451 protein-coding genes, 13 tRNA genes, 2 other RNA genes, 3 pseudogenes and 1 riboswitch (2 of these 470 only partly in view) are annotated in these 445695 nt (G+C 59.4%); of the genes and pseudogenes, 296 read left to right on the forward strand and 173 right to left on the reverse strand.

Features of this window, described 5'->3' with window-relative positions:
- The 8 genes from adk to BUQ81_RS00620 all read right to left on the reverse strand — a co-directional run.
- Positions 1-584, reverse strand: partial view of an adenylate kinase gene (gene adk, locus BUQ81_RS00585; protein WP_074200461.1) — the 5' portion only. 67 nt of this gene lie to the left of the window's left edge; the window shows 584 of its 651 coding nt (coding positions 1-584); the start codon lies at positions 582-584; its stop codon lies off the left edge, out of view.
- Positions 585-632: 48 nt separating this feature from the next.
- The gene (locus tag BUQ81_RS00590) at positions 633-1097 is read right to left on the reverse strand and encodes a hypothetical protein (RefSeq protein WP_074200462.1); all 465 of its coding nucleotides are present in this window, start codon (positions 1095-1097) and stop codon (positions 633-635) included.
- Positions 1094-1906 (reverse strand): 2-oxoacid:ferredoxin oxidoreductase subunit beta, encoded by an 813-nt coding sequence (locus BUQ81_RS00595; protein WP_074200463.1) that lies wholly within the window; start codon positions 1904-1906, stop codon positions 1094-1096. The genes BUQ81_RS00590 and BUQ81_RS00595 overlap by 4 nt, the downstream gene beginning before the upstream one ends.
- On the reverse strand, positions 1903-3588 hold the full coding sequence (locus BUQ81_RS00600; protein ID WP_074200464.1) for a 2-oxoacid:acceptor oxidoreductase family protein: 1686 nt from the start codon (positions 3586-3588) through the stop codon (positions 1903-1905). The genes BUQ81_RS00595 and BUQ81_RS00600 overlap by 4 nt, the downstream gene beginning before the upstream one ends.
- Entirely contained in the window at positions 3585-4466 is an 882-nt protein-coding gene (locus BUQ81_RS00605; RefSeq protein WP_074200465.1) for a fructosamine kinase family protein, read from the reverse strand. The genes BUQ81_RS00600 and BUQ81_RS00605 overlap by 4 nt, the downstream gene beginning before the upstream one ends.
- A 55-nt stretch (positions 4467-4521) precedes the next feature.
- Positions 4522-6975, reverse strand: coding sequence for a penicillin-binding protein 1A (locus tag BUQ81_RS00610; RefSeq protein WP_234947253.1), 2454 nt, complete (start codon positions 6973-6975; stop codon positions 4522-4524).
- A gap of 121 nt (positions 6976-7096) precedes the next feature.
- Positions 7097-7309, reverse strand: a complete 213-nt coding sequence (locus BUQ81_RS00615; protein WP_234947255.1) for a hypothetical protein — start codon at positions 7307-7309, stop codon at positions 7097-7099.
- 422 nt (positions 7310-7731) lie between these two features.
- Complete coding sequence (locus tag BUQ81_RS00620; protein ID WP_074200467.1) at positions 7732-8592, reverse strand: YicC/YloC family endoribonuclease; 861 nt, start codon at positions 8590-8592, stop codon at positions 7732-7734.
- A gap of 57 nt (positions 8593-8649) precedes the next feature.
- Between BUQ81_RS00620 and rph the strand changes: the two genes are divergently transcribed.
- Genes rph through hemW form a run of 3 tightly spaced genes read left to right on the forward strand, consistent with a single transcriptional unit; the run spans position 8650 to position 11146 of the window.
- Entirely contained in the window at positions 8650-9387 is a 738-nt protein-coding gene (gene rph / locus BUQ81_RS00625) for a ribonuclease PH (protein ID WP_074200468.1), read from the forward strand.
- Positions 9384-9998 carry an RdgB/HAM1 family non-canonical purine NTP pyrophosphatase gene (rdgB, locus tag BUQ81_RS00630; RefSeq protein ID WP_074200469.1) on the forward strand — a complete coding sequence of 205 codons (615 nt, stop codon included), beginning with the start codon at positions 9384-9386 and terminating at the stop codon, positions 9996-9998. Before rph ends, rdgB begins: the two co-directional genes overlap by 4 nt.
- Entirely contained in the window at positions 9995-11146 is a 1152-nt protein-coding gene (gene hemW, locus BUQ81_RS00635) for a radical SAM family heme chaperone HemW (RefSeq protein WP_084188164.1), read from the forward strand. The genes rdgB and hemW overlap by 4 nt, the downstream gene beginning before the upstream one ends.
- 82 nt (positions 11147-11228) lie before the next feature.
- On the opposite strand, the gene trmB is transcribed toward hemW, so the two are convergent.
- The 3 genes from trmB to thiS are packed head-to-tail and all read right to left on the reverse strand — an operon-like array spanning position 11229 to position 12949.
- Complete coding sequence (gene trmB, locus BUQ81_RS00640) at positions 11229-11933, reverse strand: tRNA (guanosine(46)-N7)-methyltransferase TrmB (RefSeq protein WP_074200470.1); 705 nt, start codon at positions 11931-11933, stop codon at positions 11229-11231.
- Positions 11930-12727, reverse strand: a complete 798-nt coding sequence (locus tag BUQ81_RS00645; protein ID WP_074200471.1) for a thiazole synthase — start codon at positions 12725-12727, stop codon at positions 11930-11932. The genes trmB and BUQ81_RS00645 overlap by 4 nt, the downstream gene beginning before the upstream one ends.
- A gap of 21 nt (positions 12728-12748) precedes the next feature.
- Positions 12749-12949 (reverse strand): sulfur carrier protein ThiS, encoded by a 201-nt coding sequence (thiS, locus tag BUQ81_RS08820; RefSeq protein ID WP_074200472.1) that lies wholly within the window; start codon positions 12947-12949, stop codon positions 12749-12751.
- A gap of 74 nt (positions 12950-13023) precedes the next feature.
- On the opposite strand from thiS, the gene mutY reads away from it, so the two are divergent.
- The 3 genes from mutY to BUQ81_RS00665 are packed head-to-tail and all read left to right on the forward strand — an operon-like array spanning position 13024 to position 15583.
- Positions 13024-14052: an A/G-specific adenine glycosylase gene (gene mutY, locus BUQ81_RS00655; RefSeq protein WP_074200473.1), complete on the forward strand. Its 1029-nt coding sequence runs from the start codon at positions 13024-13026 to the stop codon at positions 14050-14052.
- Positions 14042-14314: an oxidative damage protection protein gene (locus BUQ81_RS00660; RefSeq protein ID WP_074200474.1), complete on the forward strand. Its 273-nt coding sequence runs from the start codon at positions 14042-14044 to the stop codon at positions 14312-14314. The genes mutY and BUQ81_RS00660 overlap by 11 nt, the downstream gene beginning before the upstream one ends.
- 45 nt (positions 14315-14359) lie before the next feature.
- Complete coding sequence (locus BUQ81_RS00665) at positions 14360-15583, forward strand: EAL and HDOD domain-containing protein (RefSeq protein WP_074200475.1); 1224 nt, start codon at positions 14360-14362, stop codon at positions 15581-15583.
- A 71-nt stretch (positions 15584-15654) separates the two neighbouring features.
- Here BUQ81_RS00665 and hemE read toward each other — a convergent pair whose 3' ends face one another.
- The 5 genes from hemE to trxA (BUQ81_RS00690) all read right to left on the reverse strand — a co-directional run bounded on the left by hemE (position 15655) and on the right by trxA (BUQ81_RS00690) (position 19721).
- Positions 15655-16722 carry a uroporphyrinogen decarboxylase gene (gene hemE, locus BUQ81_RS00670; protein ID WP_074200476.1) on the reverse strand — a complete coding sequence of 356 codons (1068 nt, stop codon included), beginning with the start codon at positions 16720-16722 and terminating at the stop codon, positions 15655-15657.
- Between the two features lie 27 nt (positions 16723-16749).
- The gene (locus tag BUQ81_RS00675) at positions 16750-17589 is read right to left on the reverse strand and encodes a thermonuclease family protein (protein WP_074200477.1); all 840 of its coding nucleotides are present in this window, start codon (positions 17587-17589) and stop codon (positions 16750-16752) included.
- Positions 17590-17691: 102 nt separating this feature from the next.
- Positions 17692-17940, reverse strand: a complete 249-nt coding sequence (locus BUQ81_RS00680) for a type B 50S ribosomal protein L31 (protein ID WP_074200478.1) — start codon at positions 17938-17940, stop codon at positions 17692-17694.
- An 80-nt stretch (positions 17941-18020) separates the two neighbouring features.
- Positions 18021-19283 (reverse strand): transcription termination factor Rho, encoded by a 1263-nt coding sequence (gene rho, locus BUQ81_RS00685; RefSeq protein ID WP_074200479.1) that lies wholly within the window; start codon positions 19281-19283, stop codon positions 18021-18023.
- 111 nt (positions 19284-19394) lie between these two features.
- Positions 19395-19721, reverse strand: a complete 327-nt coding sequence (gene trxA, locus BUQ81_RS00690) for a thioredoxin TrxA (RefSeq protein ID WP_074200480.1) — start codon at positions 19719-19721, stop codon at positions 19395-19397.
- 233 nt (positions 19722-19954) lie between these two features.
- On the opposite strand from trxA (BUQ81_RS00690), the gene uvrD reads away from it, so the two are divergent.
- The 4 genes from uvrD (at position 19955) to BUQ81_RS00710 (ending at position 26141) form a co-directional block, all read left to right on the forward strand.
- The gene (uvrD, locus tag BUQ81_RS00695; RefSeq protein WP_074200481.1) at positions 19955-22153 is read left to right on the forward strand and encodes a DNA helicase II; all 2199 of its coding nucleotides are present in this window, start codon (positions 19955-19957) and stop codon (positions 22151-22153) included.
- Positions 22153-22734, forward strand: coding sequence for an ABC transporter ATP-binding protein (locus BUQ81_RS00700; protein WP_074200482.1), 582 nt, complete (start codon positions 22153-22155; stop codon positions 22732-22734). The genes uvrD and BUQ81_RS00700 overlap by 1 nt, the downstream gene beginning before the upstream one ends.
- 162 nt (positions 22735-22896) lie before the next feature.
- Positions 22897-23727, forward strand: a complete 831-nt coding sequence (locus tag BUQ81_RS00705) for a rhodanese-like domain-containing protein (protein ID WP_074200483.1) — start codon at positions 22897-22899, stop codon at positions 23725-23727.
- Positions 23727-26141, forward strand: a complete 2415-nt coding sequence (locus BUQ81_RS00710; protein WP_074200484.1) for a bifunctional diguanylate cyclase/phosphodiesterase — start codon at positions 23727-23729, stop codon at positions 26139-26141. The genes BUQ81_RS00705 and BUQ81_RS00710 overlap by 1 nt, the downstream gene beginning before the upstream one ends.
- On the opposite strand, the gene BUQ81_RS00715 is transcribed toward BUQ81_RS00710, so the two are convergent.
- Entirely contained in the window at positions 26120-27847 is a 1728-nt protein-coding gene (locus tag BUQ81_RS00715; protein WP_074200485.1) for a bifunctional ornithine lipid synthase OlsF, read from the reverse strand. The two genes, BUQ81_RS00710 and BUQ81_RS00715, sit on opposite strands and share 22 nt — an antisense overlap.
- A 305-nt stretch (positions 27848-28152) precedes the next feature.
- Here BUQ81_RS00715 and BUQ81_RS00720 point away from each other — a divergent pair, with 305 nt between their 5' ends.
- The 4 genes from BUQ81_RS00720 to BUQ81_RS08675 all read left to right on the forward strand — a co-directional run bounded on the left by BUQ81_RS00720 (position 28153) and on the right by BUQ81_RS08675 (position 30868).
- On the forward strand, positions 28153-28959 hold the full coding sequence (locus tag BUQ81_RS00720) for an ABC transporter permease (RefSeq protein WP_234947257.1): 807 nt from the start codon (positions 28153-28155) through the stop codon (positions 28957-28959).
- A 61-nt stretch (positions 28960-29020) separates the two neighbouring features.
- Positions 29021-29461: an Hsp20/alpha crystallin family protein gene (locus BUQ81_RS00725; RefSeq protein ID WP_074200487.1), complete on the forward strand. Its 441-nt coding sequence runs from the start codon at positions 29021-29023 to the stop codon at positions 29459-29461.
- A 102-nt stretch (positions 29462-29563) separates the two neighbouring features.
- The gene (locus BUQ81_RS00730) at positions 29564-30526 is read left to right on the forward strand and encodes a DnaJ C-terminal domain-containing protein (protein WP_074200488.1); all 963 of its coding nucleotides are present in this window, start codon (positions 29564-29566) and stop codon (positions 30524-30526) included.
- A gap of 186 nt (positions 30527-30712) precedes the next feature.
- Positions 30713-30868: a hypothetical protein gene (locus BUQ81_RS08675; protein ID WP_159432243.1), complete on the forward strand. Its 156-nt coding sequence runs from the start codon at positions 30713-30715 to the stop codon at positions 30866-30868.
- Here BUQ81_RS08675 and BUQ81_RS00735 read toward each other — a convergent pair whose 3' ends face one another.
- Positions 30869-31525 carry a phosphoribosyltransferase gene (locus BUQ81_RS00735; RefSeq protein ID WP_074200489.1) on the reverse strand — a complete coding sequence of 219 codons (657 nt, stop codon included), beginning with the start codon at positions 31523-31525 and terminating at the stop codon, positions 30869-30871.
- A gap of 189 nt (positions 31526-31714) precedes the next feature.
- Here BUQ81_RS00735 and BUQ81_RS00740 point away from each other — a divergent pair, with 189 nt between their 5' ends.
- Positions 31715-32839, forward strand: a complete 1125-nt coding sequence (locus BUQ81_RS00740) for a TRAP transporter substrate-binding protein (protein ID WP_234947259.1) — start codon at positions 31715-31717, stop codon at positions 32837-32839.
- A gap of 797 nt (positions 32840-33636) precedes the next feature.
- Here the strand turns inward: BUQ81_RS00740 and BUQ81_RS00750 are convergent.
- Both BUQ81_RS00750 and BUQ81_RS00755 read right to left on the reverse strand, forming a co-directional pair.
- Positions 33637-33972 (reverse strand): PilZ domain-containing protein, encoded by a 336-nt coding sequence (locus tag BUQ81_RS00750; RefSeq protein ID WP_074200491.1) that lies wholly within the window; start codon positions 33970-33972, stop codon positions 33637-33639.
- Between the two features lie 276 nt (positions 33973-34248).
- Positions 34249-34335, reverse strand: a tRNA-Leu gene (locus BUQ81_RS00755).
- A gap of 95 nt (positions 34336-34430) precedes the next feature.
- On the opposite strand from BUQ81_RS00755, the gene BUQ81_RS00760 reads away from it, so the two are divergent.
- Both BUQ81_RS00760 and BUQ81_RS00765 read left to right on the forward strand, forming a co-directional pair.
- Positions 34431-34961, forward strand: a complete 531-nt coding sequence (locus BUQ81_RS00760; protein WP_074200492.1) for a gamma carbonic anhydrase family protein — start codon at positions 34431-34433, stop codon at positions 34959-34961.
- Positions 34945-36042 (forward strand): diguanylate cyclase domain-containing protein, encoded by a 1098-nt coding sequence (locus tag BUQ81_RS00765; RefSeq protein ID WP_074200493.1) that lies wholly within the window; start codon positions 34945-34947, stop codon positions 36040-36042. The genes BUQ81_RS00760 and BUQ81_RS00765 overlap by 17 nt, the downstream gene beginning before the upstream one ends.
- Positions 36043-36188: 146 nt before the next feature.
- Here the strand turns inward: BUQ81_RS00765 and aroE are convergent, their stop codons facing one another.
- Both aroE and hemB read right to left on the reverse strand, forming a co-directional pair.
- Positions 36189-37025 carry a shikimate dehydrogenase gene (aroE, locus tag BUQ81_RS00770; RefSeq protein ID WP_074200494.1) on the reverse strand — a complete coding sequence of 279 codons (837 nt, stop codon included), beginning with the start codon at positions 37023-37025 and terminating at the stop codon, positions 36189-36191.
- Complete coding sequence (hemB, locus tag BUQ81_RS00775; protein ID WP_074200495.1) at positions 37022-38032, reverse strand: porphobilinogen synthase; 1011 nt, start codon at positions 38030-38032, stop codon at positions 37022-37024. Before hemB ends, aroE begins: the two co-directional genes overlap by 4 nt.
- Before the next feature lie 80 nt (positions 38033-38112).
- Here hemB and BUQ81_RS00780 point away from each other — a divergent pair, with 80 nt between their 5' ends.
- The 3 genes from BUQ81_RS00780 (at position 38113) to BUQ81_RS00790 (ending at position 41178) form a co-directional block, all read left to right on the forward strand.
- A complete protein-coding gene (locus BUQ81_RS00780) occupies positions 38113-38544 on the forward strand; it encodes a hypothetical protein (RefSeq protein ID WP_074200496.1) in 432 nt (143 codons plus the stop codon).
- 227 nt (positions 38545-38771) lie between these two features.
- Positions 38772-40124: a sulfite dehydrogenase gene (soxC, locus tag BUQ81_RS00785; RefSeq protein ID WP_074200497.1), complete on the forward strand. Its 1353-nt coding sequence runs from the start codon at positions 38772-38774 to the stop codon at positions 40122-40124.
- Positions 40125-40158: 34 nt separating this feature from the next.
- Positions 40159-41178, forward strand: a complete 1020-nt coding sequence (locus BUQ81_RS00790; RefSeq protein ID WP_234947261.1) for a c-type cytochrome — start codon at positions 40159-40161, stop codon at positions 41176-41178.
- A gap of 199 nt (positions 41179-41377) precedes the next feature.
- Here the strand turns inward: BUQ81_RS00790 and BUQ81_RS00795 are convergent, their stop codons facing one another.
- Together BUQ81_RS00795 and BUQ81_RS00800 are read right to left on the reverse strand one after the other, a co-directional pair.
- Positions 41378-42595: an EAL and HDOD domain-containing protein gene (locus BUQ81_RS00795; protein ID WP_074200499.1), complete on the reverse strand. Its 1218-nt coding sequence runs from the start codon at positions 42593-42595 to the stop codon at positions 41378-41380.
- A gap of 66 nt (positions 42596-42661) precedes the next feature.
- Positions 42662-43339, reverse strand: a complete 678-nt coding sequence (locus BUQ81_RS00800; RefSeq protein ID WP_074200500.1) for a zinc metallopeptidase — start codon at positions 43337-43339, stop codon at positions 42662-42664.
- A 45-nt stretch (positions 43340-43384) separates the two neighbouring features.
- Here BUQ81_RS00800 and BUQ81_RS00805 point away from each other — a divergent pair, with 45 nt between their 5' ends.
- The 8 genes from BUQ81_RS00805 to BUQ81_RS08680 all read left to right on the forward strand — a co-directional run bounded on the left by BUQ81_RS00805 (position 43385) and on the right by BUQ81_RS08680 (position 52879).
- Complete coding sequence (locus BUQ81_RS00805) at positions 43385-44182, forward strand: sulfite exporter TauE/SafE family protein (protein WP_074200501.1); 798 nt, start codon at positions 43385-43387, stop codon at positions 44180-44182.
- 229 nt (positions 44183-44411) lie between these two features.
- On the forward strand, positions 44412-45764 hold the full coding sequence (gene dnaA / locus BUQ81_RS00810; RefSeq protein WP_074200502.1) for a chromosomal replication initiator protein DnaA: 1353 nt from the start codon (positions 44412-44414) through the stop codon (positions 45762-45764).
- A gap of 11 nt (positions 45765-45775) precedes the next feature.
- Positions 45776-46888 carry a DNA polymerase III subunit beta gene (gene dnaN, locus BUQ81_RS00815; protein ID WP_074200503.1) on the forward strand — a complete coding sequence of 371 codons (1113 nt, stop codon included), beginning with the start codon at positions 45776-45778 and terminating at the stop codon, positions 46886-46888.
- A gap of 14 nt (positions 46889-46902) precedes the next feature.
- A complete protein-coding gene (recF, locus tag BUQ81_RS00820; RefSeq protein ID WP_074200504.1) occupies positions 46903-47943 on the forward strand; it encodes a DNA replication/repair protein RecF in 1041 nt (346 codons plus the stop codon).
- Positions 47944-48255: 312 nt separating this feature from the next.
- On the forward strand, positions 48256-50700 hold the full coding sequence (gene gyrB / locus BUQ81_RS00825) for a DNA topoisomerase (ATP-hydrolyzing) subunit B (RefSeq protein WP_074200505.1): 2445 nt from the start codon (positions 48256-48258) through the stop codon (positions 50698-50700).
- Positions 50701-50898: 198 nt separating this feature from the next.
- A complete protein-coding gene (locus BUQ81_RS00830) occupies positions 50899-51837 on the forward strand; it encodes a phosphoribulokinase (RefSeq protein WP_074200506.1) in 939 nt (312 codons plus the stop codon).
- 68 nt (positions 51838-51905) lie between these two features.
- Positions 51906-52625, forward strand: coding sequence for a biotin--[acetyl-CoA-carboxylase] ligase (locus BUQ81_RS00835; RefSeq protein WP_074200507.1), 720 nt, complete (start codon positions 51906-51908; stop codon positions 52623-52625).
- Between the two features lie 83 nt (positions 52626-52708).
- Positions 52709-52879 (forward strand): hypothetical protein, encoded by a 171-nt coding sequence (locus tag BUQ81_RS08680; RefSeq protein WP_159432244.1) that lies wholly within the window; start codon positions 52709-52711, stop codon positions 52877-52879.
- An 86-nt stretch (positions 52880-52965) separates the two neighbouring features.
- Here the strand turns inward: BUQ81_RS08680 and BUQ81_RS00840 are convergent, their stop codons facing one another.
- The gene (locus BUQ81_RS00840; protein WP_074200508.1) at positions 52966-54339 is read right to left on the reverse strand and encodes a TRAP transporter large permease; all 1374 of its coding nucleotides are present in this window, start codon (positions 54337-54339) and stop codon (positions 52966-52968) included.
- The gene (locus tag BUQ81_RS00845) at positions 54339-54902 is read right to left on the reverse strand and encodes a TRAP transporter small permease subunit (RefSeq protein ID WP_074200509.1); all 564 of its coding nucleotides are present in this window, start codon (positions 54900-54902) and stop codon (positions 54339-54341) included. Before BUQ81_RS00845 ends, BUQ81_RS00840 begins: the two co-directional genes overlap by 1 nt.
- A gap of 77 nt (positions 54903-54979) precedes the next feature.
- On the opposite strand from BUQ81_RS00845, the gene BUQ81_RS00850 reads away from it, so the two are divergent.
- Positions 54980-57166, forward strand: a complete 2187-nt coding sequence (locus tag BUQ81_RS00850; protein ID WP_074200510.1) for a primosomal protein N' — start codon at positions 54980-54982, stop codon at positions 57164-57166.
- Between the two features lie 275 nt (positions 57167-57441).
- Here BUQ81_RS00850 and BUQ81_RS00855 read toward each other — a convergent pair whose 3' ends face one another.
- The 10 genes from BUQ81_RS00855 to def are packed head-to-tail and all read right to left on the reverse strand — an operon-like array spanning position 57442 to position 68750.
- A complete protein-coding gene (locus tag BUQ81_RS00855) occupies positions 57442-58467 on the reverse strand; it encodes a GGDEF domain-containing protein (RefSeq protein WP_074200511.1) in 1026 nt (341 codons plus the stop codon).
- Entirely contained in the window at positions 58464-59048 is a 585-nt protein-coding gene (locus BUQ81_RS00860; protein ID WP_074200512.1) for a class I SAM-dependent methyltransferase, read from the reverse strand. The genes BUQ81_RS00855 and BUQ81_RS00860 overlap by 4 nt, the downstream gene beginning before the upstream one ends.
- 6 nt (positions 59049-59054) lie before the next feature.
- The gene (locus BUQ81_RS00865; protein WP_074200513.1) at positions 59055-60506 is read right to left on the reverse strand and encodes a TrkH family potassium uptake protein; all 1452 of its coding nucleotides are present in this window, start codon (positions 60504-60506) and stop codon (positions 59055-59057) included.
- Positions 60506-61909 carry a Trk system potassium transporter TrkA gene (trkA, locus tag BUQ81_RS00870; protein WP_074200514.1) on the reverse strand — a complete coding sequence of 468 codons (1404 nt, stop codon included), beginning with the start codon at positions 61907-61909 and terminating at the stop codon, positions 60506-60508. Before trkA ends, BUQ81_RS00865 begins: the two co-directional genes overlap by 1 nt.
- Positions 61910-61919: 10 nt before the next feature.
- A complete protein-coding gene (locus BUQ81_RS00875) occupies positions 61920-63275 on the reverse strand; it encodes a sigma-54-dependent transcriptional regulator (protein WP_074200515.1) in 1356 nt (451 codons plus the stop codon).
- Complete coding sequence (locus tag BUQ81_RS00880) at positions 63272-65434, reverse strand: sensor histidine kinase (protein WP_074200516.1); 2163 nt, start codon at positions 65432-65434, stop codon at positions 63272-63274. The genes BUQ81_RS00875 and BUQ81_RS00880 overlap by 4 nt, the downstream gene beginning before the upstream one ends.
- A complete protein-coding gene (locus BUQ81_RS00885; RefSeq protein WP_074200517.1) occupies positions 65422-66036 on the reverse strand; it encodes a DUF4390 domain-containing protein in 615 nt (204 codons plus the stop codon). The genes BUQ81_RS00880 and BUQ81_RS00885 overlap by 13 nt, the downstream gene beginning before the upstream one ends.
- A complete protein-coding gene (rsmB, locus tag BUQ81_RS00890; protein ID WP_074200518.1) occupies positions 66011-67312 on the reverse strand; it encodes a 16S rRNA (cytosine(967)-C(5))-methyltransferase RsmB in 1302 nt (433 codons plus the stop codon). Before rsmB ends, BUQ81_RS00885 begins: the two co-directional genes overlap by 26 nt.
- Positions 67309-68247, reverse strand: a complete 939-nt coding sequence (fmt, locus tag BUQ81_RS00895) for a methionyl-tRNA formyltransferase (RefSeq protein ID WP_074200519.1) — start codon at positions 68245-68247, stop codon at positions 67309-67311. Before fmt ends, rsmB begins: the two co-directional genes overlap by 4 nt.
- Positions 68244-68750: a peptide deformylase gene (gene def, locus BUQ81_RS00900; protein WP_074200520.1), complete on the reverse strand. Its 507-nt coding sequence runs from the start codon at positions 68748-68750 to the stop codon at positions 68244-68246. Before def ends, fmt begins: the two co-directional genes overlap by 4 nt.
- A gap of 59 nt (positions 68751-68809) precedes the next feature.
- Between def and dprA the strand changes: the two genes are divergently transcribed.
- The 4 genes from dprA to BUQ81_RS00915 are packed head-to-tail and all read left to right on the forward strand — an operon-like array spanning position 68810 to position 72946.
- Complete coding sequence (dprA, locus tag BUQ81_RS00905) at positions 68810-69904, forward strand: DNA-processing protein DprA (RefSeq protein ID WP_074200521.1); 1095 nt, start codon at positions 68810-68812, stop codon at positions 69902-69904.
- 59 nt (positions 69905-69963) lie between these two features.
- On the forward strand, positions 69964-72357 hold the full coding sequence (gene topA, locus BUQ81_RS00910; protein WP_074200522.1) for a type I DNA topoisomerase: 2394 nt from the start codon (positions 69964-69966) through the stop codon (positions 72355-72357).
- Positions 72358-72395: 38 nt separating this feature from the next.
- On the forward strand, positions 72396-72542 hold the full coding sequence (locus tag BUQ81_RS08685; protein WP_159432245.1) for a hypothetical protein: 147 nt from the start codon (positions 72396-72398) through the stop codon (positions 72540-72542).
- Positions 72539-72946, forward strand: coding sequence for a hypothetical protein (locus tag BUQ81_RS00915; protein WP_074200523.1), 408 nt, complete (start codon positions 72539-72541; stop codon positions 72944-72946). The genes BUQ81_RS08685 and BUQ81_RS00915 overlap by 4 nt, the downstream gene beginning before the upstream one ends.
- 147 nt (positions 72947-73093) lie before the next feature.
- Here BUQ81_RS00915 and BUQ81_RS00920 read toward each other — a convergent pair whose 3' ends face one another.
- From BUQ81_RS00920 to BUQ81_RS00955, 8 genes are all read right to left on the reverse strand, one after another.
- Positions 73094-73711: a prepilin-type N-terminal cleavage/methylation domain-containing protein gene (locus BUQ81_RS00920; RefSeq protein WP_074200524.1), complete on the reverse strand. Its 618-nt coding sequence runs from the start codon at positions 73709-73711 to the stop codon at positions 73094-73096.
- A 188-nt stretch (positions 73712-73899) separates the two neighbouring features.
- On the reverse strand, positions 73900-76713 hold the full coding sequence (locus BUQ81_RS00925; RefSeq protein ID WP_074200525.1) for a bifunctional diguanylate cyclase/phosphodiesterase: 2814 nt from the start codon (positions 76711-76713) through the stop codon (positions 73900-73902).
- Positions 76714-76755: 42 nt separating this feature from the next.
- Complete coding sequence (gene hisI, locus BUQ81_RS00930) at positions 76756-77187, reverse strand: phosphoribosyl-AMP cyclohydrolase (protein WP_074200526.1); 432 nt, start codon at positions 77185-77187, stop codon at positions 76756-76758.
- Positions 77184-78278: a 3'-5' exonuclease gene (locus tag BUQ81_RS00935; RefSeq protein ID WP_074200527.1), complete on the reverse strand. Its 1095-nt coding sequence runs from the start codon at positions 78276-78278 to the stop codon at positions 77184-77186. The genes hisI and BUQ81_RS00935 overlap by 4 nt, the downstream gene beginning before the upstream one ends.
- Positions 78279-78360: 82 nt before the next feature.
- Entirely contained in the window at positions 78361-79866 is a 1506-nt protein-coding gene (locus BUQ81_RS00940) for a sensor domain-containing diguanylate cyclase (RefSeq protein ID WP_084188168.1), read from the reverse strand.
- A gap of 122 nt (positions 79867-79988) precedes the next feature.
- Complete coding sequence (locus BUQ81_RS00945) at positions 79989-80600, reverse strand: superoxide dismutase (RefSeq protein WP_074200529.1); 612 nt, start codon at positions 80598-80600, stop codon at positions 79989-79991.
- A gap of 73 nt (positions 80601-80673) precedes the next feature.
- Positions 80674-80964, reverse strand: coding sequence for a YcgL domain-containing protein (locus BUQ81_RS00950; RefSeq protein WP_074200530.1), 291 nt, complete (start codon positions 80962-80964; stop codon positions 80674-80676).
- A 199-nt stretch (positions 80965-81163) separates the two neighbouring features.
- Complete coding sequence (locus BUQ81_RS00955; protein WP_074200531.1) at positions 81164-81928, reverse strand: DUF4395 domain-containing protein; 765 nt, start codon at positions 81926-81928, stop codon at positions 81164-81166.
- Positions 81929-82085: 157 nt separating this feature from the next.
- On the opposite strand from BUQ81_RS00955, the gene BUQ81_RS00960 reads away from it, so the two are divergent.
- From BUQ81_RS00960 to apbC, 4 genes are all read left to right on the forward strand, one after another.
- Complete coding sequence (locus BUQ81_RS00960) at positions 82086-83066, forward strand: NAD(P)H-binding protein (protein ID WP_074200532.1); 981 nt, start codon at positions 82086-82088, stop codon at positions 83064-83066.
- Positions 83067-83135: 69 nt separating this feature from the next.
- Positions 83136-84386: a multifunctional CCA addition/repair protein gene (locus BUQ81_RS00965; RefSeq protein WP_074200533.1), complete on the forward strand. Its 1251-nt coding sequence runs from the start codon at positions 83136-83138 to the stop codon at positions 84384-84386.
- A 112-nt stretch (positions 84387-84498) separates the two neighbouring features.
- Positions 84499-85281 carry an elongation factor-1 alpha gene (locus BUQ81_RS00970; protein ID WP_074200534.1) on the forward strand — a complete coding sequence of 261 codons (783 nt, stop codon included), beginning with the start codon at positions 84499-84501 and terminating at the stop codon, positions 85279-85281.
- 96 nt (positions 85282-85377) lie between these two features.
- Positions 85378-86457: an iron-sulfur cluster carrier protein ApbC gene (gene apbC, locus BUQ81_RS00975; protein ID WP_074200535.1), complete on the forward strand. Its 1080-nt coding sequence runs from the start codon at positions 85378-85380 to the stop codon at positions 86455-86457.
- Positions 86458-86493: 36 nt separating this feature from the next.
- Here the strand turns inward: apbC and hybE are convergent, their stop codons facing one another.
- The 5 genes from hybE to BUQ81_RS01000 form a co-directional block, all read right to left on the reverse strand.
- A complete protein-coding gene (gene hybE / locus BUQ81_RS00980; protein WP_074200536.1) occupies positions 86494-87081 on the reverse strand; it encodes a [NiFe]-hydrogenase assembly chaperone HybE in 588 nt (195 codons plus the stop codon).
- Positions 87078-87617 carry a TorD/DmsD family molecular chaperone gene (locus BUQ81_RS00985; RefSeq protein ID WP_074200537.1) on the reverse strand — a complete coding sequence of 180 codons (540 nt, stop codon included), beginning with the start codon at positions 87615-87617 and terminating at the stop codon, positions 87078-87080. The genes hybE and BUQ81_RS00985 overlap by 4 nt, the downstream gene beginning before the upstream one ends.
- 323 nt (positions 87618-87940) lie before the next feature.
- Positions 87941-88897 (reverse strand): NrfD/PsrC family molybdoenzyme membrane anchor subunit, encoded by a 957-nt coding sequence (nrfD, locus tag BUQ81_RS00990; RefSeq protein ID WP_074200538.1) that lies wholly within the window; start codon positions 88895-88897, stop codon positions 87941-87943.
- An 11-nt stretch (positions 88898-88908) separates the two neighbouring features.
- On the reverse strand, positions 88909-89682 hold the full coding sequence (locus tag BUQ81_RS00995; protein WP_074200539.1) for a 4Fe-4S dicluster domain-containing protein: 774 nt from the start codon (positions 89680-89682) through the stop codon (positions 88909-88911).
- Between the two features lie 10 nt (positions 89683-89692).
- Positions 89693-92491: a molybdopterin-dependent oxidoreductase gene (locus BUQ81_RS01000; RefSeq protein WP_074200540.1), complete on the reverse strand. Its 2799-nt coding sequence runs from the start codon at positions 92489-92491 to the stop codon at positions 89693-89695.
- A gap of 233 nt (positions 92492-92724) precedes the next feature.
- Here BUQ81_RS01000 and BUQ81_RS01005 point away from each other — a divergent pair, with 233 nt between their 5' ends.
- The 25 genes from BUQ81_RS01005 (at position 92725) to BUQ81_RS08775 (ending at position 114734) form a co-directional block, all read left to right on the forward strand.
- The gene (locus BUQ81_RS01005) at positions 92725-93684 is read left to right on the forward strand and encodes a LysR family transcriptional regulator (RefSeq protein ID WP_074200541.1); all 960 of its coding nucleotides are present in this window, start codon (positions 92725-92727) and stop codon (positions 93682-93684) included.
- Positions 93685-93851: 167 nt separating this feature from the next.
- Positions 93852-95252, forward strand: a complete 1401-nt coding sequence (locus BUQ81_RS01010) for a ribulose-bisphosphate carboxylase (protein WP_074200542.1) — start codon at positions 93852-93854, stop codon at positions 95250-95252.
- Between the two features lie 143 nt (positions 95253-95395).
- Complete coding sequence (locus BUQ81_RS01015) at positions 95396-96211, forward strand: CbbQ/NirQ/NorQ/GpvN family protein (RefSeq protein WP_074200543.1); 816 nt, start codon at positions 95396-95398, stop codon at positions 96209-96211.
- 11 nt (positions 96212-96222) lie between these two features.
- Positions 96223-98469, forward strand: a complete 2247-nt coding sequence (locus tag BUQ81_RS01020) for a nitric oxide reductase activation protein NorD (RefSeq protein ID WP_074200544.1) — start codon at positions 96223-96225, stop codon at positions 98467-98469.
- A gap of 309 nt (positions 98470-98778) precedes the next feature.
- Complete coding sequence (locus tag BUQ81_RS01025) at positions 98779-100329, forward strand: NADH-quinone oxidoreductase subunit L (protein ID WP_074200545.1); 1551 nt, start codon at positions 98779-98781, stop codon at positions 100327-100329.
- Positions 100330-100359: 30 nt separating this feature from the next.
- The gene (locus BUQ81_RS01030; protein WP_074200546.1) at positions 100360-102813 is read left to right on the forward strand and encodes a YbcC family protein; all 2454 of its coding nucleotides are present in this window, start codon (positions 100360-100362) and stop codon (positions 102811-102813) included.
- Positions 102814-102938: 125 nt separating this feature from the next.
- Entirely contained in the window at positions 102939-104354 is a 1416-nt protein-coding gene (locus BUQ81_RS01035) for a form I ribulose bisphosphate carboxylase large subunit (RefSeq protein WP_074200547.1), read from the forward strand.
- Positions 104355-104385: 31 nt separating this feature from the next.
- Positions 104386-104721, forward strand: coding sequence for a ribulose bisphosphate carboxylase small subunit (locus BUQ81_RS01040; RefSeq protein WP_074200548.1), 336 nt, complete (start codon positions 104386-104388; stop codon positions 104719-104721).
- Positions 104722-105095: 374 nt separating this feature from the next.
- Positions 105096-106820, forward strand: coding sequence for a CsoS2 family carboxysome shell protein (locus tag BUQ81_RS01045; protein ID WP_234947266.1), 1725 nt, complete (start codon positions 105096-105098; stop codon positions 106818-106820).
- Between the two features lie 22 nt (positions 106821-106842).
- A complete protein-coding gene (locus BUQ81_RS01050; RefSeq protein ID WP_084188170.1) occupies positions 106843-108456 on the forward strand; it encodes a carboxysome shell carbonic anhydrase in 1614 nt (537 codons plus the stop codon).
- The gene (locus tag BUQ81_RS01055; protein ID WP_074200550.1) at positions 108453-108725 is read left to right on the forward strand and encodes an alpha-carboxysome shell vertex protein CsoS4; all 273 of its coding nucleotides are present in this window, start codon (positions 108453-108455) and stop codon (positions 108723-108725) included. Before BUQ81_RS01050 ends, BUQ81_RS01055 begins: the two co-directional genes overlap by 4 nt.
- Positions 108726-108738: 13 nt before the next feature.
- Complete coding sequence (locus tag BUQ81_RS01060) at positions 108739-108990, forward strand: EutN/CcmL family microcompartment protein (protein WP_234947268.1); 252 nt, start codon at positions 108739-108741, stop codon at positions 108988-108990.
- A 2-nt stretch (positions 108991-108992) separates the two neighbouring features.
- A complete protein-coding gene (locus tag BUQ81_RS01065; protein WP_074200552.1) occupies positions 108993-109292 on the forward strand; it encodes an alpha-carboxysome major shell protein CsoS1 in 300 nt (99 codons plus the stop codon).
- A 37-nt stretch (positions 109293-109329) separates the two neighbouring features.
- On the forward strand, positions 109330-109626 hold the full coding sequence (locus tag BUQ81_RS01070; protein WP_074200553.1) for an alpha-carboxysome major shell protein CsoS1: 297 nt from the start codon (positions 109330-109332) through the stop codon (positions 109624-109626).
- Between the two features lie 57 nt (positions 109627-109683).
- Positions 109684-110229, forward strand: a complete 546-nt coding sequence (locus BUQ81_RS01075; protein WP_084188171.1) for a ferritin-like domain-containing protein — start codon at positions 109684-109686, stop codon at positions 110227-110229.
- On the forward strand, positions 110226-110501 hold the full coding sequence (locus BUQ81_RS01080) for a 4a-hydroxytetrahydrobiopterin dehydratase (RefSeq protein WP_074200555.1): 276 nt from the start codon (positions 110226-110228) through the stop codon (positions 110499-110501). The genes BUQ81_RS01075 and BUQ81_RS01080 overlap by 4 nt, the downstream gene beginning before the upstream one ends.
- A 31-nt stretch (positions 110502-110532) precedes the next feature.
- Positions 110533-110898: a hypothetical protein gene (locus tag BUQ81_RS01085; RefSeq protein ID WP_074200556.1), complete on the forward strand. Its 366-nt coding sequence runs from the start codon at positions 110533-110535 to the stop codon at positions 110896-110898.
- Between the two features lie 43 nt (positions 110899-110941).
- Entirely contained in the window at positions 110942-111565 is a 624-nt protein-coding gene (locus BUQ81_RS01090) for a non-canonical purine NTP pyrophosphatase (protein ID WP_074200557.1), read from the forward strand.
- Positions 111558-112172 (forward strand): BMC domain-containing protein, encoded by a 615-nt coding sequence (locus BUQ81_RS01095; protein WP_074200558.1) that lies wholly within the window; start codon positions 111558-111560, stop codon positions 112170-112172. The genes BUQ81_RS01090 and BUQ81_RS01095 overlap by 8 nt, the downstream gene beginning before the upstream one ends.
- A 38-nt stretch (positions 112173-112210) precedes the next feature.
- The gene (locus tag BUQ81_RS01100) at positions 112211-112525 is read left to right on the forward strand and encodes a hypothetical protein (RefSeq protein ID WP_074200559.1); all 315 of its coding nucleotides are present in this window, start codon (positions 112211-112213) and stop codon (positions 112523-112525) included.
- 200 nt (positions 112526-112725) lie between these two features.
- The gene (locus BUQ81_RS01105; RefSeq protein ID WP_074200560.1) at positions 112726-112965 is read left to right on the forward strand and encodes a hypothetical protein; all 240 of its coding nucleotides are present in this window, start codon (positions 112726-112728) and stop codon (positions 112963-112965) included.
- 148 nt (positions 112966-113113) lie between these two features.
- Positions 113114-113611 (forward strand): ABC transporter ATP-binding protein, encoded by a 498-nt coding sequence (locus BUQ81_RS01110; RefSeq protein WP_234947270.1) that lies wholly within the window; start codon positions 113114-113116, stop codon positions 113609-113611.
- Positions 113599-113739 (forward strand): hypothetical protein, encoded by a 141-nt coding sequence (locus tag BUQ81_RS08765; RefSeq protein ID WP_200770521.1) that lies wholly within the window; start codon positions 113599-113601, stop codon positions 113737-113739. The genes BUQ81_RS01110 and BUQ81_RS08765 overlap by 13 nt, the downstream gene beginning before the upstream one ends.
- A gap of 139 nt (positions 113740-113878) precedes the next feature.
- On the forward strand, positions 113879-114028 hold the full coding sequence (locus BUQ81_RS08770; RefSeq protein WP_200770522.1) for a hypothetical protein: 150 nt from the start codon (positions 113879-113881) through the stop codon (positions 114026-114028).
- Between the two features lie 61 nt (positions 114029-114089).
- Positions 114090-114734, forward strand: coding sequence for an ABC transporter permease family protein (locus tag BUQ81_RS08775; RefSeq protein WP_200770523.1), 645 nt, complete (start codon positions 114090-114092; stop codon positions 114732-114734).
- Positions 114735-114792: 58 nt separating this feature from the next.
- Here the strand turns inward: BUQ81_RS08775 and BUQ81_RS01120 are convergent, their stop codons facing one another.
- A complete protein-coding gene (locus BUQ81_RS01120; RefSeq protein WP_074200561.1) occupies positions 114793-115599 on the reverse strand; it encodes a M90 family metallopeptidase in 807 nt (268 codons plus the stop codon).
- Positions 115596-116882 carry an adenosylmethionine--8-amino-7-oxononanoate transaminase gene (gene bioA, locus BUQ81_RS01125; protein ID WP_074200562.1) on the reverse strand — a complete coding sequence of 429 codons (1287 nt, stop codon included), beginning with the start codon at positions 116880-116882 and terminating at the stop codon, positions 115596-115598. Before bioA ends, BUQ81_RS01120 begins: the two co-directional genes overlap by 4 nt.
- A gap of 110 nt (positions 116883-116992) precedes the next feature.
- On the opposite strand from bioA, the gene BUQ81_RS01130 reads away from it, so the two are divergent.
- From BUQ81_RS01130 to BUQ81_RS01355, 46 genes are all read left to right on the forward strand, one after another.
- Positions 116993-117077, forward strand: a tRNA-Tyr gene (locus BUQ81_RS01130).
- A gap of 6 nt (positions 117078-117083) precedes the next feature.
- Positions 117084-117158: transfer RNA gene (locus BUQ81_RS01135), tRNA-Gly, on the forward strand.
- Positions 117159-117173: 15 nt separating this feature from the next.
- Positions 117174-117249 (forward strand) — tRNA-Thr (locus BUQ81_RS01140).
- Positions 117250-117308: 59 nt separating this feature from the next.
- Positions 117309-118499 (forward strand): elongation factor Tu, encoded by a 1191-nt coding sequence (tuf, locus tag BUQ81_RS01145; RefSeq protein WP_074200563.1) that lies wholly within the window; start codon positions 117309-117311, stop codon positions 118497-118499.
- 51 nt (positions 118500-118550) lie between these two features.
- Positions 118551-118627 (forward strand) — tRNA-Trp (locus BUQ81_RS01150).
- 61 nt (positions 118628-118688) lie between these two features.
- On the forward strand, positions 118689-119084 hold the full coding sequence (gene secE / locus BUQ81_RS01155) for a preprotein translocase subunit SecE (protein WP_074200564.1): 396 nt from the start codon (positions 118689-118691) through the stop codon (positions 119082-119084).
- Position 119085: 1 nt separating this feature from the next.
- Positions 119086-119619, forward strand: coding sequence for a transcription termination/antitermination protein NusG (gene nusG, locus BUQ81_RS01160; protein WP_074200565.1), 534 nt, complete (start codon positions 119086-119088; stop codon positions 119617-119619).
- Between the two features lie 68 nt (positions 119620-119687).
- Positions 119688-120119: a 50S ribosomal protein L11 gene (gene rplK / locus BUQ81_RS01165; RefSeq protein WP_074200923.1), complete on the forward strand. Its 432-nt coding sequence runs from the start codon at positions 119688-119690 to the stop codon at positions 120117-120119.
- A gap of 3 nt (positions 120120-120122) precedes the next feature.
- Complete coding sequence (gene rplA / locus BUQ81_RS01170; RefSeq protein WP_074200566.1) at positions 120123-120818, forward strand: 50S ribosomal protein L1; 696 nt, start codon at positions 120123-120125, stop codon at positions 120816-120818.
- Between the two features lie 174 nt (positions 120819-120992).
- Positions 120993-121520, forward strand: a complete 528-nt coding sequence (gene rplJ, locus BUQ81_RS01175; RefSeq protein ID WP_074200567.1) for a 50S ribosomal protein L10 — start codon at positions 120993-120995, stop codon at positions 121518-121520.
- A gap of 36 nt (positions 121521-121556) precedes the next feature.
- Entirely contained in the window at positions 121557-121943 is a 387-nt protein-coding gene (rplL, locus tag BUQ81_RS01180) for a 50S ribosomal protein L7/L12 (protein ID WP_074200568.1), read from the forward strand.
- Between the two features lie 213 nt (positions 121944-122156).
- Positions 122157-126221 carry a DNA-directed RNA polymerase subunit beta gene (rpoB, locus tag BUQ81_RS01185; RefSeq protein WP_074200569.1) on the forward strand — a complete coding sequence of 1355 codons (4065 nt, stop codon included), beginning with the start codon at positions 122157-122159 and terminating at the stop codon, positions 126219-126221.
- The gene (rpoC, locus tag BUQ81_RS01190) at positions 126218-130450 is read left to right on the forward strand and encodes a DNA-directed RNA polymerase subunit beta' (protein WP_074200570.1); all 4233 of its coding nucleotides are present in this window, start codon (positions 126218-126220) and stop codon (positions 130448-130450) included. The genes rpoB and rpoC overlap by 4 nt, the downstream gene beginning before the upstream one ends.
- A gap of 147 nt (positions 130451-130597) precedes the next feature.
- Positions 130598-130972, forward strand: coding sequence for a 30S ribosomal protein S12 (gene rpsL / locus BUQ81_RS01195; RefSeq protein WP_074200571.1), 375 nt, complete (start codon positions 130598-130600; stop codon positions 130970-130972).
- A 52-nt stretch (positions 130973-131024) separates the two neighbouring features.
- Positions 131025-131498: a 30S ribosomal protein S7 gene (gene rpsG, locus BUQ81_RS01200; protein ID WP_074200572.1), complete on the forward strand. Its 474-nt coding sequence runs from the start codon at positions 131025-131027 to the stop codon at positions 131496-131498.
- Between the two features lie 93 nt (positions 131499-131591).
- Positions 131592-133697, forward strand: a complete 2106-nt coding sequence (gene fusA, locus BUQ81_RS01205; RefSeq protein ID WP_074200573.1) for an elongation factor G — start codon at positions 131592-131594, stop codon at positions 133695-133697.
- Between the two features lie 38 nt (positions 133698-133735).
- A complete protein-coding gene (tuf, locus tag BUQ81_RS01210) occupies positions 133736-134926 on the forward strand; it encodes an elongation factor Tu (protein ID WP_074200563.1) in 1191 nt (396 codons plus the stop codon).
- Between the two features lie 118 nt (positions 134927-135044).
- On the forward strand, positions 135045-135356 hold the full coding sequence (rpsJ, locus tag BUQ81_RS01215; protein ID WP_074200574.1) for a 30S ribosomal protein S10: 312 nt from the start codon (positions 135045-135047) through the stop codon (positions 135354-135356).
- Between the two features lie 69 nt (positions 135357-135425).
- A complete protein-coding gene (gene rplC / locus BUQ81_RS01220; protein ID WP_074200575.1) occupies positions 135426-136070 on the forward strand; it encodes a 50S ribosomal protein L3 in 645 nt (214 codons plus the stop codon).
- 1 nt (position 136071) lies between these two features.
- Positions 136072-136692, forward strand: coding sequence for a 50S ribosomal protein L4 (gene rplD / locus BUQ81_RS01225; protein WP_074200576.1), 621 nt, complete (start codon positions 136072-136074; stop codon positions 136690-136692).
- The gene (gene rplW, locus BUQ81_RS01230; RefSeq protein WP_074200577.1) at positions 136689-136985 is read left to right on the forward strand and encodes a 50S ribosomal protein L23; all 297 of its coding nucleotides are present in this window, start codon (positions 136689-136691) and stop codon (positions 136983-136985) included. Before rplD ends, rplW begins: the two co-directional genes overlap by 4 nt.
- 11 nt (positions 136986-136996) lie before the next feature.
- A complete protein-coding gene (rplB, locus tag BUQ81_RS01235; protein WP_074200578.1) occupies positions 136997-137827 on the forward strand; it encodes a 50S ribosomal protein L2 in 831 nt (276 codons plus the stop codon).
- Positions 137828-137838: 11 nt separating this feature from the next.
- Positions 137839-138117: a 30S ribosomal protein S19 gene (gene rpsS, locus BUQ81_RS01240; RefSeq protein WP_074200579.1), complete on the forward strand. Its 279-nt coding sequence runs from the start codon at positions 137839-137841 to the stop codon at positions 138115-138117.
- Between the two features lie 13 nt (positions 138118-138130).
- The gene (gene rplV, locus BUQ81_RS01245) at positions 138131-138463 is read left to right on the forward strand and encodes a 50S ribosomal protein L22 (protein ID WP_074200580.1); all 333 of its coding nucleotides are present in this window, start codon (positions 138131-138133) and stop codon (positions 138461-138463) included.
- Between the two features lie 11 nt (positions 138464-138474).
- Positions 138475-139173 carry a 30S ribosomal protein S3 gene (gene rpsC, locus BUQ81_RS01250; protein WP_074200581.1) on the forward strand — a complete coding sequence of 233 codons (699 nt, stop codon included), beginning with the start codon at positions 138475-138477 and terminating at the stop codon, positions 139171-139173.
- Positions 139174-139187: 14 nt separating this feature from the next.
- Positions 139188-139601, forward strand: coding sequence for a 50S ribosomal protein L16 (gene rplP, locus BUQ81_RS01255; protein ID WP_074200582.1), 414 nt, complete (start codon positions 139188-139190; stop codon positions 139599-139601).
- Position 139602: 1 nt separating this feature from the next.
- Positions 139603-139794, forward strand: coding sequence for a 50S ribosomal protein L29 (gene rpmC / locus BUQ81_RS01260; RefSeq protein WP_074200583.1), 192 nt, complete (start codon positions 139603-139605; stop codon positions 139792-139794).
- Positions 139795-139796: 2 nt separating this feature from the next.
- Entirely contained in the window at positions 139797-140057 is a 261-nt protein-coding gene (rpsQ, locus tag BUQ81_RS01265) for a 30S ribosomal protein S17 (RefSeq protein WP_074200584.1), read from the forward strand.
- A 125-nt stretch (positions 140058-140182) separates the two neighbouring features.
- On the forward strand, positions 140183-140548 hold the full coding sequence (rplN, locus tag BUQ81_RS01270) for a 50S ribosomal protein L14 (protein ID WP_074200585.1): 366 nt from the start codon (positions 140183-140185) through the stop codon (positions 140546-140548).
- 11 nt (positions 140549-140559) lie between these two features.
- Complete coding sequence (rplX, locus tag BUQ81_RS01275) at positions 140560-140874, forward strand: 50S ribosomal protein L24 (RefSeq protein ID WP_074200924.1); 315 nt, start codon at positions 140560-140562, stop codon at positions 140872-140874.
- 15 nt (positions 140875-140889) lie between these two features.
- Positions 140890-141429: a 50S ribosomal protein L5 gene (rplE, locus tag BUQ81_RS01280; protein ID WP_074200586.1), complete on the forward strand. Its 540-nt coding sequence runs from the start codon at positions 140890-140892 to the stop codon at positions 141427-141429.
- 12 nt (positions 141430-141441) lie between these two features.
- On the forward strand, positions 141442-141747 hold the full coding sequence (gene rpsN, locus BUQ81_RS01285) for a 30S ribosomal protein S14 (RefSeq protein ID WP_074200587.1): 306 nt from the start codon (positions 141442-141444) through the stop codon (positions 141745-141747).
- Positions 141748-141759: 12 nt separating this feature from the next.
- Positions 141760-142155: a 30S ribosomal protein S8 gene (rpsH, locus tag BUQ81_RS01290; RefSeq protein WP_074200588.1), complete on the forward strand. Its 396-nt coding sequence runs from the start codon at positions 141760-141762 to the stop codon at positions 142153-142155.
- Positions 142156-142166: 11 nt separating this feature from the next.
- Positions 142167-142700 (forward strand): 50S ribosomal protein L6, encoded by a 534-nt coding sequence (gene rplF / locus BUQ81_RS01295; protein WP_074200589.1) that lies wholly within the window; start codon positions 142167-142169, stop codon positions 142698-142700.
- 11 nt (positions 142701-142711) lie between these two features.
- The gene (rplR, locus tag BUQ81_RS01300; protein ID WP_074200590.1) at positions 142712-143065 is read left to right on the forward strand and encodes a 50S ribosomal protein L18; all 354 of its coding nucleotides are present in this window, start codon (positions 142712-142714) and stop codon (positions 143063-143065) included.
- A gap of 12 nt (positions 143066-143077) precedes the next feature.
- Positions 143078-143587: a 30S ribosomal protein S5 gene (rpsE, locus tag BUQ81_RS01305; protein ID WP_074200591.1), complete on the forward strand. Its 510-nt coding sequence runs from the start codon at positions 143078-143080 to the stop codon at positions 143585-143587.
- A gap of 2 nt (positions 143588-143589) precedes the next feature.
- Entirely contained in the window at positions 143590-143775 is a 186-nt protein-coding gene (gene rpmD, locus BUQ81_RS01310) for a 50S ribosomal protein L30 (protein WP_074200592.1), read from the forward strand.
- A 1-nt stretch (position 143776) separates the two neighbouring features.
- Positions 143777-144211 (forward strand): 50S ribosomal protein L15, encoded by a 435-nt coding sequence (rplO, locus tag BUQ81_RS01315; protein ID WP_074200593.1) that lies wholly within the window; start codon positions 143777-143779, stop codon positions 144209-144211.
- Position 144212: 1 nt separating this feature from the next.
- Complete coding sequence (secY, locus tag BUQ81_RS01320) at positions 144213-145529, forward strand: preprotein translocase subunit SecY (protein WP_074200594.1); 1317 nt, start codon at positions 144213-144215, stop codon at positions 145527-145529.
- 83 nt (positions 145530-145612) lie between these two features.
- Entirely contained in the window at positions 145613-145969 is a 357-nt protein-coding gene (rpsM, locus tag BUQ81_RS01325) for a 30S ribosomal protein S13 (protein ID WP_074200595.1), read from the forward strand.
- A gap of 19 nt (positions 145970-145988) precedes the next feature.
- A complete protein-coding gene (rpsK, locus tag BUQ81_RS01330; protein ID WP_074200596.1) occupies positions 145989-146381 on the forward strand; it encodes a 30S ribosomal protein S11 in 393 nt (130 codons plus the stop codon).
- A gap of 13 nt (positions 146382-146394) precedes the next feature.
- Positions 146395-147015, forward strand: a complete 621-nt coding sequence (rpsD, locus tag BUQ81_RS01335) for a 30S ribosomal protein S4 (RefSeq protein WP_074200597.1) — start codon at positions 146395-146397, stop codon at positions 147013-147015.
- Positions 147016-147038: 23 nt separating this feature from the next.
- On the forward strand, positions 147039-148028 hold the full coding sequence (locus tag BUQ81_RS01340; protein WP_074200598.1) for a DNA-directed RNA polymerase subunit alpha: 990 nt from the start codon (positions 147039-147041) through the stop codon (positions 148026-148028).
- A gap of 17 nt (positions 148029-148045) precedes the next feature.
- On the forward strand, positions 148046-148456 hold the full coding sequence (rplQ, locus tag BUQ81_RS01345) for a 50S ribosomal protein L17 (RefSeq protein ID WP_074200599.1): 411 nt from the start codon (positions 148046-148048) through the stop codon (positions 148454-148456).
- Positions 148457-148546: 90 nt separating this feature from the next.
- A complete protein-coding gene (locus BUQ81_RS01350; RefSeq protein WP_074200600.1) occupies positions 148547-149305 on the forward strand; it encodes a TatD family hydrolase in 759 nt (252 codons plus the stop codon).
- Positions 149306-149331: 26 nt separating this feature from the next.
- A complete protein-coding gene (locus BUQ81_RS01355) occupies positions 149332-150078 on the forward strand; it encodes a tRNA threonylcarbamoyladenosine dehydratase (protein WP_074200601.1) in 747 nt (248 codons plus the stop codon).
- Between the two features lie 84 nt (positions 150079-150162).
- On the opposite strand, the gene BUQ81_RS01360 is transcribed toward BUQ81_RS01355, so the two are convergent.
- From BUQ81_RS01360 to mutM, 10 genes are all read right to left on the reverse strand, one after another.
- Positions 150163-150954: a DUF2927 domain-containing protein gene (locus BUQ81_RS01360; RefSeq protein ID WP_074200602.1), complete on the reverse strand. Its 792-nt coding sequence runs from the start codon at positions 150952-150954 to the stop codon at positions 150163-150165.
- Complete coding sequence (uvrA, locus tag BUQ81_RS01365) at positions 150951-153767, reverse strand: excinuclease ABC subunit UvrA (protein ID WP_074200603.1); 2817 nt, start codon at positions 153765-153767, stop codon at positions 150951-150953. Before uvrA ends, BUQ81_RS01360 begins: the two co-directional genes overlap by 4 nt.
- Before the next feature lie 304 nt (positions 153768-154071).
- Entirely contained in the window at positions 154072-155184 is a 1113-nt protein-coding gene (gene hemH / locus BUQ81_RS01375) for a ferrochelatase (protein ID WP_074200605.1), read from the reverse strand.
- Positions 155185-155215: 31 nt separating this feature from the next.
- Positions 155216-156655: an MBL fold metallo-hydrolase RNA specificity domain-containing protein gene (locus BUQ81_RS01380; RefSeq protein WP_074200606.1), complete on the reverse strand. Its 1440-nt coding sequence runs from the start codon at positions 156653-156655 to the stop codon at positions 155216-155218.
- Between the two features lie 80 nt (positions 156656-156735).
- Positions 156736-156812, reverse strand: a tRNA-Arg gene (locus tag BUQ81_RS01385).
- Between the two features lie 55 nt (positions 156813-156867).
- Complete coding sequence (locus BUQ81_RS01390) at positions 156868-157383, reverse strand: nuclear transport factor 2 family protein (protein WP_074200607.1); 516 nt, start codon at positions 157381-157383, stop codon at positions 156868-156870.
- 2 nt (positions 157384-157385) lie between these two features.
- Positions 157386-157847, reverse strand: coding sequence for a lipoprotein (locus BUQ81_RS01395; RefSeq protein ID WP_074200608.1), 462 nt, complete (start codon positions 157845-157847; stop codon positions 157386-157388).
- A gap of 53 nt (positions 157848-157900) precedes the next feature.
- Positions 157901-159016, reverse strand: coding sequence for a tRNA 2-selenouridine(34) synthase MnmH (gene mnmH, locus BUQ81_RS01400; protein WP_074200609.1), 1116 nt, complete (start codon positions 159014-159016; stop codon positions 157901-157903).
- Positions 159013-160053: a selenide, water dikinase SelD gene (gene selD / locus BUQ81_RS01405; RefSeq protein WP_074200610.1), complete on the reverse strand. Its 1041-nt coding sequence runs from the start codon at positions 160051-160053 to the stop codon at positions 159013-159015. Before selD ends, mnmH begins: the two co-directional genes overlap by 4 nt.
- A 99-nt stretch (positions 160054-160152) precedes the next feature.
- Positions 160153-160974: a bifunctional DNA-formamidopyrimidine glycosylase/DNA-(apurinic or apyrimidinic site) lyase gene (gene mutM / locus BUQ81_RS01410; RefSeq protein ID WP_074200611.1), complete on the reverse strand. Its 822-nt coding sequence runs from the start codon at positions 160972-160974 to the stop codon at positions 160153-160155.
- A gap of 124 nt (positions 160975-161098) precedes the next feature.
- Here mutM and BUQ81_RS01415 point away from each other — a divergent pair, with 124 nt between their 5' ends.
- A complete protein-coding gene (locus tag BUQ81_RS01415; protein ID WP_074200612.1) occupies positions 161099-161305 on the forward strand; it encodes a hypothetical protein in 207 nt (68 codons plus the stop codon).
- Positions 161306-161436: 131 nt separating this feature from the next.
- Here BUQ81_RS01415 and rpmG read toward each other — a convergent pair whose 3' ends face one another.
- The 4 genes and pseudogenes from rpmG to BUQ81_RS08970 all read right to left on the reverse strand — a co-directional run.
- On the reverse strand, positions 161437-161592 hold the full coding sequence (gene rpmG / locus BUQ81_RS01420) for a 50S ribosomal protein L33 (protein WP_074200613.1): 156 nt from the start codon (positions 161590-161592) through the stop codon (positions 161437-161439).
- Positions 161593-161603: 11 nt separating this feature from the next.
- Complete coding sequence (rpmB, locus tag BUQ81_RS01425) at positions 161604-161840, reverse strand: 50S ribosomal protein L28 (protein WP_074200614.1); 237 nt, start codon at positions 161838-161840, stop codon at positions 161604-161606.
- A gap of 79 nt (positions 161841-161919) precedes the next feature.
- Positions 161920-162318, reverse strand: a complete 399-nt coding sequence (locus BUQ81_RS01430; RefSeq protein ID WP_084188173.1) for an EAL domain-containing protein — start codon at positions 162316-162318, stop codon at positions 161920-161922.
- Positions 162296-162370: pseudogene (locus tag BUQ81_RS08970) on the reverse strand (hypothetical protein); the annotation flags it as partial. The gene BUQ81_RS01430 and the pseudogene BUQ81_RS08970, both read right to left, overlap by 23 nt.
- A gap of 478 nt (positions 162371-162848) precedes the next feature.
- Here BUQ81_RS08970 and BUQ81_RS01440 point away from each other — a divergent pair.
- A complete protein-coding gene (locus BUQ81_RS01440) occupies positions 162849-163142 on the forward strand; it encodes a tetratricopeptide repeat protein (RefSeq protein WP_074200616.1) in 294 nt (97 codons plus the stop codon).
- 236 nt (positions 163143-163378) lie between these two features.
- Positions 163379-163597 (forward strand): ectoine synthase, encoded by a 219-nt coding sequence (locus BUQ81_RS08915; RefSeq protein WP_084188174.1) that lies wholly within the window; start codon positions 163379-163381, stop codon positions 163595-163597.
- A gap of 156 nt (positions 163598-163753) precedes the next feature.
- Here the strand turns inward: BUQ81_RS08915 and BUQ81_RS01450 are convergent, their stop codons facing one another.
- Positions 163754-165049 (reverse strand): DEAD/DEAH box helicase, encoded by a 1296-nt coding sequence (locus tag BUQ81_RS01450; protein ID WP_084188175.1) that lies wholly within the window; start codon positions 165047-165049, stop codon positions 163754-163756.
- A 2-nt stretch (positions 165050-165051) separates the two neighbouring features.
- The gene (gene ppnN / locus BUQ81_RS01455) at positions 165052-166422 is read right to left on the reverse strand and encodes a nucleotide 5'-monophosphate nucleosidase PpnN (RefSeq protein WP_074200618.1); all 1371 of its coding nucleotides are present in this window, start codon (positions 166420-166422) and stop codon (positions 165052-165054) included.
- On the opposite strand from ppnN, the gene BUQ81_RS01460 reads away from it, so the two are divergent.
- Positions 166421-167521, forward strand: coding sequence for an AI-2E family transporter (locus BUQ81_RS01460; RefSeq protein WP_074200619.1), 1101 nt, complete (start codon positions 166421-166423; stop codon positions 167519-167521). The genes ppnN and BUQ81_RS01460 overlap by 2 nt on opposite strands.
- Here the strand turns inward: BUQ81_RS01460 and BUQ81_RS01465 are convergent.
- Positions 167518-169767 (reverse strand): diguanylate cyclase, encoded by a 2250-nt coding sequence (locus tag BUQ81_RS01465; RefSeq protein ID WP_074200620.1) that lies wholly within the window; start codon positions 169765-169767, stop codon positions 167518-167520. The genes BUQ81_RS01460 and BUQ81_RS01465 overlap by 4 nt on opposite strands.
- 88 nt (positions 169768-169855) lie before the next feature.
- Positions 169856-170539, reverse strand: a complete 684-nt coding sequence (gene radC, locus BUQ81_RS01470) for a RadC family protein (protein WP_074200621.1) — start codon at positions 170537-170539, stop codon at positions 169856-169858.
- Positions 170540-170805: 266 nt separating this feature from the next.
- Here radC and BUQ81_RS01475 point away from each other — a divergent pair, with 266 nt between their 5' ends.
- Entirely contained in the window at positions 170806-171201 is a 396-nt protein-coding gene (locus BUQ81_RS01475) for an acyl-CoA thioesterase (RefSeq protein WP_074200622.1), read from the forward strand.
- 48 nt (positions 171202-171249) lie between these two features.
- On the opposite strand, the gene BUQ81_RS01480 is transcribed toward BUQ81_RS01475, so the two are convergent.
- Both BUQ81_RS01480 and BUQ81_RS01485 read right to left on the reverse strand, forming a co-directional pair.
- Complete coding sequence (locus tag BUQ81_RS01480) at positions 171250-172899, reverse strand: DEAD/DEAH box helicase (RefSeq protein WP_074200623.1); 1650 nt, start codon at positions 172897-172899, stop codon at positions 171250-171252.
- Between the two features lie 232 nt (positions 172900-173131).
- A complete protein-coding gene (locus BUQ81_RS01485; protein WP_074200624.1) occupies positions 173132-173746 on the reverse strand; it encodes a hypothetical protein in 615 nt (204 codons plus the stop codon).
- Between the two features lie 61 nt (positions 173747-173807).
- Between BUQ81_RS01485 and coaBC the strand changes: the two genes are divergently transcribed.
- The 10 genes from coaBC to merA all read left to right on the forward strand — a co-directional run bounded on the left by coaBC (position 173808) and on the right by merA (position 182401).
- Positions 173808-175040: a bifunctional phosphopantothenoylcysteine decarboxylase/phosphopantothenate--cysteine ligase CoaBC gene (gene coaBC / locus BUQ81_RS01490; protein WP_084188176.1), complete on the forward strand. Its 1233-nt coding sequence runs from the start codon at positions 173808-173810 to the stop codon at positions 175038-175040.
- Positions 175024-175485 carry a dUTP diphosphatase gene (gene dut / locus BUQ81_RS01495; RefSeq protein WP_074200626.1) on the forward strand — a complete coding sequence of 154 codons (462 nt, stop codon included), beginning with the start codon at positions 175024-175026 and terminating at the stop codon, positions 175483-175485. Before coaBC ends, dut begins: the two co-directional genes overlap by 17 nt.
- 10 nt (positions 175486-175495) lie before the next feature.
- The gene (locus BUQ81_RS01500) at positions 175496-176875 is read left to right on the forward strand and encodes a phosphomannomutase/phosphoglucomutase (protein ID WP_074200627.1); all 1380 of its coding nucleotides are present in this window, start codon (positions 175496-175498) and stop codon (positions 176873-176875) included.
- Between the two features lie 2 nt (positions 176876-176877).
- Positions 176878-177384 carry a virulence RhuM family protein gene (locus BUQ81_RS01505; RefSeq protein ID WP_200770524.1) on the forward strand — a complete coding sequence of 169 codons (507 nt, stop codon included), beginning with the start codon at positions 176878-176880 and terminating at the stop codon, positions 177382-177384.
- Positions 177385-177536: 152 nt separating this feature from the next.
- Positions 177537-178448 carry an acetylglutamate kinase gene (gene argB / locus BUQ81_RS01510; RefSeq protein ID WP_074200628.1) on the forward strand — a complete coding sequence of 304 codons (912 nt, stop codon included), beginning with the start codon at positions 177537-177539 and terminating at the stop codon, positions 178446-178448.
- Positions 178449-178458: 10 nt separating this feature from the next.
- A complete protein-coding gene (locus BUQ81_RS01515) occupies positions 178459-179319 on the forward strand; it encodes a GIY-YIG nuclease family protein (RefSeq protein WP_074200629.1) in 861 nt (286 codons plus the stop codon).
- Positions 179316-180095 (forward strand): sulfite exporter TauE/SafE family protein, encoded by a 780-nt coding sequence (locus BUQ81_RS01520; protein WP_234947275.1) that lies wholly within the window; start codon positions 179316-179318, stop codon positions 180093-180095. Before BUQ81_RS01515 ends, BUQ81_RS01520 begins: the two co-directional genes overlap by 4 nt.
- Positions 180092-180493, forward strand: a complete 402-nt coding sequence (locus tag BUQ81_RS01525) for a MerR family transcriptional regulator (RefSeq protein WP_074200631.1) — start codon at positions 180092-180094, stop codon at positions 180491-180493. Before BUQ81_RS01520 ends, BUQ81_RS01525 begins: the two co-directional genes overlap by 4 nt.
- A 70-nt stretch (positions 180494-180563) precedes the next feature.
- Complete coding sequence (locus tag BUQ81_RS08975) at positions 180564-180779, forward strand: MerC family mercury resistance protein (RefSeq protein WP_456119725.1); 216 nt, start codon at positions 180564-180566, stop codon at positions 180777-180779.
- Between the two features lie 191 nt (positions 180780-180970).
- Entirely contained in the window at positions 180971-182401 is a 1431-nt protein-coding gene (gene merA, locus BUQ81_RS01535) for a mercury(II) reductase (RefSeq protein WP_074200632.1), read from the forward strand.
- Between the two features lie 70 nt (positions 182402-182471).
- On the opposite strand, the gene BUQ81_RS01540 is transcribed toward merA, so the two are convergent.
- The 6 genes from BUQ81_RS01540 to nfo form a co-directional block, all read right to left on the reverse strand.
- Positions 182472-183287, reverse strand: a complete 816-nt coding sequence (locus BUQ81_RS01540) for an OmpA family protein (RefSeq protein ID WP_084188177.1) — start codon at positions 183285-183287, stop codon at positions 182472-182474.
- Positions 183288-183367: 80 nt separating this feature from the next.
- On the reverse strand, positions 183368-184183 hold the full coding sequence (locus BUQ81_RS01545) for a mechanosensitive ion channel family protein (protein WP_074200633.1): 816 nt from the start codon (positions 184181-184183) through the stop codon (positions 183368-183370).
- 284 nt (positions 184184-184467) lie between these two features.
- A complete protein-coding gene (locus BUQ81_RS01550) occupies positions 184468-186390 on the reverse strand; it encodes an EAL domain-containing protein (RefSeq protein ID WP_074200634.1) in 1923 nt (640 codons plus the stop codon).
- Between the two features lie 110 nt (positions 186391-186500).
- A complete protein-coding gene (locus BUQ81_RS01555) occupies positions 186501-187004 on the reverse strand; it encodes a SixA phosphatase family protein (protein WP_074200635.1) in 504 nt (167 codons plus the stop codon).
- A gap of 6 nt (positions 187005-187010) precedes the next feature.
- Positions 187011-187649 (reverse strand): orotate phosphoribosyltransferase, encoded by a 639-nt coding sequence (gene pyrE, locus BUQ81_RS01560; RefSeq protein ID WP_074200636.1) that lies wholly within the window; start codon positions 187647-187649, stop codon positions 187011-187013.
- A complete protein-coding gene (gene nfo, locus BUQ81_RS01565; protein WP_074200637.1) occupies positions 187646-188494 on the reverse strand; it encodes a deoxyribonuclease IV in 849 nt (282 codons plus the stop codon). The genes pyrE and nfo overlap by 4 nt, the downstream gene beginning before the upstream one ends.
- Before the next feature lie 109 nt (positions 188495-188603).
- On the opposite strand from nfo, the gene BUQ81_RS01570 reads away from it, so the two are divergent.
- The 3 genes from BUQ81_RS01570 (at position 188604) to BUQ81_RS01580 (ending at position 191079) form a co-directional block, all read left to right on the forward strand.
- A complete protein-coding gene (locus BUQ81_RS01570) occupies positions 188604-189098 on the forward strand; it encodes a hypothetical protein (RefSeq protein WP_074200638.1) in 495 nt (164 codons plus the stop codon).
- A gap of 83 nt (positions 189099-189181) precedes the next feature.
- Positions 189182-190231: a flavodoxin domain-containing protein gene (locus tag BUQ81_RS01575; protein WP_074200639.1), complete on the forward strand. Its 1050-nt coding sequence runs from the start codon at positions 189182-189184 to the stop codon at positions 190229-190231.
- Positions 190232-190308: 77 nt separating this feature from the next.
- Positions 190309-191079, forward strand: a complete 771-nt coding sequence (locus BUQ81_RS01580) for an EI24 domain-containing protein (RefSeq protein ID WP_234947277.1) — start codon at positions 190309-190311, stop codon at positions 191077-191079.
- Here the strand turns inward: BUQ81_RS01580 and BUQ81_RS01585 are convergent.
- Genes BUQ81_RS01585 through BUQ81_RS08585 form a run of 3 tightly spaced genes read right to left on the reverse strand, consistent with a single transcriptional unit; the run spans position 191076 to position 193055 of the window.
- On the reverse strand, positions 191076-191918 hold the full coding sequence (locus tag BUQ81_RS01585; RefSeq protein ID WP_074200640.1) for an HDOD domain-containing protein: 843 nt from the start codon (positions 191916-191918) through the stop codon (positions 191076-191078). The genes BUQ81_RS01580 and BUQ81_RS01585 overlap by 4 nt on opposite strands.
- A 15-nt stretch (positions 191919-191933) precedes the next feature.
- Positions 191934-192791: an HDOD domain-containing protein gene (locus BUQ81_RS01590; protein ID WP_074200641.1), complete on the reverse strand. Its 858-nt coding sequence runs from the start codon at positions 192789-192791 to the stop codon at positions 191934-191936.
- A gap of 57 nt (positions 192792-192848) precedes the next feature.
- Entirely contained in the window at positions 192849-193055 is a 207-nt protein-coding gene (locus BUQ81_RS08585; RefSeq protein ID WP_074200642.1) for a YjfB family protein, read from the reverse strand.
- Between the two features lie 122 nt (positions 193056-193177).
- Between BUQ81_RS08585 and BUQ81_RS01600 the strand changes: the two genes are divergently transcribed.
- Complete coding sequence (locus BUQ81_RS01600) at positions 193178-193885, forward strand: putative metalloprotease CJM1_0395 family protein (protein WP_074200643.1); 708 nt, start codon at positions 193178-193180, stop codon at positions 193883-193885.
- Positions 193886-193900: 15 nt separating this feature from the next.
- Here BUQ81_RS01600 and BUQ81_RS01605 read toward each other — a convergent pair whose 3' ends face one another.
- A complete protein-coding gene (locus tag BUQ81_RS01605) occupies positions 193901-194218 on the reverse strand; it encodes an ArsR/SmtB family transcription factor (RefSeq protein ID WP_200770525.1) in 318 nt (105 codons plus the stop codon).
- Positions 194219-194392: 174 nt separating this feature from the next.
- On the opposite strand from BUQ81_RS01605, the gene BUQ81_RS01610 reads away from it, so the two are divergent.
- Complete coding sequence (locus BUQ81_RS01610) at positions 194393-195724, forward strand: S41 family peptidase (protein WP_200770526.1); 1332 nt, start codon at positions 194393-194395, stop codon at positions 195722-195724.
- A gap of 2 nt (positions 195725-195726) precedes the next feature.
- Complete coding sequence (locus tag BUQ81_RS01615) at positions 195727-196299, forward strand: DJ-1 family glyoxalase III (RefSeq protein WP_074200644.1); 573 nt, start codon at positions 195727-195729, stop codon at positions 196297-196299.
- Positions 196300-196555: 256 nt separating this feature from the next.
- Here BUQ81_RS01615 and BUQ81_RS08690 read toward each other — a convergent pair whose 3' ends face one another.
- The 5 genes and pseudogenes from BUQ81_RS08690 to pdxH all read right to left on the reverse strand — a co-directional run bounded on the left by BUQ81_RS08690 (position 196556) and on the right by pdxH (position 199275).
- The gene (locus BUQ81_RS08690) at positions 196556-196723 is read right to left on the reverse strand and encodes a hypothetical protein (protein ID WP_159432247.1); all 168 of its coding nucleotides are present in this window, start codon (positions 196721-196723) and stop codon (positions 196556-196558) included.
- 3 nt (positions 196724-196726) lie between these two features.
- Positions 196727-197050 carry a Spy/CpxP family protein refolding chaperone gene (locus BUQ81_RS01620; RefSeq protein ID WP_074200645.1) on the reverse strand — a complete coding sequence of 108 codons (324 nt, stop codon included), beginning with the start codon at positions 197048-197050 and terminating at the stop codon, positions 196727-196729.
- Positions 197051-197277: 227 nt separating this feature from the next.
- Positions 197278-197665 (reverse strand): annotated as a pseudogene (locus tag BUQ81_RS08835) (transposase); the annotation flags it as partial.
- 242 nt (positions 197666-197907) lie between these two features.
- Positions 197908-198633, reverse strand: coding sequence for a uracil-DNA glycosylase (ung, locus tag BUQ81_RS01635; RefSeq protein ID WP_074200648.1), 726 nt, complete (start codon positions 198631-198633; stop codon positions 197908-197910).
- On the reverse strand, positions 198634-199275 hold the full coding sequence (gene pdxH / locus BUQ81_RS01640; protein WP_074200649.1) for a pyridoxamine 5'-phosphate oxidase: 642 nt from the start codon (positions 199273-199275) through the stop codon (positions 198634-198636).
- Between the two features lie 78 nt (positions 199276-199353).
- Here pdxH and tpx point away from each other — a divergent pair, with 78 nt between their 5' ends.
- The 6 genes from tpx (at position 199354) to rlmH (ending at position 204503) form a co-directional block, all read left to right on the forward strand.
- Positions 199354-199851, forward strand: coding sequence for a thiol peroxidase (gene tpx / locus BUQ81_RS01645; protein ID WP_074200650.1), 498 nt, complete (start codon positions 199354-199356; stop codon positions 199849-199851).
- Between the two features lie 75 nt (positions 199852-199926).
- Positions 199927-201162 carry a cation:proton antiporter gene (locus BUQ81_RS01650; RefSeq protein ID WP_074200651.1) on the forward strand — a complete coding sequence of 412 codons (1236 nt, stop codon included), beginning with the start codon at positions 199927-199929 and terminating at the stop codon, positions 201160-201162.
- On the forward strand, positions 201155-203044 hold the full coding sequence (gene parE, locus BUQ81_RS01655) for a DNA topoisomerase IV subunit B (RefSeq protein WP_074200652.1): 1890 nt from the start codon (positions 201155-201157) through the stop codon (positions 203042-203044). Before BUQ81_RS01650 ends, parE begins: the two co-directional genes overlap by 8 nt.
- Positions 203045-203701 (forward strand): nicotinate-nucleotide adenylyltransferase, encoded by a 657-nt coding sequence (gene nadD, locus BUQ81_RS01660; protein WP_074200653.1) that lies wholly within the window; start codon positions 203045-203047, stop codon positions 203699-203701.
- Positions 203691-204032, forward strand: a complete 342-nt coding sequence (gene rsfS, locus BUQ81_RS01665; protein ID WP_074200654.1) for a ribosome silencing factor — start codon at positions 203691-203693, stop codon at positions 204030-204032. The genes nadD and rsfS overlap by 11 nt, the downstream gene beginning before the upstream one ends.
- Positions 204033-204503, forward strand: coding sequence for a 23S rRNA (pseudouridine(1915)-N(3))-methyltransferase RlmH (gene rlmH, locus BUQ81_RS01670; RefSeq protein ID WP_074200655.1), 471 nt, complete (start codon positions 204033-204035; stop codon positions 204501-204503).
- On the opposite strand, the gene BUQ81_RS08590 is transcribed toward rlmH, so the two are convergent.
- Positions 204475-204654 (reverse strand): hypothetical protein, encoded by a 180-nt coding sequence (locus tag BUQ81_RS08590; RefSeq protein WP_143598435.1) that lies wholly within the window; start codon positions 204652-204654, stop codon positions 204475-204477. The genes rlmH and BUQ81_RS08590 overlap by 29 nt on opposite strands.
- Positions 204641-205879: a lytic murein transglycosylase gene (locus BUQ81_RS01675; RefSeq protein WP_084188180.1), complete on the reverse strand. Its 1239-nt coding sequence runs from the start codon at positions 205877-205879 to the stop codon at positions 204641-204643. The genes BUQ81_RS08590 and BUQ81_RS01675 overlap by 14 nt, the downstream gene beginning before the upstream one ends.
- An 18-nt stretch (positions 205880-205897) precedes the next feature.
- Here BUQ81_RS01675 and rlmKL point away from each other — a divergent pair, with 18 nt between their 5' ends.
- From rlmKL to BUQ81_RS01710, 7 genes are all read left to right on the forward strand, one after another.
- On the forward strand, positions 205898-208105 hold the full coding sequence (rlmKL, locus tag BUQ81_RS01680; protein ID WP_074200657.1) for a bifunctional 23S rRNA (guanine(2069)-N(7))-methyltransferase RlmK/23S rRNA (guanine(2445)-N(2))-methyltransferase RlmL: 2208 nt from the start codon (positions 205898-205900) through the stop codon (positions 208103-208105).
- 80 nt (positions 208106-208185) lie between these two features.
- Positions 208186-209577 carry a GGDEF domain-containing protein gene (locus BUQ81_RS01685; RefSeq protein WP_074200658.1) on the forward strand — a complete coding sequence of 464 codons (1392 nt, stop codon included), beginning with the start codon at positions 208186-208188 and terminating at the stop codon, positions 209575-209577.
- Complete coding sequence (gene hemN, locus BUQ81_RS01690; RefSeq protein ID WP_074200659.1) at positions 209552-210940, forward strand: oxygen-independent coproporphyrinogen III oxidase; 1389 nt, start codon at positions 209552-209554, stop codon at positions 210938-210940. The genes BUQ81_RS01685 and hemN overlap by 26 nt, the downstream gene beginning before the upstream one ends.
- A 52-nt stretch (positions 210941-210992) precedes the next feature.
- Positions 210993-211877, forward strand: a complete 885-nt coding sequence (gene galU / locus BUQ81_RS01695; protein ID WP_074200660.1) for a UTP--glucose-1-phosphate uridylyltransferase GalU — start codon at positions 210993-210995, stop codon at positions 211875-211877.
- Positions 211874-213511 (forward strand): glucose-6-phosphate isomerase, encoded by a 1638-nt coding sequence (gene pgi, locus BUQ81_RS01700; RefSeq protein WP_074200661.1) that lies wholly within the window; start codon positions 211874-211876, stop codon positions 213509-213511. The genes galU and pgi overlap by 4 nt, the downstream gene beginning before the upstream one ends.
- Complete coding sequence (locus tag BUQ81_RS01705; protein ID WP_074200662.1) at positions 213508-214806, forward strand: UDP-glucose dehydrogenase family protein; 1299 nt, start codon at positions 213508-213510, stop codon at positions 214804-214806. The genes pgi and BUQ81_RS01705 overlap by 4 nt, the downstream gene beginning before the upstream one ends.
- Positions 214787-216040, forward strand: coding sequence for a glycerate kinase type-2 family protein (locus tag BUQ81_RS01710; RefSeq protein WP_159432248.1), 1254 nt, complete (start codon positions 214787-214789; stop codon positions 216038-216040). The genes BUQ81_RS01705 and BUQ81_RS01710 overlap by 20 nt, the downstream gene beginning before the upstream one ends.
- On the opposite strand, the gene waaA is transcribed toward BUQ81_RS01710, so the two are convergent.
- The 3 genes from waaA to BUQ81_RS01725 are packed head-to-tail and all read right to left on the reverse strand — an operon-like array spanning position 216016 to position 218880.
- The gene (waaA, locus tag BUQ81_RS01715; RefSeq protein ID WP_084188181.1) at positions 216016-217314 is read right to left on the reverse strand and encodes a lipid IV(A) 3-deoxy-D-manno-octulosonic acid transferase; all 1299 of its coding nucleotides are present in this window, start codon (positions 217312-217314) and stop codon (positions 216016-216018) included. The two genes, BUQ81_RS01710 and waaA, sit on opposite strands and share 25 nt — an antisense overlap.
- Before the next feature lie 2 nt (positions 217315-217316).
- A complete protein-coding gene (locus BUQ81_RS01720) occupies positions 217317-218249 on the reverse strand; it encodes a KpsF/GutQ family sugar-phosphate isomerase (protein ID WP_074200664.1) in 933 nt (310 codons plus the stop codon).
- A gap of 1 nt (position 218250) precedes the next feature.
- Complete coding sequence (locus tag BUQ81_RS01725; protein ID WP_074200665.1) at positions 218251-218880, reverse strand: acyloxyacyl hydrolase; 630 nt, start codon at positions 218878-218880, stop codon at positions 218251-218253.
- A 95-nt stretch (positions 218881-218975) separates the two neighbouring features.
- Between BUQ81_RS01725 and hldE the strand changes: the two genes are divergently transcribed.
- Both hldE and BUQ81_RS01735 read left to right on the forward strand, forming a co-directional pair.
- Positions 218976-220397 (forward strand): bifunctional D-glycero-beta-D-manno-heptose-7-phosphate kinase/D-glycero-beta-D-manno-heptose 1-phosphate adenylyltransferase HldE, encoded by a 1422-nt coding sequence (gene hldE, locus BUQ81_RS01730; protein WP_074200666.1) that lies wholly within the window; start codon positions 218976-218978, stop codon positions 220395-220397.
- The gene (locus BUQ81_RS01735; RefSeq protein ID WP_074200667.1) at positions 220384-220956 is read left to right on the forward strand and encodes a D-sedoheptulose-7-phosphate isomerase; all 573 of its coding nucleotides are present in this window, start codon (positions 220384-220386) and stop codon (positions 220954-220956) included. The genes hldE and BUQ81_RS01735 overlap by 14 nt, the downstream gene beginning before the upstream one ends.
- A 31-nt stretch (positions 220957-220987) precedes the next feature.
- Here BUQ81_RS01735 and BUQ81_RS01740 read toward each other — a convergent pair.
- From BUQ81_RS01740 to BUQ81_RS01755, 3 genes are all read right to left on the reverse strand, one after another.
- Positions 220988-221078 (reverse strand) — tRNA-Ser (locus tag BUQ81_RS01740).
- 44 nt (positions 221079-221122) lie between these two features.
- The gene (locus BUQ81_RS08700) at positions 221123-221284 is read right to left on the reverse strand and encodes an EAL domain-containing protein (protein WP_084188184.1); all 162 of its coding nucleotides are present in this window, start codon (positions 221282-221284) and stop codon (positions 221123-221125) included.
- Between the two features lie 735 nt (positions 221285-222019).
- Positions 222020-222505 (reverse strand): GlcG/HbpS family heme-binding protein, encoded by a 486-nt coding sequence (locus tag BUQ81_RS01755; protein WP_084188185.1) that lies wholly within the window; start codon positions 222503-222505, stop codon positions 222020-222022.
- A 68-nt stretch (positions 222506-222573) separates the two neighbouring features.
- Here BUQ81_RS01755 and BUQ81_RS01760 point away from each other — a divergent pair, with 68 nt between their 5' ends.
- On the forward strand, positions 222574-223506 hold the full coding sequence (locus BUQ81_RS01760; protein ID WP_074200670.1) for an SPFH domain-containing protein: 933 nt from the start codon (positions 222574-222576) through the stop codon (positions 223504-223506).
- Positions 223499-224005, forward strand: coding sequence for an NfeD family protein (locus BUQ81_RS01765; protein ID WP_074200671.1), 507 nt, complete (start codon positions 223499-223501; stop codon positions 224003-224005). Before BUQ81_RS01760 ends, BUQ81_RS01765 begins: the two co-directional genes overlap by 8 nt.
- On the opposite strand, the gene BUQ81_RS01770 is transcribed toward BUQ81_RS01765, so the two are convergent.
- From BUQ81_RS01770 to ppk1, 8 genes are read right to left on the reverse strand one after another with little or no spacing between them, the layout of a single operon-like run.
- Positions 223987-224562, reverse strand: coding sequence for a hypothetical protein (locus BUQ81_RS01770; protein ID WP_074200672.1), 576 nt, complete (start codon positions 224560-224562; stop codon positions 223987-223989). The genes BUQ81_RS01765 and BUQ81_RS01770 overlap by 19 nt on opposite strands.
- Positions 224563-224565: 3 nt before the next feature.
- Positions 224566-225855, reverse strand: coding sequence for a dihydroorotase (locus tag BUQ81_RS01775; protein WP_074200673.1), 1290 nt, complete (start codon positions 225853-225855; stop codon positions 224566-224568).
- Complete coding sequence (locus BUQ81_RS01780) at positions 225852-226844, reverse strand: aspartate carbamoyltransferase catalytic subunit (RefSeq protein ID WP_074200674.1); 993 nt, start codon at positions 226842-226844, stop codon at positions 225852-225854. The genes BUQ81_RS01775 and BUQ81_RS01780 overlap by 4 nt, the downstream gene beginning before the upstream one ends.
- 2 nt (positions 226845-226846) lie before the next feature.
- Positions 226847-227356 carry a bifunctional pyr operon transcriptional regulator/uracil phosphoribosyltransferase PyrR gene (pyrR, locus tag BUQ81_RS01785; RefSeq protein WP_074200675.1) on the reverse strand — a complete coding sequence of 170 codons (510 nt, stop codon included), beginning with the start codon at positions 227354-227356 and terminating at the stop codon, positions 226847-226849.
- Positions 227353-227805 (reverse strand): Holliday junction resolvase RuvX, encoded by a 453-nt coding sequence (gene ruvX / locus BUQ81_RS01790; RefSeq protein WP_074200676.1) that lies wholly within the window; start codon positions 227803-227805, stop codon positions 227353-227355. Before ruvX ends, pyrR begins: the two co-directional genes overlap by 4 nt.
- The gene (locus BUQ81_RS01795) at positions 227798-228364 is read right to left on the reverse strand and encodes a YqgE/AlgH family protein (RefSeq protein ID WP_074200929.1); all 567 of its coding nucleotides are present in this window, start codon (positions 228362-228364) and stop codon (positions 227798-227800) included. Before BUQ81_RS01795 ends, ruvX begins: the two co-directional genes overlap by 8 nt.
- Before the next feature lie 30 nt (positions 228365-228394).
- On the reverse strand, positions 228395-229900 hold the full coding sequence (ppx, locus tag BUQ81_RS01800; RefSeq protein WP_074200677.1) for an exopolyphosphatase: 1506 nt from the start codon (positions 229898-229900) through the stop codon (positions 228395-228397).
- Positions 229897-232029 carry a polyphosphate kinase 1 gene (ppk1, locus tag BUQ81_RS01805; protein WP_074200678.1) on the reverse strand — a complete coding sequence of 711 codons (2133 nt, stop codon included), beginning with the start codon at positions 232027-232029 and terminating at the stop codon, positions 229897-229899. Before ppk1 ends, ppx begins: the two co-directional genes overlap by 4 nt.
- 66 nt (positions 232030-232095) lie before the next feature.
- Between ppk1 and BUQ81_RS01810 the strand changes: the two genes are divergently transcribed.
- Both BUQ81_RS01810 and BUQ81_RS01815 read left to right on the forward strand, forming a co-directional pair.
- The gene (locus BUQ81_RS01810; RefSeq protein ID WP_074200679.1) at positions 232096-232935 is read left to right on the forward strand and encodes an RluA family pseudouridine synthase; all 840 of its coding nucleotides are present in this window, start codon (positions 232096-232098) and stop codon (positions 232933-232935) included.
- Positions 232932-233912, forward strand: a complete 981-nt coding sequence (locus BUQ81_RS01815; protein WP_074200680.1) for a 2-hydroxyacid dehydrogenase — start codon at positions 232932-232934, stop codon at positions 233910-233912. Before BUQ81_RS01810 ends, BUQ81_RS01815 begins: the two co-directional genes overlap by 4 nt.
- Before the next feature lie 50 nt (positions 233913-233962).
- Here the strand turns inward: BUQ81_RS01815 and BUQ81_RS01820 are convergent, their stop codons facing one another.
- Entirely contained in the window at positions 233963-234172 is a 210-nt protein-coding gene (locus BUQ81_RS01820; protein ID WP_074200681.1) for a cold-shock protein, read from the reverse strand.
- Positions 234173-234332: 160 nt separating this feature from the next.
- On the opposite strand from BUQ81_RS01820, the gene gcvH reads away from it, so the two are divergent.
- The 3 genes from gcvH (at position 234333) to BUQ81_RS01835 (ending at position 237229) form a co-directional block, all read left to right on the forward strand.
- Positions 234333-234719, forward strand: a complete 387-nt coding sequence (gcvH, locus tag BUQ81_RS01825) for a glycine cleavage system protein GcvH (RefSeq protein ID WP_074200682.1) — start codon at positions 234333-234335, stop codon at positions 234717-234719.
- Between the two features lie 97 nt (positions 234720-234816).
- Complete coding sequence (argS, locus tag BUQ81_RS01830; RefSeq protein ID WP_074200683.1) at positions 234817-236571, forward strand: arginine--tRNA ligase; 1755 nt, start codon at positions 234817-234819, stop codon at positions 236569-236571.
- Between the two features lie 4 nt (positions 236572-236575).
- The gene (locus BUQ81_RS01835) at positions 236576-237229 is read left to right on the forward strand and encodes an SPOR domain-containing protein (RefSeq protein ID WP_074200684.1); all 654 of its coding nucleotides are present in this window, start codon (positions 236576-236578) and stop codon (positions 237227-237229) included.
- Here the strand turns inward: BUQ81_RS01835 and BUQ81_RS01840 are convergent.
- Complete coding sequence (locus tag BUQ81_RS01840) at positions 237214-238266, reverse strand: GGDEF domain-containing protein (RefSeq protein ID WP_074200685.1); 1053 nt, start codon at positions 238264-238266, stop codon at positions 237214-237216. The two genes, BUQ81_RS01835 and BUQ81_RS01840, sit on opposite strands and share 16 nt — an antisense overlap.
- Positions 238267-238342: 76 nt before the next feature.
- Here BUQ81_RS01840 and BUQ81_RS01845 point away from each other — a divergent pair, with 76 nt between their 5' ends.
- The 3 genes from BUQ81_RS01845 to BUQ81_RS01855 are packed head-to-tail and all read left to right on the forward strand — an operon-like array spanning position 238343 to position 240801.
- Positions 238343-238606, forward strand: a complete 264-nt coding sequence (locus tag BUQ81_RS01845; protein ID WP_074200686.1) for an accessory factor UbiK family protein — start codon at positions 238343-238345, stop codon at positions 238604-238606.
- Positions 238607-238609: 3 nt separating this feature from the next.
- Complete coding sequence (locus BUQ81_RS01850; RefSeq protein WP_074200687.1) at positions 238610-240112, forward strand: YifB family Mg chelatase-like AAA ATPase; 1503 nt, start codon at positions 238610-238612, stop codon at positions 240110-240112.
- Entirely contained in the window at positions 240112-240801 is a 690-nt protein-coding gene (locus BUQ81_RS01855) for a sulfite exporter TauE/SafE family protein (protein ID WP_074200930.1), read from the forward strand. The genes BUQ81_RS01850 and BUQ81_RS01855 overlap by 1 nt, the downstream gene beginning before the upstream one ends.
- On the opposite strand, the gene BUQ81_RS01860 is transcribed toward BUQ81_RS01855, so the two are convergent.
- Positions 240798-241106, reverse strand: coding sequence for a hypothetical protein (locus tag BUQ81_RS01860; RefSeq protein WP_074200688.1), 309 nt, complete (start codon positions 241104-241106; stop codon positions 240798-240800). The two genes, BUQ81_RS01855 and BUQ81_RS01860, sit on opposite strands and share 4 nt — an antisense overlap.
- Before the next feature lie 164 nt (positions 241107-241270).
- Between BUQ81_RS01860 and rplM the strand changes: the two genes are divergently transcribed.
- From rplM to BUQ81_RS01875, 3 genes are all read left to right on the forward strand, one after another.
- Positions 241271-241705, forward strand: a complete 435-nt coding sequence (gene rplM / locus BUQ81_RS01865; protein WP_074200931.1) for a 50S ribosomal protein L13 — start codon at positions 241271-241273, stop codon at positions 241703-241705.
- A 13-nt stretch (positions 241706-241718) separates the two neighbouring features.
- Entirely contained in the window at positions 241719-242111 is a 393-nt protein-coding gene (gene rpsI, locus BUQ81_RS01870) for a 30S ribosomal protein S9 (protein ID WP_074200689.1), read from the forward strand.
- Positions 242112-242218: 107 nt separating this feature from the next.
- The gene (locus tag BUQ81_RS01875; protein WP_074200690.1) at positions 242219-242440 is read left to right on the forward strand and encodes a hypothetical protein; all 222 of its coding nucleotides are present in this window, start codon (positions 242219-242221) and stop codon (positions 242438-242440) included.
- On the opposite strand, the gene BUQ81_RS01880 is transcribed toward BUQ81_RS01875, so the two are convergent.
- The 3 genes from BUQ81_RS01880 to epmB are packed head-to-tail and all read right to left on the reverse strand — an operon-like array spanning position 242388 to position 245513.
- A complete protein-coding gene (locus BUQ81_RS01880) occupies positions 242388-243626 on the reverse strand; it encodes a glycosyltransferase family 9 protein (RefSeq protein WP_074200691.1) in 1239 nt (412 codons plus the stop codon). The two genes, BUQ81_RS01875 and BUQ81_RS01880, sit on opposite strands and share 53 nt — an antisense overlap.
- Positions 243627-243654: 28 nt before the next feature.
- A complete protein-coding gene (locus BUQ81_RS01885; protein ID WP_074200692.1) occupies positions 243655-244566 on the reverse strand; it encodes a lysylphosphatidylglycerol synthase transmembrane domain-containing protein in 912 nt (303 codons plus the stop codon).
- Entirely contained in the window at positions 244563-245513 is a 951-nt protein-coding gene (epmB, locus tag BUQ81_RS01890; RefSeq protein ID WP_074200693.1) for an EF-P beta-lysylation protein EpmB, read from the reverse strand. Before epmB ends, BUQ81_RS01885 begins: the two co-directional genes overlap by 4 nt.
- 62 nt (positions 245514-245575) lie before the next feature.
- Between epmB and efp the strand changes: the two are divergent.
- Together efp and epmA are read left to right on the forward strand one after the other, a co-directional pair.
- Positions 245576-246130, forward strand: a pseudogene (efp, locus tag BUQ81_RS01895) (elongation factor P); the annotation flags it as partial.
- Positions 246123-247109 carry an EF-P lysine aminoacylase EpmA gene (gene epmA / locus BUQ81_RS01900; RefSeq protein WP_074200695.1) on the forward strand — a complete coding sequence of 329 codons (987 nt, stop codon included), beginning with the start codon at positions 246123-246125 and terminating at the stop codon, positions 247107-247109. The pseudogene efp and the gene epmA, both read left to right, overlap by 8 nt.
- A 78-nt stretch (positions 247110-247187) precedes the next feature.
- Here the strand turns inward: epmA and BUQ81_RS01905 are convergent, their stop codons facing one another.
- Positions 247188-248315 (reverse strand): NAD(P)/FAD-dependent oxidoreductase, encoded by a 1128-nt coding sequence (locus BUQ81_RS01905; RefSeq protein ID WP_074200696.1) that lies wholly within the window; start codon positions 248313-248315, stop codon positions 247188-247190.
- Positions 248316-248373: 58 nt separating this feature from the next.
- On the opposite strand from BUQ81_RS01905, the gene cobO reads away from it, so the two are divergent.
- From cobO to BUQ81_RS01925, 5 genes are read left to right on the forward strand one after another with little or no spacing between them, the layout of a single operon-like run.
- Positions 248374-248982, forward strand: a complete 609-nt coding sequence (cobO, locus tag BUQ81_RS01910; protein WP_074200697.1) for a cob(I)yrinic acid a,c-diamide adenosyltransferase — start codon at positions 248374-248376, stop codon at positions 248980-248982.
- The gene (locus BUQ81_RS08705; protein WP_159432249.1) at positions 248979-249155 is read left to right on the forward strand and encodes a hypothetical protein; all 177 of its coding nucleotides are present in this window, start codon (positions 248979-248981) and stop codon (positions 249153-249155) included. Before cobO ends, BUQ81_RS08705 begins: the two co-directional genes overlap by 4 nt.
- The gene (locus BUQ81_RS01915) at positions 249124-249444 is read left to right on the forward strand and encodes a hypothetical protein (RefSeq protein ID WP_234947279.1); all 321 of its coding nucleotides are present in this window, start codon (positions 249124-249126) and stop codon (positions 249442-249444) included. The genes BUQ81_RS08705 and BUQ81_RS01915 overlap by 32 nt, the downstream gene beginning before the upstream one ends.
- Entirely contained in the window at positions 249444-249836 is a 393-nt protein-coding gene (locus BUQ81_RS01920; RefSeq protein WP_074200699.1) for a hypothetical protein, read from the forward strand. The genes BUQ81_RS01915 and BUQ81_RS01920 overlap by 1 nt, the downstream gene beginning before the upstream one ends.
- Before the next feature lie 21 nt (positions 249837-249857).
- Positions 249858-250289: an FKBP-type peptidyl-prolyl cis-trans isomerase gene (locus tag BUQ81_RS01925; protein ID WP_074200700.1), complete on the forward strand. Its 432-nt coding sequence runs from the start codon at positions 249858-249860 to the stop codon at positions 250287-250289.
- Between the two features lie 9 nt (positions 250290-250298).
- Here the strand turns inward: BUQ81_RS01925 and BUQ81_RS01930 are convergent, their stop codons facing one another.
- Positions 250299-250523 carry a PP0621 family protein gene (locus BUQ81_RS01930; protein ID WP_074200701.1) on the reverse strand — a complete coding sequence of 75 codons (225 nt, stop codon included), beginning with the start codon at positions 250521-250523 and terminating at the stop codon, positions 250299-250301.
- A 62-nt stretch (positions 250524-250585) separates the two neighbouring features.
- Here BUQ81_RS01930 and sucC point away from each other — a divergent pair, with 62 nt between their 5' ends.
- Genes sucC through BUQ81_RS01950 form a run of 4 tightly spaced genes read left to right on the forward strand, consistent with a single transcriptional unit; the run spans position 250586 to position 256160 of the window.
- Positions 250586-251752 (forward strand): ADP-forming succinate--CoA ligase subunit beta, encoded by a 1167-nt coding sequence (gene sucC / locus BUQ81_RS01935; protein WP_074200702.1) that lies wholly within the window; start codon positions 250586-250588, stop codon positions 251750-251752.
- Positions 251752-252630 (forward strand): succinate--CoA ligase subunit alpha, encoded by an 879-nt coding sequence (gene sucD / locus BUQ81_RS01940; protein WP_074200703.1) that lies wholly within the window; start codon positions 251752-251754, stop codon positions 252628-252630. Before sucC ends, sucD begins: the two co-directional genes overlap by 1 nt.
- Positions 252627-254255, forward strand: coding sequence for an NAD+ synthase (locus BUQ81_RS01945; protein WP_074200704.1), 1629 nt, complete (start codon positions 252627-252629; stop codon positions 254253-254255). Before sucD ends, BUQ81_RS01945 begins: the two co-directional genes overlap by 4 nt.
- 3 nt (positions 254256-254258) lie before the next feature.
- Positions 254259-256160, forward strand: a complete 1902-nt coding sequence (locus tag BUQ81_RS01950) for a putative bifunctional diguanylate cyclase/phosphodiesterase (RefSeq protein WP_074200705.1) — start codon at positions 254259-254261, stop codon at positions 256158-256160.
- Between the two features lie 179 nt (positions 256161-256339).
- Here BUQ81_RS01950 and bamD read toward each other — a convergent pair whose 3' ends face one another.
- On the reverse strand, positions 256340-257179 hold the full coding sequence (bamD, locus tag BUQ81_RS01955) for an outer membrane protein assembly factor BamD (protein WP_074200706.1): 840 nt from the start codon (positions 257177-257179) through the stop codon (positions 256340-256342).
- Positions 257180-257222: 43 nt separating this feature from the next.
- Here bamD and rluD point away from each other — a divergent pair, with 43 nt between their 5' ends.
- Entirely contained in the window at positions 257223-258293 is a 1071-nt protein-coding gene (gene rluD, locus BUQ81_RS01960; protein ID WP_074200707.1) for a 23S rRNA pseudouridine(1911/1915/1917) synthase RluD, read from the forward strand.
- Positions 258284-259030: a peptidoglycan editing factor PgeF gene (gene pgeF, locus BUQ81_RS01965; protein ID WP_200770528.1), complete on the forward strand. Its 747-nt coding sequence runs from the start codon at positions 258284-258286 to the stop codon at positions 259028-259030. The genes rluD and pgeF overlap by 10 nt, the downstream gene beginning before the upstream one ends.
- 45 nt (positions 259031-259075) lie before the next feature.
- On the opposite strand, the gene BUQ81_RS01970 is transcribed toward pgeF, so the two are convergent.
- Both BUQ81_RS01970 and BUQ81_RS01975 read right to left on the reverse strand, forming a co-directional pair.
- Positions 259076-260383 carry an NAD(P)/FAD-dependent oxidoreductase gene (locus BUQ81_RS01970; protein WP_074200709.1) on the reverse strand — a complete coding sequence of 436 codons (1308 nt, stop codon included), beginning with the start codon at positions 260381-260383 and terminating at the stop codon, positions 259076-259078.
- 12 nt (positions 260384-260395) lie between these two features.
- Complete coding sequence (locus BUQ81_RS01975) at positions 260396-260713, reverse strand: c-type cytochrome (RefSeq protein WP_234947281.1); 318 nt, start codon at positions 260711-260713, stop codon at positions 260396-260398.
- 215 nt (positions 260714-260928) lie between these two features.
- On the opposite strand from BUQ81_RS01975, the gene nhaA reads away from it, so the two are divergent.
- On the forward strand, positions 260929-262278 hold the full coding sequence (nhaA, locus tag BUQ81_RS01980) for a Na+/H+ antiporter NhaA (RefSeq protein WP_084188187.1): 1350 nt from the start codon (positions 260929-260931) through the stop codon (positions 262276-262278).
- Here the strand turns inward: nhaA and gshB are convergent.
- The 9 genes from gshB to BUQ81_RS02025 all read right to left on the reverse strand — a co-directional run bounded on the left by gshB (position 262248) and on the right by BUQ81_RS02025 (position 271487).
- A complete protein-coding gene (gene gshB, locus BUQ81_RS01985) occupies positions 262248-263204 on the reverse strand; it encodes a glutathione synthase (RefSeq protein ID WP_074200710.1) in 957 nt (318 codons plus the stop codon). The two genes, nhaA and gshB, sit on opposite strands and share 31 nt — an antisense overlap.
- Positions 263201-264508 (reverse strand): glutamate--cysteine ligase, encoded by a 1308-nt coding sequence (gshA, locus tag BUQ81_RS01990; protein ID WP_074200711.1) that lies wholly within the window; start codon positions 264506-264508, stop codon positions 263201-263203. The genes gshB and gshA overlap by 4 nt, the downstream gene beginning before the upstream one ends.
- A gap of 81 nt (positions 264509-264589) precedes the next feature.
- Positions 264590-264895 (reverse strand): hypothetical protein, encoded by a 306-nt coding sequence (locus BUQ81_RS01995; protein WP_074200712.1) that lies wholly within the window; start codon positions 264893-264895, stop codon positions 264590-264592.
- Between the two features lie 73 nt (positions 264896-264968).
- A complete protein-coding gene (locus BUQ81_RS02000; protein ID WP_074200713.1) occupies positions 264969-265691 on the reverse strand; it encodes a 16S rRNA (uracil(1498)-N(3))-methyltransferase in 723 nt (240 codons plus the stop codon).
- Entirely contained in the window at positions 265688-266554 is an 867-nt protein-coding gene (metF, locus tag BUQ81_RS02005) for a methylenetetrahydrofolate reductase [NAD(P)H] (RefSeq protein WP_074200714.1), read from the reverse strand. The genes BUQ81_RS02000 and metF overlap by 4 nt, the downstream gene beginning before the upstream one ends.
- Before the next feature lie 41 nt (positions 266555-266595).
- Positions 266596-267753 (reverse strand): methionine adenosyltransferase, encoded by a 1158-nt coding sequence (gene metK, locus BUQ81_RS02010; RefSeq protein WP_074200715.1) that lies wholly within the window; start codon positions 267751-267753, stop codon positions 266596-266598.
- Positions 267754-267910: 157 nt separating this feature from the next.
- A complete protein-coding gene (locus BUQ81_RS02015; protein WP_074200716.1) occupies positions 267911-269098 on the reverse strand; it encodes an ATP-binding protein in 1188 nt (395 codons plus the stop codon).
- 93 nt (positions 269099-269191) lie between these two features.
- Positions 269192-270373: an organoarsenical effux MFS transporter ArsJ gene (gene arsJ / locus BUQ81_RS02020; protein ID WP_074200717.1), complete on the reverse strand. Its 1182-nt coding sequence runs from the start codon at positions 270371-270373 to the stop codon at positions 269192-269194.
- A gap of 91 nt (positions 270374-270464) precedes the next feature.
- The gene (locus tag BUQ81_RS02025; RefSeq protein ID WP_074200718.1) at positions 270465-271487 is read right to left on the reverse strand and encodes an ArsJ-associated glyceraldehyde-3-phosphate dehydrogenase; all 1023 of its coding nucleotides are present in this window, start codon (positions 271485-271487) and stop codon (positions 270465-270467) included.
- Positions 271488-271645: 158 nt separating this feature from the next.
- Here BUQ81_RS02025 and BUQ81_RS02030 point away from each other — a divergent pair, with 158 nt between their 5' ends.
- Positions 271646-273562: a bifunctional diguanylate cyclase/phosphodiesterase gene (locus BUQ81_RS02030; RefSeq protein ID WP_074200719.1), complete on the forward strand. Its 1917-nt coding sequence runs from the start codon at positions 271646-271648 to the stop codon at positions 273560-273562.
- Between the two features lie 85 nt (positions 273563-273647).
- On the opposite strand, the gene BUQ81_RS02035 is transcribed toward BUQ81_RS02030, so the two are convergent.
- Entirely contained in the window at positions 273648-273992 is a 345-nt protein-coding gene (locus BUQ81_RS02035; RefSeq protein ID WP_074200720.1) for an ArsR/SmtB family transcription factor, read from the reverse strand.
- A gap of 88 nt (positions 273993-274080) precedes the next feature.
- On the opposite strand from BUQ81_RS02035, the gene BUQ81_RS02040 reads away from it, so the two are divergent.
- From BUQ81_RS02040 to modC, 7 genes are all read left to right on the forward strand, one after another.
- The gene (locus tag BUQ81_RS02040) at positions 274081-274317 is read left to right on the forward strand and encodes a hypothetical protein (protein ID WP_200770529.1); all 237 of its coding nucleotides are present in this window, start codon (positions 274081-274083) and stop codon (positions 274315-274317) included.
- A 75-nt stretch (positions 274318-274392) separates the two neighbouring features.
- Positions 274393-274950 (forward strand): thioredoxin family protein, encoded by a 558-nt coding sequence (locus tag BUQ81_RS02045; protein WP_074200721.1) that lies wholly within the window; start codon positions 274393-274395, stop codon positions 274948-274950.
- A 114-nt stretch (positions 274951-275064) separates the two neighbouring features.
- A complete protein-coding gene (gene purE, locus BUQ81_RS02050; protein WP_074200722.1) occupies positions 275065-275565 on the forward strand; it encodes a 5-(carboxyamino)imidazole ribonucleotide mutase in 501 nt (166 codons plus the stop codon).
- 47 nt (positions 275566-275612) lie between these two features.
- Positions 275613-276728 (forward strand): 5-(carboxyamino)imidazole ribonucleotide synthase, encoded by a 1116-nt coding sequence (locus tag BUQ81_RS02055; RefSeq protein ID WP_074200723.1) that lies wholly within the window; start codon positions 275613-275615, stop codon positions 276726-276728.
- 435 nt (positions 276729-277163) lie between these two features.
- The gene (gene modA / locus BUQ81_RS02060) at positions 277164-277916 is read left to right on the forward strand and encodes a molybdate ABC transporter substrate-binding protein (protein ID WP_074200724.1); all 753 of its coding nucleotides are present in this window, start codon (positions 277164-277166) and stop codon (positions 277914-277916) included.
- Positions 277916-278593 carry a molybdate ABC transporter permease subunit gene (gene modB / locus BUQ81_RS02065; RefSeq protein WP_074200725.1) on the forward strand — a complete coding sequence of 226 codons (678 nt, stop codon included), beginning with the start codon at positions 277916-277918 and terminating at the stop codon, positions 278591-278593. The genes modA and modB overlap by 1 nt, the downstream gene beginning before the upstream one ends.
- Entirely contained in the window at positions 278586-279656 is a 1071-nt protein-coding gene (gene modC / locus BUQ81_RS02070) for a molybdenum ABC transporter ATP-binding protein (protein WP_074200726.1), read from the forward strand. Before modB ends, modC begins: the two co-directional genes overlap by 8 nt.
- A gap of 91 nt (positions 279657-279747) precedes the next feature.
- Here modC and BUQ81_RS02075 read toward each other — a convergent pair whose 3' ends face one another.
- The 5 genes from BUQ81_RS02075 to BUQ81_RS02095 all read right to left on the reverse strand — a co-directional run bounded on the left by BUQ81_RS02075 (position 279748) and on the right by BUQ81_RS02095 (position 284398).
- The gene (locus tag BUQ81_RS02075; protein WP_074200727.1) at positions 279748-280194 is read right to left on the reverse strand and encodes a VLRF1 family aeRF1-type release factor; all 447 of its coding nucleotides are present in this window, start codon (positions 280192-280194) and stop codon (positions 279748-279750) included.
- 75 nt (positions 280195-280269) lie between these two features.
- Complete coding sequence (locus BUQ81_RS02080; protein WP_200770530.1) at positions 280270-281400, reverse strand: PilT/PilU family type 4a pilus ATPase; 1131 nt, start codon at positions 281398-281400, stop codon at positions 280270-280272.
- Positions 281401-281405: 5 nt separating this feature from the next.
- A complete protein-coding gene (locus BUQ81_RS02085; RefSeq protein ID WP_074200728.1) occupies positions 281406-282449 on the reverse strand; it encodes a type IV pilus twitching motility protein PilT in 1044 nt (347 codons plus the stop codon).
- Positions 282449-282916 carry a DNA polymerase III subunit chi gene (locus tag BUQ81_RS02090; RefSeq protein WP_074200729.1) on the reverse strand — a complete coding sequence of 156 codons (468 nt, stop codon included), beginning with the start codon at positions 282914-282916 and terminating at the stop codon, positions 282449-282451. Before BUQ81_RS02090 ends, BUQ81_RS02085 begins: the two co-directional genes overlap by 1 nt.
- A gap of 3 nt (positions 282917-282919) precedes the next feature.
- Positions 282920-284398 carry a leucyl aminopeptidase gene (locus BUQ81_RS02095; RefSeq protein ID WP_074200730.1) on the reverse strand — a complete coding sequence of 493 codons (1479 nt, stop codon included), beginning with the start codon at positions 284396-284398 and terminating at the stop codon, positions 282920-282922.
- A 14-nt stretch (positions 284399-284412) separates the two neighbouring features.
- Here BUQ81_RS02095 and lptF point away from each other — a divergent pair, with 14 nt between their 5' ends.
- Genes lptF through BUQ81_RS02110 form a run of 3 tightly spaced genes read left to right on the forward strand, consistent with a single transcriptional unit; the run spans position 284413 to position 287989 of the window.
- Positions 284413-285519: an LPS export ABC transporter permease LptF gene (gene lptF / locus BUQ81_RS02100; RefSeq protein WP_074200731.1), complete on the forward strand. Its 1107-nt coding sequence runs from the start codon at positions 284413-284415 to the stop codon at positions 285517-285519.
- Positions 285516-286682 carry an LPS export ABC transporter permease LptG gene (gene lptG / locus BUQ81_RS02105; protein WP_084188189.1) on the forward strand — a complete coding sequence of 389 codons (1167 nt, stop codon included), beginning with the start codon at positions 285516-285518 and terminating at the stop codon, positions 286680-286682. The genes lptF and lptG overlap by 4 nt, the downstream gene beginning before the upstream one ends.
- Positions 286682-287989, forward strand: coding sequence for an arsenic transporter (locus BUQ81_RS02110; protein WP_200770531.1), 1308 nt, complete (start codon positions 286682-286684; stop codon positions 287987-287989). Before lptG ends, BUQ81_RS02110 begins: the two co-directional genes overlap by 1 nt.
- 93 nt (positions 287990-288082) lie before the next feature.
- Here the strand turns inward: BUQ81_RS02110 and purD are convergent, their stop codons facing one another.
- The 6 genes from purD to BUQ81_RS02140 are packed head-to-tail and all read right to left on the reverse strand — an operon-like array spanning position 288083 to position 294250.
- Positions 288083-289381 carry a phosphoribosylamine--glycine ligase gene (purD, locus tag BUQ81_RS02115; protein WP_074200733.1) on the reverse strand — a complete coding sequence of 433 codons (1299 nt, stop codon included), beginning with the start codon at positions 289379-289381 and terminating at the stop codon, positions 288083-288085.
- Between the two features lie 12 nt (positions 289382-289393).
- Positions 289394-290959, reverse strand: coding sequence for a bifunctional phosphoribosylaminoimidazolecarboxamide formyltransferase/IMP cyclohydrolase (purH, locus tag BUQ81_RS02120; protein WP_074200734.1), 1566 nt, complete (start codon positions 290957-290959; stop codon positions 289394-289396).
- A gap of 2 nt (positions 290960-290961) precedes the next feature.
- On the reverse strand, positions 290962-291219 hold the full coding sequence (locus tag BUQ81_RS02125; protein WP_143598437.1) for a helix-turn-helix domain-containing protein: 258 nt from the start codon (positions 291217-291219) through the stop codon (positions 290962-290964).
- A complete protein-coding gene (gene dusB, locus BUQ81_RS02130) occupies positions 291203-292183 on the reverse strand; it encodes a tRNA dihydrouridine synthase DusB (protein ID WP_074200736.1) in 981 nt (326 codons plus the stop codon). Before dusB ends, BUQ81_RS02125 begins: the two co-directional genes overlap by 17 nt.
- 7 nt (positions 292184-292190) lie before the next feature.
- Positions 292191-292766 (reverse strand): BON domain-containing protein, encoded by a 576-nt coding sequence (locus tag BUQ81_RS02135; RefSeq protein WP_074200737.1) that lies wholly within the window; start codon positions 292764-292766, stop codon positions 292191-292193.
- On the reverse strand, positions 292763-294250 hold the full coding sequence (locus tag BUQ81_RS02140; protein WP_074200738.1) for a penicillin-binding protein activator: 1488 nt from the start codon (positions 294248-294250) through the stop codon (positions 292763-292765). The genes BUQ81_RS02135 and BUQ81_RS02140 overlap by 4 nt, the downstream gene beginning before the upstream one ends.
- 54 nt (positions 294251-294304) lie before the next feature.
- On the opposite strand from BUQ81_RS02140, the gene rsmI reads away from it, so the two are divergent.
- The 18 genes from rsmI (at position 294305) to lpxC (ending at position 313338) form a co-directional block, all read left to right on the forward strand.
- Complete coding sequence (rsmI, locus tag BUQ81_RS02145; RefSeq protein ID WP_074200739.1) at positions 294305-295156, forward strand: 16S rRNA (cytidine(1402)-2'-O)-methyltransferase; 852 nt, start codon at positions 294305-294307, stop codon at positions 295154-295156.
- A gap of 216 nt (positions 295157-295372) precedes the next feature.
- Positions 295373-295747, forward strand: an RNA gene (rnpB, locus tag BUQ81_RS02150) — RNase P RNA component class A.
- A 345-nt stretch (positions 295748-296092) separates the two neighbouring features.
- Positions 296093-296548: a division/cell wall cluster transcriptional repressor MraZ gene (gene mraZ / locus BUQ81_RS02155; protein WP_074200740.1), complete on the forward strand. Its 456-nt coding sequence runs from the start codon at positions 296093-296095 to the stop codon at positions 296546-296548.
- Between the two features lies 1 nt (position 296549).
- A complete protein-coding gene (gene rsmH, locus BUQ81_RS02160) occupies positions 296550-297473 on the forward strand; it encodes a 16S rRNA (cytosine(1402)-N(4))-methyltransferase RsmH (protein ID WP_074200741.1) in 924 nt (307 codons plus the stop codon).
- A gap of 128 nt (positions 297474-297601) precedes the next feature.
- On the forward strand, positions 297602-298849 hold the full coding sequence (gene ftsZ / locus BUQ81_RS02165; RefSeq protein WP_074200742.1) for a cell division protein FtsZ: 1248 nt from the start codon (positions 297602-297604) through the stop codon (positions 298847-298849).
- Between the two features lie 19 nt (positions 298850-298868).
- Positions 298869-299177, forward strand: coding sequence for a cell division protein FtsL (gene ftsL, locus BUQ81_RS02170; RefSeq protein ID WP_074200743.1), 309 nt, complete (start codon positions 298869-298871; stop codon positions 299175-299177).
- Entirely contained in the window at positions 299164-300837 is a 1674-nt protein-coding gene (locus BUQ81_RS02175; RefSeq protein ID WP_074200744.1) for a peptidoglycan D,D-transpeptidase FtsI family protein, read from the forward strand. The genes ftsL and BUQ81_RS02175 overlap by 14 nt, the downstream gene beginning before the upstream one ends.
- Positions 300837-302261, forward strand: a complete 1425-nt coding sequence (locus tag BUQ81_RS02180; RefSeq protein ID WP_074200936.1) for a UDP-N-acetylmuramoyl-L-alanyl-D-glutamate--2,6-diaminopimelate ligase — start codon at positions 300837-300839, stop codon at positions 302259-302261. The genes BUQ81_RS02175 and BUQ81_RS02180 overlap by 1 nt, the downstream gene beginning before the upstream one ends.
- Positions 302246-303637 carry a UDP-N-acetylmuramoyl-tripeptide--D-alanyl-D-alanine ligase gene (locus BUQ81_RS02185; RefSeq protein ID WP_084188191.1) on the forward strand — a complete coding sequence of 464 codons (1392 nt, stop codon included), beginning with the start codon at positions 302246-302248 and terminating at the stop codon, positions 303635-303637. Before BUQ81_RS02180 ends, BUQ81_RS02185 begins: the two co-directional genes overlap by 16 nt.
- Entirely contained in the window at positions 303618-304700 is a 1083-nt protein-coding gene (gene mraY, locus BUQ81_RS02190; RefSeq protein WP_074200745.1) for a phospho-N-acetylmuramoyl-pentapeptide-transferase, read from the forward strand. The genes BUQ81_RS02185 and mraY overlap by 20 nt, the downstream gene beginning before the upstream one ends.
- A gap of 1 nt (position 304701) precedes the next feature.
- Positions 304702-306009: a UDP-N-acetylmuramoyl-L-alanine--D-glutamate ligase gene (gene murD / locus BUQ81_RS02195; RefSeq protein ID WP_074200746.1), complete on the forward strand. Its 1308-nt coding sequence runs from the start codon at positions 304702-304704 to the stop codon at positions 306007-306009.
- Positions 305999-307120 carry a putative lipid II flippase FtsW gene (ftsW, locus tag BUQ81_RS02200; RefSeq protein ID WP_074200747.1) on the forward strand — a complete coding sequence of 374 codons (1122 nt, stop codon included), beginning with the start codon at positions 305999-306001 and terminating at the stop codon, positions 307118-307120. The genes murD and ftsW overlap by 11 nt, the downstream gene beginning before the upstream one ends.
- Positions 307113-308177 (forward strand): undecaprenyldiphospho-muramoylpentapeptide beta-N-acetylglucosaminyltransferase, encoded by a 1065-nt coding sequence (gene murG / locus BUQ81_RS02205; protein ID WP_200770532.1) that lies wholly within the window; start codon positions 307113-307115, stop codon positions 308175-308177. The genes ftsW and murG overlap by 8 nt, the downstream gene beginning before the upstream one ends.
- Positions 308167-309552, forward strand: a complete 1386-nt coding sequence (gene murC / locus BUQ81_RS02210) for a UDP-N-acetylmuramate--L-alanine ligase (protein WP_074200749.1) — start codon at positions 308167-308169, stop codon at positions 309550-309552. The genes murG and murC overlap by 11 nt, the downstream gene beginning before the upstream one ends.
- Positions 309549-310457, forward strand: a complete 909-nt coding sequence (locus BUQ81_RS02215; RefSeq protein WP_074200750.1) for a D-alanine--D-alanine ligase — start codon at positions 309549-309551, stop codon at positions 310455-310457. The genes murC and BUQ81_RS02215 overlap by 4 nt, the downstream gene beginning before the upstream one ends.
- Positions 310454-311152: a cell division protein FtsQ/DivIB gene (locus BUQ81_RS02220; RefSeq protein WP_074200751.1), complete on the forward strand. Its 699-nt coding sequence runs from the start codon at positions 310454-310456 to the stop codon at positions 311150-311152. Before BUQ81_RS02215 ends, BUQ81_RS02220 begins: the two co-directional genes overlap by 4 nt.
- Positions 311130-312368, forward strand: a complete 1239-nt coding sequence (gene ftsA, locus BUQ81_RS02225; protein ID WP_074200752.1) for a cell division protein FtsA — start codon at positions 311130-311132, stop codon at positions 312366-312368. Before BUQ81_RS02220 ends, ftsA begins: the two co-directional genes overlap by 23 nt.
- A gap of 64 nt (positions 312369-312432) precedes the next feature.
- Positions 312433-313338 carry a UDP-3-O-acyl-N-acetylglucosamine deacetylase gene (gene lpxC, locus BUQ81_RS02230; protein WP_074200753.1) on the forward strand — a complete coding sequence of 302 codons (906 nt, stop codon included), beginning with the start codon at positions 312433-312435 and terminating at the stop codon, positions 313336-313338.
- A 112-nt stretch (positions 313339-313450) separates the two neighbouring features.
- On the opposite strand, the gene BUQ81_RS02235 is transcribed toward lpxC, so the two are convergent.
- The gene (locus BUQ81_RS02235) at positions 313451-313894 is read right to left on the reverse strand and encodes a DciA family protein (RefSeq protein WP_074200754.1); all 444 of its coding nucleotides are present in this window, start codon (positions 313892-313894) and stop codon (positions 313451-313453) included.
- Positions 313895-313976: 82 nt separating this feature from the next.
- Between BUQ81_RS02235 and secA the strand changes: the two genes are divergently transcribed.
- The 3 genes from secA (at position 313977) to BUQ81_RS02250 (ending at position 319028) form a co-directional block, all read left to right on the forward strand.
- Positions 313977-316715 carry a preprotein translocase subunit SecA gene (secA, locus tag BUQ81_RS02240; RefSeq protein WP_074200755.1) on the forward strand — a complete coding sequence of 913 codons (2739 nt, stop codon included), beginning with the start codon at positions 313977-313979 and terminating at the stop codon, positions 316713-316715.
- 9 nt (positions 316716-316724) lie between these two features.
- Positions 316725-317951, forward strand: a complete 1227-nt coding sequence (gene argJ, locus BUQ81_RS02245) for a bifunctional glutamate N-acetyltransferase/amino-acid acetyltransferase ArgJ (protein ID WP_074200756.1) — start codon at positions 316725-316727, stop codon at positions 317949-317951.
- A gap of 105 nt (positions 317952-318056) precedes the next feature.
- Positions 318057-319028 carry a Nudix family hydrolase gene (locus tag BUQ81_RS02250; RefSeq protein WP_074200757.1) on the forward strand — a complete coding sequence of 324 codons (972 nt, stop codon included), beginning with the start codon at positions 318057-318059 and terminating at the stop codon, positions 319026-319028.
- 34 nt (positions 319029-319062) lie between these two features.
- On the opposite strand, the gene coaE is transcribed toward BUQ81_RS02250, so the two are convergent.
- Genes coaE through BUQ81_RS02265 form a run of 3 tightly spaced genes read right to left on the reverse strand, consistent with a single transcriptional unit; the run spans position 319063 to position 322779 of the window.
- Positions 319063-319659 (reverse strand): dephospho-CoA kinase, encoded by a 597-nt coding sequence (gene coaE, locus BUQ81_RS02255; RefSeq protein WP_074200758.1) that lies wholly within the window; start codon positions 319657-319659, stop codon positions 319063-319065.
- Positions 319638-321926, reverse strand: coding sequence for a bifunctional diguanylate cyclase/phosphodiesterase (locus BUQ81_RS02260; protein ID WP_143598438.1), 2289 nt, complete (start codon positions 321924-321926; stop codon positions 319638-319640). The genes coaE and BUQ81_RS02260 overlap by 22 nt, the downstream gene beginning before the upstream one ends.
- Entirely contained in the window at positions 321895-322779 is an 885-nt protein-coding gene (locus BUQ81_RS02265; protein ID WP_074200760.1) for an alpha/beta hydrolase, read from the reverse strand. The genes BUQ81_RS02260 and BUQ81_RS02265 overlap by 32 nt, the downstream gene beginning before the upstream one ends.
- Before the next feature lie 133 nt (positions 322780-322912).
- Here BUQ81_RS02265 and BUQ81_RS02270 point away from each other — a divergent pair, with 133 nt between their 5' ends.
- The 4 genes from BUQ81_RS02270 (at position 322913) to BUQ81_RS02280 (ending at position 326405) form a co-directional block, all read left to right on the forward strand.
- The gene (locus BUQ81_RS02270) at positions 322913-324697 is read left to right on the forward strand and encodes an N-acetylglutaminylglutamine amidotransferase (RefSeq protein ID WP_074200761.1); all 1785 of its coding nucleotides are present in this window, start codon (positions 322913-322915) and stop codon (positions 324695-324697) included.
- A 43-nt stretch (positions 324698-324740) separates the two neighbouring features.
- On the forward strand, positions 324741-325097 hold the full coding sequence (gene grxD, locus BUQ81_RS02275) for a Grx4 family monothiol glutaredoxin (protein ID WP_074200762.1): 357 nt from the start codon (positions 324741-324743) through the stop codon (positions 325095-325097).
- Between the two features lie 27 nt (positions 325098-325124).
- Complete coding sequence (locus BUQ81_RS08710) at positions 325125-325265, forward strand: hypothetical protein (protein ID WP_159432252.1); 141 nt, start codon at positions 325125-325127, stop codon at positions 325263-325265.
- An 84-nt stretch (positions 325266-325349) separates the two neighbouring features.
- Positions 325350-326405, forward strand: a complete 1056-nt coding sequence (locus BUQ81_RS02280; protein ID WP_074200763.1) for a GGDEF domain-containing protein — start codon at positions 325350-325352, stop codon at positions 326403-326405.
- Here BUQ81_RS02280 and rnt read toward each other — a convergent pair.
- Entirely contained in the window at positions 326375-327013 is a 639-nt protein-coding gene (gene rnt, locus BUQ81_RS02285) for a ribonuclease T (protein ID WP_074200764.1), read from the reverse strand. The genes BUQ81_RS02280 and rnt overlap by 31 nt on opposite strands.
- A complete protein-coding gene (argA, locus tag BUQ81_RS02290; RefSeq protein WP_074200765.1) occupies positions 327010-328290 on the reverse strand; it encodes an amino-acid N-acetyltransferase in 1281 nt (426 codons plus the stop codon). The genes rnt and argA overlap by 4 nt, the downstream gene beginning before the upstream one ends.
- 56 nt (positions 328291-328346) lie before the next feature.
- Here argA and ilvD point away from each other — a divergent pair, with 56 nt between their 5' ends.
- Both ilvD and BUQ81_RS02300 read left to right on the forward strand, forming a co-directional pair.
- Entirely contained in the window at positions 328347-330218 is a 1872-nt protein-coding gene (gene ilvD / locus BUQ81_RS02295) for a dihydroxy-acid dehydratase (RefSeq protein WP_074200766.1), read from the forward strand.
- Between the two features lie 2 nt (positions 330219-330220).
- Positions 330221-330685 carry a hypothetical protein gene (locus tag BUQ81_RS02300; protein ID WP_074200767.1) on the forward strand — a complete coding sequence of 155 codons (465 nt, stop codon included), beginning with the start codon at positions 330221-330223 and terminating at the stop codon, positions 330683-330685.
- Between the two features lie 121 nt (positions 330686-330806).
- Here the strand turns inward: BUQ81_RS02300 and soxA are convergent, their stop codons facing one another.
- From soxA to BUQ81_RS02330, 6 genes are all read right to left on the reverse strand, one after another.
- Positions 330807-331649: a sulfur oxidation c-type cytochrome SoxA gene (gene soxA / locus BUQ81_RS02305; protein WP_074200768.1), complete on the reverse strand. Its 843-nt coding sequence runs from the start codon at positions 331647-331649 to the stop codon at positions 330807-330809.
- 75 nt (positions 331650-331724) lie between these two features.
- Positions 331725-332036, reverse strand: coding sequence for a thiosulfate oxidation carrier complex protein SoxZ (soxZ, locus tag BUQ81_RS02310; RefSeq protein ID WP_074200769.1), 312 nt, complete (start codon positions 332034-332036; stop codon positions 331725-331727).
- A gap of 57 nt (positions 332037-332093) precedes the next feature.
- Positions 332094-332561 carry a thiosulfate oxidation carrier protein SoxY gene (soxY, locus tag BUQ81_RS02315; RefSeq protein ID WP_074200770.1) on the reverse strand — a complete coding sequence of 156 codons (468 nt, stop codon included), beginning with the start codon at positions 332559-332561 and terminating at the stop codon, positions 332094-332096.
- 40 nt (positions 332562-332601) lie between these two features.
- Positions 332602-332976 carry a sulfur oxidation c-type cytochrome SoxX gene (gene soxX / locus BUQ81_RS02320; protein ID WP_074200771.1) on the reverse strand — a complete coding sequence of 125 codons (375 nt, stop codon included), beginning with the start codon at positions 332974-332976 and terminating at the stop codon, positions 332602-332604.
- Positions 332977-333218: 242 nt separating this feature from the next.
- Positions 333219-334559 carry a M48 family metallopeptidase gene (locus tag BUQ81_RS02325; protein WP_074200772.1) on the reverse strand — a complete coding sequence of 447 codons (1341 nt, stop codon included), beginning with the start codon at positions 334557-334559 and terminating at the stop codon, positions 333219-333221.
- 49 nt (positions 334560-334608) lie between these two features.
- Positions 334609-335256, reverse strand: a complete 648-nt coding sequence (locus BUQ81_RS02330) for a protein-L-isoaspartate O-methyltransferase family protein (RefSeq protein WP_074200773.1) — start codon at positions 335254-335256, stop codon at positions 334609-334611.
- 214 nt (positions 335257-335470) lie between these two features.
- A riboswitch (TPP riboswitch) is annotated at positions 335471-335569 on the forward strand.
- A 43-nt stretch (positions 335570-335612) separates the two neighbouring features.
- Between BUQ81_RS02330 and thiC the strand changes: the two genes are divergently transcribed.
- The 13 genes from thiC to recR all read left to right on the forward strand — a co-directional run bounded on the left by thiC (position 335613) and on the right by recR (position 348375).
- Positions 335613-337484: a phosphomethylpyrimidine synthase ThiC gene (gene thiC / locus BUQ81_RS02335; RefSeq protein ID WP_074200774.1), complete on the forward strand. Its 1872-nt coding sequence runs from the start codon at positions 335613-335615 to the stop codon at positions 337482-337484.
- A gap of 104 nt (positions 337485-337588) precedes the next feature.
- On the forward strand, positions 337589-339529 hold the full coding sequence (gene thrS / locus BUQ81_RS02340; RefSeq protein ID WP_074200775.1) for a threonine--tRNA ligase: 1941 nt from the start codon (positions 337589-337591) through the stop codon (positions 339527-339529).
- A 75-nt stretch (positions 339530-339604) separates the two neighbouring features.
- Positions 339605-340156 carry a translation initiation factor IF-3 gene (infC, locus tag BUQ81_RS02345; RefSeq protein ID WP_074200776.1) on the forward strand — a complete coding sequence of 184 codons (552 nt, stop codon included), beginning with the start codon at positions 339605-339607 and terminating at the stop codon, positions 340154-340156.
- A gap of 152 nt (positions 340157-340308) precedes the next feature.
- Entirely contained in the window at positions 340309-340506 is a 198-nt protein-coding gene (gene rpmI, locus BUQ81_RS02350; RefSeq protein ID WP_074200777.1) for a 50S ribosomal protein L35, read from the forward strand.
- Between the two features lie 12 nt (positions 340507-340518).
- Positions 340519-340881, forward strand: coding sequence for a 50S ribosomal protein L20 (rplT, locus tag BUQ81_RS02355; protein ID WP_074200778.1), 363 nt, complete (start codon positions 340519-340521; stop codon positions 340879-340881).
- Positions 340882-341049: 168 nt separating this feature from the next.
- A complete protein-coding gene (pheS, locus tag BUQ81_RS02360; protein WP_074200779.1) occupies positions 341050-342048 on the forward strand; it encodes a phenylalanine--tRNA ligase subunit alpha in 999 nt (332 codons plus the stop codon).
- 12 nt (positions 342049-342060) lie between these two features.
- Positions 342061-344436, forward strand: coding sequence for a phenylalanine--tRNA ligase subunit beta (pheT, locus tag BUQ81_RS02365; protein ID WP_074200780.1), 2376 nt, complete (start codon positions 342061-342063; stop codon positions 344434-344436).
- Between the two features lie 6 nt (positions 344437-344442).
- On the forward strand, positions 344443-344754 hold the full coding sequence (locus tag BUQ81_RS02370) for an integration host factor subunit alpha (RefSeq protein WP_074200781.1): 312 nt from the start codon (positions 344443-344445) through the stop codon (positions 344752-344754).
- Complete coding sequence (locus BUQ81_RS02375) at positions 344741-345118, forward strand: MerR family transcriptional regulator (RefSeq protein WP_074200782.1); 378 nt, start codon at positions 344741-344743, stop codon at positions 345116-345118. The genes BUQ81_RS02370 and BUQ81_RS02375 overlap by 14 nt, the downstream gene beginning before the upstream one ends.
- 237 nt (positions 345119-345355) lie before the next feature.
- Positions 345356-345453: signal recognition particle sRNA small type (gene ffs / locus BUQ81_RS02380), an RNA gene on the forward strand.
- 58 nt (positions 345454-345511) lie between these two features.
- Entirely contained in the window at positions 345512-347440 is a 1929-nt protein-coding gene (gene dnaX, locus BUQ81_RS02385) for a DNA polymerase III subunit gamma/tau (protein WP_074200783.1), read from the forward strand.
- Positions 347441-347449: 9 nt separating this feature from the next.
- Positions 347450-347779 (forward strand): YbaB/EbfC family nucleoid-associated protein, encoded by a 330-nt coding sequence (locus BUQ81_RS02390; RefSeq protein WP_074200784.1) that lies wholly within the window; start codon positions 347450-347452, stop codon positions 347777-347779.
- Positions 347780-347781: 2 nt separating this feature from the next.
- Complete coding sequence (recR, locus tag BUQ81_RS02395; RefSeq protein ID WP_074200785.1) at positions 347782-348375, forward strand: recombination mediator RecR; 594 nt, start codon at positions 347782-347784, stop codon at positions 348373-348375.
- Here the strand turns inward: recR and BUQ81_RS02400 are convergent.
- The gene (locus tag BUQ81_RS02400) at positions 348363-348866 is read right to left on the reverse strand and encodes a hypothetical protein (protein WP_074200786.1); all 504 of its coding nucleotides are present in this window, start codon (positions 348864-348866) and stop codon (positions 348363-348365) included. The genes recR and BUQ81_RS02400 overlap by 13 nt on opposite strands.
- A gap of 150 nt (positions 348867-349016) precedes the next feature.
- Here BUQ81_RS02400 and BUQ81_RS02405 point away from each other — a divergent pair, with 150 nt between their 5' ends.
- Positions 349017-349424, forward strand: a complete 408-nt coding sequence (locus BUQ81_RS02405) for a YcgN family cysteine cluster protein (RefSeq protein ID WP_234947311.1) — start codon at positions 349017-349019, stop codon at positions 349422-349424.
- A 105-nt stretch (positions 349425-349529) separates the two neighbouring features.
- Here BUQ81_RS02405 and BUQ81_RS02410 read toward each other — a convergent pair whose 3' ends face one another.
- Genes BUQ81_RS02410 through BUQ81_RS02420 form a run of 3 tightly spaced genes read right to left on the reverse strand, consistent with a single transcriptional unit; the run spans position 349530 to position 352366 of the window.
- Complete coding sequence (locus BUQ81_RS02410) at positions 349530-350753, reverse strand: hypothetical protein (protein WP_074200788.1); 1224 nt, start codon at positions 350751-350753, stop codon at positions 349530-349532.
- Between the two features lie 11 nt (positions 350754-350764).
- Positions 350765-351688, reverse strand: a complete 924-nt coding sequence (locus tag BUQ81_RS02415; RefSeq protein ID WP_074200789.1) for a hypothetical protein — start codon at positions 351686-351688, stop codon at positions 350765-350767.
- Positions 351689-351727: 39 nt separating this feature from the next.
- The gene (locus BUQ81_RS02420; RefSeq protein ID WP_074200790.1) at positions 351728-352366 is read right to left on the reverse strand and encodes an RluA family pseudouridine synthase; all 639 of its coding nucleotides are present in this window, start codon (positions 352364-352366) and stop codon (positions 351728-351730) included.
- A gap of 49 nt (positions 352367-352415) precedes the next feature.
- Between BUQ81_RS02420 and BUQ81_RS02425 the strand changes: the two genes are divergently transcribed.
- A complete protein-coding gene (locus BUQ81_RS02425) occupies positions 352416-352904 on the forward strand; it encodes a low molecular weight protein-tyrosine-phosphatase (protein ID WP_074200791.1) in 489 nt (162 codons plus the stop codon).
- Positions 352905-353185: 281 nt separating this feature from the next.
- Here the strand turns inward: BUQ81_RS02425 and argF are convergent, their stop codons facing one another.
- Together argF and BUQ81_RS02435 are read right to left on the reverse strand one after the other, a co-directional pair.
- On the reverse strand, positions 353186-354103 hold the full coding sequence (argF, locus tag BUQ81_RS02430; protein WP_074200792.1) for an ornithine carbamoyltransferase: 918 nt from the start codon (positions 354101-354103) through the stop codon (positions 353186-353188).
- Position 354104: 1 nt separating this feature from the next.
- Positions 354105-355268: an aspartate aminotransferase family protein gene (locus BUQ81_RS02435; RefSeq protein ID WP_074200793.1), complete on the reverse strand. Its 1164-nt coding sequence runs from the start codon at positions 355266-355268 to the stop codon at positions 354105-354107.
- A gap of 166 nt (positions 355269-355434) precedes the next feature.
- On the opposite strand from BUQ81_RS02435, the gene BUQ81_RS02440 reads away from it, so the two are divergent.
- Together BUQ81_RS02440 and BUQ81_RS02445 are read left to right on the forward strand one after the other, a co-directional pair.
- Positions 355435-356367, forward strand: coding sequence for a branched-chain amino acid transaminase (locus BUQ81_RS02440; RefSeq protein ID WP_074200794.1), 933 nt, complete (start codon positions 355435-355437; stop codon positions 356365-356367).
- An 11-nt stretch (positions 356368-356378) separates the two neighbouring features.
- On the forward strand, positions 356379-356585 hold the full coding sequence (locus tag BUQ81_RS02445; RefSeq protein WP_074200795.1) for a zinc-finger domain-containing protein: 207 nt from the start codon (positions 356379-356381) through the stop codon (positions 356583-356585).
- Positions 356586-356630: 45 nt separating this feature from the next.
- Here the strand turns inward: BUQ81_RS02445 and BUQ81_RS02450 are convergent, their stop codons facing one another.
- The 3 genes from BUQ81_RS02450 to BUQ81_RS02460 are packed head-to-tail and all read right to left on the reverse strand — an operon-like array spanning position 356631 to position 359969.
- A complete protein-coding gene (locus tag BUQ81_RS02450) occupies positions 356631-357602 on the reverse strand; it encodes a lysophospholipid acyltransferase family protein (RefSeq protein ID WP_074200796.1) in 972 nt (323 codons plus the stop codon).
- Positions 357562-359304, reverse strand: coding sequence for a lipid A export permease/ATP-binding protein MsbA (gene msbA / locus BUQ81_RS02455; protein ID WP_234947299.1), 1743 nt, complete (start codon positions 359302-359304; stop codon positions 357562-357564). Before msbA ends, BUQ81_RS02450 begins: the two co-directional genes overlap by 41 nt.
- Complete coding sequence (locus BUQ81_RS02460; protein WP_074200798.1) at positions 359301-359969, reverse strand: fused DSP-PTPase phosphatase/NAD kinase-like protein; 669 nt, start codon at positions 359967-359969, stop codon at positions 359301-359303. The genes msbA and BUQ81_RS02460 overlap by 4 nt, the downstream gene beginning before the upstream one ends.
- A 50-nt stretch (positions 359970-360019) precedes the next feature.
- Here BUQ81_RS02460 and BUQ81_RS02465 point away from each other — a divergent pair, with 50 nt between their 5' ends.
- The 14 genes from BUQ81_RS02465 to BUQ81_RS02530 are packed head-to-tail and all read left to right on the forward strand — an operon-like array spanning position 360020 to position 378493.
- Positions 360020-360388 carry a diacylglycerol kinase gene (locus tag BUQ81_RS02465; RefSeq protein WP_074200799.1) on the forward strand — a complete coding sequence of 123 codons (369 nt, stop codon included), beginning with the start codon at positions 360020-360022 and terminating at the stop codon, positions 360386-360388.
- Positions 360385-361353, forward strand: coding sequence for an ADP-glyceromanno-heptose 6-epimerase (rfaD, locus tag BUQ81_RS02470; RefSeq protein WP_074200800.1), 969 nt, complete (start codon positions 360385-360387; stop codon positions 361351-361353). The genes BUQ81_RS02465 and rfaD overlap by 4 nt, the downstream gene beginning before the upstream one ends.
- Positions 361334-362395, forward strand: a complete 1062-nt coding sequence (gene waaC, locus BUQ81_RS02475; RefSeq protein WP_074200801.1) for a lipopolysaccharide heptosyltransferase I — start codon at positions 361334-361336, stop codon at positions 362393-362395. The genes rfaD and waaC overlap by 20 nt, the downstream gene beginning before the upstream one ends.
- Entirely contained in the window at positions 362388-363278 is an 891-nt protein-coding gene (locus BUQ81_RS02480; protein ID WP_159432253.1) for a DUF535 family protein, read from the forward strand. The genes waaC and BUQ81_RS02480 overlap by 8 nt, the downstream gene beginning before the upstream one ends.
- The gene (locus BUQ81_RS02485; RefSeq protein WP_074200803.1) at positions 363262-364413 is read left to right on the forward strand and encodes a capsular polysaccharide export protein, LipB/KpsS family; all 1152 of its coding nucleotides are present in this window, start codon (positions 363262-363264) and stop codon (positions 364411-364413) included. Before BUQ81_RS02480 ends, BUQ81_RS02485 begins: the two co-directional genes overlap by 17 nt.
- The gene (locus BUQ81_RS02490) at positions 364410-365468 is read left to right on the forward strand and encodes a hypothetical protein (RefSeq protein WP_074200804.1); all 1059 of its coding nucleotides are present in this window, start codon (positions 364410-364412) and stop codon (positions 365466-365468) included. The genes BUQ81_RS02485 and BUQ81_RS02490 overlap by 4 nt, the downstream gene beginning before the upstream one ends.
- On the forward strand, positions 365456-366373 hold the full coding sequence (locus BUQ81_RS02495; protein ID WP_074200805.1) for a glycosyltransferase family 2 protein: 918 nt from the start codon (positions 365456-365458) through the stop codon (positions 366371-366373). Before BUQ81_RS02490 ends, BUQ81_RS02495 begins: the two co-directional genes overlap by 13 nt.
- Entirely contained in the window at positions 366370-367707 is a 1338-nt protein-coding gene (locus BUQ81_RS02500) for a UDP-glucose dehydrogenase family protein (RefSeq protein ID WP_074200806.1), read from the forward strand. Before BUQ81_RS02495 ends, BUQ81_RS02500 begins: the two co-directional genes overlap by 4 nt.
- On the forward strand, positions 367707-368717 hold the full coding sequence (locus BUQ81_RS02505) for an NAD-dependent epimerase (protein ID WP_074200807.1): 1011 nt from the start codon (positions 367707-367709) through the stop codon (positions 368715-368717). Before BUQ81_RS02500 ends, BUQ81_RS02505 begins: the two co-directional genes overlap by 1 nt.
- A 4-nt stretch (positions 368718-368721) precedes the next feature.
- On the forward strand, positions 368722-370005 hold the full coding sequence (locus BUQ81_RS02510) for an O-antigen ligase family protein (protein ID WP_074200808.1): 1284 nt from the start codon (positions 368722-368724) through the stop codon (positions 370003-370005).
- Positions 370002-372701: an FAD-binding and (Fe-S)-binding domain-containing protein gene (locus BUQ81_RS02515; protein WP_074200809.1), complete on the forward strand. Its 2700-nt coding sequence runs from the start codon at positions 370002-370004 to the stop codon at positions 372699-372701. Before BUQ81_RS02510 ends, BUQ81_RS02515 begins: the two co-directional genes overlap by 4 nt.
- Before the next feature lie 4 nt (positions 372702-372705).
- Positions 372706-373278, forward strand: coding sequence for a Maf family protein (locus BUQ81_RS02520; protein WP_074200810.1), 573 nt, complete (start codon positions 372706-372708; stop codon positions 373276-373278).
- A complete protein-coding gene (gene rng / locus BUQ81_RS02525) occupies positions 373271-374740 on the forward strand; it encodes a ribonuclease G (protein WP_074200811.1) in 1470 nt (489 codons plus the stop codon). The genes BUQ81_RS02520 and rng overlap by 8 nt, the downstream gene beginning before the upstream one ends.
- A gap of 3 nt (positions 374741-374743) precedes the next feature.
- Entirely contained in the window at positions 374744-378493 is a 3750-nt protein-coding gene (locus BUQ81_RS02530) for a YhdP family phospholipid transporter (protein WP_074200812.1), read from the forward strand.
- 94 nt (positions 378494-378587) lie between these two features.
- Here the strand turns inward: BUQ81_RS02530 and BUQ81_RS02535 are convergent.
- The 4 genes from BUQ81_RS02535 to map all read right to left on the reverse strand — a co-directional run bounded on the left by BUQ81_RS02535 (position 378588) and on the right by map (position 382595).
- Positions 378588-378663 (reverse strand) — tRNA-Asn (locus tag BUQ81_RS02535).
- Between the two features lie 101 nt (positions 378664-378764).
- Positions 378765-379109 (reverse strand): DUF5335 domain-containing protein, encoded by a 345-nt coding sequence (locus tag BUQ81_RS02540; protein ID WP_074200813.1) that lies wholly within the window; start codon positions 379107-379109, stop codon positions 378765-378767.
- 76 nt (positions 379110-379185) lie between these two features.
- Positions 379186-381795: a [protein-PII] uridylyltransferase gene (glnD, locus tag BUQ81_RS02545; RefSeq protein ID WP_159432254.1), complete on the reverse strand. Its 2610-nt coding sequence runs from the start codon at positions 381793-381795 to the stop codon at positions 379186-379188.
- A gap of 8 nt (positions 381796-381803) precedes the next feature.
- Positions 381804-382595 (reverse strand): type I methionyl aminopeptidase, encoded by a 792-nt coding sequence (gene map, locus BUQ81_RS02550; protein WP_074200815.1) that lies wholly within the window; start codon positions 382593-382595, stop codon positions 381804-381806.
- A 182-nt stretch (positions 382596-382777) separates the two neighbouring features.
- On the opposite strand from map, the gene rpsB reads away from it, so the two are divergent.
- The 14 genes from rpsB to rnhB all read left to right on the forward strand — a co-directional run bounded on the left by rpsB (position 382778) and on the right by rnhB (position 395687).
- The gene (gene rpsB, locus BUQ81_RS02555) at positions 382778-383542 is read left to right on the forward strand and encodes a 30S ribosomal protein S2 (protein WP_074200816.1); all 765 of its coding nucleotides are present in this window, start codon (positions 382778-382780) and stop codon (positions 383540-383542) included.
- A gap of 81 nt (positions 383543-383623) precedes the next feature.
- Positions 383624-384517, forward strand: a complete 894-nt coding sequence (tsf, locus tag BUQ81_RS02560; RefSeq protein WP_074200817.1) for a translation elongation factor Ts — start codon at positions 383624-383626, stop codon at positions 384515-384517.
- 117 nt (positions 384518-384634) lie between these two features.
- Positions 384635-385360: a UMP kinase gene (gene pyrH / locus BUQ81_RS02565; RefSeq protein ID WP_200770533.1), complete on the forward strand. Its 726-nt coding sequence runs from the start codon at positions 384635-384637 to the stop codon at positions 385358-385360.
- Positions 385357-385914: a ribosome recycling factor gene (gene frr / locus BUQ81_RS02570; RefSeq protein WP_074200819.1), complete on the forward strand. Its 558-nt coding sequence runs from the start codon at positions 385357-385359 to the stop codon at positions 385912-385914. Before pyrH ends, frr begins: the two co-directional genes overlap by 4 nt.
- A 5-nt stretch (positions 385915-385919) precedes the next feature.
- On the forward strand, positions 385920-386633 hold the full coding sequence (locus BUQ81_RS02575; RefSeq protein WP_074200820.1) for an isoprenyl transferase: 714 nt from the start codon (positions 385920-385922) through the stop codon (positions 386631-386633).
- Complete coding sequence (locus tag BUQ81_RS02580; RefSeq protein WP_074200821.1) at positions 386627-387442, forward strand: phosphatidate cytidylyltransferase; 816 nt, start codon at positions 386627-386629, stop codon at positions 387440-387442. The genes BUQ81_RS02575 and BUQ81_RS02580 overlap by 7 nt, the downstream gene beginning before the upstream one ends.
- Complete coding sequence (gene rseP / locus BUQ81_RS02585) at positions 387439-388782, forward strand: RIP metalloprotease RseP (protein ID WP_074200822.1); 1344 nt, start codon at positions 387439-387441, stop codon at positions 388780-388782. Before BUQ81_RS02580 ends, rseP begins: the two co-directional genes overlap by 4 nt.
- Positions 388775-391045 carry an outer membrane protein assembly factor BamA gene (bamA, locus tag BUQ81_RS02590; protein WP_074200823.1) on the forward strand — a complete coding sequence of 757 codons (2271 nt, stop codon included), beginning with the start codon at positions 388775-388777 and terminating at the stop codon, positions 391043-391045. Before rseP ends, bamA begins: the two co-directional genes overlap by 8 nt.
- Before the next feature lie 43 nt (positions 391046-391088).
- Entirely contained in the window at positions 391089-391583 is a 495-nt protein-coding gene (locus BUQ81_RS02595) for an OmpH/Skp family outer membrane protein (protein WP_234947301.1), read from the forward strand.
- 14 nt (positions 391584-391597) lie between these two features.
- The gene (lpxD, locus tag BUQ81_RS02600; RefSeq protein WP_159432255.1) at positions 391598-392653 is read left to right on the forward strand and encodes a UDP-3-O-(3-hydroxymyristoyl)glucosamine N-acyltransferase; all 1056 of its coding nucleotides are present in this window, start codon (positions 391598-391600) and stop codon (positions 392651-392653) included.
- A gap of 33 nt (positions 392654-392686) precedes the next feature.
- A complete protein-coding gene (fabZ, locus tag BUQ81_RS02605; protein ID WP_456119724.1) occupies positions 392687-393130 on the forward strand; it encodes a 3-hydroxyacyl-ACP dehydratase FabZ in 444 nt (147 codons plus the stop codon).
- 15 nt (positions 393131-393145) lie between these two features.
- Positions 393146-393916 carry an acyl-ACP--UDP-N-acetylglucosamine O-acyltransferase gene (gene lpxA, locus BUQ81_RS02610; RefSeq protein ID WP_074200939.1) on the forward strand — a complete coding sequence of 257 codons (771 nt, stop codon included), beginning with the start codon at positions 393146-393148 and terminating at the stop codon, positions 393914-393916.
- 2 nt (positions 393917-393918) lie between these two features.
- The gene (lpxB, locus tag BUQ81_RS02615; RefSeq protein WP_074200826.1) at positions 393919-395061 is read left to right on the forward strand and encodes a lipid-A-disaccharide synthase; all 1143 of its coding nucleotides are present in this window, start codon (positions 393919-393921) and stop codon (positions 395059-395061) included.
- Positions 395058-395687, forward strand: coding sequence for a ribonuclease HII (rnhB, locus tag BUQ81_RS02620; RefSeq protein ID WP_074200827.1), 630 nt, complete (start codon positions 395058-395060; stop codon positions 395685-395687). The genes lpxB and rnhB overlap by 4 nt, the downstream gene beginning before the upstream one ends.
- A gap of 48 nt (positions 395688-395735) precedes the next feature.
- Here the strand turns inward: rnhB and ykgO are convergent, their stop codons facing one another.
- Positions 395736-395861: a type B 50S ribosomal protein L36 gene (gene ykgO / locus BUQ81_RS02625; protein WP_074200940.1), complete on the reverse strand. Its 126-nt coding sequence runs from the start codon at positions 395859-395861 to the stop codon at positions 395736-395738.
- Positions 395862-395961: 100 nt separating this feature from the next.
- Here ykgO and BUQ81_RS02630 point away from each other — a divergent pair, with 100 nt between their 5' ends.
- The 5 genes from BUQ81_RS02630 (at position 395962) to lolD (ending at position 401220) form a co-directional block, all read left to right on the forward strand.
- Positions 395962-397896 (forward strand): DNA repair helicase YoaA, encoded by a 1935-nt coding sequence (locus tag BUQ81_RS02630; protein ID WP_074200828.1) that lies wholly within the window; start codon positions 395962-395964, stop codon positions 397894-397896.
- A 72-nt stretch (positions 397897-397968) separates the two neighbouring features.
- Positions 397969-398460 (forward strand): hypothetical protein, encoded by a 492-nt coding sequence (locus tag BUQ81_RS02635; protein ID WP_074200829.1) that lies wholly within the window; start codon positions 397969-397971, stop codon positions 398458-398460.
- A gap of 13 nt (positions 398461-398473) precedes the next feature.
- Positions 398474-399205 (forward strand): hypothetical protein, encoded by a 732-nt coding sequence (locus BUQ81_RS02640; RefSeq protein ID WP_074200830.1) that lies wholly within the window; start codon positions 398474-398476, stop codon positions 399203-399205.
- Positions 399206-399293: 88 nt separating this feature from the next.
- Positions 399294-400544 carry a lipoprotein-releasing ABC transporter permease subunit gene (locus BUQ81_RS02645; RefSeq protein WP_074200831.1) on the forward strand — a complete coding sequence of 417 codons (1251 nt, stop codon included), beginning with the start codon at positions 399294-399296 and terminating at the stop codon, positions 400542-400544.
- Positions 400537-401220 carry a lipoprotein-releasing ABC transporter ATP-binding protein LolD gene (gene lolD, locus BUQ81_RS02650; protein WP_074200832.1) on the forward strand — a complete coding sequence of 228 codons (684 nt, stop codon included), beginning with the start codon at positions 400537-400539 and terminating at the stop codon, positions 401218-401220. The genes BUQ81_RS02645 and lolD overlap by 8 nt, the downstream gene beginning before the upstream one ends.
- 98 nt (positions 401221-401318) lie before the next feature.
- Here the strand turns inward: lolD and BUQ81_RS02655 are convergent, their stop codons facing one another.
- Positions 401319-401549 carry a YgaP family membrane protein gene (locus BUQ81_RS02655; RefSeq protein ID WP_074200833.1) on the reverse strand — a complete coding sequence of 77 codons (231 nt, stop codon included), beginning with the start codon at positions 401547-401549 and terminating at the stop codon, positions 401319-401321.
- Positions 401550-401720: 171 nt separating this feature from the next.
- Here BUQ81_RS02655 and tig point away from each other — a divergent pair, with 171 nt between their 5' ends.
- The 12 genes from tig (at position 401721) to BUQ81_RS02715 (ending at position 411248) form a co-directional block, all read left to right on the forward strand.
- On the forward strand, positions 401721-403028 hold the full coding sequence (gene tig / locus BUQ81_RS02660) for a trigger factor (protein WP_074200834.1): 1308 nt from the start codon (positions 401721-401723) through the stop codon (positions 403026-403028).
- 111 nt (positions 403029-403139) lie between these two features.
- A complete protein-coding gene (gene clpP, locus BUQ81_RS02665) occupies positions 403140-403751 on the forward strand; it encodes an ATP-dependent Clp endopeptidase proteolytic subunit ClpP (protein ID WP_074200835.1) in 612 nt (203 codons plus the stop codon).
- Positions 403744-405069 carry an ATP-dependent Clp protease ATP-binding subunit ClpX gene (gene clpX / locus BUQ81_RS02670; protein WP_074200836.1) on the forward strand — a complete coding sequence of 442 codons (1326 nt, stop codon included), beginning with the start codon at positions 403744-403746 and terminating at the stop codon, positions 405067-405069. Before clpP ends, clpX begins: the two co-directional genes overlap by 8 nt.
- Positions 405070-405073: 4 nt before the next feature.
- Positions 405074-407491 (forward strand): endopeptidase La, encoded by a 2418-nt coding sequence (lon, locus tag BUQ81_RS02675; protein ID WP_074200837.1) that lies wholly within the window; start codon positions 405074-405076, stop codon positions 407489-407491.
- Entirely contained in the window at positions 407481-407921 is a 441-nt protein-coding gene (locus tag BUQ81_RS08900) for an HU family DNA-binding protein (protein ID WP_268807716.1), read from the forward strand. Before lon ends, BUQ81_RS08900 begins: the two co-directional genes overlap by 11 nt.
- 158 nt (positions 407922-408079) lie before the next feature.
- A tRNA-Val gene (locus BUQ81_RS02685) sits at positions 408080-408155 on the forward strand.
- 17 nt (positions 408156-408172) lie between these two features.
- Positions 408173-408249 (forward strand) — tRNA-Asp (locus BUQ81_RS02690).
- A gap of 9 nt (positions 408250-408258) precedes the next feature.
- Positions 408259-408334 (forward strand) — tRNA-Val (locus tag BUQ81_RS02695).
- A gap of 21 nt (positions 408335-408355) precedes the next feature.
- Positions 408356-408432 (forward strand) — tRNA-Asp (locus BUQ81_RS02700).
- Positions 408433-408445: 13 nt separating this feature from the next.
- Positions 408446-410251, forward strand: a complete 1806-nt coding sequence (gene uvrC / locus BUQ81_RS02705; protein WP_074200839.1) for an excinuclease ABC subunit UvrC — start codon at positions 408446-408448, stop codon at positions 410249-410251.
- 306 nt (positions 410252-410557) lie between these two features.
- Entirely contained in the window at positions 410558-411121 is a 564-nt protein-coding gene (gene pgsA, locus BUQ81_RS02710) for a CDP-diacylglycerol--glycerol-3-phosphate 3-phosphatidyltransferase (RefSeq protein ID WP_074200840.1), read from the forward strand.
- A 38-nt stretch (positions 411122-411159) separates the two neighbouring features.
- Positions 411160-411248: transfer RNA gene (locus BUQ81_RS02715), tRNA-Leu, on the forward strand.
- Positions 411249-411571: 323 nt separating this feature from the next.
- Here the strand turns inward: BUQ81_RS02715 and BUQ81_RS02720 are convergent.
- Together BUQ81_RS02720 and ettA are read right to left on the reverse strand one after the other, a co-directional pair.
- A complete protein-coding gene (locus BUQ81_RS02720; protein ID WP_074200841.1) occupies positions 411572-412492 on the reverse strand; it encodes a sensor domain-containing diguanylate cyclase in 921 nt (306 codons plus the stop codon).
- A gap of 22 nt (positions 412493-412514) precedes the next feature.
- Positions 412515-414185, reverse strand: coding sequence for an energy-dependent translational throttle protein EttA (ettA, locus tag BUQ81_RS02725; RefSeq protein ID WP_074200842.1), 1671 nt, complete (start codon positions 414183-414185; stop codon positions 412515-412517).
- Positions 414186-414358: 173 nt separating this feature from the next.
- Between ettA and glyA the strand changes: the two genes are divergently transcribed.
- The 8 genes from glyA to thiL all read left to right on the forward strand — a co-directional run bounded on the left by glyA (position 414359) and on the right by thiL (position 420997).
- Positions 414359-415630 (forward strand): serine hydroxymethyltransferase, encoded by a 1272-nt coding sequence (gene glyA / locus BUQ81_RS02730; protein WP_074200843.1) that lies wholly within the window; start codon positions 414359-414361, stop codon positions 415628-415630.
- Between the two features lie 71 nt (positions 415631-415701).
- Positions 415702-416181, forward strand: coding sequence for a transcriptional regulator NrdR (gene nrdR / locus BUQ81_RS02735; protein WP_074200844.1), 480 nt, complete (start codon positions 415702-415704; stop codon positions 416179-416181).
- Complete coding sequence (gene ribD, locus BUQ81_RS02740; protein WP_074200845.1) at positions 416178-417329, forward strand: bifunctional diaminohydroxyphosphoribosylaminopyrimidine deaminase/5-amino-6-(5-phosphoribosylamino)uracil reductase RibD; 1152 nt, start codon at positions 416178-416180, stop codon at positions 417327-417329. The genes nrdR and ribD overlap by 4 nt, the downstream gene beginning before the upstream one ends.
- Before the next feature lies 1 nt (position 417330).
- On the forward strand, positions 417331-417990 hold the full coding sequence (locus BUQ81_RS02745) for a riboflavin synthase (protein WP_074200846.1): 660 nt from the start codon (positions 417331-417333) through the stop codon (positions 417988-417990).
- Positions 417987-419114 carry a bifunctional 3,4-dihydroxy-2-butanone-4-phosphate synthase/GTP cyclohydrolase II gene (ribBA, locus tag BUQ81_RS02750; protein ID WP_074200847.1) on the forward strand — a complete coding sequence of 376 codons (1128 nt, stop codon included), beginning with the start codon at positions 417987-417989 and terminating at the stop codon, positions 419112-419114. Before BUQ81_RS02745 ends, ribBA begins: the two co-directional genes overlap by 4 nt.
- Entirely contained in the window at positions 419101-419562 is a 462-nt protein-coding gene (gene ribH / locus BUQ81_RS02755; protein WP_074200848.1) for a 6,7-dimethyl-8-ribityllumazine synthase, read from the forward strand. Before ribBA ends, ribH begins: the two co-directional genes overlap by 14 nt.
- Positions 419559-420005, forward strand: coding sequence for a transcription antitermination factor NusB (gene nusB, locus BUQ81_RS02760; RefSeq protein ID WP_074200849.1), 447 nt, complete (start codon positions 419559-419561; stop codon positions 420003-420005). Before ribH ends, nusB begins: the two co-directional genes overlap by 4 nt.
- A gap of 71 nt (positions 420006-420076) precedes the next feature.
- Positions 420077-420997 (forward strand): thiamine-phosphate kinase, encoded by a 921-nt coding sequence (gene thiL, locus BUQ81_RS02765; RefSeq protein ID WP_074200850.1) that lies wholly within the window; start codon positions 420077-420079, stop codon positions 420995-420997.
- A 175-nt stretch (positions 420998-421172) separates the two neighbouring features.
- On the opposite strand, the gene BUQ81_RS02770 is transcribed toward thiL, so the two are convergent.
- Positions 421173-422246 carry a 3-deoxy-7-phosphoheptulonate synthase gene (locus BUQ81_RS02770; RefSeq protein ID WP_074200851.1) on the reverse strand — a complete coding sequence of 358 codons (1074 nt, stop codon included), beginning with the start codon at positions 422244-422246 and terminating at the stop codon, positions 421173-421175.
- A 143-nt stretch (positions 422247-422389) separates the two neighbouring features.
- Here BUQ81_RS02770 and BUQ81_RS02775 point away from each other — a divergent pair, with 143 nt between their 5' ends.
- Positions 422390-422680, forward strand: coding sequence for a DUF3579 domain-containing protein (locus tag BUQ81_RS02775; protein WP_074200852.1), 291 nt, complete (start codon positions 422390-422392; stop codon positions 422678-422680).
- A 75-nt stretch (positions 422681-422755) separates the two neighbouring features.
- Here BUQ81_RS02775 and BUQ81_RS02780 read toward each other — a convergent pair whose 3' ends face one another.
- Entirely contained in the window at positions 422756-423079 is a 324-nt protein-coding gene (locus tag BUQ81_RS02780; protein WP_074200853.1) for a hypothetical protein, read from the reverse strand.
- Between the two features lie 323 nt (positions 423080-423402).
- Between BUQ81_RS02780 and BUQ81_RS02785 the strand changes: the two genes are divergently transcribed.
- On the forward strand, positions 423403-423714 hold the full coding sequence (locus tag BUQ81_RS02785) for a YqfO family protein (protein WP_074200854.1): 312 nt from the start codon (positions 423403-423405) through the stop codon (positions 423712-423714).
- Between the two features lie 224 nt (positions 423715-423938).
- Here BUQ81_RS02785 and BUQ81_RS02790 read toward each other — a convergent pair whose 3' ends face one another.
- The 3 genes from BUQ81_RS02790 to BUQ81_RS02800 all read right to left on the reverse strand — a co-directional run bounded on the left by BUQ81_RS02790 (position 423939) and on the right by BUQ81_RS02800 (position 427019).
- The gene (locus BUQ81_RS02790; RefSeq protein WP_074200855.1) at positions 423939-424382 is read right to left on the reverse strand and encodes a phosphate-starvation-inducible PsiE family protein; all 444 of its coding nucleotides are present in this window, start codon (positions 424380-424382) and stop codon (positions 423939-423941) included.
- Between the two features lie 84 nt (positions 424383-424466).
- Positions 424467-426140: a DNA repair protein RecN gene (gene recN, locus BUQ81_RS02795; RefSeq protein ID WP_074200856.1), complete on the reverse strand. Its 1674-nt coding sequence runs from the start codon at positions 426138-426140 to the stop codon at positions 424467-424469.
- Complete coding sequence (locus tag BUQ81_RS02800) at positions 426141-427019, reverse strand: NAD(+) kinase (RefSeq protein WP_074200857.1); 879 nt, start codon at positions 427017-427019, stop codon at positions 426141-426143. It lies immediately after the preceding gene.
- A 91-nt stretch (positions 427020-427110) separates the two neighbouring features.
- Between BUQ81_RS02800 and hrcA the strand changes: the two genes are divergently transcribed.
- From hrcA to BUQ81_RS02870, 14 genes are all read left to right on the forward strand, one after another.
- Positions 427111-428157, forward strand: coding sequence for a heat-inducible transcriptional repressor HrcA (gene hrcA, locus BUQ81_RS02805; protein ID WP_074200858.1), 1047 nt, complete (start codon positions 427111-427113; stop codon positions 428155-428157).
- Positions 428158-428190: 33 nt separating this feature from the next.
- Positions 428191-428757 carry a nucleotide exchange factor GrpE gene (grpE, locus tag BUQ81_RS02810; RefSeq protein WP_074200859.1) on the forward strand — a complete coding sequence of 189 codons (567 nt, stop codon included), beginning with the start codon at positions 428191-428193 and terminating at the stop codon, positions 428755-428757.
- A gap of 71 nt (positions 428758-428828) precedes the next feature.
- A complete protein-coding gene (dnaK, locus tag BUQ81_RS02815) occupies positions 428829-430751 on the forward strand; it encodes a molecular chaperone DnaK (RefSeq protein ID WP_074200860.1) in 1923 nt (640 codons plus the stop codon).
- 148 nt (positions 430752-430899) lie between these two features.
- Positions 430900-432060 (forward strand): molecular chaperone DnaJ, encoded by a 1161-nt coding sequence (dnaJ, locus tag BUQ81_RS02820; protein ID WP_074200861.1) that lies wholly within the window; start codon positions 430900-430902, stop codon positions 432058-432060.
- Positions 432061-432070: 10 nt separating this feature from the next.
- A complete protein-coding gene (gene dapB / locus BUQ81_RS02825) occupies positions 432071-432877 on the forward strand; it encodes a 4-hydroxy-tetrahydrodipicolinate reductase (protein WP_074200941.1) in 807 nt (268 codons plus the stop codon).
- Between the two features lie 178 nt (positions 432878-433055).
- Positions 433056-434201, forward strand: coding sequence for a glutamine-hydrolyzing carbamoyl-phosphate synthase small subunit (carA, locus tag BUQ81_RS02830; protein ID WP_074200862.1), 1146 nt, complete (start codon positions 433056-433058; stop codon positions 434199-434201).
- A gap of 8 nt (positions 434202-434209) precedes the next feature.
- Positions 434210-437425 (forward strand): carbamoyl-phosphate synthase large subunit, encoded by a 3216-nt coding sequence (carB, locus tag BUQ81_RS02835; protein ID WP_074200863.1) that lies wholly within the window; start codon positions 434210-434212, stop codon positions 437423-437425.
- A gap of 81 nt (positions 437426-437506) precedes the next feature.
- Entirely contained in the window at positions 437507-437983 is a 477-nt protein-coding gene (greA, locus tag BUQ81_RS02840) for a transcription elongation factor GreA (protein ID WP_074200864.1), read from the forward strand.
- A complete protein-coding gene (locus tag BUQ81_RS02845) occupies positions 437970-438410 on the forward strand; it encodes a DUF4149 domain-containing protein (RefSeq protein ID WP_159432256.1) in 441 nt (146 codons plus the stop codon). Before greA ends, BUQ81_RS02845 begins: the two co-directional genes overlap by 14 nt.
- Before the next feature lie 124 nt (positions 438411-438534).
- Positions 438535-438972, forward strand: a complete 438-nt coding sequence (locus BUQ81_RS02850) for a hypothetical protein (protein ID WP_074200866.1) — start codon at positions 438535-438537, stop codon at positions 438970-438972.
- Between the two features lie 61 nt (positions 438973-439033).
- Positions 439034-439852, forward strand: a complete 819-nt coding sequence (locus BUQ81_RS02855; RefSeq protein ID WP_074200867.1) for a ferritin-like domain-containing protein — start codon at positions 439034-439036, stop codon at positions 439850-439852.
- Positions 439810-440457, forward strand: coding sequence for a class I SAM-dependent methyltransferase (locus tag BUQ81_RS02860; protein ID WP_074200942.1), 648 nt, complete (start codon positions 439810-439812; stop codon positions 440455-440457). The genes BUQ81_RS02855 and BUQ81_RS02860 overlap by 43 nt, the downstream gene beginning before the upstream one ends.
- Before the next feature lies 1 nt (position 440458).
- Positions 440459-441373: an ROK family protein gene (locus BUQ81_RS02865; RefSeq protein WP_074200868.1), complete on the forward strand. Its 915-nt coding sequence runs from the start codon at positions 440459-440461 to the stop codon at positions 441371-441373.
- Positions 441373-441684, forward strand: a complete 312-nt coding sequence (locus BUQ81_RS02870; protein ID WP_074200869.1) for a thioredoxin family protein — start codon at positions 441373-441375, stop codon at positions 441682-441684. The genes BUQ81_RS02865 and BUQ81_RS02870 overlap by 1 nt, the downstream gene beginning before the upstream one ends.
- A gap of 421 nt (positions 441685-442105) precedes the next feature.
- Here the strand turns inward: BUQ81_RS02870 and BUQ81_RS02875 are convergent, their stop codons facing one another.
- The 3 genes from BUQ81_RS02875 to BUQ81_RS02885 are packed head-to-tail and all read right to left on the reverse strand — an operon-like array spanning position 442106 to position 443667.
- Positions 442106-442882 carry a ketopantoate reductase family protein gene (locus BUQ81_RS02875; protein ID WP_074200870.1) on the reverse strand — a complete coding sequence of 259 codons (777 nt, stop codon included), beginning with the start codon at positions 442880-442882 and terminating at the stop codon, positions 442106-442108.
- A gap of 50 nt (positions 442883-442932) precedes the next feature.
- On the reverse strand, positions 442933-443379 hold the full coding sequence (locus BUQ81_RS02880) for a hypothetical protein (RefSeq protein WP_074200871.1): 447 nt from the start codon (positions 443377-443379) through the stop codon (positions 442933-442935).
- A gap of 15 nt (positions 443380-443394) precedes the next feature.
- A complete protein-coding gene (locus BUQ81_RS02885) occupies positions 443395-443667 on the reverse strand; it encodes a cupin domain-containing protein (RefSeq protein WP_074200943.1) in 273 nt (90 codons plus the stop codon).
- A gap of 75 nt (positions 443668-443742) precedes the next feature.
- On the opposite strand from BUQ81_RS02885, the gene BUQ81_RS02890 reads away from it, so the two are divergent.
- Entirely contained in the window at positions 443743-444378 is a 636-nt protein-coding gene (locus BUQ81_RS02890; protein ID WP_074200872.1) for a CBS domain-containing protein, read from the forward strand.
- A gap of 12 nt (positions 444379-444390) precedes the next feature.
- On the opposite strand, the gene trxA (BUQ81_RS02895) is transcribed toward BUQ81_RS02890, so the two are convergent.
- Together trxA (BUQ81_RS02895) and BUQ81_RS02900 are read right to left on the reverse strand one after the other, a co-directional pair.
- On the reverse strand, positions 444391-444771 hold the full coding sequence (gene trxA / locus BUQ81_RS02895) for a thioredoxin (protein WP_074200873.1): 381 nt from the start codon (positions 444769-444771) through the stop codon (positions 444391-444393).
- Positions 444746-445695, reverse strand: the 3' portion of a protein-coding gene (locus tag BUQ81_RS02900; protein WP_074200874.1) for a class II fumarate hydratase. The gene runs 487 nt beyond the window's last position; 950 of the gene's 1437 nt are visible here — the last part of the coding sequence; its start codon lies beyond the right edge, outside the window; it ends in the stop codon at positions 444746-444748. Before BUQ81_RS02900 ends, trxA (BUQ81_RS02895) begins: the two co-directional genes overlap by 26 nt.

Consider the following 445695-nt stretch of genomic DNA (forward strand, 5'->3'; position numbering starts at 1 on the left):
ATGTATTTCAGTGCAGGATTTTGTTCGGCTTCGCGGCGGTAGTAGTCCACCAGCGGCGCGGTCTGCTCGTGATAAACCGCCAAGCGCTTGCGGATGGTTTCTGGCTTGTCGTCGTCCCGCTGGATGAGCGGCTCGCCGGTGATGTCGTCCACGCCGTCCTGCCTGGGCGGGTTGTACACGATGTGGTAGGTACGCCCGGAGGCCGGGTGCACGCGGCGGCCGGAGAGGCGTTCCACGATCACGTCGTCCGGCACGTCGATTTCGATAACGGCGTCGATGGGCACGCCGGCCGCCTTCAGCGCATCGGCCTGGGCGACGGTGCGCGGGAAACCGTCCAACAGAAAGCCGTTCTTGCAGTCGGGCTGGGTAATGCGCTCCTTGACTAGCCCCACGATGACGTCGTCCGGCACCAGCTGGCCAGCGTCCATGTACTCCTTGGCCTTTTTGCCCAGTTCGGTGCCTTCTGCGATGGCGGCGCGCAGCATGTCGCCGGTGGAGATCTGCGGGATATTGAAGTGCTTGCTCAGAAACTGGGCCTGTGTACCCTTGCCGGCGCCGGGGGCGCCCAACAGAATGATGCGCATGGTGATGCTCCTTTAGCTGATAACTGGCCTATTTTATCAGCTGCGTGATCAGCTGCCTTCCTCGTTCACCGGTTCGGTGTCATCATCGGGGTGTTCGGGCGTGGCGCGGCCGTTTGCTGCAGGCGGGGTGAGGGTCTGCAGCAGGGTTTCCAGCTGGCGCATCAGTTCGGGCTGCTCGGGCAGGTCCGGATGCTGCTGATACCAGCCGTACAGGGCGCGCACCGCCTGCTGGGCCAGTTGGTGAGCACCTTCAGCGTCGATTAGGTAGTGCACGCCATCCATGAACTGGCTGATGCACGGGCAGTCGGGTGCTTCCCAGGGGGGCAGGAGGGGGGCGTGTTCACACAGGGCAAAGAGGTGGTCCTTCTGCAGCGTCAGTCCATCGACCCACTGGGTCAGTGCGGCACTGGCGGCCGGGTTGTGATGAGCCTCAAGGGTATGGGCGGTATCGCGCATCATCGCGAGCAGGTTGCTGAGCAGCAGACGGGCCTGGGCACAGGTGGCATCACTCATGGCTGAAAGTCCTCCTCGAGCTGTTGCAGCGGCACAGGCTCTGCAGTGTCGGGCGTCCACACCGGCAGGTCGGCCTGATAGTAAATGCCAGTGGTGAGGTGGTGATGATTGAGCAGATTGTGCATGGCGGTGCACAGGTCATCGGTCGGGGGTGCATCCAGCGGCTCGGCTTCGTGGCGCCAGTTGAGCTCCTCGGGTCGAAAGGTGACGCATGGGCTGAGCACTTCGATGAAGCTGAAGCCGCGGTGCTGGATGCCGGCGGTGATCAGTTTGCTCAGCTCGGCTGGATTGCCGGCAAAGCCTCGCGCTACGAAGCTGGCGCCGGCGGACAGTGCCATTGCCGCGGGCTTGAAGGGGCGAAGATGGGTGCCCTGTGGCGCCAGCTTGCTTTTCCAGTCGGGCTCGGTGGTGGGCGACGGTTGCCCCTTGGTCATGCCATAGACGGCGTTGTCCATCACGATCAGCGTCATGTCCAGATTGCGGCGGCAGGCGTGCAGAAAGTGATTGCCGCCGATGGCGTAGGCATCACCGTCGCCGGACACCACGATGACGTTCAGTTCCGGATGGGCCAGTTTGGCGCCCGTGGCCAGCGGCAGGGCGCGCCCGTGCAGACCGTGAAACCCATAGGTGTCCACATAGGCGGGCAGGCGCGAGGAGCAGCCGATGCCCGAAAAGATAGCGGTGCTGTTCTTATCCAGCTCGAGCCATGCCAGGGACTGCGTCAGCGCACGCAGCACCATGAAGTGCCCGCAGCCGGGGCACCATACCGGGTGAATGTCGGACTTGTAGTCGTTGGCGAAAGCGGTCATGGTGTCTCCTCCAGCGCGGCAAGCACCTCGCCGGCTTGGATGGGCAGCGGGCCGGGTTGTGCGAAGCTATGCAGCGGCGTATTCAGGTGCCCGCGCAGATAGTGATACAGCTGGGCGCTGTGGTTGTTTTCCAGCACCCACACCTGTCTGGCCTGCGCCAGTCGGGCATCGATTTGTTCAGCGGGCAGGGGCATCAGCAGGCGGGGGCCCAGCACCGCGGTGGGATGTCCCGCTGTGGTGCGCTCATCGGCGACGGCCACGGCGGTAGGCCACAGGCTGCCGATGGCGATCAGCACGGTGTCGGGGTCTTCGGGGCCTTCCCACGCCAGCGCCCGCGCGCCATAGTCAAATGTTTCCAGCTTGCGCTGACGCTTCTCCAGCTGGGCACGGTGGTCGGTCGCAAAGCTGGAGGGCACGCCGCACTCGGTATGTTCCAATCCGTCGGCCACGTAGCGGGCATCGTCCAGTGCGGGCAGCGGCATGGGCGAGACGCCGCTTTCCGTGGGCGCATAGCGGCAGGCCTTGCCGGCCGGGCGCAGGCGTTCAGCCTGCAGGCCGAGGTCGGGAACCGGCTCCACGATGGCGCTGGCCTGCGCCAGTGCCTGTTCCGATGCCACCATGGCCACGGTCTGCAGCCGGTCGGCCAGATAGGCCGCCCACTGGGCGGTGGGGGCAAGGTCGCTGAAGCCCAGTGGTGCGACCACGATATGCGGGCTGTCGCCGTGTGGGGCGAACAGCAGGGTCTCCAGATCCGACTGTTCCGACTTGGTAGGGATACCGGTGGAGGGGCCGCCGCGATTGACATTGATCAGTGTCACCGGCGTTTCGCTGGCGATGGCCAGTCCGATGCCTTCGGTCATGAGCGCCAGCCCGGGGCCGGAGGTGGCAGTGGCGGCCGGCGTGCCGGTAAAGCTGGCGCCGATGGCCATGTTGATGGCGGCAAGTTCGTCTTCCGCCTGAATGAGCACGCCGCTCTGTGTGGGCAGCCGGGGCGCGAGCCACTCCAGCAGATCGGTGGCCGGGGTAATGGGATAGGCGCTTACGAAGCGAACACCGCCGCGCAGCAGGCCCAGTCCGGTGAGCGGGTTGCCCGCCGCTACCCAACGGGGTGTAGTTTGTCTGTGCCAGTTGCGCAGGGGTGCTGACGGGGTTTCGATGAGGGCATGGCCGGCGGCCACCTGCTGCTGGCCAGCTTCGACCACGGCGTCCCCCTTGCGGCTCAGCAGCTTGTGCACCGCGTCCTGAACGGCATCCAGCGGCAGACCCAGTTCGGCGGCCAGTGCACCGGTGGCGACCATATTGATGCGCCCCTTGTCAAAGGTGCGGGCGGTGTCGTTGAGCGGCAGGGCACGCAGGCTGCATCTCTGCAGCAGCTCGGGCGGGTGGGCGTGGCTGTCGTGCCACACCACGGCGTTGTCGTGGAGTGGGACTTCGTCGGCAAAACGTTCGAAGCCCTTCCAGTCCAGCCCCAGCAGCAGATCAAAACGGTCCAGCACCCGCTCGATGGGTGCATCGCTCAGGTAGAGCATGACCGAGGACTCGCCGCCGCGAATCTGCGGGCCGAAGGACTTGAGCATCCAGCCGTAGTAGCCGGCGCGGGCAGCGGCATTGAGCAGGAGGGTGCCTGCGGTGACCACGCCTGCGCCGCCAGAGCCGGTAATGGCAAGGGCATAGGTGTTCACAGCACTTCCGCGAGCAGGGCGTCGATGGTGCGTTCGGCACTGCGGGCGTATCCGCCACCGAACAAATTGAAGTGATTGAGCAGGTGGTAGAGGTTGTAAAGCTCGCGCCGCACGCGATAGCCCTCATCCAGCGGGAAGACTTCGCGGTAGGCGGCGTAGAAATCCCTGCCGAAACCACCGAACAGTTCCGTCATGGCGATGTCGGCTTCGTGGTCGCCGTAATAGCTGGCCGGGTCGTAAATGACCGGTTCGCCATCCTCGGTAAAGGCGCTGTTGCCGCCCCACAGATCACCATGCAGCAGGCTGGGTTTGGGCGTATAGGTGCTGAAAAAAGCGGGCTGGGCCTCGATGAGTTTTTCGCCCTTTTCAAAAAGTCGGGGACCCCCGCCTGCGGCCTGGGCCAGCTTCAGCTGATGGCGCAGGCGTTTCTCGCCGTAGAAATGCACCCAGTCGGTGTCCCAGCCATTGGGCTGCAGCGTATGGCCGATGTAGTTGTCCTCGTCCCAGCCGAAGCAGCCGTTATCGCTCAGGTGATGGTGCATGAGAGCCAGTGCGCGGCCGCGGTCACGTTCGTTGCCCCGGGCGCCCAAGGGGAGATACTCCATGAGCAGAAAGGCCTTGCCGCCCCCTTCTCCAACCGCATAAGGTTTGGGGCAGCGGATGGTATGGGTGGCGTAAATCACCGCCAGGGCGTGAGCTTCGCTGCGAAACATGGGCAGGCTGGCGGGTCGGTTGGTCTTCAGGAAGTAGTCGCCCTCTTCGCAGTGCAGTCGCCAGGCTTCGTGGATGTCGCCGCCACCGACCGGGTGGGCAGAAATGAGGGTCAGCGCAGGGCCGCCTGCGGCCTCGATGGCCTGCACAAGTGCATTCCAGTCCATGGTTTTCTCCCCGGTTGCCTCTTGGGGATTGTAGCCGCAAATGGCAGGGCTGCGGTTACTGGAACAGTTCGTTGATGGTGTGTTCCATCTCCTGCTGGCTTTTCTCGGGCACTTTCGGTGCAAAGGCTTCGCGGAAGAGTTCCATTTTGGTACCCGCTGTGCCGGGTGGGACGGCCTGGCCGGTTTTGGGGTCGATGGGCACTTCCACCAGCCCGGTGGGTTTGGGGAACGGCTGCTCGGGCTGGTCTGCTAGCGCCACGCGCATGTAGTCGATCCAGATGGGCAGGGCGGCGCGGCTGCCGAATTCGCGGCGCCCCAGCGTGGCCGGTTCATCGTAGCCGACCCAGACCGTGGTGGCGACTTTGGGGTTGAAGCCGGAGAACCACGCATCCTTCTGGTCGTTGGTGGTGCCGGTCTTGCCGGCGATGTCGCTGCGGTTGAGCACGCGTGCCCGGCGGCCGGTGCCATGGCGGATCACGTCCTGCATGATGGTGGTCATGATATAGGCGTTTTGCGGTGAAATGACGCGCGGTGCCGCCAGCGGGTCGTCGGCGAGGCAGGGCGCTTCCGGCGAGCAGGCGGTCCTGGGCTGGGCTTCATAGTCAGGCTTGCCATTGAAGTTCTGCACCGTTTCAATGAACCACGGATCGATCAGATAGCCGCCGTTGGCAAAGGTGCTGTAGCCGCGCACTACCTGCCACGGGCTGAACTGAGGCGTACCGAGCGCCAGCGACAGGTCGGCGTGGCGCAGCAGTTCCTCCTTGGGGAAGCCGAAGCGGCTGATATAGTCGATGGCGTACCTGATGCCGATATCCTGCAGAATGCGGATCGATACCAGGTTGCGGCTGTGAGTAAGAGCGACGCGCAGGCGTGTCGGGCCGTAAAAGCGCCCGGAGTCGTTTTCGGGGCGCCATACGTCTTCCAGCGCCTTGTCGTGGAATACCACCGGTGCATCGTTGATGATGGTGGCGGCGGTATAGCCCTTGTCCAGAGCAGCCGAATACAGGAATGGTTTGATATTGGAACCGATCTGGCGCTTGCCCTGCACCGCGCGGTTGAACTTGCTGGCGAAGTAGTCAAAGCCGCCTACTAACGCCAGCACACGGCCGTCGTGGGTGTCGATGGATATCAGTGCTCCCTGCACCCTAGGGATCTGCGCCAGCAGCCATTGATCATCCCGTTGCTCCACGTAGATCAGGTCGCCCACCTTGACCACCTCAAAAGGCGAGGTGGGTGCAGGGCCCTTGTGATTTACATCGATAAACGCAGCGGCCCACTTGAGTGCCGGATCAAAGGGCAGTTCAATCTCTGTGTCGTCCACCAGACGGGCGCGCGCGATCTTTTTGGTGACCTCGGTAACCACAGCAGGTTTGAGATGGCCGGGTGCAGGCAAGGCCTCCAGTGCCTTTTGAACGGCTTCATCATCCACCATTTCTGCGGGGGCAAGATGACCGGCCGGGCCGCGATAGCCGTGGCGGCGTTCGTAGTCGAGCAGGCCGCGGCGCACAGCCTCATTGGCTGCCTGCTGCAGGCGGCTATCCACACTGGTAATAATGGTCAGCCCCATTTCCAACGCTTTTTGGCCGTAGCGTTCTTCCGCCCAGGCACGCGCCATTTCGGCCACATAGCCGGCTTCCACCTCAATGCGTGCGCCGGAGAGTTTGGCGTGCACCGGCTGTGCCATCGCCTCGCGCATTTTGGCTTCGCTGATAAAGCCCAGTTCGTGCATGCGTCGCAGCACATAGTCGCGGCGCAGCTTGGCACGCTCCGGATTGGTGATGGGGTTGTAGGCGGACGGCGCCTTGGGCAGGCCGGCCAGCATGGCGTATTCGTCCAGCGTCAGTTCGTGAATGTCCTTGCCATAATAGGTCTGTGCGGCCGCGGCCACACCATAACTGCGGTGGCCTAGGAAAATCTTGTTGAGATACAGCGCAAGGATTTCCGGCTTGGAAAGCTGGTGTTCGATCTTCAGAGAGAGCACGATTTCGTTAAGCTTGCGCAGAAAGGTCTTCTTGCGCGACAGGAAGAAGTTGCGCGCCACCTGCATGGTAATGGTGGAGCCACCCGATTTCTTGTGCCCGGTGGTGATCAGCTGATAGACGGCACGGGCCAGCCCTTTGGGGTCGATGCCGGGGTGGGAGAAGAAGTTTTCGTCTTCGGCGGCGATGATCGCCTGCGTCATGCGCTGCGGAATCTGGTCGTAGCTGAGCGGGATACGTTTCTGCGTACCAATCTCACTGATCAGTTTGCCGTCGTGGGTCAGGATGCGCAGCGGGACCTGATAGCGCACATCCTTGAGTTCCGATGCATCCGGCAGGGTGGGGTAGATGGTGACGGCGTACCAGCCCACCAGCGAGGCTGGAAGGAGAACGAACAGGACGAGCGCGGTCAGCCACAGCCAGCGCCGTTTCTTGCGCGCAGGCTTTTGGGTCGGTTTTTCAGAGGGGGCTGGTGGCGGTGTTTCGCCGGTGGCGTCGTCCAGCAGCGGTGATTTGGTCGGTTCGGTCACGGGCGCGCCTGCATGCAGAAAAACGGCACGATATTAACGGGTTGGTTGAGGGATGACAAGCCTGCAACGAAAAACGCCCGGCTGAACCGGGCGTTTTGGAACACGATGATACAAGTCGTGCTTAGCTCTTGCTATAGCGCTTGGTCTTGATGTCGGAATACATCAGGAACAGGTTGCCACCCACGATAATGGCAATGGCAGCGGCTACCGCGATCAGGCTGATGATCACTTCCAGTGACTCCGGCAGGATGTCGAAGTAGACACCCCAGATGATCAGGTAGGGAATAATAACGGTGATCAAAACGACCAGCAGGAAGTTGATGAGCTCTTTCATAACGCGCTCTCCAGTTGAGTTGCTCATGGCGCCCGGGGGCGCTCTATTTGGATTCTTGAGCAAAATGTTAACGATGGCGCGGGCGGTTTGCAAATAAAAACTGCCGCAAAAGTTGATACAGGTCAATTTATGGCACGTTTGCAAAGCCGCTGAACGGTCGCGACAGTGACGATTCCGGTTCAAGGCAAGGCCCACCGAACGCAGCATGGTCATTCCATGCGAGTGAGGTGCAACGCCGCATTGGGCCGGAATCGCCTTGTACCTTCGAGTTGCGGCGGGATGGCAGCACCCTTTGCGTCTTGCGTGCTGCTTTTGGCACCATAGAAGGTTGCGCCACGCGCCTTGGGTCTGCTGTCATTACGTCTGCAACGCGAGCGCATTCAGAGGTTTTGCGCAGGTGTCTTATGCCCTGATCCAGGTGCCTATTCGATATTCTGCACCTGTTCGCGCATCTGTTCGATCAGCACTTTCAGCTCCACCGCCGCCTCGGTCAGGCGCATGTCACTGGCCTTGGAGCCGAGGGTGTTGGCCTCGCGGTTCAGTTCCTGCATGAGGAAGTCCAGCCGGCGGCCGATGGGGCCTTCCTCCTGCAGCGCCTCGCGCACCAGCTTGATGTTGGTGCGCAGGCGGTCAAGCTCTTCGGCCACGTCCAGCTTCTGCGCCATCAGAGCCACCTCCTGCGCCAGGCGCTGTTCGTCCACGTCGGCCTGCAACTGCGCGATACGCTCTCGCAGGCGAGTTTCGTAGCTCTTGACCGCTTCGGGTACCACATCGGTCAAGGGCTCGATCAGTTTTTCCATGGCATTGAGGCGTTGCTCAATCAGGGCCTTCAGTGCGGCGCCTTCACGCTCCCGGGCAGCATTGAGCTGCTGCAGTGCCTGCTCGGCACAGGCGGTCAGATCTGCCAGCATCTGTTCACGGTTCAGCTGCGGCTCGGCAATCACGCCGGGCCACTTGAGGATTTCCACAGCGTTAAGGTGGCTGGCCGCAGGCAGGCGCAGGCGCACGTCGCGAATGACCTCGATCAGGCCGTTGAGCACATCGTCGTTGAGGCTGGGACGCTGCAGATGCGCATCCAGCGTGAGGGTGAGGGCGAACTCCACCTTGCCGCGGGCCAACTGGTGTTTGGCCCGCTCCCGCAGGGCCATTTCCAGCTCGCGCCAGCCTTCCGGCAGACGAAAATGCAGCTCCAGATAGCGGTGATTGACGGATTTGATCTCCCAGGTGGCCAGCCCCCAGTCGTAGCTGCACTGGGTGCGGGCAAAGGCGGTCATGCTTTTCATGGCGTGCGGGGTCCCTCGTTATAATTGCGTTCATTCTATATCGAACCGAGGTGAGACATGAGCGAGCAGTGGCAACGGCCTTCCGGGCGTGCGCCGGATGAAATGCGTCCGGTGCAGATTGAGCCGGGCTATACGAAGTATGCGGAAGGCTCCGTGCTGATTAGCGTGGGAGATACCCGCGTGCTGTGCAATGCCAGCGTGGAAGAGCGGGTACCGCCGTTTCTTCAGGGACAGGGTCAGGGTTGGATTACGGCGGAGTATGGCATGCTGCCCCGTTCCACCGGCACGCGCATGCGACGCGAAGCCAGTGCCGGCAAGCAGGGCGGGCGCACGGTGGAAATCCAGCGCCTGATTGGACGTGCTTTGCGGGCCGGCGTGGATCTGACCAGACTGGGTGAGCGTACCATCACCGTGGACTGCGATGTGCTGCAGGCCGATGGCGGCACGCGCACGGCGGCGATTACCGGCGGTTTTGTGGCACTGGCGCTGGCCATTCGCACCTTGCAGCGGGGGGGCAAGCTCTCAGACGCCCCTATCCTGCATCATGTGGCGGCCACCTCGGTGGGCGTTCTGGACGGGCACCCGATCCTCGATCTGGAATACTGCGAGGATTCCATTGCCGAAACCGACATGAATCTGGTCATGACCGACGACAGTCGCTTTATTGAAGTGCAGGGCACCGCGGAGGGCGCGCCCTTCAGTCGCGATGAACTGGATGCAATGCTTGCACTGGGCGCGCTGGGCATCGCCGAACTGATCGCGCTGCAGAAAGCGGTGCTGGAGGCGGCGGCATGAAAGTGGTCTTTGCCAGCGGTAATGCCGGCAAGGTGCGCGAAGTGGGGGAAATGCTGGCACCGTTCGACTGGACGGTGATTCCCCAGACGGATCTCTTTGACGATGAGGCGGACGAGACGGGGCTGACCTTTGTGGAAAACGCGCTGCTCAAGGCGCGCCATGCGTGCATGCGCACCGGCCTGCCCGCCATTGGCGATGACTCCGGGCTGGAAGTGGCCGCGCTGGGTGGGGCGCCCGGCATCTACTCCTCCCGCTTTGCCGGGCCGGAGGCCACCGACAGCAGTAATATCGACAAGCTGCTGGCGGAGCTGGCCGACGTACCTGCGGGCGAGCGACAGGCGAGCTTTTACTGCGCCATGGTGTTTCTGCGTCATGCCGAAGACCCCACGCCAGTGATTGCGCTGGGGCGCTGGAATGGCGAGATTCTCGAGGCGCCGCGCGGCGAAGGCGGTTTCGGCTATGATCCGGTGTTCTATGTGCCCGCCGAAGGGTGCAGTGCTGCCGAGCTGCCGCCCGAGCGCAAGCATCAGCTGAGCCACCGCGCCCAGGCGCTGCACAGTCTGGTGGAGCAGATTCGCACGCTGCAACAGCAGGGGCTGCTCAAGGTTTGAGCGCCCCGCTGATTCCCCCGCCGCTGACGCTCTATGTGCACTATCCGTGGTGCGTGCGCAAGTGCCCCTATTGCGACTTCAATTCCCATACCCAGCGCACCGTGGACGACGCGGCCTATTTTGCGGCGCTGCTGCGCCAGCTGGAGCAGACACTGCCGCTGATCTGGGGGCGGCACATTCATGCTCTCTTTTTCGGGGGCGGCACGCCCAGCCTCATGCCACCCGAGGCGCTGGCAGATTTTCTGTCCCAAGCGCGTGCGCTGCTGGGCTTTGGCGCCGAGGTGGAGGTGACGCTGGAGGCCAATCCGGGCACGGCCGAGGCGGAAAAGTTCGCGGCATTTCGCGTGGCGGGCGTCAATCGCCTGTCGGTGGGCGTGCAGAGTTTTGATGACCGGCAGCTGCAGACGCTGGGGCGGATTCACAGCGCTGCCGAGGCGCATGCAGCGCTGGACATGGTGCGCGCCGCCGGCTTTGACAATTTCAATATTGACCTGATGTTCGCCTTGCCCGGGCAGACGGTGGGCGATGCGCTGGCGGATCTCGAGGCCGCGTTGGCCCATGCGCCTACTCATCTGTCCCATTATCAGCTGACGCTCGAGCCCAATACGCCGTTCTACCGCCAGCCGCCGCCGGGGCTGCCGGACGATGATGTGGCCACTGAGATCCAGCAGGCGTGTGCCGCGCGGCTGCAGGCGGCGGGATTCGAGCATTATGAAGTTTCGGCGTGGGCGCAGCCGGGCAGAGCCTGTCGCCACAATCTCAACTACTGGCGCTATGGCGACTATATCGGTCTCGGGGCAGGGGCGCACGGCAAGCTGACGCTGGCGCAGCGCAACGAGATTCTGCGCACGCAGATGCCGGCCAGCCCCGGCGCCTATGTGGCCGAAATCGAGCGCGGTGGCATGGGGCGGCAGCACAGTGTGCCGCTGACGGAGCGTCCGTTTGAATACATGCTCAACCGCTTGCGGCTGTTTGAGCCGTTTGCTTTGGCCGAGTTTGAGGCGGTGACAGGCGTGTCGCGCGAGGTCGTTCTACCGACATTGAATGCCCTGCAGGAAAAGGGATTGCTGGTGCAGCAGAATGATGCTTGGACGCTCACCGAGCAGGGGCAGGCGTTTCTTAACGATGTAATCGAGGCCTTTCTTTAGCGAGGCTAAACGGCTGGCGGTCATGCCTGCGCAGGACGTTGCAAGCCGGTTTCGATGTGAAGCGTTGGTTCAGGTCCGGTTTTTAGCGCTTGCGGTAGATTAGGTCCCAGACGCCATGGCCAAGGCGCTGACCGCGCTGTTCAAACTTGGTGAGCGGGCGCCAGTCAGGGCGGGGATGATACTGGCCGGGGCCGGCCACGTTTTCCAGCGACGGCTCGGCATCACACACCTCAAGCATCTGCTCGGCGTAGTCTTCCCAGTCGGTGGCCAAGTGCAGTAGCCCGCCCGGCTGTAGGCGCGAAGCAAGCAGCTCCACAAAGGGGGGCTGGATCAGGCGACGCTTGTGGTGGCGCTTCTTGTGCCACGGGTCGGGAAAGAGCACCATGATGCCGGCGAGGCTTTCGGGGGGCAGCTGGTTGCGCACCACTTCCACCGCATCGTGATTGCTGACGCGCACATTGGTCAGGCCGCGCTTTTCCACCTCCATCAGCAGGGCACCCACGCCCGGCTTGTGTACTTCCACGCCGAGGAAGTTTTCCTGCGGGCGCTTTTCCGCCATCTGCGCGAGACTCTGGCCCATGCCGAAACCGATTTCCAGCCATACGGGGTGGTTGTTGCCGAATAGTTTGGCAAGATCGAGCGGTTCAGGCGAATAGGGTACGCCATAGCGGGGCCACAGTAGGTCGTAAGCCCGCTGCTGTCCCTTGGTCATGCGCCCCTGGCGCAGCACGAAGGATTTGATGCCGCGGCGAAAGATTTCGCCCGGCGTCTGCCCCTGTTCGCTCATGAGGCGGGCTTGTCGAAGAAGATGCCTTCGTCCGGTGACGAGGGGCTGGCGGTATAGATACGCTGCGGCATGCGTCCCGCCAGATAGGCTTCGCGCCCGGCCTGCACTGCCTTTTTCATGGCGGAGGCCATGAGTACCGGATCCTTTGCCGCAGCGATGGCGGTATTCATCAGCACGCCGTCACAACCCAGCTCCATGGCTACGGCCGCATCGGAGGCGGTGCCGACGCCGGCGTCCACCAGCACGGGGACGGTCAGGCGCTCCTTGATCATGCGGATGTTGTAGGGATTGACGATGCCCATGCCGGAGCCGATCAGGGAGCCCAGCGGCATGACTGCCACACAGCCCATGTCTTCGAACTCCTTGGCGATGATCGGGTCATCGGAGGTATAGACCATGATCTGGAAGCCGTCGTCAATGAGCGTGCGCGCTGCTTTGAGGGTTTCCAGCACATTGGGGTAGAGGGTTTCCACGTCGCCGAGGACTTCCAGCTTTACCAGACTGTGGCCGTCCAGCAGTTCGCGGGCCAGCTGGCAGGTGCGCACGGCCGACTCCGCGTCGAAGCAGCCGGCGGTGTTGGGCAGCAGGGTGTATTTTTCCGGCGGAATTACCTCCAGCAGGGAGGGCTCGTTGGGGTTCTGGCCGATGTTGGTGCGGCGGATGGCCACGGTGACGATTTCCGCGCCCGAGGCTTCGATGGCTGCCTTGGTTTCCGCCAGATCCTTGTATTTACCGGTGCCCACCAGCAAACGGGAGGAGTAGGTCTTGCCTGCCAGTTCAAAGGTATCGTTCATGTTGACTCTCTTGGATTGTGATCAGCCGCCGCCGACGGCGTGGATGATTTCGATGCGATCGCCCGGCTGCAGCTCGGTCTGTTCATACTGGCTGCGCGGCACGATGGTTTCGTTGCGCTCCATGGCGATGCGCTTGCCAGTCAGTTCCAGTTGCTGCACCAGCTCCGCGGCGGTGGCGCCATCTTTCAGTTCGTAGGGTTCGCCGTTGAGGATAATCTGCATGGGTTCGTGTCAGTGGGTGCATGAATCACTATAGTATAGCGGATTTAAGGGTTTGCAAAAGTGCAGCGCGGCGAATGAAAAAAAACGATTCTGAAAAAGTCGGGGACCCCCCTGTCAAGGACTTTGCGCAGCGCCTGCTGGCGTGGCACAGTGTGCACGGCCGCCACGATTTGCCGTGGCAGCACCCGCGTACGCCCTATCGGGTGTGGGTGGCGGAGGTGATGCTGCAGCAGACACAGGTGCAGACGGTGATCCCTTATTTTGCGCGTTTCATGGCGCGTTTCGCGGACGTGGAGGCACTGGCCGCGGCCGATGTGTCAGAGGTGCTGGCTTTGTGGAGCGGACTGGGCTATTACGCCCGCGGGCGCAATCTGCACAGGGCCGCACAGCAGATCGTGGCAGAAGGTGGTTTTCCCATGGACCGGCTCGGCTGGGAAGCGCTGTCGGGCATCGGGCGCTCCACCGCGGCAGCCATCGTGGCACAGGCCTATGGGCAGCGCGAAGCGATCCTGGATGGCAATGTAAAGCGGGTGCTGTGCAGGCTGTTCGGCGTGGAGGGCTGGGCGGGCGAGCGTGCGGTCAGTGAGCGACTGTGGATGCTGGCGGAGCAGCTGCTACCGGCAGAGTGTGAGCTGATGCCCGACTATACGCAGGCACAGATGGATCTGGGCGCGACCGTGTGTACGCGCTCGCGGCCACGGTGTGAGGTGTGTCCTTTCGAGAAAGACTGCGTGGCTGTGCAACAGAATAGAGTATCCGAGTTGCCCACACCGCGGCCTCGCAAGGCCTTACCCGTGCGGGAAGTGATGTGGCAGATCTGTGTCAATGACGATCGGGTGTGGCTGGTAGAGCGTGATCAGGGTGGATTGTGGGGCGGGCTACACGTCTTTGCGCAGGTGGAAACGCCTCGCGGTGTGCCCTTGCCGCCCTTTCGGCACACCTTCACGCACTTTCATCTGGATATTGCTCCGTATCTGTGGCACACTCATCTGCCAAATCCGACACCGGATACGGGCGCATGGTGGCCGTTGCAGGAAGCACTTGCGCTGCCGCTGCCCGCGCCGGTCAAAAAGCTGTTGATGGAGGTTCAGGATGAGTCGTAAGGTGCATTGCGTCAAGTTGAAACAGGAACTGGAAGGGCTGGATCACCCGCCGTTTCCAGGGCCTCTGGGTCAGAAGATTTATGAGCATGTCTCCAAGGAGGCGTGGAAACAGTGGCTGCAGCATCAGACTGTACTGATCAATGAATACCGCCTCTCCAGCCTAGACCCGAAAGCGCGCAAGTTTCTCATGGAAGAGATGGAAAAGTTTCTCTTCGGCGATGAAGATGTGCAGCTGCCGGATGAATTCAAACCGGTGGAATAACAAGGTGCCGGATTGGCGCACGACAATGGCGAGCGAGGCCGTGGTATGGCAGTGAAGGTTCATGACACATTTTATTTCGTTCGGCAGCCCATCTTTTCGCCCCAGCTGAAGGTGAAGGCCTATCAGCTGATCTTTCGCGCTAACCATCTGGACCTCTCTGAAGACGAGGGGAGCTTGGATGAAGATAATTTGCGCGCCTTCCTTGAGCTGGTAGCGGAGATGGACTGGGAAAAGGTTGCCAACCAGGCGCCACTTTTTATTGAACTGCCGCCCCGCCTCGTGCAGGATGCTGTGCTGGAAAAAATCCCCCTGTTGTCTTCTGGCGTCATTGTCGCAACCGACTGGCGCGCCATACATAAACCCTACTGGCAGGATATTGAGCAGCTTGTCACCATTTATCACTTTCTGCTGGGCGTAACCCAGTACGACTTCAGCAGCCCGCTGCCTTTTGATGAAAGCAAGATCCGCTATGTACGCGCAGATCTGCCTGCCGGTGGCCCCAACACGATCACGTCCATGTTCCCTGGGGTGCGTGATCGGGCGCACTGGATTGCTGGCAATGTCAAGACGCATGAGCAGTTTGTCTTCTGCCGCTATCACGGTTTCAAGTTTTTTACCGGTCCCTTTTACCTCAAGCCGAAACTGAAAGAGGAAAAGCCGCTACAGCCTTCGCAAGTGCGGGTTCTGCAGGTGTTGCGCAAGCTTGAGGATCCCAAACTGAATCTCAATGAGCTGACCTACCTGCTGCAGCAGGATGTGAGCATGAGTGAACAGGTGGTGCGCATGGCCAACCGTTTCCTGCACGAAGGCGAGGGCTACCTGTACTCCATTCTCGATGCGGTACGTCGCTTGGGTATGGAACGACTCAAACTGTGGGTGCAGACCTACCTGATGACCGATCTGAGCGATGACTTGCCGGAGCTGGCCCGCACCGCCTTGATTCGCGCGCAGTTCTGTGCGTGTATGGGTGAGATCGTGCAGGGCGACCGCGACATGTTTTATACCGCGGGGCTGTTTTCGCTGCTGGATGTCATTTTGGATCGGCCGTTGCATGAAATCGTGCGTGAGCTGAAACTGCAGAAGGCGCTGCAGTTGGCCCTGTTGGAGCACGCTGGCCATGCCGGTGCCGCCCTGCATATCATCGAGTCACTGGAGAAGGGTGAGGTCAATTTTGCACTCCCCCCGGGCGTCTCACCTGTTCAGGTGAGGACCTGTTATACCGAAGCGCTGCATTACGCTGACGAAATCATGCGGGCCAGCGAGTTATAAGGGGCGCTGGTAAATCACCCAACAAAAAAACCGCGCCCTGGCGCGGTTTTTTGTTGGGTGGAAGACAAGGTTCAATCCTGATGAAAGGCCGGGCTGTGGCGCACCACGGCCTCCACAAAGGCCTGAGCGTGTTCCACGGGCACATCCGGATGAATGCCGTGCCCCAGGTTCATGACATGGCCTGAACCCTGTCCGTAGCTGGTAAGAATCAGGCGCACTTCCTCTTCGATGCGTTCGGGGGCGGCATACAGCATGGAGGGATCCATATTGCCCTGCAGGGCCACCTTGTCACCCACGCGCTGGCGTGCCTCGCCAATATCGATGGTCCAGTCCAGTCCCAGGGCGTCGGCGCCGCTTTCTGCCATCACTTCCAGCCACTGGCCACCACCTTTGGTGAACAGAATGACGGGTACCTGGCGTCCTTCGTGTTCGCGAATCACACCCTCAACAATGCGTTCCATATAGGCGAGCGAGAACTCCTGAAAATCCCGCGGGGTCAGCACGCCGCCCCAGGTGTCGAAGATCTGCACCGCCTGCGCACCGGCGCGGATTTGCGCGTTAAGATACTCGGTGACCGCATCCGCAAGGATCTCCAGTAGCTTGTGGGCTGTGGCGGGGTCATCGTAGATCATTGCCTTGACCTTGCCGAAGGTCTTGGAGCTGCCGCCTTCCACCATATAGGTGGCCAGCGTCCACGGGCTGCCGGAAAAGCCGATCAGCGGCACCTCGCCATCGAGGGCCTTGCGAATGCTGCGCACCGCATCCATCACATAACCCAGATCCTGCTCCATGTCAGGCACACCCAGCCGGGCCACATCTGCCCCGCTGCGAACTGGGCGCTCGAAAACGGGGCCTTCACCGGCTTCAAAGCGCAGCCCCAGGCCCATGGCGTCCGGAATGGTGAGAATGTCGGAAAAGAGGATGGCAGCATCCAGTGGAAAGCGGTGCAGCGGCTGCAGGGTAACCTCGGTAGCCAGCTCGGTATTGCGGCACAGGTCCATGAAGGAGCCGGCCTGCTTGCGCACTTCGCGGTATTCCGGCAAGTAGCGGCCGGCCTGGCGCATCATCCAGACGGGAGTGCGATCGACGGGCTGCTTGAGCAGGGCGCGCAGAAAACGATCATTCTTCAGTTGGGTCATGGTGCATGATTCCAGCAGGTTAAAAAGCTATTTTACCAGCTGGCCTTCGCTATACACGGGATTGAGGCGGTCGATGCTCCAGGGGTGGCGCACGATCATGTACATGTGGCCTTTCACATAGTAGGGGCGGCCGCGCACTTCGATGGTCTGCCCCTTGAGCGCCTGCAGGTCGCGAGGTTTCCAGTAGCGTTTGAAATCCGCTTCAGGAATGCGGATGCCGGTGGTGTCCAGATTGACCGCTTCAAATCCGCGGATGGAGAGAGAGCGTTTTACCGGCCCCTTGATGATGCGGTAGCCGGTATCCTGTGCGGTAATCTTGCTGCTCGGCAGAATCGGGTAGTAGAGATCAGGATACTTTTTCGCCACGCCCCAGATGCCGATGCCCCGCTCGCGAGCCGACTTTTCGGCGCGATAGTAGCAGGTCTGATGCTTGAGATTGGGCGGGTTGGTGGCCGCCAGTGCAAGGCCGGCATTGATCAGGGCCTGCTGCACGGAGTGGATGCGCCCCTGCTTGTCGCGGTAATAAAGATGGCCGACTTCGCGCAGAAACCTGTCCGTCTTTACCTTGTCGTAGCCCACGCCAACCTTCATGTCGTGATTGGCGAACAGCTTGAGCAGAAACAGCTTGGCCTGCCGCGCCAGCGGTTCATCTTCGCGCTGATACCACTTGTTGGGGCGTGCGGGGTGCGGCGCCACCACGCCCTCGAGCACGATATTGATATTGTCGGCGGTAATCAGATCACCGCGCACCACATACTGTACCGTGCGCCACTTGAGGGCGGCAGGATCGGCGGGCAGGCAGTCATCTGCCGCCAGCAGGGGAGCAGGCAGTGCCAGAATGAGAAGGCGTGTCAGCAGTCGTTTCATGATGAAAACGTTAGCATGTTTCGTGCCGAAGAGGGTAGCTGTAATATGTAGATACGAAAAAGGCCGCATGTGCGGCCCTTTTCACTGAGTGCCAAGCAAGGCTTACTTGCGCATACCATACTTCTGACGGAACTTTTCCACGCGACCTTCGGTATCCACCAGGGTCTGCTTGCCGGTGTAGAAGGGGTGGGAAGCACTGGAAATTTCCACGCGAATCACGGGGACTTCCTTGCCGTCGATCTCGATGGTATCGCCAGAGGTCTTGGCTGTGGAGCGGGTCAGGAAGATATCGCCGGTGGCGATGTCCTGAAACGCGACTTCTCTGTACTCTGGGTGAATACCTGGTTTCATAGCTGTGTTCCTGCAATCGTTTATAAGGGGGTTTCCCGGAAACAGAGCATTATAGAAGCCCGTTTCCGTGCTTTCAACTACTAGGCGTGGTTTTTCATCGCCATGAAGAGCTCTTCGTTGGTCTTGGTGTGCTTCATCTGGTCGATGAGCGTCTGCAGTGCTTCGCTCTCTTCCATGTTGCTGAGGAAGCGGCGCAGCACCCAGGCAGCCTGCAGTTCGTCCGGCTTGAGCAGCAGTTCTTCCTTGCGCGTGCCCGATTTGGGAATGTTGATTGCTGGGAAGAGGCGCTTTTCAGCCAGATGACGGGACAGGTGCAGCTCCATGTTGCCGGTGCCCTTGAATTCCTCGAAGATCACTTCGTCCATCTTGGAGCCGGTGTCCACCAGTGCGGTGGCGAGGATGGTGAGGCTGCCGCCTTCCTCGATGTTGCGCGCCGCACCGAAGAAACGCTTGGGACGGTGCAGGGCGTTGGCGTCCACGCCACCGGTAAGGATCTTGCCTGAAGCAGGCACCACCGTGTTGTAGGCGCGCGCGAGGCGGGTAATGGAGTCGAGCAGGATAATGACATCCGTCTTGTGCTCCACCAGGCGCTTGGCCTTTTCGATGACCATTTCCGCCACCTGCACGTGACGGGTGGCGGGTTCGTCAAAGGTGGAGGCGACCACTTCACCGCGGACGGTGCGCTCCATCTCGGTCACTTCTTCCGGACGTTCGTCAATGAGCAGCACGATCAGGTGCGCATCCGGATAGTTGTGCTCGATGGAGTGGGCGATGTTCTGCAGAATCACCGTCTTGCCCGACTTGGGCGGAGCCACGATCAGGCCGCGCTGACCGAAGCCCACCGGTGCTGCCAGATCGATAATGCGCGGGGTGATGTCTTCGGTGGTGCCGTTGCCCAGCTCAAGCTTGATGCGGCGGGTGGGGTGCAGCGGCGTGAGGTTCTCGAAGGCGATCTTGCGGCGCGCCACTTCGGGGTCTTCAAAGTTGACCTTCTCCACCTTCAGCAGGGCGAAATACTTTTCGCCTTCCTTGGGCGGGCGGATCTTGCCCTGAATGGTATCGCCGGTGCGCAGGCCGAAGCGACGGATCTGGTTGGGGGAGACGTACAGATCGTCCGGCCCCGCCAGATAGGAACTGTCGGCGGAGCGCAGGAAACCGAAGCCGTCCGGCAGGATTTCCAGCACGCCTTCGCCGTAGATGTCTTCGCCGCGGGCCGCCTTGGCCTTGAGGATGGAAAAGATGATGTCCTGCTTGCGCAGGCGCGCCAGGTTTTCCAGGCCGAGTTCTTCAGCAATTTTCAGCAGTTCAGCGACGGACTTTTTCTTGAGGTCTGCCAGGTTCATACGGGTTGTTGTCCTTGAAATGTTCGGGTGTTGGATGTGTTAAAGAGTTTTTGTTCTGCCGGACGGCGAAGAGGGCAGGATGCGGCGCCGGCCGCATCCGAGGGGGCAGGCTTACAGGTTGCTGTTGAGGAATTCGCTCAACTGGGACTTGGACAGCGCGCCCACCTGGGTGGCGGTCACTTCACCGTTGTTGAACAGCATCAGTGTGGGGATGCCGCGTACGCCATACTTAGGCGGTGTGGCCGGGTTGTCGTCGATATTCAGCTTGGCAATCTTCAGCTTGCCGGCATATTCCTGGGCGATTTCGTCCAGAATGGGGGCGATCATCTTGCAGGGACCGCACCATTCGGCCCAGAAATCCACCAGTACGGGCTGGTCGGCCTGCAGCACTTCACTTTCAAAGGTTTCATCGCTCACGTTTACGATGTGTTCGCTCATGGGGAAAGTTCCTCCTGTTCATTTAATACAGCCTCCTCTGAATCGTCTGGATCAGACAGTGCAGTGCGCATCGGTCGGGATAGGGATTCAGAGCGGGGTATACTACCTACTCACGCAAGGTTTGCGGATCAGTCAAAGGTTGATGGGTCGTTTTTTTACCACGAAGCCCCCTTTGATTGCAAGAAAATTCCCTCCTTCGACGGCAAAATTCATAAAAACTTCACGGAAGCGGCATGGACGACGTCTCATTTCTACTCAACGATCTCAATGATGCACAACGCGAAGCGGTCACCCTGCCGGTGGATACCCATGCGCTGGTGTTGGCGGGCGCCGGCTCCGGCAAGACGCGCGTGCTGGTGCATCGTATCGGCTGGCTGGTGGAGGCGCTGGGCGTGTCGCCCTACAACATTCTGGCGGTCACCTTTACCAACAAGGCCGCTAGCGAAATGCGCGGGCGGGCGTTCGACCTCATCGGCGGCAAGGCGGAGGGGCTGACGCTGGGCACCTTTCACGGCATCGCCTATCGCCTGCTGCGCCAGCACTGGCAAGAGGCAGGCCTGCCGCAGAACTTTCAGGTGATCGACAGCGACGATCAGAAGCGCCTGCTCAAGCGCCTGCTGCGTGATCTGGAGCTGGACGAACAGCAGTGGCCGATGCGTCAGGTGCAGAGCTTTATCAACGGCAACAAGGAAGAAGGGCTGCGCGCCGCCCATATCGATCCGCAGCACAACCCCTTTGTGGAGACGTTGCTGCGTGTTTATCGCGCCTATGAGCAGCAGTGCCAGCAGAACGGACTGGTGGACTTTGCCGAGCTGCTGCTGCGCGCCCATGAACTGTGGCTGAAGAACCCGCGGCTGCTGGCGCACTATCAACAGCGCTTTCAGCATATTCTCGTGGACGAGTTTCAGGACACCAATGCGTTGCAGTACGCCTGGCTGCGCGTGCTGGCGGGCGGCACCGGGCGGCTGTTCGTGGTGGGGGATGACGACCAGTCCATCTATGGCTGGCGCGGCGCGCGCGTGGAGCATGTGCACCGTTTCAGCGACGACTTTGCCGATGTGCGCCTGATCCGGCTGGAGCAGAACTACCGCTCCACCGCCACCATCCTCAAGGCCGCCAATACCCTAATTGCCCACAACAGCGGAAGGATGGGCAAGAACCTGTGGACCGCCGGCGAACAGGGCGCGCCCATCCGCATTTACCGCGCCTTCAACGAACTGGAGGAGGCGGACTTTGTGGTGCGGCAGGTGGAGCGCTGGCTCGAGCGCGGCGGCAGCCGGGATGACGTGGCGGTGCTGTACCGCTCCAATGCCCAGTCTCGGGTGCTGGAACAGGCGCTGCTGCGCGCCGGCATTCCCTATCGTGTCTATGGCGGCCTGCGCTTTTACGAGCGGGCGGAAATCAAGGACGTGCTTGCCTACCTGCGCCTGCTGCTCAACCGCGACGACGATGCCAGTTTTGACCGCGTTATCAACAACCCGCCGCGGGGTATCGGCGCGCGTACGCTGGAAACACTGCGCGCTGAAGCGCTGGCGCAGGGCGTGTCCCTGTGGCAGGCGGCACAGCGATTGCTGGCGGCGGGGCGTCTTGCCGCCCGAGCGGCCGGCGCCGTACAGGGCTTTCTTGACCTGATTGACCAGCTGGCGGCGGACACCGCCGACATGCCGCTGGACCAGCAGGTGATGACCGTCATCAGTCGCTCCGGCCTGCAGACCCATTTGGAGAAGGATGAGCACAAAAGTGAGCAGGCGCAATCGAAACTGGAAAACCTGGATGAATTGATCAATGCGGCGGCGCAGTTCCGCCCCGGCGAGGACGCCGCTGACGAAACGCCTCTGCAGGCATTCCTCAATCAGGCGGCGTTCGAGGCAGGCGAGCATCAGGCGGCGCAGTGGGAAAGCTGCGTCCAGCTGATGACCCTGCACGCCGCCAAGGGGCTGGAGTTTCCCCTGGTGATCATGACCGGGCTGGAAGAGGGGTTGTTCCCCTCGCAGCAGTCCATAGACGATCCGGCGCGGCTGGAAGAGGAACGCCGTCTCGCTTACGTGGGCATTACCCGTGCCCGTGAAGAACTGGTGATGACCTGGTGCGAAAAGCGCCGCTGGCACGGACAGGAGCGCTTTCCCCTGCCGTCGCGCTTTCTGTCCGAATTGCCGCCCGATTGCGTGGAAGAAATCCGTCCAAAAGCCTCCGTACGCCCTGCAGGCGCGCTGGGGGGCGGCTTCGGCGCAGGCGGGTGCAAAAGCGGTTTGCAAAAAGTCGGGGCCCCCCCTTTCTCCATCGGCGACCGGGTGCTGCACGGCCGCTTTGGCGAGGGGATTGTCATCGGACTGGAGGGGGATGGGCCGCAGGCACGGGTGCAGGTGCATTTCGATGAGCACGGCAGCAAGTGGCTCATGCTCGCCGTGGCAAAGCTGGAGAAGCTGGGGTGATGTTTCGCGCCGAGGGCGTCTGCAATGCCGGCATGCGTGCGCCGGTGGATCTGGCGCTGGACTCAGGCGAGATCGTGCTGGTGCAGGGGCATTCCGGCAGCGGCAAGTCGCGCCTGCTGCGAGCGCTGGCGGATCTGGACCCGCACGAAGGCGACATCCTGCTGGATGATATGTCACAGCAGCGCTGGAAGCCCTGCGACTGGCGTGTTGCGGTGATGTACTTTCCGGCACAGCCGGCCTGGTGGCGCGAGACGGCGGCACAGCATTTTTCGTCTCCGCCGCCTAATGACTGGCTGGCGGCGCTGGCGCTCGCGCCCGAGCTGCTGAAAAAGCCCATTGCCATGCTTTCCAGCGGCGAACAGCAGCGGCTGGCGCTGCTGCGCGGGCTGGTGCGCCAGCCGCGCATCCTGCTGCTGGACGAGCCCACTGCCAATCTGGATGACGCCTCGGCACGGCGTGTCGAAACCCTATTGCAGGACTACCTGGCAGCGGCACCGGGGCGCGGTGCGGTATGGATCAGCCACAACTCGGCGCAGGCGGCCCGTCTGCATGCCAAGCGCGTTATTCAGTTGTCTGCTTAGTGGGCCAGGAGGGTTGCAGCCCTGCGTCATAAGCTGGAAGAGTGTCGATACCGTCAATCCCATAATAAACGTATCTGATGCCCCCCCTTCAAAAAATGATGGGACCAGGGGGCGTCATGTCCTAAAATGACATGGAGCGCCCAAATCTGAATAACGCTTTGCATGTCACGAATTTTTTTGCTGTGTGTGCTGGTTTTGCTCATCACGCCGGTTAACGCTGCCCCAGTCTCCAAGACTGAACCCGTTCCGCTCGAAGCGCGTGTGCGCGTTATCTCCGCGCCGGAGTTATGGCGCTGGCTGCAGTCGTCACAGCCGCCGCTGCTGATCAATGCCCTCAGCCGCATCGAGTTTGCCATTCAGCATATTCCGGGCAGCATCAATATCCCGGCCAGTAAAGTGGCGACCACGGAGCAGCTGCCGGCGCGCAAGGACGCGCCACTTGTGTTCTACTGTATGGGGCTCAAGTGCAATTACAGCCGCTTTGCGGTGGAGGCGGCTCTCAAGCGCGGCTATACGCAGGTGGTCTGGTTTCGCGGCGGCATTCCCGAATGGCGGCAGTTCGACTATCCGCTCTGGATCAATCCCGTTTATGCCAAAATCCGCGTGCGCAAGCTCAGCTGCGCCGAGGTGAACGCCCTGCTGGATAAGCCGCCTGCACAGCGCCCGTTTGTGCTGGATGTGCGTCCCGACTGGCTGACGCCGCCGCAGTGGTTTCTGCCGGACAGTGTGCAGATCCCGACCTATGCCCTTGACCGCCTGCTCGACCGTCTGCCAGCGGACCGCCCGATTCTGCTGACCGATGTGGCCATGCGCCAGTCGGTAGTGGGGGGCAAGTACCTCATTCACAAGGGGTTTGATGTGCTGGGTGTGGTGCGCGGTGGGCTGCAGGGTGCCCGGGGTCGTGGCTGCAAGCACCTGCAGCCCCGTCCCAGGCAGTTGCTCGGCGCTGCTCACGCCCCTGTGGAACAGGTGAAGCAGGAGGCGAAGCCATAATGGCCGGGCGTCTCTCCTTGTTGCGCTACTTCCGCCCGCTGGTGACCGTGGTGGTGCTGGGTGTGCTCGCGGCGGGTGCCTTTCAGCTGTGGATGGCGCAAAAGGTGGCCCAGCATGAATTCGAGCGGGTGCAGGCGGAAATTCAGGGCGATCTGCACCTGTGGGCCGTAAGCGAAGCGCAGAAGTTTGCGCTGGTGGCCAAGGCGGTGGGGCTGTTCAAGGCGCCCATTGCGGCGGCGGAAAAAGCCGGGCGCGCGTCCGCTCTGAGCGCACTGCTGTATCAGATCCGCAACCAGTTTCACCTCAAGGGGGTGGTTTTTGCAGGCGAGGATGAACAACTCTATACGCCAGAGAGTGCGCAGCCGCTTGCACACTTGCCGGCGGTGCTGGCCGGCCTGCCCGCGCAACGGGCGCTGTTTTATCTGATCAATGACGGCTTTGCCCAGCAGCCCTGGCAACAGATTTTTGAACGGCCGGGTCTGTATCAACTGATCCGTATTCCGGTGCATTACGACATCGGCGATGAGGCAGGTAATCTGTATCTGATACGCGAGCTGCTGCCCCATGGCGGGCATGCCACCTATCTGCAGGGATTGCTGCACAGTCAGCAGGTCACTTTCTATCTGCGCCCACCATCGGAGATACTGGCACGGCAGGGTGAGCCGCTGTGGAAGCAGGTGTTCGAAGATGGCACACTGCGTCTATGGCTGCCAACGCCCGCCTATGTGTTTGGTCATGGCGAGTCCGGCTTTGTGGTAGAGCGTTCAGTTGGGCTGCTGCAGCAGACCATGCACCTGGCGCTGATCGCCATTCTTGTCCCGCTGATTGTGTTCCTGTTGCTGATGTCGGGTCTGGGCAGGGTACTGTGGTTAAAGGTTGTGCATCCTCTGCAGCAGGCCGCCGAGACGGTAGAGGCGGTGCGCGCCGGATCGCGTCGCCAAGTGGCCCTGCTGCCGGGCGCTGCGGAAGAAGTGGCTACGGTGGTCGAGCAGACTAATGCATTGCTTGAGAACGTGCGGGCCAAGCAAAACGCCCTCAAATCTCTGAATGCCGAGCTGGAAAAGCGGGTAAGGGAACGTACCCTCGCATTGGAGCGCGCACACCGCGACCTGCGCAAGCGCGCACTGGAAGATCCGCTGACGCACCTGCCCAACCGCCTTGCGCTGGAAGAGCGCTGGCCGGATATCAGCACGCATCATGACGAAGCCGGCATTGCCATTGTGGATCTCGACTTTTTCCACGAGATTAACGAAACCTACGGGGGGGAGGTGGGCAACCGCGTGCTGGTGCATGTAGCGGAGACGCTGGACAGGCTGCGCCAGAAAGGCGCCACCATCTACCGACTGTCCGGCGATGAGTTCGCTATTGTGGCCACGGCTATGACGCCGCAACAGTTCGAGCACTGTCTGGAAAAATTCCTCGCCATCCTGCAGGATACATCACCGGAAATCCTCGGCATGACAGCACGTCTGTCCCTGAGTATCGGCTGGAGCTGGCTCGATCTGCGCGTGCCGATACCGCTCAGCGAGGCGCTCAAGCAGGCTGACCTGGCCAGGCGGGCTGCCAAGCATACGCTGGATCGCAAGGTGCAGCGCTACCAGACGGAGGTGCATGGCAACCAGTCCCCGCTGGATTACGCCGATGCGCAGGCAGTGACGCAGATGGTGCGCGATGGCACCGGTCTGGAGCTGGTGGCACAGCCGGTGGTGCGTACAACGGACGAGCGCGTGGACTATTGCGAGATTCTTGCGCGCATGGCCATTGAGGGACGCACCATTTCGCCGGGCGTTTTTTTGCCGCTGGTGGAGCGCCTGCACCTGCAGGCTACCTTTGACCAGCGCGTCATCGAGCAGATGACCGCGCACATTCAGGCGCACCCCTGCAACCGCGGCTTTTCCATCAACCTGAGTGCCGAGGCGTTGCAGCATCCCGATCTAAAAGACTGGCTGGCTGGGTTGGCGGCCTATACGGCAGATTACAAGATCGTGCTGGAGGTGACGGAAACGACGCTGGTGCAGGATCTGAACACGGCACAGGTCACGCTGGGCGAGCTGCGTGCCATGGGCTTCAAGGTGGCCATCGACGACTTTGGCAGCGGCTATTCGTCCATTTCTTATCTTGCGCACCTGAGTGCGGATATCATCAAGTTCGACCGCGCGCTGGTGCTGGCAGCCCATGATGATAAGCGCAGTGCCGCCCTGATTGTCGGACTGGCGCGTTCACTGGGCGAACTGGGCTACGATGTGGTGTTCGAGGGGATTGAGGATGCTGCCATGTGCCGCCAATTTTCCGACGTGGCCACGCATATTCAGGGCTTTGTCTATGCCCGTCCCATGCCGCTGGATGAGGCGGCGACATTTGAGCCTGCCCCCTGCTGCAATCAGGGGTGTGGTCAGGGGCCGGCGCCCATATAGCGGGCGCGCTTGCGCAGATCCAGCCGCGCGGTGTCCACCATCACGAAGCCATCCACACAGTGATTGAACGCAGGGTCGATATTGAAGCCGGCATATTCGCAGCCGCCGGGTGTGGCGATTTCCCCATACTGCTTGTAGAGGGTGGGCAGCTTGACCCCCAGCTGTGAAAGAGCGCGGTTGAGCTGCTTCAGTGCGCTGGCATAGTCACCACTGAAGGCTTCGCCCCATTGCAGCCGGATCGCCTCGGGCACTACAAAGGGCCGGGTGGGGCGCACCAGCGGCGCCTGCGGCGGAAACTGCAGGCTGTAGAACAGGGCGATCAGTGCCTTTGCTGTGGGCGGATAGGCGTCGCTCAGGCTCACCGGGCCGTGCATATAGCGGATTTCCGGGTGCGCCTTGAGGTAGGCGCCGATGCCGTACCACAGATAGTCGAGGCTGCGCCGGCCCCAGTAGCGCGGCTGCACAAAGCTGCGCCCCAGCTCGATGCTCTCGGGCAGGCGCGCCTGCAGTGCCGGTTCGAACTCAAACAGGGTGCGGCTGTAAAAGCCGCTTTCTCCGGCCTTTTCCAGCAATGTGGGGCCATGGCCAATGCGGTAGGCGCCGACGATCTCCCGCTCCTTTTCGTCCCACAGCACTAGGTGCTGATAGAGCGGATCGAATTTGTCCAGATCCAGCTGTTTGCCGGTGCCTTCTTCCACACTGCGGAAGGTGAGTTCGCGCAAGCGGCCGATTTCACGCATGACCGGGTTATCGTCCGCATAGTCCAGCAGCAGAATTTGCTTGCCGTCCGCGGTTTCGCCCAGTCTTTGCGCCTGCTGAATCGCGTCGTGCAGTTCGGTTCGGTCCACCGCTGGCGCAATGGCTTCCAGCGTAGGGAACAGTGCCTTCCTGCGCAGCTTTTTCGGCTTGCGTAGCAGGTAGGTGTAGCGGCGCATCTGCTGCGCCAGCTGCTTGCGCGGCAGCGTGCTTTCGCGCAGGGCACGGGCAGGAATGGGCAGGCTCACATGGAAGCGGATGGTCTGATGGGTCTTGTTGAACATCTCCTGCGCCAGCATGAGCGTACCCAGCGGCTTGTAGATGGCGGAGAGGCTGTAAAAGAGCGGGGAGTTGCGCGCATCCACATAGATGGGTTGCACCGGCGCGCCGGTTTTCTGCGCCAGCTTGATAAAGCCGCTTTTCCAGCGGCCGTCGCGCACGCCGTGGGGACGAATGCGCGAGACCTCCCCCGCGGGAAAGATGATGATCGCCTCTTCGCGCTGCAGGGCGGCCAGCATGGCCTTGTACTGCGACTTGTAACCGGCGCCGCGTTCACGCATGTTGTCCACCGGAATGAACAGGTCATCCAGCGGCTCGATCAGGCTGAGCAGCTCGTTGGCGACGATGCGCACGTCCGGGCGCACCATGCGCACCAGCTTCAGCAGCGCCAGCCCGTCCAGTGAGCCGATGGGGTGGTTGGCCACGATAATCAGGCGCCCCTGCGGCGGGATGGCGTTAAGCTGCTCGGGGCTGACCATGAAGTCAAAATCGAAATAGTCCAGCACCCGCTCCAGAAAGGCAAAGCCGCGCAGGTGGCGGTTTTCCATGATGAACTGGTTGATTTCATCCTCGTGCAGCAGGGCGCGCAGCACCTTTACCATCAGCTGGCCGGTGGTGCGGTCGATGTTGTCTCCCAGTCGGGTGCGCAGGTGGTGTTCGATATCGATCATGGCTGGCCTTAAAAACACTATAAACTGCAGCAGGGGGCCTTCCGGCGTGGTGTTGGCCTGTGCGCGCAGCGATTTGTGGAGGCGTTGTAGTTGCTGTTGGCGTCAGCAGCGGGGGAGTGTGGCAGCTGTTTGAGCGCAGTGAGTTCTGCCACGCCCGCTGCAAGCCTTACAGCAACTTGACGCCAAAACCATGAGCGCGCCGCACAGGCAATGCCTGCCAAACACGGGACACACGGGCAAAATTGTCCCAAGACCCCCTCGTGTGCCACTTATTATGACAAGGGTTTTTGAAGGTGTGATGACCAATGCATGACACACAGATGATACTGCTCACCTGGCAGGATCTTGCCTTTATGGCCACCTGGCTGCTGTTGGCCAGCACATTGCTGTGGCTCAATGGCTTCAGCGAAACGCGCACTTTACTGATCAACGCGGTGCGCATGGTGCTGCAGTTGTCGCTCATGGGCGTTTGGCTCGCCTGGGTGTTCACGCAGGGCACGCTGTTCTGGGTTAGTGTGGTGGCGGGGATCATGCTGCTGTTCGCAGGCTACGAGATTCACAAGCGGCAGAAGTATCCGCTCAAGCGCAGCGGCAGTGTGCTCATCGGCCTGCTGGCGCTTTCCATGACCGCGCTGGTGTTGATGGTGCTCACTCTGACGCTGGTGATCCAGCCCGAGCCTTGGCATGAGCCGCAGTATGCCATTCCGCTGCTGGGCATGGTGCTGGGCAACAGTATGACGGCGGTGGGGCTGGCGCTGGATCAGCTAACGCGGCTGGCAGTGTCGCAGCGGGCGGCCATCGAGGCGCAGCTGGCGCTGGGAGAACCGCCGCAGAAGGCGATGGCGTTTGTGCGCGAGCAGGCGCTGCATACGGCGCTGATTCCCATCGTCAACATGCTCGCCGCCGCCGGCGTGGTCTCGTTGCCGGGGATGATGACCGGTCAGATCCTTGCCGGCGCGGATCCCATGGAGGCAGTGAAGTATCAGATCATGATCATTCTGCTCATTGCCGTATCCACATCGCTGGGCTCGGTGGTGGCTATTCGGCTGGGGCAGCGGCGGCTGTTCGACGCCCGTGCCCGCCTGCGTCTTGACGTGTTGCACACCCCTTGAAAATTTTTTCATCGGCGCCATATAGCAGGTGTAATAAAACGATGGAACAAGGAGGTGGAGTATGAGCAGAATGATTCAACCGTGGAGCATTTTGAATCAACTCAACCGTGAGCTGGAACAGTTTGTCGGCCAGGTGGCCGAGCCGCAAGGTGAGTTGAAGCAGGCGCAGTGGGTACCGGCGGTGGATATTGAGGAAACGCCGGATGCCTATGTGATTCACGCCGATGTGCCGGGTGTACCGGCCAAGGACATTGAAATCAACGTGGAAAATGGCCTGCTGGAGATTTCCGGTGAGCGCAAGCTGGAGAAGGAAGTGGAAGAGCGTGGTGTGCGCCGCTTCGAGCGCGTGTTCGGCAAGTTCTACCGCAGCTTCCGCCTGCCCGAAACCGCCGATGTGGAGAACATCAAGGCGAAGACCGACCACGGCGTGCTCACCATTGTGGTGCCGAAGAAGTCCGTGGCCAAGCCGCGCAAGATCGCGGTGGAAGAGGGCGAAAGCTGATCCGGCTCAGACCCCCGTTGAAAGCCGGCGCACGCCGGCTTTTTGTTCTCGATAATTTGATGCAACGCGGCGCAGCCGCATAGTCAGGAGTGGCCAGACCTTATGGAATACAAGGATTACTACGACATACTCGGTGTCAGCCGTGATGCCAGCGAAGCCGAGATCAAGAAGGCGTTCCGCCGCCTGGCCGCCAAGCATCACCCCGACAAGGGCGGTGATGAGGCCAAGTTCAAGGAGATCAACGAGGCCTACGAAGTCCTGAGCGACCCGGAAAAGCGCAAGCTGTATGACCAGCTGGGCGCCAACTGGCAACAGGGCCAGCAGTTCGATCCCAGCCAGTTCGAAGAGATGTTCGGCGGTGGTTTCGGCGGTGGTTTCGGCGGATTTGGCGGCGGCCACGCTGGCGGCGGCGCGCACGATTTCAGCGAGTTTTTCGAAAACCTGTTCGGCGGCGGCTTCCGCCGCGGTGGATACGGTGCAGGCGGACAGGGCGGCTATCGCGCCCGCGGGCAGGATCAGATCGTCAAGATTCTGGTGCCGCTGGAGGATGCCGTCAATGGCGCGGAGCGTACCCTGACACTGCAGGTGCCGGAAGCCGACCAGTATGGGCGCGTGACCCACAAGACGCGCCAGATCAAGGTGAAGATTCCGGCAGGCATTCGCGAAGGCCAGCGTATTCGTCTGGCCGGTCAGGGCGGTCCCGGCATTGGCGGTGGTCCCAATGGTGACCTCTACCTTGAGGTTGAGCTGCAGAATCACCCCCTTTACAAGGTGAAGGGGGATGATGTCTATCTCGATCTGCCCATCACGCCGTGGGAGGCTGCACTCGGCGCCAGGGTGGAAGTGCCCACGCTGAAAGGCAAGGTGGCGCTGAAGATTCCACCGGGCAGTCAGTCCGGCAAGAAGCTGCGCATCAAGGGTCGTGGTCTCGGCAAGATCCCGGGTGACCAGTATGTGGTGTTGCAGATTCACACCCCGCCGGCCGACACCGACGAGAAAAAGGCGTTTTACGAAGAAATGGCGAAGAAAATGCCCTTCAATCCGCGGGCGCACTTCCCCAGCTGATAAAACCCCATACAGCCCGCTTTCGGCGGGCTTTTTTGTGCGTGCAAAAAATGCGGCTGTAAAAAAGTCGGGGACCCCCTTTGAGTGTTCCGTTTACACCATGAACGAGAGGCGCTTTCAATGAAGAAACCGATATTGCAGCGACGCCTAATGGACGAGAAGCTGGGCTTCTAGGAGCTGGTGGCCATGGGGGTGGGCGGCATGATTGGCGGCGGCATCTTTTCGGTGCTGGGGCTGTTCATCGCCGAGGCAGGCCATGCAGCGCCCTTGGGCTTTTATGTAGGTGTGGCGGCGCTGGAATACCTGTATAGCCAGCGCAGCCTGTTGAAACAGGCTGCCTGATCAGGTTGCATCGTGTTGTTGCCAGTTTTCGGCAAGCAGCTGGCGTACGGTGTCGTCGTCCGTCTGGTCAAAAACGTCATACCATTGGCCGACGGCGCGGAAGTCCAGCGGCTGCAGCGGCACAATGACGCTGTCGGCCTCCCGTTGCAGCATGCTGACCACTTCGGGCGGTGCTACCGGTGCAGCCACAATGATCTTCTTCGCGCCCAGTCGCCGTACCGCTTCGATGGCTGCACGCATGGTGGCGCCGGTGGCGATGCCGTCATCCACCAGAATGACGCGTTTGCCCTGCAGATCGGGGAAAGGGTGGCTGCTACGATAGGCCCTCAGGCGGCGCTGCAATTCCGCCCGTTCTTTCTCGATTACGCTGGCAACCGCGGTAGCGGGAATGCCCAGTCGGGCGATAAAGGGTTCATTCAGCAGTAGCACATCTTCTATGGCGATGGCGCCCATCGCTACTTCTTCATTGCCAGGAACACCCAGTTTGCGCACCAGCACAATGTCCATGGGCAGATTAAGCGCCCGCGCGATTTCCGCTGCGACCGGCACGCCGCCGCGAGGAAGGGCCAGTACAAGCGTATTCGCTGCACCGGCATAGGGCTGGAGTTGCTGGGCCAATATGGCGCCTGCGTGCTGTCGGTCCTTGAAACGCATCATGAGCTTCTCCTCGGTGCATTGATCGTGACGAGCAACAGGTCAAGGTGGTCTATTCAGAGCGGTTTTCTCCTCTGACTCAGGTGTTTTCATGCCTATTCTCATACTATCTTTTATGGGGTTGCAGGCGAATCATTTCAATCAATTACGCAGCGCGTTAGAATGCGCCAATAAAAAGTAAAAGGAGCTGTCATGAGTGATCGTATGAAACGTAGAGAACTGTTGGGCGCGGTGGCCGGCGCGGCTGCCGCCACGACACTGAGTGCCTGTGGCAAGAATGACGAAGCGCCCAAGGGCGTACAGCCGCCAGTGCAGTCCAGTGAGACGTTTCACTGGAAAATGGTCACGACCTGGCCGAAGAACTTTCCGGGGCTGGGCACTGGCGCCAACCGACTGGCGGAGCTGATTGAGCAGCTGTCGGGCGGTCGTATTACGGTGAAAGTCTTTGGCGCCGGTGAGCTGGTGGGAGCCTTTGAGGCATTTGATGCTGTCTCCCGTGGCACGGCGCAGATCGGACATGGCGGGGCCTATTACTGGAAGGGAAAGATTCCGGCAGCGCCGTTTTTCTCCGCGATTCCCTTTGGCTTTACCCCGGACGAGATCAACGCCTGGTTCTACAAGGCGGACGGGGTCAAGTTGTGGCACGAGGCCTACAAGCCGTTTGGCCTGATTCCCTTTCCTGCCGGAAACACCGGGCCGCAGATGGGTGGCTGGTTCAACAAGGAGATCAACAGCCTTGAAGACATCAAGGGGCTGAAGATGCGTATCCCCGGGTTCGGCGGAGAAGTGCTCAAGCGCGCCGGCGGTATTCCCGTGACCCTGCCGGGTGGCGAGCTCTTCCAGGCCATGCAGTCCGGTGCCATTGATGCCACCGAGTGGGTGGGACCCTACAACGATCTGGCGTTCGGCTTTTACAAGGTGGCCAAATACTATTACACACCGGGCTGGCACGAGCCGGGCAGCGCCATGGAGGCGATTGTTAATGCAGACGCCTTCGCCAGGCTGCCCAAGGATCTGCAGCTGATCGTGGAGAATGCCTGCAAGATCGTCAATCTGGAGATGCTTGCGGAATACACCGCCCGCAACCAGCAGGCGCTGCAGACGCTGGTGGAGAAACATGGCGTGCAGCTGCGCCGTTTCCCGGATGACGTGCTGAAGAAATTCCGCGAGTTGACGCTGGAGGTGATTGCTGATGTCACCAGTAGTGACCCCATGGCCGCCAAGGTCTGGGCGTCGCAGAAGGCATTCCTGGCGCGGGTGCGCAAGTGGACCAACCTGTCCGAGCTGAGCTTCCTGAAGGCGCGGGACGAAATGTAAGGTTGCGCCCCTCTTTCCATTCCGCAAGGCGGCCCGGAAATGCCGGAGCCGCCTTTTTTGTATCCCACAAGAGGAGGCATGGCCGTTCGGCCTTGTTCGAACCTTTTTCCGTCAGGTGCGGGTCATGACTGTTCAATCTATGGACTGGTCCTGTCTTACATTGTCCAGCCTTTGCTATGAGGGGGGCGCGTTTCAGGTTGCCCTGATATGAGTGCGGTTTATTGCCGCAAAATTATTTTGATTGTCTTTTTGTGCGCGCTGTTTTTAATATGGGGTTGCCTCATACAAATAACAGGAGGAAGGAGACCATGAAGAAAACACTTCTGGCGCTGTTTGTGGCCGGGTTCATGGGATTGAGTGCGCAGCAGGCCAGTGCCGGGTGCTGTGGCTTTGGCAATGACGGTCCGTGGGATGACAACGACTGGCCGGAATGGACGCCCATGTATTGGATGGAAGAGTTTGCGGACGAGTTCGATGACGATGATGACTATTATGGTCCGCCGCCGTGGGCGTATGCTGGTTATCCGCCCCCCCGGCTTATTACGGTGCGCCACCTGCCTATGGGCCACCGCCAGGGTACGGACCACCCCGGGGTTATGCGCCCCCGCCAGCACCGCAGGGCTACGCGCCGCCACCCCCTCCACCGGGTTATGCCCCCCCTCCGCCTCCCCCCGGCTTTGGTCCCGGGGCCATGCCCCCACCGCCACCGCCCGGTTACGCACCGCCTGCACGCTAACGCGTTGCATCAAAAAGCCCGCCACTCTGGCGGGCTTTTTGATTGCGAGGCAGTGAGTTGATCAGGCGCTGATCAGGTGCTCGAAGACCTGTTCATAGTCTTCATTGGTTTCCTTGAGCTCCACCCCTACGTGATAGGCCTGCTCCATGGTGTCGATGCAGTGACGCACAACCCCGGTAAAGAGGTAGTCATGGAAGCGATGATCTTGGTTGTCTTCCACTTCAAAGTGCACTTCCAGTTGAGCCCCTTCTGGAACCGGTTCCTGGCTGAACAGTCCCACACCCTTGAGAGACAGGTCGCTGGTTGTGCCGAAAACGGTGTGGTCGTTGGGCATTTTTATAATGATGGGACGGTTGACGGGTACGCGCGTATGCGCACGGCGTTCTTCTGGTGTCATGAGTCTTCCTCTTGATGCATTGTTCCTGTGCTTTTTTGCTTAAGGCCGCATGTCCGCGTCCTATGCTGCCATGTCCGGCACTATGATGGCTGCCATTGCGCCGTCGATTCTAACGGTCGGTCTGTGTGACGGCTGGGCAGGTCACTGCGCCGAATAAAAATGTCTGATCGGGATTAAAGCAAAAAACGGACGTGAGGTCGAGCAAAAGGTGGATAATGTGAACTATAGGTTCACAAAAAATGAGTAATTGGGGAAGGGCAATCAGAGGAGAAAGATTGGTGCGGATGGTGAGAGTCGAACTCACACGGGTTTTACCCCACAGAGACCTGAACCCTGCGCGTCTACCAGTTCCGCCACATCCGCACACTGGGTAGATGACGGCGTATTATAGAGATGATTGCGGACTTGTAAACCCCTTTTGTGATATTTTTCCGTGAACTGAACCGAGTGAGGATTTCATGACGATCAAGGCATTTGAAAACCATTTTCCACAGCTGGCACCGGGCGCCTGGGTTGCTGATGAGGCTCTGGTTGTGGGCCAGTGCGTACTGGGCGAGGATGCGAGTGTCTGGCCCATGGCCGTCTTGCGGGGCGATGTGAATTTCATCGAGATCGGTGCGCGCACCAATATTCAGGATGGGGTAGTGGTGCATGTGACCCATGAGAGCGAATGGGGCCCTGGGGCCCCTACCCGTGTTGGTGCCGATGTGACCGTGGGGCATAACGCCACCCTGCATGGCTGCACCATTGAGGATGAGGTGCTCATCGGGATGAATGCCGTCGTGCTTGATGGCGCTGTAGTGCCGCGGCATACCATCGTAGGAGCCCATGCCCTGGTGCCGCCGGGCAAGGTGTTGGAAAGCGGTTGGCTGTATGTGGGGGCGCCGGTCAAGAAGGCGCGTCCTCTTACAGAGGAGGAAAAGGCCTTTTTCAAGTATTCGGCCGCACACTATGTGGCACTGAAGGTGAGGCATGCCCGCGCAAGCTGAACAACGCCCCGGTACGCTGGACCGGCTGTTCTGGCGCATCTTTCTTGCCAAGCTGTGGCGGCTCCCCGTTGCGGTGGTTGTCGTATGGGCGGCAGCTGCTGTGCAGCGGTTCGACATCGCGCATGCGTCGATTCCGGTTTATGAGTGGATTTTCTGGATAGTTCCGACCGCTCTGGGGGTGCTTTTCGGGCTGTTATGGAGTGTGGTGTCGGCCCTGAAAACACGCCTGCGCTGGGAGGCGGAGCTGCTGGCCCATCTTGTTGGCGATGCCCATGACGTGTTGATTTTGCGCGAACGCGCACGCTTCTGGTATATCTCCCCGCAGATCAAGGCGTTGACGGGGTATGATGCCGAAGTGTTTCGGTTGACACCCGAGTTTTTCGAATCCCTGATCCACCCGGAAGATCTGGCCGCCTGGCAGCGTTATCAGAATGCCATCTGGCGTCAGGAAGCGCTTCCACTCACGCACAAGTACGAGTTTCGGCTGCGCACGCCGCACCGCGGGCTGGTCTGGGTGCGCCATCAGGTGAGCTGCTTTGCCTTTCATGGGTTGCGTATCTGTCGATGCGTACTGCACGATATTACCGAACAGGTGGAGCTCAAGCGGCTGTTTAACCGTTTGCAGCATGAGGACGTGTTGACGGGTCTGCCCAATCGTCAGGGGTTGATCAGGCAGTGCAGCCACCGCCTGACACCCGGTGCTGAAGTGACCTTCGTGGTGATCGACGTGGTGGACCTGCGCCGCATCAATCTGAATGAATCCGTGGCCGTGGGAGACCGTATTTTGATGACACTGGCCGAACGGCTGCAACACTGGGTGGAGGTACACAGCGAGGCTATTTGCACAGGACGGCTAGTGGGGGACAATTTCCTAGTTGTCCTGCTCGGCAACAGTGAGGCGATACAGGCGCTATTGCTGAGTGAGCGGGAGGGGCTGGAACAGCCCTATTATGCCGATGAGGTGGGGCGTTATGTGCCGTTTCGGTTGGGCTTTGGCTTTTACACCGTGCAGGTGGACAACCCCGATGACTGTAAAGCGCTGGAAGCCTATCTGCAGGCCGCCTACCTGAATGCCCATTAGCACCTTGGCGTCAGCACAAGCGAATCGTCCCAAGACGCGAGTTAAAAGGCTGTGTTGTTTGAATGCCAAGGGGAGAAAGGGGTGTGTGTCCTCTTTCCAGTGTTCCGGCATTTGTGACGCGGGCCAGTTGAACCCCCAAGGGTATTTCAGCGCTCGCCGCGGATAATCTTGCGAACAGCTTCCAGAACAGGCGCACTTTGGGGACGTACGCCGCGCCAGCTCGCAAAGGCTTCGGCAGCCTGGCACACCAGCATCCCCAGTCCGTCTCGCACCGTACAGTTCGGTTGAGTTTCGCTGGCCCAGCGCAGGAATACGGTCGGTTCTGCAGCGTACATCATGTCGTACACGAGGCTGTTGCCGCCAATGACCGCAGTCGGGATGGGGGGTAGCTTGCCCTCCAGACTGGCTGCCGTGCCATTGATAATGACATCAAACGGCGTGTCTGGAATGGCCTCGAAGGTACCGCCGCTCACCCGTGCATCGGCAAAGCGGCGCGCCAGGGCTTCGGCGCGCCCCGCGGTGCGGTTGGCAATGAAAATGCTGTTCGGATCAGCGGCCAGCAGGGGGTGCAGCACGCCCTGAACGGCACCGCCGGCGCCCAGAATCAGCACGCTTTTGCCGCGGAGTGAGACGCCAGCCAATTCTTCAATATCCTGCACGAGGCCAACCCCATCGGTGTTGTCGCCCAGAACGCCTTCGTCCGTGAAAGTGAGGGTGTTGACGGCCTGGGCGATGTCGGCCCGGTCGGTCAGTGTGTCGGCGAACTCAAACGCGTCCAGTTTGTAGGGGACGGTAACGTTAAGGCCCCTGTATCCCAGCGCCATCAGTTCCCGAACCGCTGCGGCGAAAGGTTTTTCGTCCGCGTCAATCAGAATCGCTTCGTATACCAGATCTTCGCCGGTCTGTTCGGCAAACAGTCGGTGAATGAGCGGGGACTTGGAATGGGCAATGGGATAACCCACTACGGCGTATTTGTCCGTCATGCACACCGCTCCTCACGCAGCCACTGGGCAGCCTGCTTGGCGTAGTAGGTAAGGATGCCATCGGCGCCGGCACGCTTGCAGCTGAGCAGGGTTTCCAGCGCCACTTTGCGTTCATCGATCCAGCCGTTGGCGGCTGCCGCCTTGAGCATGGCGTACTCTCCGCTGACGTGATAAACGAATGTAGGCGCCTTGAAGGTATCCTTGATGCGGCGCACGATGTCCAGATACGGCACGCCGGGCTTGACCATCACCATGTCGGCGCCTTCGTTCAGATCCAGCGCCACTTCATGCAGCGCTTCGTCGGAATTGGCCGGATCCATCTGATAGGTGGACTTGTCACCCTTGCCCAGGTTGGCGGCAGAACCGACTGCGTCGCGGAAGGGGCCATAGTAGGCGGAGGCGTATTTTGCTGAGTAGGCCATGATGCGCGTATGGATGAACCCTGCCGCTTCCAGTGCTTCACGAATCGCGCCCACGCGACCATCCATCATGTCGGAGGGCCCCACCACATCGGCTCCTGCTTCTGCGTGGGAAAGTGCCTGCTTGACCAGAACGCGGGTGGTTTCTTCATTTAGTACATAGCCGGTGTCATCGATGATGCCATCCTGCCCGTGGGTGGTAAAGGGATCCAGCGCCACATCGGTCATGACGCCCAGTTGGGGGAAATGCTGCTTGAGCGCGCGCACGGCCCGTTGCGCCAGGCCGTCAGGATTCCAGGCCTCTTCTGCCTGCAGGGACTTCTTCTCCTGCGGGACGACCGGGAAGAGGGCGATCATGGGAATGCCCAGGGCAAGCAGCGTTTCGGCCTCCTTCAGCAGCAGGTCGATGGAGAGGCGTTCAATGCCGGGCATCGATGGTACGGCTTCACGCTGGTTTTCGCCTTCCAGCACGAACATCGGATAGATCAGGTCGTCGACCGTAAGAAGTGTTTCCCGCATCAGGCGGCGCGAAAAGGCATCTCGGCGCATGCGGCGGGGACGGGTGAGGGGGAACTGTTGTCGGAGCATTCGGGCTGTCCTTTACAATGCGAGGTCAACGTTTTCAAATGATACGCACAAACGCTGGTCGGTGCCATTGGGAGGGCGACATGGATTACGAATATCTCTTTTTTGACCGCGGTCTCGCAGAGCGCTTTGCGCAGGGGTGTGAAAACGAGGGGGCTGCAACGGAGGTTGAAGTTCAGCAGGATGGTGTGGTGGTGCGCCTGACCGGTACGGTCAGCGATGCACTGGCCGAGATGGCCGAGGCGCTTTATGACGAACTGTTTTTTGGCGAGCAGGCCGAGATGGTGGAGGCAGAAGATGAAAGTGTGGCCATGACCGGCATGCAGATTCAGCTCAAGGACGGCAGTTATACCACTGTGCTGATTCCACCGGAGATCATGAATCGCCTGCTCAGTGTCTTTTCCGTGGACGAACTGAACCGCTTCATGCACGATGTGGCGCGCGCCATTGAGGACCCGAATGGTGGTGGAACGGTCTGTCAGGTGATGCGCCGCGAAGGGTATCTCGACTCATAGAAACCGGTTGCCACCCTCATAAAAAATTTATATCAGGATTTAATGGTTTTTTGAATTCATTGTCTTGCGCCGCTTTCCACTGCCACGTTAAGATTGCAAGACTCGCTTGTGCAACCTGTCCACTTGTGGTTGAGCGGGCAGGTCAACACAGCCGCTTGTGCTTTATACAGTGCAGGCACTGACTGTTGGTGTTACAGAGCAAGAATACCAATCAAGGAGCACTATCAATGACTGATAATCGCGTTGAAGAAAAGGTTGCAGTGCAATCCGAGGAGAGCCGCAGCCAGAGCCGCCGCGCTTTTCTGAAGGGTTCTGCGGCCGTCGCCGGTGGCGTGCTGTTTACCAAGGCAGCCTCCGCCGACTATGATCCCAAGAAGGCTGTGGCGCCTTACGCGGGCGAAAAGGAAATTACCGAGCCGCTGCAGGACGGCCCCTGGCGCAAGCGTCTGGGTTTCGGTGTGCGTCGTTACCCCTATGGCGTCCCCTCTCCCTACGAGAAGGACGTGCAGCGCCGCACGCTGGAGTGGCTGACGCCTGACTCCATGGCGTCCATCACCATGACACCCATTCAGAGCCTGCACGGTATCATTACCCCGAACGGCCTGCACTTCGAGCGTTTCCACGGCGGTGCCGCGGATATCGATCCCAAGACCCACCGTCTGGTGATTCATGGTCTGGTTGAGCGCCCGCTGATCTTCACCGTTGATGATCTGAAGCGCTTCCCCTCCATTTCCCGCATCCACTTCATCGAGTGTCCGGCCAACGGCGCGATGGAATGGAAGGGCGTGCAGCTGAACTCCGTGCAGTGGACGCACGGCATGATGTCCTGCGTGGAATACACCGGTGTTCGCCTGTCTGACCTGCTCAAGGAAGCTGGCATCAAGCTGGACAAGGCACGCTGGATTATTCCTGAAGGTGCGGACGCATCCGGCATGTCCCGCTCCATTCCGCTGGAAATTGCTATGGACGACTGTTTTGTGGCCTATGCGCAGAACGGTGAAGCACTGCGCCGCGAGCAGGGTTATCCCATCCGCCTGGTGGTGCCGGGCTGTGAAGCCAACATGTGGGTGAAATACCTGCGTCGCATCAAGGTTACAGACGTACCGCTGCAGCACCGTGAAGAAACTTCCAAGTACACCGAGCTGATGCCGGATGGTACGGCCCAGCGCTTCTCCTGGTACATGGAACCCAACTCCGTGATCACCTACCCGTCTCCTGACTACCGCATGCAGGGTCCGGGCAAGTACTATGTACGTGGTCTGGCATGGTCCGGTCGCGGCAAAGTCGCCCATGTGGATGTATCCTTCGATGGCGGCAAGAACTGGCACGAGGCGCACTTCACTTCGCCGGTACTGGACAAGGCATGGACCCGTTTCGAGATCGAATGGGATTGGGATGGCAGCGAGGCTTTCCTGATGAGCCGTGTTACCGACGAAACCGGTTACGTACAGCCGCCCATGCCGCAAATGCGTGCAGTGGAAGGTACCAACAACGTTTACCACCGTACTGCGATGGTAACGTGGCGCGTACATGCCTGGGATAGCAAAAACGGAGGCTTGATTGAAAATGTTCAGTACTAAGAAATCTCTGATCGCCGCAGCAGTTGTTGCCTCTATGGCAGCAGGCTCGGCCCTTGCCATGAGCAGCAACGACAAGGGTGGCGATACCGCCGCCGCTGCAGGCAAGATCGAAGGCAAGTGGGCCGCCAACTACCGCGAAATCATCAAGGAAAATGGCGGAAAGTATCTGGACCGTGAGGTGATGGAAAAGATCCTGGGTTCAGACGTAAATTCGCTGCGTGCCAAGCTGGATCCCAACAACCCATACTCCTTCGAGGTAGACGACAGCATCGATGGTGGCCCGCACGGCAACGCCCAGTGTAAGGTGCCCAAGGCGTTTGTTGAAGTCTGGGACAGCGCTGAAAAGAATGAAAAGGCGGATTACATCGCCAATAAGTTTGGCAAGCCTATCGCAGAGTCTGCGCTGAAGATCTGGGAGATCAACGTGGATGGTGACGGTAACGGCTGGCCGAACGTCTCTGAAGAAGAGGCCGTGACCGTCGAAAAGGGTGGCAACATCTACGTTCAGTTCTGCGGCATGTGTCACGGTGAGTTTGGTGAGGGCGCCAAGGGTTACCTGCCGCTGGCGGTGGACGAGGATCTGGTAACCTCGGACTTCCGCGATCCGGCGCCCATGAAAACCATCGGCAACTACTGGCCGTATGCGACCACCATTTTCGATTACAGCCGCCGTGCCATGCCATTCTGGTCACCCAACTCGCCTGCGATTGGCGACAAGGGTTACCTGGGTATTACGGCTTATCTGATTCAGGCCAACGGTATTCCGCTGGATGATGAAGACACCACGCTGGACGACAGCGACAAGGCAACGGCTCAGGTCATTATGGCGGCCAACAAATATATGAAGAACCAGGGCAACTTCTTCTGCGACCACCGTCCTGTGACGCACAACAAGCGTTGCATGAAGGATTGTCCGGATTATCTGGTTGGCGATGGTGCGGGTAACATCCACCATTACCGTCAGGCGCGTCGTCTGCCGGATGGCACACCTCAGTACAACGTAAATCAGCGTCTGCATGAGGCACCTCCGGGTGTCGGCCACGCAGGCTTCTAATTTGCATTGTGACTGCCTGAACCGTGTCAAGCCCGCCTTTTGGCGGGCTTTTTTGTGCCCGTCTGTCAGGTATTCACGGGAGCCGGTTCAGCTGGTGAACAATTGAATTTGGTTTGTTTGCAAGTGGGAATCTATGCCCTGATCGCACAAAAAAGCGCCATTAAGGCGCTTTTTTGCATGTTAGGGCTGAGAGGGGGGGTTATCGGGCGCTTTGCAGAATTTTGCTGGCCCAGGCAGTGGCGGCAAGATAGAAGGAGGAGATGTTCATGATATCCAGGTTTTCAAACCGCAGACTCATGAGATCCGTACTGCCCTGTTCCAGTGCCTTGGTAATGCGCAGTGCCTGTCCCATATCGCCCTCGTAGTCTGTCAGTGCCTTCTTGAGCGGGGCAGCCAGGGGCAGTTGATCCACCAGATCTCGCATGGGCAGATGGAAAAAGGCATTCAGGGTGGAAAACAGGCCGACGAGGAAAAAGGCGTCCTTTTCCCGTTCATGCCCGGGTGCATGCGCTGCCAGCATCTCCATGAACTTGCCGCGGGTGAGCGCTGTCTTGAGCAGTTCTTCCGGCACGCCTTCCGCCCGGCTGAGCAGCATGATGGTGACCCAGAACTTGAGGCGCTTGAGTCCCATCAGTTGCACTGCATCCTCGATGCTGGTCACTTCCCGGGGCAGGTCGTTGCTGGGGTGGTTGATCGCAGCCAGCAGCTGGTGCGTCAGGGCCACATCGGTTGAGATGATTTCCGCGAGGCGGTCAAAGTCGGTGTCGTCGCTGTTGAGTTCAGCAATCAGCTGCAGCAGGGCCGCTTCGTTGGGGCTGAGTTCCTGATCGGCACTGATCACCGGATTGACAAAGTAGTAACCCTGGAAGAGTTCGACGCCTTCAGCCTTCAGGCGTTGGAACTGGGCCTCGTCCTCCACGTGGGTAACAATGGGGGTGTGCGTGTCCTTCAGTTTGAGATAGGTCGCAATGGCGGCCTCTTCACCCAGCGTTTTCAGGTTCAGCTTCACGAAGCGGGCGATGCTCAGCAGTTTGTCTGTGGTGTCGTCCGCCTGATAGTCGTGCAGTGCAATCTGTAAACCATCATTGTGCAGGGCTTTCAGGTAGGCGAGTGCATCGCGGTTGCCCACAATGCCGCGGTCGATTTCAATGACCAGACGCGAGCGGTCTTGCAGTGGCGGCAGTACATCCGGCTTCAGCAGGACGTAGGGCACGCGATAAAAACAGTAATTGGGACCCGCCAGCGCATCCAGAGCCTCATTCTTCTGCAGATCCGCGAACAGTTCGCGGGCCTCATCTTCCCACGCTTGATCGGTCAATGTCTGTTTGCCAACGGTCTGCAGAGTGTAGCTATAGCTGTGCAGCTTCTGGTTGGCGTCGAGGACGGGTTGTTTGATGCAGAGAATGTGACGGTCCATGGTATCCACTCTATTTTGAAAAGTTTATTGACTGGATTATACGACCCGGCGTCTGATGATGCACCTTCAGCGGCGACCCTGCTGTAACCAGCGCAGTACATTGAACAGACTGCCTACCGATTGCGCCACATAGGTCAGGGCGCAGGCGCGCAGTACCTGTCGCATGATGCGCAGCTGTGCCGGTGTGAAGTGTCCGCTTTCCTGCAGCCAGGGCAGGGCCCGGTTGAAACTGGCATCCCATTCCACCTGCAGGGTCTGCAGGTGAATCAGCAGTGGTACGCCCTGTGCAATAAAGCCCGCGGTAAAGGCCAGCATGGGGGCAACGAAGCCATGGGTGAGGGGGATGAGCAATGGTGCCGCCAGCAGGGCGCCGGCGCTAAGTTTCTGCAGCCACTGAGCGCGCTGGATCAATTGAATGCGCTGCATGAACCCGGGGTGTTGTTCGGCATGCTGCTGGGCGTGGGCCACTTCGTGGGCGGCGACAGCGACGGCGGCAAGAGAGGGGGTGCTGTAAAAGGCTGGGCTCAGGCGGACCGTGCGTGTGGTGGGGTCATAGTGGTCGCTCTCGCCCCGTTCCAGCGAGACGGGGAGATTCTTCTGGCGGATCAACCATGCGGCAAACTCGGCACCACCGCCCGGCAGATTGGCGGGCGTGTTGTGGCGCCTGAGTGTCCAGCTGGCCCACCAACCAGGCAGCTGTGACAGCAGTGCCAGCAGCACGAGTCCAATGAGTGCATAAGCCATGGAGCGTATAATGCGTGCGGCCAGGCGAGATTACAAGGCGAGAACATGATTATCGAATTGGGTGTCTATCTGCTTACCGGTGCCGTGGTCGGTTTCATGGCGGGGCTGTTTGGCGTTGGCGGTGGGTTGATCGTCGTGCCCGTATTGACGAGCGTATTTGCATGGTATTTGGATACGCCACATATCGTGCATTTGGCCATCGGCACTTCACTGGCAACGATTCTGGTGACCTCACTGGCATCGGTGCGTGCCCATCATGGACATGGTGCCGTGCGCTGGGACCTGGTCAAGCAGTTGTCGGCGGGCATTTTTCTGGGCGGATTTCTGGGTGGCTGGGGTTCGCAGTTTGTGCCTTCGAAGGAGCTGGCCATTGTCTTCGCCGTGATGGAAATATTCATTGCCATCAATTTCATCCTCGCATTGCAGCCTAAGCCGCATCGTACCCTGCCCGGACCGGTGGGCAATTTCTTCGCCGGCGTGGTCATTGGTTTTCTGGCCTCGCTGGTGGGCATTGGCGGCGGCACACTGACGACCCCGTATCTGGTCTGGCACAACATCTCATTGCACGAGGCCATTGCCACATCGGCGGCCTGCAGTCTGCCGGTTGCTGCAGCCGGTACGCTGGGTTATCTGCTGGGTGGAATGCATGCCACGGACATTCCGCCCTTCGCGACCGGTTATATCTACTGGCCGGCCTTTCTCGGTATCGTGGCGGCGAGCAGTCTGACGGCGAAGTATGGCGCCCGGCTGGCGCACCGTCTCCCACCCAAGCCGCTCAAGCGCGCGCTTGGGGTGCTGCTGTTGCTGCTGGCAGGGAAGATGATCTTTTTTGCGCACGCATGAAACGACTTTTAAATCAATGGGATGTGCACTTTTCTCGCAACTTGTCCACAGGGTTTATGCAAAAGTTATCCACAACCCTTCTTTGTTTTTGAGGGTTATGCACAGCTATAATGGCCTCTGAACACAGACGTATCGTCATCAAATATTATCGGTCAACGCAAACTGCCCAGCCGTGGCCAACACGCCGGCTGCAGCAAGGGCATGACCGCCAGATCAGAGGGTCAAAACATTGAGCACCACATGGAATCAAAGCCTTTCGCTTCTTCAGGATCAGCTCAATGAAATGCAGTTCTTTACCTGGATCCGGCCTTTAGAGGTCAAGGAAGAAGGCAATACCCTGCGGCTGATCGCGCCCACCTCCCACATGCAGGACTGGATCAACCGCAAGCTGCTGCCGCAGATTCGCGCCGCAGTGGCGCAGGTGAAGCCGCAAAATCCGCCGGAAGTGGTTGTGGAGGTAGGCGGCGACTACAATCTGGCAGCAGAGCCCGCGCCGCAAAACGCCCGTCCTGCCGGTGGGGCGGCCGTGGTAGAGGTGGAGAAACCCAAGACCGCCGGCATTCGCCACAACCTCAATCCTGCCTTTACATTCGAGAATTTTGTGGAAGGCAAGGCCAACCAGCTCGCAGCCGCAGCCGCACGACAGGTGGCAGAAAACCCCGGCGGCAGCTACAACCCCTTCTTCATCTACGGCGGCGTTGGTCTGGGTAAGACCCACCTGATGCACGCCATCGGCAATGCCATGCTGAAAAACAACCCCGACGCGCGCGTGGTCTATCTGCACTCCGAGCGTTTCGTGGCGGACATGGTCAATGCCCTGCGTCACAACAAGATCGACCAGTTCAAGCGCTTCTACCGTTCACTGGATGCTTTGCTGATCGATGACATCCAGTTCTTTGCTAACAAGGAGCAGTCGCAGGAAGAGTTCTTTCACACCTTCAATACCCTACTGGAAGGCAACAAGCAGGTTATCCTCACCTCCGACCGCTTCCCGAAGGAGGTGGACGGCCTGGAAGATCGCCTCAAGTCCCGCTTTGGGTGGGGGCTGACCATTCAGGTGGAGCCGCCCGAGTTCGAAATGCGCGTGGCCATTCTGCTGCAGAAGGCCGCTGAAGCCGATGTGCGCCTGCCGGAGGAGGTGGCGTTTTTCATCGCCAAGCGACTGCGCGGCAATGTGCGCGATCTGGAAGGGGCCCTCAAGCGCGTGATCGCCTACGCCCAGTTCACACAGCAGCCCATTACGCTGGAGCTGGCCAAGGATGCGCTCAAGGACCTGTTGCGCATCCAGGAAAAGCGCATTACCCTTGAGAACATTCAGAAAACGGTGGCGGACTACTACAAGCTGCCCATTCGCGAGCTGCTCTCCAAGCGGCGCAGCCGCAACGTGGCCCGCCCCCGGCAAATGGCCATGGCACTGGCGAAGGAGCTCACCAGCCACAGCCTGCCCGAGATCGGTGACGCCTTTGGCGGTCGTGATCACACCACCGTACTGCATGCGGTGCGGCAGATGAAAAAACTGCGCAGTGAAGATGCGCGCCTGGAAGAAGACTTCAACAACCTGATCAAGATACTGACCAACTGAGGGGAGAGTGCATGAACCTGACCATCAGCCGGGACACGTTGCTCAAGGCGCTGCAAACCGTTGCAGGGGTGGTGGAGAAACGTCAGACCAAGGTGATTTTGGGCAATGTGCTGCTACAGCTGCAGGACCAGACACTGACGGTGACGGCCACCGATCTGGAAATCGAAGTACGCGCCCAGGTGCTGGTGGACAGTGCCGACCAGCCTCAGTTCGCTACCACGCTGCCGGCGGTCAAGCTGCTCAATATTGTGCGCGCGTTGCCGGAAGGTGTGGTGATTCAGCTCAGCTTTAACGAAAGCGGGCGCTGCACCCTCAGTGCGGGGCGCTCTCGCTTCAAGCTGTCCACCCTGCCCGCCGATGAATTCCCGCTGCTGGATCTGACTCAGGCGACAGTGACCCTCAGTGTGCCGCAGAACCGCCTGCGCCATATTCTCTCGCACACCCAATTCGCCATGGCGCAGCAGGACGTGCGCTACTATCTCAACGGGATGCTGTTCGATATCAATGACCATGCACTGCGCGTGGTGGCGACCGATGGACACCGCCTTTCCACCTGTGAAACCCAGCTGGATACCGACAACCTGCCCCATACGGAAGCCATTCTGCCGCGCAAGGGCGCGCTGGAGCTGATCAAGCTGGTTCACGACAGCGACGATCTGGTGCAGTTGGGTCTGGCCAGCAACATGATGACCGTGCAGATGGAAGGCGTCACCTTTACCTCCAAGCTGATCGAAGGGCGCTTCCCCGACTATCGCCGCGTGCTGCCCACTGCCAACGATCTGTTGCTCAAGGCGGACCGCAATCTGCTCAAGGCAATTCTGCAGCGCGCCACCATCCTCTCCAGCGATCGCTTCAAGTCGGTGCGACTGGCGCTCAAGCCGGGCCTGCTGACCGTCACAGCCCACAACAGCGAGCAGGACGAGGCCTACGAAGAACTGGTGGTGGAGTATGACGGCCCCGAGTTCGAGATTGCCTTCAATGTGCAGTATCTGCTGGATGTGCTCAATACCAGTCAGGACGACTTTGTCACCCTTGCCTTCAAGGATGCCACCTCGGCGCTGCTCATCGAGGAGCAGGGCGAACTGGCCCATTGCCAGCACGTCATCATGCCCATGCGGCTCTGATCCCCCGTTGACACGTGGCGCGTCTTGAACAGCTGGCGCTGACCAACTTTCGTTGTTTCGAGCATCTGAACTGGGCGCTTGCGCCCGGTTTCAATGCCGTGCTTGGCGCCAATGCTGCCGGGAAAACGGCCATCGTCGAAGCCCTGTGGTTGTTGGCCACGGGGCGCTCCTTCCGCACCGCACGCCTTAATCAGGTCATTCGTCATCAACAGAATCAGGCAGTGGTGTTTGCGCAGGTAGAGGGTCATCGCCTCGGCTGGTCGCGCACCTTGCAGGCAACCACCTTGCGCCTGGATGGCCAGAGCGTTGATACGCAAGCGCAGCTGAGCAAAAAACTGCCGCTGCAGCTGCTGACCCCGGAGTCCCATCGTCTGCTGGAGGAGGGACCGCGCCTGCGCCGGCAGTATCTGGACTGGGGCGGCTTCTATCACTTCAGCGATTTCATGGCCCACTGGCGTCCGTGGCGGCGCGCCCTCAAGCAGCGCAATCAAGCGTTGCGTCTGGGGCAGCCGTTGCAGGCCGTGCAGGTATGGGATGGCGTGCTGATTCAGCACGGCGCCGCGCTGGATGTATTGCGGCGGGCTTATCTGGAAGAAATACTGCCACCGCTGCAGCGCTTTGTTGGCGCGCTGCTGCCCGAAGTGACCGCATCCCTGAGCGTACACTACCGCAGCGGCTGGCGCCAGGGCCTGACACTGGCCGAAGCGTTGCAGGAAAGTGCGCCGCGGGACAGGGAGCAGCGCACCACCACCGTGGGTCCGCACCGCGCCGACGTGCGTTTTCGCTTCGACGGTGTGGATGCCGAGGTGGCCCTCTCACGGGGGCAGCAGAAACTGTTCGTCTGTGCCCTGTTGCTGGCGCAGGCTAAAGCCTTTCAGCAGCGTCACGGTCGTCCCGTGGTGATGCTCATTGATGACTTGCCCGCCGAACTGGATGCCGACCACCGTGCCCACCTGCTGGCGCTGCTTGCCGAGCAGGGCATTCAGCACGTCGTCACCGCCACCGACGCGGCGCTACTGCCGGGCGTGGAACAGGCGAACACCCTGCAATTGTGATAAAATCAGGGCACTTTCGCACACCCTCTGAGCGCGTCCGCGTTGCAGGCAGTATGGCGGCAAATGCAAGGCGCGAGCCGCAGGGCTTGGTGGGTCCAAATCCAAGGCGAGCAACGCCGCAGGTGCTGCCATCCTGCCGCAACCCGAAGGGACAGGGCGATGCTGGCCCAATGCCGTGTTGCGGCGCGCTTGCATGGAATAACCATGCTGCACTTACCGCGCCTTGCCTTGAACCAGAATCGCCACTGTCGCGGCCGTTCAGAGGATGCGCGGAGGTGCCGGCCACTTAAACCGATAGGAAAACAGCCCTCTATGGCACAGCACGATCCCGCACAGCAATCCAGTTACGATTCCTCCTCCATCAAGGTTCTCAAGGGGCTCGAAGCCGTCCGCAAGCGTCCCGGCATGTATATCGGCGATACCGATGACGGCACCGGCCTGCACCACATGGTCTTCGAGGTGGTGGACAACGCCATCGACGAAGCCCTTGCTGGCTACTGCGATACCATCAAGGTCACCTTGCACCTGGACGGCTCCGTGTCCGTGTCCGACAACGGCCGCGGCATCCCTACGGACATACATCCGGAGGAAGGGCGTTCGGCTGCCGAAGTGATCATGACCGTGCTGCACGCGGGCGGCAAGTTCGACGATAATTCCTACAAGGTCTCCGGCGGTCTGCACGGCGTGGGGGTGTCGGTGGTGAATGCCCTGTCCGAGCACCTGTGGCTGACCATCAAGCGCGACGGCAAGATCTGGCAGCAGGAATACCAGCTGGGCGAGCCGCTCTATCCCCTCAAGGTGGTGGGCGAGACGGACGAAACCGGCACCGAGGTGCGCTTTCTGCCCAGTCCCGACATCTTTGCCATTACCGAATTCGACTTTGATGTGCTGCGCACGCGCTTGCAGGAGCTGTCGTTCCTCAACTCCGGCGTGCACATTGAGCTGATCGACCTGCGCGTGGAGCCGCCACGGGAAGAGGTGTTCGAATACGAAGGCGGCCTCAAGGCGTTTGTGGAGCACATCAACCGCAACCGCACGCCGATTCATCCGCACATCTTTTCCTACATCGCCGAGAAGGACGGCATCACCGTCGAGATCGCCATGCAGTGGTCCGATGCCTATCAGGAGCACATCTACGCCTTTACCAACAACATTCCGCAGAAGGATGGTGGCACCCACATGGCCGGCTTCCGCGCCGCACTGACGCGCACCCTCAACAGCTACATGGAAAAGGAAGGGCTGGCGAAGAAGTACAAGATCAACATCTCCGGCGACGATGCCCGCGAGGGGCTGGCGGCCGTGGTGTCAGTGAAGGTACCCGATCCCAAGTTCTCTTCCCAGACCAAGGAGAAGCTGGTTTCCTCCGAAGTGAAATCGGTGGTGGAATCCACCATGAACGAAAAGCTGGCGGAATTCCTGCTGGAGTTCCCGCAGGACGCCAAGGCCATCGTTGGCAAGATCGTCGATGCCGCCCGCGCTCGCGAGGCCGCGCGCAAAGCACGCGAGATGACGCGCCGCAAGGGGGCATTGGACATAGCCGGGCTGCCCGGCAAGCTGGCCGACTGCCAGGAAAAGGATCCCGCCCTGTCCGAGCTGTATCTGGTGGAGGGCGACTCCGCCGGTGGTTCAGCCAAGCAGGGGCGCGACCGCCGCACCCAGGCGATCCTGCCGCTGAAGGGCAAGATTCTCAATGTGGAAAAGGCCCGTTTCGACAAGATGCTGCAGTCCGCCGAGGTGGGCACGCTCATTACTGCACTGGGGTGCGGCATTGGTGCCGAGGACTATGATCCGGACAAGCTGCGCTACCATCGCATCATCATCATGACCGATGCCGACGTGGACGGCTCGCACATCCGCACCCTGCTGCTCACCTTCTTTTACCGGCAGATGCCGGAGCTGGTGGAGCGCGGGCACATCTACATCGCCCAGCCGCCGCTGTACAAGGTGAAAAAGGGCAAGCAGGAAGCCTATCTCAAGGATGACGCCGAGCTGGACAGCTACCTGCTCAACCAGGCACTGGAAGGCGCGCAACTACTGCCGGGCAGCGGTGAGCCGCCCATCAGCGGCGTGGCGCTGGGGCGTCTGGCGGAAGCCTGGCTGGCCGCTCAGCGCGTCATAGATCGCCTGAGCCGCCGTTACCGCCGTGAACTGTTGCAGGCGCTGCTGGCGCTGTCACCCGTGACGCTTGAAATGCTGGATGATGAAACGGCGCTGAATGCCTGGGCCGAGCAGGGGCAGGCGCTGCTGAACGCTATGGCGGCGGACGGAAAGGTCCATTTTGCCGTGCGTGTCGAGCCGGCATTCGAAGGCGATCAGGCGTATCAACTGCGCTTGGAGGTGCGCGAGCACGGCACCCTGTCCAGCCAGACCTTGGGTGCGCCGTTCTTTGCCAGCAAGGAGTACCGTCAACTGGCGGAAACAGCACGGCTGCTGGAGGGTCTGCTGCAGGCCGACGCGACTGTTCAGCGTGACGAAAAGGCGCAGCCGGTGCGCGACTTTGGCGAAGCGCTCGACTGGCTGCTGGGTGAAGCCAAGCGCGGCATGACCATTCAGCGCTACAAGGGTCTGGGTGAAATGAATCCGGAACAGCTGTGGGAAACCACCATGAACCCGGAAACCCGCCGTCTGCTGCAGGTCACCATCAAGGATGCCATGCTGGCGGACGAAGTGTTCACCACGCTGATGGGGGATGCGGTGGAGCCGCGTCGTGCCTTTATCGAAGAAAATGCGCTGGCGGTGGAAAACCTGGACGTGTAAACGCGCCTGTCACGGGGCTGTCATCGAAAGGGGTGGCAAAACCGTGTAAAATAGTTGAAATCGCCAAAAAAACCATCAGACCAAGTGCCTGCCCCGTCTCGTCAGGTGCTGAAAAAATTGCTTTTGAAAAAAGTCGGGGACCCCCCTTGAGAACACGGGTTCGTTAGGGTGCCCCGCCGATTAACCAAGGAGACAGCCATGTCTGCAGTACATCCCATCGTGGCCGTGGTCGGTTCGTCCGGCGCCGGCACGTCATTCGTGAAAAAGGCCTTTGAAAACATCTTTGAGCGTGAAGGCCTGAATCCTGCCATCATCGAAGGTGACAGCTTCCACAAGTACGATCGCGCTACCATGCGCCAGAAAGTGGCCGAGAGCAAGGAAAAGGGCTGCCGTCCGCTGACCCACTTCTCCGAGCACGCCAACCTGTTCGACAAGCTGGAGGAGCTGTTCAAGACCTACCGTGAAACCGGCACCGGAAAGCGCCGCTACTACATTCACTCCGAGGAAGAGGCGGAATTCCACAACAAGCGCCTCGGCACCAACCTGAAGCCGGGCGAGTTCACGCCGTGGGAAGATTTGCCGGAAGGCACCGACCTGCTGTTCTACGAAGGTCTGCACGGCATGGTGCGCAAGGTGAAGTACCTGCACGAAGGGGAGAAGCCCTACAATGTCGCCCAGTATGTGGATCTGGGCGTGGGTGTGGCTCCGGCGGTGAACATCGAGTGGATGCAGAAGATCTACCGCGACACCAGCGAGCGTCCCTACACCGTGGAAGACGTGCACAAGATCATCCTGGAGCGCATGCCCGACTATGTGGACTACATCGTGCCCCAGTTCCACCGCACGCACATCAACTTCCACCGTGTGCCCCTGATCGATACCTCTGATCCGTTCTCCACTGAAGAGGGCACGCTGCCCAGCGTCCCCGCACCGGAAGACTCTCTGATGGTGACCCACGTGCGCATCAAGGATCAACTGAACCTGCCGGAAATCGCCGAGCAGATTCCGGGTGCCTGGATGCAGCGCGACGACACCCTGGTGTACAACAGCAAGTACTTTGTTGACGCCATGGATCTGATCCTGACCCCGCTGATCAAGCAGCTGATCGAGAAAAAGCGCAAGGCGCTGGGGCAGTAATCCATCATGTTGCGTGCATGACCGCAAAACCCCGCTTCGGCGGGGTTTTGCGTTTCTGGAGGTGCAAGATGGTCTGGACCCATGCGGACATGCAGCAGTGGTGGCAGGATGATCTCCCCTGCGAAAGCGTTGTCCTGCTTGAAGTGGATTCCACCAGTGCCTGGTTGAAGCAACAGCGGCCGGAGAAAGCCACGCTGGTTGTAGCCTATTCCCAGACGGCCGGCTACGGCCAGCAGGGACGGAGCTGGGGAATGCGCCCCGGACGGGATCTGGTGTTTTCCCTGTGGCTGCCGGATGCAAGCGGGATTGAGGACTTTGCCACCCTGACACCCTGGCTGGCCTTTCAGTTGCGCGCTGCCCTGCAGCCGCTCAGCGAGGATGCGCTCACCTGCAAATGGCCTAACGATCTCTACAATCCGGCAGGTAAGGTCAGCGGCACGCTGGTGGAGCGTCAGGGCAGGGGGCTGATTGTGGGCACTGGGATCAACTGGCTGCGCACGCAACACCACCCCTACGCGCTCGCCAAGGAGCATCTGCCTGAGCACTGGCTTGCAGACTGGACGGCCTTCCTATTGCATAAACTGCCCACTTATCAGCGTGGTCAGTGGCTGAATGTTCAGCCGCAATGGGCAGCTGTGGACTGGTTTCGGCAGGACGAAGCGGTGGTGGATCAGTGCGGGCGGCGCTGGACCTATGTGGGGGTGGATGAGCTGGGGCGCATTTGTCTGCAGCAGCAGGGGGAACGGCATTGTTTTGCGACGGGAAAAATTTCCTTAAAACGCGTATAAGATAGTTTTTATTTGACCAGATATTGCGAATATTCCAACATTAAAAATCGTTGACCTTAATGTGTCTCAGAGAAGGGGTCCCCATGACCTTATTTGATGCCGAGTGGATACAACGGTTTGCCGACGCATGGAATGCCGACAGTGAACTCACGGGTGCACTGGAGAAAATCGGCTTCAATTCCGTGATTGGCTACGGTTTTACCGGGGGGAGGACGCGCCGCGGGGTGTCATCACCGTGGAAAAAGGTCGCGTGACGGCAGGGGGTGTCTATAACGGTGAAAGCGCCTGAGGTCCCGGGGAAGTCTGTTGTCTTCCAGCCCCGCCTTGACGGGGCTTTTTCTTACCCGCCGTAAAGCAGCTTCGGCAGCCAGGTGACTAGCTGTGGCCACAGCCACAGAATGGCCAGCATCAGCAGCTGCAGGCCGATAAAGGGTATCGCCCCAGCATAAATGTGCTCGGTTTTTACCTCCTTGGGGGCTACGCCGCGCAGGTAGAACAGGGCAAAGCCAAACGGCGGCGTGAGGAAGCTGGTCTGCAGCACCATGGCGATCATTACCCCCAGCCACACCGGATCCATGCCCATCATCAGCAGGATCGGCCCCACCACCGGCACCACCACATAGGTGATCTCGATAAAGTCGAGAAAGAAGCCGAGCACGAACAGCAGCAGCAGGACCACCACCAGCGCGGTGGTGGCACCGCCTGGCAGCTGATGCAGCCACTCGCGCACCACATCGTCGCCACCGAGGCCGCGGAACACCAGCGAAAAGAAGGCGGCACCGATAAAGATCATGAAGATCATGCTGGTGGTGGTCAGGGTATCGCGCATTACGGCCTGCAGGCGCTTCAAGGTCAGTTCACGCTTGACGATCCCCAGCACCAGCGCACCGAAGGCCCCCAGTGCGGCCGACTCCGTAGGCGTGGCAAAACCAGCCAGAATGGAGCCCAGCACCACCACGATCAGCAACAGCGGCGGCAGCATCGCGGTAAAGACGCGGCGAATCAGTAGCGGGGTAATCTCCACCTTGTGGCGCACCGGCAGGCGCTCGGGGCGGATAAAGCTCATCAGCACCACATAGGCCATGTAGAGCACCACCAGCAGCAGGCCGGGAATAAAGGCACCGGCAAACAGATCGCCTACCGATACCGGCTCCGGGGAGAAGAGTCCCTGAGCCAGCTGCGCCTGCTGATAGGCGTTGGAAATGACGTCGCCCAGCAGAATCAGCACGATGGAGGGCGGGATAATCTGCCCCAGGGTACCCGAGGCGGTAATCACCCCGCTGGCGAGCCGAGGGTCGTAGCCCTGTCGCAGCATGGCAGGGAGCGCCAGCACACCCATGGCCACCACCGTAGCACCGACGATACCGGTGCTGGCCGCCAGCAGCATGCCCACCAGAATCACCGCCAGCGCCAGTCCCCCGCGCACGTTATTCAAGAGCTCGCCCAGTGTGGAGAGCAGCTCATCGGCGATGCGCGTCTTCTCCAAAATCAGCCCCATGAGCACGAACAGCGGCACCGCCAGCAGGGTTTCGTTGTTCATGATGGCGAAAATGCGGTTGGGGATGCTCTGCAGAAACGCCATGTCGAATGCGCCCAGCGCAGTGGCCAGTAGCGCAAACAGCAGCGAGGCGCCGCCGAGGGTAAAGGCGACCGGGAAACCCAGCAGCAGGGCAAGGAAAATAACCACGAACAGCAACAGTGCCAGCCACGCCATTACACGGCCTCCTGTTCCAGATCTTCTTCGGGCGTGATTTCCGCCCACAGCGGTGCGGCCTTGTCCGGTGCCGTGAGCGTCAGCCACCATAGCCCCAGCCCGCTGAGCGCCTGCAGCAGCATCAACACCGGCATTATGAAGATCAGCGTTTTCAACAGCCACACGTAGGGCAGGCCGGAGTCTTCCGTCGAGCGTTCGTGAATGGCCCAGCTGGCCGCCACATAGTCCCAGCTGGCATAAAGAATAAAGCCCATCATCGGCAGCACGAACAGGACGATGCCGGCGATATTGATCCAGGCGCGGGTGCGCTCACTGGCGCGGGTATAAAAGATGTCCACACGCACGTGGGCATCGCGCAGCCACGTGTAGGCCGCCCCCAGCATGAAGGCGGTAGCGTGGATGTAAATAAGGCTTTCCTGCAGGGCGATGGAGCCGGTATTGAAGCCATAGCGCAGCACCACCACCAGTGTGGTCAGCAGTGCCAGCAGCAGTGTCAGCCACGCCACGGCGTGGCCCAGCCGTCGTTGCAGGCGGTTGTGCCAGCGGATAAGGGTTGTCAGCATGGGATCGGTCTCGTCCTGTTCATGGTGTACGCCTTGCGTGCATTGACTTTTTTCGAGCTTGCTATATTTTAGCCGCTATGACCTTACACCGTATTGCCGTGGCCGTGCCTGGCCCCTTTCCCTTTGCGCTGACCTATCTGAGCGATGTGCCCGTGCCGGCCGGGGTCCGGGTGGAAGTCCCGCTGCGGGGACGCAAGGTGGTCGGGGTGGTGCTCGATGTGCCTGCGGACGACACCCTGCCGGAATACAGGCTCAAGTCGATTGCTCGCATACTGGATGAAGCGCCGGTTCTGGATGAGACGCTATTGACGTTCGTACAGCGGCTGGCAGCCTATTACCATGCCCCGCTGGGCGAGGTGATGCAGCTGGCGCTGCCTGTGGCATTGCGGCAGGGCAAGCCCATGGCAGTGGCCGATGTGCCGCTGTGGCAGCTGACTGAGGCTGGGCGGCAGCAGGCCGTGGAAGATCTGCCGACGCGAGCAGTGCGGCAGCGTCGGCTGCTGGCCCATCTGCGAGCGGTGGGCAGTGCCGATGCCGAGGCGCTGAGGGGGGTCAGTGAGGACTGGCGTGGGACGCTGCGTCGCTTTGAAGAAAAGGGTTGGGTGGAGGTGCGCACGCGTCCCTGCCTGGCGCGAAAGGTTGAGCCGGACCCGCGCCATGACCTGAATGCGGCGCAAGAGGCGGTGGTGTCTGCCATTGACACAGACACGTTTGGCGTGCACCTGCTGCAGGGGGTGACCGGCAGCGGCAAGACCGCGGTCTATCTGGCCCTGCTGGAGCGGGTGCTGGCGGCGGGCAGACAGGCGCTGGTGCTGGTGCCGGAAATCGCCCTGACCCCGCAGATGGTGGACCGTTTCGAACAGTGGCTGGGCGAGCCGGTGGTGGCGCTGCATTCCGGTCTGAACGAAACGGAGCGCCACTGCGGCTGGTGGATGCTGGCCAGCGGCCAGGCACGTGTGGCGCTGGGCACCCGCTCGGCCCTGTTCAGTCGCTTCCGAAATCTGGGCTTGATTGTGGTGGACGAGGAGCATGATCCATCTTACAAGCAGCAGGAGGGGGTGCGCTATCACGCCCGCGACATGGCCATCTGGCGGGCGCAGCAGCTGGCTATTCCCGTGGTGCTCGGTTCGGCCACCCCTTCGCTGGAAAGCCTCCACCATGCGCAGACAGGGCGTTATCAGCACCTGAGCCTGCCCGAGCGCGTAGGCGGTGGCGCTCTGCCACAGGTCAAGCTGTTGGATATTCGCGGTGAACGCATCGATGCCGGCGTGTCGGCGCCGCTGCGCCATGCTATGGCGCGCCATCTGGCGGCAGGCAACCAGGTGCTGCTGTTTCTGAACCGGCGCGGCTTTGCGCCGGTGCTCATGTGCCACGACTGCGGCTGGCAGGCCGACTGTCCTGCCTGTGATTCCCATCTCACCTACCATGCGCGCCCCGAGCATCTGCACTGTCATCACTGCGATTATCAGCGCCCCGTGCCGCCCACCTGCCCGCAGTGCGGCAGCCGCAACTGGCTGCACGTGGGGCAGGGTACCGAACGGCTGGAGGCGGCCATGGCAGACGTGTTTCCGGCGGTGCCGGTGGTGCGCATCGACCGCGATACCACGCGGCGCAAGGGCGCACTGGAGGAACAGCTGGCCAGGGTGCACGCGGGCGAGCCGATGATTCTGCTGGGCACACAGATGCTGGCCAAGGGACACGATTTTGCCAATGTATCGCTGGTGGGGCTGCTGGAGATGGACCAGGGGCTGTTTTCCCCCGATTTTCATGCGCCGGAACGCATGGCGCAGCTGATTGTGCAGGTGGCCGGTCGTGCCGGGCGTCGCGCGCAGGCCAGTGAAATTCTGTTGCAGACCCATCAGCCGGATCATCCTCTGCTGCGCACCCTGGCAGAAGGCGGCTATGAGGCCTTTGCCGAGGCCGCGCTGCAGGAGCGCCAGCTGGCCGGGCTGCCGCCGTTCAGTCATCAGGCGCTGTTGCGCGTGCGCAGCCATCACAGCGAGGCGGCACAGGCCTTTCTGACTCAGGTCACCACGGCAATGGGGATATGGCCACAGGTGGCAGACGGTTCGGTGGCGCTATGGGGGCCTGTACCGTCGCCCATGCCGCGGCGACAGGGCTACTGGCGCTGGCAGCTTCTGCTGCAGAGCGAAAGTCGCAAGCCGCTGCATGCGGTGCTGCATCGGCTGGTGCACGGCTTGTGGCGACAGACCCCTTCGGCGGTGCAGTGGTCGCTGGATGTGGATCCGGTGGATCTGTACTGAACGTGGCAATGTTGACGCCTCTTTGTGCAGGCGTGCGTGTGCCAGCAAGCAGGCGGCAGTATCGCGTCAGCTGGCAGAATCCCCCTTGAAGGAGGGGGGTCCCCGACTTTTTTCAGGTCGAATTTTTTGAGGTCAGTCGGCAAGCCTCTCCAGGGCGGCAGTTTTAGGCCGTTTTGCAGGGTTTTCTGTCGCCTGGTCAACCCATGGGGCGCTCACCTTTTCAAGCAGGCGTCAGGGTATACGCTGTAGGGGGACTGGCGGGCTTTTGCGTGCGCTTAACAGCGGGCATGGGAAAGAATCAGACGGTCGCGTCCCTGTTGCTTGGCCTGATACAGCAGCATATCGGCCTGGTGGATCAATTCGTCCAGTGTGCAGTGAATCTGCAGTGGATCCATCCAGATGATGCCGCCACTGACGGTCAGGTGGGGAGGACTCTTTCGGCCGGAGACGATGGGCACATCTTTCATGCGTTGCTGAAACCGCTGCTTCATCGCCTGTACCGCGGCAAAGTCCGGCCCCAGGGTACAGGCAAGGAACTCTTCGCCGCCCAGGCGCCCGACAATATCGTTGGGACGGTCAAAAAAGGCTTTCAGAAAACGGGCGAAGTCGCGCAGTACGCGGTCGCCTTCGGCATGGCCGGCCTCGTCGTTGATCGCCTTGAAAAAGTCCAGATCCAGATACCAGATCGAAAAGGGACGGTCTGTGCGGCGTGCTTCGTGCAGCTGCTTTTCGCACAGTTGCAGCAGGGTGGTGTGGTTGAACAGCCCGGTCAGGCCATCCAGTTCCGAAAGCCGTTTGTAGTGCAGCTTGTCCGCCTGCAGTTGCTGCTGCAGTTCGACCTCGAGGGTGATCTCCACAATCAGCCCCTGAATCAGGGTTGGGCGCCCCTGTTCGTCCCGCTGCAAAACCATTGCCTGTGAGCGAAAGTAGCGGATTGTGCCCTCTGGCGCACGGAAGGGGAAAATGTTGTCGTAGCGTTCCGCCTTGCCCTGAAGCAGCGCCTCGTAATCGACGAATACTTTGTCGGCAACGGCCTGATCCACCTTTGCAACATACCTGTTGAAGTCACCTGCAATGGGGCAGGTTTCCGCGATGGAATGACGGTATCGGCTCGGATCCAGCCCGAACATGGTGTTCATGGCGTCGTTGCAGTAGAAATAATCCGGATCCAGGTCGTAGTGGATGCACCACCAGCCGATGTCATGAAAGTCCATCAACTGTCGGGAAAAGGCAACGAAGCTTTCCAGTGCAGCCTGAGTGTCGATGGGGCAGCAGGGGTCAAGGCAGGCGAGGCGGGTCATCGTTCTGCCTTCCGGTTTTGTGCCACCGCCCAGGCATAACGGCGTTTCTCGCCGTCGTTGTCCGGGAGCCAGCCTTCGCCGTGCACATCGATGCGCCACGGCAGCAGGTGCTGCACCAGTTCGCCGCTATGCACATAGAAGTCCGGATTGCGGGGGCCGTTGGGCTGTACCGGTGCCAGAAAGGTCTGATAGAACAGGCGGCCGTTGGGTTTTACCAGCGCCTTGATGGCGTCAAAGGCATGGCGGTCCAGATAGCGGCTTACCACCACCACGTCGTAGTGGGCTTCAGGCCAGGGAAAGTGCGCCAGATCTACCTGTTTGGCGTGGATGGGCAGCTTGTAGGTGCTTGCCCAGCGGTTGAGCAGGTCAACGGCGGCGGTGCTGATGTCCCAGGCATCCACCTGCAGCCCGCACCGGGCCAGGTAGCGGGCGTTGCCGCCGAGGCCGGCAGCCAGGTCCAGTGCGCGGCCTTTCAGGGGAAGCAGGCGGGTGTGGGCCTGCAGCACCCAAGCAGGTTCTGCGGGGGTGGACAGCGCCGCGTCGGCGTATTTTTCGTCCCACTTGGCCTGCGTTGCAGTCATGGCACCTCAGCTGCGCCAGAAGGCGCGGGTAAAGATCACCAGCAGCGTGAACAGCTCCAGCCGCCCCAGCAGCATGGCGAAGGTTAAGATCCATTTTACCGGATCCGGCATGGTGGCGAAATTGCTGCCCACTTCGCCCAGTCCCGGGCCGAGGTTGTTGAGCGTGGCGGCCGCGGCGGAAAAGGCCGTCACCGGATCGATGCCGAAGGCCATGATCGCGAGGCCGATGGCGGCAAAGATGAACACATACAGGGAGAAAAAGCCCCACACCGCGCTGATGACCTGCTCCGGCACTACGCGGCCGGCCAGCTTGAGCGGAATCAGCGCATTGGGATGGAGCAGGCGCACGATTTCGCGCAGACCCTGACGGAACAACAGCAAAAAGCGGATCACCTTCATGCCGCCACCGGTGGAGCCGGCCGAGCCACCGATAAAGCTCATGATCACCAGCAAAACCGGCACGAACGCCGGCCAGCTCAGATAGTCAGTGCTGGCAAAACCGGTGGTAGTGGCCAGCGAAATGGTCTGGAAGCTGGCATAGCGCAGCGCCTGCAGCGGGTCGGCATAGGTGCTGGTCAGCCACAGATACAGGGTGCTCACCACAATGCCGCTGGTAAGCAGCAGGGTGTAGGTGCGAAACTCCGGATCGAGCCAGTAGGGACGCGGCGAGAGGGTGCGCCAGGCGGTAAAGTGCAGCGCGAAGTTGATGCCGGCCAGATACATGAACACCATGGCGATCAACTCCACTGCCACACTGTTGAAATGGCCGATGCTGGCGTCGTGGGTGGAAAAACCGCCGATGGCCACGGTGGAGAAGCTGTGGCCAATGGCGTCGAACCAGCTCATGCCGGCCAGCTTGTAGGCGACCGCGCAGGCGAGGGTCAGCAGTAGATAGATATACCACAGGGTGCGCGCCGTCTCGCTGATGCGCGGAGCCAGCTTGTTGTCCTTCATGGGCCCCGGGGTTTCGGCGCGATAGAGCTGCATGCCGCCGATGCCGAGCATGGGCAGAATGGCCACCGCCAGTACGATAATCCCCATGCCGCCGAGCCACTGCAGCTGCTGGCGGTACCACAGGATGGCGTGGGGCAGCTCGTCCAGCCCGCTGATGACGGTGGCGCCGGTGGTGGTCAGGCCGGAAAAGGATTCAAAGATGGCGTCGGTCCAGCTCAGCTGCACGTGCTGGGCATAGTGGAAGGGGATAGCACCGACCATTCCCAGCACCGTCCAGAAGAGAATGACGATCAAAAAGCCGTCCTTGATCTTGAGGTCCCCCTTCTCATGACGCAGACTGTACCACAGCGACCCACCGACCGCAGCGGTCAGCAGCAGTGTGGCCGCAAAGGAGTGGAAGGCGCCATCACCATACAGGGCGGCAATGCCCAGCGGCGGCAGCAGACTGATACTGTAGGCGCTGAGCAGAATGCCGATGATCTTGAAAATCATGCCCAGGTGCATCAGAACCACCGCTTCCTTGGCTGTTCAGGCGCGAACAGGGTATACACCTTGTCCACTGTCCTGGGATCGGCCGCAAACAGAATAATGTGGTCTTCCGCTTCCAGCTCCAGATCCTTGCGGGCGAACAGGACTTCGCCGTTGCGCACGATCGCTCCCACGGTGACCTTTTCCGGCCAGGGGATGTCGATCAGGCGCTTGCCGATCACCTGCGAGCTATTCTCTGAACCGTGCAGCACCACTTCCATCGCTTCTGCCGCCCCCCGGCGCAGGGTTACGGCGCGCACCGTATCCCCTTCGCGCAGGTAATGCAGCAGCCGGTTGGTGGTGATCTGGTCGGCGGAAATGGCCACGTCGATCTGGTTGAGGTGCAGTAGATCAATGAAGGTGTTGTTGTTGATCAGGCTGATAACGCGCTTGACGCCCAGTTTCTTGGCCAGCAGGCTGGAGATGATATTGGCCTCGTCGTAGTTGGTAACGGCAATGAACAGGCCCACTTCGTCAATGTTTTCGTCCAGCAGCAGCTCCTTGTCGGTGATGTCACCCTGCACCACGATGGCGTGGTCCAGATGTTCGGCCAGATAGCGCGCACGGCTCAGATTCTGCTCGATCACCTTGACGATGTGATCCTTTTCCAGTGCCTGCGCCAGTGCAAGACCGATATTGCCGCCGCCGGCGATCATGATGTGTCGCGAGCGGGACACCTTGGTGCCGCGCAGGGCCTGGGCGATGGTCTCGATCTGTTCGGGCCGCGCCAGAAAGAACACTTCGTCGCCCACCTCAATGGTGGTGTCGCCGCTTGGAATCACGACTTCATCGCGACGGTAGATGGCGACGATGCGGGTTTCCACGCCAGGGGGCAGCGTCGCCTTGATTTCCTGCACGGTCTTGCCCACCAGCCTGCCATCGCGGTGGGCGCGATAGGCCACCAGTCGCACCTTGCCGTCGGCAAAGTCCACCACCTGCAGTGCGCCCGGGTACTGCACCAGTCGCAGAATGTGCTCGGTCACTAGGTTTTCCGGGCTGATAAGTACGTCCACCGGCATGGCATCCGGGTTGTTGCGGTAGTCGAACAGTTCCGGGCGATTCAGGTAGGCGGTGTTGCGGATACGGGCAATCTTGGTTTGTGTTTTGTGCAGCAGGTAGGCCAGCTGACAAGCGACCAGATTGGTTTCGTCGCTGCGGGTCACGGCGATAAGCATGTCGGCCATTTCCAGCCCGGCCTCTTCCAGAATGGCCGGGTCGGACGCATGTCCGGCGATGGTGCGAATATCCAAGTGATCCTGCAGTTTCTGCAGGTGGGTGGTATCCACATCCACCAGGGTGATGTCATTGTCGGGGTCCCGGGAGAGGAGGGTGGCCAGCGAGCTGCCGACCTGTCCGGCGCCCAGAATGATAATGTTCATGGTTCGGGTCTCATGGGTTCTTGGGGTCGATGTTCAGTTGCTTGAGCTTGCGATACAGATGGGTGCGCTCCACGCCGGCCCGCTGGGCGGTTTCGGAGACATTGCCACCGGTTTCCCGCAGCAGCTGGCGCAGGTAGTCCCGTTCGAAGGCATCGCGAGCCTCCTTCAGTGGCAGGCGGGTATCGATGCTGCTCTGCTGTGGCGCCGCTGCCGGTTTCTCCAACGCGGCGCGCACTTCGGTGTCGTCAATGGGGCCTTCGCCCTGCAAAAGCAGACGCTGTAGCAGGTTCTGCAGTTCGATCAGGTTGCCGGGCCAGGTGTGCTGGCGCAGGACATTCTGTGCGCCGATGGTGAACTCGCGCCACGGCAGGCCCTGCTCCCGGGCCAGTCGGTCGGTGAAATAGGCGATCAGGTCGGGCAGGTCATCCAGCCGCTGCCGCAGCGGCGGCATGACGATTTCCGTCAGCTGCAGGCGCTGTGCCAGTTGCGGCAGCATGCGCCCCGACTCGACGGCGACGTCCAGCGGCTGCTCGCTGAGGGCAAACAGGCGAACGTCCAGGTTGACCGGATTGTCGCCGCCGATGCGCTGAAACTGCCCGTTCTGGATAATGTCCAGCAGGGTGCTCTGCAGGGTACCGTCGAGGCGGTCGATGTCGTTGATGACCAGACTGCCGCGGCGGGCGTTTTCGATCTCGCCGATGCGTACATCCTGACCGGCTTCGCGGCCAAACCAGCGCTCAGGGTCGGCGTTCAACGCCTGGGCGTCCAGCACTAAAAGTGGTCGGTTGACCCGGGGCGACTGGGCATGCACGGCGCGGGCAAACTGGTGACGGCCGCTGCCGCGTTCGCCGCGCAACAGCACCGGCATGGTGTAGCGGGCGAGGCGTTCGGCATCGGCGCGCAGTTGCTGTAGGGCGCGGCTCTTGCCCACCAGTTGATTGTCCCAGTCCTGCTGGGCGCGGAACTGACGGCTGGCGCGGTGCAGGCGCAGGTGCTTCAGGGCGCGTTCGGTGGCTACCAGCAGCTTGTTGAGCGACAGCGGCTTTTCCAGAAAGTCCCACGCCCCGAGGCGGGTGGCTTCCACCGCGGTCTCGATGGTGCCGTGGCCAGAGATCATCACCACGTTGGAGTGTTCCAGCAGGCCCTCCTCCTTCATCTGCCGCAGCAGGGTAATGCCGTCGATGTCGGGCATCCAGATGTCGAGAAAGACCACGTCGGGCGCGCCCTTGCGCCAGGCATCGCGCGCCTGTACACCGTTGGCTGCCGTGGTGACCTCGTAGCCTTCATCTTCGAGGATATCCTGCATGAGACTGCGGATATCCTTCTCGTCATCCACGACCAGAATGTGCCCGCGCGGTAATGTCATGTATGCGTCTGACCCGGTAGTTGAATATGGAAACAGGTGCCGTTCGGCCCGCTGGCCAGCTCAATCGTACCATTATGCTCTTCGACGATTTTTTTGACAATAGCCAGCCCCAGCCCGGTGCCCTGGGGCTTGCCGGTGGCATAGGGCTGAAAGATCCAGCCGGCTGCATCGGGCGGCAGACCAGGCCCGCGATCGCACACGCTGATGACCACCTCTGCGTCGTCACAGCGGGTGGACAGGGTGACGGTGGCCGTGTCCTGATTTTCCTGCACTTCGATGGCATTTTTAATGAGATTGTGCAGCAGCTGGCGCAGGCGATTGGGGTCGGCATGCAGGTTATTGCAGTGGGGATCAGCATCCAGCGTCAGCGACAGGCCGGGGCGTTGATAGAGCTGGGCCATGCTGTCGAGCAGGGCATTGACGTCCACCGGCTGTTTCTCCGGTCGCGGTGCGCGGGCATAGTCGGTAAAGGCGTCCACCAGCGCCTGCATGGTCTGCACCTGCTCGACGATGGTCTGGGTCAGCTTCTCCAGCAGGCTACGTTCGCTTTCGGGCAGGTGGCGTGCAAGCTTGAACGCCAGCCGCTCGGCGGATAGCTGAATGGGGGTGAGTGGGTTCTTGATCTCGTGGGCCAGCCGGCGGGCCACTTCGTGCCACGCAGCATTGCGCTGCGCCTGAATCAGATCAGTGATGTCGTCGATGACGAGCACGTGCCCGCCTCTGGGTTGCTCCCCCAATGGCGCGCCGTGAATGAGCAGGATGCGGGTGTGCGGTCCGTCAGCATAGGTCATCTGAACCTGCCACGGGCCAGCGGCCTTGTCCAGCAGCGGTTCCAGATGGTGCCACAGCTCGGCAAAACCGGCATGCTGCAACTGGTCCAGGCGATGGCCCGGACGGGTGCCTACGAGGCGGTTCAATTGCACGCCGAGCAGCTCTTCCGCCTGGACGTTGTAGAGGCGCAGCCGCCCGGATGCATCCAGGGTGAGCACGCCGCTGGACAGGGTGCTGATGATGGTCTGCAGATAGCTTTTCTGTAGCTCGCTCTGCTGGTGACTGATGCGGGCCGTGCGCCGTGCTCGCTTGATCTGTTCCACCATGTTGTTGAAGGAGCGCAACAGTTCGCCCAGCTCGTTGTCAGGCATTTCGTCGCGCAGGGGCTTCAGCCTGCCGGCGGCGACCTGTCGGGTGCCCAGCGTGAGCGCGCGGATGGGACGGGTGAAGTTCTGCACCAGCTGGATACTGAACAGCAGCGCCGACAGCAGTGCCATCAGCACCACCAGACTGAGCAGTAGGGTCAGCGCGGTTTTCAGCGGTTCGCGCAGGAAGGCGCGCTGCAGGTACTCCTTGTAGGCGCGTTCCGTGGTTTCGGCCGGCTTCACCAGCTGATCGGGCACCGGTACGATGGCCTGCAGCAGGGCTTTGTCGCTGCTGCGTTCGACCGGCAGCACGATGCGGAAGAACTGTCCTGGTGCCGGCTTTTCGCGCGCCTCCAGCGCTGCATAGGGCTGGCCATTGCGTACCTGGCGGAACAGGTTGTCCGGAATGGGTTGCGGCAGAATATTGACGTCGGTGCTGGCGCTGCTGAAGGCGATCAGCTGGCGGTCGGGGCTGTAGAGGCTGACCTCTTCGGCATCCAGCAGCGCGCGCAGCTTTTCCAGCGCAACGGCGGGTGAGGTGTCCAGATCATTCTGAAACAGGGTGCCGCCTTCCCGTGCCAGCTTGAGCAGATTGCGGCTGCGGCTGTCGAAGGTCAGTTGGACGACTTCGGTGGCATTTTTCAGCGCCGTTTCGGTCTTGACGTCAAACCAGGCATCGATCCCCTGCAGAATGAACTGCAGGGCAAAGAGGTAAATGATCAGAATGGGCACGCCCACCAGCGTGGTGATCATGCCGGCGAGGCGCAGGGTGATGCGGCTGCCGGGGCGGTGATTGCGGACGCTGCGCCACAGTTTGATGACGGTGCGCATCAGTAGCGTCAGCAGGACCACAAGGCCACCGATGGCGATCATCAGCAGCAGCATGTAGCTCTCGGCGAAGGTGGCCGCTTGCTGCAGGCTTTGGCTGAGCATTACCAGGGCTACCAGTGTCAGCACGGACACGGCGGTGATGGCGCCATACTGGCGCAGCAGGTTAAACAGGCTGCCGGCTATCTTTGCCATAGTTTTCGCGGGTCCACATTGGTTCGATACCAGCCGCTGTCCAGCTGCCAGTTGCGATCGCCCAGGCTTTTCAGCCACAGGGGGGCGGGCAGGCGATTCCGATTCAGGCGGAAGCGCGCTTCAATTGTATAGGCAATGCCCGGATGCAACTGGGTCATGGAGGCGACCGGGATGCCCGTGTAGGTGCCGAGCGTCTCCAGCGCTTCATCCAGCAGGTCATCGTGGCGCACGCGCCCACTGTCGATATTGAGCAGGCGCCACTGCCGTTTTTCCGGCAGATAGTCCAGCCGCAGGGAAAAGCGGGTTTCGCTGATGGTGCGCTGCAGTGGAATCAGTCCCGACAGGCGCGTGTGTTCCACCAGTCGCAGGCGGGTTTCGAAAAAGAGCGGAATGGCATGGGTGAGCGCATCGAGCATGGCTGTCGAGAGGCGTGGGCGCAGGCGTAGATCGGCCAGCACTGTTTCGTCCTCCACGTAGTGATGCAGAAACAGCATGGTGACGCTGGGGGCGGCGTCATTGGCGCTCGAGGGCAGCGGTGTGAAGCCCAGCAGAACGGTTAGCAGCAGGGTCAGCCATTCAGGCCGTTTTTTGCAGCAACGCATAATAGAACCCGTCCATATCTGCATCGCCCGGAAAGATCTGGCAGCCCGGGTTCCCGTGGCACGGCAGGTGGCTGATCGGCATCGCCTGTGCGTCGGGGGTGTCTGCCAGAAAGGCTTCCATCTGCAGGCGGTTTTCTGCCGCCAGCACCGAGCAGGTGCTGTAGAGCATCCAGCCGCCCGGCTTCAGCAGCGGCCACAGGGCGTGCAGGATGTTCGCCTGGGTGGCGGTCAGCTGCGCGATATCTGCCGGGGTACGGTGCCATTTGATGTCAGGGTGACGGCGGATGATGCCGGTGGCGGAGCAGGGGGCGTCCAGCAGAATCCTGTCGAAGGGTTTGCCGTCCCACCAGTCGTCGGGTTTGGCGGCGTTCCCTTGGCGCACCTGTGCGTGCAGGTCGAGCCTTTGCAGGTTTTCCTGCAGCCGGGGAATGCGCTGCGGATCCTTTTCCAGTGCCAGCACATAGGCTTTGTCACGCGTCAGTTCCAGCAGGTGGGTTGTCTTGCCGCCAGGGGCGGCACAGGCATCGAGAATGCGCTCGCCCGGTTTGGGATCGAGCAGAAAGCCCGCCTGCTGCGCAGCCACGTCCTGCACGCTGAAGGCGCCTTCGGCATAGCCGGGCAGGCGGGTGACGTCGCAGGGCGTTTCCAGAATGACCGCCTGGGGCGACAGGGCGTGAGGCAGAGGTTTCTGTGCGGCCACCTCGGGCAGGGCCATCCAGCTGTTGCGGTCAGTTTTCAGTGGGTTGATGCGCAGGCTGAGCGGCGGGTTCTGGTTGTTGGCCTCGAGAATGGTTTCCCACGCTTCGGGCCAGTCGGCTTTGAGACGTTCGATCAGCCAGTCAGGGTGGCTGTAGCGGGCCCGTTCGCAGCAGGCCAGCCATTGGGCACGGGTGTCGGGGGATGTGCGGGCAAAATTGCGCAGCACGCCGTTGATGAGGCCGCGGGCCCAGGCCTTCTTTTTTGGCAGCAGGCGCACGCTTTCGTTTACGGCAGCGTGGGCCGGAATGGCGTCCATGCAGTGCAGTTGATAGAGGCCCATGAGCAGCAGCAGCTCGATGTCGCGATCCTTGTTTTTCAGTGGCTTGTGCAGCAGCGGTCGCAGCAGCGCGCGCAGGCTTTCCAGCCAGCGCAGTACGCCATAGAGCAGGTTCTGCAACAGCGCGCGTTCGGCCGGTGGACACTGCTGCAACAGGGGTGGGAGCACCGCACTGAGTGAGCGACCGTCGATAATGACGGCCTGCAGGCCTTCCCACGCGAGGCGTCGGGCGTCGCTCATGCCTCACCCAGTCGTGTGCCCAGCAGGGCGTGCCCGTTGGCAAAATCGGCCGCCGCCATGGGGCGCTTGCCTGCCGGTTGCAGGCCGTGCACCCGCAACGTGCCCTCGCCGGTGGCAATATCGATGCCGTCACGGTGCACCGCCGTGACAGTGCCGGGCGCCGCTGCGCTTTGCTCGGGCAGGGCGGTGGCGGTGAGCAGCTTGAGTGGTTTCCCCTGCCAGCTGGTATACGCCGTAGGCCACGGATTGAAGGCGTGGATCTTGCGCTTGATGACGGCGGCGGGCTGCTGCCAGTCGATGGCGCCCTCTTCCTTGCGCAGCTTGGCAGCGTAGGTGGCTTCGCTGTCGTTCTGTGGCTCTGGCACCAGGCTGTCCAGCTGGTCCAGCGTTTCCACAATAGCCTCTGCACCCAGCTGGCTGAGGCGATCGTGCAGGGTCTGGGCGGTATCTTCTTCCAGAATGGGGGTGCGCTTTTTCAGCAGCATGGGGCCGGTGTCGAGGCCGGCATCCATCTGCATGATGGTCACGCCGGTCTCTGCATCGCCTGCTTCGATGGCGCGCTGAATGGGTGCGGCTCCACGCCAACGGGGCAGCAGGGAGGCGTGAATGTTGAGGCAGCCGTGTGTGGGGATGTCGAGCACGGCCTGTGGCAGAATGAGGCCGTAGGCAACCACCACCATCACGTCCGGCCGCAGTGCGGCCAGCTGCGCCAGGGCATCGGCGTTGCGCAGCGTTTGCGGCTGAAAAACGGGCAGATTATGCTCAAGGGCCTTGGCTTTCACCGGGCTGGGGCGCAGTTTCATGCCCCGCCCCGCGGGGCGATCCGGTTGGGTATAGACGCCGACGATCTCATGCCCGGCTTTCAACAGCGCCTGCAGCGGCGGCACGGAAAAGTCGGGGGTGCCGGCAAAGACAATGCGCAGCGGTTTGCTCATGCGTCGCCCCGCTGCTTCAGCTCCTTGCGGTATTTCTGCATCAGGCGGTTGCGCTTCAGTGCCGAGAGGTGATCGATAAACAGCACGCCGTTGAGGTGGTCGATCTCGTGCTGCAGGCATACCGCCAGCAGGTCTTCCGCCTCGATCTCCACGGGCTTGCCGTCGCGGTCCAGTCCGCGCACCTTCACCTTGCTGGGGCGGCGCACCTTGGCATAGACGCCAGGCAGGGAGAGGCAGCCCTCTTCGTAGTCGATGACGCCGGCGCTGTCCACGATCTCCGGGTTCACCAAAGCGATGGGCTGAGACTTGTCTTCGCTCACATCGGCCACCAGCACGCGAATGTCTTCCCCCACCTGCGGGGCCGCAAGACCGATACCCGGTGCTTCGTACATGGTGTAGAGCATGTCGTCGATCAGGGTGGCGATGCGGTCGGACATCTCCACCGGCTTGCACTCGGTGCGTAGAATTTCATCAGGATAGAGTCGAATCGGCAACGCGGCCATGCTATCTTTTCCTTGACTGGTTTGATTGCCCCATTATATCGAAGGCGCTGGGAGGCGGTGTGACGGTAGCGGAACTGACATTCTGGCAACAGGTGCTCTACGCGGATCTGCCCCTGCAGAAGGTGCAGGCCCTTCTGGAGCAGGCAGGCGACTTCGAGCAGGCGCTCACGCTGGATCAGGCTGCGCTGGTGCAGTGTGGGCTGAGCGAAAATCAGGCGCGGCGTTTTTGCGAGCTTCAGCCCACAGACGGGCTTGAGGCTTGGCTGGACAAGCCGGGGCATGTGCTGCTGCGTTGGCAGGACGACGCTTATCCGTCCCAGCTGAAGGTGTTGGACGATGCGCCACCGCTGCTGTTTGCCATGGGTAATGTGGGGCTGCTGCAGGCGCCGCAGTTGGCCGTTGTGGGCGGGCGACATGCCACCCGCGAAGGCTTGCGCACGGCGGAAGAATTCTCCAGGGTGCTCTCTGAGGCCGGGCTGACCATTACCAGCGGGCTGGCACACGGGATCGATGCAGCGGCACACCGGGGGGCGCTTCAGGGCATTGGCAGCACCGTTGCCGTGCTGGGGACCGGTATCGATCGCATCTACCCGGCCGCCAACAAGCCGCTGGCGCATGAGATCGCTGCCAGGGGGCTGATTGTGTCCGAGTTTCCCCAGGGAACGCGGCCGCTGGCGCGCAACTTCCCGCGGCGCAATCGCATCGTCAGCGGCCTGAGCCTGGGCACGCTGGTGGTGGAGGCGGCAGAGCAGAGTGGTTCGCTGATTACCGCACGGCTGGCCATGCAGCAGGGGCGCGAAGTCTTTGCCATTCCCGGCTCCATTCACAATCCCATGGCGAAGGGCTGTCATCGTCTCATCAAGCAGGGCGCGACGCTGGTGGAGTCGCCGCAGGAGGTGCTGGAAGGGCTCAGCAATGTATTGCAGGCCGAGTTGATGCTGGAAACCTCAGCGCCAGGTGCGCCGCAGGCATTGCCGACGGATGCCGAGCAGCGGCAGTTGCTTTCGCAGCTGGACTTTTCCCCCATCAGTCTGGATGAGCTGGCGGTGTTGACCAAGTGGCCGGTGAGTGCCTTGCAGAGCACGCTGCTGGGGCTGGAACTGGAGGGCTGGATTGAGGCGCTGCCAGGCAACCTGTATAAAAGAGTGCGTTGATCTCAAAATTTTCGGCTACCTTATTAAAAAGAAACAACAGCCATTTATAAAGGACACGCATGAAAAACCTGGTCATTGTGGAGTCGCCGGCGAAGGCGAAGACCATTGAAAAATACCTCGGCAAGGACTTTACCGTCCGCTCCAGCTACGGCCATATCCGTGATCTGCCCAAAAAGGGCATGGGTATCGATATCGAGCATGGTTTTGAGCCCCATTACGAGATCACACCGGACAAAAAAAAGGTGGTCAACGAGCTGAAGAAGCTGGCCATGGGGGCGGAAACCGTCTGGCTGGCAACGGATGAGGACCGCGAGGGGGAGGCCATTGCCTGGCATCTGGCCGAGGCGCTGGGGTTGGACAAGGCTTCCACCAAACGCATCGTTTTCCACGAAATCACCAAGCCGGCGATCACGCAGGCCATTGAGGCGCCGCGCACCATCGACATGAACCTGGTGGACGCGCAGCAGGCACGCCGCATTCTCGACCGTATCGTCGGTTTCGAGCTGTCGCCCATCCTATGGAAAAAGATCCGCACTGGACTGTCGGCGGGGCGCGTGCAGTCCGTTGCCGTACGTCTGATTGTGGAGCGCGAGCGGGAAATCGAGGCGTTTGAGCCGGAGGTGAGCTTCCGCATTCAGGGTGAGCTGGTGCTGCTGGATGACGCCGGCCAGCCTGTAGATACGGTAGCGGTGAAGCTGCCGAAGGCCTTTGCAACGGAAAGCGAGGCGCACGCCTTTCTCGAGGCGGCGGCCCGTAGCCAGATGAGGGTGGCGCGGGTGGAGGAGAAACCGGCGAAGCGCAGCCCGCGGCCGCCGTTTACCACCTCCACCCTGCAGCAGGAAGCCTCCCAGAAGCTGGGCTTTTCCGTGAAGCAGACCATGACGCTGGCGCAGCGGCTGTATGAGGCCGGCAAGATCACCTACATGCGAACCGACTCGGTCAATCTGTCCGATATCGCGCTGGCACAGGCGGCAGGGGTGATCGAGCGCGAGTTCGGCAAGGACTATGTGCAGGTGCGCAAGTACAAGAGCAAGAGCGCCAATGCGCAGGAGGCGCACGAGGCGATCCGCCCCACCGATCTGAGCGCGAAGGTGGTTTCGCAGGATCGCAACGAACAGCGCCTGTACGAGCTGATTCGCAAGCGCACGCTGGCGTCGCAGATGGCTGATGCCCGCCTGCAGCGCACCACAGTGGACATCGCCCTGAGCGAGCGGCCGGAAATGCTGCAGGCCAAGGGCGAAGTGGTGGTGTTCGACGGCTTCATGAAGGTGTATGGGGTGCCCGGCAGTGAAGAGGACAGCGGCCTGCTGCCGAAGATGCATGAAGGGCAGGCGTTGAAGCTGGGGACGCTGACGGCACGGCAGAGTTTCAGTCGTGGGCCGGCGCGCTACAGTGAGGCGGCACTGGTGCGCACACTGGAAGAGCTGGGCATTGGCCGCCCGTCCACCTATGCGCCCACCATCGACACCATTCAGCAGCGCGGTTACGTGGTCAAGGAAGATCGCGAAGGGGTGGAGCGCGCCTATCGGGTGCTGAGCGTGGACGAAAGCGGTGCGGTGGCGTCGGAAACGCGCACGGAAACCACCGGCGCCGAAAAGGCCAAGCTCTTCCCCACCGACATCGCCGGTATCGTCACCGATTTTCTCATGAAGCACTTTGCCGACATCATGGATTATCAGTTCACCGCCCATGTAGAGGAGGAGCTGGACGAGATTGCCGCTGGCGAGCTGGCGTGGCGCAAGATGCTCTCCGAGTTCTACGCCAAATTCCATCCGGAAGTGGAAGCGGCCGAGCACGTCTCCCGCGAGGAGGCGGGGCAGGTGCGCCAGCTGGGCACGGATCCCAAAACTGGCAAGCCGGTGATGGTCAAGATCGGCCGCTTCGGCCCCTATGTGCAGCTGGGCGATGGTGGCGAAGACGGCGAAGAAAAGCCGGTTTTCGCTAGTCTCTCTCCCGGTCAGAAAATGGATACGCTCACGCTCGAGGATGCGCTCGAGCTGTTCAAGCTGCCGCGGGAACTGGGTGAAATGCCCGAAGATTTCAGCGTCGAAGCGGCGGACGGGACGGTGTTCGCCGTGCACAAGGGCGCCAGGCTGATCGCCAAACGCGGCCCCTTCGGGCCCTATCTGGAGTTTGGGCCCAAGCAGTATGCGCCGCTCAAGGGCTATGACCCCCTGTCGATGACGCTGGAGGAGGCGGTGGATGTGGTCAAGGCGCATCTGGCCGCGCAGGCGGACAAGATCATCCGCAGCTTCCCGGGCACCAATGTGAAGATTCTCAAGGGGCGCTGGGGGCCGTATATCACCGATACGGAAACCAAAAAGAACGCCAAGATCGCCAAGACGGAAGATCCCATGGCGCTGACGTTGGAAGAGTGTCAGAAGCGCCTCGATGAGGCGCCGGCGGCGAAAAAACGCGGGCGTCGCGCGCCGGCACGCAAAAAGAAATCCTGACGGACATTTGGGCGGACTAAATCACAAGGGGGCGGGACATGCCGGAAAAAAAGCGCCTTGATCTTGGTCTGGCGATATTTGCCACGCTGGTGGCAACGCAGCTGCTGGTGTGGGCGTGGCGGCATCACTGGCCTGCCGTCAGCCTGGGGCATGTGCGCCATCTGTTCCCAGGGGGCCGACCTTGAAGCCGCGCAGGCTGTACGGATTCGCCCTGCTGGGGCTGCTGGCCTGGCTCGGCACGCTGCCGTGGATTGCAGAAATTCTCGCCTATGGGCTGAATCAGCCTGCCCCGAGTTGGGTCGATTTTGTCGTGGTTGGCGCGGTGGGCATGATGGCGCTATCGGTGCTGCTGTGGATCTGCGCCCTGTGCTCCGGCTGGCTGGGCAGGCGCATGCGCGTGTGGCTGCCAGGCGTGCTGCTGGGCACCGCGGTGTACGGCTGGCTGGCGGTCAACGTGGTGCTGCAGCCGCAGGCCGTGTTTACGGACTGGTCGATGCTGCCACGCATGCTGGTGTCCATCGCGCCGCTGGCGCTGGAAGGGTGGCTGCTGATCAGCCTGCCCCTGTACTGGAAATTGACCCGCCTGTAGGGGGGTCCCCGACTTTTTTAGAGTCCGATTTTTTTGCGGTTGCAAAAATGCGGGGGCAGTGTGGCGTATCAGCGCCTTTTTGAGAGACATTGAGGGTGCTGAAAGAAAAAGCCCGCCTGGGCGGGCTTGGCTCAGCCGAGCGATGGATCAGTTGATACGGTAGTAGTACCGCTGCGCTCTCAGGTATTCACCGGTGGTGGCATCACAGAAGTTCGCGTTGGTGGTATTTTGCGAAATCATGCTGCCGCTGGAGCACTTGCCGTCATCGATCTGCCGATCAAGGATGTTGAGCAGTTCAGGGTCGACATTGCCATTAACATACACCCACACACCGGTCTGGTTAGCAACGGTAGAGCTGAAAAGCGACATGGGTGCATTGGCGAGCTTGTCCTTGGGCTGGGGTTGCGCTTCCGCCGGGTCGCCGTTGAGGAAGTTGGCGGCACGCAGCATGCGGATCGCCTTACAGCTTTCATCATCGTCATTGTCACAGACGCCGCCATTAATAGTGCCATTGCCGTTGCCGCCGGTGATGTTCCAGTTGGCTGGAATGCCGCTATTCATGTCACCGGGCATGGCGCCATAGCGGTCGATAAAGCCAAAGTAGGCGGTCTGGTAGCTTTGCAGCAGCTGCGCTTCGCCTTTCACCTTGGCGCTCTTCATCAGCTCCTGACCCTTGAGCACGCCACCCAGCAGCAGGCCGATGATCACCAGCACGATGGCCACTTCCACCAGGGTGAAACCCTGTTCTTTTTTACGCATTGTCATGGTTGCGCTCCTTTGTTGTTAAACACTTACTTGTACTTGCCTTGCGGCAGGTTCGATTACATTATCAGCGCAAATTTGCAAAAGTGAGAGTAAAAAATTTTTACACCCCGCTCGGTAGCATACCCCATCCCCAGGGAAGGGGGGGACTCCTGAATTTTTTGCGGCGCGTTTTTCTGCGCCCGCTGTGCTCAGAGAGCCTGCGTCGGGGCGGCACGGAAATGGGCCTCCAGCGCCTCGCTCAGCAGCGGTTTGCTGAAATAGTAGCCCTGAAGCAGATCGACACCGATGGCTTCCAGTTCAGCAGCCTGCTCGGCGGTTTCCACGCCTTCGGCCACGGTAGTCATCTGCAGTGCATGGGCAAATTGCGTTATCTGTTCCACGATAAGCCGATCCTTGCGGGATTGCTGCATGCCCTGCACGAAACGCAGGTCGATCTTGATCTGATCCAGCGGCAGGCGGCTGATCTGTTCCAGATTGGCATAGCCGGTGCCGAAGTCATCCAGGGAGAGACTGCAGCCGAGCGCTTCCAGCCGGGCAATGGCGTGCTGAACGGAATCGGATTCTTCCATCAGCATGGTTTCGGTAATTTCGATGGTCACTTGAACGGGAGATACTCCCGTTTCTCCCAGCATGTTTTCCAGCCGCTCAATGGCTTTGGGACTGCGCAGGGTGGCGGCAGAGAGATTCAGGGCGAAGCTGCATCCTTCGGTCCAACCGTGCGCTTGCCACTGCTGCCAGGTTTGCAGGGCATGGGTGATGACCCATTCATCGATCTGATCGATGATGCCGATCTCTTCTGCCAGTGGGATAAAGCGCGCCGGTGAGATCCACTCGCCCTTATGTTGCCAGCGCAACAGCACTTCAAAGCTGCGCCATTCATGGCTGTTGCGGCTGACCTTGGGCTGCCAGGCCAGTTGAAAGGCGTTTTTGTGCAGCGCATCCTTCAGCGCACCAATCAGGTAGTCGCGCTGTTTGAGCTGTTGATGGAGTTTAGCATCAAACATCTTCCAGTCCCAATCACGCACCTTGTGCTTAATGCTGAGCATGGCAGCGTCGGCGTAGGTGATCAGGTCATTCCAGTTCTCGGCATGTTGGGGGTGGTGGGCAATGCCGATGCTGACACCGACGGTGAGTTCAATGTCATTGAGTCGGTAGGGCTTTTTGATACTGGCTGCGACGGCACGAGCGGTTTCTTCCACAGCCAAATCGCCGGGGAGGCAGATAAGGAATTCGTCCCCGCCGTAGCGCCCGGCGAAGGCCCCTTCGGGCAGGGCGGCTTTAATGCGATGGCCAACCAGGCGGAGAATGGCATCGCCAATGGGGTGGCCGAGTGTGTCGTTGATGGTCTTGAAATGGTCCAGATCCACGAACAGCAGCCAGAGCGATTGCTTGTTTTCCATGGCCTGTTGCAGCAGATCAAGGAAGGTGTGGCGGTTGTGCAGGTTGGTGAGCAGGTCCATTCTGCTCAGGCGTTCGATTTCCTGACGGGCCTGTTCTTCTTCGGAGATGTCGGTGAAGATGCCCAGATAGCCCATGATCCCACCCTTGTCGTCTCTGAGCACGGCGGCGATCAGGCGCTCTGGATAGATTTCCCCGTTGGCACGGCGATTGTAGATGATGGTTGAGACCTGTCCTTTTTCTAAGAGGGTTTTCCAGAAGTTTTCGTAAAACGGCTTGTCATGGCGGCCGGAAGCAAGGATGCGTGGGGTTTTGCCCCTGATCTGCTCGGCAGTGTGGCCGGTAATCTGTTCAAAGGCTGGATTGACCGTGACGATGTGAGTGTCCTCATCGAGGATCATGATGGCAACCGGGGCGCATTCAAATATCTGTGCATAGATGCGCAGCTCCCGTTGCTGTGCCTGCAGCTGGTGCAGCTGCTGCTCGAGGTTGTCGATCAGGCGGGAGAGGGCACGGGAGAGCACACCCACTTCATCGTGGCGGTCAAAGGTGGGTAGCTTGACGTTGCGGTCACCTTCATTGATGCGCTCGGCTTCCCGCGTGAGCGCTTCAATGGGACGGAAGAAATATTCAACCAGGCCAAACATGGTGGCAGAGATAACAGTCAGGGCAATGAGAAAGGCCCACAGGGTCTTTTCGGCAAGGTCACGCGCCGGTGCAAATGCAACCTCAGTGGGTTCGCGGACGGCGATAATCCAGTCCAGGCCGGGGAGCTGGTTGGCGACTGCGTTGATGAAGGTGGTCAGATAGGGTTGATGGGTATCCGGCCAGGTGACAATGCCATGCCAGGCCTCCTTGTCACGCACTTGCTGAAAACCGGGTAGGCTGGCAAAAGTCATTGCTTTCGAGGGCAGATTTTCGGTGCCCATCAGCAGATGCCCGTCGGGGGTTAAAACCATCAGCTCATAGGCGTTGTTTAGATCGCGGATTTCTTCGAGTACCCGCTTGCGGGCAGCAAAGGCAAAATCCCAGCCGAGGTGCATGCACAGTACGCCCACCACTTCGCCCTTTTCGGTACGCAGGGGGGCGGAGATGTCCACCAGCCGCAGTGGCAGGTCGTCCCATTTGGGCTTGGGCATGATTTTCGCCAGCAGAAAGGCATCGTGTACATTACCGAAATGCAGACCCCTGATGCCTTTGATAAACCAGTCGCGATGGGCGACGTTCTTGCCTTCCAGCAGCCCCTCCGTGCCCACGAGGATATTGCCGGCAGTATCGGTAAAGCCGATCCAGGCAATGGTTTTGTCAACTGATTTGGCGCGTTCGAGAATCCTGCGCTTGCGCTGCGCAGGAACCGTTGTATCTGCAAGGAGCGACAGATTGCTGAGCAGCTCGACCTGCCGGGCATGAGTTTCCATGGTGGCCTGGAGCAGATCGGAGAGGCGCTCGGCCAGCTCAAGCTGGGTTTGTTCGATTTCCTGACGCAGCAGCGTTTCTGCATGACGGTGCTGATAGGCGTAGAAACCGCTTAGCACGACGGCCAGACTGACCAGCAGGGCTGCCAGCAGCTTGAAGCGGATGGAGTGCCAGTTTAAGGGGTGCATAATGCCAATTTTTGTAGGGTTGGAATTATGTTATCAGTTTGTCTATTTACTGTATAGCGTGGCCGGGTCAATGAGCGGGGCTGTGAGGATCTGCGCCGGCTCGGGATAGAGGCGGGTGTAGAAGCAGCTGCGGCGGCCGGTGTGGCAGGCGGGGCCGGTCTGATCCACCAGCAGCAGCAGGGTGTCGCCGTCGCAGTCGATGCGGATCTCTTTCAGAAGCTGAACCTGCCCGGATTCTTCGCCCTTGCGCCACAGCTTGCCGCGGGAGCGGGACCAGTAGCAGGCACGGCCTGTTTGCAGCGTTTCACGCAGGGCGGTTTCGTTCATCCACGCCAGCATGAGCACGTCTTTGCTGTCGTATTGCTGCGCAATGGCGGCCACCAGCCCGTTGTTGTCCCATTTGAGTTCGGCGATGAGGGTGTCTGTATCCAGCTCGGTGCCGGGCGAGAGGGTTTCGCGATCCTTGTAGCTCATGATTTCGCTTTCTGTTTGGCCTGGGCAAAGGCCATGGCCAGCAGGTTGTTGCTGACCGGCTCGGCCTTTTTCTTCTCTTTTTTCGGCTTGGGTGCCACATCGCTGGCGCGCCCCTTTTCCAGCATGGCCTTAAACAGGGTCATGGTGGCGCGGGCATCGTCCAGCGCATCGTGGGCATCACCGGGAAACGGCTCAGCGACGATTTTCTCGTAGGCGTCGGTAAGCTTGGGGGTCTTGAAGAACCAGTACATGCGCTCGGAGTGCCAGCGCATGGCGCCGATCAGGTCGCGGGCCAGCTCGGCCACGTCCAGCCAGGTGTTGTAGTCCAGCTCGAACGGCAGCTGTTTCTTGCTGGCGGTGTTTTCCAGATAGGCGAAATCGCTCTCCGTGCTGTAGGCGAGCACGATGTCGGCGTTCAGCAGGGCGTTGTGGATGGCGTCCCACGCTTGTGTTGCGTAGGGGGCATCGGCCACCATCTCGGTGGTGATGTTGTGCTTTTCGTTTTCCGGGATGTCGTAGCCCGGGTTGATGAGCTGGTTGAGCACCTCGTTGCCATCGGCGTCGCAGATGGAGACCTGAATGATGTCGGCTTCCGGTTTGGTGGAGACGTCGGTGGCTTCGATGTCGATGCAGACGATGTTCTTGCCTTTGAGTTCGTCGTTGAGCTGCTTGAGCTTGTAGAGCGCATCGATACGGCGCTGGCGGATCAGCTCCACCGCTTCGTTTTTGACAAATTCCTTGAGCAGCTTTTCCAGCGCCTGACGCAGACGGGGCAGGGAACGCTTCAGTGCCTCGCGCACGGCGTCATCCTCGCTGGCGCGCTCGATAAACTGATCGACCGAAACAACGGTGTCTTCCTCCAGCTGGATGGTGGCCAGCGTGGCGTCGAGCAGCTTTTTCAGGTCGAAGTCGTAGGCTTCCAGTGGTGGAATGAGTACCTGCCCCTTCAGCAGGGCGGTTTCCCCCTTGGCGGGTGAGGCCATGATTTCCACCCCGCGTAGGGTGAGACCGTCGGAGGCCGCCACGGCGACGAGGTAGTCCTTGAGGGGCTGATTGCGTTTATCCAGCAGAATGAGTTGTGCGTTTGACATGGTGTTGCGGCTTTTATGCAGTGGGAGGGGGTATTTTAACAGCCGCACGCACACAAGGGCGTGCGGCGTGCGCCGGGACCCATCATTCGGATTGAGCGGTGCTGCTCTGCTCTGCATCCTGGCATTTGGGCGGGTGATTGCATTCCACACGGTTGCGCCCGCCTTCCTTGGTGCGGTACAGGGCTTCATCTGCACAGGCGATCAGCGTGGTGTCGGGCGGCAGATCCGGGTCGGGAATGCAGGTGCACACGCCAATGCTGACGGTCAGGTGACCATTTGGCACCGTGACGTTTTTCTTGTCGAGCGCTTCCACCGCTTGACGGATACGTTCGGCCAGTGCGCAGGCGGCGTCGTGTGGCGTTTCCGGCAGCAGGACAGCCAGTTCCTCGCCGCCGTAGCGCGCCACCAGATCCGTCTGGCGCTTGACCTGCTGACGCAGGGTGGCAGCGACACTTCTGAGGATGTCGTCCCCGGCGAGATGACCGAGGGTGTCGTTCCAGCGCTTGAAGTGGTCGATGTCGATCATGATCAGGCTCAGCGGTGTCTGATTGCGCGCGCCCCGATACCACTCCCGCCGCAGGGCCTCGTCAAAGGCGCGGCGGTTGGCCAGCCCCGTGAGCCCGTCCGTCTTGGCCTGCAGGGCGAGTTGATCGCTTTTCTCCTGCAGCGCCCGCAGGGCTTCATTCAGCTGGAGCTGCTGGCGCCGAATCTGGCGCAGGCGCTGTTGCAGCATCAGGGTGAGCACGACGATGGTGAGGGTGATAAAGCCCCAGAAGGCCAGCACATGGACGGCGCTCTTGCGCTTGAAGTCGATCAGCCGCTGCCGGTCGACGACTGAGGCCACCTGCCATAGGGTGCCGGGAATGGGGGCGAACACCGCCTCTGCGGTCAGATCGGGCGACAGAAAGACTGGCTTGTGGGCGTTGAAAAGATTCAGGCGGTCGTGGTCGGCGGTCATCTCGATGAGCCAGCCCTGCGGCGAGCGGCGCACGATGTAGAGCGAATGCCCCGGTATCTGATGGTTTTTCAGCAGGGTGATGAACGGCGTGAGCGTGTAGCTGGCAAACAGATAATAGGGCTTGCCGCCGAGCTGCGCCGGGACCACCAGGTCATAGTGGTAGCGGATCGGGTTGGGGTGCACGCGGACGGGATGGCGGCCCGTTTCGATCAGCTTGCGGATGTCCGACACGCACACCTGATCGATGAAGCCTTCGAACAGATCGTCCTGCAGGATGAATCGACCCGTGCGCCCGTCCACGATGCTGAAGCCGAAAAGACCGGGCATGTAGCGCTGCAGGCGCTTACGCAGGTCGTGTTGCAGGGCGGTGTTTTCGGGGGCGCGCACCAGCTCGGTCAGCGCCTGGTGGTGGTCGCTGGCGAAGGCGCGCAGCACGGTGGCGTGGCGGCTTAGTGTGTAGTCGATGCTGGCGGCGGTGTTGCGTGCAAGAATCTGCGTCTGCTGGCGCTGCTGCGTCTGATAGAGGTGAATGTCCTGCTGATAGACCAGTGCGGCGATGGTGCTGGCGAGCACCATCAGCGTCACAGCCCCCAGGTGGAGGCTTCGATCGTTAAAAGTGAGGGATTTCATCAAATTAGTATAAGAAAAAAGCCGCCTCCGCGGCGACTTTTTGTCGGCTGGGCACGGCGTGTGCCGAAGGGTTGGATCCGTTGCGGCAAGCGCCTACCATCGCGACTACGCGCCCTGGCCGATCAGCCCCGTGCGGCGCGGAAGTTTTCTTCCACCTTGTCCCAGTTAACCACGTCCCACCAGGCCTGCAGGTAGTCGGGGCGGCGGTTCTGGTAGCGCAGATAGTAGGCGTGTTCCCACACATCCACACCCAGGATCGGCGTGCCTTTCACTTCGGCCACATCCATCAGCGGGTTGTCCTGGTTGGGGGTGGAGGTGATGGCCAGTTGGCCATTGTTATCCATCACCAGCCACGCCCAGCCGGAGCCGAAGCGCCCCAGGCCGGCCTGAATGAGCTGCTGCTTGAAGTTGTCGAAGCCTTCGAAGGTGTCGTTAATGGCGTCCTTCAGCTCACCCTTGGGTTCGCCGCCGCCGTCCGGGCCCATGATTTCCCAGAAGAAGGTGTGGTTCCAGTGGCCGCCACCATTGTTGCGCACGGCGGCGGGCACCTTGGAGGCCATGGCCAGCAGCTCTTCCAGTGACTTGTCTTCCAGCTCGGTGCCGGCAATGGCGTTGTTCAGGTTGGCAACATAGGCACCGTGGTGCTTGGTGTGATGGATTTCCATGGTACGCGCGTCGATGCTGCGCTCCAGTGCGTCGTAGTCGTAAGGCAGGTCAGGCAGTGTAAAGGCCATTGTTGATTCCTCCAGTGTTTTGGTTAATCAGTGCGCCACTATTTTACCGATTTCCGAGCATTACGGTCGGAAATCAGTCGGGTGCGCGGTCAAAGGAAAGATCGGGCAGGGTGATGTCGGCCACCTTTTCCTTTTCCGAAGGCGGCGTCTGAATGTAGTAGCCCTTGCTCTGAATGCTCTCCAGCACCTCGACAGGATTGGCGCGCGGCATGCGGCGCTCGGGCGTGAGCTCGAAGTCGATGACGTGCTGCGGCTCGCCGAAGAACACCAGCAGTTCATCCGGCAGGTCTTCAATGGCCGTTCCGGCAGGGATGTAGAGATAGAGTTCCTCGGTTTTGGGGCTTTTGTAGGCGGAAACCTGCATGAAGGCCGCTCCTTGAAATGAATGTGCGGCCTATTTTAGCGGCTGGAGCGCCTCTGTAACAGCTCAGCGCTTCCGATCCGGCGGCATTGGCGTGCCATTGCAGGGGGGGCGACAAGCAGGCTGGCTTGTTGCCGTTGGGGCGGCGGGTAAACTGCCACCCCGGTGGCTGCGCGCTACGGGCAGGCTTCAGGCAGCGACGTTAGCCGGACTGTTGGGCGTCCCGTTCCGCCTTGCGGCGGGCGATGGCGTCCCAGTCGATGTTGTTGCAGGCTTCGCACTCTTCCTTGAAGATGCCCACCTTAACCAGCAGTTTGTGAATCTGACAGCCGACGCAGAAGCCCAGCACGGTTTCTATCCACATGAAGCCGAGGCAGACCCACACCAGCGTCAGCGGAATCCAGTAGGGCATGTACTGCTCGGTGGTGGGCAGCAGCTTTTCGCCAGTCAGGTCGTTGACCCAGTGGGCGAAGACTTCCGGATTGAAGAATACTAGACACACGGCGATAAAGGTGGCGCCGAGCGTCCAGGCGAAGCGCTTGGGCACCAGCGGCTTCCATTCGGGCGGACGGCGTTTCGCCAGCAGGCTGGCGATGTAGATGGTGGGGGAGAGGCGCGAGGTGGTGACGGTCATGCCGGCGAGCATTTCAAACAGGGCGTAGAGCAGCAGCCAGGTCTGCAGTGAATAGTCGTAGGTGCGCTTGATGGCCTGCACCGCATAAATGATGTTGCCGTCCCAGTCGGTATCCATGGTATCCACGGCGGTATTGCCGTCCACGATCCAGTGGCTGCCGTAGATGGCATCCCACAGGGTGAAAGCCATGTAGATGGGGATAAACAGCAGAATGCCGGCGCGAATGCGCACGGCCACATCGTTGATATAGACGGGCTTTTCCTTCGGGTCGCGCAACCAGAGGTTGACGACCACGTCCCTGAGATCCTGGAAGAAAGTGCTGATGGCTTGCATTGTCGTATCCTCGCCTGAGTCTTTTCATTATGGTGATGGTTGATCTGCGATACAAATAAGTCGCGCTAATGGGGGGATAAGTTACCGCCCTGCGGCTTGACCTGTTCCGGAACAGTTCATAAGATGCACGGAATACCCTGTTTAAGGAGACGCTGAAATGCGCCTTGGAAACCGAATCGCCGTATTTGGCGGCAGTGGCTTTATCGGTCGCGAAGTGATGTATGAGCTGGCACACGCCGGTTATGAGCTGACCTGCTACGTGCGTCGCCCCGAGCGCTATCGTGATATTTCCCTTCTGCCCAATACCCGTGTGCGTGGCTGGACGCCGCTGGATGATTTGAGCACGCGGGAGGCCTTGGAAGGGCACACCATGCTGCTCAACCTGACCGTTGATCAGTCCGATACGCTGGAGGCCATTGCGCCCGAGGACTTCCCCGCGCTGGCGAAGCAGCTGCAGAAAAGTGCAGCCAAGGTGGGTATCCGCCGCATTTTGCATCTGTCCTATCTGGATGCCAATGCGCAGGCCGGTGGCGGCTGGGCCAAGCAGCTGGCGGAAATGGAGGCGGCCCTGCATGCGGTGCCGTCGGCGCAGACCACTACCTTCCGTACCAGTCTGGTGATCGGCGAGGGAGACGATAACAGCAGCCGCTACCGCGATCAGCTCAAGCGCATGGCGTTTGTGCCGGTGTATGGTGCCGAGTATCGCTTTCAGCCTCTGTGGGTGAAGGATCTGGCGCGTCTGATCAAAAATTGCGTGCGCAACAAGGCCAGTTTTGGCCAGCGCTGGACCGCGGTGGGTGACGATACCCTCACGCTGAAGGAGCTGGCGCAGGAGGTGGCCGAGATCATGGGTGTGGAAAGCCCGATTGTCTTTTCACCCTGCCCGCTCAATGCCCGGCTGCTGCTCAAGCTGGGGCCGCTGGCGCCGTCGTCGCTGCACCCGGCGCAGCTGATCACCCTGCATGGCGATCGCCTGGCGGACAATGCGGACTTTGAAACGCAGTTCGGCTTCAAGCCCACAGAAGTGGAGGTGGCGCTGAGCACCTATGTGACGCCCCACGATATCCGCCACCGCTACAATTTCTTCCGCAAGGAAGCGGGTCGGGATCTAAATGAACTGCCCAGGGAGCTTTTGTGAACGGGGCTTCAGGTTGTGTGAAGCGAACGGCGTGCACAGGCACGCCGTTTTTGTTTAGACGGATGCACCATGACTGAACCGAAAACCTATCTCGTAGGGGGTGCCGTGCGCGACGCCCTGCTGGGCCTGCCGGTCAGGGAGCGGGACTGGGTCGTGGTTGGCGCCACGCCAGAGTGGATGCTGGCGCAGGGCTTTCGACCTGTGGGCAAGGACTTTCCGGTGTTCCTGCATCCGCAAACGGGCGAGGAGTATGCGCTGGCGCGCACGGAACGCAAGCAGGGGCAGGGGTATCACGGCTTTGTCTTTCATGCAGCGCCCGAGGTCACGCTTGAAGAAGATCTTCGCCGTCGGGACCTCACTATCAATGCCATGGCGCAGGACCCGGAGACGGGGGAAATCATCGACCCTTATGGGGGGCGGCGGGATTTGGAACGGCGCATCCTGCGTCATGTGAGCGATGCGTTTGTGGAAGATCCGCTGCGTGTGCTGCGGGTGGCCCGTTTTGCCGCCAAGCTGGCGCGGTTCGGCTTCCGGTTGGCGCCGGAAACTCGGGCGTTGATGGAACGCATGGCCGCCAGCGGTGAATTGAATGCGCTGACCCCGGAGCGGGTGTGGAAAGAGATGGAAAAGGCGCTGCGCACGGACGCGCCGCAGGTGTTTTTCCGCGTGCTGCACGAGGTGGGGGCGCTCAAAGTCCTGCTGCCGGAAATCGCTGCCTTGGATGGTGTGCCGCAGCATCCCAAATGGCATCCCGAAGGAGATGTGCTGACACACACGCTGATGGTGGTGGAGGAGGCCGCGCGGCTGCGCAACGATGTGGCCTTGCGCTTTGCCGCGCTGGTGCACGATGTGGGCAAGGGGGTGACCCCACGGGAAAAATGGCCGCACCATCCCGGCCATGAGCAGGCCGGCGTCCCCTTGACCGAAGCCATCTGTGCACGCTATCGCCTGCCCAATGCCGTGCACGAACTGGCGGTGAAGGGGACACGCTGGCACGGCGATTTTCACCGTGGGCCGGAAGGCAAGTTGACGCCCGAGGCCATCGCCACCCTGTTTCAGCGGGTGGATCTCTATCGTAAGCCTGACATCTTTGCCCGTCTGCTGGATCTGGCGGAAGCGGATTATCGAGGGCGACTGGGTTTTGAGCAGACACCTTATCCCTATCGGGACTGGTGGGCCGGGCTGGTGGAGAGCGTGCGCGCGGTTTCGCCGCAGACTTTTGTGGCGCAGGGGCTGAAGGGCAAGGCCATTGGCGAGGCGGTGGCGCGCGCGCGCCTTGAGCGCATCCGCGACTGGGTGGGGCGTGCCACGCGCTCATAAAATATCATTATTCAATAATAGAAAAAAATTCTGTTGGTCAGCGTCGGCGCCCATGTGCATGATTGAACGACCAACGGTTCAGATCCATTCATTCAAACAGGGTGCACGATCCATGACAGAGCAAAACAACAATCTTGGTTGGCTTAACCTTACCAGCCTGGCCATGCCGGTAAAGGTGCTGTTTACCGGTTATCTGATGGCCATCGGTGTGGGCTTGATGATGGCGGGCCTGCAGATCATGTTGACCCATGGGATGGCGGACGGCAAGTTCGGTCTCTCCGTGGATGATATCGTTTACAGCTATTACGGCAATCGCTCCAACTCCAAGCTTGAAGCCAAGCTGAATGGCTCCATGAAGGACAAGGCGCCGCCGGCGGAGCGCCTGGAAATCATCAAGTGGGTGCACAATGGTGCCACTAAGGAAGAATGGGATGCGAAGATTCATGGCATTATGCAGAAGCACTGTGCCATGTGTCATGCACACACCCCCACGCTGCCGAATGTGGCCAAATACGATGAGGCCAAGAAACTGGCGGAAGTGGACCACGGCGCCTCCATTAGCCAGCTGACCCGGGTGTCGCATATTCACCTGTTCGGCATCAGCTTTATCTTCATGTTTGTCGGCTTTATCTTCAGCTTTGCCGTGGGCTTCAAGTGGTGGGTCAAGGTTGCGCTGATCTTTACGCCGTTTGCGTTCCTCGTGATTGACATCGCATCCTGGTGGCTGACCAAGCTGAACCCCGGCTTTGCCTGGTTCACTATCATCGGCGGTTTGGCCTATACAGCGGCCTCCACTGTGATGATTCTCACCAGCCTGTGGCAGATGTGGATCACCCCTTGGAAGAAGGGCAAGGTCAGCTGCAATGCCTGGTCTGGCGAGTGTGACAAGGCCTGAACTGTCACTACAGCAATCCTGTAACGCCCGGCTTGCCGGGCGTTTTTAATTTGCGAATGCGCGTGCCTGCGCGGTAGATCAGACAAGGGAAAGAGCATGGATGATGTATTGACAAGGCTTCACGACCCCTATCTGGGCGACAGCTTCGCTGCGCTGGGTGCCACGCTGGATGACGAGGGTAAGATGCTGAAATTAACCCTGCCCTATGCCGGAAAGGGCGTTGCATCGGCCCTGCAGGCGGCGATCAATGAAGCATGGGGTGAGCAGGCGCCCACCCTTGCGCTGGATGTTGATATAGCCACGGTCCCGCCAGCGGTGCCCAAACCGCCCATCGAAGGGGTGAAGAACATCATTCTGGTGACCTCGGCCAAGGGCGGTGTGGGCAAGTCCACGGTGGCGGCCAATCTGGCGCTGGCATTGGCGGCGGAGGGGGCGCGCGTGGGCGTGTTGGATGCTGATCTGTATGGCCCCAGTCAGGCGAAGATGTTTGGCGTGGAGGATCAGCGCCCCGAAGTGGCGGGTGATCGCATCAAGCCGGTGATCGGTCATGGGGTGCAGGTGGCCAGTATAGCCAATCATCTCAACCGCGAGGATGCGCCGCTGATCTGGCGCGGGGCGCAATTGCACAGCGCCCTGCAAACATTGCTGCGGCAGACCCAGTGGGACAATGTGGACTATCTGATTATCGATACGCCGCCGGGCACGGGTGACGTGCACCTGACCTTGACTCAGCAGATCCCCATTGCTGGTGCGGTGGTTGTTTCGACACCGCAGGAGATCGCGCTGCTGGATGCGAAAAAGGGGCTGAAGATGTTCAAGCAGCTGAGGGTGCCGGTATTGGGCGTGATTGAGAACATGAACATGTTCATCTGCCCCAAATGCGGCCACGAGGAGCATATTTTCGGTCACGATGGCGCGCAGTTGATGTCGTTGCAGTATCTGGTGAACTTCCTCGGTTCCCTGCCGCTGGATCGGCGCATTCAGGCGGAGACGGATGCGGGCAAGCCTACCGTGGTGGCCGAGCCGGACAGCCGCATTGCCGAGCTGTTCCGCGAGATGGCGCGCAAGGTGGGTGCGGCGGCGATTCTGGCCAGCCGCGAGCGCGAGGCGGTGGTGCCGCAGACCGAAGCGGATCTGCACGGCGGGCAGGTCAAAGAGATCAAGTGGAATCTGTAGGAGGGGGGTCCCCGACTTTTTTCGGGGATGATTTTTTCAGCTGCGCCAGCGACGTAGAAAATCCCGTCTGGAGACGGCTTTGGCGTCGTTTTCGGCGTTTTCCAGTGCCTTTTTCTCTTTTTCTTCCTGTTCGGCAAGAATGCGTGCGTAGGTTTCCTGACGGAAACGGATTACCCCGGCCCACGCCTCGAAGGCGGCGGCATTGTCGGCATATTGGGCCATGGATTGCACCAGTGGCTGCAGGTAGTAGTGGCCCAGCTGCGGATGATAGTTGAGAAACGCCTGCAGGCGCTGGCCGCCGAATTCGAGCTGCTGCTGCGGACCAATGACCACATAGGGTTCCTTTTCCCGCTTTTCTGCCGTCCAGTCCGGGTCAAGTGGCCATTTGGGTGCCTGCAGCGGGATGTAGAGCTGCGCCAGCATCCACGGTGTGAGAACAAAGCCGGTGAGCCAGTCGTCGATGCGCTTGAGGCCGCGCACCTCCACCTTTAGGTTGGGATTCAGCCCCCAGCCGCCCAGCAGGGGATCATTGAAAGACTCGGCCTGAATGCTTTTGAAAGCAGCAACGATTTTTTGCTGCGCGTCCTGCAGGCTGTCGGCCTTAACGAGTTGCCAGTCACTCATGCAAACAGCGCCTCCAGTCGCTTTGCCCAGTCGCGATACAGTTCCAGCTCGGCATGGATGCGCACTGCCTTGGCGAATTTAGGGATCCAGCCATGCAGGTGCTCCAGCAGTTCCACCAGCGTTTCTTCCTTGTCGGCGTGGTGGGTTAGAGCAAAGGCCAGGCACTCCAGTTCGCTGCCGAGGAAGTCGGCAGGCAACTCTGCGTCGGGAGTGAAGCCAAAGGCATCATAAAGGCGCTTAAGCGCCATGGCGCTTTCGCCGATCATCTGTCCTTCACGCCACACGGATTCAAATGGCACGCACTCGGTGTGCGGGCGACCACTGATAAACAGGCGCGTGTGTTCGGCCTGCCATTCTTCCAAGGGTGTCTCCCGCAGCTGTTCCAGCGCCGCATCACTCAGCCACGGCAATTGTGGCGCAATCTCTTCCAGCAGTGGCAGGGACTCTTCAGTGGGTTCGCCCAGCAATGAGGCGAGCAGGTGCAGCTCCTGCACGGTCTGGGTTCCATTCGAGGTGCTGTGTTCTTGATTTGTCATGATGTTATGAGCCGACTATTCCGGTTGGTGGTGCCATTGGGCTGTATAAGCATTCAGCTTGTGTTGCGCGTCACAGGTTCTGGCATTTTGTGATTGTATGTGCATTCAGTCTGTGTGCGCAGCGATTTGTGGAGGCGTATTAGTTGCTGTTAGCGTCAGCAGCGGAAAAGCGCAGCAGTTGTTTGAGCGAAGCGAGTTCTGCTGCGTCAGCTGCAAGCGTTACAGCAACTTGACGCCGAAACCATGAGCTCGCAGCACAGACTGAATGAATACATTAGGCGATGTTTGCCGGTGAAATGCCCCACATTTTGTGGGGCAGGTTGTCAGTGAGTGGCAAAGAACTGGGTATAGGGCAGTTCATAGACGCCGGCCAGCAGAATGAAGTGGCGCAGCAGGTAGCCGCCCAGCAGCACCAGCGTGGCAGAGGAGAGCACTACCGCAGCGGTTTCCGGAATCCACTTGCGCAGCGCCATCAGGTTGAGCACGAACGGTGCGATCAGACCGAGGCCGATAAAGCCATACACCCACCACGGATTGTTCCACAGGATCTCGTAGGAGACGCGTGCGTTTTCGTGGGCGTTGTAGGCCAGATAGAAGCCCAGCGCCATCACCACCAGCAGCTCGATGCCGATCATCCAGGTGTCCCACTTTTCGAAGCTGTGGCTCAGGGCGGTATTGCCGTCGCGGACGAATAGCTTTTGCAGAATGAGCATGAACGCCAGCGCGGTGGAGATGGCCGAGACGGTAAACAGCACCGGAATGCCGGTGTTGTGCCACAGATCCACCGCCGGGTAGCTCATCAGCAGCATGCCGGTATAAACGGCGGTGAATACCGACATGAAGATGGTCCCCCACGCCAGCGGCGCGGCGTACTTCTGCCCGAACCACTTGGCGAAGCGCCACAGACGGCACCAGCTGAGGAATCCGGGGGTTTCCATGTGGCCGATGGCATAAACCACGCCCCAGATCATGCCTAGCACGATCGACCAGGTGCCCCAGGCGATCCACGCATCCGGCTTGTAGAAGACGCCGATAAACACACGCCAGACGGCCAGATGATCCAGCAGGTGGTAGAAAAGCATGGCGGATCCCAGTGCCAGCATGGCGAAGCCGGCGAAGTTGCCCCACACCATGAGGCGGGTGTTGTCCTGGCCGAAGGCGCGGTAGCGATGGATCCAGGTAGCGATGGCCATGACCATCGCACCCATGCCGCCGAGGAACAGATAGACGGCGATGATCCAGTTCCATTGATCCTGTCCAAAGTAGTACATGTTTGGCATGGCGATTCTCCTTAAGCCTGATTCAGTGCAGCAAAGGGGCTGGCGGGGTCAAAGGGCCCAGCGGCTTCGGCATGCTGTTCGTCGCTGCGGGCAGGCACACCCTTGGGTCCCATGGGTTCAAGACCGCCTTCCTTGCCCATGCCGTCGAACTCATGGCGTTCGAAGTGAATGGTCTGATGCTTCACCGGGATGTAGTACACGTTGGGCTTGGTACCCAGGTGCGGCATCAGCGGCTGCGCCTGACCGGACTTGATCAGTTGGGTGACCGGATCGTTGGGATCGTCCAGATCGGCGAACATGCGGCTGTTGCCCACGCAGGTTTCCACACAGGCGGGCAGGCGCCCATCTTCCACGCGGTCGCGGCAGAAGTTGCACTTGTCCACCCCCGGGCGAGTTTTCTTCAGTGTTTCCTCGCCATACCACTCGCGCTTGGCGGTGTTGTCCTCGTAGTCGATGGCGTAGCGTTCGTCATAGGGGCACGCCAGCGTACACGCCTGGCAGCCCATGCAGATCTCGTCGTCCACATCCACGATGCCGTTGTCCAGCTTGTAGGTGGCGCCGGTGGGGCAGACGGTGACGCAGGGCGGGTTGTCGCAGTGATTGCACAGGCGCGGGAAGAAGATGCGCATGGTGTCGCCATCGCTGTCGCCGCGGGTGAGGTCGTGCACCTTGGTGCGCCACTTGTTGTCCCAGAAGGGGGTCTGGTTTTCGATCGCACAGGCGGCCATGCAGGCGTTGCAGCCGGTGCAGGTGTTCAGGTCGATGACCATTGCGTAATGTGCCATGATGCGCTCCTTATACCTTTTCCACGGTGACGGTGAACTCCTGCGAGCGGAAACCGCCCACCACCGGGTCGATCTTGTAGCCGATCACCTTGTTGATGGCGGAACCAAAGCCCGCGGCGCGGGTGAGCGCCTTGTTTTCGGTGCCGAAGGAGGAGTACATGAACAGTGTCTCCGGCTGCACGTTGCGGGTGACGTAGGCGTTGCCTTCCACCTGCAGGCTGTTGTCCTCGTTGTTGACGAGGCGGATACGGTCGCCGTTCTTGACCCCCAGCTTTGCCGCGCGGTCCGGATGGATCCAGATGCCGGTGTAGATGTCTTCCTTGAAGCTGTTGATGGCATACAGCACCGGGTTGTTGGCGTTGGTGGAGCCGTGGGATACCGTCGGTGACTTGCCGTAGGTGAAGAAGAACTCGTTGTCCTTCAGGCGGCGAGTGATCTGCTTGTTACCTTCCACGCCGGCCGGGAACCACTTGGCGAGCACATGGAAGTTGGGCGCGCGGGTGCGTCCGTTGACACGCATGCTTTCATACAGGGTGGAGAAGAACTCCAGCCGCCCGCTGCCGGTGGGCACAGGCATTTTTTCCGGCATGGCGCCTTCTTCAAGCAGTTCGTCCATGGTCTTGAAGTAGACCACGCCTTTTTCGCGCAACGCCTTTTCCAGTTCTTCCGGCGTCATGCCGTGTTTTTCGGCGGTCTTTTCAATGCTGAGCTTACGGTAGGCTTCGTGCCAGGGGGCATGACTGCCGGCCTTGACCATCTCTTCGTAGTATTGCCAAGCCTTGTTGGCGTCCAGGCCCACCAGCTTGTCCACGGTTTCGATAAAGCGCTTTACGCCCTCCTTGCCATTGAGGATTTCGCTCATTTTTACCAGGATGTCGGTGACTTCCATGGTGTCGTAGATGGGGTCGATGGCGCGGAAGCGGGTAGTGACGCCCAGATCCTGGTTTACACCATTGCCGTAGGTGGCCGGCTCGTCCCGCTCCAGATAGGTGGAGTTGGGCAGGATGACATCGGCGTAGGCGCAGGTGTCCGCGGGCAGGACGTCGATGGCGATGACCAGCTCCACGTTTTCGTGGGCGAGCAGATCTTTCCAGCGATTGTCGGAGAAGTAGTGGTGCACGGGGTTGGCGCCATTGATGAGGAACGCCTTGGCCATGTACTTGCGGCCGTTGTACTCCAGCTCGCCGCGTACCGCTTCGGGCAGACCCACGTCGGTCATCACCGGCAGGCTGACCCAGTCGTCGTTGCCCTTGGCACGCTGCATGGCGCCATAGGCAAAGCCGCGGTCGGGCATGCCGTGGGAGAAGGTATTCGGGTTGCCAAACACATCCACCACCATCTGGGCAAACGGCATGGCGCCGATTTCGGCCAGCGGGTGCTCGATCTCTTCGCCTTTGGCCTGTTTTTCGTACATTTTCATGACTTTTTCGCGCACTTCGGCGCCGTTCACCCAGCCGCCCTTGCGGTCGATACCCCCGATGAGCGCCTGCAGCTGTGCCTGCACGCGGCGCAGCATCTGAATGTTGTTGTAGCGTGCACCCATCCAGCCCGGGTCGATAATGGCCGGCTTGATATGGCTGAACTCCCATGCGATGCGCTCGATATCTTTGGCGGGAATGCCGGTGGATTTTGCCGCCCATTCCGGAGTGCAGAAGTCCACCTCTTCCAGTTGGGCTTCAAATACCGTCTTGGCCGGCTTGCCGTTGTGGGTCACGCCTTTGGGCAGGCGCAGCGCCGGATCAATGCGGTTGCCGTTGATGTCTTCGTCGTTGCGGTTGTGGAATGGTTTGACCGGACGCACTTCGGCGCGGATGGCGTCATACACCAGATAGTAGCCATCGGCATCCTTCACCAGTTGCCATTCGTTGTTGGCATCCTTTTCGATCAGGAAGGGCAGGTTGGTGTGCTTTTTACAGAACTCGGCGTCGTACCAGTCGTTGGCCATGATGGTGCGCATCATGGCGGTGGCGAAGTCTAGGTCGGTGCCGGGGCGGATGCGCACCCATTCGTCCGCCTTGGCGGCGGTTTCCGACAGGCGCGGATCCAGCACCACGATTTTTGCGCCACGCTGCTTGGCTTCGGCGGCGCGCACCACGCGCGGCGTAGAGACGGCACCCATGGAGCCGTTGTTGGCGATATACATGATGTATTTGGCGTTGTCGAAATCCGGCAGCACCTCATCGTGAATATTGAAGTTGCCGGTGACCGAGTCGGTACCCAGGTGACCGGTGGTCACGCAGTGCTGCATGGGGGAGGCGACGATATTGGGAATTTCGTTGCTGAGCACGAAAGAGACGGACCAGTTCATGTAGTACACGCAGTTGGTCCATCCGCCGACGACGGTCCATTCCCACGGCTTGATGCCTTTGGATTTTTTGGCGATATAGTCCCAGGCTTCGTCCCAGGTGGCCTTGCGGAATTTCCACTCGCCGCGCTTGCTGCCCTCGACGCGGATCAGGGGGGTCTTGATGCGGTCCGGGTCGTAGGTCTGGAATACGCCGGACTGCCCACGGGCGCAGGCGCGACCGCGGTTGAGGGTGGAATAGGGGTTGCCCTCCAGCTTGACGATGCGGCTGTGTTCACCATCTGTGAGCGTGCGCACTTCGATATTGCACAGGGACGAGCAGAAGTTGCAGATGGTGTGGTGAAACTCTTCTTTCAGCGTGCCGCGCTTCTTTTCCGGGAACATGAGGTCTTCCAGGCTGCTGGGCAGGTGCGCGCTGGCGGTGCCGGTCGCGGTGGCGGCGGCAGCGGCTGCAGTGCCCTTCAGAAAGGTGCGGCGGGTCAGTTTGGGAAAGCGCCAGGCCATAAAGTGCCTCCTGATCGTCGTATAATTGATAGAAATACATACTTCCAGCCGGGAAAAGGGATGTGAAGCAATGACTGGATAAAACAAACTTATGATTTCCCATTATATTGACCTACCAGTAATGTGGAATTAAAAATATTAATATTTGCTTATAAACTTGAGTGCAGTTTGCAGTTGAGTCCAGTTGGACTTGATGCTACCTGCGATTGCACCCTTGTCACGGAACCTGACCAATGCCTTATAGAGCCGACCATCTCGTCCGCCACGCCACCCTGCGTCAGCTGCAGGTATTTGTCGCCATCGCCCGCGAGGGCAGTTTTTCCAAGGCCGCCGAGCGGCTTCACCTGACCCAGCCCACTGTTTCCATGCAGGTGAAGAAACTGTCGGAAGCGGTGGGGGAGCCGCTGTTCGAGCAGATTGGCCGCAAGGTTTATCTCACCGAGGTGGGGCGCATCATGCTCGAGGCGGCGGAGTCCATCCTGGATCAGCTGGCGCTGGCGGAAGAAAGGGTGAATGAACTGCGCGGGGTCGCAGGTGGTACGGTGCGTCTGTCTGTAGTGTCCACGGCGCAGTATTTCGTGCCGGAGGTGATTCACGCCTTTCTGGAAGAGTATCCGGATGTGAATGTAGTCATGGAGGTGGGCAACCGTGAAACGCTGCTGGCGCGCATTCAGCAGAACGTGGATGACTTCTACATTCTTGGCCAGCCGCCGGAAGGTCTTCGCGTGGAAAGCCATCTGCTGGCCAACAACCCGCTGGCTGTGGTGGCGCACCGGGATAATCCGCTGGCGCAGACAAAAAAGCGAATCAGGCTGGAAGCACTGGCGGAAGCCCCCTTTCTGATGCGGGAGAAGGGGTCGGGTATTCGCAAGCAGGTGGAGCATGTTTTCCGTGAGCATGGCTTTGAGCCCAATGTGAAGATGGTGTTGGGGGGCAACGAGGCCATTCGTCTCGGCTTGCGGGAAAACCTAGGTGTTACCGTGGCCTCGCTGCCGACCCTGATCGACGAGATCGAGTCCGGCGAAATCGTGGTGCTGGATGTGCAGGGTTTTCCGGTCATGCGTCACTGGTATCTGGCGTGGCCGGAAGGCAAGGCCATTTCTTTGGCTAGCCGCCTGCTGATCGAACGCATGCAGCTGGCCGCCGCCGGTCTGGATGAACAGATCGGGCGTCTGCTGAAGCATAGTGGATAAAAAATGCTTTTCAGAAAAATATTAGATGATCATGAAATATATAGAGGATCGCCTTAAACACGCATAATTTATATTGATTTGTCATGGTCGGAGCCGCCCCATAGAATAGTTTTTGCACACTCGGGTGATGTCCCGAAGATCTGTAAAAACACTATGGGAGTTCCAACATGGATCAGTCCAATCGCTATGCCAATCTGGATCTGAAAGAAGAAGATCTCATTAACGGCGGTCGCCACATGCTGGTGGCCTACCGCATGAAGCCGGCACCCGGCTACGGCTTCCTGGAAGTGGCTGCGCACATCGCTGCCGAGTCTTCCACTGGTACCAACGTAGAGGTTTCCACTACCGACGACTTTACCCGTGGTGTGGATGCGCTGGTTTACGAAATCGACGAAACCGCGTTCGGTGATCAGGGTGGTCTGCTCAAGATCGCTTACCCGGTTGAGCTGTTCGACCACAACCTGATCGACGACAAGCACCCTGTGTCCCACATGTGGTCGCTGGTGCTGGGCAACAACCAGGGTATGGGCGACCACCTGGGTCTGCGCATGCTGGACTTCTACCTGCCGGAAGTGATGGTCAGAAACTTCGACGGTCCTGCCACCAACATTGAAGACATGTGGCGCGTACTGGGTCGTCCCACCAAGGATGGCGGTTACATCGCCGGTACCATCATCAAGCCGAAGCTGGGTCTGCGTCCCGAGCCGTTCGCAAAAGCCTGTTACGACTTCTGGCTGGGCGGTACCTTCATCAAGAACGACGAGCCGCAAGCCAACCAGACCTTCGCGCCCATGAAGAAGGTTATCCCTCTGGTTGCGGAAGCCATGGATCGTGCTCAGCAGGAGACTGGCGAGGCCAAGCTGTTCTCTGCCAACATCACTGCCGACTTCTTCGGCGAAATGATTGCTCGTGGCGAATACATCCTGAACGAATTCGCCAAGTACGGCAACGAAGACCATGTGGCCTTCCTGGTGGACGGTTTCGTAACCGGTCCAGCAGGTGTTGCGACAGCACGTCACTACTTCCCGAAAACCTTCCTGCACTTTCACCGGGCGGGTCACGGCGCGCTGACCTCCTACAAGAGCCCCATGGGCATGGATCCGCTGTGCTACATGAAGCTGGCTCGCCTGCAGGGTGCGTCCGGTATTCATACTGGCACCATGGGCTACGGCAAGATGGAAGGTCACTCAGACGAGCGCGTACTGGCCTACATGCTGGAGCGTGACGAGTGTCAGGGTCCGTACTTCTATCAGAAGTGGTACGGCATGAAGGCGACCACTCCGATCATCTCCGGCGGCATGAACGCACTGCGTCTGATCGGCTTCTTCGAGAACCTGGGTCACGCCAACGTGATCAACACCTGTGGTGGTGGCTCTTTCGGTCACATCGATGGTCCGGCCGCTGGCGGCAAGTCCCTCGATCAGGCCTACCAGTGCTGGAAGGAAGGCGCCGATCCGATCGAATTCGCGAAAGAACACAAGGAGTTCGCGCGCGCATTCGAATCCTTCCCGTGGGATGCCGACAAGCTGTTCCCGGGCTGGCGCGAAAAACTGGGCGTTCACAAGTAAGATTGGCCGCCTGAGAATCAAAGCCCTGGCCCCTGTGGCCGGGGTTTTTTACCCCTTTATACCTGACTTAAATACTCGGAAATATTTCCAGAACCCTATTTTGGAAATCTTTTCGATTCATTCGCATATGCAGGAGACACACCATGTCATTTGATATCAATCAGTACAAGATCGAATCCGAGCCGTTCTATCAGGCGCAGGGTAATGAAGTCGAGCGCTACCAGGCGGCCTATGCCGCTCGCCTGCCGGTAATGGTGAAAGGCCCCACCGGCTGCGGTAAATCACGTTTTGTGGAACACATGGCGTGGAAGCTGGGCAAGCCGCTGATCACCGTCTCCTGTAACGAAGACATTACCGCCGCCGACCTGGTGGGCCGTTTTCTTTTGGACGCCAGTGGCACCCGCTGGGTGGACGGTCCGCTGACGCTGGCGGCGCGTTACGGTGCCATTTGCTATCTGGACGAGATTGTGGAAGCCCGTCAGGACACCATGGTGGTGATCCATGCCCTGACCGACCATCGCCGCGAGCTGCCGCTGGACAAGAAGGGTGAAGTGGTCAAGGCGCACCCGGACTTTCAGCTGGTGATCTCATACAACCCGGGCTACCAGAGCGTGATGAAAGACCTGAAACAGTCCACCAAGCAGCGCTTTACCGCCATGGAGTTTGACTACCCCACGCCGGAGCTGGAAACCCAGGTGGTGGCAAAGGAAACCGGCATTGACGAACACACTGCCGCCAAGCTGGTGGAGGTGGCCAATGCGGCGCGCAAGCTCAAGGGTCACGGTCTGGACGAAGGCATTTCCACCCGTCTGGTGGTCTATGCCGGTATTCTGATCAAGCAGGGCATGCCCGCGGCTGAAGCGGCGGAAATGGCAATGGTGACACCCATTACCGACGACGCTGAGGTGCGCGAAAGCCTGCTGCATACGATTGAACTGGTATTGGGTGAAGCAGCCTGAGCGAGCGAATCATGACCGATTATCACGCGCAATTTACCTGCGGTTTTCAGTCGGCGAAGGATCTGTTTGCGGATGCCCTGAATGCCATGCAGGGGGTCTGTCCGGATACAGTCTGCATCGAAGCCTTTATCGATCGGGCCAATTTCCTCTGCAAGATCGGTCTGGGCGCCGAGCCGGTGCTGACCTTCATGGATGTGATGCCGGAGGTGGTGAAACGCTATGGCGCCGAGACCATCGAGCGGGTGGCGCGCTTTGCCTACGAAATGGGCCGCAGTCCCAATAAAAAGGCGGTGGTGCCGTTTCTGCAGTCGCTGCTGGCGCTGGCGCACCGGGTGGAAAGCCCCGATGGGCTCGAACGTTATCTGGAGATGTTGGCCGATTTCATCAAGCGCACCGAAATCGTGGTGCATGGCCATCAGTCCCTCTACCCCAGCAAGGGGCTGGTGCCGTTGCTGGAAAACATGCCGCTGCTGCTCAGGCAGTTGAGTCTGGAAGGGGTGCGCGCGTTTATGGACTATGGGGTGCGCGCCTACAACCACAACCCGGATCACCAGCAGGAATACTTTGAGCTGAAGACGCCGGACAGCCTGGCCATGCTGCGCCGTCAGCGCGAGGGCACGCTGTTTGTGGACGTGGAGCGGCAACTGGGCGTGCTGGCTGCCGGCCTGTGGGACTGCGAACTGCCGTTGCGCACCTTTACCGTGGATCCGGAGCTGCCCAGTTATCAGGCACCCTTTTTTGACCGGGATAATGAGGTCATTGGCATGCCCGATTTTGTGGCCCCTGCGCGCGGATTGAGCGGGCTGCAGATCTATCGGGCACAGATCGCCCACCTGATGGCCCACTTCAAATGGAGCCAGCCCATGATCGGCGACAACATGTCGCCGCCGGCGCGCTTCTTTACTGAGGTATTCGAAGACTGTCGCGTGGACCGGCTGGCCATGCAGCGTTTTCCCGGTCTGGAGCGCTATTTTCTGGCGCTGCATCCGGTGCCGCCGCTGGGCGCCTGCAACGAGGCGGAGCAATCCTGTCTGCGTTATCGTGCCGCCCGTCTCTCCCGAGCGCTGATGGATCCCGATTTCGACCCGGAAGACGAGATCATTGAGGTCTTTCGTGACCGCTTCAATGCGCTGATGGTCGAGAAGGGCGAGGCGCTGACGCTGGCAGACATGAAGGAACTGGGCACGGCCTATTATGTGAAGACGCGGGCGCAGACCGATGACAAGGGCGGTGACATGTTCTATGAGGACACCGAAGTCCTCTATCGGGATGACAACCGCTACCTGTGGATCTACATCGACGACAGTGGTGAGGAAGATATCTTCGATCACGCCCCGGATAACGAGGATGAAACGCCGCAGGGGCTGCCGCCGCGCTATTACGACGAGTGGGACTATTCCATGAACGACTATCGTCCGGAATGGGTCACCCTCTACGAGCGTCTGCACCCCCAGGAAAGTCCGGCCAAGATTGACAACATGCTGGCGCGCCACGAACTGCTGATCAAGCAGCTTAAGAAGATGGTGGAGGCCATCAAGCCGCAGGATAAGCGCCGCATTCGCTACCAGGAAGAAGGGGCCGAACTGGATCTGGATATCGCCATCCGCGCCATGATCGACATCAAGGCGGGGCTCAATCCCGATCCGCGCATTCTTTATGACACCGTGACCGACAATCGTTCCATGGCGGTGCTGCTGCTGGTGGATCTGTCCCAGTCGCTGAATAACACCCTGCCGGGCACCGGCCGCACGCTGCTGGAGCTGGCGGAAGAGGCGCTGGCGATTATGAGCTACACGGTGGAACTGCTGGGGGATCGCTTCGCCATCGCTGGCTTCCATTCTGACACCCGTCATCGCGTGCTTTACCACCACATCAAGGGTTTCACCGAGCATTGGGACGATACGGTCAAGGGCCGCCTTTCGGCCCTGGAAGCGGCCTTTTCCACCCGCATGGGCGCGGCGATTCGTCACGCCACACACTACCTGAGTCATCAGCCGGCGGAGAAAAAGCTGCTCTTGGTGCTCACCGACGGGGAGCCGGCGGACATCGATGTGAAGGACCCGGAATACCTGATCGAAGATGCGCACATGGCGGTGGCGGAAGCCCATCAGCAGGGCATCTTTAGTCATTGCGTCAATATAGATCCCAATGGGGACGACTACGTTAAGCGCATCTTTGGCGGGCATTACACCATCATCGATCATGTAGAGCGTCTGCCGGAGCGGTTGCCACAGGTGTTTCTGAATCTGACCAGGTAATGTCGTGCACCCACTGGGGTGCGCTCTTCCAATGCCATGTGAACGGGCGGGCAATTGCTGCGCAATGCGGTCGGCTTGCCTGCAGTGGAATGAGCGTGAGGGCACGGGTTGTCACGCCCTGTGCCGAACCGCCACTGCACCCGTCGCGCTTTTGCAGCGGATCTGCAGGAGGGGTATAGACACTAATCTTGGGATTCACCTCACTCTATAGACGATAATCTATTTTTTTCATAACAAAAAAATATTCTCGTCTATAGATGCGGGGTATATCATTGACGCCGACATCAGCATAGTTAGGAGAGGTGAACCATGTTGGCGCAATTGAACACCCTGATCGAGTGGCTGATTCCGGCAAGCCTGATAGCCGCTTCGATAGTAAACGACCAGAAAGTGCGCTGGGATGTGGCCATTGGCGTTGCCGCTGCTGGACTGGTCTTTTCCGTGCTGCTGCTCGTGGAACATGTGCTGGGGGTTCTCCCGGCCGGAACGGGCTGGCTGTTTCCGGCCACGGCCAGCTTTGTCATGCTGGTGCTGGTCATGTTCATCGGCCTGATCAATCTGTATTTTTCCCGTTCGTATATGGCGTCCACGCGCTTCGAGGAGCTGCGTTATGTGCGCTGGGTGCTGGTGGTGCTGGCATCGGTGGTGCTCGTGGTCATTTCGAATCACATGCTGCTGCTGATGGTGGGCTGGATCGGCATCAGTGTGTCGCTGAATCGGCTGCTGCTGTTCTACCCCAATCGTCCGCGGGCGGTGCTGGCGGCGCATAAGAAGTTTCTCTTTTCCCGGTTTGCCGAAGTGTTGCTTTTTGTGGGCTTTGTGCTGCTTCACGCCACCTATGACACCTGGCTCATCAGCGATGTGCTCGCATACTGGCAGATGACGGGCGAGACCCCGGCAGCGGTAGCGTGGGCGGTGGTGCTGATCGCGCTGGCCGGACTGATCAAGTGTGCGCAGATGCCGTTTCACGGCTGGCTCATTCAGGTGGTGGAGGCACCCACGCCCGTTTCTACGCTGCTGCATGCCGGCATTGTGAACCTGGGCGGTTATCTGATGATCGTGTTCGCCCCGCTGCTCATGGCGGTGGAGGCCGCCCAGTGGGTGCTGGTGGTTGTGGGCGGTCTGACTGCCGTGCTGGCGGGCCTGATCATGATGACCCGTGCATCGGTCAAGGTGCGTCTTGCCTGGTCCACGCTAGCGCAGATGGGCCTGCTGCTGGTGGAGTGCGGTCTGGGTCTGTTTGAGCTGGCCATGCTTCACCTGGTGGCGCACTCGCTTTACAAGGCGTATTCCTTCTTCAATTCCGGCTCGGAGGTCACGCAAAGCCTGACCCGCTGGATCGTCCCGAGCGTGCTACCCACCTGGCGTGACTGGCTGGTTGCGCTGGCGTTCTCGCTGATCGTCGTGCTGGTGATCAAGGAGGTCGTCGATCCAGAGGGGGTACTTGCGCCCTGGCTGCTGGCGGCGTCGTCTCTGGCCATATTCGTGGCTGAACGCCATGGTCGCCCTGTGGATGTGCCATTGTTGCAGCGTCTCGGCGTTGGTGTGGTCATTATCCTGGCCTATGTGGTGCAGAAGCACATTTTCGATCTGGTGTCGCCAGATGGGGCGCTCACCTTGGGCGCTGGCACGGACATGTTCGTAAGCCTGCTCGTGGTGCTTTATCTGGCGGGCTACTGGGTGATCCTCTACGGCAGCAATTCCACGCAGATCAGCCGGATTCGCCGCGCGCTGTATGCAGGCTTCTATCTGGATGAGTGGTCTACGCGGCTGAGCCTGCGTATCTACCCGGTAACGCTGCCGACCGAACACAATCCCAGGGGGCTTCGTCTCGGCAAGGAAGAGTTTGCCAACGAGTAAGTGTTTCAGTGACTATAGGGAGAGGGAATTATGACGCGCAATGATCTATTGAAGGAAACCGGTCTCGAGGCAGTGGACAAGGCGTGCGCGCTGATCGCGCCCACCTGGCCGCTGGACGAGTTGGTGGCGGTCAACCCGTGGTGGGAAATGCGTGACCTGCCGTTTACGGAAGTTTCCGCCCGCATTTCGGCGCTTCGCAGGGCGAGTTGTCTGCCAGACAGATTCTATTTCAAGCGGTTGTGGCAGGATGTCATTCGGGCGGAGCACCTTTCGCGGGCGTGCGAGGAAAAGGGGCGCGAGGACCGGGTGGAAGAGCTGGTGCGCTTTCTCACCGAGGATAACGAGCGCGCCCATTGGCACAATATCAGCGACCTGGTGGACAGCGGTCGGGATCTTGAGCGCCGTATGGCCTGGCGCATGGAAATCCACCATCAGATCAGCCAGTTCTGCGCCGACTTTTTCCGCGTCAAGGAGGTGTCGGGCAGTTATGACGAAGCCTACAGCGGGCTGTATGCCGAGTGGCTGGCGACGACCCGTCAGGACATGGGATTGGAGATTCTCATGGCCGAGGATGGCCTGACAGCGCAGTTCGATCGTCTTCCGCAAAGTGCCGATGCGCTCATTGCCGAGGCGATTGCCGCCTTTGGCGTAGAGGATTCCCGAGCGCTCGAAACCTATGCCCATGCGCTTCTGCTGGACATGAACGGCTGGGCCTCCTGGGTCGCCTATCTGCGCTGGCAGGATCGGTTGCACGAGCATGACAACGGGCTGATGCGTCAGTTCCTTGCCATTCGCATGGCATGGGAGCTGGTGCTGTGGCGCCATGTGCAGGAGACCAATGCCGATCTGTTTGCGGACATCAAGGTGCACTGGTTCCGCCAGCTCAACAGTATCGAAGCGCTGTACCGGGCTCACCAGCGCAGTCAGGCCAAGCTGTGGATCTGGCTGCGGGCCGCGGAGCTGGCCTATCAGGATCGAGCCATCGCCATCCTGCAGGCAGGCAGCACGCAAAAGTCTTCCGAGCGGCCCCTGCTGCAGGCGGCCTTCTGCATCGATGTGCGCTCAGAGGTGATTCGTCGCAATCTGGAGCAGCAGGACCCCCGCATACAAACGCTGGGCATGGGCGGGTTTTTCGGCATGCCGGTGGCCTACCAGCCCAGCAAGCTGAATCGGCTGCGTCCGCAGCTGCCCGTTCTCCTGCGCGAACAGATGGTGGTGCGTCCGCAGGTGCCCGAAGAGCGGCTGGATGGCGTATTGCTCAAAAAGGCCAGAAAGGCGCGCTGGATCGAATGGACTATCGCGCCACCAGCCATGTTTACCATGGTTGAGGCGGTCGGTGTGCAGTATCTGTACAAGATGATCCGCAACAGTTTCTTCCCGGAGAAGTGCGCCAATCCCATTGATCAGCTACCGGTCGAGGATGCGTTCGAGCTGTTGCATGTGGATGGGCGCCCCCTCGCGCTGGATGAAAAGGTGAGTCTGGCCAAGGGGGCGCTGGAAGTCATGGGGCTGAACGATGGCGTGTTCGCGCCGACGGTCATGATCGTGGGGCACGGCAGCAGCAGCTGCAACAATCCTCATGCCTCCTCGCTGGACTGCGGCGCCTGCGGCGGTCAGACCGGCGAGATCAACGCACGCCTGGTCGCGTGGCTGCTCAATCAGTCCGATGTGCGCGAGGGACTCGCTGCGGCGGGGATGCCGATTCCGCCGGATACCCGCTTTATCGGCGCACTCCACAATACGACCACGGATGAGTTCACCTTTTACGGGGATGTTCCCGATCAGGTGCGCGGCTGGTTCGAGGGCGCATCCGATCTGACCCGCAGGGCGCGGGCGCTGACGCTTGGTTATGAGCAGATTCAGTCGTCCCAGTCGTTGCGCGACACGTTCGTGCACCGCTCTCGAGACTGGTCGCAGGTGCGGCCCGAGTGGGGTCTGGCTGGCAATGCCGCCTTTATCGCGGCGCCCCGCTGGCGCACGCGGGGGCTGGATCTGCAGGGTCGTGCTTTCCTGCACGATTATGACCATGAGCAGGACCTCGAGCGCGCCGTGATCACCAATATCATGACGGCGCCCATGGTGGTGGCTAGCTGGATCAACCTTCAGTATTACGCCTCCACCTGCGACAACGATTTTTACGGCAGTGGCAACAAGGTGCTGCATAATGTGGTCGATGGGGATGTAGGCGTGTTTGAAGGAAACGGCGGTGACCTGCGCATCGGCCTGTCCATGCAGTCGCTGCATGACGGTCAGCGCTGGATCCACGAGCCCCTGCGGCTGAGTGTTTTCATTGATGCGCCGCAGGAGGCGATCGCCGCGGTGGTGGCCGAGCATGCGGATGTGCGCCATCTCATTGACAATGAGTGGATCTACTGCTTCCGCTGGGCACGAACCGGAGAAGTGGAGCGGTACTATCAGGGCAAGTGGCTGCCCTGGCAGCCGCTTGAGACGGCATCGGATGTTCAACAGATAGTCAATGCATGATGTTACATTTTTGTGATATAGATGTTTGGCTATATTAAGTATGCGACATTCCGATTTGTAATTGGATGGTCAAGTCTCTAATATTGACTACGAATCTTTAACTCCACAAACCAAGGAGAGCATAAATGGCAAGCAAAGCATTTGAAGCTGGCGTAAAGGATTACGCCCTGACATACTGGACGCCCGACTACACTCCGCTCGACACGGATCTTCTGGCGTGTTTCAAGGTGGTGCCTCAGGAGGGTGTATCCCGTGAAGAGGCGGCTGCAGCGGTTGCTGCCGAGTCTTCAACCGGTACCTGGACCACGGTGTGGACCGACCTGTTGACCGATCTCGAGTTCTACAAGGGGCGTGCCTATCGTATCGAAGATGTTCCCGGTGATAAGAACGCATTCTATGCATTCATCGCCTATCCGCTGGATCTGTTCGAAGAGGGTTCCGTCGTTAACGTGCTGACCTCTCTGGTTGGTAATGTGTTCGGCTTTAAGGCGATCCGCTCTCTGCGTCTGGAAGACATTCGCTTCCCGGTGGCTTATGTCAAAACCTGTGGCGGTCCGCCGAATGGTATCCAGGTTGAGCGCGACAAGCTGAACAAGTATGGCCGTCCGATGCTGGGCTGTACTATTAAGCCCAAGCTGGGCCTGTCTGCCAAGAACTACGGCCGTGTTGTGTATGAGTGTCTGCGCGGCGGCCTTGATCTGACCAAGGATGATGAAAATATCAACTCTCAGGTATTCCAGCGCTGGCAGCACCGCTTCGAGTTCGTGGCTGAGGCGGTTGACAAGGCAACCCGTGAAACCGGCGAGCAGAAGGGTCACTACCTGAATGTGACCGCCGGCACCGTGGACGAAATGATCAAGCGCGCCGAGTTCGCCAAGGAGCTGGGTCAGCCGATCATCATGCACGACTTCCTGACCGCCGGTTTCACCGCAAACACCACCCTGGCGGAATGGTGTCGCGACAATGGCATGCTGCTGCACATTCACCGTGCCATGCACGCCGTAATCGACCGCAACCCGCTGCACGGTATCCACTTCCGAGTGCTGGCCAAGTGTCTGCGCCTCTCCGGTGGTGACCACCTGCATACCGGTACCGTTGTCGGCAAGTTGGAAGGTGACCGCGCTGCGACACTTGGTTTCGTTGATCAGATTCGCGAAGCCTATGTTCCGGAAGATCGCTCACGCGGCGTGTTCTTCGATCAGGACTGGGCGTCCATGCCTGGCGTGATGCCGGTTGCGTCCGGCGGTATCCATGTCTGGCACATGCCGGCACTGGTCAGCATCTTCGGTGACGATTCCGTGCTGCAGTTCGGTGGCGGTACACACGGTCACCCATGGGGATCCGCTGCGGGTGCGGCGGCGAACCGCGTTGCACTCGAGGCCTGTGTCAAGGCCCGCAACGAAGGTCGCGATCTGGAGCGCGAAGGTGGGGATATCCTGCGCGAAGCGGCGCGCCACAGCAAGGAGCTGGCGGTTGCTCTCGAAACCTGGAAGGAAATCAAGTTCGAGTTCGATACCGTTGACAAACTGGATACCCAGTAATAGCCACTGAAAACCGTTAGGAGAAGCTAGCATGGAATTGCAAGATTACCGTACCGAATATACCTATGAGACATTCTCATTCCTGCCTGAGCTGAGCATGGATGAGGTGTATGACCAGATTGTCTACATCATCAACCAGGGTTGGGCGCCCGCCATCGAGCACGAGAAGCCCGAGAACACCATGACGCACTACTGGAACATGTGGAAGATGCCCCTGTTCGGCACCCGTGATCCGGATGAAGTGCTGCGTGAAATCGAGGCGTGCCGTGCGGCCTACCCCAATGATGTCATCCGTGTGATTGGATATGACAATTACATGCAGACGCTGGGCCACTGCTTCGTGGTTTATCGTCCGCGTGGCCGCTGATAACTGTCACGACAGTTGAATGAACGAGAGCCGCTACGGCGGCTCCCATCTAACGGAGAATACACATGGCAATGAATGGCAAACCCGCCTCTGGTCCTCGGGCCGCGATGGAATATCGCATGGCGCGGAGCAGAGAGAATCGTTCGTCAATTCAGTCCCCCCGTGCCCGGCAGGTTGCGCAGAAGCAGGCGGCACCCACGAGCCAGGGTGGCGGCGCGACAGTGGCGCAGCAGACGGTCGAGACGGTCAGACAGGAGCCTGTTGCGGCAGCACCAACCACGAACAGACCGGCTGTGAGACGCAATCGGGCACATGTTGTTGCTGCCCCAGCTGGTTCGCCAACCAGCGCCAACAGAGGGCGAGAGGTCGCAAGAATGAAAAGAATGGAACAGTTGAAGCGCGGTGCGAGCGCCGCCAGGCCGGCAGAGCATCCCCGCATGCGTGCCCGTAGCAAACCTGAGGCACAGGAAACTCTGAAGCCCAAGTGTGCAGACAACCCCGTGAGCCGCAGTGCAGACAAGAAGAAAGGGGTCAAGGTTGCTCCCAAGGTCATTCCGCCGGGCCGACAGCAGTCCATCGCCTACCGCAAGGCCCTGCAGAAGGGGCTGGCAGGTAAGCAGTCTCTGGCTGGCGTCAGCGCAGGCGCCCGTGTTCGCATGGCCGAGCCCGAAGCCTCCACGCGTGAGGTGGCCAAGAAAGTGCGCCAGGCACGCTGTGAAAAGGGCAAGACTTGCGAGCCCGTGCGGCCGCAGAGCCATCACGCCCTGCGCCTGCAGCAGAAAGGCCCTCAGAAGGTTGAGGTGTCACGCACGGCATCTGGACAGACCGTCACGGGCCGGATGCCTGGCCTCGATCCCGATGTTACTGGTGTGGAGGCCGGGGCTTGCCGTGTTGTGACCGGAACGGAGTACCTCGGCAGCGAGCAGGTGGCTCAGGTCTGTAATACACAGCCTGTGCCCGGCCCTGAAAAGGTCACCACCTCACGCACCTTCAAGGGCATGACCATCAGTGGCACGGCGCCGATTGATGTGCAGCGCGTGACCGGTGCAGAGGTTGGCGTATGCAGGAGCATTACCGGTACGGAGTATCTTCCTCTGGATACGCTGGAGCAGAGCTGCGCCACCGCGCCTCAGGCTGCGAAAATCACCACGGACGGCATGCGCAGCGGCACGAGCTCTCAGACCATCGCGCGTTCTTCCCGCACACCGCAGGCCCCCAGCGTGAAAAAATCGGTACAGAAAGTGGTTGAGTCGAAAACGGCTGCGGATGTGCCTGTAACCGGTGCCGATGTGAGTCGCGTGCAGCCGGTCACGGGCATTGAACCCGGCCTATGCAAGCGCGTAACCGGAACCGGTTACATGGGTGCCGAAGAGGTGCAGGCCTTCTGCGGCACGAAGCCTGAGCCCGGGAAGGCACCTGTCGAGGAAACGCACACCTTGCGCGAAAGGCGCGTCACGGGCGACCGTGCCGGAGAAGCCTTCGGTATTACGGGTGCCGAAGCGGGCGCATGCAAGGTAGTCACGGGTGATCAGTACATGGCGGCCGAGCAGTACAAGGCCTGTGGTGAACCGGTCGCGGAAGAGACCAAGCGCCGCCTTGAGGAAGGTGTCGCCAAGCCCATTACCGGGTATGCGCCGGGCATCACCGGTCTGACGGGTTCCGAAAAGGGTGCCTGCAAGAATGTGACCGGTACGCCCTATGAAGGCATTGACGAGTTCTCCGCAGCCTGTGCGGTACCGACAGCAGCGCAGCCGGGTCAGTCGGATTTCCCGATCTTGATGAACCAGGCGGCTGCAGCACCTGCTGCGGCACCAGCTCCCGCTATGGAACGCAGCGCCGCCAATGTCGAGACAGCCACAGCCCCTCGAAGCCGCAGGATTACCGGTGACGGGTGGGATGGCAACGACAGGGTGACCGGTACGACTGGCGCCTGGGCCGCCAGCCGCAACCCGTCGATCCGCGGTGGGCAGATGAGTGCACCGGCTTCCGCCATTAATTACAGACAGGAAGCCGAGGTGCCGCCCAGCCCGATTACCGGTGCGGCCGGCAACAGCGAGGAAGGGCCCAAGGTGACCCTTTCCGGCGGCGCACGGGCCTGAGTAAAGGGACTGGAGGTTTGCAATGAGCGTTATTTCCCGCAGAGTCGGCAAGCGAAGCAGAAGACCCCTGATCTGGCAGTCTGCCCGCAATGACTCTGCAGCCTTCGCAACCGTAGCCGAGACGCCTGCAGCAACGCCGTTGCGGCGGGACGTATCGGGCCGAGGCGTGAATGCTGGCGCTCAAAAGCCTTCGATTCGTCCTGGCGTGACGCATCCCTTGGCGGATGCGGCCCAGAATGCAAAACTGCACCAGTATGAATGTTCGGTCAAGGCGCGCTTCGACCTGCTGCGCGATGCGGCGAGACAGTTCGTGGAGCAGCATGACATCGAGCGGATGCGCACCGATGCCCTCAACGATGCCTATTTCCGCATCGCCCAGGTGAATCTGAGCGATCGGGCGTGGGACGGGCTGAAGTGCGCACCCCAGTCCCTGCGGGCGCAGCTGCTCTATGTGGAAAGCACTTTTGCCGAATACATTCGCACTGCTAACGATTTCTACATCAATGACCCGCTGCATGGTCGCAGCGAGGCGAGGGCCTTCCGGCAGCGCCTGCTTGATCTCGGCATTCACGGGATCGACATGGCGCCCTGTGCAGATGGACGCCTGGCCCATGTGGTCAGCTATGTGCTGCGCCTGCCATGGTCGGTTGTGCGTCGCAAGGCACATGCGGGCGCAATGTTCGATGTGAGTGAGAGTGTGCGCAACTGGGTGTTCACCGAATACACCCGCTTCGCATTCAACCAGCCGAACCCTGTGAATGCGGACAGCCGCTATCTCACCATTGCGGTGTACCACTACTCTAAGACGGACCCTGGTCACCTCGGGTGTGCGGCCCACGGCAGCGATGAGCACAAGGCGGCGCAGGCGGCACTGCAAAAGCTGCAGGACTACCGCACCGCTATCGAAAACCGTTTCGGCTGCGGCGCGGCGGTCCGCACCCTGCTGCTGGGGCTGAACACCGATGACGACACGCTGCGGGTGCATGTGCCGGACGAAACTGGCCAGCTGGATCTGGACCGCTATGTGGACACGGGTGCGCTCTACGCCGCCACACAGGGCATGAGTGCCGAGGCCGCTGCGGAGCGGATCGAGATTGAAATTGACAGTGCCTGCATCCGGGATCGTGCCGTACCGCCGGCCCCTGAAGTGCGCGCACTGCTGGCGATGCTGATTCGCAATAACTTTTCTCAGATCGCCTATGTGCAGGATTATGAAGGCGGACAGTACACGGATCTCGACCATGCCGAACGCTTTATCGGCATTGGCGATGTCCTCGAGGATGTGCAGCTGCGCAATCTCTGTTATTACAGCTACATGCATACGATAGAGGAAGGCGCGGACGACATAGATGTGGGCATCAAGATTTTCAAAAAGCTCAATGTAAAGCAGGGGCTGCCCATTCCTGTGATCATCCGGTGCACCTACGATGGCCGTGTGCCGGAATCAAGGGATCGGGCGATTGCCCGGGCCAACCGGCTAGAGAATGCGCTGATTGCCCGCTATAAGCCGCTTGTGGATGGGCTGATGCTGTTTACGTTGAAGACACTGCGCGATCATACGCAGTGCCACCCGCCGGAAGTGGTGGGCGCGGAACAGGAACATTTGGCTTGTTATTTCCGGAGTGCCAAGGAATGAAGATTTATCAGGTTGTCAAGGCGCTTGTATCAACCTCGCGGATTCCTGAAATGGATTACAAGCCTTTGCAAATTGTGCAGGACAAGCCCGGTGGTTCGCCCATGGTCGCGGTCGACCCCATCGGCTGTAAACCCGGTGACTGGGTCCTGTGTGTGGGCAGCTCCGCCGCCCGTGATGCAACCGGCATCAAGGGCTATCCGAGCGATTTGACGATTGTGGGCATCATCGACAACTGGCCTGAGCAGAAAGATGGAAATTCATCAAGTTAGGCAGTCGCTGGTGATGACGAGCCGGCTGGACGGCTTGGGTCATCTGCCTTTGAAGGTCCTGCAAAGCGTCAGTACCGGCGCCACACTTGTGGCCATGGACCCCATCGACACCCGAGAAGGAGACTGGGTGTTCACCATTGCCAACAGTGCGGCCCGCGACGCGGCCGGTGACAAGCGGCTACTGACGGATCTGACCATTGGTGGAATTATTGATAACTGGGACGAAGCCTGGTTGAACCTTATTAAAAACGATAAAGGAGAGTAAGCATGGCAAATGAATATGGTATTGCCTTGGGCATGATCGAAACACGCGGTCTGGTCCCTGCGATCGAAGCGGCGGATGCGATGACCAAGGCGGCGGAAGTGCGTCTGGTGAGCCGCGAGTTTGTAGGCGGCGGTTATGTAACCGTAATGGTTCGCGGTGAAACGGGCGCGGTGAACGCGGCGGTTCGTGCCGGCGCGGATGCCTGCGAGCGTGTGGGTGACGGTCTGGTGGCTGCGCACATCATTGCGCGTCCGCACCGTGAAGTTGAGCCATTCTTGGCCAACGGCGGCGCTGAAAAGTAATTTTTCATTCAATTAGATGGTAGCAAAGGAGAACAACATGGCTGAATATGGTATTGCCCTGGGCATGATTGAAACACGCGGTCTGGTCCCTGCGATCGAAGCGGCGGATGCGATGACCAAGGCGGCGGAAGTGCGTCTGGTGAGCCGCGAGTTTGTAGGCGGCGGTTATGTAACCGTAATGGTTCGCGGTGAAACGGGCGCGGTGAACGCGGCGGTTCGTGCCGGCGCGGATGCCTGCGAGCGTGTGGGTGACGGTCTGGTGGCTGCGCACATCATTGCGCGTCCGCACCGTGAAGTTGAGCCCTATCTGAATGGTGGTAAAGAAGAAGCCTGATTTTGCCAACTGTTCATGTTGAGGGTTAGTGCCTAACCCTCAACAATAGAGGTCAATATGAACAACGCATCAACACATCGATTCGGTAGCGTAATGTCGGCGCTGCGCGGCGCGCGGGCTCCACAACAGCAAGCCGTCGCACCGACGCAGACATTGGGTTATCTTGGGCGTGCATTGAGTCTGGAGTTTTCGGCAGGGCAGCAGTATCTGGCGCAGTCCGCGCTGGCCGAAGCCCGTGGAGAACTCGATTACGCAAAGGCGTTCGTCGATCTGGCAAACGAAGAGTTTCAGCATGCCAATCTGATTACCCGTCGGATGGTGGCCTACGGCGCATTGCCGGCAGGCAGCGTTCTGAAACCCGCCGATCCGGCCACGGATGTCATCAGTTCACTGCGCATCTGCGAGGTTCGCGAGCTGGAGCTGATTCAGCTATATGCCGAAGCCCTGCAGTTCAGTCAGAACACCGGCGTCGAGCAGGATGTGAAGCTCTTTTCCCAACTGCTGGAAGAGGAGCGGGCACAGTTGCTGCGCGTGCAGGAGTGGATCAATCAATATATGCAACTGTTGAATCAACAGTGGGCTCAGCTGGGAACATTCCGATGAACAAGCGCTGGAAGGAACGCTCGAACGGTAGGAGCCTCGAAACCCGCTATCTGTTTGAAAACTTTGAATGCCTGCGGGAATTTCTCGATTGCCTGGCGGATATCACCGAGGCGCTGGGGCGCCATCCCAATATCAGTTTCGACCGGTCCCATGTGTCGATCATTATCTATCCGAACAACGCTGACGGACTGGATGACCTGGATTACAGCATGGCTGACCAGCTGGATGAGGCCTACGATACCGTTTCTCGCGAATGCATCGCTGAGAAATGACCCGTTTTGTTAATGTCCCTGGAGGTACGGCATGGCGAGCAACACGAATGCGGAAAGCAAGAAATCAACTGCGACAGGCACCGGCACGGCCGAAGCCGGCAAGCCCGCTGTTAACGCAGCGGTAGGCGGCATCTCCAGCACGGACGAGGAAGTGTCTGCAGTGGCCCCCGCGCAGGGCAAGTGTGGCGCAGACGCGGCCGCAAAAAGTACAGCGACTGCAGCGCGCAAGCCTGCACCAAAGCGCAGCCCCTCTGCCCGGAAGTCGACCAGCGCAGCGAAGACTGCGGCTGCCAAGGCAAACCCGAAGCAAGCCGATGCCGCGAAGGCGCGCGTTCGCAAGGACGATGACGCCCCCGCCAGCCGCCCTGCTCCTTCCAGGCGCGTATGGCCCGACTGACCTTGAAGCCGTCCCCTGCCCGGTTTGGTTGTGAACTGCACTGATGATCATTCTCGCCACATCCAACCCGCACAAGATTGCGGAAATCGCCCTTGTGCTTGACGCATTCGGCATCGACTGGCGGCCGCAAAGCGACTTCTTTTCCGTAACGCCTCCGGAAGAGGGGGCGTCTTTTCTTGAAAATGCCCTGGCCAAGGCCCGCTACGCCAGCCGCATGACCGGACTGCCGGCGATTGCCGACGACTCCGGACTCGAGGTCTTTTCGCTTCAGCGCAAACCCGGCATTTTCTCCGCCCGTTACGCCTGTGATCGTAAGGATCCTCCGAGCGATGATGATAATGTGGCCAAGCTGCTGGATGTGATGAGGCCCATTACCGATTATCGTGACCGCCAGGCGCGCTATGTCACCAGCGTGGTCTATGTGCACGATTGTGCGGATGCCACTCCCATCGTCGAAATCGCCTATCTCTATGGCGAGATTCTCAAGGAACGCCGCACCGGCGGGGGCGTCGGCTACGATGATGTCATGTGGATTCCGCACCTGGCGAAAACCGTTTCGGAATTGTCCCCGCAACAGAAATTCGAACTCAGCCAGCGCGTACATGCGTTCCGGGCCGTGTTGAGCAACCTGGTCGAAGAACCAGATATAGTGCGTGCCCATGATTGAGCTGCGCACTTATGTCTTTATCGACGCACTGCAGCCGCAGCTCGCGTCCTACATGGCCACGGCCTCCATGGGCTTTCTGCCCGTGCCCGGCGACTCGTCCCTGTGGATCGAGGTGGCGCCGGGCATGGCGATCCATCGACTGGCGGATGTGGCCCTGAAGGCCTCCAATGTGCGCCTGGGACAGATGATCGTGGAGCGGGCCTATGGCTCCATGGTTATCCATCACCGCGAGCAGAGCGATGTGCTCGTGGCGGGAGACGCCATTCTCAACCATCTGCAACGGCATGAATACGACCGCGAGCAGTGTGCAGTCATGTGGCACGAGGTTATCCGCGGGGTCACCCCCGACCATGCCACCCTGATCAATCGTGACAACCGCAAGGGATCCATGATCCTGCCGGGTCAGAGCATGTTCATCATGGAGTGCCAGCCTGCGGGTTATATCATTCTCGCGGCCAACGAAGCTGAAAAGGCCGCCAATGTCACGCTGGTGGAGGCCCGTGCCGTTGGCGCCTATGGCCGTTTGCTCATGTCGGGCTCAGAGGCGGATGTGGATGAGGCCGCAAGAGCCGCAGCAGCCGCTTTGAAACGGCTCAAATGTCATTAAAATACGCCTAACTTCATCTGGCTGTGAGGAAATCCGACATGCGTTTCAAAAGCAGGGAATATCCGGGGTACGACAAGGACCCCATGCACGGCATGAGTCACGAGGCCAAGCTGATTCGTGACGCCTGGGCTTTTAGGCTGCTTTCCGAAGACGAAAAGTGCGAAGGCTGGCGCAGCGACCAGTTCGAGCAGCTGTGGAGTCAGGTGGATGCCATCTGGGAGAAGGCGGACTTTCGCATCGCCAATCTGCCGCCCGAGGTGCAGGACAAATACATGAAGCTGCAGATGGAGGCACTGCGCAAGGCCAAAGCGGCAGGCTGGGATCCAGACGGCATGCTGGAGCTGGACGACTGACCCCGCGAAGGTGGTCTGATTGCGGGCGCCGCAGCTATCCGTCGCGCCATGCTCCCTTCACTGATCATTGCGCTCTTTTTTCCGAATACGCCCTGCGCCGTCTGCGTGCATACGGCGGGCCGAAGCAGTGCTATATTATCTTTTCTGCAAAAAACCCAGGGCGCGCACCCCGTTTCCCTTCATTCGAAAAGAGGTCATTCATGTGTTTTGCGATCCTCCTGCTTTTGCTGCTGGCGCTCGCCTGGTTGCTCAGTGATTCCCTGCACGGTGTTGGACTGGCAGAGCTGAATAACGGCAGTCCGATGGTGGTGGCCACCGGCTGGGATGTGGTGTTGCATTTCTGGATGCTGCCGGCGATGGGCTTTTTTGCGGCGTTGCTGCTGGTGTTTTTGTATATGAAATTTTTCAGTAGGGGCGCATCATGTTGCGACGGACAGTAGCCGCAAGGGCTGTCTTCAACCCGTCTGCTATTATGCACACACACCTTTCGATGACCCCTTTGGTGCAGTGAAAATGGAAGCCTAGTCCGATTCGCCGGTTATCATCTGCCGGGCTGTGGGCAAGACCTATGGCAGCGGTCACAGCGCGGTGCACGCCTTGCGGGGCATTGATCTTGAAATCCACAAGGGCGAGGTGGTCATGATCGTCGGCCCGTCCGGCTGTGGCAAGACGACGCTGCTCTTCGTCATCGGCGGGCTGTTGTCACCTACAGCGGGCCAGATTACGGTCTTCGGACAGGATGTGGCTGCCATGGATGAGGGCGCACTGCAGACCTACCGCCAGCACACGGTCGGGTTCGTCTTTCAGGGCTTCAATCTGGTGCCGACGCTCACGGTGCTTAAGAATGTGATCGTGCCGCTGCTGGCCGGTCGCGGCGTGGGCCCGGCCATAGACCGCGGGCGCATGCTGCTGACCGAGGCGGAGCTGTCGGGCCGTGATGAAAGTTTTCCCGCTCAGCTCAGTGGTGGGGAAAAACATCGGGTCGCCATCGCGCGGGGCATGGCCAACGATCCGCCGCTGCTGTTGTGTGACGAGCCGACCGCGCGCTGGATGGTGCGACCGGGCACGCCGCCATGGTCTGGCTGAACACACTGGCGCAGGCACAGGGCAAGACGCTGGTGGTGGTCAGTCACGATGAGCGCATCTTCTCTTTTGCCGACCGGCTGGTGCACATGGAAGATGGACAGATCGTAAAAGTGGAGCGGGCAAAATGAAACGGACGATCGGGATGGGGCTGGCGTTCACGGCGTTTCTCATCACCTTTGCCCTCAGCTATCTGGCCGGCTTTATTTCCCGGGGCTATGCGCTGATTTCAGAAAATCCCGGGTGGCGGTCTGGGTCATGGATCCCGCCGTGCATAGCCCAGATAATGTGGTGGGCATGCCGGGCGCGGCGCTGGCGCTGGTGCAGGGCGTCAGCGGTGTGGCCGGTGCCGCGCCCCTGCTCCTTGATTCGACCACCGTGCGCTTTCCGACGGACGTTTCCTCGAGTTTCAGCTCATAGGCGTTGACGATCAGACGCTGACGGGCGCGCCATCCCTGCACGGGCGGGCGCCCTGGGGCTGTTGGCGCCCAATACCGTCCTGGTTGATCCCGGCGACACCCAGGGCAAGCTGCATGTGCCCTGTCTGGCGCAGGACGCGTGGCCCAGCAGTGGCCCGCATCTTCATGAGCCGCAATGTCCCATGCGCGCCGGCGTCTATCTGCGTATCCAGAATCACATGGCGCATGTGATCGGCGTCAGTCACACGCTGCCGCGTTATCCGCCGCGTCCGCTGCTCTATCTGCGTCTGAGCCTGATGAATCGCATTCTGCCCGATGCGCCGCCGCTGACCTTCGTGCTGGTACGTCCGCAGCCTGGCGTTTCGCCGGCCAAACTGGCACAACGCATCGAACGGGGAACCGGCTTCAAGGCGTTGACACGTGAAAAGTTCATCGTGTCATCCCTGTGGTGGGTTTTCGCTAATTCCGAGGATGTGGGCGACATGACTGCGATGCTCATGCTGGCACTGCTGGTGGGTTCGGGCGTGAGCGGCATTCTGCTGGGTCTTTTCGTACTGGAGCATCTGCACTACTACGCGTTGTTCAAGGCCCTGGGGGCGGGAGACCGTGCGCTGCGGAGCATGGTGCTGATCGCGTTGCTGGCCACCTGGCTGAGCCTGCGTCCGGTCTGGAAGTTAGTGCCGGCGGATGTGCTGCGCACTTTTTGACAGCGCTTCCGCCAAAAAAACGACGCGGAAAAATTCAGGAGTCCCTCCCCTTCGTGCTTTATACGCTGGGTGGCGCAAAGCGCCGGCGGGGATCCTGGCGGTAAAACAGCTTCAGCTGCTCATAGACGGCGGAGTAGGCGCGATACAGCGTCCAGGGGGCGGCAAAGAAATATTCCGTGGCGACGGCAAAGAACTCGCCGGCATTCGTGGCGGCATAGGCGTTGATGCGCGGGTGGCAGTGGGGGCGGCCTATACAGGCCTGCAGATCGTCAAACGCCGTCTTAAATGCGTCATACCACGCCTTGCCATCCATGTCCGCGTGCAGCGGCGGGTAGCCGTTGGCGGCGTCGTCCACCTGCAGGTCGATCTTGTGCGCCAGTTCGTGGATGATGACCTGATGGGCATGGTGTCCCGGTTTGTGGGGTCTGGCGCTCTGCCAGTCGATAATCACTGGCCACTGCAGGCTGGTGACGCCAGCAAGCGTTACATTGCGCTGCTCGGTGAGGGGGCCGACTGCAGGACCATGCACAGGCGCTGTCCAGGGGGTAGGCCGGACTATCAGTGTGTGCCAGTTGTCGTACCAGTCCAGATCGTCAGGCAGGTTGAGAATCGGCAGGCAGGCTTCCGTGGCGATGTAGGCGCGCATGAAGGGGTTCAGTTCAATGCCGGCGCCCAGCAGCTGTTTCTCCGCCAGCAGGCGACTGGCCAGCTCGCGCAAGCGCACCCGGCTGGATGCTTCAACGGTGCGAATCAGCGGCGTCGCTTCCACCTGTTTCCAGATGGGGTAGATAATGATGCCTTCCCGCAGTTCGCGCAGGGAGTGCCAGCGGTGCAGGCGGCGGGATAGGGCGCTGAACAGGTTCACGGGCGCACAACCTGTTTGACAGCCGTAATCATGGCACCTGTCAGCGTTGCAAGTTCATCATCTTCGATGTTAAAGGCCGGCATGGTGTAGAACAGCCTGCCAAACGGCCGCAGCCAGGCCCCCTCACGCACCGCCATGTCCTGCAGGCGGGGTGCCAGATCATCTCGCTCCAGTTCAATCACGCCAATGGCCCCCAGCACGCGCACATCAGCCACACCGGGATGATCACTCAGTGGCATCAGCTGTTCTTGCAGGTGCGCTTCGATATGCTGAATGCGATCCTGCCATGCTGATTTCAGCAACAGCTCGATGCTGGCGTTGGCGGCTGCACAGGCAGTAGGGTTGGCCATAAAGGTGGGGCCGTGCATGAGCGCGCGTGGCGGGTTGTTGCACAGGGTATAGGCCACTTCTTCGGTGGTGAGCGTCGCCGCCAAGGTCATCATGCCGCCGGTGAGCGCCTTGCCCACGGTCATGATGTCGGGACTGATACCCGCCCATTCGCAGGCGAACAGCTTGCCAGTGCGCCCGAAACCGGTGGCGATCTCGTCAAAGATGAGCAGCACGTTATAGTCGTCAGCGATGGCGCGCAGCTGGCGCACATAGGCGGGGCGATAAAAGCGCATGCCGCCGGCCCCCTGCACAATGGGTTCAAGAATAATGGCGGCGATTTCGTCATGATGGTGGTCTAGAAATGCTGCAAGGGCGGCAATGTCGTCGGCTGGCTCGTCCAGCTTCAGATCAAACCCCATGTGCGGTGCCGGTGCGAAATAGTGTTTGGGTAGGACACCGGCAAACAAGCTGTGCATGCCATTGTCCGGGTCGGTGACGCTCATGGCGCCGAAGGTGTCGCCGTGATAGCCGTTGCGGACCGTCAGGAATATATGTTTCTGGGGTTTGCGCCGCGCCATCCAGTACTGCAGAGCAATCTTCAGTGCCACTTCCACGGCAACCGAACCCGAATCGGCGAAAAACACCTTTTTCAGCGGGACGGGGCTGAGCGTGACCAGCTTCTCGGCCAGATCCACAGCCGGTTCATGGGTTAGCCCGCCAAACATGATGTGTGGCATGGTCTTCAACTGGCGTGCTACGGCCAGTACCAGTTCCGGGTGGTTGTAGCCGTGGATGGCCGCCCACCACGAGCTCATGCCGTCCACCAGGCGACGCCCGTCTTCAAGAATGATGTGGCGCCCCTCGGTGGCGGCGACAGGCAAGGGCGCATTGGGCGGGGGAATGCAGCTGTAGGGGTGCCAGATGTGCTCGCGATCGTATGCCAGATTGATCATAGATGCCTCCTTGCAAAGCTGATCATCATTATGGCGGAAAACCATACGGGAAAAATGTGCAACGGTGCTTGACATTGCCCTTTGGGTCGATACAATACGCTCAAAATTTCGGAGGGTTTCCCGAGCGGTCAAAGGGGGCAGACTGTAAATCTGCTGGCTCAGCCTTCGGTGGTTCGAATCCACCACCCTCCACCATATTCCGCGGGCGTCGTATAGTGGCTATTACCTCGGCCTTCCAAGCCGATGACGTGGGTTCGATTCCCATCGCCCGCTCCATTAAAAACAGGTTTTGCTCCCGTAGCTCAGTCGGTAGAGCGCATCCATGGTAAGGATGAGGTCACCAGTTCGATCCTGGTCGGGAGCTCCAGTTTGTTTCAAGCCGGCCTTTGTGCCGGTTATTCAAGTTTATAAACGGGGTTTTCTGACATGGCTAAGGAAAAGTTTGAGCGTACGAAACCACACGTAAACGTGGGCACCATTGGTCACGTTGACCACGGCAAGACCACTCTGACAGCGGCGCTGACCATTGTTCAGGGCAAGAAATTCGGTGGCGAGGCCAAGGCCTACGACCAGATCGACAACGCACCTGAAGAGCGTGCGCGTGGTATCACCATCTCCACTGCCCACGTGGAATACGAATCAGAAAACCGCCACTACGCACACGTAGACTGCCCCGGCCACGCCGACTATGTTAAGAACATGATCACCGGTGCAGCCCAGATGGACGGCGCCATCCTGGTTGTATCTGCCGCTGACGGCCCCATGCCTCAGACGCGCGAGCACATCCTGCTGTCCCGTCAGGTAGGCGTACCCTACATCGTCGTATACCTGAACAAGGCCGACATGGTTGACGACGAAGAGCTGCTCGAACTGGTCGAAATGGAAGTGCGTGAACTGCTCAACGAATACGACTTCCCCGGCGACGACGTACCCGTTATCACTGGTTCTGCCCTGAAAGCCATTGAAGGCGACACCTCCGAAATCGGCGAGCCTTCCATCGAGCGCCTGGTTAAAGCCATGGACGAATACATTCCCACCCCTGAGCGTGACACTGACAAGCCGTTCCTCATGCCTATCGAGGACGTCTTCTCCATCCAGGGTCGTGGTACTGTTGTAACCGGCCGTATCGAAACCGGTGTTGTAAAAGTGGGTGACGAAGTGGAAATCGTAGGTATTCGTCCGACCCAGAAAACCACCGTTACCGGTGTGGAAATGTTCCGCAAGCTGCTGGACGAAGGTGTAGCCGGCGACAACGTTGGTGTACTGCTGCGTGGTACCAAACGTGAAGAAGTTGAGCGTGGTCAGGTCCTGGCCCAGCCCGGCACCATCAACCCGCACACCAAGTTCGAAGCCGAAGTCTACGTACTGACCAAGGAAGAAGGTGGCCGTCACACCCCATTCTTCAACGGCTATCGTCCTCAGTTCTACTTCCGCACCACCGACGTAACCGGTGCCTGTCAGCTGCCTGAAGGTGTTGAAATGGTTATGCCGGGTGACAACGTACAAATGTCTGTAGAGCTGATCGCTCCGATCGCCATGGACGAAGGTCTGCGCTTTGCGATCCGCGAAGGTGGTCGCACCGTTGGTGCAGGCGTGGTGTCCAAGGTTATCGAGTGATTGCTACTTGAAAAAATGCAAGGGGGCTGGTATAGTCCCCTTTTTTCGTTTAGGGGTATAGCTCCAATTGGTAGAGCAGCGGATTCCAAATCCGCAGGTTGTAGGTTCGAATCCTACTGCCCCTGCCAGAATTCCTGACGACTTGCCTGTGATATCTGTCACGGCAAGTCGTTTTTATTGAAGGCGGCTATGAGTAAACGTTCAGCACATACCGAGGCGGAAGTTCAGCAGCGTTCGGCCGGGGATCGCATCAAGCTGATCGCAGGCGGCTTGATCGCTGTTTTGGCGGTTGTCGCCTACTATACGCAAGAGCAGCTACCGCTGCTCGAGCGCGTTGCCATTGTACTGGTGGGGCTGAGTGTCGGTGGATACCTGGTCTATCTGACCGAGACTGGGCAGCGTGCCAAGCGTTTTCTGTCAGAAATGCGCAAGGAACTGCGCCTCGTTGTCTGGCCCACCCGTAAGGAGACCTTGCAGACGACGCTGATGATTATTGCGGTTGTAATTGTCATGGGCTTTTTCCTGTGGCTGGTTGACATGTTCTTCCTGTGGGCGGTTGAGCTGCTGACAGGCCGTGGAGGCTGAAATGGCGAAAAGATGGTATGTCGTTCATGCCTATTCAGGTTATGAGAAGAAGGTTGCCGAGAAGCTGAAGGAGTATGCGGAGCGCGAAGGGCTCGCAGACCACTTTGGCCGCATTCTGGTGCCGTCCGAGGAAGTGATCGAGGTCAAGGATGGCAAAAAGCGCAAGTCCGAACGCAAGTTTTTCCCGGGCTATGTGCTGGTTGAAATGGACATGAGTGAGGACACTTGGCACCTGGTCAAACGTGTCCCGCAGGTGATGGGTTTTATCGGCGGAACATCCGATCGCCCTGCGCCGATAACTCAGAAGGAAGTGGATCGCATTCTCCAGCGCATGGCAGAAGTGGTGGATAAGCCGCGTCCGAAGGTCGTCTTTCAGCCTGGCGAAATGGTGCGTGTCATCGATGGTCCCTTTACCGATTTCGAAGCTGTTGTCGAAGATGTGGATTACGACAAGAGTAAGCTGCAGGTGTCCGTACTGATATTTGGACGTTCGACGCCTGTGGAGCTGGATTTCTCCCAAGTGGAGAAAGTGTAGGGCGCAAGCCCACTGGGGAGCCGAGGCACATGGCCAAGGCGATATTAACCCGTTAGGAGTTTATGAAAATGGCGAAGAAAGTCGAAGCCTATATCAAATTGCAGGTCCCGGCCGGGAATGCAAACCCGTCACCGCCGGTTGGTCCCGCTTTGGGTCAGCACGGCGTGAATATCATGGAGTTCTGTAAGGCGTTTAACGCGCAGACACAGAATCTAGAAAAGGGTCTGCCGATCCCGGTTGTTATCACCGTTTACAGCGACCGTTCCTTCACCTTCGTTACCAAGACGCCTCCGGCGTCCGTTCTGTTGAAGAAGGCTGCGGGCGTACAGAAGGGCAGCTCCGTGCCCAATCTGGATAAGGTGGGCAAGGTGACGCGTGCCCAGGTGCGTGAAATTGCAGAAACCAAAATGCCTGACCTGAACGCAAACGACATTGATGCAGCGATGCGCATCATTGAAGGTTCTGCGCGCAGCATGGGCATCGAAGTGGTGGAGGACTAAACCATGGCAAAGCTGACTAAGAAGCAAAGGCTGATCAAGGAAAAGCTGGATACCACCAAGGTTTACTCCGCCGAAGAAGCGCTGAATCTGGTGAAGGAATTTGCGACCGCGAAATTCGACGAGTCCGTTGACGCGGCGATTCGTCTGGGCGTTGATCCACGCAAATCCGATCAGGTCGTCCGGGGAGCAACCGTTCTGCCTCACGGTACCGGCAAGAACATCAAGGTTGCTGTATTCACCGGTGATGCCCAAGCTGAAGCTGCCAAGGCAGCGGGTGCCGACTACGTGGGCATGGAAGATCTTGCTGAAGAGATCAAGAAGGGCATGATGGACTTTGACGTCGTCATCGCAAGTCCGGATGCCATGCGCATCGTTGGTCAATTGGGCCAGATTCTGGGTCCGCGTGGCCTGATGCCCAACCCCAAGACCGGTACGGTAACCCCGAACGTGGCGGAAGCAGTTAAGAATGCCAAGGCCGGGCAGGTGCGCTACCGCGTTGACAAGGCGGGTATCGTGCATGCGCCCATCGGGAAGGCATCCTTCCCGGTCGAGCACCTGAAGGAAAACCTGGAAGCGCTGGTTTCCGACCTGATCAAGGCGAAGCCTGCGGCAGCCAAGGGTACATATATCAAGAAGGTTGCTGTCAGCAGCACCATGGGTCCCGGCCTGACCGTGGATCCGACAAGTTTGGACGTCTGATCATTCAGGCGTTGGGGGTTAACCCCACGGCCTTAGGCCGGCAATGCGATTGGGATTTCTCCAGCTATTGGTGAAGGCCCATCGCAGACCATAGGTGTACCGGAAGGCCGGTACTTAAATTCAATCGAGGCCTATGTAGATGGACGGAGGCTTTTGTCTCCCATTGGAGGTTATATGGCACTGAAACTCGAAGATAAGAAGCGCATCGTCGAAGAAGTGCATGCTCTCGCGAGCGATGCCTATTCTGTCGTTGCTGCAGAGTATCGCGGGTTGACAGTGGAGCAGATGACCAACCTCCGTCGCCAGGCACGTGAGAGCAAGGTGGTGATCCGCGTGATCAAGAACACCCTTGCACGTCGTGCGCTGGAAGGAACGCAGTTTGAAGATATCGGTTCCGAACTGGTAGGCCCGCTGGTCTACGCGTTTTCCATGGAAGACCCCGGTTCGGCAGCGCGCATCATCAAGGCGTTCCGCAAAGAGGTTAAGGCACTCGAACCGAAGGTTCTGTCCATCGGTTCTGGTGCCATGTCCGGCGATCAGCTGGATGCGGTTGCTTCACTGCCGACTTACGACGAAGCCATCAGTAAGCTGATGTACGTCATGAAGGCGCCGGTCGAGAAGCTGGCACGGACCCTCAACGAGGTCCCGGGCAAGCTGGTGCGCACCGTCGCGGCAATCAAAGACGCAAAAGAAGCGGCTTAATTTTTAAAGTTCACACAATAGTTAGGAGAAATCATCATGGCAGATCTGACCAAAGACGATATTCTGGAAGCCATTGCCAACATGTCCGTAATGGAAGTTGTTGAGCTGGTTGAAGCAATGGAAGAAAAATTCGGCGTTTCCGCTGCGGCTGCAGCGGTTGCTGTTGCTGCACCGGGTGCAGCAGGCGGCGAAGCCGGTGGCGCTGAAGAGAAGACCGAGTTTGACGTGGTGCTGAAGGCGCCGGGCGGCAACAAGGTTGCAGCCATCAAGGCGGTTCGCGCCATCACTGGTCTGGGCCTGAAGGAAGCGAAGGAAGCGGTTGAATCTGCTCCGACCGTTCTGAAGGAAGGCGTTTCCAAGGAAGAAGCCGAAGAAATCAAGAAGCAGCTTGAAGAAGCTGGTGCTGAAGCAGAAATCAAGTAATCTGCTTGAAAACGCTGCTTAAGCAGCGCGAAAGGCTGGTGACCTGTGTCGCCGGCCTTTTCGCGCTTCAATCACTGCATAAACCTTGGCGTCTGCTGGGCGCCAAGGCTTATGCAGTTTATGGCGAGTCTAATCGCCAACACAATGGGGAGGTGTGACACGCCCCACACGCGTGCACATTGTTCACTCATCCAGTAAGTCCTCGAGGTAAAAATGGCCTACTCTCTGACAGAAAAGAAACGTATTCGCAAGAACTTTGCCAAGCGCCCATCCGTACTGGATGTGCCTTACCTGCTGTCCCTGCAGAAGGACTCCTATGCTGAATTCCTGCAGAAGGATGTGCCACCCGAGCAACGCAAGGATGTGGGTCTGCATGCCGCGTTCAAGTCCATTTTCCCCATCAAGGGTGTCGCAGGCACGGCCGACCTGGAATACGTGAGCTATGACTTCGGTGAGCCCGAGTTCGATGTGCGCGAATGCAAGCTGCGCGGCGTGACCTATGATGCGCCACTGCGCGTCCTGATGCGTGTTGTTATCTACGACAAGGATTCCGGTCCTGTAGGCAAGCGCAAGGTCAAGGATATCAAGGAACAGACCGTTTACCTTGGTGATGTGCCTCTGATGACCGATACTGGCACCTTCGTTATCAACGGTACAGAGCGTGTCATTGTCACGCAGTTGCACCGTTCACCGGGCGTCATTTTTGATAGTGACAAGGGTAAGTCCCACAGCTCAGGCAAGGTGCTGTTCAATGCGCGCATCATCCCATACCGTGGATCGTGGCTCGACTTCGAGTTCGATCATAACGACATTCTTTATGCCCGTATCGACCGCCGCCGCAAGCTGCCGGTAACCGTGTTGTTGCGCGCAATGGGCTATACCAACGAAGAGATGCTCGCCATGTTCTTCGACATGAGCGAGATCAAGGTCGAGAAGGGTCAGTTCAAGCTCAAGGTTAACCCGGACCACCTGAAGGGGCAGACAGCCCCCTTCGACATCGTTGTTGATGGCAAAACCATTGTCGCCGCAGGTCGCAAGATTACCAGCCGTACCATTAAGCAGCTGAAGGATGCAGGTGTCGAGTGGCTGGATGTACCGGATGAGTATGTACTGGGCAAGGTGTTGGCGCAGGATCTGGTGGATGCGGAGACTGGAGAGCTTGTGGCGCGCGCCAACCAGGTAATGACGCCTGAGGTGCTGGAGGTGCTGAAAGCCAAGGATGGCTTTACCCTCAAGGTCCTCTATGTGGACGAGCTCGAGGCCGGCGACTATATCTCCAAGACGTTGGAGCAGGACACCACCACCACCCAGCTGGAAGCCCAGGTTGAAATCTACCGCATGATGCGCCCGGGCGAGCCACCGACCAAGGAAACCGCGGAGCAGCTATTCTACGATCTGTTCTTTTCGGAAGAGCGCTATGACCTGTCTGCGGTTGGTCGCATGAAGCTGAACCGCCGTCTCGGTCGTGATACCGATGAGGGTCCGCGCGTCCTGACCAATGAAGACATCATTGATGTGGTCAAGGAGCTGATCAATATCCGCAATGGCAAGAGCACCACGGATGACATCGATACCCTTGGCAATCGTCGTATTCGCGCCGTGGGTGAAATGGCGGAGAATGCCTTCCGCGTAGGCCTGGTGCGTGTTGAACGTGCCGTCAAGGAACGCCTCAATAACGCCGAAAGCGACGGTCTCATGCCGCAGGATCTGGTCAACGCCAAGCCGGTTGCTGCAGCAGTCAAGGAATTCTTTGGTTCCAGCCAGCTGTCCCAGTTCATGGATCAGGTCAACCCTCTGTCGGAGATTACCCACAAGCGTCGCGTTTCTGCATTGGGTCCGGGTGGCTTGACCCGTGAGCGCGCAGGCTTTGAGGTGCGCGACGTGCATCCCACCCACTATGGCCGCGTTTGTCCGATCGAAACCCCGGAAGGTCCGAATATCGGTCTGATCAATACGCTGGCGGTGTATGCGCGCACCAATGAATACGGCTTCCTGGAAACCCCGTGCCGCAAGGTGGTGGATGGTAAGGTTACCGACGAGGTGCACTACATTTCCGCGATCGACGAAGCCCAGTATGTGATCGCTCAGGCGAACGTCGAGCTGGACGAGGAAGGCCGCATCAAGGAAGACTTGGTGTCTGCACGACACCGGAACGAGTTCACACTGGCGTCCGCCAAGGATGTGGACTACATGGATATTGCGCCGCAGCAGATCGTGTCTGTGGCGGCGTCCCTGATTCCGTTCCTGGAGCATGATGACGCCAACCGCGCCCTGATGGGGTCCAACATGCAGCGTCAGGCCGTGCCGACCGTGCGCGCTGACAAGCCACTGGTGGGTACCGGCATGGAACGCAAGGTGGCGATCGACTCTGGTGTGACCGTGGTTGCCAAACGTGGTGGCGTGGTGCTACAGGCGGATGCGGAGCGCATCGTGGTACGTGTCAATGAAGATGAAATCCACGAAGGCGAGACCGGTGTGGACATTTACAACCTGGTCAAGTACCAGCGCTCCAACCAGAACACCTGCATGAACCAGCGCCCGATTGTGAAGGCCGGGGATGCAGTGGCCGCCGGTGATGTGCTCGCTGATGGCCCGTCCACCGACCTGGGCGAACTGGCGCTGGGTCAGAACATGCGCGTCGCATTTGTGCCATGGAATGGCTACAACTTTGAGGATTCCATCCTCATTTCCGAGCGCGTCGTACAGGAAGATCGCTACACGACCATTCATATTGAGGAACTGACCTGTCTGGCCCGTGATACCAAACTGGGTCCAGAGGAAATCACTGCGGATATTCCCAATGTGGGTGAGCATGCCCTGTCCAAGCTGGACGAATCAGGCATTATCTATGTGGGTGCTCAGGTGAAGCAGGGTGACATTCTCGTGGGCAAGGTAACACCCAAGGGCGAGCAGCAGCTGACACCTGAAGAGAAACTGCTGCGGGCCATCTTCGGCGAGAAAGCGTCCGACGTGAAGGACACCTCCCTGCGAGTGCCGAAAGGCGTGGAAGGCACGGTCATTGATGTACAGGTGTTCAGCCGCGAAGGCGTGAAACTGGATGCACGCGCCAAGGCGATCCGAGAAGAGCAGCTGGCTGAAATCCGCAAGGATATTCAGGTGCAATATCAGGTACTCGTAGATGACGTTTATGACCGTATCGAAAAGCTGGTACTCAACAAGCAGCTGAGTAATGGCAAGAAGGTCACCAAGAAGCTGCTCAGTGAAACACCGCGCGAGAAATGGTTCGAGCTGGATCTGGTCAATGAGGATTTGGTTCGTCAGCTGGAAAGCCTCCAGCAGCAGCTGAAGGACAAGCGTGAAGAGCTGGATGCCTACTATGAAGAGAAGCGCAAAAAGCTGAGTCAGGGGGACGAATTGCCACCGGGTGTTTCCAAGATGGTTAAGGTTTATGTGGCCATGAAGCGCCGCATCCAGCCAGGCGACAAGATGGCGGGTCGACATGGTAACAAGGGGGTGATCTCACGTATCGCCCCGGTAGAAGACATGCCGTTTGATGAGAACGGTCGCCCAGTCGACATCTGTCTGAACCCGCTTGGCGTACCCTCGCGCATGAACGTGGGGCAGATTCTGGAAACGCATCTGGGACTGGCTGCCAAGGGCTTGGGTGAAAAGATTAATGTCATGCTGGAGCAGCAGCGTGCCATTGTCGAGCTGCGCGAGTTCCTGAAGGAAATTTACAACAACACCGAAGGACAGCCGGCAGACATCGATGCGCTGTCCGATGAAGAGGTCATGGAGCTGGCCAAGAATCTGAAAGATGGCGTCCCCATGGCCTCGCCGGTATTCGATGGTGCGTCGGAAGCGCAGATCAAGAAGTTGCTGAAGCTGGCGGATCTGCCGGAAAGCGGTCAAATGACCCTGTACGACGGCCGCACCGGTCAGAAATTCGACCGCCCTGTGACGGTTGGTTACATGTACATGCTGAAGCTGAACCACCTGGTGGACGACAAGATGCATGCCCGTTCCACCGGCCCGTACAGCCTGGTCACCCAGCAGCCGCTGGGCGGCAAGGCGCAGTTCGGTGGTCAGCGCTTCGGTGAAATGGAAGTGTGGGCGCTGGAAGCCTATGGCGCCGCCTTCACGTTGCAGGAGATGCTGACCGTGAAGTCGGATGACCTCAACGGCCGCACGCGCATGTACAAGAATATCGTGGATGGCAACCAGTTCATGGAACCCGGTATGCCTGAATCCTTCAGCGTATTGCGTAAAGAAATCCGCGCGCTGGGCATTGATATCGAACTGGAGCAAGACAAATGAAAGAATTGATCGGATTCCTGAAAAGCCAGAAAAATACCACCGATTTCGATGCGATTCGGGTCAGCCTTGCCTCACCGGAGAAGATTCGCTCTTGGTCCTATGGTGAGGTGAAAAAGCCGGAGACCATCAACTACCGTACCTTCAAGCCCGAGCGTGACGGTCTGTTCTGTGCCAAGATCTTCGGCCCGATCCGTGATTACGAGTGCCTGTGCGGCAAGTACAAGCGCCTGAAGCATCGCGGCGTCATCTGTGAGAAGTGTGGCGTTGAAGTGACCCAGGCCAAGGTGCGTCGTGAGCGCATGGGGCATATCGAACTGGCGGCGCCGGTCGCCCATATCTGGTTCCTGAAGTCGCTCCCGTCTCGTATCGGCCTGATGCTGGACATGACGCTCAAGCAGATCGAAGCGGTCCTTTACTTCGAAGCTTTCATGGTGGTGGATCCAGGTCTGACCCCATTCGAACCCTGGCAGCTGCTGACGGAAGAAGAATATCTGGACGCGCTGGAAGAGTACGGTGATGAGTTTGAAGCCCTGATGGGTGCGGAAGCGATCAAGCGCCGCCTGGAAGCGATCGACCTGCACAAGGAGGCCGAACAGCTGAGGCAGGAGATGGCAGAGACCAACTCCAAGACCAAGCGCAGCAAGATCGCCAAGCGCCTGAAGCTGATCGAGGCCTTTATTCAATCCGGTAACCGTCCGGAGTGGATGGTTCTGGAAGTGTTGCCCGTATTGCCGCCCGATCTGCGCCCGCTGGTGCCGCTGGACGGTGGACGCTTTGCCACGTCCGATCTGAACGACCTGTATCGTCGCGTGATTAACCGCAACAACCGTCTCAAGCGACTGCTGGAGCTGATGGCGCCGGATATTATCGTGCGCAACGAAAAGCGCATGCTCCAGGAAGCGGTGGATTCCCTGCTGGATAATGGTCGCCGTGGTCGTGCCGTCACCGGCACCAACAAACGCCAGCTGAAGTCCCTGGCAGACATGATCAAGGGCAAGCAGGGTCGCTTCCGTCAGAACCTGCTCGGTAAGCGAGTCGACTACTCCGGTCGTTCCGTTATCGTGGTCGGTCCTACACTGAAACTGCACCAGTGTGGTCTGCCGAAGCAGATGGCCCTGGAGCTGTTCAAGCCGTTTATCTACAGCAAGCTGCTGAAGCGCGGTCTGGCTGGCACCATCAAGGCGGCCAAGAAGATGGTCGAGCAGGAAGTACCGGAAGTGTGGGATGCGCTGGACAGCGTGATTCGCGAGCATCCGGTGCTGCTCAACCGTGCGCCTACACTGCATCGTCTGGGCATTCAGGCATTCGAGCCCGTATTGATCGAAGGCAAGGCCATTCAGCTGCACCCGCTCGTCTGTACGGCCTTTAACGCCGACTTCGACGGTGACCAGATGGCCGTGCATGTGCCGCTTTCTCTGGAAGCGCAGCTGGAAGCCCGCACGCTGATGATGTCCACCAACAACCTGCTGTCTCCAGCAAACGGTGATCCCATCATCGTGCCGTCGCAGGACGTGGTGCTGGGGCTCTATTACATGAGTCGCGAGCGCATCAATGCGCCCGGTGAAGGCAAGGCGTTCAGCAGCTGGCAAGAAGTGCAGCGTGCCGTGGATGCCGGTGTGGTGACCCTGCATACCCGTATCAAGTTCCGTGTCAACGAAGTGATCAAGCACGAAGACGGCACGACTGAAGAGGTGTCACGCATCGTTGACACCACGGCTGGCCGTGCACTGTTGAAGCGCATTCTGCCTGAAGGGCTCAGCTTTGACCTGGTCAATACCAACCTGACCAAAAAGAATGTGTCCAAGCTGCTGAATGCGTGCTACCGCATCCTGGGTCCCAAGGAAACCGTAGTCTTCGCTGACCAGCTGATGTACACCGGTTTCCGTCAGTCCACGCTGGCGGGTATGTCCTTCGCCGTGGACGACATGGTGATCCCGGCCGCCAAGGCGGAAATCATCCGCAAGGCGGAAGAACAGGTCAAGGAGATCCAGCGTCAGTATGAACAGGGTCTGGTGACCGAAGGCGAGCGCTATAACAAGGTGATCGATATCTGGTCCCATGCCAACGAGCTGGTAACCAAGGCCATGATGGATGAAATTCAGTGGGAGACCGTCAAGGACAAGGATGGCAATGAGGTCAAGCAGCTCTCCTTCAACTCCATTTTCATGATGGCTGACTCCGGTGCCCGCGGTAGTGTGGCGCAGATGCGTCAGCTGGGCGGAATGCGTGGTCTGATGGCCAAGCCGGACGGCTCCATTATCGAAACGCCCATTACGGCCAACTTCCGTGAGGGCCTGAGCGTCCTGCAGTACTTTATCTCCACTCACGGTGCCCGCAAGGGTCTGGCTGATACGGCACTGAAGACGGCCAACTCCGGTTACCTGACCCGCCGTCTGGTGGACGTTTCGCAGGATGTGGTCGTTACTGAAGAGGATTGTGGCACCACGGAGAGCATTACCCTGCATGCGCTGATCGAAGGCGGTGATGTGGTCGAGGCGCTGAAGGACCGTGTGCTGGGTCGTGTGGCGGCCGAGTCGGTCAAGCTGGCAGACGGCACCGTGCTGATTGAAAAGGATCAGCTGATCGACGAAAAACTGGCCGATCTGATCGATACCCATGGTATTGATAGCATCAAGGTGCGCTCGCCCATTACGTGTGAAGCCAAGGTGGGTGTGTGCCGCAAGTGTTATGGTCGTGATCTCGCACGCGGTCATCTGGTCAACTTGGGTGAAGCAGTCGGCGTCATGGCCGCCCAGTCCATTGGTGAGCCGGGTACCCAGCTCACCATGCGTACTTTCCACATCGGTGGTACGGCATCCAAGGTGGCTGCCCAGAGCCATGTGGAAGTGAAGCGCAGTGGTATGGCCAAGTTCCAGGGCATGAAGACCGTTATCAACTCCCAAGGCAAGGAGGTTGTCACTTCCCGCTCGGGCGAGATCGTCATTGCCGATGAAGCAGGCCGCGACAAGGAACGCTACAAGGTGCCTTATGGTGCCATCCTTGAGGTCAAGGAGGGCGAGCTGGTTGAGTCTGGTAAGGTGCTGGCGCAATGGGATCCGCACACCCATCCGATCATTACTGAAGTGTCCGGTAAGGTTGCCTTTGGCAACTTTGAAGGGGCTGTTGAGGAACACATTGACGAGCTGACCGGTCTGACGACCCGCGTGGTCAAGCCGATCAAGGATCGCATGAACAAGGACGTGCGTCCCTATATCCAGATTCTGGACGAAAACGGCAAGGAGGTGTACTTCCCGGGCACGCAGTCACCGGCGATCTATTTCCTGCCCGAGAACGCCACCATCGTGGTGCAGGAAGGGCAGACCGTTGGCGAGGGTGACGTGCTGGCACGTATCCCGCAAGAAACCTCCAAGACACGCGACATTACCGGTGGTCTGCCGCGTGTGGCGGACCTGTTCGAGGCGCGTCAGCCCAAGGAACCGGCGGTTATGGCGGAAATTTCCGGCGTAGTCAGCTTCGGCAAGGAGACCAAGGGCAAGAACCGCATCGTGATTACCACGGACGAGGGTGAATCGGTCGAGATTCTTGTGCCCAAGTGGCGCACCATCAGCGTGTTCGAAGGCGAGCGTGTCGAGAAGGGTGACATCCTCGTGGATGGTGCACCGAATCCGCACGATATCCTGCGCCTGCTTGGCGTCGAAGCGCTCACTCAGTACATCGTCAACGAAGTGCAGGACGTTTACCGCCTGCAGGGCGTGAAGATCAATGACAAGCACATCGAAACGGTAGTTCGTCAGATGCTGCGCAAGGTGGAAATCACCGCACCTGGCGATTCAGACCTTATCCCGGGTGATCTGGTTGAGTACCACAAGGTGATGGAAATCAACCGCAAGCTGGAGGCGGAAGGCAAGGTGCCGGCATCCTATCAGCGCATGCTGCTGGGTATTACCAAGGCGGCACTGGCCACAGAGTCCTTCATTTCGGCTGCGTCCTTCCAGGAAACCACCCGTGTGCTTACCGAGGCTGCTGTCAGCGGCAAGCGGGACGAGCTGGTTGGCCTGAAGGAAAACGTCATCGTCGGCCGTCTGATTCCTGCCGGGACAGGCTTTACTTACCACAAGCTTCGTCGCGAGGCGGCACAGCGGGCCGAGGAGGAAATCAAGGCCTTCATGCAGCGCCAGTTTGCCGAAGCCGAGGACGAAGCGGTGGACGCGCTCACTGAAGATGAGGTCGTCACTGAAGCGGCGACCACGGAAGGCGAGGACAGTTGAGTAACCTAAAAACAAAGGTTTAGCTTGACAGGGTAGGGGCGGCTCCCTAAAATTGCCGGTCTTAACAGGTGCAGGTGCCCCTGTGTCGCCAGACGCATGCACCTGAGTATCCTCCCCGCTATGGGGCTAACAATGGAGAAGTGTTGAATGGCAACAATCAACCAGCTTGTGCGTAAACCTCGCAAGCAGAAGAAAGCAAAATCCAAGGTGCCCGCGCTGAAGGCCTGCCCTCAGCGTCGTGGCGTGTGTACCCGTGTATACACAACCACTCCCAAAAAGCCGAACTCGGCACTGCGTAAGGTTGCGCGTGTGCGCCTGACCAGTGGTTACGAAGTCACCAGTTATATCGGTGGTGAAGGTCACAACCTGCAGGAGCACAGCGTGATCCTGATTCGTGGTGGTCGTGTAAAAGACTTGCCAGGTGTGCGTTATCACACCATTCGTGGCGCCCTTGACTGTGCTGGCGTTGAGAAGCGTAGACAGGGCCGTTCGAAGTACGGTGCCAAGCGTCCCAAGGGTTAATCCCTGACCATACGCTGGCAATTAAGATTTAACTTAACCGGAAGAATATAGAATGGCACGTAGAAGAGAAATCCCCAAACGTCAGATTTTGCCCGATCCCAAATTCGGGGACGTCACACTGGCAAAGTTTGTAAACATCGTAATGAAAGATGGCAAGAAGTCCATCGCTGAAAAAATTGTGTATGGTGCACTGGAGACTGTTGCCGAGCGCAAGAAGCTCGGCGACCACGTCGCGATCCTGAAGCAGGCGCTGGAAAACGTTGGCCCCATGGTGGAAGTTAAATCCCGTCGTGTTGGTGGTGCCACTTATCAGGTGCCCGTGGAAGTGCGCCCGGATCGTCGTATGGCGCTGGCGATGCGCTGGATCGTCGATGCGGCTCGCAAGCGTGGTGAAAAAGGCATGATGCTGCGTTTGGCCGGCGAGATCGGTGATGCCCTTGAAAACCGCGGCGCCGCTGTGAAGAAGAAAGAAGACACGCACCGTATGGCAGAAGCCAACAAGGCTTTCTCTCATTTCCGCTGGTGATCCGCGTGCAAGCGCAAGCAGCTTGATTCTAGGTGGTGCCCCGCATGGGGCATTTCCTGTATATGAAAACTTAATAGTAAGAAGGTTAGTCTCGTGGCTAGAACAACTCCAATCGAACGCTATCGTAACGTGGGTATCATGGCCCACATCGATGCCGGCAAAACTACTACTACAGAACGTATTCTGTTCTATACCGGTGTGTCTCACAAGATCGGTGAGGTGCATGACGGTGCGGCCACCATGGACTGGATGGAGCAGGAGCAGGAGCGTGGTATTACCATCACATCTGCGGCGACCACCTGTTTCTGGTCTGGCATGGGTCAGCAGTTTCCCCAGCACCGCATTAATATCATCGATACCCCGGGGCACGTAGACTTCACCATCGAAGTAGAGCGTTCCCTGCGCGTTCTAGATGGTGCCTGTGCCGTGTTCTGTGCTGTAGGTGGTGTAGAGCCCCAGTCTGAAACCGTATGGCGTCAGGCCAACAAGTACGGCGTACCGCGTATCGCGTTCGTCAATAAGATGGACCGCGCCGGTGCCAACTTCCTTCGTGTGGTTGACCAGGTGAAAACCCGTCTGGGCGCCAACCCTGTACCGGTGCAGTTGCCGATTGGTGCTGAAGAGAACTTTGAGGGTGTTGTCGACCTCGTCAAGATGAAGGCCATCCTGTGGGATGAGGCCAGCATGGGCACCAAGTTCGAATACGGTGACATTCCGGCCGACATGCAGGACCTGTGCGAAGAATATCACGAGCAACTGGTTGAAGCTGCGGCAGAAGCCAATGAAGACTTGATGAACAAATACCTTGAAGGCGGTGAGCTGACCGAGGAAGAGATCAAGAAAGGTCTGCGCGAGCGCTGCATCAATAACGAAATCGTCCCCATGTTCTGTGGCTCTGCGTTCAAGAACAAGGGCGTGCAGGCATTGCTGGATGGCTTTATCGAATACCTGCCTTCTCCTGTGGATATTCCTCCGGTGGAAGGGATCAACCCGGATACTGAAGAGAAGGAAGTGCGTCACGCTGATGACAATGAGCCCTTCTCTGCGCTGGCGTTCAAGATTATGACGGACCCATTTGTAGGCACACTGACTTTCATGCGTGTTTATTCCGGTGTGGTCAATTCCGGTGATACCGTGTGGAACTCCGTCAAGAACAAGCGTGAGCGCATTGGCCGCCTGTTGCAGATGCACGCCAACCACCGCGATGAAATCAAGGAGGTTCGCGCCGGCGACATCGCATGTGGTGTAGGCCTGAAGGATGTCACTACGGGGGATACATTGTGTGACCCCGATCACAAGATCGTACTGGAGCGCATGGAATTCCCCGAGCCTGTTATCTCTGTCGCGGTGGAGCCAAAGACCAAGGCCGACCAGGAGAAAATGGGTATCGCGCTGCAGAAGCTTGCGCAGGAAGACCCATCCTTCCGTGTACGTACTGATGAAGAAACCGGGCAGACCATCATCTCCGGCATGGGCGAACTGCACCTGGACATCATCGTCGATCGCATGAGGCGGGAATTCAAGGTGGAAGCCAATGTGGGTGCGCCGCAGGTGTCCTACCGCGAAGCCATTCGTCAGCCTGCGGATGCCGAGGGTAAGTTCGTGCGCCAGTCCGGTGGTCGTGGTCAGTATGGTCACGTCAAGGTCAAGTTCGAGCCGCTGCCTGAAGGCTCTGGTTTCGAGTTCGAGAACGCCATCGTAGGTGGTGTGGTACCGAAGGACTACATCCCGGCTGTGGAAAAGGGTATTCGCGATCAGCTGGAAGCAGGTGTTCTGGCTGGCTACCCGGTTGTCGACGTGAAAGCGACGCTCTACGACGGTTCCTACCACGAGGTTGACTCTAATGAAACCGCCTTCCGTGTAGCGGCAGGCATGGCCGTTAAGGATGGCGTAACCAAGGGTAATCCTGTCATTCTCGAGCCCATCATGGCCGTAGAGGTTGTGACGCCTGAAGAGTACATGGGCGACGTGATCGGCGACCTTAACCGTCGTCGCGGCATGGTGCAGAGCATGGAAGATGCCCCGGTTGGCAAGTTGGTTAAAGCTGAAGTTCCATTGTCCGAAATGTTCGGTTATGCAACCCAGCTGCGTTCCCTGACACAGGGTCGCGCCAGCTACACCATGCAGTTCGAGAAGTATGCTGAGGCACCCTCGAACGTCCAGCAGGAAATTATCGAGAAGTCCAAGAAGGGCGCTTGATCCGATTTTGGTAAACAGCTATTGAGAGGTAATGAAAAATGGCTAAGGAAAAATTTGAACGCACGAAACCACACGTAAACGTGGGCACCATTGGTCACGTTGACCACGGCAAGACCACTCTGACAGCGGCGCTGACCATTGTTCAGGGCAAGAAATTCGGTGGCGAGGCCAAGGCCTACGACCAGATCGACAACGCACCTGAAGAGCGTGCGCGTGGTATCACAATCTCCACAGCCCACGTGGAATACGAATCAGAAAACCGCCACTACGCACACGTAGACTGCCCCGGCCACGCCGACTATGTTAAGAACATGATCACCGGTGCAGCCCAGATGGACGGCGCCATCCTGGTTGTATCTGCCGCTGACGGCCCCATGCCTCAGACGCGCGAGCACATCCTGCTGTCCCGTCAGGTAGGCGTACCCTACATCGTCGTATACCTGAACAAGGCCGACATGGTTGACGACGAAGAGCTGCTCGAACTGGTCGAAATGGAAGTGCGTGAACTGCTCAACGAATACGACTTCCCCGGCGACGACGTACCCGTTATCACTGGTTCTGCCCTGAAAGCCATTGAAGGCGACACCTCCGAAATCGGCGAGCCTTCCATCGAGCGCCTGGTTAAAGCCATGGACGAATACATTCCCACCCCTGAGCGTGACACTGACAAGCCGTTCCTCATGCCTATCGAGGACGTCTTCTCCATCCAGGGTCGTGGTACTGTTGTAACCGGCCGTATCGAAACCGGTGTTGTAAAAGTGGGTGACGAAGTGGAAATCGTAGGTATTCGTCCGACCCAGAAAACCACCGTTACCGGTGTGGAAATGTTCCGCAAGCTGCTGGACGAAGGTGTAGCCGGCGACAACGTTGGTGTACTGCTGCGTGGTACCAAACGTGAAGAAGTTGAGCGTGGTCAGGTCCTGGCCCAGCCCGGCACCATCAACCCGCACACCAAGTTCGAAGCCGAAGTCTACGTACTGACCAAGGAAGAAGGTGGCCGTCACACCCCATTCTTCAACGGCTATCGTCCTCAGTTCTACTTCCGCACCACCGACGTAACCGGTGCCTGTCAGCTGCCTGAAGGTGTTGAAATGGTTATGCCGGGTGACAACGTACAAATGTCTGTAGAGCTGATCGCTCCGATCGCCATGGACGAAGGTCTGCGCTTTGCGATCCGCGAAGGTGGTCGCACCGTTGGTGCAGGCGTGGTGTCCAAGGTTATCGAGTGATCCTGCTCGAAAAATCAATTAGTTGTTGAATTGGCGGACATCGTCCGCTATAATTCGCAATCCTGTAATAGCAGCGGCCTGGCCGCTGCTTTTGTTTTCACATAAAAAGAGTTGTGGTATGGCTGCACAAAACATTCGTATCCGTCTGAAAGCGTTTGATCATCGTTTGATTGATCAATCCGCCAAGGAAATTACGGAAACGGCCAAGAAAACCGGCGCGCAAGTGCGCGGTCCGATCCCCTTGCCGACCCGTAAAGAGCGCTACACTGTGCTGATCTCGCCGCACGTCAACAAGGATGCTCGTGACCAGTACGAAATTCGTACCCACAAGCGTCTGCTGGATATTGTCGATCCCACTGACAAGACCGTTGACGCGCTGATGAAGCTGGATCTGGCGGCAGGTGTAGATGTGAAGATTGAGCTGCACTGATTATTGAAGTGTGGCAGGTTGGCCATCAATCGTAATGGTCAGTCTAAATCATAATAACGAGGAAATATTATGACTATTGGAGTCGTCGGTAAAAAAATCGGCATGACTCGCGTCTTCAACGAGGACGGGGTATCCGTTCCCGTCACCGTGATCCAGGTTGAGCCCAACCGAATTACGCAGTTGAAGAAGAGCGAGACAGATGGCTATTCCGCTATCCAGGTTACGACCGGTAAGAAGCATGCAGGTCGTGTAACCAAGCCTGAGGCAGGTCACTATGCCAAGGCGGGCACCGAAGCAGGTGTTGGTCTTTGGGAATTCCGCGTAGAGACTGATGCAGAACTCGAAGGTCTGGAGCTGGGTGCTGAATTGACAGTAGAGCGCCTTGCAGATGTCAAGAAAGTGGACGTAACCGGCACTACCAAGGGCAAGGGCTTCCAAGGTGGTGTAAAGCGCCACAACTTCCGTACTCAGGACGCCAGTCACGGTAACTCACTCTCTCACCGTGCTCCCGGTTCCATCGGTCAGAACCAGACACCGGGCCGTGTGTTTAAGGGCAAGAAAATGGCCGGGCACATGGGTAACGAGCGTCAGACCACGCTGAATCTTGAAGTGGTCAAGGTTGACGTCGATAACGGACTGGTGCTGGTTAAGGGTGCCGTCCCGGGTGCCAATGGCGGCATGGTCATTGTGCGCAAGGCAGTGAAGGGTGAGTGATATGGATATCAAGGTAATCAATTCTTCCACTGGTGAAGCTGCTGCGACCGTGGCCGTTGACGACAAAGTGCTGGGTGCCGACTTCAATGAGCCGCTGGTCCATCAGGTTGTAACCGCCTACATGGCGAAAGCGCGTGCAGGTACAAAAGCACAGAAAAGCCGCTCCGAAGTGAGCGGTGGAGGTGCCAAGCCGTGGCGCCAGAAGGGAACGGGTCGTGCCCGCGCCGGTACCATTCGTAGCCCCATCTGGGTGGGTGGTGGCCGCGCGTTCCCCAATAAGCCGCGCAGCTATGAGCAAAAGGTTAACAAGAAAATGTATCGCGCAGCCATGCGCAGCATTCTTTCAGAACTGAACCGCTCCGGTCGTCTGGTCATCGTAGATGACTTCAAGGTTGACGCACCGAAAACAAAGCAGTTCGTTGCCAAGCTGAACCAGCTTGGAGTCAAGGATGGTCTGATTGTCACAGAAGGTTTTGACGAGTACCTGTACCTGGCTTCTCGCAACCTGTACCACGCGGACGCCTGTGATGTAAACAGTGTGGATCCGGTAAGCCTGATCGGTTACGAAACCATCGTAATGACACAGGGCGCCCTGAAGCAGCTTGAGGAGAAACTGGCATGAATAAGGAACGCATCTATCAAGTTCTGCTGGCGCCGCACATTTCCGAGAAGAGCGCGCTGCTGGCCGACAAGGCAGATCAGTACGTTTTCCGTGTCGCCCCTGATGCGACCAAGCCCGAGATCAAGGCGGCCGTTGAGTCCCTGTTCGATGTGAAGGTGCAGTCTGTTAATGTCATCAACATCAAGGGCAAGCAGAAGTTCTTTCGCGGACGTCCGGGCAAGCGTAACGGCATGCGCAAGGCCGTTGTACGTCTGGCACCAGGCCAGGAAATCGATGTTATCGGTGGTGAGTAAGGAGTAATACTATGGCTATTATCAAAAAAGCAAAGCCGACTTCCCCGGGCCGCCGCTTCGTGGTCAGTGTCGTCGAGCCTTCCCTGCATAAGGGTAAGCCTTACGCACCACTGCTGGTCAAGAAGTCCAAGACAGGCGGCCGCAACAACTACGGTCGCATTACCGTGCGTCATCGCGGTGGCGGTCACAAGCAGCACTATCGTCTGATTGACTTCAAGCGCAACAAGGATGGCGTGCCCGGCGTTGTTGAACGTCTGGAATATGACCCGAACCGCAGTGCGCATATCGCCCTGATCAAGTATGCGGACGGTGAGCGTCGCTACATCTTGGCTGCCAAGAACCTCAAGGCCGGTGACACCGTCGTGTCCGGCGATGAGGCGCCGATCAAGGTGGGCAATGCCCTGCCGTTGCGTAACATCCCCGTGGGTACGGTTATCCATGGTATCGAACTGCGTCCAGGCAAGGGTGCACAGCTAGCACGTTCCGCCGGCGCATCCGCTCAGCTGGTTGGCAAGGAAGGCAAATACGTTCTGGTGCGTCTGCGCTCAGGCGAGATGCGCAAGATCCTGGCCGAGTGCCGTGCCACCATTGGCGAGGTGGGCAACTCCGAGCATAATCTGCGCAAACTGGGCAAGGCAGGTGCCAAGCGCTGGCGTGGCATTCGCCCGACCGTTCGTGGTGTTGCCATGAACCCGGTTGACCACCCGCATGGTGGTGGTGAGGGTCGCACATCTGGCGGCCGTCATCCTGTAACCCCGTGGGGCGTGCCGACCAAAGGCAAGAAGACTCGCAAGAACAAGCGCACGGACAAGATGATCGTCCGTCGTCGCAATGCTAAGTAAGGAAGGACACTATGCCACGTTCAGTTAAAAAAGGACCATTTATAGATCATCACCTTCTGAAGAAGGTGATGCAGGCTCAAGAATCTGGCGAAAAGCGTCCGATCAAAACCTGGTCTCGCCGCTCCATGATCATTCCCGAGATGATCGGCCTGACCATCGCGGTTCACAATGGCCGGGAGCATGTTCCGGTATACATTTCCGAGAACATGGTCGGACACAAGCTGGGAGAGTTTGCCATGACGCGCACATTCCGCGGTCATGCAGCCGACAAGAAAGCCAAGAAGCGTTAAGGAGTAGATTGCCATGCAAGTGAGTGCTACACATCGTTTTGCGCGCATCTCTCCGCAGAAAGCACGTCTGGTTGCTGACCTGATTCGCGGAAAGAGCGCAGAAGAAGCTGTCAATATTCTGGCATTTAGTAACCAGAAGGCGGCCAAGCTGTTTTACAAGGTGCTGCAGAGTGCCATCTCGAACGCCGAAAACAATGAGGGCGCTGATATCGATGAGCTGAAAGTGACGTCTGTCTATGTCAACGAAGGCCCTCGCCTGAAGCGTCTGCGTGCACGTGCCAAGGGTCGTGCAAACCGTATCCTCAAGCGCACCAGTCATCTGACTGTTGTCGTTGGCGACAAGTAAGGAGTTTAGAGATGGGACAGAAAGTACATCCGGTAGGCATTCGCCTCGGCATTACCAAGGACTGGAATGCGCGCTGGTTTGCCGACAGCAAGAACTATGCGGACTTCCTCAACAGTGATGTCGAGGTGCGCAATTACGTAATGAAAAAACTGTCACACGCCAATGTGAGCAAGGTTCACATCGAGCGTGTGGCCAATGGTGTGCGCCTGACGATCTTTACCGCCCGTCCAGGTGTGGTAATCGGCAAGAAAGGCGAAGACATCGAAAAGCTGAAGGCTGAACTGACCGGCATGCTGGGCATGGCGGTCAATATCGATATCTACGAAATCAAGAAGCCCGAGCTGGATGCCAAGCTGGTGGCCGATAGCATCGCGCAACAGCTTGAGAAGCGCATCATGTTCCGTCGTGCCATGAAGCGTGCTGTTGGCAATGCCATGCGCCTTGGTGCCGAAGGTGTCAAGGTAATGGTATCCGGCCGTCTGAATGGTGCTGAAATTGCGCGTACCGAATGGTACCGCGAAGGTCGTGTGCCGCTGCACACTTTCCGTGCCGACATTGATTATGCGTTTAGCGAAGCTGACACCACCTACGGCAAGATCGGCGTAAAAGTCTGGATCTTCAAGGGTGAGCGCCTTGGCAAGTTGCCGCTTGATCTGCACAAGCAGGAAAGCGGTCGTCGTGATCAAAAAGGCAGAAAAGGCCGTAGATAAGAAGGAATCGCACCATGTTGATGCCAAAACGTACGAAATATAGAAAGGTCCAGAAAGGCCGCAACCGTGGCCTGGCGCAGGCGGGCAACAAGGTCAGCTTTGGTGAATACGGCCTGAAGGCGCTTGAGCGTGGCCGTATCACGTCTCGTCAGATCGAAGCTGCACGTCGTGCCATGACACGCCATGTTCGCCGCGGTGCCAAGATCTGGATCCGGATCTTTCCTGACAAGCCGATTACTCAGAAACCGCTTGAAGTGCGTATGGGTAAGGGTAAAGGTAGCGTGGAATATTGGGTTGCAGAAGTTCAGCCCGGCCGCGTAATGTTTGAGATGCAGGGTGTGGACGAAAGCGTTGCACGCCGTGCCTTCGAGCTGGCGGCAGCAAAACTGCCTATCAAGTCCCAGTTCGTAATCAGATCGGTGATGTGATATGGATACCAAGACACTGCGTGAAAAGTCCGTTGATGAGCTGAAGGGGGTTTTGAACGACCTGCTCAAGGAACAGTTCAATCTGCGCATGCAGCATGCCACCGGGCAGTTGCAGAATACGGCACAGTTGCGCAAGGTGCGCCGTGACGTCGCGCGGGTTAAAACCCTGATTCGTGAAAAAGTGAGTGCTTGATTATGAGTGAAAACAAACAGGCTCGTACCGCCAAGGGTGTGGTGGTCTCCAACGGCATGGACAAGTCCATTGTCGTGCGTGTGGACCGCTATGTTAAGCACCCCAAGTACAAGAAGTTCGTGCGCAAGTCGACTAAAATCATGGCGCACGACGAAAACAACGAATGTAATGTGGGCGATACCGTAACTGTGGTAGAATCACGCCCAATTTCAAAACACAAGAGCTGGAAGCTGGTTCGTATCGACGAACGCGCTGCGCGCTAATCGATAAAAAGCTGACTTTCGAGTGCCGCTTCTTTGGCTAAGCCTGATTCTCAGGAACTGGCCAAATTAGCGGTATTGGTGTATACTTTTATTTTTTTTCCGCGGTTGGAAAGTGGAGTGCCGCTATGATTCAAATGCAAACAGTTCTGGATGTCGCTGATAACAGTGGCGCCAAGAAAGTTCAGTGCATCAAGGTGCTGGGCGGCTCGAAGCGGCGTTACGCTTCGGTTGGCGATGTTATCAAGGTGTCCGTTAAAGAGGCTGCCCCTCGTGGGCGTGTCAAGAAGGGTGATGTATACAACGCTGTTGTAGTTCGTACTGCAAAGGGTGTTCGTCGCCCCGACGGCTCGCTGATCAAGTTTGACGGCAATGCGGCTGTCATCCTGAATCAGAAGCTTGAGCCCATTGGAACACGTATCTTTGGCCCTGTTACACGCGAGCTGCGCGACAAGTTCATGAAGATCGTCTCGCTTGCGCCAGAAGTTATTTAAAGGTGAAAGAGATGAACCGAATCAAGAAAGGCGATGAAGTAATCGTTATTGCCGGCAAGGATAAGGGCAAGCGCGGCACTGTGTCCAAGGTGTTGGCCAATGGCAAGGTGATTGTCGACGGCATTAACTTGGCGAAGAAGCACGTGAAGCCCAATCCTATGACGGGTGAGCAGGGCGGTATCGTTAACAAGGAGATGCCGATTCATGCATCCAATGTTGCACTGTACAACCCTGAAACCGGCAAGGGGGACCGAGTTGGCTTCCGCATGGAAGGTGACAAGAAGGTGCGTTTTTTCAAGTCAACCGGCAAAGCCGTTGATGCTTAAGGTTTGGTGACAGAAATGGCAAGACTGAAAGAGCAGTACAAGAAAGAGGTTTTGCCCAAACTGATGGAACAGTTTGGATACAAGACCCCAATGCAGGCGCCACGTCTGACCAAGATCACCCTGAACATGGGTGTGGGCGAAGCCCTGGGCGACAAGAAGGTTCTCGACAACGCAATGGCAGATATGGCAGCAATCGCCGGCCAGAAGCCTATCAAGACACTTGCACGCAAGTCTGTTGCGGGCTTCAAGCTGCGTGCAGGCTGGCCCATCGGCTGCAAGGTTACCCTGCGTGGTGAACGCATGTATGAGTTTCTTGATCGTCTGATCAATATCGCCCTGCCGCGCGTGCGTGACTTCCGTGGTGTCAGTGCCAAGTCCTTTGATGGTCGTGGCAACTACAACATGGGGATCAAGGAACAGATCATTTTCCCTGAAATTGAATTTGAGAAGGTAGACGCCATTCGCGGGATGGATATCAACATCACCACGACTGCGGATACCGATGAAGAAGCAAAAGCGCTGCTCGAAGCGTTCAACTTCCCGTTTAAAAAGTAAAGGTGTGCAGTAATGGCTAAGAAATCCATGGTCGCGCGTGAACTGAAGCGCATCAAGACTGTACAGAAGTACGCTGAGAAACGCGCCAAGCTGAAAGCAATTGCTAATGACTTGAGCCGCCCGTTTGAAGAGCGAATGGAAGCGCTGGAGAAGCTGAACAAGCTGCCTCGCAATGCTTCACCTGTACGGGTACAGCGTCGCTGTCGTATCACTGGTCGACCGCACGCGGTCTATAGAAAATTTGGTCTTTCTCGGAACATGATTCGCCAGCTGGGTATGCAGGGCGATATTCCTGGCCTGAAGAAAGCAAGTTGGTAAGGATAAATAACCATGAGTATGTCTGATCCTATCGCAGATATGTTGACACGCATTCGCAATGCGCAGATGGCTAACCACGAAACCGTGGTCGTGCCCAGCTCCAAGCTGAAAAGGGCGCTGCTGGATGTGCTGTCCGCAGAAGGTTATATCAACGGCTACGAAGTCAAGGATAACGGCGGCAAGCCCGAGCTTGTCATCAATCTGAAGTACTATCAGGGCAAGCCCGTTATCGCTGAAGTAAAGCGCGTAAGCCGTCCCGGACTGCGTGTCTACAAGAAAAAGGACGAGCTTCCCAAGGTCATGGGGGGCCTGGGTATCGCGATTGTGTCAACGTCTAAGGGTGTGATGACCGATCACCAGGCGCGCAAGGCGGGCCTCGGTGGTGAAGTCGTCTGCACCGTTGCATAAGGAGCGTCACAATGTCTCGTATTGCCAAGAATCCCGTGACGATCCCTTCTGGCGTCGAAATCAAGGTTGACGGCCAGCAAGTGACAGTTAAGGGTCCCAAGGGATCCATTAGTAAAACGTTTAATGATGCGGTTGAAATTAAGGTTGAAGACAGTCTGGTCGTATTCGCACCCCGTGAAGGCTACAGCAATGGTTGGGCGCAGGCTGGTACCGCACGCTCCATCGTCAACAACATGGTGACAGGTGTCACTCAGGGTTTCGAAAAGAAGCTGCAGCTCGTCGGTGTTGGTTATCGTGCACAGGCACAGGGCAACGTGCTGAACCTGACCCTCGGTTTCTCTCACCCGGTTGCGCACAAGTTGCCTGAAGGCATCACTGCAGAGACCCCGTCCCAGACAGAAATCGTCATCAAGGGTGTGGACAAGCAGAAGGTGGGCCAGGTGGCTGCAGAGATTCGCGCCTACCGTCCGCCTGAGCCTTACAAGGGCAAGGGTGTTCGCTATGCAGACGAATACATTCTGCGTAAAGAAGCTAAGAAGAAATAAGGTATAGGGCAATGGATAAGAAAAAAGCGCGTTTGCGTCGAGCTCGCAAAACCCGTGGCAAGATTGCGCGCCTGCGCATGCCTCGCCTGTCCGTTCACCGTACGCCGCGTCATATCTACGCACAGGTGATCGATGCTGATGGCAGCACGGTGATTGCAGCGTGTTCGACCGTTCAGTCAGACATCAAGAGCCAGCTGGAAAAAACCGGCAACAAGACTGCAGCCGAGCTGGTAGGCAAAACAATTGCAGAGAAGGCCAAGGCGGCCGGCGTAACCAAGGTTGCGTTCGATCGTTCCGGTTTTCAATATCACGGTCGCGTTCAGGCGCTGGCAGATGCCGCGCGTGAAAACGGTCTGGAATTCTAAGAAGGGTGAGCTATGTCTTCACGTGAAATGAAGGAAAACCAGGAAGAGCTGATTGAAAAGCTCGTCTCCGTGCGCCGCGTTGCCAAGGTGGTGAAGGGTGGTCGCGTATTTGGCTTCTCGGCCCTGTGTGTCGTCGGTGACGGCAAGGGTCGCGTAGGGTACGCCAATGCCAAGGCTGCGGAAGTGCCTGTAGCCATCAAGAAGGCAATGGAAAAGGCGCGTCGCAACATGCGCAAGGTGCGCCTGAACAATAACACTATTCAGTATCCCATCAACTTCAAACAGGGTGCGGCGCATATCATCATGCTGCCAGCTTCTGAAGGTACGGGAACCATCGCCGGCGGTGCGATGCGTGCAGTGCTGGAAGCTGCGGGCGTAAAGGACGTACTGGCGAAATGTGTTGGTACGACACGTCCCGTTAACGTTGTCCGTGCAACGGCCGATGCGCTGGCTTCCATGAGCAGTCCTGAAGAAGTGGCAGCGAAGCGTGGCAAGCGCGTCGAAGAAATCGTAGGTGAATAATCATGGCTGACAAGAAGATCAAAGTAACTCTGGTTAAGAGCCTGATTGGTCGTCTGCCCAAACACAAGGCGTGCGTGCACGGTCTGGGTCTGCGCAAGATCAATCAGACGCGCGAAGTACTCGACACGCCTGAAAACCGCGGCATGATCAATAAAGTGGCATATCTGCTGAAGGTAGAGGAAGCTTAAGATGCGTTTGAATACACTCAAGCCTGCAGAAGGCGCAAAGAAGGCCAAGAAGCGTGTCGGCCGTGGTCCAGGTTCCGGCCTGGGCAAAATGGGCGGACGTGGACACAAGGGCCAGAAATCCCGTTCAGGCGGATTCCACAAGGTTGGATTTGAAGGCGGCCAGATGCCGATCCAGCGTCGTTTGCCCAAGTTCGGCTTCACCTCACGCAAGTCCCTGCGCCATCAGGAAGTGCGTCTGCACGAGCTGAACAAGGTGGATGCCGATGTGATCGATCTGGCAGCCCTCAAGGCTGCTGACGTGGTCAATGAAAACGTTCTGACCGTCAAGATCGTTCTGTCTGGTGAAATCACCAAACCGGTCAAGGTTGTTGGTATTCCCTGCACCAAGGGTGCCAAGGCCGCGATTGAAGCAGCCGGTGGCAGCGTAGAAGCCTGATATGAATCCAGCGATCAACTCTGGCCAGGCACGAGCCATCAATGAGCTGATGAAGCGCATCTGGTTTGTGCTGGGTGCCATTATCGTTTTTCGTCTGGGTGCGCATATTCCGGTGCCGGGTATTGATCCCGATGCGCTGAAGGCCATGTTCGACCAGCAAAAAGGCACCATCCTGGACATGTTCAATATGTTCTCAGGGGGTGCCTTGAGTCGTTTTTCAGTCTTCGCGCTGGGGATCATGCCCTATATTTCTGCGTCCATCATCGTACAGTTGATGAGTCATGTTTCGCCGACCATGTCCCAGTGGCGCAAGGAAGGCGAGGTAGGCAAACGCAAGCTGACCAAGTACACCCGCATCGGTACGGTAGTGCTGGCCACCTTCCAGGCCCTCGGTATCGCCATTGCGCTGGAGTCCCAGAGCATCGGCGGCCATAGCGTGGTGATCGATCCTGGCTTTACATTCAAACTGATCGCCGTGACCACGTTGGTGGCAGGAACGGTCTTTTTGATGTGGCTGGGTGAGCAGATCACGGAACGTGGGTTGGGTAACGGCATTTCCATCATCATCTTCGCCGGTATTGTTGCCGGGTTGCCTGCTGCATTGGGTGGTACCTTTGAGCAGGTCCGCACAGGCAGCATGCATACGATTACGGTGTTCGTGCTGCTGGGTCTGATCATTGCTGTGACAGCCTTTGTGGTGTTCATGGAGCGTGCGCAGCGCCGTATCCCGATTCAGTATTCCCAGCAGATGCGCGGTCGCAAGATGTATGGTGGTCAGGAAGGCTTCCTGCCATTGAAGATCAACATGGCCGGGGTGATTCCGCCCATCTTTGCTTCGAGCATTATTCTGTTCCCCGCGACCATTGCAGGTTGGTTTGGTAGTGCAGAGGGCATGAGCTGGCTCAAGGATTTGGCGACCACGCTGTCGCCGGGTCAGCCGCTGTATGTCCTGCTCTATGCACTGGCTATTATTTTCTTCTGCTTTTTCTATACGGCGATCGTGTTTGATCCCCGTGAAACGGCAGATAATTTACGCAAGTCTGGCGCCTTTATTCCGGGTATTCGCCCAGGTGAGGCGACAGCGCGTTACATCAATAAGATCATGGAGCGGCTGACTCTGGCTGGCGCCCTCTACATCACCGCAGTGTGCCTGCTGCCGGAGTTCCTGATCTTGTATTGGAATGTTCCGTTCTATTTTGGCGGAACCTCGTTGCTCATCATAGTTGTGGTGGTCATGGACTTCATGACTCAGGTCCAGGCGCAGCTGATGAGCAGTCAATATGAGAGCATGATGAAAAAGGCAAAGCTTAAGCGATAGCCTCAATCGCTAAGCTGGTGATAGGCAAGGTACTTGTGTATAATTGCCTGTTTTTCCGAATATATTTTTAGGAGAGCGTCAAGATGGCCCGTATTGCCGGCGTTAACTTGCCCCTGAACAAGCATGTCGTGATCGGTCTGCAAGCCATTTATGGCATCGGTCCGACCACATCCAAGAAAATCTGCGAAGCGGTTAACCTCGATCCGACCAAGAAAGTGCGCGAGCTGAGCGAGTCCGAACTGGCAGCACTGCGAGAAGAAATCAGCAAGTACAAGATCGAAGGTGACCTGCGTCGCGAAATTTCCATGAATATCAAGCGCCTGATGGACATGGGCTGCTACCGTGGCATCCGCCATCGCCGCAGTCTGCCTGTCCGTGGCCAGCGCACCAAGACCAATGCGCGTACCCGCAAAGGTCCACGCAAGCCCATCAAGAAATAAGCGAGTGTGAGATTTAGATATGGCTAAAGGTAAGAAAAATTCACCCAAGAAGAAGATCAAGCAGGTCGTGACCGACGGGGTTGCGCACGTGCATGCTTCCTTCAACAACACCATCGTGACCATTACCGATCGCTCTGGCAACACACTGTGCTGGGCCACTGCGGGTGGCAGCGGTTTCCGTGGTTCCCGCAAAAGCACGCCGTTTGCAGCACAGGTTGCAGCAGAGCGTGCTGGCGAGATGGCCAAGGAATACGGCCTGAAGAACCTTGAAGTGAAGGTCAAGGGGCCAGGCCCGGGTCGAGAATCTGCGGTGCGTGGACTGCATGCTGCCGGCTTCAAGATTACCGCAATCGCTGATGTGACGCCCATTCCTCACAATGGCTGTCGTCCGCCCAAGAAACGTCGTGTATAAGGGATAGATCACCATGGCAAGATATATTGGACCCAAGTGTAAATTGATGCGTCGCGAAGGGACGGATCTGTTCCTGAAGAGCGGCGTGCGTAGCCTCGAATCCAAGTGCAAGATCGATCAGCCACCAGGCGTACACGGTGCGCGTCGTGCACGTGTGACCGAATATGGTCTGCAGCTGCGCGAGAAGCAGAAGGTGCGTCGCATGTACGGCGTGCTGGAAAAGCAATTCCGCCGCTATTACAAGGAAGCGGATCGCCGCAAGGGTTCTACTGGTGTAAACCTGCTGCAACTGCTGGAAACCCGTCTGGATAACGTTGTTTATCGCATGGGCTTTGCCTCTACCCGTGCAGAAGCCCGTCAGCTGGTATCCCACAAGGCCATCAGCGTGAATGGCAAGACGGTAAATATCCCCTCCTATCAGGTACAGCCCGGTGATGTAGTGGCCGTACGCGAGAAGGCGAAAAACCAGGCTCGTATCGCCATGGCGATGGATATCGCCCAGCAGCGCGGTCTGCCGAGCTGGGTTGAGGTTGATCCGAAGAAATTCGAAGGTGTCTTCAAGGCGGTACCTGATCGTTCTGATCTGTCTGCCGACATCCAGGAAAACCTCATCGTCGAGCTTTACTCCAAGTAATCCTGATACGGAGACCGTTACTCATGCAACAGTTTTTAGAACAAATGCTGACACCGCAGCTGGTGGACGTGAAGCGCTACAGCCCCACGCGCAGCCGTGTGGTGCTGGAGCCGATGGAGCGTGGCTACGGTCACACGCTTGGCAATGCGCTGCGTCGCATTCTGCTGTCCTCCATGCCGGGTGCAGCGATTACACAGGTGCAGATCGACGGCGTCCTGCACGAATACTCAGCACTCGAAGGTGTGCGTGAGGACGTGCTGGAAATCCTCCTGAACCTCAAGGATGTGGCAGTCAAGCTTGACAATCGCGACGAAGCCGAGCTGGTCCTCAGCAAGGAAGGTCCTGGCGTAGTGACTGCTGGTGACATTCAGCTGGATCATGACGTCGAGATCGCTAACCCTGAGCATGTGATTGCACACCTTTCCGACGGCGCAAAACTGGAAATGCGTCTGAAGGTGGAGAAGGGTGTTGGCTATCGTCCTGCCGAGCTGTCCAGCGATAACCAGATCGGTGTACTGCGCCTGGATGCGGGTTTTTCTCCCGTTGTCACTGTCAGCTACGATGTCGAATCTGCCCGTGTAGAGCAGCGCACAGACCTTGACAAGCTGATCATCGATATCGAAACCAACGGCACCATCGATCCTGAAGACGCCATCAAGCTGGCTGCTTCCATCCTGAGCCACCAGCTGAGCGCCTTCGTTGATATGAAGCTGCAGAAGAAGCCTGAAGAGCAACCGGTTGAGGAGCTGAACATCGATCCGATCTATCTGCAGCCTGTAGATGATCTGGAGCTGACCGTTCGTTCCGCCAACTGCCTCAAGGCCGAGCAGATCTACTACATCGGTGATCTGGTACAGCGTACTGAACAACAACTGCTCAAGACCCCCAACCTGGGCAAGAAGTCCCTGCAGGAAATCAAGGACGTGCTTGCACAGCGGGGTTTGAGCCTGGGAACCAAACTGGACAACTGGCCGCCGGCACAGCTGGCAAACGCCAAGAACGAGTCCGTGTAAACGAAAGGAATTGAACCATGCGTCATCGTAAGAGTGGTCGTAAATTCAATCGCAACAGTGCGCATCGCAAGGCCATGTTCCGCAACATGTCTGCGTCACTGTTCGAGCATGAAATTATCAAGACAACCCTGCCCAAGGCCAAGGAACTGCGTCGCCATGCCGAGCCGCTGATTACCCTGGCTAAGGAAGACACCGTTGCCAACCGTCGTCTGGCCTATGCGCGACTGGGCAACAACCACCGTGCACGCGCCATCGTGACCAAGCTGTTTGAAGAGCTGGGTCCCCGCTACAAGGAACGCAACGGTGGCTATCTGCGCATTCTGAAATGCGGCTTCCGCCCCGGCGACAATGCGCCCATGGCGTACGTTGAGCTGGTGGATCGCCCCGTAGGTGGTGAAGAGGAAGCAGTGGAAGAAGCGGCTGAATAATCGGTTGCTTTTGCCATCTCGAAAGGCCGGCTTTATGCCGGCCTTTTTCGTATCGGTCATGTATGTCCGTTCCACGCTACAATTTGTATCATGACGTCTGAAATTGCCTGGTTTGACAGCCATATTCATCTGCACGCCATTCCGCCTGACGCCCGTGAGGCCTGTATCGGTGCGGGTGCCTGTGCGTTTGCCACGGCGCCGGATGACTGGGATGCGGTGTTACAGTTGAAATACCCGCGTGTGGTACGGGGGCTGGGCCTGCATCCCTGGCGCGTCCATCTCTTTGAGGACAACTGGCAGTCCGTCATGGATCGATTGGAACAGCATCTGCGTGACGATCCAACTTTGATCGTTGGCGAGATTGGCCTGGATTTTGACCCGCGCACACCGGCAGACCCTGCCTTGCAGCGCGAAGTTTTTCAGGCGCAGCTGGAGCTGGCACTGACCTATGATCGGCCCTGCTCCATTCATATTCGTAAAGCATTCGATGTGCTCTACCAGCATCTCAAACCCTTCACCAGCCTGCGCGGCAGCCTGCATGGATTCGGTGGCGGGCTGGGCGAGGCCCGCCGTTTCGTCAAGCTGGGGTGGAAAATCGGGGCTAATGGCATTGTGTGCCGAGACAATGCGCGCCGCTATCACGACCTGATTCGTGGACTGGGATTGGATCATCTGCTGCTGGAAACCGATGGTCCCTATGTCGCCCTGCCTGGTGCTGATCAGTTTCATTGTGGTGACATTGCCCAGATCGGCGCCCGTGTGTCACAACTGCTCGATCTTCCCCTCGAATCCGTTGCGCAGGAAACCACCCGGGCAGCGCAGGACCTTTTTCTGTTGCGAGCATCCTGAATCTCGCCTTATCACCTTGATCCTGCATGGAGGACACCGTGAACGAACACCTCAATGACCCGCTATTTGAACGCAGCCGCCTCGTGTTTGAGGATGCCGCCATCTTGCGCCTGCTGGATGCCCGTGTGCTGGTTGCCGGCTGTGGTGGTGTAGGGGGCTTTGTGGTGGAGGCGCTGGCGCGCGCCGGCGTGGGGGAGCTGGTGCTGGTGGATCACGATGTGGTCAGCCCCAGCAACCTCAATCGCCAGATCGTAGCGCTGCACAGCACGCTGGATCAGCCGAAGGTGGACGTGCTCAAGCAGCGCGTTGAGGATATCAATCCGCTGTGTCGGGTGGATGCTCGCCAGACCTTTCTGGCACCGGATGACATGCCCGCGCTGGTGGGCGAAAAGTTTGATTTTGTCGTGGATGCCATCGACAGCCTCAACTGCAAGGTGAGGCTGGTGTATGAAGCATGGCACCAGCAGGTGCCGGTGGTGTCTAGCATGGGGGCGGGGCGGCGCGTGGATCCGCGCTTTATTCGCGTAGCAGACCTGATGGATACCCACGGCTGCGGGCTGGCACGGCAGATGCGCCAGCGCCTGCGCAAGCTGGGTGTGGGCCGCGGCATCGAGGTGGTCTTTTCCGAAGAGCTGCCCAAGGCGCCCGGCCCCATGGAGGCGATTGAAGGTGCGCGGGGGCGTGTGGTAAATGGCACGGCCAGCTATATGCCGGGACTGTTCGGGCTGACGTTGGCCGGTCGCGTGATCCAGCGGCTTACTGCTTCGGAATAGGGGGGTCCCCGACTTTTTTCAGGGCGCAATTTTCGGCCGGTGTTCTGTGCCGCTAAAACGCGGCCATATCCGGGGGGGGCGGGCTCAGAGCTGCCCTTCGGCACTGAGTTTATTGAGGCCAGCCTGCTTGACCAGCCAAGGCGCCATTTTAAGGATGCCTAGGTGCTCGAAGCGGTTGAGCAGGCGGCGGATGACAGGACGTGCCTGCTCGACGGTCATGCCGGGCTTGAGTTCGGGCTGATAGAGCAGGCGCAGCATCACATAGTCCAGCGGCGAGAGTAGATCCCGACGGCTGCTGTCGTTGGCGATGGAGGGATTTACCCAGTCGGCATCGTTGGGCAGGCCCATCACCTGGGTAAGCTCTTCCACCACACAGGCGGGATAGATGCCGCGTTTGAAGGCGTGGTCCACAGGGATGATGACGGTGGCGCTGATGATTTCACCATGGCGGTTGGTGCTGTAATTGCCCATGCAGTTTACGCCACGCACAAAATGCCGCGCCTTGTCAGGCGGCATCAGGTAGTGGCGCGCAATGGCGGCGGCAAAGTCGCGATCGCGGGTTAGCACGATGTGCAGGCTGGGCTGCCGCGTCACCGGCACCATAACGATGCCGGTAACGGATTCCAGCTGATCCAGATGACGCAGAATGGGTGTTTCCAGCAGGGGTGAGGCCTTCACGCCGCCTTCGTATTCAATCTTCCAGTGAACCGGTCGGGTCCATTTGTTGAGGCGCTTGATGCCGGCGGCATATTCGCGCTTGAAGGCGATCTCGATAAACGCTTTTTCGATATAAGCCTTGTCTTGCCACGGTGGGCGCTGCCCCGCCTGCAGCGGCAGCGCAAGCAGCAACAGCAGCAGCCCTGCCGCACGCATCATGCCCGCTTCTCCAGCAGGGGTTTGAGATAGCGCCCCGTGTGGGATGCGGGGTTGTCGGCGACCGCTTCCGGCGTGCCAGTGGCAATGATTTCCCCGCCTTTCGCACCGCCTTCCGGGCCCAGATCCACAATCCAGTCGGCGGTCTTGATCACGTCCAGATTGTGCTCGATGACCACGATGGTGTTGCCGTGGTTGCGCAGGGTGAACAGCACCTTGAGCAGCTGCTCAATGTCGTAGAAATGCAGGCCGGTGGTCGGCTCATCAAGAATGTAGAGGGTGGCGCCGGTATCCCGCTTGGACAGCTCCCGCGCCAGCTTAACCCGCTGTGCCTCCCCACCGGACAGCGTAGTGGCACTCTGCCCGAGGCGGATATAGCCCAGGCCTACATCCATCAGCGTCTGCAGTTTGCGGGCGATGTTGGGAATGCTGTCGAAAAAGGCGCGTGCGTCCTCAACGGTCATTTCCAGCACGTCGGCGATGGTCTTGCCCTTGTAGCGGATCTGCAGGGTTTCGCGGTTGTAGCGTGCCCCGTGGCACACGTCGCAGGGCACATACACATCAGGCAAAAAGTGCATTTCCACCTTGATCAGCCCTTCGCCCTGACACGCCTCGCAGCGCCCGCCCTTGACGTTGAAGCTGAAACGCCCCGCCGTATAGCCGCGCGCGCGGGCTTCGGGCACGGCAGCAAACAGCTCGCGGATCGGCGTGAACAGGCCTGTGTAGGTGGCCGGGTTGGAGCGGGGTGTTCGGCCGATGGGTGACTGGTCGATATTGACCACCTTGTCAAAGTGTTCCAGTCCTTCCACAGATTCATACGGTGCCGGGGTGAGCAGCGCGCCATTCAGCTTGCTGGCGGCCAGCTTGTAAAGCGTTTCGTTAACCAGGGTGGACTTGCCGGAACCGGACACGCCGGTAACGCAGGTGAACAGCCCCACGGGCAATTCCAGATCCACGTGCTTGAGGTTGTTGCCGCGGGCGCCCTTGAGGTGCAGCCAGCGTTCGCCCGGGGGCTGGCGTTTATCCGGCACGGGAATGCGGCGTGTGCCGGCCAGATACTGGCCGGTGAGGGAGTGGGGATCGGCAGCAATGTCTTCCGGGGTGCCCTGCGCCATGACACGCCCGCCGTGCACGCCGGCGCCGGGACCGATATCCACCACGTGGTCGGCGGCGCGAATGGCATCTTCGTCGTGCTCCACCACGATCACGGTATTGCCCAGATCGCGCAGGTGGGTAAGAGTGCGCAGCAGGCGGTCGTTGTCGCGCTGATGCAGGCCGATGGAGGGCTCGTCCAGCACGTACATGACCCCCACGAGACCGGCACCGATCTGACTGGCGAGGCGGATGCGCTGCGCTTCGCCACCGGAGAGGGTGTCGGCGGAGCGGTCCAGGGTGAGGTAATCCAGCCCTACATCCACCAGAAATTTCAACCGAGCACGGATCTCCTTGATGATCTTGTCGGCAATCTGCCCCTTGGCACCGGGCAATTCCAGCTGTTCGAAAAAGGCCAGCAGGTCGCCCACCGGCTGGGCGGTGAGCTCGGGCAGGCTGCGCTCCGCCACAAACACATTGCGGGCGGTGACGTTCAGGCGGGCACCGCCACAGTCGGGGCAGGGAATGACCACGCGGTACTTGCTCAGCTCCTCGCGCACGGTACTGGAGCTGGCGTCCTGATAGCGCCGCTCCATATTGGGAATGACCCCCTCAAAGCGGCGCACATCGGTGTAGCGACCATGGGGCAGCGGTAGTTTCTCATCACCGGAGCCCCACAGGATGATATCCCGCGCCCGCTGGGGCAGTTCGTTCCACGGCGTTTCCATGTCGAAGCCGTAGTGGTCCGCCACGGCTTTGAGGATGTCGTAGTAATACTTGTGGCGACGGTCCCAGCCGCGAATGGCACCGCCGGCCAGGCTCAGTTCCGGGTGTACGACCACCTTGTCGGGGTCGAAGCGTTCGCTGTGGCCGAGGCCGTCGCAGGTGGGGCAGGCGCCCTGCGGGTTGTTGAAGGAAAAGATGCGCGGCTCCAGTTCCTGCACCGCATAGCCGCAGTGCGGGCAGGCGTACTTGTCGGAAAAGAGCATCGGCGCAAAGGTGCCTTCGTCCATGGGCACGACCAGCGCGGCGCCATCGCCCAGACGCAGGGCGGTTTCAAAGGATTCGGCCAGCCGTTGCGCCAGATCGGGACGCACTTTGAAGCGGTCGATGACCACCTCAATGGTGTGCTTCCTGTTCTTGTCCAGCTGCGGTGTGGGCGTCAGGTCCACCACCTCGCCGTCGATGCGGGCGCGCAGATAGCCCTGCGCCGCCAGTTCCTGCAACAGCTGCACATGCTCGCCCTTGCGGCCGCGCACCACCGGTGCCAGCAGCATCGCCTTGGTGCCTTCCGGCAGTGCCAGCACGGCATCCACCATCTGGCTGATGGTCTGCGCCTCCAGATCGCAGCCGTGGGTGGGGCAGCGCGGCGTGCCGGCGCGGGCAAACAGCAGGCGCAGGTAGTCGTAGATTTCCGTGACCGTGCCGACCGTGGAGCGGGGGTTGTGGCTGGTGGACTTCTGTTCGATGGAGATCGCCGGCGACAGTCCCTCAATGTGGTCCACATCGGGCTTGTCCATGACGGACAGAAACTGGCGCGCATAGGCAGACAGGCTTTCTACATAACGGCGCTGACCCTCGGCATAGATGGTGTCGAATGCCAGCGACGACTTGCCGGAACCGGACAGGCCGGTGATGACGATCAGCTTGTCGCGCGGCAGCTCCAGATCGATGTTTTTCAGATTGTGGGTGCGTGCGCCACGGATGACGATCTTGTCCAGCATGGTCGGTCATGGCCTGATTGCAAAAGAAAACATTATACGCGTTCGCGTGTGCGCGCCGTTGCGGCAGGGGGGGGCCGACTTTTTTGCGCCACGAAAAATTGGTCGCGGGGAAAGGCGCGTAAAAATGGGGTTTACGGGCCTGTTTGGGCTGTTTGAGTGCGCGTCTGAAGCCCAGTGGCTAACGATTTAAGAGAAACCGCATGCGTAAGGCTGCATGGGATCAGGACGATTGGATGCTGTGAACTCAGCCGTCGGCTCGGTGCTGCCCGCCATCATGGCAGCGGGCAACACCTTTGGCAGGGTCTTAGTTGCGGGCACCCAGTGTTTTTGCGCGTTGCTGACGGGCGGCCAGTTCTTCTTCACTGGGGACGGCGCCCTCCGCTTCGGGCCAGCCGCGGGCATGCTGCTGTACCAGATCAGCCAAGGCGGCGATATGGTCGTCGCGGTCGTTGAGCGCGGGGATGTAGCCAAAGCGTTCGCCGCCGGCTTCCATGAAGTATTCTCGGTTTTCTTCGTCGATCTCCTCGATGGTTTCGAGGCAGTCGGCCGAGAAGCCGGGGCAGATGACCTGCACATGCTTGATACCTTGGGCGGGCAGGGCCTTGAGGGTTTCGTCGGTGTAGGGCTTGACCCACTCTTCCTTGCCGAAGCGGGACTGGAAGGTGGTCATCACCTGGTCGGGTGCCAGCCCCAGCTTTTCCGCCACCATGCGCGTGGTGGCGTGGCAGGTGCAGGGGTAGGGGTCGCCGTTGTCCCAGTAGCGTTTCGGAATGCCGTGGTAGGAGAAGATCAGCTTGTCCGGTGTGCCGTGCTCGGCCTGATAGTCGCGGATGCTGTTGGCAAGCGCATCAATATAGCCGGGATGATCATGGTAGTGATTGACGAAGCGCAGCTCCGGGACCCAGCGCCAGCGCTGCAACTCGGCGCTAACGGCATCAAACGTGGAGCCAGTGGTGGCGGCAGCGTACTGCGGGTAGAGGGGCAGAACCAGCAGGCGCTGCACATTCCTGGCCTTGAGTTCGCGCAGGGCACTGGCGATGGAGGGGTTGCCATAGCGCATGCCGAGTGCGAATTCGACGCGGCCCTGCAGCTGGCTGCTCAGTTGGGCCTTGAGCTTGTCCAGCTGGCGCTGGCTGATATTGAGCAGCGGTGCGCCGGGGCCTTCGCTGTCCCATACGCTGGCGTAGGCTTCAGCGGAGGAGTGTTTGCGTTTGGGGATGATGAGCAGGTTGAGGATCAGCTTCCACAGCCAGCGCGCCGGCGGCGGTTCGACCACGCGCGGATCTTCGAGAAATTCCTTCAGATAGGGCTTGAGCGCCTCGGGCGTGGGTGCATCCGGCGTGCCGAGATTGGTGATCAGGATACCCAGCGCGGGCGGCTCGGCGTGGTTGTAGTCGGTCTGTCCCAGATATTGCATGTGATTCGCTCGGATTTGAGTTTGCGCCATTTTAGCGCTTGTGGCCATGTTTGGGGTGCCCGGAAATGTCCACTTCACCAAGCCAGATGCTTTCGCCCCGCTTTACGATATGGGCGCGCTTGCCCAGCGCCTTGAGGATGGCGGCGCGGAAAATGTGCATCTTGTCGATTTCGCCGTGGATCAGGAAGATCTGCTCAAGGCGGTGAAAATGCTTCATCCAGTCCAGCAGTTCGCGTTGGTCGGCGTGGGCCGAAAAGCCGTTGATGCTGACGATCTCGGCCTTGACGCGGATGTCTTCGTTATAAATGCGCACCCACTGCGCGCCCTCCACCAGCTTGCGACCCAGCGTGCCCTGCGCCTGATAGCCCACGAAAATGACGCTATTGTCCCTGTTCCACAGGCGGTGCTTGAGGTGGTGCAGGATGCGGCCGCCGTTGCACATGCCGCTGCCGGCGATGATGATGGCGCCGCGCTCGATGGCGTTGATGGCGCGCGAGGCGCTCACGTCTTCAGTGAACATGAGGTTGGGCAGGTCGAAGGCAACGCCGTTGCGCATGTGCTCGGTGCAGTGGCGGCTGAGCAGGTCTGGATAGCGGTCATACACACGAGTCGCACGCGTGGCCATGGGGGAGTCCACAAAAATGGCGCAGGGCGGTAGGCGGTGCTGACGCTCCAGATCGCGAAGGATGCACAGCACCTCCTGCGTGCGTTCGATGGCGAAGGAAGGAATGATGACATTGCCGCCGCGTTTCAGCGTGCGTGTGATGGTATCGCGGAACTCCTCGATGGAGTCCTTGATGGGACGGTGGTTGCGGTCGCCATAGGTGGACTCGATAAACAGCGCATCGGCTTCATGCACATGGTCGGGCGGCGGCAGGACGGGGTCGTTGCGGTTGCCCAGATCCCCGGAGAAGACGAGGGTTTTTGCGTCGGGGCCGTTTCCCACATGCAGCGAGATGGTCGCGGAACCAAGGATATGGCTGGCATTGCGGAAGGTGGCGGTGAGGAATTCGGTAAGTCTGACTGGCTTGTTGTAGTCTGCAAACTGCACGCTGACGGTTTCAAACAGATGGCGTACGTCCCGCTGCGTGTAGAGGGGGTTGGGGACCAAATCTGCCTCGCCGCGGCGCTGCGCCTTGCGCAGCTGGGTGCGGTAGTCTTCCTCCATCAGTTTGGCGCTGTCCAGCAGCACGATTTCCATCAGCTCCCACGTGGCGCGGGTGGTGATGATGCGTCCGTCAAAGCCCTGTTTTACCAGCAGGGGGATCCGGCCGACGTGATCCAGATGGGCATGGGTGACCAGCAGCAGCTTGATCTGCGCGGGATCAAAGCCGAAAGGCTGGTAGTTCAGTTCCTCGTTGAGGCCCTGAAACATGCCGCAGTCCACCAGCAGCTTGAAGTGAGAGGTTATTTCAAGCAAATGGCAGGAGCCGGTGACCGTTTCAGCCGCCCCGTGGGATATGAGTCGCATCAATTTTCCTCCGCTTTTTTCTCATTTTAGAGCAGAGGCGGAATGAGTGAGGGGGGGGGGAGAAAATAGAGTCACAAAAATGGCGCGCCCTAGAGGATTCGAACCTCTGACCTTTGCCTCCGGAGGGCAACGCTCTATCCAGCTGAGCTAAGGGCGCGTTAGGGGATGTGAAGCGGCGCTATTTTAGCGGATCGCGCCGCGTTTTTCAGATTTCAGGCGGACTTGCGACGCGCGAGCCAGTCGAGCAGGGGGCCGAGTAGCGGCAGGCGGCGGAAGTAGTATTCACCGCTGTCCCAGTAGTCCATCTGCGCACGCACCTTGCCGTTTTCGTCGAATAGCAGCTTGCTGATGACATTGCGGTGCTGCGGCTGCCCGCTGGTATCGGTATAGAACAGGCGCCATTCCACATAGCCGGTGTCGCCGCGGCCTGCGTGGGTGTGTACGCGCAGAGCAGCATTGGGGTGGTCGGCGAAGAGCTTGGCAAACACGTCTTCCACGTCCGCCAGGCCGCGCACTTCGTTGAACGGGTCCTTGAAATAGACGTTGCGCGCCATCACGTCATGCAATCCCTTGCGGAACTGTTGCGCATTGAGGTTATTGAGGGTGTCCACGTAGCGTTCCAGCGCGGTATGCAGCTGATCCGGGGTGAGTTTGGGCTGTGCCACATCCTGCTTGATCTGGTTCTTGAGCGCTTCGATATCCAGTTCCAGGTCGTTGTCGTGTTCCATGGTTATTCCTTCACGGGTGTCGGATAGGTGGGGTTGCGGTGGGTTTCCAGATAGAAGGGCACCTGTATCTGCTGCCCATCGGGCGTGTCGATGAGCACGGTCAGCTGCCACTGCATGGTGTCGTTGGTGCAGAAGGCCAGCATGCTTGAGCCGGTCCACACGTCATTGTTCTCCTGTTTCAGGGTGACGCGGTTATACCCCATGTACATGTTGAGTCCGCTGATATCCAGCGCCACCTGTTTGGCGGGGATGTTCCTGAGGCGGACTTCCACCTGCAACGGCTTGGCCACGGGAATTGGGCGGGGCGTAATGGCAAGAGTCACCGCCTGATCGCCGTGGGTGGCGGTGCAGGCCTGCTGGTGCAGGTTGCACGACTTGTCCAGCGGCCAGACAGTGGCGTTGTCGTTGTGGCTGCAGCCGGCGAGCAGCACCAGCAGACTCAGCAGAAAAATTACGCGTTTCATGGCAGACAGCGTAGCGCTGTTTAGTCCATGAAACAAGCAGGGAAAATCGATTGTCATGCTTTCTCAAGCAACCATTGGCGCACGGCTTCGGCATCCCCCTGAAAGGCTACGGGTTGCGGCTTGTTGGCCAGCTGGTAGTCGTACATGGGGTCGTAATAGTCGGTGAGAAGAAATGACACCCAGCTGCGGTGGGTCTGCACATCGTTGTGCTGCAGCTGCGCCTGCCAGGCGGACTCAAACATCGCCAGCAACTGTTTATGGCGCACGCCGCCAAGACGGCGCTGAATGCGTTGCATGCTGTCGAGAATATCCACACGCCACTTTTCCAGCCCCTGCTGCGGATCAGCCTGTAGATAGCGGGCCTGCGCCTGAGTGACGTATTCGTCCAGCGTGATATCGACTCGCTTTTCCAGCGGCGTTTCCAGAATGATCAGCTCTGCGCCTTCATACAGGCCGGCGTGAGTCTGTTCCGGCAGATAGAGCCGCCCGATATTGCGGCCTTCGTCTTCAAAGACAATCCACGGCGGCGCAGTCTCCAGCAAATTGATCAGATCGTAGCCTAGTGCATTTTCAAAGCTGATCTGCGTGGGCTGTGGCTCGATATGGCGGCCAAAGGCGGAACCGCGGTGATGGGCCAGTTTTTCCAGATCCAGCGCATGGGGTAGCTGGCGCAGCAGCAGCGTCTTGCCGCTGCCGGTGCGGCCGGCGAGCACATGGCGCGGCATTTGCTGCAATTGTGCGGGCAGCTGTTCGGTCAGCAGCTCCAGCAGATAGCGGCGAAAGGCCTTGTAGCCGCCCTTCAGGCGGGGAATGACGAGGCCTTCGTATTCATACAGCCAGCGCTGGGCGATTTCGGAGCGCTGCCCGCCGCGAAAGCAGTAGAGCAGCGCATCCGGATGAGCGCGGTAAAAGTCAGCCCAGGCTCGGATGCGCGGTCGGCGGACTTCTTCGTTGACCAGCTTGTGGCCCAGTTTCACCGCGGCTGCGTTGCCGTGCAGCTTGTAGCAGGTGCCCACGGCGGCACGCTCTTTGTCGGTCATCAGCGGCAGATTGACGGCGCCAGGAAAGGCGCCCGCCTTGAATTCCACTGGTGCACGCGTGTCGATCAGCGGGCGCCGTTCGCGCACGATGGTGGCAAAATCGTCCCACAGGGGCAGGGATGTGCTCATTTCACCACCACACGGGGCTCGCGGGCCTTAAGGGTGCGTCCAATGGGCTGCAGATCGAGTCCCTGTTCGCGGGCGACTTTCAAAAAGTCGGGGACCCCCTGTTCGCGCACCGCCACCAGCAGGCCGCCGGACGTCTGGGGATCGCAGAGGATGTATTTCTGCTCATCAGTCAGCTCGCCCACCTTGTGGCCATAGCTGGCGAAATTGCGCTGGGTGCCGCCGGGGGTGCAGCCCTGTGCCAAGTAATCCTTCACATGGGGCAGAATGGGCACGGCGTCGTAATCGATCTCGGCGGCCACATCGCTGCCCTCACACAGCTCCAGCAGATGACCGAGCAGGCCGAAGCCGGTGACATCGGTCATGGCGGTGACGTCGGGCAGTTGCGCAAAGGCGGCGCCGGCGCAGTTGAGGGTGCACATCTGCTCAATGGCCATTTCCAGATGCTCGGGCGCGATCTTTTTCTGCTTCTGTGCGGTAGTGAGGATGCCGATACCCAGCGGCTTGGTAAGGAACAGCTGACAGCCGGGCTCCGCAGTGTCGTTGCGGCGCAGCTTGTCGGTTTCCACCAAGCCGGTGACCGCAAGGCCGAAAATGGGCTCCGGTGCGTCGATGGAGTGGCCGCCCGCCAGCGGAATGCCCGCATTGGCGCAGGCCTGCCGGCCGCCTTCGATGACCTTCTGGCCCACTTCGGCGGGCAGCTTGTCGATGGGCCAGCCGAAAATGGCGATGGCCATCAGCGGCGTGCCGCCCATGGCGTAGATGTCTGAAATGGCGTTGGTGGCGGCAATCTGCCCGAACTTGAATGGGTCATCCACGATGGGCATGAAAAAATCGGTGGTGGAAAGCACCGCGGTGCCGTTGCCCAGGTCGAAGGCGGCGGCGTCGTCCTTGGTGTGGTTGCCCACCAGCAAGGCGTCGGGCACGCTGTGGGCCACTTCGGTCTTGAGCATGTCTTCCAGCAGGGCGGGGGAAATCTTGCAGCCGCAGCCGGCACCGTGGGAGTATTCGGTCAGTTTGATGGCATCCAGAGCGTTCATGGCGGTTCCTTGTTTTTTTGTCTATGGCGTATGCATAAAGATGGCGAACGGCTTATGCGCGAGCATTCAAGCCGCCCCATCATGCTGTTTTCCTTCAAATTATACGGGCTGGCAGCGTGGGCAGAAGAAGCTGCTGCGCTGTCCCAGCGTCAGGATTTGAATGGGCGTGCCGCAGCGGGGGCAGGGCTTGCCCGCGTGGCCATACACATTAAGTTGCTGGGCGAAGTAGCCGGGCTTGCCGTCGGGCTGGGTAAAGTCCTGCAGCGTGGTGCCACCCTGTTCAATGGCGCGAGCGAGCACCTGCTTGATGGTGGCTGCCAGCGTGTCCGTTTGCGCGGGTGTCAGGGTATTGGCAGGTGTGGCCGGGTGAATGCCGGCCAGAAAGAGCGCTTCATTGGCGTAGATATTGCCCACGCCCACCACGACTTTGCTGTCCATGATCAGCACCTTGATGGCGCGGCGGCTTTTCTGGCAGGCGGCGTAAAGGTGATCCCCGTTGAAGGCTTCGCTTAGTGGCTCCGGCCCCAGTTGGGATAGAAGGGGATGGGTCAATGGGTCGGTATCGAAGTGCACCAGCCAGGCGCCAAAGCGGCGCGGATCGGTGTAGCGCAGCAGGTGGCTATTATCCAGCAGCAGATCGATGTGATCGTGCTTCTGCGCGGGTGTGTCCTGTGGCAGCACGCGCAGGCTGCCGGACATGCCCAGGTGAATGAGCAGGTGACCCTTGTCGTTGCTGAGGATCAGATACTTGCTGCGGCGCTGGATGGTGTTGATGGGCGCGCCGCACCAGCGTTGCAGGGCGTCTGAATCCACCGGCCAGCGCAGTCTGGGCTGACGCACCACCGCCTTTTGCGGGGTGGCATGGCCAAGGGCAGGGGCAATGCCGCGGCGGGTGGTTTCGACTTCGGGCAGTTCTGGCATGGTTTTTTCTTTGCAATTGTTGCAGTTACGGGGTTGAATGACAAAAAATGATTCATATTAGTGTAAACTGAATTGTTTTAGGATTTCCCCGTTCGGCCGTTGCCTTGAATGGAGGGGGAAGGAAATGAGAAGTCAGCCACGTTTTACCATCGAACGCAGTGAAAATGGATTCAGTATCTATCGCGACGGGCAGGCGATTGCCACCTATGCCCGCGCCGATCAGGCCATCGAGGCGGTGCGTCAGTTCCGCGAGCGGCCTGCGCAGGCTCAGCAGGCCAATGTGCCACCGATGATTGCACAGATGAAGGCCCGTCTGGCGCAGCGCGCCTGATCCGTCCGAGGCGTCGGATCCCGGGCGCCGCTTCTTTCCTGTATCCCACCTTTTCCTTACCTTTTCTCCCGATACAAAAAAGCCCGACGGGTTGGTCGGGCTTTAAGGGGGAAATCAAGTATCGGGTTGGATTACTTGATTTTCGCTTCCTTGAAGATCACATGCTTGCGCACGACGGGATCGTATTTCTTGATCTCGAACTTGCCAGGCATGTTCTTCTTGTTCTTGGTAGTGGTGTAGAAGTAGCCGGTGCCGGCGCTTGATACCAGTTTAATTTTGTCACGCATGATAGGGCTCCTTAGATCTTCTCACCACGGGCACGCATTTCGGCCAGCACCGCATCGATGCCTTTCTTGTCGATAATGCGCATGCCGGCGCTGGACACACGCAGCTTCACGAAACGGTTTTCGCTCTCTACCCAGAAACGGTGCGTATGCAGGTTGGGCAGGAAACGGCGACGCGTCTTGCGGTGAGAGTGAGACACATTGTTACCTGTGACAGGGCGTTTTCCTGTAACTTGGCACACTCTTGACATGGTCGTAATCCTCTAAAAATTTCTCATCGCGCGCCGCACAGACGGGGCAATCCGGGCACGCCAAAAACGGAAAAAGGAATTATGCACAGGAATCGGGCGTGTTGCAAGGCTTTGTATTAAAAAGAAAGCGAGATGCCTGCGTATTGGTTGCTTGAGACGACTCAGACGGTGTGCAGCGGTTGTGATCGGGCTGCCACTGCATGAGCGTATCTGCGTCCATGGGGCGGGCGAAATAATAGCCCTGAAAGCAGTGCACACCCAGTTGGCGCGCCAGCACCAGCTGGTCGGCGGTTTCGACGCCTTCGATCAGCAGATAGGTGCCCATGCTGGTGGCCAGGTGGGCGATAGCACCGATTATGGCGGTGCTGAAATTGTCCGGCGCCAGCGCATCGGTTGAGTGACTTGTCGATCTTGATAATATCCGGGCGCAATCTGTTGAGTTTGGAGAATTCGTTGTGACTGTTGCCAAAGTCGTCAATGGCCAGCTTGAAGCCGAGCTGGCGCAGGCGTTCGAGGTTGCGGACCTGCACCGGCGTGTTTTCAAAGGCGGATTCAACAAGCCAGCGCAGCAGGTGGATCAATCCCGAAGAACACCTGATTAGGCGTCTTCATCCTCAAACATTTCCGAGGTCGGTTGTTCAACCGGGCGCCATAACTGGTTGTTGCAGTGTTTGGGGCCGTGTCGGCTCTTGCGTTGTTGTGCCAGTCTGTGGGCCTGTTTGGGGCGGGAGCCTTTCAGTCCTGTGTTGCGTCTTAATTCCCGACTGATGGTGGATGGATGTTGAGTTCACAGGCGATCGTTCTGATCCCTTTTCCTGTTATCTTCAGCGCCCAGAACTGGTATCTTTCCTCTTGGATCAGTCGTTGGTAGTCGGCCATTGCGCACCTCTTTCGTGGTGGTTAGAAGGCGCACAGTCCATGCTATCCCGGCTGGCCCTTCTTGTCACCTCAAGGTGTTGCACTGGCTAGTTGAATCCGTGTTTACAAAAACAATGACAGGAGTTAAAAATGAAAAGGATAGCGATAGCGATAGCCTTCCTACTGCTGGCGGAACTATTATATGCGGGCCCATATGAGAATGGTCTCAAGGCTTACGAGAATGGAAATTTCAAAGAAGCGGTAAAGTGGTTTAAAGAAGCCGCTGAACAGGGGCATGCCGAGGCGCAATACAAGCTGGGGCTTATGTACGATAATGGCCAGGGAGTGAGGCAGGACAAGTCGAAAGCGAAAATGCTTTTTGGGCAGGCCTGCGACAATGGCTTCCAACGCGGATGCGACGGTTACAGAATCCTGAACAAATAAGGCGTGCAATAAGGCTTTGCATTCTTTGCCAGGCTGAAAGACTAAAAAATCAAAAAAATTGTATAGCATTTATTTCAAAAACAGCCTAACGCACTATCGTTTATTGGCGGAGCGGAGATGTTGCCAACCATTCAAGCGATAGCAACCACTCTCCAAGCTCCGCCCCGTTCTCTCATGCCCCTAACAGGAAATCACAAAAACTCTTCCAAGGTGCATTTGGACAATATCTGTTCAGTATGCGCAATTATCACTCTGCACTCATCTTTTTCAAGATAGTACGTTTTACCGCTATCGATTGCAGTTATTGGTTGAATTCGCTTGTCCTCGACAAGCATGACGAACATGTCCTGCGGGCGTTGGAGGAAATGACGCTGTACTGCGTGTTCAATCCTGCCTTGACCGGCAAAGAGGTGCACAATGCGCAAGGCGCTTATGAACCGCCGCCGGTCCGCTGAACCGCGCTGTCAATAAGCAGTGAGTTGTCGCCGCCCTTGGTCCTGGATGGGGGGCGGCGTGTTTGCATTCCGGCTGCGGCCGGAATGCCACCAGCAGGGGGGACTCCTGAATTTTTCGCGCCGGATTTTTGAACATGCCCCGGTCGGGGGGAGGTTCTAGCTGGGCTGTCGGGGCTTTTGAGGCGTTCTCTTGCCCTTGTTTTTCAGGTCGCGGTGGCGGGTCTTGCGTTTCTGTTTTCCTTTTCCTGTGTCGCTCTTTTTCTGCGCCTTTTTTTTCTGCTTGAGGCGGCGCTTGTGCTCGCGCAGGCGCTCCTCAAAACTGGCGCCCTTGAGTTCCAAGCGGGGCACGCTGCTCACTGGCAGGGACTGGCCGGTGCGGTATTCGATGCGGTGTAAGTGGGGCAGCTCTTCGAATCGGCACAGGCTGAGCGCCACGCCCACATTCTGGCCCCGGCCAGTGCGACCAATGCGATGGATATACTGATCGGCACGGCGGGGCATGTCGAAGTTGATCACATGGGTGATGTCGGGTACATCGATGCCGCGCCCGGCCAGATCGGTGGCCACCAGTACCTTGAGCTTGCCCTGGCGGAAGGCGCTGATGCGCTCCAATCGCTTGGGCGCGGGCAGTTCGCCGTGGAGCACGCCGACGCGCTCGCCCTGCTCACGTAGCCATTTTGTAAGCGCTTCGGCGCCTTCGCGGGTGTTGGTGAAAATCAATGCCCGTTGGCAGGCCGGGTCGCGCAGCAGGGCGAGCGTCAGCGCCTGCTTGTGGGCAGTGTCGTTGGCGTGGATGACGCTCTGCTGCACCTGCTCGCTGGTGTCGTCGGGGCGGTTGAGGTCGATGCGCACCGGTTCGTCCAGCACCGCCTCGGCAAAGGTTTCGATGCCTTCACCGGCCAGGGTGGCGGAAAAGAGCGCGGCCTGAAACGCCTGCGGCATGGTTTCCACTATGGTCATGACGTCGGGGCCCAGCCCCATGTCCAGCATGCGGTCGGCCTCGTCGATGACCAGATACTCTACCCCGGAGAGGTCGAGGGCATCCTGTTCCAGCAGGGTGAGCAGGCGTCCCGGCGTGCTGACCAGCATGGGGGCATGGCGCGGGTCGTAATCCTGCAGGGCGACACCGCCGATGAGCAGCTGCGCCTTGAAGGGGATGAAGCGGCCCAGCTGGTGCAGGGTCTGCTGAATCTGCAGCGCCAGCTCGCGGGTGGGAGCGAGAAAGAGCATGCGCGTATGATTGCGTGGCTTAGGGTCGTCCAGCAGCTTCTGCAGCGCCGGCAGGGCGAAGGCGGCGGTTTTGCCGGTGCCGGTGGCGGCGCCGGCGAGCACATCGCGCCCTTCCAGCAGCGGCGGAATGGCCGCAGCTTGAATCGGCGTGGGACGGTGGAAGTGCAGCGTCTCCAGCGCTTCTAGCAGCGGTTCGTCGAGGCCGAGGTCTGCAAAGGTCATGGTCATTCGCTCACAATCTCGTAGCAGGGGGTGTATTCGCCGCCGATTTTCATGCGGCCGGATTTGATGATGTGACGCAGCAGGCGGTCCAATGCCTTGAGAATGGCTGGGTCGCCCTTGATCTGATAGGGGCCCTTTTTACGGATTTCCTGCATCCACGGCGCCTTGACATTGCCTGCGACGATGCCGGAGAAAGCCTTGCGCAGCTCGGCGGCCAGCAGGTGGGTGGGCAGGTCGCGGCTGAGCTTGAGGGCGGCCATGTTTTCATGTGTGGGCTCGAAGGGGCGCTGCAGCTCCGGCTCGATGTGCAGGCGCCAGTTGAAATAGTAGGCATCGGAGCTGTTGCGCCGGTCCTGCCGCACCGTTTCCATGGCCAGGCGCATTTCCCGTGCCACCTCGATGGGGTTGTCGGGGATGTAGTTGAGGTGCGCGCGGCCGTGCAGGCCGAGGGTGGTGTCGAGGAAGCGGAACACTTCTTCGAACCAGTCTTCCGCGCTGGCCGGGCCGGTAAGGATGACCGGCAGGGCAATATGTCGGTTGTCCGGATGCTGCAGAATGCTGATGAGGTAGAGGATCTCTTCCAGCGTGCCCACACCGCCGGGGAAGATGATGATGCCGTGTCCCAGACGCAGGAAGGCCTCCAGCCGCTTTTCAATGTCAGGCAGGATGCACAGCTCGGTGACCACGGGATTGGGGGGCTCGGCGGCGATAATGCCCGGTTCTGTGAGGCCGATAAAACGCCCATCGCTGATGCGCTGCTTGTGGTGCCCCACGCCGGCGCCCTTCATGGGGCCCTTCATCACACCAGGGCCGCAGCCGGTGCATACATCCAGCCCGCGCAGCCCCAGTTCGTAACCGGTGTATTTGCTGTATTCATACTCCTCGCGGCTGATGGAGTGGCCCCCCCAGCATACGGTGATATTGGGCAGGCGGTTGGGGATGAGCATTCTTGCGTTGCGCAGAATGTGGAACACGGCGTTTGTGATGCCCTCTGAACTGGAGAGATCAAAGCGTTTGCTTAGCAGAATGTCGTTGCGGGTGTAGACCAGGTCCCGCAGCACGGCAAACAGGTGGTGCTTGATGCCGGCCATCAGGTCGCCGTCCACCAGCGCCGTCTGCGGCGGGTTGGTGAGGATGATCTGCACGCCGCGACCACGCACGGTGACTTCTATGTCAAAATCCCTGTGGGCGTCGAGCAGCTCGAGGGTTTCGTCGGTTTCAGCGCCGGTGGAGAGCACCGCCAGCGCGCACTGGCGCACCAGTTCGTGCAGGCCGTTGTCGCTGGTGGTGGAGAGCTGCTCGGCCTCCTGCAGAGAGAGAATCTCCAGGGTACCTTCGGGGCGAATAATCAGTTTATCGATGGAGTGGGTCATGGGTTCTACGGAGCGTCCTCAGGGGCCTTATGAAGAAGGGTTTTTGCTGAGCCTCATTATATTGGCGCTGCTGGCGCTGGTGTGGCTGTTTGCGCCTTTCTGGGAGGCGCTGTTTCTGGCGGCGATTCTGGCCACGGCCACCTATCGGGGTTATGAACGCCTGCTTGCGCGGCTGCAGCGGGCAGAAGTCGCCGCGCTGGTGATGACGTTGTTGATGCTGTTTGCGGTGGTGCTGCCGCTGGCTTATCTGTTGGTGAAAGTGAGCGTGCAGGCCGGTTCCTTCTATGGGCAGGCGCAGAGCTGGCTGGCAGGGGGGGAGCCGCGCACCCTGCTGTCGCAGTTGATGCAGTGGTTGCCGCTGGATGAAGAAACCCAGCAGATGCTGCTGGCGCAGCTGCGCGACAAGGCGGGCATGCTGCTGGGGTGGGTGCAGACGGCTGTCGTCGGCACGATCAAGGTGCTGCTGGGCAGTACGGCGCACTTTTTCACCTTTATTGCGCTGGCCATGTTTGCGCTGTTTTTCTTCTACCGTGACGGGCAGGCGATTGCACGGCACGTGATGGTTCTCTCGCCGCTGGAAAACAGCCTCGATCGGCTGATGATCGACCGCTTTACCTCGCTTTCCACTGTGCTGGCGCTGTCGGTGGTGGGCGTGGCGCTGCTGCAGGGGCTATCGTTTGCACTGCTGGCGTGGTTGCTGGGCCTGCCGGGGCTGTTTATCGGCGTGGGTGTGGCGGTGGCATCCTTTATTCCCGTGGTGGGTGCCGCGCTGGTGTGGCTGCCGCTTGCGGTATGGCTGGCCACGCAGGGGCAGCTGCTTTCGGCGGCGGTTATCGCCGTATGGGGTGCGGCGGGGGCCGGTTTCCTGATCGATAACATCGCGCGGCCGTGGCTGATTGTGCAGATCAGCCGCCACCTGCCGCAGACGCAGGCGCTGGCAGTTTCAAGCCATACCTTTCTGACCGTGCTGTCCACCCTGGCGGGACTGATTCACTTTGGTGTGCTGGGGCTGTTTTTCGGGCCGGTGATCGCTGCCATGGCGATCACGGTGTTCGAGGTGTATGAAGCCAAGCACGGCGAGCGGCTGGATCGGCATTAGTCCAGGTTGGATTCCACGCGGTTGCGACCGTTGCGCTTGGCCTGATAGAGCAGTTTGTCCAGCCGCTGGGTAAAGTCGCGCAGACTTTCGCCAGGCTTGTGCTGGGCGACACCGATACTGATGGTTACATCGGGCAGATCCGAGGCGCGCATCAGATTCTGCACGCGTTGGCGCAGCGTATCTGCAAATTTGTGCGCTTCATTCAGGTGCATGCCTGGACACAGGATCATAAATTCCTCGCCGCCCCAGCGCACAAAGACATCCGTATTGCGGATGGTGTCCATGACGATATCCGCGATTTTGCGCAGCACGGCATCCCCCACGGTATGGCCGTAGGTGTCGTTGATCGCCTTGAAGTGATCCAGGTCGAACAGCATGGCGCACAGGGGTGCATCGTCAGACGCCAGCGCGGCCAGATGGCCAAAACGCCGTTCCAGACCGCGGCGGTTGAAGGCGCCGGTCAGCATGTCGCGCTCGGCGATCTCTTCCACATCTTCAGCATGCTTTTTCAGTCGCCAGCTGCGATAGCCAAACCAGAGCAGCAGCAGCGATGCGAGCCCAACGCCAATGGCTATCCATTGCCGGCAAATCCATGTGCGTTCGGTCAGCACGGTGTAGCGGGCCTGGATATTGGCCAGCTCATGAGGCGGGAAGCGCACGATGGCTTCGTTCAGTTGGGTGAGCAGCAAAGGCTCGCTTTTGGCAACGGCTATGCGAATGGGGTAGTCCAGGTTGGTGACGCCATTGATGACCAGCGTGTTCAGACCGGCGGTGGCAATCATGTTTTTCGCGACCGGACCGATGGCCAGCGCCGCGTCGGCCTGCTCGGTGGCCACGGCGAGAAAGGCCTGCTGGGTATTGTCCGTTTCTAGAATGTTGATGTCGGGGTAGCGCTTGCGCAGCAGCTCGATCAGCGCAGAGCCCTTCTGGCGCGCGATGGTTTTGCCACGCAGGGATGCCAGCCCGTTTACATACGGCTTACCAGCGCGGGTGACGATCAGAAATGGATAGCGCAAGTAAGGGCGCGTGAACAGCATGGTCTTGGTCCGCTCGGGGGTCTTGACCGCTTCCACCAGCAGCTTGCATTCGCCTTCCGAAAAGCGTTGCAGAGATTCTTGCCATGTGGCGGTGGGTACGTGCACCAGCTTGTATTGTGGCAGGAACTGTGCAAAGAGTCTGCGTGCAAATTCCGGGGCAATGCCGTCGGGCTGACCGAGCGGGGTGGTGTAGTCGATGGGCGGCCAGTTGGGGTCGTTGCAGAATGGCAGGGTGAGTTCCCCCTTGTGCGTGGTCTTCCAGTTTTCATGCCAGATCGCCTTGTGCAGTGGTAACACCGAGTCGGCCATGCCAGCGGCCACAAAAGACTCTGCCACCTGTTCAAGCAATTTTTGGTTTAGGCTGCCGATGGGGTAGAGATCCGGGAGAATGTGGGCCTGGGTGAGCAGAGATTCATACTCCAGCGCGCGCCGGCTCTTGTGCTGCGTATTCCAGCGCAGCATGATCTGATCAATGACGTCGGCCGGGTTCTGCAGTGCATACTGCCACCCCCTGTTGGTGGCGTCGATGAACTTGCGCACGATATCCGGGTGACGCAGGGCAAATTCCCGTGAGGTGGCCACGTTGACGTCCAGGCCGTCGATGCCGAACAGCTCGGGGCGGAGCAGGTGGTACTGCGCATTCTTTTCGGCAAGCAACTGCGGCTCGTTGGTGGTAAAGGCGGTAATGGCGTCTGCCTTGCCTGCCAGTAAAGCCTGCGGCTGATCTTCCGGCTGCATATAACGGATGTCTGCATGGATATTGAACAGCCGCAGCAGGGCTTCGAGCGTGGTGTGATCCAGGGCGCCGTTTTTTGTCCCGGCGATGACGCGACCGTTCAGGTCCAGTGGCGAGCGGATGTCTGCTCGGGTGAGAAAGACCAGTGCCGGTCGCTTGAAGTAGTTGGCCACCAGTACGATGGATTCGTCGTGCAGGGCGTCGTAAATCAGGTCGGAGTTGCTGACGACGAACTGAACCTTGCCGTCAGCCAGCTCGGGCAAAAAGCTGTGATCGGGGTGATGGCATTCGCGCAGGTGAACCTTGAGACCGGCCTGTTGGTAATAGCCCTGAGTAATGGCGGCATAAAAGCCGGCATATTGGAACTGATGCTTCCAGTTGAGCTGAACGGTCAGTTCGACGGTTGGCTGTGCCCATGCGCTTCGAACCAGAATCAGCAGCAGTAGTGTCAGGAGCAGGCGAATCGGCAGCATCACGCTACCTCGTGTCAGGGCGTAAATCCATTATACAAGTATGGAAAGATGATTGAAAACTCTAAAAAGGCGGGCAAGCTGTTCAGTTTTATTGAAAAAGGAATGGGTCATTGCGCTGCAGGCTGAACCAGTCTCGGTCTGTCACGATCAGATGGTCGAGCAGACGGATGCCCAGCAGCTCCAGTGCCTTGGAGAGGCGCTGGGTGAGTTGGCGGTCGGCCTCGCTGGGCGCTATCATCCCAGAAGGGTGATTATGCGCGACGATGACCGCAGCAGCATTGTGGCGCAGAGCGTTGCGCGCCACTTCCCGCGGATGCACGGCGGTTTCGGTGAGGGTGCCCCGAAAGAGGATCTCGTCTTCGATGAGGCGGTGCTGGGCATCCAGATAGAGGGCGGCAAAGGCTTCGTGATCACGCCCGCCCAGCAGGTGCTGGCAGTAGGCGCCGGCAGTTTCGGCCGAGTCGAAGGCCTGACCGGTCTGCAAGCGGTTGCGCAGGGTGCGCCGTGCCATTTCCAGCGTGGCCTGCAGCTGCACATATTTGGCCTGCCCCAGCCCCTTTGCCTCACAGAAGGTGTCGAGATCGGCTTGCATCAGTGCCGCCAGACTGCCGAAGTGATCGAGCAGCTGTTGCGCCAGTTCCACCGCACTGATACCGGTGACGCCGGTGCGCAGAAAAATGGCCAGCAGTTCGGCATCGGTGAGCGCTTCGGCGCCGTATCGCAGCAGCTTTTCTCGTGGCCGTTCCGAGGCCGGCCAGTCCTTGATTGCCATAGAGAGGTCCCATGGATAATAGTTTTGTTTGTGTTGTCTGATAGCCTTGGGTGTTTTTCTGTTCAGTCTATGCTGCTCGCTCATGGTTTCGGCGTCAAGTTGCTGTAGGGCTTGCATCGGGCGCGGCAGAACTCGCTACGTTCAAACAGCTGCCGCGCTGTTCCGCTGCATGCGCCAACAGCACCTAAGACGCCTCAACAAATCGCTGCGCGCATAGACTGAGCGCTATTAACTGAGGCTATTATCCGTGAGCGAAGGGGTTAATGATGTTTTCATTGCAAATGAAAGTGCGCGACTACGAGTGTGACGTGCAGGGTGTGGTCAACAATGCGCGCTATCTGCACTATTTTGAACATGCCCGCCACGAGTGGCTGCATGAAATGGGGATTGATTTTGCCAGCCTGGCAAAGGACGGCCTGCATCTGATGCTGCGGCGCGTGGAGGTGGACTATCGCCAGCCGCTGCGCCCGGGTGAGGTGTTTACCGTGCACAGCCGCCTGCTGAGCGGCGGGCGCGCCAAGGTGATTTTCGAGCAGTGGATCGAGCGGGATGGGAGCTTGTGTGTCAGCAGTCGCAGTGAAGCGGTGGTGGTGCGCAACGGCCGCCCACAGGCGTTTGGAAAACATCCGGAACTGGCGCTGCTGGTTGGTGTTGCTGAATAAAAAAAGAGGCCTGAGCCTCTTTTTTAATGGTGCCGCTGGGCGTGGTGTTCAGGCTACTTCGGCGTTCAGCGGGCGTCCACATACGCGGATGCGCTGCAGGGTGCCGATGATGTCCTGCGGCAGATCCGCCGGCAGGTCCACCGTGCTGTAGCTGGGCTCGATAGCGAGGTTGCGGATCAGCTTGCCGGGCAGGCCGGTTTCGTTGGCGATGGCGCCGATGATGTTGCCGGGCTTGGCCCCGTCGCGACGGCCCACCTTCAGGCGGTAGCGCTGCATGCCGGCGCTGGGCGCGCCCAGTTCACGGCGCGGTGCACGTTCGCGGCGATTCCCACGATCAAAATCCCGGTCGCGACTGCGTGACTCGCGGCTTTCGCGCATGGGTTTCTCTTCCATGAAGAAGGGTGTGTCGCCCTGCAGCAGCATGGCCAGACCCGCCGCCAGCTCGGTGGCCGGAATGTTGTGTTCGGCCTCGATGGACTCGATGATCTGCTGATAGAAGGCAATATCCTTCTGCTGTGCCGCTTCGATCACCTTGTCCTTGAAGCGGTCGATGCGCCCGGCGTTGATGTCGTCCACACTGGGCAGCGTCATCTGGGCCACTTTTTGTTTGGTGGTGCGCTCAATCATGCTCAGCAGGCGCTTTTCCCGCGGGGCGACAAACAGAATCGCCTTGCCGCTGCGTCCCGCACGGCCGGTGCGGCCGATACGGTGGGTATAGGATTCCGGATCGGTGGGGATGTCATAGTTGATGACATGGGTAATGCGTTTCACGTCCAGGCCGCGGGCGACCACATCGGTGGCCACCAGAATGTCGAACTTGCCCTTGCGGAACTGATCCACGATGCGCTCGCGGTTGTTCTGGGGAATGTCGCCATTGAGTGGAGCAGCGGAAAAGCCGCGCGCTTCCAGCTTTTCAGCCAGTTCCACCGTCGCCACTTTGGTGCGCACGAACACGATCATGCCGTCGAAGTCTTCCGCTTCGAGGATGCGGGTGAGTGCGTCCAGCTTGTGCACACCGCTGACCGGCCAGTACACCTGCTCGATGTTGGTGTTGGTCGTGGTCTTCTGCTTGATGATCACCTCTTCGGGATTCTGCAGATAGGTTTTGGCGATTCGGTGCACTTCCTTGGGCATGGTGGCCGAGAACAGGGCAATCTGACGCTCGTCCGGTACACGGTCCAGAATCCATTTCACGTCGTCGATAAAGCCCATGCGCAGCATTTCGTCGGCTTCGTCCAGCACCACTTGGCGAATCTGGTCCAGCTTGAGCGTGCCGCGCTCGATGTGGTCCATGACGCGCCCCGGCGTGCCGATGACCACCTGCGCACCGCGCTTGAGGCCGCGCAGCTGGGTAGAAAAGCTGGCGCCGCCGTAAATGGGCAGCACGTGCAGACCGGGAATATGGCGGGCAAAGGTCTGCAGCGCTTCGCTCACCTGAATGGCCAGCTCGCGGGTCGGGGTCAGAATCAGCGCCTGGGGTGCCTTTAGATCCGTGTCGATGTTATTGAGGATGGGCAGGGCAAAGGCGGCGGTTTTGCCGGTACCGGTCTGTGCCATGCCCAGCATGTCGCGGCCTTCCAGCAGGGCAGGGATGGCCTGCGCCTGGATGGCTGACGGGGTTTCAAAGCCGATTTCTTCCAGCGTTTGATTGATTTTGGGCTTCAGGCCCAGGTCGGAAAATTTGATGTCCGTATTCATGGAATGGTTCCTTATTTCACGCAGGCAAGGACGATCAGTGCCAATGGGGCACATGGATGCGGTGATTGCGAGCGATTTAAAAAATGTGCTCGCCACGCTCAGGTCTTAACTGCAGGAAATAACGGATCTGATACGGAGTGTGTCAGGCGGGTATTTCAGTGTGCGGCAGGCACGTCATGTTGTGGCAGATATTATAGGGATAAATCTTGCTTATTCAAGCGATTTATATGATTTATCCTTTTGCGCGCGCCTGCTGCATGTCCTCTTCATCGTAGATGTCGTTGTTGGCGAGGATGATGCGGTCGGTTTCCTCTTCGCTCAGCGCGCTGTTTTCGCAGTCCGCTTCGCCGAGGATATCTTCACGGATGCGCAGGGTCAGCTTCGCCAGCTCGTCCATGATGTCTTCGGTTTCGCGGGCATCCAGTTGGTGGTTTTCCAGGTGATGACGGTACCGGCTGAGAAACTGGTTGTACTGCTGCAGCACTTCCGGACTGGCAACGATGGCCAGTTTGTGGCTCAGCATGCGCATGCGCAGGGCTTCCTTGGGATCGGTGTGGCCGCGCGTGACCACGTCCTGGATGTGATCCAGCAGGGAAAAATAGATATTGGTTTTCAGGTCGAGCAGCTTGGTGCGCTCTTCCTTTTTCAGCTCGATTTCGGTCTGCTTGTTGAGCAGCAGGGCCGTCAGGGTGATGGTCACCAGCGTGCCCAGCACGATCAGCACCCACTCCTGACTGAAGGGGAACTGGTCCACCACATGATAGGCGTAGCGCAGCACCAGATAGCCGATAACGAAAATCGCCAGCGTCAGCAGGGCCCAGAACAGGGTTTCGTTACGGCTTTTCATGGGGTTGGCGGATCCTGCGCGTTAAAATAGCTGCATTCTAACAAAAGGCGCGTTGACGGCTGTGAACATTATTCTTGGCGTCACCGGCGGCATTGCCGCCTATAAGAGCATTCTGCTGCTGCGGCAGCTGACCGATGCAGGCTATAGCGTGCAGGTGGTGATGACTGAGGCGGCGCAGCAGTTCGTGGCACCGCTCACATTCCAGGCCCTCAGCGGCCGCGCCGTGCGCAGCGAATTGTTTGATGCCGCGGCAGAAAACGCCATGGACCATATCGCGCTGGCGCGCTGGGCGGATGCCATTGTGGTGGTCCCCGCCAGTGCCGACTTCATCGCCCGTCTGCGCGCCGGCATGGCCAACGATTTGCTCACCACCCTGTGTCTGGCCACGGAGGCACCCATCCTGCTGGCGCCAGCCATGAATCGGGTCATGTGGGCCAATCCGGCCACGCAGGAGAATGTGCAGGTGCTGCAGCAGCGCGGCGTGCACATTATTGCGCCGGAAAGCGGCCCGCAGGCGTGCGGCGAGGTGGGCGAGGGGCGTATGTCCGAGCCTGCAGCCATTTTCAGCGCTTTGGAAGGCATTTTGCAGGTGCCAAAAAAAACGGCCGCTGAAAAAGTCGGGGACCCCCCTTTCTGGGTGGGCAAAAGGGTGTTGATGACGGCCGGCCCTACCTTCGAGGCGGTGGACCCGGTGCGATTTATCGGCAATCGCAGCTCTGGAAAAATGGGCTTTGCGCTGGCGGAGGCTCTGGCGCAGGCCGGTGCGCAGGTGACGCTGATTGCCGGCCCCGTCTCCCTGCCCACACCGCCCGGCGTCGAGCGCATTGATGCGGAAAGCGCCGAGCAGATGCTGGAGGCGGTGCTTGCTCGACTGTCTGATACCGACATGTTCATTTCCACCGCCGCCGTGGCCGACTGGCGCGTGGCCAAGCCAGCGGAGCAGAAACTGAAAAAGCAATCCGGTCAAGACAGCATGACCCTGGAGCTGGTGCGCAACCCCGATATTGTCGCCACCGTGGCGCAGCACCCCGAGCGGCCCCGCTGGGTGGTGGGCTTTGCCGCCGAAACGGATAATCTGCTTGAGCACGCGCGCGAAAAATTGCAGCAAAAGGGGCTGGATATGATCGTCGCCAATCAGGTGGGTGACGGTCGCGCGTTTGGGCAGGCAGACAATGAGGCATGGCTGCTGCATCGCGATGGCCGCGAAACGCACTTCCCGTTGCGGCGCAAGGAGGCGCTGGCTGAGGCCCTGATTCAAACCATGGAGAACTGGCTGAATGATTCCAAAGATTGAATACAAGATTCTTGATCCTCGCATTGGCGACACCATTCCCCTGCCCAGCTATGCCACGCCCGGTTCTGCAGGGCTGGACCTGCGTGCGTGCATCAAGCAGCCGCTGGTATTGCATCCGGGGCAGACCGAGCTGGTGGGCACCGGGCTTGCGATCCATCTGGCCGATCCCGGGCTGGTAGGCATTGTGGTGCCGCGCTCCGGTTTGGGCTACAAGCACGGCATTGTGCTGGGCAATCTGGTGGGCGTGATCGATTCCGATTATCAGGGCGAGATCAAGATTCCCCTGTGGAACCGCTCCGACAAGCCCTACACCATCGAGGTGGGCGAGCGCATTGCCCAGTACATGATCATGCCGGTGCTGCAGGCCGTGCTGGAGGAAGTGGACGACTTCTCCAGCGACAGCGCCCGCGGTGCAGGCGGTTTCGGTTCCACTGGTAGTCATTGAGGAAACGGACATGCAGATTGATCCGCATATTTTTCGCGCTTACGACATTCGTGGCGTGGTGGGCGAGGGGCTGACACCCGCAAGTGTTGAACTGATTGGGCGGGCACTGGCCAGCGCCGTGCGCGATGCCGGGGAGGACACGTTGATTGTGGGGCGCGACGGGCGCCTTTCTGGGCCGGAATTGACAGCCGCGCTCGTGAAGGGCGCGCGTAGCGCGGGTGTGAATGTGATCGACCTGGGTGCCGTGACCACCCCCATGGTTTATTGGGCAGCGGCCAATACGCCGGGCGTCTCCAGCTGTGCGGCCATTACCGGCTCCCACAACCCGCCCAATTACAACGGCATCAAGATGATGGTGGCGGGCGAGACCCTGTCCGGCGAGCAGATTCAGGCGTTGCGACAACGCATTGAGCAGGGCGCTTTCCATGAGGGCGCTGGCAATTATGTCCGGCAGGATATTGCGCAGACCTATATCGACGACATCGCCGCCAAAATAGACCTGGCGCGACCGCTCAAGGTGGTGGTGGATGCCGGTAACGGCATCGCCGGCGCCTATGCACCGCGCGCCCTGCGTGCCATTGGCTGCGAGGTGGATGAACTCTTCTGTGAGGTGGACGGCACCTTCCCCAATCACCACCCCGACCCCGCCAAGCCGAAAAACCTTCAGGACCTGATTGCGCGCGTGAAAGAAACGGGTGCAGATTTGGGGCTGGCATTCGATGGCGATGGCGACCGCTGCGGCGTGGTGGACGAGCAGGGCAATCTGCTCTATGCCGATCGGCAGATGATGCTCTATGCCTGCGATGTGCTCAGCCGACAGCCCGGTGCGACCATCATTTATGACGTCAAGTGCACCAGCCTGCTGGGCAAGGAGATCGAGCGCTGTGGCGGCAAGCCGCTGATGTGGCGCACCGGCCACTCCTTTATCAAGAAAAAGATGAAGGAAACGGGAGCGGCGCTGGCGGGCGAAATGTCCGGGCATATCTTTTTCAATGAGCGCTGGTATGGCTTTGACGACGGCATCTACACCGCCGCGCGCATGTGTGAAATTGTCGCCAAATACGACGGGCCAGCCAGCGAACTGTTTGCCCGCCTGCCCAATGCCTATAACACCCCGGAGCTGGAAATTCGCTTCAACGAGGGCGGCGAGCACTTCGCCTTTATGGACACGCTGAAGGCTATGGCGGACTTCCCGGACGGCAAGGTGTTTGACCTGGACGGCATCCGCGTGGACTTTGCCGACGGCTGGGGGCTGGTGCGCCCATCCAATACCACACCGGTGCTGGTGCTGCGCTTCGAGGGGGAGACGCCCGAGGCGCTGGAGCGCATCAAGACGCGCTTCCGCGACTGGATTCACAGGGTTGATCCGGACCTTGGGCTGCCGTTTTGAGCATGAGAGATATTCTCATCTATGAAAATGACCAGCAGCAGATTGAGGTGCTGTTGGAAGGGGAGACGGTGTGGCTGAACCGTCAGCAGATGGCCATGCTGTTCGGACGAGATGTGAAAACCATTGGTAAGCATATTGCCAACGTATTTCGGGAAGGTGAGTTGGACCGGGCGGCAACTGTCGCAAAATTTGCGACAGTTCAAAAAGAGGGTGGCCGTGAAGTAATCCGGCAGGTGGAATATTACAATCTGGACGTGATTATTTCCGTTGGCTATCGCGTCAAAAGCCTGCAAGGAACCCGTTTTCGCATCTGGGCCACGCAACGGCTAAAAGACTACCTGCTGAAAGGCTATGCTATAAACCAGCGGCGTTTAGCACAGAATACCTGTGAACTGGAGTACACTCTGGAACTGGTGCGCAAGGCCGCCGCTTCATCTGCACTGGGCTTGGACAGTGGCCGCGGGCAGAGGCGCGGCCTTTCTGTTTGTGGATTTCCTGCATCGCAATGACCGGCTCTGTATTGATGAAGGGGAGCCGGTCATCAATGATGCCGGTCTGGCAGCCTTGACCCTTTTAGTGGCGGAGTCAGATCCAAAAGACAAAGAACTTCTGATTCGATTGATCATGAACCTTTTGGCACGGGAAGAAAAGGATTAAGACCATGCGCATACAGGATATGAAAATGACCAAGGAACGGGCCGGGGAAATTGCTGCGGTCCTGTCGGAAGCGTTGCCCTACATTCAGCGCTTTGCCGGCAAGACCATTGTGGTGAAGTACGGCGGCAACGCCATGGTGGACGAGCAGCTTAAGCACAGCTTCGCCCGCGATATCGTGCTGATGAAGCTGGTGGGCATGAACCCCGTGGTAGTGCATGGCGGCGGGCCGCAAATCGGTCAACTGCTGGCCCGCATCGGCAAGGAATCCAAATTCATCGCCGGCATGCGCGTCACCGACGAAGAAACCATGGACGTAGTGGAGATGGTGCTTGGCGGGCTGGTCAACAAGCAGATCGTCAACCTGATCCACCGCAACGGCGGCAATGCCGTGGGGTTGACCGGCAAGGACGGTAATCTGATCACCGCGCGGCCACTGAAGATCAAGCGCATGAACCCCGATCTGGACGCGCCGGAAATCATCGACCTGGGCCACGTGGGTGAGGTGGAAAAGGTCAATACCCGTGTTCTCGACATGCTGGTGGAAGACGACTTTATTCCCGTCATCGCGCCCGTCGGCGTGGGCAAGGACGGCGCCAGCTACAACATCAACGCCGATTTGGTGGCGGGCAAGGTGGCTGAAGCCCTGCAGGCAGAAAAGCTCATGCTTTTGACCAATACGCCTGGGCTGCTCGACAAGGCGGGCAATCTGCTCACCGGTCTCGATGCCCACAGGGTGCAGCAGCTCATCGAAGACGGCACCATCTACGGCGGCATGCTGCCCAAGATCCAGTGCGCACTGGAGGCGGTAGAGGGCGGTGTGCATGCTGCGCACATTATCGATGGCCGTGTGCCTCATGCGGTGATGCTGGAGGTCTTTACCGATGCAGGCGTCGGCACGCTGATCACTGCGGACTGAGGAAAACGCCATGAGCTTGCCTACAACGATTCATCTGTTTCTGGTGGATGGTGACCCGGAAGGGATCAAGGTGATCAGCAAGGACAACTGGACGGGGCAGGCTGTGATGACACCGCGGGCAGCGCTTAAGCGTGCGTTGACTAGGCCGGAGTTGGACAAGGCCGGGGTTTATGTGTTGTTCAGCAAGGACGAGATTACTGGCCAGTTTGAACTTTATGTCGGTCAGGCCGATCAGATGAACAAGCGTTTGAAGCAGCATCTCGCCAAAGGGTTCTGGACGCAGCTTATCGCCTTTTCCAGCATGGACGACCGCCTCAACCGTGCAATCATCAGTCATCTGGAGGCACGTCTGATCGAGTTGGCTACACAGGCAAACCGCTGGAAACTGCATAACTTTCAGTTGCCGCAAACGCCAAATTTGTCCGAAATGGATCGGGCGGCCGCCGATGCGTTTCTTTCCGAAATGCTGATGATCTACCCTGTTCTTGGTGTGGACGCGTTTGAAAGCGGAGGCGCGAGTCATGATTCTGAATCAGTGTCATCATCTGACAAGGGATTACTGCTTTATCTAAGGGAGCGGGGTGCCAAGGCCAGGGCACGGTATGACGAACAGGGTGTTATGGTGCTAAAAGGCTCGCAATTACGTAAAGATATGACGGCGAGTGCACCGGAAGCTGTAAAGCGCATCCGCGAGGAGTTGATGGCGCGAGGCGTTATTGGCCAGCAGGATGGTAAGTTGCTGTTTCTTCAGGATTATCTGTTCAGTTCGCCATCCGGTGCCGCCAGTGTTCTGACGGGGGCAAGTATCAATGGCCGCACCGCATGGAAAGATGCGCATGGCGTGCCGCTAAAAGATTTAGAAAAACAGTGAGCGAGTACCTTCTCGAGCAGCTGCTGCTGTTTGCCATCTCGCTGGTGGCGAATTTCTTTTCCGCGCTGGCAGGTGGGGGCGCGGGCTTGTTGCAGTTGCCCGCGTTGCTGTTCCTCGGCCTGCCGTTCGCCGTCGCCTTGGCCACCCACAAGGTGGCCAGCGTGTTTCTGGGGCTGGGGGCAACGGCGCGACATCTGCAGTCTTCCCGTTACGACTGGCGCTTTGCCGCGTTTATTCTTGCCACCGGCGTGCCGGGCGTGCTCACCGGTGCGGCCATTATCCTCACCATTCCGGACCGCTGGTCGCAGCTGGCGCTGGGTATACTGACCACAGCCCTCGGCATTTATTCCATGGTGCAGCCCAATCTGGGCATGGAGGCACGTTCCGCCCATCGCGATCTGAAGGGCATGGTCATTGGCGGTGCCGCGCTGTGGCTGATCGGCGCGCTCAATGGGTCGCTGACCTCCGGCACGGGGTTGTTTGTCACCCTGTGGCTGGTGCGCTGGTTCGGGCTGGATTACAAGACGGCGGTGAGCTACACGCTGATTCTGGTGGGCATCGTCTGGAACGGCTCAGGTGCGCTGATGTTGGGCTGGCTGGGGCAGATCCGCTGGGACTGGCTGCCGGCACTGATTGCCGGCTCGCTGCTGGGGGGCTATCTGGGCGCGCACCTGTCGATTGTGAAGGGTAATCGGCTGGTCAAGCGCAGTTTTGAGGCCATGACATTGCTGGTGGGGCTGGCCCTGATTGGTCGGGCAATGGGGATGAGTGTATGAGGATCCGAGAACTCGCCAAGGCCGCTGGGGTCAATGTGGAAACAGTACGCTACTACCAGCGCCGTGGCCTGATTGATACGCCACCGAAGCCGTTGCACGGCTACCGGTGCTATGCCCCCGAAACGTTGCAGCGATTGCGCTTTATCCGTCAGGCGCAGCAGTTCGGCTTTACCCTGAAAGAGATCGAAGCACTGCTTGCCATCAGTGATGCCCCGTGCGGGGAAGTGCGTGCACAGATTGAGGCCAAGCTGGAAAAAGTGCGCGCTCGCATGGCGGCGCTGCAGCGACTGGAAGCGGCGCTGGTGCAGCAGCTGGATCACTGCCGTCAGCAGTCCAATCAGGCGCGCTGCCCGCTGATCGAGGCGCTTCTCCATACCGATGAATTTTCAGCAAATTAATGCTTGACTCCGTACCTTGGTACGGCCTCTAAACTGTGGGTGAACCTGATAGGAGGCCGAACCACAAATCCTGTCCCGTTGGGGCGACAAGGCGGGTGCTTTGGGTGTTCTAACCGCTGCCATGGGATGCAGCATGTGTTTCCCTGCCATCGCCAGTCTGGGTGCAGCGCTTGGGTTGGGCTTTCTCGGTCAGTGGGAAGGGCTGCTGATAAATACCCTGTTGCCAGCCTTTGCCTGGCTGGCCTTGATTGCCAATGCGCTGGGCTGGCTGGCACACCGTCAGTGAGGGCGTACCTTGTTGGGGATTTCCGGTCCGATTCTGCTGCAGCTCTCCCTCTATCCCTGGTTTTAGTATGGCTGGAGCACCTACGTGACGTAGGGGGCGCTCGTGTGGATGGTGCTGGTGGTCGTCTGGGATCTGCTCTGGCCGGCCAACCACCGTTGCGATGAACAGTGCGAAATCAAGGAGGGTTGATCATGTCCTGTTGTAAAGAAAATGCCTGCACTCAATCCAGCCAGCATGTGCTGATTATCGGTACGGGATCAGCTGCCTTCGCGGCGGCCATTGAGATTGTGGAAAACGGCGGGCGTGCTACGCTGATTGAGGCCGCCGAGCAGATTGGCGGCACCTGTGTGAATGTAGGCTGTGTGCCGTCCAAGATTCTGATTCGTCAGGCGCAGTTGAATCACTGGCGTCGGCACACGCCGTTTGACGGTCTGCCTGCGTGTGAAGCTGAAGGGGATCGCAGGGTGTTGATTGCTCAGCTCAAGGCACGCGTGGACGAACTGCGTCATGCCAAATACGAAAAAATGCTGGACACCTATCCCGGCATCAAGGTGGTGCATGGCCATGCCCGTTTTTTGACGGCCGATACATTGGTGGTGGAAAAGCCGGATGGTTCACGCCAGCAGTTGCGGGGCGATGGGGTGCTGATCGCTACGGGGTCACGTCCGCATATCCCGGAGGTCGAAGGGCTTGCGGCGACGCCTTACTGGACTTCGACCGAAGCACTGTTCAGCGAAGAAACGCCGCCGCGAATGATCGTGCTGGGGGCCGGCGTGGTGGCGTTGGAACTGGCGCAGGCCTATCAGCGTCTGGGTACGCAGGTGACGCTGCTGGCCCGTCGCGGACTGCTCACCAACCAGCCGGCCGAAGTGGGTGATACGTTGCGGCAGGCGCTGAAAGCGGAAGGCATGAACATCCTGACACGGACACAACCGCAACGGGTCGAGCATGCGGGTGGCATCTTTCAAGTGCAAACACCGGCAGGCGTGCTGCAGGCAGAACGGTTGCTGGTCGCCACGGGGCGGCAGCCCAATACGGATGTGCTGGCGCTGGAGCAGGTGGGCGTCCGGATCGATAGCCGCGGCCAGATTGTGGTGGACGAACAGTTGCGTACCAGCGTGCCGGGTGTCTGGGCGGCAGGCGACTGCACCCAGTTGCCCAAGTTTGTTTATGTGGCGGCGGCTTCCGGTCGCATTGCTGCCAGCGCCATGCGGGGCGGGTGTGAAACGCTCGACTTGAGCGTGCTGCCGCAGGTGGTGTTTACCGATCCGCAGGTGGCGACAGTGGGGCTGAGCGAAGACGAAGCGCAGGCGCAGGGGATCAAGGCCATATCACGGCGTTTGCCATTGGATCAGGTGCCGCGCGCATTGGCCAACTTTGAAACAACCGGTTTTGTACAGCTGGTGGCCGAAGCCGGGTCCATGAAACTGCTGGGGGCGCAGATTGTCGCGCCGGAGGCGGGCGAGATGATCGAAGCAGTGGCGATTGCGTTGCGCAAGGGGCTGCGCGTGCAGGATCTGGCCGGCGAGTTGATGGCTTATCTTACCTGGAACGAAGCGCTCAAGCTGTGCGCACAGACGTTCTTCAAGGATGTCAATAAGCTTTCGTGCTGCGCAGGGTGAGAGCGTTTTCGATAGGCAATAAAAAAGCCCCGCAAATGCGGGGCTTTTGCTATCGCGTTAAATAGGTCGCTTATTTGACGAATTCAATTTCCACGCGACGGTTCATCTGCAGGCACTCAGGTGTCATGTCGGTACACACCAGTTGCGTTTCACCAAACGCCTGCACTTCGATGCGGCTGGCATCGATGCCATTCTTGACCAGATAGTCTTTTACGGCCTCTGCACGGCGCTCAGACAGCTTCAGGTTGTACTGCGCAGAACCGCGCGGATCGGTATAGCCCTTGATGATGATCTTCTTGGCCGGATACTTCTTCATGTAGTTCACGATCAGATCCAGCTTGCCGAACGCATCATCGCTCAGCTCGGCGCTGTTGGTCTTGAACAGGCCACGGAAGACCGGAGGCGGCTCTTCCACGGCAGGGGCCGGCTTGGCAACAACCGAAGCAGGCTCGGGTTTCTTGACGATGACCGGCGCGGGCTTGGGTTCAGGCTTCTTCCAGCCTTCACATTCTGCGATGGCGGTTTCCTTGGTCCAGTGGATGGTGCGTACGCAGCCACCAAAGTTGTCACGCACGACGCGCTGCTTGTAGTCAACCCAGTAGGCACTGGTGCCGGAGCCGTCAATGTCGCCCTTGTATGGCGCTGCAGCGGCAGGCTTTTCAGTCGGTGCAGCAGCAGCCGGTGCTGCCGCTTCAGCCTTGGCGGCTGGTGCAGCTTTTTCAACGGCGGGGCATGCACCCGCATCCGGTGTCCAGTCGATGGAACGTACACATTCCCCCCAGCTGTCGCGCACATAGTTGCCATCGCTGTCTTTTACATAGGGCTCGCCGGCTGTGGCGAGGGTGGAAGCACTCAGCAGGGCTGCAGCGATCAGTGTTTTCTTCATGGGAATCTCCTTCTTGCGAAAACGGTTGGAATAGGATTGTATATTACCTTGGCAAAAATTGTTGAATAATCAATCAATTTTTATGACTGTTGTTGCTCATTTTTCAAGTGCACATCCATTTGCGGATAAGGAATGGAGATGCCATTTTCGTCAAAGGCCAGTTTCACCTTTTCGTTCATGTCCCAGTAAACCCCCCAGTAATCGCTGCTGTTGACCCATGCGCGAACTGTAAAGTTGATGCTGGAATCCCCCAGTTCGGCCAGGGCAACGACGGGTGCGGGCTCCTTGAGGACACGCTCGTCACTCTGCACCAGTTCTTCCAGCAGGCTTTTGGCCTTGCGCAGATCGTCTTCATAGCCAATGCCAAAGGTCATGTCCACACGGCGGGTGGGGCGGGCGGAGTAGTTGGTAATGGTGTTGCCGTATATTTTACCATTGGGCACGATGATTTCGCGGTTGTCGCCGGTGTGCATCTGGGTGCTGAACAGGCCTACCTGATCCACCACACCGGTGATGCCGGCGATCTCGACGAAATCGCCCTTGGTAAAGGGACGCAGCAGGATCAGCATGACGCCAGAGGCGAAGTTCTGCAGCGAGTCCTTGACGGCCAGGCCAACTGCCAGGCCGGCAGCACCCAGCAGTGCGATCAGGGAGGTGGTGTCCACGCCGAGCTGGTCAAGGGCTGCAATGACGACGACCAGCAGGAGTACGGCCTTGAGAACGGTGCCGCTAAAGTCAATCAGGATGGCATCGATCTGGGTCTTTCCCAGCGCGCGCTTGGTCAGCGAGACGATCTTGCCTGTCAGCCAGTAACCGATTACAAGAATCGCCGTGGCGATGGCCAGCTTGATCCCCCAGGGGATCAGGTAGGCATTGAGCAAGGTGTTAAACTCCATGAGCGGGCCTTCAGGTAAAAATAAAAACAAAACATTTACATGATGATCAGTATTTTATTCTTAAAAAGTTCTACACAACATGAAGGAATCGTGAAGGAAGTTTTCGAACTGATTGTATTCGGCGTATTTATACCGCTATGGCCTGGGGGCACTCTATACCCGTGCCAAGCAGGCTTTAACTGCGAGAGAGTGGCCGCTTGTCGCTTGAAGCTGAAAACGAATTGTGCAAGGCATAGCCACACGTGGCCAGATTGTTTTCACCTTCTAACAGGCCATGAAATGTTTCAGGAAGCTGCGTTGGCAATCAGTGCCTGAGCGGGACGCGGGTTGCTTACTGCGTAACCCTGCGCATAATCAAAGCCGAGCGCGCGAACCTGCTCCAGGGTCTGTTCGTCGCGGACAAATTCGGCGATGGTTTTCAGATTGAGCTGCTGGGCAATGAAGAGAATTGCCTTGACAATGGTTTTTTTGGTGGGATTTTCCAAGGCGGTAATGAGCGAGCCATCCACCTTGATAATATCCAGTGGCATTTCAAACAGGTAATTGAAATTCGAGTAGCCGCTGCCGAAATCATCCAAAGCAATTCGTACATTCAGCAATTTCAGCCGGTTAATAAAAAGGAGTGTGCGGCTGTAGTCGTTGATGGCTTCAGATTCGAGCAGCTCAATGGTGAGCCGCTGGCACAGATCAGGCCGATTCTGCAGATAGGCTAGAATCTGGTCGGCCGTTTTCGTATTCTCGATATCCCGTGTGGAGAGGTTGATAGAAAAGTGCCCCGGCACCTGCTCCATCAGCTGAAAGGTCTTGTGGATGATGCTGAGGGTCGCTTCGTGATAGATATCCAGTGATTTGAGCACAGGCAAAAACTCACTTGGCGAATGGATGATAGTGCCGTTTTCATCCACCACGCGCATCAAGGCCTCGTAGTGTTCCAGCTGACTGGTATGCAGATTAAGAATGGGCTGGAACCACGGCACGATGCGGTCTTCGGCCAGTGCCTGATAGAGCGCATCTTCCAGTTCCAGGTTCCGGGACGTTTTCTCCAGTGCTTCGGAGGGGAGCGTGTCTGCATTAATGAGAGTGGTAAGTTGTTGCTTGTTGAATTGCATGCCCAAGATCAATGCCCCCAGTGAGGACTTGACGAGCGTGCCATAACTACCCAGCAGAACAATGTTCTTTTGGCTGGTGGCCCTGATGTCCTGTTGAAGGTTCTTTAGCAAGGCAGCTGGGTCTTCATCTTGCCGTAAAGGGATAATGAATTCGTCTGAATACAGGCGGTAAAGGTGCTCACGCTTGAGGGTCTTGCGAAGGACGTGTGCCAGTTGCTGCAGCAGTTTGTCACCTGTATCAACGCCATACAGGGCGTTGATCTCTTTCATGTGACGCACATTGATAAGCAGCAGGGTGTGATACTGCGCCGTGAAAGTTTCCGTTTTCAGATCATCCAGCAGGCGGAGGCGGTTGTACAGGCCTGTGAGAGGGTCGATGAAGAAGCTGATGCGGCGTTCATTATTGAGCAATTGCCTGATCAGCCCCTGCAAAAAATAGCTGCGGCTGAACAGTTCCATGATCATAAGCAGGGCCCCGTAGTAATCCGCCTTTTGATAGGAGCGCATGAGCGAAAGGCCCAGTTGGTGGATCGCAATATCTTCCCGATAAATGTGTGCTGCCAGCTGTTCGCTGTCAGGATGCGTAAATGGGCGGTTTTCCTTGAGCCACTGCAGGACGGGACAGCGGTCAATGTGCTCGTTCATCCATTGCACCGGATCATCTGTGTCCAGTTCGGCAAACAGGGTTTGCCGCCAGTCCTCGTGGGCACTTAAAAGCCGCTGTTCATCCAGGTTGTAGAAGTTGTCGGCAGGGTGGTGAGCAAGATGGGTGGGGGTGAAGGAGATGCGTATAACAATTTTGATGAATCCCTTGGAGAATTTTTGTAAACGATCCTGCAGCGCGGTCTTTTGTTGCTCGTCAAGCAGAGGGGTAAGCTTGTGGAGGACCGCCAGCAGCTGGTAGATCGTCAGGTGGTGTTTGGCCGTTTCTTCCCCAAGGGGTTCAAGTTCTTCGGGGGTTGCCGTTTTGCTGCAGCACAGGGTGTAGAGCAGATTAGTGTAGAAGGCACGGTTGCTCTCATCAAGCCACTCCAGAAAATATTGACTTTCGATCAGCTTTCCCAGCAGGCTGTCGATTTGCGATAAGGTGGCCGTCATGCCGCGTGTCCTAATCCAGAAAATAGAGAAGTCATCTTAAGTCAGAACAATGAATGCGGTAAGAACGATTATAAAATAATACCTTTTAAAATTAAGGAAATTGCGGCTGTTTAGACCGCGTCCTTGGGGGTGGCGCGTATCACCTCCCGTGCCTTGGCCTGCTCAAGGTGCTGCCAGTCGCTGGGGATCAACACTTCGGCAATGGCGCAGGTGGCCAGATGGGCATTGTCTTCGTCGCCAGTGAGCCAGGCGAGCAGTTTTTCCAGGCCGGGGTTGTGCCCCAGCACGGCGACACGCTGTACGCTGTCTGGCACCTGCTTGATAGTGTGGATGAGGGTGTCCAGATCGGCGTTGTAGAGGGCATCGACGGTCTGGACTTCGGGTTGTTTGTCCCAGTGGCGGGTAAGACGGGAGAGGGTCTGCTGCGCCCGCTTGGCAGGCGAGACGAGAATCAGGTCGGGGATCAGGTCGCGCTCGGCGAGCCAGTGGCTCATCTTGCAGGCCTGTTTTTTGCCTTTCTCTGCAAGGGGGCGGTCGATGTCTTCGAGGGTATCGTCGGACCAGTCTGATTTGGCGTGGCGGATGATCAAGAGTTCACGTAAGCCGTCACTCATGCGGTTTTATACTCCGTATTGCTGTCGATAAGTCTGCATGGCAGCAAGCACGTCCTCGTAGCGGTGAGCGTGCTCGCTGAGAAAATCGATGATATCTGCCAGCGTAATGATGCTGACCACGGGGATGCCGAATTCGGCTTCCACCTCCTGAATGGCGGAGCGCTCGCCCTGCCCCTTTTCCATGCGGTCGAGGGCGACGACAACGCCGGCCGGTTCAGCGCCGTGGGCGCGGATCAGGTCGATGGATTCGCGGATAGCGGTGCCCGCAGTGATCACGTCATCGATGATGAGTACCTTGCCCTTGAGTTCGGTGCCTACGATCAGGCCGCCTTCGCCGTGATCCTTGGCTTCCTTGCGGTTATAGGCGAATGGCACGTCGATCTGGTGGAACTCGGACAGCGCCATGGCGGTGGTTGCCGCCAGCGGTATGCCCTTGTAGGCGGGGCCGAAAAGCACGTCGAAGCCGATCTGACTGTTGTGAATAGTGCTGGCGTAGGCGCGGGCCAGCTGGGCGATCTGCTCACCGGTATTGATCAGTCCGGCATTGAAGAAGTAGGGGCTCTTGCGTCCGGATTTGAGCGTAAATTCGCCCAGCTTGAGTACGCCGGCGTCGAGGAGAAACTGGATGAAATATTCGCGTGTCATGGGTTCCCATTTTGCATGAATTGCTTCAGTTGCGCAATTTCCTGCGGCCAGCGGTCCGGGTCGATGGTTTCCAGAATGAAGGGACGTTCGTCCCAGCGCGGATCCTGCATCAGCCTCTTGAAAGGTTCCCATCCCATTTCGCCTTCGCCCAGGCTGTGGTGGCGGTCCACGCGACTGCCCAGAGCCCCCTTGCTGTCGTTGACGTGAAAGGCGAGCACCTTGTCGGTGCCGATGGTATTGACGAGGGCGTCCATCACCCCATCATAGTCGTTTTTCAGGTCGTAGCCGGCGGCGTAGGCGTGGCAGGTGTCGATGCATACGCACACGCGATCCTTGTCGTCCACCTGATTGATGATCTCGGCCAGTTGCTCAAAGCGGTAGCCCACATTGGAGCCCTGCCCGGCGGTGTTTTCCAGCACGGCGATGACAAATTCGGTGGCCTCGTGGGCGCGGTTGATGGCGTGGGCGATGCGGGCGAGGCACGCGCTTTCGCTGATTTCGCGCAGGTGGCTGCCAGGGTGAAAATTGAGCATGTGGATGCCCAGCTGTTCGCAGCGTTGCAGCTCGTCGATAAAGGCGTCGAGGGATTTCTGCCACTTTTCATCGTCGGGATGGCCCAGATTGATCAGGTAGCTGTCGTGGGGCAGGATCTGGCGCGGGCCATAGCCATAGGCGGCGCAGCGGCGCTTGAACAGTTCAACCTGCTGTGGATCGAGGGGCTTGGCCCGCCACTGGCGCTGGTTTTTGGTGAACAAAGCAAAAGCGGTTGCGCCGATGGCATGGGCGCGCGCCGGCGCTTCGGCTACCCCGCCGGCTGCGGATACATGGGCTCCGATGTATTTCATGGCTGGCTCCTTTTGGCTGGATTTTAGCCCATTTCAAGACTCTGGCACGCCTTTTGCCCAAGGATGGATGTAATACGAAAACATGCCAAATTTTTGACAGGAGGGCGCTATGCCAATCGATCTATCCAAAGTGGACCCGCTGACCCCGAAAAAGGAACTGCTGGAGCAGGCCATGCGTCAGTCGCCCGGCGCGCTGTCCAAGCTGGGCAAGGGAAAAGGGGGCGAAGAAGCCCGTATTCCGGCGGACCTGAAGTGGCTGCAGGAAGACAAGACCGCGCTGCACGATCTGGTCAAGCAGCTGGACATGACCTTGGGCGAGGTGGCGCGGGAAATGCGTCAGGCACAGACGCTGATGGACAATGGCCGCAAGCAGCTTGATCGGGAACAGAAATTGCTCTATCGCCAGATCAAGACGCTCAACGGCCTGCTCAAAAAGCAGATCGAGGCGTTCGAGCTGGTCAACCGGCAGGTCAAGCGCATCCAACTGGGGGAAACACGTGTGCTGCCGCAGATCGGCATCGGGCTGATCGGCGGGCTGATTTCCGCCATTACCGTGGTGGTGAGCCTGCCGTGGATCGAGCTGCTGATTGCACAGCTCAAGTAATTGGGGTTGCTTGGCGCCTGTGAAGCGTGGCAATTTGCATGTGCAACGGGCAGAATGAATGTTTCCCCACAGGGAGAAGCCTCATGAGCCTGCATGCATTGAAAATTCTCGAACGCCGTCGCGAAACCGCGCCGGAAAGCGACAAGGCGGTCTTCTGCCTGCGTCTGGCGTGCACCGAACCCTATGAACCCGGCGACTGGCTGATGGTGCAGCCGGTCAATCCCCAGCGAACCGTGGGCGATGTGCTTGAGGCGCTGGGGCTGACCGGCGCCGAACGGGTCACGCTGCGCCGCCACGGCGAAGTGCCGGTGTTTGAGGCGTTGCGCGAGCATCTGGAAATCACCCAGCTGGATCCGGCCATGCTCAACCGCCTGCAGCGCAAGGAAGGCATTGGCGACTGGCCTGACCGGCAGGCCATGGTGGACTATGCCTGGCACCGCGATCTGCTCGACTTCCTTTGCGACTACCCTGATGCCCGGGCGCTCAGTCTGAAGCTGATCGATTACCTTTCGCCGCTGGCGCCGCGTTATTACTCCATCGCTTCGGCCTGCTGTGCCCACCCCGGCGAAGTGCACATTCTGTTCAAGCACGTGGTGCACATGGTGTGCGGGCGCGAGCACCCTGGCGCGGCTACAACACTTTTGCGCGAGTCACCGGTGGGCAGTTTTGTGCAGGGACGCATTCAGGCCAACAAGGGCTTCAAATTGCCGCAACAGGGCGAGGTGCCCATTGTGATGATCGGCGCGGGCGTGGGGCTGGCACCATTTATCGGTTTCATGCAGGCACGCCTGCGCGAAGGAGCAGTGGGAGAGAACTGGCTCTTTTTTGGTGAAACCCACGAAAAGAGCACCTTCCTTTGCCGCGAGCAGCTGACCGGCTGGGTAGCGCAGGGTGCACTGCAGCTGGCGACCGCCTTCTCACGCGATCAGGCGGAAAAGATCTACGTGCAGCACCGTGTGCTTGAGCACGCCGACGACGTGCGTCGGCTGTTTGCCGAAGGGGCGTATTTCTATCTGTGCGGCGACAAGCGCGGCATGGCGCCGGCGGTGCTGGATGCGCTGACCCAGTGCCTCGGAGAGGATAAAATGGCCCAGCTCAAGGCTGAAAACCGCCTGCAGACCGATATTTACTGAGTTTTCCCGTTTTTTTCAGCCCGCCAAAAACGGACTGTGAAAAAGTCGGGGACCCCCCTGCAAGGAGCAAACGTATCATGTGGCTGGATATTCTGTTTCGAACCCTGGGCGATCTGCGCGACCCGCGCATTCTGATGCGTCTGTTCGTGCCCTTTGTTGCTGGGGTGATCGTCGTCTCACTGCTCGGCTATGGCGTTTTTGGCTTTCTGCTCACCAGCGACTGGGTTCACCAGCTGCCCATCGTGCAGGATTTTGAGCAGTGGGTGGACAGCGCCGAGCAGAGCCTGCAGGCGATTCCGTTGATCGGGGCGCTGCTGGTGTGGCTGATCAGTGCACTGGCCGCGGTAACCGCCGGGCTGATGGGGCTTCTACTGGGCAGCTATCTGGTGCTGCTGTTCGCCATGATCATTACCGGTTTCATGACCGATACGCTGGTGAAGGTGGTGCGCGAGAAGCACTATCCGGGGCTGGTCTTTCGTGGCGATGCGTCGCTGACGTGGATGCTGGGGCGGGTGCTGTGGTACGGCCTGCTGCTGTTACTGCTGCTGATCGTCACCCTGCCGATTCTGCTCGTGCCGGTGCTGAACGTGGTGTGGTTCTGGTGGATCGGCTTTCTGTTTTTCCGCTATTCCATGATGCTGGATGCCGGCAGCATCATTCTGCCGAAGCAGCTACTGATGGAGGAGATGCCGGTGACCAACTGGACGCCGACGCTGATCATGATGGTCTTCTATCTGCTGGCGGCACTGCCGCTGCTGAGCCTGTTTGCCCCCATGCTGGCGGTGATTGCACTGGCGCACTACTTCTGTGAGCGGCTGACGGTCCATGAGGCGTCCGGGCGCGTTTAACCCTTCTTCTTGCTGTACTTGAGCACGGCCTGTGAGGCGCTCTTGAGCGCCGTATCGGGCAGCGAAAGTGCCACATTGCCGAGCGTATAGAGTTTCTTGATTTCCTGCGTGACGAAGGTTTCGCCGAGGCTGGCGGTGACCAGATAGTTAGCAATCATGATCAGCGCAACCAGCTTGCGTTCCTTGGGATGATTGGCCGTCTTGCCAATAAAGTCGGTGTCATGGTGCAGCAGAATGGTGTGACCGATTTCGGGCGCCATGCCCCACTTCTTGGCGGCGATCAGCCCGGCATAGCAGTGGGTGGTGCCCATCAGCTCGGCTTCTTCCCGATAGGCAGAAAAGGGCTTGGAAAGCTGTTTGAAAAACACCTCCTCGTATCCTTCCCGCTCGAGGCGCAGCAGGAAAATGGCGCCCACATTCTGCGTCAGCGCAGCCAGGTAGGCTTCCGATCGAGCGATGCCACCGGCGTAGGGCGAAAGCTCTGCTGCGGCCACGCCCGCCTTGGCGCAGAAGTTGAGAATCTCGCGTTCGTTTTTGTCGCGGGTAATGTAGTGGGAAAAGGCGCTGGCGAGAAAGATATTGTAGATCTCTTCCAGCCCGAGGATATTGACTGCAGCGGTCGCATCCTTGATCAGCTCATCTGCTTCGGTGAGGTTGCTGTTCACCAGCTTGAGAAAGTGGTTGAACATTTCCGGGTTGCGGCTGATCAGCTTGGCGATGGTAACCGTGTTGGGGTATTTGGCGTTCAGCTCTTCCTTGAGGCGGATCACCTCTTCCGGCAGGGAAGGCAGGTGAACACGCCGCAGGGCTTCTACGGCTTCGTTCAGCATCAGCTGCATGGTTTTACGTTCCTCCTAGTGTGATGCGCTTACCAGCGTGGCGCTCTTGCCCCATTTGATGACAGCCGCCGTGGCAGCGGTAATGGCGATATCGGGTGGCGTGATAACCTCCATGCCCGTATCACGATAGGCCTTGAGTTCACTGGTGATGAAGTGTTCACCGAGGGTAACACCCACCACATAGTTAGCCACCAGTATGAGGGCAATCAGTTTGCGCGCCTTGTCGTGGCCGACGGTTTTCGTGGTGAACTGGCGGTCATGGTGCAGCAGAATGGCCTTGTAGATGTCGGGATCGATATGCCATTTCTTTGCCACGAGCGTGCCTACAAAGGTGTGTGCAGTCCCATAGTGCTTCAGCTCCGCTTCATAGGCTGTCCAGGGCTTGCTGAGCTGGTCGTGGAAAAAGTGCATATAGGCCTGGTCCAGACGGGCCATGTAGATGGCGCCCACGTTCTGGGTTAGCCCTGCCAGATAGGCCTCCGAGCGGGTAATGCCCTCCACCCAGTAGCTGAGTTCCGCCGCAGCAATGCCGGCCATGGCCCCGTGCTGCAGGATTTCGCGCTCTTCATCGTTCTGGGCAATGCGTTCGCAGAAGACACTGGCAAGAAAGATATTGTAAAGCTCGTCCAGACCGAGCAGATTGACGGCCGAACGTGCATCGTGAATGGGCTCGTCAATGTGGGTAATGGAGGAGTTGATCAGGTCCAGAAAACTGTTGAGCAGTTCCGGGTGATGAGCAATGAGGTTGGCGATCGTGACAGTATTCGGGTAGCGCTTGTTGAGCTCTTCCTGAATCTGGATTACTTCCTGGGGCAGGGACGGTAACTTGACCTGTGTCAGCAGTTCATCCGCCTTTTTCAACGCTTGCTGCATGCCCGTACTGCTCTAAAAATTTTGATTGAGCAAGCATAGCTGCAAGCGCTGGTGCAATCAAGCCTGGGTGTTGATTTGCGTGCCGATATGGTCGGGCAGACCGGCACGGGGGGTGGCGTTGGGCAGCGAGGCGATCAGCTGCAGTATGCCGTTTTTTTGAAGATCCAGCGCCTTTTTAAATACGCTGATCTGCACGCTTTGCAGGGATTGCGCCTGTTGCTGATTCAACACGGCATTGACGGCGGCGTTGGGGGAAATGTCCATTGAAATTCTCCTTGGTATGCCGTGTGGATATCGGCCGGGGAGTCCGTAACTTGAGGGCATGGACTTCAAAAAAATGTGCTGTCGTGCTAACCTGTTGATAATCCAGTAAGGAATGTCGAGCGATGATGCTTCTGCCTCTGGCCCATTCGTCCCATGCTGCGGTCCTGCCGAGCGAGCCGGCTCGTCCGGTGAAAACGGTGGTGCGGCCGGATGACACGGCATCGCCCCGTTCAGGGGCACCGCAGTCGGCACATAAATCCTCCCTCTCGGTACGTCCCGCTGCAAATGCGTCTGCCGACAACACAGCGGCGCAGCAGGCGCAGGTCGAGGCGGTGGTGGCGCAGCTCAAGGCGCGGGATCGCGAAGTGCGCGCGCACGAAATGGCCCATTTGGCCGCCGCTGGCAGCTATGCCACCAGTGGCGCGCGCTATACCTATCAGACGGGGCCGGATGGACGCCGCTATGCCATTGGCGGTGAGGTGGGCATTGATGTGTCGCCAGAACCGGATCCGGAAAAGACCCTTGCCAAGATGCAGGTGGTGCAGCAGGCGGCGCTGGCGCCCGCCAACCCCTCCGCGCAGGATCTGCGTATTGCGGCAGCCGCTGCTCAGGCCATGGCGCAGGCTCAGATGGAGCTGGCGCGCATGCGTAGTGAGGGGTATGATGCTAATCCGGGACGTGAGGGGAGTGAGTCAGACAAACGCAGCGCGTCACCGGCTCAAGCGGGAGCGAAAGAGAGGAATGATTCGAATCGCTCACCGCTCGTTGAAGCGGGAGTGACGGCGCAGAAAGCCTGGGCACAGCGCCTGGCTATTCAGAATGTCTCTTGAGTTGAACGGGTAGGTTCAGGCCGGGCAGAATGTCTTCTGCATGGCATCCATCAGGTCGAGGATCTGCGGGCTCGCCACGCTGCAGAGAATCTTGCTCCCATCCCGGCGGGAAACCACAATGCCCTTTTCCCGCAGGATATCCAGGTGTTGGGATACGTTGCTCTGTGTTGTGCCTACCTTCTCGACGATCTCCATGACGGGCATTTCCCCTTCGCCGATGACACAGAGAATTTTCAGCCGCAAGGGGTGCGCCATGGCCTTGAGCGCACGGGCGGCCTGTTCGATATTGTCCTCACGCATGTCAAAAAACTGATGGTCCACCTGCTGCAGCATGAGCCTTGACCTTCTGGTTGATGTTGTTTTTTATAACATTATGTTCGAATATAGCGATATGCCAATTCTACCGGCGTGTCCCCGTTGTGTCATGCAAACTTATTTATAATGAACCAAGAAAAAACTTGTGCTCTTCCGCCAGGGGAGGGCAAATCACACGATAAAGGAGCTTTCATGACAGGCCAGTGGATGAAGAAAATCGGATGGCTGGTTTCCGGCGCAATGCTGGGCGGGACACTGGTTGTCGCCGCCACCGTCACCGCGAGCGACAAGGGCAAGTCTGCCAGCGGGCTGCCGCTGCAGGAACTGCGCACGTTCGTTGAGGTATTCAATGCCGTGGAACGCAGTTATGTGGAGCCGGTCAGCGACGACAAGCTGCTGGAATATGCCATCAAGGGCATGGTGTCCAATCTGGATCCCCATTCCGACTACCTGCCGCCGGAAAGCTTCAAGGAGATGCAGGAGCACACCACGGGCGAGTTTGGCGGCCTGGGCATGGAAGTCAGCATGGACAAGGACGGTTTCGTCAAGGTGGTGGCGCCCATCGACGACACGCCCGCTCAGAAGGCCGGTATTCGTGCTGGCGACCTGATCATCAAGATCGACGACAAGCCGGTGAAGGGCATGACCCTTACCGAAGCGGTCAAGCTGATGCGCGGTAAGCCTGGCACCGAAGTGACGCTGACCATCGTGCGCAAGGGTGAGGACAAGCCGCTGGTGATCAAGCTGAAGCGCGCCATCATCCAGGTGAAATCCGTCAAGAAGAAACTGCTGGGAGAGGGCTTTGGTTATGTGCGCATCAGCCAGTTCCAGGTGCGAACCGGTTCCGAAATGGTGGAAGCCATCGAGAAGCTGGAAGAGAAGAATGGTGCGCCGCTGAAAGGCCTGGTGCTGGATCTGCGCAATAACCCCGGTGGCGTGCTTACCGCAGCTGTGCAGGTGTCGGACGCCTTCCTGAACAAGGGATTGATCGTCTACACCAAGGGGCGTAACGAAGATGCGCAGATGAAATTCGAAGCGCGTCGCGGTGATGTGATGGATGGGCGCCCCGTCGTGGTGCTGGTGAACGAGGGCTCCGCCTCTGCGTCCGAAATCGTCTCCGGCGCGCTGCAGGATCACCACCGAGCTCTCGTGGCCGGTCGCAAGACCTTTGGCAAGGGCTCCGTGCAGACGCTGATGCCGCTGAGCAATGGTGCGGCCATCAAGCTGACTACCGCGCGTTACTACACGCCTTCCGGTCGTTCCATTCAGGCCGAAGGTATCGTCCCTGATGTGGTGATCCCGCGCTTGAAAGTGCAGAAGGTGGAAGAAAACGATCCACTTGAAATCCACGAAGCCGACCTTAAAGGGCATCTGGATCACAAGGACGACAAGCCCGTAAAGCAGAAGAAGGCTGATGCTGAACGCACGGAGGTCAAGAAGTTGCTCGACAAGGATTACGAGCTCTATGAAGCGCTCAATCTGCTCAAGGGCATGTCGCTGGTGCAGCTGCAGAAGGAGGAGTGATCATGGCAGACAGCAAACGGGTTCTGGTGCCGCTGGCGCAGGGATGTGAGGAGCTGGAAGCCGTCACCATCATGGATATTCTCGTGCGCGGCGGCATCGAAGTGGTCAGCGCTAGTCTGGATAACAATCGTGAGATTCACGCCAGCCGCGGTACGGTTCTGGTGGCCAAGACCACCCTGGATGCTGTCAAGGATGAAGACTTTGATCTGGTGGCCCTGCCGGGCGGTCTGCCAGGGGCGGACTATCTGATGCAGGATGCGCGCATTCTGGAGATTCTGCGCCGCATGCACGCGCAGGGCAAGTATGTGGCCGCCATCTGCGCCGCACCACAGGTGCTGCGCGAGGCGGGACTACTGGATGGCCACAAGGCCACCAGTTATCCGGGCGTGCTCGATCAGCATCCGGCCAAGGACATGCAGTATGTGGATGCTGCGGTGGTGGAGGATGATGGCATCGTGACCTCGAAAGGGCCGGGCACTGCCATGGATTTTGCACTTGCCCTAGTGGAAAAGCTGCGCGGCAAGGCCGTGCGCGATGACGTGGAAGCGGCCCTGCAGCGACCACCCTGCCACTGATGTGACAGGAACCTTTTCAACCGGCCCGCACATGCGGGCTTTTTATATCTGTTTCAAGGTGGTGACGCCCCCCTGCTGCGACCAATTTATTGCCCGTATGCATACGGCATGGCATTAGTTTGCGGGTTCGTTGAAGCCCCCCGGCCCGACAAGGGGCCTTGGTTGCTTGAGCAACGTGGGTGGGGATGGGCGTGAAAGACAGATTCCTCCGGGGAGGTCGGAAAGGATATGAAAAAGCCCGCGGAAGCGGGCTGTATCAGTGCTTGAGGCTTTTAACTTGGGGTTTGGAGGGCGGTGATTCAGACTGAAGCAACACACGCAGCAATGCAGCCAGTCGTTTTGCCTCATCCGCCTTGAGCGGGCGCTGAACCTTGCGTTCCCACTCGGCGACACGGGTATCCAGCGACGGCTTGCGTTGCCCCATGGCTTACTTGCCGTGCGGCGCGCCCTGCTGCTGTTGCTGCATGCGCTGGCGCATCTGCTCAATCATGGCCTGACGCTGCGCTTCGATCTGTGCCAGCTTCTTCTTCTGCTCCGGGGTCAGCACGGCACGGATTTCCTTGTCGGCCTTTTCCACCAGTGCCTTGATCTTGGCCTGATAGGTGTCACGGATCTTGTTGATTTTGGCTTCCTGCTCAGGCGTCAGATCAAGCGCCTGCGCCATGGGGCTGCGCGCCTGTTGCGGAGCTGCCTGAGCGGTAACGGAGGCGGTCATCAGACCGGCGGCGATCAGAATGGTCAATTTCTTCATGGATCCTCTGTCCTTTTGTTTAATGGAAGAATGTCTCGGCACTATAACGGATTGGCCCCTGGTGTGGCAAATGCCTTGTATGACCATTTTCTTTTCTGTTTAAACGAAAACCATGATCATCAAAATCGCTTTGTCTCTTTTTCTGTTGCTGGGTGCATGGTTGATGCCGGGGTCAAGTCCCAAATCTGCTGTAAATTCCCTTGCGCAGGTTTGACATTGCTCCGGGCTCAGTGATCGATACCGACCACCTTATCCGTCTTTCGCTCGCAAGCCTGTTGCGCTTCCCACCATTCGTTAAACTCGCTCATGTCCAGGTATCGCCTGTCCTGCCAATCCTCATGTATCTCGGCCAGCAGTGCCCCAATGAGCCGTTCGGCCGATGCCTCGTTGGGAAAGATGCGGATGACCCGTTCCCGTCTGCGCACTTTCCGAGACGACGAAGGCCACACCCTCAAGACCCCGTTGCCTGAGCCCGTTGAACAGGTCACGCCAGAAGCTTTCCGATTCGCTGTCGCCCATGCGGATGCCGAGCACCTCGCGATAGCCTTCGGCATTAATGCCCGAGACCAGCAGGGCCGCCTTGGTCACAACCCGCTGCTTTTCGCACCCCTTGATTCTTCGGCCTGTGCTTCAAGCACTTGATTGAGTACGCTCTCCACCAGTTCTCCCAGTCCCTGTCTGTCACCTGTGAGCAGATTGGACAACAGGGTGTCGTTTACCGTAATACTTGTACTCGGCCATCGTGTTTTCTCCTCTCGGTTGGTTAATGCTTTGCAACATCAATCCTACGGTGAGGAGGCCACGGTGGCCAATTCAATTTACAGCACTATAGGGACATAACCGCCACGAAGCGTGTTCTATTGTGACCAGTCGATAGGCTCAAGGCCCTGCTGCGTCAAATAGATATTGGTCTTGGAGAAGTGACGGCAGCCGAAAAAGCCGCGGTGGGCTGACAGGGGCGAGGGGTGCGGTGCCTTGAGAATGTGGTGGCGGCGCGGGTCGATAATGCGGCCCTTTTTCTGCGCATAGGCCCCCCAGAGCAGAAAGACCATGTTTTCCCGTTTCTGGCTGATGGCGTGTACCACGGCATCGGTGAAGGTCTCCCATCCCTTGCCCTGGTGGCTGTTGGGCTTGCCGGCTTCCACCGTCAGCACGGCATTGAGCAGCAGCACGCCCTGTTGCGCCCAACCCTGCAGGCAACCGTTGGCAAAGTGATCGATGCCGGTGTCGTCCTTCAACTCCTTAAAAATGTTCTGCAAGGACTTGGGCAGCGGTTTCACCTGTGGCAGCACGGAAAAGCACAGGCCGTGGGCGTGCCCGGGTGTGGGGTAGGGATCTTGTCCAAGAATCACCACTTTTACCTGATCAAAAGGCGTGGAGTTGAGGGCGTTGAACCAGAGCTTGGGCTCGGGCAGTATGACCTTGCCCGCCTGCATCTCACCTATCAGAAAGGTGCGCAGCTGCTGCATGTAAGGCTTGTGGAACTCGTCGCCCACCACCTTGAGCCAGCTGGGATGCAGCTTGATGGGGCGTTGTTGCGGGTGTTCGTTCACTTGCCACGCCAGGGGTACAAGTCTTGTCATTTACGGTGCCAGCCGTTCGATCTGCCAGTGCCCGCCCTTGCGTTGGTATACAAAGCGGTCGTGCAGGCGGTTGGGGCGACCCTGCCAGAACTCGAACCGTTCCGGTATCACGCGATAGCTCTGCCAGTCTCTGGGGCAGGGCACGTCATCGGGATAGGCCGCATCGGCAGCGGCGAGGCGGTTTTCCAGCGCTTCACGGCTCGCCACCGGCTGACTCTGGTCGGAAATCAGCGCGGAGAGCTGACTGTCGCGGGGGCGCTGGTGGAAGTAGGCACACACCGTTTCGCGCGGCAGGGTTTCCACGCGTCCTTCGATGCGTACCTGCCGGTCGAGCCGGTCCCAGTAAAACAGCAACGCGGCATGCGGGTTGAGCGCCAGCTCGCGGCCTTTGTCGCTCAGGCCATGGGTATAGAACACAAAGCCTTCCGGTCCGAACTGCTTGAGCAGCACGATGCGGGCATGGGGACGGCCCAGGGTGTCCGCCGTGGCAAGGGTCATGGCGGTGGGGTCGAGGATGCCGCTCAGCTCGGCTTCTTCCATCCACTCGCTGAACTGATAGATGGGGTCGGCATGCAGGTCTTCCCGCAGCAAGGCGGGGCCTTCGTAGTCGCGGCGCTGATCGTGCAGGTCTCGATTGGGCATGGTTGAATTCCACGGGATTTACCGGCATTCTAAAGCTGTGGTTCAATGGACACAAGCGACAACAGAGGAGGGTCTGGCATGCACAAGGTAACATTCAAGAGTGAACCGGTGGAGCTGTCCGGTTCCTTTCCGCGGGTGGGCGACCATGCGCCGGATTTCAGCCTGACGACACTGGATCTGGGGGATGTGACCCTGGCGGACTTCGCCGGCAAGCGCAAGCTGCTCAATATCGTGCCCAGTCTGGATACCAGCGTGTGCGCCAAATCCATACAGGTATTCGACGAGCGCGTGGGTAGTATCGACAATCTGGCCACGCTGGTCGTGTCGGCGGACCTGCCCTTTGCGCAGCAGCGCTTCGCCGAAACCCACGGCATTCGCAACATCACGTTCCTGTCGCTGATGCACGAGCGTCAGTTCGCGCGCGACTACGGCGTGTGCATCGCCAGCGGGCCGCTTCGCGGTCTGTGTACCCGGGCGGTGGTGGTGCTGGACGAAGACAATATTGTGCGCCATGCACAGCTGGTGCCCGAGATCGCGCAGGAGCCGGACTACGACGCCGCGCTTGCCGTGCTGTAGCGCCTCGCCACCCCAGTGATGGAGCCCTTCGTCGTGAAGGGCTTTTTATTGGTTTGTATTCTCAAGGATGCTTGAATGGAAGCCCATGCCTTTCTGCTGCAGCTGTTTCTGATTCTCGTCAGCGCGCGCATTTTCGCCGAGCTTTTCGCGCGTATGGGCATCCCGCCCGTGCTGGGCGAGGTGACTGCCGGACTCATGCTGGGCCCCAGTCTGCTGGGATGGGTCCATATGAACGACATGATTCGCCTGCTGGCCGAGATCGGCATCATTCTGCTGCTGTTTGAAATCGGCCTCGAGGTGGATGTGGAAAAGCTCAAGGCGCACACCTTCAACGCGGTGACCGTGGCGCTGACGGGTGTCGTGCTGCCGTTTGCGGGCGGTTTCGCGGTGAGCCGTTACGGGTTCGATCTGCCGCTACTGACATCGCTGTTTATCGGCGGCACCCTCACTGCCACCAGCATCGGCATCACGCTGCGGGTGCTGCGCGACCTGAAGCTGACCCACACCACGGCTGCCCAGGTGGTGGTGGGCGCCGCTGTGCTGGATGATATCGTGGGCGTGGTGCTGCTGGTGCTGCTGGCTGATTTCGCCCTCACCGGTCAGGTGAGCTGGTCGCACACCCTGCGCACGCTGGGCATGCTGGCGCTGTTTCTGGCGGTGGCGCCGCTGCTGGCGTCGGTCATGTCCCATTTTCTGCGCACCTATGAACTGCGCTACCGGGGGTTGCCCGGCTTCGTGCCCACCTTTATCATCGCGCTGGTACTGTTTTTCGCCTGGGTGGCGCATTTGTTCGGTGCACCGGAAATTCTGGGCGCCTTTGCCGCCGGCGTGGCGCTGTCGCGGCGCTTTATCGTGCCGTTTGCTGCGTTCATTCAGACCGACGAGCGCTTTACCGAAGCGGTCAATCAGCAGATGCAACCGTTGATCCACCTGTTCACCCCCATCTTTTTCGTCAGCGTGGGACTGGCGGTGGATCTGACCGTGGTGCACTGGAACAGCCCCGCTTTCTGGGCGCTGGGTGGCGTGCTGCTGCTGGTTGCGGTGGCCAGCAAGGTGGCAGCGGGCCTGATTCTGCCGCGCATGGAGGCGAGGGAACGCTGGCGCATTGGTGTCGCCATGGTGCCGCGCGGCGAAGTGGGGCTGATTTTCGCCGAACTGGGCCGCACGGCGAAGCTGTTCACCCAGGACATCTATGCGGTGATGATCTTTGTGGTTATCCTGAGCACCCTGCTACCGCCCCTGTGGCTGAAGCGCATGACCGGTTCCGAACAGGAATCGTCCACACCATCCTTGAGAGAACGCGATGAGTGAATATACCGCTGCAGAAATTGAAGTACTGACCGGTCTCGAGCCGGTGCGCAAGCGCCCCGGCATGTACACCGACACCACGCGCCCCAACCATCTGGCGCAGGAGGTGATCGACAACAGCGTGGACGAGGCGCTGGCCGGCTTTGCCGACGAGATCGAGGTAATCCATCATGCCGACGGCAGCCTGAGCGTGCGCGACAACGGCCGCGGCATGCCGGTGGACATTCACCCCGAAGAGGGCGTGCCCGGTGTGGAGGTGATCCTCACCAAGCTGCATGCGGGTGGCAAGTTTTCCAACAAGGCCTACAGCTTCAGTGGCGGGCTGCATGGCGTGGGCGTGTCGGTGGTCAATGCACTGAGCAGGCGGCTGGAGGTGGAGATCAGGCGCGATGGCGCCATCTGGCGCATCGCCTTTGAAAACGGCGAAGTGGCGGAGCCGCTGCACGAGGTGGGCAAGACCCAGCGCAAGCGCTCCACGGGCACCTGGGTGCGCTTCTGGCCCGACCCGCAGTTCTTCGATACACCCAAGTTCAATATCCAGCGCCTGAAACACTTGCTGCGCGCCAAGGCGGTGCTGTGTCCGGGCCTGCGGGTGCGCTTTATCGATGAGGTGAGCGGTGAGCAGGTGGAATGGTATTACGAGGACGGCCTGCGCGACTATCTGCTGGCGGCGCTGGGCGAGCGTCCCCACCTGCCGGAAAACGCCTTTACCGGCGAGGCCAGCGGCGACTCCGAAGCGGTGAGCTGGGCGCTGGCGTGGGTCAGCGAAGGCGAACCGCCGCTGCAGGAAAGCTATGTCAACTTGATTCCCACGCCCCAGGGCGGCACCCATGTGAATGCCTTGCGTCAGGGCTTGCTGGAAGCGGTGCGGGAATTTTGCGATGTGCACGCTCTGCTGCCGCGTGGGGTCAAGCTGGTGGGCGATGATGTGTTCGCGCAGGTGAGCTATGTGCTCTCCGCCAAGATGCTGGATCCGCAGTTTGCCGGGCAGACCAAGGAGCGCCTGTCGTCGCGGGAGTGCGTGCCGTTCATCTCCGGCGTAGTCAAGGACGCGCTGAGCCTGTGGCTGCACGCCAATGTGGAGGAGGGCACCGCCATCGCCGAACTGGCCATCGGCAATGCGCAGGCGCGCAATCGCAAGGCCAGGCAGGTGGCGCGCAAGAAGGTGACTTCGGGCCCCGCCCTGCCGGGCAAGCTGGCCGACTGCACTGAAACCGATCTGGCGCTGACCGAACTGTTTCTGGTGGAAGGGGATTCCGCCGGTGGCTCCGCCAAGCAGGCGCGCGACAAGACCACCCAGGCGATCATGCCCCTGCGCGGCAAGATTTTGAATGCGTGGGAAGTGCCGCCGGAGCAGGTGCTCGCCTCGCAGGAGATTCACGACATCGCCGTGGCCATCGGCGTGGACCCCGGCAGCGACGACCTGTCCGGGCTGCGCTACGGCAAGATCTGCATTCTCGCCGACGCCGACTCCGACGGCGCCCATATCGCCACCCTGCTGGTGGCGCTGTTCGTGCGCCACTTCCCGGCGCTGGTGGCCAACGGCCACATTTATGTGGCCATGCCGCCGCTGTACCGTATCGATGTAGGCAAGCAGGTGTTCTATGCGCTGGACGAGGCGGAAAAGCAGGGTATTCTCGATCGCATCGCGGCGGAGAAACTGCCCGGCAAGGTGCAGGTGACCCGCTTCAAGGGCCTGGGCGAGATGAACCCGAAGCAGCTGCGCGAAACCACCATGGCGCCGGAGACGCGCCGACTGGTACAGCTCACGCTGGAAGAAGGGCAGGCCGAGGCAGTGCTGGACATGCTGCTGGCGAAAAAGCGCGCCGCCGACCGCCGTGCCTGGCTGGAGCAGAAGGGGGATCTGGCGGAGGTGGTGCCGTAAATGCGCATCGGCGTCAACGGCGGCACCTTCGACCCCATTCATTTCGGCCATCTGCGCCCGGCGCTGGAGGTGCTGGAATCCCTCGCGCTGGACGAGATGCGCTTCATTCCCGCCTGTCAGCCCGTGCACCGCGGTACGCCGTCGGTGGCCGCCAGTCATCGGGTGCGCATGGTGGAGCTTGCCATAGCACCGCAGCCGCGCTTTGTGCTGGACCGGCGTGAAATCGACCGTGGCGGCCCCAGCTATATGGTGGAGACGCTGGAAAGTGTGAAACGTGATTTTCCCACCGCCGAGCTGGTGCTGATGATGGGCGCGGACGCCATCGCCGCCTTTACCCGCTGGCACCGCTGGCAGGACATCCTCAAACTGGCCAATATCGTCGTCACCCGGCGTCCTGGGGCGGAAAACCGTCTGCCGGACGCCCTTGCGCTGTACCGGCAAAACTGGCACTTTGAAAAAGTCGGGGACCCCCCTTTGCATTTCGATGCGCCGGCCGGCAAAATCGGCTTTCTGCCGGTGACGCAGCTGGACATCAGTGCCACGGCTATCCGCGCCCGTCTGGCCGCCGGGCGTTCCGTCCGCTATCTCACGCCCGAGACCGTGGTAGAGTATATCGACACCCATCAACTGTATCGCAAGGAGACCCATGCAGGCTGAACAGCTGAAAGATCTGGTGATTCATGCGCTGGAGGACGGCAAGGGCCGTGACCTGCAGACGCTCGACGTGCACGACCGCTGCGATTTTGCCGACTATATGGTGATCGCCACCGGCACCTCCACGACTCATGTTAAGGCGCTGGGCAATGCCGTCGTGAAGGACGCCAAGGCGGCGGGTGCACCGCCACTGGGCGTGGAAGCGCCGCAGGACCCCGAATGGGTGCTGGTGGATCTGGGCGATGTGGTGGTGCACATCATGACCGAGCGGGCGCGTGCCCACTACGCGCTGGAAAAGCTCTGGTCCGTGGCCCCCCCTGCGGGAAGAGACTGAATGAACATCCATCTGATCACCATTGGACAGAAAATGCCCGACTGGGTGGAAACCGGCTTTGCCGAGTATGCCAAGCGCCTGCCGGACTGCTGCGCGCTCAACCTCATCGAGCTGCCCATGCCGCAGCGCAGCAAGAACCAGTCGGTGGATCAGCTCAAGCGCAAGGAAGCGGCGCTGATCGAAAAGACGATCCCCAAGGGCGCGCTGGTTATCGCGTTGGATGAATACGGACAGGAAGTGTCCACCGTGGGGCTGTCGCGCAAGCTGGAGCAGTGGCTCGAAGGCGGGCAGGATGTGGCGCTGCTGGTGGGCGGCCCCGATGGGCTGGATGGCGCGCTCTTGCAGAAGGCGCGCTGGACCTGGTCGCTGTCAAAACTGACCTTTCCCCACCCGCTGGTGCGCATTATTGTTGCCGAGCAGCTCTATCGCGCCTGGAGCGTGCTCAACCACCATCCCTATCATCGCAGTTGACAGGCCGTTTTAGGCGGCTACGTAGCCCGGCGAGACGCAGGCCGATGCGCGACAGGCGTGCCTGCGCCTTCCAGAAGGGCCACGCTGCATTAGTGCACGGCCGCAGTGACTTGCGGCAGCGCTGAATGGAGGGCTGCTTAGGGCGTGGCATGGGCCTTTTCTCCTGCAGATGATTGCGACTGCATGGCTTTCCATACCGCTTCGGACGGATAGCCGTCGCTGCTCATGCCGTGCTTCTTCTGCCACTGGCGCAATGCGGCCCGGGACTTGCCGCCAAACATTCCATCCACCTTGCCCACCGGATAGCCGGCGTCCTTGAGGGTCTGCTGAATCCCTTTCAGACGTGCCCGCGGCATGGCCTTCACTTCTTTGGGCGGCTTCGCATGCAGTGGCGGCAGCCCGGCGATTCGGTCCGCCAGGCGACCCACGGCGACCGCATAGTAGTAGGAGCGGTTCCACTTCTTGATGACGTAGAAATTGGGATAGAGCAGGAAGGCAGGACCATGCTTGCCTTCCGGCACATACACGGCGGCCATGATGTCCGCCCTGGGCAAGGGGGCGCCGTCGCCCCGGCGCACACCGAGCCGGGCCCACTCCTTCAGGCTGCGACGCTGAATGCCGTTCGCCAGGGCGTAGTCGAAGTCTTTCGGCAGGCGCACCTCACGACCCCAAGTCTCTTTCGCGTGCCAGCCCAGATGGTTGAGGAAGTAGCCGGCTGAGAGGAAGGCATCGTGCATGTTGTGCCACAGATCCACCTTGCCGTCCCTATTGCCATCCTGCCCGTAGCGCAGCACATTTGAGGGCATGAACTGCACCTGACCCACCGCACCGGCCCATGAGCCGGTCATTTCGGCGGGCTTGAAGTCATATTTTTGCAGGATTTTCAGGGCTGCAATCAGTTCGCGGGTGAAGAACTTCTCGCGGCGGCCCTCGTAGGCGAGGGTGGCCAGCGCATCCAGTATGGGCGTGTTGCCGGTGAAGCTGCCGTAGTTGGTCTCCATGCCCCAGAAGGCGATGAGGAAACGGCCGGGGACGCCCGTCTTCCGCGTGACCTCGTCCAGCAGGGGGCGATATTTCTTGTAAAGTTCCTGTCCTTTTTTGATACGCGCCGGGGTGACTGTGCGCTGATAGTACTGCCAGAAAGTCAGCACGAATTCGGATTGGTTGCGATCCTTCTGCACGATTTGCGGGCGCAGCTTGACCTGCTTGAGAAAGCGCAGGGTTTTCGGCTTGATGCCGGCGGCGCGCGCCTTGGGCACGATCGTCTGTTCGATCCAGGCGTGGAACGCCTTTTCATCCAGCGGGCGTTCGGCGGCGTGGGCGTGCAGGGCCGGCAAAAGCATTACAATGGCGAGCCGGAATATCCATGTTTTCATTGAGGTAGATCGTCGTTTATGGTTGATGCCCGTTATTTTGCCACAGCCCCCGCCGGTGCTCTGGAATTGCTGCGCGATGAGCTGAAAAGTCTTGGTGCGACCAGCACCCGTCTGCACGGCGGTGGTGTGGCCTTCAGTGGCGCTCCGGCCGTGGGCTATGGTGCAGCGCTGTGGTCGCGTACGGCCAACCGTGTCTATCTGCAACTGGCCGCAGGCGAGGTGCACGACGGCGAGGATCTCTATGCGCTGGCGCGTTCGGTGGACTGGAGCGAGCATCTCGCGCCGGACACCCCCTTTGCGGTGAGCTTTACCGGCACCTCGTCCACCATCCGTCATACCCATTTCGGCGCGCTGAAAATCAAGGATGCGCTGGTGGACTGCTTTCGCGACCGCGGCCTGCCGCGCCCCAGCGTCAGCACCGACAGCCCCCATCTGGCCCTGCACGCGCATCTGCACAGGAATCAGGCGGTGCTTTATCTGGATCTGGTGGGGTTTGGCATGCATCAGCGCGGTTATCGGGCCGGGGCGCGCATTGCCGCCCCACTCAAGGAAAATGTGGCCGCAGCGGTGCTGCTGCGCGCAGGGTGGCCACGCGTTGCTGAAGCGGGCGGTGCGCTGCTGGACCCCATGTGTGGCAGCGCTACCTTTCTCATCGAAGGTGCGTGGCTGGCGGCGGATCGCGCACCACTGCTGGATCGTGCGGCGGACATGAGTCTGACGCTGTGGCGCCAGCACGATAAAGCCTTGTGGCAACGGCTGGTGGCGGATGCACGCACCCGGGCCGAGCAGGGGCTGGCGCAATTGGATCTGCCCATCGTGGGGCGCGATATCGACCCGCGCAGCCTCAAGGCGGCGAAACACTGCGTGGCGCAGGCCGGTCTGCGGGACAAGGTCTTGCTGCAGCAGGGCGATGTGCGCGACGCGCGCCCGTCTGCCCGGCAGGGGCTTGTGGTGTGCAACCCCCCCTATGGCGAGCGGCTGGCGGAAAAGGCGTCGGTGGGCGAGTTGTATCGGGCGCTGGGCGATACTCTCAGGCAGCACTTTGTCAGATGGCAGGCGGCGCTGTTTACCTGTAATGCAGATGCCGTGAAGCAGGTTGGCCTGCGGCCGTTGCGCAGTCATGCCTTTCGCAATGGTGCGCTGGAGTGCCAACTGTACCGTTATGCCATTGACCCCGAACATTTCCGCCACCCGCCGCTCGAGACCGGTCTGTGGCTGGCGCGGGCAGTGGCGGAACGCTATCCGCAACTGGCGCACAGTCCCGGCGCGCAGGCGTTTGCCAACCGGGTTCGCAAGAATCTGAAGCGGCTGCGCCGCTGGCTGAAGCAGGAAGGTGTGCAGGCGTTTCGCGTCTATGATGCCGACATGCCGGAGTATGCGCTGGCGGTGGATGTGTACGACACGCTGGATGACGGCCGCTGGGTGGTGGTGTACGAGTATGCGCCGCCCCGTTCGGTGGACGAGCGCAAGGTGCGCCAGCATCGCTTCGAGGCGCTGGCCGCACTGCCGGGCGTGCTGGATGTGCCGGCGGATAAGGTAGTGTACAAGGTGCGCCAGCGGCAAAAGGGCAGGCAGCAGTATGAAAAGCTGGCGGCCACGCGCGACTTTCACCAGGTGTTGGAAAACGGCGCGCGCCTGTGGGTCAATTTTGTCGATTATCTGGACACGGGCCTGTTTCTGGATCATCGCTGGGTGCGGCGCGAGGTGGCGAAGTTGAGCGCAGGCAAGCGGTTGCTGAATTTGTTCTGCTACACCGCCAGTGCCTCGGTGGAGGCGGCGGTGGCCGGCGCGCGGGAGACGCTGAGCGTGGACATGTCGCGCACCTATCTGGAGTGGGCGCGCATGAATCTGGATCTGAATGGGTTGGATGCGGATGCGCACCGCCTTGAGCGCGCCGACGTGCTGCGCTGGCTGCAAAGGCCGCCGCGTTCCGAGCAGGGCCGCTTCGATGTGGTGTTTCTCGATCCGCCCAGCTTTTCCACTTCCAAGCGCATGGAGGGAACACTGGACATTCAGCGGGATCATGTGCGCCTGATCGAGCAGGCGCGGGCCCTGCTCAAGCCCTCCGGCACGCTCATCTTTTCCACCAATCTGCGCGGGTTTAAGCTGGATGAGACCGCGCTGGTGCAGCATTGGCAAGTGCAGGAGATTACCCGCGAAACCCTGCCGCCGGATTTCGAGCGCAATGCACGCATTCACCGTGTGTGGCGTCTGCAACCGGAATAATTGTCCGGCGGTGCGAGGTTTTGTCCCTGCGGTTATCGGTGTTAAAGTAGAACAAAAAATGGCTACAAAACAGCTGCCACATGTTCGATATTCTTCACATTAAACACGCGCTGGGCTTTGGCGAAAGGGAAGCCGAGCTTCTGCGAGCCGTGTATCCGCAGTGGCGGGCGGCCTGGACCGAGCAGCGTGCTGCGATCATCGCCTGGGCGAGGGAAGAGGCTATCGATGGGCGGGTGCTGTCTCTCCTGGATGATTCGCTGTTTCCTTACCTGATTGCCTCGGGTGCCGAAATTGCCTTTGCTGAAATTTATCAGCGCATTGTCGAGCTGGAGCGCCGCGGCGTGCCCGAATATCAGGATCATCTGCTGCTCAGTCGCGTGCGCGAAGCGTTTATCGATTTCGCCGAGGCTCAGGATAATCGCCGGCTGGCGCAAATTCTCTGTCATCTGGTGGATCTGGTGCAGTCCATTCTCGCCATTACCTATCAGCTGGAAGCGCTTGTGGCGCGCTTTCAGGAACGGGCCGAGTACGAAGTGGCACGTATTCGCCGGCTGTATGCCCTGATTGACCGCCCGGCACCGGAGGTATTGCTGAACGCCTTTACCGATCATCAGGCGTGGAAGATCCGTGCCTTTCGCTATGCACTGGGGGAGAAGGAGACAGGCCAGTCGGAGCTGGACCCTGCCAAGTGCCGCCTGGGGCGCTGGTTGCAGCAGGGTGGGTGGTCGTTCATTCCGGAAAGCGAGCGGGAAGCATTTGATGCGGCCCATCGCCAGGTACATGACATTGCCGCTCAGATCGTCGAGTATGCCCGCACGGGAGACGTGGAGGGGCTGCTGACCCACCTGTGGGCCATGGAAGCCGCGTCGGAAGCGATCGGGCAGGAGCTGCTCAAGGTCATCGACAGCCACTTTGTTACGGCCGCTACGCTGGATCCCCTGACCGATCTGCCCAATCGGCGCAGCTTCGAGCTGGATGCGGTCAAGCTCCTGCGCCTCGGCAAGCGACATAATCTGTACGTGGCGGTGCACCTGCTGGATATCGACCTGTTCAAGCGCGTCAACGATACGCTGGGGCACGCGGTGGGAGACCAGGTGCTTAAGGGATTGGTGGAGATGTTGCAGCCATTGCTACGCAAGGAGGATCGTCTTTATCGCTGGGGTGGAGAGGAGTTCGTCCTGCTCACGCTGCACGAAGATGCCAGGGGGGCGGAGGCATTTGCGCAGCGCCTGTTGAGCCGGTATGATCCGAGCGAACTGCAGAAGCGCCTGGCTTTGCCGTGGCCCATTACCTTCAGTCTGGGCAGCCTGCTGATTCCGCCGGATTTTGCGGAACTGCCGCCGGAAGGGCGGCTTTTCGATGCGGTGGACCAGCTGCTCTACCGCGCCAAGGAGAACGGCCGCAATCAGGCGTGGTTTGGCATTGTGAACGAAAAGGGATACCTGCGTGAAGACACAGTCCATCGAGTTTGATCCGGCACTGATCGAAAAATACAACACCGCCGGCCCGCGCTACACCTCCTACCCGACGGCGGTGCAGTTCACGGAGGAATTCGGCCCCGCCGACTACCGTGCGGCGGCCGAGCGCTCCAATGCGGATGGTCGCGATCTGTCGCTCTATTTCCATATCCCCTTCTGCGATACGGTCTGTTTCTACTGCGCCTGCAACAAGGTGTGGACGCGCGAGCGCAGCAAGACCACGCCCTATATGCAGCGGCTGTTTCGCGAGATCGAGCTGCAGGGGGAACTGTTCGACCGAGAGCGCGTGGTGGCGCAGCTGCACTGGGGCGGCGGCACGCCCACCTTTATCAGCCACGATGAGATGCGCGCGCTGATGGACAAGACGCGCCAGCACTTCAATCTGCTGGAGGACGACAGCGGCGAGTATTCCATCGAGATCGACCCGCGCGAAGCCACGGCGGAGACGGTGGCGCTGCTGCGCCAGCTGGGGTTCAACCGCATGAGTCTGGGCGTGCAGGACTTCAATCCGCAGGTGCAGAAGGCGGTCAACCGCATTCAGAGTGAGGAAGAGACCTTCACCGTGCTGCACGCGGCGCGGGACAATGGCTTCAAGTCCATCAATGTGGATCTGATCTACGGCCTCCCGTATCAGACGCGGGACAGCTTTATGGAGACGCTGGAGAAGCTGCTTGATGTGGCACCGGAGCGCTTCAGCGTGTTCAACTACGCCCACCTGCCCGAGCTGTTCCCCACGCAGAAGCGCATGGATCCGGCCACTATGCCCACGCCGCAGCAAAAACTGGACATCCTCGCCGCCACCATTGAGCGGCTCACGCAGGCGGGCTATGTCTATATCGGCATGGATCACTTCGCCAAGCCGGACGACGAGCTGGCGGTAGCGCAGCGCGCCGGCACGCTGTATCGCAACTTTCAGGGCTATTCCACCCACGCCGAGTGCGATCTGGTGGCCATGGGCGCCACCTCCATTTCGCTGATCGACAACACCTATGCGCAGAACCTTAAGGCGCTGCCCGACTACTACGCCCGCATCGATGCGCACGAGCTGGCCATCTTCCGCGGCGTAATGCTTACCGAGGATGACGAGCTGCGCCGCGATGTGATCATGAAGCTGATGAGCAACTTCGTGCTGGATTTCCCGGCGCTGCAGGCGCAGTGGGGCATCGACTTTCACGAATACTTTGCCGACGAGCTGACGCGCCTGCAGGATATGGCGGCAGACGGTCTGCTCACCCTGCATGAACAGGGGTTGGAAGTGCTGCCGCGTGGGCGCCTGCTGATCCGCAATATCGCCATGGTGTTCGACGCTTATCTCAAGCAGCCGCGCAAGCCGGCGCGCTATTCCAGGGTGATCTGACGGGGGGTCCCCGACTTTTTTCGAATTCGATTTTTTGAGGAGCTGAACGGTCATGTCCACAGCTGTGAAAACCGCCGTTTTGCCCGTCGCAGGGCTGGGTACACGCTTTCTGCCCGCCACCAAGGCGATTCCCAAGGAGATGATCACCCTGGTGGACAAGCCGCTGATTCAGTATGTGGTGGAGGAGGCGGCCGCTGCCGGCATCGAGCGCATCGTGTTTGTCACCCACAGCAGCAAGCGCGCCATCGAGGATCACTTCGACAAGCACTACGAGCTGGAAGCAGAATTGGCGCGTCGCGGCAAGACCGCGCTGTTGGCGGTGGCGCGGCAGACGGCACCGGCCGGTATGCACTTTGCCGCGGTGCGCCAGCCTGAAGCGCTGGGGCTGGGGCATGCGGTGCTGTGCGCTGCACCCGTGGTGGGCAACGAGCCGTTTGTGGTCATGCTGCCGGATGTGCTGCTCTATCGTGAAAGCGGCAGCGATCTGGCCGACATGATCGCCCGCTTTGAGATGAGCGGCGCCAGTCAGATTCTGGTGGAACCGGTGCCGCCGGGCGAAGTGAACAAGTATGGCGTGGTGGATCTGGGCGGGGCGCCGCTGCGGGCAAGCGAGGCGGCGCCCATTCGCTCCCTGGTGGAAAAGCCGGCTCCCGAGCAGGCACCCTCAAATCTTGCCGTGGTGGGGCGCTATGTGCTTACACCGCGTGTGTTCGAGCTGCTGGCGCAGACAGAGCCCGGTGCGGGCGGCGAGATTCAGCTCACCGACGCGCTGGATGCGCTGCTGGCCCATGAAGCGGTGGAGGCGTTTCACATGGCCGGGCAGTCCTACGACTGCGGCGACAAGCTGGGCTATCTGCGCGCCACGCTGGCTTATGGGCTGCGTCATCCCGACCTTGGCGAGGGCTTCCGTGCACTGGTGGAGGCGGGCGTATCATGAACGTTGGCGCGGTGGGGACGCCGGCCTGGCAGGTGGTTGCTGCACACGCAGAGCGCTTGCGCGCCGTCCATCTGCGCCAGCTGCTGGCTGACGATCCCCAGCGTGCGCAGCGCTTTCGCCGCACGCTGGGGCCGCTGTTGTGGGACTTTTCCCGCCAGCGCATTGATCAGGCGGCACTGGATGCGCTGGTGGCGTTGGGTGAGGCGGCGCAGCTGCTGCACCATTTCGCGCCTCTTTTCTGCGGCGAGCCGGTCAATGTGAGCGAAAATCGTCCGGCGCTGCATACGGCGCTGCGCCAGCAGGATGATGCGCCTGTTTATGTAGAAGGGGAAGATGTCATTCCGGCCATTCGCCGCGAGCAGGCGAAAATGGCCGAGCTGGTGGCGCGTCTCCACGCAGGCCAGTGGCGCGGCTACAGCGGCTTCCCCATGACCGATGTGGTCAATCTGGGCGTAGGCGGGTCCGATCTGGGGCCACAGATGGCGGTGCAGGCGCTGGAGGAGTTTCGCCATCCGGACTGTAACCTGCGCCTGCACTTTGTCTCCAATCTGGACGGGCGTGAACTGCTGGCGCTGCTGAAGGATCGGCTCAACCCGGCCACCACCCTGTTTGTGGTGGCGTCCAAGACCTTTACCACCATCGATACCCTTACCAACGCCAATACAGCGCGGGAGTGGCTGTTGCGCCATGTGGACGGCCGCTTCGACGAAGCGGCCATTCTGCGCCAGCACTTTATCGGCATTTCCGCCAACCCGGCGGCCATGAGCGGCTGGGGCATTGCGCCGGAGCATCAGCTGCGCTTCTGGGAGTGGGTTGGCGGGCGCTATTCCCTGTGGTCGGCGATCGGTTTCAGCGTCGCCCTCTGGCTGGGCATGGATGGCTTCAATGAGCTGCTTGCCGGCGCGGCGGCGGTGGATGGTCATGTGCGCACGGCGGCGGTGGCGGAGAATCTGCCCGTTCTGATGGCGCTGCTGGAAGTGTGGAACCACAATTTCCTTGGTCTGCACGCCAGGGCGGTGCTGCCCTATGATGGCCGACTGGCATTGCTGCCGCGCTATCTGGAGCAGCTGGAGATGGAGTCGCTGGGCAAGTCGGTGACGCTGGACGGACAGCCCCTGCCGGTGCACAGTGGTCCGGTGGTGTGGGGCGATACCGGTCCCAATGCGCAGCACGCTTTCTATCAGCTGCTGCACCAAGGCACCGAGGCGGTGATGTGCGAGTTCATTGCTACCGTGCGGGGGCGCAGCGACGTGCCAGTGGAGGAGAAGACCCGCGCCCTGCATCATCAGCGCCTCAATCTGGCCAACTGCCTCGCGCAGATCGAGGCGCTGGCCAAGGGCGCCGACAGCAAGGATCCGCACCGCCGTTATCCCGGCAACCGCCCCGGCAACCTGCTTCTGTTCGATGCGCTCACCCCCCATACGTTGGGCATGCTTATCGCCCTCTATGAGCACAAGGTGTATGCTCAGGCGATGCTGCTGGGCATCAATCCCTTTGATCAGTGGGGGGTGGAGCTGGGCAAGCGTATCGCCCGGGAACTGCTCAATGTGCTGGAAAGCGCCGACAAGGTGCCGCAGGATGCGGTCACCGCCGCACTGGTTGAGCATATTCGCCAACGGGAGGCAGACGCATGAAACTGGTCATTCATGGCGAAACGCTGGCGGCGCTTACGGTAGCGGCAGCGCTGGCGGAAAGCGGCAACGACGTGTGGCTGCGTCCGCTGCGGCCGGTGGATGCGGCGCGACTGCAGAAGCAGGCAGCGGTGGAGCCCAATCTGGCACGCCTGCTGACCACGCAGCTGGACGGTGGACGTCTGCATGTCAGTGCGGATCTGAAGGCCGCCATCCTGTGGAGTGGGGTGCACTTTCTGCTCATGGCCGCGGATGAGCTGCAGGCGGCTCATCAGGTGGCGCAGGCGCTGGCGCAGAGCCCCCATGACCGCATCTATCTGATCAACCGCACCACCTTTCCCATTGGCAGCACCCGTCAGCTGGCGCAGCAGATTGTCCTAGCGGGCCGACCCTGTCACTGGGCCATGGAGCCGGACTTCATGACCCCCGGGCGCATGCTGCTGGACTTTACCCGTCCGCCGCGCATTCTCGTCGGCGGTGAAGATGCAGAGGTTATTGGCCTGCTGCGTAATCTCTATCGCCCCTTCAACCGCAACCGCGATGTGATGCAGGTGATGGCGCCCGAGGCGGCGGAGATGACCAAATTCGCCACCAACGCCATGCTGGCCACGCGGGTGAGCTTTATCAATGAAATGGCGCAGCTAGCTGAACATTTTGGTGTGGATGTGGAGCAGGTGCGCCAGGGCCTGGGATCGGACCCGCGCATTGGCTACGACTTTCTCTATCCGGGTGTTGGCTTTGGCGGGCCGCACTTTGCCCAGGATGTGGCCAATCTGGCCGAGACCATGCGCGTACGACAGGTGCCGGCTGGACTGCTGTCGGCAGTGCTGGCGATCAATGCCAGCCAGAAGGAGGTGCTGTTCCGCAAGGCATGGCAGCACTATGACATGCAGCTGGCCGGGCGCACCTTTACCCTGTGGGGGCTCAGCTACAAGCCGGGTACGGATAGTGTAATCAATGCCGCCTCGATCCCCCTGACTCGGGCGCTGCTGGCGCAGGGCGCACGGGTGCGGGTGCACGACCCGGCCGCAGTGGAGAACTACATGCAACACTTTGCCGTGGAGGCGGGGGAAGGGCAGGTCACCGCCTGCGAGGATCCTTACACGGCGTTGACCGACAGCAGCGGGCTGATGCTGCTCACCGAGTGGAAGCCCTACTGGAATCCGGACTTTGAACGCATGATGACAATTCTGCGCGAACCGGTCATCTTTGACGGGCGCAATATCTACGAACCCGCGCTGGTGGAGGATTTCGGGTTTACCTACTATGGGGTGGGACGTGGCAGACAGCCTGCCTGACCCCGTCCGTGCGCCGCTGCAGGCGCTGCTGGCGGGTGTGGAGGCGGTGCGCGGCGACCGCGCGGTGGAAGACGCCCTTTTGAGCCGCCACAGAGGGCTGTTACCTGAGAAAGCGGCCGTCATCGCCCTTGGCAAGGCTGCCGAGGCCATGGTGCGCGGCGCAGTGCGGGCCGCGGAAAAAATCGGTTTTGAAAAAGTCGGGGACCCCCCGTTTTCCAGCCTGTTTGTGGTCACCAGGCATGGGCATCTGTCTGCGGACTTTCCGGCTGCCATGGGGCAGCGCTTTTCCCAGGTGCAATGCCACGAAGGTGGGCATCCTCTGCCGGATGTGGACAGCCTCGCGGCAGGGGCGGCCCTGCTTGAATGGTGTGCTGCCCTGCCGCCACAGCAACCGGTGCTGGTGCTGCTCTCCGGCGGTGCCTCGGCCGTTGTGGAAGCACTGCATGATCCCGTGACGCTGACGCAGTGGCGGGCACTCAACGACTGGCTGCTCGGCAGCGGCTGGCCCATCGAGCAGATGAATCGCGTGCGGGCGCAGTTTTCCCGCATCAAGGGCGGCGGGCTGGCACGCGCACTGGGCCGGCGCCCGATAACAGCCCTTGTGATCAGCGACATTCCCAGCGACGATTTCATGCTGGTGGGCTCGGGCCCACTGTCTCCGCTGCCAGCGCCTGCACCGGAAACTTGGCAACAGTTGCCGCGCCCCTTTTGTGATATGCCCCTTATTGAAGCGCCGAAGCCATCAGCCATTCCGCTCTATTGCGTGGCCGATAATCGCCGTGCCCGTGAAGCGGCAGCTGCCGAAATGAACGGCGAAGCCGTTGTGCTGGATACGCCTTTGATCGGTGATGTGGAGCGTGTGGCGCAACGGCTGCTGGCTGTTCCACAGCCCGTAATCGCCGGCGGCGAGCCCACCGTGCGCCTGCCGGATCAGCCAGGGCGTGGCGGGCGGGCGCAGCATCTGGCCCTGCGCATGGCCCAGGCCATTGCGGGCACGGAGTCAGTCTTTATTGCCTTAGGCACGGACGGTAACGATGGGCCCACGCCTCATGCGGGTGCGTGGGTGGATGGCAAGACCTGGGCACGGGCTGAACAGGCGGGCCTGGATCCGGCCGGTGCGTTGGCGCAGGCGGACAGCGGGCGTGTACTGGCGGCGCTGGGGCAGACCATCGATACCGGTCCCACCGGAACCAATGTGATGGATCTATTCTACTTTTCGCCCGCTGCGAGATAGGGTTCCAGCAGAGCCATCACCCGTTCGAGTACGCCGGCCTGCTCGCGGTAGCAGGCGTGCGCTCGCTGGCCCCATTGCTGGCGCAGGGCAGGGTTGTCCGCCAGCTGCTGCAGCGTTGCGGCGAGCGTGGTGCTGTCGGCAACAAAGTGCACGCCCTGACAGGCCGTGAATGCATCGTACAGCGCCTGCAGATTCATCACATGCGGGCCGGACAGCACGGGCGTACCCAGCGCTGCCGGTTCGATGGGATTGTGGCCGCCAAAGGGCACCAGACTGCCGCCCACGAAGGCCGCATCCGCCATGGCATACCACAGCAGCAGTTCCCCCACCGTATCGCCGAGCAGCACTTGAGTGTGCGCCTGCAGCGGCTGCTCGCTGCTGCGTTTTTGCGCCATCCAGCCGTTCTTCTCCAGCAGGTCCCACACGCTTTCAAAGCGGTCGGCGTGGCGCGGTACCAGAATAAGCAGAGCATCGGGATGCTGTTGCAGCAGCTGACGGTGTGCAGCCAGGATCTGCTCTTCCTCGCCGGCATGGGTGGAGCCGGCCACCCATACAAAGCGATCCTGCAGGCCGTTGCGGTGGCGAAACGCCTGCGCCCGTTGCGACAGGTCTTCCGGGATGCTGAGGTCAAATTTCAGGTTACCCAGTGTGTACACGGCGGCGGGATCGGCACCGAGGGCGATGAGCCGCTCGGCATCCACGGGAAATTGCGCGGCAATTGCGCGGGCCGCGCGCAGGGTTTCCCCCACCAGCGGCTGCCCCCAGCGGCGGTAGCGCTCAAACGAACGCTGCTTGATGCGGGCATTGATGACTACCAGCGGAATGCCGCGCTGACGGCAGGCGTGGTAGAGGTTGGGCCACAGCTCGGTTTCCACAATCACCACCAGGCGCGGCTGGAGCTGATCGAGAAAGCGCGCCACCGCCCCGGGATAATCGTAGGGAATCAGCGTGTTGTGCACCGGCACCGGTGCAAAGCGGCGCACCTGCAGCGCCCCCTGCACCGAGCCGTTGGTGACAGTGAGAGGCAGCGCGGGGTGGCGCTGGTGCAGCGCCTTCAGCAACGGAAAGATGGAGCGGCTTTCGCCGACTGACACGGCATGCAGCCAGATGCCGCCCTTTTGCCAGTCGTCGGGCACATGTCCCCAGCGGCTGGCAAGGCAGCGGTCCAGATTCAGCCCCAGTGCACGTGCCTTGCGGCAGCGGCGCCAGCCCGCCAGGGCGAACAGGGGAGCGAGCAGACCAAGCCCCAGATTGTAGAGGGGGCGGGTCAGCATGGTCAGGCGAGGTCGTAGATCTGGATGACGCCCACCACCTGGTCCCTGTCGTCCTTGACCAGCAGCGAGGTGATCTTGTTCTGCGTCATCAGCGCTTCCGCTTCGGTCAGGCGCGCCTCGGGGGAGATGGTCTTCGGATTGGGTGTCATGATGTCGGCAGCGGTTTTCTGCATCAGCTGCGGATCGTTTTCCAGATGGCGGCGCAGGTCGCCGTCGGTAATGACGCCGCGACCATTATCCACGATGCACAGCCCCAGTCGCCCGGCACTCATGGTGTGAATCACCTCCTTCATAGGCGCATCGCCGGCCACGAAGGGCAGATTTTCGGTCTTCATTTCGTGCTTCACCTTGGTGAGCAGTTTGCGCCCGAGGCTGCCGCCTGGATGAAAGCGGGCGAAGTCCTGGGGCTGGAAGTTGCGCGCCTCCATGAGCGCGACGGCGAGGGCATCGCCCATGACAAGGGTGGCGGTGGTGGAGCTGGTGGGTGCCAGCTGGTGCGGGCACGCCTCCTGCGGCACGGCGATGTTCAGATGAAAATCGGCGTTCTTGCCCAGGGTGGAATCCGGATTGCCGGTCATGGCGATGATCACATTGCCGTTGTCCTTCAGAAAGGGCAGCAGGCGGATGACCTCTTCAGTTTCGCCGGAGTTGGAAATGGCAATAAAGACATCATCTGGCGCCACCATGCCCAGGTCGCCGTGAAAGGCTTCGCCCGGGTGCATGAAAAACGACGGCGTGCCGGTGCTAGCCAGGGTGGCCATGATTTTCTTGCCGATCAGGCCCGACTTGCCCATGCCGCAGATGACCACGCGGCCGCGGCTGTCCAAAATGGCCCGCACGGCGCCATCGAACTGACCGTCCAGCTGGTTGCAGAGGTTTGCGATCGCCTCGGCTTCAATACGGAAGACCCGCCTGGCAATATCCTGGTAGCTCATGTCAGAAGGCATAGTCCAGCTTGATTCCATAGTAGTTGGTGCCGGGGTTGGGCGTTTCAATGCCGCCGTTGGAAATGTGCAGGAAGCGGAAGCCCAGCTGCCAGTTGTCAATGCTGATGCCGGCACCCACCAGATCGCCGAACTGCAGCTGGGTGGATTTGTACTGGTCACCCACCAGGATGTCCGACAGGTATTTCAGGCCGATGCCGAATTCCGCATAGGGACGGTAGGTGCTGCGATGCTCGAACTGCAGCACCGGTGTGATACCGGTCATCCAGCCGCTGTTGTTGCGGCGTGAGGATTTGTTGGCCCACCAGCCGGTCAGGTCCACTTCCCACTGCCCGCGCAGCCGCCAGGTGGGCCGTTCGATCAGATTGTGTGAAAAGTCCCAGCCATAGAGCATCTGCGCCATGTCCGTCTGGCTGGCGCTGCCGCCGGCGAGGCCGAGGTGCTGGCGACCCCCTGCATGCAGGGCGGCCGCGGCCACGTCGTCCCCCAGCCACGCGGCTGCGGCCCAGCTGGCGATGGCACCGGCAATGGCGGTATTTTTCATCAGCGTATCCGTGTCGTTTTCGGCGCGAGCACCGATCGCGAACAGACACGCTGCACAAAAGGCAATCCATGGTCGCATGGTTGACAGTCCTGTCCTGATATTCAAAACCGTTATTTTAGTCGCAAGCGGTGGGAGACCGTTAAAATAGCGCCAATTGTTCAGGAAAAGCATTTATGGTGTCGCAATTCGCCCACGCCCGCCTGCTCGTGGTGGGCGATGTCATGCTGGATCTCTACTGGAAGGGTCGCGCCGGACGCATTTCGCCAGAAGCGCCGGTGCCGGTGGTCAACGTGGCCGACGAGGATGCGCGTGCCGGCGGTGCCGCCAACGTGGCCATGAATATCGCCGCGCTGGGGGCGCAGGTGACCCTGATGGGCGTCACCGGCGAGGATGAATATGGTGCACGCCTCGATCAGCTGCTGGACGATCATGGCGTTGAGCACAGCTGGGTCCGCGCCGACAGCGGCACCATCTGCAAGCTGCGCGTACTCAGCCACCAGCAGCAGTTGATTCGCCTCGACTTTGAACAGCCTGCGCCGCAGACCGCTGCAGAGGCGCTCGCCGATGCCGTGGCGACACAGGTGGGCGATTATGATGCGCTGGTGCTGTCCGATTACGCCAAGGGCGCTCTGGCAGCGGTGGAGAGAATGATTGCAGCCGCCCGCAAGGCCGGTGTGCCGGTATTGATCGATCCCAAGGGGGACAACTTCACCCGCTATCGCGGCGCCACGCTGATCAAGCCCAACCAGGGCGAATTCGAGCGCATCGTTGGTCCCTGTAGCAATGACGAAAGCTGTCTTGCGCAGCGTGGACAGCAGCTTGTGGATGAGCTGGATCTACAGGCGCTGCTGGTGACGCGCAGTGAACACGGCATGCTGCTGCTGGAGCGTGAACAGCAACCCTACGGGCTCAAGGCGCAGACGCAGGAAGTGTTTGACGTGACCGGTGCCGGCGATACCGTGATGGCGGTACTCGCCACCGCCTACGCCGCCGGCGAGTCACTCAAGCGCGCCGCCTGGCTGGCCAACGAAGCCGCCTCGCTGGTGGTGCGCAAGGTGGGCACCTCGGTGGTGACCGCCCCCGAGCTGCAACAGCATCTGGCGCGCAAGCAGGCCCATCTGGGCTATGTGGCCCCCAGTGAGGATCAGCTGGTGGAGCAGGTGCGCGCTGCCCAGGGGCGTGGCGAGCGCGTGGTGATGACCAATGGCTGCTTCGATCTCGTGCACGCCGGTCACGTGCGCTATCTGCAGGAAGCCGCACAGCTGGGCGATCGCCTCGTGGTGGCCGTCAACAGTGATGAGTCCGTGCGCCGCCTCAAGGGCGAAACCCGACCTATTGTGCCGCTGGAAGCGCGCATGGAGGTGCTGGCCGCGCTCAACTGCGTGGACTGGGTCATTCCTTTTGATGAAGACACGCCGGAGCGGCTCATCTGCGCCGTGCAGCCGGATGTGCTGGTCAAGGGCGGTGACTACCGGCCGGAGGAAATCGCCGGTGCCCGCTGTGTGCAGGAAAACGGCGGGGAAGTGAAGGTGCTCTCCTTCTGGGACGGCTTTTCCACCACCCATATCGTGGAGCGCATTCGTGAGCAGAACTGATCTTTTTCACGCCGCGCTGGCGCGTCATCAGGCCCTCATGGATCAACTGGTATCGTTGGAAGCCCCGCTGGCTGCCTGGATTGATGCGTCACGTGCAGCGTTGCAGGGAGGCGGCAAGCTGGTGTGGTTCGGCAATGGCGGCAGTGCCGCGGATGCACAGCACATGGCGGCCGAGCTGGTGGTGCGCTATGTGAAAAACCGTGCCCCCATGGCTTCCATTGCGCTGACTACCGATACGTCCATTCTCACTGCCCACAGCAACGATTTTGGCTTCGATACCCTGTTTGCCCGTCAGGTAGAGGCGCTGGTCAAACCGGAGGATGTGGTGATTGGTCTGTCCACATCGGGGGAAAGCGCCAATGTGATCAAGGGGCTGGAAGCTGCGAGAGCGCTGGGCGCAACCACTGTTGCCTTGACTGGAGAAGGCCCCAATACCCTCGCACAGCTGGCGGATATCGCCCTGCCGGTGCCCAGTCGGGAAACGGCGCGCGTGCAGGAAGCGCACAGCTTCCTCTCCCATGTGCTGTGCGATGCGCTGGAGGCCGATGCAAAGAAATGAAAAAGCCCGCACATAAGCGGGCTTGGTATTCTGGCGGTGAGGGGGGGATTCGAACCCCCGAGGGGCTATTAACCCCTACACACTTTCCAGGCGTGCACGTTCAACCACTCCGTCACCTCACCTGATGAAGGCGGAATTATACCCATCTTTGCGCAAATGTCTACGATCAGGCGCTTTGTTTCAACAGGCGGGCAAATGCATCAGCGGGCATGGGCTTCCCATAGAAATAACCCTGATGTTCCATGCAGCCCTGTCGCGTCAGAATTTCTTTCTGTTCCTGACCCTCGACGCCTTCTGCCACCACATCGAGACCAAGCGCTTCGGCCATCTGCACGATCTGATGACGTGCATCGAAATTGGGTTGAATCCGTGAGCTGATGGTAGAGTTCGTTTACGAATGCTTCCGGTTCTGTTAGCGATCCGGCTATCAGGAACTGGTTGCCACTTAACTGACCCAGGAAAAGCTCCGGGCGGCAAGTTTTAATATTGAGTGTAGTGGCAATCTTCCTGATGGCTTCATTGCCACACTGTTCACTATAAAGTTCGTTCAGGACAGCCAGATTGACCAGGCCAATACGGATGGCACAGATTTCGTCCTCCCTGTTCCATGCGGCGAGTTTTTTCAGTGTATAGGTCAGGTTCGGCAGACGGGTCAGTGGATGGAGCAGGCGGGTTTCTGCTGCACGTTTTTTCCAATGGCGCTCCTGGGTGATATCTTCTCCATAATAGCTGGCCTTGTAGTCCTTGCAAGGGATGCGGTGCCAGCGGAAGACCTTGTTTTCAGATGGAATTTCAGTTACGAAACTGTCCGGGCAGATTTCGGCCAGACGCTCAGGCGAGATGGTGTGTGTGCCCTGCTTGAAGGATACATCGAAGTCCTGAACGATGCTCTCGACGATGCAGCTGGGAATCCAGTTGCCGTCGTGGGTCAGGAGTAAAAGGGGAACGTGATTCAGGAAAATGTGCTGTTGTTCGTCGGGTAACATGCGACATCCTGCTTGTTTCGGAATGGATGAGCGACCTTAAACAAGCAGGATGCCAATTCAGTTTCTTTTGTAGCTTTTTACATCATCTCCAGATCTTCGATCACGGCATTGACACCGGCTGCGGCACACTTTTCGTCAACCATGCCGTCGGGTGCACCGCTGACGCCCACTGCGCCGTAGAGGCGGCCGCCGGCCTTGATCGGTACAGAGCCCGCCATGAAGGCAAGTCCTTCATCCAGAGTGGTCAGCGGGCTTTTCCAGCGCTTTTCCAGTTCGCTGCCCCTGGCGTTGAACATGACGGCGGTATAGGCCTTCTTGAAACTGATGGAATAGGACACCGGCGGTGCGGTGGTGTCGCGCAGCTGAATCTGCGCAATGCCATTGCGATCCACCACCGTGGCTGTCACGGGGATCCCTTCCTTGCGGCAGGCGTCCAGTGCACCCTGAGCAATCTTGACGACGACATCCGCCGACAGGCGCGGCACATTGACCACCAACGGCTCCTCATTGGCCCAGGTCGCCGTGGAACAGGCAAGCAGACCGATCAGTGCAAGTTTTTTCATTGTGATTCCCTCCAGTCTTTGCCACAATGTCAATTCGATCATGTGGTTTCAAATCTAAAGGAAAAGCTATGGAAGGTCAAGGTGTGATGGATTTCAGTTTATTCGCGGTTGGTTTTGCCGTCGCCGTCTTTATCGTGCTGCTGGCCAGCGTCAAGATCGTACCGCAGGCGCAGGTGTGGGTGATCGAGCGGCTGGGTCGCTACCATCGCACCCTGCACGGCGGGCTCAATTTCATCATCCCCTTTCTGGACCGGGTACGGACGGTGTTCAACACCCAGGAGCAGCTGATTGACATCCCGCCGCAGGATGTGATCACTAAGGACAACGTCAGCGTCACCATCAACGGGCTGGTGTTCATGCGCGTGGTGGACGCCAAGAAGGCTACGTACGAAATCCTCGACCTGAAGCTGGCCATCGCTCAGCTGGCGCAAACCACGCTGCGGGCCGAGATCGGCAAGCTGGAGCTGGACGAAACCCTTTCCTCACGCGACCGCCTCAACGCCGCGCTGCTGCAGGCGCTGGATGCGGCCTCGGAAAACTGGGGCGCGAAGGTGACGCGGGTGGAAATCTCCGACATCGAGGTGCCGGCCGAGATCAAGCATGCCATGGAGCTGCAGCTCAAGGCCGAGCGCCAGCGCCGAGCTACCGAAACCGAAGCGGAAGGGCAGAAAAACGCCACCATTGCCGAGGCGGAAGGCCTGCGCCAGAAAGCGTTTAAGGAAGCGGAAGCCATCGAACGCATGGCGGATGCCAAGCGATACGAGCAGGAACAGATTGCCGAAGGCGAGCGCAAGGCGATGGAACTGCTCAACTCCGCCATGTCCGATGACCGTCGTGCCGCCGAATTCCTGCTGGCGCAGGACCGCATCAAGGCATTTGAAAAATTGGCTGCTTCCGATTCCGCCAACAAGGTGGTGGTGCCCTATGAGGTAAACGAGGTGATCGGCAGCTTTACCATCCTGCAGGATCTGCTCAACAAACGCAGCGGCGGCCATGAGTGAGGCGGATACCCTGCAGCAGCTGCATGGTTATGTGCCGCTGTTTTCCATCTGGTGGATGCTGCTCATTGGGACCGCACTGATCGTGATTGAGGTGCTGGCCGGGCTGGGCTCGTTTGTGGTGCTGTGGTTCGGTATCGCCACCATCGTGGTGGGCTTTCTCGGCCTGTTCATGGACTTTCGCAGTGGCGAGTTTCAGCTGATTGCCGTGGCCATTTTCGGTACGGTGCTGCTGCTGGCGTTCCGCCGCCCGCTCATGCGCTGGATGGCCAGCCGCGAGGCACCACCGCCGGAGCGCTATGAGGCCGGTGGCATTGGCGAGCTGCAGCAGCACGACGGGCGCTGGAGTGTCTATTACCGTGGCACCTGGTGGCGGTTGCAGAACCGCCTGCCAGCCATGGACGACGGCATGCAGGTGCGGGTGGTGCATCTGCATGAAAGCGGCGCCATGATTGAGCCGCTCGATGAAGCGGCTGGTGAAGATCAGGCGCCGAAAGCGTAAATCGGCCAGTCGGGCATCTGCCCGGAAGCACGCCACGCCTGCAGCAGGGCGTGCACATCCCCTTCAAAACAGCCCGGCGCATCCGCCGCGAGACGGCAGGGAATCTTCCAGTCTTCCAGCAGCGGCAGGGTGGCGATGGTGGCGCTGGGCATGCCCGGCAGCCAGATGCGGCTGGGTGCCGCCTGAAAGGGCAGGGCATCCAGTTGCAACAACGCAATCAGCTGCGCCGAACCTTTCCATTCCTGTGCTGTCTTGAGCACACCGCCCAGCCCTGGCAGTCCAACACCCACCACAATGGCCTGATCAGGCGCTGCCAGGGCTTCGCCGTGTTTGGTCAGCAAGATACGTTCGGGCAGGTCCTCCGGCCCGACCAGCAGCATGTGTGATTCATTTGTCTGTCCGAGCCAGCCGATTTCGGCATCCGGGCTGGCGAGCCACTGGCCGGGCTTAAGCTCAAGCGGCTGGGAAAGTGTCGCACGCCAGGCAAAAAAGCCGGCCTGCACAGGGGGGTCCCCGACTTTTTGCAACTCGGCAAAAATGCCCGGTGCTGCGGGCATGGCTCAGGCGTCCTGTGAAGCGGGTTTGAACACGTTTTTGCCCAGAAACCAGGTGCCGACCACCCTGCCTGAAAACTCCCAGCCTTCGAAGGGCGTATTCTTGCCGGCACTGAGCAGCGCATCGGCCCGCAGTGTCCAGCGGGCGTCAGGGTCATACAGGAAAAAGCTGGCACGGCTGCCCGGCTGGAGGGAGCCGCCGTCGATGCCGAGCAACTGGGCCGGGTTGCGGCTGAGCGCCTTCAGCGCCTGCATGAGGGTCAGCTCGCCGCTTTCCACCAGTCGCAGCGTCAGCGACAGCAGGGTTTCGAGGCCGCTGATGCCGGGCTTGCTCTGCGGGAAGGGCAGCAGCTTGTCGTCCGCATACAGCGGCGTATGGTCGCTGATGATACAGTCGATGGTGCCGTCGGCCAGCCCCGCGCGTAGCGCGCGTTGGTCGTCCAGACTGCGCAGCGGCGGCAGCACCTTGAACAGCGGGTTGAAATCCATGAGGTCCATTTCGGACAGGTGCAGCTGGTGTGCGGCCACATCGCAGGTGACGGCCAGTCCGCGTGCCTTGGCGTCGCGCACCAGCTCCACTGAACGGGCGCAGGAAAGGGCGTTGAGATGTATTTTTGCGCCGGTTTCTTCGGCCAGCAAGAGCAGGGTGGCCACGGCGGTGGTTTCGGCGCTGGCGGGAATGGCAGGCAGGCCGAGGCGGTTGGCCACGGGGCCGTCGTGGGCGACGCCACTGTCGGCCAGATCCACGTCCAGCGGCTTAAGCATCAGGCGCACGTTGTGGCTGGCGGCGTATTCCATGGCGTTGCGCAGGGTGAGCGCGTTGCGGATGGGCCGGTTGGCCTGACTGGCGGCAATGCAGCCGGCGTTCTTGAGCGCGTGCAGCGGTGCCAGCCGTTCCCCCTCCAGTCCCTGCGTCAACGCCGCAATGGGCAGCACGAATGCCTGCCCGGCCTGACGGGCACGGCGGCGGATCAGCTCCGGCACGGCGGGGGTGTCGGCCACTGGCCAGGTGTCGGGTGGCACGCAGAAGGTGGTGACGCCACCGGCGGCAGCTGCCCGCGCTTCCGAGGCGACGGTGCCGCAGGCGTTGTCGCCGGGTTCGCCGGTGCGCACTTGCAGGTCCACCAGACCGGGCATGAGCCACAGGCCGCTGGCGTCAATGGCTTCGTCGGCCTTGAAGTCGTCAGGCACCTTGCCGAAGGCGACGATGCGGTTGCCTTCCACACACAGGCTGGCGGTGATGTCCTGTTCGGTGCTGGGGTCGAGCAGGCGGGCGTTGTCAATGCGCAGTTTCATGCTTCACGCTCCTGCTGTTGAAGTTGCGCGGCGTTGCTGAAGATGACCGCCATGATGGCCATACGCACGGCGATGCCGTTGGTGACCTGATCCAGTATCACCGAGCGGGGTCCGTCGGCCACGGCAGAGTCGATCTCCACGCCGCGGTTGATGGGGCCGGGGTGCATGACGATGGCGTCGGGCTTGGCGCGGGCCAGTCGCTTTTCGGTGAGGCCGTAGAGGCGGAAGAATTCCTTTTCGCTGGGCAGGCGCGCGCCGCTCATGCGTTCGTTCTGCAGACGCAGCATTATCACCACGTCCACATCCTCCAGCCCGCGGTCCATGTCGTGATAGACGTGCACACCGAGGGCTTCGGGGTGACTGGGCATGAGGGTGCGCGGGCCGATGACGCGGATTTCGCGGGCGCCGAGGATGGACAGTGCCTGAATCTGCGAGCGCGCCACGCGTGAGTGCAGGATGTCACCCACAATGGCCACCTTCAGATCGTAGATGTCGCCCTTGTGCTTGCGGATGGTGAACATGTCCAGCAGCGCCTGCGAGGGGTGAGCGTGGCGGCCGTCGCCGGCATTGAGCACGTGCACGTGGGGCGCCACGTGGCGGGCGAAGAAGTGCGCCGCGCCGCTATCGGCATGGCGGATGACGAACATGTCCGCGCCCATGGCCTGCAGGTTCCACAGGGTGTCGAGCAGACTTTCGCCCTTCTTGGTGGCGGAGGTGGCGATATTGAGGTTAACCACGTCGGCGGAGAGGCGTTTTTCCGCGATTTCAAAGGTGGTGCGGGTGCGCGTGCTCGGCTCGAAAAAGACGTTCATGATGGTCTTGCCGCGCAGCAGCGGCACCTTTTTCAGGTCGCCCGTTGCCGGGTCGAAGAAGGTTTCCGCCAGATCGAGAATTTCGGTGAGTTGGTGTTCCTTGAGCCCTTCCAGCGTCAGCAGGTGGCGCAGCTTTTTCTGGGCATTGAGCTGAATGTCCGGTTCAGTCAGGCGCATGGTCAGGCCACCTCCTCCTTGTCCTCGATCAGGTGCAGCTCCAGCGGGTCGGGGCCGAGCAGCTTCACCTTCTGGTCGCAGTTGAGTTGTGCGCCCACATACTGGGCACAGATGGGCAGTTCGCGGCAGCCTGGGCGCTCCAGCAGGGTGGTGAGCAGCACCTGCGCCGGGCGGCCGTAGTCGAAGATCTCGTTCAGCGCGGCGCGGATGGTGCGGCCGGTATAGAGCACGTCGTCCACCAGAATGATGTGCGCGTCTTCCACGTTCCAGGGGATATGGCTCGGGCGCACGGTGGGGTGCAGGCCCACGCGGGAGAAGTCGTCGCGGTAGAAGGCAATGTCCAGCTCGCCCAGCGGCGTCTCCAGGCCGAGGCGCTGGTGCAGTTGCTGGGCAATCCATAGCCCGCCGCTGCGAATGCCGATCATGTGCGGGTTTTTGCCCATGATGGGGTCCTCGCGCAGGTTGGCTTCGAGGGTATCCAGCAGGCTGTTGACGTCGAGATTGAGTTTCATGGGATGTCCAGTTGGTCAAAAAAGCGTTCCAGAATGATTTGCGCGGCCACGGCATCCAGCGGGGTGCTGGGGTCTTGCAGCGAGGCCAGGCGCTGTTCGGCCTCCACCGAGCTGAGCTGCTCCGCCACAAAATAGACGGGGCGGTTCATCCGGCCGCTCAGGCGCTGGCCGAATTTGCGCGCCTGCTGGGTGGTGAGCTGCACCGAGCCGTCATGCAGGCGGTAGGGCAACCCCACCACCAGCGCTCTCGGCTGCCATTCATCCACCAGTGCGGCGATGGCGTCCCAGTCCGGCACGCCGTCGTGGCTGGCGACGACACCGAGCGGTGAGGCGGTGCGCGTCAGCGTCTGCCCTGTGGCGGTGCCGATGCGTTTGCGTCCAAAGTCAAAGGCAAGATAGCGGCCTTCAGGCGGCGTCTGCGGAAGGTTGACGCCGTCCCATTCAGGCATGGCCTGCCTCGGTGCTGAGGAATTCCGGGCTCACGCCCAGCGTGCTCAGCGCCATTTCCCACTTGGCATCGTCGGGAATGTCGAACATCAGTGTGGCGCTGTAGGGCAGCGTCAGCCAGCTGTTCTCGCTCAGCTCCTGTTGCAGTTGGCCCGCCTCCCAGCCGGTGTAGCCCAGCGCCATGATGAACTGGTCGGGGAACTGCCCTTCGCCCATGGCGCGCAGCAGGTCCAGCGACACCGTCATGGCCACATTGTCAGGCATGAGAATGCTGCTTTTCCAGTTTCCCTGCGGGCGGTGAATGACAAAGCCGTGCTCCGGGTCCACTGGTCCGCCTTCGTACACGGGCGTATCCAGACGCGGATCGTCCTTGAGGATGGGGATCTCCAGCCCGTCGAGCATGTCGCGCACGCTGGGCTGGATGGGGCGATTGACCACCAGCCCCATGCTGCCTTCCGGCGTGTCTTCAATCACATAGATGAGCGCGCGCTCGAAATAGGTGCCGTCCAGCGACGGCATAGCGAGCAGGAAATGATGGGCGAGAGAGTCAGCGTGATTCATGCTGCGCATTATAGCGAAGTTACCCTATCCTCATCCGTTGTCAAAAGTGAGAGTGAAACCAATATCGCTGAGGTGCCTGGCTTCGGTTTCCAGGTCCAGCGCGGTGAGGGGGTGCTGGGCCAGCCAGTCATCATCGAACTGCAGGTGCAGGTGTTTCTTGTCCTTGAGGATAAGCAGCGGTTCGGGCAGGTCGGGTTCGCGGCCGCGGTGCAGGCGCACGGCGAGGCGCAGCAGAATGGTAAGGTTGCGCAGGCGCTTGTTGTGCGGTTCGATCAGGGCATCGAAGCGGCTCATGTCGATCTTGCCGCGGTGGTTGTACACCATGGCGGAAAGCATTTCCTTTTCCTGCTGGGAAAAGCCGGACAGCTCGGCGTTGGAGACCAGATAGGCGCTGTGGGCGCGGTATTTCTTCAGGCTGATGGCCTTGCCGGCCTCGTGGATTTCGGCGGCCCAGATGAGCAGCTTGCGGTAGTCGAAGTCGGGGCTGTGCAGTTTCCAGCTGTTGTGCACCTGCTTGAACAGGGCACGGGCGGTTTTGGCCACACGACTGGCCTGGGCGATATCCACCTGGGTCCAGCGCTGCAGGGCGCGGATACTGGTTTCGCGGCTGTCTTCGGCAATGAGGCGGCCGAGCAGGTCGTAAATGAGGCCCTCGCGCAGGGCGTGGTTGGAAACGCGCATGGCGTCGATGTCCAGCTCTTCGAACGCGGCGCTGAGCACGGCCAGCCCGCCCGCAATCACCGGGCGGCGCTCGTCTTTCAGGCCACTGATGTCCGCCTTGTCCACGTTGCCCGCCTTGATCAGAGCCGTGCGAATGTTGGCGAGCGCGTCGGGCGTGATGGCTTCGCCCCAGCCGTTGGCCTCGCAGATGACGCCAATGGACTTGATGGTGCCGGAAGCGCCGTAGGCGGCATCCCAGCCCAGTTGCCGGAGCTGGCGTGAGTAGGGGCGCAGGATCTGACGGCAGCGGGTGATGGCGTGCTCGAAGCGTTTTGCACTGACGGCGCCTTCAGGGAAAAAGGACTGGCTGATGGAGACGCAGCCCATTTCCGTACTGGTAAGGTGTTCGTGGCTGTAGCCGCGCCCGATGATGAATTCGGTGCTGCCGCCACCGATGTCGATGACGAGGCGCTGTTCGTCGGAGCGGGGCAGGCCGTGGGCCACGCCCAGATAGATGAGGCGGGCTTCTTCCTGCCCGGAGATGATGTGAATGTCGTGCCCCAGCGCCTTGCGCGCCTTTTTGAGAAAACGGGCGCTGTTTTTCATGTTGCGCAGGGTGTTGGTGCCCACACAGCGCACGTTTTCGGGGGGGATATTGGCGATGAGTTGGCCAAAGCGCGCCAGACAGTCAAGGGCACGCTCTTCGGCTTCCTTGCTCAGGCTGCCATCAGGCTGCAGCCCGGCGCGCATGCGCACCATCTCCTTGTGGCGATCCACCGGCTGCATCTGCCCGTGCTGTTCGCGGGCGATGATCAGATGGAAGCTGTTGGAGCCCAGATCAATGGCGGCATAAAGGTTCTGATTGGATTCGTTCATGTTTCGCTGGCCGTGTTGTATTTGTCAATGAGCGCCTGCTGCGCGCTGAAGGGCTGTTCGCCTTCTTCAGGATGCAGGCGCAGGTAGGTGCCGTCGGGCTGCAGCGCCCAGGCGCCCTGATTGTCCTGCAGATAAAGGGCGAGTCCTTCGGTATAGACCTTCTGGAAATGGTCCGGCTCGAGGATGGGGGTGGCGGTCTCCACGCGTCCTTTCAGGTTGCGCCGCATCCAGTCGGCGCTGGAAATGTAGAGTTCCGGCCGTTCGCCATGGTTTTCGAAGTAATAGACGCGGTGGTGTTCGAGGAAACGCCCGACAATGGAGCGCACGCGGATGTTTTCCGACAGGCCGGGCACGCCGGGGCGCAGGCAGCAGATGCCGCGCACGATCAGGTCGATCTCTACACCGGCCTGCGAGGCTTCGTAGAGGGCGTCGATCACCTGCTTGTCCTGCAGGCCGTTCATCTTGGCAAGGATGCGTGCGGGCTTGCCGGCGCGGGCGTTGTCAGCCTCGCGCTGAATGCGCTCGATGACGCCGCTGTGCAGAGTAAACGGCGCCTGCAGCAGGTATTGCAGATCCGGTGCGGCGCCCAGACTGGTAAGCTGCAGAAACACCTTGTTGACATCATGACAGATGCCTTCGTGGGCGGTGAGCAGGCCGAAGTCGGTATAGAAGCGGCTGGTGACATGGTGGTAGTTGCCGGTACCCAGATGGGCATATTGCGCCAGCCGGTCGTGTTCGCGGCGCACGATGTGAATCATCTTGGCGTGGGTCTTGTAGCCCACCACGCCATAGACCACGTGGGCGCCTGCTTCCTGCAGGCGGCGTGCCTGCTGAATATTGTTGTCCTCGTCGAAGCGGGCGCGCAGCTCCACCACCGCAGTGACCTCCTTGCCGGCGCGTGCGGCCCGCTCCAGCGCCGCGACGATGGGGGAATTTTCGCCGGTGCGGTAGAGGGTCATGCGGATGGCGAGCACATTGGGGTCGTCGGCCGCCTGATTGATGAAGTCCACCACCGGGGCAAAGGCTTCGTAGGGATGGTGCAGCAGGATGTCGCGCTGGCGGATCTGCTCGAAGATGTTCTTGGGTGCCTTGGCCTTGCTGCCGAACAGGAAGAAGCCTTTCTTGCCCGGCTTGCCTACGGTGGGCAGTGTGGGTTGAAACGGCGGGAACTTGAGGTCGGGGCGATCCACCATGTCGGGCACGGACATCAGCCGGTGCAGGTTGACCGGTCCGTGTACCTGATAGAGTTCGTCCTTGGTGAGGCGGAAACGGTCGAGCAGGTATTCCACCAGGTGCGGCGGGCAGTTGTCGGCCACTTCCAGGCGGATGGCCTCCCCGTACTGGCGCGTGGACAGTTCCCCGGCCAGCGCCTTCATCAGGTCGTCCACTTCCTCTTCGTCGATGAAGAGGTTGGTGTTGCGCGTGACGCGGAACTGGTAACAGCCGGTGACGGTCATGTTGGGAAAGAGCATGCCCACATTGGCGTGCAGGATCGAGGAAATGAAGACAAAATCATTGTCGCCGCCGCTGATTTCCTTGGGCATGCGGATCACGCGCGGCAGGGTGCGCGGCACTGGTACCACCGCCATGGGAATGCGGCGGCCGAAGGCGTCTTCCCCTTCCAGCGATACAATGAAGTGCAGGCTCTTGTTCTGCACGCGCGGGAAGGGGTGCGCCGGGTCCAGACCGATGGGGCTGAGAATGGGCAGCATGTTGTCGATGAAGTATTGTCGCACCCAGGCCCGTTCGGCCTCGGTCCAGTTGGGGCGGCGCAGAAAGCGGATGCCTTCCTGGGCCAGCTCGGGAATGAGAATATGGTTAAAGGTGTCATACTGGTCTTCTACCAGCTTGTGTGCCTCGGCATTGAGCATCTTTATCGCTTCGGCAGGCGTGAGGCCGTCGGGGACAGTGCGCACATTGCTGTCGCCGAGCATTTCGTAGAGCGAGGCCAGCCGCACTTCGAAGAATTCGTCCATGTTGGCAAACGAAATGCACAGGAACTTGAGTCGCTCCAGCAGTGGCACCTTTGGATCTTGCGCCATTTCCAGCACGCGGCGGTTGAAGTTGAGCAGGCTTAGCTCACGATTGATATAGCGATTTTCCGGTTGGGGGGCAGGTGTTGTCGTCATGGATTTGGGCGCAAGTGAGTTATTTAAAGTCATTTTACTCTTTGCTGAAACGTGCGGGGTAGCGAGATGAAGGGAAGCTGGCACGGCAGGGTGGAAGCGCCGATGCGTGCGGTGGATGCGCTGGCGCAACTGAGCGGTTTGTCCAGGGGTGCCGTCAAGCGCGCCATGAATGCCGGGGCGGCATGGACGAAGGAAAAGGGGCGACGGGTACGCCTGCGCAAGGCGACCCGGCTGTTGCCGGCCGGCACGCCCGTGTGGCTCTATTACGATGAGGCAGTACTATCGCAACCGATTCCCGAAGCGCAGTGTGTGCGGCGGGAAAAGGGCTGGAGCGTCTGGTTCAAGCCGGCCGGTCTTCTGACACAGGGCAATCAGTGGGGCGATGCGGCCAGCCTGCTGCGTCAGGCGGAAAGGGCGCTGGGACGCCCAGTGTGGCTGGTTCATCGTCTGGATCGGGAAACCGCCGGGCTGGTGCTGCTGGCGCACCACCGCCAGGCCGCTGGTGCCCTGTCAAGGCAGTTTCAACAGCGGCAGGTGGAGAAGGGCTATCGTGCGTGGGTCAAGGGCGAGGTTCGTGAAGGCGGTATGATTGCTTTAGCGCTGGATGGCAAGCCTGCGCGTACGCGATTTGAGGTGGTGCGCACCGTGGCAGCGCCCCTGCCGATGACGGAGGTGGACATCACGCTGGAAACAGGCCGGCTGCACCAGATTCGTCGCCATTTTGCTGAACTGGGGCATCCTGTGGTGGGCGACCCCCGCTACGGCGGTGCGGCACCGTTGCCGCTGCAGCTGCTGGCCTATCGCTTGCGCTTTCGGGATTTGAGCGATAAGGTCATTGAAGCGGGCTGGCCGCGCGCGCAGTGGGCTGAAGCCGGTTTTTACCAGCGTGAGGAGGGCGTTGCATGAAAGTGGAGTTTTACAGTGTGCGGCCTTACGAGCAGCAGCGGCTGGAAGCCTTGTTGCCGGAAGACTGGGTGGTGCACTTTAATGAAGCGCACTTGGGGCCGGATACGGTGGCACAGTGTCCGGCGGCGGATGCGGTCAGTCTGTTTGTAAGCGACTGGGCGGATGCGCAGGTACTGGAGAAGCTGGTCGAAAAGGGGGTGCGCATGCTCATGCTGCGCAGTGCCGGCTTCGATCATGTGGATCTGGCGGTGGCGCGCAGACTGGGTATGCGTGTGGGGCGGGTGCCGGCCTATTCGCCCCATGCGGTGGCGGATCATACGCTGGCATTGCTGTTGACGCTGGTGCGGCGCATTCATTTGGCGCAGGACAAGGTGCGGCGTGCCGATTTCTGCCTGCAGGGGCTGATGGGGTTTGATCTGAATGGCAAGCGCGCCGCTGTGATTGGATTGGGCAGGATTGGTCGATTGGTGGCGCAGCGGTTGCAGGCTTTTGGCTGTGAGGTGGTGGGGCATGACCCCTATGCGCAGGTGGTGGGCGTGCCCGATGTGTCGCTGGAAGAGGCCCTTGAGGTGTCTGATATCGTCTCGCTAAACTGCCCGCTGACGCCCGAAACCCGCCATCTGCTCAATGCGGAGCGGTTGCAAAAGATGAAACCGGGGGCCGTCGTGGTGAATACCGGTCGCGGGGCGCTGATTGATACAGCTGCGTTGCTGGATGCGCTCAGGTCGGACCATCTGGGCGGGGCGGCGCTGGATGTGTATGAATTCGAACGGGGCCTGTTTTTCGAGGACCATCGTGACGAAGGAATACGGGATCCAATGCTGGCGCAACTGATGGCACTACCCAATGTGGTGATTACGGGGCATCAGGCGTTTTTAACCCAGGAGGCGGTCGAGAATATCGCGCGCACGACCGTGGCCACACTGCAGGCGTGGGCACAGGATCCAGCGGTAGCGGGTGAGAACTTTTTGTGTTGATACAAAAACGCCCCGGCGAGCGGGGCGTTTAAGACGAAACGTGGCTGCGTTTACAGCGGGGTTACGTTTTCGGCCTGAGGGCCTTTTTGACCTTGGGTCACTTCCATGGTCACTTGCTGGCCTTCCAGCAGGGTGCGACGACCGCTGCCATTGATGGCGGAGAAGTGAACAAATACGTCAGGACCATTTTCCTGCTCGATGAAACCATAACCTTTTTCGTCGTTGAACCATTTAACGGTTCCGTTTACTGCATTTGACATAACTGTGTAACTCTTACAAAGTAAAACAAAAACGTGCCGGCTGTCGCAAGCACTGAGGCCACCTTAACAGTGAACGCCTTTGCGGTCAAACACTTTCGTAATTATTTTTCCGTCGGCGGTAAAATGGGGCGCATTCATCACCACACTGGAAGGACATCCCATGAGCAATCTGCCCGCACATCTGAAATATGCCGAGACGCACGAATGGGCCTGGCTGGATGAGAACGGCGAGGTCGTCGTCGGCATTACCGACCATGCCCAGGAGGCGCTGGGGGACATCATGCACGTGGACCTGCCCGAGGTGGGCGACATTGTGCGCGCCGGCGATGCGGTGGCGGTGATCGAGTCGGTCAAGACCGCATCTGACATCCATGCGCCGGTAGATGGGGAGATTGTCGCCATCAACGAGGCGCTGGAAGACGAGCCGGAGCGGGTCAATGACGAGCCTTATGACGGCGGCTGGCTGTTTCGCATTCAACCGGCGGATGCCAGTCAGCTGGATGAATTGCTCAGCCCCGAGGCGTACGCCACGGCGACCACGGAATAGGGGGGTCCCCGACTTTTTTCGGGACCATTTTTCGCCGCCCTGGCGCAGCGGTTAAAATACGCGCCTTTCGCCAACCTATAGACCAGTTTGAGGCCCCATGAAGCAGAAAATCGCCGCAACGCTCGATCAGGCCCTGCAGCAGCTGAAAAGCGCAGGCCATGTTCCCGCCGAGATTGAACCGCAGATTCGCGTGGATCACACCCGTGACAAGGCGCATGGCGACTTTGCCACCAACCTTGCCATGATGCTGGCCAAGCCGTGCGGCATGGCGCCCCGGCAGGTGGCGGAACTGCTGGTGGATGCGCTGCCGGACACGGCGTGGCTGGTGAAGGTGGAGATCGCCGGACCGGGCTTTATCAACTTTTTTGTGGAGACCGCGAGCCAGTATGACGTAATCCGCGCGGTGCTGGCAGAGGGCGAGCGCTTTGGCCGCTCCGGCGCCGGCGGCGGTGAAAAGGTGCTGGTAGAGTTCGTATCCGCCAACCCCACCGGGCCGCTGCATGTGGGGCACGGACGCGGCGCGGCCTATGGGGCGTCGGTAAGTAATCTGCTTGAGGCGGCCGGCTACAGCGTGCATCGCGAGTACTATGTCAACGATGCCGGCCGGCAGATGGACATTCTCGCCACCTCCGTGTGGCTGCGGTATCTGGAGTTGCTGGGCGAGCAGGTCGATTTCCCCAGCAACGGCTATCAGGGCGACTATATCCGCGATACCGCGCGGCGGCTGAAGGACCGTTTCGGCGAGGCGTTGCACCGTCCGCTGGATGAAGTCTATAAAAATGTGCCGCCGGATGCGCCGGAAGGGGACAAGGAAGCGCACATCGATGCGCTGATCGCCAATGCCAAGGCGCTGCTGCAGGATCAGTACGCGGTGGTGCATCAGGCGGCGCTGGACGACATTCTCACTGACATCAAGGAAGACCTGGCCGAGTTTCGCGTGCATTTCGACACCTGGTTCTCTGAAAAGAGTCTATTCGACACCGGCCTGGTGGACGAGACCATTGCCCGTCTGCAGGCGGCTGGCAAGATTTACGAAAAGGATGGCGCGCTCTGGTTCCGTTCCACCGAATACGGCGATGAGAAGGATCGCGTCGTGGTGCGGGAAAACGGCATCAAGACCTATTTTGCCTCGGATATCGCCTACCATCTGAACAAGTTCGAGCGCGGCTTCGAGCGCCTGATCGATATCTGGGGGGCGGATCACCACGGCTATATTCCCCGGGTGCGCGCTGCGCTGAAGGCGCTGGATCTGAACGATGCCGCGCTGGAGGTGCTGCTGGTGCAGTTCGCCACCCTGTGGCGCGGCGGCGAAAAGGTGCCCATGTCCACCCGTTCCGGCCAGTTTGTCACCCTGCGCGAGCTGCGCGAAGAGGTGGGTGTGGACGCAGCGCGCTTTTTCTATGTGATGCGCAAGTCCGAGCAGCACATGGACTTTGATCTGGATCTGGCCAAGTCCCAGAGCAACGACAACCCGGTGTACTACATTCAATATGCCCACGCACGTATTGCGTCGGTGCTGCGCCAGGCGGAAGAAAAGGGCATGCCGTGGGACCGTAAGGCGGGTGAGGCATCGCTGAATCTGCTGGTGGATGAGCGTGAACAGGCGCTGGCGAGTGAGCTGGCGCGCTATCCGGAACTGATCGTGCGCGCCGCCCACGGGCGTGAACCGCATTTGCTGGCCTATTATCTGCGCGATCTGGCCGGTCAGCTGCACAGCTACTATAACGCCACCCCATTCCTGGTGGAGGAAGCACCACTGCGCAATGCCCGCCTGACACTGGTGGTGGCGGTCAAGCAGGTGATCTACAACGGTCTGGCGCTGCTGGGTGTATCGGCGCCGGAGCAGATGTGAGGTCATGAGCCGCTATCACGCCCGTCGTCAGCCCTATGTGAGACAGTCCCAGCAGCAGCGCATGACGCAGGCGCGTCAGCGCCGGCTGTGGATCGCTGGGGGGATTGGACTGTCGCTGGCGTTTGTAGCCGGTTATTTTGTTGCCAGCCATTTTCTCCACGGCCACAGCCGCGCCTCGCAGTCCAGCCCAACAGTCTTTCAGCAGGCTGCAGCGCAGAAGGAAGCCGGGCTAACGTCGCAATCAGCCGCTGCGGTGAAGCAGCCACAAGTGGAAGCACCTCAGCCGGAAAAGGCAGAGGGCATGTCGGAGTTCAGCTTTTACACCAGTCTGCCGCGGGAAAAGGTGCAGGTGGATGCAAAGCCGTTGCCGATCAGGCTCGAGCAGCCGGTGGTCATAGTGGCGGGAACGTTTCGGAGTCAGGAGCGTGCACAGAAGGAACTGGCGCGCCTGGCGCGTCAGGGCTTCAAGCTGCGCATTGTGCCCCGGCAGGTGAATGGTCGCACGCTCTATCAACTGCGCACGGCGCCCCTGGACAACAAGCTGGATGTCAATCTGCTGCGCAACCGCCTGGCGCAGGCGGGTGCACGGGTGCTGGTGGTGAAAACCCGATCAGCCGAGCCGAGTCAGTCGCACGAGTCGCATCAGCCGCAGCCTTGATCAAATTCGGTCTTGACCTGGTTGCGGCCGCATTTCTTGGCCAGATAGAGTGCCTTGTCGGCGCGTTCGATAAAGGCCTCGATGGTGTCCTCTGGTCCCTTGAATTCCCCGATGCCGAATGAAGCGGTGATGGTGCCCAGCGGTTTCTGGTCGGTCTTGCGCTTGAGGTGCGCCTCCTGCAACTTTTCTCGCAACGCCTGGGCGCGAGCTCTGACGTCCTCCAGCGAGCTGTCCCACAGCACAATGGCGAACTCTTCGCCGCCATAGCGGAAAGCAGCTTCGTTCTCCCCTTGGGTTTTGAGAATCAGTTTGGAGAAAAAGCGCAACACACTGTCACCGGTCAGGTGGCCAAAGGTGTCGTTGAATTTCTTGAAGTGATCGATGTCGGTCATGATCAGGTGCAGGCGCTCGGGCCTGTCTTCATAGTCAACCGTCAGCTGAGCGAGGGTTTCGTTGAAAGCGCGGCGGTTCTGCAGGCCGGTCAGCTCATCCTGCGTGCTCATGGCGCGCGCTTCGATCAGCTCCTTGCGCAGGCGCTGAATTTCCTGCGCGGAGGTGAGCAGGTTCTGCTCGAATTCAAGGCTGTCATGTTTAAGGGTTTGCGCGGTTTCCAGCACCGTCTGGGCAACGACCTTGAGTTCGTCCGGCTGCAGGTCTTCTTTGAGTTTGACGGTGCAGCTTTCCAGCTTCTGCGTCTGCTGATCGAGACGCTGCGCCAGCTGCTCGATCTTTTTGGCAATGGAGTTGATCAGGTGGCGAATGGCCCGATCCAGCTCGGCCATGGCGTCATCATTGTCCAGCAGATACTTGTTGAACAGTTCCTTGCCATAGCGGTCGCTGTAGCCAAAGCTGTCGGCGAGGATGGTCTCCATCTCTTCGCGTAATCTGGGTTCGTTGCCGCGAAAATAGGTGTACCAGACGGCAAAATTAAGCGGTGTGGGGTTGACGTGATGGGTCTTGAAGGCTTCCAGCACCTGTTCAAAAGCACGTTCGGCCTTGTCGTTGGGATCCTGTAGCAAGTCGTATTTGACGGTCATGTCGAGGGGTTCTCTCTCACGTGCATGGAAGTCAGCAACGATATACTATCACCAAACAAAACAGAGGCTAACCATTATGGCGATTCCAGAGGCTGGAAAGGTTATTACCGAGGCATTGCGGCAACTGCCGCCCGGCTTGGGTGAACTGCCTGCAGAAATGAAGCAGGCACTGCGCATTGCGCTGCAGAAGGCATTAAGCGAGCTGGACCTGGTTACCCGTGAGGAGTTCGAGGCCCAGCAGCAGGTGCTCTACAAGACGCGCATGAAGCTGGAAGCACTGGAAAAGCGCGTCGCTGCGCTGGAAGGCGCTGTCGAACTTGGCGAAGACGTGCTCGACTGATCCGTGTCGTTCGCGCAGATTCAGAGTTTTGCCCTCAGCGGGATCGAGGCGCTGCCGGTCACGGTGGAGGTGCACCTGGCCAACGGGTTGCCCGCATTCAATATCGTGGGCCTGCCGGAAGGCGCGGTGCGCGAAAGCCGCGAGCGGGTTCGCAGTGCGCTGCAGAATGCCGGCTTCGAGATGCCCGCCAGGCGCATCACCGTCAACCTGGCGCCGGCAAACCTGCCCAAGAGCGGCACCCGCTTCGATCTTCCCATCGCGCTGGGCATCCTGCAGGCCTCTGCACAACTTCCCGCAGCGCCGTTTGAAAAGACGGCCTGGATTGGTGAACTGGGTCTGAATGGCGAATTGCGCCCGGTGGACGGTGTCCTGCCCACCGCACTGTCCGCCAGCGAAGCCGTGCTGCAACTGGGGGTGCCGGCGGCCAATCTTGATGAGCTGGCGCTGCTGCCGGATGCAGCGGCGTTTGGTGCGCACCATCTGCTTGACATCGCAGCATGGGCGCGGGGGGAGGCGTCGTTGCTGAGCGTAGTGCCCGTTGCAGACGTGCCGATGTCGTCCAATCAACTGGACTGGGCTGATGTGAAGGGACAGCTGCAGGCCAAGCGTGCGTTGGAAGTGGCGGCCAGCGGTGGGCACAATGCCATGATGGTGGGGCCGCCCGGCTGCGGCAAAAGCATGCTGGCGGCGAGGCTGCCCACCATTCTGCCGCCCCTTTCGCTTGAGGAGGCGAAGCAGGTGGGGGCCATCTGGTCCGTGGCGGGCGCCCCGCGCACGCCCGGAGATTTCCTGGTGCGACCGTGGCAGATTGCGGAGCCTGGCATCTCCACCGCCGGTCTGATTGGCGGCGGAGTGCCGATCCGCCCCGGCGCCTTGTCGCGCGCGCACCATGGCGTACTGTTTCTCGATGAGGTGACCGAATTCCGTCGTGATGCGCTGGAAGCGCTGCGGGCACCGTTGGAAAGCGGCGAGGTCCATATCGCCCGTGCTCGCGAACAGGTGGCATTTCCGGCGCGTCCCCTGGTGACGGTGCTGGCGGCCAACCCTTCGCCCTCCGGCTACTTCCCCGGCGATGCACGCTGTCATGACACGCCGGACCAGATCAAGCGCTACTTTGCCAAGCTGTCGGGACCGCTACTGGATCGCATTGATATTCACATGACGCTGCAGCCGGTGGAGGCACAGGCGCTGCAGCAGACGCTGCCACAGGAAACATCGCTCCAGGTGCGCGAGCGCGTGGACGCCGCCTGGCAGCGTCAATTGCGCCGGCAGGGATGCCTCAATGGTCAGCTGCAGGGGCGCCAGCTGGAGGCAGTGGTGCAGCTGGACGAAGGGCAGCAGGCGCTGTTGCGCCGTGCCATTGAGGCGTTCAACCTGAGTGCGCGCAGCTACCACCGCATCCTGCGGCTGGCGCGCACGCTGGCTGACATGGCCGAGAGCGATCGGGTAGAAATCCCTCATCTGCAGGAAGCCATCGGCTTCCGCCGTGCATGGAGTTTCAGCTGATGGAATGGACGCAACTGGTCAGTGCGGCCCTGGTTGGCCTGTTGGGCGGCGTGCACTGTCTCGGCATGTGCGGCGGCGTGGTGGGCGCGCTGACATTCGGGCTGCCCACAACGGTGCAGCGTCAGTGGTGGCGCATGATGAGCTATCAGCTGGCCTACAATCTGGGGCGCATTACCAGCTATGCGCTGGCCGGCGCGCTGCTCGGCTTTCTGGGCAGTCAGCTGGTCTCGCTTGCCGCCTTTCTGCCCATGCAGCAGGCACTGCAGGTGGTGGCCGGTGTGTTCATGGTGGCGCTGGGGCTTTATCTGGCTGGGATCTGGACAGGCGTGGTGGCCATTGAGCAACTTGGCGGTCGCCTGTGGGCGCGACTGCAGCCATGGGCGCAGAAGCTGACACCCGTGCGCAGTCTGCCGCAGGCGTATGTGTATGGACTGGTGTGGGGCTGGTTGCCGTGCGGGCTGGTCTATTCCATGCTGATCTGGGCATTGGCCGCCGGCAGTGCGCTACAGGGTGCGGCGCTCATGCTGGCCTTCGGGCTTGGCACGCTGCCTAATCTGATGCTGATGGGCGTGTTCGCATTTTTCTTTACCCGGCTTGCACGTAATGTGTGGGTGCGTCGTACCGCCGGCGGGCTGGTGATGCTCTTTGGCTTCTATCAGCTTTATCTCGCCTGGCACGTGAGCGTTTAATCGCAGTGCCAGCTGCCCAGTGAGTGCACAAAAAGCCGCAGATTGCGCACGCTGGGGTGTTTTTTGTCCCAGCCATTGGGGAGATTTAGCTGGGCGCTCTGGCCCCGGTCCCAGTGCAGCTCCAGTACCACGGCACACTGACGCGGATCGAACACCTCCACGGGTTTATTGCACAACCATACCTTGCCGGGCAGGTAGCGCAGCCACAGCTGGAGCGCGTCGCCGTCCCGGTCGCGCAGGGTGATGGTCCGGGCCTCCCCGATTGCCAGCAGACTGAAGACAGTGCCTGCCTTGTGGTTGTTCATGCGCCTGAAAGACGATTAAGGCGATATTGAGCAAAATGCATTTGCGCGGCGGGGGCAATCTCCTTATAATTGTGCGCCTTACAAATCCTTTCCCCGACATCCCGTTAACGTCAGGTGCCGTTAAGGCTTTGATTGGATTTGAAAAACAGTTTCAGGACGTGAACATGAAAACATTTGTAGCAAAACCTGCGGAAGTGAAGCGCGACTGGTATATCGTCGACGCTGAGGGGAAAACGCTGGGTCGTCTGGCCGCTGAACTGGCTGCACGCCTGCGTGGCAAGCACAAGCCTGAATACACCCCGAACGTGGATACCGGTGATTACATCGTTGTCATCAATGCGGAAAAGGTTGCTGTAACCGGCAACAAGCGCAAGGACAAAAAGTATCACCGTCATACCGGTTATGTGGGCAACCTGAAGACTTTCACTTTCGAAGAGATGATTCAGCGTTCTCCGGAACGTGTGATTCAGTTGGCCGTGAAAGGCATGCTGCCTCGTGGTCCGCTGGGGCGCGCCATGCTGAAAAAACTGAAAGTTTACGCTGGCAGCGAACACCCCCATGCGGCTCAACAGCCCCAACCCCTGGAAATCAAGGCATAAGAGGTAGCGGATTATGGCAACTGAACAATACTACGGAACCGGCCGTCGCAAAAGCTCAGTGGCGCGCGTATTTCTGCGTCCTGGCACCGGCAAGATGACCGTAAACGGTCGTGATATCAAGGAATTCTTCGCCCGTGAAACCGACCTGATGGTGATCAATCAGCCGTTGGAAGCCACTCAGTCCGAAGGCAAGTTTGACGCTTATATCACCGTCAAGGGCGGCGGTACCACCGGTCAGGCCGGTGCGATCCGTCTCGGTATCGCCCGTGCGCTGGTGGAATACAGCGAAGAAAACCGTCCTGTGCTGCGTGCCCGCGGTCTACTGACCCGTGACGCCCGAGAGGTGGAACGCAAGAAGGTTGGCCTGCGCAAGGCACGTCGTCGTCCGCAGTTCTCCAAGCGTTAATCGTTTACGAACCACGGATCCGACGCAAGCCCGGCTTTATGCCGGGCTTTTTTGTGTGTGGCGAAAAAGCGTATTGAGCTGGTGTAGAGGGGGCGATAGGCTCATTCATGGCGGGTGCTTCTACCGACGTGTGGCATGCAGCCTTGAGCGGCCAGGCCGCATTGATCTGGGCTGCCTTCTGGCTGGGCATCGGCTTTGGGTTCAATCGTCTGTGGGCGCTGCAGCAGTGGCCGTCTCATCACATTTGGACGGTGGTGGCCGTGGGGTTGCTGCTGCTTATGCTGCTGGGGTGGTGGCGTCGCGACGCAGTTCAGCGTCGACAAGATTGAAGACCTGCTCCACGTTGATGGCGCGCATGCACACGGGGTCGGTGCAGGGCGTCTTGCGATGGTTGGCGGCGGAGACGCAGGGGGAACACGCCAGCCCCGCCCAGATAGGTGTGCTGTTGCCCAGCGAGCCATACAGAGCCGGGGTTTCCGGGCCGAACAGCACGAAGGTTTTCAGTGGTGTGATGGCAGAGAAATGGCCGGGGCCGGAGTCGTTGGTCACCATCAGGGTGCTGACGCTGTATAGCAGGGGCAGCTGGGTGAACTTGCAGCCGCCGGCGAAGTTGATGCAGCGTTCGTGGCCGACCGCCTTGCGCAACGCCTCGGCTTCATCCCGCTCTGCCGGTGCCCCGGTGATCAGCACCAGTGCATCGTCATGTTCCGCTAGAATCCGCCTGATCAGCTCGCGATAGTTTTCCGCTGGCCAGCGTCGCTGCGGCAGTAGCTCGGAAGCATTGGGGTTGATAAGCACGAGCCGGTGCGCGTTGGGATCGTATTGGGGGGCATGCTTCTGGATCAGGGCATGCATCTGCGCCTTTTCTTCCTCGCTGTAGTGCACCTGCTCGAGGCGGATGGCTTCGTCGGGGATAATGGCTTTGGTGTAGGGGACCTGTGGCGTCTTGGCCTCAAGCGCATACACCAGCGCCATGAAGTTCTTGCTGATGTGCATGTGCGGGTTGTAGAGCACCCTGTGGGTGAGCAGGTCACCGCGCCACAGCCCTTCGCCGTGAAAGTTGTGGAAGCCGACGCGGTTACGGGCCAGGCTCCAGCCGGTGAGCAGGGCCGAGGCACGGGAAAACAGCTCCAGATCCACCGTGGTGTCGATCCGTTTCTGTCGGCACCAGCGCATGAAACGCAGGGCATCCCATATCAGGGTGAACAGGCTGTCTTCCCGCAGGGTGAAGATGTTCTCCTGCGGGATGGTGTTGAGCAGATCCAGACTGGGCTTGTTCTTGGCAAAGATGACGAAATGCAGCTCGGCGTCGAAGGCGTCTCGTGCGTGGCGCATGGCAGGATCGGCCAGAATGGTGCTGCCCATTTCCGACAGCTCTACAAACAGGATGCGTTTGGGTGTCGGGCGCGCCTTCTTGCCGCGCAGGCGATCGATCAGTTTGATCAGCGGCGTGCTGAGTGCCGTAAGCGGAATGCCGAGGTGGTGATCCACCTTGCGCATCAGATCCACATTCATTGAACGTCTATCCCTGTGAAAGCCGATCCTAGAGCCAGCGGTGTCTGGACTGCAGATAGAACACCACGCCCGGCAGGGCGGCGAAAACCAGAATAATACCATACAGCAGCGACATGGCCAGTACCTTGGGCTCCGGCGTGCCGATCAGCATGAACAGGCCGATGAGCGTACTTTCGCGCACCCCCCAGCCGGCGAAGGTGATCGGCAGAATGGTCAGGAGGATGGCGATGGGTGTCAGCGCCAAATAGATGCCGATGGGCTCGTTGATGCCCACGGCGTGGCCGATGCCGAACAGGACCAGCATGCCGAGCAGATGGGTCAGCAGGGAGAGTCCCAGCTGGACAAGCAGGTCGCGCGGCTGGTGGTACACCCGCCAGAAGCGCTCGGACAGCTCGGCGAACAGGCGAGTAAAGCGCCAGCGGTACAGCGGGCTGTAGCGATGCAGCCACAGCAGCAGGACAAAACCGACGAGGGTCCCGAGAATAACCGCCAGAATGGTGTAGAGAATGATGGTCGGATACAGGTCATGGGGTGCCCACAGGATGGCGAACAGATTGAGCAGCAGCAGGCCAACCAGTCCGACGATGCGGTCAATAAAAATGGCGTAAAAGGCTTCCTTCAGTGGGGCACCGTGGGCGTGCACCTCGGCGACGCGGTAGGCGTCCCCGCCGATGCTGGTGGGCAGCAGCTGATTGAACAGGGTGCCCTTGAAGTAGCTGCGCAGATAGAAACCTAAATCGTGTTCAAAGCCCAGCTTGCGCATGATCAGCGTCCAGCGCCAGGCTGCCACCGTCTGGCTAAGCAGCTGCACGCCCAGTGCCGCGGCGAGCAGAAGCGGATTGGCCTGCTTCATGGTCTTGAGGGCAGCGCCCATGTCCACCTCGTGAAACAGAAACGCGAGGATGAGCAGGGAGAGGAGGATTTTGACAAGGTTCTTCAAGGGGCCTCCACGGGCGTTTTACTGGCTTCGCCGGGGATTTCGCGCACCAGGCGCGGCACCAGATAGCCCGGCAGACGACGGCGCAGATAGTCTATCAGACCCCGTGCCGTGGCATCATCCACGGCGAAGTGGGCAGCGCCGGCAACCGGATCCAGCTGATGCAGGTAGTAGGGCAGCACGCCCTGCTGAAACAGTGCATGGCTGAGCTGTTCCAGCGTGGTGCCCGTGTCATTGACGCCCCTGAGGAGCACGCTCTGGTTCAACAAGGTCACGCCCGTTTTGCGCAGGGTCTGAAATACGGCTGCGGTCTGTTCGGAAAGTTCCTGCGGGTGGTTGCAGTGACTCACCAGCACGAGTTTGAGGCGGCTGCGGCGTGCCCACGTGAGCCAGTCGTGCTTTGGCATGCGGCTGGGGGCGGCAATCGGCGTGCGAGTGTGAATGCGCAGCGTGTGCACGTGGGGCAGCGCTTCCAGGGCCTGGCAGGTTTCCAGCAGTGCGGCTTCGGAAAGGGTGAGCGGATCGCCACCGCTGAGGATCACTTCGTGAATGTCCGCATGCGTGCGCAGGTAGTCCAGCGTCTGCTGCCAGGCAGCCTGGCCGATATTTTCCTCATAGGGAAAGTGGCGACGAAAGCAGAAGCGGCAATGCAGGTCGCACCGCGGTGTACGCATCACCAGCGCGCGGCCGTGGTACTTGTGCAGGACGCCCGGCGCGGGTCGGGCGGCGAGATCGCCAACCGGGTCGGCAGTAAAACCCTCAACGGGTTGGCGTTCGATCTTCAGCGGCAGCACCTGGCGCAGAATCGGGTCTTTGGGATTGCCGGGCTGGATGCGCGCGGCGAGATTGCTGTGCAGGCGGAAGGGGAACGGATTGTCCGCATCCACGCCGAGGGCATCGGCATCCAGCGCAAGGCGTTCAAGCAGGTCGTGCAGCGCAATCTGAGCCACTGGCGCAATCCCCGGGGTGCGATTAAAATAGGCGCTTATTTTACTTGAGCATCGAGGTCAGTATGGCAAGCTACAGCACCAGCGAATTCAAGAACGGCCTGAAGTTTCTTCTCGACGGTCAGCCGTGCGTGATCGTTAGCAATGAAATCGTTCAGCCCGGCAAGGGCCAGGCGTTCAACCGTGTGAAATACCGCAACCTGATCACCGGCCGCGTACTGGAAAAAACCTTCAAGTCCGGCGAAAAGGTGGAAGCCGCCGACGTTATGGATACTGAACTGCAGTACCTGTACAACGACGGCGAATACTGGCACTTCATGGATCCGGAAAGCTTCGAGCAGTATCAGGCCGGTGAAGCCGCTGTGGGCGACAACGCCAAGTGGCTGGTGGAGCAGGACATGTGCAGCGTCACCCTGTGGAATGGCGAGCCCATTGCCGTGACCCCGCCCAAGCAGGTGACGCTGGAAGTCACCGATACCGATCCCGGCCTCAAGGGCGACACCGCCGGCACCGGCGGCAAGCCGGCTACGCTTTCCACCGGTGCGGTGGTGCAGGTGCCGCTGTTCGTGCAGATTGGCGACAAGGTGATCGTCAACACCCAGACCGGCGAGTATGTCTCCCGCGCCAAGTGACTGGCGCCCGAGCGCATCGCTTGAGACTCTGAAAAAACGCGCGCAACTGCTTGAGGCGGTGCGCGCGTTTTTTTCTACCCGTGGTGTGCTGGAGGTGGAGACGCCGTTGCTGTCAGCAGCCGCGGCACCGGATGTGCATCTGGACAGCGTGCCTGCGCGGCTGCACCGCCCGGGCATCGGCGAGGAGACGCGCTGGCTGCCCACCTCGCCGGAATATCCGCTCAAGCGACTGTTGTGCGCCGGCTATGGCGATGTCTATGCGCTGGGCAAGGTGTTCCGCGACGGCGATGAGAGCCGCCGCCATCAGCCCGAGTTCACCCTGCTGGAGTGGTATCGCCTCGATTACGACCTGCCGCAGATCATGGCGGAAACGGCCGAGCTGCTGCAGCACCTGCTGCAGAGGGGGGTCCCCGACTTTTTTACATTCGATGAATTGTTTGCTCGATTTGCCGGCATCCAGGACCCGTTTTCGGCGCCTGCCGAGGCCTTTCGGGCTGTTTTGGCGGATCGCGGCATCGATATTGCTGGTGTGGCGCCCCATGAGCGTGGGCTGTGGCGGCAGCTGGTGCTCACCGAGGTGATCGAACCACAACTGGCCGCGCGCGAGCTGGTGTTTGTGTACGGCTATCCGGCGCAAGAAGCGGCACTGGCGGCACTGCATCCGCACGATCCGCACAGGGCATTGCGTTTTGAGGTGTACTGGCACGGCATGGAACTGGCCAATGGTTACGAGGAGCTGCGTGATGCCAAGATCTATAGACAGCGTTTCGAGCAGTGGAATGCCGCGCGTGCAGCTGCGGGCAAGCGGCCCATGCCGCTGGACACCCATCTGCTGGCGGCGCTGGAAGCAAGCGGTGGCCTGCCACCCGCCAGTGGCGTGGCGCTTGGTTTTGACCGGCTGGTGATGGCGGCCACCGGCGCGGCCTGCATCGATGCGGTCATTGCCTTTCCTGTACCACGGGCATAGGGGGTCCCCGACTTTTTTCAGGGCACAAAAAAGCCGCCTCGAAAACGGGCGGCTTTTTGCGCGGAAAAACGGCTGTTTTCAGCGGTATTGGCGCAGATACCACCATTCGAAGGCCATTTTCGCCCAGTGCATCAGGCGGCACGGCGGCAGCATGAGCGTCCCCTTGTCGGTGCGCTTGATAAGGATGCCGTGCGTGAGGGTGTCCACGATGCAGATCAGCTCGTGCTTGATGCGTGCGGTGGGCTCGCGACCGTTGAGCTCCGCGAGCAGGTTCAGGGCGGCCACTTCGGCCTGAATGTCGGCGGCGTGGGCCTGTTTGGCCTGCCACTCGGGTCCGGGATAGCTGCCGGCGTCACCGGCGACATATACCTTGTCGAAGCCGACTACCTTCGCCTTGTCGTCGGCTTGAATCAGGCCGCCTTCGGACTGGGGCAGGTCGGTGTTGGGCAGCCACGCGGGCCCGGTCATGCCGGGCATGAACAGGATCAGGTCGGCAGGGATTTCGCCCCCTTCGGTAATGACCTTGTTCTTTTCAAACCCCTTCATCTTGTGGCCCAGGTGGGTTTCGATGTCCTTTTTGCGCATCATCTCCAGCAGGCGCGCAGGCACGTCGGGGCCGAGGCGCTTGCCAGGTTCCCTGTTGGGGTTGAAGAACACCAGCTTGAACTTGTCACGGCGGCCCTGCTGGCGCAACAGCGTGTCGATGCCGAACAGGAATTCGAACATGGGCCCACCGCGCATGGCAGAGGGTTCCTTGGGATTGGCGCCAAAGCCGATGGCGATGGTGCCGCCGCTCATGCCGTCGAGGCGGCTGCGGATCTTCTCGGCCGCGGGGATGCCTTCACACGGCGTGATGGCATGCTCAATGCCCGGCAGCTTCTTGATGAAACGCCCGCCGGAGGCGATGATCAGCCCGTCGTTGTCCACCTTGTCGCCGCAGGCGAGCACCACGGTGCGGCCACCGTTTTCGATGCTGGCCACTTCGCCTTCCACGAAGTTCACGCGCTTGCGGCGGAAGAAGCTGTCCAGATCCACACGCAGGTCGTCCCCCTTTTTCAGCCCGGGCGGGATCCAGATCAGGCTCGGCAGGTAGATCATCCCCTTTCGCGGTGAAATCACGGTAATATTGACGTTCGCATCCTGCTTGCGCAGGGTGCGAACGGCAGTGAGTGCTGCAAAACCGGTACCCAGTACGGTGATATTCATGCGGCAACCTCTCATGTAAATCGATATCAATCCACCGATTATATAAGAAAACACTGAAATGATGGTGATGGAAAATCAGGCGGAACGACACAACCGCGTGATGGCACGGCGCAAGCGCTGGATGGACGAACAGATTGCCCGTGCGCAGGCGGACAAAGGTGTCCTGCTGGTGCTCACCGGTGATGGCAAGGGCAAGAGTTCCAGTGCCTTCGGCATGGCGGCGCGGGCGCTGGGGCACGGCATGCGTGTGGCCATTCTGCAGTTCATCAAGGCGCCGCTGGATACCGGGGAGGAGCGCTTTTTCAGTCAGTTTGGCAATGTGGCGTTTCACGCACTGGGTGAGGGTTTTACCTGGGAGACGCAGAATTTTGAACGCGACCGTGCCATTGCCGAAGCCGGCTGGGCGCTGGCGCGGGACTATCTGCGTGATCCGGCCACCGACATGGTGATTTTGGATGAATTGTGTGTGGCGCTGGCGTATCATTACCTTGACTGGAATAGCCTGCGCGGCGATGTACTCGCGCGGCCTGACCATCAGCATGCAATCATTACCGGTCGCGGCGCGCCGCAAGGGCTGATCGACGATGCGGATACGGTGACGGAGATGCGCGCCCTCAAACATGCGTTCGATGCCGGCATACGCGCCCAGAAGGGGATCGAATTGTGAATCAGCACTTGTTGCTGTTTCTGCTGGCCGTGGCGGTGATTGTGGTGATTGCCATGATCTGGCCCGGGCAGAAGGCCAGCGACGATGAAACATTGAATTCTCAGGACTGGCGGATACAGGATTTGAAAGAGGATGCGGGCGATGAAAGTAATGATGAAACCCCTCGCGGTTAGCGCTGGCCTGCTGGCACTGGCGATCGCACTGAGCGGGTGCGAAAAGATCAGCAACCAGGCCAAGAATATTCAGTCCGACTGGGTCGGGCTTAAGCGCGTGGTGGAGATCCGCGCCTGTATGACCGGCGAGCTGGTGAAGGTGTATGAGGGCGTGGTGCGCCTCAATCCCGAAGACCAGTATGGCGCGTCCTTGCTGATCGACGGCAAGAAGCTGCACACCAACATGTGTTACATCATTCGTGAAAAGGGCATTAAGGAACAGCCGTTGGTGGCAGGAGGTGACCGTTGATGCGCAACTTGATACTGCTGTCTGCACTGGCACTGCTGAGCGGCTGTTCCAGCTGGGCGAACAAGGCCAGTCACTGGACCAGTACGGCGGTGGCCAGGACCGGCGACCTGATCGCGCCCATCGAAGTGAAACAGCAACAGGATGATCTGCACTGGCTGATCCGGCAGCAGTTCAACGAGCCGCCGGTGCTGGAGAGCATGGCGTTCGATTTTCGCGCGCGCCAGCTGTGCCCGAAAGGGTATCTGAAGGATGAGGTATATGCCCAGCGCCAGGCCAGCTTTGGTGTCGATCCCGCTGAATGTGCCACGGCGGACTGCCGCTACACGCTGGTGTGGAAGATTCACTGTGATGAAGTGCCGCGCGACCCGTTCTCCATCTTTGGAAAATTCTGATTGCATGCAACGGAGGGGCGCATGACCAAGACAGTATTGCCTGACAGCACCATCGACCTGCGGTTCTCACTGAGCCTGATTGACGGCACGGTGGTGGATCAGACCGAAGTGGATGAACTGCTGCAGTTTACTCTGGGGGATGGCACTCTGTTTGAGGGGCTGGAAAAGTGGCTGCTGGGGCTGGAAGAGGGGGAAAGCCGTCAGTTCACCTTGTTTCCGGACGACGCCTTCGGCAACCCGGACCCCGACAATCTGGTGACCATCAAGCGCGAAGCGTTCCCAAATGATGTGGAGCTGGAGCGCGGACTGGTGATCGGCTTCAGCGGCCCGGCCGGCGAAGATGTGCCAGGCATGATCGTTGCCATCGAAGATGACGAGGTGACTGTGGATTTTAATCACCCCCTGGCCGGTCAGGTGCTCATCTTCGACGTCACCATCGAAAAGATCTATTGAATTCCCACCCTATTTCGGGCAGTGCTCCGGGCAGTAGCGCTGCCCGTGCTGCTGACAGGCGCTGGACTCGGGCACGTGCACGCCACAGGTGGCACAGGCCACCATGCGTTCCGATTTTTCTGCCGCAACTTCATCCTGTTGCGCGCGACGGCGCGCCATCTCCATGCGCTTGCTGATCATCATGATCACGCCGAACAGCAACAGAACCAGTAGAAAGAACAATAGCGCGCGCATTCAGGCCTCCCGTGCAGTAATCGGGCTAAAATAGCACAAAAGCACAATCAGGGACAGCAGACATGAACTTGCATGAATATCAGGCCAAGGGCCTGCTGCGCGACGCGGGCGTACCCGTGCCGCAGGGGGTGGTGATCGAAACCGTGGGCGAGCTGGAAGGGGCGCTGGATACCATCGGTCTGCCGTGCGTGCTCAAGGCACAGATTCACGCCGGCGCGCGCGGCAAGGCGGGTGGCGTCAAGCTGGTGAAGACTGCCGAAGAGGCGGAACAGGTGGCCACGCAGCTGTTGGGCAGTCAGCTGGCCACGCCGCAGACCGGAGGGCGTGCGCTGCCAGTCAATGCCCTGCTGGTGGAGCAGACGCTGCCCATTGCCGAGGAGCTGTATCTCAGCCTGCTGATCGACCGCGCCAGCAAGCGACACACGTTTGTGCTCTCATCGGCCGGAGGCATGGACATCGAAGCGGTGGCGGCGGAAACACCCGAGAAGATCATTACTCTCACCATCGATCCCGTTACCGGCGTGATGCCCTACCAGGCGCGCGAAGCCGGCTTTGCACTGGGTCTGACGGGTGACGCCTTCAAGCAGCTGGGCCAGCTTCTGCAGGCGCTCTATCGTCTCGCGCTGGACATGGATCTGGGTCTGGTGGAGATCAACCCGCTGGTGCGCACTGAAGACAACCGACTGGTGGCGCTGGACGCCAAGGTGAATGTGGACGACAACGCCCTGTATCGCCATGCGGATCTGCAGGCGATGCACGATCCCTCGCAGGAAGATCCGCGCGAGGCCCATGCGCGCAAGTTCAACCTCAACTACATTGCCTTGGATGGCAATATCGGCTGCATGGTCAATGGCGCGGGCCTGGCCATGGCCACCATGGACCTGATCAAGCTGCACGGCGGCGAACCGGCCAACTTCCTCGATGTGGGTGGCGGCGCCACCGCCGAGCGCGTGGCGGAAGCTTTCAAGCTGATTACCAGTTCCGACGAGGTGAAGGCCATTCTGGTCAATATCTTTGGCGGCATCGTGCGCTGCGATCTGATTGCCGAAGGCATCATTCAGGCGGTGAAGGAGGTCGGGCTCACCCTGCCGGTGGTGGTGCGTCTCGAAGGCACCAACGTGGAGCAGGGCCGCCGCATGTTGGCGGAGAGTGGTCTGAACCTGAGCGCAGTCAATGATCTGGAAGAAGCCGCGAAAACCGTCGTGGCGCTGGCGAAGGAGGCCGCCTGATGAGCATTCTGGTCAACAAGGATACCCGCGTCATTACCCAGGGCTTTACCGGCAAGCAGGGCACGTTTCATTCCGAGCAGGCCATCGCCTACGGCACCAATCTGGTGGGCGGCGTGACCCCAGGCAAGGGGGGGCAGACCCATCTGGATCGGCCGGTTTTCAACACGGTGCGTGAGGCGGTGGAGGCCACCGGCGCCAATGCCAGCATGATCTATGTGCCGCCGCCGTTTGCCGCCGACTCCATTCTGGAGGCCATCGATGCCGGCGTCGAGGTGATCACCTGCATTACCGAGGGCATTCCGGTAGCGGACATGCTCAAGGTGCACGCGGTACTGGATCAGTCCGACAGCGTGTTGATCGGGCCCAACTGCCCCGGTGTTATCACGCCAGGCGAGTGCAAGATGGGCATTATGCCCGGGCATATCCACAAACCGGGGTCCATCGGCATTGTCTCCCGTTCCGGGACGCTGACGTACGAAGCCGTCTGGCAGACTACCCAGGTAGGGCTGGGGCAGTCCACCTGTGTGGGTATCGGCGGTGACCCCATTCATGGCATGGATTTCGTCGACTGCTTGCGCCGCTTCGAGGCGGACCCGCAGACCAAAGGGATCATTATGGTGGGTGAGATCGGCGGCAGCGAGGAAGAGGCTGCGGCCGACTTCATCCGCGACCATGTGAGCAAGCCGGTGGTGGCCTATATTGCTGGCGTTACCGCCCCGCCGGGGCGGCGCATGGGGCATGCCGGCGCCATCGTCAGCGGCGGGCAGGGCACCGCCGAAGCCAAGATGGCGGCGCTGGAAGCCGCAGGCGTCACCGTCGTGCGTACGCCCACGGCCATGGGCGCCGCCATGGCCGAGCGTCTGGGGGCGGAGGCATGAGCAACGTTACGGTCGTCATGGCGCAGATCGATCCCGTGGTGGGCGATCTCGCCGGCAATACCGACAAGATGCTGGCTGCCGCTGAGGCGGCGCTTGCGCAGCTGCAGGCGGATGTAGTGGTCTTTCCCGAAATGGCGCTGACCGGCTATCCGCCAGAGGATATTCTGCTGCGTCCTGGCCTCTATCCACAGGTGCAGCAGCAGCTGGAGCGCCTGTGTGCAGCGCGCCTGCCGCTGGCCATGGTGGTGGGCTACCCCATGGAGGATGCGCTGGGCGAGCGCTTCAACATGGCGGCGTGGATCGAGCATGGCGAGTTTGCTGCCAGCTATATCAAGCAGCACCTGCCCAACTATGGCCCCTTTGACGAAAAGCGCTACTTTTCCCCCGGCAGCCAGCCTACGGTGGTGGACTACAAGGGCATCCGTTTCGGCCTGCTCATCTGCGAAGATGTGTGGAAACCCACGGCGGTGGAGAAGGTGGCTGCCGCAGGGGCTGAGGTGATTCTCAACCTGAATGCCTCGCCCTTCCATGCTGAAAAGCACGGTGACCGTCTGCGCGTGGCCAGCCGTCGTATCGATGAATTTGGCGTGCCAATTATCTATGTCAATCAGGTGGGCGGTCAGGACGAGCTGGTATTCGACGGCGGCAGCTTTGCCATGGACGCTGCTGGCCAGGTGCAGGTACAGGCACCGGAATTCAGGCCGGCGCTGGTGCCGGTGACGCTGCAGCACGGCCCCAACGGTGTGCAGATACTGGCTGGCCAGCTGTCGCCCCTGCTGGACGGCGAAGCGCGGCTGTATGAGGCACTTGTGCTGGGCACGCGCGACTTTATCGAAAAGAATGGTCTGCCCGGCGTGGTGCTGGGCCTCTCCGGCGGGATCGATTCGGCCCTGACGTTGGCCATCGCCGTGGATGCGCTGGGGGCGGAGCGTGTGGAGGCGGTGATGATGCCATTTCGCTATACCTCGCAGGAGAGCATTAATCTGGCCACCCGTCAGGCGGAGATGCTCGATGTCGCCTATGAAATCCTGCCCATCGAGGCGGGTTTTGAGGGCATGACACAGGTTCTGGCGCCGCGCCTGCCCGAAATAGAAGGTGTTACCGAGGAAAACCTGCAGGCGCGTCTGCGCGGCGTGACCCTGATGGCCATTTCCAATGCCAGTGGCAAGCTGGTGCTCTCCACCAGCAACAAGTCCGAGAGCGCGGTGGGCTACAGCACGCTGTATGGCGATATGGTGGGCGGCTTTGCACCGCTGAAGGATGTGCTCAAGACACAGGTCTATGCCTTGGCGCGCTATCGCAATGGCCTGTCGCCGGCGATCCCGGAGGGCGTCATCACCCGCCCGCCCAGTGCGGAGCTGCGTCCGGATCAGAAGGACGAGGACAGCCTGCCGCCTTATGAAATTCTCGATCGGATCATTCAGGGCTATGTGGTGGAGCAAAAGACGCCTGCAGAACTTATCGCCAAAAATATTGACGCGAAGATGGTCGAACGTGCAATTAATTTGATAAACTCCAATGAGTACAAGCGTCGGCAGGCACCGCCTGGGATTCGCGTCAGCCCGCGCAGCTTTGGCCGTGACCGCCGCTACCCCATTACCAGTCGTTATCGGGAGCCTATCTGATTCATGTCTGATACTTGCATCCAGCCGTTGAACATTGCGCGCACGCAGCTGAGTGTGGAGCAGGTGAACGACCTGCTGGAATGGCAGGAGGCGGTCTTGCAGGGCATGGCGGAAGGCGAGGCGCCACAGGTTCTGCTTGACCGTCTGTGTCAGGCCGCAGAAGCGCTGGTGCCCAATGCACTGGCCAGCATTATGCTGGTCAATCGTGACGATGGCTGCCTGTATGTGTGTGCGGCGCCGTCCGCGCCGGAGGACGCCGTCGAGGCACTGAGCGGTCTCAAGCCGGGGCCTGGTGGCGGCTCGTGCGGGAACGTCATCTGGAGTGGTCAGCACCAGATCGTCACCAGCACGCTGGAAGATCCGCGCTGGGCTGATCTGCGTGATATGGCGGTCCGTTTCAATCTGGGTGCCTGCTGGTCCTTCCCGGTCAAAAACCGTGAAGGCAAGGTGATCGGCACCTTTGCGCTGACCTCGTTTGAAAAGCGCGAACCGGATGATTTCCAGACCAATGTGCTGCAGGTCGGGGCCTATCTGGCCAGTGTCATTCTGGCCCTGGAAGCACAGCACAAACAGTTACAGGAACTGGTCGAGCGTCACCCCATTACCGGCTTGAGAAACCGTCAGCGGATGGAGCGGGATGCAGCAGAACTGTTTGCATCCGAGGCGCAATTTGCCTGTCTCTATATCGATCTGGATCATTTCAAGGAGGTCAATGACGCCTTCGGCCATGTCGTGGGCGATGCCGTGCTCAAACAGGTGGCTGCGCGTTTCAAACAGCTGACCGGCGTGCAGGAGGACAACCTCTATCATTTCGGGGGTGATACTTTTATTCACCTCTCTCAGATTTGCAGCACTGCGGACGATTCCATGGGCGCAATCAAGGGGCTTGCCACGGACTTTATCCAGGTACTCAAAACGCCCTTTACGGTGGAGGGTGCCGAGTTCAATCTCAGCGCGAGCGTGGGCATCAGCTGCAGCAGTGAAGCGCAGGGGAGCGTCATCGATCTGATCCGCATGGCGGATACGGCGCTGGCAAAAGCCAAGGAAAAGGGGCGCGGGCTGGTGCAGTTTTATGAGTCACACTGGCAGCAGGAAAAGGAAGAGAAGTTGCGCCTGGATGCCAAACTGCGCCAGGCGCTGGCCGGACACCGCCTTGATGTGCACTACCAGCCCATTGTGGACAGCAGCAATGGCCTGCCGGTTGCCTTCGAAGCGCTGGTGCGCTGGAACGACTCTGAAGAAGGCATGATTCCTCCCTTCAAGTTCATTCCCGTGGCGGAATCCAGTGGTCTGATCCGCGAGGTGGATCTGGAGGTGCTGCGCATGGTGGTGGAGGATATCCGGCAATGGCAACAGGCCTTCGGCGGGGATCTGCCGTTTACCGTGGCCATCAACCTCTCCGCCATTGAGCTGAGCGCCGACCACGTGGATCGCCTTACCGAGGTGATTCGCAGCTCAGGCGTGGCGCACCGGCTGGAGCTGGAAATTACCGAATCCCTCATGATGCAGGATACGGAAGAGTCGGTGAAGCTGATCCGCCAGATCAAGGCGGCAGGCATCGCCAAGCTGGCCATTGATGACTTCGGTACCGGCTACTCCTCCATGGGCTATCTCAAACGCTTCAAGGTGGACAAGCTCAAGATCGACCAGTCGCTGGTGCGCGACATCGACCACGATCCGTCTGATCGTGCCATTGCACGTGCGATTGTGGCGCTGGGCAAGGCGCTGGATCTGACCGTGGTGGCGGAGGGGGTGGAAACCGAAACCCATCAGGGATTGCTGTGCAAGGAAGGGGTGCCGCTGCTGCAGGGCTACCTGTTTGCCCGCCCCATGCCAGGTGAAGACGTGGTGGGGTGGGTGAAGGAGCGGCGGCGCAACGGCCCCATGCACGTCTGTCCGATCTAAAACGCGACCGACGCTGCCCGTTCTCGGGGCGCCGCTCGACTCAAGCGCCGTCTGTTTGCATTACCTTTCTCAGATTCAACGCATTGCTTTGCTCTTGCCAGAACTGTTGCAAGGCAGCACAGGTTGGCCGGGAATAGATGAGCAAGAAGCCGCCCGCGAGGCGGATGGCAGGATTTGAGTCAGTTGCTCCAGCGCAGGCTGCGATACCGCGGCTGCCTGTCCAGGGTGCGTGCCCTCTGCTGCTGGGCCGGGGTTTCCACCGGGGCCTTTTGCACCTGTTTTTCATAGTTGGCCACCAGCACCTGACGCACGTGGTCGGCCTGTACATCCATGCCCAGGCGGTCGTAATCTGTTGCCATTAGCGCCAGCGCATCCAGAATAATGGCCGCACGCGGGTAGCGGTTCAGCAGATCCCTGACCCGTTCGGCAGAGGCAAGATAGGCGCCCTTTTCAAAATAGAACCGGGCAATGTGGTATTCGTGGCGGGCGAGGCGGTTGTAGTAGATCACCACCTTGCGCCGGGCCACTTCGGCATACTGGCTGGTGGGGAACTTTTCCAGCAGGGCGCGGTAGTAGTCGTAGGTTTTCTGCAGGGTAACGGCAGAGCGGCGGGCCGGATCGGTAATCCACTTGTCGAACCAGCTGCTGGCCACGGACTCCTGCGCCCGTGCGCGCAGGTAGTAGGCATAGGCCAGGGCACGGTGTTTCGGATACAGGCGGATGAACTCGTCCAGAATGCGCACGGCCGATTCAGGCTCGTCCCACTTGTAATAGGCATAGGCCAGATAGAGATACGCCTGCTCGGCTTCCTTGCCGTAGGGATAGTAGGCCAGCAGCTTCTCGCCGTACTGAATCACCTGTTCCCACTGTTCGTCATCGTAGGCGTCCTTGAGATGCTGCCAGTAGTCGGTGACGGTCCATTCGGATTCATCCTTTTCCACCAGGTTGGAGAGGGTAGAGCAACCGCTGAAGCTGATGGCGGCCACAGCAAGGAAAAGCGTTAGAGCGAGTCGTTTCATTGGCATAGAATAAGGGTCAATTTGAGTGGAGCAATCATATCACATGGACCCGTCTGCGCATACGCCCGCCCCGCTTGAGGCAGCCATCCCCTTCGAGCTGGCCGGCAAACGGCTCGATGCCGTGCTGGCCCAGCTTTTCCCTGACTATTCCCGCGAGCATCTCAAGCAGTGGCTGAAGGACGGCCGCGTGCAGGTGAATGGTCAGGTGCCGAAAAAACCCAGCGAAAAGGTGCTGGGCGGCGAGGCAGTCACGCTGGTGCCCGAGCCGAAACAGGAAGTGTCTGCCGAGGCGCAGCTGGTACCGCTGGATGTGGTGCACGAGGATGCGCATGTGATCGTGCTTAACAAGCCGGCCGGACTGGTGGTCCATCCGGGCGCCGGCAACCCGGACAATACCGTCCTCAATGGCCTGCTGTACCGCTGGCCCGAGCTGGAGCAGGTGCCGCGTGCCGGCATCGTGCACCGGCTGGACAAGGAAACCACCGGTCTGATGGTGGTGGCGAAAACCCTGCAGGCGCAGAATCATCTGGTCAATCAGCTGCAGCAGCACGCCGTGGAGCGGGTATACGACGCCATCGTGCAGGGCGAGCTCATCAGCGGCGGCACGGTGGAGAAGAATATCGGTCGCCATCCCAAGGACCGCAAGCGCATGGCAGCGCTGGAAGTGGGGGGCAAGCCGGCCGTGAGCCATTACCGCGTGGTGGAGCGCTTCCGCGGCTTTACCCATGTCAAGGTCAAGCTGGAAACCGGCCGTACCCATCAGATCCGCGTGCACATGGCATCCATTGGCTATCCGCTGCTGGGCGATCCCGTCTATGGTGGGCGGCTGCGCATCCCCCGCGGCATGGCGCCGGAATTCATCGACGTGCTGCGCAGTTTCAAGCGGCAGGCCCTGCATGCCGGCGTGCTCAGCTTCACTCATCCGGCCACGGGTGAGCCGGTGCGTTTCAAGGCGCCGATGCCGGACGACATGGCTGCCATTATCGATGTGCTGCGCGACGATCTGGATCTGGCCCAGGCAGAAAGCAGCGGCGAATACGACGAGTGGGATTACGACGACGGCATCGAGGTGGCCTGGGTCGGCGACGACGGACAGGAGCTGTCGTGGGAGTAGTGCTGCCCGTCATCGAACCGGACTGGTCTGCGCCGCCCGGCGTACGCGCCTGCACCACCACCCGTGTAGGTGGAGTCAGCGCAGCGCCCTATGATCAGCTCAATCTTGCCACCCATGTGGGTGATGCGGCGGAATCGGTGCGCAGGAACCGCGACATCCTTAAAAATGCCCTGAATCTGCCGGAAATGCCCCGTTTTCTGGAACAGGTGCACAGCAATTGCGTGGTCAGATTTTCGCGCGCTGAAAAAGTCGGGGACCCCCCTGTTGCCGACGCTGCATGGACGGATGAAGCCGGAGTAGTGCTGGCGGTACTGACCGCTGACTGCCTGCCCATTGTGCTGGCCAACCGCTCGGGGACAGTGATTGCGGCCATTCATGCCGGCTGGCGCGGCCTGGACAATGGCGTGATTGCCAATACACTGGATCAGTTGCCAAAGGATGAAAACTGGCTGGCGTGGATCGGCCCCGGCCTGCGAATGGATGATTTTGAAGTGGGCGCACAGGTGCGCGCGCAGTTGCTGGCGCATGGCCGCGCGCTGCCCGGTCACTTTTTGCCGCATCCTCAGCCCCACAAGCTCTGGCTGGACGCCGTAGGCATTGCCCGATGGCAGCTGCAGCAGGCGGGCGTTTCCACCGTATTCGACTGTGGCCTGTCAACGTTGCACGATAAACGCTTCTTTTCCTACCGTCGCGTCACACCCACCGGGCGCATGGCAACGCTTGTATGGCGCACATAAAAAACCCCGCCGCAGCGGGGTGAACAAGGAGGATTAACCCTTGGATCAGCCGAGCCAGGTATCGTGGGTGATGCTCTTGTACCAGCCGCGAGCGTAGGTGGCCTCGGCCAGATACTGACTGGGTGCGGCACCCTTGGGCGTGACCCCGCCGGCCCCCTTGACCTTGTTCATCACCTTGCCATCGAACTGATAGACGGCGACCACGCTGATGCCGTAGTCGTTGGCCACCAGGCTGTAGCAGGTATTGGCCAGCTTGGGACGCGGCATGTCCCAGCCATTCAGATCCACGGCGATGGCCGCGGCGCAGATCTTGCCCTGGCTGTTGGCGGAATGGCCCGACTTGGGCATCTTTCCGGCGATGGATGAATCCCCAATGACGTATACGCCCTTGTGGATGGTGGATTCAAAAGTGTTCTGATGCACCGGGCACCAGCCGGACTCATTGGTGAGTCCGGCGTCGAAGGCCAGCTTGCCGGCTTTCTGGGCGGGGATTACATTGAGCACATCGGCCTTGAAGGTTTCACCTTCCGCGGTGGTGACCGTCTTGCTGGCCACATCCACAGACTTGATACGGCCGCCATCGGAAGCGCCGATCCATTCGATCATGTCGCCGTAAAGGTCCTGCCAGCCCTGCATGAACAGAGGCATCTTGGAGAACTTGTCTTTCGCATCGAGAATGATGATCTTGGATTTGGGCTTGTGCTTCTTGAAGTAGTCCGCCACCATGCTGACGCGCTCGTAGGGGCCCGGCGGGCAGCGGAACGGGTTGGGCGGTGGACAGATAATGTAGGTGCCACCGTTGGGCATGGCGCGCAGCTGATCATAGAGCAGCTTGGTCTGCGGCCCTGCCTGCCAGGCGTGCGGCACCTTGTCCACATCCTCCGGACCGTAGCCTTCGATGGTGTCCCAGCGAAAGTCGATGCCGGGCGAAACCACCAGGCGGTCATACTGCAAGGTTTCGCCGTTTTTGAGCTTGACGGTCTTGCCGGCCGGGTCGATGCCGCTGACCCACTCGTGCACCACATTGATGCCATGCTTGTCCTTGAGCGCCTGATAGCTGTGGGTGATGCTGTCGAAATCGGTAAGCCCTGCCAGATACCAGTTGCTGCCCGGGCAGGTGGTGTAGGTTTTCTTGGGTTCAATCAGGGTGACGCGAATATTGCTGTCATAGCGGCGCAGGTACTTGGCGCAGGTGGCGCCACCAAAGCCACCGCCGATGACCACCACATGCGGCTGGGCAGTCCCTTGAACCGACGTCATGGCGTGCGCGCTGGTCAACAGAGCACCGGCGGGCAGAGCAGCCGTAACGGAAGCGGTACGGATAAAGTTGCGACGGGTAAATTTAATACTCATGAGGCGTTCCTCTTACTTGATCTGGCTGAGATATTGGGCGATGGTTTCGATTTCAGCATCGGTATAGCCCTTGGCGTGCCGCTGCATGATGGTGGAAGGGCGCTTGCCGCTGCGAAAATCCTTCATGGTTTGCGCCAGATAGCCGGCATCCTTGCCCGCAATAGGGGGAATGGAACCGCCGGGAACGCCTTTGCCGTTGGGGCCGTGGCAGGCAAAGCAGGTGTCGCCCGTTGTGCGTGCAAACATGTTGATATCAGCCATGGCCGAAGCGGGAAGGAGCAATGCGAAGGCACTGCTGAGCCAGAGCGTTTTGTTAACAGGCTGTTTCATGAGACTCCTCACTATCTTTATGACTTTGAATGATCAGTTCAAGCAAACTGCTCGTTAACCCATTATTCATAGATGTAAGCCTATGAGTATTACTTTTTTTTATTGATGTTTGTTTTGAAAAAGTCTTTTTTATAAAATCATTTAATAATTTTCTGAACTAAATGCAGGTGTGCCACAATGCGTCCTAAGCAACGCAACGCTGGAGTAAATAATCTGTGAAACCTGAACTGCCTGAGCGCTTTCGTCATTTTGCCCCCTTGGAGCGTGCCGCTGATCGCGTGCTGACGCCGCTTGAAGAATTCATTCACTCCCAGACGGCCACCTCGCTGGCATTGCTGAGCATGACGCTGGTGGCACTGGTACTGGCCAACTCACCGCTGGCGGACAGCTATCACCATCTGTTCGAGCAACCACTGTCCATCGGCCTCGGTCCCTGGCAGGTGAGCATGAGTCTGCACCACTGGATCAACGATGGTCTGATGGCGTTTTTCTTCTTTCTGATCGGTCTGGAAATCAAGCGCGAGCTGCTGGTTGGCGAACTGGCCGATTTGCGGGCGGCGATGCTCCCTGTGCTGGCGGCGGTGGGCGGCATGGTGGTACCGGCGTTGATCTATGTTGCCATCAATGGCGGTGAGCCGACCATCAATGGTTGGGGCACTCCCATGGCCACGGATATTGCCTTTGCCATTTCGGTGCTGGTACTGCTGGGCAGCCGTGTCCCGTCCGGGCTGGTGACCTTTCTGATTGCGCTGGCCATTGTGGATGACCTGGGCGCCGTGGCGGTCATCGCCCTGTTCTACACCGACAGCCTTGCCATGGATGCGTTGGCCGGAGCGCTGGCCGTCTGGGTCCTGTTGTGGGTGTTCAACTACATGGGAATTTATAAGGTTCTGCCCTATGCGCTGGGCGGTGTACTCATGTGGGCATTGATGCTTGCATCGGGTGTGCACGCCACCGTGGCGGGTGTGCTGACGGCGCTGGCGATACCGGCCCATCCCAAGATTCGTCCCCAGTACTTTGCCGAACTGATCGAGCGTCTGCTGGAAAAATTTCGCAAGGCCCCGGATGATGACGACATTCATCTGAACGAAACCCAGAAGGGTGTGGTGATGGCAGTAGAGAAGGTGGCGCGGGATGTACAGCCGCCCTCCATGCGTCTGGAGCACAGCCTGCATCTGCCGGTGGCGCTGCTGGTGATTCCCCTGTTTGCACTGGCGAATGCCGGGGTGCATCTCAGTATGGAAGAGCTGCGCAATGCCTTTGCGCACCCCGTTTCGCTGGGCATAATCGCGGGGCTGGTGATTGGCAAGATGGTGGGCATCGCCGCCACGGCCTGGCTGGCAGTGAAGCTGGGGCTGGCAACGCTGCCGCAGGGCGCGCACGCCAGTCAGCTGATCGGGGTTGGCCTGCTGGGCGGGATTGGCTTTACCATGTCCATCTTTATCGCAGGGCTGGCCTGGCCCGGGGATCCGGCGCTGCTGCAGCAGGCCAAGATGGGAATTCTGCTGGCCTCGCTGATTGCCGGTTTCAGCGGTTATGCCTGGTTGCGCTGGGTGAGTCGCTGAGCGATATGCTCGATCAGATCGCCGGCGATGTCCAGCCCGAACTGGGCATCCAGTTCGCGAATGCAGGTGGGGCTGGTGACATTGATCTCGGTGATGTAGTCGCCGATGACATCCAGCCCCACAAACACCAGACCCTTTTCCTTGAGCGTTGGTCCCACCTGTGCCGCCAGCCAGCGCTCGCGCTCGCTGAGCGGCATGCCCACGCCTTCGCCGCCTGCGGCCAGATTGCCGCGGGTTTCCCCCTGCGCAGGGATACGCGCCAGTGCATAGGGCACCGGTTCGCCGTCGATCATGAGAATGCGCTTGTCGCCCTGTGCGATTTCGGGCAGAAAACGCTGCGCCATAATGGGCATCTGTCCCTGTTGCGTCAGCGTTTCGATGATCACGCTGGTGTTGGGGTCGCCGTGGCGTACGCGAAAAATGCCGGCGCCGCCCATGGCGTGCAGTGGCTTGAGAATGGTGTCCTGCTGCGCCGCGATAAAGGCTTTCAACAGGTCGGCCCGGGCGCTGACACGGGTGGGCGGCATGCACTGGGGAAACCAGGCGGTAAACAGCTTTTCATTGCAGTCGCGCACAGCCTGGGTGGCGTTGATAACCCATACACCCGCCTTTTCCGCCAGGCTCAGCAGGTGGGTGACGGTGAGATAGCGCTGATCGAAGGGCGGGTCCTGTCGCATCAGCACGGCATCGAAATCGGTAAGCGGGCGGTGGGTGAACGTGCCCAGCTGATAGTATTCTTCGCGGCGGTCAAACACTTCCACGGGAGCACAGTGCGCCATGGGCGTGGCCTGATCGAGCCACAGATCCGCTGGCGTGGTGTAGTGGACCCTATGATCGCGCGCCTGCGCCGCCAGCATCATGGCAAAGGTGGAGTCCTTCCACGGCTTGATGGACGCGATGGGATCCATCACCACCAGCAGCTTCATTCGGCCGCTCCGTTGCACTCCGGCTTGGTTTCGCAGATTTCCCGCGCAGCAGCCACCAGCGCCAGGCGCGCCACCACGCCGTAGGCATAGAAGCGGTTGGGCGCGGCATCCGGGTCGGCCTGATGGTTGGGCAGGGCACAGGGCTCGGCAAAGGAGATGGGCTCGAAGTGCATGCCGGGAGAGTTCAGGTTGTCGGTGGCACTCTTGCCGGTGTGAACGCGGTAGAAGCCGCCCACCACGCGGGCACCGATCATGTACACCACCGGTTCCGCCACGGCGCCGTCGATTTCCTCGAAGGTATAGACGCCCTCCTGAACCAGCATATGCTGCGCCACTAGACCTTCCTTGCCGGAACTCATCTTGTTGCGCTGCTTCTTGTTGAGGGCGAGCACTTCTTCCGGGTCCTGCACGCTCATGATGGCCATGCCGTAGGTGCCACGGTCCGATTTGACCACCGCAAAGGGCTGATCGGCTACCCCGTGGGCGGCATAGGTGCGCGCGGTCTCTTCCAGCACCTGATTGACGGCACCGGCGAGGCATTCCAGCCCTTGGCGCTTCTTGAAGTTCACTGGCCCACACTGCACGGACAGGGGGGTAATGGTCCAGGGATCGATATCGATCAGTTCGGAAAACTCCTGCGCCACCCGGGTGTAATGGGCAAAGTGATGGGTTTTGTAGCGGTCGACCCAGCCCATGTCCAGCGGCGGCATGAGCGTCTGATCGATGTTTTCAAGGATTTCGGGACGGCCGCTGGAGAGGTCATTGTTGAGCAGTACCGCGCAGGGAAAGAAGTTATCGACGCCGACGCGATCGCCCTTGCGCACCAGCGGCTCCAGCGTAACGGACTGCCCCGAGGGCAGGTCGATGGTGAGCGGCTCTTTCAGGTCAGGAATGAGCGAGCCGATGCGGGTTTCATAGCCCGCCGCACAGAGGATGTTCTGCAGGGCGCGCAGGTTTTCCAGATAGAACAGGTTGCGGGTATGGTTTTCCGGAATGATCAGAACCCCGTCCGTGACCGGGCAGGCCTGCGTCACCGCCGCCTGGGCCGCCTGCACCGCCAGCGGCATGAGTTCAGGTGCCAGATTGTTGAAGCCGGCAGGAAAGAGGTTGGTGTCCACGGGCGCCAGCTTGTAGCCGGCGTTGCGCAGGTCCACCGACGCATAGAAGGGGGCCGGCGTGGCGCGAAACTGCTGGCGGAACCAGGCTTCGATTTTGGCCTGATTGTCCAGCAAATGCTGTTCAAGCGCCAGCAGGGGGCCGGTGAGGGTTGTCTGTAGATGGGGAACGCTGTGTGTAGAGGGCATGATCGTCCCTTGAGTTGCAATTTGGCAATTTTACCATTGAGGAGGAATTGATAAGAAAAACCCGCCGGCAGGTCGGATGGATCAAGCTAAGCGCCCGCTCATGATGTGAATCAGCAGCTCGGAATTAACCACGAAGGTGGCAGCGAGCATGGCGAGATTGAGTGTGGCAAACAGCTTGTTTTCGCCCTGTCGCCACGCTTCGATGGTCAGCCCAATGGCGATGAGCAGGCCGAACCAGGTGATGTAGTAGATATGGCTCAGCAGCGAGACGGTCACCAGCCCCTGTGGTGTAGGATCAATGGTATTCAGCGCCACCGCGGTGACCGCGATGATGATCAGGGCCGCTGCGCCCATCAGAAAGGCGAGAAAATTGCGTGTTACGTTCATATGGGGTTCCTCCATAAAAAGATTGAATTGATGTGGCCAGCTCTTTTATGGTGATGGAGGAACCCTGTTCAAGTCAGAAGTCGCCCCAGCGGCTCTGCGCCGCCGCCAGCAGCGCACAACCGGCCGTTTCCGTGCGCAGGATGCGAGGGCCGAGACGCACGGCGGTGAGGCCCGCATCCCGTGCCTGAATGACTTCCTCGGGCGTCAGGCCGCCTTCGGGCCCGACGAGAATGTTCAGAGGTTCAGGTGGCTGCCGGATGGCAGAAAAGGGCTGCTCGGCGTAGGGATCGAGCACCAGTCCGGGGCGAAACTGGCGCAGCCATTCGCCGAGGGTGAGAGGCGGCAAAACCTGCGGCACCAGGTTGCGGCCGCTCTGCTCACAGGCGGAAATCACCACCTGCTGCCAGTGCTGCAGCTTCTTGCCCAGCTTGTCGCCCTTGAGCTTGACCTCAACGCGTTCGGTAAACAGCGGCTGAATGGTGGATACGCCCAGTTCGCTGGCTTTTTGCAGCGTCCAGTCCATGCGCTCGCCGCGGCTGATGCCCTGGGCGAGACAGGTGGTAAGCGGCGATTCGGTCTGTGGCGCTTCTGGCAGAGCAATGATGCGCACGGTGGCACTGCGTTTGCCAGTATCGATCAGCTTGGCATGGGCGACGCCTCCCTGCCCGTCGAACACTTCGAGGGTGTCGTCCCGTTTCAGACGCAGCACGCGGGTGAGGTAATGGGCTGCCTCGGGCGGCAGCGGCAGCTCGGCGTGCAGAACGTAGGCTTCGGGCAGGTAGAGGCGCGTTTTCATGCCGGGTGGTGGATGGTGAGATTGCGGGCGATGCTCAGGGTGGGCTCCACCTGGTTCATGGTGTAGAAGTGCAATCCGGGCGCGCCGGCGTCCAGCAGGCGCTGACACAGGGTGGTGACAAAGTCACGCCCGAAGGCAATCAGCCCTTCCATGTCACCGCGGTCAGAGAAGCTTTCCAGCCGGCAGCGCAGCCAGCGGGGCACTTCGGCACCGCACATGCTGGAGAAGCGGATCAGCTGATCGTAATTGGTAATGGGCATGATGCCGGGCACGATGGGCAGGTCGATACCAGCCTGCTCGCAGCTGTCGATAAAGTAGAGGTAGCTGTCCACATTGTAGAAGTACTGGGTGATGGCCTCGTCGGCGCCCTGATCCACCTTGTACTTGAACCACTTGATGCCTTCGTCGCAGTTTTTTGCCTGCGGGTGGGTTTCCGGATAGGCGGCCACTTCCAGGGTGAAGCGATCGCCGGTTTCCTCGCGGATAAAGCGCACCAGATCGGAGGCGTACTTGAATTCGCCCGGATCGAGCATGCCGGAGGGGAGATCGCCGCGCAGGGCGACGATGCGGTTGACACCCAGCTGGTCGTAGGTGTGCAGCAGTTGCAGCACGCTTTCGCGCGTCTGGCCGATGCAGGTAAGGTGCGGCGCGGCATCGTGCGGGGTCTGTGTCTGGATGTATTCCACCGTCTCCACCGTGCGTGCCTGCGTGGTGCCGCCGGCACCATAGGTGACGGAAATATATTGCGGCTTGAGCGCCCCCAGCGCGTCGATGGTGCCTTTCAGCTTTTCGAAGCCGGCATCGGTGCGCGGCGGGAAGAATTCCAGACTCAGCGGTTGCGGATATTTCTGTTGGGACTGCATGGTGTGCTCCCTTGTCAGGGGCGCCGGGGCGCCCGCAGTGTTTACAGGCCGGCGGCGGCGCGCAGGGCGTCGGCCTTGTCGGTCTTTTCCCAGCTAAACTCGGGCAGTTCACGCCCAAAGTGGCCATAGGCGGCCGTCTTGTGGTAGATGGGCCGCTTGAGATCCAGCATGGTGATCAGGCCCTTGGGACGCAGATCGAAATGCTCGCGTACCAGCTGCTCGATGGTTTCCAGCGGCACCTTTTCCGTGCCGAAGCAGTCGAGACTGATGGAGGTGGGCTTGGCAACGCCGATGGCGTAGGACACCTGAATTTCACACTTGTCCGCCAGCCCTGCGGCCACAATATTCTTGGCTACATAGCGCCCCGCATAGGCGGCGGAACGGTCCACCTTGGAGGGGTCCTTTCCGGAAAAGGCGCCACCGCCGTGGCGGGCCATGCCGCCATAGGTGTCCACGATGATCTTGCGGCCGGTAAGACCGGCATCGCCCACAGGCCCGCCGATGACGAAGCGGCCGGTGGGGTTGATGTGGTATTTGGTGCCCTTGTGCAGCCACTCGGCCGGAATCACCGGCTTGATGATCTCTTCCATCACTGCTTCGCGAATCACTTCATTGGAAATGTCCGGATCGTGTTGGGTGGAGACCACCACCGCATCCACGGCGACCGGCTTGCCGTCGCGGTAGCGCAGCGTGACCTGACTTTTGGCGTCGGGGCGCAGCCACGGCAGGTGCTTGGCCTTGCGCAGAAAGGCCTGCCGCTCCATGAGGCGGTGGGCATAGTAGATGGGCGCGGGCATCAGCTGCTCGGTTTCGTTGGTGGCGTAGCCAAACATCAGCCCCTGGTCGCCGGCGCCCTGCTCGTGTTCTTCGGACTCGTCCACACCCATGGCAATATCGGGTGACTGTTTGCCGATGGCGGACAGCACTGCACAGGTGTCGCCGTCAAAGCCGTAGTCGGCCTTGTCGTAGCCGATGTCCTTCACCACGCCGCGGATCAGCTCTTCCAGGTCCACCCAGGCTTCGGTGGTGATTTCGCCGCCCACCAGCACCATGCCAGTCTTGACGAAGGTTTCGCAGGCGACGCGGGCGTCCTTGTCCTGTTCGAGGATGGCGTCGAGAATGGCGTCGGAAATCTGGTCGGCAATCTTGTCGGGATGGCCTTCGGAAACGGATTCAGAGGTAAAGATGTACTCGCTCATTTCAATGTTCCTGTTATCGATGGAAAATGAGCGGCCTTGCAGGCGGGAGGGATGGCGATGGGCTGTCCTCTCGCTTTAGCCGCACTTGTTACGCGCCCGCAAGCTGAGACTCAAATCGGCGCGAATTTTTAATTATAGCGTAGTTGAGTGGCTTGGTTCAATACAGAAAACCAAACAGCCACAGCGGAATGCGCTGACGGAAGCCCCGTTCGATATCATCCTGCACCACAAAGCCATGCGGATGACCGGCAATCTGGTGAGTGTCCTTGCTGGCCCCGCCAATTTCAAACAGAAATTGGTCATCCACAAGAAAATCCCCCTGTTTGGCATGGGCCAGGGTGTGATCCTTGTCCAGCATCATGGCAAAAAAGCTTTCGCGGATCGTGCCGCGGTTGGGTTCCGTGCACAGGATCTGGGACAGATTGGGGTTGTGCAGGTAGAGCTTGTCCGGCTTGGCGATATAGCTGTTGCCGCCAACGCGTCCGCCAATACGCCGCAACAGGCTGGCCTGTTCCAGGTAATAGAGATAGCGTTTGAGGGTATTGCGGGAAATTTCGGCGCTGGCCGCCAGCTTTTCATAATTGATGGCATAAGGTTTGCCAGCGCAGAGTACCCGCAGCAGCTTCATCATGGCGTCCAGCTTGTCTGGCTCCACATCGTAAAGGATGGCGATGTCCTCTCGCAGCGTCTTGTTGACCACTTCGATCAGCCGCTGCAGATAGCTGACTTCTCCTTCCATGATGTAAGGGTAGGCGCCCTGTTGGAGATACTGACGAAACAGGGGCAGCGGGTGGGGTATGGCTTGCAGAATGTCGGCCACCAGCGTTTCGTGGGATTCCAGAATGGTTGCCAGATCCTGCGGCGGCAGGGTAATGGCCTGGGTCAATGCCAGATATTCGCGGAAGGACAACTCCGGAAGGGTGTAGAGCAGCGCGCGGCGGCTGACATCGGTGCGGGACTGGTAAAGATGCAGCGCAGAAGAGCCGGTAAAGATGACCTGCACGGAGAGAAAGTCGTAGATATTTTTCAGGTCACGGCTGAAATCCCGCACCTTGTGAATTTCATCAATCACCAGTGTGGCGATGCCTTCGCGCTGCGCCTGTTCAGCAAATTCGAACAGGCTGATCCCCTGCATAAGCGGGTGATCACAGCTGACATACAGCCTTTGCTTGACCGGTTGTGTGGCCAGATATTGCAGCGCCAAAGTGGTCTTGCCGGCGCCGCGGGCGCCGATAACGCCAATCAGTTGGGCGTCGAAATCGATCTTCTCATACAGGAAGCGTTTCCAATCGGGCACTGCCCGTTGCAGGCGGGCTTCGGAGTACTGAAACAGTTGAGTAATCACAAGATGGCTTTTTGATTAACCGGTTGATCAAATTGTACATAAAAATGATCAGTCTATTGATCAAAGCGGTGTCAAAAGTGGTTAATCGGTTGATCATTCTTCCGGCTCCGCCTTGCGCACCAGGATGGCGGCCAGCAGGATAAAGGCGGCGGAGGTGTAGAGCACGGCGTGCATGCCGCCCAACTGATAGAGCGCGCCGGAGAGCAGTGTGCCGGCCAGACGACCGCCCGCATTGGCCATGTAGTAGAAGCCCACGTCCTTGGAGACGCCGTCTTCCGTGGCCATGGCGACAATGAGATACGAGTGCACGGCTGAGTTGAGTGCAAACAAAATTCCGAACAGGGTCAGGCCGATCATGAGTACGGCGGTGGGGTTGAGGTCGAACAGCGCCGCCATGGCGAGCGGCACGGCCGCCAGCGCAAATGCCAGCAGGCTGGCCGTGTGTGCGCTGGGGCGCTCGCCCAACCGTTTGGTGAAAGTCGGTGCCATGCCCTGAATAAAGCCGTAGCCGATCACCCACAGGGCCATGAAGCCGCCGCTCTCCACGAAGCTCCAGCCCAGTACGCCTTCGAGATAAACGGGCAGGGCGACCACGAACCACACGTCGCGGGCAGCAAACAGGAACAGACGTGCCCCCGAGAGCCAGTTAAGCGCCGGCGACTTGGAGAAGAGTTCAGTGAATTTCGGTTTGCTTTTCGCCTTGCCGAGATCGGCTTTCAGAAACAAAAGCGAGCCGGTGAGGACCAGCACCAGCATGCCGGAGAGGATGTAGAGCGCCTCGCGGAAGCCGACCCATTGCAACAGGGCTGCGCCGACAAAAAAGCCCACTCCTTTCAGGGCGTTCTTGGAACCGGTCAGTGCCGCCACCCAGCGATACAGCTGGCCGGAGGCATCATCTGCCAGCAGCTTGACGCTGGACTTGGCGGACATCTTGTTGAGGTCCTTGGCGATGCCGGAAAGCATCTGCGCGAACATCACATAGGGCACGGTCAGCCAGGCATCCGGCACGGTGAGCATCATCAGCGCCACGATCTGCAGCGCCAGTCCCACGTTCATGGTGACATTGAGCCCCCAGCGAGCGCCGAGCCAGCCGCCGATCAGGTTGGTGAACACACCGGCCAGTTCGTAAAGCACGAACAGGGTGGCAATGGCAAAGGGCGAGTAGCCCAGCTGGTAGAAGTAGAACAGCACCAGCATGCGGATGGCGCCGTCGGTGATGGTAAAGGCCCAGTAGTTGCCGGTGATCAGGGCGTATTGGCGCAGATTGGCGTCCATGTGCTCTCCTGAAGGGGGTCCCCGACTTTTTTCAAATCACATTTTTTGCCCTTGCCGGCCGAAAGGCCGGTGGGGGTGTCTGGCACCGTTTTCAGGCGCTTGCGGCGCGATTGCCCAGTGCGGCGTACTGCGCCAGCTCCATCATGCGGGTGACGTAGCCGATTTCGTTATCGTACCAGGCGTACACCTTGACCTGGGTGTCGTTCATCACCAGCGTAGAGGGGGCGTCGATGATGGATGAGCGGGTGTCGCCCTTAAAGTCCACCGACACCAACGGACGGGTTTCATAGCCCAGAATGTCCTTCAGATAGGTTTGGCTGGCCTCTTCGAACAGGCCGTTCACTTCCTCCACGGTGGTGGGGCGTGCCATCTCCATGGTCAGGTCGGTGAGAGAGGCATTCATCAGCGGCACGCGCACCGCATGGCCGTTAAGGCGGCCGTTCAGCTCCGGAAAGATGGTTCCGATGGCCTTGGCGGAGCCGGTGGTGGTGGGGATAAGCGACTCGAAGCACGCCCGGGCGCGGCGCAGGTCCTTGTGGCCGTGGTCCACTACCTTCTGCGTGTTGGTGCGGTCGTGCAGGGTGGTGATGCTGCCGTGGCGGATGCCGATCTTTTCGTGCAGCACCTTGATCACCGGTGCAATGCAGTTGGTGGTGCAGGAGGCGGCAGTGATGATGGGATCGTGGCCCGGCTCGAAAGTGCTGTGGTTAATGCCCATGACGATATTCTTGATGCCCTCTTTCATGGGCGCGGCCACGATCACCTGTTTGATGCCCTGATCTAGGTAGGGCTGTAGTGCTTCTCGGGTACGGAACTTGCCGGTGGCCTCAATGACCACGTCCACATCCAGCGCACCCCAGTCGGTGTCGGCAATGGCCGGGATGCTGGAGTAGGTCATGACCTGATCGCCGACACGGATGGTGTCGCTTTCGGCAATGGCTTCGTGCTGCCAGCGGCCGTGCACGGAATCAAAGTTGACCAGGTGGGCCGAGCCCGTCGCATCGGTAGCGATTTCGTTGATATGGACAAACTCGATGCCGTCCCAGTCCCACGCCTGACGCAGCGCCAGACGACCCATGCGCCCAAAGCCGTTGATTGCAACACGAATGCTCACGTTTCCTCTCCCTGTATCCGTTTATGCGGATTCAGGATTTTAAGGTGCATGCAAACGGGTTCCATGACAGTTTTGTGAATTTCCTCGCAGCCGGCGAATGTCATCCATTTGTCATGTTCCATCACCAAAATGAGAGAGGTTGTGAGACAGGAGGAACCATGAATCAGCACGTTGCCAATGCCTGTGTGGGTCAGGGAGAAATATACGATTCGGACTTTGTAGAACAGGCGCGCAAAAAGATCACACTCGACCATGATTTTGCCCAGGACCTGTATGACATTTTCCAAGGTGATCGTCTGACCACGCTTTACCAGCCGATCGTGGATATCGGTCGTCGGGAAACGGTAGGTTGGGAGTCCCTGACGCGGGGGCCTGTGGACAGTTCGCTGCACCGTCCGTTGGATCTGTTCTTTGCTGCGGAAAAGGCGGATGTACTGTTTGAACTGGATGCACTGGCGCGTTTGCAGGCAATCGAGACCTTCAGCAGACAGCGCATAGATGATAAATGCAAGCTGTTTATCAATGTAATGGTCGGAGCACTGGCTTCCGATGACCACATCATGGGGCTAACCTCGCAGTGTCTTAGTTCCATGGGCCTTTCGCCGGATCGGGTGGTAATCGAGCTGAGTGAGCTACACCCGGTAGCGGATGACAGGAATCTGGTGAAGGCGGTCGAGCACTATCGCGCGCAAGGGTTCTCCGTGGCACTGGATGACGTGGGTGCAGGCTATAACGGCCTGCGCATCTGGGCGCAGGTTCAGCCGGATCTGGTGAAAATCGACCGCTACTTTGTGAGCGAGATCAACAGTATTCCGGAAAAGCGCCGCTTTATGGAAAGCATGATCAATTTGGCCCACAGCTTTGGGGCCAAGGTGGTGGTAGAAGGAGTGGAAACCGAGGACGAGCTGCGCATTATCGAGCAGATGGGCGCGGACCTGGTGCAGGGCTATCTGCTGGGGCGGCCGGCGCCGCGTCCGCGCTGCAAGCCGGAGTATGTGTGGCCGCAGGAGGCGTTGACCTCCTTTAGCAGCAGTCATACGGCCGGTGGACTGATAAGCAGCGATTATCTCACCCTGCCACCGAGCATGCGTGTGGACGAAGCCATGGAGGTTGTGCTCAAGCAGGCGGAGCAGGATTTTTATCCTGTGGTGAATGAGGCAGGCAAGGTGGAGGGCATGATCTGGCGCCGGGAGTTCATGCAGAAGCTGCTGCAGCGCTACGGTTATGAGCTCAATTATCGCAAGCCGATTACCGAGCTGATGGATGCGCAACCGGTGGTAGTGGATGAGGTCACACCCATCGAAACGCTCTCGCGCATGCTTACGGACGATGCCATGCGCGAACAACGCGATGCGTTTATTGTGACCCGAAAGGGATGCTATGCGGGGGTCGGCACCTTTGTGGAGCTGCTGCGGGTTATGACTGACCTGAAGGTCAAGAGCGCACAGTATGCCAATCCGCTCTCGGGGCTGCCGGGCAACGTGCCGATTCAGGCAGAAATCCAGCGCCGGCTGGAAAAGGGCGAAGCATTCAGCGTGTTGTACATCGACCTGGATCACTTCAAGCCCTTCAACGACTATTACAGCTATGAGGATGGAGATCGGGTCATTCGTTTTCTGGGGCATTTGCTCACTGACCTGAAAGGGCCAAAGGATTTTGTGGGCCACATTGGCGGGGATGATTTTGTGGTTATCCTGCCGGAGGGTGAGCTGAATGCGGTGCAGTGGACGCGTAAACTGATTGCGCGTTTTGCACCGGAGATTACCCGGTTTTACAAACCGGAAGACCAGGCGCGCGGCGGGATTGAAGCAGTGGATCGTGAGGGCGCATTGCGTTTCTTCCCGCTCATGTCGTTGTCGATTGGCATTATCGTCGTCGATGGCGGCGCAGTAACCCATCAGCAGATGCTGGCCTCCCTGATGACGCAGGCCAAAAAGCGCGCCAAGGCGGAATCAGGCAATGGCTATGCGTGCCTGCACGTGAATCGTGCGATGGCAGATCAGCAGCTGAAAGAACCGCTGTTTCAGGGGGAAGGCTATGCGGCCCGATCAACTGAGTCAAATCGTCAGGGCTGAGCGTTCCGCTATCGCCTGAACCTGGACGGTTCAGTGGGCCTGAGGGCCTGTTTCAGTCGCTGCTGCTGAGCAGGATGAACAGGGCTTATTCTTGTGTGATGCTACAAGACGTTGTGTTGAGTCGCTGGAAGTCGGCTATCAGATCGGGGTGGTTTTCAGCCAGCTGATCAATCCCTTGTAGAACGCTGTGCGCCCAGGACGGCAACTGTGGGCTGATGCTGTAATGCATCCAGGTGCCTTCGCGGCGCGCTTGTACGATGCCTGCCTTTCTCAGGGTGCTCAGATGGCGCGACACCGTGCTCTGACTGGCACCGAGAATGGCCACCAGGTCACATACGCAGCGCTCGCCCTGGCGCAATAGCGCAACAATGCGCAGGCGCAGTGGCTCGCCGAGTGCTTTGAAGAAGTCCGTTTCGTTTTGCAGGGTCATACAGTAAGCTATTTGCTTATATCCGGATATTTGCACGCAATGCTTTCAGTTCCATTATAAGGCAATGGAGGCAAGGGAGTTTCGGGCTTTGGGTGATTGGTTTGCATACGCACTGTTGGGGCTGGATCCGGCCTCCCATCTCGGGCAGGCGGTGCAGTTCTTTGTCTTTGTCATGGATACCGCCAAGATCTTTTTTCTGCTGGTGGCGATCATTTACGTCATGGGGATGCTGCGCGCCATGGTGTCGCCGGAGCGGGTGCTGTTCCACCTGCTGAAAAGTGCCCGCAAGCGCCTCACCGGGCCTATGTGGGGCAAAGCGAAATAGCTTTTGCTGATTGCTGCTTGATAACCCGCCGCTGGCGGGTTATTTTTTGTTCATTCGCAATAAGAGGAGAGCGGCATGGTCAGTCTGACGACACCCGTATGTGAATTCGACAAGCCGGCGGTGGATTTTGCCCTACCCGGCGTGGATGGCGAAATCTGGACACTGGAAAAGGCCCGCGGCGAAAACGGTCTGCTGGTGATGTTCATCTGCAACCACTGCCCCTATGTGAAGGCGATTCTGCCGCGGCTAATCCGCGACACGCGCGAGCTGCGCGACCAGTGGGGCATTAACAGCATTGCCATCATGTCCAATGACCCGAGTCTTTATGAAGAGGACTCGTTCGAAAACATGCAGCGCATTGCCCGGGAAATGGACTTTCCGTTCCCCTATGTTTATGACAAAACCCAGGAAGTGGCCAGGGCCTATGGCGCCGTGTGCACGCCGGATTTCTTCGGCTACAACAGAGATCTGAAGCTGCAGTACCGTGGGCGGCTGGATGCTTCCCGCAAGGAACCGGCCCCGGAAAACGCCCGTCGCGAGCTGTTTGAGGCCATGGTGCAGGTGGCCAAAACAGGCCGCGGCCCGGAAGAACAGATTCCGTCCATGGGTTGTTCCATCAAGTGGAAGGAGTAGTAGGGGGGGGTCCCCGACTTTTTGCGCGGCGAAAAATTTGCGCTGCGCAAAAACTTGATTTTATTGGGAAAAATGCCTAAAATCTGCCCCTTTCCCCGAAAAAGAGACGCTTTCATGAGTGATCAACCCCTTGTGGGCATTATCATGGGGTCCAAGTCCGACTGGCCCACCATGGAGCACGCCGCGCAGATGCTGGATGAGCTGGGTGTGCCATATGAGGTGCGCGTAGTGTCTGCGCATCGCACCCCGGATCTGATGTTTGAATACGCAGAGCAGGCGGAGCCGCGTGGTCTGAAAGTGATCATCGCCGGCGCCGGCGGTGCGGCGCATCTGCCGGGTATGGTGGCGGCGAAGACGCTGGTGCCGGTGCTGGGTGTGCCGGTGAAATCCCGCGCGTTGAACGGGCAGGATTCGCTGCTTTCCATCGTGCAGATGCCGGGGGGCGTGCCGGTAGGAACATTGGCTATCGGTGAGGCGGGTGCGAAAAACGCCGGCATTCTGGCTGCGCAGATTGTGGCCAACGAAAATGAGGCGGTACGCGAACGCCTGCGTGACTGGCGACAGGCGCAGACCGAGGCAGTGCTCAACTGTCCTGATCCACGGGTTGAAGCCTGACAGGATAACGACGCCGCCTTGCGGCGTTTTTTATTTGAGGAGATGCCATGACCCCCATTACCCACAATATCGGTATTCTCGGTGCCGGCCAGCTGGGGCGCATGCTGGCCATGGCGGGCTATCCGCTGGGGCAGAAGTTCGGGTTTTACGGCTTTTCGAAGGATGAGCCCTCGGCGCTGCTGGGACACATGTTCACCCACGAGGACGAAACCGACACGCTGGAGGCGCTGATCGACTGGGCCGAGATCGTCACCTATGAAAGTGAGAATACCGATCTGGCCGTGGTGCGTCGCATTGAAGCGGCCGGGGTACCGGTCTATCCGGGACCGGATTCACTCTACTATAGTCAGCACCGCGGCCGCGAGAAAAGCCTGTTTCGCGAACTGGACATTCCCACCGCATCGTTTGAAGTGGTGGACAGTCTGGAGGCATTGCAACGGGCGATCAAGGTGATCGGCACGCCCAGCATCCTCAAGACCACGACGGAAGGCTACGACGGCAAGGGGCAGTATCGTCTGCAATCTCCGGCCGATGCAGAAGCGGCGTGGCAGGCGATTGGTGAACGCGAGGCGATTCTGGAAGGGTTTGTAGCCTTTCGCCGCGAGCTGTCCATTATTGCCGTTCGGGGCAAGGATGGCGAGATGGTGTTCTACCCACTGGTGGAAAACCAGCATCACAAGGGCATTCTGCGGCTGACGCTGGCACCGGCCGAAGCGATCGATCCGGCCATTCAGCAGGCTGCACAGGATTACATGCGCCGGCTGATGACGCGGCTTGATCACGTGGGGGTGCTGACGCTGGAGTTGTTTGAAACCGATGTGGGCCTGGTGGCCAACGAGATGGCACCGCGGGTGCACAACTCTGGCCACTGGACCATCGAAGGCGCGCAGACGTCCCAGTTCGAAAACCATATCCGTGCCATCACCGGCCTGCCGCTGGGCAGCACGCAGCCGCTGACCAGCTGGTGCGCCATGGTCAATATCATCGGCGAGACCGGGCACATCAAGGATGCTCTGCGCCTGCCTGGCGTGCATGTGCACCTGTATGACAAGACAGAGCGGCCCGGGCGCAAGCTGGGGCATTTGAACGTGGTGGCGCACAGTGCCTGGGCGCGGGAACAGGCGCTGGCGGCGCTGGCGCCCTTTTTGCCAGCAGGCGGGTGATGAGGCGTTATACAGGTTGGTCCTGCACAATTTTTATGCGCTTCATTCATGTGATTTCACATGATGGGGGGGCGATTAAGGGGTAGGGGGCGGACTCAACAAGCCAGCGCAGCAGGTGGATCAATCCCGAAGAACACCTGCTTAGGCGTCTTCATCCCCAAACATTTCCGAGGTCGGTTGTTTAACCGGGCGCCATAACTGGCTGTTGCAGGGCCTGGGGCCGTGTCGGCTCTTGCGTTGTTGTGCCAGTCTGTGGGCCTGTTTTGGGCGGTAGCCTTTCAGTCCTGTGTTGCGTCTTAATTCCCGAGTGATGGTGGATGGATGTTGAGTTCACAGGCGATTATGCGCTCTGCATCCTCATCTTCTGCCTGATCCCATTGATCTTCGGCCCGGTATTGTCTATAGTTCGCGTTATTTCCCAGCGGATATAACGCTATGGTTCGAATTCTGCTTCTCATCGCTTTTGCCCTGTCCACGCTGGCAGCCATACCGGCACGGGCAGAGGTGCTCACTGTTGCGGTGTCATCCAATTTTGTCGCGCCCATGCAGCAGCTGGTGCGCCTGTGGCAGCAGCGATATCCCGACCAGCCCGTGCGCATTTCCAGTGCCTCCACCGGCAAGCTGTACGCCCAGATTCTGCATGGTGCGCCATTCGATCTTTTTTTCGCTGCCGATGCCGAAGGACCGCGCTCGCTCTATGCGCAGGGACGTGCGCAGAAGCCCGCCACCTATGCACTGGGCGAACTGGTGCTGTGGCAGCGCGCGGGTGTACAGTCGCCACTGGCGCGCCTGAAGGCGGGTGACTTCCGCCGTCTGGCGCTGGCCAATCCGAAAACGGCCCCCTACGGCCGTGCCGCGCAACAGGTGCTGCAGAAGTTGGGCCTGTGGCCGCGCGTGCAGTCAAAACTGGTGCGAGGGGAGAATGTGGGGCAGGCGTTTCAGTTTGTGCGCACCGGCAATGCCGAACTGGGCTTTGCCGCCCGCAGTCAGCTGATTCAGACCCACCTGGATGATGACGCCCACCGCTGGCTGGTGGATGCCGATCTGTACGACCCCATCGTGCAGCAGGCGGTGGTCATCAAGGGACGCCCCCATGAAGCGGCGGCGCAGCGCTTCCTCGACTTTGTGTTGCATGATTCCGCCGCCCGTGCCGCCATCGCCCATGCCGGCTATCGGCTGCCGCTGTGATGGCACTGGACTGGACACCCCTTTGGCTCACCTTCAAGGTGGCGGCACTGACCACGGTTATCCTGCTGATCGTGGGTACGCCGCTGGCGCTGTGGCTGGCGTTCAGCAGGAGCCGCTGGCGCTTTCTGTTTGAGGCATTGATCGCCCTGCCATTGGTGCTGCCGCCGACGGTGTTGGGTTTCTATCTGCTGATTGCCATGGCGCCGGACAGTCCTATCGGTCAGCTTTATGCCGCGCTGTTTCCCGACAGGACCCTACCGTTCAGCTTTGAGGGCGTGGTGGTGGCATCGGTGCTTTATTCCCTGCCCTTTGCGGTGCAGCCGCTGATGCACGCCTTTGAGCAGGTGGGGGAGAAGCCGCTGCAGGCTGCTGCAGTGTTGGGCGCGGGGCCGTGGACACGCTTCTGGAAGGTGCTGGTGCCGCTCAGTCGTCATGGCTTTCTGATAGCGGCCACACTGGCGTTTGCGCATACGGTGGGCGAGTTCGGTGTGGTGCTGATGGTGGGCGGCAATATCCCGGGCGTGACCCAGGTGGCCAGTATCGCCATCTACGACCATGTGGAAAACATGGAATACACGCAGGCGCACATGCTCTCGGCCGTACTGCTGATTTTCTCTTTCGCCGTGCTGGCGCTGGTGTATCGGCTCAACCGCAGCTGGGGGCGTCTGGATGGCTAAGTTGCGCTTCGAACTGACCCATCAGCGCGGCGAGTTTGTCCTCAATGCTGCTGCCACGCTACCGGAGGCGGGCGTGACCATGTTGTTTGGTCCATCCGGCAGCGGCAAGTCCACCCTGCTGATGGCGCTGGCGGGACTGTTGCACGGCGAAGGCGTGGTGGCGCATGGCGATCAGTGCTGGCAGGCGTCTGCTCGCCGCTGCTTCGTCCCGCCGCACAGGCGCCCGTTGAGCGTGGTGTTTCAGGACGGGCGTCTGTTCGAGCACATGAGCGTTGAAGAAAATCTGCGCTTTGCGTGGCAGCATGGTCATGGTGCCACGCCCATCGCTTGGGACGTCGTGGTGGACGGGCTGGGCATTGCACCCTGGCTCAAGCGGCGGCCGCAGCAGCTTTCCGGTGGTCAGCGTCAGCGGGTGGCACTGGCACGCGGGCTGCTTGTCCGACCGGCATGGCTGTTTCTTGACGAGCCGCTCAGCGCGTTGGATGCACCGGCGCGCTCGGAAATCCTTGCCCTGCTGGAGGGGCTGAAGGCTGACCTCGAATTGCCCATGCTGTGGGTCACCCATTCCATTGAAGAGGTGGAGCGGCTGGGAGATCAGGTGGTCTTTATGGACAGCGGCCAGCTGCAGCCGCCACAGTCGTTGCAGGCGGCGATCCGTCAGCCGGGCACGCCGCTGTTCCGTGAAGAGGCACCGGTGGCGCTGCTCACCGGCACGGTGTCGGTGCCGTGCGATGGGTACGGTCTGTCGCAGCTGCAGCTGGGGGAGAGCCGTCTGTTTGCCCACGCAGTCACTGCGCCAATCGGCACAAATGTTCGTCTTCGTGTGCCCGCGGCCAGTGTGACGCTGAGTCGCGCGCCCTTGGAGGAAACATCGGCGCTGAATCAGCTGCCGGCGCAGGTGATGTCACTGGGCGAGGTGCAGGGACACCAGCAGCTGGTGACGCTGGCACTGGCAGACGGGCAGACGTTGCTGGCGCAGGTGACACGCCGTTCGTTGCAAATGCTGGACCTGCAGCCGGGCGAGCAAATCTGGGCGGTGATCAAGGCGGTGAGCGTGTTGTAGAAGGGGGGTCCCCGACTTTTTACGGCGGCGTTTTTCCGCCCGACAAAAAAGCCCGCAGATGCGGGCTTTTTTGCGGCTGAAATGGCGTTTTTTACAGCTGTGGCAGGTATTCCGGCAGATGCTTGCGGATTTCTTCCGGTTTCTCGGTGGTAAGGTCCTTGGCCAGTTCAAATGACACTACCTTTTTCACATTCTTGTCCAGTGCATTGCGCAGGTGGCCGAGGAACTTGGGGGCGGCCACCAGAATCAGCTGTTCGTACTTGTGTTCGTGAAACGCCTTGTAAAGTTCCTGTGCTAGCTCCTTGGCGAAGCGGATGGCTTCTTCTTCCGTGGGCGTGACCTTGGGTTCGTAGCCGTGGGCACCCATGCCGGCATCATTGCTGTGCTTGCCGGGCAGGTCGGTGGTCAGTTCCTGATCGTGCAGGCGCGCCTGAATGTGCTGCAGGTCTTCCAGTTCCTGCAGGCCGGAGGTGGGGGTTTCTGCGGTAAACAGGCGAGCTCGGCTGCTGTCTGCGACGACAATCCAGGTCTTTTTCATGATGCGCTCCTTGTGGTGAAAATAAATTTCCCTTCATTAATAATGATAGGGACGGCTGAAGGCCCTTTAAAGGGTTCAGATAAGTCGTTCGTTTCCTTCCATCTCGGGTGGCAGCTTGCCGCTCAGCTTGATCTGCAGACGCACGTCGTTCGGCGAGTCGGCAAAGCGTAGTGCGTCTTCGTAACTGATCAGGCCTTCGTTGAAAAGGTCGAACAGGTGCTGGTCGAAGGTTTGCATGCCCACTTCGCGGCTTTCTTCCATGGTTTTTCTCAGTGAAGTCAATTCTCCTTTGAATATGAGGTCCGCAACTCGTGGGGTACGGATCAGGATTTCAACAGCGGCAACGCGTCCGCCACCGACTTTAGGTACCAGCCGTTGGGAGACGACTGCCTTCAGGTTGTATGAAAGATCCATGAGCAACTGGGGGCGACGCTCTTCAGGGAAGAAGTTGATAATGCGGTCAAGGGCCTGGTAGGCGTTGTTGGCGTGCAGTGTGGAGACACACAGATGGCCCGTTTCAGCAAAGGTGACCGCATGTTCCATATTTTCGCGATCGCGAATTTCCCCGATCATGATCACGTCCGGTGCCTGGCGCAAGGTGTTTTTCAGCGCCATTTCGTAGGAGAGGGTGTCCATACCCACTTCACGCTGGGTGACGATGGATTTTTTGTGACGATGCACGAATTCGATGGGGTCTTCGATGGTGATGATGTGCGAAGCGGTGGTGGTGTTGCGGTGATCGATGAGGCTCGCCAGTGAGGTGGATTTACCTGTGCCTGTACCGCCCACGAACAGGATGAGACCCTGTTTTTCCGTGATCAGTCTCTTGAGTACCGGCGGCAGGCCGAGGCTCTCAAAAGGAGGGATCTCTGTTTTGATGGTGCGCGCTACCAGGGCCGGCGTGCCACGCTGGATAAAGGCATTGAGACGAAAGCGGGCACGGCCGGGGATGGCATGGGCGAAGTTAAGCTCGAAGGTTTTGTCAAATTCTTCCTTTTGGTGCGGCAGCATGGCCGCGTAGGTGAGCCCTTTGGCTGTATCTGAGTCTACCTTGTCTTCCGAAATATAGTGAAGAACGCCGTCCTTGCGCATGGCTACGGGTGAGCCGGCTTCGATATACAGATCAGAGCCGCCCTGCTCCAGCAGAATCAGTAGCAGTTCATCCAGCAGCTTGGTGTAGTCAATTGAAGCGCTTTCTTCAGTCATAGGCGTTACGCAGAGAAAAGAGATGGATCGGTTGCTTTTTTACGCGCGTCTTCCGGTTTGACCAGTCCGCGTTTCACCAGTTGCAGTAACGCTTGATTAAGCGTCTGCATCCCTTCCTGACTATGCGTTTCGATAACAGAGGGAAGTTGTGCAATCTTGTCTTCCCTTATGAGATTACGCACCGCAGGAATGCCCACCATGATTTCAAATGCGGCGATACGTCCCTTGCCATCGGCACGCTTGACCAGCGTCTGTGCGATGACCCCCTGCAGAGACTCGGCCAGCATGGTGCGGATGAGCGCTTTTTCGTTGCCGGGAAAGGCGTCGATAATACGGTCTGCCGTTTTCGCAGCCGAGTTGGTGTGCAGGGTGGCTAACACCAGGTGTCCCGTTTCAGCAGCGGTAAGCGCAAGGCGAATCGTTTCCTGATCCCGCATTTCACCGATCAGGATGACATCCGGGTCTTCCCGAAGTGCACTGCGCAGGGCATTGTTATAGCTGAGGGTATCACGGTTAACTTCCCGCTGATTGATACTGCTGCGTTTGGGGCTGTAAATGAATTCAATCGGGTCTTCAATGGTTAGGATGTGGTAGGGATGCGACTGGTTGATGTGTTCAACCATGGCTGCGAGCGTAGTGGATTTACCAGAGCCGGTAGGGCCGGTAACTACAACCAGGCCACGAGGCTTGTTGGCCAGCTCTGTCAGAATGGGCGGTGCATTCAGTGCTTGCAGACTCATGACTTTTTCAGGGATGACCCGAAATACACCGGCGAGGCCTCGGTTCTGATAAAAAATATTGGCACGGAAGCGCGCTACTTTAGGCACTCCGAAGGAAAAGTCCAACTCGCGATGTTCCTCGAAGCTGCGGCGTTGCGCATCATTCATGATGTCGTAGAGGAGTGCACGGGCTTCCTCTTTTTGCAGAGGGGGGATATCTATCTTGAGGATGTCACCGTTCTTGCGGATCATGGGCGGTTCGCCTGCAGAAATGTGCAGATCGGACCCGCCTTCCTGTACGCAGAAGATGAGCAGATCGGTAATGTCCATCACGGGTTGAGCATCTCCTCTGTCAGCTTGAGCACCTCCGGCGTGACGGCGTGCGCTTTCTTGAAGGTGCGGTAGCGCTCGCGGCCCCGTTCGATCAGTTCGGGGGACTGATCGAGCAGCTCAAGGGTGAGCTTAAAGCCTTTGAAGTGTTCGGGCAACTGTGGATGCAGATTGATGAGGATATCCCCCTGCTGAGGACTCGCGTCGGCCCACAGTCGGATCGGCGTTTCGGGCGCTTCGCTGCCCAGGGCATGGGGAAGAAAGGCGTCGGCGCGATACTGCCACAGCTGGCGATCCAGCGTGTGCACGGCCTGTTCAGACGGCAGGCGCAGATCGCACTGACGTCCGGCTGCCCAAAGCGCTTCAAGCAGGCGGATGAGGTGCTGCAGGCGGAAGCGAGGTGCCTGTGTCTGCAACACATGGAAGACCACGCCACGCTGATTCGCGTCAGGCAGCCACGCCGGCATGATTTACTGACCGGCTTCCTGCAGCAGCCATTGCACCAGGGTGGGCACGGGGCGGCCTGTGGCCCCCTTCTTGTCGCCGCTCACCCACGCTGTGCCGGCGATGTCCAGATGCGCCCACGGACGGTCGTCCTCAATAAAGCGGGCAAGGAACTGGCCGGCGGTAATGGTGCCGGCAGGACGCCCGCCGATATTGGCCATGTCGGCGAAGTTGGACTTCAGCTGCTCGTCGTATTCTTCGCTCAGCGGCAGACGCCACAGCCGGTCGTAGGTCCAGTCGCCGGTCTGCTGCAGCGTGTCGGCCAGCGTATCGTCGTTGCTCATCAGTCCGCTGATGTGATGCCCGAGGGCGATGATGCAAGCGCCGGTCAGCGTGGCCAGATCCACCACCTTGGCAGGCTTGAAGGTACGCTGTGCGTAGGTGAGGGCATCGCACAGGATCAGGCGGCCTTCCGCATCGGTGTTGAGGATTTCGATGGTCTTGCCGGAGAGGCTACGGATAACGTCGCCGGGGCGCGCCGCCTTGCCGGAGGGCATGTTTTCGGTGGCGGGGATGACGCCCACCACGTTGATGGCGGGCTTGAGTTCACCCAGCGCCTTGAAGGTGCCGAGCACGGCGGCGGCGCCGCTCATGTCGTATTTCATCTCGTCCATGCCTGCGCCCGGCTTGAGGCTGATGCCGCCGGAATCGAAGGTGACGCCCTTGCCCACCAGCGCAATGGGTGCGGCATCGCCAGCCCCCCTGTAGCTCAGGGTAATGAGCTTGGGCGGGGCCTCGCTGCCGCGGGCGACCGCCAGCAGGGCCCCCATGCCGAGGCGCTCCATGTCTTCCCGTTCCAGCACATTGACCTCGAAACCGTACTCGTCGGCAAGGAGCCTGGCGGTGTCTGCCAGAAAGGCCGGGGTGCAAAAGTTGGGCGGCATGTTGGCCAGCTCCTGGGTCAGCGCCATGCCCAGCGCCGTGGCTTGCGCTGCCCTGACGGCTTGCTCGGCGTCTGCGCTGGCTTGTGCCGGATAGACGATGCAGTCCAGCTTCGGGTCGCGCTGCGGGCGGTCGCCGCGGCTTTCGTGTTCATAGTCATAGAAGCTGCGCTGCAGGTGCAGCGTGTTCTGATACAGCGCCCAGTTCGTATCCTGTCCTTCAGGGGCGACATTGACCAGTGCATTGAGCGCGCAGCGGGCGCCGCTGTGATCCAGCGCAGCGGTGGTGGCACGAATGCTGTCCTGATACTTTTTCGGGGTCAGCGCCGCACGCTTGCCCATGCCCACCAGCAGCAGGCGCTGACAGTCCAGGCCTTCCACATCCAGCAACAGACGGGTATTGCCCACCTTGGGTTCAAAATCGCCATCGGCGAGCAGACCGGTCAGCAGTTCGTCCAGACCGTAGCGTTCGGCGAGTGAATTGTCGTCTTCATCAAATACGGGCAGAACCAGCGTGTCGAAATAGTCGGCGTCGGCTTCGAAATGGAATCGGATGGCTTTCATGTGTGCACTCCCTGATGCAGCTTATAATTTTCCCCATTATAAACAGCGGACCTTTCCCATTGCGCATCCTTAATCGATATCTCGCCGGCGAGCTGTGGCAGACCTTTGCCGCGGTGCTAGTGGTGCTGTTGCTGATCACCTTTGGTACTCAGGTGAGCGAATTGCTGGCGCTGGCGGCGCAGGGACGCGTTGCGCCCGAGCTGGTGGGCAAGCTGTTGTTGCTGAAAATCCCGCCGGCGCTGGAAGTGGTGCTGCCCCTGGTGGTGCTGCTGGCCAGTCAGCTGACATTCGGACGGCTGTATCAGGATCAGGAAATGGTGGTGCTGGCCAGCTGTGGCGTCCCGCCAGCCTATTTTCGCGCGCAGGTGATCAAGTTTGCCGTGCCGCTGATGCTTGCAGCACTTGCGGTGAGCGCTTTTCTCACGCCCTGGGCGCAGCAGCAGTCGCGGCTGCTGTTGATGGCACAACAGCAGCAGTCCCCACTGGCGGCGTTTCAGCCCGGTCGCTTCAATGATCTGGGGGGGGAGGGCGTTTTTTATGCGGCGCGGCAGGATGCGGACGGCACGCTGCGTGAATTGTGGCTACAGGTACAGACGCCCGAGGGCAGTGTGCAGATGAGCGCGCCGCGCGGTCGGTTTGAGTGGGTCGAGGGTCGGCTGGCGCTGGTGCTGGAAGATGCGTGGTCGGTGCAGGGCTACCGTCCCGGCGAGACGGTGGTGACGGTGCGTCACATGGGGCGTTTCGAGGGTTTTGTGCCGCATCTGTCGGTGCAGGCACCGCCTAGCCGGCAGGAAAAGACCTTGGCGCAGCTCTGGCACAGCGATCAGCCAGGGGATAGGGCACTCCTGCATCAGCGTCTGATCGTGCCCTTCAGTATTCTGGTCATGGCGCTGCTGGGCTTGAAGCTGGCGAAAACCCGTCCCCGGGAAGGGCGCTTCGGGCGCTTTTTTGTGGCGCTGGTGGTATATGTGCTCTATGTGCAGCTGCTCACGGCGTTTCAGGACCGGGTGGCTCATGGGGAGGCCGTCTGGATACTGGGCATGTGGGCCGTGCCCTTGGGCTTTCTGGTATGGTTGTTGTGGCCTGAACGCGTGCGCTACCGCCGGGAGGTGGCCGCGTGAACCTGCGCGCCGTGTGGACACTGAATCGCATCGAACGCTATCTGGGGCGCACGGTGGTCGCCTATACGCTCGGCGTGCTCGCCGTGCTGCTGGTGGTGCTGGGCTTTGTGGAGCTGAGCATTCAGCTGGGCAAGCTCAACGACAGCTACACGCTGGAAAAGGGCGTGCTGTATACGCTGCTGAAGCTGCCTGTGTATGGCTATGAGGTGTTTCCGGTGGCATTGCTGATTGGCGCGCTCATGGGGCTGGGTGCGCTGGCAAACCGCAGCGAACTGATCGTGATCCGCGCGGCAGGCTGGCCGGTATGGCGCATTTTCGCCGGTGTGCTCAAGTCGGTGCTGCTGTTTGCCCTGGTGATGGTGGCGCTGGGGGAATGGGTTGCGCCACCCAGCGAGGCGCTGGCGAAAAAGCTGCGTGCGGAAGCGCTGCACAAGGACTATTCCATCGGCTCTGACAACGGCGTGTGGTTGCGCCAGCGTCTGGGCGGCAAGCCGGCCATGGTGCATGTGCGCACGGTGGTGAATGCGCAGCTGCTGGCCGGTGTGGAGCTTTTTGTCATGGAAAAGAACCGGTTGGCGCGCTATGTGGCCGCACCACGGGCACGCTGGGATGCTGAAAAGGGTGCCTGGCGGCTGGAGAGGGCAAAAAGTCGCCAGATTACGGCGCAAAACCGCCTTGTAGACGGCACGCTGCAACCTGCCTTTTCGGTGCGATCCGAAAAAGTCGGGGACCCCCTTGTCCCGCTGGTGCTCGAGCCGGAGACGCTGACAGTGCTGCAGGTGGATACGCGCTATATGGGCATTCGCGACTTGATGGGTTATATCGATTTTCTGCACGCCAATGGACTGGATGTGCGGCCCTATCAGCTGGCGCTGGCGCGCAAGCTGTCATTGCCGCTGACCCTGCTGGCCATGCTGGCGATCGTGTTCCCGCTGGTGTTCGGATCCATTCGGCAGGTGAGCATGGGGCAGCGCATTTTTGTGGGCGTGCTCATCGGGCTGGGCTTTCATTTCGCCAATCAGCTGTTGGGCAATCTGGCGCTGGCGTATGGCCTGCCCATCTGGCTGGGTGCTGTGGCGCCTTCATTGATCCTGCTTGCGCTGGCGATGTGGGGGTTTGCGCGTCTGGATCGGCCGTGGAAACAACGGAGAAAACTTGCGTGATGGCACTGTTAATTTTCATTGTGACGCTTGTTCTGGTGATCTGGCAGCCGCGCGGGCTGGGCATTGGCACCAGTGCCTCGCTGGGTGCTGCTGTGGCGCTGATGTCCGGTGTGGTGGACTGGCAGGATATTCCCATTGTCTGGGACATCGTGTGGGATGCCACCTTTACCTTTGTGGCGCTGATCATTATTTCGCTGCTGCTGGATGAGGCAGGCTTTTTCCGCTGGACAGCGATGCACGTGGCCCGCTGGGGACGTGGCAACGGCCACCGACTGTTTGTGCTGGTGGTGCTTCTGGGCGCACTGATCAGCGCGGTATTTGCCAATGATGGCGCGGCGCTGCTGCTCACACCGATCGTGCTGGCCATTCTGTTGCGGCTGGGCATCAGTCATGCCGGGGCGTTTGCATTTGTCATTGCCACCGGCTTTATTGCGGATACGGCAAGTCTTCCCCTGGTGATTTCCAACCTGGTAAACATTGTCAGTGCCAACTATTTCGGTGTGGGCTTTGACCGCTATGCGCAGGTTATGGTGCCGGTCAATCTGGTCTCGATTGCGGCTACACTACTGGTGCTATGGCTCTATTTCCGCCATGAAATTCCGGATTACGATATGACCAGTCTGGAAGACCCGGCGCGCAGTATTCATGATCCACTGGTGTTCAGGGCGGCGTTTCCATTGCTGGCGTTGCTGCTGGTGACGCTGTTCGTCACCGCTGCAATGGAGGTTCAGCTGCCCACCTCCCTGTTTGCCGGCACTACGGCACTGATTTTTCTGGCGTTGGCAGGGCGCTGGCACAGAGGTGGGCAGGGGGCGGTCATCCCGGTGCGCATGACCCTAAAGCTGGCGCCCTGGCAGATCGTGATTTTCAGTCTGGGCATGTATCTGGTTGTGTATGGGCTGCACAAGGCTGGACTGACATTGCTGTTGAGCGACTGGCTGACCCGGTTGGAAGCACACGGGCTGGTGGCAAGCAGCGTGGGCACGGGGGTACTCAGTGCGTTGCTGTCCGCCGTTATGAACAATATGCCCATGGTGCTGGTGGGCGTTTTGGCTATCGATCATGCGCAGGTATCGGAACTGACCCGCGAGCTGATGATGTATGCCAATGTTATCGGCTGTGATCTGGGGCCGAAATTCACGCCCATCGGCAGTCTGGCGACTCTGCTGTGGCTGCACGTGCTGGCGCGCAAGGGCGAGGTCATCAGCTGGGGACAGTACATGAAGGTGGGGCTGATCCTTACACCGCCGGTATTGCTGGCAACCCTGCTGGCGCTGGCATGGTGGCTGCCAGTTGTCAGTGCCTGATGGCAATGCCCTCGCTGCGTCAGGATGCCAGCGGGCATGAAAAAAGCCGTCCAGATGGGACGGCTTTTTTATGGCTGGCGTGAAACAAGGGGGTTATTGCTGGCCCTGTTCCCGTGCAATGGCGCGGTGACCGATGTCGGTGCGGTGATATTCGTCCGGCCAGTGGATTTTGGCCACCGCTTCATAGGCCTTGCGCTGCGCCTCGGAAACGGTGTCACCCAGTGCGGTGACACACAGCACGCGTCCGCCATTGGTGAGCACCTTGCCCTCGTCGGACAGTTTTGTGCCCGCGTGGAAGACCTTCACGTCAGGCAGCTGAGCCGCATCCTCCAGTCCCTCGATCACATCGCCCTTGCGGTAGCTGTCGGGATAGCCGCCGGCGGCCATGACTACACCCAGCGCCGCGCGCGGATCCCACCGGGTTTCGTGCTGGTCCAGCGTGCCGTCGAAAGCAGCTTCGATCAGTTCGATCAGGTCAGACTGCATGCGCATCATGATAGGCTGGGTTTCGGGGTCGCCGAAGCGGCAGTTGTACTCCAGCACCTTGGGCGTGCCATCCTCGGCAATCATCAGGCCGGCATACAGAAAGCCGGTGTAGGGCGCGCCTTCGGCTGCCATGCCGCGCAGGGTGGGCCAGATGACTTCGTTCATGATGCGTTCATGGATTTCAGGCGTCACAACCGGGGCGGGAGAGTAGGCGCCCATGCCGCCGGTGTTGGGACCGGTGTCGCCGTTGTCGCGCGCCTTGTGGTCCTGGCTGGTGGCCATGGCGATGACGTGCTCGCCATCGGCCATGACAATAAAGCTGGCCTCTTCACCGCTCAGAAATTCCTCAATGACCACGCGGGAGCCGGCGTCGCCGAACTTGTTGCCGGCGAGCATGTCTTCTACCGCGGCGATGGCTTCGTCTTGCGTCTGCGCCAGAATCACGCCCTTGCCGGCGGCCAGACCATCGGCCTTGACCACGATGGGTGCGCCCTTCTCGCGGATATAGGCGGTGGCATCAGCGATGTCGGTGAAGACGCCGTACGCAGCAGTGGGAATGTTGTATTTGGCAAGGAAGTCCTTGGTGAACGCCTTGGAGCCTTCCAGCTGCGCGGCCTTCTGCGTGGGGCCGAAGCACTTGAGCCCGGCGGCCTGAAAGGCATCCACCACGCCCAGCACCAGCGGGGCCTCGGGGCCGACGATAGTCAGGTCGATGGCATTGTCCCGTGCGAACTTCACCAGCCCGTCGATATCTGTTGCCTCAATGGCCACGTTTTCCATGTTGGGTTCCAGTGCGGTGCCGGCGTTGCCCGGCGCCACATAGACCGTATCCACTTTCGGGGATTGCGCCGTTTTCCACGCCAGCGCATGTTCGCGGCCGCCGCCGCCAATGACGAGTACTTTCATGCCCGTGTCTCCTTAATGTCTGAAGTGGCGCATGCCGGTCAGTACCATCGCCATGCCGTGTTCGTCTGCCGCGGCGATGACCTCATCGTCGCGGATGGAACCGCCGGGGTGGATTACCGCGGTAATGCCGGCCTCGGCAGCCGCATCGATGCCGTCGCGGAAGGGGAAGAAGGCGTCCGAGGCCATGACGGAACCGCGCACTTCCAGTCCCTCGTCCGCTGCCTTGATGCCGGCGATCCTGGCGGAATAGACACGGCTCATCTGCCCGGCGCCAATACCGATGGTCATGGTGTCCCTGGCATAGACGATGGCGTTGGACTTGACGAATTTCGCCACCTTCCAGGCAAACAGCAGGTCGCGCATTTCCTCCTCGGTGGGCACGCGTTTGCTCACCACCTTGAGCTGGTCGGACGTGACCATGCCCAGATCACGGTCCTGAACCAGCAGACCGCCGGTGACACGCTTGAAGTCCCACGCCGGCTGCGGCTGGTTAAGTTCCCCGCAGGCCAGCACGCGCACATTGGGCTTGGCTGCGGTAACCGCCAGCGCTTCGGGGGTAACCTCGGGCGCGATGATCACTTCCACAAACTGGCGGTCGATAATGGCCCTGGCGGTCTCCGCGTCCAGTGGGCGGTTAAAGGCAATAATGCCGCCAAAGGCAGAGGTGGGATCGGTCTTGAAGGCACGGTCGTAGGCCTTGGTAATGGTTTCATCCGTGGCCACGCCGCAGGGGTTGGCGTGCTTGACGATGACGCAGGCGGGTTCGTCGAAGCTTTTTACCAGCTCAAGCGCGGCATCGGTATCGGCAATGTTGTTGTAGGAAAGTGCCTTGCCCTGCAGCTGCTTGGCTGAGCTGATGCTGGCTTCCTTTTGTTCGCGTTCCACATAAAACGCAGCTTTCTGATGAGGGTTCTCGCCATAGCGCAGCGCCTGTTTCTTGACGAACTGGCTGTTGAAGGTGCGCGGGAACGGATCCTGCTCGGGATCTTCGTTGAACAGGCGGCCAAAGTAGTTGGCGATGGCGCCATCGTAGCGGGCGGTCTGCTCAAAGGTCTTGATGGCCAGGTCGAAGCGGGTGTCGAATGACAGGGCGCCGTTGTTGGCGCGCATTTCTTCCACCACGCGATCATAGTCGGCCGGATCGGTGACCACGGCCACATCCTTGTGATTCTTGGCAGCGGAGCGCAGCATGGTGGGGCCGCCGATGTCGATGTTTTCCACCGCTTCTTCCAGGGTGCAGTCGGGACGCGCTACGGTCGCTTCGAACGGATAGAGGTTCACCACGACCATGTCGATGGGCTTGATGCCGTGTTCGGCCATGACCCCATCATCGGTGCCGCGGCGCCCCAACAGGCCACCGTGGATCTTGGGGTGCAGCGTCTTGACGCGGCCATCCATCATTTCGGGAAAGCCGGTGTAGTCCGAAACCTCGGTAACGGGAATGCCCGCCTCCTTGAGCGCGCGGTAGGTGCCGCCGGTGGAGAGAAGTTCCACACCCATGTCGGTAAGGGCGCGGGCAAAATCGACAATGCCGGTCTTGTCGGAAACGCTGATGAGCGCGCGACGGATTGGTTTCATGGTCACTCCTGAATGTGGGTCAGTTGGTAATAGGTGATTTTCTTGAGCAGGGTGTTGCGGTTGATGCCGAGAATGCGTGCCGCGTGGGTGCGGTTGCCACCGGTGCGCTGCAGGACGACGCGCAGCAGGGGGGGCTCCACCTGCTCGAGCACGGTTTTGTACAGGCGGGTCATGTCCTCTTCGCCCATTGCCTCGAAATAGGCGCGCACGGCCTGTTCGACGGCGTCGCTGAGGGAAATGGGCTCACAAGGCGAAGGCATGGCTGTATGTCTGTTCGATCCAGTCAAGTTGGGCCTGAGCATGGCTCAGACGGACAAAGGTGTTGCGAAACGTTTCGCCATTGGGCAGGTGGCGGGCATACCAGCCCGCATGCTTGCGTGCCAGACGTACCCCTGTCGTTTCACCGTAATAGGCGTGCAGTTCGCGCACATGCCGGTGCAGGGTGGCGACACGCTCCTCAAGGCTGGGCGGGATCCACTCCTCTTCGGTGAGGGCAGCGCGTATTTCGCCAAAGATCCACGGGTTGCCAAAACTGGCGCGTCCGACCATGACCCCTGCTGCACCGGTGTATTTTAATACATGGCGGGCCTTGTCGCCGCTGTCGATGTCGCCATTGGCAAGCACCGGTATGGTTAGACGCTGGGCGATTTCGGCGAGGGTATCGTATTCTGCCTCACCCTGAAAGCGCTGGGATCGGGTGCGCCCGTGGATGGTGACCAGGGCAAGACCACTTTCCTGAGCAATCCAGGCCAGTTCGGGCGCATTGCGGTGGCCCTCGTCGGTGCCGGTGCGCATCTTGACGGTGACCGGGACCGGTACGGCCGCCACCACCGCCTCGAAAATGGCCGCCACACGTGCCGGGTCGCTCATTAAGGCAGAGCCAGCTGCCACATTGCACACCTTTTTGGCCGGGCAGCCCAGATTGAGATCGATGATATCCGCGCCCTGATCCACGTGCCAGCGTGCGGCATCCGCCAGCAGCTGTGGATCATGCCCCAGCAGTTGAACGGCGTGGGGAGCAGGCTCGGCAGAATCGGCCCGACGGGTGAGGGATTTTCTGTGGTTGCGCAGGTCGGGTTTGCTGTGGGTCATTTCTGCTACGGCATAGCCTGCACCCTGTTCGCGGCAGAGTGTGCGAAACACCCTGTCCGTCACGCCTGCCATGGGCGCCAGTGCAAGGTTGTTGGGCAGGCGCCATGACCCGATCTGCAGCGGTTTGAGCACGGCTCGCTCAGAGGCGATCCATGGCGTCCACCACCTTGCGCACGCCCTTGACGCGCGAAGCGGCGGCGATGGCTTTCTGGGCTTCCTGTTTGCTGACCAGGCCCATCAGATAAACCGTGCCGTCATAAACGGTATAGCGAATGGCCGCGCTGGTCAGTCCCTTGGTCTTGACCATTTCTGCCTTGACCTTGGCGGCGATCCAGCCATCTTCACGAGCGCGGTCCGGGGTGCGCGGGGCACCAACACGAACGCGGTTATAGACCTTACGCACATAGGGCACCTGGCGGGCCAGGCGGTTGAGCAGCTGCAGGTCGGCTTCGGTGGGGACAGCGCCGACCAGCAGCATCTTGTGGTTGTAGGTCATCACCTCAATGTTGTTGACGTCCAGCCCCGCCTGGCGCATGAGCTCGATCATGCGGGCCTGCGCCTTTTCATCTTCCGTAATGGTGTCCGCGTCGCGGCGCTCGGCACCGAAATAGTAGCCCAGCGCACCGGCACCGCCTGCAAGGATGAGTGGGGCAGCACATTGGCTGAGGCCCAGTGTCAGGGCCAGCGTTACCAGAATAAGGCGCAATTTTTTCACGGGGTGTCTCCTGTTCGGGTAATGGATCCATCGCTGCTGTATTGTAGCCATATCAGTCGACGCGTCAGGTCGCCGTGTTCATCAAATCCAAGACGTCCGGTCAGGCGCTGGGCGCACGTACCTTTGGGAAGGGGGTGAGTGCTCAGCCACAGGGCGTCGGCGCCATAGGCTTCCAGGCGGTTTGCATAGGGGTCCGGGTTCAGCAGCACGGGCATGCCCGGAAAGGGAATATGCTTGAGATCCCGCGTGGCAATGGCGGAGGTATGCAGGCTTTCGTGCATGAGCAGAGAGGTGCCCAGCACGGGTGTTTTCAGGCCATAGAAAGCGCGCAATGGATTGATGACTGCGGCAATTTTGGGGCGCGTGGCAATGACAAGGGCCTGCAGGTCCTGACGAGGTCGGGGCTGAAAGGCAAGTGGATGGTTAAGTGTGTACTGAAGATTGTTTTTGCGTGCTTTGCTCAGGTCGATATGCAGGAGATGATCGAATGTATAACGAATCTTGCGCGGATTAAGGTCGTAGTTGGCCGCAATGGCGGTATGGGAGGGGGTTTGCATCCAGGTGTCCATCAGCTCCTGGGTAATGCGTTGAGCCGAAGGTGTCTGTTCAGAGAAGATGCCGATGCGGCGCGCGCCGAGCGCATGCAGCCATGCTACCAGCATGTCGATTTCGTTGGAACGTGTATAGTGCAGACTGTAGCCATAGCCATTTATCCGATCGTTCAAAAGCCATGCGGGCAACATGCCTCGCTGGCTGATCCAGGCAATGTTTTCGGGGAGGAGAGGGCCGATCACGGCATCAGCAGGTGTGCTGAGAAGTGCGGCGTAGCCTTTTTGCAGACGCTCGCGGCTGCTGGTGTCATGAAAGGTGAGCTGGAGTTGGGGTATCCGCTGGCTGTAAAGCTGCTTGATCATGCCGGCGCGAATGCTTTGTGCCACCGGCGCATAACGTCCCTGAAGCGGCAGTAGTACGGCAACGTGTCTGGGAGCGGTCGGGGCTCTGGTCAGGGCGGGAAGCAGATGATGCCAGTAGATGGCGCGTGGATAAAGCCATTTCAAATCCTGAGCGCGTTGCTGAAGGCAGCAGGTTTTGGCATTCATGAAATCCACCAGATCAACCCACGCGCGGACCTGCAGATAGGGGCTTTCAGAAAGGTGCGCCCGACTCTCAGGCGGCAATTTTCTCAACTGTGACCAGATTGCCACTTCAATTGCAGCGCGATCCGCGTCGGAGCTCAATTGCCACAAGGCTTCCGACTGCAGAATGAAGCGCTCCCAATCCCCTCGCTGACGGGCCTGCTGAATGGCAGTTTGAAGGCTTTGCTGGGGGGGTGCAGCTTCAAGCGGGGGCGGTGAAGTCTGGGGCGCTGGCTTGCGAGGAGGTTGTGCACACTGGCTGAGGGTCAGCAGGAGCGGAAGAAGCCATAAGAAACGCATTACAATGTCGACCCTGTTGTTTTGCACATCATCAAGAAACCCCTGCATCGGCTGGTTAATATGCTTCAGTCGGTGCGCTGAAAAAACTGAAGGAAATTATAAATGTCCGCAGCTTCAGCCGGGACGCTTTATGTGGTCGCGACCCCTATTGGCAATCTCCAGGATATTACGCGGCGAGCGCTGGAGGTGCTGAAGCAGGTGGACTGGATCGCTGCAGAAGATACCCGGCATACACGCCAGCTGTTGGCACATTACGGAATCAGCCGTCCCTTGATCAGTTTGCATGAACATAACGAGGCGAGCCGTGCTGAACAGCTTCTGGTGCGGTTGCAGAATGGCGAATGTGGCGCATTGGTGAGTGATGCCGGCACACCCTTGATCAGCGACCCGGGGGCTACGCTGGTTCGACGCTTGCGTGATGCAGGCATTCATGTTCGTGCAGTACCAGGCCCCTCGGCCCTGATTGCCGCACTCAGCATTGCCGGGTTGCCGACGGATCGCTTCGCCTTTGAAGGCTTTCTTCCGCCCAAGGCCGGTGCACGCCAGCGCGTCCTCGAGTCGCTAAAGGGTATGGCGCATACGCTTGTTTTTTATGAGGCGCCCCATCGCCTGCTGGCCTCACTTGAAGCCATGCAGGCGGTATGGGGGGCGGACCATGCCGCTGTGGTGGTGCGTGAACTGACCAAGCGGTTCGAATCGGTACAGGGCGAGACGTTGGGCGAGGTCCTGGCATACTTTGCGGCCCACCCTGACGAGGTTCGGGGCGAGTGCGTCATTCTGTTGGGCCCGGATGAGCCTCGTTCGGCTTCACCGGCGTTGGACCCGGCGGTGGTGCTGGGCGACCTGTTGGAAAAGGGGATTTCAGCAAAGGTTGCTGCGCAGCTTGCCAGTCGCTGGCTGGGTCTGCGCCGCAACGCGGCCTACAAGCTGGCCCAGTCATTAAAAAAAGCGTGAGAGTTTGTAGGGTGCACCATTTGTTTTGCATGTGACCGGGTTTGTCTTTCCATCGAGGTAGTTGGGTTTTTGAGTATTGCCCGCAAGCGTAGGGCAGTCGCCGAGGAGCTTGCAGTAGGTACTGATGCAGTGGCGGCAGCCACGTTTGACACACGCAGGGGCGCTTGAAAAAACGGTTCGCGCCCTTATTTACAATAGGCGTATAATGCGCATGCAAAAGCGAGCCGGGCAACCGCCAGTGAAAACTGGAGGAAAGTCCGGGCACCACAGAGCAGGATGCCAGCTAACTGCTGGGCGCCGTGAGGCGATGGAAAGTGCCGCAGAGAGCAGACCGCCGATGGCCCCGCAAGGGGCACAGGCAAGGGTGAAAGGGTGCGGTAAGAGCGCACCGCGCAACGGGCAACCGTTGTGGCAGGGTAAACCCCATCCGGTGCAAGACCAAATAGACGCACACGCAGCTTCGGCTGCACGGCCTTGCTCGGGCCGGTGCGTGGGTAGGTCGCTGGAGCCTGGACGCGAGTTCAGGCCGAGATGAATGGTTGCCACTTCCATCTGGAGGGACAGAACCCGGCTTACAGGCTCGCTTTTGCAATTCTTTCCCCACTTCATCCCACCTGTTCAGCAAGCAGTGAATCTGCACTCTCTTCCCCATATATTGTGTCTTGCAGCCTCGCTTTATCTATATGAAGAGGGTTCTGTTTGTTTCTTTTCTTTTCTCTGTTTATTTTTTTTCTTTGGTTTGATTTTTAACCTGTTGTAATTAAAGCATATTTTTATCTGTGGTCGCATTTTGATTGTGGCCTCTCCTCCCTTGTGCTTTGTCCGCTAAGTGCTTGTCAATCAAAGGAAAAATATCCGCTTTTTACGGTTGACACGTCTTTTCATCATCAATATAGTGGGCACAAGTGGCAAAAAGTGGGGAGTGGTGGTGACGTAATGTTTTTTCGCGGATTGCATCAGGTCAATCTGGACCAGAAGGGACGCCTTGCGATCCCCAAGCGCATCCGTGACGCCATCGCCCAGAGCGGAAACACCACCCTGGTTGCCACCATTGATCTGCAAAGTCCCTGCCTGTTGCTGTATCCCTTTGAAGAATGGAAGCATATCGAACAGAAAATCATGGCGTTGCCCAATATCGATCCCACGGCGCGACGCTATCAGCGTCTGTTTGTCGGGTTTGCCCACGAGCTGGACATGGATGGTCAGGGGCGTGTGCTGGTGCCGTCGGTATTGAGAGAGCATGTGGATCTTGAGAAGCAGGCCGTGTTGCTGGGGCAGGGTAACAAGCTGGAGCTGTGGCCGCAGGCGCGCTGGGATGAAACCTGCCCGGCCATGCTTGAAGATGTGCAAAACGAGCCGGTGCCCGAAGTGCTCACCAATTTGAGTATTTGATATGACCGACGCCCACTATCCCGTCATGCTGGAGGAGTCGCTGGAGGCGCTGGCGATTCGAGCGGATGGGCGCTATGTGGACGGAACGTTTGGGCGCGGTGGGCACAGCAGGGCCATTCTGTCACGGCTGGGGCCGGAGGGCCGTCTGCTAGCCATCGATCAGGACCCGGAAGCTGTGGAAGCCGGACGTGCGGCCATTCAGGATGCGCGTTTTGAAATCGAGCACGGCAGTTTTGCGCAACTGGAACAGTTTGTTTCTGAACGGGGCTGGACGGGTGCGGTAAACGGCATTCTGCTGGACCTCGGCGTTTCGTCTCCGCAGCTGGATACGCCTGAGCGTGGCTTCAGCTTTATGCGCGAGGGACCGCTGGACATGCGCATGAACCCGACAACGGGGTTGAGTGCGCTGGAATGGCTCAAGCAGGTGGATGAAAAAAGCCTGGCGGATGTCATTCGTCGCTATGGCGAGGAACGCTTTGCAGGGCGAATCGCCCGTGCCATCAAGACGGCACTGGAAGAGGAGGCGCTTAAAACGACACTGGATCTGGCCAATGTCATCAGTGCAGCCGTGCCGCGTAGGGAAATGCATAAGCATCCGGCCACACGAACCTTTCAGGCGATTCGCATTGCCGTGAATGGGGAGCTGGATGCGCTGGAAGCGGTGCTTGAGCAGGCGGAACGGGTGCTTGCCCCGGGAGGCCGACTGGTGGTGATCAGTTTTCATTCGCTGGAAGACCGCATTGTCAAGCGCTTTATCCGTGAGCACAGCCGGGCGCGGGATCTCTTTCCGGATTCGCCCGTGCCGGTGGCCTACAGCGAGCCAACGCTACAGGCCATTGGCAAGGCGCATTTTCCCAGCGAGGCGGAGTGCGCCGAAAACATCCGCTCCCGCAGTGCGGTGATGCGGGTGGCAGAAAAGATTTAAGCGTACGTTCTGCCGCGTTGCTCTGGAGGGCGACTCGGCAGAAGGTACAGGTTTGGTCGGCCAGTGCAGTATGAACCCGCTGCACTGTCCGCTGGGTAGTCAGGGGTTCAATCAACAGGAGAGTCATCATGAAATTTGAGCTACACGAAGCAGACAGCGTGCGCGACCCTGGCATGCCGGTCATCAAGGTCGTCGGCCTTGGCGGGGGCGGCGGCAATGCCGTGGATTACATGGTGCGCAATCACGTGGAAGGCGTCGATTTTATCGTTGCCAATACGGATGCGCAGGCACTTAACAGCCTGCAGGCGCCAATCAAGATCCAGCTGGGCAAGAGCGGCCTGGGTGCCGGTGCGCGTCCCGACAAGGGGCGTGAAGCTGCGCGGGAAGCGCTGGATGAAATCCGTGAGCAGCTGCGCAATGCAGACATGGTGTTTATCACGGCTGGCATGGGCGGCGGGACCGGTACCGGAGCGGCCCCCGTTGTAGCGCAGATTGCCCGCGAAATGGGCATCCTGACCGTGGGCGTCGTCTCCAAGCCGTTCAAGTTCGAGCGTCGTGACAAGGTGGCCGAGCAGGGGATTGCCGAACTGCGCGATCAGGTTGACTCCCTGATCGTGGTGCCCAACGACAAGCTGATTCAGGTCTTGGGTGGTGACTTCCTGATGGTCAAGGCATTCGACTATGCAAATGAGGTGCTGCACGGTGCGGTGCAGGGCATTGCCGAGCTGATCACGCGCCCCGGACTGATCAACGTGGACTTTGAAGACGTGCGCACCGTCATGTCCCAGCAGGGTTATGCGCTGATGGGTGTCGGCGCCGCTACCGGCGAGAACCGCGCCCGTGCCGCAGCGGAAAAGGCCATTCGCAATCCGCTGCTGGAAGACGTGAACGTGAAGGGCGCACGCGGTGTGCTGGTCAATGTTACCGCCGGCATGGACTTTACCATGCAGGAATGGGAAGAAGTTGGCAAGCTGGTCGAGGAAGTGGCCGGCCCGGACAGCGAAGTGATCGTGGGCACTTCCATCGACCCGAATATGGAAAACGAACTGCGCGTCACTGTGGTGGCAACCGGTCTCGAATACATTGGCCAGCAGGCTGCCCCGCAGGCGCGTCGTACGCGTCCCCAGCCGCAACCCGATCGTGCCGAGCAGGCTGAGCCGGAAGCAGCCAGTAACAAGCCCGAGTATGACCTGAAACCCACTGGGGCGCCTGAGCCTGGCGTGGCGCGCATGAAACCGGCCGTCGCGGAACCGGAACCCGTGCGAAATGTGCAGCCTCAGCGTGCCGCGCGGGTGGCCAATGGTCCCAACGAAGGCTTTATCAGTCCGACGGATATTCTGGATATTCCCACCTTTTTGCGCCGTCAGGCTGACTGAGGCGGGATATGCCTGAACGATGATGACTCTTCTCGGGTCCGCGCGTCGCCTGCTGGGTGGCCGCGGACTTTTACTCATTCTGCTGGGCGCGATTCTGCTGGCAGAAGCCTGGGGCGTGGTGGTCGTACGTCAACAGGTACGGGAAGCATCGACCCACTATGCGCAATTGTTGCAGCAGCAGCGGGAGCAGCAGACTCGCTGGACGCAGTTGGTGCTGGAATATAGCCACCTGATTTCACCTCTTAGGGTGGAGCGTGCGGCACGGCAGCAATTGCGCATGGTGCATCAGTCACCGGTTCAAACCATTATTCTCCATGAAAATCGCTGATCTGCGCGCCGTACTGAAACGCGAGCATTGGGTGCTGGCCGGCCTGATTATCGCCATGCTGGTGCTGACCTGGCGTGCGTGGAGCGTACAGATCGAACAGGCCGCATTCCTCAAGGCGCAGGCACAGCTGCGCCATGTACGCATGATGGCGCTGCCTGCCAGTCGGGGCGTCATCTATGACCGCAATCAACAGGTGCTGGCGCTATCTACCCCGGTTGCGGATGTGTGGGTCGATCCCAAGCTGGCCTGTGCTCGTATTGAGGATTTAAAACCACTGGCCAAGCTGCTGGGGCAGAACTGGACCAGTCTGAAAAAACGCATCAGCGGTCGCTGCAGTCAGCGCTTCCTCTATCTGCGTCGACAGGTATTGCCCGCCCTTGCAGAGCGCATCAAGGCATTAAGCCTGCCCGGCGTGTATGTGAACGAAACCTACAAGCGCTACTACCCCGAAGCCGAAACGGCCGCTCACCTGATCGGCTTTACCAATATTGATGATCAGGGTCAGGCGGGACTGGAAAAGAGTTATGACAGCTGGCTGCGCGGCACACCAGGCAAGGTGCGGGTCATCAAGGATGTGCGCGGCCGCGTGGTGGATTTCTACGATACCCTGACACCAGTGAAGCCGGGACGGGACATGACCCTGGCGCTGGATCAGCGCATCCAGTATTTCACCTACCGGGCGCTCAAGCGCGCCATGGTGATTCATCAGGCGCGTGCCGCCGCAGCGATCGTTCTGGACGCGCGTACCGGCGAGATTCTCGCGCTGGCCAGCCAGCCCGGCTATAACCCCAACGACCGCAGTCAGCTGAGCCCGAAACGCACCCGTAACCATGCCGTCTCGGACCTGATGGAGCCTGGTTCAACGGTCAAGCCCTTCATCATGGCCAAGGCGCTGGATCTGGGACTTGTGCAGCCTGAAGAGGTGATCGATACGTCGCCGGGGCGGCTGGTGATCGATGGTGAAGTGGTGCGTGACGATCACAACAAGGGGCCGCTGACACCCACCGGCATTATTCAGCACTCCAGCAACGTGGGCATTTCCAAAATCGCCCTGCGAATGGACCCCAAAACCCAATGGCAGCTCTATCATCAGCTGGGCTTTGATCAGGACAGCGGTCTGTTTCTGCACGGTGAGGCGCTTGGTCAGCTGAAAACCCCCGATGTATGGAGCCGCGTGGATCAGGCGTGGACCGCATTCGGCTACGGTTTTCAGGTGACGCTGTTGCAGTTGGCGCGGGCCTACCTGACGCTGGCCAGTGATGGCATGACACGTCCGTTGCAGCTGTTTCGTCAGGACGGCGTCCTCCCGGAGGGTGAGCGTGTCTTTTCGGTGGATGCGGCCCGGTGTGTGCGTGCCATGATGGAGAAAGTGACTGCACGAGGCGGGACGGCGCCCAAGGCACATATTCCGGGCTACAGCGTGGCAGGCAAGACCGGCACGGCCCACAAGCTGGGCGGGGGACAGTACAGCCTGCAGAAGTACCGCAGTCTGTTTGCCGGCATCGTGCCGGCGGATGACCCTGAATTCGTCATGGTTGTCATGGTGGATGAGCCCAGTCGCGGCGTCTATTATGGAGGGGCTGTCGCTGCCCCGGTTTTTCAGGAAGTCATGCGTCAGGCGCTGCGGCTGCGCAATGTGCCGCCGGATCGGGAGGAGTAATGCGTACTCTGGCAGAGCTCGCTGCCTGGTGGGGCTTGGATACAGATGCGAGTGGATCGGTCTCACGGGTGGTAGCTGACAGTCGCGAGGTTCGCGCGGGTGATCTCTTTTTGGCCCTGCCGGGTGCGCACGTGCACGGCAGCCGCTTTGCCCAGCAGGCACTGCAGGCCGGTGCGGTCGCTGTGCTGAGTGACCGCCCGGTGCCGGGCCAGGATCGGGTGCTGGTTGTACCCGATCTGGCTGCGCGCCTGGCCGAATTCGTGCGCTGGTTCTACTCGGCGCCTGATGCCAGGCTCAAGGTGGTCGGCGTGACCGGAACCAATGGCAAGAGTTCCACCGTATGGTATGCGGCGCAGATGCTCACCGCCCTCGACCATCGTGTCGGCGTCATCGGTACCCTCGGCTATGGCCTCTGGCCACGGCTGCAGGCCGGTGCCAATACGACGCCGGATGTGGTGCGCCTGTATGGCCTGCTGCATGACTTCCTCGAAGCTGGTGTGGATACGGTGCTCATGGAAGTCTCTTCCCACGCCATTGCGATGGGCCGGATTGACGGCCTGCAGTTCGAGGGCGTGGCGCTCACGCAGATGACGCGCGATCACCTGGATTTTCATGGCACCCTTGAGGCGTATCATGCCACCAAGGCGCGGCTGTTTATCGACTGGCCCAGCTGTTGGCAGGTGCTCAATGTGGACGATGCGCAAGGGGCCGCGCTGGTGCAGAAGGTTGCGCACCCTGTTACCTATGGCCATCACGCGGCTGACTGGCGTTGCAATGCGTTAAGTGCCGGACAAACGGGCCTGAGCGGCCGTGTAGCGCATAAAAATAAGGTTTTTGCCTGCAAAACGTCCCTGTATGGCCGCTACAACGCCGAGAATATGCTGTGCGCCAGCGCGATTGTTGAAAAAGTCGGGGACCCCCCTGTTGGACGGTGGGAAACCCTGTGGCAAATGCTTGAACCAGTGGAGGGACGCATGGAAAGGATCGCCGACAAACCGAATGTATTTATCGACTACGCCCATACGCCGGATGCACTGGAGGCGGTATTGAACAGCCTGCGCGAACACTTTCCTGAGCGCACGCTCTGGGTCGTGTTTGGCGCGGGCGGAGGTCGCGATCAGGGCAAGCGCCCGTTGATGGGGGCGGTGGCTGATCGCCTGGCCGACCGCATCATTCTGACCAGCGACAATCCCCGCTGCGAGGATCCGGAGCAGATCATCCATGAGATTGCGGCGGGCATCAAGACACATTCATACAAGACGTTCCCCAATCGGGCGCGCGCCATTCAAACCGCCCTGCAGTGTGCTGGGCCGGACGATGTGGTGCTGATTGCCGGCAAGGGGCATGAAAGCTGGCAGGAATTCTGCGGCGAGCGTGTGCCCTTCAGCGACAAGGATGAGGCCCTCAAGTGGGTGAAGGGCTAAACCTCGATCTGCAGGCGGCCAGCCAGGCCTTTGGCGGCCGCTGGCTGAATGGCCCACCGCAGACGCTGATCCAGCGCGTGCAGACCGACAGCCGCCAGGTCCAGCCGGGCGATCTGTTTGTGGCGCTGAAGGGCGCGCGCTTTGATGCGCACGCCTTTTTGCCGCAAGTGATGGCGGCCGGGGCCGCGGCTGCGATGGTTTCAGCCGTGGATCCTGCGCTGCTGTTGCCGCAATGGGTGGTGAAGGATACACGGGCGGGGCTGGGATCCCTTGCCGCCTGGCACGCACAGCAGCTGAACACCCGTCGGGTGGCGGTCACCGGCAGCAATGGCAAAACCAGCGTCAAGGAGATGCTGGCGCAGGTATTAAGCCGCGTCGGAGACACGCTGGCGACACAGGGCAATCTCAATAACGACATTGGTGTGCCCCTGACGCTGCTGCGTCTGCGTGCGCACCACCGTTTTGCCGTCATCGAAACCGGTGCCAACCACGTGGGCGAGATCGCCCGGCTGGGGCAGTGGGTCAGGCCCGAAGGCGGCATTATTACGCAGGCGGCCCCCGCGCATGTGGGCGAGTTCGGCGGGCTGCACGCCATTGTGCGCGCCAAGGGCGAGCTGATCGATACGGTGCAGCCCGGTGGTTGGATCGTGCTCAATCGGGACAGTACCGGGTTTGCCTACTGGTACAGCCGTGCGCGTCAGCGGAGCCTTGCCATTTACACCTTTGGGCGCCATGCCGATGTGCAGGTGCGCATCGCGTCCGTGCAGCAGAGGCGTGGCGGACTGGAGGGCGTGTTGGATGTAAGCGGGGAACAATTGCCTTTTTCACTGCCACTGTGGGGCCTGCACCATGCGCACAATCTGGCGGCTGTCGTGGCTGCGGTGAGGGCCATGGGCCTTTCGGCTACGGCGGCCATTGAGGCATTAATGGGCTTTCGTGGCGCACCGGGCCGTATGCAACCCATCGCATTGCGCGGTGGCGGTGTGCTGATGGACGACAGCTATAATGCCAACCCGGCGTCGGTGCGCGCCGCAGTGGAAACACTGATCCGTACGGGTGCACCGGTGGCAGTGTGTCTTGGTGCACTGGCCGAGCTTGGCGAGGAGAGTGAGGTGATCCATGCCGAGCTGGGTCGCTGGCTGGCCGAACAGGGTGTGCAGGCACTATGGACATTCGGCCAGGGGGCTGCGCCTGCCGCAACTGCATTTGGTGCCCATGGCAGCCTGCATGAAGACCACGCGGCGGTGGGCGAGGCGGTGGCAGCCTGGCTGGCAGCGCATCCGCAAGGCATGGTGCTGGTGAAAGGATCGCGCAGTGCCGCCATGGAGCGGGTGATCGAATATCTGAGGAGCGAACATGCTGATCTATTTGACTGACTGGCTGGCGCAGTTCGAGCCGTCGTTTCGGGTGTTTCATTACATTACCCTGCGTGCCATTCTCGCCACCCTGACAGCGCTGGTGGTCTCCTTTCTGATCGGTCCGCTGGTAATTCGCTGGCTCACGCGGCTGAAAGTCGGGCAGGCAATCCGTGAGGACGGACCGCAGACCCATCTGGTCAAGGCAGGAACGCCTACGATGGGCGGGGTGATGATCCTGTTTGCAGTGGGGCTGTCGGTGCTGCTGTGGGGTGAGCTGTCCAATCCCTATCTTTTGATTGCACTGCTGACGACACTGGCGTTTGGGCTGATCGGCTTCTGGGATGATTACAAGAAGGTGGTGTACCGCGACCCCAACGGCATGAAGGCACGACACAAGTATCTGCTGCAGTCCATCGTGGGGTTGGCGGCAGTGGTTGCCCTCTATCAGGTGGGACCACAGCCGCAGATGTCGCAGCTGCTGATTCCCTTCATGAAGGATACCTGGATTCCGCTGGGTATCGGCGCGGTCGTGCTCGGCTATTTTGTCATCGTAGGGACCTCCAATGCGGTCAATCTGACCGATGGTCTGGATGGTCTGGCCATTCTTCCCGCCGCCATGGTGGCCGGGGCACTGGGGGTGTTTGCCTATGTAAGTGGCCACGCGGTCTTTTCCAAGTATCTGCACATTCCTTACATTCCGGGTGTGGGCGAGTTGACCATTTTCGCGGGCGCCATTGTGGGGGCGGGTCTGGGGTTTTTGTGGTTCAACGCCCACCCGGCGCAGGTGTTCATGGGCGATGTGGGCTCGCTGGCGCTGGGCGCTGCGCTGGGGGTGCTGGCCATTGCCACCCGTCAGGAGCTGGTGCTGTTCATCATGGGGGGGGTGTTCGTGGCGGAAACCATTTCAGTCATACTGCAGGTGGGGTCGTACAAGCTGCGGCGCAAGCGCATCTTTCTCATGGCCCCCATTCATCACCATTTTGAACAGAAGGGCTGGCACGAGTCGCAGGTCATCGTGCGTTTCTGGATCATCACCATCATTCTGGTGCTGATCGGTCTGGCCAGCCTGAAGATTCGCTAGCATGCAAGGGGATACCGCTGTCATCGGCCTGGGCCTGACCGGCCAATCCGTCCTGCGTCATCTGGCACCCACGGGACGGCTGGCCTGGGCGTTCGATACGCGACCAACACTGGATACCGCCCCTGCTGAGGCGCTGGTCCCCAATCTGCCCATTTATATGGGCAGTCTGCCGGAATCCGCCTGGACCGGCATCCAGCGTGTCGTTGTGTCGCCAGGGATTGCGGTATCGTCGCCGGTGCTGGCGCCAGCTCGTGTTCGCGGTATCGAGATCCTTGGCGATGTCGAGCTGTTTGCCCAGGCCACCGATACGCCGGTGATCGCCATAACCGGCTCCAACGGAAAGAGCACGGTCACCACGCTGGTGGCGCAGCTGCTGCAGGCCGCTGGGCTGCGAGCGCCGGCCGGTGGCAATCTGGGCACGCCCGCCTTGGATCTGCTGACGCAGCCGGCGGACGTGTACGTGTTGGAACTGTCCAGTTTTCAGCTGGAAACCACCTTTTCCCTGCGTCCAGCCGCTGCAGCCGTGCTCAACCTGAGCGAAGATCACATGGATCGCTATGCGGACCTTGAGGCTTACGCTGCCGCCAAGCGGCGCATTCTTGACGGCGCGGCACTGGCCGTTCTGCCGCCGGAGCTGGCGCACTGGGCCCGTGCAGATCAGTCGCTGCGCATCTTTGATCCTGCCCCGCCCGAAGACGAGGCAGCTTATGGGGTGCAAGACGGCTGGCTGTGTCGAGGCGGTCAGAAGCTGGTGCCGGTGTCAGCGCTTGCCCAGCCTACGGCACATATGCTACGCAATGCGCTGGCGGCGCTGGCGCTGGTGGAGCCGCTCAAGTTGACGCCGGCGCAGATGACTGCCGCAGTGTCCGCCTTTCAGGGCCTTCCGCACCGCACCGAGCACATTCCCACCCAGGACGGTATCCGCTGGATCAATGACTCCAAGGGCACCAATGTGGGCGCCACCCTTGCCGCACTGAACAGCTTTGCGCAACGGCAGCCCGTGATCCTGCTGCTGGGTGGCGTGGGCAAGGGACAGGACTTTTCACCGTTGGCTCAGGCGGTGCAGACCCAGGCGCGGTCGGTGATCGTGTACGGTCAGGATCGGGATGCCATTGCAGGCGCCCTGGCCGGCCACCCTGATCTGACGGTTGTGGATTCGTTTGAGGAGGCCATGGCGCTCGCACGCCAGCGAGCACAGGCAGGTGATACGGTGCTGTTTTCACCGGCGTGTGCCAGCTTCGATGAATTTCCCAACTATGTGGCCCGTGGCGAGGCGTTTAAACGAGTGGTGATGGGCCATGAGCAGTGAGCGGCGTTTCCCGGTAGATCCGTGGCTTGTGGGCGCGCTGGTGGTGCTGGCGGCTCTGGGCTTGACCATGGTGCTGTCGGCGTCCATGGCCATTGCCGAGCGGCGCTTCGATGATCCGTGGCATTATTTTGTGCGCCAGGCGCTGGCGATGGGGCTGGGAGTGGTGGTCATGGCACTGGTGCTGCGGGTTCCAACGGAATGGTGGATGCGCCACCGCGGCAAGCTGCTGATTGCAGCGCTGGTGCTGCTGGTACTGGTGCTGGGCATTGGTCGCGAGATCAATGGTGCAAAACGCTGGCTGCCGCTGGGCATCATGAACTTTCAGCCGGCGGAATTCGCCAAGCTGGCTACCGTCATTTTCATGGCCGGATATCTGGCCCGGCATCAGTCATCGGTGCGGGAAGACTTTGGCGCCATGATGCGTCTCGCCCTGCCATTCGGCGTAATGGCGCTGCTGCTGCTGGCCGAACCGGATTACGGCTCCACCTTTGTCATCATGGTCGTGATTGCGGCGCTGCTGGTGATCGCTGGTGCGCCGTGGCGCTACTTCATCATGCTGGTGCTGCCCATCGCCTCCATGCTGGCGGTGCTGGTGGTGATGTCGCCCTATCGCATGGCGCGAGTGACCACCTTTCTGGACCCGTGGGCGGATCCGTTTGGCAAGGGCTACCAGCTTGTGCAGGCGCTGATCGCACTGGGGAGTGGTGGCGTAGGCGGTGTCGGTCTGGGCGAGAGTGTGCAGAAGCTGCTTTATCTGCCTGATGCGCACACCGATTTTATCTTCTCCATCTATGGGGAGGAGTTCGGATTTATCGGCGTGCTGTTTCTGATCGCGCTGTACGGTTTTATCGGTTGGCGGTTGTTCCGGGTAGGGGCGCGTGCCATGGCTGTAGACCGGATCTTCCAGGCGCTGGTGGTGTATGGCGTGGCGGTGTGGTTCATGCTGCAGGCGCTGATAAACATGGGCGTTAACCTGGGACTGTTCCCCACCAAGGGGCTGACCTTGCCGCTGTTCAGCTACGGGGGCTCCAGCGTGGTCATTTTTGCCATGGCGCTGGCGCTGGCGTTGCGGGTTGACTATGAAAACCGCATGGAGGCCACCCATGCTTGAACGCATGACCATCATGGCAGGCGGAACCGGCGGGCACGTCTTTCCTGGCCTCGCCATTGCCGAGGTGTTTCGTGAGCGAGGTGTTCAGGTAGCCTGGATCGGCACCGAAGGGGGCATGGAAGCCGAGTGGGTGCGGCGCGCGGGCATTCCCTTTGACGCCATCGCCATTCGCGGCCTGCGTGGCAAGGGGTTGGCCGGCTGGCTCAAGGCCCCGTGGAACGTGGCGCGTGCCACCATGCAGGCGCGCCGCATTCTGCAGCAGCAGGGGGCGCAGGCGGTACTGAGTATGGGGGGCTTTGTGTGCGGCCCCGGCGGGCTGGCGGCAAAAACACTGGGGCTGCCGCTGTTCATCCATGAACAGAATGCCGTGCCTGGGCTGACGAATCGCCTGCTGGCACCCTTTGCACAGGCCGTGTTTGCCGCGTTCCCCCTGAAGCACCATTCACTGGGCCAGCGGGTGCAGGTGGTGGGTAATCCCGTGCGCCGCGAGATTGTGGCTGTGCCGCCGCTAACACCGCATGAACCCTGCCATCTGCTGGTCGTGGGCGGCAGCCGCGGCGCGCTGGCACTCAATGAGACAGTGCCTGCAGCTTTGGCGCTGTTGCCTGAAGGCAGCCGTCCCGAAGTATGGCACCAGACAGGCATGGCCACCTATGATGCGGCCGTTGCTGCCTATGCGCGCCACGGGATTCGCGCACGCATCGAGCCTTTCATTGATAATATGGCTCAAGCCTATGCCTGGGCCGATCTGGTGGTAAGCCGCAGCGGCGCGCTGACGGTCAGCGAGCTGATGGCGGCGGGGCGTCCCGCCATTATGGTGCCGTTTCCCCATGCGGTGGATGATCATCAGCGCGCCAATGCCGAAGTCATTGAAGCCATCGGCGCAGGCACCTGTATCGTGCAGCAGGCACTGACACCGGAGCGACTGGCTGCAGCGCTGCAGGACTGGTGTCAGTCTGACAGACTGATGAGTGCAGCTGAGGCGATGCGCGCCCATGCCCGCACCGATGCGGCGGAGAAAATCGTCGCCACGATAATGGAATACCATGCAAGATAGAATCAGACACATCCACTTTGTCGGCATCGGCGGGGTCGGTATGGCCGGCATCGCCGAGGTATGCCTTAACCTGGGGTATACCGTCAGCGGTTCGGACATTCAGGAATCGGCCAATACGACTCGGCTGGCGGCGCTGGGTGCCCGTATCTTTATCGGCCACAGCGAGCAGGCGGTGCAGGGCGCCGACGTGGTGGTGGTGTCGTCTGCCGTGCCGGAACAGAACCCGGAAATCATCCATGCACGCGCGCAGCGCATTCCAGTCATTCCCCGCGCCATGATGCTGGCGGAACTGATGCGCATGCGCTACGGCATCGCCATCGCCGGCACCCATGGCAAGACCACGACCACCAGTCTTACGGCAGCCATTCTCACCGAAGGCGGGCTGGATCCCACCTATGTCATTGGCGGGCGCCTCAATCAGACCGGCAGTCACGCGCGCTTGGGCGCCAGCGAGTATCTGGTGGCGGAAGCGGATGAATCGGACGCCTCTTTTCTGCATCTGCTACCGCACATGGCGGTGATTACCAATATCGAACCGGATCACATGGGCACCTATGGCGGTGATTTTGAGCAGCTGAAGGAAACCTTCGTTCAGTTTGTGCAGCGTCTGCCCTTTTACGGTCAGCTCATCGTGTGCAATGAGGACGAAACCATTCGCCAGCTGCTGCCCCGATTCGAGCGCCACACGCTGACCTATGGGCTGGATGATTCGGCGGATCTGTGGGCGGAGTCCATTGAGTTTGCCGGGCTGCGCAGCCACTTTGTGCTGCGCCGGGGCGATCTTGCGTTGCCGATTACCCTGAATATGCCCGGGGAGCACAATGTGCTCAATGCGCTGGCGGCTGCCGCGGTGGCACTGGAGCTGGGCGTGGCGCCCGACGCCATTGCCCGTGCGCTGGAGGCATTTCATGGTGTGGGCCGCCGCTTCAACGTCTATCCACAGCGGCGTGTGGGCTCACACTGCGTCACGCTGGTGGATGACTACGGTCATCATCCCACCGAAGTGGGCGCGACGCTGCAGGCAGCCGTTCAGGCATTCCCGGGGCAGCGCAGGGTGCTGGTGTTTCAGCTGCACCGCTACAGTCGCACAGCCGAACAGTTCGACCGCTTTGTGAGTGAGTTGCAGCAGGCGGACTGTGTGATTCTGCCGCCGGTGTATGCGGCGGGCGAGGCACCCGTGCCCGGTGCGGACCACCGCGCCATTGCTCAGGCCCTGCGTACGCAGGGGTATGCCAATGTATTTGTAAGCGAGTCGCTGGAAGAGGCGCGCGAACTGGCTGAGAAAGTGGTGGAAGACGGCGATATTCTTTTGGTTCTCGGTGCAGGCAATGTAGGCCAGCTTGCACGACAGTGGCAACAGGAGGTGTGTGCATGACGTTTGGACGGGTGGCAGTTCTGATGGGGGGCGTATCCGAGGAGCGTCCGATTTCCCTGCGCAGTGGCGAGGCGGTGACTGCGGCATTGCAGCGCCAGGGCATTGATGCGACCGCCTGCGATGTGCGCACGCTGGACGATCTTATTAAGGTGGCCGACAGCTATGACCTTGCCTTTATCGCCCTGCACGGACGTTGGGGGGAAGACGGTACGGTTCAGGGTATTCTCGATACGCTCGGCATGCCCTATACCGGCAGCGGCCTGGCCGCCTCGGCGCTGGCGATGGACAAGTTGCGCAGCAAGCTGGCCTGGCGCGGCGCCGGCTTGCCGACTCCGGCGTTTGATGTAATCACACCGCAGGCGCCGCTGGATCTGACTCAGTACATGCTGGGTTTTCCGGTAATGGTCAAGCCCGCGCGTGAGGGCTCCAGTATCGGCATCAGCCGGGCGGATACGCCGGAAATGCTGCATGAGGCGGTGGAGATCGCGCTGAAGTATGACGATGAGGTGCTGCTGGAACAGTGGATCGATGGCACGGAATACACCGCGGGGATTGTGGGTGAACGGGTGTTGCCGCTGATTCGGCTGGAGACGCCACGGCAATTCTATGATTACACCGCCAAGTATGAAGCGGGTGACACGCAGTATCACTGTCCCTGCGGCCTGAATGCCGTGCAGGAAGCGGAAATTGCAGAACTGTGTTTGGAAGCGTTTCATACGCTGGGCGCCCAGGACTGGGGCCGCGTGGACGTGATGGTGGATGGAGAAGGCAAGCCCTGGCTGATCGAGCTCAATACGGTGCCCGGCATGACCGATCACTCGCTGGTGCCCATGGCCGCGAAGGCGGCCGGCATGGATTTCGATACGCTGGTGCGCACCATTCTTGAGGTGAGCCTGACCCGGTGAAGCGGCTCACCCTGATCTGGACCCTGCTGGCGCTGCTGCTGTTCGCGGGGATCTACACCTATCTGGGTACGCAGCAGATCGAGCGGATTCGCATCGAGGTGCAGGGGGAACACCTGTCAGCCGAGGCGCTGCGCCCGCGCGTGGAAGCATGGCATGGGGCGCGTTTCTGGTCGCTGGACCTGCAACAGGTGCGCGAGGCCGTGATCGCTGATCCTTGGGTAGCCAAGGCGCAGGCATGGCGGGTGTGGCCGCACACCCTGGTGGTGCGTGCCACGGCCGAGGTGCCGGTGGCGCGCTGGGACAATGCCGCACTGGTGGATCGTCGTGGCCACGTTTTTTACCCCCCGGAGGGGACACAGGCTTTTGCCAATCTGCTGCGGCTGGACGGCCCGGATCCCAAGGCGGCGCCTGCACTTCTGGAACTGGCGGTGCGTCTTTCACGGCTGGCGCCGGAATGGGGATTGACACGGCTGGAGGCCGTCCCCGGCGGTTCGGTGCTGACGTACTGGTCAAAACAGCATCCGATTTGGCTGGAGCAGGCGCAGGCCGGTGTGCAACTACGGCGTCTGCAGCAGACATGGGACGCGGTGAAACCGGCGCTGCGCCAAGCCACGGATCATATTGATTTGCGCTATAGTAATGGCTTTGTAATCAAACTGCGGAACGAGCACGATGGCATTGAGAAAACAGAGTGATGACGTCCTTGTCGGACTGGACATCGGCACTTCAAAAGTGGCGGCGGTCATCGCGCGCACCAAGGCGGATGGTTCACTCGAGGTGACCGGCGTCGGCGTCACGCCATCCCGCGGTTTGAAGAAAGGTGTCGTCGTGGACATCGATGCCACCACCCACGATATTCAGCATGCGGTGGAAGAGGCCGAAAAGATGGCCGGGATCAGCGTTGACTCGGTGTTTGTGGGCATCGCTGGTGACCATATCAGGAGCACCAACTCCCACGGCATGGTGGCGGTGCGCGGCAACGAGGTCACCGAGGAGGATATCCAGCGTGTAGTGGAAGCGGCCAGCACCCGGCCGATTGCCAACACCGAGAAAGTGCTGCACGTGTTGCCGCAGAGCTTTACCATCGACGGACAGAGCGGCATTCGCCAGCCAGTGGGCATGTCGGGCGTGCGTCTGGAAGCGTGGGTGCATCTGATCACCGGCAGCGTCAGTGGCATTCAGAATCTGGTCAAGTGCGTGCAGCGCTGCGATCTGGATGTGGAAGACATTGTGCTGGAGCAGCTGGCTTCCAGCGAAGCGGTGCTGTCCGAAGACGAGCGCGAACTGGGCGTGTGCGTGGTGGACATTGGCGGTGGCACCACCGATATTGCCGTGTTTCATCAGGGCGCCATCCGCCATACGGCGGTGATTCCCGTCGCCGGCGATCAGGTCACCAGCGATATCGCCATCGCCTTCCGCACGCCAACGCCGGAAGCGGAGCGCATCAAGTGTCGCTTCGGTGCCTGTCTGCCCACACTGGTGTCTGCCAGCGAGGAGATCGAAGTGCCCAGCGTGGGTGATCGCCCGGCGCGCTGTCTGAGCCGTCGCACCCTGGCCGAAGTAATCGAGCCTCGGTATGAAGAACTGTTTCAGCTGATTCAGGACGAACTGCGCAACAGCGGCTTCCTGGATCTGACCGCAGCCGGGGTGGTGCTGACCGGTGGCGGCAGCCGCATTGAAGGTGCGGTGGAGTTGGCCGAAGAGGTCTTCCACATGCCGGTGCGGTTGGGTGTGCCCCACAACCTGGGCTCGCTCAGCGATCAGCTGGCGGCGCCCCAGTATGCCACCACCGTAGGACTGCTGGAATATGGCCGCAAGCACCGTCCGCGCAATGGTTCCACACGCCTTGACATCCACAAGGCCGGCAACCTGCTGGCCCGCCTGAAAAATTGGTTCAAGAGCAGTTTCTGACCGCAGACTGCAAATACCGGTGCTACAATACGTCTTTAGCCTGTATTGAGAATCCGATTTTCCTGTGAATCAGCGCACCATTGCCAACCCCATCACTGCGCGGGGCGTCGGCCTGCATACCGGCCACGAAGCGCACATGACGCTGCGCCCTGCACCTGCCGACACGGGCATCGTCTTCCGCCGTACCGACCTCGATCCTGTCGTGGAAATGCCTGTTTCGCCTGAACTGGTGGGTGAAACCACCCTGTGCACCACCATCGTGCGCGACGGTGCCAAGATCGCCACCATCGAGCATTTGATGTCGGCGCTGGCGGGTCTGGGCATCGATAACCTCTATATCGATATCGATGCGGATGAAGTGCCCATTATGGATGGCAGTGCATCTCACTTCATTTTCCTGCTGCAGTCGGCTGGACTGAAAACCCTTGATGCCCCCAAGAAGTTCGTACGGATCAAGCGCTCGGTGCGCGTGGAAAACGACAAGGGCGGCTGGGCCGAATTCCACCCCTACGACGGTTTTCGTCTGACCTTTTCCATTGATTTCGACCATCCAGCGTTCAAGCAGACCGCCGAACGCATGACGTTGGAGTTTTCCTCTACCGCCTACTTCAAGGAAGTCAGCCGGGCGCGCACCTTTGGTTTCGTCAAGGATATCGAGACCCTGCGGCAGCACAATCTGGCGCTGGGAGCGAGTCTGGATAACGCCATTGGGCTGGATGAGAACGGCGTGATGAACGAGGGCGGCCTGCGCAATCGCGACGAGTTTGTGCGTCACAAGATTCTCGATGCGGTGGGTGACCTCTACATGCTTGGCCATCCCGTGCTGGGCGAGTTCCGCGCGCACAAGTCCGGCCATGCGCTCAACAATCAGCTGTTGCGAGCATTGATGGCGCAGCCGGATGCCTACGAAGTGATTACCGCCACGGATTCGACCCCCATCTCATACGGCAGCAGCAAGATTGTCGTCTGAATCGGCGCCTTAAGCCGTTTCCCGCAGGAAAGCCCGGCTTGAAAAGGGGGTCCCCGACTTTTTGCGGGGCGCATTTTTTGGCCGCTGCAAACGCCACTGCACGCACGGCTTTTTAGCCCTGTTCCTTCCTTTCCCGTGCCTTGCGGGCACTGTCGGCCAGTCGCTGCAGTCGTTTTGCCAGTGCTTCGTCTTCAATCAGGCGGCTCAGGGTTTCCATCTCTTCGATAGCGCTGGCGGGCGGCAGGCTTGCCGTGCGTTTTTCCACGGGCTGGGGGCGGGGCAGGGGACTGATCTTTACCTTGCACTGTGTCAGTTTCAGATGGGGAAAGGTGCGAGCAAAGGTGTCGAGCAGCTGTGGTGCCGCGTAGCGCAGCCGTGTCGCCCATACCGCCTGTTCCACCTGCACGATGAGCGTTTCTCCATCGAGGGAGACGCCGATGACCTGCTCGGCCAGCTCATCTGGCAGGGCCGAGCGGGCGGTTTCCAGCAGGGCGCCATACAGGGCGGCCTGATCCAGCAGGCGCTGCAGGCCGGGCTGTTCCAGCAGGGGCTTCATGCCAAGGTCTCCACGGGTGATGTGGTATTATTTGCAGGTTTTTTCATTCCCGGAATTATAGCGGCAAGGATAGGGCCACCCCATGATTAAGAAACTGTTCCGCAAAGTCATCGGCACCCGCAACGACCGTCTGCTCAAGCGCTACGGCAAGGTGGTCGAGCAGATCAACGCCCTTGAGCCCAGGATGGAAGCACTCAGCGACGCTGAGCTGCAGGCAAAGACGCCGGAATTCCGTGAGCGTCTGCAAAAGGGTGAAACACTGGATGAGCTGTTGCCGGAAGCCTTTGCTGTCGCCCGCGAGGCGAGCAAGCGCGTGCTTGGCATGCGTCATTACGATGTCCAGCTGATCGGCGGGATGGCATTGCACGAAGGGAAGATTGCGGAAATGCGCACCGGTGAGGGCAAGACCCTTGTCGCCACGCTGGCGGCCTACCTCAACGCGCTTTCCGGCGAAGGGGTGCATGTGGTCACCGTCAACGACTATCTGGCGCGCCGCGATGCGGAATGGATGGGGCGCCTTTACGGTTGGCTCGGTCTGGAAACGGGTGTGATCGCCAGCGGGCAGAGCTTCGAGGAGAAACGTCAGGCTTACGCGGCCGACATCACCTACGGCACCAACAATGAATTCGGTTTCGACTACCTACGCGACAACATGGTGTTCTCGCCCGATGAGCGGGTCATGCGCGGACTCAACTACGCCATTGTGGATGAGGTGGATTCCATCCTCATTGACGAGGCGCGCACGCCGCTGATCATCTCCGGCCCCGCCGAGGATCGCGCCGAAGTGTATCTGAAGATCAACGAAATCGTCCCCCATCTGGAGCGGGGTGAAGAGGACGAGGAAAGCAAGACCTCGACCGGCGACTTCACCGTGGACGAAAAGGCCAAGAATGTTTACCTCACCGACCAGGGCCACGAAAAGGTGGAGAAGCTGCTGGTGGAAGCCGGGCTGCTGCGCGAGGGCGAGAGCCTCTATGACGCGAAGAACATTGCGCTGATGCACCATGTGAATGCTGCCCTGCGGGCGCATGTGCTGTTTGAGCGCAACAAGGATTACATCGTCGAGAACAACGAAATCGTCATTATCGACGAATTCACCGGGCGCAAGATGCAGGGGCGGCGCTGGTCCGAGGGGCTGCATCAGGCGGTGGAAGCCAAGGAAGGCGTACCCATTCAGGCCGAAAGCCAGACGCTGGCCTCCATTACTTTCCAGAACTTCTTCCGCCTGTACAAGAAGCTGTCCGGCATGACCGGCACCGCCGACACCGAGGCGGGCGAATTCCTGCAGACCTACGGATTGGAAGTGGTGCAGATTCCGCCCAACAAGCCGACCATCCGCAAGGATCATCCCGATCTTGTCTTCCTGGATATGCCCAGCAAGCTGGAAGCGGTGGTGCAGGAAGTCAAGGAGAGCCATGAAAAGGGCCAGCCGGTACTGGTGGGCACCGCCTCCATCGAAATGTCCGAAGTGGTCTCGACCCTGCTGAAGAAGGCGGGAATTGCGCACCATGTGCTCAATGCGAAGCACCACGAACAGGAAGCGAAGATCATCGCCAATGCCGGCCGGCCCGGCGCCGTGACCGTGGCCACCAACATGGCGGGTCGCGGTACCGACATCATGCTCGGCGGTAACCTGGAGCAGGAGCTGGCCGAGCTGGGTGAAGATGCCACGCCGGAGCAGATCGAACAGGTCAAGGCGGACTGGCAGAAACGCAACGAGCAAGCCAAGGCCGCCGGCGGCCTCAAGGTGATCGGTACCGAACGCCACGAATCCCGCCGCATCGACAACCAGCTGCGCGGCCGTTCCGGCCGTCAGGGCGATCCGGGCGAGAGCCGCTTCTATCTGTCGCTGGATGACGATCTGCTGCGCATGTTCATGTCCGACCGCATCAAGGCGATGATGGAAAAGATGGGCATGCGCCCAGGCGAACCCATCGAGCACCGCATGGTCACCAACGCCATCGAAAAGGCGCAGAAAAAGGTGGAGGCGCGCAACCAGGATATCCGCGCGCAGCTACTCAAGTTCGACGATGTGGCCAACGACCAGCGCAAGGTGGTTTATGCGCAGCGTAATGAACTGCTGGAAGCGGATGACATTTCCGACATCATTCGCGACATGCGCGCTGAAGTGGTGAACGAAACCATCGATGAGTTCATTCCGCCCGGCAGTCTGGACGAGCAGTGGGATCTGGACGGTCTGGAAACGGCGCTCAAAGAACGTTTTGCCGTCGAGCTGCCGGTACGCCAGTGGGTGGAGGAAGACAAGTCGTTGCACGAAAAGGCGCTGCGCGACAAGATCGTTCAAGCAGTGGAAGCCGCCTATCAGGACAAGGTTGCGCAGGTGGGCGAAGAGACCATGCGCGCCTTCGAAAAGGCGGTGCTGCTGCAGACCATGGACAGCCTGTGGCGCGAGCATCTGGCGGCCATGGACTACCTGCGCCAAGGCATCCACCTGCGCGGTTATGCGCAGAAGGATCCCTTCCAGGAGTACAAGCGTGAAGCCTTTGAAATGTTCAAGGGCTATCTGGAAAACGTCAAGCGCGACACCATTGATGTGCTCTCCAAGGTGACCGTGGCCACAGATGATGACGTGGCCGCCATGGAGGCGAAGCAGCAGGCGCAGCTGATGGATCTGGAGGTCAGCCACGATGAATTCTCGCTGATGGAACAGACGCCTGGGGAGTTGCCGCAGCCCGCGTTGAACGAGGTGGCTTCCGCGCAGACGCCCTATCGCCGCGAAACCCCCAAGGTGGGCCGCAACGATCCGTGTCCCTGCGGTTCCGGCAAGAAATACAAGCAGTGCTGTGGCAAGCTGCAGTAAGGAGTAACCATGGCTGTCGGACTGAGTGATCAATTGCCTCCTATTCACCCCGTGGCGGACTGCTGGCTGGGCTCGACGGCCGCCGGCATCAAGAAAAACGGTAACCCGGATCTGGTCATCATGCAGCTGGGTGAAAACGCGCGCACCGCTGCCGTGTTTACCCGCAATGCCTTTTGTGCTGCCCCCGTGACAGTGGCGAAAGCGCACCTGGCCGTTACCCAGCCGCGGGCGCTGGTGATCAACAGTGGCAACGCCAATGCCGGTACCGGCGAGCAGGGGCTGGCCGATGCCCGTACCACCTGCCGCTGGGTGGCGGAGGAGCTGGGCCTGGAGCCCGAGCAGGTCCTGCCGTTTTCCACCGGTGTCATTGGCGAAAATCTGCCCATGGGCAGGCTGCAACAGGGCATCCCGGCCGCGTGTGCTGCCCTCAATATCGAAGGCTGGCAGCAGGCGTGCCGCGGCATCATGACCACCGATACCGTGCCTAAGGTGGTCAGCGAGCGCATTATTCTGCCGTCCGGTGCCGAGATTGTCATTACTGGCATGACCAAGGGCTCCGGCATGATCCACCCCAATATGGCCACCATGCTCGCCTACGTAGCCACTGATGCACGCGTCAGCCAGCCGGTGCTGCAGCAGGTGCTGCAGCAGACCACCGAGCGCTCCTTCAACCGCATTACCGTGGACGGCGATACCTCCACCAACGATGCCTGCACGCTCAGCGCTACCGGTGTGGCGGACATGGCTGAAATCGACGCCCTGGACAGCGCCGATGGCGAAGTGTTTCTGCGCGCCATGGACGATGTGATGCGGCGTCTGGCACAGATGATCGTGCGCGACGGCGAGGGCGCCACCAAGTTCGTAACCGTGCAGGTGGACGAGGGCGCCACGGCAGACGACAGCCTTAAAGTGGCCTTTACCATCGCCCATTCACCACTGGTAAAGACGGCGCTGTTTGCCTCCGATCCCAACTGGGGCCGCATTCTGGCCGCGGTGGGGCGTGCCGGGGTGGAAAACCTCAATATTGATGCCGTGCGCATCTGGCTGGATGATGTCTGCATTGTGCGCGATGGGGGGCGTGCGCCCGACTACACCGAAGAAGCGGGCCAGCGGGTCATGAATCAGGATGAAATCACCATCCGCGTTGCACTGGGCATGGGCAGCGCACAGGAGACCGTGTGGACCACGGATCTCTCCTACGATTACGTCAAGATCAATGCCGAATACCGTACTTGAACGGCCTGAAGCTGCGCATGGGCTGCCATCTTTCTCGGCAGGCCCTTTCCATGCCGGTTAAGCGCACTTTTACCGTTTTGGACGAACCTGTCGAGGCCCGCATCCGTGGCTGAAAAAAACGCATTTGAAAAAGTCGGGGACCCCCCTGTCGAGGTGGCGGTTGGTGTGCTGCGCCAGGGCGATCAGGTGCTGCTGGAGCAGCGGTCTGTCGGCCAGCATCAGGGCGGCAAGTGGGCCTTTCCCGGTGGCAAGATCGAGTCGGGTGAGACGCCCGAGGTAGCCTTGCGCCGTGAATTTCATGAGGAAACCGGCCTGGATGTAAAAGACTGGAGCCCGTTGATTACCATCCCATGGGATTATGGCGATCGGCAGGTGCGTCTGCATGTGTTCGTGAGCTCGCAGTTTGCTGGCACGCCTCAGCAACGGGAAGGGCAGCGGCTGACATGGTGGCCTTTAAGTCAGCTTGATCAGCGGGACTTTCCCGCCGCCAATCGCGGCATTGTGCGTGCGCTGCGGCTGCCGCTGCGCTACGCCATTACCGGGCGCTGGCACACGCCCAACCAGCTGTATGATCAGGTCGCAGGGCTATTGTCCAAGGGGTTGCGTCTCATACAGTGGCGCGCGCCCGATCTGCCGCGGGGGGATTATCTGCAGCACGCCAAACAGCTGCAGCATCTTGTGGCGGGGCACGGCGGGCAGCTGATCCTCAACGGTGATCCTTCGCTGCTGATGCTGTTTCCTCAGGCGGCCGGCCTGCAGCTGCCCAGCCGCTATTTGCCGTATCTGACCACCCGGCCCGTGCCGCCCGAGCGGCTGCTGGGGATTTCCGTGCATAACGAAAACGAAATGGCTCAGGCGCTGAAGCTGGCGCCGGATTTCCTTGTCCTGTCTCCGGTTCAGGCTACCTCCAGTCATCCGGATCAGGCGCCGCTGGGGTGGGAGCGCTTTGCAGAGCTTGTTGCGCAAAGTCCGCTGCCGGTGTATGCGCTGGGCGGAGTCGGCGATGCCGAACTTGCGCAGGCCCGTGAAGCCGGCGCACAGGGCATTGCCGCTATTTCGTCGTGGTGGAATCGATAAGGCTGTTCGGGAGCGGCTTCCCTGTCTGAAGGGATTACGGCGCAGCGGTCTGCTGCAGGTTTTTCAGCAGGTTATCCACCTGTTGGCGCGTCGCTTTCCAGTCACTGTCGGTGCTAATGATGGCATCGGCAACGGCTTTGCGGGCATCACGCGTTGTTTGCGCCGCCAGAATGGCGTCGATCGTTTCCGTATCCAGTCCGCGTGCCTGTGCACGGGCGCGTTGCAATGCTTTCGGGCAGTCGATGACCCACACCTGATCCACGAAGGGTGGTCGGCCGCTTTCTACCAATAAGGGGATTTCCACGAACACAACCGGCGCATCGGTTGCGTCGATGCGGGTTTGCAGCCACGTGCGTATGGCCGGGTGCGTCATGGCCTCCAGTCGAGCACGTGCTTGCGGATCGCGGAAAACCCGTTCGCGCAGACGCGCACGGTCAAGGCTGCCGTCGGCGTGAAAGTAATCCGCACCAAACGATTCTCGCAGGGCAGCCCAGGCGGGCTCGCCCGGTGCGACCACTTCGCGAGCTGCCTCGTCGGCGGAAAAGACCGGATAGCCCTTTTCCTTCAGATATCGGGCCACGGTACTCTTGCCGCTGGCCAGACCACCGGTCAGGGCGATGACGGTGGGCATGGGACATCCACTTGAATGACAGGTTGCGGGACAGGGCGGCTGAAGAGGTAGCCCTGCATGCCGGTAATGGACAGTTGCTGGAGCTGTGCGCACTGGGTCGTTGTTTCGACGCCTTCCACAATGACGCGAAACTCTGCTTCCGAGAGCATGTGGCACAGTTGAACGAACAGCTCCCGCTCCCGTTCCACAGGGCTGTCGAGCATGCTGAGTAGGGCGCGATCCAGCTTGACCGTATTCAGCGGCAGCTGGGCCAGATAGCGGAATGAGGCGTAGCCACTGCCAAAGTCATCCAACGCGATGTGGAATCCATGCGCCTGCAGTTGGGTCAACAGATCGCGCACACCTTCCAGCCGCGTCATCAGTACGGATTCCAGTACTTCAATCGTGATTGGATGTTTCCCGACATGGGGATGCAAGGGGGCAAGCAGCGCAGCAAGGTTGTCTGCGGACAGCAGCGTCTGTTCGCACAGGTTGAGGCTGATGCCCTGGCCTGCAGGAATCTGGCCGCTGGCAAGCAGCTCTGCAGCCATGCGTATGACGTGGTGATCCAGCTGGCGGTGCAGGTGGTGACGATTGATCCATTCAAACAGTTCTGCCGGGTGAATCAGGTGTTCATCTGCCGATTTGGCGCGAACCAGCAGCTCGTGATAGAGGACATGGCCATCCCGGGCTGAGACGATTGGCTGGGCGTGCAGAACCAGCCCTTTGCCCGTGCGCACTGCGTGGTCGATGAAATTGCCCAGTGCATGATCCAGCAAGGGGGCGCGTACGCTTTCCAGCGCATCGAAATCCATCACGGCGTGTTGCTGCTTCTTGGCCGCCAGCAGTGCGGCATCGGCTCGCATCAGGCAGGCGCTGAAGGTGCAGCGCTTTTCATCTTTTTTTTCATGTTCTTGATTGCGGTCCGCGTCAACATAGACCAGTCCCGCGCGTGACTTGATGTGGCTGAGGTGGCCGGTCAGCGCCTCCAGCGTGAGGGCATGAATGCGCTTGATCAGGGTTTCGACGCGTTCAATGGCCATCCTTTTGGACAGATTGGGCATCACCAGCACGAACTCATCGCTACCCACCCGGTACACCTGAGCGTCAGGGATATCCCCGATGGCATCGCGTAGTATCTCTGCAATCGCATTCAGCAGGGCATCGCCGGTTTCCGAGCCGTAGGTGTCGTTGAAGGCGCGGAAATTGGCGATATCAATCAGAACGAAAGCGAAGGGAGGATGCAGTGCGTTCTGCTCAAACTGGCGAATCAATGCGTTGCGGTTTGGCAGGCCGGTAAGGGCATCCTCGAACGCGATGCGCTCTAGCTCGCCCACGAGCGCTTTGGCTTTGTTGCGCTGACGCAACCACAGGTGCTGCAGGCGGATGAGGAGATGAAGCAGCTGATTGAGCTCGCGAATTGGCAGTGATCGGGAAGGGAATGGCAGCGGGCGGTTGGCCTGATGAATGCGTTTCAGGGTGGTCAGAATGGTGTTGTAGCTTCGCCCCTGCAGCAGATACTGCATGACCCAGAGAAACGCGATCATGGTGAACAGCAGGACCAGCAGCCAGACAAAAGCGCTCTGGAAACGTTCGATCAGAATTTTCGCAATGAGATCGGGCTGGACATCCGCTTTCAGCAATGTGTGAATGCGTTCTGTAAGGAAACGGCCCACGCCGACAATCTGAATCTGGTCCGGTTTCAGGTGCTGGAAGGTGTTGTTGCGGCGCAGGGCGTCAAGAAAATCAAATGCGAATCCGGCATGGCCAAGCGTCTGCCCCGAGTCATCCTGGATGGTAGCGTAGCGGATCAGCGTGAGATGCTGGCCATCGCTCACCCACAGGATATCCATCGGTGGAAGCACGTCATCCAGGTACTTGAGCGGGTTGCCCACGCCTGCCAGACGATGACGGTCGGGTCCATAGAGTTCCACTTCCAACAGTGATTGGGGATAGCGTCGCGAGGTAGGCAGGGCCTGTTCGCGCCAGTAGAAATAGTAGCTGGGATCCTGAAACTGCGCGCGCAGCTCCTGCCAGGCGGTAAGCTTTTCGATCTGCTGGTTCAACAGCTGCAGGGTGTTTTCGACCGCTGCATTCAGCTCGCGCTGTGCAGCCTTACGCTCCTGTGCTTCCAGTTGTGCATAGAGTTGCACGGTCTGGCTGAGCACGTAGGCTGCATAGAGGGCGGTCATGACTCCAATAAACAGGGTGATGACGACGACCCAATCGCGAGTGCGCAGTGGGCGACGAAAGGAGTTAAGGCGCCGCATGCGTTTCAAGAATGTCACTCAAGGTATCCTGCAGGTCGAATTGGTGTTCGCTGGAAAAAAAGTGATTGGCCCCGTCGATGACCACCACGTGTGCACCGCTCTGCCGATATTGGTCGAGAATATTGCGTCCCGTGCGCTCATAGCGCTTGTCGGCACCGCCCATGACCACATAGGTGGGTATCCGGGCACTAATCTCTTTCAATGTCTGGAGGATAAAGGGGCGGGTCAGCTTCGTGTAGCTCAGATAGCTTTCCGGTGTCGCCAGATAATTGCCACGGCAGAAGACCCAGTGCCATTTCTGTGGCGTACTGTCCGCTTCTTCTATCATGCGTCGCGCCTTGTCCAGCTCCGCCTGCCGGGTGCCCAGCTCCGGTCCGTTGAGATAGAGCAGGCTGGTCAGGATCAGGCCGCTGACATCCTTGCGCGGTTTTTGCTTCAGGGCGTACAGAAACAGTTGGCTGGCGGCAGAATGTCCCACCAGAATTACGCTCGGATAGCCCTCCTGACGCAGCCAGTCGATCCAGTCGTGAATCTCTGCCGCTTCCATGTCGAGCGTATGGCGGTGCAGGCTGGTACACAGGACACTTTCATTGCGCCTGGGAATGGCATAGGTGAGATTGGGGGCGAGCACGCCGAAGCCCAGCTCCTGCGCGGTTTCCATCATCGCGCGCACCGTATGGAAACGGTTGGTGGTGAGCAGGCCATGTAGAATAAGCACGGCGGGGCGTTTTGTATCGCCCGGTGTATAGTCAGCCACAGCGACCAGTCCGTTTGAGGGCAGCTTGTATTGAACAACCTCAGCCCGGCTGGTGAAGGTCGTGCCGAGCAGAATAAACAGTAAAAGAAAGGAAGGCAGATATTTCCGCTGCATGCCGCTGGTCCAGATGGGTTCGTATGGCCATTTTACAGTGTCTTGTGTCATGTATGCACTTGCCTATCCGATGAAATGGCTGGGGATACTCAATGCGTGTGTGGACAGCTTGAATCGAACGAGAGAATGAACAATGTGTGGAATTTGCGGACAGATTCACTGGAACGGTGAAGCGGTGGATGCAGCCGTGCTGAAACCCATGCTGGCGGAACTTGAACGGCGCGGGCCCGACGATGAGGGCATCTGGCAGCACGATCAGGTGGCGCTCGGGCATCGCCGACTGGCTATTATCGATCTGTCGCCAGCCGGGCATCAGCCCATGGTAGATGAGGAGCTGGTGCTGGTTTTCAATGGTTGCATCTATAACTATCGCGAACTGCGCAGCGAGCTGGAAGCGCTGGGGCATATGTTCCGCTCCCACTCCGACACGGAGGTCATTATCAAGGCGTTTAGACAGTGGGGCATCGACTGTCTGCAGCGCTTCGATGGCATGTTTGCCTTTGCGCTGTGGGACGACCATCATCAGCAGCTGTGGCTGGCTCGGGATCGCTTTGGCATCAAGCCGCTCTATTACGCACCACTTGATAACGGGTTGCGCTTTGCTTCCAATGTCCAGGCGCTGCTGGCAGCGGGCGGCATCGATACGGATATTGACCCGGTCGGCCTGCATCACCAGCTGACGCTGCATGGGGTGGTGCCGGCGCCGCATACAATTTTGAAAGGGGTGCGCAAGCTGGCGCCGGCGCACTGGATGCTGATGCAGCCCAATGGCGAGCTGATTACGCGGCGCTGGTGGTGGCTGAAAGCTGAGCGTCCTGTCCAGGCACGCAGTGAGGACGAGTGGGTCGAGTACATTGGCGAGGGACTGCGGGATGCAGTGCGCAAGCGCATGCTGGCGGCCGATGTGCCGGTGGGCGTGCTGTTGTCCGGCGGTATCGATTCCAGTCTCATCGTAGCCATGCTGGCGGAGGCGGGTCAGCAGGATCTGCGCACCTTTACCATCGGCTTTGAGGATGCCCCGGAAGAGAAGGGCAGCGAGTTCGAGTTTTCCGATGCAGTAGCTGAATATTACGGCACACGGCATGAAAAGTATCTGATCCCCAATGCGGCGGCGCTGACCCGCCTGCCCGAGGCAGTGTGCGCCATGAGCGAGCCCATGTTTGGCCAGGACGCGGTGGGCTTTTATCTGCTATCTGAACAGGTCAGCAAGGCGGTCAAGGTGGTACAGACGGGGCAGGGCGCCGATGAAGTGTTTGGCGGGTACTTCTGGTATCCACGCATGCAGGCTGCCACGGGCGCCCCCATTGACCGTTTTGCCCCCCATTATTTCGATCGCGACCACGATGAGTGGCTGCAGGCGGTCAGCGAACGCTATCACACCGATGATGTGACCCGGGCACTGGTGGCGCAGGCGCTGGAAGAACCCGGTGCGGAGACATTCATGGATCAGGTATTGCGCTTCGATGTCACCACCCTGATTGTGGATGATCCGGTCAAGCGGGTGGACAACATGACCATGGCGTGGGGGCTGGAGGCGCGCGTGCCTTTTCTGGATCATCACCTGGTGGAGCGCGCGTTTGAGCTGCCCCCCGAGCTCAAGCTGAAAAGGGGCGGCAAGTACATTCTGAAGCGTCTCGCCGAAGGACGGCTTCCGGAAAAGGTGATCCATCGTCCCAAGGTGGCCTTTCCCATGCCGGCGCTGAAATACGTGCGCGGTGAGTTTTATGAATTCATGCGTCAGATTCTGACTTCGGAGCGGGCACGCCAGCGCGGCCTCTTCAATCCGGCCCATGTGGAGAAGCTGCTGGCTGAGCCGGAGGCTGACTGGTCCTATACGGCTATTCAGGGTAGCAAACTGTGGCAACTGGCATTGCTGGAGTTGTGGCTGCAGCAGGTTGTGGATGGTATTCGGTGGTAAAATCTTTTAAATTTACTGATACGGGCTACACAGGAGACAGCATATGGATACCCAGCAATTGGAAAAGGAAACACTGGAAAAGATCGATCAGATCGTCAAGAACAATCCGGTCGTTATTTTCATGAAAGGCACACCACAGATGCCGTCGTGCGGCTTTTCTGCCCGCGCGGCACAGGCGCTGATCGATACCGGTGAAAACTTCGGTTTCGTCAATGTCCTGGCGGATCCGGCCGTATTCGAGTTTCTGCCCAAGTATCAGGACTGGCCCACATTCCCGCAGATCTATATCGACGGCGAGCTGGTGGGCGGCTGCGACATCACCCTTGAACTGGCGGAAAGCGGCGAGCTGAAGAAGATGATGGCCGAAGCCAACGCCAAGCACGCGCAGCAGGACGCCTGAAATCGCTGTCCCTTTGGTTCAGGTGTGATGCGGCCCGACTACAGCGTTATCAACCCTGAGCGTATCGAGAAGGCGTTTGAAGCCTTCTACGACTACATGCGCACGTCCCACCATTTTCGCCAGTTCTTCACTTCTCAAGCGCAGATTGATAGCCTCGTCATCCGTTAGCGCGATGCGTTTATTCGCTCGCCGCAAATGGATGAGGCGGCTTTTCGAGCACACTATTGCGAATTGGGATTCATGCACGCCCAGATGAGTATTACCCTTGAAGACATGATGGCGGGCCTGCGCCTGATTCGTGGTCAGCTGCTCAGGTTCAGCGAGATTCCAGCGGCCATGCTGTATCAGCTCATCGAAGAGATCGAACGGGGTCTTGCCCAGGGGTATTTTAAGTTTGAGTTGGCAGAGAGTGCACAACGCCTTGGTCAGGTGGTGCGGAACACGGAACAGGGCGAGCTGCCGGATAAGGTGCCGCGAGAAATAATTCGTCCCTTGCAGTGGCTTCTGCCGCAGCTGGAGATTTGGGCAAGCTTCCGTCCAGTGAATGATGCGACGCAATTGCAGGATACGCAAGCGTGCTCCCTGACGCCATTACTGAAGGTAACGATAGAGGACGACGAGATTCTCGAGCGCTTTTTGCAGCAGCATGCTGAGCAGCACACCGCTGCGTTGAGCCTGGATTATTTTGTCCAGCAACAGGGCTGGACACTGGCCAACTCGTTGCTGGAGCGGGTGGTATTTCTATCGCTTTCTCTCCATGCGGGGTTGCTGGCCTATTTCCTGCAGCGTACGGTGAGTGATTTCCGCCATGATGCGCTGACGGGCTTGCTGTTGCGTCATGATCTGGAAAGTGCTTTCAGCCGGGCGCTGGCGCAGAGCCTTAAGGCGGGCAAGGGGCTGGCACTGATACTGCTGGATCTCGACCATTTCAAAGCCATCAACGACACCCATGGGCATGGTGGCGGCGATGCGGTGCTGCAACAGGTGGCAGCAAGAATTCGCGCGCAGTTGCGCGAAGGGGACGTGGCCATGCGTTATGGCGGCGAAGAGATGTTGTTACTGCTGCCAGGTGTAAGCTGCGACCAGGTTGCGGGCATCTGTGAACGCATTCGTAGCGCCATCGAACAAGCACTGGTACAGTGGGACGGTCGCACTATTCCCGTGACAACCAGTATAGGTTGTGTCTGCATCGAGTCGCTGGATGAGGAATTGAATAGCGAGCGCCTGATTCAGGCGGCCGATGAAAACCTCTATCGTGCCAAGGAGGGTGGCCGCAATCAGGTGGTCTGCTCCACCGTATCCGCCTGATAGAGTGGATGCGCATTGACAATCTTGCAGAACAGTTCTGCCGTCTTCTGCGTATCGTACAGGGCCCCGTGGGCCTGTTTCTGATCCCATTCGATACCTGCAGCCTGCACAGCCTTTGCCAGTACGGTCTGGCCGTACATCAGGCCGGATAACGTCACCGTGTCAAAGGTGCTGAACTTGTGGAAAGGGCTTTTGACCCCGGTGCGTTCGGCCGCAGCATTGATAAAGCCCAGATCGAAGTGGGCGTTGTGCCCGACCAGAATGGCGCGGGTACAGCCCGTGGCCCTGATTTCGCTGCGGATGGGTGCAAACAGCTTTTCAAGCGCTGCCCGTTCGGCGAGGGCACCGCGAAAGGGATGGTAGGGGTCTTCAATGCCGTTGAACTTCAAGGCGTCCTGACTGATCTCGCTGCCATCGAAGGGCAGGATATCGACCTCCAGGCTGTCAGCCACATAGAGTTCTCCCGTATCTGCGTCCATGCGCAGGATGCACGCCGCCGCCTGCAGCAGGGCGCTGCGATCGGCATCAAAACCGGCCGTTTCCACATCCACCACCACGGGCAGGAAGCTGCGGAAACGCTGTTTGATTTCGGTGATGGGGCGTTTCATTCGCACACCGCCTTGGCATACACGCGGGAACGGCGCTGCCAGTTGTAGAGGGCCTGGCGACTTTCCGGCAGGTCCTCGGGATTCACTTCGACAAAACCATGCTGGGTGAACCAGTGTTGGGTTTGTGTGGTGAGCAGATAGAGGCGCTGAAGGCCAAGACTGCAGGCACGCGCTTCGATGGCGTGCAGCAGGCTGACACCGATGCCCTGACCGCGATAGGCGGGATCCACCGCAAAGCACGCTACTTCCGCTGCGTGTTCATCGAGCGGATAGAGGGCGGCACAGCCAATAATGTGCCCGTCACGCACGACCACGAGGAAGTTGGCGATTTCCGCTTCCAGTTTTTCCCGTTCTCGACGTACCAGTATGCCGGCTTCTTCCAGTGGTTCGATCAGGGCGAGGATGCCGCCCACGTCGTCAATGGTGGCCTGGCGGATTTCGTGGTACTGATCGGCAAAGATCAGCGTGCCGACGCCATCACGGGTAAACAGTTCCTTGAGCAGTGCGCCGGGGGCAAACGCATCCAGTAGATGAATGCGGCGTACTGCACCACTGACTTCCGCCAGCTGCGGAAGCAGTTGATGCTTGCTCTGGTTCTTTTGCAGCTCACGCGCGTTCAATTGCTTGGGTAGCGTTGGTAGCTGATCTTGTGGCAGCAGCACAATGAGCTTGTCGGATCGCAAGGCGCTGGCGACGGCGCAGGCCTGCTCAAAGGCATTGAGATTGAACAGCTCGCCGGTAAAGGAGGGGGTAACCGCGGTCAGCATGGGGATCTGCCCACTGTTCAGGGCATGCCTGAGCATGTCCACCTGCACCTTGCGCACCCGGCCGGTATGCTGAAAGTCGGTGCCGTTCAGCACACCACGTGGTTGGGCGATCACCCAGTTTCCAAGGGTAATGACCGGCGGCAGTGTGCGCAGGTCGCTGACAGGGCAGCGACAGGAGGCAAGCGCCTGCAGCTGTGTTGCCACACGACCGCTTACCCCTGCCAGAATGGGCAGCGCTTCGGCAGGGGTGACCCGCTGCTGGCCGCAGAAATCGCATTGCAATCCCTTTTCCTGCAGTGCATGGGTAAACTGCTCGCGCAGCCCGACAGCCAGCACCAGCTTGAGCCCCATATTGTGTAGAAGTAGCAGATCAGCCAGCGTATCGCGCAGGGCCTTTTCATCGGCAACCAGTTCGCTGGCCAGGTAAACCACACAGGTTTTGTCGCGATGGCCAAGAATATATGGGGAGGCCTGGCGCAAGGCCGTGATGAAGGGATCGTTGTGCGTCATGCCGCTCGCTATAATGTAAACGTAAATCAAACGGATTATAGCGTAAGGAGTCTTTTATGCCTCAATATCGTTCACGCACGTCCACCCACGGCCGCAACATGGCGGGTGCCCGGGCGCTCTGGCGCGCCACCGGTGTCAAGGGTGAAGATTTCGGCAAGCCCATTATTGCCATTGCCAACTCGTTTACACAGTTCGTGCCAGGCCATGTTCATCTGAAGGATATGGGACAGCTGGTGGCGCGCGTGATCGAAGAGGCGGGTGGTATCGCCAAGGAATTCAATACCATCGCCGTGGACGATGGCATTGCCATGGGGCATGACGGCATGCTCTACTCGCTGCCTTCCCGCGACCTGATTGCAGACTCGGTGGAATACATGGTCAATGCCCACTGTGCCGATGCGCTGGTGTGTATTTCCAACTGCGACAAGATTACCCCAGGCATGCTGATGGCAGCAATGCGCCTTAACATCCCCACCATCTTTGTTTCCGGCGGTCCGATGGAGTCCGGCAAGACGGTGCTGGGCGGGCAGGAGATCAAGCTGGATCTGGTGGATGCCATGGTCATGGCGGCGGACGATCACTGCAGTGACGAGACGGTGGAGCAGGTGGAAGAGAGTGCCTGTCCGACCTGTGGTTCCTGTTCCGGCATGTTTACCGCCAACTCCATGAACTGTCTGGTGGAAGCGCTGGGTGTCGCGCTGCCGGGCAACGGCTCCATGCTGGCGACCCATGCCGACCGCAAGAAGCTGTTCGAGCAGGCCGGGCGTCAGATTGTGGAGATCACAAAGCGCTATTACGAACAGGATGATGATTCCGTGCTGCCACGCAGCATCGCTACTTTTGAGGCCTTTGAAAACGCCATGGCACTGGATGTGGCCATGGGCGGATCCACCAACACGGTCCTGCATCTGCTGGCCGTGGCCCATGAGGCGGAAGTGGACTTTACTATGGCGGATATTGACCGCATTTCTCGCAAGGTGCCGAATCTGGCCAAGATTGCACCCAACTCCAAGATCTACCACATGGAAGATGTGCATCGTGCCGGCGGCATCATGCGCATTCTTGGTGAGCTGGATCGCGGCGGTTTGATTCATCGCGAATGCCGTACGGTGCATGCGCCGACCATCGGGGAGGCGATCGACAAATGGGATATTCGCCGCAATCCGTCTGAAGACGTGATCGAGTTTTACAAGGCAGCGCCCTGTGGCGTCCGTACCACGCAGCCCTTCAGTTGCGATCGCCGCTGGGGCTCATTGGATGATGATCCCGTGAATGGCTGTATTCGCGATCTGGAACATGCCTATACCAAGGAAGGCGGCCTTGCGGTGCTCTATGGCAATATTGCCCTGGATGGCTGTATCGTCAAAACGGCCGGTGTGGATGAAGAAATCTTCAAGTTCACCGGCCGCGCACGGATCTACGAGAGTCAGGAAGACGCCGTCGAAGGTATTCTGGGGGGTGAAGTGCAGCCGGGTGAGGTGGTCATCATTCGCTACGAAGGGCCAAAGGGTGGCCCGGGCATGCAGGAAATGCTCTATCCCACCAGTTACCTCAAGTCGAAAGGGTTGGGCAAGGCATGCGCCCTGCTGACAGATGGACGCTTTTCCGGGGGAACTTCTGGCTTGTCCATCGGGCACGCTTCCCCTGAGGCGGCCGAAGGGGGCAATATCGGCCTGGTGGAAGATGGCGATATCATCGAAATCGATATCCCCAATCGATCCATTCACCTTAAGGTTTCTGATGAAGAACTGGCAGCACGCCGCCAGGCCATGGAAGCGAAAGGCAAGGCGGCCTGGAAGCCGGCCAAGCCGCGCCCGCGACGTGTATCGCCAGCCCTGCGTGCCTATGCTGCCATGACAACCAGTGCAGCCTATGGGGCTGTGCGCAACGTTGAGCAGATCGAACACTGCACCAAGCGGGAGGACTGAGCATGGATGCACACCGCCCGAATCGACATCGCGGTTGCTACTTTCTTTTTGTGGACAACCTGCGCCCGGATCAGCAACAGGCGTTGTTTGATCTGGCCGTTCAGTTGGCCGGTGCAGATGGGACTTTCTCCGCAGAAGAGAAACGCTACCTGAATGCCTACATGGCGCACTTCGGCATCGAAGCTGACTTCTCCCGTGCAGAGCAACGCAGTCTTGAAGAGCTGGCAGAAGCGTTCGATACACCGGAATCCCGTGTCATCGCGTTGCAGCAACTGATCCGCCTGGGATACAAGGACGGCCATTTCAGCGAAGAAGAGCGCGAGAGGGTGCTGGCACTGGCGCAGAAGCTGGGTCTGAATGACCCTGAGTTTATCCTGCGGGTGGAACGCTGGGTGCGGACCCTGTTTGACTGGTTCTGGGAAGGCGAGCAGATGATCGAGGAAGCGGCTCAGGCAAAACGGTGTTGATTGAGCTGCTCCAGCTGTCTATCGGCCCCATCGTTTGACGATTTACTGTCTGAATCTATAGGATGCAGAAACAAAAAAGCCCGGCTGCGCCGGGCTCTTTATTGGTGTAGATAAAGGCGTATTATTCGCGATAATCCGGTCCGTCAATGGGCAGTCCATTGGACAGGTAGGCCTCAAAGAACTCCAGATTGCGGAATGCCTCAGACTGGGCACCACCAACTGTTTTCGGGTCCCAGCGCATGTTTTTCATGCACCCGGTGTAACGCTTGTGTAGGGTACCAAGGTGGTTCCACTTGGCACGCCATACCGGGAAGTGGGTGGTATGACCCAGCGCGGAAGACAGAATGTTCGCGCGGGCACGGCGTCCAGCATTATAGGCATGACACTTGGCACAGGACAGGTTCAGCTGGCCATGGGGACGCGTGAACAGGTAGCGCCCTTCGTTATAAGCCTTGCGTGCGCCTTCAGAATCGATCTTGACGTTGATCTTCTGGCCGCGCGCGTTATACGCCAAGTAGGCGCTCAGACGTGCGATATCGCCAGTGCCCCACTTGAATGGCTTCAGGCCGGCATTCTGGCGACATTCGTTAATGGCGAGTTCGAGGGTGACAACCTCACCGCGCTTGTCGTCAAAATAGGGGTATTTGGGACGGATCTTGGATACGTCAGAGCCGAAGCACTTTTCGTATACGGCCTTGTCCTTTTCCCAAAGGGCCTCACCTGCATCGATGGCATCCAGGTAAGGCGGGAATTCGTTAACGGCTTCGTATTGAGCACGTTTGTCAGCATTGTAGATATAGGCGCCGAGACGATAGTCCTCAAAGGAAACCTTGGGCGCTTTTGCCATGATAAAGTCGACTAACTGCTTGCGATCCTTTTCAGGATCCACGTTGTCTGCATAGGCATTGGCCGCCATGGTCAGGGCGCCAGCAGACAGCGCTGTCAGGAGCAGTGTTTTTTTCATTGGATGAATCCTCCGTCCGAGAGCTTTGAACTTATATATTTGTGGGTGCCGGACATCCGGCACCCGAGGCCGAAATTACTTCAGCTTCAGTTTGGCTTCGCCAGTCGCGCCGGTGTTGTCGTGGGCCTTGATAACCACTTCATCACCCTTGTTGGCTTTAACTTTTACAGCCATGTAAGGGTTGGCAGAAACCGCACCGGACCACTCACCTTCGATAACCTTGGTGCCGTTCAGCAGTACTTCGACAACGTCGATGTACTTGGCAGGATAAGGCTTGCCAGTCTTTTTGTTCATGCGACGGCCAGATTCCATCGGGTGCTTCATCAGCGCCTTGATTTCGGCAACACCGCCACGTACTTTGCCACGAACGCGAATTTTGATAGACATAAGTCAGTTCCTTTTCTTGATACTTGAGTTCAACAACAATTCATCAGAGGTAAGCGATTAGCCGCCACAACCACCGATGGTTACTTTCACTTGCTGTTGAGTCTTATACACCTTGCCGCCCGCTTTAACAACAGCGATAACGTTCATGGTTTCACCCATCTTGATACGGGTGGAAACATAGCCCAGTGCAGGGCCGGAGAAGCTGTAGGCACAGGCCAGCGGGGTGGGGTTCTTGTCGGCCAGGATGGCGATGCTTTCAACGCCGTCCAGCTTGGTAGCGTCAACGGTTACGGGGGTTACAGCACCGTTTTCTGCGATTTCAGGTGCCTTCAGAACCACGTCTCCGGACTCTACAGTTTCGGTAGTGCCGTACAGTACCTTGATGGCGTCATCAACTTTCTTCGCTTCGAAAGCGGCCTTGTTCCACTCGGCCAGAACGGTAGAAGGTGTCAGCAGGCCAGCGTTTACTGCAACGGCAGCTGCACCAGTGGCCAGAGTGCCCTTCAGAAAAGATCTACGTTTCATAGGTTAGCTCCTATAGTTGTGGTTATTGCAAGATCCAAGTTTACAGCGTGTAGATGTATTCTACGATCTTGTTGATCTCGTCATCACTCAGGATGACGTGGCGTCCGAATGGAGGCATCATGCTGTATTTAATTTCCTGCTCCGGCTTGCCCCAGATCTTGTCGTGCAGTTTCTGCTTGTCCGGGTAGCGCAGCTTCATGGCGATCAATGCCGGGCCGATATTGCCAGGCAGGCTGCCGCCCTTGATCATGTGGCAGGCCAGGCAGTTGCCCTTGGAGCGCTTGAACGCAAGTTTCTTGCCTTCAGCAATGACCTTGGCATCGGCAGTGCCTGCAGCCGAACTGATTGCAGGGGCTGACAGCATGGTGGCAGCCACAGCGGTTGCGGCCAGAGCGTGGATCAGTTTGTTTTTCATTCTCTCCTCCTGAAAGAGTCTTGCGACAGAGCCTTATTTTTGTCAGCAATAAGACTTAAGCATGAGCAAGTCTTTTGCCCTTGGAGCATAAGGTTACTCAACCCCTCGGCAAGTGCAAGCCTTTTTAGGTGGCTTGTCATAGCAATATTTAATGAGCTGATTAAGAATTGCTTGGGTTGACCTATCAATCAATGAGTTGCATGATGCAGTCACGGAGCGTCCAGACTGTTTGCCACCCTTTTTCATAGGTTGGTCTGTTGGCCGGATGCATTGTTAGGCAGGCTTGCCTGAATGGATTTAAGCTCGCTGCGCCCTTCGGCGGAGAGGTTTTTCGGCTCAATTTGCTTGATAAGATAGCGGGCTTTGTCGGTATTTCCACACAACAGCGCGCTCTGTGCAAGCGCCAGCAGGCTGGCATCGTCTCGATGTTGGCTTTTGTGGAGACGTGCCCAGAGCTGGAAGGCCAGACTGCGCAGGGCCGACGGTGCAAGCCTGTCAACATGGCGCAGATGCCTTTCACTGTCCTTGTAGCGGCCCTGGTCAAAAGCAAGCTGTGCGGCAATCAGCCGTAATGCGGCATTGTTGGGAAAGTGGGTTTCCATTTTTCTCCGTATAACCTTCGCCGTATCCTGGGGGGTGTGTCGATTGGCCCATTTCATCAGAATCCCCATCACCAGCCAGTCGTGCTGTGCCCTTTTTTGCAGGGTTTCCCGACAGGCTTGGGATAAATCGGCGTCCTGCAGAGCGCGTGCGAGACAGCGGTCGGTGCGATGCATGTTAGGGATGAGCAGGGTTTTGAGTTCCTGCAGAGGGGGCAGTATAGGGTGAACGTTGTGAAGATTTGCACTGAAGCGGGTTGCGCGGTTTTCAGCCGCAGCGATTCGGTGCGGTGTGACAGGATGTGTGCGCAGCACTTCAGGCACCTGGCTGGGGTCATTGAGACTTCGTTGCTGCAGGGTCTGAAAAAAGTGAGCCATGGCAGTGGGATCAAAGCCACTTTCAGCCAGCAGTTGAATCCCCACGGCATCAGCTTCGGTTTCATGGTGACGACTGAACTTCAGTTGTTGCTCAAGATGGAAGGCATTGCCTGCATAAAAGGTGGCCATGCCGGCCTGCGGATCCAGTTGTCCCACCAGCAGGGCCGCGAGCATTGTGGCAAAGGCGGTCAGATTGTCCTTGTCGGCATTGGCAAAGCGCCTTAACAGATGGTGTTGGCTGACATGGCCGATTTCGTGGGCGATGACGGCAGCTACTTCATCTGTGGTGTTGGCTGCAAGCAGCAGTCCACGGTTGATGCCGATAATGCCGCCGGGGCCGGCAAAGGCATTGATGGCGTCACTGGCGATTGGCAGCACCTGGATGTGGGCCCGTAAAAGCGGGGCGTGCAGAGCTAGACGCTGCCCCAGGCGATCGAGCCACAGGATAACCAACGGATCTTCAATGACGCTTTTTCGGGTGTACAGGCTGCTTAGAAAGGCGTTGCGGAATGTTTCTTCGGTCTGTTGGTCAATGGCAGCCTGCTGGTTGCTTCCCAGTTCCGGTAGTTGAATGCTGGCACTCTGCGCTGGCGCCCAGCTCGACATGAGCCAGAAAAGGAGCGGGGCGCCAACCAGCTTGGAAACAAATATGTGCTTAGAACTCAAAGTGGGGTTTGGGTTCGCAGTGGATGAGTGGCGGAATTTCCGTTTCGAACAGGCTTTCGTATTCGAAGTTTTCCTCTTCTACGCGCGTAATGAGCCAGGTTTCCATTAGGGGAGATTCTCCGGTGGTGCAGATCAGCCTGCCCCCCAGATTGAGCTTGCGCAGATGCCCCTGAGGCACTTCGGCGCAGCTGCCGGTCAGAATAATGACGTCATATTGTTGTCCGTCGTTCCAGTCGCACGCTGCATCGCCCACTTCAAATTTGATGGAATCAAAGTCGCTTAATTTTGCCCGGGCCTGTTCTGCGAGGTCAGCAAAATATTCCACCGTGGTCACGTCTCGAGACAGCTTGGCCAACAATGCTGTCATGAAGCCGGAACCGGTGCCTACTTCGAGCACACGCTCGTTTTCATCGATGTCGACAGCCTGCAGCATACGCGCTTCCACCTTCGGGGGCAGCATGACCTGACCATGAGGCAGTGGTACTTCCAGGTCCATGTAGGCGAGATGCTGATGCTCGGGCGGGACAAACAGATGACGGGGGATGTCCATGAACAGCTGCAGCACCTTGGGGTCAAGCACATCCCAGGGGCGAATCTGCTGTTCGACCATATTGAAGCGTGCGGTATCGAAATTCATGGCAGCCCTTTGGTTGAATGCTAAATTCACACAATTATAGCAACCTTTGCGCGTCCTGAAGCAATACGTAGCTGGGGCGACTGTTATAATCGATCATGCGGGATACCCACGCATGCGCCTGTTCGAAGTCTCGGATGTTCGTCCTTCCCATGTTGCGGTTCAGGATTGAAGTCGACGCACGGGGAGAGGCAAATGGCGTATTCTTCAGGTATTCCTGGATCGCTCGGGGTGCTGGCGGTTGCAGCCGGCTGAGAGCATACCCGTTGAACCTGATGCCGATAATGCGGCCGCAGGAAAGCGAGATGCGCGGGCTACACGCACATCTTGCGCTCAAATGAACGAGAAAGGAGAACACCATGAGCGCACTGCTGGAAAAACTGGAACAACAGAAACAGGCCTATGTGGAGCCCTTTCCCAGCTCCCGCAAGATCTACGTGGACGGCAGCATGCCGGGTGTCCGTGTCGGCATGCGCGAGATCGAGCTCAGCGATACACCGTTGTCGGATGGCACCTTTGAACCCAACCCGCCGCTCACCGTCTATGACACCTCCGGGCCCTATACGGACCCCGAGGCAGAAATCGATTTCAATCGTGGCCTGAAGCCGTTGCGTGAAAGCTGGATCGAGGCAAGGGGCGATACGGAAAAACTGGCGGACTTCAGCTCCGAGTATCACCACGTGCGCCTGCAGGACAGGAAGCTGGAGAAGATTCGTTTTCCCAATCTGCGCACGCCACGCCGTGCCAGGGCGGGCAAGTGTGTCACCCAGTTGCACTATGCGCGTCAGGGCATCATTACCCCCGAGATGGAGTATATCGCCATTCGCGAGAACTGCCGCCTGCAGGAAATGAAGGAAATGGGTCACCTGGTGCAGCAGCATCCGGGACAGGCGCCCTTTGATATTCCGGAAGAGATTACTCCCGAGTTTGTGCGTCAGGAAGTGGCCGCAGGTCGGGCTGTCATTCCGGCCAATATCAACCATCCCGAAATCGAGCCGATGATTATTGGTCGTGCGTTCCGCACCAAGGTTAACGCCAATATCGGCAATTCGGCTACCACCTCATCCATCGAGGAAGAGGTGGAAAAGATGATTTGGGCCACCCGCTGGGGCGCGGACACCGTGATGGATCTGTCCACCGGCAAGAACATTCATGAAACCCGCGAGTGGATTATTCGCAATTCCCCGGTGCCGATCGGGACAGTCCCCATCTACCAGGCATTGGAAAAGGTTAACGGTATTGCCGAAAACCTGACCTGGGAAATTTTCCGCGACACGCTGATCGAGCAGGCTGAGCAGGGTGTGGATTACTTCACCATTCATGCAGGCGTGCTGCTGCGCTATATCCCGTTGACGGCCAACCGTCTGACCGGGATCGTGTCCCGTGGTGGCTCCATCATGGCCAAGTGGTGCCTGCATCACCACAAGGAGAACTTCCTCTATACCCACTTCGAGGAAATCTGCGAGATCATGAAGGCCTATGATGTGACCTTCTCACTGGGGGACGGTCTGCGCCCGGGCTCCATCTATGATGCCAATGACGAGGCACAGTTCGCCGAATTGCGCACGCTGGGCGAGCTCACCAAAATCGCCTGGAAGCATGATGTGCAGGTGATGATCGAAGGGCCGGGTCACGTGCCCATGCAGATGATCAAGGAAAACATGGATGAAGAGGTGGAAAAGTGTCATGAGGCGCCGTTCTACACCCTGGGGCCGTTGACCACGGATGTGGCACCAGGATATGACCATATTACTTCTGCCATCGGGGCAGCGCAGATCGGCTGGTATGGTACGGCCATGCTCTGCTATGTCACGCCCAAAGAGCATCTGGGTCTGCCCAACCGGGAGGATGTAAAGGAAGGCCTGATCGCCTACAAGATCGCTGCCCATGCGGCAGATCTGGCCAAGGGCTTCCCGGGCGCACAGATTCGTGACAATGCCATGTCCAAGGCGCGCTTCGAATTCCGCTGGTACGACCAGTTCAATATCGGCTTCGATCCGGACAGGGCGCGTGAGTATCACGATGAAACCCTGCCGCGGGAATCCGCCAAGGTGGCACACTTCTGCTCCATGTGTGGACCCAAATTCTGCTCCATGAAGATCACGCAGGATATTCGCGATTATGCGGCCGAGCAGGGCTTCAAGGACCTGGGTGTTGCCGTTGAGGTGGGTATGCAGCAGCAGGCTGAAACCTTCCGTGAGCAGGGCGGCGAAATCTATCTGAAGAAATAGACACGCAGGTGTGTTTATTGCCACAGGCCCGGGTGTCGAGCCCGGGCCTTTTGTTTTTTTGGGCTAAAATAGCGCGATTCATCAAGTTTGGAGAGGTTGGAGCCATGCCTGTCATTACTCTGCCTGACGGCAGCAAGCGCGAATACGATCATCCGGTTAGCGCACTGGATGTGGCAAAGGATATTGGTCCTGGGTTGGCCAAGGCCACTGTGGCGGCGCGAGTGGGTGGTGAGCTGAAAGACGCCACCGACCTGATCGACCATGATGCCACGCTGGAGATTGTGACGCTCAAGGATCCGGATGGTGTACACATCATGCGCCATTCCTGTGCCCACCTGCTGGGACACGCCATCAAGCAGCTTTACCCAGAGGTGAAGATGGCCATCGGGCCGGTGATCGAGAACGGTTTTTACTACGACGTTGATGCGCCGTTCAGTCTTACTCCCGACGATCTGCAGAAGATCGAGCAGCGCATGAAAGAGCTGGCGAAAACCGACTACCCGGTCATCAAGAAAATGACCCCGCGGGACGAGGCGATCCGCATTTTCAAGGAGCGGGGTGAAGACTACAAGCTGGAGCTCATCGAGGATATGCCCGACGAAAAAGAGTTCGGGCTGTACTATCACGAGGAATATGTGGACATGTGCCGCGGCCCGCATGTGCCGCGCATGGGTTTCTGCAAGCACTTCAAATTGACCTCTCTGGCAGGGGCCTACTGGCGCGGTGACAGCAACAACAAGATGCTGCAGCGCATTTACGGTGTGGCGTTCCCCACAAAAGAGGAGCTTAAAGCGCACCTGCAGATGCTGGAAGAGGCGGAGCGCCGCGACCACCGCAAGCTGGGCAAGCAACTGGACCTGTTCCATGTGGAAGACATTGCCCCAGGCATGGCGTTCTGGCACCCCAAGGGAACGGTGCTGTTCAATACGGTCGAGGACTACATGCGTCAGCAGCTGCGAGAGAACGGCTATGAAGAGATTCGTACGCCGCTGATCATGGACCGCAGTCTGTGGGAAAAGTCCGGCCACTGGGACAAGTTCAAGGACAACATGTTCACCACTCATACGGAAAACCGGGATTATGCGGTCAAGCCGATGAACTGTCCGGGCCATATTCAGGTATACAAGCGCAAGCTGCACTCGTACCGGGATCTGCCGGTGCGTTTGGCGGAATTCGGGCTGGTGCACCGCAACGAGCCCTCCGGCACATTGCACGGTCTGATGCGTGTGCGCAGCTTCACGCAGGACGACGCCCATATCTTTTGCACCGAGGATCAGATCAAGGATGAAGTGCAGGCCTGTATCGACCTGGTCTATCGCACCTATGCCGATTTTGGTTTTGAGAATATTGAGGTGAAGTTGTCCACGCGCCCCGAGCAGCGCGTTGGCTCAGATGAAGTCTGGGACAAGGCCGAGGCGGCGCTGGAGCAGTGCCTCAAGGATGCCAATCTGGAGTATGAACTGCAGCCGGGCGAAGGTGCCTTCTACGGCCCGAAAATCGAGTTCTCCTTGCGCGACTGTATCGGGCGCGTGTGGCAGTGCGGCACCATTCAGCTGGATTTTTCCATGCCGCAGGCCGACCGTCTGGATGCTACCTATATCGGTCCGGATAACGAGAAAAAGCACCCGGTCATGATTCACCGCGCCATTCTGGGCTCGCTGGAGCGCTTCGTCGGCATTCTGATAGAGCATTATGAAGGCAAGTTCCCCACATGGCTGGCACCGGTGCAGGCTGTGGTGGCAACGATTGCGCCTGCGCATGATGAATATGCACGCGAAGTCGCGAATCAACTCGTAAAACAAGGCTTTAGGGTTGAAACAGACTTGCGCAACGAGAAGATTGGCCTTAAAATTCGCGAACACACGTTGCAGCGTGTGCCCTACCTGCTGGTCGTGGGGGATCAGGAGGTGGAAAATGGAACTGTCAATGTTCGTGCTCGCGAGGGCAAGACGCTGGGTTCCATGCCGCTGCAGCAACTGGTGAGCATGCTCAATGAGGATGTCGCCAGGCTGGGACGGGTTGTTCCAGCCGAAGAAAACGCCTGAGCTTGCTTGAAAGCCCGCCTGTGCGGGTTTTTTGCTTGCTTGGGGTAACCTGTTGAATAACTGGAGGAATGTGCCATCGCTGTTAGAAGAGGACGTGGTCGCCAACCACAAAGGGAAGAAGTCCGCAAGGAAAGAATCAACGACGAGATTACCGCGCCCGAGGTGCGGCTGATCGATCAGGATGGCGAGCAGAAGGGGGTTGTCCCCACGTCTGAAGCCTTGAAAATGGCAGAAGAGGCAGGCCTTGACTTGGTGGAGATTGCGCCCCAGGCCGAGCCGCCGGTCTGCCGGATCATGGATTACGGCAAGTTCATTTACCAGAAGCAGAAAAAACAGCAGGAAGCCCGCAAGAAAGCCAAGCAGGTTCAGGTCAAGGAAGTCAAATTCCGCCCGGGAACTGAGGAAGGGGACTATCAGGTAAAACTTCGCAACCTGAAACGTTTCCTGGAAAAGGGCGATCGGGTCAAGGTCACCATCTGGTTCCGTGGCCGCGAGCTGGCTCACAAGGAGCTGGGTCTGAAAATGCTCGAACGCGTTCAGCAGGACGTGGAGGAGTTGGGCACAGTGGACCAAATGCCGAAGATGGAAGGTCGGCAGATGCACATGATGGTGGTCCCGAAAAAGTAGGAAAAGCGGCTTGACCGTGATTCTGGCGCCGCGAACGCGGTGACTGGAGCAGCTGTCCTCAGTGCTGCAACAGAAAAGGCGCTGCCAAGTTGGCAGCAAAGTACCAAAGTCACGCATGATGAATTCATGCGTTCAATGCGGAGTGTCGAAAGATGCCTAAGATCAAAACCAATCGAGGCGCTGCCAAGCGTTTCAAGAAGACTGCAAGCGGGCGTTTCAAGCGCAAGCAATCCCACCTGCGTCACATCTTGACCAAGAAGTCGTCCAAGCGTAAGCGTCATCTGCGCAAGATGACCCTGGTGCACAAGCACGACGAGGGTCTGGTCAAGAAAATGTTGCCATACGCATAAGGAGGGATTGAAATGGCTCGAGTTAAAAGAGGCGTGATCGCACGTCGTCGTCACAAGAAGGTTCTCAAGCAGGCCAAGGGCTATTATGGCGCGCGCCGCAAGGTGTTTCGTGTTGCCCGTCAGGCGGTTTTCAAGGCAGGCCAGTATGCCTATCGTGACCGTCGTCAGCGCAAGCGTCAGTTCCGTCGTCTGTGGATTGCGCGTATCAACGCTGAAGCACGTAATAACGGTTTGAACTACAGCCGCTTTATCAACGGCCTGGCCAAGGCTGGCATTGCGCTGGACCGCAAGGTTCTGGCCGATATGGCAGTCAACGACAAGCCAGCATTTGCTGCGATGGTGGCAAAAGCCAAGGAAGCACTGGCTGCAGCCTGAACAACCATTGTCGTTGAAATGAAAAAGGGGCCTTGCGCCCCTTTTTTATTGCCAAAATCCTTTTAAAATCAATCTGTTGCGTTCACTGAGCGTTTTGTTTTGTTATAATATTCAAATTCGATTTCGCGACGGCACGCTGTGCCTGCTTCAACAGACGAGGACACGTCCATGCAAGAACGATTGCAAGCGCTGGTGGAAGAAGCCCGCGAGGCGCTTGAAAAGGTAGAAGCGCTGGCGGATCTGGATACCCTGCGCGTTCGCTTTCTGGGCAAGAAAGGCGCCTTTACAGCGTTGATGAAGGGGCTTGGGCAAATGAGTCCCGAGGAGCGCCCGAAGGCCGGCCAGATCATCAATGAGGCCAAGCAGACGGTTCAGGCACTGCTCAATGAAAAGAGGGCCGCCTTGGAAGCTGCGCTGCTGGAGAAGAGGCTGGCAGCAGAAGCCGTTGACATCACCCTGCCGGGTCGGGATGTGGATATTGGCGGGGTGCATCCGGTCACCCGCACGCTTGAGCGGATCGAGCGCCTGTTCGCGCAGGCGGGTTTTACCGTGGCACAGGGGCCAGAAATTGAGGATGACTGGCACAACTTTGAAGCGCTGAATATTCCGGAAACCCATCCGGCGCGCGCCATGCACGACACCTTTTACATCAACGAAAAGGAAGTACTGCGCACGCATACTTCTGGGGTGCAGATCCGCGTCATGGAGCAGGGCGAGCCGCCCATTCGCATCATTGCACCAGGACGGGTTTACCGTTGTGATTCCGATCAGACGCACACGCCCATGTTCCACCAGGTAGAAGGGCTGGTGGTGGAAAAGAACGCCAATTTCGCCCAGTTGAAAACGCTGATCATCGACTTTCTGCGCCGCTTTTTCGAAGACGACAACCTGAAGGTGCGTTTTCGCCCTTCCTACTTTCCTTTCACCGAGCCGTCGGCCGAAGTGGACATCGCCACGGATCTGTTTGGAGACGGTCGCTGGATGGAGGTGCTTGGCTGCGGCATGGTGCACCCCAATGTTCTGCGCAATGTGGGCATAGATCCCGAGACTTATCAGGGGTTCGCATTTGGTCTGGGCGTGGAGCGCCTGACCATGCTGCGCTACGGCGTTAACGACCTGCGTCTCTTTTTCGAAAACGACCTGCGCTTCCTGCAGCAGTTCAAGTAAACGGATTCTGCCATGAAAGTATCAAAGCATTGGATCGAGGCGTGGACGCGCCCGCAGTGGTCTGCCGAAGAGATGAGCGAAGCGCTGAGCCTGGCCGGCCTGGAGGTGGACGAGGTTGCGTTGGCCGCTCCGCCGTTCAGTGGGGTGGTGGTCGGTCAGGTACTCTCCGTTGAGAAGCATCCGGATGCAGACAAGCTGAATGTCACCCAGGTGGATGTGGGTGAGGAGGCGCCACTGCAGATCGTGTGTGGTGCACGCAACGTGCGCCCCGGCATGAAGGCGCCCTGCGCCAAGGTTGGTGCGGTGTTGCCGGGTGGTTTCAAGATCAAGAAGGCCAAGCTGCGTGGTGTGCCCTCCTTCGGTATGCTCTGTTCTGCCAGTGAACTGGGACTGGCGGAACAAGCCGACGGTCTGATGGAGCTGCCGGCGGACGCCCCTATCGGGGAGGATTTGCGCGCCTATCTGGATCTGGACGATCCGGTGATCGATATCGATCTCACCCCCAACCGCGGTGATTGCCTCAGTCATGAAGGTATCGCCCGCGAAGTGTCTGCACTGGCAGAAACACCCTTTGAACAGCCTTATACGATCAAGCCGGTTGATGCCGCTTTTGAAAGCGCCATTGATGTCGTGGTGGAGGCGCCCGAAGCGTGCCCGCGCTATCTGGGTGTAGAGGTGCGGGGTTTCAAAAACGGCATGGAAACGCCCCTGTGGCTGCAGGAACGCCTGCGCCGCTGTGGAGTGCGCTCCATTTCGCTGGTGGTGGACATCACCAATTATGTGCTGCTGGAGCTGGGTCAGCCCATGCACGCCTTTGATGCGGATACGTTGCAGGGCAAAATCGTGGTGCGCATGGCCAAGGAAGGCGAGCAGCTGACCACGCTCGATGGCAAACAGCTGACGCTGAAGCCGAACACACTGGTGATCGCGGATGCATCCGGCCCCATTGCGCTGGCGGGTATCATGGGCGGTGAGGCGACTGCTGTCAGCGAGAAGACACAGCGCATTTTCTTTGAGGCGGCACACTTTACTCCCACGGCCATCGCCGGGCGTGCCCGCCAGTATGGCCTGCATACGGACTCTTCACACCGCTTTGAGCGCGGCGTGGACCCCGAGTTGCCGGAAAAGGCGCTTTGGCGTGCCGTGGACCTGCTGTTGGAGCTGGCCGGTGGTGAAGTAAGCCAGGTCGTGCGCAGAGAAAGCGCAGAACATCTGCCTGCACCGACTATGATTCGCCTCCATCAGGAAAAGATCGAGCGCGTAATCGGCATGGTTTTCCCTGCCGCGCTGGTGGAGTCCCTGCTCAAGCGTCTGCATTTCGAGGTCAAGGCAGTCGAGCCGGGTGTCTGGGATGTGACCGCCCCCAGCTGGCGTTTTGACATGGCCATTGAAGAAGATTTGATCGAAGAGTTGGCCCGCCTGTACGGTTATAACCGATTGCCCGAATCCGCCGTGCATGCCCCCATGCAACTGGGACAGCTGCCGGAAACGCAGCTGGATGAAGATCGCCTGCGTACTGCACTGGTGGAACGCGGCTATCACGAGGTGATCACCTACAGTTTTATCGACCGTGACAGCGCCGAGCGCTTCGCGCTTGAGCGGCAGCTGGTATCGCTGGCCAACCCCTTGTCTGAAGACCTGTCCACCATGCGGCCTTCGTTGCTGCCAGGGCTGCTCAAGGCGCTGGCCTATAACCAGAAGCGTCAGCAGCTGCGGGTGCGCGTGTTTGAGCTGGGGCGCGTGTTTGCGCGTGATGGCGAGGGCTATGCACAGCAGCACCGTATTGGCGGCGCCATTTACGGCAGCCGCAAGCCGTTGCACTGGGATACGCCGGTAGAGATCGTTGACTTTTTCGATATCAAGGGCGATGTGGAGGCCCTGTTGGCCGCAGCGGATCTGGATGTGGTTTTTGAGCCGACAAGTCATCCGGCGTTGCATCCGGGGCAAAGCGCACAGGTGGTGCATGACGGCACGGTGATTGGCTGGTTGGGTCAGCTGCATCCGCAACTCTACAAGGCAAACAAGATCGCCCAGCCGGTGTTTGTGTTCGAGCTGGCACTTGAACCTTTGCTGCAGGCGCGTTTGCCCCAGGCGCAGCCTGTGTCACGCTTCCCGGAAGTACTGCGAGATCTGGCGTTTGTGGTGAATGCGGATGTGCCAGTGGCTCGTCTGGATGCAGCAATTGCTACCCACGCGCCGGCCATTCTCAAACAGTGGCAGTGGTTTGACCTGTATGAAGGAGACAACCTGCCGGCCGGCAAGAAGAGTCTGGCGGTGAAGCTGCGCTTCAGCGACGTGGAACGCACGCTGGAAGATGCGGATGTGGAGGCGGCCGTCAACCAGATTATTGAAAGCGTGGCCCGGGAAACCGGCGCGCAACTGCGATAGAGGATCATGAGAGTGCACAATTCAGGGACCCTCACCAAGGCCGAACTGGCCGAAACCCTTTCGGAAACGTTTGGCTTCAACAAGCGCGAGGCCAAGCTGCTGGTGGATGCCTTTTTTGAAGAGATCCGTGCCACGCTGTCGTCGGGTGAGCAGGTTAAGTTGTCCGGCTTCGGAAATTTCGAACTGCGGGACAAAAACCCCCGCCCAGGTCGCAATCCCCGCACCGGGGAGCCGGTTCCTATCGAGGCGCGCCGCGTGGTAACATTCAAGCCAGGACAGAAGCTGCGCACCCACGTGGAGAACTATGGCAAGGATTGAAGTCGAGGGCGAAGTCCTCGAAATCCCCGACAAGAAATACTTCACCATCGGTGAAGTGAGTCGGCTGTGTGATCTGAAAACCCACGTGCTGCGCTACTGGGAAAGCGTGTTTCCGCAGCTCAAGCCGGTCAAGCGCAGTGGCCGCCGTTACTACCAGCACAAGGACATTCAGCTGGTCTTGGAAATCCGCCACATGCTGCACCGGCAGGGCTTTACCATTCAGGGCGCCAAGGCGCAGCTGGCGCGCCGTCATCGTGATTTTCGCAACGACGAGTCGGTGCCCGAAGTGCTGGCACGGCTGGCAGAAGTTCGAGCGCAGCTGGCCGACTTCGATGGCTGGCTGGATACCATCGCGCGGGATTGATGAGGGCAAGTGCACGACCGCTCTGTTTCAACCCAACCCTCTGCTTTTCCTTCCTGAGAGCGCCCATATCGACTTTCACCGTGAATTGCTCTATGCAAACAGTGCAGACGCTGACGTCCTGATTCATCAGCCGCTTTAAACGCAATGGGCTGCCCTGATGGTGCGGTTGCGCAGTTTTACTGATTTACTGAACCTGGATGCTTTTGCGGTATAATGCCCGTTCACACTATGGTGGCCTGTTCGTCCCCTCGCGACGCTAGGCCGGGAACCCCGCCAGGTCCGGAAGGAAGCAACGGTACCGGCTGACGCGGGCGCCGAGGTTCCGGCGGGCAGCGCCACCACCCCTTCACCTTCCGCTACAATGTCCCCATCAATGCAATACGGGATTTTTCCATGACTTCCACAGTGCTGGCGCGCAAATGGCGGCCCAAGCGTTTTTCCGAACTGGTGGGGCAGACCCACGTCGTTGAGGCCCTGACGCACGCGCTTTCGCAGCAGCGTCTGCACCATGCCTATCTGTTTGCCGGCACGCGGGGTGTGGGCAAGACCACCCTCGGGCGTATTTTTGCCAAGGCATTGAACTGTGAACAGGGTATTACCGCGGAACCCTGCGGGGAATGTGCGGCCTGTCGCGCCATTGATGAAGGGCGTTTCGTCGATCTGATCGAAATCGATGCGGCGTCGCGCACCAAGGTGGAGGACACGCGCGAGATTCTCGACAATGTGCAGTACGCCCCCAGTGAAGGGCGCTTCAAGATCTACCTCATTGATGAGGTGCACATGCTCTCCAACAGCAGCTTCAACGCGTTGCTGAAGACGCTGGAAGAGCCGCCGGAGCATGTGAAGTTCATTCTCGCCACCACCGATCCGCACAAGCTGCCGGTAACAGTCCTGTCGCGCTGCCTCAAGTTCAATCTGCTGCGCATTCAGCCGACAGAGATCGAGGCTCATCTGCGCCGCATCGTGGAAGCGGAAAGGGTGGAGGCCGAGGAGGGGGCCCTGCGGCTCATCGCCTATCACGCCGATGGCTCGGTGCGGGATGCATTGAGTCTATTGGATCAGGCCATTGCACAGGGCGGCGGACAGGTGAGCGAGACGATTGTTCGCACCATGCTGGGGCTGACCGACGAAAGCACGCTACGCGCATTGCTCGATGCCCTGGCAGAGGATTCGGCACAGGGGCTGGCTGAACAGTTCGATCAACTGGCACAGCGTGGCGTGGATCATGCCCAGGTGCTGGAAGCCTTGCTGCGCGCCCTGCACCAGATCGCACTGGTGCAGCAGCTGGGGCGTACGCCTGTGGACACCCCCGATACGTTGGGGCAGGATTATGCAGAGCGTATGACGCCGGAGCAGGTGCAGATGTTCTACGAAATCGGTCTGCTGGGGCAGAAAACACTCGGTGCGGCACCGGATGCCCGCACCGCTTTTGAAATGACGCTGCTGCGCATGCTGGCCTTCGAGCCACTGACACGCCCTGAGCAGGTGCAGGAACAGCCCAGGGGCGCCGAAAGACGTGTTGCGCAGCCAAGCGAAAAAAATGAAGCTGTAAAAAAGTCGGGGACCCCCCTCGAAACACAGCCTGCTGCGGTCCCTGATGCCGAAGCGGAAGGGTTGGATACGGCACCGCTAGTGCAGCACGATGCGCCCGGTGGAGAAGCCGCCCTGTCCGGTGCAGACAAGCAGAGCCAGTTTGCCAGCCTGAAAGCACGCCTGGCACAGGGCAGGGGAACGCCGCCGGGAAAGCCTGAGCCGCCTGTGGCGGCCGCTCCCAACTCGCCGTCCACCACCCAAGAGATTCCGGTTGCGCCTGTTAATGAACAGGCGGGGTTGTCCCAGCCGGACGCGGCTACTGTAGCATCTGAGGAGGCGGCGTCAGCTGCGGATCAGCCCGTACAAGTGGCATCTGCCGTCGCATCAGAGCAGGCAGGCGATGAATATCAGTGGCTGACCGCCGAGCAGTGGCGTGAAGTGGTGACGCCGCTTGGGCTGCAGGGGCTGGTGCGAGAGCTGGCATGGCAGTGCGTTGTCGCGCAAAGCGGCGAACAACTGCAGCTGGCGGTACGGTCGGATCAGGCGCACCTGCAGGCGCAGAAGGGGGAGGAACTGCTGCAGCGACTGCATGAGGTGGGAATGGTCGCCCAATTTACGAATCGTCCGCCCCCGGCCGACCTGCAAACCCTGGCCGAAGCGGATGCTGCGGCACGGGCTGAGAGGCAGGCTGCAGCTCGAGAGGCCTTTTTGCAGGATCCCAATGTGCAGCGCATTCAGCAGCTGTTTGACGCGCGAGTGATCGAATCGTCCATAGAACCCATAGAGTAAGGAGTGCCCATGTTTGGTGGAAAAAGCGGTATTGCGGGGCTGATGAAACAGGCCCAGGAAGTGCAGAAGAAAATGCAGGAAGCGCAGGACGCCATCGCCAGGATGGAAGTGACCGGCGAGGCAGGCGGCGGGCTGATCAAGGTCACCATGACCGGCAAGCATGAGCTGGTCAAGGTTGAGATCGACGACAGCCTCATGGACGACAAGGAGATGCTGGAAGACCTGATCGTGGCTGGCGTCAACAGCGCAGTGCGCAAGGTGGAAGAGGAAACCCAGCAGCGCATGGCGGAGGTGACTGGCGGCCTGAACCTGCCCGGCGGCATGAACTTTCCATTCTGAGCATGCAGACACCGCTTCTCGCCGAACTTATCGATGCCCTGCGTGTATTGCCGGGGGTGGGGCAGAAGACTGCGCAGCGCATGGCGTTTCATCTACTGCAGCATGATCGGCAGGATGGCCTGGTGCTGGCTGAAACCCTGCAGCGTGCCCTGCGTGGTATTCGCCACTGTACCCGCTGCCGCAATTTCGCCGAAGAGACATTGTGCCCCATCTGCGCCTCTTCCAAGCGGGATGCATCGCAGATCTGTGTGGTGGAAACGCCTGCGGATGTAGACGCCATCGAAAGTGCCGGCGTCTATCAGGGGCAGTATTTTGTGCTCATGGGGCATCTTTCGCCCATCGATGGCATTGGTCCCGATGAATTGGGGCTGGATGCGCTGGCAAAACGGCTGGCTGAAGGCGATGTTTCGGAACTGATTCTTGCGCTCAACCCTTCCGTGGAAGGCGAGGCGACTGCCTGGTATATCCAGAACATGGCGCGGGAACATGGTGTGAAGGTATCTCGTTTGGCGCAGGGTGTGCCATTCGGAGCAGAGTTGGAATATCTGGACCAGCAGACGCTGGCCCAGGCGTTTCAGGCGCGTCAGCAGGCGTGAGCGATCTTGGCAGCTTCTGCCTCCAAGGTAGAGGTAGAAGGGGTGTACTTGCTTTGCAATACGGGAAAGGCATATTCTTTCCCCGGTTGTGTTGCGTCTGTCTGTACCGAGGCAGCATTCTCTTCCTCTTCGCCCCTGTTGTCCTCCAGAGAAGACACCGGCTCGATAGTTGCTGTTGGCATTTTGATCAGCTGCTCTGCATACTGTTGCATTTTGTCGATCAGATAATCGATCGTATCGTTGGATACTTGTGCGCTTACCAGCTCCTGCAGCATATTGATCCATTTCTGATGGACTTGGCGCGTCTCTTCGATGTAGAGGCGTAACTGCTCTTTTTTGAGTGCAACGGTGTACAGGCGGTTGAGGCTATGGATGTCCTGCACAATGGTGTCGAGCACTTCCAGTAGCATGGCCTGCTCATACTGGTGGCGTGCATTGAGATCATTCAGGCAGGCTTTGAGCTTGAGGCCTTGGGTTGTTTGCATGTTCATGGTGTGTTCCCTCGTGTGTTGGCGACAAAGTCACTCAGGGATAAACATCAGCTGTGCCTGTTTTAAAAATCCCTTTTGTTTCATGAAGATATGAGTGTTGACAGGAATTTGACACGTCCAGACTTCTGGGAGACAGTCCCGTTGTCAGAAATGACGGAGGCGGAATGGGAAGCCCTGTGTGATGGCTGCGGGCTGTGCTGTCTGGTCAAGCTGGAAGACGAAGACACGGGTGAGGTGGATTACACGCGGGTTATCTGCTCTCTGTCGGATCCCGAAACGGCGCAGTGCAGTGATTATCCGAATCGGCATCGCAATGTGCCCGAGTGTGTACCGCTGACGCTGGAGCGGATCGGGCAGTTTCACTGGCTGCCGCCCACCTGTGCATACCGATTGCTTTACGAGGGCAAGCCGCTGCCGGACTGGCATCCGCTTATCAGTGGCGATCCGCTGTCACCGCAGAAAAGTGGCTATGGGGTAACCAACTATGCGCCCGTTCCGCTGCGTCGCGAGATTGATCTGGAAGATTTTATTATCCAGCTCAGGGATGCGACGAAATAGGGCTTTGCAGAGGGTGGCGCTTGCCCATTGCATGAAAACCCGCTGGGGATTCCAGTTTGAGCTGGCCTTACCGCTGTCGCGAGAGGCCTTAATGCTGATCGTCCATCAGTCGAGATGTAGCGGTGGGGCCTTGTAGCGATAGGGTTGATTCAATTTAGAGGTTTCCTGTTTCAGTTTTTCTACCGTCTCCTGCAGGGCTTCCTGCTGATCCCGCAGCTGATTGACCTGTTCGGTGAGGGTTTCGATCGCCTGTTTAAGCTCTTGCAGGTCTGTATTCTTGTCAGCAGAGGGGGCGCCTCCACTCAGAGTCTTTTGCTGTCGCAATTTCCACAGCGCTGAGCGAATAATGCGCAGCTGCTTGTCCTGCTCAAGCAGCAGCTTGCGCAGCTCGGCAAGATCCTTGCTGGCCGGTGCGGCCTGAGGCGCGGGGGTAATGTGGCTGCGTTGCTGCTGCTTCAAAAGGGCAGTCAGTTCCTGTTCTAGGGTGTCCAGTCGGGCAAGAATGGCGTGCGTATCCACTGCATTGCCGGGGGCATGCGCCGCCTCTACAGGTTTTGCCACGTGGCCCGTGTGGGGTGTGGTATGGGTCGCTGTTGGGCGCGCCGCCGCCTTGTGATGTGCTGCCGTTACGGGATGGTGTGCGGTTTCATGGGCCGACTGTGGTGCTCCAGACGGGTGATGATCGCCTGCGTCCGGCTGAGCAGGTCCATGAACATGCTCAGGCTGCATGACGTGAGTATCAGCAGCGGTACCGCCAATGATGGTTACCGGGGTCACATGCTGTTGCAGCCCGGCCGCACTTTCCTTGATCATGCGCTGCACTTCAGCCTGCATGGACTCGATCAGCGAGGCCAGCTCGTCCACCTTGATCCCGGTTTTTTGATTGAAGAGCGTAAATTGAGTCTGCATCAGATCGAGAATATCGGCCTTGGCGCTTTCTGCTTCGTACTTGATTTGATACATCATCCAGCCGGTAACGCCCATGGCAACGGCGCCGAATATCAGTGAAACCCCCATCATGATTGCCATGTGGCGACGAGCAGCTCTTACGTCCTCAATAGCGCTGCGGCTGGCATGTCGCCATGCACCCAGCGCTTCAGACATCTCGATGATGCTTTCCTTCTCTTCCTTGGCGAGGGTCAGGCTGCGTTCGGCAGCAATCTGCGCTTCTTCCGCCGCTTCCTGCGCCAGCTGGGTGGCTTCGAGCAAGGTTTCCAGCGGCGACGTTGCAGGTGCAGTGGCCTGTGCTTGATCGGGCGCGGGTGTCGCGGCGTCGCTATCCTCGAGGGACTCCAGTTCCTGCAGCAGATCGTCGGCGGTATCCTTCATCACGGTTTCCTTTATTTCAGGGCGGCCAGCCGGGCTTTGATGGCTTCATTGCGTTCCCGCAGTTTTTGATTGCGCGCTTCCAGTTCTGTCAGTTTGTGCATCAGGGTTTCAGGGTCCATGCCGTCCAGGGCAGTGGCTGAAGGCGTAATGCCGCGCTCACGCAGCACATTAAAGGCTTGCTCGGCAGCAGCCAGTGTGCGCTCGATGCTGGACTGGGTATGCTCGGTTTCATCCTGCAGGGTTTCTGTCGCGGTCAGCGCAGCAGTGGCGGTTTCCTGTTCCAGTTCGGCGACTTCGGCAGCGAGCTCGTCAGCTTCTTGCTTGAGTTCGGCCGCCGTTTCCAGCGTGTGCAGGGCCTGCTGAGGCAGTGCTTCTGCATCAATATCGGTTGCAGGTGCCGGTGTTTCATGGGTTTCAGCAGGTACTTCTGGTTCGGCGACTGTTTCCGTTACTTCGGGTGCTGTTTCTGTGCCTTCGTCGTCTGGAATCAGAGCGTCGAGCGTGTCATTTTCACTCAAATCGGCACTCTCCCAATCGGCACTGGCGCTCTCCTCTGTTTCAGGGGAGGCGGGGAGTGTGCTTTCCATACTTTCGGAAATATCTCCATCTTCCACTCCGCCATTCTCAGAAGAATCTGCCTCAGTCTTCTCATGCAAGGCTGCGTCTTCGGATACGTCCGTGTTGGTATGTGCTTGAACTTCGGTCAGAGCGGCTTCGGTGTCAACGCCTGTTTCTTCTAAATCAGCCTGTTCGGTAGTGACGGCTGTATCCGCAGCCGGACTGGTGACTTCAGTCAGCCATGTGTCATCAGAGACTTCAATGCTGGTTTCGGTGTCGGTCTCGGGTGTTTCCTCCTGTTCAAGGGCATCCAGCATGGCCAGCATTTCTTCGGTGGCCTGAGCGTCTTTCTGAGGGTCGATTGTGCTGTCGTTCATGGTGCATTCTCCCGCGCTGTCGAGTTTTTGTGCAGGAAATTAAGCACTTTCCATGCCAAAAAATTCATCTGGCGGGCTTGAAAATACCATCCAGTGGCCGCTGGCAGGATGCAGAAAACCCAGTTGCCAGGCGTGCAGCATCAGCCTTGGCGCTGCATCGGGTGTCGGGTGATAGAAAGGGTCGCCAAGGATGGGGTGGCCGAGCCATTGCATGTGCACGCGCAGCTGATGCGCTCGGCCGGTATGAGGTTCGAGTCGAACCAGCGTATGGCCATCCTCTCGCAGCTGCAGGCGTTCCCAGCGCGTGAGTGCCGCGCGTCCCTGCACGCTGTCAATGATCTGACGCGGCCGGTTGGGCCAGTCGCAGCGCAGCGGCTGGTCGATAACCCCTGCAGGTTCCTCGATATGGTCCTGGCAAACGGCCAGATAGGTTTTTCCCACCACGCGCTGCTGAAACTGGCGGCTCAGGTGGCTCTGGGCTGCCTTGGTGCGCGCGAAGACCATCAGGCCAGAAGTATCCATGTCCAGGCGGTGCACGACATAAATCGCATCGAATTGCGCCTGCAGGCGGCTGGTGAGGCTGTCGTGGTTTTCCGGCGCGCGGCCCGGCACGGAGAGCAAACCGGCGGGCTTTTCTGCAACCACGATATGGGCGTCCTGATAGTAAATGTGCACCATGGAGGCTAGTCGTTAAAATACTGCCCACACTTTAGCAGGGAGTTTCAGGATGTCCAAGTCGCCGTTTAGGGTTCTGTTTGTCTGCATGGGCAATATTTGCCGCTCGCCCACGGCCCATGCCGTGTTTCGCAAGAAGGTGGAGGAGGTGGGTATGGCTGATCGTATCGAGATCGATTCGGCCGGAACCCATGCCTATCACGTGGGCGAGCCGCCCGACAAGCGCTCGCAGCAGACGGCTGCGAAGCGGGGCATTCGCATGCATGACCTGCGCGCGCGCCAGGTGGACCTGGGCGATTTCTATCACTACGACCTGATTTTGGCCATGGATGAAGACAACCTGGCCAATCTGTTGGCGATGCAGCCCGATGACGCCACGGCGGAGGTGAAACTCTTTCTGCGCGACCATGCACCCGAGCATGGCCACGTGGTGCCGGACCCCTATTACGGTGGACCTGAAGGGTTTGAGCGCGTGTTCGACATGGTAGAGGTGGCCAGCGAGCGTCTGCTGGAGGACATTCGTCACCGCATTGGCGCCTGAAGTTTGAACGGTTGCGCTGGCATGAGAGACATGACATGCGACCGTATTGCTGCCGTGGGATCGTCAGGTGAAGCGTTTTGCGGTGAAGCAGGTTATAAAGAACCCCGGGGGGTTTCCGGAATGTTGCAGTAGGTGCCTTGCGCTTGGATGATCAAGGTCATGGGCTGATGGAAGAGGGGGTCCCCGACTTTTTTCAAGCCGATTTTTTGAAGGTCATTTTCTGTTCCTCCCCAATATGCAAAACGGGCCGTTTAGGCCCGTTTTGGGTATCCAGAGAGGGTTCAGGCGCGGTTTTCCACCAGCAGGAAGTGCAGCAACGCCTTTTGCGCGTGCAGACGGTTTTCCGCCTCGTCCCACACGACCGATTGGGGGCCGTCGATGACGTCGGCGGTGACCTCTTCGCCGCGATGGGCAGGCAGGCAGTGCATGAACAGGGCATCGGGCCTGGCCTGCGCCATTACTTCCGCGTTGACCTGGAACGGCATGAACTTTTTCATACGTGCCCGCTGTTCATCTTCCTGCCCCATGCTGGCCCAGACATCGGTGACCACCAGATCGGCATCACGTGCTGCGGCTTTTGCGTCGCGCAGCAGCTCCACGCGGTCGCCGGCTTCGGCCAGCAGCTCGGCCTTGGGCTCGAAGCCTTCCGGACAGGCGATGCGCAGCTTGAAGTCATATTGCATGGCGGCGTTAATGTAGCTGTTGCACATGTTGTTGCCGTCGCCGATCCAGGCCACGGTCTTGCCCTGCATGGGGCCGCGGTGTTCGTACCAGGTCTGCATGTCGGCGAGCAGCTGACAGGGATGGTAGTCGTCGGTAAGGGCGTTGATGACCGGTACCAGGCTGTGGGCAGCAAAGGTTTCCACGATCTCGTGGCTGAAGGTGCGGATTATGATGGCGTCGGCCATGCGGGACATGACGCGGGCACTGTCTTCGATGGGTTCGCCCCGACCCAGCTGTGTATCCCGCGGGGACAGAAACAGGGCATGACCACCCAGTTGTGTCATGGCGATCTCGAAGGAGAGGCGCGTGCGCGTGCTCGCCTTTTCGAAGATCATGGCCAGCGAGCGGCTTTTCAGCGGATCGTTGTGATCCCCCTGTTCCTTCCAGGTCTTTTTAAGGGCGATGCCCTGCTGCAGGATGTGTTGCAGCTCGTCCGGGGTACAGTCTTTAAGGGTTAAAAAGTGTCTGACAGGCATGTTATAGCGTCTCGATGAGTTCACAGGTGGCTTCCACAATCTGCTGTTGTTCGGAAGCATTGATGACAAATGGCGGCAGCAGGCGCACCACCGTGTCGCGAGTGACGTTGATAAGCAGCTGGTAGTCCTCCAGCGCGCGTTTTACCAGCTCGCCCGCAGGGCGGTCCAGTTCGATGCCGATCATCAGCCCCTTGACGCGAATGGCCCGCACATTGGGGTTGTCCGCCAGGCGGGCTTCAAACTGTTCACGCAAACGTTTGCCCATCTCGGCCACACGGGCCGGCCAGTCATCCCGTTGCATGATGTTCAGCACGGTGAGCCCGGCGCGGCAGGCGAGCGGGTTGCCGCCAAAGGTGGTGCCGTGGCTGCCAGGAACCAGTACATCGGCCGCTTCGCCCCGGGCCAGGCAGGCGCCAATAGGCACGCCATTGCCCAATGCCTTGGCCAGGGTCATGACGTCCGGCTGGATGTCGCTGTGCTGAAAGGCGAACAGCTTGCCGGTGCGGCCCATGCCGGTCTGGACTTCGTCCACCATCAGCAGCCAGTTGTTGCGGTCGCACAGGGCGCGCAGGCCCGGCAGGTAGGTATCGGCTGGAATATGCACGCCGCCTTCGCCCTGCACGGGCTCCACCAGCACCGCGACGATATTCGGATTATCGCTCAACGCTTCAACGGCGGCCAGGTCGTCATAGGGGACGGGGATAAAGCCTTCCACTAAGGGCTCAAAGCCTGCCTGCGCCTTTGGGTTGCCGGTGGCAGAGAGGGCAGCCAGGGTGCGGCCATGGAAGCTGTTGTTCATCACCACAATAGTGGGCGTTTCAATGCCGCGGCTGTGGCCCCAGCGTCGCGCCAGTTTGATGGCGGTCTCGTTGGCTTCCGCACCGGAGTTGCAGAAGAACACCTTGTCCATGCCGCTGGCGTCGCAGAGGCGCTCGCCCAGCTGCGTCTGCAGGGGGATTTCGTACAGGTTGGAGGTGTGCACCAGCGTATTGGCCTGGTCGCACAGGGCCTGGGCGATTTCCGGGTTGGCGTGGCCGAGACTGCACACAGCGATGCCGCTGATGGCGTCCAGATAGGCGCGGTTGCTTTCATCGTACAACCAGGCGCCGTCGCCTTTTACAAACGCGACTGGCAGGCGGGCGTAGGTGTTCATCAGGTGTTGCATTTCACACGGCTCCAGAAACAAAAAAGCAACCACGAGGGTTGCCGAGAGCAAAACATTCTAACAACTTATGGGTAAAAATCAATTCCTTGCGCATTGCGGCGCTGGCAGGCGAGGCGAGTGCTAAAATAAACCGGTTTGAATGCAGAGACATAAGGAAGAATAGCAAATGGCGCAGACAATGGCTGACCGGGACGGTCTGATCTGGTTTGACGGCGAAATGGTGCCGTGGCGTGAAGCGAAGGTACACGTTCTGACGCACACGCTGCACTATGGCATGGGCGTGTTTGAGGGGGTGCGCGCCTATGAAAGCGAGCTGGGCACGGCGATTTTCCGGCTGGAAGAGCATACCCAGCGATTGATTAACTCCGCCAAGATTATGCAGATGCCGCTGAATTACACGGCCGAAGAGCTGAATGAGGCCCAGCGTGCAGCGGTGCGCGAGAATGGCCTGCGCTCGGCCTATATTCGCCCGATGGTGTTTTACGGCTCCGAAGGCATGGGCCTGCGGGCCGACAATCTGAAGGCCCATGTGATCGTGGCGGCCTGGGAGTGGGGTGCCTACATGGGCGAGGAAAACCTCAAGCGCGGCATCAAGGTCGCCACTTCCAGCTTTACGCGCCATCACGTGAACATTACCATGACGCGCGCCAAGGCCAACGGTAACTACATCAACTCCATGCTGGCGCTGCAGGAAGCCATCAGTCATGGGGCGGACGAAGCGCTCCTGCTGGATCCGGAAGGCTATGTGGCCGAAGGCAGCGGTGAAAATTTCTTCATGATCAAGGACGGGGTCATCTACACGCCTGAACTGACCTCGTGTCTGGACGGCATTACGCGCAAGACGGTGATGCAGCTGGCGCGCGAGATGGGCTACGAAATCGTGGAAAAGCGCATTACCCGCGATGAGGTCTATATCGCTGACGAGGCCTTCTTTACCGGTACCGCGGCGGAAGTGACGCCGATCCGGGAGCTGGACGGCCGCGTGATCGGTGCCGGTTCTCGCGGCCCCATTACCGAAAAACTGCAGCAGCGCTACTTTGATGTGGTGCACGGGCGTGCACCCGAGCATCGTCGCTGGCTGACACCTGTCGAAGATTGAGGAGCCCATCCATGAGCAAAGCCCCTGTTGTCGAAGTGACCTACGATGATCTGCCGCTTTACTGTCCCAACCCCAAGTCGCCTATCAGTCAGGCGGGTTCGTTCGGCGGCCATCCCCGCGTGTTTCTGCCCATCGAAAAGACGGGCAAGGCCAAGTGCCCCTATTGCGGCACCGAGTATGTGCTGAAGGACTGGGATCCGCATCGCGCGACGCACTGAGTCATGACGGCCTGACAAGATACAGCCCCGCCTGCGCGGGGTTTTTTATGCCTGAGAAGAAAGGCGCTCGATGTCTTCGTTGGAAAGGTTCCAGCGGTCGTGCACCCACAGATACTGGGCTGGGTTATGACGGATTTCCTGTTCGTAGAGCCGGTGCAGGCGCTCCGTATCGGCGAGATCATCGCCACTTGGAAAATTGTCCACCGGCGGCAGGCAGGTGACGTGATAGTGGTCGTTGATGCGGCGGGTGAACACGGGCACCACGGCGGCGCCGGTCAATTGCGCCAGCTTTGAGGTGGCGGGGTTGCTGGGGGCAGGGCGGCCGAAGAAGGTGGCATCCACGCGCTGTTTTGGGTTGCGGTAGCGCTGATCCGGCAGGTAGAACAGCAGACCGCCTCTTTTCAGATGTTTCAACATGGTACGGCTGGCATCCTTGGAGATGGGGGTCACCCACGGCGCGCCATCGCGAAAGACGGTGCGTCCCTTTGTAATCAGGTATTCCATCAGCGGATCATCGTGAGGGCGATAGACCGGTGCGTAGGACAGCTCAAGCTGCAGAAACAAACCAGTCATGTCGATATGGGTAAAGTGGGGGACCAGCATGATGACGCCACGGCCTTCAGCCTGCAGTTTTTTGATAATGTCCAGATTGTGAAAGGTCACCAGTGCGCGCTCCTTGCGGTCGTCTTCGCGACGATAGCCGCCCCACCAGACAATCAGCAGTTCCATCATGCCAATACCCAGCGAGCGGAAATGAGCGCGCAGCAGTGCATGGTGTTTTTCGGCTGACCAGTCGGGGAAGGACAGCGCGATATTGGCGGCAGCCAGCTTGCGCCGCTGTGGTGCCAGCCAGTAAAGCAGATTGCCCAAGGGTGAGCCCAGCTTCAGCTTGACCTTATGGGGCAGCAGAGCGAGCAGGCGCAGCAACCCCATGGCCAGCCACAGCGGCCAGTATCTGGGGTGCAGGAAGTGGCGCTCAAACTTCGGCGTGTTCGGCTTGACGGTAGAGTTGCGCATAGCGTCCATTTTTCTCCAGTAGCTGAGCGTGGGTGCCCAGCTCCACCAGCCGACCCTGTTCCATCACGGCGATCTGATCGGCATTTTCAATGGTAGAAAGGCGGTGAGCGATGACGATGACCGTTCGGCCCTGGCGCAGGGTTTCCAGCGCGGCCTGTACCGCCTGCTCGCTTTCGTTGTCCAGCGCCGAGGTGGCTTCGTCCAGAATGAGGATGGGAGCGTCTTTCAGGAATGCCCGTGCCAGTGCAATACGCTGCCGTTGGCCACCGGAAAGCTGGCTGCCATTTTCACCAATGCGTGTATTGAGGCCTCGCGGCAGCTGCTGAATGAAATCCCACGCATGGGCGGCCTTGGCTGCCTTGATAATGGCGGCTTCATCCACATCACTGCGCCCATAGGCGATGTTGGCGGCCACGGTGTCGTCAAACAGCACCACCTGCTGGCTGACCAGTGCGATATGCTGGCGCCACCAGCCCAGCTCGATCTGCTGAATGTCGCTGCCGTCGCAGGTGATGATGCCGGATTGGGGGGCGTAGAAGCGTGCCAGCAGCTGCACCACGGTGGTCTTGCCGGAGCCGGAGGGGCCCACCAGCGCGGTGGTCTTTCCCTGCGGCATGTGCAGGGAAAAATGATCCAGCGCGGGGCGGTCGCTATTGGGGTAGGCAAAGGTGACGTCATCAAAGCGGATGTCGCCGCGAATGGGCGGCTTGAGCGTGCCAGGGTTGGGTTCATCGGGCATGTCCAGCAGGGCGAAAATGCTTTGCGCCGCGGCCATGCCCTGCTGCACGGTGCGATTAATATTGGTGAGGCGCCGAATTGGCTCGAAAATCATCGCCATGGCGGTGACATAGGCGATGAATTCGCCCGGGGTGAACTTGTCCTGCGCCGAGAGCAGGGAGGCCACATAGATGACACCGGCCAGGGCGATGGCGGCAATCACCTGCACCAGCGGCACATTGGCGGCGGCTACAGAGACCACTTTCATGGTGTGGCGGCGCAGCGTTTCCGCCACCTGCCAGAAACGCTTTTCTTCATAGGTTTCGCTGCCGTAGATCTTGATGTCGCGGTGGCCGTTGAGCGCTTCTTCCAGCTGGTGGGTGAGTTGGCCCATATTGTTCTGCATCTCGGTAGAGGCGTGGCGCATCAGGCGGCTGGCGCGGTCGATAATCCATGCCAGCACTGGTGCCAGCACTAGAATGAGCAGGGTCAGTTCCCAGGAGACGTAGAACAGATAAGCCAGCAGCGCCAGCACAATCAGGCTGTCGCGAATAATGACAATCCAGGCTTCCGACAGGGTGTTTCCCACCTGCGGCACGTCGTAGGTAATCTTGGAGAGCAGCTTGCCGGTGCCGAATTCGTCGTGCACGCGCTGCGGCAGGCGGTTGAGCTTGGCAAACAGGTCGGCGCGAATGTCTAGAATGGCGCGGTGGGCAATCCATTCTGAGGCCACCTTGCTGGCGTATTCGGCCAGACCCTTGATAACGAAGACGGCCACCAGTAGCAGGGGGATGGTGCGGATGGCGTCCGGATCCTTGGCGATGAGGCTGTCGTCCACCAGCGGCTTGAGCAGCGCCGGCATGAGCGGCTCCATGGCGGCGGCCACCACCAGCGCCAGCAGGGTGAGCAGCACCATTTTCCAATAGGGGCGGATATAGCGCAGCAGGCGGCGATAGAGTTGGAGTGTCTGGCGGTCCAGCATCATTCGCGCCTCAGCACCTTGTCGATGAGCAGCCGCCCCAGCTTGCCCGCATTGTAGTGAGCATTCAGCGCGTCACGGTCGTAGTGTCGGGTGAGCCATTCTTCAAAACTGGTGTCCGGGTGGTCTGCCTTGTAGGTTTCGTAGGCATCAAAAAAGGCATCCAGTTTGCCAGTGTCACCCCAGCGAAAGTGGCCAAAGCGCCAGTTGAGCTCCTTGCGGCGTGCGTCTTCGATGGGTTCGCCCAAAATGAAATGGCGGTAGAAGACGCTCATCAGCCCAGCACGGTCGGCACCAGACTTGCAGTGGATGAGGATGGGGTAGTCCACCGATTGCAACAGGTCGCGGGCGGCCAGCACCGCTTCCACCTGCGGAAACTCGCGGCTGGAAAAGCGGTGATGTACCAGCTGGATGCCATGGCGGTCACAGGCTTCCTTTTCCAGCAAATACTGCCCGGAACTGTCTGGACGGCGCAGGCTGATAATGGTCTTGATGCCGTAGCGTTCATGCAGCTTTTTTACAAATGCGGGGCTGGGCTGGTTGCTGCGCCAGGCATTTTCGGACAGGCGGTGGAAATTGCGGTAGAGCACGCGGATGTATTCGTGATCGATCAACCACGCTTCCAGGTGCGCCAGGGCGCGCCGCAGGGGGGACTGAAGTCTGTCAGGCATGGGCGTATTGTATGGCAAAAAGGGCGGCTTTCGACTATCCTTTGCAGGTTATGAAATCCCCTTACACTGGCTTGCGGCGCATTTTTACCGCGGTGCGCTATTCCTGGCAGGGACTGCGTGCCACCTATCGACATGAGGCGGCCTTTCGTCAGGAAGTGTGGCTGTTTGTGCTGGCCGTGCCCATGGCGTTGTGGGTGGGGCAGGATGGCTGGGACGTGCTGCTGTTGCTGGGTGTGTGGCTGCTGGTGATGGTTGTGGAGTTGCTGAACTCCGCCATTGAAACCGTGGTGGACCGCATTGATCCGGACTATCACAAGCTGGCCGGGCGCGCCAAGGATCAGGCATCGGCGGCGGTGATGCTGAGCCTGCTGCTGGCGGCCGGTGTATGGGGCTGGAAACTCTGGGAGAGACTGACATGATTATCGTGACCGGCGGCGCCGGCTTTATCGGCAGTAATATCGTCAAGGCGCTCAACGAGCAGGGGCGCCGGGATATCCTCGTGGTGGACGACCTGGAAAACGGCAAGAAGTTTGTCAATCTGGCCGATTGCGATATCGCCGACTATCTGGACAAGCGCGAGTTCCGCGAGCTGGTGAGCGACGACGAGGACCTGGGCGAGATCGAGGTGATCTTCCACGAGGGCGCCTGTTCCACTACCACCGAGTGGGACGGGCGCTACATGATGGACAACAATTACGAATACTCTAAGGATCTGCTGGAGTATGCCATGGGGCGGCGCATTCCCTTCATCTATGCCTCGTCCGCGTCCGTGTACGGGGATGGCAGCAACGGCTTCCGTGAAGCGCGGGAGTGCGAGTTTCCGCTCAATGTTTATGCCTACTCCAAGTTCCAGTTCGATCAGTATGTGCGCGAGGTCCTGCCCGAGGCGGACAGTCAGGTTGTCGGACTGCGCTACTTTAATGTCTACGGCCCGCGCGAGCAGCACAAGGGCAGCATGGCCTCGGTGCCGTTTCACCTGCATAACCAGCTCAAGCGCGGCGAAAATCCGAAGCTGTTCGGCGCTTACGATGGCTATGGCCCGGGCGAGCAGAAGCGGGACTTCATCTATGTAGGCGACGTGGTGGACGTGAACCTGTGGCTGTGGCAGCATCCCGAGGTCTCCGGCATCTTCAACTGCGGCACCGGGCAGGCGCAGAGCTTCCGCGAACTGGCGCAGGCGGTCATCGACTGGTATGGTCAGGGCGAGATCGAATACATTCCCTTCCCCGATCACCTCAAGGGGGCCTATCAGAGCTTTACCGAAGCGGACATGGCTGCCCTGCGGGCTGCGGGCTATGACAAGCCCTTCAAGACCGTGCAGGAGGGTGTTCCACTGTATCTGGACTGGCTGAGCACCGCGCCCCATGCGCGTTTTGCTGGTTAAGATGTCCTCCATGGGCGATGTGATTCACGCATTGCCCGCGCTCACCGATGCCCAGCGGGCAATTCCTGGTATCCGTTTCGACTGGATCGTGGAGTCGGCGTTTGCCGAAATTCCGCGCTGGCATGCAGCGGTGGAGAATGTGTTTCCCATTCAGTTGCGTCAGTGGCGGCGCCAATTTTGGCGGCCGTCCATCTGGCGCGCGCAGCGCGATTTTTTCGAAAAGGTGGCGCAAAAGGGCCCCTACGATCTGATTCTGGATGCGCAGGGGCTCTACAAAAGCCTGTATGTGGCCAAAAGGGCGCAAAAGGCGCTGGCGCGCCACGGCGCAAAAAATGCGACGCTAAAAAAGTCGGGGACCCCCCTTGTTGGCATGGATTTTCGCAGTGCGCGAGAGCCGCTGGCGGCATATGGCTATGATCAGGGCGTGAATGTGCCGACGAATCAGCACGCCATCGCACGGCTGCGCCAGCTGTTTGCTCAGGCACTCGGCTATGCACAGCCTGATTTGGGCAAAATCGATTATGGCGTGGACCTGCCGAAAGCGCCACTTCCGCTCGATGTGTCATCGCCCTATTGGGTCTTTTTGCACGGCACCACATGGGAGACCAAGCTGTGGCCGGAGGAGAACTGGCGCAAACTGATCGCTCGAGCCCTGTCCGCCGGACGGCAGGTGGTGCTGCCGTGGGGCAATGCCGAGGAGCAGGCGCGCAGCCACCGATTGGCCGAAGGATTTGCCCATGTGCATGTTCCAACCCAGCGGCTGGCAATCGGTGAGGTGGCGCAGCTTTTGAATCAGGCCGAGCAGGTGGTGGCGGTGGATACGGGGCTGGCGCATCTGGCCGCGGCGCTGGCGGTACCAACGCTGGTGCTGTATCGTGTCACCGACCCGGCGCGGGTGGGCGCGCTCGGCCCCAATGTCAGCCATCTCGTTTCGCCCATTGCGCACCGCTATATCAAGCGCTTCAGAAATCAGTATGAGGCGAACGATTCCCTGCAGGGCTTGGATGTAAATGCGGTGTGGGAGCAGCTGCCCCATGCTTAGAGGCTATGTGCATGCTGTGTGGGCGTTCTGGCGAACCCCTTTGCCAGGCAGCCAGAAACGCAAGGCGATCTACTGGCTGGCGCGACGTTACGACTGGGTGGCCGAACTGGATCGTCGCTTTGCTGCCCATGGCATGGAGCAGGTTCTGGACTGTTATGGCGAACTCTATTATTTATTCCGCCGCATGTATGCCTTTCTCCACAAGGATACTGTTCGAGACATTGAAGCGAGTAGTGGCAACTGCCTGCTCGACTGGGCTGAGTCTCATTTCGCGACGCTGGTGACCCACTATGATGTTGAAGGCGTTTGCGCCATGCACGCCGACCGCTTGGCGCTTTGGGAGAGTGAGCATCCTGCCGGTCATCGCCTCGGGCTTAAACTGCGTTTTGTACACCGCAACCGTCGTGAGGGTCTGATGACGCTGGTGTTGCGCATGGATGGCGAAGACCTGTATTACATCAATTTTGCCCTGCGCGATGGAACTGTCTGGATTGGCAGTGTGCAGGGGGCGAAAGGGCAGGTGGCGGCCATGCGTCGGTTTACCCAGCTTTCCAACGGCATTCCGCCCCAGCGGGCCGTCTATTTTGCGCTGACGGTGCTGGCCCAGCAGTGGGGTATGACGCAGGTAAGGGGCGTGAAGCATGCCGCTCAGGTCTTTCAGCGTGAGGAAAAGACGCGCTATAAACTGGAAAATTTCAATTACGATGATTTCTGGACACAGCTCTGCCCCGTGGGAGACGACGCACACTGGTGGCACCTGCCGCTGCCCTACGCACGCAAGCCGCTTAGCGAAGTGAATGCCAAAAAGCGGGGCAAGCTGAAAAAGCGCTATGCGTTTTTGGACTGGATCGAGGAGGGGATACGCAATGGTTCAGTCGCCTGAACAACGGTTTCCAGAAATGCTGCTGTTCGCTGCCAGCCGGGACCAGCGCCATTACTTTCAGCAGCTGGCACTGAGTGTCAAGCTGCCGATATCCGTTGCCTGGTACAAGGGTCTGTGGGCAGCACCGCTGGGCCCAGCGCCCGATCAGGCATGGCTGGCGCAGCAGGTGGATCTGTTGGTGCGTCGCAAGCGCAACACTGCCGCCGGACAAAAACGCTCGGAATGGTTTTGGCACTTATTCGCTACCTGGAACCGATGGCGAATCGCAATGCTCTACCGCATGTATATTGCCTGGTTGAAGCGGCAGCCCGCCCATTATGTGGGGGTGTGGAACGGCAAGAAGCTTCGGCAGGCGATTATGGTGGCGGCGGCCAGGGCGCTGGGGCGGCAGGTGCTCTTTTTTGAAACCGGTCCCTTGCCCGGTTATTCGGCGCTGGAGTGCTGGGGAGTGGATGCAGCCAGTGGCCTGTCGCGAGAGGGGGCTTTTTACCGCCGCTACAGTGGTTGCAGACTTCAAGCCCCGGTGAGCACGTCAGCAGATAATGCGGGTTTGCCGCAAGGGTATGTGTTCGTGCCCTTTCAGGTGGTCGAGGACAGCAATATCTACTTCCATTCCCCCCATCTGCGTAATATGCGCGAGCTGTTTGACTGGCTTGTTCAGGCTGTGGAGAAGCGGCCGAATTTGCACATCGTCATCAAGCTGCACCCCGGTTGTCCGGAGGACTATCGGGATCTATATGCCGCCCATCCTCGAATCCGCTTTGTGGAGGACATGGACACGCGTCAGCTGATTCACGCTGCCAGAGCGGTTGTCACGATCAATTCCACTGTGGGAATGGAGGCGCTGCAGGCAGGCAAGCCGCTGGTGGTGCTGGGGGATGCGATTTACCGCATCGAGGGGCTGGTGCAAACTGCTACGAGTGTCAATGAGCTGATTGAGGCACTGGACAGCATTGACAAGGGCTGGAAGCCTGATGAAGCAGTGCGTGAAGGCTATCTCTGCTACCTGCAGAACGTCTATGCGTTGCCGGGCGATGCCATGAAGGCCCCGGACACAGCGCACTTTCAGGCGGTGGAATCCCGTCTGCGGGCCATCATGGAACGTGGCTGTCGCGAGGCGCTTGAGCTGACATGAGCCTGCTCTATCTGCCTTCCACCCCTTGGAATCTCTATTTGAGCGTAGCGCACGCCGTACAGTCGGGGGAAAGTGGGCATCGGCTGCTTTTGCTTGATCAGTGTCAACCTTCGCCGTATCTTTCTGCTCTCGAGGCGACCTTGGGCGATGTGTTTGAGGCCGTTGATCAGCAGGTGCTGTCTGGTAAGGGGCTGGACAAGTGGCGCCAGCGCCAGCAGACCTTTGCGCAATTGGATCAGTGGTTGAAAAACATGCCGCATCTGGCAGGCATTGCCGTGGGCAGCGACCGTCGCGTTGAATTTCAGTATGCAATGGCCAAGGCAAGCGCCTTGCATTCCGTGGCGGGGCATTATCTGGATGATGGACTCTATTCCTACATGGGGCGTCCGTGGCGACCCGTTAAGGATCGGCTGGACGGCTGGTTGAAAAAGTCAGTATACGGTCGCTGGTGGCATACACCGCCAACGATCGGGGCGTCCGACTGGATTACGGATGTGTGGGCATGGATGCCGGATCGGCTTGTGCCGCCCTTGAAAAACAAGCGCGTGCATTCGATTTCACCCGCCTGGTTTCAGCAGGCACCGGTACAGGAATGGGTTGCCCAATTGCTGGAAATGTTTGGCGTGACCTCCGAGCAGTTGGACGTGGATCTGATCCTGCTGTTGACCCATCCCAACAATGCCCGCAGAATGCCCGGTTATGAGGCGCGTGTGCAGGCCCTGCTGGCGCGTGCACGAGAAGCGGGGATGCGTGTAGCCGCAAAGTATCATCCTCGCGTAGGCACGGCCGATCCGTTTGGTGTATGCAAGGCGGGAGCAAGGCTTTTGCCGGCGGGGATGGTATTTGAATTTGTTTTGCCGCGCCTGCCGGCACGGGCGCGTTTGATCGGTGATGTGAGCACGACCGTTCTGAGTGCACGCTGGCTGCGGCCTGACCTGACGGTATTTGCGCTGCTGGACGCCACACACCCCTTTCAGCAGCGTGTCGAGCCGATCCTGAGGGCGAGCGGTGCGCAGATTATTCATCCGGAACAGATCGACCTATGCATATCCTGACCTATTACTGGCGTCAGTTGAAGCCGCCCGAGAACCCTCGACTGGTGATGACCATTCTTTGCCGCAATGAGGTGGATGTTATTGAAGCCAATATACGCGTGCACGCTCTACTGGGTGTCGATGCGTTTGTGGTGATGGATAATGGCTCCACCGATGGGACGCGGGAAAAGCTGGGGGCACTGCAGGGAGAGTTTGACCTCACCATTATTGATCAGCCTTCACAAACCTATCAGCAGGCCAAATGGATGCTGCAGCTGGCTCATGTGGCGCGTCTAGAGAAAGGGGCCCACTGGGTTATCAGCAACGATGCGGATGAGTTCTGGATTCCGCAGCAGGGCGACAATCTCAAAATGCATTTGCGGTTGGATGATTCAGTTGTGACCGTGCCACGCAGCAATATGATCCTGACGAATGAGGCTCTGAAGGAAGGGTATCGCTTTTTCCATGCAAATCATCGTGTGCAATACCCTATCTGCTATGAGCGGGATGCACAGAAGCGTGACCCGAACATTTCCATGTTGCTGGTGCCAATCAGCCCCAAGGTGATCGTCAACCCCAACGGGCTGATCAAAATCAGCGGCGGTAACCACCGTGCCAAGCACTGGGACAATTGGCGTACAGCGCGCACAACAGAGGCCATTCGCGTCTATCATTATCCCATTCGCAGCTATGAACAGTTTGAGGCAAATATCCGTCATCGCCAGCAATTGCTGAAAAACACCAACGCACGCATGGGCGATCATTACCGCCGCTGGGTGGGTCTGTATGAGCAGGGACGGTTGCGGGAAGAGTTTGAGCGGATCGTGATTTCCGCCGCGCATTTGAATGTGCTGTCGCGTTATAAGGTGGTAGTTGAGGATACACTGCCCCGACAATGGTTTGAGAAGATAAGGGAATTGCAATGAAAATAAGCGTTTTCGGCACTGGGTACGTGGGTCTGGTAACGGGCGCCTGCCTGGCGGACGTGGGACACGATGTGGTCTGCATGGATGTGGACGAGGCCAAGATCGAAGGGCTCAAGCAAGGGAAGCTCCCTATCTACGAGCCCGGACTGGATGCTATTGTCGAGCGCAACACCAAGGAGGGTCGGCTGCATTTCACCACTTCGCCTGAAGAGGCCGTCGCCCATGGCAGCGTGCAGTTTATCGCCGTGGGCACACCACCCGACGAAGATGGCAGTGCCGATCTGCAATATGTGCTGGCTGTAGCTGAAAGCATCGCCCGCCACATGGACGACTACAAGGTGATCGTCAACAAGTCCACCGTGCCGGTGGGCACCGCAGACAAGGTGCGCGACAAAGTACGCAGCGTTCTGGCGGAACGCAATGCAGACATTCCCTTTGCGGTGGTCTCCAACCCCGAATTTCTCAAGGAAGGGGATGCCGTCAATGACTTCATGAAACCCGACCGCATCATAATCGGTACCGACGATGCCGAAGCAGAAAAGCTGATGCGCCGCCTTTATGCGCCCTTTAACCGTAATCACGAACGCACCATTTTTATGGATATACGGTCTGCTGAGCTGACCAAATACGCCGCCAATGCCATGCTGGCCACCAAAATCAGCTTCATGAACGAGCTGGCCAATCTGGCGGAACGCCTCGGTGCCGACATCGAGCAGGTGCGCCAGGGCATTGGCTCCGATCCGCGCATCGGCTATCACTTCATTTACCCAGGCTGCGGCTATGGCGGCAGCTGCTTTCCCAAGGACGTCAAGGCGCTGGCACGCACTGCAAGAGAAGTGGGTTATGTGCCCGAGCTGCTGGACGCCGTCGAGGCCGTCAACGAAACCCAGAAACAGCGCCTCTTCCACAAGATCGCCAACCATTTTGGCGGCGTGGACAATCTGCGCGGCAGAACCATAGCACTGTGGGGGCTGGCCTTCAAGCCCAATACTGATGACATGCGCGAAGCACCCAGCCGCACCCTGATGGAAGCGCTGTGGCAAGCGGGTGCGCGCGTGCAGGCGTACGACCCGGTGGCCATGGACGAATGTCGCCGCATCTATGGCGAGCGCGATGACCTGGTTCTGTGTGAAGACAAATACAGTGCACTCAACAATGCCGATGTGCTGGCCATCTGTACCGAATGGCGCACCTTCCGCGCGCCCGATTTTGAAGAGATGAAACAGCGTTTGAAAACGCCCGTCATTTTTGATGGTCGCAATATTTATGACCCGGAACAACTGCGTGAGGATGGTTGGAAGTACTATGCCATCGGGCGCGGGGAGACCGCCTGATGCGCACGGCTTTGGTGACCGGTGCAGCCGGTTTTATCGGGTTCCATCTCAGCAGGCGCTTGCTGGAAGAAGGCTGGCAGGTTGTTGGCATAGACAATCTGAACGATTACTACGATCCTGCTTTAAAGGAATCTCGCCTACGCGAACTGGAAAAACATCCTGCAGCTGAACACTTTCAGTTTGAGCGTCTGGACATTGCCGACCGCGCAGGCATAGAGCACCTCTTTGGTCAGCACACCTTTGATCGGGTCATACATCTGGCCGCGCAGGCAGGCGTTCGCTATTCACTGGAAAATCCGCATGCCTATGTGGACAGCAATCTGGTTGGCTTTGTCAACATTCTCGAGGTATGCCGTCATCACCGGATTGAGCATCTTCTGTATGCCTCCTCCAGCTCGGTGTATGGTCTGAACGAAAAGGTTCCCTTCTCCGAAGGTGACCGTACCGATGCACCCATTTCCCTGTACGCGGCAACCAAGAAATCCAATGAACTGATGGCCTTTACCTACAGCCATCTGTTCAATATCCCCATGACGGGTATGCGCTTCTTTACCGTTTATGGCCCCTGGGGCCGCCCCGACATGGCTTACTGGAGCTTTACCGAGAAAATTTTAAAGGGTGAGGAGATTCCTGTATTCAATCACGGCAACCTCAAACGGGACTTCACCTACATCGATGACATTATTGAGGGCATCTGGCGCCTGATCGATCATATCCCACAAGCAAAAGCAGGACCCAGCAGCAAGGCGAAAGCCCCGCATGATGTGTATAACCTCGGAAATAACCAGCCAGTCCCACTCAAGGACTTCATCGCTGCCATTGAGGAAGCGGTCGGCAAGAAAGCCAGGATAAAGTATCTGCCGATGCAGCCGGGGGATGTAGAGGTTACTTTTGCCAGCATAAATAAAATGAAAAATGCACTCGGGTGGGCCCCCAGCTTAGATATTAATAAAGGTGTCAGTTATTTTGTTAAGTGGTACGTTGCCGAACTTTTAGAGGAAAAAAAATAGCAGGATGCAATTGTCTGTCACTAAAATATTTGGTTATAAAAATCTGTTAAATTACTATTTAAGAATAATTTGGCTTTTAATATTGCTGTTTCCTGCGCTGTTGTTAGTGGAGAATTATTTTTCTAAAGGTTATGTTTATTTGGTTTTCGCAGCTCTATTTCCTCTCGGAATATACTCTTCATGGAAGGGTGACTGGGAACCTTCCCTTGCCATTAGGTCATATTTGGCAATTCTTTTTTTAATTGTTGTTTATGTTTACGTGTCAGGATTTATTGGACAAGAGGTGTGGGGTGGTAAAGATACGCGATTTGCAGTAACCAGTGAACTTATGGTGAAGTTCCTGCTTCCCTTTGTCCTGATCCCGGCTTTCTGTCGATTGCAAATCGGGCGATCGTTTATTTTGGTATCGATAATTTTTGCCGGCTTTTCCATTTTTGGCGCTTTGATCTATAATTTTGCAGTTCATGCTTCGCGATCCAATCTGTTTTTTGGGGCCCCAATAATATGGGGGGACTTGTCCCTTTTGATAGGTCTATTTGCCATGATTATGGCGCGGCATGAAAAAGAGTATGCTCATCGGGTATTGTTGTTTTTTGTTGCTGCGATAGGCTTGGTTGGCAGCTTGTATTCAGGGACGCGAGGCGGCTGGATAGTTTTGTTAACTCTTCCTTTTTTTTATGTCATTTTATTTAATGGTTATAGGGGTTCTTTAAAGAAAGTTACATTAATTGCTCTTTTTTTAGCAGTGATTTCTGTGGTGGCTTATTTTTCGATTCCTTGGGTTGGCTCTCGAGTTGATTATGCTTTTCAGGATATTCATAATATCTTGTCAGGAAACTTTTCCGATTCAATAGGGCAGAGAATTTTGATGTGGCTTGCCGCTTTCAAGGCTTTTATTGCCTCTCCTGTCACTGGAATTGGAATGGGTAATTTTTATGCTTTTAAGCAGGAACTGATAGCTCAAGGAGAACTTCCAAATTATCTTATAAAATATAAGCACGAGCACAGCATGTATATGACAATTATAGGATCTCTTGGCATTGTGGGAATCATATTGTTTGGTGTTTTTTTCCTCCACCTGTTCAAGGCTTTCAAGCACCTTCTGGGGTCTTCTGACACCTTTATTTGGGGGGAGATGGGACTTGTGTTGCTGTTGTCCTATCTGGATTTTGGATTATCTGAATCGTTTTTGTTTACACATATTGGTGCTGCCGCTTTCTTTTTTTGGGCGAGTTTGTTGCTTTATATGGGATATGTGGCACCGCACCGTTCTCAGTGTCACGCATGAGCGAGTTATTTTTTGATGCCTCAGTTTACTATGCGCTGGGAAGCCGCTTAGCTACAGACCTTGGTTCAGTTGAGCGTGAGTTTACTCTTACCCCCCGTGGGGCTGGCACATCCCTTGGCGGGCAGGCGATTGGTGAGGGGACAATCGTCGATTTTCGCCGCCAGAACCGCATTCTTGGTTATGACGAGGCTACTGGTCGGGTTCGGGTGGAGCCGGGCGTCATCCAGGATGACTTGAACGACTTTCTCAAACCGTACGGACGGCGATTTGCGCCGGACACATCCACCTCCAACCGCGCCACTATCGGCGGGATGATCGGCAACAATTCCTGTGGCATGTATTCCTGTCATTGGGGCACTACTCGTGAACATGTGCACCGCATCCGTGGGATGCTGGCCGATGGCAGCGAGGTGTTGTTCGAGCCGCTGAATGCCGAGCAGCTGGCAGCCAAGTGCGCTCAGAGGGATCTGGAAGGACAAATTTATCGCACTATTCTGGACATCCTTGAACAGCATGGTGAGGCGATATTAGAGGCTTATCCAGATTCCAGCCTGATTCGCCGCAATACCGGCTATGCGCTGGATGTGCTCTATCGCCACTACCAGCCATTCAACCCCAATGGCAAGCCGTTTTCGCTCGTGCCGTTGCTGTGCGGCAGCGAAGGTACATTGGCGCTGTTTCTCGAGGCTGAACTGGAAACGGTGCCCTTGCCCAAAAAACATGATCTGCTGTGCGCGCATTTTTCAGCCCTGGACGATGCCTTTGCCTGTCTGCCGGCATTAATGGAGTACTTCTCGCCAGCAGCGGTTGAAATGATCGACCGTCCTACTCTGCAGGCGGCGGCAAACAATCCCGAGCAGGCGGAAAACCGTTTTTGGCTTGAGGGGGACCCAGACGCAGTATTGGCCATTGAGCTTTTTGATGCGGACGAAGCCCAGCTTCAAGCCTTGCGGGACTGGCTGGTTGAGCAACGCGCTTATGCAGTGCCGCATCTTCAGGGCGAGGCGATTGCGGCGGTCTGGTCGCTGCGCAAGGCCGGGCTTGGGCTGCTGATGGGAGAGCGCACGCGCAAAAAGGCGGTGGCGGTGGTGGAGGACGCGGCCATTCCGCTGCAGAATTTGCGTGATTACTATCACGACATGCGTCGCTGGTTTGAAGCGCATGGCGTTGAGGCGGTCTATTACGGCCATGCATCGGTGGGCTTGATTCATATCCGCCCCAAACTGGATCTGAGTCAGCCGGAAGACAAGCGGCTGTTTGCCGAAGTGGCGGCCTATTCGGCGCAGCGGGTCAAGCATTACCGTGGTGCGCTTTCCGGTGAGCATGGTGATGGCCGCATTCGCGCGCCCTTTTTGCCCGAGTTTTTTGGCGAACGCGTCTATCGGCAGCTGGTGCTGCTCAAGCGCGCCTTTGATCCGGACAATCGCCTTAATCCCGGCGTCATTATCGGTGACCGTCCCATTACGGAAAACCTGCGCGCTGATCTGCAGCCTCGGGTCACCTTACGCACAGGCCTGGACTGGTCGGAAAACCTCTCCCTGTTCGATGCGGTCAATCAGTGCAATGGCGCGGCCGCCTGTCTGAAAAGCCCCGGACGGGGCGTGATGTGCCCCAGCTATCACGCCACCATGGACGAGCCCAAGGTCACGCGAGGGCGAGTGAATCTGCTGCGGGAGGCACTGATCGCAGCGGATCCCCGCAAGGCACTCTCCAAGTCGGAACTGCGACAGGCGCTGGAAACTTGCCTCGCCTGCAAGGCCTGCAAAAGCGAATGCCCGGCGAGCGTGGATATGGCGGCACTCAAGATGGAAGTGCTTTATCAGACCCGTGATCAGCGCAGGCTGAAGAACCTGATGCTGCGGAACATGGGCCTGATGCTGAAAGCGGCGCAGCGGTTTCCGGGGCTGTTTGAGCGACTGCAGCAACATCCTCTTTCCAAATCCCTGCTGGGGTTGCACAGGCAGGCCCGGCTTCCAAGTTCTCAGTACGGAGTGCGGCTTGCCTCCCACTCCAATCCACAGGCTGTGGTGCTGGTGGATCTCTATACTGCAACCTTTCGGCCTCAGGTTCTTCGTGCTCTGCAAACGGTAGTAGAGGCGCTTGCGCTGCCGGTGCGTTTTGAGGCCCTGGACACCCCCTTGCGCCTGTGGCTTTCCAATGGTCTGCTGGATGAAGCGCGTGTTGCCATGCAGCAACTGGCAAGCCGCTGGGGCAGGGAAGGTCTGCCGCTTGTTGGGCTGGAGCCCAGTGAAACGCTGATTTGGCGGGATGAGGCGAGGAAGCTGGGGATCAAGGATGTGCCAGAGGTGCAGTTGGTGGAGCAATGGCTGGCGCAGCAACTGGTGCACAACGCTCAGGTGCTGCAGCCCATTGCCAAAACGGCATGGGTGCATGTGCACTGCCACCAGAAGGCGGCCCGGCTGCATCAGCTGACGCCGGCGCTGCTTGAGCAGGTACCGGCGCTTGAGGTCAAGACATTGAAGACTGGCTGTTGCGGCATGGCGGGTGATTTTGGCTATCGTCATCCCGAGCTGTCGCGCAAGGTGGCGCAAAAGGACTTCCTCCCTCACCTTGAGCAGATGCACGCGGATGATTGGCTGGTGGCCAGCGGTTTCAGTTGTCAGCATCAGGCGCAGCTGCTGGCCGGTCGCACGGCACTTCACCCCGTCGAAGTGATCGCGCATGCCGTAAAATGAAGGCATGAAACCGCTCTATCTCGCTTCCACATCACCGCGCCGTCTGGAGCTGATGCAGCAGATCGGCCTCAATCCACAGGTACTCTCTGTTTCGGTGGACGAGTCCGCCCTGCCCAATGAGTCGCCACACAGCTTCGTGCGTCGGCTGGCCGTCGAGAAAGCGCAGGCGAGTTTTAACAGCGTTTCAAGCAATGCTGTCTGGGTGGTCGGTGGCGACACCATCGTGGTGGCAGATGGACAGGTGCTAGGCAAGCCGCGGGACAAGGCAGACTACATGCGCATGCTCAAGCTGCTTTCCGGAAAGGTGCACGACGTTCTGTCCGCTGTCGCGCTGGTGCACGATGGGGTGGTGCGTTCGGCGGTAAACAGCAGTCAGGTCTGGATGCGGTCGCTCAAAAACTCGGAACTGGAAGCCTACTGGGCCAGTGGTGAGCCTAAGGGCAAGGCGGGTGGATACGCCATTCAGGGACGTGCTGCCCGGTTTATCCAGCGTATCGACGGAAGTTATTCGGGCATTATGGGGCTGCCCCTTTTTGAGCTGGATCAGCTGCTGCAGAAGGCAGGGTTTTATGACTGACACCGTGCACAAGGAAACGCTGCTGGTCAATGTCACCCCCCGTGAAACCCGCGTGGCGTGGGTGGACAATGGCATGGCGCAGGAGGTGTGGGTTGAGCGTGCCAATCAGCGCGGACTGGTGGGCAATATCTACTGGGGGCGTGTGCAGCGCGTGCTGCCCGGCATGCAGGCGGCCTTCGTGGATATCGGCCTGGAGCGGGCTGCCTTTCTGCATGTTTCGGACGTATGCCGTCCGGATGCGCAGAAGGAGTGTGAAGACATCCAGAAGCTGCTCCGCCCGGGTCAATGGGTGATGGTGCAGGTAATCAAAAACCCCCTTGGCAGCAAGGGGGCACGTGTGACCATGCAGGTGAGCCTGCCCTCGCGTCTGCTGGTGTACATGCCCAATCAGTCCGTGCTGGGGATTTCTCAGAAAATCGAGGATGAGGAGGAGCGCGAACGGCTGCGCGAGCTGCTCAAGTCTATTCCCGAACTGGACGAAGGCGTGGGTGGCCTGATCGTGCGCACTGTGGCAGAAGGTGCCGAGCTGGTGGAGCTGCGCGCGGATCTGATCTACCTGCAGAAGTTGTGGGAAACCATCGCCGAAAAAGTGAAGGGGCTGACCAAGCCGGCTTGCATCTATGAGGACTTGCCGCTGTTTCTGCGCATCCTGCGCGATGCGCCCATTCATCAGGTGGAGCGCATTATCGTGGACTCTCGGGAGACGCTGCTGCGCATGCGCGATTTTGCCCATGCCTATGTGCCCGAGCTGGAAAACCTGATCGAGCCCTATCAGGGCGAGCGGCCCATTTTTGATCTGTATAACGTGGAAGACGCCATCAATCAGGCGCTCAACAAGCGCGTGCCGCTCAAATCCGGCGGCTATCTGATCATCGATCAGACCGAGGCGCTCACCACCATCGACGTGAACACCGGGGCGTTTGTCGGTCACCGCAATCTGGAAGAGACCATCTATCGCACCAATATGGAAGCCACTGGCGCCATCGCCCGCCAACTGCGACTACGCAATCTGGGTGGCATTATCATCATCGACTTTATCGATATGAAGGAACTGCAGCACCAGCAGCACGTGCTCGAGGCGCTGCAGAAGGCACTGGCGCGAGATCGGGTCAAGACGACCATCAGCGGTTTCTCGCCCCTTGGGCTGGTGGAGATGACGCGCAAGCGCACCCGTGAAAGTCTGGAACGCACCCTGTGTCACACCTGCCCGGTCTGTGAAGGGCGTGGCACGGTCAAGACGCCCGAAACAGTGGCCTATGAGATTTTTCGCGAGATTACCCGCATGGCGAGACAGTACGATGCCGATGAGTATCGCGTCATCGCCTCGGAACCGGTGGTGAGCCATATCATGGACGAGGAGTCCGATAGCGTGGCCGAGCTGGAATCCTTTATCGGCCGTAATATCAGTTTTCAGGCCGAGGCCACCTATCCGCCGGAAGCCTTTGATGTGGTCATGCTTTAAGTCATGGTGCGCCGCACGCTCTCACTGACCGCGACCTTTTTCCGCGCTCTGTTGTGGACAGCGGTGTTCTGGATCGTGCTGGTGCAGCTTTCCTGGCTGTGGCTCAACAAGGCGCCCGAATCTGTCCAGACCTGGCTCGACATCCTGTCGGGTAATCGCCTCAAGATCGAGCGTATTCAGGTCACGCCTTCACTGTTAATGCCGCAGGTGCGCCTGCAGGCTATTCACTGGAAAGGCGACGCCTTCACGTTGGATATTGACAGTGTTTCCTTTGACCTTTCGTGGTTTAAAACCCTCTCAGAAAGTGGTATTTGGGGCCAGAGCCTGTTGATAGAGCGCCCACGGCTCGTGGTGCCAGAAACGGCCTCGCAAAAAAGTCAGGGACCCCCCTCTCTGGAGGCCATCGAGGCATGGCTCAAGCCGCATCGCTATCAGCTGTGGCTTCCCTTCAGGCGTGCCTTGATCAAGGCGGGTCGTGTAGAACGGGGCGACTGGCGCATTGAAGTGCCTGAGCTTCTGCTGGAAAAACGGCTTGTTTACCGAGCGCATGGCGAAACCCGCATTTTTTACCGCGACCAGCCTCTGTGGGTGTTGTCACTGAACGGACTGCTGCGTGCAGACTGGCTGGGCAGGCTTCACAGCGGCTGGTTGCAGGCGCGTACGCGCAAGGCCGCTGCGCTGGCGAACCTGGCTCCGCTGTTTGAAACCCGTTGGAAAAACGGTGAGGTGGCGTTCGATTTCTATCTGACGCTGGAGCATGGTGCACCTTCGGCACTGCTGAAAGTCAACCTGGATGATCTCAAAATAATGGGGCGTAAGGGACGCATCAACAGTGTTGGTGCGACGCTATTCTGGCGGGACGGGCGGGATGAACAGCGCTTTTCCATCGAGCAGTGGCTGCTGAATGGTCGATCCCTTAAAAACCTTTCGCCCGCCTATGTGGTCTGGCGGGACCGTACCTTGAAGCTTTCCATCAAGGCACTTTCCCTGGAACCCTTCCGCCCAACGCTGGCGGCACTCTGGCCGCAATGGGACTGGAATCATACCCATGCCACCCTTTCCGAGCTGAAGGCGGCCTTTCGCCTGCGCCCTTTTCAGTTGGCTGAGTTGACAGGCCAATTGAAAAAGCTGCAGTGGCCTCAAGTGGGAAAGGTGCCCGGTGTTCGCCTGGCTGACGTGACCTTGTCGGGCAAGCATGGGCAATTGGATCTGACCTTTGGTCAGCCGCTGCAGATTGCATGGAATGTATGGAAGCAGCCTCGGCATGCGCTCCATTTCCCCCAAGGGCTGCACTGGCGTGGAACATTCGACGCAGGCAAGCTTCAACCGGCTCCCTTGCTGGTGGATGATGCGATGCGAGGCACGCTTCAGCTTGAGCTACGCAGGGGGGTAATGACAACGCTTGCGCGCGTGGAACCTGAGACAATGCAGCGGGTCAAGGGCTATCTGCCCTACGGTTTAATGGGTAAAGAACTGCAGGCTTGGCTGAGCGAAGCTCTGGCCTCGGGCAAGGTGGCGCCAGTTGAGCTTCGTGCCATGGGTCGCGTCGATACGCCGAGTACTTTTCTTGAAAAGGGGCACCTCAAGGCCAGTACACGTGTTGAAAATGTTTCCTTGCGTTTCAAGCCAGATTGGCCAGTGTTGACAGGGCTCGATGCCAGTGTGCAGTTCGAGCCATGGACCCTCAAGATCAAGGCGGACAAGGGAAACCTGCAGGGCATTCAGCTGGCCGAAGCTGATGTCTTGATTGGTCCACTGAATGCTGCCGATATTTCTCTGAAGCTGTTTGGGCGTGCACAAGGGCAGGCGAAAGACGTGCAGGCGCTTCTGCTGGAAAGCCCGCTGGCGCGAAAATTGGGCATTGAAACGCTGCTTGGCAAGAAAATTACGCTGGAGGCAGGGCGTGTTGGCGGACAGGTTGCCCTGTGGGTACCCCTGTATGGCCTTGAGCGCCGGGTGGAAAATGTGGATGTGCAGGTTTCTCTTAACAAGGTTGCGGTGGGCCTATGGGGACAAGACAGGGTTGAAAATCTGAATGGGACCTTGCATGTGACCCAGCAGAGTGCCGTGTCGGGCCGCATTAAGGGGCGTTTTCAGGGGGCGCCGTTTGCGTTGCAAGTGCGAACAGATGTGCAGAAGCCTGCTTTGGTGTTGAACGCCCAGGGCAGCGCCGATCTGGCCCGTTATATTGCAGACGTTCAGGGGCGCGGGCACGTGCAGATGGGACTGCGCATCCCCTTTGATCGAAGCGCACCCATGGAGTTTTCCGGCGTGTTGAAACCCGCAATAAAAAAACACAACCTTCTTGCCCCTCTGGATCAGGTGCTTGCTCAGACAGCCCATGTCAGCGGAACCGTTGCGGACCATCTTGCCCGCGTGAACGTGATTTGGGACAAGAAGCTCTGGTCGTCCGTGTCGCTCGACCTGGATGGTCGTTTGCAACAGGTGACCGTGATCCTGGGTGAAAAGCCCGCTGTCGCCAATGCGCTGTTGAAACGCGACGGGAAAGACATTCTGCTGCTACTGAATGCGGACCGCGTCGAGATCGTTCCGTGGATGGATTGGTGGGCGGCGCAGCGTGATCTCTTTCCCTCGCAGTCCAGTGATGCAAGGCTGCCTCTGCCAATGGTGCTGGCGGCCCGTGCAAAAGATATCCATTACCATACACAAAATTTCCGGCATGTCGTTTTGACGGCAGCCAGCCTTGACGAGAATCGCATTGGCCTGGATCTGGAGGCAGACAAGGTAAAAGGGTCTGGCATTTACCTGCCGGATCAAAATCAACTGGCGCTGAGTGTAACCAGACTTGTGTGGGATGCCACACCGCGCCCCGGAGTCTGTCATCCGCCTTCGCGACCCCAGAACCTGCGCCTGTTTTTCGTGGGCAACAACATCCGTTTCCAGACTTACGATTTTGATCAGGTGCGTTTTAATCTTTATGCCGATCCGGCGCAGGTACGTATGGAGGGCATCGAGCTATGGGCCCGTGGCAAGCATCTGTCTGGGCGCGGCCGCCTGTTGTGGGGGTATCGGGATAATGACAGCCAGTTGCATCTCGATCTCCAGGCCAAGCCGGTGGAAACCTTTCTCGATTGGGCCGGCTTCGATGATTCCGGTTTTACCGGCGAAAAGGCACGCGTGGAAGCACAGTTGAATTGGCCCGGCTCCCCGGACTGTTTCGACTTGAAAACAGTTACAGGTTCGGCGCGTGTACGATTCGATGCCGGGGTGATCAAGCAGGCTCAGTTGGGTCTGGCCAAGGTCATCGGCCTGTTGAGTGTGGATTCGCTGTTGCGAAACCTGAAGGTAACGCTGAACCAGTTGCAATACAACGGCCTTGTTTATGATTTCATCGATGCACGGCTGAAGCTCAAGCAAGGGGTTGCCGCCATCGAGAATTTCGAACTGGAAGCGCCAAGTGTTCATGCAAACCTCAAGGGGCAGGTGGACTATCTGCGCAGACGCTATAACCTCAAGGCCAAGGTGTCTCCAAAAGTGGCAGGGACGCTGACAACGCTGGCAACCATTGTCGGACTTGCCAATCCGCTTACTGCCATTTCCACCTATCTGCTGCTAAAGAATGTGCCGGGCCTGGAAAACGATCTTGTCAGCTATCGCTATGTCATTACAGGACCGTGGGACAATCCGAATATTGTCAATATGGAAACGGGCAAGCCGATCGATCTGGGCAAGGCCGGTGATACCGAAGAAGAGCGTCGAGACAGTGTTCAGGGGTTTCTGGATCGTCCTTGAGGATAGTCAGCGTTTCTTGACCGCAAGGTTGACTTCTTGATAAATGGAGTAGGTAAAGAAAAAGGCCGTAAAGCAAGCTTTACGGCCTTCAATTTGGCTCCCGATGCTGGACTCGAACCAGCGACCAACGGATTAACAGTCCGCTGCTCTACCAACTGAGCTAATCGGGAATGGTGTTCGTTTGTATGGCGCGTATTATAAGGGTCCCCGCCCTGTCGTCAACCCCTTTTGAACGGATTTTTGCAACAGAGCGGTGAGTTGGTTTACGGTCTTACTTTGCAGGAGGGAGATCCAGCGGGGTTTTCAGTTTCAGAATGTGCAGATGACCGTAGCCACACTTCACTTCGATGCTGTGCAGGCCGGCATCGTCCTCATCCACAACTACTTCCTGCGGGTTGCGAATGTTGTGCAGAACCTTGCCATTGTCGATTTCCACGGTAAGGACATCGTCATTGGGGTCATAACTGATTCCGGTGAGGGGAACCCACTCACCTTCCACCTGATCGCCGATATCCAGTCCGGCTACTTCGATTTCGGTCAGAAAGGTGGGCATTACACTGCTCAAATGGTCAAAGTAGTGCTGCCAATCATTCTTGTCAATCTTGCGCGTTGCCATCATTCACCTCCTTGAGGATTGGTTGTGTCCTTGTTATACATGAGGGCGTGCATGGGGAATTCAAGAGAGGGGATCGCTATCGGCAGCTGATTTGTTCGAGCAGGACCGTTTGAAGCTGGTGCTGCTGTTCTTCGCTCAAGGCTTTATCGGTACGTGTGCTAATAATAAACGTGTCTTCAGCTTTCTCGCCCACGGTAGCGATTTTGGCCTCGTGCAGGCGCACGTCGTTTTCCACCAACGTCTGGGCAACACATGCCAGCAGACCAGGCACATCCAGTGTGCTGAGGCGCAGCGCGGTCTGATGGTCGTTGAGCGTTTCAAACTCGATTTGCGTTGGCACATTGAAGCAGCGCAGCTTGCGATCGAGGCGGGGTGTAAAACGGCTCGGCTTATAGGGGGTGGACAGAGTGTCAAGCAGGGTGTCTCGAATTTTGGCGCGGTGACGGTCGTCCTGCAGTGGATGGCCATCGTTGTCCAGGACATAAAACAGCATCAGTAGCGAGTCGTCCTCCAGCGCATAGGTATGTGCATCCATGATCGACAACTGCGCCTTCTCCAGCTGTTCGGTGACCTGCATGAATAAAAAATCACGGTCCTGCGTGTAGATGACGATTTCAGTGGCGCCGCGTACCGGCGGTTCGGAAAGGTGGACAAAGGGTTTGTCTGCACGGGCAAGCAATTGCGTCAGCCGTGCGATATGGTCCGGCTGATAGCGTGCAAAAAAGTCCGTTTTGATCAGGTTTCGCCACAAGGCGGCATAATCGCTTGAAGCGTAGCCCATCTTTTTCAGGCGTGTCTTGGCATTTTCCTGGGCCTGCAGCGCTTTTGCGGCCTGGTTTCGCGGTGTTTCCAGGTGGGTATCAAGCGCGCGGGCCGTTTCGTTGTAGAGTTCAAGAAACAGCGCGTTTTTCCAGTCGTTCCACACGTCTGGGGAGGTGGACAGGACGTCGGCAAGGGTCAGCAGGTAGAGATAATCGAGCCGTTCCCGGGTTTCAACCTGCTGTGCAAAGCGTCGAATCACTTCCGGGTCGGTAATGTCCTGCTTTTGTGCCGTATCGGAAAAAATCAGGTGATTTCTGACCAGCCAGCTGATCAGCGCGGTATCTCGCTTGGGCAGATTGTGCGCTTTGCACCACTGTTGTGCAAACATTGCGCCGGTTTCACTGTGGGGTTCATCTCCTTTGGTGATGTCGTGAAACAGACCAGCAAGGTAGAGGCAGTAGGGGCGGCACAATTGTTGGGCAATTTGGTGAGCAGTTGGAAGCTCCCATTCATAGGCATTGACGAAAAAGCGCCGGATATGGCGTAGCACCAGCAGGGTATGTTCGTCCACCGGATAGGCGTGAAACATGTTGAACTGCATGCGCCCGGTGATTTTTTGAAACTGGGGAATGTATTTTTCCAGCACCCCGTATTTGTGCATGTATTTCAGTGCATGAAAGACACCGTGGGGCTGGTGCAGCAGGGCAGTGAACAGTGTCTTGTGGACTTCATCCTGATGAAAAGATTCATCCAGAAAGGGCAGCGCCTGCTGAATGAGGCGGATGGTGCGCGCACGCAGCCCCTTTAGTTCCGGATGATAGGTAAACAGCAGGAAGGCTTCGAGAATGGTGGCTGGATTCTGCTCGAAGGCCTCGTCCTGTTTGATATCCAGCAGGTCATCCACGACCTGAAAGCGTGCATTCAGTGACCGGGGCTGGTGGTTCGGAGAAAAAATGCGCTCCTTGAAATCCGTCAGCAGGATTTCGTTGAGGTTCATTACTGTGCGGGTTGAGCGATAGAACCCCTGCATGAGTCGTTCAATGCGCGCATTTTCCGTTTTCCCTTCGATATGTAGCTTTTCGGCGAGGAGCATCTGATTGTCAAAAAGCAGCCGGTCTTCGCGCCGGCCGCGGTAGCGGTGCAGGGCAAAACGCAAGCGGTGCAGGGTGCGCCCTGCTGCATCAAGGCGAGCAAACTCTTCAGGGGTGATGAGATGGTGCCTGATCAGCTCATACAGCGACTGGCTGTGCAGAATGCGCTTGGCAATCCAGTAGATGGTCTGAATGTCACGCAGCCCGCCTGGACACTCCTTGATGTTGGGCTCCAGCTGATAAAGCGTGCCTTCCACCTTTTTACGCCGTTGTTCCTGTTCCGCCACCTTGGCGTTGAAGAACGCATTGATGGGCCAGAAGTCAGGGCGGCTCCACAGGGAATCGATCGCCTGCATTGCGCTTGCCTCGCCGGTAATCAGACGCGCTTCCAGCAGGTTGGTGGCGATGGTCACGTCCTGCCTGCCCTCTTCGTAGCACTGCTCCGGTGTGCGCACGGCCGACCCCACATCCAGGCCCAGATCCCACAGGAACGTCAAAAAGGCAGAAAGCTGTTCCTGCTCTGTGGCAGCAGGCGTCTGTTTACACAGAATGAGCAGATCGATATCGGAGTAGGGGTGGAGTTCCTGGCGGCCGTAACCTCCTACGGCCAGCAGGCTACTGGTTGTTTCGGGCAGGAAGTGTTTCCACAGCTGCTGGAGCAGCCAGTCCAGCATGTCGCTGTGGTCGCGAATCAGCTGGCTCACGGGCGCACCTTCGTCGAAGAGGTGAAACTGCTTTTCACGCGCTTGCTTCAGGTAGGTGCGCGCCGCGGCGCGCAAGGTGTTTTCATCGCCAGAGTCAAGGGCGGTCATCAGCCCGGCGCGCGGTGTCATGGCGGCATTCATTCGTGCTGACCAGGGAGAAAGGGCCTTTCACTGGGTCTCAGGGTAAAGATTTCATAGCCATCCGGCGTGACCGCGAGAGAGTGTTCCCATTGCGCTGATAGCTTGCGGTCCTTGGTGATGACGGTCCATTTGTCGCCCAGCAGGCGTGTTTCCTTGCGCCCCTGATTGATCATTGGTTCAATGGTGAAAGTCATCCCGGGCACCAGTTCGATCTGCTTGAGTGCCGGATCGGCATAGTGCAGCACCTGTGGCTCTTCGTGAAACGCCTTGCCCAGGCCGTGGCCGCAGTACTCTTCCACCACGGAATAACCACAGGCGTGTGCATGGTCTTCGATGGCCTTGGCGACATCGTAGAGCGTATTGCCGGGTTTCACCTGTTCGATGCCCAGCCACAGACACTCGCGCGCCACGTCACACAGGCGCTTGGCGTAGGGCGGCACCTTGTCGCCCACGCAGTACATCATACTGGTGTCACCGTGATAGCCATCCTTGATGACGGTCACGTCGATGTTGAGGATGTCGCCATTCTTGAGGCGCTTGTCACCTGGGATGCCATGGCAGACCTGGTGATTGATGGAGGTGCAGATGGACTTGGGAAAGCCATGATAGTTGAGCGGGGCTGGGGTGGCGCCGTGATCCAGAATGTATTCGTGCGCGAGGGTATTGAGTTCTTCAGTGGTGACGCCCGGCTTGACGTGTGGCTCAAGCATGACCAGCACGTCTGCGGCCAGTTTGCCGGCAACGCGCATCTTTTCCAGTTCTTCTTCGGTTTTCAAGACGATGCTCATGATTTTCCCATCTTGCTGGTGGAATTAGCGGCGGCTTTGTGGTATAAATCCCGCCTTCTCGAAAGAGAGCATTTTAGCAAACGCAAACGACTCACATTCGCCGTCACATGAATGGGGTGCCCGACGCGTCGGGTTCATTCATGGGGCGAATGGCGGTTTAACCCACTTAAGGAGAAACACTCATGGCTAAAGTTACCATGCGTCAGCTGCTGGAAGCCGGCGTTCACTTCGGGCATCAGACCCGCTACTGGAACCCCCGCATGGCACCGTATATCTACGGCGTGCGCAACAAGATTCATATCATCAACCTTGAGAAAACCCTGCCCATGTTCAATGAGGCAATGGATTTTCTGAGCAAGGTTGCTGCCGACAAGGGCGAAGTGCTGTTTGTGGGCACCAAGCGTCAGGCGCAGGACATCGTTGAAGAAGAAGCGAAGCGCGCAGGCATGCCGTATGTCAATCACCGCTGGTTGGGTGGCATGCTGACCAACTATCAGACCATCAAGAAGTCCATCCAGCGCCTGAAGGAGCTGGAAACCATGGCGCAGGACGGCACGTTTGACAAGCTGACCAAGAAGGAAGCCCTGATGCTGACCCGCGAAATGGAGAAGCTGGAGCGTGCGCTGGGCGGTATCAAGAACATGAAGTCCGGTGGTCGTCCTGACGCGGTATTCGTGATCGATGTGGGCAATGAACACATCGCCGTAAAAGAAGCCCAGAAGCTGGGCATTCCTGTCGTCGGTGTGGTGGATACCAACAATGATCCCACAGGTATCGATTATGTAATCCCGGGCAACGACGATGCCATTCGCGCCATCAAGCTCTACCTGAGCACAGCGGCTGATGCGATTCTGGAAGGTAAGAACAGCATTACCACGCATGTGGAAGGTGACGAGTTCGTGGAAGCCGAAGAGGAAGTTGAAGAGAACGCTGCCAAGGCGGAGTAACAGCTCGGCGCGTTTATTCGGAATTTTGTGGGCCCCGCACGACGGGGTCCTTCTGTTTGAAAACTTGAGAGGTGATGAACAATGGCTGCGATTACAGCATCAATGGTGAAAGAGCTGCGCGAGCGTACCGGCGCAGGCATGATGGACTGCAAAAAGGCGCTGGCTGAAACTAATGGCGACATGGATGCCGCGGTAGATCTGCTGCGCAAGAAGGGCATGGCGAGCGCTGACAAGAAGGCTGACCGTGTTGCTGCAGAAGGCATTATTGCCGTGGCCGTTTCCGAGGATGGCAAGAAGGCGGCCATCGTTGAAGTCAACTGTGAAACCGACTTCGTTGCAAAAGGTGATGACTTCCAGAACTTTGCCAATGAAGTGGCCAAGGTGGTACTGGAAACCGGCATCGTTGACCCGGAAGCGCTGGCCAGCCAGAAGCTGCCTAACGGTCAGACCATCGACGAAACGCGTCGTGAGCTGATTGCCAAGATTGGTGAAAACATTCAGATTCGTCGCGCCGAGCTGCTGCAGACCGAAAACGGTCATATCGGTGTCTACCGTCATGGCGACCGCATCGGTGTGGTTGTGATGATGGAAGGCGGTGACGACACGCTGGTGCGTGATGTGGCCATGCATATTGCTGCAACCAAGCCGGCCGCCATTTCCGCTGAGGATGTGCCGGCAGAGGTTATTGCGCACGAGCGAGAAATCTTTGCCGCTCAGGCGCGCGAATCCGGCAAGCCTGAAAACATCATCGAGAAGATGATTGAAGGGCGCATCAACAAGTTCCTGAAGGAAGTGACGCTACTGGGTCAGCAGTTCGTCAAGAATCCGGATGTGACTGTTGAGCAGCTGCTGAAGGATGCCGATGCGGCAGTGAAGCAGTTTGCCCGCCTGGAAGTGGGTGAAGGCATCGAGAAGAAGGAAGAAAACTTTGCGGAAGAGGTGGCCAAGCAGGCGGCCGCTGCGCAAGGCAACTAATACCCGCTTTCAATGCTCTGAAAAAGCCGGCGCAAGCCGGCTTTTTTGTGCCTGCTCTCCATGGGGCGCACAAGGACGGCGTGGTATCATATGCCAAATTTTTCATGGAGGATGCCTATGGCGCTGGCATACCAACGCATTTTGCTGAAACTGAGCGGCGAGGCACTGCAGGGGCCGGAATCCTTCGGGCTGCACGCGCCCACGCTGGCCACTGTTGCCGAAGAGATTCGCAAGGTTCACCAACTGGGCGTGGAGATCGGCCTGGTGGTAGGCGGCGGCAATATTTTTCGCGGTGCGCAGATCGCCAATGCTCAGATCGATCGGGTGACCAAGGATCAGATGGGTATGATGGCGACCGTCATCAATGGTCTTGCGCTGCGAGATGTGCTCAAGGCCCATGGCCTGCGCGCCCGGCTGATGTCGGCCATTCCCATGCTGGAGGTGGCGCAGCCAGTGGATGCCATGCAGGCGCGCCGACTGCTGAGCGAGGGTGAGATCGTCATTTTTGCCGGCGGCACAGGCAACCCTTTCGTGACCACGGATACGGCGGCCACCCTGCGTGGTGTGGAGATCGCAGCCGATGCGGTATTGAAGGCCACCAAGGTGGACGGAATTTATGATGACGATCCGGCCAAAAATCCGCAGGCCAGGCGTTTTGACCGCCTGAGTCACGACGAGGTGATTGCACGCAATCTCAAGGTCATGGATCTGGCGGCCTTTGCCATGTGTCGGGAGCAGGGCATGCCGCTGGTGGTATTCGATATGTTCAAGCAGGATGCGCTCGCAGCGATTGTGCGTGGCGAGGCAGAAGGCACACTGGTCAATTCAGGAGACAAGGCATGATCAAGGAAATCATTCAGGACGCCGAAGCGCGTATGCAGAAAAGCATCGAGATGCTGGAAGACAATTTCTCCAAAATCCGCACCGGCCGTGCGCATCCCAGCATCCTCGATACCATCAAGGTGGAGTATTACGGCAGTGAGGTGCCGGTCAGTCAGGTAGCCAATATTACTGTGGAAGATGCGCGTACGCTGGTGGTGCAGCCCTGGGAGCAGCAGATGGTCGCGGTGGTGGAAAAGGCCATCATGACCTCTGATTTGGGTGTAAACCCCGTCACCGTGGGCAATGTCATGCGCATCCCCCTGCCGCCGCTGACCGAGGAGCGTCGCCGCGAACTGACCAAGGTGGCGCGGGCAGAAGCGGAAAATGCGCGGGTGGCGATTCGCAATATTCGCCGTGACGCCAACAACGACATCAAGGCGCTGCTGAAAGAGAAGGAGATCAGCGAAGACGAAGCTCGCCGTGCTGAAGAGCAGATCCAGAAGGTGACAGACAAATACATCGAACAGGTGGATGCACTGCTCAAGGAAAAGGAGCAGGCGTTGATGGAAGTTTGAGCTTCATGAGTAGCCAGCAGGCGCCTTTGCGTCACCTGGCCATCATTATGGATGGCAATGGGCGCTGGGCGCGCCGACGCATGATGCCCCGGGTGATGGGGCATCGCCAGGGTGCGCGCACGGTGCGTCGCATTGTGCGGGCCTGCGCCCAACAGGGCGTGGAGGTGCTGACGCTGTTTGCCTTCAGTACGGAAAACTGGCAGCGTCCCCAGGATGAGGTGGAAAGCCTCATGCAGCTGTTCATGGAGTCGCTGGAGCGGGAAACCAATCCGCTGCAGGAAAACAATATTCGCCTGCGTATCATGGGTGAGCGCAGCGGCTTCTCCCCCGACCTGCAGGCCGCGATCGAGCGCGCCGAGGCCGCAACGGCGAGTAACGATGGCATGATCCTTAATGTGGCGGCCAACTATGGGGGGCGGTGGGATATAGTTCAGGCGGTGCAGCACTGGTGTCAGGACCATGATGGGGATGTCTCGGCGCTGACCCCGGAAGCGCTCACCCCTTATCTGGCCACCGGTGAGCTGCCCGAGCCGGATCTGCTCATCCGTACCGGTGGCGAGCACCGCATCAGCAATTTCATGATCTGGCAGATGGCCTACACGGAGTTTTACTTTACTGATGTGCTGTGGCCGGATTTTGATGAAGCGGAACTGAGCGCGGCTTTTGAAGACTTCGCGCAACGGCAGCGGCGCTTTGGACGTGTGATCGAATCATGCTGAAAACGCGCATTGTTTCCGCCATCGTCATGATCGCTGTGCTGGCAGCTGTCCTTTTCTGGAGCAGTGCGCGCATCTGGCAATGGGCCACTGTCGCGCTGGTGCTGCTGGCAGCCTGGGAGTGGGCACGCCTTGCCGGTCTGGTTAAGCCATGGACCCAGTGGAGCTATGCGCTGGTCATTGCAGCCATGACGGCATGGGGCATGCATCAGGATGTCAGCGATGCACTGCCGCGCTGGCTGACGCTGCTGTGGCTGTTCGTCATTCCGTTCATTCTGTATCAGTACGCCCGTAGCGAAGGGCGTTGGCATTTCAAGTCGCCACTGCCCTTGCTGCTGCTGGGGTTTGTCGTGCTGTTTCCCTTTGCCTGGGCCCTGTTTCATGCGTTGCTGCGTTTCGGCCCGGAGGTGGTGCTGTGGTGGATGGTGCTGGTGTGGCTTGCTGACAGTGGCGCCTATTTTGCCGGCCGGGCGCTGGGGCGGCGCAAGCTGGCCCCTGCAATCAGCCCCGGCAAGACGTGGGAAGGTGTGATCGGTGGGGCGACTGCTGCCCTGCTGGGCGCGTGGCTGGGTGCCTGGTGGCTCGCGCAGAAAGGGGTCCCCGACTTTTTCAATGGCCCGTTTTTCTGGCTCGGCCTGATTGCGGCCTTTTCTGTGATTGGCGACCTGTTTGAGAGTGTCTTGAAGCGTTGGGCCGGCATGAAGGACAGCAGTCAGCTGATCCCGGGGCACGGTGGTGTGCTGGACCGCATCGACAGCCTGCTGTTTGCGCTGCCGTGGATGTGGGTGGTGGCCATGGAGTCCGTGGCATGAGTTTTCTGTACAGCCTGCTGGGCTTTGTGGTCATGCTGGGCGTGCTGGTGTTTGTACACGAGTGGGGGCACTATATCGTCGGACGCCTGTTCAATGTGAAAGTGCTACGCTTTTCCATCGGTTTCGGTCCGATTATCTGGCGACGACAGCGGGGTGAAACGGAGTGGGCCATCAGCGCATTGCCCCTGGGCGGCTATGTGAGGTTTCTGGATGAGCGTGAAGGGCCTGTTCCCGTTGAGGAGCAGTCACGTGCATTCAATCGCCAGCCACCGTGGAAACGCATGCTGATCGTGTTTGCAGGACCGTTCATCAACCTGCTGTTTGCCTGGCTGATATTCGCTCTGGTGTATGTGATTGGGTTCGACGTGGTGCGCCCCGTGGTCAAACAGCTCAATGATGCATCCTCGCAGTACTGGATTGTTGAGCAGGTGTCACAGCAGCCTGTATACAGCTGGGGCGACGTGCAGGTGAAATTGTTGGAAGCGCAGCAGGCGAACGCGCCAGAGGTTGATGTGTTGGCGAAAGGGTGGCCTCAGTCGCGAGAAGCCCTGTGGTCATGGTCGCTGCAGGGCTTTTCGCCGGATGTGGATATGGCCGTCTGGCTCAAGACACAGGGGTTTGAATTGTCGGCACCCCCTCTGGCGCCTGTGGTAGGGCAGGTGCAGCCGGGCACACCTGCACAAGCTGCGAGTTTGCGTGCAGGGGATGTAATCCTGCAGGTCAATGAGACGCCCGTCAGAGCATGGTCGGATCTGGTTAAGGTGGTGCAGACACATCCCGGGGAGATCCTGACCCTATTGGTGCAGCGTGATGGCCAGGCGCTTGTTATTCCTGTTCAGGTAGGCAAGCGTGACGTCGGGGGTGTGCAAAAAGGCTTTCTTGGTGTGGCCTCTGACCTTAAGAAGGGATTGCCGCCGGCTTTTCGAGCGCGTGTGCATCATGACCCTGTTGAAGCGCTTGTGCTTGGACTGGAACGTACTTGGACATTCATTCGCCTGACCGGGCACATGGTGCTGCAGATGGCGACGGGACAGGCCAGTCTGCAGAACCTGTCTGGACCGGTTAGCATCGCGCAGTTTTCCGGTGAGGCGCTGCAAAGCGGCTGGGTGAACTTTCTCATGCTGATGGGGTTGTTAAGCCTGAGTCTGGGGCTGCTGAACCTGCTCCCGATTCCGCTGCTGGATGGCGGCCATCTTCTTTTTGATGCGTATGAATTGCTAACCGGGCGACCGATAAGCGAAAATGCGCAGCTTGTGGGGCAAAAGATTGGCATGGCGCTGATTCTTTTGCTGACCTTTATTGCTTTAACCAATGATCTGGTGCGTTTGCTGCATGATTAGAAAATCGACATTTCTGGCTTTCCTGACTCTGATACTCATAAGCTGGCAGGCATGGGCGGGCTTTGCGCCTTTCAAGGCGGAAACCATCCGGATCGTTGGCAATGAGCGCATCGGCACCGAAACCATTCGCAGTTATCTGCCGGTGGAGCCTGGCCAAAGCATAACGGCCGAGCAGGCGCAAATCATTCTGCGCGCACTGTATGGCACCGGCTTTTTCAAAACCGCCGCGTTGTTCCGTGAGGGGAACACCCTGATCGTCAAGGTGGTGGAGCGTCCCACCATTGCGGATATCACCATTACGGGCAACAGCCTTATCAGCACCGAAGATCTGCAGAAAGCCCTGGAGACACTCGGCATCAAGAAGGGGCGTATCTATGATGTTCTGCAGCTGGATCGGGTGGCGCTGGATTTGAAACAACGCTATCAGAATCGCGGTTATTACGATGCCAAGATTGAGATCAAGACGGAAACCCTGCCGCGCAATCGCGTAAATATCGTGCTAGCGATCCACGAGGGCAAGCCGGCCACCATCGGGCGGATCACCTTTACAGGCAACCAGGCGTTCGACGACAAAATGCTGCTGCGTCTGCTCTCTATTGCGCCTGGGGAGCAGTATGCCCGTGATCAGCTGCTGGGCGATCTGGACAAGGTGCAGCAGTTCTACATGAACAAGGGCTATGCTGAGTTTCGCATCAATTCTTCCCAGGTGCGGCTGGCACCGGACCGCAAGAAGGTGTACGTTACTGTTAACCTGCACGAAGGGCCGGTGTATCACATCGGTGAGGTCAAGCTGGTCGGTGATCTCCAGCTCCCGCGCGAGGAGCTGGAGAAACTGATTCAGATCAAGACAGACCAGCGCTTCTCACGGCAGGCGATTGTGGATAGCGTTGAAGCATTGCGTGAGAAATATGGCGAGCATGCTTATGCCAATGCCCGTATTGCACCGATACCTGATCTGAAACCGCAACAACGCATTGCCAATATCACCTTCCAGGTGGCCGCCGGCAGCCGGGTGTATGTGCGTCGCATTATTATGGAAGGCAACACACGTACGCGCGATCATGTCATTCGTCGCGAGCTGCGTCAGCTTGAGTCAGCTCCTTTCTCGCAGAGTGCATTGAAGCTCTCTAAGCACCGGCTGGAAAAGCTGGGCTTTTTCAAGTCCGTACAGATTACGCCGCAGTCGGTGTCCAGGGATATGGTTGACCTGCATGTGAAAGTGGAAGAGCAGCCGACCGGCTCCTTTACGGCCGCGGTAGGCTACTCGCAGCTGGATGGTGCCAGTTTCTCCCTCGGCGTGACGGAACGAAACATTCTTGGCAGCGGTAATGCCGCTAATATCAAGGCCAGCCTCAGTTCATCCACCAAGAGTGTGGACCTGAGTTTGGTGAACCCCTATTTCACCCCCAATGGGGTCAGCCTCGGTGTTGGCCTGTTCTGGAACGAGATCGATGCCGATCAGCTGGATATCGCCAACTATACCGTGAACACCCTGGGCGGCAATATTTTCAGCAGTATCCCCTTGAGCGAAGAGTCCAGTTTTACCTATGGCTTCAAGATCAAGCGTGACAGCCTTGTTTGTGGCAGCACGTTCAATGAGTGCAACACCTACGTCGCTCAGCACGGTGACAGCTTCAATGTGCCGCTGGTGAACGTGGGCTGGAACTACAATTCCACCAATGCGTTTTACTTCCCCACGGACGGGTATCGTCTCAACCTCTCTGGCGAAGCGGTGGTCCCTGCAGGCACGTCCATCGGCTTTGTGAAGCTGTATGCATCGGCCAAGCGTTTTGTTCCGCTGACGAAAGCCTTTACTTTCAAGGCTGCCTTGAATACGGCGTATGGTACTGGCTATGGTGATGTGAACGACCTGCCCTTCTATGAGCGCTTCTTTGCCGGCGGTATTCGTTCCGTGCGCGGCTACGAGCCCAACAGCCTGGGTGAGCACTATGACTTCAATACCGATGGAACCGACGTGGCAAAAGGGGGTGACTTCAAGCTGACCGGCACGCTGGCGCTGATTTCACCGTTCCCCTTTATCGAGGATTCCAGCAACCTGCGGGTAAGTCTGTTCTATGATTTCGGCAATGTCTACAAGGACTTCAGCCACTTCAAGGCAGAAGAGCTGCGTGACTCGGTTGGTTTCATGATTAACTGGATCACACCGGTTGGACCATTGGCGCTTTCATTTGCCAACCCTATTCATTACAGTGATAATGACAAACTTCAACAATTCCAATTCAGCCTGGGGATGCCTTTCTGATATGCGCACACCATTTTTTGCTTTTTTATTTGCCATTTGCTTCATGACCGTTCCTGTTGCCTGGGCCGAGCCCCCGGCCAAGCTGGGTGTGGTCAATGTCAGCCTGCTGATCGAGCAGGCGCCTCAGGCCAAGGCTGCCAGCAAGAAACTGGAGCAGGAGTTCGCCCCCCAGCAGAAAGAGCTGGAAAAGCTGGCGAAAAAGCTGGATGGTCTGCAGAAGGATTACGCCAAGAACAAGCTGGCCATGAGTGCAACCCAGCGTACCGCCAAGGAGCGTGAAATTGCCTTGCTGACCCGTGAAATCCAGCGACGTCGCAGTGACATCCAGGAGCTGGTCAATCTGCGTCGCAATGAAGAGCTGAGCAAGTTGCAGGCGCTGATCAATCAGGCCATCCGGGAGATCGGCGAAAGCCAGAAGTATGACCTGATTCTCTACGACGGCATCGCTTTCAGCAGCAAGCGGATTGATATTACGCCGCAAGTTCTTCAGTATCTTCAGAAGCGCTACAAGCAACAGAAAGCTGCCTTTAACCGATAATAAAGGACGAATCCGTGCACCTTTCCGAGCTGTGCGCCTTCCTGAAAGAGCGCGATGTCAGGGTTGATGCCTGTCCGGAAGTGGACAGGGTTATTAGCCATGTCGCTCCTTTGGCGAGTGCTGATGCAGAGGCGGTCAGTTTTCTGGCCAATGACAAATACCTGACTCAACTTAAAGCCACGCGTGCCGGTGCAGTGCTGGTCAAATCGGTCCATGCAGAGGATGTGCCGAGCGGTACCGCGGCGATTGTGGTGGATGATCCGTACTACGCCTATGCGCTGGTCGCAGAGAAGCTGTCCCCGCCAGCGCCAGTGCAAGCAGGTATTCATCCCACAGCGCAGGTTGATCCCTCTGCGACACTGGGCGAGGCGGTCAGTATCGGGCCCTATGTGGTCGTTGGTCCCAACGCGCGCATTGGAGATCACGTGATCATTGAGGCGCACTGTGTTATTGACCAAGGGGTTGTCCTGCAGGAAGGTGTGCGGCTCGAACCCCATGTGGTCATCCATCACGACTGTGAAGTGGGCGCCAACACGCGCATCAAATCCGGTGCAGTGATCGGGGGCGATGGCTTTGGGTTTGCGCCGCACAAGGGGCGCTGGCAGCCGGTGCCGCAACTGGGTCGTGTTGTCATCGGCGCGCGCTGCTCCATTGGCAGTCAGGTAACCATTGACCGCGGCGCACTGGATGATACCGTCGTGGGGGACGATGTCATCATTGACAACCAGGTGCATCTCGCCCATAACGTCAAGGTGGGTGATGGCACGGCGATCGTGGCCCAGGTGGGCGTATCCGGCAGCACTGAAATCGGGCGTCACTGCATTCTCGCGGGGCAGGTGGGTACTGCAGGCCATCTGCGCATTACCGACGGCGTTCAGATCATGGCGCGCGGTGGGGTCACCACCGATGTTACCGAGCCGGGCAGTTATGCCGGCTTTCCGCTGCAGCCGCAAAAGGAGTGGCAGAAAACCATGGTCTATACCCGCAGTCTGCCCAAGCTCCATCAGGAACTGAAAGCGCTTAAAAAGCGTCTGGCTCAACTGGAATCTCAGCTGAATTCGTCCGAATGACGGGTTCGTAATACTTGATCAAGGACTGTTTAAATGAGCACCATGCTGATTACCGACATTTTCGACTATCTGCCGCACCGTTATCCTTTTCTGCTCGTGGACCGTGTGGTGGAGTGCGTCGAAGGAGACTACCTCAAGGCCTACAAGAACATCAGCTTTAACGAACCCCAGTTTACCGGTCATTTCCCCAAGCACCCCATCATGCCGGGCGTGATGATCATCGAGGCGATGGCACAATGCACCGGCATTCTGGCATTTCGCACCCAGGGCGTTAAGCCGGATGGCAGCTCCATGTATTATCTCGCGGCGGTGGACAACTGTCGTTTCCGTCAGCCGGCCATCCCAGGCGACCGCCTCGATTTCGAGGTCAAGACTGTCAGCAACAAGCGCGGCATCTGGAAGTTCGAGTGCAAGACCGAAGTGGACGGCAAGGTCATCGCCAGTGCCGATCTGCTCTGTGCCGAGCGCAAGGTGTGAGGGAACGGCATGGCGCTGATTCATCCCACAGCCCTGATTGACCCCAAGGCGCAGCTGGATGAGGGCGTGCGTGTCGGCCCCTACAGCATCATCAATGGTGATGTGCACATTGGCGCCGGCACCATCGTAGGGCCCCATGTGGTCATTCAGGGGCCGACGCGCATCGGCGAAGACAACCACTTCTATCAGTTCGGCTCCATTGGCGCCGCCCCCCAGGATAAGAAATACCATGGCGAGCCGACCCGGTTGGTGATCGGCAATGGCAACACCTTTCGCGAAAATGTGACGCTCAATCGCGGCACGGTGCAGGATCGTGGCGAAACCACCATTGGCGATGACAACTGGATCATGGCGGGCGTGCACATTGCCCACGACTGCGTTGTCGGCAACCACACCATTTTTGCCAACGCCTCGGCGCTGGCCGGTCACGTGGAAGTGCATGACTGGGCCATTCTCGGCGGCTATACGCTGGTACACCAGTTCTGCCGTATCGGCGCGCACAGTTTCTGCGGCATGGGCAGTGTCATCAATCAGGATGTGCCTGACTTTGTCGTCGTCTCCGGCAACCTGGCCGAGCCGCGCGGTATCAACACGGAAGGACTGAAGCGCCGCGGTTTCACACGTGAGCAGATGGCGATTATCAAGAAGGCCTACCGTATTCTCTATCGTACCGGCAATCGGCTGGAACAGGCCCTGGAAGAGATCGAGCTGATCAATGACGCTCAGGGAACGCTGGATTCCCTGATCGCCTTCCTTAAAAACTCCAGGCGGGGTATCGTGCGCTAGCCATGGCTGCACCGCTGCAGATTGCATTGGTTGCCGGCGAGCCGTCCGGCGATGCACTGGGCGCGGATCTGATTCAGGCCTTGAAACAGCACTATCCTCAGGCACAGTTTGTCGGCATTGGCGGGCCAGGCATGCAGGCTGCCGGTCTGCAAAGCTGGTATCCGATGGAAACCCTTTCCGTCATGGGGTTTTGGGACGTGCTCAAGCGCCTGCCTGAACTGCTTTCCCTGCGTGCTCAACTGAGCAAACGGCTCAAGCGCACGCCACCCCATCTGTTCATTGGCATCGACGCCCCCGATTTCAATTTTGCCGTGGAGCGGGCGCTCAAGGCGGCAGGTGTGCCCGCCATTCACTATGTGGGGCCGTCCGTATGGGCGTGGCGTGAGAAGCGGCTGGAGAAAATTCGCCACTGGGTTGATGGTGTACTGCTGCTGTTTCCCTTTGAGCCACCCCTTTACGAAAAATACTCTATCCCGGCGGCCTTTGTGGGGCATCCACTGGCTTGGAAAATCCCGTTGCAGCCGGATCGAGTCGCGGCCCGACGCACCCTGGGTGTTCCTGAGCAGATGTCGCTGACAGCCCTTTTGCCGGGGTCCCGCATGGGCGAGATCACCCGTATCTGGCCCGAGTATCTGCGCACCGTGCGGTTGCTGGTGGAACTGTATCCCGACATGCAATTTATCGTGCCAACCGTGCATGCGCGTGCCCATGCTTACCTATCCGAAACGCTTCACAACGAAAAGCTGCCGATTGAATTGGTGCGAGGACAGGCAAGCACTGTGTTGCAGGCCGCTGATCAGGCCCTGGTCTTTTCCGGCACGGCCACCCTGGAAGCAGCATTGTGCAAATGCCCCATGGTGATTACTGGCAAGGTGCACCCGGTGACCTATTGGCTGGCGAAAAGACTTGTCAAAACCCCCTGGGTGGGGCTGCCCAATGTACTGGCAGGGCGAGAAGTTGTGCCCGAGTTGCTGCAGGATGCGGCGCGGGCGGAACGACTTGCGCCGGAGCTGGGCAGGCTGGTGGTGGATGAGCTGCTGCGTAGGAAACAGCTGGATGCGTTTGCGCACATGCATCAGCAGTTGCGGCAGCCGGCCGGCGAGCGGGCCGTTGAGGCGATGCAGCAGTGGGGCGTGCTGCCATGAGGCAGTATCCGCAACAGGCTGATCTGTTTGCCAGTCTTCACTCCCAGGAAGATCATGCACTGCAGGCAGGCGTGGATGAAGTGGGGCGGGGCCCGCTGGTCGGCAATGTGGTCGCTGCAGCCGTGATCCTGCCCTCAGACTGTACGCTTCCTCTGAATGACTCCAAAAAGCTCAGTGCCGCCAAGCGCGAAGCGCTGGCGCAAGCCATCCGTTCGCAGGCGGTCGCCTGGAGCATTGGCGAGGCAAGCCCTGCGCAGATTGATGCACTCAATATTCTGCAGGCGACTCTGCTGGCCATGCGGCGCGCCGTCGCTGGTCTCAAGGTGACGCCCGGCCATATCTGGGTGGATGGCAATCGTTGCCCGGAACCCTTGCCTGCCCCCTGTACTGCTGTGGTCAAGGGGGACGGCAAGGTGGCCTGCATCAGTGCAGCCTCGATTCTGGCCAAGGTGTATCGGGATGAACAGATGGCGGCGTTGCACGCACGTTATCCTCAGTACGGCTTTGACCGCCACAAGGGGTATCCGACGCCGGCCCACTTAGAGGCTCTGAAGCAACATGGTGTCATTGAGGGGGTGTATCGAACCAGTTTTGCCCCGGTGCGGCGCCTGCTTGACGGACAATAAAAAAGCCCGCTCAACGAGCGGGCTTTTTGACACGGAAGCAATCAGAAATTACTTCTGGCGGGCCTTGAAGCGCGGGTTGGTTTTGCAGATCACATAGACCTTGCCGCGGCGGCGAACCACCTGACAGTCCTTGTGTCGCTTCTTGGCTGATTTCAGTGAAGAAAGAACTTTCATGACAATCCCCGTTGAACTGGTGGCTTCAAAAAACGGCATTATGCATACGGATAGCCAAAAAGTCAATGTACAACACCATATTGGCTAAACTATCGTCCCCATGAGTCGCCTGGAACAGCACGTCGATCGGTATTTTTCTTCAGCGTCCCCCCTTATGGAGGTGGTGGAGGGGTTTCAGCCGCGTCCGGGTCAGCAACAGATGGCCCAGGCGGTGGCCAAAGCCATCACGGCGCGGGGAACGCTCGTTGTGGAGGCAGGCACGGGGACGGGCAAGACCTTTGCCTATCTGGTGCCGGCCCTGCTCAGCGGCAAAAAGATCCTTATTTCCACCGCCACCAAGAATCTGCAGGAGCAGCTCACGGCACGGGATTTGCCCCGGCTGATGGCGCAGCTGGCGCCGCGCGGACAGGTCCTGCAGCTGAAAGGGCGTGAAAATTATGTCTGCCAGCAGCGCCTGTTGCTCGCCGAGCGCAATCCGGATCTGCCGCGGGCGCAGCTGCATGCCATCGCCCAGATCCGCACCTGGTTAAGCAGTGGTGGGGATGGGGATCGCGCCCATTGCGAGCACGTCCCGGAAGATGATCCGGCATGGCGGCATGTCTGTGCCCGCGCCGAGTTTTGTCAGGCGGCCAGGTGCGGTGATGACGAGGGAGATGGCTGCATTGTGCCGCGCCTGCGCCGCGAAGCCCAGAGCGCGCGGGTGGTGGTGGTGAATCATCATCTGCTGGCTGCGGACATGGCGTTGCGCGCGCAAGGCAAGGGGGCGCTGCTGCCCGAATTCGATGTGTATGTCATTGATGAAGCCCATCAGCTGCCGGAAACCATGCAGCAGTTTTTCGGTGAACAGTGCAGTTCGGCCCAATTCGTGCAGTTGCTCAAGGATGCGCGCCAGGCGGGTACTGAAGACGCACCAGACGACAATGTGCTGTCCGAGCAGCTGGACGCGCTTGAAGACGCGCTCCTGTCGTTTCAGAGCAGCCTGAGTCGGTTTGAGGGGCGCTGGGCCTTGAGGGAGCGACGCGCGGAGATAACCGCTCTCATGGAAGCCCTTGAAGCGCCGCTGGAGCAGCTGTGCGATCATCTGGAGGCCATCGCCCCCCGCAGTGTGCAGCTACAGGCCGCGGCGCAGAGCGCCCAGACGTTGCTGGACGCGCTCCGGCACTGGCGGGGCGCCGAGGATGGGCATGCGGTGGCCTGGGCCGAGGTGCAGAGCAACTGGTGGCGGTTATATCTGACGCCTCTGTCCATCAGTGGCGACTTTTCAAACATCAAGGCGCAGCTGGAAGGTGCGTGGATCTTTACCTCGGCGACCCTGGCCGATCATCACGGCTTTACGTCCTTTTGCCGCAAGCTGGGGTTGGGCGAAGTGGATACGCTGAAAGTGGACAGCCCATTTGACCACGCGACGCAGGGGCTGATCTACCACCCAGAGCAGTTGCCGGAGCCCAATCGCCCCGACTACACGCGCCAGTGCCTGCGGCGTGCCTGGCCTGTGCTGGAAGCGGCGCAGGGGCATGCCCTGTTGCTGTTCTCCAGTTTCCGCGCCCTGAACGAGGCAGCTGAGCTGTTGCGCCCCCACTGGAAAGGGACGGTTCTGGTGCAGGGCGAAGACAGCAAGGCGCAACTGCTCGAGCGATTCCGCGCTGCGCGGCGCCCGCTGCTGCTGGCGACGGCCAGTTTCTGGGAGGGGGTGGATATTCCGGGGGATGACTTGCGCGTGGTGCTGATCGACAAGATTCCCTTCGCCAGCCCGGACGATCCGGTGCTGCAGGCGCAGGATACGCGCCTGAAAGAGGAGGGCAAGAGCGGCTTTGCCCTGTTGCAGCTGCCTCGGGCGACGCTGGCGCTGAAGCAGGGGGTGGGGCGCCTGATTCGCACCGAAACCGACCATGGCGTGCTGATTCTCTGCGACCCGCGCCTCACTTCGCGAAGCTATGGCACCACCATTCTCAATCAGCTGCCCCGCTTTGCCTGGACGCAGGACGGGCGCGTCGCGGCTGCTTTTTTGAAGCAGAATTTTGCCTCAGAGGGTTGAAATGCATTTGTCTGCGCCTATGAAAGGGGGGCATTCAGTTTATTTTTCAATCCGTTCAAGAGGAGAATACCCATGAAACGACCCTACGCGCTGATTTTTCTGATGACATTTCTTGGTATTATCGCCGGTTGGGGTGCGGGCAGCTATCTGAGCAATGCCGACCTGAAGGCCACTCTGGCCACCATGCCGGCTGCCCCGGTCGTGATCGCATCAAAGTATGATCAGAAAGCGAAATCCCTGGCATTGACCTTCAGCAACCCGGGCGGTCAGCCCATTACCCTGCTGGGCAAGGCTGTGGCTTTCCAGCCCAAGAAAGGACAGGGTTATGAAATCGCCTATGTGGACTTTGATAAGCCCTTCGTAGTGCCCGCCTTTTCTGTGGCGACACTGGCGGTGCAGATGAAAGCCAATACACCGGATCTGGTGGACGGCGATGTAGTGGCCACCACCATTCGCTACGCCTATGCGCTGCTGCCGGATGTGTATGACATGACTCATGTGTTTACCCACGGTCAGCCGGCACAGGCCCCTGAAGCGCTGAAAAAACCTGCCGACAGCAAATAAGGAGGGGTGAATCATGATTACCCGTAAAGACTGGCTTGAACAGGTGCTCTACTGGGGCATGCTGTTCGCGTTGGCGGTATTCGTCACCCTGTTGCTGCTGGACCTGATCATTCGTCCGTGGCTGCCGGAAGAGGTGGCGTTCGTACTGGGTTTCGCCACCTTCTACCTGTTGGCCAACACCCTCTTTTTCGGCTATGGCAGCCTGAGTGCCTATCTGGACAAGCTGGCCAAGAGCGAATTGACAGAAGCCGACAGGCAGAAGGCGTATGAAAAGAGTGGTGCCAGCAAGCACGGTCTGATTGAGCAGCTGACCCACTATGGTATTGCGACCATCTGGCTGGATCGCTATTCACCCTATCGGTATGCCTATCTGGGGCTTTATCTCCTGCTGGCAGCCTCGGTGTTGACCCTGAATCTGAACCTGGTGAGCGGCCTGACCACCGGCTCCATTCTGGAGGGGCTGTTCTGGGGGGCTACCCTTGTCAGCGTGTTTGTGCTCGCTGCGGACAGCGTGGTACGCTGGCAGTATGCGCACACTGTGGCCGAACCGGTTTACCAGACCCTGGCACCGGCTTTGATGGCGGCGCAAGCACCGACGCCTGAAGCGCAGGAACAGGAATACGAGCTGGCCCACAACAAGGTCTGCCCGGATCCTGATGACAAGGAATGTCAGGCAGCGGTGCACGAGGCCGAAAAGACCGACAAGGCCTCCGACGCAGACAAGGAAGCAGGCAAAAAGGCCTGAAACGGACTTCAGACCCTGCGATGAACCCGGCCCCGTGCCGGGTTTTTCATTTATACTTGCAGACTTTGCGACATTTCACTGATCCCCGATGAACAATCTCCCCTACGAGCTGCAGCTGGGCATTCGCTATACCCGTGCCAAACGCCGTAACGGCTTTATTTCCTTCATGTCCTTTTCCTCCATGGCCGGCATCGCGCTGGGGGTGATGGCGCTGATCGTGGTGATGTCGGTCATGAATGGCTTTCAGGTGGAGCTGCGAGAGCGTATCCTCAGCATGACGGCACACATGCAGATCACCGGCTACGATCAGCGTCTGCGCAATTGGAAAAAGGTCTATGAGGCGGTGCAGGATGTGCCCCATGTGGTGGGGGCGGCGCCGCTTATCAAGGAGCAGAGCATGCTGGCGTTCGGTCGTAATGTGACCGGTGCCATGCTGTGGGGGGTGGATCCCGCCTATGAAAATCAGGTGGCAAAACTGGATGCAGCCATTGAGGATGGTTCGCTGAAGGAACTCAATGGTCATCGATATGGCATCTACCTGGGCAAGGATCTGGCGGAAAAGCTGGGCGTACGCAAGGGAGACAAGGTGACCGTCATCGCGCCCGAGGCCAGCGCCACGCTGCTGGGCGTGATGCCGCGCTTCAAGCGCTTTACTGTACTGGGTACCTTTTCCGTGGGCATGTACGAATACGATGTGGGTCTGGCGGTGGTGCATATCCGGGATGCGGCCAAGATATTCCGTTATGGTGATGCGGTCTCCAGTCTGGTGCTCAAGCTGGATGACCTGTTTGCCATTCAGCCGGTACGCGATGCCCTGGCGCAACGTCTGGACGACACCCTCTATGTGGTGGACTGGACGCAGCAGCACCGCAACTTTTTCAAGGCCGTGCAGATGGAAAAGCGCATGATGTTTCTGGTGCTGGCGCTGATCATCATGGTGGCCGCTTTCAATATTGTCTCCATGATGGTCATGGTGGTGACCGACAAGCAGAGTGACATCGCCGTATTGCGTACACTGGGGGCGACGCCGCTGAGTATTCAGTTCATGTTCATGGTGCAGGGACTGATTATTGGGACCGCCGGCACCCTGCTGGGCATTGTTTTGGGTGTGGCGCTGGCCCTCAACCTGGATGTGGTGGTGCCGTGGATCGAGCGGACCTTTGGCTTCCACTTCTTCCCGCCGGACGTCTATTACATCAGCGAAGTGCCTTCAAAACTGGCGTGGACCGACGTGGAAGGCGTGGCGCTGCTGGCGTTTGCGCTGACGCTGCTGGCGACGCTCTATCCCAGTTGGCGGGCCGCACGCATTCAACCGGCGGAGGCGTTGCGCTATGAATAACCGTGTGCTTGAAGGGCGCAATCTGGTCAAGACCTATCGCGATGGTCCAGCAGAGACGCCGGTGTTAAAAGGCGTTTCCCTGATCCTGCATCGCCGTGAGCGGGTGGCCATCGTGGGCAGTTCCGGCTCCGGCAAGAGCACACTGCTGCACCTGCTGGGAGGGCTGGATCGGCCCACAGACGGCGAGGTGCTGTTATTGGGACAGCCGTTTTCCAAGTTGGGGGAGGCCGCCCGCGGGCGGCTGCGCAACCGCCACATGGGCTTCGTATATCAGTTTCACCATCTGCTGCCTGAGCTGACGGCAGAAGAAAACGTGATGATGCCGTTGCTGATCCGCCGTGAATCCGAGGCGACGGCGCGCGACAAGGCCCTTGCGCTGCTGGATGCCGTAGGGCTGAGTCGTCGCACGGCGCACAAGCCGTCCGAGCTCTCCGGCGGTGAACGTCAGCGGGTGGCGCTGGCGCGGGCGTTGGTGACCGAGCCGGACTGCGTGCTGGCGGATGAGCCCACCGGCAATCTGGACAGCCGTTCAGCCGAGCAGGTGTTGAGTCTGATGGACGACCTTAATCAGCGCTTTGGCACCGCGCTGCTTGTCGTCACCCACGATGTCAACATTGCGGCGCGAATGGACCGCACGCTGACCCTGCGGGATGGCATGATCAGGGTGGAAGAATAGGGGGGTCCCCGACTTTTTGCGAGGCGGTTTTTTTCGCCGCTACAAAAAAGCCCGCAGAACAAGTGTCCAGCGGGCTTTTTTATGGCATGGAGCGGGGTTTACTGTTCCTGTTGTGCCTGACGGGGAGCAAAGGGGCTGGGGCCGTGCTTCATGCCCAGTTTTTCCAGAATCTTCACCAGCGGGCAGAAACCGGTCAGCGCAGAGATGATCAGATTCAGGCCGACAAAGGCGGTGAGCAGAATCCACCAGCTGTTGATCCACATGGCCAGCGCCAGGCTGATCAGAATCATGGAGCCGGCAAAAATCGGTACGAAACGTTCGATGGTCATGGCAGTCCTCTCAAAATTATTTATAGGGGGATTAACAAAAGCTTATTTTATCCATGCAGCACAGTGCACGGCAAGTTCAAGTTGTTGTTTTGACGAGATGGCTTATAATTGCGGCTTTTGATCGACGGGCCTGGGCCCGAAGCATCGTCAACCTACAGAGTAGAGCGTTTTATGCAAGTCACTGTCAACAAACCTGAATCAGGTCTCGAATACGAAATGGAAGTGGTGCTGCCTGCCGAGCAGATCAACGAGCAGGTCAACCAGCGTCTGGCGGAAATCCGCCGCACTGTGAAGATGGACGGCTTCCGTCCGGGCAAGGTGCCTCTGTCTATCGTCAAGAAGCGCTACGGGCCGCAGGTTCGCCAGGAAATTCTCGGCGATGTGGTTTACAAGGCGTTCTACGATGCCGCCGCACAGGAAGATCTGAAAGTGGCCGGCTACCCGCGCTTTGAAAAGCTGGAAGACGAAGGCGACACCATTCGCTTTACTGCCAAGTTTGATGTGCTGCCGGAAATCGAGCTGCCGGATCTGAGCAGTCTCGAAGTGGAAAAGGTAGAAGGTGAAATCACCGATGCCGACGTGGATGCCATGATCGACAAGCTGCGTGATCAGAAGAAGCGCTGGCGTCCGGCCAATGGCAACAAGAAGGCGGCCGAGGGCAATCAGGTGATCATCGACTTTGAAGGGTTTGTGGATGGTGAAGCCTTTGAAGGCGGCAAGGCGGAAAACGTGCCCCTCGTGCTGGGCAGCGGCCGCATGATCCCCGGCTTCGAGGAAGGCATCCTCGGCATGAAGAAGGGTGAAGAGAAGACCATTACCGTTAAGTTTCCCGAGGACTACCACGCCGAGTCCCTGGCCGGCAAGGATGCCGAGTTCAAGATCAAGGTGCACTCCGTTCAGGTAGAAGAGAAGCCTGAGGTGGATGAGGAATTTGTGAAAGAGTTCGGCGTGGAAAGCGGCGATGTGGAAGAGTTCCGCAAGGAAATCCGCGAAAACATGGCGCGCGAGCTCAAGCGCCTGGTCACCGCGCAGAACCGCAATGCCGTGCTGGCAGCGCTGGACAAGGCCGTGGAGATCAAGCTGCCCAAGTCGCTGGTGGATCAGGAGATCCAGACCATGATGCAGAACCAGCTGCGCGAGCTGCAGATGCAGGGCGTGGATCCCAGTCAGGTGCAGCTGAACGCGGAAGATTTCCGCGAGCGTGCCGAGCAACGCATCCGCCTGGGACTGGTCATTGGCCAGCTGATCAAGGATCTGGGTATCGAGGTGACACCGGAAGAGATCGAAGCCTACATCCGTGAGCAGGCCTCGGCCTACGAAGATCCGGAAGAGGTCGTGCAGTGGTACAAGCAGAATCCGGAGCACCTGCGCGAGATCGAAGCCATTCTGGTGGAAAACAAGGTGGCGGACGCAGTGCTCGACAAAGCCAAGACCACCGCGGTGAAAAAGACCTTCGAGGAGCTGACTGCTCAGGGGTGATCACCGTTCCCGTGACGGCTTTGCGTGAAAAGGCTTGTCATTTGACAAGCCTTTTTTTTGCGGTAGTCTATCCTTATAAACAGACAATAAAAGATAAAAGGAATACCCTGTATGCAAGACATTGAAAACACCCTGGTGCCCATCGTCATCGAACAGACCAGCCGCGGCGAGCGCTCGTTCGATATTTACTCACGCCTGCTGAAGGAGCGCGTGATCTTTCTGGTGGGCCCGGTGGAAGACCACATGGCAAACCTGATTGTGGCACAGATGTTGTTTCTTGAGTCCGAGAACCCGGAAAAGGATATCCATCTGTACATCAATTCGCCGGGTGGGAGCGTGACGGCGGGGATGGCCATTTACGACACCATGAACTTCATCAAGCCCGATGTCAGCACCATGTGCATCGGTCAGGCGGCCAGTATGGGCGCATTTCTGCTGGCGGGCGGTGCCAAGGGCAAGCGCTATGCGCTGCCCCACAGCCGTGTGATGATCCACCAGCCGCTGGGCGGTTTCCAGGGGCAGGCGAGCGATATCGAGATTCACGCCAAGGAAATCCTGAAAATTCGCCATACCTTGAACGAAGAGCTGGCGAAAAACACGGGTCAGCCGCTCGAGCGCATCGAGCAGGACACGGATCGAGACAACTTCATGGGCGCATGGGAAGCCCAGGAATACGGCCTGATTGATCAGGTTCTGACAAAACGAGAAGGTAACGATGAGTAAGCACGACGACAAGGATCTCTACTGCTCCTTTTGCGGCAAGCACCAGGACGAGGTGCGCAAGCTGATTGCGGGACCTGGCGTCTATATCTGTGACGAGTGCGTGAATCTGTGCAACGAGATTCTGCGCGAGGAATTTGAAGGTCGCGGCGAAGGCAGCTCAACCTTTCAGCTGGACAAGCTGCCGACGCCCCACGAAATCAAGCAGCACCTGGATGACTATGTCATCGGTCAGGACAAGGCCAAGAAGATTCTGGCCGTGGCGGTCTACAACCACTACAAGCGCCTGATGGCCGGTCAGCAGGATGATGATGTTGAGCTGAACAAGTCCAATATCCTCATGATTGGCCCGACCGGTTCGGGCAAGACGCTGCTGGCACAGACGCTGGCCAAGATGCTGGACGTGCCCTTTGCCATTGCCGACGCCACCTCGCTGACCGAAGCTGGCTATGTGGGCGAGGATGTGGAGAGCATCATCCTCAAGCTGCTGCAGCGCTGTGATAACGATCCGGAAAAGGCCGAGCGCGGCATTATCTATATCGATGAGATCGACAAGATTACGCGCAAGTCGGAAAACCCGTCCATAACCCGGGATGTTTCCGGCGAAGGCGTGCAGCAGGCACTGCTGAAGATCATCGAAGGCACCATTGCCAATGTACCGCCGCAGGGCGGGCGCAAGCACCCGAATCAGGAAATGATTCAGGTGGACACCTCCAAGATCCTGTTCATCGTGGGCGGCGCCTTCGAAGGCCTGGACAAGATCATCGAGCAGCGCGTTGCGCAGGGTTCGGGCATCGGTTTTGCCGCGGTGGTGAAGGCAAAGGACAAGGATCGCGATATCAGCGAGCTGTTCGAGCAGGTGGAGCCGGAGGATCTGGTCAAATATGGCCTGATCCCGGAATTCGTTGGTCGCCTGCCGGTGATTGCCACCCTGGAGGCGCTGGATGAAGAGGCGTTGGTACGCATCCTCACCGAGCCGAAAAATGCACTGGTGAAACAGTTCCAGAAGATGTTCGAACTGGAAGGCGTGCAGCTGCAGTTTACCGATGATGCTGTGCGCGCCATTGCGCAGGAAGCCATCAAGCGCAAGACCGGCGCCCGCGGTCTGCGCGCCATTCTCGAGCATCTGCTGCTGGATCTGATGTACGACCTGCCCAGCATGCCAGATGTAGAGAAGGTGGTGATCGACGAAGCTGTGGTCAAGGGAGACAAACAGCCGGTTCTGGTGTACAAGACCGAGAAGAAGGACGGCGGCAAGAAGCCAGCCAAGTCCAGCAGCAAGACGAACGAAAAACCTCAACAAGCCTCAGGAACCGAATAAGAGTATGAGCAAACACGATATCGAACAACTGGACATGAAACTGGGTGCGCTGGTGATGCCACTGCGAGATGTAGTGGTGTTTCCGGGCACCGTCATGCCCCTGTTTGTAGGGCGCGAGAAGTCCATCGAAGCGATCCAGGCAGCCATGCAGGGGGATCGGCAGATCTTCCTGGTTTCGCAGAAGAACCCGGAGCAGGACAGCCCACGCTACGAGGATGTGTATCACGTCGGTACGCTGGCGACCATTCTGCAGACACTCAAGCTGGCCGACGGCACCGTCAAGGTGCTGATCGAAGGCATGGAGCGCTTCGAGCTGCTCAACCTGCAAGAGGATGAGCATGTTTTTCGTGGCGATATACGCCGCCTCTACTCCAGCGTGGACGACGAGGCAGAGTTGCAGCAGCTGATGAAGCTGGCTAAGGAGCGTTTCGCCCATTACGCAAAGCTCAACAGCAAGCTCTCCAGCGACGTGCGCGGCTCCGTGGAGCGTGCCGAGGAGCCGGATGTGCTGGTGGATCTGGTGGCAGCCAATCTGGACCTGACTCTGGAAGCCAAGCAGCAGCTGCTGGAAACTTCCTCGCTCAACAAGCGCGTTGAAAAGCTGATCGCCCTGGTTGAAACCCAGATCGACCTGATCGAGGCGGAAAAGCGCATCGCCGAGCGGGTCAAGAAGCAGATGGACCGCAATCAGCGCGAGTACTACCTCAACGAAAAGATCAAGGCGATCCACAAGGAACTGGGGCGCAGCGACGGCGAAGAAGATGAATATGTCGATCTGAAAACCAAGATCGAAGCGGCCGGCATGCCCGACGAGGTCAAGGAAAAGGCGCTGTCGGAGCTGAATAAGCTGCGCATGATGCCGCCTCAGTCCGCCGAGGCAGCCGTGGTGCGCAACTACATCGAGTGGCTGCTGGATGTGCCGTGGAAGAAGCGCACTCGCGTTTCCAAGGATATCAAGCGTGCGGCAAAAATCCTCGATGCCCATCACTATGGGCTGGAAAAGGTCAAGGAGCGCATTCTCGAGTATCTCGCTGTGCAGAAACGGGTGCGCAAGCTCAATGGGCCGATCCTGTGCCTGGTGGGTCCGCCGGGCGTGGGCAAGACGTCGCTGGCGCGCTCCATTGCCGAAGCTACCAACCGCAAGTTCGTGCGCATGTCCCTGGGTGGCGTGCGCGACGAAGCCGAGATCCGCGGCCATCGTCGCACCTATCTGGGCGCGCTGCCGGGCCGCATCATTCAGAAAATGGTCAAGGCCGGCGTGAAAAACCCGCTGTTCCTGCTGGATGAAATCGACAAGATGAGCGCGGATTTCCGTGGCGATCCGGCGGCTGCGCTGCTGGAGGTGCTGGATCCCGAACAAAACAGTACCTTCAACGACCATTATCTGGAAGTGGATTACGATCTGTCCGAAGTGATGTTCGTGGCCACCTCCAACTCCATGGATATGCCGGAACCGTTGCTGGATCGTATGGAAATCATTCAGTTGTCAGGCTATACCGAGTTGGAGAAAAAGCATATCGCCATGCAGCATCTGTTGCCGCGTCAGCTGCGCAACCATGGCCTCAAGGCCGATGAACTGCAGATTACGGAAGCGGCGATCGAGGCGATTATCCGTGGCTATACCCGCGAAGCAGGTGTGCGCAGTCTGGAGCGCGAACTGGCCAAGATTGCGCGTAAGGTGGTCAAGGCACTGGAGGAGGGCGAGAAACAGGCGCCCGTGGTGGTGGAGCCTGAGCATCTGGAAGCCTATCTGGGCGTGGCGCGCTATCGTCATGGTGAAAAGATGCAGCAGAACCGCGTTGGCCTGGTCAATGGTCTGGCTTGGACCCGTGTGGGCGGCGATCTGCTGCACGTGGAAGCCACCTGCATGCCTGGCAAGGGACGCATCAAGCGGACCGGTCAGTTGGGCGATGTGATGCAAGAGTCGGTGGAAACGGCGGTGAGCGTGATCCGCAGCCGCACCGCGCAGCTGGGCCTGCAGCCGGACTTCTACGAAAAGGTGGACCTGCACCTGCACTTCCCGGAAGGTGCCATCAAGAAGGACGGTCCCAGCGCCGGCATCGCCATCGCTACGGCCATAGCATCCGTGCTCACCAATATTCCGGTGCGCAACGACGTGGCCATGACCGGTGAGATCACCCTGCGAGGCGAGGTGTTGCCCATCGGCGGTCTCAAGGAGAAGTTGCTGGCCGCCCTGCGCGCAGATATCCGCAAGGTGCTTATCCCGCATGATAATGTACGTGATCTGGCCGAGATCCCCGATGAGATCAAGGGTGAACTGGAGATCGTGCCGGTGCGCTGGGTGGACGAGGTATTCGAGCATGCATTGGAACGCCTGCCGAAACCAGTGGATAATGCCGAGGCGTTCAGTTGTCTAGTCACTGCTGAGCCCGCCGTATCGGCCAGTGAAAGTGCCCATTAAAAAACTTGATGGTGAAAAGGGCGCCAGAGCGCCCTTTTTTCTTGACACCTCACAGGGCATTGCTATAAATTCAAACTACCGTCAGAACTCTGGTGGCAGCGCGAGGCGGGCATCAGAGGATGGAAAGGTTCAAACAAACTCATGGAGAGCTATCACAATGAATAAAACGGAACTGGTAAGCGTGATCGCGGAGAAGGCTGGTCTGAGCAAGGCACAGGCTGCTGCAGCCCTGGATGCAGCCATGGAAGCCGTGACCGAAGCCCTGAAAAACGGCGAGCAGGTTTCTCTGATTGGTTTCGGTACCTTCAAGGTCGGTGAACGTGCAGCCCGTACCGGTCGTAACCCGCAAACCGGCAAGACCATTCAGATTCCTGCAGCGAAAGTACCCAAGTTCACGCCAGGCAAAGCCCTCAAGGACGCTGTCAACTGATCCGATTTCGTCGTACATCCGGATTTAAAAGCCGCTGCAAAGCGGCTTTTTATTTTGTGGGAGAGGCTCGCTGAGTCTGCGCGACTCCTGCGCACGCTTCCATGCAAAATCGCTTGACACCTGCATTCTGACCCTTATAATACGCGCTCATTGATTGCGGGTGCTTAGCTCAGCTGGGAGAGCATCGCCCTTACAAGGCGAGGGTCGCAGGTTCGATCCCTGCAGCACCCACCACTCAACCAAACCACTGCGGAGCGGTAGTTCAGCTGGTTAGAATACCGGCCTGTCACGCCGGGGGTCGCGGGTTCGAGTCCCGTCCGCTCCGCCATTACATTACGGGTGCTTAGCTCAGCTGGGAGAGCATCGCCCTTACAAGGCGAGGGTCGCAGGTTCGATCCCTGCAGCACCCACCACCTCGTTCGAGGCGACACTGCGGAGCGGTAGTTCAGCTGGTTAGAATACCGGCCTGTCACGCCGGGGGTCGCGGGTTCGAGTCCCGTCCGCTCCGCCATCTTCTTCTGCCTATGTCGTTTGATATCCAAGCCTTTCTCAAGACGTTGCCGGAACGACCGGGCGTTTACCGCATGCTCAATGCCGACGGGCAGATCATCTATGTGGGCAAGGCACGCAATCTGAAGCGCCGTGTCAGCAGTTATTTCCAGAAGCAGCACGACAGCCCCAAGACGGCTCGGCTCGTCAGCCAGATTGCCTCCATTGAAGTGACTCTGACCGAAACCGAGGCCGAAGCCCTGCTGCTGGAAAGCACGCTCATCAAGCGGCACAATCCCCGCTATAACGTGCTGTTTCGCGACGACAAGTCCTATCCCTACATTTATGTGAATACGAAAGACCGCTATCCCGGCCTTTATTTCCATCGTGGTGCCAAGCGCAAGAAGGGCGCCTACTTCGGGCCGTTTCCCGATGCCGGTGCTGTGTATCAGACTTTGCACGCCCTGCAGAAGATCTTTCCCGTGCGCCAATGCAGCGACAGTGTGTTTCGCCACCGCAGCCGCCCCTGTCTGCAATACCAGATTGGGCGCTGCTCCGGACCGTGTGTAGGTCTGGTGTCCGACGAAGAGTATGCGGAGGATGTACGCAATACGCTGCTGTTTCTCGAGGGCAAGAGTTTCGAAGTGATCGAATACCTCGGCGAGCAGATGCAGCAGGCAGCGTTGGCGCTTGAGTTCGAAAGAGCAGCGCAGCTGCGCGACCGCATTGCCGCCTTGCGTGCCATACAGAGCCAGTACCTGATCAATCAGCAGGCGGGCGAACTGGACGTGATCGGGCTTGCGGGTCAAGGAGATCAGTATGCCGTGGTGCTGATGCGCTATCAGGGGGGGACGCTGTGGGGGTCGCAGACTTTCTACCCCAAGGCGGCCGAAGCCAGCCCAAAAGAGGTTCTGGAAGCCTTTCTGGGACAATATTACGCGGAACGTACGCGTCCACGCACCATTCTGCTGCCATTTGACCTGGCCGAAAAAAGCTGGTTTGAAAAAGTCGGGGACCCCCCACATCCACGCTTGGGGGTAGCGCGCACGCGCACGGAAAAGGAGCTGATCAAGCTGGCGGAAACCAATGCCCAGGCTGCGTTGCGTCAGCATCTGACCCAGAAGGCCACGCAGGAGCAGAAACTTGCCGCTGTGCAGGCGGTACTTGCGCTGCCACGTCCGCCACAGGTGATGGAGTGCTTTGACATCAGTCACACCCAAGGGCAGGAAACCGTGGGCAGCTGTGTCTGTTTTCGTGACGGTGTGCCGGACAAGTCACGCTATCGGCGCTACAACGTGGAGGGGATTACCCCCGGGGATGACTATGCGGCCATGGAACAGGTGCTGCGCCGGCATTACGGCCGGCTCAGGGCGCAGCCGGAACAGCTGCCGGACCTGATTGTCATCGACGGGGGCAAGGGGCAGCTCAATCGCGCACTGGCGGTGCTGAAGGATCTTGATCTGGATCACCTGCCGCTGGTGAGTGTGGCCAAGGGAGAAGGGCGCAAGGTGGGGCTTGAGGTATTGCATACCCCCTATGAGGAAGCGGGCATTGATCTGCCGCCGGAAGAACCCGCGCTGCATCTGATCAATTTTCTGCGTGACGAGGCCCACCGCTTTGCCATTACCGGTCATCGCGGCCGCCGTCAGAAACGCCAGCTGGGCACGCGTCTGGAGGAAATCGAAGGGGTGGGACCCAAACTGCGTCAGCGTCTGCTCACCCACTTCGGCGGCCTCAGGCAACTGCAGGATGCCTCCGTGAGTGAACTGGCCAAGGTGAAAGGGGTCAGCCAGCGGCTGGCACAGCGCATTTACGACCATTTCCACGGCGAAATCGAGTAAGATTTTGAGGCACCTGCGCAAACCCTCTGAATGCGCTCGCGTTGCTGGCGCGAGGGCAGCAGATTCAAGGCGCACGGGGCAGCCTTTGGTGGCGCTAAAGGCAGGATGCTCAACGCAGAAGATGCTGCCATCCCGCCGCAACCCGAAGGGACAGGGCGATTCTGGCCTAAGACGGCGTTGCACATCACTCGCACGGAGTGACCATGCCACGTTCGTTGCGCCTTGCCTTGAACTGAAATCATCACTGTCGCGGCCGTTCAGAGGTTTTGCGCGGGTGCCTGAGTTTCCACAGAGGACGTCGCCATTATGGCCAACACCCTGCCCATGTGGATGACCTGGGGTCGCATCATTCTGATCCCGGTGTTCATTCTGCTTTACTACCTGCCCATCGAGTCCGCCCATTTCTGGGGGGCACTGGCGTTCATGATCGCCGCCATAACCGACTGGCTGGACGGGTTTCTGGCGCGGCGGCTGGGCAGCACTTCCAAGCTGGGTGCGTTTGTGGACCCGGTGGCGGACAAGCTGGCCGTGGGCGCTGCATTGGTCATGGTGGCGGCGGAATACCAGCAGCTGCTGGTGACCCTGTCGGCGATTGTGATCATCATGCGCGAGCTGGCCATTTCCGGCCTGCGCGAATGGATGGCCGAGCACAATATCCGTGAAGTAGTGGCAGTTTCCAGGCTGGGTAAGTGGAAAACGGCCATCCAGCTGGCGGCGCTCACCTGGCTGCTGTACGGCGATACGCTGTGGGGCATCAACTGGGGCGCGCTGGGCTTTCCGGCGCTGTACCTGGCCGCGCTGCTGACATTGATTACCTGGATCGAATACATGCGCTCGGCCTGGCCGCATCTGCGCAAGACTCTGCAGTAGGATTTGCCGCCTGGCCCCTTTATAATGGGCCGCGCTTTGCCCAGGTGGCGAAACTGGTAGACGCAAGGGACTTAAAATCCCTCGGACCTTGCGGTCCGTGCGGGTTCGATTCCCGCCCTGGGCACCAGACATGAAAAAGCCGCCTCATCTGCAGGCGGCTTTTTTGTTGGGCCGAAAATGCGCCTCGCACCTGCACATAACCGCTGCATGCGCTCGCGTTGCAGGTGCTGCTGTGTTGAGCAGATGCAAGTCGCGCCACGGGGCTGGGTTGGGCCAAATCCAAGGCAGGCAACACGGCAGATGTCGCCATCCGGCCACCCTCCGAAGGGGTAGGGCAGTTGTGGTCCAATGCTTCTCTGTTGCGCTCGTACATGGAAAGACCATGCTGCGCTCGCCACGCCTTGAACCAGAATCGCTATTGCCGCGCCCGTCAGGGGGGCGGTGCCACGATCAAGCGATCTTGGTGTTTTCGCGGCTGTTGGCCAGTTCCGCGATGGCCTGATTGACGCGCTTGAACAGGGTTTCAGCGTTGTCGGACTCGTCGCGCACTTCGGTGACGCCACCGCGCGTGGTCAGGCAGGTGCGGATGCCGTTGAACTCCAGCTGCTGGCTGCTGATTGCCTGCTGCGCCAGCTTGGCGACGCGGAAGGCGTCCACCGCCTTCATGCCTGGCAGCGCCGCCATGAACTGATCACAGCTTAGCCGCCCCAGAAAGCCCAGCCCCGGCTCTTCGATCACCTTTTTCAGCGCGTGGGTGGCGTGCAGAATGGCGCGGTCACCGGCTTCATGCCCAAAGGTATCCACCACATTGCGGAAACACTCCAGGTCGATCTTGATCAGCGAGAGGGGTTCGTTGTTGAGGCGCGTGCGCTTGAGCTCCTCGTCCAGCACGCCGAGGAAAAAGTCGCGGTTGAGCAGGCCGGTGAGCGGGTCGTACTTGGACAAGGCTTCCAGCTGCTCTTCCATGTGCTTGCGCCTGGTGATGTTGATGGCCAGCCACAGCACCGCAGGCTGTCCGTAGGCATCCGTGTCCACCGGATAGACGCGCGCTTCATACCACTGCGTGCCCTGCGGGCCATTCTGCTCGATCCCATCGATCTCGTCATTGGAGAGGGCGTATTCGATTTCCTGCAGGCGGCCGGTCTTGAGGGTGATCTGTACTACCTTGAGGAAGCGGTCTGCCATCTCCTTCGGCAGCACATCGTGGTACTTTCTGCCGACCAGTGAACGGCCGTCGGCGTAGAGGGCACGCTCGCGCCCACCGATCACGTCCAGATAGGTGCCATCCTCCCCCATGATGAAAATGGGGTCGGGGAAGGCATTGGCGATGGCATCGAGGTGGGACTGCGCTTTGGCGAGCTGCTCGGGCATGGTGTGACCTCCTTGAAAAGCGTTAGTCGCGTACAACCGGCTTGTACTTGATGCGGTGCGGGTTGGCGGCGTCTGCCCCCTTGCGCCGCTTCAGATCCTTTTCGTATTCGCTGTAGTTGCCCTCGAACCACACCACTTCGGAATCGCCTTCGTAGGCGAGGATATGCGTGGCGACCCGATCCAGGAACCAGCGGTCGTGGGAAATGACCATCGCCGTGCCGGCATAGTCCAGCAGCGCCTCTTCCAGTGCACGCAGGGTTTCCACGTCCAGGTCGTTGGTGGGTTCGTCCAGTAGCAGCACGTTGCCGCCGGAGCGCAGCATCTTGGCCAGGTGCACGCGGTTGCGTTCACCGCCGGAAAGCTGGCCGATGTACTTCTGCTGATCGGTGCCGCGGAAGTTGAAGCGTCCCACGTAGGCGCGCGAATTGATTTCGTGGTTGCCCACTTGAATGATGTCCTGGCCGTCGGAAATCTCTTCCCAGACGGTCTTGTTGGGATCGAGGGCGTCGCGGCTCTGATCCACATAGGAGAGCTTCACCGTTTCGCCAATGGAAATGGTGCCGCTGTCCGGCTGCTCCTGACCGATGATCATGCGGAACAGTGTGGACTTGCCGGCGCCGTTGGGGCCGATAATGCCCACGATCGCGCCCGGCGGCACAATGAATGACAGATCGTCGATGAGCAGGCGGTCGCCATAGCCCTTGGAAACATGGTCGAACTCGATGACCTTGTTGCCGAGGCGTTCTGCCACCGGGATAAACAGTTCGGTGGTTTCGTTGCGTTTCTGCGTACTCTGGTTGGCCAGCTCTTCAAAACGCTGGAGGCGGGCCTTGGACTTGGCCTGTCGGCCTTTCGGATTGGCGCGCACCCACTCCAGCTCCTGTTTCATCGCCTTGATGCGCGACTGCTCCTGCTTGGCCTCGTTTTCCAGACGCTTCTCCTTCTGTTCCAGCCAGCTGGAGTAGTTGCCCTTCCAAGGGATGCCTTCGCCGCGGTCCAGTTCCAGAATCCACTCAGCCACATTGTCGAGGAAGTAGCGGTCGTGGGTAATGGCGACCACGGTGCCGGGATAGTCGTGCAGATAGCGCTCCAGCCAGGCAACGGACTCGGCATCCAGGTGGTTGGTGGGTTCGTCCAGCAGCAGCATGTCGGGCTGGGACAGCAGCAGCTTGCACAGGGCGACGCGGCGCTTTTCCCCACCGGACAGGTTTTTTACGTCCGCATCCCACGGCGGCAGGCGCAGGGCGTCGGCGGCGATTTCCAGCTTGCGTTCCAGCTCCCAGCCACCGGCGGCATCGATCTTGTCCTGCAGTTCGGCCTGTTCGGCCAGCAGCTTGTCGAAATCGGCATCCGGGTCGGCAAAGGCGGCGGTCACTTCGTTGAAGCGCTCCAGCAGCGCCTTGAGTTCGCCCAGCCCTTCTTCCACATTGCCGCGCACATCCTTGCTTTCGTCCAGCTGCGGTTCCTGTGGTAGATAGCCAATCTTGATGCCGGGCTGCGGGCGCGCTTCACCTTCGTATTCGGTGTCCACGCCAGCCATGATGCGAAGCAGGGTGGATTTGCCGGCACCGTTGAGGCCGAGCACGCCGATTTTTGCGCCCGGGAAAAAGGAGAGGGAAATGTCCTTGAGGATAGTGCGGTTGGGCGGCACGATCTTGCTCACCCGGTTCATGGTGTAAATGTATTGAGCCATAGGAATTGAACGGTATGCATGTTGTTGTGTTGCGGCTCATTATAGCTGGTGTCAACGTGCTGGCGGGTCATGTGTCAAATTCATGCAATCGGGCCGCTGCGTTCATGGTGCCGGGTGAGGCAAGCTGTTAAAATACCGTCCTTTCCGTTTTGAGCACAGTATGGAGAGCCCACATGTTTGAAAAGTCCATGACCATCGCCGGCTATGACGATCTGATCGCCGACGCCATTGAAAAGGAAGCGCGTCGTCAGGAAGAGCACGTTGAACTGATTGCGTCGGAAAACTATACCAGCCCGCGGGTCATGGAAGCGCAGGGCTCCGTCTTTACCAACAAGTATGCCGAAGGCTACCCGGGCAAGCGCTACTACGGCGGCTGTGAATACGCCGACATCGTCGAACAGGCGGCCATCGACCGTGCCAAGGAACTGTTCGGTGCCGACTTTGCCAATGTGCAGCCCCATTCCGGTTCCCAGGCCAATGCGGCGGTGTATCTGGCGCTGCTCAACCCGGGCGACACCATTCTGGGCATGAGTCTGGCCCACGGCGGCCACCTGACCCACGGTGCCAAGGTGAACTTCTCCGGACAAGTGTTCAATTCCGTACAGTATGGCATCGATACCGAAACCGGCCGCATCGATTACGACGAGGTGCGCCGCCTGGCGCTGGAGCACAAGCCCAAGCTGATCGTGGGCGGCTTCTCCGCCTATTCACAGGTGGTGGACTGGCAGGCCTTCCGCGACATCGCTGACGAAGTGGGCGCTTACCTGATGGTGGACATGGCGCACGTAGCCGGTCTGGTGGCGGCGGGTGAATATCCGTCACCGGTGCAGATCGCCGATGTCACCACGACTACCACGCACAAGACCCTGCGCGGCCCGCGCGGCGGACTGATCCTCGCCAAGGCCAATCCTGAAATCGAGAAGAAGATCAACTCCAAGGTGTTTCCGGGCACCCAGGGCGGGCCGCTGGTGCACGTGATTGCCGGCAAGGCGGTGGCGTTCAAGGAGGCGATGGAGCCCGAGTTCAAGGAATGGGCCAAGCAGGTGAAAGCCAACGCCAAGGCCATGGCGAGCGTATTCGTGGAGCGTGGTTTTGATGTGGTTTCTGGTGGCACGGAAAACCACCTGTTTCTGGTCAGCTTCATCAATCAGGGTCTGACCGGCAAGCTGGTGGACGCGGCACTGGGCGCGGCCAATATCACCGTCAACAAGAATGCGGTGCCCAACGACCCCATGAGCCCATTTGTCACCAGTGGTATCCGTGTGGGCACGCCGGCCATCACCACCCGCGGTTTCAAGGAGGCCGAGTGTGCCGAGCTGGCCCACTGGATGTGCGACATCATCGACACCTGCGATCAGGAAGCGGAAACCTGGGATCACGCAGTGGAAGCAGATGTGAAGCAGAAGGTGCTCGACTTGTGCAGCCGCTTCCCCGTTTACAAGTAAGCGTTGCATAACCTGCTAAAATGAAACGCCCGCCGTTGTGCGGGCGTTTTTATTGAATACGGAACCGATTCATGCGTTGCCCCTTTTGTCATACCGACGATACCAAAGTGATCGACTCCCGCCTGGCGCAGGAGGGCACTCAGGTGCGCCGCCGCCGCGTGTGTCAGGCATGCGGAGAGCGTTTCACCACTTACGAAGTGGCTGAGCTGTCGCTGCCGCGGGTGATCAAGCGCGATGGCAACCGCGAGCGCTTCGACCCGGACAAGATCCGCCGCGGTCTGATCAAGGCGCTGGAAAAGCGCCCGGTGGATTCCGAAGCCATCGAGCGCATCGTGCACGACATCCAGCAAAAACTGATGAGCGAAGGCGCTCGCGAGGTGCCGGCCAGCCAGATCGGCGAGCTGGTCATGGATGCCTTGCGCGACCTGGACCAGGTGGCCTATGTGCGCTTTGCGTCCGTGTACCGCAGCTTTCAGGATGTGAACGCATTCCGGGAGGAGATTGAACGGTTGATGAAACTGACCGCAGCGGAAGGAGAAAAGCGCGAATGAGCGGTTTTAGCGCAGACGATTATCGCTACATGGCGCGTGCCATGCGCCTGGCCGAACGCGGGCTATACAGCACGCGCCCCAACCCCGCCGTGGGTGCGGTGGTGGTCAAGGACGGCCAGATCGTGGGCGAGGGTTACCATGTACGCGCCGGCGAACCTCACGCCGAGCGCATCGCTCTGCAGCAGGCAGGCGAGGCGGCGAAAGGCAGCACCGTCTATGTCACGCTGGAACCCTGCAGTCATCAGGGGCGCACACCGCCCTGTGCTCATGCGCTGATTCAGGCACAGGTGGCCCGCGTTGTGGTGGCCATGATCGACCCCAACCCCGAAGTCTCCGGTCAGGGCGTCATGCTGCTGCGCAGCTACGGTATCGAGGTGGAAATCGGCCTGATGACCGAAGCGGCCATGGCGCTGAACCGCGGTTTCATCAAGGCCATGACCGAAGGGCTCCCTTGCGTGCGCCTGAAGACGGCCACCGGACTGGATGGGGCCACGGCCACGGCCGGCGGCGAAAGCCAGTGGATCACCGACGAGGCCGCCCGTCAGCGCGGCCACCTGCTGCGGGCCCGCCACGGCGCCATCATGACCGGCATTGGTACGGTGCTTGCCGATGATCCCAGCCTGAACGTGCGTCTGCCCGAACACCTGCAGGAACGCTATCACCTGGACGAGGCGCTGTGTCATCCGATCCGGGTGGTGCTGGACAGCCAGCTGCGTTTTCCGCAGACGGCGAAGATGCTCAACCTGCCCGGCCAGACGCTGATCGCCACCACCGATGCTGCGCGCGCGAAGGAAAAGATCAACGCTGCCGTGCTGCACGCCATGGGCGTTGAATTTATTCTGGTGGACGAGGTGTCGCCCGGGCGTCTGGATCTACAGGCGATTCTGCGTCATCTGGCGCGGGAGTGGCAGGTGCGCGATCTGCTGGTGGAAGCCGGGCCGACGCTGTCGGGCGCCATGCTGGAAGAAGATCGGGTGGATGAACTTCACTGGTTCCGCGCCGCCAAGCTGCTGGGCGGGGATGCCCGTCCGGCCTGCGCACTGCCGCCCATCGACGCCATCGAGAAGGTGCGCCGCTGGACGCCGGTGGACTGCCGTCAGGTAGGCTCTGACCTCTACGAAATCTATCGCCATCCGGAGGTGCGTTGACATGTTTACCGGTATCATCGAAGCCGTCGGGCGGATTGAGCGCATTGAACCGCGCAATGGCGACTGGCGCCTGACCGTCTCCACCGGCAAGCTGGACATGAGCGACGTGGCTATCGGCGACAGCATCGCCACCTCCGGTGTCTGCCTTACGGCTATTGAACTGGGCAGCGATCACTATGTGGCGGACGTCTCTGCAGAAACCCTGGCGGTGACGACCTTCAGGGACAAGACAGTGGGCACGCCGGTCAATCTGGAAAAGGCACTGCGCTTGCAGGACCGCCTCGGCGGTCATCTGGTCAGTGGTCATGTGGACGGCATCGGTGTGGTGAAGGCGATTACGCCGGAAGCACGCTCATGGCGTTATCAGATCGAGGCGCCGGTGGCGCTGGCGCGCTACATTGCAGCCAAGGGATCGATCACGCTGGATGGCATCAGCCTCACCGTGAATCACGTGGACGGTACCCTGTTTGACGTGAATATCGTGCCGCATACGCGACAGGAGACCACCATGCAGTTTCTGCAGGTGGGCGATCGCGTGAACCTGGAGGTGGATCTGATCGCCCGCTATCTTGAACGGCTGCTCACCGGCCCCATGGAAGATGAACAGGGCGGCAGCGATGACCGCTTGAAAATTCTGCTGGCAGAACGAGGCTTTGTATGATCAGCCCTATTGAAGAGATTATCGAGGATTACCGTCAGGGCAAGATGGTGATCCTCATGGATGACGAGGACCGCGAAAACGAAGGCGACCTGATGGTGCCGGCGGATACGGTCACGCCGGAAGACATCAATTTCATGGCCAAGTATGGCCGTGGCCTGATCTGCCTGACGCTGACAGAAGAAAAGTGTCGCCAGCTGCATCTGCCGCTGATGGTACGCGACAATCGCGACCCCCACGGCACCAATTTCACCGTTTCCATCGAGGCGGCCAGGGGCGTGACCACCGGCATTTCCGCCCACGACCGTGCCGTGACCATCCGCACCGCCGTCAAGCCGGACGCCAAGCCGGATGATATCGTCACCCCCGGGCATGTGTTTCCGCTGATGGCACGGGCGGGGGGTGTGCTCACCCGCGCCGGGCATACCGAGGCGGGCTGCGATCTGGCGCGGCTGGCCGGACATCAGCCGGCGTCGGTGATCGTGGAGATCATGAACGAGGACGGCACCATGGCGCGGCGCGATGACCTGGAGCGCTTCGCCAAGGAACACGGCCTGAAGATGGGCACCATCGCCGACCTGATTCACTACCGTCTCAAGCATGAGAAGACCATTGAGCGGGTGGCCGAGTGCAACCTGCCCACCGAATATGGCGACTTCCGCCTGGTGGGCTACGAGGATATTGTGGAGCACAAGGCCCATTTTGCCCTGGTGAAGGGGCCGATCGATCCCGAAACACCAACGCTGGTGCGCGTACACATGCAGGATACGTTGTGCGACCTGTTTCACGCCACCCGTGAAGAGTGTGGCTGGCCGCTGCGCGAAGCCATGCGTCAGATCAGCGAGGCGGGCAGTGGCGTGATCGTGGTGCTGCGCAAAAAGGAATCGGATACCGCGCTGTTGGATAAAATTCAGCATTATGCGCTCAAGGATCGCGGCATTGAGCCGCCCGAAGCCGAGCCCAACGACGATCAGAAAACCTTTGGGCTGGGGGCGCAGATTCTCGCCGATCTGGGCCTGAAAAAACTGCGCATTATTGGCAGCTATACGCGCCTGAACGCCCTGAGCGGCTTCGGTCTGGAAATTGTGGACAACGTAGAAAAGGAACACGCCAATGAAAACCATTGAAGGCAACCTGCTCGCCAGTGGCCTCAAGTTCGGTCTGGTGGCCGGCCGCTTTAACCACTTTGTGGTGGATACGCTGGTGGAGGGGGCCATTGATACCATCGTGCGCCACGGCGGCGATGAAAACGCCATTGATCTGGTCAAGGTGCCTGGTGCATTCGAGATTCCACTGGTAGCGGAAAAGATGGCGGCTTCCGGCAAGTACGACGCCGTGATCGCGCTGGGTGCAGTCATCCGCGGCGGCACGCCCCACTTCGATTACGTGGCCGGCGAGTGTGCCAAGGGGCTGGGGCAGGTGATGCTCAAGCATGGTATCCCGGTGGCATTTGGCGTGCTCACGGTGGACTCCATCGAGCAGGCCATCGAGCGTTCTGGCACCAAGGCGGGCAACAAGGGTGAAGAGGCCGCGCTGTCTGCCATCGAAACCGTTAACGTGCTTAAGCAGTTATGAAGGTCAATCCCAATCTGTCCCACCGCACGCTGGCGCGCCAGCTGGCGATCCAGTCGCTCTATCAGCACGAGATCGCTGGCACGCCGTGGATCGAGCTGGAGCGCCAGGCCATGGAGCGGCCCGAGTTCGACAAGATCGACCAGAACCTCTATCGCAACGCGGTGCGCTATATTACCGCGCATCGTGATGAGCTGGATGCGTTCTACAAGCCGTATCTGGACCGGGCCTTTTCCCTCATCGATCCCATTGAGCGCAGCATTCTGCGCCTTGGCACCTGGGAGCTGACCCAGACGCCGGAAGTGCCGTATCGCACCGTTATCGACGAGGCGGTGGAGCTGGCCAAGGACTTCGGTGCCGAGGAAAGCTACAAGTACATTAACGCTGTGCTGGATAAAGTGGCCGAACAGGTGCGCCAGGCGGAAAAAGCGGCTTCCAATCACTGAAACCACTGCTTTTCGCCGCGCCGCACGGCTGCTGAAAAAATGGCTTTTCAAAAAGTCGGGGACCCCCCTCCTTGCATGAATTTGAGCTGATCGAGCGCTTTTTTGCGCCACTGGCTTGCCGCAATGTGTCGGTGCCGCTTGGTGATGATGCCGCGGTGATTGAATGCAGCGGCTCGATGGCGGTGTGCACCGATACCCTCGTGGCCGGGCGCCATTTTCTGCCCGATGCGCCGGCGGAGGCGGTGGCGTGGAAGGCGCTGGCGGTCAATGTGAGCGATCTGCTCGCCATGAACGCCACGCCGCGGCATTACACCCTTGCGTTGACCTTGCCCCAGGCTGATGACGCCTGGCTGGCAGGTTTTGTCCGTGGACTGGATGAGGCGCAGCACGCATTCGGCTGTTGCCTGCTGGGAGGGGATACCACGGGTGGACAGACCCTCACGGTCACCATTACTGCCTTGGGTGAATTGCGCGGTGTGCCTTGGCGGCGCGCAGGCGCTCAGCCGAGGGATGCGCTGATGCTCACGGGGCCGGTGGGGGCTGCTGCGCTGGGGTTGAAGCAGCTTCTGGGCGAGGTTTGCCTGAATGAAGAAATGGTGGCTGCGCAGCTCAAGCCCCGGTTGCCGCTGGATGCGTGGCAGGCACTGGCCGATTATCCGGTGCACGCCGCCATTGATATTTCCGATGGCCTGGTACAGGATGCCGGTCATATGGCTGCCGCATCAGGCGTAGGGTTGCGTCTCTACGTGGAAAAAATCCCCATGCAGAAGGGCGTGGCGGATTGGTGTGCCCGTCAGCATGACTGGTCGCTGCCGCTGGCTGGGGGTGAGGATTATCAGCTGCTGTTGAGTGTTGCAGCGCAGACAGCGGCTCGCATTGAGGCAGCTGGGCTGGCTGTGCCGATTGGTGAGGTTATTGAGGGCGAGGGCGTGAGCGTATTGCACCACGGGCAACCTGTTTCACTCGCCAATGGGGGCTTTCAGCACTTTTAATTAGAGGTACAGGACGAGGGAAAGCCGAGCGGTTGGGAAAGTGGCTCGCTTGAGCGGATCAACCTCTTATGCGGCCTTCAAGCCATGGGAACAGCGGCGCTCACCCTTCTCTTCCTGGGCGGAGGTGGGTCATGAGGTAAAAACGGGTTTCAGGAAATTGACGAGCTGATTGAGCTCAGGCGCCGCGGGCCCGGCGTGCGCGCACGCCTTCTGCCAGGGTTTCCAGTACGGTTTCGCTGTCGTCCCAGCCAATGCAGGCGTCGGTAATGCTGACACCGTATTCCAGCGGCTGTCCGGGTACCACATCCTGGCGGCCCGCTTTCAGATTGCTTTCCACCATGGCGCCCATGATATAGGGGGCGCTTTCGCCTTCCTTCAACTGTCGCGCGATGTCTTCCGCGACCACCAGCTGGCGTTCGTGCTGCTTGCTGCTGTTGGCGTGCGAGCAGTCGATCATAAGCTTGTCCTGCACGTTTGCAGCCTGCAGCTGGCGCACCGCTTCCATGACGTGTGCTTCATCGTAGTTGGGGCCGGAAGCGCCGCCGCGCAAAATGACATGGCAGTCTTCGTTGCCGGTGGTAGAGAAGATGGCTGAACGACCGTCCTTGGTGAGCGACAGGAAGATGTGCGGGCGCATGGCGGCGCGAATGGCATCCACCGCGATCTTGACGCTGCCGTCGGTGCCGTTCTTGAAGCCGACGGGACAGGAGAGGCCGGAGGCCAGCTCGCGATGACCCTGACTTTCGGTGGTGCGCGCACCGATGGCGCCCCAGCTGACCAGGTCGGCAATGTACTGTGGGGAAATCAGGTCGAGGAATTCGGTGGCGGCCGGCACGCCCAGCTTGTTGACATCCAGCAGCAGTTCGCGAGCCAGCCCCAGCCCCTTGTTGATCTTGAAGCTTTCGTCCAGGTCCGGGTCGTTGATCAGCCCCTTCCAGCCGACGGTGGTGCGTGGCTTTTCAAAATAGACGCGCATGACGATCAGCAGATCGTCCTTGAAGCGTTCGATCTGCTTTTTCAGTCGCTGTGCGTAGTCGCGAGCCGCATCCGGGTCGTGAATGGAGCAGGGTCCGATCACGACTAGCAGGCGGTCGTCTGCACCGAAAAGGATATTGTGAATCTGCTGGCGGGTTTCATAGACCGTGCGGGCCGCGGTTTCGTCCAGCGGAAAGCGCTCGTGCAGCGTTTTCGGTGGCACAACTTCGGTAATTTCTCGGATACGCAGATCGTCAGTGCGGTATTGCGTCATGGTTGCAGCAGATCCTCGATTCAGAAGGGTGAAAAACAAAGGCAGTATTATGCCATTTTTTGTCGGGTTCTGCTGTGGTCGCAGGGCTCGGGGCTGTGCTAAAATTCCGCTGTTTACCGTTATTTCAGAGAGGGTTTCTCGTCGTGCACTGCAAATACATCATCGAGGGCTATACCGAGGACGGCAGAAAGTTTCGTCCCAGCGACTGGATCGACCGCATTGCATCGATGATGGCCACGTACGAGCACCGCCGCCTGGTTTATTCCGATCTGCTGCACCCCGAGTTGTATGACGGTCAAAAGTGTCTGATTATTGACGACCGCCTCAAGGACGAGAATCCCGGCATGTACGACTACGTGATGAACTTCGTCAAGAGCAACAAGCTGCGCATGAGTCACGTGTGCGACATTGATCAGGACAAGCTGGGCAAGTAGGTCGGCAGACTATCGTGCACCTGGAAAGCAAAACGCCCCGCCACTGCGGGGCGTTTTGGTATGCAGACCCGGTTTTCAGCTGGCCGGTGTGGGCAGTAGGCCTTCCTGTGGCACGCGCGGGGCATCCGGGTAAGGCGAGGGCTCGATAATATGGCTGTTCCACAGTGAGCCGAACACAAGCCCCAGCAGCATCGCCATGGCAAAGGTCCACAGCCAGCGCTTGCGCATTGTCTTTTCTTCTTCGGTGGCCTGTTCCGGGTCAAAGTCCTTGAAAAAGAGGATCAGGAAGCCGGTCAGGCCAAAAATGAATTCCAGATTGGCCAGGATGGGCAGCTGCAGGATGGCGGCAGCCAACCCCCAGACGAGCACAATGGCAGCGGTAATGAGCAGTTTATGCATGGGTTTCCTACCTGTCGAAAAGTGGGCTACAGTGGCACCTTCGCAAAGCCTCTGAACGGACGCGACAGGGACCATTGGTCCATGCGGCCCAGTATGACCGTTGTATCTTCCCTGACTACAGTATGCGTCTGGACCCCTGTTACCCTGTCCCTTCGGGTTGTGACGCAATGATGGCATCTTCTTCGTTGAACGCCTTGCCTTTGGCCCCACCAAAGCCTGTGGCGTTCGCCTTGAATCTGTCATCATTGCGCCGGCAACGCGAACGCATTCAGAGGTTTTGCGAAGGTGTCTATTTTAATGTACACACGACAGGAGCGCAGAGGATGTACAAGATTGCCTTTTTTGTCCCGGTAGGACATGAGGAAACGGTCAAGGAAGCGATGTTTGCAGCCGGTGCAGGGCGTATTGGTGACTATGATCGCTGCAGCTGGCAGGTGCTGGGCGTTGGCCAGTTTCGCCCGCTTGAAGGCGCCAGCCCCTTTATCGGCTCTGCAAATACGCTGGAACGGGTGGCCGAATATCGTGTGGAGATGGTCTGCGAGGCAGGCGTAATCGAGGCGGTGGTCGCAGCGATGAAAGCTGCGCATCCCTACGAAACGCCGGCTTACGAGGTCTATCGACTGGCGGATTTTTGAGGCGGACAGTTGTCTGGATTTATAAGCTGTTGTTTTTTAAGCTGGAAAAAAGTTCAAAAAAAGTTCACACATGGGTTGATATCAAGGTTTCATTATATTATTATTCAATCTCACTGTTTACAGTGACCTCCTCTTGAAGAGCTTTGTTTAAACCTTCGTTCGACCGAATGGAAAGGCAACCCGCAGCGCAGATGCACTGCGGGTTTTTTTCGCCCCCAGAATTGTCAGATAGGATCATCCACTGGCGGCGGCGGGTCGCGGCGCATCAGATAGTAAACGATACCCACCGCCAGGATGGCGAGGGTGATCAGGCCATAGGCCCATGCCCATGCATTGATGTTGCCGCCGCTTTCCACCGGCAGGATCACCAGTTGTCGCAGCAGAGTGATCAGCACCACCTCCACAAATACCAGCACGTCAAAGATGCCGGTCTTGAGCCAGCGTACCTCGGCGGAAATGAGCGATGAGAGAATCCACAGCACGAACAGGTTGCCAAGCGCTGTGAGGAACCCGCGGGTGAAATTGCCAGTCTGCAGCGTGTTCCACACCTGCAGGATGAACTGCACCACCACCAGCACGCTGGCTGCCAGAAGCGCCAGAGCGATGAAAATGTGCAGCAGCTTGTTGGACTGGGTTAGGAAGCGTTCAATGCGGGGTAACTGGTTCATGGCGGCACGCGTGAATTTTTGGCAGTTTGAAAAAGTCGGGGACCCCCCCTACAAATTTGAATGTGGGGGTGTGCAGGCCCTGCTTCAAGGGCGACGCGCCGCCCCAAGGAGTTCTTCGGCGTGGCGCAGGGTGGTGTCCGTGAGTGTCTGTCCGCCCAGCATGCGGGCCAGTTCCTGAACCCTTGTGGCCTCATCCAGTTGGGCGATGTGCGTTTCGGTTTCCGTCTCCGAGCTCTGTTTTTCGATGTGGAGATGATGGTCAGCACAGGCAGCCACCTGTGGCTGGTGGGTAATCGCCAGCACCTGCCGCTGCGTGCCCAGGCGTTGCATCAGGCGGCCCACCTGTTCTGCGACGCCGCCGCCAATGCCCACGTCCACTTCGTCAAATATAAGAGTGTCGATGCCGCGGCTGCTGGTCAGCACCAGCTCCAGCGCCAGGCTGATACGCGCCAGCTCACCGCCGGAGGCGACTTTTTTCAGGGGTTGCAGGGGCTGACCCGGGTTGGTGGTCACCATGAAGGCTACCTGATCCATGCCATGTTTTTGTGGTGTCGCGGTGGGAGTCACTTCCACGGCAAAGCGTGCCTTTTCCAGCCCGATGGTGGGCAGGATGGCTTCGATTTCCTGCGCCAGTTTTTCGCCTGCCTGGGCGCGTGCTTCAGATAACTGTTCCGCCGCGTTGCGGTAGGCCGTTTCGCCCTCGGCCACCTCCATTTCCAGCGTATCGAGGGTCGTATCCAGATTGCTGAGCTGATCATATTCCGCTTGTAGCGCCTGATGCTTCTCTTCCAGTGCCTCAGGATCCAGCAGGTAATGCTTGGCGAGGGCGTGGTATTGAGCCAGACGGGCCTCTACCTGCGCCAGCGCCTCGGGATCATGACTGATGCTGTCGGCTTCGTGGGTCAGATCCCGTGCCAGCTCCTGTGCGACGATCAGCTGTTCGTTGAGCTGCGCCACTGTGTTTTCAAGCTCGGGGTTGATGGAGGTCAGCGGTTCCAGTTCAGCCAGTGCCTGGGAGTAGGCGGATACCGCGCTGTCATTGCCGTCGAGCGCCTCGATGGCCTGGCGCAAACCCTGCTCATATTCCTGGGCATGGGCCAGGGTGTGATGCTGTTGCGACAGGGTTTCGTACTCATCGCGGCTTGGTGCTAACTCGGCAAACTGCTGCAGCTGCAGGGTCAGCGCCGCCAGCCGCTGTGCCTGTTCGTGCTGCTGGGATCGCAGCGTTTCCAGTTCATGCTGCAGGCGCTGCCAGCGTTGAAATGTTTCCGCGACCATTGCCAGCAGCTCGGGTGCATTGAGCCAGCCATCCAGCAGGCGGCGTTGCTGGGTGCTGTCGAGTAGCTGCTGGTGAGCATGCTGGCTGTGAATTTCCAGCAGCTGAGGCACGATTTCCTTCAGCTGCTGAGCGGTGACCCGGATGCCGTTTATCCACGCACGCGATCCCCCATCCGCCTGTACCACACGACGCACGTGGAGCGTGTGCGGACTCTCTTCATCCAGCAGGGCTTCTTCTTCAAGCAGGCGCTGCAGCGCGGGATGATCTGCGATAGTGAATTCGGCCTGAATATCGGCCCGTTTCTCGCCGTGTCGCACCATGCCGCTGTCGGCGCGGTTGCCGGCGATCAGCCCGAGCGCATCCAGCAGGATCGATTTGCCGGCGCCGGTTTCACCGGTCAGGGCGGTAAAGCCGGTTTCAAAGGAAATATCCACCTGCTTGATGACGGCCAGATTGCGGATGGTCAGCTGTGAAAGCATTCAGCTTCCCCACTTCAGCTTGGTGCGCAGGATATCGTAGTAGTTGTAGCCTCTGGGGTGGATCATGCGCAGGCGTTTTTCATAGGTCTGCACGTGGGTGATATGCTGCGCAAAGATCTCGAACGTCACCTGACCATCACAGGTGACCTTGGCCGAGCCGGTGCAGGTTTTTGAAGGCACTACCTTGACCACGCTGCTGCCCGGGACAACTACGGGCCGGTTACTCAGTGTATGTGGATTGATGGAAACCAGTGCCATGGCGTCGAGGCGCGGATCCATGATGGGGCCGCCGGCAGAGAGGGCGTAGGCTGTCGAACCGGTGGGCGAGGTGACGATCAGGCCGTCGGAGCGTTGCCGGTTCATGAAGTGATCGTCCACCCAGGTGTCGAATTCGATCATGCGCGGCGTGTCTTTCTTGTGCACCACCACGTCGTTAAAAGCGAGATGGTGGAACACCTCCTGGGTATTTTCATGCACGCTTACCTTGAGCATGCTGCGGTACTCTTCCTCATAGTCGCCCGCCAGAACGGCCTGCATGGACTGCTCCAGCGTATCCGGAGAAAAGTCCACCAGGAAGCCCAGACGGCCCAGGTTGATGCCCAGTACCGGGATGTCGTACTCCACCAGATCACGAGCAGCGTTGAGCAGGGTGCCGTCGCCGCCGACGATCACGCCCAGATCAATGTTCCTGACCAGCTCTTCCCGTGGCAGCTGCCGGGCAGGATAGCGTTCGATGGGAAAGTCGGGACAGCAGACCTGATCGAGATAGACAGTGCAGCCGGCCTGTGAGAAAAACTCGATCACGCGGCCGATGGTTTCCCACGCTTCCAGCGCGTTGAACTTGCCGATAATGCCGATGCGTTCAAATGCGTGTGCCATGGCGGTATTCCTTGACCGAGTCCGAACCCGACCCCATAATTAGCACTCGAATAATGAGAGTGCCAATGCCACTCGTTGAGGGGAGCGAACCATGTTGAAAGCGCGTGATGAGCTGTTGTTGAAAAAACTCATCGAATTATACCTGAAGGAAGGAAAACCGGTCGGGTCGCGCACGCTCTCCAAGCTGCCGGACGTGGGCGTGAGCCCGGCGACGGTGCGCAATGTGATGGCCGATCTGGAAGGGCTGGGGTTCATTCGTGCGCCGCATACCTCGGCCGGCCGTATTCCCACCAGCAAGGGGCTGCGGCTGTATGTGGACCGCTTTCTCATCTGTCAGCCCCTGTCTGCTGAGCTGACCCATCAGCTGGCATCCAAAATTGCTGAGTCGGGTGATGCACAGGCCGTCATGGATACGGCCTCCCGGCTGCTGTCCGAGCTGACCGGCATGGTCAGTGTCGTACTGATGCCGGATCGCCGCCAGGAGCGCCTCAGTCATGTGGAGTTTATTCGGATCTCCGACCGCAGGGTGCTGGTGGTGCTGGTGTTCAACGAGCAGGAAGCCGAGAACCGCTTTATCGAGCTGGATGCGGATATCAGCAGCGATCAGCTGCAGCGCATGGCGAGCTTCTTCAATACCGAACTGGTGGGGCTGACGCTGCACGAGGCACGGGAACGCCTGCTGCAGAAAATGAGTGGATTGCGCGCGCAGCTTAATGGCGGCATGCTGCGCATTGTACAGGGGGCCGAGGACGCACTGGAGGCCCACGAGCAGGGCGCTTCGCCGCTGAAGGTGAAGGGCGAGAAAAACCTGCTGCAGTACGACGAACTGGCGGACATTCAACAGCTCAAGCAGCTGTTCAACTCCTTTGAAGAACATCAGGCCATTCTGTCGCTGCTGGACAAGAGCATTGCCGCCAAGGGGTTGCAGGTGTTTATCGGGCGGGAAACCGGCTTGGAGTTGTATGAGCCTTGTTCTGTCATTACGCACCCGTTTGACATGGGTGATGAGCTGGTGGGTGTGCTGGGCGTGCTAGGCCCGCGGCGCATGCCCTACGAGCGCATCATTCCCATGGTGGATGTGACCGCAAAGATTGTGGATTCGGTCTTGAAAAAGCACGTACCCATCCCAATTGAATAAGAGATTTTTAACTGAATTTGAACAGGTGGAACCATGAGCGAAGAAAACAAAAACACCCAACAGAACCCTGAAGCGCCCAGCGCTGAAGAAGCGATTCAGGATCTTGAGCAGGCTGAAGCGCAGGTTGAGCAGGATCTGGAGAAGGCGTTGCAGGAAGCCAAGCAGCAGGCTGCGGATCATTGGGAGCAGCTGCTGCGCGTGAAGGCCGATATGGAAAACCTGCGTCGGCGCACGCGCATCGACGTGGAAAATGCGCACAAGTTCGCGCTGGAGAAATTCGTCAATGCGCTGTTGCCGGTGGTGGACAGTCTGGAAATGGGTATTCAGGCGGCCCATAACGAAAATGCCACAATTGACTCCTTGCGCGAAGGCATGGAAATGACCCTCAAGCTGTTGCTGGACACCATGGCGGAATTTGGCGTGGAACGCATCAACCCCGAGGGTGAGGCCTTTGACCCACAGAAGCACGAAGCCATGACCATGGTGCCGGTGGCAGACAAGGAACCGAACACGGTGATTGAAGTGGTGCAGAAGGGCTACAGTCTCAATGACCGGCTGGTGCGTCCGGCGCGTGTGGTCGTCAGCAAGGAAGCGGAATAAAGGCCCTTGGAAAGCTGCAAGGCGTCCCCATATAACAGGCAGAATTCAAGAATAGTAAAGGAGAGCGGAATATGAGCAAGATTATCGGTATTGACCTGGGTACCACCAACAGCTGTGTGGCTGTAATGGAAGGGGGTGAACCAAAAGTAATCCCCAACGCGGAAGGGTCCCGTACAACCCCGTCCATCGTGGCGTTTACCAAGGACGGTGAGATTCTGGTGGGTGAGCCCGCCAAGCGTCAGGCGGTGACGAACCCTGAAAACACCCTGTTTGCCATCAAGCGACTCATTGGTCGCAAGTGTGACGATGAGGTCGTGCAGAAAGACAAGGAGATGGTGCCCTACAAGATCGTCTGTGCGGACAACGGCGACGCATGGGTGGAAGTCAACGGCAAGAAAATGTCCCCGCAGGAAGTCTCTGCCCTGATTCTGAAGAAGATGAAGGAAACCGCAGAAGACTATCTGGGCCATGAAGTAAAGGAAGCCGTTATTACCGTACCAGCCTACTTTAACGACGCACAGCGTCAGGCGACCAAGGATGCAGGGCGCATCGCCGGTCTGGACGTGAAGCGTATCATCAACGAGCCGACTGCGGCTGCGCTGGCCTACGGTGTGGACAAGGACACCAAGGGTGACAAGAAGATTGCCGTATACGACCTCGGTGGTGGTACGTTCGATATCTCCATCATCGAAGTGGCCGATGTGGACGGTGAGAAGCAGATTGAAGTGCTGGCCACCAACGGTGACACCTTCCTGGGTGGTGAAGACTTCGACAAGCGCATCATCGACTATGTGGTCGAGGAGTTTAAGAAGGATCAGGGCGTCGACCTGCGCAATGACCCGCTGGCACTGCAGCGCCTGAAGGAAGCGGCGGAAAAGGCGAAGATCGAGCTGTCTTCGCGTGAGCAGACCGACATCAACCTGCCGTACATTACGGCAGATGCGACCGGTCCGAAGCACCTGAACGTGCGCATTACTCGCGCGAAGTTCGAGTCGCTGATCGAGGACTTGGTGGAAAAATCCATCGAGCCCTGCCGCATTGCCATGAAGGATGCAGGCCTGAGCAATAGCGACATTGATGACGTCATCCTGGTGGGTGGTTCAACCCGTGTGCCGCTGGTGCAGAAGAAGGTGGAAGAGTTTTTCGGCAAGGCACCGCGCAAGGATGTGAACCCGGATGAAGCCGTTGCCATCGGTGCCGCGATCCAGGGTGGCGTACTGTCCGGCGAAGTGAAGGACGTACTGCTTCTGGACGTGACCCCGCTGTCTCTGGGTATCGAAACCATGGGTGGCGTCATGACCAAGCTGATCGAGAAGAACACCACCATTCCGACACGCAAGTCGCAGATCTTCTCGACAGCGGAAGACAACCAGACTGCGGTGACGATTCACGTGCTGCAGGGCGAGCGTGAGCTGGCGAAGGACAACAAGTCCCTCGGCATGTTCAACCTGGAAGACATTCCGCCTGCACCCCGTGGTGTGCCGCAGATCGAGGTAACCTTCGACATCGATGCGAACGGTATCCTCAGCGTGTCCGCCAAGGACAAGCAGACAGGCAAGGAGCAGAAGATCACCATTCAGGCATCTTCCGGTCTGACAGAGGAAGAGATCGAGCGCATGATCAAGGAAGCGGAAGCCCACGCGGAAGAAGACCGCAAGGCCCGCGAACTGATCGAGGCGCGCAACCAGGCCGACGCGTTGGTACACGAAGCCAAGAAGCTGCTTAAGGAAGCGGTTGAGAAGATCAGCGAAGCGACCAGGTCGCTGGTTGAAAAGGCGATCGAGGCCGTGGAAGAAGCCGTCAAGGGCGATGAAAAAGCGGTCATCGAAAGCAAGACCAAGGAACTGGCCGAAGCGATGCAGAAAGCGGCGACCGAGCAGGCGCAGACCGGCGGTGGTCAGCAACAACAGGCGCAAGGCAGCCAGTCCGCGGCAAGCCGCGATGACGACGTGGTCGACGCCGAGTTTGAAGAAGTCGATGACGACAAGAAGTAATCCTCAAGCGTGAGGTATAATCGGGCGTTTCCTTCGGGAGCGCCCTTTTTTTGTATCCCCGTTTCTAAAAGTGAGTTTTTGATTCGAGCGGATTGTTGAGCGCTACTCAACAATCCGTTTGAGTGCCCAGTCCGGAGTATTCTGACCCATGGCGAGCAAACGCTGTTATTACGAAATTCTGCAGGTCTCCAGGACCGCCAGCGAAACCGAGATCAAGCGGGCCTACCGCAAGCTGGCGATGAAGTATCACCCTGACCGCAACCCGGGGGACAAGGAGGCGGAAGAGAAGTTCAAGGAAATTACCGAAGCCTACGAGGTCTTGTCTGATCCGCAGAAGCGTGCTGCTTATGATCAGTTTGGCCATGCGGGCGTTGAAGGCAGCGGCGGCGGGGGTGGCGGCTATGGCGCCGGTGGTTTCGGTGACATTTTCGACGACCTGTTCGGCGACATCTTTGGCGGCCGGCGTCAGCGCGGCCCCCGTGCCGGGCACGATCTTCAGTACGACATGGAGATTACCCTCGAGCAGGCCGCCTTTGGCGACACGGTGGAGATTCGCATTCCGGTGCGTCAGTCCTGCGAGGCCTGCGGCGGAACAGGTGCGGCTTCGCCCGATGCGGTGAAGACTTGCCCAACCTGTGGCGGAGCCGGGCAGGTGCGCATTCAACAGGGGTTCTTTGTGGTGTCGCAGACCTGTCCGGCGTGTCATGGCAGCGGTCAGATTATCGCCGAACCCTGTCCCCAGTGTCGTGGCGAAGGGCTGGTTGAAAAATACAAGACCCTGCGGATCAAGGTACCGGCCGGTGTGGACAACGGCGACCGCGTGCGACTGCGCGGTGAAGGCGAGCCGGGCGAGCCCGGAGCGCCTGCCGGGGATCTGTATGTGCGCTTTTTCATCAAGCCGCATCCTCTGTTCAAGCGGGACGGCAGCAATCTGCTGTGCGAGATCCCCATCAGCTTCCCCACGGCTGCACTGGGCGGAGAAGTGGAGATACCTACACTGGACGGCAAGACCACGTTGCTGAAAATTCCGGCAGGCACCCAGAGTGGCCAGGTGTTCAAGCTGGCGGGCAAGGGCATCAAGTCCGTGCATACGGGGCGGACGGGGGATCTGCTGTGTACCGTGCAGATTGAAACGCCGGTCAAGCTGACTGCTGAGCAGCGCAGCCTGCTGGAGCAGTTTGAAGCCACGCTGGCAGGGCGCCAGCATACCCATAGCCCGCAGGCGCACTCGTTCTGGGACAAGGTCAAGGCGTTTTTCAGCGGCGACGAGGGCAAGAAGAGTCAGGATCAATCACCTTGGGAGTCATGAGATGAGCGAGATGCGAGTAGCCATTGCCGGTGCCTCAGGGCGCATGGGGCGAAACCTGATCAAGGCCGTGCATGAGACGCCTGGCCTTATCGTTGCCGCCGCCACGGAGCGGCCCGGCGGCAGTTTTGTGGGAGCCGATGCAGGCGAGCTGGCCGGCATTGGCGCCATTGGTGTGCCCATTGTGGATGACTTGGGCAAGGTGGCAGATCAGTTTGATGTGGTCATAGACTTTACCCGCCCAGAGGCCACCTTGAAGCATATTGAAATCTGTCGAGCTCACGGCAAGAAGATGGTGATTGGCACCACCGGCTTTGATGAGGCGGGTCTAACCGCCATCCGTGAAGCCGCCGAGCAGATCGCCATCGTGTTTGCGCCCAACATGAGCGTGGGTGTCAATCTGGTGCTGAAACTGCTGCAGATGGCGGCATCCGTGCTGGATCCAGAGCAGTACGACATCGAAGTGATCGAGGCCCACCACCGTCACAAGGTGGACGCGCCATCCGGGACTGCATTGCGTATGGGTGAAGTGGTGGCCGAAACACTTGGCTGGGATTTGAAGGAGGTGGCGGTCTATGGCCGTGAAGGCATTACCGGCGAGCGCCCCCACAAGCAGATTGGGTTTGAAACCATTCGTGCCGGCGATATTGTGGGAGAGCACACCGTGATGTTCGCCACCGAGGGCGAGCGGGTGGAAATTACCCACAAGGCATCCAGTCGCATGACCTTTGCCAAGGGCGCGGCACGCGCCTGTGTATGGCTGCGCGCCCGTGACCGCGGCCTGTATGACATGCAGGACGTGTTGGGTCTGAAAGGGTAAACAAAACCCTGAAAAGCGGGCATAAATCCGTTAAAATTCGCCTAATTTGGTTTAAACACGGATTGGTGTGCATGACGAGCCCCGCAGCCTATTAGAACGGAGCCAGCCCACTTGGGGTTGTGCTCCGTTTTTTGTAGGTGGGTCTTGATCAGTACACGGTCAGCAGCGAAGGGTGACTATGGCACAGCAGCATACAGCAATTCTGGCGCTGGAAGACGGCACGGTTTTCTGGGGGCAGTCGATCGGTGCTGAAGGAGAGACCGTCGGCGAGGTGGTTTTCAATACATCCATGACGGGGTATCAGGAGATCCTTACCGACCCGTCCTATTTCCGTCAGATCGTAACGCTGACCTACCCGCACATTGGCAATGTGGGCGTCAATCACGAGGATGAAGAGTCCCCGCGTATCATGGCGCAAGGGCTGGTCATTCGCGATCTGCCGCCGCTGCACAGTAATTTCCGCGCGCAAAGCGATCTGCAGAGCTATCTGCGGCAGCAGAATGTGGTGGCCATCGCCGACATCGATACCCGCAAGCTGACCCGCATTCTGCGCGAGAAGGGTGCACAGAACGGCGTCATCCAGGCGGGCGACAATCTGGATCCCGATGGGGCCATTGCTCAGGCCAAGGCCTTTGCTGGCCTCAAGGGCATGGATCTGGCACAGGAAGTGACCACGCCGGAAACCTATGTGTGGACCGAAGGCACCTGGCGCTTGGGCGAGGGACACGTGGACCGCAGTGCCGAAGCAAAATATCACGTTGTCGCCTACGACTTCGGCGTGAAGCGCAACATCTTGCGCATGCTGGCGGATCGAGGCTGCAAGCTTACCGTGGTGCCGGCGAAGACCCCGGCAGAGGATGTTCTGGCCATGAACCCGGACGGCATCTTCCTTTCCAATGGTCCCGGTGATCCGGAGCCGTGTGACTACGCCATCGAAGCCATCCAGACCATTCTGAAGACCGATATTCCCGTGTTCGGCATCTGCCTCGGTCATCAGCTGCTGGCGCTGGCAGCGGGTGCGCGCACCGTGAAGATGAAGTTCGGCCATCATGGCGCCAACCATCCGGTGCAGGATCTGGACAGCGGGCGCGTTTACATCACCTCGCAGAACCACGGCTTTGCCGTGGACGAAGCGTCTCTGCCGGACAATGTTGACGTGACGCACAAGTCGCTGTTTGATGGCTCGCTGCAGGGCATTCGCCTCAAGGATCGCGCCGCCTTCAGCTTTCAGGGGCACCCGGAAGCGAGCCCCGGCCCGCACGATGTGGCCTACCTGTTCGACCAGTTTATTGCAGACATTGAAAACCGTGCAGCTCAGGGATAACAGAGTCCATGCCTAAAAGAACAGATATCGAAAGCATTCTCATCATCGGTGCCGGCCCCATTATCATCGGCCAGGCGTGTGAATTCGACTACTCGGGGGTCCAGGCGGTCAAGGCCCTCAAGGAGGAGGGGTACAGGGTCATTCTGGTCAACTCCAACCCGGCCACCATCATGACCGACCCGGATCTGGCGGATGCCACCTATATCGAGCCCATCGAGTGGCGTACCATTGAAAAGATCATCGAGAAGGAGCGTCCGGATGCGATCCTGCCCACCATGGGGGGGCAGACTGCGCTCAACACGGCGTTGGATCTGGCACGCCACGGTGTGCTGGAAAAGTACGGCGTGGAGCTGATCGGTGCCAATGAAGACGCCATCGACAAGGCGGAAAACCGCGACCGCTTCCGCGCTGCGATGCAGAAAATCGGCCTGGACATGCCCAAGTCTGCCGTGGCCCACTCCATGGAAGAGGCGTGGGCCATTCTGGACGAGGTGGGCTTTCCGGCCATTATCCGTCCATCGTTCACCCTGGGCGGTTCCGGCGGTGGCATTGCCTATAACCGGGATGAATTCGAGCAGATCTGCAAGTTCGGTCTGGACCTGTCGCCCACGAATGAGCTGCTGATCGAAGAGTCCATCATCGGCTGGAAAGAGTACGAGATGGAGGTGATTCGCGACAGGAACGACAACGCGATCATTGTCTGCTCCATCGAAAACCTCGATCCCATGGGCGTGCATACCGGTGATTCCATTACGGTCGCGCCGGCGCAGACCCTGACCGACAAGGAATACCAGATCATGCGTAACGCCTCGCTGGCCGTGCTGCGCGAAATCGGGGTGGAGACTGGCGGTTCCAATGTGCAGTTTGCGGTCAATCCGGAAACCGGGCGCATGATCATTATCGAAATGAACCCGCGCGTCTCGCGTTCCTCTGCACTGGCATCCAAGGCAACCGGCTTCCCCATCGCCAAGGTGGCGGCCAAGCTGGCAGTGGGCTATACGTTGGACGAGCTCAAGAACGACATTACCGGCGGGGCCACACCGGCCTCGTTCGAGCCCACCATCGACTATGTGGTCACCAAGATTCCGCGCTTTACCTTCGAGAAGTTCCCGCAGGCGGAGCCGCGCCTGTCCACACAGATGAAGTCCGTGGGCGAAGTCATGGCCATGGGGCGCAACTTCCAGGAGTCCCTGCAGAAGGCGATTCGGGGTCTGGAAACGGGCCGCACGGGCCTCAATGAAATGCTGGATCTGAATACGCTGGATGAAAAGGAGGTGCGCGACACCCTGCGTGCCGAGCTGCGTCATCCGGGACCGGATCGTCTCTGGTATGTGGCCGATGCCTTCCGCGCCGGCTGGACGCTGGAAGAAGTGCATGACGCCTGCGATATCGATCCATGGTTCCTGGCCCAGATTCAGGAGCTGGTGCGCATGGAAGATGAACTCAGGCAGTTGGGGCTGGACGGTTTGGATGCAGGCACCCTGCGCCGCTACAAGCAGAAGGGCTTTTCCGATGCGCGCATTGCTGAACTGCTGGGGGTGTCGGAAAAGAGCATCCGCAAGCTGCGTCACATGCTGGACATCCGTCCCGTGTACAAACGCGTGGATACCTGTGCGGCCGAGTTTGCCACCAAGACGGCCTACATGTATTCGTCCTATGACGAGGAGTGCGAGGCAGAACCCTCTGAGCGGAAAAAGATCATGGTGCTGGGCGGCGGGCCGAACCGGATCGGTCAGGGCATCGAGTTCGACTACTGCTGTGTGCATGCCGCCTTTGCCCTGAGCGAGGATGGCTATGAAACCATTATGGTCAACTGTAATCCTGAAACCGTTTCCACCGACTACGACACCTCCGACCGTCTCTATTTCGAGCCGCTGACACTGGAGGACGTGCTGGAAATCGTCGAGGTGGAGAAGCCGGACGGCGTCATCGTGCAGTACGGCGGCCAGACGCCGCTCAAACTGGCGCGGGATCTGGAAGCTGCGGGCGTGCCCATTATCGGCACCACGCCGGAATCCATCGACCTGGCGGAAGACCGCGAGCGCTTCCAGCAGCTGTTGCATCGGCTGGATCTGAAGCAGCCACCCAACCGTACCGCTCGCAGTGAGGAAGAGGCGCTGGCGCTGGCCAAGGAGATCGGTTATCCGCTGGTGGTGCGTCCCTCCTATGTGCTGGGCGGGCGCGCCATGGAAATCGTTTACACCGAGAAGGATCTCGAGCGCTACATGCGCGAGGCGGTCAAGGTATCCAACGATTCGCCTGTCCTGCTGGATCGCTTCCTGGATGATGCGGTGGAAGTGGATGTGGATGCCGTAAGCGATGGCGAACAGGTTGTCATTGGTGGCATCATGGAGCACATCGAACAGGCCGGCATTCACTCCGGTGACTCCGCCTGTTCCCTGCCGCCATACAGCATCCGTCCCGAGCTGCAGGATCGCATCCGCGAGCAGGTGGAGAAGATGGCAAAAGCACTCAATGTAGTGGGCCTGATGAATACCCAGTTCGCCATCAAGGAGGATGAAATTTTCGTGCTGGAAGTCAACCCGCGGGCGTCGCGCACGGTGCCGTTCGTCTCCAAAGCCATCGGCCATCCGCTGGCGAAGATCGCCGCCCGCTGCATGGTTGGTCAGACGCTGGCGCAACAGCAGTTTGAACGCGAGATCGTGCCCAGGCACTACTCGGTCAAGGAAGCGGTGTTCCCGTTCATCAAGTTCCTCGGCGTGGACCCCATTCTCGGCCCGGAGATGAAGTCCACCGGCGAGGTAATGGGCATCGGGGAAACCTTCCCGCAGGCGTATGCCAAGGCCGAGATGGCGGCCGGTACGGTACTGCCGCGCAGTGGCACGGCTTTCCTGTCCGTGCGCAAGGCGGACCGCGAAAAGGCGACCGAGCTGGCCCGCAGGCTGATCGAGCGCGGCTTCCGTCTGGTGGCCACGCGTGGCACCGCCGCGGCGCTGAAAGAGGCGGGGATCGAAGTGGACGTGGTCAACAAGGTCACCGAAGGGCGTCCCAATATTGTTGACCTGATCAAGAATGGCGAGATTGATCTGATCGTGAACACCTCAGATGGTTCGGTCAGCATCAAGGACTCGGCGGACATTCGCCGCGAAGCCCTGATGCACAAGGTGTGCTACACCACCACCATCGCCGGTGCTTTTGCCATGGTGGCTGCCATGGACTATCTGGATCCGCAGCCGGTGTATCGCCTGCAGGATTTGCAGTAAAATTCCATTAAATCCATTGATGTCCGCACGCCCCGCTTCTGCGGGGCGCGTGCGTTTTGGCTACATGAACAGGAGATTTGCATGAACCGACATCCCATGACCAAGGAAGGCGCCGACAAGCTCAAGGAAGAGCTGCGCCGCCTCAAGCAGGAAGAGCGTCCCCGTATTGCCGAAGCGATTGCCGAGGCGCGTGAGCACGGCGACTTGAAGGAAAACGCCGAGTATCATGCCGCCCGCGAACAGCAGGGCATGATCGAAGCGCGTATCCGTCAGATCGAAGGCATTCTCTCCAATGCGCAGATCATTGACGTCACTCAGCTGAATGCGAACGGCAAGGTGGTGTTCGGCGCCACCGTGCATCTGCTCAATCTGGATACGGACGAAGAAGTCGTGTACAAGATCGTGGGCGACGAGGAGGCCGATTTGGCCCACGGCAAGATCTCCGTCAGTTCGCCCATTGCCCGTGCCCTGATCGGCAAGGAAGAAGGGGACGAAGTGACGGTTGAAGCGCCGGGCGGCAATATCGACTACGAGATCGTCAAGGTTGAATACATCTGAGCTGCGGCGGCGCGTTGCCGCCCTGTCCTTGTGGTTCAGTGCGCTGGTTGCCCAGGCAGTTATTGGCTATGTGGTCGCGCCCGTGCTGTTTACGCAGTTGGACAAGAAGACGGCCGGCCACATTGCCGGGATTCTGCTTAATGGCGTCGAGATCAGTGCGGTGGTGCTGGTGGTCGCAGGTTTGCTGCTGTGGCGGCAGCGGGTAGTTGCCTGGCTGGCATTGGCCTTCGTTCTGTTGCAGGGGGTGCAGTTACTGTATCTCAACCCCGCCATGGCGGCCCTGAAGCATGCGGGTGCCGCTGAGTCCCAGCAATTCATGATGTTGCATGGCGTTTCTCACGCGCTCTATCTGGCAGGGATTCTGCTGCTGGCCGGGCTTGTCGCAATGAGCTGGCGGTCGCTTGCGGGCAGTGCAGCAAAAGCATAAATTCTGCTTATAAGTGTTTAATGATTTTTGAATATTCTATTGGTTGCAATCGCCATTCAAAAGGCGGACAATTAGGCAGACACGGTTTAGGCGCACATTCAACCCCAACGAATTGGAGAGCTACATGAAAAAGCTGACCCTTAAAGCCCTGTTTGCAGCGGCTTTCGCACTGGCTGCCGCCAATGCTCAGGCTGGTGCCTCAGTTTACGATCAGTGCCTGCAGGATGGCGAGAAGCTGATCGAAGCGGCCAAGAAAGAAGGTCGCAAGGCATATGAAAACGTCGAGCAGGCCACTACGCTGGAGCAGTGCAAGGCCGAGCTGACCAAGATGGAAGAAGCCGCGATGAAGCGTGCAGGCGTTGATCCCAAGGCCAACACCAAGAACCCCTACGTATACATGACCGGCGAAGAGCGCGTGAAGTGGTCCAAGCTGTGGGAGGCGGTTGATGCCAAGCAGGGTCGCGGTGTGCGCTATCTGCAGAACGCCTGGTACGGCGGTGATCCGGGCAAGCGTCTGGACGAAATGGAAAAGACTGGCAAGATTCCTGAGAACTGGCGTTAAGCACTCCAGGAAACATGCTTGATAAGCCGGGCCCTGCCCGGCTTTTTTGTTGAGGATTGCGATGCAAAATCTTTTTGAAGCCACCTACGATTGCCTGATGTGCTCGGATCTGGACGAGAAGGTCAGCCGTTTGTCTGCGCTGCAGCAGGCCTGGACCGAGGATCGGTTGCGCCTTGGGCCGTTGGACGAGGTGGTGCGTATCCCGGATCCGGGGCGGCCATCCAGACCCGAGCTGGTGCCACCACGCAAGCTCCCGAAACGTCGGCTGGGTTCGCGGGAAGGCCACGCTGCACTCATGCATGCCATTGCCCATATCGAGTTCAATGCCGTCAATCTGGCGCTGGATGCGGTCTATCGCTTTCAGGACATGCCGCGGGACTACTATTTCGAGTGGCTTGGTGTGGCCTGCGAAGAGGCCTACCACTTTCAGATTGTGCGCGAACATCTCAATCGCCTGGGCTACGAATATGGCGACTTTCCCGCTCACAATGGCCTGTGGGTCACCACCTACGAAACCGATCACGACCCGCTGGTACGCATGGCCATGGTGCCGCGTACGCTGGAAGCGCGCGGGCTGGACGTCACACCGGGCATGATGGCCAAGCTGCGTGCCATTGGCGATAAACGTGGGGTGGAGATCCTCAAGATTTTGCTGCGAGACGAGGTGGGCCACGTGGCGGTGGGCACCCGCTGGTTCCGCTACCTGTGCGAGCAGCGTGGTCTGCAACCGTTCCCAACCTTTCAGTCCATCGTGGAAACCTATTTCAATGGCAATCTGGCCGGGCCATTCAACTACGAAGCCCGCCGTGAAGCCGGCTTCAGCGAGGACGAAATCGAATGGCTGAAACGCATCGAGCAGGAGAGTCTGGCGCAGGCCTGAACCCGGTTGACCGAGCGCGTATCATTACGCGTCATGCGGCGGCGCTGGAACGGCACGGCTATCGACCGCAGGCGCTGTTCTGGCAGGAGCGGGGCGTTCAGATCGCGCGCTTTGGCGTCATCGCTGACGCGATGCTGTCAGCACCCGCCTCGCTACTGGATGTGGGCTGCGGCTTTGGGGATTTTTATGCCTGGCTGCACGAGCACGGCATGACACCGGATTTCACCGGGATAGATCTATCGCCGGACATGATCTTTGCCGCGCGCAGTCGTTTTCCGCAGGCGCAGTGGCTGGAAGGGGAGTTGCTCACCGTGGCCTTGCCGGAGGCGGGCTATGAGGTGGTGACGCTCTCGGGCGCGCTTAACGAGCCGATTGCTGATGCAGATGCCTATGCTCAGGCGGTCATTGCACGCATGTGGGCGCTAGCACGCCGGCAGGTGATCTTCAATATGCTCGACAACCGCAACGACGAAGTGGCCCGCTCACCCTTTCTGCACGGGCGGGTGCCGGAAACCGTTGAGCGCTGGTGTCGGCGCCACACTGCCAATGTGCGTGTGATTGAAGGGTATTTGCCTAATGATTTCACCGTGGTGATGGGGAAATAGCATGCTGCATCTCGGTATTGATCTGGGCGGCACCAAAACGGAACTGATTGCGCTGAATGCCCAGGGCAGAGAGCTGTATCGGGAGCGGCGTCCTACGCCACAGGGCGACTATGCTGCAACGGTGGCGAATATCGTTGCCATGGTGCGCGACGCCGAAGTCAGCCTCGGCGAGCAGGGGACGCTGGGGCTGGGCATTCCCGGCGCGCTGTCGCGCAGAACGGGGCGGGTAAAAAATGCCAATTCCACCTGGCTGATCGGTGAGGATCTGCAGGGTGATCTCGAACGCGATCTGGCGCGCCCAGTGCGCATTGAAAACGATGCCAACTGCTTTGCCCTGTCTGAAGCCACGGATGGAGGGGGTGCTGGTGCCGAGAGCGTATTCGGTGTGATTATCGGCACCGGCTGCGGCGGCGGGCTGGTGTATCGCGGGCAGATCATTACCGGCATCAATGCCATTGGCGGCGAGTGGGGACACAATCCACTGCCGTGGGCGGCACTTGAGGATGAACCCATGCCCTGCTACTGCGGTCAGCAGGGCTGCATCGAAACTTTTCTGTCGGGGCCAGGCATGGCACGGCATTTTGAGAGAACAAGCGGACAGGCGCTGACCGCGAAAGAGATTGCAGCGCGCGCTCGGCAGGGCGATGCGCCCGCGCAGGCGCATCTGGAGCGCTATGCGACCTGGCTGGCCAAGGGGCTGGCGTCGGTCATCAATGTATTTGATCCGGCGGTCATCGTGCTCGGTGGTGGCCTGTCGAATATCCCCATGCTGTATGCGCGTGTGCCACAATTGTGGGCACGCTGGGTGTTCAGCGACAGCGTGGAAACCCGCCTGGTGCCGCCACAATATGGCGACAGCAGCGGAGTGCGCGGCGCGGCCTGGCTGGGCGCCGCATCGGAAGGAGGGAAAGATTGATGGATTTGCAGAACAGGGTTCGGGAAAGCGATGCCGTGCTGGTACTGTTTGGCGGGGCGCATTGCAATGTCTGTCAGGTGATCAAGCCGAAGATTGCCGAGTTGCTGGAAAACGCGTTTCCCCGCGTGGAAATGGTCTATGTGGACTGCGAGGCGGAACGGGATCTGTGTGCACAGGAAGGCGTCTTCAGCCTGCCGGTGGTGCGTATCTACTTTGGCGGACAGCGTATCGGTGAATGGGTACGCACCTTCAGCCTGGGGCAGCTGCGCGAAGCCATGCAGCGTCCCTACGCGCTCTTTTTCGATGAATAAGGGCTGAAACAGCCCCAATGGAAGGGGGTCCCCGACTTTTTTCAACCGACAAATTTTCGGCCGCTGAAAAAGTCGGGGACCCCCCTGTGTTAGGCACCTCCGCAAACCGCTGAATGCGCTCGCGTTGCAGGCGCGATGGCAACAGAAATAGGGCGCGTGTCACAGGGTTTGGCGGGTTCAAATCCAATACGAGCAACGCAGTAAAGGCTGCCATCCCGCCAGCAACCCACAGGGGCAGGGCGATTTTGGCTCAATGCTGCGTTGCACCTCACTGGCATGGAATGATCATGCCACGTTCGCTGCGCCTTGGCTTGAACCAAAATTGCCACTGTCGCGACCGTTCAGAGGTTTTGCGGAGGTGCCTTGGCGTTTTTATGCCTCTGCCTGGAACGACGGTAGGGATCGTTCCGGCCCCCCGGTATCAATCCAGATGCTTGCGGGCAATCTCTCGCAGGGTGGGAACTTCCAGTCCGGCTTCGTCCGCGTGCAGCAGCGCACGGCGCAGCCGGGCAGGTGCGGAGCGACCCTTGCACTTGTGCGCGGGATCACCGTCAAAGGCGTCGAGCATGCCTGCCATCAGGGCAGGGCGATCCAGTTCGTGGCCCACCAGCCACGCCTGAATATCCATCACGTCGTGGGCGACCGCGTCCATCAGATCCGGATGCTCGTGGCGCAGTTCATCCACGGTAGCCCCATCGGGCAGTTCCAGACCGGCGATATTGGTGGTGAGAATGTAGAGGTTCTTGCGCACCAGTTCGTATTCCAGCGCGTCCATGTCATCCACTTCGTAGCTGGGAATGTCCAGCGAGGCAAGCGCATCGCGCACCAGCTGCGCGTGGGGGCCATAGACGGGTGATGGCAGTACCACCTTGCTGTCCATGCCCTTTTTCTTTTCGAACCACACGGAAATGACCGTGGGGTTGTCGATGGCGTGCGCCTGCCAGTCGCGTGGCAGCAGCTCATTCTGCAACAGAATGACGCGGTCTTTCCACGCTTCCGGCAGGGCTTCCAGGGTGGGGTGCAGATCGGTTTCGCCTACGGCGATCAGCACGGCTTCCGGCTGGGGAATCTGTTTCGATTCATCCAGCATGCTCATGTGGCGGGTGATGGGATAGACTGGGTGGCCGGTCTTGAGAAAACCGCGGGCAAACACGCTGCCCAGTTCACCGATACCGATCACGACGACGGGTGATTTCATGGTATTGCCTCCTTGTTCCTTGTGTCTTTTACGCACTGCGCGTTAGGGATTTATTGCATCAGCCACTGGAGGGTGCCGATAAGAATGGCCAGGCCCAGCGCCACCAGAACGACGATCAATACCTGGGCCCAGAACACCAGCAGCCCCTTGGCAAAGCCCACACCCTCGGCATGTTGCTCACAGCGAATCCAATTGCCATAGATGTAGCTGGACACGGTCATGAGAAACAGAAATGCCAGCAGATTGAAAAACGGGTCCACCTGCAGCATTTCCACCGTATAGCCGGCCACGAAAACGGCCGTGATGCCGACAACGAACTGCGTGATCAGGCCGGCGACGAATACCAGTAGCACAATCTTGAGCCCCTGTCCCCAGCCGAGAATACAGCCGGTGACCCAGCGCGCGGCCATTTTCAGCAACAAGGTCACCAGAAAAAGATAGAGCGTAATCGAAACAAGGGCGACCACCAGCATCGCCGCAGGGCCGGGTCCGTTCATAACAGGGTCTCCGTATCAGGAAAAGGTGTAGTGTTTGCGAATGGGTTCGTGAATCTCCCAGGTGCAGCGCATGCCTTTCGGGAAGGTGACCAGATCGCCCGCTTCAATCTCAACCGGTTCACCGTCTTCGGGGGTGACCGTCACGCGCCCGTCAAGGATATAGCAGGTTTCATCAGTGTCGTATTCCCAGGGGAAACTGGAAACTTCCTTTTCCCAGATGGGCCAGTTTTCCACGCCGAGGCGCTGCAGTTCCAGTGTGACCCGGTTCTTGATGATCTTGATTTGCATGGTCTTTTTCACCTTGTTGCCGTTATAGTGAACAGAGTGGCCCGCAAAGGGCGGCGATGTCTGTGGAGATTATATATGTTTGTGGTGTACAGCCCGGAAGGACAGAGCTACCTCGGCATGCAGAACACGCTGCCGCCGCTGCAGGTGCCGAAGGCGCAGTCGGTACCGCCGGTGGAAAAGCCGACGCTGGATCCGCTCCAGGTAGAGCAGGACCGTCGCTACGAACAGGTTCCTCTGAGCGTGGAACAGGCACGGCGCCAGTACGAGCAGGTGATCAAGGCCGCGCGGGAGCGGGGCGAAACCATTATTCAGGTGCGCGAAATCATGTCCCAGCCGGTGGTGCAGATTGCACCGGAGGCACCGCTGCAAACGGCATGGGAACGCATGCAGCAACATGGCATCGGTCATCTGGTGGTGGTGCAGGATGGCAAGGTGATCGGCCTGCTTTCTTCGCAGGATCTGCTGGGGCATGTGTGGCAGGAAGGTGAACAGACGCGGGTCAAGCGCGCTGCGGTGAAAGACCATATGTCGTCACCGGTGGTGACCTGCTGGCCGGAAACCCTGATACGCCGGGCGGCGCAGGTGATGACGGATTATGTGATTCATGCCCTGCCGGTGGTCACGCAGAATGGTGAACTGGTGGGTATTGTGACGGCATCGGACATGATTCGGCGGCTCGCCATGGAGCCGCCGCTGGAGCTTTATGTCTGACGGAAAGGCGGCTCAGCCCTGTTGCTGCTGTTCCTGTTGCGCTTTTTCCAGATCGGCACGTACCTGATCCATGTCCAGCGCCTTCAGCTGCTTGATGCCTTCTTCCAGCATCTCTTCCGGCATCATGCCCGGCTGTGCGTAAACCACGATCCCTTCACGCATGAACGCGACGGTAGGGATGGAGCGCACCTGAAACATCGCTGCCAGCTGCTGTTCTTCTTCCACGTTCACCTTGGCGAAGGCTACATCGGGATGCTTTTCGGACACCTTCTCGAAGATGGGGCCGAACATCTTGCACGGACCGCACCATTCCGCCCAGAAATCCAGCACGATCATGGGGTTTTCCTGCACGAACTTTTCGAACTCTTCAGTCTTGAGGTTGACTACAGCCATGGTTATTTCCTTTTTTGGGTTGAATATCACCGATAGAGGGTGTGCCACCCTCTGTCAGGCGGGCGGGGTCAAGCAGCTTTTTCAGCGTGGCCTCGTCCAGATTGGTCATTTCAAGCGCCACATCCAGCACCGGGCGACCCTGTGCATAGGCGCTTTTGGCGATTTGCGCGCCTTTTTCGTAGCCTACCACACGGTTGAGGGCGGTCACAAGAATCGGGTTGGCATCCAGCGCCTTTTTCAGATTGGCCTCATTCACCTCGAAGCCGTCGATCGCCTTGTCGGCCAGCACGCGCAGGGCATTTCCTGCCAGTTGCAGGCTGTCGAGCAGGTTGGCCGCGATCATGGGCAGCATCACATTCAGCTGAAAGTTGCCGGATTGCGCGCCGATGGTGATGGCGGTGTGGTTGCCGGTGATCTGCGCCGCCACCATGGCCACCGCTTCCGGAATAACGGGATTGACCTTGCCCGGCATGATGGAGCTGCCCGGCTGTAGCGCCGGCAGCTGAATTTCCGCCAGACCGGCCAGTGGTCCGGAGTTCATCCAGCGCAGATCGTTGGCGATTTTCATCATCACCGCCGAAAGCACGTTCAGCTGAGCGGAGAGCTCCAGCGCGCTGTCCTGCGCGCTGATGCCCACAAAGGCATTATCCATGCTTTCAAACGGGATACTGAGCGTCTGCGCCAGCCGTTGCGCCACCAGCGGGCCGAAGCGCGGGTCGGCATTGATGCCGGTGCCCACGGCGGTACCGCCCTGCGGCAGGCGCACGATGCGTTTTGCTGCATCCAGCAGGCGCTCGCGCACGTCCTCCAGCTGTACCTTCCAGGTATCCAGTTCCTGCGCCAATGTCACCGGCATCGCGTCCATCAGGTGGGTGCGCCCGGTCTTGACGACACCTTCTACCGCTTCGGCCTTGCGTGCCAGCG

Origin of the sequence: Sulfurivirga caldicuralii (genome assembly GCF_900141795.1) — a bacterium.
GTDB lineage: Bacteria > Pseudomonadota > Gammaproteobacteria > Thiomicrospirales > Thiomicrospiraceae > Sulfurivirga > Sulfurivirga caldicuralii.

Excerpts from the sequence above, each read along its gene's own strand:
- BUQ81_RS01845 (WP_074200686.1), top strand. The coding sequence starts at position 238,343 with ATGGCGATTCCAGAGGCTGGAAAGGTTATTACCGAGGCATTGCGGCAA.
- BUQ81_RS02745 (WP_074200846.1), top strand. The coding sequence starts at position 417,331 with ATGTTTACCGGTATCATCGAAGCCGTCGGGCGGATTGAGCGCATTGAA.
- BUQ81_RS02280 (WP_074200763.1), top strand. The coding sequence starts at position 325,350 with ATGAGTATTACCCTTGAAGACATGATGGCGGGCCTGCGCCTGATTCGT.
- BUQ81_RS02780 (WP_074200853.1), bottom strand. The coding sequence starts at position 423,079 with ATGCATAAACTGCTCATTACCGCTGCCATTGTGCTCGTCTGGGGGTTG.
- murD (WP_074200746.1), top strand. The coding sequence starts at position 304,702 with ATGCAAGGGGATACCGCTGTCATCGGCCTGGGCCTGACCGGCCAATCC.
- BUQ81_RS00680 (WP_074200478.1), bottom strand. The coding sequence starts at position 17,940 with ATGAAACCAGGTATTCACCCAGAGTACAGAGAAGTCGCGTTTCAGGAC.
- rplA (WP_074200566.1), top strand. The coding sequence starts at position 120,123 with ATGGCAAAGCTGACTAAGAAGCAAAGGCTGATCAAGGAAAAGCTGGAT.
- ykgO (WP_074200940.1), bottom strand. The coding sequence starts at position 395,861 with ATGAAAGTTCTTTCTTCACTGAAATCAGCCAAGAAGCGACACAAGGAC.
- ftsW (WP_074200747.1), top strand. The coding sequence starts at position 305,999 with ATGAGCAGTGAGCGGCGTTTCCCGGTAGATCCGTGGCTTGTGGGCGCG.
- recN (WP_074200856.1), bottom strand. The coding sequence starts at position 426,140 with ATGCTTTCACAGCTGACCATCCGCAATCTGGCCGTCATCAAGCAGGTG.
- rdgB (WP_074200469.1), top strand. The coding sequence starts at position 9,384 with ATGAAAGTGGTCTTTGCCAGCGGTAATGCCGGCAAGGTGCGCGAAGTG.
- hisI (WP_074200526.1), bottom strand. The coding sequence starts at position 77,187 with ATGAGCTACAAGGATCGCGAAACCCTCTCGCCCGGCACCGAGCTGGAT.
- BUQ81_RS00780 (WP_074200496.1), top strand. The coding sequence starts at position 38,113 with ATGGATTACGAATATCTCTTTTTTGACCGCGGTCTCGCAGAGCGCTTT.
- BUQ81_RS02370 (WP_074200781.1), top strand. The coding sequence starts at position 344,443 with ATGAGAGTGCACAATTCAGGGACCCTCACCAAGGCCGAACTGGCCGAA.
- BUQ81_RS00740 (WP_234947259.1), top strand. The coding sequence starts at position 31,715 with ATGAGTGATCGTATGAAACGTAGAGAACTGTTGGGCGCGGTGGCCGGC.
- rpsQ (WP_074200584.1), top strand. The coding sequence starts at position 139,797 with ATGAGTGAAAACAAACAGGCTCGTACCGCCAAGGGTGTGGTGGTCTCC.
- BUQ81_RS00760 (WP_074200492.1), top strand. The coding sequence starts at position 34,431 with ATGACGATCAAGGCATTTGAAAACCATTTTCCACAGCTGGCACCGGGC.
- BUQ81_RS01840 (WP_074200685.1), bottom strand. The coding sequence starts at position 238,266 with ATGACCGTCAAATACGACTTGCTACAGGATCCCAACGACAAGGCCGAA.
- BUQ81_RS01795 (WP_074200929.1), bottom strand. The coding sequence starts at position 228,364 with ATGAATCACGCTGACTCTCTCGCCCATCATTTCCTGCTCGCTATGCCG.
- BUQ81_RS01970 (WP_074200709.1), bottom strand. The coding sequence starts at position 260,383 with ATGAGTATTAAATTTACCCGTCGCAACTTTATCCGTACCGCTTCCGTT.
- ftsA (WP_074200752.1), top strand. The coding sequence starts at position 311,130 with ATGGCATTGAGAAAACAGAGTGATGACGTCCTTGTCGGACTGGACATC.
- epmA (WP_074200695.1), top strand. The coding sequence starts at position 246,123 with ATGTCTCCCGCGCCAAGTGACTGGCGCCCGAGCGCATCGCTTGAGACT.
- BUQ81_RS01390 (WP_074200607.1), bottom strand. The coding sequence starts at position 157,383 with ATGGAACACGACAACGACCTGGAACTGGATATCGAAGCGCTCAAGAAC.
- BUQ81_RS02110 (WP_200770531.1), top strand. The coding sequence starts at position 286,682 with ATGGCACTGTTAATTTTCATTGTGACGCTTGTTCTGGTGATCTGGCAG.
- rplE (WP_074200586.1), top strand. The coding sequence starts at position 140,890 with ATGGCAAGACTGAAAGAGCAGTACAAGAAAGAGGTTTTGCCCAAACTG.
- mutY (WP_074200473.1), top strand. The coding sequence starts at position 13,024 with ATGAAAAAAAACGATTCTGAAAAAGTCGGGGACCCCCCTGTCAAGGAC.
- BUQ81_RS01105 (WP_074200560.1), top strand. The coding sequence starts at position 112,726 with ATGTGTTTTGCGATCCTCCTGCTTTTGCTGCTGGCGCTCGCCTGGTTG.
- BUQ81_RS00800 (WP_074200500.1), bottom strand. The coding sequence starts at position 43,339 with ATGGCTTATGCACTCATTGGACTCGTGCTGCTGGCACTGCTGTCACAG.
- rpoB (WP_074200569.1), top strand. The coding sequence starts at position 122,157 with ATGGCCTACTCTCTGACAGAAAAGAAACGTATTCGCAAGAACTTTGCC.
- rplN (WP_074200585.1), top strand. The coding sequence starts at position 140,183 with ATGATTCAAATGCAAACAGTTCTGGATGTCGCTGATAACAGTGGCGCC.
- BUQ81_RS01465 (WP_074200620.1), bottom strand. The coding sequence starts at position 169,767 with ATGCTGCCGATTCGCCTGCTCCTGACACTACTGCTGCTGATTCTGGTT.
- BUQ81_RS02655 (WP_074200833.1), bottom strand. The coding sequence starts at position 401,549 with ATGACCATCGAACGTTTCGTACCGATTTTTGCCGGCTCCATGATTCTG.
- BUQ81_RS02505 (WP_074200807.1), top strand. The coding sequence starts at position 367,707 with ATGCGCACGGCTTTGGTGACCGGTGCAGCCGGTTTTATCGGGTTCCAT.
- BUQ81_RS01555 (WP_074200635.1), bottom strand. The coding sequence starts at position 187,004 with ATGAGTGACGGCTTACGTGAACTCTTGATCATCCGCCACGCCAAATCA.
- recR (WP_074200785.1), top strand. The coding sequence starts at position 347,782 with ATGCAGACACCGCTTCTCGCCGAACTTATCGATGCCCTGCGTGTATTG.
- BUQ81_RS01775 (WP_074200673.1), bottom strand. The coding sequence starts at position 225,855 with ATGAAACTGCGCATTGACAACGCCCGCCTGCTCGACCCCAGCACCGAA.
- BUQ81_RS00945 (WP_074200529.1), bottom strand. The coding sequence starts at position 80,600 with ATGGCCTTTACACTGCCTGACCTGCCTTACGACTACGACGCACTGGAG.
- soxY (WP_074200770.1), bottom strand. The coding sequence starts at position 332,561 with ATGAAACGTAGATCTTTTCTGAAGGGCACTCTGGCCACTGGTGCAGCT.
- bamD (WP_074200706.1), bottom strand. The coding sequence starts at position 257,179 with ATGAAACGACTCGCTCTAACGCTTTTCCTTGCTGTGGCCGCCATCAGC.
- BUQ81_RS00860 (WP_074200512.1), bottom strand. The coding sequence starts at position 59,048 with ATGACTGCAACGCAGGCCAAGTGGGACGAAAAATACGCCGACGCGGCG.
- BUQ81_RS08690 (WP_159432247.1), bottom strand. The coding sequence starts at position 196,723 with ATGGGGCAACGCAAGCCGTCGCTGGATACCCGTGTCGCCGAGTGGGAA.
- BUQ81_RS01045 (WP_234947266.1), top strand. The coding sequence starts at position 105,096 with ATGAAAAGAATGGAACAGTTGAAGCGCGGTGCGAGCGCCGCCAGGCCG.
- BUQ81_RS01995 (WP_074200712.1), bottom strand. The coding sequence starts at position 264,895 with ATGAACGTAACACGCAATTTTCTCGCCTTTCTGATGGGCGCAGCGGCC.
- BUQ81_RS02435 (WP_074200793.1), bottom strand. The coding sequence starts at position 355,268 with ATGCAACACCTGATGAACACCTACGCCCGCCTGCCAGTCGCGTTTGTA.
- modC (WP_074200726.1), top strand. The coding sequence starts at position 278,586 with ATGGCTAAGTTGCGCTTCGAACTGACCCATCAGCGCGGCGAGTTTGTC.
- BUQ81_RS02055 (WP_074200723.1), top strand. The coding sequence starts at position 275,613 with ATGACCCCCATTACCCACAATATCGGTATTCTCGGTGCCGGCCAGCTG.
- BUQ81_RS01835 (WP_074200684.1), top strand. The coding sequence starts at position 236,576 with ATGAGCCGCTATCACGCCCGTCGTCAGCCCTATGTGAGACAGTCCCAG.
- rpmC (WP_074200583.1), top strand. The coding sequence starts at position 139,603 with ATGGATACCAAGACACTGCGTGAAAAGTCCGTTGATGAGCTGAAGGGG.
- BUQ81_RS02400 (WP_074200786.1), bottom strand. The coding sequence starts at position 348,866 with ATGAACATGCAAACAACCCAAGGCCTCAAGCTCAAAGCCTGCCTGAAT.
- bamA (WP_074200823.1), top strand. The coding sequence starts at position 388,775 with ATGATTAGAAAATCGACATTTCTGGCTTTCCTGACTCTGATACTCATA.
- BUQ81_RS08915 (WP_084188174.1), top strand. The coding sequence starts at position 163,379 with ATGCGCAATTATCACTCTGCACTCATCTTTTTCAAGATAGTACGTTTT.
- BUQ81_RS01340 (WP_074200598.1), top strand. The coding sequence starts at position 147,039 with ATGCAACAGTTTTTAGAACAAATGCTGACACCGCAGCTGGTGGACGTG.
- secE (WP_074200564.1), top strand. The coding sequence starts at position 118,689 with ATGAGTAAACGTTCAGCACATACCGAGGCGGAAGTTCAGCAGCGTTCG.
- soxA (WP_074200768.1), bottom strand. The coding sequence starts at position 331,649 with ATGAAAAAAACACTGCTCCTGACAGCGCTGTCTGCTGGCGCCCTGACC.
- dnaK (WP_074200860.1), top strand. The coding sequence starts at position 428,829 with ATGAGCAAGATTATCGGTATTGACCTGGGTACCACCAACAGCTGTGTG.
- BUQ81_RS01610 (WP_200770526.1), top strand. The coding sequence starts at position 194,393 with ATGACAGGCCAGTGGATGAAGAAAATCGGATGGCTGGTTTCCGGCGCA.
- parE (WP_074200652.1), top strand. The coding sequence starts at position 201,155 with ATGAGTGAATATACCGCTGCAGAAATTGAAGTACTGACCGGTCTCGAG.
- BUQ81_RS02595 (WP_234947301.1), top strand. The coding sequence starts at position 391,089 with ATGACCGTTCCTGTTGCCTGGGCCGAGCCCCCGGCCAAGCTGGGTGTG.
- BUQ81_RS01930 (WP_074200701.1), bottom strand. The coding sequence starts at position 250,523 with ATGCGCGCGCTATTGTTCTTTCTACTGGTTCTGTTGCTGTTCGGCGTG.
- BUQ81_RS02480 (WP_159432253.1), top strand. The coding sequence starts at position 362,388 with ATGCTTAGAGGCTATGTGCATGCTGTGTGGGCGTTCTGGCGAACCCCT.
- soxX (WP_074200771.1), bottom strand. The coding sequence starts at position 332,976 with ATGAAAAACAAACTGATCCACGCTCTGGCCGCAACCGCTGTGGCTGCC.
- rnhB (WP_074200827.1), top strand. The coding sequence starts at position 395,058 with ATGAGGCAGTATCCGCAACAGGCTGATCTGTTTGCCAGTCTTCACTCC.
- BUQ81_RS01015 (WP_074200543.1), top strand. The coding sequence starts at position 95,396 with ATGTCATTTGATATCAATCAGTACAAGATCGAATCCGAGCCGTTCTAT.
- BUQ81_RS02235 (WP_074200754.1), bottom strand. The coding sequence starts at position 313,894 with ATGAAGCCCCTGCTGGAACAGCCCGGCCTGCAGCGCCTGCTGGATCAG.
- waaC (WP_074200801.1), top strand. The coding sequence starts at position 361,334 with ATGCGCGTTTTGCTGGTTAAGATGTCCTCCATGGGCGATGTGATTCAC.
- greA (WP_074200864.1), top strand. The coding sequence starts at position 437,507 with ATGAACCGACATCCCATGACCAAGGAAGGCGCCGACAAGCTCAAGGAA.
- fabZ (WP_456119724.1), top strand. The coding sequence starts at position 392,687 with ATGAGCACCATGCTGATTACCGACATTTTCGACTATCTGCCGCACCGT.
- BUQ81_RS02180 (WP_074200936.1), top strand. The coding sequence starts at position 300,837 with ATGCGTACTCTGGCAGAGCTCGCTGCCTGGTGGGGCTTGGATACAGAT.
- ribBA (WP_074200847.1), top strand. The coding sequence starts at position 417,987 with ATGATCAGCCCTATTGAAGAGATTATCGAGGATTACCGTCAGGGCAAG.
- metK (WP_074200715.1), bottom strand. The coding sequence starts at position 267,753 with ATGAGCGAGTACATCTTTACCTCTGAATCCGTTTCCGAAGGCCATCCC.
- tsf (WP_074200817.1), top strand. The coding sequence starts at position 383,624 with ATGGCTGCGATTACAGCATCAATGGTGAAAGAGCTGCGCGAGCGTACC.
- BUQ81_RS01525 (WP_074200631.1), top strand. The coding sequence starts at position 180,092 with ATGAGGATCCGAGAACTCGCCAAGGCCGCTGGGGTCAATGTGGAAACA.
- BUQ81_RS01915 (WP_234947279.1), top strand. The coding sequence starts at position 249,124 with ATGAAAGTAATGATGAAACCCCTCGCGGTTAGCGCTGGCCTGCTGGCA.
- galU (WP_074200660.1), top strand. The coding sequence starts at position 210,993 with ATGTCCACAGCTGTGAAAACCGCCGTTTTGCCCGTCGCAGGGCTGGGT.
- BUQ81_RS02885 (WP_074200943.1), bottom strand. The coding sequence starts at position 443,667 with ATGCAAATCAAGATCATCAAGAACCGGGTCACACTGGAACTGCAGCGC.
- dnaX (WP_074200783.1), top strand. The coding sequence starts at position 345,512 with ATGACTTCCACAGTGCTGGCGCGCAAATGGCGGCCCAAGCGTTTTTCC.
- BUQ81_RS00995 (WP_074200539.1), bottom strand. The coding sequence starts at position 89,682 with ATGGCACATTACGCAATGGTCATCGACCTGAACACCTGCACCGGCTGC.
- modA (WP_074200724.1), top strand. The coding sequence starts at position 277,164 with ATGGTTCGAATTCTGCTTCTCATCGCTTTTGCCCTGTCCACGCTGGCA.
- BUQ81_RS02270 (WP_074200761.1), top strand. The coding sequence starts at position 322,913 with ATGTGTGGAATTTGCGGACAGATTCACTGGAACGGTGAAGCGGTGGAT.
- argJ (WP_074200756.1), top strand. The coding sequence starts at position 316,725 with ATGGCTGTCGGACTGAGTGATCAATTGCCTCCTATTCACCCCGTGGCG.
- BUQ81_RS08585 (WP_074200642.1), bottom strand. The coding sequence starts at position 193,055 with ATGGACATTTCCCCCAACGCCGCCGTCAATGCCGTGTTGAATCAGCAA.
- BUQ81_RS01720 (WP_074200664.1), bottom strand. The coding sequence starts at position 218,249 with ATGAGCTACCAGGATATTGCCAGGCGGGTCTTCCGTATTGAAGCCGAG.
- BUQ81_RS00845 (WP_074200509.1), bottom strand. The coding sequence starts at position 54,902 with ATGCTGACAACCCTTATCCGCTGGCACAACCGCCTGCAACGACGGCTG.
- BUQ81_RS00795 (WP_074200499.1), bottom strand. The coding sequence starts at position 42,595 with ATGGACCGTCACATTCTCTGCATCAAACAACCCGTCCTCGACGCCAAC.
- BUQ81_RS01620 (WP_074200645.1), bottom strand. The coding sequence starts at position 197,050 with ATGAAGAAATTGACCATTCTGATCGCCGCCGGTCTGATGACCGCCTCC.
- fmt (WP_074200519.1), bottom strand. The coding sequence starts at position 68,247 with ATGAGCAAACCGCTGCGCATTGTCTTTGCCGGCACCCCCGACTTTTCC.
- BUQ81_RS01020 (WP_074200544.1), top strand. The coding sequence starts at position 96,223 with ATGACCGATTATCACGCGCAATTTACCTGCGGTTTTCAGTCGGCGAAG.
- rseP (WP_074200822.1), top strand. The coding sequence starts at position 387,439 with ATGAGTTTTCTGTACAGCCTGCTGGGCTTTGTGGTCATGCTGGGCGTG.
- argA (WP_074200765.1), bottom strand. The coding sequence starts at position 328,290 with ATGACGCACAACGATCCCTTCATCACGGCCTTGCGCCAGGCCTCCCCA.
- BUQ81_RS01055 (WP_074200550.1), top strand. The coding sequence starts at position 108,453 with ATGAAGATTTATCAGGTTGTCAAGGCGCTTGTATCAACCTCGCGGATT.
- BUQ81_RS00715 (WP_074200485.1), bottom strand. The coding sequence starts at position 27,847 with ATGATCGATATCGAACACCACCTGCGCACCCGACTGGGAGACAACATC.
- BUQ81_RS02265 (WP_074200760.1), bottom strand. The coding sequence starts at position 322,779 with ATGCAGCGGAAATATCTGCCTTCCTTTCTTTTACTGTTTATTCTGCTC.
- BUQ81_RS01070 (WP_074200553.1), top strand. The coding sequence starts at position 109,330 with ATGGCTGAATATGGTATTGCCCTGGGCATGATTGAAACACGCGGTCTG.
- dnaJ (WP_074200861.1), top strand. The coding sequence starts at position 430,900 with ATGGCGAGCAAACGCTGTTATTACGAAATTCTGCAGGTCTCCAGGACC.
- BUQ81_RS02790 (WP_074200855.1), bottom strand. The coding sequence starts at position 424,382 with ATGAACCAGTTACCCCGCATTGAACGCTTCCTAACCCAGTCCAACAAG.
- BUQ81_RS02325 (WP_074200772.1), bottom strand. The coding sequence starts at position 334,559 with ATGTCGAGCTGGGCGCCAGCGCAGAGTGCCAGCATTCAACTACCGGAA.
- ppk1 (WP_074200678.1), bottom strand. The coding sequence starts at position 232,029 with ATGACGACAACACCTGCCCCCCAACCGGAAAATCGCTATATCAATCGT.
- BUQ81_RS01705 (WP_074200662.1), top strand. The coding sequence starts at position 213,508 with ATGAAACTGGTCATTCATGGCGAAACGCTGGCGGCGCTTACGGTAGCG.
- pyrH (WP_200770533.1), top strand. The coding sequence starts at position 384,635 with ATGGCGCTGGCATACCAACGCATTTTGCTGAAACTGAGCGGCGAGGCA.
- gshA (WP_074200711.1), bottom strand. The coding sequence starts at position 264,508 with ATGCCCTCTACACACAGCGTTCCCCATCTACAGACAACCCTCACCGGC.
- rplL (WP_074200568.1), top strand. The coding sequence starts at position 121,557 with ATGGCAGATCTGACCAAAGACGATATTCTGGAAGCCATTGCCAACATG.
- BUQ81_RS00970 (WP_074200534.1), top strand. The coding sequence starts at position 84,499 with ATGACAGAGCAAAACAACAATCTTGGTTGGCTTAACCTTACCAGCCTG.
- ppnN (WP_074200618.1), bottom strand. The coding sequence starts at position 166,422 with ATGACCCACTCCATCGATAAACTGATTATTCGCCCCGAAGGTACCCTG.
- carA (WP_074200862.1), top strand. The coding sequence starts at position 433,056 with ATGGCACAGCAGCATACAGCAATTCTGGCGCTGGAAGACGGCACGGTT.
- BUQ81_RS00950 (WP_074200530.1), bottom strand. The coding sequence starts at position 80,964 with ATGCAGGTTTCCGCCTACAAAAGCCCCAAAACCGAGGAACTCTATCTC.
- BUQ81_RS01760 (WP_074200670.1), top strand. The coding sequence starts at position 222,574 with ATGGAAGGTCAAGGTGTGATGGATTTCAGTTTATTCGCGGTTGGTTTT.
- mnmH (WP_074200609.1), bottom strand. The coding sequence starts at position 159,016 with ATGAGCACATCCCTGCCCCTGTGGGACGATTTTGCCACCATCGTGCGC.
- BUQ81_RS08765 (WP_200770521.1), top strand. The coding sequence starts at position 113,599 with ATGGTCTGGCTGAACACACTGGCGCAGGCACAGGGCAAGACGCTGGTG.
- rpsG (WP_074200572.1), top strand. The coding sequence starts at position 131,025 with ATGGCACGTAGAAGAGAAATCCCCAAACGTCAGATTTTGCCCGATCCC.
- rpoC (WP_074200570.1), top strand. The coding sequence starts at position 126,218 with ATGAAAGAATTGATCGGATTCCTGAAAAGCCAGAAAAATACCACCGAT.
- secA (WP_074200755.1), top strand. The coding sequence starts at position 313,977 with ATGATTAAGAAACTGTTCCGCAAAGTCATCGGCACCCGCAACGACCGT.
- BUQ81_RS08710 (WP_159432252.1), top strand. The coding sequence starts at position 325,125 with ATGCGGCCCGACTACAGCGTTATCAACCCTGAGCGTATCGAGAAGGCG.
- BUQ81_RS01515 (WP_074200629.1), top strand. The coding sequence starts at position 178,459 with ATGAGCTTGCCTACAACGATTCATCTGTTTCTGGTGGATGGTGACCCG.
- grxD (WP_074200762.1), top strand. The coding sequence starts at position 324,741 with ATGGATACCCAGCAATTGGAAAAGGAAACACTGGAAAAGATCGATCAG.
- BUQ81_RS01035 (WP_074200547.1), top strand. The coding sequence starts at position 102,939 with ATGGCAAGCAAAGCATTTGAAGCTGGCGTAAAGGATTACGCCCTGACA.
- BUQ81_RS00875 (WP_074200515.1), bottom strand. The coding sequence starts at position 63,275 with ATGACATTACCGCGCGGGCACATTCTGGTCGTGGATGACGAGAAGGAT.
- rplW (WP_074200577.1), top strand. The coding sequence starts at position 136,689 with ATGAATAAGGAACGCATCTATCAAGTTCTGCTGGCGCCGCACATTTCC.
- rpsJ (WP_074200574.1), top strand. The coding sequence starts at position 135,045 with ATGGCTGCACAAAACATTCGTATCCGTCTGAAAGCGTTTGATCATCGT.
- BUQ81_RS00865 (WP_074200513.1), bottom strand. The coding sequence starts at position 60,506 with ATGCACCTGGGCATGATTTTCAAGATCATCGGCATTCTGCTCAGCGCC.
- BUQ81_RS02510 (WP_074200808.1), top strand. The coding sequence starts at position 368,722 with ATGCAATTGTCTGTCACTAAAATATTTGGTTATAAAAATCTGTTAAAT.
- thrS (WP_074200775.1), top strand. The coding sequence starts at position 337,589 with ATGCCTGTCATTACTCTGCCTGACGGCAGCAAGCGCGAATACGATCAT.
- BUQ81_RS01875 (WP_074200690.1), top strand. The coding sequence starts at position 242,219 with ATGGCGGGTGCTTCTACCGACGTGTGGCATGCAGCCTTGAGCGGCCAG.
- BUQ81_RS01580 (WP_234947277.1), top strand. The coding sequence starts at position 190,309 with ATGTGGCTGGATATTCTGTTTCGAACCCTGGGCGATCTGCGCGACCCG.
- ribD (WP_074200845.1), top strand. The coding sequence starts at position 416,178 with ATGAGCGGTTTTAGCGCAGACGATTATCGCTACATGGCGCGTGCCATG.
- BUQ81_RS02800 (WP_074200857.1), bottom strand. The coding sequence starts at position 427,019 with ATGGCACACGCATTTGAACGCATCGGCATTATCGGCAAGTTCAACGCG.
- BUQ81_RS00595 (WP_074200463.1), bottom strand. The coding sequence starts at position 1,906 with ATGACCGCTTTCGCCAACGACTACAAGTCCGACATTCACCCGGTATGG.
- trkA (WP_074200514.1), bottom strand. The coding sequence starts at position 61,909 with ATGAACATTATCATTCTGGGCGCCGGACAGGTCGGCAGCTCGCTGGCC.
- BUQ81_RS00620 (WP_074200467.1), bottom strand. The coding sequence starts at position 8,592 with ATGAAAAGCATGACCGCCTTTGCCCGCACCCAGTGCAGCTACGACTGG.
- rpsS (WP_074200579.1), top strand. The coding sequence starts at position 137,839 with ATGCCACGTTCAGTTAAAAAAGGACCATTTATAGATCATCACCTTCTG.
- BUQ81_RS01355 (WP_074200601.1), top strand. The coding sequence starts at position 149,332 with ATGGAGGACACCGTGAACGAACACCTCAATGACCCGCTATTTGAACGC.
- BUQ81_RS00725 (WP_074200487.1), top strand. The coding sequence starts at position 29,021 with ATGAGCAGAATGATTCAACCGTGGAGCATTTTGAATCAACTCAACCGT.
- BUQ81_RS00985 (WP_074200537.1), bottom strand. The coding sequence starts at position 87,617 with ATGACAAATCAAGAACACAGCACCTCGAATGGAACCCAGACCGTGCAG.
- BUQ81_RS02420 (WP_074200790.1), bottom strand. The coding sequence starts at position 352,366 with ATGGTGCACATTTACTATCAGGACGCCCATATCGTGGTTGCAGAAAAG.
- BUQ81_RS01075 (WP_084188171.1), top strand. The coding sequence starts at position 109,684 with ATGAACAACGCATCAACACATCGATTCGGTAGCGTAATGTCGGCGCTG.
- BUQ81_RS01755 (WP_084188185.1), bottom strand. The coding sequence starts at position 222,505 with ATGAAAAAACTTGCACTGATCGGTCTGCTTGCCTGTTCCACGGCGACC.
- rlmH (WP_074200655.1), top strand. The coding sequence starts at position 204,033 with ATGAACATCCATCTGATCACCATTGGACAGAAAATGCCCGACTGGGTG.
- BUQ81_RS01590 (WP_074200641.1), bottom strand. The coding sequence starts at position 192,791 with ATGCAGCAAGCGTTGAAAAAGGCGGATGAACTGCTGACACAGGTCAAG.
- BUQ81_RS02140 (WP_074200738.1), bottom strand. The coding sequence starts at position 294,250 with ATGCAGGGGTTTCTTGATGATGTGCAAAACAACAGGGTCGACATTGTA.
- BUQ81_RS01475 (WP_074200622.1), top strand. The coding sequence starts at position 170,806 with ATGTTTTCATTGCAAATGAAAGTGCGCGACTACGAGTGTGACGTGCAG.
- frr (WP_074200819.1), top strand. The coding sequence starts at position 385,357 with ATGATCAAGGAAATCATTCAGGACGCCGAAGCGCGTATGCAGAAAAGC.
- modB (WP_074200725.1), top strand. The coding sequence starts at position 277,916 with ATGGCACTGGACTGGACACCCCTTTGGCTCACCTTCAAGGTGGCGGCA.
- BUQ81_RS02390 (WP_074200784.1), top strand. The coding sequence starts at position 347,450 with ATGTTTGGTGGAAAAAGCGGTATTGCGGGGCTGATGAAACAGGCCCAG.
- BUQ81_RS01725 (WP_074200665.1), bottom strand. The coding sequence starts at position 218,880 with ATGCGACCATGGATTGCCTTTTGTGCAGCGTGTCTGTTCGCGATCGGT.
- thiS (WP_074200472.1), bottom strand. The coding sequence starts at position 12,949 with ATGCAGATTATCCTCAACGGCGAACCCTACGAACTGAAAGATGGCGCC.
- BUQ81_RS00615 (WP_234947255.1), bottom strand. The coding sequence starts at position 7,309 with ATGAAAGAGCTCATCAACTTCCTGCTGGTCGTTTTGATCACCGTTATT.
- ribH (WP_074200848.1), top strand. The coding sequence starts at position 419,101 with ATGAAAACCATTGAAGGCAACCTGCTCGCCAGTGGCCTCAAGTTCGGT.
- BUQ81_RS00850 (WP_074200510.1), top strand. The coding sequence starts at position 54,980 with ATGACCTTACACCGTATTGCCGTGGCCGTGCCTGGCCCCTTTCCCTTT.
- BUQ81_RS01505 (WP_200770524.1), top strand. The coding sequence starts at position 176,878 with ATGAGAGATATTCTCATCTATGAAAATGACCAGCAGCAGATTGAGGTG.
- lon (WP_074200837.1), top strand. The coding sequence starts at position 405,074 with ATGAGCAAACACGATATCGAACAACTGGACATGAAACTGGGTGCGCTG.
- BUQ81_RS02485 (WP_074200803.1), top strand. The coding sequence starts at position 363,262 with ATGGTTCAGTCGCCTGAACAACGGTTTCCAGAAATGCTGCTGTTCGCT.
- rph (WP_074200468.1), top strand. The coding sequence starts at position 8,650 with ATGAGCGAGCAGTGGCAACGGCCTTCCGGGCGTGCGCCGGATGAAATG.
- rplD (WP_074200576.1), top strand. The coding sequence starts at position 136,072 with ATGGATATCAAGGTAATCAATTCTTCCACTGGTGAAGCTGCTGCGACC.
- pyrR (WP_074200675.1), bottom strand. The coding sequence starts at position 227,356 with ATGAAACTCAATCTCGACGTCAACAGCCTGCTGGATACCCTCGAAGCC.
- ftsZ (WP_074200742.1), top strand. The coding sequence starts at position 297,602 with ATGAAATTTGAGCTACACGAAGCAGACAGCGTGCGCGACCCTGGCATG.
- rpsE (WP_074200591.1), top strand. The coding sequence starts at position 143,078 with ATGTCTTCACGTGAAATGAAGGAAAACCAGGAAGAGCTGATTGAAAAG.
- BUQ81_RS02540 (WP_074200813.1), bottom strand. The coding sequence starts at position 379,109 with ATGGCAACGCGCAAGATTGACAAGAATGATTGGCAGCACTACTTTGAC.
- rpsN (WP_074200587.1), top strand. The coding sequence starts at position 141,442 with ATGGCTAAGAAATCCATGGTCGCGCGTGAACTGAAGCGCATCAAGACT.
- BUQ81_RS00735 (WP_074200489.1), bottom strand. The coding sequence starts at position 31,525 with ATGATGCGTTTCAAGGACCGACAGCACGCAGGCGCCATATTGGCCCAG.
- BUQ81_RS01080 (WP_074200555.1), top strand. The coding sequence starts at position 110,226 with ATGAACAAGCGCTGGAAGGAACGCTCGAACGGTAGGAGCCTCGAAACC.
- BUQ81_RS02175 (WP_074200744.1), top strand. The coding sequence starts at position 299,164 with ATGAAAATCGCTGATCTGCGCGCCGTACTGAAACGCGAGCATTGGGTG.
- BUQ81_RS01920 (WP_074200699.1), top strand. The coding sequence starts at position 249,444 with ATGCGCAACTTGATACTGCTGTCTGCACTGGCACTGCTGAGCGGCTGT.
- BUQ81_RS02500 (WP_074200806.1), top strand. The coding sequence starts at position 366,370 with ATGAAAATAAGCGTTTTCGGCACTGGGTACGTGGGTCTGGTAACGGGC.
- BUQ81_RS02085 (WP_074200728.1), bottom strand. The coding sequence starts at position 282,449 with ATGGACATTACCGATCTGCTCATCTTCTGCGTACAGGAAGGCGGGTCC.
- rfaD (WP_074200800.1), top strand. The coding sequence starts at position 360,385 with ATGATTATCGTGACCGGCGGCGCCGGCTTTATCGGCAGTAATATCGTC.
- BUQ81_RS08675 (WP_159432243.1), top strand. The coding sequence starts at position 30,713 with ATGGGGGTGGGCGGCATGATTGGCGGCGGCATCTTTTCGGTGCTGGGG.
- BUQ81_RS02415 (WP_074200789.1), bottom strand. The coding sequence starts at position 351,688 with ATGAACGACAGCACAATCGACCCTCAGAAAGACGCTCAGGCCACCGAA.
- rpmB (WP_074200614.1), bottom strand. The coding sequence starts at position 161,840 with ATGTCAAGAGTGTGCCAAGTTACAGGAAAACGCCCTGTCACAGGTAAC.
- merA (WP_074200632.1), top strand. The coding sequence starts at position 180,971 with ATGTCCTGTTGTAAAGAAAATGCCTGCACTCAATCCAGCCAGCATGTG.
- rpsI (WP_074200689.1), top strand. The coding sequence starts at position 241,719 with ATGGCAACTGAACAATACTACGGAACCGGCCGTCGCAAAAGCTCAGTG.
- msbA (WP_234947299.1), bottom strand. The coding sequence starts at position 359,304 with ATGATGCTGGACCGCCAGACACTCCAACTCTATCGCCGCCTGCTGCGC.
- rsmH (WP_074200741.1), top strand. The coding sequence starts at position 296,550 with ATGACCGACGCCCACTATCCCGTCATGCTGGAGGAGTCGCTGGAGGCG.
- rng (WP_074200811.1), top strand. The coding sequence starts at position 373,271 with ATGACTGACACCGTGCACAAGGAAACGCTGCTGGTCAATGTCACCCCC.
- BUQ81_RS02215 (WP_074200750.1), top strand. The coding sequence starts at position 309,549 with ATGACGTTTGGACGGGTGGCAGTTCTGATGGGGGGCGTATCCGAGGAG.
- aroE (WP_074200494.1), bottom strand. The coding sequence starts at position 37,025 with ATGACGGACAAATACGCCGTAGTGGGTTATCCCATTGCCCATTCCAAG.
- BUQ81_RS01030 (WP_074200546.1), top strand. The coding sequence starts at position 100,360 with ATGACGCGCAATGATCTATTGAAGGAAACCGGTCTCGAGGCAGTGGAC.
- sucD (WP_074200703.1), top strand. The coding sequence starts at position 251,752 with ATGAGCATTCTGGTCAACAAGGATACCCGCGTCATTACCCAGGGCTTT.
- rnt (WP_074200764.1), bottom strand. The coding sequence starts at position 327,013 with ATGAAACGCCCCATCACCGAAATCAAACAGCGTTTCCGCAGCTTCCTG.
- BUQ81_RS02770 (WP_074200851.1), bottom strand. The coding sequence starts at position 422,246 with ATGACGCAATACCGCACTGACGATCTGCGTATCCGAGAAATTACCGAA.
- glyA (WP_074200843.1), top strand. The coding sequence starts at position 414,359 with ATGTTTGAAAAGTCCATGACCATCGCCGGCTATGACGATCTGATCGCC.
- rplK (WP_074200923.1), top strand. The coding sequence starts at position 119,688 with ATGGCGAAGAAAGTCGAAGCCTATATCAAATTGCAGGTCCCGGCCGGG.
- BUQ81_RS00790 (WP_234947261.1), top strand. The coding sequence starts at position 40,159 with ATGGCAGCAGGCTCGGCCCTTGCCATGAGCAGCAACGACAAGGGTGGC.
- rplF (WP_074200589.1), top strand. The coding sequence starts at position 142,167 with ATGTCTCGTATTGCCAAGAATCCCGTGACGATCCCTTCTGGCGTCGAA.
- BUQ81_RS01480 (WP_074200623.1), bottom strand. The coding sequence starts at position 172,899 with ATGAATACGGACATCAAATTTTCCGACCTGGGCCTGAAGCCCAAAATC.
- pheT (WP_074200780.1), top strand. The coding sequence starts at position 342,061 with ATGAAAGTATCAAAGCATTGGATCGAGGCGTGGACGCGCCCGCAGTGG.
- BUQ81_RS02490 (WP_074200804.1), top strand. The coding sequence starts at position 364,410 with ATGAGCCTGCTCTATCTGCCTTCCACCCCTTGGAATCTCTATTTGAGC.
- rplJ (WP_074200567.1), top strand. The coding sequence starts at position 120,993 with ATGGCACTGAAACTCGAAGATAAGAAGCGCATCGTCGAAGAAGTGCAT.
- rplT (WP_074200778.1), top strand. The coding sequence starts at position 340,519 with ATGGCTCGAGTTAAAAGAGGCGTGATCGCACGTCGTCGTCACAAGAAG.
- BUQ81_RS01545 (WP_074200633.1), bottom strand. The coding sequence starts at position 184,183 with ATGGAGTTTAACACCTTGCTCAATGCCTACCTGATCCCCTGGGGGATC.
- BUQ81_RS02640 (WP_074200830.1), top strand. The coding sequence starts at position 398,474 with ATGATTACCCGTAAAGACTGGCTTGAACAGGTGCTCTACTGGGGCATG.
- rpsC (WP_074200581.1), top strand. The coding sequence starts at position 138,475 with ATGGGACAGAAAGTACATCCGGTAGGCATTCGCCTCGGCATTACCAAG.
- BUQ81_RS01485 (WP_074200624.1), bottom strand. The coding sequence starts at position 173,746 with ATGAAAAGCCGTAACGAAACCCTGTTCTGGGCCCTGCTGACGCTGGCG.
- BUQ81_RS01050 (WP_084188170.1), top strand. The coding sequence starts at position 106,843 with ATGAGCGTTATTTCCCGCAGAGTCGGCAAGCGAAGCAGAAGACCCCTG.
- BUQ81_RS02375 (WP_074200782.1), top strand. The coding sequence starts at position 344,741 with ATGGCAAGGATTGAAGTCGAGGGCGAAGTCCTCGAAATCCCCGACAAG.
- pgsA (WP_074200840.1), top strand. The coding sequence starts at position 410,558 with ATGGCCAACACCCTGCCCATGTGGATGACCTGGGGTCGCATCATTCTG.
- ilvD (WP_074200766.1), top strand. The coding sequence starts at position 328,347 with ATGCCTCAATATCGTTCACGCACGTCCACCCACGGCCGCAACATGGCG.
- rpmG (WP_074200613.1), bottom strand. The coding sequence starts at position 161,592 with ATGCGTGACAAAATTAAACTGGTATCAAGCGCCGGCACCGGCTACTTC.
- BUQ81_RS01060 (WP_234947268.1), top strand. The coding sequence starts at position 108,739 with ATGACGAGCCGGCTGGACGGCTTGGGTCATCTGCCTTTGAAGGTCCTG.
- BUQ81_RS00855 (WP_074200511.1), bottom strand. The coding sequence starts at position 58,467 with ATGACCCGCCTCGCCTGCCTTGACCCCTGCTGCCCCATCGACACTCAG.
- trxA (WP_074200873.1), bottom strand. The coding sequence starts at position 444,771 with ATGGCTGTAGTCAACCTCAAGACTGAAGAGTTCGAAAAGTTCGTGCAG.
- tuf (WP_074200563.1), top strand. The coding sequence starts at position 133,736 with ATGGCTAAGGAAAAATTTGAACGCACGAAACCACACGTAAACGTGGGC.
- rplC (WP_074200575.1), top strand. The coding sequence starts at position 135,426 with ATGACTATTGGAGTCGTCGGTAAAAAAATCGGCATGACTCGCGTCTTC.
- murC (WP_074200749.1), top strand. The coding sequence starts at position 308,167 with ATGCAAGATAGAATCAGACACATCCACTTTGTCGGCATCGGCGGGGTC.
- BUQ81_RS01010 (WP_074200542.1), top strand. The coding sequence starts at position 93,852 with ATGGATCAGTCCAATCGCTATGCCAATCTGGATCTGAAAGAAGAAGAT.
- BUQ81_RS02870 (WP_074200869.1), top strand. The coding sequence starts at position 441,373 with ATGGATTTGCAGAACAGGGTTCGGGAAAGCGATGCCGTGCTGGTACTG.
- rsmB (WP_074200518.1), bottom strand. The coding sequence starts at position 67,312 with ATGAGCGACGCCCGACGCCTCGCGTGGGAAGGCCTGCAGGCCGTCATT.
- BUQ81_RS00965 (WP_074200533.1), top strand. The coding sequence starts at position 83,136 with ATGACTGAACCGAAAACCTATCTCGTAGGGGGTGCCGTGCGCGACGCC.
- rplP (WP_074200582.1), top strand. The coding sequence starts at position 139,188 with ATGTTGATGCCAAAACGTACGAAATATAGAAAGGTCCAGAAAGGCCGC.
- BUQ81_RS01675 (WP_084188180.1), bottom strand. The coding sequence starts at position 205,879 with ATGAAAACATGGATATTCCGGCTCGCCATTGTAATGCTTTTGCCGGCC.
- nrfD (WP_074200538.1), bottom strand. The coding sequence starts at position 88,897 with ATGCCAAACATGTACTACTTTGGACAGGATCAATGGAACTGGATCATC.
- grpE (WP_074200859.1), top strand. The coding sequence starts at position 428,191 with ATGAGCGAAGAAAACAAAAACACCCAACAGAACCCTGAAGCGCCCAGC.
- rpmD (WP_074200592.1), top strand. The coding sequence starts at position 143,590 with ATGGCTGACAAGAAGATCAAAGTAACTCTGGTTAAGAGCCTGATTGGT.
- pgi (WP_074200661.1), top strand. The coding sequence starts at position 211,874 with ATGAACGTTGGCGCGGTGGGGACGCCGGCCTGGCAGGTGGTTGCTGCA.
- rpsB (WP_074200816.1), top strand. The coding sequence starts at position 382,778 with ATGGCTAAAGTTACCATGCGTCAGCTGCTGGAAGCCGGCGTTCACTTC.
- BUQ81_RS02530 (WP_074200812.1), top strand. The coding sequence starts at position 374,744 with ATGGTGCGCCGCACGCTCTCACTGACCGCGACCTTTTTCCGCGCTCTG.
- BUQ81_RS02580 (WP_074200821.1), top strand. The coding sequence starts at position 386,627 with ATGCTGAAAACGCGCATTGTTTCCGCCATCGTCATGATCGCTGTGCTG.
- hldE (WP_074200666.1), top strand. The coding sequence starts at position 218,976 with ATGGTGTCGCAATTCGCCCACGCCCGCCTGCTCGTGGTGGGCGATGTC.
- BUQ81_RS00960 (WP_074200532.1), top strand. The coding sequence starts at position 82,086 with ATGCGCCTTGGAAACCGAATCGCCGTATTTGGCGGCAGTGGCTTTATC.
- nrdR (WP_074200844.1), top strand. The coding sequence starts at position 415,702 with ATGCGTTGCCCCTTTTGTCATACCGACGATACCAAAGTGATCGACTCC.
- BUQ81_RS01975 (WP_234947281.1), bottom strand. The coding sequence starts at position 260,713 with ATGAAACAGCCTGTTAACAAAACGCTCTGGCTCAGCAGTGCCTTCGCA.
- cobO (WP_074200697.1), top strand. The coding sequence starts at position 248,374 with ATGATGGTGATGGAAAATCAGGCGGAACGACACAACCGCGTGATGGCA.
- BUQ81_RS08700 (WP_084188184.1), bottom strand. The coding sequence starts at position 221,284 with ATGGCCGAAGCGCTTGGTCTCGATGTGGTGGCAGAAGGCGTCGAGGGT.
- BUQ81_RS00925 (WP_074200525.1), bottom strand. The coding sequence starts at position 76,713 with ATGCACCCCTTAAACTGGCACTCCATCCGCTTCAAGCTGCTGGCAGCC.
- BUQ81_RS01090 (WP_074200557.1), top strand. The coding sequence starts at position 110,942 with ATGATCATTCTCGCCACATCCAACCCGCACAAGATTGCGGAAATCGCC.
- rplR (WP_074200590.1), top strand. The coding sequence starts at position 142,712 with ATGGATAAGAAAAAAGCGCGTTTGCGTCGAGCTCGCAAAACCCGTGGC.
- BUQ81_RS01820 (WP_074200681.1), bottom strand. The coding sequence starts at position 234,172 with ATGTCAAATGCAGTAAACGGAACCGTTAAATGGTTCAACGACGAAAAA.
- lolD (WP_074200832.1), top strand. The coding sequence starts at position 400,537 with ATGAATAACCGTGTGCTTGAAGGGCGCAATCTGGTCAAGACCTATCGC.
- BUQ81_RS00675 (WP_074200477.1), bottom strand. The coding sequence starts at position 17,589 with ATGAAACGACTGCTGACACGCCTTCTCATTCTGGCACTGCCTGCTCCC.
- BUQ81_RS02575 (WP_074200820.1), top strand. The coding sequence starts at position 385,920 with ATGAGTAGCCAGCAGGCGCCTTTGCGTCACCTGGCCATCATTATGGAT.
- BUQ81_RS00940 (WP_084188168.1), bottom strand. The coding sequence starts at position 79,866 with ATGAAATCCCTCACTTTTAACGATCGAAGCCTCCACCTGGGGGCTGTG.
- BUQ81_RS02720 (WP_074200841.1), bottom strand. The coding sequence starts at position 412,492 with ATGCCCGAGCAGCTCGCCAAAGCGCAGTCCCACCTCGATGCCATCGCC.
- BUQ81_RS01815 (WP_074200680.1), top strand. The coding sequence starts at position 232,932 with ATGAAAGTGGAGTTTTACAGTGTGCGGCCTTACGAGCAGCAGCGGCTG.
- rpsL (WP_074200571.1), top strand. The coding sequence starts at position 130,598 with ATGGCAACAATCAACCAGCTTGTGCGTAAACCTCGCAAGCAGAAGAAA.
- BUQ81_RS01685 (WP_074200658.1), top strand. The coding sequence starts at position 208,186 with ATGTTCGATATTCTTCACATTAAACACGCGCTGGGCTTTGGCGAAAGG.
- gcvH (WP_074200682.1), top strand. The coding sequence starts at position 234,333 with ATGAGCAATCTGCCCGCACATCTGAAATATGCCGAGACGCACGAATGG.
- uvrC (WP_074200839.1), top strand. The coding sequence starts at position 408,446 with ATGTCGTTTGATATCCAAGCCTTTCTCAAGACGTTGCCGGAACGACCG.
- BUQ81_RS00730 (WP_074200488.1), top strand. The coding sequence starts at position 29,564 with ATGGAATACAAGGATTACTACGACATACTCGGTGTCAGCCGTGATGCC.
- BUQ81_RS02515 (WP_074200809.1), top strand. The coding sequence starts at position 370,002 with ATGAGCGAGTTATTTTTTGATGCCTCAGTTTACTATGCGCTGGGAAGC.
- metF (WP_074200714.1), bottom strand. The coding sequence starts at position 266,554 with ATGCAGTCCCAACAGAAATATCCGCAACCGCTGAGTCTGGAATTCTTC.
- BUQ81_RS01925 (WP_074200700.1), top strand. The coding sequence starts at position 249,858 with ATGACCAAGACAGTATTGCCTGACAGCACCATCGACCTGCGGTTCTCA.
- BUQ81_RS01585 (WP_074200640.1), bottom strand. The coding sequence starts at position 191,918 with ATGCAGCTGATGCTGAACGAAGCCGTAGAAGCCCTGCGGCGTGTTCAC.
- BUQ81_RS01615 (WP_074200644.1), top strand. The coding sequence starts at position 195,727 with ATGGCAGACAGCAAACGGGTTCTGGTGCCGCTGGCGCAGGGATGTGAG.
- BUQ81_RS00645 (WP_074200471.1), bottom strand. The coding sequence starts at position 12,727 with ATGAACGATACCTTTGAACTGGCAGGCAAGACCTACTCCTCCCGTTTG.
- BUQ81_RS01810 (WP_074200679.1), top strand. The coding sequence starts at position 232,096 with ATGAAGGGAAGCTGGCACGGCAGGGTGGAAGCGCCGATGCGTGCGGTG.
- BUQ81_RS02785 (WP_074200854.1), top strand. The coding sequence starts at position 423,403 with ATGTACAAGATTGCCTTTTTTGTCCCGGTAGGACATGAGGAAACGGTC.
- glnD (WP_159432254.1), bottom strand. The coding sequence starts at position 381,795 with ATGACACCGCGCGCCGGGCTGATGACCGCCCTTGACTCTGGCGATGAA.
- BUQ81_RS00765 (WP_074200493.1), top strand. The coding sequence starts at position 34,945 with ATGCCCGCGCAAGCTGAACAACGCCCCGGTACGCTGGACCGGCTGTTC.
- BUQ81_RS01100 (WP_074200559.1), top strand. The coding sequence starts at position 112,211 with ATGCGTTTCAAAAGCAGGGAATATCCGGGGTACGACAAGGACCCCATG.
- BUQ81_RS01570 (WP_074200638.1), top strand. The coding sequence starts at position 188,604 with ATGCCAATCGATCTATCCAAAGTGGACCCGCTGACCCCGAAAAAGGAA.
- BUQ81_RS02635 (WP_074200829.1), top strand. The coding sequence starts at position 397,969 with ATGAAACGACCCTACGCGCTGATTTTTCTGATGACATTTCTTGGTATT.
- rpsD (WP_074200597.1), top strand. The coding sequence starts at position 146,395 with ATGGCAAGATATATTGGACCCAAGTGTAAATTGATGCGTCGCGAAGGG.
- BUQ81_RS08685 (WP_159432245.1), top strand. The coding sequence starts at position 72,396 with ATGCCGGAAAAAAAGCGCCTTGATCTTGGTCTGGCGATATTTGCCACG.
- BUQ81_RS01440 (WP_074200616.1), top strand. The coding sequence starts at position 162,849 with ATGAAAAGGATAGCGATAGCGATAGCCTTCCTACTGCTGGCGGAACTA.
- BUQ81_RS00805 (WP_074200501.1), top strand. The coding sequence starts at position 43,385 with ATGATTATCGAATTGGGTGTCTATCTGCTTACCGGTGCCGTGGTCGGT.
- BUQ81_RS00885 (WP_074200517.1), bottom strand. The coding sequence starts at position 66,036 with ATGCGTTGCTGCAAAAAACGGCCTGAATGGCTGACCCTGCTGCTAACC.
- secY (WP_074200594.1), top strand. The coding sequence starts at position 144,213 with ATGAATCCAGCGATCAACTCTGGCCAGGCACGAGCCATCAATGAGCTG.
- pheS (WP_074200779.1), top strand. The coding sequence starts at position 341,050 with ATGCAAGAACGATTGCAAGCGCTGGTGGAAGAAGCCCGCGAGGCGCTT.
- apbC (WP_074200535.1), top strand. The coding sequence starts at position 85,378 with ATGGATGATGTATTGACAAGGCTTCACGACCCCTATCTGGGCGACAGC.
- BUQ81_RS01600 (WP_074200643.1), top strand. The coding sequence starts at position 193,178 with ATGATGCTTCTGCCTCTGGCCCATTCGTCCCATGCTGCGGTCCTGCCG.
- BUQ81_RS01360 (WP_074200602.1), bottom strand. The coding sequence starts at position 150,954 with ATGATGCGTGCGGCAGGGCTGCTGCTGTTGCTGCTTGCGCTGCCGCTG.
- argS (WP_074200683.1), top strand. The coding sequence starts at position 234,817 with ATGAAGCAGAAAATCGCCGCAACGCTCGATCAGGCCCTGCAGCAGCTG.
- argF (WP_074200792.1), bottom strand. The coding sequence starts at position 354,103 with ATGCCTGTCAGACACTTTTTAACCCTTAAAGACTGTACCCCGGACGAG.
- BUQ81_RS00700 (WP_074200482.1), top strand. The coding sequence starts at position 22,153 with ATGTTTCGCGCCGAGGGCGTCTGCAATGCCGGCATGCGTGCGCCGGTG.
- BUQ81_RS00605 (WP_074200465.1), bottom strand. The coding sequence starts at position 4,466 with ATGGACTGGAATGCACTTGTGCAGGCCATCGAGGCCGCAGGCGGCCCT.
- rpmI (WP_074200777.1), top strand. The coding sequence starts at position 340,309 with ATGCCTAAGATCAAAACCAATCGAGGCGCTGCCAAGCGTTTCAAGAAG.
- mutM (WP_074200611.1), bottom strand. The coding sequence starts at position 160,974 with ATGCCAGAACTGCCCGAAGTCGAAACCACCCGCCGCGGCATTGCCCCT.
- argB (WP_074200628.1), top strand. The coding sequence starts at position 177,537 with ATGCGCATACAGGATATGAAAATGACCAAGGAACGGGCCGGGGAAATT.
- BUQ81_RS02880 (WP_074200871.1), bottom strand. The coding sequence starts at position 443,379 with ATGAACGGACCCGGCCCTGCGGCGATGCTGGTGGTCGCCCTTGTTTCG.
- hrcA (WP_074200858.1), top strand. The coding sequence starts at position 427,111 with ATGTTGAAAGCGCGTGATGAGCTGTTGTTGAAAAAACTCATCGAATTA.
- BUQ81_RS00660 (WP_074200474.1), top strand. The coding sequence starts at position 14,042 with ATGAGTCGTAAGGTGCATTGCGTCAAGTTGAAACAGGAACTGGAAGGG.
- BUQ81_RS01095 (WP_074200558.1), top strand. The coding sequence starts at position 111,558 with ATGATTGAGCTGCGCACTTATGTCTTTATCGACGCACTGCAGCCGCAG.
- rpsM (WP_074200595.1), top strand. The coding sequence starts at position 145,613 with ATGGCCCGTATTGCCGGCGTTAACTTGCCCCTGAACAAGCATGTCGTG.
- BUQ81_RS00955 (WP_074200531.1), bottom strand. The coding sequence starts at position 81,928 with ATGCAAGCCATCAGCACTTTCTTCCAGGATCTCAGGGACGTGGTCGTC.
- rplQ (WP_074200599.1), top strand. The coding sequence starts at position 148,046 with ATGCGTCATCGTAAGAGTGGTCGTAAATTCAATCGCAACAGTGCGCAT.
- BUQ81_RS02445 (WP_074200795.1), top strand. The coding sequence starts at position 356,379 with ATGAGCAAAGCCCCTGTTGTCGAAGTGACCTACGATGATCTGCCGCTT.
- BUQ81_RS08590 (WP_143598435.1), bottom strand. The coding sequence starts at position 204,654 with ATGCCACGCCCTAAGCAGCCCTCCATTCAGCGCTGCCGCAAGTCACTG.
- BUQ81_RS01085 (WP_074200556.1), top strand. The coding sequence starts at position 110,533 with ATGGCGAGCAACACGAATGCGGAAAGCAAGAAATCAACTGCGACAGGC.
- purE (WP_074200722.1), top strand. The coding sequence starts at position 275,065 with ATGAGTGATCAACCCCTTGTGGGCATTATCATGGGGTCCAAGTCCGAC.
- BUQ81_RS02035 (WP_074200720.1), bottom strand. The coding sequence starts at position 273,992 with ATGACCCTGCAAAACGAAACGGACTTCTTCAAAGCACTCGGCGAGCCA.
- hemE (WP_074200476.1), bottom strand. The coding sequence starts at position 16,722 with ATGACCCAACTGAAGAATGATCGTTTTCTGCGCGCCCTGCTCAAGCAG.
- purD (WP_074200733.1), bottom strand. The coding sequence starts at position 289,381 with ATGAAAGTACTCGTCATTGGCGGCGGCGGCCGCGAACATGCGCTGGCG.
- BUQ81_RS01450 (WP_084188175.1), bottom strand. The coding sequence starts at position 165,049 with ATGACCTTTGCAGACCTCGGCCTCGACGAACCGCTGCTAGAAGCGCTG.
- BUQ81_RS01945 (WP_074200704.1), top strand. The coding sequence starts at position 252,627 with ATGAGCAACGTTACGGTCGTCATGGCGCAGATCGATCCCGTGGTGGGC.
- murG (WP_200770532.1), top strand. The coding sequence starts at position 307,113 with ATGCTTGAACGCATGACCATCATGGCAGGCGGAACCGGCGGGCACGTC.
- BUQ81_RS02860 (WP_074200942.1), top strand. The coding sequence starts at position 439,810 with ATGGCTGAAACGCATCGAGCAGGAGAGTCTGGCGCAGGCCTGAACCCG.
- lptF (WP_074200731.1), top strand. The coding sequence starts at position 284,413 with ATGCAGCTTATAATTTTCCCCATTATAAACAGCGGACCTTTCCCATTG.
- radC (WP_074200621.1), bottom strand. The coding sequence starts at position 170,539 with ATGGCAATCAAGGACTGGCCGGCCTCGGAACGGCCACGAGAAAAGCTG.
- rpsK (WP_074200596.1), top strand. The coding sequence starts at position 145,989 with ATGGCTAAAGGTAAGAAAAATTCACCCAAGAAGAAGATCAAGCAGGTC.
- ruvX (WP_074200676.1), bottom strand. The coding sequence starts at position 227,805 with ATGCCTGAATGGGACGGCGTCAACCTTCCGCAGACGCCGCCTGAAGGC.
- topA (WP_074200522.1), top strand. The coding sequence starts at position 69,964 with ATGAAAAACCTGGTCATTGTGGAGTCGCCGGCGAAGGCGAAGACCATT.
- BUQ81_RS01780 (WP_074200674.1), bottom strand. The coding sequence starts at position 226,844 with ATGCGCCTGACTGAACCGGACATTCAGCTCAATGCCCAGAAAAAGCTG.
- BUQ81_RS00920 (WP_074200524.1), bottom strand. The coding sequence starts at position 73,711 with ATGACAATGCGTAAAAAAGAACAGGGTTTCACCCTGGTGGAAGTGGCC.
- clpP (WP_074200835.1), top strand. The coding sequence starts at position 403,140 with ATGCAAGACATTGAAAACACCCTGGTGCCCATCGTCATCGAACAGACC.
- BUQ81_RS02045 (WP_074200721.1), top strand. The coding sequence starts at position 274,393 with ATGGTCAGTCTGACGACACCCGTATGTGAATTCGACAAGCCGGCGGTG.
- BUQ81_RS02300 (WP_074200767.1), top strand. The coding sequence starts at position 330,221 with ATGGATGCACACCGCCCGAATCGACATCGCGGTTGCTACTTTCTTTTT.
- thiC (WP_074200774.1), top strand. The coding sequence starts at position 335,613 with ATGAGCGCACTGCTGGAAAAACTGGAACAACAGAAACAGGCCTATGTG.
- tpx (WP_074200650.1), top strand. The coding sequence starts at position 199,354 with ATGCACAAGGTAACATTCAAGAGTGAACCGGTGGAGCTGTCCGGTTCC.
- BUQ81_RS01770 (WP_074200672.1), bottom strand. The coding sequence starts at position 224,562 with ATGCCCGCAGCACCGGGCATTTTTGCCGAGTTGCAAAAAGTCGGGGAC.
- purH (WP_074200734.1), bottom strand. The coding sequence starts at position 290,959 with ATGAAACCAATCCGTCGCGCGCTCATCAGCGTTTCCGACAAGACCGGC.
- BUQ81_RS01860 (WP_074200688.1), bottom strand. The coding sequence starts at position 241,106 with ATGAACAACCACAAGGCAGGCACTGTCTTCAGTCTGCTGGCAATCGGG.
- BUQ81_RS00720 (WP_234947257.1), top strand. The coding sequence starts at position 28,153 with ATGCATGACACACAGATGATACTGCTCACCTGGCAGGATCTTGCCTTT.
- bioA (WP_074200562.1), bottom strand. The coding sequence starts at position 116,882 with ATGATCAATCTGGCATACGATCGCGAGCACATCTGGCACCCCTACAGC.
- BUQ81_RS02460 (WP_074200798.1), bottom strand. The coding sequence starts at position 359,969 with ATGCCTGACAGACTTCAGTCCCCCCTGCGGCGCGCCCTGGCGCACCTG.
- BUQ81_RS01540 (WP_084188177.1), bottom strand. The coding sequence starts at position 183,287 with ATGAAGAAAACACTGATCGCTGCAGCCCTGCTGAGTGCTTCCACCCTC.
- rho (WP_074200479.1), bottom strand. The coding sequence starts at position 19,283 with ATGAACCTGGCAGACCTCAAGAAAAAGTCCGTCGCTGAACTGCTGAAA.
- arsJ (WP_074200717.1), bottom strand. The coding sequence starts at position 270,373 with ATGGACGCCAATCTGCGCCAATACGCCCTGATCACCGGCAACTACTGG.
- waaA (WP_084188181.1), bottom strand. The coding sequence starts at position 217,314 with ATGCTGACCCGCCCCCTCTACAATCTGGGGCTTGGTCTGCTCGCTCCC.
- rplX (WP_074200924.1), top strand. The coding sequence starts at position 140,560 with ATGAACCGAATCAAGAAAGGCGATGAAGTAATCGTTATTGCCGGCAAG.
- BUQ81_RS01650 (WP_074200651.1), top strand. The coding sequence starts at position 199,927 with ATGGAAGCCCATGCCTTTCTGCTGCAGCTGTTTCTGATTCTCGTCAGC.
- BUQ81_RS02030 (WP_074200719.1), top strand. The coding sequence starts at position 271,646 with ATGAATCAGCACGTTGCCAATGCCTGTGTGGGTCAGGGAGAAATATAC.
- tig (WP_074200834.1), top strand. The coding sequence starts at position 401,721 with ATGCAAGTCACTGTCAACAAACCTGAATCAGGTCTCGAATACGAAATG.
- BUQ81_RS02125 (WP_143598437.1), bottom strand. The coding sequence starts at position 291,219 with ATGCCTTCGCCTTGTGAGCCCATTTCCCTCAGCGACGCCGTCGAACAG.
- carB (WP_074200863.1), top strand. The coding sequence starts at position 434,210 with ATGCCTAAAAGAACAGATATCGAAAGCATTCTCATCATCGGTGCCGGC.
- coaE (WP_074200758.1), bottom strand. The coding sequence starts at position 319,659 with ATGCCCACCGTCATCGCCCTGACCGGTGGTCTGGCCAGCGGCAAGAGT.
- BUQ81_RS02890 (WP_074200872.1), top strand. The coding sequence starts at position 443,743 with ATGTTTGTGGTGTACAGCCCGGAAGGACAGAGCTACCTCGGCATGCAG.
- nusG (WP_074200565.1), top strand. The coding sequence starts at position 119,086 with ATGGCGAAAAGATGGTATGTCGTTCATGCCTATTCAGGTTATGAGAAG.
- BUQ81_RS01005 (WP_074200541.1), top strand. The coding sequence starts at position 92,725 with ATGCCTTATAGAGCCGACCATCTCGTCCGCCACGCCACCCTGCGTCAG.
- clpX (WP_074200836.1), top strand. The coding sequence starts at position 403,744 with ATGAGTAAGCACGACGACAAGGATCTCTACTGCTCCTTTTGCGGCAAG.
- BUQ81_RS01380 (WP_074200606.1), bottom strand. The coding sequence starts at position 156,655 with ATGCGACTCATATCCCACGGGGCGGCTGAAACGGTCACCGGCTCCTGC.
- BUQ81_RS02630 (WP_074200828.1), top strand. The coding sequence starts at position 395,962 with ATGAGTCGCCTGGAACAGCACGTCGATCGGTATTTTTCTTCAGCGTCC.
- BUQ81_RS02495 (WP_074200805.1), top strand. The coding sequence starts at position 365,456 with ATGCATATCCTGACCTATTACTGGCGTCAGTTGAAGCCGCCCGAGAAC.
- BUQ81_RS02875 (WP_074200870.1), bottom strand. The coding sequence starts at position 442,882 with ATGAAATCACCCGTCGTCGTGATCGGTATCGGTGAACTGGGCAGCGTG.
- BUQ81_RS02090 (WP_074200729.1), bottom strand. The coding sequence starts at position 282,916 with ATGCCGGCGTGGCTGCCTGACGCGAATCAGCGTGGCGTGGTCTTCCAT.
- BUQ81_RS00880 (WP_074200516.1), bottom strand. The coding sequence starts at position 65,434 with ATGGCAAAGATAGCCGGCAGCCTGTTTAACCTGCTGCGCCAGTATGGC.
- rsmI (WP_074200739.1), top strand. The coding sequence starts at position 294,305 with ATGTCCGCAGCTTCAGCCGGGACGCTTTATGTGGTCGCGACCCCTATT.
- BUQ81_RS02440 (WP_074200794.1), top strand. The coding sequence starts at position 355,435 with ATGGCGCAGACAATGGCTGACCGGGACGGTCTGATCTGGTTTGACGGC.
- BUQ81_RS01350 (WP_074200600.1), top strand. The coding sequence starts at position 148,547 with ATGACGTCTGAAATTGCCTGGTTTGACAGCCATATTCATCTGCACGCC.
- BUQ81_RS01880 (WP_074200691.1), bottom strand. The coding sequence starts at position 243,626 with ATGAATGTGGATCTGATGCGCAAGGTGGATCACCACCTCGGCATTCCG.
- gshB (WP_074200710.1), bottom strand. The coding sequence starts at position 263,204 with ATGAAGCTGCTGGTGGTGATGGATCCCATCGCGTCCATCAAGCCGTGG.
- selD (WP_074200610.1), bottom strand. The coding sequence starts at position 160,053 with ATGAACGCTCTGGATGCCATCAAACTGACCGAATACTCCCACGGTGCC.
- dnaN (WP_074200503.1), top strand. The coding sequence starts at position 45,776 with ATGAACCTGACCATCAGCCGGGACACGTTGCTCAAGGCGCTGCAAACC.
- BUQ81_RS02450 (WP_074200796.1), bottom strand. The coding sequence starts at position 357,602 with ATGCGCAACTCTACCGTCAAGCCGAACACGCCGAAGTTTGAGCGCCAC.
- tuf (WP_074200563.1), top strand. The coding sequence starts at position 117,309 with ATGGCTAAGGAAAAGTTTGAGCGTACGAAACCACACGTAAACGTGGGC.
- BUQ81_RS02080 (WP_200770530.1), bottom strand. The coding sequence starts at position 281,400 with ATGACTGAAGAAAGCGCTTCAATTGACTACACCAAGCTGCTGGATGAA.
- BUQ81_RS01950 (WP_074200705.1), top strand. The coding sequence starts at position 254,259 with ATGTCTGATACTTGCATCCAGCCGTTGAACATTGCGCGCACGCAGCTG.
- rpsH (WP_074200588.1), top strand. The coding sequence starts at position 141,760 with ATGAGTATGTCTGATCCTATCGCAGATATGTTGACACGCATTCGCAAT.
- BUQ81_RS02850 (WP_074200866.1), top strand. The coding sequence starts at position 438,535 with ATGAAAAAGCTGACCCTTAAAGCCCTGTTTGCAGCGGCTTTCGCACTG.
- def (WP_074200520.1), bottom strand. The coding sequence starts at position 68,750 with ATGGCCGCGTTGCCGATTCGACTCTATCCTGATGAAATTCTACGCACC.
- rplO (WP_074200593.1), top strand. The coding sequence starts at position 143,777 with ATGCGTTTGAATACACTCAAGCCTGCAGAAGGCGCAAAGAAGGCCAAG.
- rlmKL (WP_074200657.1), top strand. The coding sequence starts at position 205,898 with ATGGTTGATGCCCGTTATTTTGCCACAGCCCCCGCCGGTGCTCTGGAA.
- uvrD (WP_074200481.1), top strand. The coding sequence starts at position 19,955 with ATGGACGACGTCTCATTTCTACTCAACGATCTCAATGATGCACAACGC.
- BUQ81_RS01500 (WP_074200627.1), top strand. The coding sequence starts at position 175,496 with ATGCAGATTGATCCGCATATTTTTCGCGCTTACGACATTCGTGGCGTG.
- BUQ81_RS01765 (WP_074200671.1), top strand. The coding sequence starts at position 223,499 with ATGAGTGAGGCGGATACCCTGCAGCAGCTGCATGGTTATGTGCCGCTG.
- rsfS (WP_074200654.1), top strand. The coding sequence starts at position 203,691 with ATGCAGGCTGAACAGCTGAAAGATCTGGTGATTCATGCGCTGGAGGAC.
- BUQ81_RS00750 (WP_074200491.1), bottom strand. The coding sequence starts at position 33,972 with ATGACACCAGAAGAACGCCGTGCGCATACGCGCGTACCCGTCAACCGT.
- BUQ81_RS00705 (WP_074200483.1), top strand. The coding sequence starts at position 22,897 with ATGTCACGAATTTTTTTGCTGTGTGTGCTGGTTTTGCTCATCACGCCG.
- mraY (WP_074200745.1), top strand. The coding sequence starts at position 303,618 with ATGCTGATCTATTTGACTGACTGGCTGGCGCAGTTCGAGCCGTCGTTT.
- BUQ81_RS02405 (WP_234947311.1), top strand. The coding sequence starts at position 349,017 with ATGACGGAGGCGGAATGGGAAGCCCTGTGTGATGGCTGCGGGCTGTGC.
- BUQ81_RS01000 (WP_074200540.1), bottom strand. The coding sequence starts at position 92,491 with ATGGCCTGGCGCTTTCCCAAACTGACCCGCCGCACCTTTCTGAAGGGC.
- trmB (WP_074200470.1), bottom strand. The coding sequence starts at position 11,933 with ATGAGCGAACAGGGGCAGACGCCGGGCGAAATCTTTCGCCGCGGCATC.
- BUQ81_RS08680 (WP_159432244.1), top strand. The coding sequence starts at position 52,709 with ATGACCTTATTTGATGCCGAGTGGATACAACGGTTTGCCGACGCATGG.
- BUQ81_RS02000 (WP_074200713.1), bottom strand. The coding sequence starts at position 265,691 with ATGAAAACGCGCCTCTACCTGCCCGAAGCCTACGTTCTGCACGCCGAG.
- BUQ81_RS01605 (WP_200770525.1), bottom strand. The coding sequence starts at position 194,218 with ATGCTGCAGCAGGTGGACCATCAGTTTTTTGACATGCGTGAGGACAAT.
- rplM (WP_074200931.1), top strand. The coding sequence starts at position 241,271 with ATGAAAACATTTGTAGCAAAACCTGCGGAAGTGAAGCGCGACTGGTAT.
- BUQ81_RS00935 (WP_074200527.1), bottom strand. The coding sequence starts at position 78,278 with ATGTCAAACGCACAACTCATTCTGCTGGATAAACGCAATCAGCCCCTC.
- pyrE (WP_074200636.1), bottom strand. The coding sequence starts at position 187,649 with ATGACACGCGAATATTTCATCCAGTTTCTCCTCGACGCCGGCGTACTC.
- BUQ81_RS02330 (WP_074200773.1), bottom strand. The coding sequence starts at position 335,256 with ATGAATTTCGATACCGCACGCTTCAATATGGTCGAACAGCAGATTCGC.
- BUQ81_RS02075 (WP_074200727.1), bottom strand. The coding sequence starts at position 280,194 with ATGAAAAAGACCTGGATTGTCGTCGCAGACAGCAGCCGAGCTCGCCTG.
- trxA (WP_074200480.1), bottom strand. The coding sequence starts at position 19,721 with ATGAGCGAACACATCGTAAACGTGAGCGATGAAACCTTTGAAAGTGAA.
- soxC (WP_074200497.1), top strand. The coding sequence starts at position 38,772 with ATGACTGATAATCGCGTTGAAGAAAAGGTTGCAGTGCAATCCGAGGAG.
- nadD (WP_074200653.1), top strand. The coding sequence starts at position 203,045 with ATGCGCATCGGCGTCAACGGCGGCACCTTCGACCCCATTCATTTCGGC.
- BUQ81_RS01575 (WP_074200639.1), top strand. The coding sequence starts at position 189,182 with ATGAGCCTGCATGCATTGAAAATTCTCGAACGCCGTCGCGAAACCGCG.
- lpxB (WP_074200826.1), top strand. The coding sequence starts at position 393,919 with ATGGCTGCACCGCTGCAGATTGCATTGGTTGCCGGCGAGCCGTCCGGC.
- map (WP_074200815.1), bottom strand. The coding sequence starts at position 382,595 with ATGAGCATCGTCTTGAAAACCGAAGAAGAACTGGAAAAGATGCGCGTT.
- BUQ81_RS02855 (WP_074200867.1), top strand. The coding sequence starts at position 439,034 with ATGCAAAATCTTTTTGAAGCCACCTACGATTGCCTGATGTGCTCGGAT.
- sucC (WP_074200702.1), top strand. The coding sequence starts at position 250,586 with ATGAACTTGCATGAATATCAGGCCAAGGGCCTGCTGCGCGACGCGGGC.
- soxZ (WP_074200769.1), bottom strand. The coding sequence starts at position 332,036 with ATGTCTATCAAAATTCGCGTTCGTGGCAAAGTACGTGGCGGTGTTGCC.
- pdxH (WP_074200649.1), bottom strand. The coding sequence starts at position 199,275 with ATGCCCAATCGAGACCTGCACGATCAGCGCCGCGACTACGAAGGCCCC.
- BUQ81_RS02095 (WP_074200730.1), bottom strand. The coding sequence starts at position 284,398 with ATGAAAGCCATCCGATTCCATTTCGAAGCCGACGCCGACTATTTCGAC.
- ung (WP_074200648.1), bottom strand. The coding sequence starts at position 198,633 with ATGACAAGACTTGTACCCCTGGCGTGGCAAGTGAACGAACACCCGCAA.
- BUQ81_RS00840 (WP_074200508.1), bottom strand. The coding sequence starts at position 54,339 with ATGGCGTGGCTGGCACTGTTGCTGTTCGTGGTTATTTTCCTTGCCCTG.
- BUQ81_RS00710 (WP_074200484.1), top strand. The coding sequence starts at position 23,727 with ATGGCCGGGCGTCTCTCCTTGTTGCGCTACTTCCGCCCGCTGGTGACC.
- mraZ (WP_074200740.1), top strand. The coding sequence starts at position 296,093 with ATGTTTTTTCGCGGATTGCATCAGGTCAATCTGGACCAGAAGGGACGC.
- nfo (WP_074200637.1), bottom strand. The coding sequence starts at position 188,494 with ATGAAATACATCGGAGCCCATGTATCCGCAGCCGGCGGGGTAGCCGAA.
- BUQ81_RS01415 (WP_074200612.1), top strand. The coding sequence starts at position 161,099 with ATGAGAAGTCAGCCACGTTTTACCATCGAACGCAGTGAAAATGGATTC.
- dapB (WP_074200941.1), top strand. The coding sequence starts at position 432,071 with ATGCGAGTAGCCATTGCCGGTGCCTCAGGGCGCATGGGGCGAAACCTG.
- gyrB (WP_074200505.1), top strand. The coding sequence starts at position 48,256 with ATGGCACAGCACGATCCCGCACAGCAATCCAGTTACGATTCCTCCTCC.
- ettA (WP_074200842.1), bottom strand. The coding sequence starts at position 414,185 with ATGGCTCAATACATTTACACCATGAACCGGGTGAGCAAGATCGTGCCG.
- BUQ81_RS02465 (WP_074200799.1), top strand. The coding sequence starts at position 360,020 with ATGAAATCCCCTTACACTGGCTTGCGGCGCATTTTTACCGCGGTGCGC.
- BUQ81_RS02410 (WP_074200788.1), bottom strand. The coding sequence starts at position 350,753 with ATGAAGGATACCGCCGACGATCTGCTGCAGGAACTGGAGTCCCTCGAG.
- BUQ81_RS02520 (WP_074200810.1), top strand. The coding sequence starts at position 372,706 with ATGAAACCGCTCTATCTCGCTTCCACATCACCGCGCCGTCTGGAGCTG.
- BUQ81_RS02645 (WP_074200831.1), top strand. The coding sequence starts at position 399,294 with ATGAACAATCTCCCCTACGAGCTGCAGCTGGGCATTCGCTATACCCGT.
- BUQ81_RS02425 (WP_074200791.1), top strand. The coding sequence starts at position 352,416 with ATGTCCAAGTCGCCGTTTAGGGTTCTGTTTGTCTGCATGGGCAATATT.
- BUQ81_RS01065 (WP_074200552.1), top strand. The coding sequence starts at position 108,993 with ATGGCAAATGAATATGGTATTGCCTTGGGCATGATCGAAACACGCGGT.
- rluD (WP_074200707.1), top strand. The coding sequence starts at position 257,223 with ATGGACCCGTCTGCGCATACGCCCGCCCCGCTTGAGGCAGCCATCCCC.
- ftsL (WP_074200743.1), top strand. The coding sequence starts at position 298,869 with ATGATGACTCTTCTCGGGTCCGCGCGTCGCCTGCTGGGTGGCCGCGGA.
- BUQ81_RS01855 (WP_074200930.1), top strand. The coding sequence starts at position 240,112 with ATGGAATGGACGCAACTGGTCAGTGCGGCCCTGGTTGGCCTGTTGGGC.
- BUQ81_RS01550 (WP_074200634.1), bottom strand. The coding sequence starts at position 186,390 with ATGACGGCCACCTTATCGCAAATCGACAGCCTGCTGGGAAAGCTGATC.
- BUQ81_RS01025 (WP_074200545.1), top strand. The coding sequence starts at position 98,779 with ATGTTGGCGCAATTGAACACCCTGATCGAGTGGCTGATTCCGGCAAGC.
- nusB (WP_074200849.1), top strand. The coding sequence starts at position 419,559 with ATGAAGGTCAATCCCAATCTGTCCCACCGCACGCTGGCGCGCCAGCTG.
- BUQ81_RS01395 (WP_074200608.1), bottom strand. The coding sequence starts at position 157,847 with ATGAAACGCGTAATTTTTCTGCTGAGTCTGCTGGTGCTGCTCGCCGGC.
- rplB (WP_074200578.1), top strand. The coding sequence starts at position 136,997 with ATGGCTATTATCAAAAAAGCAAAGCCGACTTCCCCGGGCCGCCGCTTC.
- ppx (WP_074200677.1), bottom strand. The coding sequence starts at position 229,900 with ATGAACGAATCCAATCAGAACCTTTATGCCGCCATTGATCTGGGCTCC.
- dut (WP_074200626.1), top strand. The coding sequence starts at position 175,024 with ATGATTCCAAAGATTGAATACAAGATTCTTGATCCTCGCATTGGCGAC.
- BUQ81_RS01460 (WP_074200619.1), top strand. The coding sequence starts at position 166,421 with ATGGGTTCTACGGAGCGTCCTCAGGGGCCTTATGAAGAAGGGTTTTTG.
- BUQ81_RS01905 (WP_074200696.1), bottom strand. The coding sequence starts at position 248,315 with ATGAATATCACCGTACTGGGTACCGGTTTTGCAGCACTCACTGCCGTT.
- rplV (WP_074200580.1), top strand. The coding sequence starts at position 138,131 with ATGCAAGTGAGTGCTACACATCGTTTTGCGCGCATCTCTCCGCAGAAA.
- hemH (WP_074200605.1), bottom strand. The coding sequence starts at position 155,184 with ATGCAATATCTGGGACAGACCGACTACAACCACGCCGAGCCGCCCGCG.
- uvrA (WP_074200603.1), bottom strand. The coding sequence starts at position 153,767 with ATGCTGGACAAGATCGTCATCCGTGGCGCACGCACCCACAATCTGAAA.
- BUQ81_RS01040 (WP_074200548.1), top strand. The coding sequence starts at position 104,386 with ATGGAATTGCAAGATTACCGTACCGAATATACCTATGAGACATTCTCA.
- hemB (WP_074200495.1), bottom strand. The coding sequence starts at position 38,032 with ATGCTCCGACAACAGTTCCCCCTCACCCGTCCCCGCCGCATGCGCCGA.
- BUQ81_RS00590 (WP_074200462.1), bottom strand. The coding sequence starts at position 1,097 with ATGAGTGATGCCACCTGTGCCCAGGCCCGTCTGCTGCTCAGCAACCTG.
- BUQ81_RS00665 (WP_074200475.1), top strand. The coding sequence starts at position 14,360 with ATGGCAGTGAAGGTTCATGACACATTTTATTTCGTTCGGCAGCCCATC.
- hybE (WP_074200536.1), bottom strand. The coding sequence starts at position 87,081 with ATGAGTGACTGGCAACTCGTTAAGGCCGACAGCCTGCAGGACGCGCAG.
- BUQ81_RS00835 (WP_074200507.1), top strand. The coding sequence starts at position 51,906 with ATGGTCTGGACCCATGCGGACATGCAGCAGTGGTGGCAGGATGATCTC.
- BUQ81_RS02865 (WP_074200868.1), top strand. The coding sequence starts at position 440,459 with ATGCTGCATCTCGGTATTGATCTGGGCGGCACCAAAACGGAACTGATT.
- BUQ81_RS00830 (WP_074200506.1), top strand. The coding sequence starts at position 50,899 with ATGTCTGCAGTACATCCCATCGTGGCCGTGGTCGGTTCGTCCGGCGCC.